Annotated in this window: 433 protein-coding genes, 6 tRNA genes, 4 pseudogenes and 1 riboswitch (1 of these 444 cut by a window edge); of the genes and pseudogenes, 248 read left to right on the forward strand and 195 right to left on the reverse strand. The window is 62.7% G+C overall.

The window, feature by feature from the left end; all coding sequences use genetic code 11:
• Positions 1-199: 199 nt before the first annotated feature.
• Positions 200-817 (forward strand): hypothetical protein, encoded by a 618-nt coding sequence (locus ACFFP0_RS13215; protein WP_377261319.1) that lies wholly within the window; start codon positions 200-202, stop codon positions 815-817.
• Positions 818-965: 148 nt separating this feature from the next.
• Here ACFFP0_RS13215 and ACFFP0_RS13220 read toward each other — a convergent pair whose 3' ends face one another.
• From ACFFP0_RS13220 to ACFFP0_RS13235, 4 genes are all read right to left on the reverse strand, one after another.
• Positions 966-1,262 (reverse strand): type II toxin-antitoxin system RelE family toxin, encoded by a 297-nt coding sequence (locus ACFFP0_RS13220; protein WP_377261322.1) that lies wholly within the window; start codon positions 1,260-1,262, stop codon positions 966-968.
• Positions 1,252-1,470 carry a type II toxin-antitoxin system RelB family antitoxin gene (gene relB, locus ACFFP0_RS13225; RefSeq protein ID WP_377261325.1) on the reverse strand — a complete coding sequence of 73 codons (219 nt, stop codon included), beginning with the start codon at positions 1,468-1,470 and terminating at the stop codon, positions 1,252-1,254. Before relB ends, ACFFP0_RS13220 begins: the two co-directional genes overlap by 11 nt.
• Positions 1,471-1,530: 60 nt before the next feature.
• A complete protein-coding gene (locus ACFFP0_RS13230; RefSeq protein WP_377261327.1) occupies positions 1,531-2,526 on the reverse strand; it encodes an aldo/keto reductase in 996 nt (331 codons plus the stop codon).
• A gap of 61 nt (positions 2,527-2,587) precedes the next feature.
• On the reverse strand, positions 2,588-3,538 hold the full coding sequence (locus tag ACFFP0_RS13235) for an aldo/keto reductase (RefSeq protein WP_377261329.1): 951 nt from the start codon (positions 3,536-3,538) through the stop codon (positions 2,588-2,590).
• A 206-nt stretch (positions 3,539-3,744) separates the two neighbouring features.
• On the opposite strand from ACFFP0_RS13235, the gene ACFFP0_RS13240 reads away from it, so the two are divergent.
• Positions 3,745-4,731 carry a Gfo/Idh/MocA family protein gene (locus ACFFP0_RS13240; protein WP_377261331.1) on the forward strand — a complete coding sequence of 329 codons (987 nt, stop codon included), beginning with the start codon at positions 3,745-3,747 and terminating at the stop codon, positions 4,729-4,731.
• Positions 4,732-4,749: 18 nt separating this feature from the next.
• On the opposite strand, the gene ACFFP0_RS13245 is transcribed toward ACFFP0_RS13240, so the two are convergent.
• Together ACFFP0_RS13245 and ACFFP0_RS13250 are read right to left on the reverse strand one after the other, a co-directional pair.
• Complete coding sequence (locus ACFFP0_RS13245; RefSeq protein WP_377261333.1) at positions 4,750-5,121, reverse strand: GtrA family protein; 372 nt, start codon at positions 5,119-5,121, stop codon at positions 4,750-4,752.
• On the reverse strand, positions 5,118-6,122 hold the full coding sequence (locus tag ACFFP0_RS13250) for a glycosyltransferase (protein WP_377261336.1): 1,005 nt from the start codon (positions 6,120-6,122) through the stop codon (positions 5,118-5,120). The genes ACFFP0_RS13245 and ACFFP0_RS13250 overlap by 4 nt, the downstream gene beginning before the upstream one ends.
• A gap of 123 nt (positions 6,123-6,245) precedes the next feature.
• Between ACFFP0_RS13250 and ACFFP0_RS13255 the strand changes: the two genes are divergently transcribed.
• A complete protein-coding gene (locus tag ACFFP0_RS13255; protein WP_377261339.1) occupies positions 6,246-8,081 on the forward strand; it encodes a hypothetical protein in 1,836 nt (611 codons plus the stop codon).
• Positions 8,082-8,117: 36 nt separating this feature from the next.
• Here ACFFP0_RS13255 and ACFFP0_RS13260 read toward each other — a convergent pair whose 3' ends face one another.
• The 3 genes from ACFFP0_RS13260 to ACFFP0_RS13270 all read right to left on the reverse strand — a co-directional run bounded on the left by ACFFP0_RS13260 (position 8,118) and on the right by ACFFP0_RS13270 (position 9,037).
• Complete coding sequence (locus tag ACFFP0_RS13260; protein WP_377261341.1) at positions 8,118-8,348, reverse strand: hypothetical protein; 231 nt, start codon at positions 8,346-8,348, stop codon at positions 8,118-8,120.
• 74 nt (positions 8,349-8,422) lie between these two features.
• Positions 8,423-8,755, reverse strand: a complete 333-nt coding sequence (locus ACFFP0_RS13265) for a hypothetical protein (protein ID WP_377261343.1) — start codon at positions 8,753-8,755, stop codon at positions 8,423-8,425.
• A gap of 18 nt (positions 8,756-8,773) precedes the next feature.
• On the reverse strand, positions 8,774-9,037 hold the full coding sequence (locus ACFFP0_RS13270) for a spike base protein, RCAP_Rcc01079 family (RefSeq protein WP_377261345.1): 264 nt from the start codon (positions 9,035-9,037) through the stop codon (positions 8,774-8,776).
• Between the two features lie 304 nt (positions 9,038-9,341).
• On the opposite strand from ACFFP0_RS13270, the gene xseA reads away from it, so the two are divergent.
• Positions 9,342-10,949, forward strand: a complete 1,608-nt coding sequence (gene xseA / locus ACFFP0_RS13275) for an exodeoxyribonuclease VII large subunit (protein WP_377261347.1) — start codon at positions 9,342-9,344, stop codon at positions 10,947-10,949.
• 209 nt (positions 10,950-11,158) lie between these two features.
• Here xseA and ACFFP0_RS13280 read toward each other — a convergent pair whose 3' ends face one another.
• From ACFFP0_RS13280 to ACFFP0_RS13295, 4 genes are all read right to left on the reverse strand, one after another.
• Positions 11,159-12,412, reverse strand: a complete 1,254-nt coding sequence (locus ACFFP0_RS13280) for an aminopeptidase (protein WP_377261349.1) — start codon at positions 12,410-12,412, stop codon at positions 11,159-11,161.
• 114 nt (positions 12,413-12,526) lie between these two features.
• Positions 12,527-13,000, reverse strand: a complete 474-nt coding sequence (gene ybaK / locus ACFFP0_RS13285) for a Cys-tRNA(Pro) deacylase (RefSeq protein ID WP_377261351.1) — start codon at positions 12,998-13,000, stop codon at positions 12,527-12,529.
• 6 nt (positions 13,001-13,006) lie between these two features.
• Positions 13,007-13,237 (reverse strand): ribbon-helix-helix protein, CopG family, encoded by a 231-nt coding sequence (locus tag ACFFP0_RS13290; RefSeq protein ID WP_377261353.1) that lies wholly within the window; start codon positions 13,235-13,237, stop codon positions 13,007-13,009.
• A gap of 179 nt (positions 13,238-13,416) precedes the next feature.
• Positions 13,417-13,764: an ArsC family reductase gene (locus ACFFP0_RS13295; protein WP_377261355.1), complete on the reverse strand. Its 348-nt coding sequence runs from the start codon at positions 13,762-13,764 to the stop codon at positions 13,417-13,419.
• Positions 13,765-13,938: 174 nt separating this feature from the next.
• Between ACFFP0_RS13295 and ACFFP0_RS13300 the strand changes: the two genes are divergently transcribed.
• Both ACFFP0_RS13300 and ACFFP0_RS13305 read left to right on the forward strand, forming a co-directional pair.
• Positions 13,939-14,103 (forward strand): hypothetical protein, encoded by a 165-nt coding sequence (locus ACFFP0_RS13300; RefSeq protein ID WP_377261357.1) that lies wholly within the window; start codon positions 13,939-13,941, stop codon positions 14,101-14,103.
• A gap of 116 nt (positions 14,104-14,219) precedes the next feature.
• On the forward strand, positions 14,220-15,662 hold the full coding sequence (locus ACFFP0_RS13305) for a methyl-accepting chemotaxis protein (protein ID WP_377262317.1): 1,443 nt from the start codon (positions 14,220-14,222) through the stop codon (positions 15,660-15,662).
• Between the two features lie 54 nt (positions 15,663-15,716).
• On the opposite strand, the gene ACFFP0_RS13310 is transcribed toward ACFFP0_RS13305, so the two are convergent.
• Positions 15,717-16,376 (reverse strand): 2'-5' RNA ligase family protein, encoded by a 660-nt coding sequence (locus ACFFP0_RS13310; RefSeq protein WP_377261359.1) that lies wholly within the window; start codon positions 16,374-16,376, stop codon positions 15,717-15,719.
• Positions 16,377-16,620: 244 nt separating this feature from the next.
• Here ACFFP0_RS13310 and ACFFP0_RS13315 point away from each other — a divergent pair, with 244 nt between their 5' ends.
• On the forward strand, positions 16,621-17,178 hold the full coding sequence (locus tag ACFFP0_RS13315) for a methylated-DNA--[protein]-cysteine S-methyltransferase (protein ID WP_377261362.1): 558 nt from the start codon (positions 16,621-16,623) through the stop codon (positions 17,176-17,178).
• Between the two features lie 18 nt (positions 17,179-17,196).
• Here the strand turns inward: ACFFP0_RS13315 and ACFFP0_RS13320 are convergent, their stop codons facing one another.
• Entirely contained in the window at positions 17,197-17,790 is a 594-nt protein-coding gene (locus ACFFP0_RS13320; RefSeq protein ID WP_377261365.1) for a YqaA family protein, read from the reverse strand.
• 232 nt (positions 17,791-18,022) lie between these two features.
• Between ACFFP0_RS13320 and ACFFP0_RS13325 the strand changes: the two genes are divergently transcribed.
• Positions 18,023-18,601: a TetR/AcrR family transcriptional regulator gene (locus ACFFP0_RS13325; RefSeq protein WP_377262319.1), complete on the forward strand. Its 579-nt coding sequence runs from the start codon at positions 18,023-18,025 to the stop codon at positions 18,599-18,601.
• 142 nt (positions 18,602-18,743) lie between these two features.
• The gene (locus ACFFP0_RS13330; protein WP_377261367.1) at positions 18,744-19,235 is read left to right on the forward strand and encodes a hypothetical protein; all 492 of its coding nucleotides are present in this window, start codon (positions 18,744-18,746) and stop codon (positions 19,233-19,235) included.
• Between the two features lie 168 nt (positions 19,236-19,403).
• On the opposite strand, the gene guaA is transcribed toward ACFFP0_RS13330, so the two are convergent.
• The 12 genes from guaA to ACFFP0_RS13390 all read right to left on the reverse strand — a co-directional run bounded on the left by guaA (position 19,404) and on the right by ACFFP0_RS13390 (position 32,418).
• Entirely contained in the window at positions 19,404-20,981 is a 1,578-nt protein-coding gene (gene guaA / locus ACFFP0_RS13335; protein WP_377261370.1) for a glutamine-hydrolyzing GMP synthase, read from the reverse strand.
• 61 nt (positions 20,982-21,042) lie between these two features.
• Entirely contained in the window at positions 21,043-21,708 is a 666-nt protein-coding gene (locus ACFFP0_RS13340; protein WP_377261373.1) for a 5'-methylthioadenosine/S-adenosylhomocysteine nucleosidase, read from the reverse strand.
• Positions 21,705-22,154, reverse strand: a complete 450-nt coding sequence (locus tag ACFFP0_RS13345) for a PaaI family thioesterase (protein ID WP_377261376.1) — start codon at positions 22,152-22,154, stop codon at positions 21,705-21,707. The genes ACFFP0_RS13340 and ACFFP0_RS13345 overlap by 4 nt, the downstream gene beginning before the upstream one ends.
• A gap of 79 nt (positions 22,155-22,233) precedes the next feature.
• Positions 22,234-23,319: a DUF1513 domain-containing protein gene (locus tag ACFFP0_RS13350; protein WP_377261378.1), complete on the reverse strand. Its 1,086-nt coding sequence runs from the start codon at positions 23,317-23,319 to the stop codon at positions 22,234-22,236.
• A 5-nt stretch (positions 23,320-23,324) separates the two neighbouring features.
• Positions 23,325-24,428: an imelysin family protein gene (locus ACFFP0_RS13355; protein WP_377261380.1), complete on the reverse strand. Its 1,104-nt coding sequence runs from the start codon at positions 24,426-24,428 to the stop codon at positions 23,325-23,327.
• Entirely contained in the window at positions 24,428-25,897 is a 1,470-nt protein-coding gene (locus ACFFP0_RS13360; RefSeq protein ID WP_377262321.1) for a di-heme oxidoreductase family protein, read from the reverse strand. The genes ACFFP0_RS13355 and ACFFP0_RS13360 overlap by 1 nt, the downstream gene beginning before the upstream one ends.
• Positions 25,898-26,016: 119 nt before the next feature.
• Positions 26,017-27,294 carry an imelysin family protein gene (locus tag ACFFP0_RS13365; protein WP_377261383.1) on the reverse strand — a complete coding sequence of 426 codons (1,278 nt, stop codon included), beginning with the start codon at positions 27,292-27,294 and terminating at the stop codon, positions 26,017-26,019.
• A gap of 136 nt (positions 27,295-27,430) precedes the next feature.
• Entirely contained in the window at positions 27,431-28,720 is a 1,290-nt protein-coding gene (locus tag ACFFP0_RS13370) for an RsmB/NOP family class I SAM-dependent RNA methyltransferase (RefSeq protein ID WP_377261386.1), read from the reverse strand.
• 76 nt (positions 28,721-28,796) lie between these two features.
• Positions 28,797-29,189 (reverse strand): septal ring lytic transglycosylase RlpA family protein, encoded by a 393-nt coding sequence (locus ACFFP0_RS13375; protein ID WP_377261389.1) that lies wholly within the window; start codon positions 29,187-29,189, stop codon positions 28,797-28,799.
• Between the two features lie 380 nt (positions 29,190-29,569).
• Complete coding sequence (locus tag ACFFP0_RS13380; RefSeq protein WP_377261392.1) at positions 29,570-30,571, reverse strand: SDR family oxidoreductase; 1,002 nt, start codon at positions 30,569-30,571, stop codon at positions 29,570-29,572.
• Position 30,572: 1 nt separating this feature from the next.
• Positions 30,573-31,745, reverse strand: a complete 1,173-nt coding sequence (queG, locus tag ACFFP0_RS13385) for a tRNA epoxyqueuosine(34) reductase QueG (RefSeq protein WP_377261394.1) — start codon at positions 31,743-31,745, stop codon at positions 30,573-30,575.
• Positions 31,726-32,418: a glutathione S-transferase family protein gene (locus tag ACFFP0_RS13390; protein WP_377261397.1), complete on the reverse strand. Its 693-nt coding sequence runs from the start codon at positions 32,416-32,418 to the stop codon at positions 31,726-31,728. The genes queG and ACFFP0_RS13390 overlap by 20 nt, the downstream gene beginning before the upstream one ends.
• 156 nt (positions 32,419-32,574) lie before the next feature.
• Between ACFFP0_RS13390 and ACFFP0_RS13395 the strand changes: the two genes are divergently transcribed.
• Both ACFFP0_RS13395 and ACFFP0_RS13400 read left to right on the forward strand, forming a co-directional pair.
• A complete protein-coding gene (locus ACFFP0_RS13395; RefSeq protein ID WP_377261399.1) occupies positions 32,575-33,381 on the forward strand; it encodes an undecaprenyl-diphosphate phosphatase in 807 nt (268 codons plus the stop codon).
• A 171-nt stretch (positions 33,382-33,552) separates the two neighbouring features.
• Complete coding sequence (locus tag ACFFP0_RS13400) at positions 33,553-33,705, forward strand: hypothetical protein (protein WP_377262352.1); 153 nt, start codon at positions 33,553-33,555, stop codon at positions 33,703-33,705.
• A 147-nt stretch (positions 33,706-33,852) separates the two neighbouring features.
• On the opposite strand, the gene ACFFP0_RS13405 is transcribed toward ACFFP0_RS13400, so the two are convergent.
• Both ACFFP0_RS13405 and ACFFP0_RS13410 read right to left on the reverse strand, forming a co-directional pair.
• Complete coding sequence (locus ACFFP0_RS13405) at positions 33,853-34,833, reverse strand: complex I NDUFA9 subunit family protein (RefSeq protein ID WP_377261401.1); 981 nt, start codon at positions 34,831-34,833, stop codon at positions 33,853-33,855.
• 104 nt (positions 34,834-34,937) lie between these two features.
• A complete protein-coding gene (locus tag ACFFP0_RS13410) occupies positions 34,938-35,225 on the reverse strand; it encodes a DUF1330 domain-containing protein (protein ID WP_377261404.1) in 288 nt (95 codons plus the stop codon).
• A gap of 62 nt (positions 35,226-35,287) precedes the next feature.
• On the opposite strand from ACFFP0_RS13410, the gene ACFFP0_RS13415 reads away from it, so the two are divergent.
• Complete coding sequence (locus ACFFP0_RS13415) at positions 35,288-36,340, forward strand: right-handed parallel beta-helix repeat-containing protein (protein ID WP_377261406.1); 1,053 nt, start codon at positions 35,288-35,290, stop codon at positions 36,338-36,340.
• A 68-nt stretch (positions 36,341-36,408) separates the two neighbouring features.
• Here ACFFP0_RS13415 and pyrF read toward each other — a convergent pair whose 3' ends face one another.
• From pyrF to dnaN, 4 genes are all read right to left on the reverse strand, one after another.
• Positions 36,409-37,101: an orotidine-5'-phosphate decarboxylase gene (gene pyrF, locus ACFFP0_RS13420; protein WP_377261408.1), complete on the reverse strand. Its 693-nt coding sequence runs from the start codon at positions 37,099-37,101 to the stop codon at positions 36,409-36,411.
• Complete coding sequence (locus ACFFP0_RS13425) at positions 37,098-37,691, reverse strand: histidine phosphatase family protein (RefSeq protein ID WP_377261410.1); 594 nt, start codon at positions 37,689-37,691, stop codon at positions 37,098-37,100. Before ACFFP0_RS13425 ends, pyrF begins: the two co-directional genes overlap by 4 nt.
• Before the next feature lie 2 nt (positions 37,692-37,693).
• On the reverse strand, positions 37,694-38,287 hold the full coding sequence (pmtA, locus tag ACFFP0_RS13430; protein ID WP_377261413.1) for a phospholipid N-methyltransferase PmtA: 594 nt from the start codon (positions 38,285-38,287) through the stop codon (positions 37,694-37,696).
• 120 nt (positions 38,288-38,407) lie between these two features.
• Positions 38,408-39,526 (reverse strand): DNA polymerase III subunit beta, encoded by a 1,119-nt coding sequence (gene dnaN / locus ACFFP0_RS13435; protein WP_377261415.1) that lies wholly within the window; start codon positions 39,524-39,526, stop codon positions 38,408-38,410.
• A 256-nt stretch (positions 39,527-39,782) separates the two neighbouring features.
• Between dnaN and rsmI the strand changes: the two genes are divergently transcribed.
• The 8 genes from rsmI to ACFFP0_RS13475 all read left to right on the forward strand — a co-directional run bounded on the left by rsmI (position 39,783) and on the right by ACFFP0_RS13475 (position 48,325).
• The gene (rsmI, locus tag ACFFP0_RS13440; protein ID WP_377261417.1) at positions 39,783-40,697 is read left to right on the forward strand and encodes a 16S rRNA (cytidine(1402)-2'-O)-methyltransferase; all 915 of its coding nucleotides are present in this window, start codon (positions 39,783-39,785) and stop codon (positions 40,695-40,697) included.
• Entirely contained in the window at positions 40,681-41,064 is a 384-nt protein-coding gene (locus ACFFP0_RS13445; RefSeq protein WP_377261419.1) for a YraN family protein, read from the forward strand. The genes rsmI and ACFFP0_RS13445 overlap by 17 nt, the downstream gene beginning before the upstream one ends.
• 124 nt (positions 41,065-41,188) lie before the next feature.
• Positions 41,189-42,517 carry a sn-glycerol-3-phosphate ABC transporter substrate-binding protein UgpB gene (ugpB, locus tag ACFFP0_RS13450; protein ID WP_377261422.1) on the forward strand — a complete coding sequence of 443 codons (1,329 nt, stop codon included), beginning with the start codon at positions 41,189-41,191 and terminating at the stop codon, positions 42,515-42,517.
• 67 nt (positions 42,518-42,584) lie between these two features.
• Positions 42,585-43,469, forward strand: coding sequence for a sn-glycerol-3-phosphate ABC transporter permease UgpA (gene ugpA, locus ACFFP0_RS13455; protein ID WP_377261425.1), 885 nt, complete (start codon positions 42,585-42,587; stop codon positions 43,467-43,469).
• 10 nt (positions 43,470-43,479) lie between these two features.
• A complete protein-coding gene (gene ugpE, locus ACFFP0_RS13460; RefSeq protein WP_377261428.1) occupies positions 43,480-44,328 on the forward strand; it encodes a sn-glycerol-3-phosphate ABC transporter permease UgpE in 849 nt (282 codons plus the stop codon).
• Between the two features lie 2 nt (positions 44,329-44,330).
• Entirely contained in the window at positions 44,331-45,431 is a 1,101-nt protein-coding gene (gene ugpC, locus ACFFP0_RS13465) for a sn-glycerol-3-phosphate ABC transporter ATP-binding protein UgpC (RefSeq protein ID WP_377261430.1), read from the forward strand.
• Between the two features lie 125 nt (positions 45,432-45,556).
• Positions 45,557-46,507, forward strand: coding sequence for a glutathione synthase (gshB, locus tag ACFFP0_RS13470; protein WP_377261433.1), 951 nt, complete (start codon positions 45,557-45,559; stop codon positions 46,505-46,507).
• Positions 46,508-46,789: 282 nt separating this feature from the next.
• Entirely contained in the window at positions 46,790-48,325 is a 1,536-nt protein-coding gene (locus tag ACFFP0_RS13475; RefSeq protein WP_377261436.1) for a YifB family Mg chelatase-like AAA ATPase, read from the forward strand.
• 180 nt (positions 48,326-48,505) lie between these two features.
• On the opposite strand, the gene cysK is transcribed toward ACFFP0_RS13475, so the two are convergent.
• On the reverse strand, positions 48,506-49,468 hold the full coding sequence (cysK, locus tag ACFFP0_RS13480) for a cysteine synthase A (RefSeq protein WP_377261439.1): 963 nt from the start codon (positions 49,466-49,468) through the stop codon (positions 48,506-48,508).
• Between the two features lie 255 nt (positions 49,469-49,723).
• Here cysK and ACFFP0_RS13485 point away from each other — a divergent pair, with 255 nt between their 5' ends.
• Positions 49,724-50,242 carry a Dps family protein gene (locus ACFFP0_RS13485; RefSeq protein WP_377261441.1) on the forward strand — a complete coding sequence of 173 codons (519 nt, stop codon included), beginning with the start codon at positions 49,724-49,726 and terminating at the stop codon, positions 50,240-50,242.
• A gap of 39 nt (positions 50,243-50,281) precedes the next feature.
• On the opposite strand, the gene dut is transcribed toward ACFFP0_RS13485, so the two are convergent.
• Positions 50,282-50,752 carry a dUTP diphosphatase gene (dut, locus tag ACFFP0_RS13490; RefSeq protein ID WP_377261444.1) on the reverse strand — a complete coding sequence of 157 codons (471 nt, stop codon included), beginning with the start codon at positions 50,750-50,752 and terminating at the stop codon, positions 50,282-50,284.
• Between the two features lie 89 nt (positions 50,753-50,841).
• Here dut and ACFFP0_RS13495 point away from each other — a divergent pair, with 89 nt between their 5' ends.
• The gene (locus tag ACFFP0_RS13495) at positions 50,842-52,425 is read left to right on the forward strand and encodes a peptide chain release factor 3 (protein ID WP_377261446.1); all 1,584 of its coding nucleotides are present in this window, start codon (positions 50,842-50,844) and stop codon (positions 52,423-52,425) included.
• Between the two features lie 15 nt (positions 52,426-52,440).
• Here the strand turns inward: ACFFP0_RS13495 and ACFFP0_RS13500 are convergent, their stop codons facing one another.
• Positions 52,441-53,382, reverse strand: a complete 942-nt coding sequence (locus ACFFP0_RS13500) for a threonine/serine dehydratase (RefSeq protein WP_377261448.1) — start codon at positions 53,380-53,382, stop codon at positions 52,441-52,443.
• A 50-nt stretch (positions 53,383-53,432) separates the two neighbouring features.
• On the opposite strand from ACFFP0_RS13500, the gene ACFFP0_RS13505 reads away from it, so the two are divergent.
• The 5 genes from ACFFP0_RS13505 (at position 53,433) to tsaA (ending at position 57,227) form a co-directional block, all read left to right on the forward strand.
• Entirely contained in the window at positions 53,433-53,735 is a 303-nt protein-coding gene (locus ACFFP0_RS13505; protein WP_377261451.1) for an ArsR/SmtB family transcription factor, read from the forward strand.
• Positions 53,736-53,835: 100 nt separating this feature from the next.
• On the forward strand, positions 53,836-54,870 hold the full coding sequence (locus tag ACFFP0_RS13510) for an iron ABC transporter substrate-binding protein (protein ID WP_377261455.1): 1,035 nt from the start codon (positions 53,836-53,838) through the stop codon (positions 54,868-54,870).
• Positions 54,870-55,901 carry a FecCD family ABC transporter permease gene (locus ACFFP0_RS13515; protein WP_377261458.1) on the forward strand — a complete coding sequence of 344 codons (1,032 nt, stop codon included), beginning with the start codon at positions 54,870-54,872 and terminating at the stop codon, positions 55,899-55,901. Before ACFFP0_RS13510 ends, ACFFP0_RS13515 begins: the two co-directional genes overlap by 1 nt.
• Positions 55,898-56,683 (forward strand): ABC transporter ATP-binding protein, encoded by a 786-nt coding sequence (locus ACFFP0_RS13520; RefSeq protein WP_377261460.1) that lies wholly within the window; start codon positions 55,898-55,900, stop codon positions 56,681-56,683. Before ACFFP0_RS13515 ends, ACFFP0_RS13520 begins: the two co-directional genes overlap by 4 nt.
• A gap of 16 nt (positions 56,684-56,699) precedes the next feature.
• Positions 56,700-57,227: a tRNA (N6-threonylcarbamoyladenosine(37)-N6)-methyltransferase TrmO gene (tsaA, locus tag ACFFP0_RS13525; protein WP_377261463.1), complete on the forward strand. Its 528-nt coding sequence runs from the start codon at positions 56,700-56,702 to the stop codon at positions 57,225-57,227.
• Positions 57,228-57,238: 11 nt separating this feature from the next.
• Here the strand turns inward: tsaA and ACFFP0_RS13530 are convergent, their stop codons facing one another.
• From ACFFP0_RS13530 to otsB, 3 genes are all read right to left on the reverse strand, one after another.
• Positions 57,239-57,448 (reverse strand): TOBE domain-containing protein, encoded by a 210-nt coding sequence (locus ACFFP0_RS13530; protein ID WP_377261465.1) that lies wholly within the window; start codon positions 57,446-57,448, stop codon positions 57,239-57,241.
• Positions 57,449-57,510: 62 nt separating this feature from the next.
• Positions 57,511-58,887 carry an alpha,alpha-trehalose-phosphate synthase (UDP-forming) gene (otsA, locus tag ACFFP0_RS13535; RefSeq protein WP_377261468.1) on the reverse strand — a complete coding sequence of 459 codons (1,377 nt, stop codon included), beginning with the start codon at positions 58,885-58,887 and terminating at the stop codon, positions 57,511-57,513.
• Between the two features lie 17 nt (positions 58,888-58,904).
• Positions 58,905-59,720: a trehalose-phosphatase gene (gene otsB / locus ACFFP0_RS13540; protein WP_377261471.1), complete on the reverse strand. Its 816-nt coding sequence runs from the start codon at positions 59,718-59,720 to the stop codon at positions 58,905-58,907.
• 192 nt (positions 59,721-59,912) lie between these two features.
• Between otsB and ACFFP0_RS13545 the strand changes: the two genes are divergently transcribed.
• A complete protein-coding gene (locus tag ACFFP0_RS13545; RefSeq protein WP_377261473.1) occupies positions 59,913-60,722 on the forward strand; it encodes a class II glutamine amidotransferase in 810 nt (269 codons plus the stop codon).
• Here the strand turns inward: ACFFP0_RS13545 and ACFFP0_RS13550 are convergent.
• Both ACFFP0_RS13550 and coaBC read right to left on the reverse strand, forming a co-directional pair.
• The gene (locus tag ACFFP0_RS13550) at positions 60,706-61,071 is read right to left on the reverse strand and encodes an MmcQ/YjbR family DNA-binding protein (RefSeq protein ID WP_377261476.1); all 366 of its coding nucleotides are present in this window, start codon (positions 61,069-61,071) and stop codon (positions 60,706-60,708) included. The two genes, ACFFP0_RS13545 and ACFFP0_RS13550, sit on opposite strands and share 17 nt — an antisense overlap.
• Before the next feature lies 1 nt (position 61,072).
• On the reverse strand, positions 61,073-62,284 hold the full coding sequence (gene coaBC, locus ACFFP0_RS13555; RefSeq protein WP_377261479.1) for a bifunctional phosphopantothenoylcysteine decarboxylase/phosphopantothenate--cysteine ligase CoaBC: 1,212 nt from the start codon (positions 62,282-62,284) through the stop codon (positions 61,073-61,075).
• A gap of 254 nt (positions 62,285-62,538) precedes the next feature.
• On the opposite strand from coaBC, the gene ACFFP0_RS13560 reads away from it, so the two are divergent.
• A complete protein-coding gene (locus tag ACFFP0_RS13560; RefSeq protein ID WP_377261482.1) occupies positions 62,539-63,096 on the forward strand; it encodes a glyoxalase superfamily protein in 558 nt (185 codons plus the stop codon).
• Here ACFFP0_RS13560 and ACFFP0_RS13565 read toward each other — a convergent pair whose 3' ends face one another.
• Positions 63,097-63,969, reverse strand: a complete 873-nt coding sequence (locus ACFFP0_RS13565; protein ID WP_377261484.1) for a LysR family transcriptional regulator — start codon at positions 63,967-63,969, stop codon at positions 63,097-63,099.
• Positions 63,970-64,063: 94 nt separating this feature from the next.
• Here ACFFP0_RS13565 and ACFFP0_RS13570 point away from each other — a divergent pair, with 94 nt between their 5' ends.
• Positions 64,064-65,335 carry an MFS transporter gene (locus ACFFP0_RS13570; protein WP_377261487.1) on the forward strand — a complete coding sequence of 424 codons (1,272 nt, stop codon included), beginning with the start codon at positions 64,064-64,066 and terminating at the stop codon, positions 65,333-65,335.
• Between the two features lie 3 nt (positions 65,336-65,338).
• Here ACFFP0_RS13570 and ACFFP0_RS13575 read toward each other — a convergent pair whose 3' ends face one another.
• The 3 genes from ACFFP0_RS13575 to ubiE all read right to left on the reverse strand — a co-directional run bounded on the left by ACFFP0_RS13575 (position 65,339) and on the right by ubiE (position 69,472).
• Positions 65,339-66,934: an aromatic amino acid ammonia-lyase gene (locus ACFFP0_RS13575; RefSeq protein ID WP_377261490.1), complete on the reverse strand. Its 1,596-nt coding sequence runs from the start codon at positions 66,932-66,934 to the stop codon at positions 65,339-65,341.
• A gap of 197 nt (positions 66,935-67,131) precedes the next feature.
• The gene (gene ubiB / locus ACFFP0_RS13580) at positions 67,132-68,691 is read right to left on the reverse strand and encodes a 2-polyprenylphenol 6-hydroxylase (RefSeq protein WP_377261492.1); all 1,560 of its coding nucleotides are present in this window, start codon (positions 68,689-68,691) and stop codon (positions 67,132-67,134) included.
• Between the two features lie 4 nt (positions 68,692-68,695).
• On the reverse strand, positions 68,696-69,472 hold the full coding sequence (gene ubiE / locus ACFFP0_RS13585) for a bifunctional demethylmenaquinone methyltransferase/2-methoxy-6-polyprenyl-1,4-benzoquinol methylase UbiE (RefSeq protein WP_377261494.1): 777 nt from the start codon (positions 69,470-69,472) through the stop codon (positions 68,696-68,698).
• A 145-nt stretch (positions 69,473-69,617) separates the two neighbouring features.
• Here ubiE and mutM point away from each other — a divergent pair, with 145 nt between their 5' ends.
• The 6 genes from mutM to ACFFP0_RS13615 all read left to right on the forward strand — a co-directional run bounded on the left by mutM (position 69,618) and on the right by ACFFP0_RS13615 (position 75,415).
• Positions 69,618-70,496, forward strand: a complete 879-nt coding sequence (gene mutM, locus ACFFP0_RS13590; RefSeq protein WP_377261496.1) for a bifunctional DNA-formamidopyrimidine glycosylase/DNA-(apurinic or apyrimidinic site) lyase — start codon at positions 69,618-69,620, stop codon at positions 70,494-70,496.
• 32 nt (positions 70,497-70,528) lie between these two features.
• Positions 70,529-71,302, forward strand: a complete 774-nt coding sequence (locus ACFFP0_RS13595) for an enoyl-CoA hydratase (RefSeq protein ID WP_377261498.1) — start codon at positions 70,529-70,531, stop codon at positions 71,300-71,302.
• A gap of 196 nt (positions 71,303-71,498) precedes the next feature.
• Positions 71,499-71,765 carry a 30S ribosomal protein S20 gene (rpsT, locus tag ACFFP0_RS13600; protein WP_377261500.1) on the forward strand — a complete coding sequence of 89 codons (267 nt, stop codon included), beginning with the start codon at positions 71,499-71,501 and terminating at the stop codon, positions 71,763-71,765.
• Between the two features lie 848 nt (positions 71,766-72,613).
• Positions 72,614-74,176 (forward strand): chromosomal replication initiator protein DnaA, encoded by a 1,563-nt coding sequence (gene dnaA, locus ACFFP0_RS13605; RefSeq protein WP_377261502.1) that lies wholly within the window; start codon positions 72,614-72,616, stop codon positions 74,174-74,176.
• Positions 74,177-74,218: 42 nt separating this feature from the next.
• A complete protein-coding gene (locus ACFFP0_RS13610) occupies positions 74,219-74,797 on the forward strand; it encodes a LysE family translocator (protein WP_377261505.1) in 579 nt (192 codons plus the stop codon).
• A 9-nt stretch (positions 74,798-74,806) separates the two neighbouring features.
• Entirely contained in the window at positions 74,807-75,415 is a 609-nt protein-coding gene (locus ACFFP0_RS13615) for a class I SAM-dependent methyltransferase (RefSeq protein ID WP_377261507.1), read from the forward strand.
• Between the two features lie 102 nt (positions 75,416-75,517).
• Here ACFFP0_RS13615 and hemW read toward each other — a convergent pair whose 3' ends face one another.
• The 4 genes from hemW to rph all read right to left on the reverse strand — a co-directional run bounded on the left by hemW (position 75,518) and on the right by rph (position 78,730).
• Positions 75,518-76,696: a radical SAM family heme chaperone HemW gene (gene hemW / locus ACFFP0_RS13620; RefSeq protein WP_377261509.1), complete on the reverse strand. Its 1,179-nt coding sequence runs from the start codon at positions 76,694-76,696 to the stop codon at positions 75,518-75,520.
• A 7-nt stretch (positions 76,697-76,703) separates the two neighbouring features.
• Entirely contained in the window at positions 76,704-77,348 is a 645-nt protein-coding gene (rdgB, locus tag ACFFP0_RS13625) for an RdgB/HAM1 family non-canonical purine NTP pyrophosphatase (RefSeq protein ID WP_377261511.1), read from the reverse strand.
• An 8-nt stretch (positions 77,349-77,356) separates the two neighbouring features.
• Positions 77,357-77,764: a VOC family protein gene (locus tag ACFFP0_RS13630; RefSeq protein WP_377261514.1), complete on the reverse strand. Its 408-nt coding sequence runs from the start codon at positions 77,762-77,764 to the stop codon at positions 77,357-77,359.
• A 249-nt stretch (positions 77,765-78,013) separates the two neighbouring features.
• Complete coding sequence (rph, locus tag ACFFP0_RS13635; protein ID WP_377261517.1) at positions 78,014-78,730, reverse strand: ribonuclease PH; 717 nt, start codon at positions 78,728-78,730, stop codon at positions 78,014-78,016.
• A gap of 233 nt (positions 78,731-78,963) precedes the next feature.
• Between rph and hrcA the strand changes: the two genes are divergently transcribed.
• Both hrcA and grpE read left to right on the forward strand, forming a co-directional pair.
• The gene (gene hrcA, locus ACFFP0_RS13640; protein ID WP_377261520.1) at positions 78,964-80,043 is read left to right on the forward strand and encodes a heat-inducible transcriptional repressor HrcA; all 1,080 of its coding nucleotides are present in this window, start codon (positions 78,964-78,966) and stop codon (positions 80,041-80,043) included.
• 118 nt (positions 80,044-80,161) lie between these two features.
• On the forward strand, positions 80,162-80,806 hold the full coding sequence (grpE, locus tag ACFFP0_RS13645) for a nucleotide exchange factor GrpE (RefSeq protein WP_377261523.1): 645 nt from the start codon (positions 80,162-80,164) through the stop codon (positions 80,804-80,806).
• A gap of 165 nt (positions 80,807-80,971) precedes the next feature.
• On the opposite strand, the gene ptsN is transcribed toward grpE, so the two are convergent.
• From ptsN to lptC, 7 genes are all read right to left on the reverse strand, one after another.
• A complete protein-coding gene (ptsN, locus tag ACFFP0_RS13650; RefSeq protein ID WP_377261526.1) occupies positions 80,972-81,436 on the reverse strand; it encodes a PTS IIA-like nitrogen regulatory protein PtsN in 465 nt (154 codons plus the stop codon).
• Between the two features lie 81 nt (positions 81,437-81,517).
• Positions 81,518-82,093 carry a ribosome hibernation-promoting factor, HPF/YfiA family gene (hpf, locus tag ACFFP0_RS13655; RefSeq protein ID WP_377261528.1) on the reverse strand — a complete coding sequence of 192 codons (576 nt, stop codon included), beginning with the start codon at positions 82,091-82,093 and terminating at the stop codon, positions 81,518-81,520.
• A gap of 314 nt (positions 82,094-82,407) precedes the next feature.
• A complete protein-coding gene (locus ACFFP0_RS13660; protein ID WP_377261531.1) occupies positions 82,408-82,779 on the reverse strand; it encodes a hypothetical protein in 372 nt (123 codons plus the stop codon).
• 17 nt (positions 82,780-82,796) lie between these two features.
• Positions 82,797-84,353 (reverse strand): RNA polymerase factor sigma-54, encoded by a 1,557-nt coding sequence (gene rpoN / locus ACFFP0_RS13665; protein ID WP_377261534.1) that lies wholly within the window; start codon positions 84,351-84,353, stop codon positions 82,797-82,799.
• A 179-nt stretch (positions 84,354-84,532) separates the two neighbouring features.
• Entirely contained in the window at positions 84,533-85,315 is a 783-nt protein-coding gene (gene lptB / locus ACFFP0_RS13670) for an LPS export ABC transporter ATP-binding protein (protein WP_377262323.1), read from the reverse strand.
• Between the two features lie 36 nt (positions 85,316-85,351).
• A complete protein-coding gene (locus ACFFP0_RS13675) occupies positions 85,352-85,918 on the reverse strand; it encodes an LptA/OstA family protein (protein WP_377261537.1) in 567 nt (188 codons plus the stop codon).
• An 11-nt stretch (positions 85,919-85,929) separates the two neighbouring features.
• Positions 85,930-86,598 (reverse strand): LPS export ABC transporter periplasmic protein LptC, encoded by a 669-nt coding sequence (gene lptC / locus ACFFP0_RS13680; protein ID WP_377261539.1) that lies wholly within the window; start codon positions 86,596-86,598, stop codon positions 85,930-85,932.
• Positions 86,599-86,843: 245 nt separating this feature from the next.
• On the opposite strand from lptC, the gene sppA reads away from it, so the two are divergent.
• From sppA to ACFFP0_RS13695, 3 genes are all read left to right on the forward strand, one after another.
• Positions 86,844-87,800 carry a signal peptide peptidase SppA gene (gene sppA / locus ACFFP0_RS13685; RefSeq protein ID WP_377261541.1) on the forward strand — a complete coding sequence of 319 codons (957 nt, stop codon included), beginning with the start codon at positions 86,844-86,846 and terminating at the stop codon, positions 87,798-87,800.
• A 26-nt stretch (positions 87,801-87,826) separates the two neighbouring features.
• On the forward strand, positions 87,827-88,126 hold the full coding sequence (locus tag ACFFP0_RS13690; protein WP_219743876.1) for an integration host factor subunit beta: 300 nt from the start codon (positions 87,827-87,829) through the stop codon (positions 88,124-88,126).
• 105 nt (positions 88,127-88,231) lie between these two features.
• A complete protein-coding gene (locus ACFFP0_RS13695; protein ID WP_377261543.1) occupies positions 88,232-88,567 on the forward strand; it encodes a DUF1049 domain-containing protein in 336 nt (111 codons plus the stop codon).
• 21 nt (positions 88,568-88,588) lie between these two features.
• On the opposite strand, the gene ACFFP0_RS13700 is transcribed toward ACFFP0_RS13695, so the two are convergent.
• Positions 88,589-89,047 carry an SRPBCC family protein gene (locus tag ACFFP0_RS13700; protein ID WP_377261545.1) on the reverse strand — a complete coding sequence of 153 codons (459 nt, stop codon included), beginning with the start codon at positions 89,045-89,047 and terminating at the stop codon, positions 88,589-88,591.
• 186 nt (positions 89,048-89,233) lie between these two features.
• On the opposite strand from ACFFP0_RS13700, the gene ACFFP0_RS13705 reads away from it, so the two are divergent.
• The 6 genes from ACFFP0_RS13705 (at position 89,234) to ACFFP0_RS13730 (ending at position 95,228) form a co-directional block, all read left to right on the forward strand.
• Entirely contained in the window at positions 89,234-90,331 is a 1,098-nt protein-coding gene (locus tag ACFFP0_RS13705; protein WP_377262325.1) for an RsmD family RNA methyltransferase, read from the forward strand.
• Positions 90,328-91,188, forward strand: a complete 861-nt coding sequence (locus tag ACFFP0_RS13710) for a TrmH family RNA methyltransferase (RefSeq protein WP_377261547.1) — start codon at positions 90,328-90,330, stop codon at positions 91,186-91,188. The genes ACFFP0_RS13705 and ACFFP0_RS13710 overlap by 4 nt, the downstream gene beginning before the upstream one ends.
• Complete coding sequence (gene lspA, locus ACFFP0_RS13715) at positions 91,185-91,676, forward strand: signal peptidase II (protein WP_377261550.1); 492 nt, start codon at positions 91,185-91,187, stop codon at positions 91,674-91,676. The genes ACFFP0_RS13710 and lspA overlap by 4 nt, the downstream gene beginning before the upstream one ends.
• Before the next feature lie 148 nt (positions 91,677-91,824).
• Positions 91,825-93,513, forward strand: a complete 1,689-nt coding sequence (locus tag ACFFP0_RS13720; RefSeq protein WP_377261552.1) for a hybrid sensor histidine kinase/response regulator — start codon at positions 91,825-91,827, stop codon at positions 93,511-93,513.
• Between the two features lie 99 nt (positions 93,514-93,612).
• Positions 93,613-94,482 carry a l-ornithine N(alpha)-acyltransferase gene (gene olsB / locus ACFFP0_RS13725; RefSeq protein WP_377261554.1) on the forward strand — a complete coding sequence of 290 codons (870 nt, stop codon included), beginning with the start codon at positions 93,613-93,615 and terminating at the stop codon, positions 94,480-94,482.
• A 188-nt stretch (positions 94,483-94,670) separates the two neighbouring features.
• A complete protein-coding gene (locus ACFFP0_RS13730; protein WP_377261557.1) occupies positions 94,671-95,228 on the forward strand; it encodes a ClbS/DfsB family four-helix bundle protein in 558 nt (185 codons plus the stop codon).
• A gap of 54 nt (positions 95,229-95,282) precedes the next feature.
• Here ACFFP0_RS13730 and ACFFP0_RS13735 read toward each other — a convergent pair whose 3' ends face one another.
• Positions 95,283-97,592, reverse strand: coding sequence for an NADP-dependent malic enzyme (locus ACFFP0_RS13735; protein WP_377261559.1), 2,310 nt, complete (start codon positions 97,590-97,592; stop codon positions 95,283-95,285).
• Positions 97,593-97,810: 218 nt separating this feature from the next.
• Between ACFFP0_RS13735 and mutS the strand changes: the two genes are divergently transcribed.
• From mutS to murJ, 4 genes are all read left to right on the forward strand, one after another.
• On the forward strand, positions 97,811-100,459 hold the full coding sequence (mutS, locus tag ACFFP0_RS13740; protein ID WP_377262328.1) for a DNA mismatch repair protein MutS: 2,649 nt from the start codon (positions 97,811-97,813) through the stop codon (positions 100,457-100,459).
• Positions 100,460-100,604: 145 nt separating this feature from the next.
• A complete protein-coding gene (locus ACFFP0_RS13745) occupies positions 100,605-101,627 on the forward strand; it encodes a helix-turn-helix domain-containing protein (protein ID WP_377261562.1) in 1,023 nt (340 codons plus the stop codon).
• A 112-nt stretch (positions 101,628-101,739) separates the two neighbouring features.
• Positions 101,740-104,580, forward strand: coding sequence for a [protein-PII] uridylyltransferase (locus ACFFP0_RS13750; protein WP_377261564.1), 2,841 nt, complete (start codon positions 101,740-101,742; stop codon positions 104,578-104,580).
• Between the two features lie 157 nt (positions 104,581-104,737).
• Positions 104,738-106,318: a murein biosynthesis integral membrane protein MurJ gene (gene murJ, locus ACFFP0_RS13755; protein WP_377261567.1), complete on the forward strand. Its 1,581-nt coding sequence runs from the start codon at positions 104,738-104,740 to the stop codon at positions 106,316-106,318.
• Positions 106,319-106,449: 131 nt separating this feature from the next.
• Here the strand turns inward: murJ and ACFFP0_RS13760 are convergent, their stop codons facing one another.
• Positions 106,450-106,917, reverse strand: a complete 468-nt coding sequence (locus ACFFP0_RS13760) for a peptidoglycan L,D-endopeptidase MepK (RefSeq protein WP_377261570.1) — start codon at positions 106,915-106,917, stop codon at positions 106,450-106,452.
• Positions 106,918-107,802: 885 nt separating this feature from the next.
• Between ACFFP0_RS13760 and ACFFP0_RS13765 the strand changes: the two genes are divergently transcribed.
• The 16 genes from ACFFP0_RS13765 to trmB all read left to right on the forward strand — a co-directional run bounded on the left by ACFFP0_RS13765 (position 107,803) and on the right by trmB (position 122,045).
• Complete coding sequence (locus ACFFP0_RS13765; RefSeq protein ID WP_377261572.1) at positions 107,803-108,198, forward strand: VOC family protein; 396 nt, start codon at positions 107,803-107,805, stop codon at positions 108,196-108,198.
• Positions 108,199-108,400: 202 nt separating this feature from the next.
• Complete coding sequence (gene trpS / locus ACFFP0_RS13770; protein ID WP_377261574.1) at positions 108,401-109,468, forward strand: tryptophan--tRNA ligase; 1,068 nt, start codon at positions 108,401-108,403, stop codon at positions 109,466-109,468.
• A gap of 113 nt (positions 109,469-109,581) precedes the next feature.
• Positions 109,582-110,073 (forward strand): universal stress protein, encoded by a 492-nt coding sequence (locus ACFFP0_RS13775; RefSeq protein WP_377261577.1) that lies wholly within the window; start codon positions 109,582-109,584, stop codon positions 110,071-110,073.
• Between the two features lie 112 nt (positions 110,074-110,185).
• The gene (locus tag ACFFP0_RS13780) at positions 110,186-110,752 is read left to right on the forward strand and encodes a NifU family protein (protein ID WP_377261580.1); all 567 of its coding nucleotides are present in this window, start codon (positions 110,186-110,188) and stop codon (positions 110,750-110,752) included.
• 21 nt (positions 110,753-110,773) lie between these two features.
• Positions 110,774-111,433, forward strand: a complete 660-nt coding sequence (tsaB, locus tag ACFFP0_RS13785) for a tRNA (adenosine(37)-N6)-threonylcarbamoyltransferase complex dimerization subunit type 1 TsaB (RefSeq protein ID WP_377261583.1) — start codon at positions 110,774-110,776, stop codon at positions 111,431-111,433.
• Between the two features lie 82 nt (positions 111,434-111,515).
• Positions 111,516-112,010 carry a GNAT family N-acetyltransferase gene (locus ACFFP0_RS13790; RefSeq protein WP_377261586.1) on the forward strand — a complete coding sequence of 165 codons (495 nt, stop codon included), beginning with the start codon at positions 111,516-111,518 and terminating at the stop codon, positions 112,008-112,010.
• 41 nt (positions 112,011-112,051) lie between these two features.
• Entirely contained in the window at positions 112,052-112,480 is a 429-nt protein-coding gene (locus ACFFP0_RS13795; protein ID WP_377261589.1) for a Fur family transcriptional regulator, read from the forward strand.
• Entirely contained in the window at positions 112,477-113,280 is an 804-nt protein-coding gene (gene olsA / locus ACFFP0_RS13800; RefSeq protein WP_377261591.1) for a lyso-ornithine lipid O-acyltransferase, read from the forward strand. The genes ACFFP0_RS13795 and olsA overlap by 4 nt, the downstream gene beginning before the upstream one ends.
• A 43-nt stretch (positions 113,281-113,323) precedes the next feature.
• Positions 113,324-114,736 (forward strand): tRNA (N6-isopentenyl adenosine(37)-C2)-methylthiotransferase MiaB, encoded by a 1,413-nt coding sequence (gene miaB / locus ACFFP0_RS13805; protein ID WP_377261593.1) that lies wholly within the window; start codon positions 113,324-113,326, stop codon positions 114,734-114,736.
• A gap of 19 nt (positions 114,737-114,755) precedes the next feature.
• Positions 114,756-115,811 carry a PhoH family protein gene (locus ACFFP0_RS13810; RefSeq protein WP_377261595.1) on the forward strand — a complete coding sequence of 352 codons (1,056 nt, stop codon included), beginning with the start codon at positions 114,756-114,758 and terminating at the stop codon, positions 115,809-115,811.
• 17 nt (positions 115,812-115,828) lie between these two features.
• Positions 115,829-116,338: an rRNA maturation RNase YbeY gene (gene ybeY, locus ACFFP0_RS13815; RefSeq protein WP_377261598.1), complete on the forward strand. Its 510-nt coding sequence runs from the start codon at positions 115,829-115,831 to the stop codon at positions 116,336-116,338.
• Between the two features lie 10 nt (positions 116,339-116,348).
• Positions 116,349-117,539, forward strand: coding sequence for a hemolysin family protein (locus tag ACFFP0_RS13820; protein WP_377261600.1), 1,191 nt, complete (start codon positions 116,349-116,351; stop codon positions 117,537-117,539).
• Between the two features lie 98 nt (positions 117,540-117,637).
• Positions 117,638-119,239, forward strand: a complete 1,602-nt coding sequence (lnt, locus tag ACFFP0_RS13825) for an apolipoprotein N-acyltransferase (protein ID WP_377261603.1) — start codon at positions 117,638-117,640, stop codon at positions 119,237-119,239.
• 151 nt (positions 119,240-119,390) lie between these two features.
• Positions 119,391-119,810 (forward strand): helix-turn-helix domain-containing protein, encoded by a 420-nt coding sequence (locus tag ACFFP0_RS13830; RefSeq protein WP_377261605.1) that lies wholly within the window; start codon positions 119,391-119,393, stop codon positions 119,808-119,810.
• A gap of 189 nt (positions 119,811-119,999) precedes the next feature.
• Positions 120,000-121,259, forward strand: coding sequence for a methionine adenosyltransferase (gene metK / locus ACFFP0_RS13835; protein WP_377261607.1), 1,260 nt, complete (start codon positions 120,000-120,002; stop codon positions 121,257-121,259).
• A gap of 84 nt (positions 121,260-121,343) precedes the next feature.
• Entirely contained in the window at positions 121,344-122,045 is a 702-nt protein-coding gene (gene trmB / locus ACFFP0_RS13840; protein ID WP_377261609.1) for a tRNA (guanosine(46)-N7)-methyltransferase TrmB, read from the forward strand.
• Between the two features lie 12 nt (positions 122,046-122,057).
• Here the strand turns inward: trmB and ACFFP0_RS13845 are convergent, their stop codons facing one another.
• Both ACFFP0_RS13845 and ACFFP0_RS13850 read right to left on the reverse strand, forming a co-directional pair.
• Entirely contained in the window at positions 122,058-122,315 is a 258-nt protein-coding gene (locus ACFFP0_RS13845; RefSeq protein ID WP_377261611.1) for a BQ00720 family protein, read from the reverse strand.
• Positions 122,316-122,360: 45 nt separating this feature from the next.
• On the reverse strand, positions 122,361-122,789 hold the full coding sequence (locus ACFFP0_RS13850; RefSeq protein WP_377261614.1) for an Hsp20 family protein: 429 nt from the start codon (positions 122,787-122,789) through the stop codon (positions 122,361-122,363).
• A 195-nt stretch (positions 122,790-122,984) separates the two neighbouring features.
• Between ACFFP0_RS13850 and ACFFP0_RS13855 the strand changes: the two genes are divergently transcribed.
• The gene (locus ACFFP0_RS13855) at positions 122,985-123,926 is read left to right on the forward strand and encodes a nucleoside hydrolase (protein WP_377261616.1); all 942 of its coding nucleotides are present in this window, start codon (positions 122,985-122,987) and stop codon (positions 123,924-123,926) included.
• A 73-nt stretch (positions 123,927-123,999) separates the two neighbouring features.
• On the opposite strand, the pseudogene ACFFP0_RS13860 reads toward ACFFP0_RS13855, so the two are convergent.
• The 3 genes and pseudogenes from ACFFP0_RS13860 to ACFFP0_RS13870 all read right to left on the reverse strand — a co-directional run bounded on the left by ACFFP0_RS13860 (position 124,000) and on the right by ACFFP0_RS13870 (position 128,672).
• A pseudogene (locus tag ACFFP0_RS13860) lies at positions 124,000-126,386 on the reverse strand (methyl-accepting chemotaxis protein).
• A gap of 185 nt (positions 126,387-126,571) precedes the next feature.
• Positions 126,572-127,471: a ribokinase gene (locus ACFFP0_RS13865; RefSeq protein ID WP_377261620.1), complete on the reverse strand. Its 900-nt coding sequence runs from the start codon at positions 127,469-127,471 to the stop codon at positions 126,572-126,574.
• A gap of 49 nt (positions 127,472-127,520) precedes the next feature.
• A complete protein-coding gene (locus ACFFP0_RS13870; RefSeq protein WP_377262330.1) occupies positions 127,521-128,672 on the reverse strand; it encodes a DNA recombination protein RmuC in 1,152 nt (383 codons plus the stop codon).
• 164 nt (positions 128,673-128,836) lie between these two features.
• On the opposite strand from ACFFP0_RS13870, the gene def reads away from it, so the two are divergent.
• The 3 genes from def to truA are packed head-to-tail and all read left to right on the forward strand — an operon-like array spanning position 128,837 to position 131,143.
• A complete protein-coding gene (def, locus tag ACFFP0_RS13875; protein ID WP_377261622.1) occupies positions 128,837-129,352 on the forward strand; it encodes a peptide deformylase in 516 nt (171 codons plus the stop codon).
• Positions 129,353-129,410: 58 nt separating this feature from the next.
• Positions 129,411-130,388, forward strand: coding sequence for a methionyl-tRNA formyltransferase (gene fmt / locus ACFFP0_RS13880; protein WP_377261624.1), 978 nt, complete (start codon positions 129,411-129,413; stop codon positions 130,386-130,388).
• Positions 130,388-131,143 carry a tRNA pseudouridine(38-40) synthase TruA gene (truA, locus tag ACFFP0_RS13885; protein WP_377261626.1) on the forward strand — a complete coding sequence of 252 codons (756 nt, stop codon included), beginning with the start codon at positions 130,388-130,390 and terminating at the stop codon, positions 131,141-131,143. Before fmt ends, truA begins: the two co-directional genes overlap by 1 nt.
• A 24-nt stretch (positions 131,144-131,167) precedes the next feature.
• On the opposite strand, the gene ACFFP0_RS13890 is transcribed toward truA, so the two are convergent.
• Genes ACFFP0_RS13890 through dapD form a run of 3 tightly spaced genes read right to left on the reverse strand, consistent with a single transcriptional unit; the run spans position 131,168 to position 133,806 of the window.
• Positions 131,168-131,764, reverse strand: a complete 597-nt coding sequence (locus ACFFP0_RS13890) for a hypothetical protein (RefSeq protein ID WP_377261629.1) — start codon at positions 131,762-131,764, stop codon at positions 131,168-131,170.
• On the reverse strand, positions 131,748-132,944 hold the full coding sequence (gene dapE / locus ACFFP0_RS13895) for a succinyl-diaminopimelate desuccinylase (RefSeq protein WP_377261631.1): 1,197 nt from the start codon (positions 132,942-132,944) through the stop codon (positions 131,748-131,750). Before dapE ends, ACFFP0_RS13890 begins: the two co-directional genes overlap by 17 nt.
• Before the next feature lie 7 nt (positions 132,945-132,951).
• Complete coding sequence (gene dapD / locus ACFFP0_RS13900; protein ID WP_377261633.1) at positions 132,952-133,806, reverse strand: 2,3,4,5-tetrahydropyridine-2,6-dicarboxylate N-succinyltransferase; 855 nt, start codon at positions 133,804-133,806, stop codon at positions 132,952-132,954.
• Positions 133,807-133,944: 138 nt separating this feature from the next.
• On the opposite strand from dapD, the gene ACFFP0_RS13905 reads away from it, so the two are divergent.
• Positions 133,945-134,805 (forward strand): LOG family protein, encoded by an 861-nt coding sequence (locus tag ACFFP0_RS13905; protein ID WP_377261635.1) that lies wholly within the window; start codon positions 133,945-133,947, stop codon positions 134,803-134,805.
• Between the two features lie 97 nt (positions 134,806-134,902).
• Here ACFFP0_RS13905 and ACFFP0_RS13910 read toward each other — a convergent pair whose 3' ends face one another.
• Together ACFFP0_RS13910 and ACFFP0_RS13915 are read right to left on the reverse strand one after the other, a co-directional pair.
• On the reverse strand, positions 134,903-135,382 hold the full coding sequence (locus ACFFP0_RS13910; protein WP_377261638.1) for an EF-hand domain-containing protein: 480 nt from the start codon (positions 135,380-135,382) through the stop codon (positions 134,903-134,905).
• Positions 135,383-135,625: 243 nt separating this feature from the next.
• The gene (locus ACFFP0_RS13915; protein WP_377261640.1) at positions 135,626-136,342 is read right to left on the reverse strand and encodes a pyrimidine 5'-nucleotidase; all 717 of its coding nucleotides are present in this window, start codon (positions 136,340-136,342) and stop codon (positions 135,626-135,628) included.
• A 105-nt stretch (positions 136,343-136,447) separates the two neighbouring features.
• Between ACFFP0_RS13915 and ACFFP0_RS13920 the strand changes: the two genes are divergently transcribed.
• Both ACFFP0_RS13920 and ACFFP0_RS13925 read left to right on the forward strand, forming a co-directional pair.
• A complete protein-coding gene (locus ACFFP0_RS13920) occupies positions 136,448-137,350 on the forward strand; it encodes an EamA family transporter (protein ID WP_377261642.1) in 903 nt (300 codons plus the stop codon).
• A 74-nt stretch (positions 137,351-137,424) separates the two neighbouring features.
• A complete protein-coding gene (locus ACFFP0_RS13925) occupies positions 137,425-138,198 on the forward strand; it encodes an isocitrate lyase/PEP mutase family protein (protein ID WP_377261644.1) in 774 nt (257 codons plus the stop codon).
• A gap of 24 nt (positions 138,199-138,222) precedes the next feature.
• Here ACFFP0_RS13925 and argB read toward each other — a convergent pair whose 3' ends face one another.
• Positions 138,223-139,110 (reverse strand): acetylglutamate kinase, encoded by an 888-nt coding sequence (gene argB / locus ACFFP0_RS13930; protein WP_377261647.1) that lies wholly within the window; start codon positions 139,108-139,110, stop codon positions 138,223-138,225.
• Between the two features lie 142 nt (positions 139,111-139,252).
• Between argB and ACFFP0_RS13935 the strand changes: the two genes are divergently transcribed.
• From ACFFP0_RS13935 to ACFFP0_RS13945, 3 genes are all read left to right on the forward strand, one after another.
• Positions 139,253-139,795 (forward strand): sigma-70 family RNA polymerase sigma factor, encoded by a 543-nt coding sequence (locus ACFFP0_RS13935; RefSeq protein ID WP_377261649.1) that lies wholly within the window; start codon positions 139,253-139,255, stop codon positions 139,793-139,795.
• A complete protein-coding gene (locus ACFFP0_RS13940) occupies positions 139,792-140,517 on the forward strand; it encodes an anti-sigma factor (protein WP_377261651.1) in 726 nt (241 codons plus the stop codon). The genes ACFFP0_RS13935 and ACFFP0_RS13940 overlap by 4 nt, the downstream gene beginning before the upstream one ends.
• A 182-nt stretch (positions 140,518-140,699) precedes the next feature.
• Positions 140,700-141,257 (forward strand): fasciclin domain-containing protein, encoded by a 558-nt coding sequence (locus ACFFP0_RS13945; protein WP_377261653.1) that lies wholly within the window; start codon positions 140,700-140,702, stop codon positions 141,255-141,257.
• A gap of 76 nt (positions 141,258-141,333) precedes the next feature.
• On the opposite strand, the gene yihA is transcribed toward ACFFP0_RS13945, so the two are convergent.
• From yihA to rpmH, 4 genes are all read right to left on the reverse strand, one after another.
• The gene (yihA, locus tag ACFFP0_RS13950; protein WP_377261655.1) at positions 141,334-141,987 is read right to left on the reverse strand and encodes a ribosome biogenesis GTP-binding protein YihA/YsxC; all 654 of its coding nucleotides are present in this window, start codon (positions 141,985-141,987) and stop codon (positions 141,334-141,336) included.
• A 119-nt stretch (positions 141,988-142,106) separates the two neighbouring features.
• The gene (yidC, locus tag ACFFP0_RS13955; protein ID WP_377261658.1) at positions 142,107-143,906 is read right to left on the reverse strand and encodes a membrane protein insertase YidC; all 1,800 of its coding nucleotides are present in this window, start codon (positions 143,904-143,906) and stop codon (positions 142,107-142,109) included.
• Positions 143,906-144,298 carry a ribonuclease P protein component gene (rnpA, locus tag ACFFP0_RS13960; RefSeq protein ID WP_377261661.1) on the reverse strand — a complete coding sequence of 131 codons (393 nt, stop codon included), beginning with the start codon at positions 144,296-144,298 and terminating at the stop codon, positions 143,906-143,908. Before rnpA ends, yidC begins: the two co-directional genes overlap by 1 nt.
• A gap of 27 nt (positions 144,299-144,325) precedes the next feature.
• Positions 144,326-144,460: a 50S ribosomal protein L34 gene (gene rpmH / locus ACFFP0_RS13965; RefSeq protein ID WP_081953029.1), complete on the reverse strand. Its 135-nt coding sequence runs from the start codon at positions 144,458-144,460 to the stop codon at positions 144,326-144,328.
• A 509-nt stretch (positions 144,461-144,969) separates the two neighbouring features.
• Between rpmH and ACFFP0_RS13970 the strand changes: the two genes are divergently transcribed.
• The 4 genes from ACFFP0_RS13970 to ACFFP0_RS13985 all read left to right on the forward strand — a co-directional run bounded on the left by ACFFP0_RS13970 (position 144,970) and on the right by ACFFP0_RS13985 (position 149,953).
• Entirely contained in the window at positions 144,970-147,003 is a 2,034-nt protein-coding gene (locus ACFFP0_RS13970; RefSeq protein WP_377261665.1) for a HAMP domain-containing methyl-accepting chemotaxis protein, read from the forward strand.
• Positions 147,004-147,238: 235 nt separating this feature from the next.
• Positions 147,239-148,669: an ATP-binding protein gene (locus tag ACFFP0_RS13975; protein ID WP_377262334.1), complete on the forward strand. Its 1,431-nt coding sequence runs from the start codon at positions 147,239-147,241 to the stop codon at positions 148,667-148,669.
• 138 nt (positions 148,670-148,807) lie between these two features.
• Positions 148,808-148,884: transfer RNA gene (locus ACFFP0_RS13980), tRNA-Arg, on the forward strand.
• Positions 148,885-149,062: 178 nt separating this feature from the next.
• Positions 149,063-149,953 (forward strand): DUF5677 domain-containing protein, encoded by an 891-nt coding sequence (locus ACFFP0_RS13985; protein WP_377261668.1) that lies wholly within the window; start codon positions 149,063-149,065, stop codon positions 149,951-149,953.
• Here ACFFP0_RS13985 and ACFFP0_RS13990 read toward each other — a convergent pair.
• Both ACFFP0_RS13990 and ACFFP0_RS13995 read right to left on the reverse strand, forming a co-directional pair.
• Positions 149,950-150,969 carry an O-methyltransferase gene (locus ACFFP0_RS13990; protein WP_377261671.1) on the reverse strand — a complete coding sequence of 340 codons (1,020 nt, stop codon included), beginning with the start codon at positions 150,967-150,969 and terminating at the stop codon, positions 149,950-149,952. The two genes, ACFFP0_RS13985 and ACFFP0_RS13990, sit on opposite strands and share 4 nt — an antisense overlap.
• Positions 150,966-152,405 carry an ATP-binding protein gene (locus ACFFP0_RS13995; RefSeq protein ID WP_377261673.1) on the reverse strand — a complete coding sequence of 480 codons (1,440 nt, stop codon included), beginning with the start codon at positions 152,403-152,405 and terminating at the stop codon, positions 150,966-150,968. Before ACFFP0_RS13995 ends, ACFFP0_RS13990 begins: the two co-directional genes overlap by 4 nt.
• Positions 152,406-152,493: 88 nt before the next feature.
• Between ACFFP0_RS13995 and ACFFP0_RS14000 the strand changes: the two genes are divergently transcribed.
• A complete protein-coding gene (locus tag ACFFP0_RS14000) occupies positions 152,494-153,585 on the forward strand; it encodes a DNA cytosine methyltransferase (RefSeq protein ID WP_377261675.1) in 1,092 nt (363 codons plus the stop codon).
• A 7-nt stretch (positions 153,586-153,592) separates the two neighbouring features.
• Positions 153,593-154,009 carry a very short patch repair endonuclease gene (locus tag ACFFP0_RS14005; RefSeq protein ID WP_377261677.1) on the forward strand — a complete coding sequence of 139 codons (417 nt, stop codon included), beginning with the start codon at positions 153,593-153,595 and terminating at the stop codon, positions 154,007-154,009.
• Position 154,010: 1 nt separating this feature from the next.
• Here ACFFP0_RS14005 and ACFFP0_RS14010 read toward each other — a convergent pair whose 3' ends face one another.
• Positions 154,011-154,292, reverse strand: a complete 282-nt coding sequence (locus ACFFP0_RS14010) for a hypothetical protein (RefSeq protein ID WP_377261679.1) — start codon at positions 154,290-154,292, stop codon at positions 154,011-154,013.
• 127 nt (positions 154,293-154,419) lie between these two features.
• Here ACFFP0_RS14010 and ACFFP0_RS14015 point away from each other — a divergent pair, with 127 nt between their 5' ends.
• Entirely contained in the window at positions 154,420-154,752 is a 333-nt protein-coding gene (locus ACFFP0_RS14015; RefSeq protein WP_377261681.1) for a helix-turn-helix domain-containing protein, read from the forward strand.
• Between the two features lie 78 nt (positions 154,753-154,830).
• Here ACFFP0_RS14015 and ACFFP0_RS14020 read toward each other — a convergent pair whose 3' ends face one another.
• From ACFFP0_RS14020 to ACFFP0_RS14055, 8 genes are all read right to left on the reverse strand, one after another.
• Positions 154,831-155,598, reverse strand: coding sequence for a hypothetical protein (locus ACFFP0_RS14020; protein ID WP_377261683.1), 768 nt, complete (start codon positions 155,596-155,598; stop codon positions 154,831-154,833).
• A gap of 156 nt (positions 155,599-155,754) precedes the next feature.
• On the reverse strand, positions 155,755-156,096 hold the full coding sequence (locus ACFFP0_RS14025; RefSeq protein ID WP_377261685.1) for a hypothetical protein: 342 nt from the start codon (positions 156,094-156,096) through the stop codon (positions 155,755-155,757).
• Between the two features lie 69 nt (positions 156,097-156,165).
• A complete protein-coding gene (locus tag ACFFP0_RS14030; RefSeq protein ID WP_377261687.1) occupies positions 156,166-156,441 on the reverse strand; it encodes a hypothetical protein in 276 nt (91 codons plus the stop codon).
• The gene (locus ACFFP0_RS14035; RefSeq protein ID WP_377261689.1) at positions 156,416-156,931 is read right to left on the reverse strand and encodes a hypothetical protein; all 516 of its coding nucleotides are present in this window, start codon (positions 156,929-156,931) and stop codon (positions 156,416-156,418) included. The genes ACFFP0_RS14030 and ACFFP0_RS14035 overlap by 26 nt, the downstream gene beginning before the upstream one ends.
• A gap of 853 nt (positions 156,932-157,784) precedes the next feature.
• Positions 157,785-159,932, reverse strand: coding sequence for a DUF5906 domain-containing protein (locus tag ACFFP0_RS14040; protein ID WP_377261691.1), 2,148 nt, complete (start codon positions 159,930-159,932; stop codon positions 157,785-157,787).
• 134 nt (positions 159,933-160,066) lie between these two features.
• Positions 160,067-160,309: a helix-turn-helix domain-containing protein gene (locus ACFFP0_RS14045; RefSeq protein WP_377261693.1), complete on the reverse strand. Its 243-nt coding sequence runs from the start codon at positions 160,307-160,309 to the stop codon at positions 160,067-160,069.
• A gap of 197 nt (positions 160,310-160,506) precedes the next feature.
• The gene (locus ACFFP0_RS14050; RefSeq protein ID WP_377261695.1) at positions 160,507-160,788 is read right to left on the reverse strand and encodes a hypothetical protein; all 282 of its coding nucleotides are present in this window, start codon (positions 160,786-160,788) and stop codon (positions 160,507-160,509) included.
• A gap of 166 nt (positions 160,789-160,954) precedes the next feature.
• Entirely contained in the window at positions 160,955-162,094 is a 1,140-nt protein-coding gene (locus tag ACFFP0_RS14055; protein WP_377261697.1) for a tyrosine-type recombinase/integrase, read from the reverse strand.
• Between the two features lie 517 nt (positions 162,095-162,611).
• Between ACFFP0_RS14055 and ACFFP0_RS14060 the strand changes: the two genes are divergently transcribed.
• The 5 genes from ACFFP0_RS14060 to ACFFP0_RS14080 all read left to right on the forward strand — a co-directional run bounded on the left by ACFFP0_RS14060 (position 162,612) and on the right by ACFFP0_RS14080 (position 168,511).
• Complete coding sequence (locus ACFFP0_RS14060; protein ID WP_377261699.1) at positions 162,612-163,904, forward strand: calcium-binding protein; 1,293 nt, start codon at positions 162,612-162,614, stop codon at positions 163,902-163,904.
• A 104-nt stretch (positions 163,905-164,008) separates the two neighbouring features.
• Positions 164,009-165,031: an LLM class flavin-dependent oxidoreductase gene (locus tag ACFFP0_RS14065; RefSeq protein ID WP_377261702.1), complete on the forward strand. Its 1,023-nt coding sequence runs from the start codon at positions 164,009-164,011 to the stop codon at positions 165,029-165,031.
• Between the two features lie 103 nt (positions 165,032-165,134).
• Positions 165,135-166,670 carry a glycosyltransferase family 39 protein gene (locus ACFFP0_RS14070; protein ID WP_377261704.1) on the forward strand — a complete coding sequence of 512 codons (1,536 nt, stop codon included), beginning with the start codon at positions 165,135-165,137 and terminating at the stop codon, positions 166,668-166,670.
• An 81-nt stretch (positions 166,671-166,751) separates the two neighbouring features.
• On the forward strand, positions 166,752-167,459 hold the full coding sequence (locus ACFFP0_RS14075; protein ID WP_377261707.1) for an SDR family oxidoreductase: 708 nt from the start codon (positions 166,752-166,754) through the stop codon (positions 167,457-167,459).
• Positions 167,460-167,473: 14 nt separating this feature from the next.
• On the forward strand, positions 167,474-168,511 hold the full coding sequence (locus ACFFP0_RS14080) for a proline racemase family protein (RefSeq protein ID WP_377261710.1): 1,038 nt from the start codon (positions 167,474-167,476) through the stop codon (positions 168,509-168,511).
• Positions 168,512-168,555: 44 nt separating this feature from the next.
• On the opposite strand, the gene ACFFP0_RS14085 is transcribed toward ACFFP0_RS14080, so the two are convergent.
• Complete coding sequence (locus ACFFP0_RS14085; protein ID WP_377261712.1) at positions 168,556-169,410, reverse strand: tetratricopeptide repeat protein; 855 nt, start codon at positions 169,408-169,410, stop codon at positions 168,556-168,558.
• A gap of 307 nt (positions 169,411-169,717) precedes the next feature.
• Here ACFFP0_RS14085 and pyrC point away from each other — a divergent pair, with 307 nt between their 5' ends.
• The 4 genes from pyrC (at position 169,718) to ACFFP0_RS14105 (ending at position 173,852) form a co-directional block, all read left to right on the forward strand.
• The gene (gene pyrC, locus ACFFP0_RS14090; protein WP_377261715.1) at positions 169,718-170,764 is read left to right on the forward strand and encodes a dihydroorotase; all 1,047 of its coding nucleotides are present in this window, start codon (positions 169,718-169,720) and stop codon (positions 170,762-170,764) included.
• Positions 170,765-170,878: 114 nt separating this feature from the next.
• Positions 170,879-172,057, forward strand: a complete 1,179-nt coding sequence (locus tag ACFFP0_RS14095; protein ID WP_377261718.1) for a diguanylate cyclase domain-containing protein — start codon at positions 170,879-170,881, stop codon at positions 172,055-172,057.
• Positions 172,058-172,154: 97 nt separating this feature from the next.
• Positions 172,155-172,850 (forward strand): orotate phosphoribosyltransferase, encoded by a 696-nt coding sequence (locus tag ACFFP0_RS14100; RefSeq protein ID WP_377261720.1) that lies wholly within the window; start codon positions 172,155-172,157, stop codon positions 172,848-172,850.
• A gap of 75 nt (positions 172,851-172,925) precedes the next feature.
• The gene (locus ACFFP0_RS14105) at positions 172,926-173,852 is read left to right on the forward strand and encodes a carbohydrate kinase family protein (protein WP_377261723.1); all 927 of its coding nucleotides are present in this window, start codon (positions 172,926-172,928) and stop codon (positions 173,850-173,852) included.
• A 4-nt stretch (positions 173,853-173,856) separates the two neighbouring features.
• On the opposite strand, the gene ACFFP0_RS14110 is transcribed toward ACFFP0_RS14105, so the two are convergent.
• The 5 genes and pseudogenes from ACFFP0_RS14110 to ACFFP0_RS14130 form a co-directional block, all read right to left on the reverse strand.
• Complete coding sequence (locus tag ACFFP0_RS14110; RefSeq protein WP_377261725.1) at positions 173,857-174,453, reverse strand: class I SAM-dependent methyltransferase; 597 nt, start codon at positions 174,451-174,453, stop codon at positions 173,857-173,859.
• A gap of 68 nt (positions 174,454-174,521) precedes the next feature.
• Positions 174,522-174,716 (reverse strand): annotated as a pseudogene (locus tag ACFFP0_RS14115) (SAM-dependent methyltransferase); the annotation flags it as partial.
• Between the two features lie 9 nt (positions 174,717-174,725).
• Entirely contained in the window at positions 174,726-176,351 is a 1,626-nt protein-coding gene (gene pgi, locus ACFFP0_RS14120; RefSeq protein ID WP_377261727.1) for a glucose-6-phosphate isomerase, read from the reverse strand.
• 100 nt (positions 176,352-176,451) lie between these two features.
• Entirely contained in the window at positions 176,452-177,696 is a 1,245-nt protein-coding gene (locus ACFFP0_RS14125; protein ID WP_377261729.1) for an alpha/beta hydrolase, read from the reverse strand.
• A gap of 141 nt (positions 177,697-177,837) precedes the next feature.
• Entirely contained in the window at positions 177,838-179,550 is a 1,713-nt protein-coding gene (locus ACFFP0_RS14130) for a long-chain fatty acid--CoA ligase (RefSeq protein WP_377261731.1), read from the reverse strand.
• 259 nt (positions 179,551-179,809) lie between these two features.
• Here ACFFP0_RS14130 and ACFFP0_RS14135 point away from each other — a divergent pair, with 259 nt between their 5' ends.
• Positions 179,810-180,202: a PRC-barrel domain-containing protein gene (locus ACFFP0_RS14135; RefSeq protein ID WP_377261733.1), complete on the forward strand. Its 393-nt coding sequence runs from the start codon at positions 179,810-179,812 to the stop codon at positions 180,200-180,202.
• Between the two features lie 147 nt (positions 180,203-180,349).
• Positions 180,350-181,456 (forward strand): hypothetical protein, encoded by a 1,107-nt coding sequence (locus ACFFP0_RS14140; RefSeq protein ID WP_377261736.1) that lies wholly within the window; start codon positions 180,350-180,352, stop codon positions 181,454-181,456.
• 19 nt (positions 181,457-181,475) lie between these two features.
• Here ACFFP0_RS14140 and nadE read toward each other — a convergent pair whose 3' ends face one another.
• From nadE to ACFFP0_RS14165, 5 genes are all read right to left on the reverse strand, one after another.
• Entirely contained in the window at positions 181,476-182,474 is a 999-nt protein-coding gene (nadE, locus tag ACFFP0_RS14145; RefSeq protein ID WP_377261738.1) for an NAD(+) synthase, read from the reverse strand.
• Positions 182,471-184,033, reverse strand: a complete 1,563-nt coding sequence (locus ACFFP0_RS14150; RefSeq protein WP_377261741.1) for a class I adenylate-forming enzyme family protein — start codon at positions 184,031-184,033, stop codon at positions 182,471-182,473. The genes nadE and ACFFP0_RS14150 overlap by 4 nt, the downstream gene beginning before the upstream one ends.
• A gap of 11 nt (positions 184,034-184,044) precedes the next feature.
• Complete coding sequence (locus tag ACFFP0_RS14155; protein WP_377261743.1) at positions 184,045-184,299, reverse strand: acyl carrier protein; 255 nt, start codon at positions 184,297-184,299, stop codon at positions 184,045-184,047.
• 130 nt (positions 184,300-184,429) lie between these two features.
• Complete coding sequence (locus tag ACFFP0_RS14160; protein WP_377261745.1) at positions 184,430-184,579, reverse strand: hypothetical protein; 150 nt, start codon at positions 184,577-184,579, stop codon at positions 184,430-184,432.
• Between the two features lie 5 nt (positions 184,580-184,584).
• Positions 184,585-185,538 (reverse strand): D-2-hydroxyacid dehydrogenase, encoded by a 954-nt coding sequence (locus tag ACFFP0_RS14165; RefSeq protein WP_377261747.1) that lies wholly within the window; start codon positions 185,536-185,538, stop codon positions 184,585-184,587.
• A 124-nt stretch (positions 185,539-185,662) separates the two neighbouring features.
• Here ACFFP0_RS14165 and ACFFP0_RS14170 point away from each other — a divergent pair, with 124 nt between their 5' ends.
• Positions 185,663-186,775, forward strand: a complete 1,113-nt coding sequence (locus ACFFP0_RS14170; RefSeq protein WP_377261749.1) for an NAD(P)/FAD-dependent oxidoreductase — start codon at positions 185,663-185,665, stop codon at positions 186,773-186,775.
• Between the two features lie 255 nt (positions 186,776-187,030).
• Here ACFFP0_RS14170 and ACFFP0_RS14175 read toward each other — a convergent pair whose 3' ends face one another.
• The 4 genes from ACFFP0_RS14175 to ACFFP0_RS14190 all read right to left on the reverse strand — a co-directional run bounded on the left by ACFFP0_RS14175 (position 187,031) and on the right by ACFFP0_RS14190 (position 190,297).
• Positions 187,031-187,957, reverse strand: a complete 927-nt coding sequence (locus ACFFP0_RS14175) for a dihydrodipicolinate synthase family protein (RefSeq protein WP_377261752.1) — start codon at positions 187,955-187,957, stop codon at positions 187,031-187,033.
• The gene (locus ACFFP0_RS14180; protein WP_377261754.1) at positions 187,954-188,661 is read right to left on the reverse strand and encodes a ribonuclease activity regulator RraA; all 708 of its coding nucleotides are present in this window, start codon (positions 188,659-188,661) and stop codon (positions 187,954-187,956) included. The genes ACFFP0_RS14175 and ACFFP0_RS14180 overlap by 4 nt, the downstream gene beginning before the upstream one ends.
• A gap of 475 nt (positions 188,662-189,136) precedes the next feature.
• Positions 189,137-189,212, reverse strand: a tRNA-Thr gene (locus tag ACFFP0_RS14185).
• Positions 189,213-189,340: 128 nt separating this feature from the next.
• Positions 189,341-190,297 (reverse strand): NAD(P)H-dependent flavin oxidoreductase, encoded by a 957-nt coding sequence (locus ACFFP0_RS14190; RefSeq protein WP_377261756.1) that lies wholly within the window; start codon positions 190,295-190,297, stop codon positions 189,341-189,343.
• Between the two features lie 246 nt (positions 190,298-190,543).
• On the opposite strand from ACFFP0_RS14190, the gene ACFFP0_RS14195 reads away from it, so the two are divergent.
• Positions 190,544-191,782: a hypothetical protein gene (locus tag ACFFP0_RS14195; protein WP_377261758.1), complete on the forward strand. Its 1,239-nt coding sequence runs from the start codon at positions 190,544-190,546 to the stop codon at positions 191,780-191,782.
• A gap of 4 nt (positions 191,783-191,786) precedes the next feature.
• Here the strand turns inward: ACFFP0_RS14195 and ppk2 are convergent, their stop codons facing one another.
• Positions 191,787-192,668: a polyphosphate kinase 2 gene (gene ppk2 / locus ACFFP0_RS14200; protein ID WP_377261760.1), complete on the reverse strand. Its 882-nt coding sequence runs from the start codon at positions 192,666-192,668 to the stop codon at positions 191,787-191,789.
• Positions 192,669-192,879: 211 nt separating this feature from the next.
• Between ppk2 and phoR the strand changes: the two genes are divergently transcribed.
• The 8 genes from phoR to ACFFP0_RS14240 all read left to right on the forward strand — a co-directional run bounded on the left by phoR (position 192,880) and on the right by ACFFP0_RS14240 (position 201,508).
• On the forward strand, positions 192,880-194,115 hold the full coding sequence (gene phoR, locus ACFFP0_RS14205; protein WP_377262336.1) for a phosphate regulon sensor histidine kinase PhoR: 1,236 nt from the start codon (positions 192,880-192,882) through the stop codon (positions 194,113-194,115).
• A gap of 194 nt (positions 194,116-194,309) precedes the next feature.
• Positions 194,310-195,344, forward strand: coding sequence for a substrate-binding domain-containing protein (locus ACFFP0_RS14210; protein WP_377261763.1), 1,035 nt, complete (start codon positions 194,310-194,312; stop codon positions 195,342-195,344).
• Between the two features lie 194 nt (positions 195,345-195,538).
• The gene (pstC, locus tag ACFFP0_RS14215) at positions 195,539-197,023 is read left to right on the forward strand and encodes a phosphate ABC transporter permease subunit PstC (protein ID WP_377261766.1); all 1,485 of its coding nucleotides are present in this window, start codon (positions 195,539-195,541) and stop codon (positions 197,021-197,023) included.
• Complete coding sequence (pstA, locus tag ACFFP0_RS14220) at positions 197,020-198,339, forward strand: phosphate ABC transporter permease PstA (protein WP_377261768.1); 1,320 nt, start codon at positions 197,020-197,022, stop codon at positions 198,337-198,339. Before pstC ends, pstA begins: the two co-directional genes overlap by 4 nt.
• A 12-nt stretch (positions 198,340-198,351) precedes the next feature.
• A complete protein-coding gene (pstB, locus tag ACFFP0_RS14225; protein ID WP_377261770.1) occupies positions 198,352-199,167 on the forward strand; it encodes a phosphate ABC transporter ATP-binding protein PstB in 816 nt (271 codons plus the stop codon).
• Between the two features lie 44 nt (positions 199,168-199,211).
• Positions 199,212-199,925 (forward strand): phosphate signaling complex protein PhoU, encoded by a 714-nt coding sequence (phoU, locus tag ACFFP0_RS14230; protein WP_377261772.1) that lies wholly within the window; start codon positions 199,212-199,214, stop codon positions 199,923-199,925.
• A 25-nt stretch (positions 199,926-199,950) separates the two neighbouring features.
• Positions 199,951-200,634: a phosphate regulon transcriptional regulator PhoB gene (gene phoB, locus ACFFP0_RS14235; protein WP_377261774.1), complete on the forward strand. Its 684-nt coding sequence runs from the start codon at positions 199,951-199,953 to the stop codon at positions 200,632-200,634.
• 220 nt (positions 200,635-200,854) lie between these two features.
• Entirely contained in the window at positions 200,855-201,508 is a 654-nt protein-coding gene (locus ACFFP0_RS14240; protein WP_377261776.1) for an NAD(P)H-dependent oxidoreductase, read from the forward strand.
• A 12-nt stretch (positions 201,509-201,520) separates the two neighbouring features.
• Here ACFFP0_RS14240 and ACFFP0_RS14245 read toward each other — a convergent pair whose 3' ends face one another.
• Together ACFFP0_RS14245 and ACFFP0_RS14250 are read right to left on the reverse strand one after the other, a co-directional pair.
• Complete coding sequence (locus ACFFP0_RS14245) at positions 201,521-201,958, reverse strand: PACE efflux transporter (RefSeq protein WP_377261779.1); 438 nt, start codon at positions 201,956-201,958, stop codon at positions 201,521-201,523.
• Between the two features lie 202 nt (positions 201,959-202,160).
• Positions 202,161-202,694, reverse strand: coding sequence for a GcrA family cell cycle regulator (locus tag ACFFP0_RS14250; protein WP_377261781.1), 534 nt, complete (start codon positions 202,692-202,694; stop codon positions 202,161-202,163).
• A 406-nt stretch (positions 202,695-203,100) separates the two neighbouring features.
• Here ACFFP0_RS14250 and ACFFP0_RS14255 point away from each other — a divergent pair, with 406 nt between their 5' ends.
• From ACFFP0_RS14255 to ACFFP0_RS14265, 3 genes are all read left to right on the forward strand, one after another.
• Entirely contained in the window at positions 203,101-204,297 is a 1,197-nt protein-coding gene (locus tag ACFFP0_RS14255; RefSeq protein WP_377261784.1) for an aspartate aminotransferase family protein, read from the forward strand.
• Between the two features lie 50 nt (positions 204,298-204,347).
• Positions 204,348-205,265, forward strand: a complete 918-nt coding sequence (gene argF, locus ACFFP0_RS14260; RefSeq protein ID WP_377261786.1) for an ornithine carbamoyltransferase — start codon at positions 204,348-204,350, stop codon at positions 205,263-205,265.
• A gap of 184 nt (positions 205,266-205,449) precedes the next feature.
• Entirely contained in the window at positions 205,450-206,439 is a 990-nt protein-coding gene (locus tag ACFFP0_RS14265; RefSeq protein ID WP_377261788.1) for an Hsp33 family molecular chaperone, read from the forward strand.
• A gap of 36 nt (positions 206,440-206,475) precedes the next feature.
• Here the strand turns inward: ACFFP0_RS14265 and ACFFP0_RS14270 are convergent, their stop codons facing one another.
• The 3 genes from ACFFP0_RS14270 to ACFFP0_RS14280 all read right to left on the reverse strand — a co-directional run bounded on the left by ACFFP0_RS14270 (position 206,476) and on the right by ACFFP0_RS14280 (position 209,899).
• A complete protein-coding gene (locus ACFFP0_RS14270) occupies positions 206,476-208,050 on the reverse strand; it encodes a tannase/feruloyl esterase family alpha/beta hydrolase (protein WP_377261791.1) in 1,575 nt (524 codons plus the stop codon).
• 111 nt (positions 208,051-208,161) lie between these two features.
• The gene (apaG, locus tag ACFFP0_RS14275; protein WP_377261793.1) at positions 208,162-208,554 is read right to left on the reverse strand and encodes a Co2+/Mg2+ efflux facilitator ApaG/CorD; all 393 of its coding nucleotides are present in this window, start codon (positions 208,552-208,554) and stop codon (positions 208,162-208,164) included.
• A gap of 160 nt (positions 208,555-208,714) precedes the next feature.
• Positions 208,715-209,899, reverse strand: coding sequence for an O-succinylhomoserine sulfhydrylase (locus tag ACFFP0_RS14280; protein WP_377261795.1), 1,185 nt, complete (start codon positions 209,897-209,899; stop codon positions 208,715-208,717).
• A 45-nt stretch (positions 209,900-209,944) separates the two neighbouring features.
• Positions 209,945-210,023: riboswitch (SAM riboswitch) on the reverse strand.
• A gap of 72 nt (positions 210,024-210,095) precedes the next feature.
• Here ACFFP0_RS14280 and ACFFP0_RS14285 point away from each other — a divergent pair.
• Positions 210,096-211,190, forward strand: coding sequence for a 2'-deoxycytidine 5'-triphosphate deaminase (locus tag ACFFP0_RS14285; RefSeq protein WP_377261797.1), 1,095 nt, complete (start codon positions 210,096-210,098; stop codon positions 211,188-211,190).
• A 110-nt stretch (positions 211,191-211,300) separates the two neighbouring features.
• Positions 211,301-211,374 (forward strand) — tRNA-Gly (locus tag ACFFP0_RS14290).
• A 100-nt stretch (positions 211,375-211,474) separates the two neighbouring features.
• Here ACFFP0_RS14290 and ACFFP0_RS14295 read toward each other — a convergent pair.
• From ACFFP0_RS14295 to ACFFP0_RS14325, 7 genes are all read right to left on the reverse strand, one after another.
• The gene (locus ACFFP0_RS14295; RefSeq protein WP_377261799.1) at positions 211,475-211,726 is read right to left on the reverse strand and encodes a hypothetical protein; all 252 of its coding nucleotides are present in this window, start codon (positions 211,724-211,726) and stop codon (positions 211,475-211,477) included.
• Between the two features lie 88 nt (positions 211,727-211,814).
• Complete coding sequence (locus ACFFP0_RS14300) at positions 211,815-212,138, reverse strand: hypothetical protein (RefSeq protein ID WP_377261801.1); 324 nt, start codon at positions 212,136-212,138, stop codon at positions 211,815-211,817.
• Entirely contained in the window at positions 212,135-212,734 is a 600-nt protein-coding gene (locus ACFFP0_RS14305) for a GNAT family N-acetyltransferase (protein ID WP_377261803.1), read from the reverse strand. The genes ACFFP0_RS14300 and ACFFP0_RS14305 overlap by 4 nt, the downstream gene beginning before the upstream one ends.
• Before the next feature lie 10 nt (positions 212,735-212,744).
• Positions 212,745-213,413, reverse strand: coding sequence for a hypothetical protein (locus ACFFP0_RS14310; RefSeq protein ID WP_377261805.1), 669 nt, complete (start codon positions 213,411-213,413; stop codon positions 212,745-212,747).
• Positions 213,413-213,997, reverse strand: coding sequence for a hypothetical protein (locus ACFFP0_RS14315; protein WP_377261807.1), 585 nt, complete (start codon positions 213,995-213,997; stop codon positions 213,413-213,415). The genes ACFFP0_RS14310 and ACFFP0_RS14315 overlap by 1 nt, the downstream gene beginning before the upstream one ends.
• On the reverse strand, positions 213,994-214,281 hold the full coding sequence (locus tag ACFFP0_RS14320) for a hypothetical protein (protein WP_377261809.1): 288 nt from the start codon (positions 214,279-214,281) through the stop codon (positions 213,994-213,996). Before ACFFP0_RS14320 ends, ACFFP0_RS14315 begins: the two co-directional genes overlap by 4 nt.
• A gap of 2 nt (positions 214,282-214,283) precedes the next feature.
• Positions 214,284-214,826, reverse strand: coding sequence for a hypothetical protein (locus ACFFP0_RS14325; protein ID WP_377261811.1), 543 nt, complete (start codon positions 214,824-214,826; stop codon positions 214,284-214,286).
• Between the two features lie 240 nt (positions 214,827-215,066).
• On the opposite strand from ACFFP0_RS14325, the gene ACFFP0_RS14330 reads away from it, so the two are divergent.
• Positions 215,067-215,294: a hypothetical protein gene (locus tag ACFFP0_RS14330; protein ID WP_377261813.1), complete on the forward strand. Its 228-nt coding sequence runs from the start codon at positions 215,067-215,069 to the stop codon at positions 215,292-215,294.
• On the opposite strand, the gene ACFFP0_RS14335 is transcribed toward ACFFP0_RS14330, so the two are convergent.
• The 5 genes from ACFFP0_RS14335 to ACFFP0_RS14355 form a co-directional block, all read right to left on the reverse strand.
• Positions 215,263-216,006: a hypothetical protein gene (locus ACFFP0_RS14335; protein WP_377261815.1), complete on the reverse strand. Its 744-nt coding sequence runs from the start codon at positions 216,004-216,006 to the stop codon at positions 215,263-215,265. The genes ACFFP0_RS14330 and ACFFP0_RS14335 overlap by 32 nt on opposite strands.
• Before the next feature lie 244 nt (positions 216,007-216,250).
• Complete coding sequence (locus ACFFP0_RS14340; protein ID WP_377261817.1) at positions 216,251-217,957, reverse strand: DNA primase family protein; 1,707 nt, start codon at positions 217,955-217,957, stop codon at positions 216,251-216,253.
• Positions 217,957-218,388, reverse strand: coding sequence for a hypothetical protein (locus ACFFP0_RS14345; protein ID WP_377261819.1), 432 nt, complete (start codon positions 218,386-218,388; stop codon positions 217,957-217,959). Before ACFFP0_RS14345 ends, ACFFP0_RS14340 begins: the two co-directional genes overlap by 1 nt.
• Before the next feature lie 130 nt (positions 218,389-218,518).
• A complete protein-coding gene (locus ACFFP0_RS14350; RefSeq protein WP_377261821.1) occupies positions 218,519-218,719 on the reverse strand; it encodes a helix-turn-helix transcriptional regulator in 201 nt (66 codons plus the stop codon).
• Between the two features lie 80 nt (positions 218,720-218,799).
• Positions 218,800-220,020 (reverse strand): tyrosine-type recombinase/integrase, encoded by a 1,221-nt coding sequence (locus ACFFP0_RS14355; protein ID WP_377261823.1) that lies wholly within the window; start codon positions 220,018-220,020, stop codon positions 218,800-218,802.
• Between the two features lie 322 nt (positions 220,021-220,342).
• Between ACFFP0_RS14355 and ACFFP0_RS14360 the strand changes: the two genes are divergently transcribed.
• On the forward strand, positions 220,343-220,633 hold the full coding sequence (locus ACFFP0_RS14360; protein WP_377261825.1) for a hypothetical protein: 291 nt from the start codon (positions 220,343-220,345) through the stop codon (positions 220,631-220,633).
• Between the two features lie 102 nt (positions 220,634-220,735).
• Here the strand turns inward: ACFFP0_RS14360 and ACFFP0_RS14365 are convergent, their stop codons facing one another.
• Positions 220,736-222,631 carry a glycosyltransferase family 2 protein gene (locus tag ACFFP0_RS14365; protein ID WP_377261827.1) on the reverse strand — a complete coding sequence of 632 codons (1,896 nt, stop codon included), beginning with the start codon at positions 222,629-222,631 and terminating at the stop codon, positions 220,736-220,738.
• Between the two features lie 95 nt (positions 222,632-222,726).
• Between ACFFP0_RS14365 and ACFFP0_RS14370 the strand changes: the two genes are divergently transcribed.
• A complete protein-coding gene (locus tag ACFFP0_RS14370) occupies positions 222,727-223,611 on the forward strand; it encodes a transporter substrate-binding domain-containing protein (RefSeq protein WP_377261830.1) in 885 nt (294 codons plus the stop codon).
• 45 nt (positions 223,612-223,656) lie between these two features.
• Here ACFFP0_RS14370 and ACFFP0_RS14375 read toward each other — a convergent pair whose 3' ends face one another.
• From ACFFP0_RS14375 to ACFFP0_RS14385, 3 genes are all read right to left on the reverse strand, one after another.
• The gene (locus ACFFP0_RS14375) at positions 223,657-224,322 is read right to left on the reverse strand and encodes a S24 family peptidase (protein ID WP_377261832.1); all 666 of its coding nucleotides are present in this window, start codon (positions 224,320-224,322) and stop codon (positions 223,657-223,659) included.
• Positions 224,323-224,513: 191 nt separating this feature from the next.
• Positions 224,514-225,161 carry a response regulator gene (locus ACFFP0_RS14380; protein ID WP_377261834.1) on the reverse strand — a complete coding sequence of 216 codons (648 nt, stop codon included), beginning with the start codon at positions 225,159-225,161 and terminating at the stop codon, positions 224,514-224,516.
• A gap of 88 nt (positions 225,162-225,249) precedes the next feature.
• Positions 225,250-225,666, reverse strand: a complete 417-nt coding sequence (locus tag ACFFP0_RS14385; RefSeq protein WP_377261836.1) for a hypothetical protein — start codon at positions 225,664-225,666, stop codon at positions 225,250-225,252.
• A gap of 162 nt (positions 225,667-225,828) precedes the next feature.
• Between ACFFP0_RS14385 and ACFFP0_RS14390 the strand changes: the two genes are divergently transcribed.
• Positions 225,829-226,179 (forward strand): DUF952 domain-containing protein, encoded by a 351-nt coding sequence (locus ACFFP0_RS14390; protein WP_377261839.1) that lies wholly within the window; start codon positions 225,829-225,831, stop codon positions 226,177-226,179.
• Positions 226,176-227,267 carry a quinone-dependent dihydroorotate dehydrogenase gene (locus ACFFP0_RS14395; protein ID WP_377261841.1) on the forward strand — a complete coding sequence of 364 codons (1,092 nt, stop codon included), beginning with the start codon at positions 226,176-226,178 and terminating at the stop codon, positions 227,265-227,267. Before ACFFP0_RS14390 ends, ACFFP0_RS14395 begins: the two co-directional genes overlap by 4 nt.
• On the opposite strand, the gene ACFFP0_RS14400 is transcribed toward ACFFP0_RS14395, so the two are convergent.
• Genes ACFFP0_RS14400 through ACFFP0_RS14410 form a run of 3 tightly spaced genes read right to left on the reverse strand, consistent with a single transcriptional unit; the run spans position 227,243 to position 229,363 of the window.
• The gene (locus ACFFP0_RS14400) at positions 227,243-228,604 is read right to left on the reverse strand and encodes an MATE family efflux transporter (protein ID WP_377261843.1); all 1,362 of its coding nucleotides are present in this window, start codon (positions 228,602-228,604) and stop codon (positions 227,243-227,245) included. The two genes, ACFFP0_RS14395 and ACFFP0_RS14400, sit on opposite strands and share 25 nt — an antisense overlap.
• Positions 228,605-228,606: 2 nt before the next feature.
• On the reverse strand, positions 228,607-229,095 hold the full coding sequence (locus ACFFP0_RS14405; RefSeq protein ID WP_377261846.1) for a CAP domain-containing protein: 489 nt from the start codon (positions 229,093-229,095) through the stop codon (positions 228,607-228,609).
• Position 229,096: 1 nt separating this feature from the next.
• Positions 229,097-229,363 carry a DUF6460 domain-containing protein gene (locus ACFFP0_RS14410; protein WP_377261848.1) on the reverse strand — a complete coding sequence of 89 codons (267 nt, stop codon included), beginning with the start codon at positions 229,361-229,363 and terminating at the stop codon, positions 229,097-229,099.
• A 139-nt stretch (positions 229,364-229,502) separates the two neighbouring features.
• On the opposite strand from ACFFP0_RS14410, the gene ACFFP0_RS14415 reads away from it, so the two are divergent.
• The 3 genes from ACFFP0_RS14415 (at position 229,503) to ACFFP0_RS14425 (ending at position 231,834) form a co-directional block, all read left to right on the forward strand.
• Complete coding sequence (locus ACFFP0_RS14415; RefSeq protein WP_377261850.1) at positions 229,503-230,432, forward strand: class I SAM-dependent DNA methyltransferase; 930 nt, start codon at positions 229,503-229,505, stop codon at positions 230,430-230,432.
• Between the two features lie 104 nt (positions 230,433-230,536).
• Positions 230,537-231,190 (forward strand): YitT family protein, encoded by a 654-nt coding sequence (locus tag ACFFP0_RS14420; RefSeq protein WP_377261852.1) that lies wholly within the window; start codon positions 230,537-230,539, stop codon positions 231,188-231,190.
• Positions 231,190-231,834, forward strand: a complete 645-nt coding sequence (locus ACFFP0_RS14425; RefSeq protein WP_377261855.1) for a YitT family protein — start codon at positions 231,190-231,192, stop codon at positions 231,832-231,834. The genes ACFFP0_RS14420 and ACFFP0_RS14425 overlap by 1 nt, the downstream gene beginning before the upstream one ends.
• Before the next feature lie 22 nt (positions 231,835-231,856).
• On the opposite strand, the gene ACFFP0_RS14430 is transcribed toward ACFFP0_RS14425, so the two are convergent.
• Both ACFFP0_RS14430 and ACFFP0_RS14435 read right to left on the reverse strand, forming a co-directional pair.
• Positions 231,857-232,318 (reverse strand): carboxymuconolactone decarboxylase family protein, encoded by a 462-nt coding sequence (locus ACFFP0_RS14430; protein WP_377261857.1) that lies wholly within the window; start codon positions 232,316-232,318, stop codon positions 231,857-231,859.
• A 22-nt stretch (positions 232,319-232,340) separates the two neighbouring features.
• Positions 232,341-232,841 (reverse strand): RrF2 family transcriptional regulator, encoded by a 501-nt coding sequence (locus ACFFP0_RS14435; RefSeq protein WP_377261859.1) that lies wholly within the window; start codon positions 232,839-232,841, stop codon positions 232,341-232,343.
• 95 nt (positions 232,842-232,936) lie between these two features.
• Here ACFFP0_RS14435 and ACFFP0_RS14440 point away from each other — a divergent pair, with 95 nt between their 5' ends.
• Positions 232,937-235,483 (forward strand): ligase-associated DNA damage response DEXH box helicase, encoded by a 2,547-nt coding sequence (locus tag ACFFP0_RS14440; RefSeq protein WP_377262338.1) that lies wholly within the window; start codon positions 232,937-232,939, stop codon positions 235,481-235,483.
• 57 nt (positions 235,484-235,540) lie between these two features.
• Positions 235,541-236,275 carry a ligase-associated DNA damage response endonuclease PdeM gene (gene pdeM / locus ACFFP0_RS14445; RefSeq protein ID WP_377261861.1) on the forward strand — a complete coding sequence of 245 codons (735 nt, stop codon included), beginning with the start codon at positions 235,541-235,543 and terminating at the stop codon, positions 236,273-236,275.
• Positions 236,276-236,356: 81 nt separating this feature from the next.
• Here pdeM and ACFFP0_RS14450 read toward each other — a convergent pair whose 3' ends face one another.
• Entirely contained in the window at positions 236,357-236,794 is a 438-nt protein-coding gene (locus tag ACFFP0_RS14450; protein WP_377261864.1) for a universal stress protein, read from the reverse strand.
• Positions 236,795-236,880: 86 nt separating this feature from the next.
• Positions 236,881-237,441, reverse strand: coding sequence for a dihydrofolate reductase family protein (locus tag ACFFP0_RS14455; RefSeq protein WP_377261866.1), 561 nt, complete (start codon positions 237,439-237,441; stop codon positions 236,881-236,883).
• A gap of 95 nt (positions 237,442-237,536) precedes the next feature.
• Here ACFFP0_RS14455 and ACFFP0_RS14460 point away from each other — a divergent pair, with 95 nt between their 5' ends.
• On the forward strand, positions 237,537-238,052 hold the full coding sequence (locus ACFFP0_RS14460; RefSeq protein WP_377261868.1) for a winged helix-turn-helix transcriptional regulator: 516 nt from the start codon (positions 237,537-237,539) through the stop codon (positions 238,050-238,052).
• Between the two features lie 12 nt (positions 238,053-238,064).
• On the opposite strand, the gene ACFFP0_RS14465 is transcribed toward ACFFP0_RS14460, so the two are convergent.
• From ACFFP0_RS14465 to ACFFP0_RS14475, 3 genes are all read right to left on the reverse strand, one after another.
• Positions 238,065-238,868: a TIGR02186 family protein gene (locus tag ACFFP0_RS14465; protein WP_377261870.1), complete on the reverse strand. Its 804-nt coding sequence runs from the start codon at positions 238,866-238,868 to the stop codon at positions 238,065-238,067.
• Positions 238,868-239,794, reverse strand: a complete 927-nt coding sequence (locus ACFFP0_RS14470; protein WP_377261873.1) for a sulfite exporter TauE/SafE family protein — start codon at positions 239,792-239,794, stop codon at positions 238,868-238,870. Before ACFFP0_RS14470 ends, ACFFP0_RS14465 begins: the two co-directional genes overlap by 1 nt.
• Positions 239,795-240,159: 365 nt before the next feature.
• Entirely contained in the window at positions 240,160-244,074 is a 3,915-nt protein-coding gene (locus tag ACFFP0_RS14475) for a peptidoglycan-binding protein (RefSeq protein ID WP_377261875.1), read from the reverse strand.
• Between ACFFP0_RS14475 and ACFFP0_RS14480 the strand changes: the two genes are divergently transcribed.
• The 6 genes from ACFFP0_RS14480 to ACFFP0_RS14505 all read left to right on the forward strand — a co-directional run bounded on the left by ACFFP0_RS14480 (position 244,062) and on the right by ACFFP0_RS14505 (position 250,778).
• Entirely contained in the window at positions 244,062-244,430 is a 369-nt protein-coding gene (locus ACFFP0_RS14480; RefSeq protein ID WP_377261878.1) for a hypothetical protein, read from the forward strand. The genes ACFFP0_RS14475 and ACFFP0_RS14480 overlap by 13 nt on opposite strands.
• A gap of 223 nt (positions 244,431-244,653) precedes the next feature.
• Positions 244,654-246,447 (forward strand): acyl-CoA dehydrogenase C-terminal domain-containing protein, encoded by a 1,794-nt coding sequence (locus ACFFP0_RS14485; RefSeq protein ID WP_377261880.1) that lies wholly within the window; start codon positions 244,654-244,656, stop codon positions 246,445-246,447.
• Positions 246,448-246,505: 58 nt separating this feature from the next.
• Positions 246,506-246,766 (forward strand): AbrB/MazE/SpoVT family DNA-binding domain-containing protein, encoded by a 261-nt coding sequence (locus ACFFP0_RS14490; RefSeq protein ID WP_377261882.1) that lies wholly within the window; start codon positions 246,506-246,508, stop codon positions 246,764-246,766.
• Complete coding sequence (locus ACFFP0_RS14495) at positions 246,766-247,095, forward strand: type II toxin-antitoxin system PemK/MazF family toxin (RefSeq protein ID WP_377261884.1); 330 nt, start codon at positions 246,766-246,768, stop codon at positions 247,093-247,095. The genes ACFFP0_RS14490 and ACFFP0_RS14495 overlap by 1 nt, the downstream gene beginning before the upstream one ends.
• Before the next feature lie 69 nt (positions 247,096-247,164).
• Positions 247,165-248,373, forward strand: coding sequence for an acetyl-CoA C-acetyltransferase (locus ACFFP0_RS14500; RefSeq protein WP_377261886.1), 1,209 nt, complete (start codon positions 247,165-247,167; stop codon positions 248,371-248,373).
• A 188-nt stretch (positions 248,374-248,561) separates the two neighbouring features.
• Positions 248,562-250,778 carry a 3-hydroxyacyl-CoA dehydrogenase NAD-binding domain-containing protein gene (locus ACFFP0_RS14505; RefSeq protein ID WP_377261888.1) on the forward strand — a complete coding sequence of 739 codons (2,217 nt, stop codon included), beginning with the start codon at positions 248,562-248,564 and terminating at the stop codon, positions 250,776-250,778.
• 22 nt (positions 250,779-250,800) lie between these two features.
• On the opposite strand, the gene ACFFP0_RS14510 is transcribed toward ACFFP0_RS14505, so the two are convergent.
• A complete protein-coding gene (locus ACFFP0_RS14510; RefSeq protein WP_377261890.1) occupies positions 250,801-251,313 on the reverse strand; it encodes a hypothetical protein in 513 nt (170 codons plus the stop codon).
• Positions 251,306-252,685 (reverse strand): HD domain-containing protein, encoded by a 1,380-nt coding sequence (locus ACFFP0_RS14515; protein ID WP_377261892.1) that lies wholly within the window; start codon positions 252,683-252,685, stop codon positions 251,306-251,308. Before ACFFP0_RS14515 ends, ACFFP0_RS14510 begins: the two co-directional genes overlap by 8 nt.
• Positions 252,686-253,268: 583 nt before the next feature.
• On the opposite strand from ACFFP0_RS14515, the gene ACFFP0_RS14520 reads away from it, so the two are divergent.
• A complete protein-coding gene (locus tag ACFFP0_RS14520; protein WP_377261894.1) occupies positions 253,269-253,667 on the forward strand; it encodes a hypothetical protein in 399 nt (132 codons plus the stop codon).
• A gap of 40 nt (positions 253,668-253,707) precedes the next feature.
• On the opposite strand, the gene ACFFP0_RS14525 is transcribed toward ACFFP0_RS14520, so the two are convergent.
• Entirely contained in the window at positions 253,708-254,991 is a 1,284-nt protein-coding gene (locus ACFFP0_RS14525) for a cystathionine gamma-synthase family protein (protein ID WP_377261896.1), read from the reverse strand.
• Positions 254,992-255,190: 199 nt separating this feature from the next.
• Here ACFFP0_RS14525 and ACFFP0_RS14530 point away from each other — a divergent pair, with 199 nt between their 5' ends.
• Positions 255,191-256,591 (forward strand): mannitol dehydrogenase family protein, encoded by a 1,401-nt coding sequence (locus tag ACFFP0_RS14530; RefSeq protein ID WP_377261898.1) that lies wholly within the window; start codon positions 255,191-255,193, stop codon positions 256,589-256,591.
• On the opposite strand, the gene ACFFP0_RS14535 is transcribed toward ACFFP0_RS14530, so the two are convergent.
• From ACFFP0_RS14535 to ACFFP0_RS14575, 9 genes are all read right to left on the reverse strand, one after another.
• The gene (locus tag ACFFP0_RS14535; protein ID WP_377261900.1) at positions 256,588-257,865 is read right to left on the reverse strand and encodes an L-fuconate dehydratase; all 1,278 of its coding nucleotides are present in this window, start codon (positions 257,863-257,865) and stop codon (positions 256,588-256,590) included. The two genes, ACFFP0_RS14530 and ACFFP0_RS14535, sit on opposite strands and share 4 nt — an antisense overlap.
• A gap of 18 nt (positions 257,866-257,883) precedes the next feature.
• Entirely contained in the window at positions 257,884-258,618 is a 735-nt protein-coding gene (locus ACFFP0_RS14540; RefSeq protein WP_377261902.1) for an SDR family oxidoreductase, read from the reverse strand.
• Between the two features lies 1 nt (position 258,619).
• A complete protein-coding gene (locus ACFFP0_RS14545) occupies positions 258,620-258,979 on the reverse strand; it encodes an L-rhamnose mutarotase (protein ID WP_377261904.1) in 360 nt (119 codons plus the stop codon).
• Between the two features lie 10 nt (positions 258,980-258,989).
• On the reverse strand, positions 258,990-259,997 hold the full coding sequence (locus ACFFP0_RS14550; RefSeq protein WP_377261906.1) for a zinc-binding alcohol dehydrogenase family protein: 1,008 nt from the start codon (positions 259,995-259,997) through the stop codon (positions 258,990-258,992).
• A gap of 4 nt (positions 259,998-260,001) precedes the next feature.
• Entirely contained in the window at positions 260,002-260,820 is an 819-nt protein-coding gene (locus ACFFP0_RS14555) for an amidohydrolase family protein (RefSeq protein ID WP_377261909.1), read from the reverse strand.
• Between the two features lie 3 nt (positions 260,821-260,823).
• Positions 260,824-261,849, reverse strand: coding sequence for an aldo/keto reductase (locus ACFFP0_RS14560; RefSeq protein ID WP_377261911.1), 1,026 nt, complete (start codon positions 261,847-261,849; stop codon positions 260,824-260,826).
• A 62-nt stretch (positions 261,850-261,911) separates the two neighbouring features.
• Positions 261,912-262,856 carry an ABC transporter substrate-binding protein gene (locus ACFFP0_RS14565; protein WP_377261913.1) on the reverse strand — a complete coding sequence of 315 codons (945 nt, stop codon included), beginning with the start codon at positions 262,854-262,856 and terminating at the stop codon, positions 261,912-261,914.
• A 76-nt stretch (positions 262,857-262,932) separates the two neighbouring features.
• Positions 262,933-263,961, reverse strand: coding sequence for an ABC transporter permease (locus tag ACFFP0_RS14570; RefSeq protein WP_377261916.1), 1,029 nt, complete (start codon positions 263,959-263,961; stop codon positions 262,933-262,935).
• 8 nt (positions 263,962-263,969) lie between these two features.
• Positions 263,970-265,520, reverse strand: a complete 1,551-nt coding sequence (locus tag ACFFP0_RS14575) for a sugar ABC transporter ATP-binding protein (RefSeq protein ID WP_377262340.1) — start codon at positions 265,518-265,520, stop codon at positions 263,970-263,972.
• Between the two features lie 286 nt (positions 265,521-265,806).
• Here ACFFP0_RS14575 and ACFFP0_RS14580 point away from each other — a divergent pair, with 286 nt between their 5' ends.
• Both ACFFP0_RS14580 and ACFFP0_RS14585 read left to right on the forward strand, forming a co-directional pair.
• Entirely contained in the window at positions 265,807-266,508 is a 702-nt protein-coding gene (locus tag ACFFP0_RS14580) for a FadR/GntR family transcriptional regulator (protein WP_377261919.1), read from the forward strand.
• A gap of 31 nt (positions 266,509-266,539) precedes the next feature.
• The gene (locus ACFFP0_RS14585; RefSeq protein WP_377261922.1) at positions 266,540-268,072 is read left to right on the forward strand and encodes a D-arabinonate dehydratase; all 1,533 of its coding nucleotides are present in this window, start codon (positions 266,540-266,542) and stop codon (positions 268,070-268,072) included.
• A gap of 166 nt (positions 268,073-268,238) precedes the next feature.
• Here ACFFP0_RS14585 and ACFFP0_RS14590 read toward each other — a convergent pair whose 3' ends face one another.
• The gene (locus ACFFP0_RS14590) at positions 268,239-269,471 is read right to left on the reverse strand and encodes an OpgC family protein (RefSeq protein WP_377261924.1); all 1,233 of its coding nucleotides are present in this window, start codon (positions 269,469-269,471) and stop codon (positions 268,239-268,241) included.
• A gap of 218 nt (positions 269,472-269,689) precedes the next feature.
• Positions 269,690-273,205: a PAS domain-containing hybrid sensor histidine kinase/response regulator gene (locus tag ACFFP0_RS14595; protein WP_377261927.1), complete on the reverse strand. Its 3,516-nt coding sequence runs from the start codon at positions 273,203-273,205 to the stop codon at positions 269,690-269,692.
• A gap of 188 nt (positions 273,206-273,393) precedes the next feature.
• Here ACFFP0_RS14595 and mscL point away from each other — a divergent pair, with 188 nt between their 5' ends.
• The 4 genes from mscL (at position 273,394) to ACFFP0_RS14615 (ending at position 277,186) form a co-directional block, all read left to right on the forward strand.
• Positions 273,394-273,825 (forward strand): large conductance mechanosensitive channel protein MscL, encoded by a 432-nt coding sequence (mscL, locus tag ACFFP0_RS14600; protein ID WP_377261929.1) that lies wholly within the window; start codon positions 273,394-273,396, stop codon positions 273,823-273,825.
• Between the two features lie 115 nt (positions 273,826-273,940).
• Positions 273,941-275,110 carry a pyridoxal phosphate-dependent aminotransferase gene (locus ACFFP0_RS14605; protein WP_377261931.1) on the forward strand — a complete coding sequence of 390 codons (1,170 nt, stop codon included), beginning with the start codon at positions 273,941-273,943 and terminating at the stop codon, positions 275,108-275,110.
• A gap of 160 nt (positions 275,111-275,270) precedes the next feature.
• A complete protein-coding gene (gene galE, locus ACFFP0_RS14610) occupies positions 275,271-276,305 on the forward strand; it encodes a UDP-glucose 4-epimerase GalE (RefSeq protein WP_377261933.1) in 1,035 nt (344 codons plus the stop codon).
• Positions 276,306-276,415: 110 nt separating this feature from the next.
• On the forward strand, positions 276,416-277,186 hold the full coding sequence (locus ACFFP0_RS14615) for a polysaccharide deacetylase family protein (protein WP_377261936.1): 771 nt from the start codon (positions 276,416-276,418) through the stop codon (positions 277,184-277,186).
• Between the two features lie 78 nt (positions 277,187-277,264).
• Here ACFFP0_RS14615 and ACFFP0_RS14620 read toward each other — a convergent pair whose 3' ends face one another.
• On the reverse strand, positions 277,265-277,663 hold the full coding sequence (locus tag ACFFP0_RS14620; protein ID WP_377261938.1) for a DUF1236 domain-containing protein: 399 nt from the start codon (positions 277,661-277,663) through the stop codon (positions 277,265-277,267).
• A 569-nt stretch (positions 277,664-278,232) separates the two neighbouring features.
• Between ACFFP0_RS14620 and ACFFP0_RS14625 the strand changes: the two genes are divergently transcribed.
• Positions 278,233-278,928, forward strand: a complete 696-nt coding sequence (locus tag ACFFP0_RS14625; protein ID WP_377261940.1) for a hypothetical protein — start codon at positions 278,233-278,235, stop codon at positions 278,926-278,928.
• Here the strand turns inward: ACFFP0_RS14625 and ACFFP0_RS14630 are convergent.
• From ACFFP0_RS14630 to ACFFP0_RS14640, 3 genes are all read right to left on the reverse strand, one after another.
• Positions 278,908-279,576, reverse strand: coding sequence for a LuxR C-terminal-related transcriptional regulator (locus tag ACFFP0_RS14630; protein ID WP_377261942.1), 669 nt, complete (start codon positions 279,574-279,576; stop codon positions 278,908-278,910). The two genes, ACFFP0_RS14625 and ACFFP0_RS14630, sit on opposite strands and share 21 nt — an antisense overlap.
• On the reverse strand, positions 279,573-280,973 hold the full coding sequence (locus ACFFP0_RS14635) for a sensor histidine kinase (protein WP_377261944.1): 1,401 nt from the start codon (positions 280,971-280,973) through the stop codon (positions 279,573-279,575). Before ACFFP0_RS14635 ends, ACFFP0_RS14630 begins: the two co-directional genes overlap by 4 nt.
• A 172-nt stretch (positions 280,974-281,145) precedes the next feature.
• A tRNA-Thr gene (locus tag ACFFP0_RS14640) sits at positions 281,146-281,220 on the reverse strand.
• 154 nt (positions 281,221-281,374) lie between these two features.
• Here ACFFP0_RS14640 and ACFFP0_RS14645 point away from each other — a divergent pair.
• From ACFFP0_RS14645 to ACFFP0_RS14700, 12 genes are all read left to right on the forward strand, one after another.
• A complete protein-coding gene (locus ACFFP0_RS14645; RefSeq protein ID WP_377261947.1) occupies positions 281,375-281,605 on the forward strand; it encodes a hypothetical protein in 231 nt (76 codons plus the stop codon).
• A gap of 100 nt (positions 281,606-281,705) precedes the next feature.
• Entirely contained in the window at positions 281,706-282,998 is a 1,293-nt protein-coding gene (gene murA / locus ACFFP0_RS14650; protein WP_377261949.1) for a UDP-N-acetylglucosamine 1-carboxyvinyltransferase, read from the forward strand.
• 138 nt (positions 282,999-283,136) lie between these two features.
• A complete protein-coding gene (locus tag ACFFP0_RS14655; RefSeq protein WP_377261951.1) occupies positions 283,137-283,979 on the forward strand; it encodes an oxidoreductase in 843 nt (280 codons plus the stop codon).
• A gap of 91 nt (positions 283,980-284,070) precedes the next feature.
• On the forward strand, positions 284,071-284,502 hold the full coding sequence (locus ACFFP0_RS14660) for a DUF2948 family protein (RefSeq protein WP_377262342.1): 432 nt from the start codon (positions 284,071-284,073) through the stop codon (positions 284,500-284,502).
• A 70-nt stretch (positions 284,503-284,572) separates the two neighbouring features.
• Entirely contained in the window at positions 284,573-285,886 is a 1,314-nt protein-coding gene (gene hisD / locus ACFFP0_RS14665; protein WP_377261954.1) for a histidinol dehydrogenase, read from the forward strand.
• Positions 285,887-285,889: 3 nt separating this feature from the next.
• Entirely contained in the window at positions 285,890-286,363 is a 474-nt protein-coding gene (locus ACFFP0_RS14670) for a UPF0262 family protein (RefSeq protein WP_377261956.1), read from the forward strand.
• 2 nt (positions 286,364-286,365) lie between these two features.
• Positions 286,366-286,845 carry an arsenate-mycothiol transferase ArsC gene (locus tag ACFFP0_RS14675; RefSeq protein ID WP_377261958.1) on the forward strand — a complete coding sequence of 160 codons (480 nt, stop codon included), beginning with the start codon at positions 286,366-286,368 and terminating at the stop codon, positions 286,843-286,845.
• 130 nt (positions 286,846-286,975) lie between these two features.
• Complete coding sequence (gene infA / locus ACFFP0_RS14680; protein ID WP_004435948.1) at positions 286,976-287,194, forward strand: translation initiation factor IF-1; 219 nt, start codon at positions 286,976-286,978, stop codon at positions 287,192-287,194.
• A gap of 27 nt (positions 287,195-287,221) precedes the next feature.
• Entirely contained in the window at positions 287,222-287,842 is a 621-nt protein-coding gene (locus tag ACFFP0_RS14685) for a Maf-like protein (protein WP_377261961.1), read from the forward strand.
• Between the two features lie 78 nt (positions 287,843-287,920).
• The gene (gene yacG / locus ACFFP0_RS14690) at positions 287,921-288,136 is read left to right on the forward strand and encodes a DNA gyrase inhibitor YacG (RefSeq protein ID WP_377261964.1); all 216 of its coding nucleotides are present in this window, start codon (positions 287,921-287,923) and stop codon (positions 288,134-288,136) included.
• A gap of 395 nt (positions 288,137-288,531) precedes the next feature.
• Positions 288,532-288,607: transfer RNA gene (locus tag ACFFP0_RS14695), tRNA-Phe, on the forward strand.
• Between the two features lie 234 nt (positions 288,608-288,841).
• On the forward strand, positions 288,842-289,027 hold the full coding sequence (locus ACFFP0_RS14700; RefSeq protein ID WP_377261966.1) for a hypothetical protein: 186 nt from the start codon (positions 288,842-288,844) through the stop codon (positions 289,025-289,027).
• Positions 289,028-289,112: 85 nt separating this feature from the next.
• Here ACFFP0_RS14700 and ACFFP0_RS14705 read toward each other — a convergent pair whose 3' ends face one another.
• The 5 genes from ACFFP0_RS14705 to ACFFP0_RS14725 are packed head-to-tail and all read right to left on the reverse strand — an operon-like array spanning position 289,113 to position 294,543.
• Positions 289,113-289,622, reverse strand: a complete 510-nt coding sequence (locus tag ACFFP0_RS14705) for a DUF995 domain-containing protein (RefSeq protein WP_377261968.1) — start codon at positions 289,620-289,622, stop codon at positions 289,113-289,115.
• Between the two features lie 17 nt (positions 289,623-289,639).
• Positions 289,640-290,581: a glycoside hydrolase family 26 protein gene (locus tag ACFFP0_RS14710; protein WP_377261970.1), complete on the reverse strand. Its 942-nt coding sequence runs from the start codon at positions 290,579-290,581 to the stop codon at positions 289,640-289,642.
• 19 nt (positions 290,582-290,600) lie between these two features.
• Entirely contained in the window at positions 290,601-292,511 is a 1,911-nt protein-coding gene (locus tag ACFFP0_RS14715; protein WP_377261972.1) for a glycosyltransferase family 2 protein, read from the reverse strand.
• On the reverse strand, positions 292,508-293,494 hold the full coding sequence (gene galE / locus ACFFP0_RS14720) for a UDP-glucose 4-epimerase GalE (RefSeq protein ID WP_377261974.1): 987 nt from the start codon (positions 293,492-293,494) through the stop codon (positions 292,508-292,510). The genes ACFFP0_RS14715 and galE (ACFFP0_RS14720) overlap by 4 nt, the downstream gene beginning before the upstream one ends.
• The gene (locus ACFFP0_RS14725; protein WP_377261976.1) at positions 293,494-294,543 is read right to left on the reverse strand and encodes a UDP-glucuronic acid decarboxylase family protein; all 1,050 of its coding nucleotides are present in this window, start codon (positions 294,541-294,543) and stop codon (positions 293,494-293,496) included. The genes galE (ACFFP0_RS14720) and ACFFP0_RS14725 overlap by 1 nt, the downstream gene beginning before the upstream one ends.
• Before the next feature lie 356 nt (positions 294,544-294,899).
• On the opposite strand from ACFFP0_RS14725, the gene ACFFP0_RS14730 reads away from it, so the two are divergent.
• The 7 genes from ACFFP0_RS14730 to ACFFP0_RS14760 all read left to right on the forward strand — a co-directional run bounded on the left by ACFFP0_RS14730 (position 294,900) and on the right by ACFFP0_RS14760 (position 303,120).
• Complete coding sequence (locus ACFFP0_RS14730) at positions 294,900-296,048, forward strand: helix-turn-helix transcriptional regulator (protein ID WP_377261978.1); 1,149 nt, start codon at positions 294,900-294,902, stop codon at positions 296,046-296,048.
• Between the two features lie 326 nt (positions 296,049-296,374).
• Positions 296,375-298,096 carry a putative bifunctional diguanylate cyclase/phosphodiesterase gene (locus ACFFP0_RS14735; RefSeq protein WP_377261980.1) on the forward strand — a complete coding sequence of 574 codons (1,722 nt, stop codon included), beginning with the start codon at positions 296,375-296,377 and terminating at the stop codon, positions 298,094-298,096.
• A gap of 59 nt (positions 298,097-298,155) precedes the next feature.
• Complete coding sequence (locus ACFFP0_RS14740) at positions 298,156-298,674, forward strand: ubiquinone biosynthesis methyltransferase UbiE (protein ID WP_377261982.1); 519 nt, start codon at positions 298,156-298,158, stop codon at positions 298,672-298,674.
• Positions 298,671-299,849: a methyltransferase domain-containing protein gene (locus ACFFP0_RS14745; RefSeq protein WP_377261984.1), complete on the forward strand. Its 1,179-nt coding sequence runs from the start codon at positions 298,671-298,673 to the stop codon at positions 299,847-299,849. The genes ACFFP0_RS14740 and ACFFP0_RS14745 overlap by 4 nt, the downstream gene beginning before the upstream one ends.
• On the forward strand, positions 299,846-302,206 hold the full coding sequence (locus tag ACFFP0_RS14750; RefSeq protein WP_377261986.1) for a SpoIIE family protein phosphatase: 2,361 nt from the start codon (positions 299,846-299,848) through the stop codon (positions 302,204-302,206). Before ACFFP0_RS14745 ends, ACFFP0_RS14750 begins: the two co-directional genes overlap by 4 nt.
• A 4-nt stretch (positions 302,207-302,210) precedes the next feature.
• Positions 302,211-302,771 carry a slr1658 superfamily regulator gene (locus tag ACFFP0_RS14755; RefSeq protein WP_377261988.1) on the forward strand — a complete coding sequence of 187 codons (561 nt, stop codon included), beginning with the start codon at positions 302,211-302,213 and terminating at the stop codon, positions 302,769-302,771.
• A 10-nt stretch (positions 302,772-302,781) separates the two neighbouring features.
• A complete protein-coding gene (locus tag ACFFP0_RS14760; protein ID WP_377261990.1) occupies positions 302,782-303,120 on the forward strand; it encodes a slr1659 superfamily regulator in 339 nt (112 codons plus the stop codon).
• Between the two features lie 28 nt (positions 303,121-303,148).
• On the opposite strand, the gene ACFFP0_RS14765 is transcribed toward ACFFP0_RS14760, so the two are convergent.
• The 5 genes from ACFFP0_RS14765 to ACFFP0_RS14785 form a co-directional block, all read right to left on the reverse strand.
• Positions 303,149-304,012, reverse strand: a complete 864-nt coding sequence (locus ACFFP0_RS14765; RefSeq protein ID WP_377261992.1) for a carbohydrate ABC transporter permease — start codon at positions 304,010-304,012, stop codon at positions 303,149-303,151.
• Positions 304,009-304,929: a carbohydrate ABC transporter permease gene (locus ACFFP0_RS14770; RefSeq protein ID WP_377261994.1), complete on the reverse strand. Its 921-nt coding sequence runs from the start codon at positions 304,927-304,929 to the stop codon at positions 304,009-304,011. The genes ACFFP0_RS14765 and ACFFP0_RS14770 overlap by 4 nt, the downstream gene beginning before the upstream one ends.
• A gap of 102 nt (positions 304,930-305,031) precedes the next feature.
• Positions 305,032-306,270 (reverse strand): extracellular solute-binding protein, encoded by a 1,239-nt coding sequence (locus ACFFP0_RS14775; RefSeq protein WP_377261996.1) that lies wholly within the window; start codon positions 306,268-306,270, stop codon positions 305,032-305,034.
• Positions 306,271-306,314: 44 nt separating this feature from the next.
• Positions 306,315-307,385: an ABC transporter ATP-binding protein gene (locus ACFFP0_RS14780; protein WP_377261999.1), complete on the reverse strand. Its 1,071-nt coding sequence runs from the start codon at positions 307,383-307,385 to the stop codon at positions 306,315-306,317.
• 18 nt (positions 307,386-307,403) lie between these two features.
• Positions 307,404-308,021: an HAD-IA family hydrolase gene (locus ACFFP0_RS14785; protein WP_377262001.1), complete on the reverse strand. Its 618-nt coding sequence runs from the start codon at positions 308,019-308,021 to the stop codon at positions 307,404-307,406.
• A gap of 476 nt (positions 308,022-308,497) precedes the next feature.
• Between ACFFP0_RS14785 and ACFFP0_RS14790 the strand changes: the two genes are divergently transcribed.
• Positions 308,498-309,064: a DNA-3-methyladenine glycosylase gene (locus tag ACFFP0_RS14790; protein ID WP_377262003.1), complete on the forward strand. Its 567-nt coding sequence runs from the start codon at positions 308,498-308,500 to the stop codon at positions 309,062-309,064.
• Positions 309,065-309,068: 4 nt separating this feature from the next.
• On the opposite strand, the gene ACFFP0_RS14795 is transcribed toward ACFFP0_RS14790, so the two are convergent.
• The 3 genes from ACFFP0_RS14795 to bcsN are packed head-to-tail and all read right to left on the reverse strand — an operon-like array spanning position 309,069 to position 314,640.
• Positions 309,069-311,528 carry a cellulose biosynthesis cyclic di-GMP-binding regulatory protein BcsB gene (locus ACFFP0_RS14795; RefSeq protein ID WP_377262005.1) on the reverse strand — a complete coding sequence of 820 codons (2,460 nt, stop codon included), beginning with the start codon at positions 311,526-311,528 and terminating at the stop codon, positions 309,069-309,071.
• Positions 311,529-311,534: 6 nt separating this feature from the next.
• A complete protein-coding gene (gene bcsA, locus ACFFP0_RS14800) occupies positions 311,535-313,709 on the reverse strand; it encodes a UDP-forming cellulose synthase catalytic subunit (RefSeq protein ID WP_377262008.1) in 2,175 nt (724 codons plus the stop codon).
• Positions 313,710-313,767: 58 nt separating this feature from the next.
• Complete coding sequence (gene bcsN, locus ACFFP0_RS14805; RefSeq protein ID WP_377262011.1) at positions 313,768-314,640, reverse strand: cellulose biosynthesis protein BcsN; 873 nt, start codon at positions 314,638-314,640, stop codon at positions 313,768-313,770.
• Between the two features lie 395 nt (positions 314,641-315,035).
• Between bcsN and ACFFP0_RS14810 the strand changes: the two genes are divergently transcribed.
• The 14 genes from ACFFP0_RS14810 to visR all read left to right on the forward strand — a co-directional run bounded on the left by ACFFP0_RS14810 (position 315,036) and on the right by visR (position 329,648).
• A complete protein-coding gene (locus ACFFP0_RS14810; RefSeq protein WP_377262013.1) occupies positions 315,036-317,234 on the forward strand; it encodes a tetratricopeptide repeat protein in 2,199 nt (732 codons plus the stop codon).
• Positions 317,235-317,580: 346 nt separating this feature from the next.
• Positions 317,581-319,200: a globin-coupled sensor protein gene (locus ACFFP0_RS14815; protein ID WP_377262016.1), complete on the forward strand. Its 1,620-nt coding sequence runs from the start codon at positions 317,581-317,583 to the stop codon at positions 319,198-319,200.
• Positions 319,200-319,487, forward strand: coding sequence for an STAS domain-containing protein (locus ACFFP0_RS14820; protein ID WP_377262019.1), 288 nt, complete (start codon positions 319,200-319,202; stop codon positions 319,485-319,487). The genes ACFFP0_RS14815 and ACFFP0_RS14820 overlap by 1 nt, the downstream gene beginning before the upstream one ends.
• A 2-nt stretch (positions 319,488-319,489) precedes the next feature.
• The gene (cheY1, locus tag ACFFP0_RS14825; protein WP_037158833.1) at positions 319,490-319,855 is read left to right on the forward strand and encodes a chemotaxis response regulator CheY1; all 366 of its coding nucleotides are present in this window, start codon (positions 319,490-319,492) and stop codon (positions 319,853-319,855) included.
• 16 nt (positions 319,856-319,871) lie between these two features.
• Positions 319,872-322,157 carry a chemotaxis protein CheA gene (locus ACFFP0_RS14830; protein WP_377262022.1) on the forward strand — a complete coding sequence of 762 codons (2,286 nt, stop codon included), beginning with the start codon at positions 319,872-319,874 and terminating at the stop codon, positions 322,155-322,157.
• Between the two features lie 5 nt (positions 322,158-322,162).
• Positions 322,163-322,630, forward strand: coding sequence for a chemotaxis protein CheW (locus ACFFP0_RS14835; RefSeq protein ID WP_377262024.1), 468 nt, complete (start codon positions 322,163-322,165; stop codon positions 322,628-322,630).
• Entirely contained in the window at positions 322,627-323,535 is a 909-nt protein-coding gene (gene cheR / locus ACFFP0_RS14840; RefSeq protein WP_377262026.1) for a protein-glutamate O-methyltransferase CheR, read from the forward strand. The genes ACFFP0_RS14835 and cheR overlap by 4 nt, the downstream gene beginning before the upstream one ends.
• Entirely contained in the window at positions 323,532-324,572 is a 1,041-nt protein-coding gene (gene cheB / locus ACFFP0_RS14845) for a protein-glutamate O-methylesterase CheB (RefSeq protein ID WP_377262028.1), read from the forward strand. The genes cheR and cheB overlap by 4 nt, the downstream gene beginning before the upstream one ends.
• Positions 324,572-324,961 carry a response regulator gene (locus tag ACFFP0_RS14850; protein ID WP_037158816.1) on the forward strand — a complete coding sequence of 130 codons (390 nt, stop codon included), beginning with the start codon at positions 324,572-324,574 and terminating at the stop codon, positions 324,959-324,961. Before cheB ends, ACFFP0_RS14850 begins: the two co-directional genes overlap by 1 nt.
• Positions 324,958-325,515 carry a chemoreceptor glutamine deamidase CheD gene (cheD, locus tag ACFFP0_RS14855; RefSeq protein WP_377262031.1) on the forward strand — a complete coding sequence of 186 codons (558 nt, stop codon included), beginning with the start codon at positions 324,958-324,960 and terminating at the stop codon, positions 325,513-325,515. Before ACFFP0_RS14850 ends, cheD begins: the two co-directional genes overlap by 4 nt.
• A gap of 14 nt (positions 325,516-325,529) precedes the next feature.
• Positions 325,530-325,919, forward strand: a complete 390-nt coding sequence (cheT, locus tag ACFFP0_RS14860; RefSeq protein WP_377262033.1) for a chemotaxis protein CheT — start codon at positions 325,530-325,532, stop codon at positions 325,917-325,919.
• Between the two features lie 161 nt (positions 325,920-326,080).
• Positions 326,081-327,751, forward strand: a complete 1,671-nt coding sequence (gene fliF, locus ACFFP0_RS14865; protein WP_377262036.1) for a flagellar basal-body MS-ring/collar protein FliF — start codon at positions 326,081-326,083, stop codon at positions 327,749-327,751.
• Positions 327,752-328,169: 418 nt separating this feature from the next.
• Complete coding sequence (visN, locus tag ACFFP0_RS14870) at positions 328,170-328,886, forward strand: transcriptional regulator VisN (RefSeq protein WP_377262039.1); 717 nt, start codon at positions 328,170-328,172, stop codon at positions 328,884-328,886.
• A 15-nt stretch (positions 328,887-328,901) separates the two neighbouring features.
• The gene (visR, locus tag ACFFP0_RS14875; protein ID WP_377262041.1) at positions 328,902-329,648 is read left to right on the forward strand and encodes a transcriptional regulator VisR; all 747 of its coding nucleotides are present in this window, start codon (positions 328,902-328,904) and stop codon (positions 329,646-329,648) included.
• Positions 329,649-329,679: 31 nt separating this feature from the next.
• On the opposite strand, the gene ACFFP0_RS14880 is transcribed toward visR, so the two are convergent.
• The 6 genes from ACFFP0_RS14880 to motA all read right to left on the reverse strand — a co-directional run bounded on the left by ACFFP0_RS14880 (position 329,680) and on the right by motA (position 334,946).
• The gene (locus tag ACFFP0_RS14880) at positions 329,680-330,114 is read right to left on the reverse strand and encodes a BspJ family T4SS effector nucleomodulin (protein WP_377262043.1); all 435 of its coding nucleotides are present in this window, start codon (positions 330,112-330,114) and stop codon (positions 329,680-329,682) included.
• Positions 330,115-330,119: 5 nt separating this feature from the next.
• The gene (gene flhB, locus ACFFP0_RS14885) at positions 330,120-331,199 is read right to left on the reverse strand and encodes a flagellar biosynthesis protein FlhB (protein WP_377262045.1); all 1,080 of its coding nucleotides are present in this window, start codon (positions 331,197-331,199) and stop codon (positions 330,120-330,122) included.
• Positions 331,200-331,411: 212 nt separating this feature from the next.
• Positions 331,412-332,464: a flagellar motor switch protein FliG gene (gene fliG / locus ACFFP0_RS14890; protein WP_377262047.1), complete on the reverse strand. Its 1,053-nt coding sequence runs from the start codon at positions 332,462-332,464 to the stop codon at positions 331,412-331,414.
• 28 nt (positions 332,465-332,492) lie between these two features.
• Complete coding sequence (fliN, locus tag ACFFP0_RS14895) at positions 332,493-333,056, reverse strand: flagellar motor switch protein FliN (RefSeq protein WP_377262050.1); 564 nt, start codon at positions 333,054-333,056, stop codon at positions 332,493-332,495.
• 67 nt (positions 333,057-333,123) lie between these two features.
• The gene (locus ACFFP0_RS14900; protein ID WP_377262052.1) at positions 333,124-334,077 is read right to left on the reverse strand and encodes a FliM/FliN family flagellar motor switch protein; all 954 of its coding nucleotides are present in this window, start codon (positions 334,075-334,077) and stop codon (positions 333,124-333,126) included.
• Positions 334,077-334,946, reverse strand: coding sequence for a flagellar motor stator protein MotA (gene motA, locus ACFFP0_RS14905; RefSeq protein WP_377262054.1), 870 nt, complete (start codon positions 334,944-334,946; stop codon positions 334,077-334,079). Before motA ends, ACFFP0_RS14900 begins: the two co-directional genes overlap by 1 nt.
• Positions 334,947-335,150: 204 nt before the next feature.
• Between motA and ACFFP0_RS14910 the strand changes: the two genes are divergently transcribed.
• From ACFFP0_RS14910 to ACFFP0_RS14970, 13 genes are read left to right on the forward strand one after another with little or no spacing between them, the layout of a single operon-like run.
• Positions 335,151-335,927, forward strand: a complete 777-nt coding sequence (locus tag ACFFP0_RS14910) for a DUF1217 domain-containing protein (protein ID WP_377262056.1) — start codon at positions 335,151-335,153, stop codon at positions 335,925-335,927.
• Between the two features lies 1 nt (position 335,928).
• Entirely contained in the window at positions 335,929-336,666 is a 738-nt protein-coding gene (gene flgF, locus ACFFP0_RS14915; RefSeq protein ID WP_377262058.1) for a flagellar basal-body rod protein FlgF, read from the forward strand.
• Positions 336,667-336,687: 21 nt separating this feature from the next.
• Positions 336,688-338,085 carry a flagellar protein export ATPase FliI gene (gene fliI / locus ACFFP0_RS14920; protein WP_377262060.1) on the forward strand — a complete coding sequence of 466 codons (1,398 nt, stop codon included), beginning with the start codon at positions 336,688-336,690 and terminating at the stop codon, positions 338,083-338,085.
• A gap of 7 nt (positions 338,086-338,092) precedes the next feature.
• Positions 338,093-338,665 carry a flagellar protein gene (locus ACFFP0_RS14925; protein WP_377262062.1) on the forward strand — a complete coding sequence of 191 codons (573 nt, stop codon included), beginning with the start codon at positions 338,093-338,095 and terminating at the stop codon, positions 338,663-338,665.
• 53 nt (positions 338,666-338,718) lie between these two features.
• Positions 338,719-339,105 carry a flagellar basal body rod protein FlgB gene (flgB, locus tag ACFFP0_RS14930; protein ID WP_377262064.1) on the forward strand — a complete coding sequence of 129 codons (387 nt, stop codon included), beginning with the start codon at positions 338,719-338,721 and terminating at the stop codon, positions 339,103-339,105.
• A 4-nt stretch (positions 339,106-339,109) separates the two neighbouring features.
• The gene (flgC, locus tag ACFFP0_RS14935; RefSeq protein WP_377262067.1) at positions 339,110-339,529 is read left to right on the forward strand and encodes a flagellar basal body rod protein FlgC; all 420 of its coding nucleotides are present in this window, start codon (positions 339,110-339,112) and stop codon (positions 339,527-339,529) included.
• Positions 339,526-339,861 carry a flagellar hook-basal body complex protein FliE gene (fliE, locus tag ACFFP0_RS14940; RefSeq protein WP_377262069.1) on the forward strand — a complete coding sequence of 112 codons (336 nt, stop codon included), beginning with the start codon at positions 339,526-339,528 and terminating at the stop codon, positions 339,859-339,861. Before flgC ends, fliE begins: the two co-directional genes overlap by 4 nt.
• A gap of 18 nt (positions 339,862-339,879) precedes the next feature.
• Positions 339,880-340,668: a flagellar basal-body rod protein FlgG gene (flgG, locus tag ACFFP0_RS14945; protein WP_377262071.1), complete on the forward strand. Its 789-nt coding sequence runs from the start codon at positions 339,880-339,882 to the stop codon at positions 340,666-340,668.
• 19 nt (positions 340,669-340,687) lie between these two features.
• The gene (flgA, locus tag ACFFP0_RS14950) at positions 340,688-341,185 is read left to right on the forward strand and encodes a flagellar basal body P-ring formation chaperone FlgA (protein WP_377262073.1); all 498 of its coding nucleotides are present in this window, start codon (positions 340,688-340,690) and stop codon (positions 341,183-341,185) included.
• Positions 341,182-342,309 carry a flagellar basal body P-ring protein FlgI gene (locus tag ACFFP0_RS14955; protein WP_377262075.1) on the forward strand — a complete coding sequence of 376 codons (1,128 nt, stop codon included), beginning with the start codon at positions 341,182-341,184 and terminating at the stop codon, positions 342,307-342,309. Before flgA ends, ACFFP0_RS14955 begins: the two co-directional genes overlap by 4 nt.
• Positions 342,306-342,866, forward strand: a complete 561-nt coding sequence (locus tag ACFFP0_RS14960; protein ID WP_377262077.1) for a MotE family protein — start codon at positions 342,306-342,308, stop codon at positions 342,864-342,866. Before ACFFP0_RS14955 ends, ACFFP0_RS14960 begins: the two co-directional genes overlap by 4 nt.
• A complete protein-coding gene (gene flgH, locus ACFFP0_RS14965) occupies positions 342,863-343,582 on the forward strand; it encodes a flagellar basal body L-ring protein FlgH (RefSeq protein ID WP_377262079.1) in 720 nt (239 codons plus the stop codon). The genes ACFFP0_RS14960 and flgH overlap by 4 nt, the downstream gene beginning before the upstream one ends.
• A 42-nt stretch (positions 343,583-343,624) precedes the next feature.
• A complete protein-coding gene (locus tag ACFFP0_RS14970) occupies positions 343,625-344,149 on the forward strand; it encodes a flagellar basal body-associated FliL family protein (protein ID WP_377262081.1) in 525 nt (174 codons plus the stop codon).
• 91 nt (positions 344,150-344,240) lie between these two features.
• On the opposite strand, the gene ACFFP0_RS14975 is transcribed toward ACFFP0_RS14970, so the two are convergent.
• The 9 genes from ACFFP0_RS14975 to ACFFP0_RS15015 form a co-directional block, all read right to left on the reverse strand.
• Positions 344,241-344,684, reverse strand: a complete 444-nt coding sequence (locus ACFFP0_RS14975) for a GNAT family N-acetyltransferase (protein WP_377262083.1) — start codon at positions 344,682-344,684, stop codon at positions 344,241-344,243.
• A 311-nt stretch (positions 344,685-344,995) separates the two neighbouring features.
• Positions 344,996-345,766, reverse strand: coding sequence for a cephalosporin hydroxylase family protein (locus ACFFP0_RS14980; RefSeq protein WP_377262085.1), 771 nt, complete (start codon positions 345,764-345,766; stop codon positions 344,996-344,998).
• Entirely contained in the window at positions 345,759-346,820 is a 1,062-nt protein-coding gene (locus ACFFP0_RS14985) for a class I SAM-dependent methyltransferase (RefSeq protein WP_377262087.1), read from the reverse strand. The genes ACFFP0_RS14980 and ACFFP0_RS14985 overlap by 8 nt, the downstream gene beginning before the upstream one ends.
• A 4-nt stretch (positions 346,821-346,824) precedes the next feature.
• On the reverse strand, positions 346,825-347,658 hold the full coding sequence (locus tag ACFFP0_RS14990; RefSeq protein WP_377262089.1) for an NAD-dependent epimerase/dehydratase family protein: 834 nt from the start codon (positions 347,656-347,658) through the stop codon (positions 346,825-346,827).
• Complete coding sequence (locus tag ACFFP0_RS14995; RefSeq protein WP_377262092.1) at positions 347,655-348,878, reverse strand: methyltransferase domain-containing protein; 1,224 nt, start codon at positions 348,876-348,878, stop codon at positions 347,655-347,657. The genes ACFFP0_RS14990 and ACFFP0_RS14995 overlap by 4 nt, the downstream gene beginning before the upstream one ends.
• Positions 348,875-349,435, reverse strand: a complete 561-nt coding sequence (locus ACFFP0_RS15000; RefSeq protein WP_377262095.1) for a dTDP-4-dehydrorhamnose 3,5-epimerase family protein — start codon at positions 349,433-349,435, stop codon at positions 348,875-348,877. Before ACFFP0_RS15000 ends, ACFFP0_RS14995 begins: the two co-directional genes overlap by 4 nt.
• Complete coding sequence (gene rfbG / locus ACFFP0_RS15005; RefSeq protein WP_377262097.1) at positions 349,432-350,511, reverse strand: CDP-glucose 4,6-dehydratase; 1,080 nt, start codon at positions 350,509-350,511, stop codon at positions 349,432-349,434. Before rfbG ends, ACFFP0_RS15000 begins: the two co-directional genes overlap by 4 nt.
• A complete protein-coding gene (gene rfbF, locus ACFFP0_RS15010) occupies positions 350,493-351,266 on the reverse strand; it encodes a glucose-1-phosphate cytidylyltransferase (protein WP_377262099.1) in 774 nt (257 codons plus the stop codon). Before rfbF ends, rfbG begins: the two co-directional genes overlap by 19 nt.
• 102 nt (positions 351,267-351,368) lie before the next feature.
• The gene (locus ACFFP0_RS15015) at positions 351,369-352,616 is read right to left on the reverse strand and encodes a glycosyltransferase family 2 protein (RefSeq protein WP_377262102.1); all 1,248 of its coding nucleotides are present in this window, start codon (positions 352,614-352,616) and stop codon (positions 351,369-351,371) included.
• Positions 352,617-352,977: 361 nt separating this feature from the next.
• Here ACFFP0_RS15015 and fliP point away from each other — a divergent pair, with 361 nt between their 5' ends.
• A complete protein-coding gene (fliP, locus tag ACFFP0_RS15020; RefSeq protein ID WP_377262104.1) occupies positions 352,978-353,715 on the forward strand; it encodes a flagellar type III secretion system pore protein FliP in 738 nt (245 codons plus the stop codon).
• A 58-nt stretch (positions 353,716-353,773) separates the two neighbouring features.
• Here fliP and ACFFP0_RS15025 read toward each other — a convergent pair whose 3' ends face one another.
• Complete coding sequence (locus ACFFP0_RS15025) at positions 353,774-355,711, reverse strand: O-linked N-acetylglucosamine transferase, SPINDLY family protein (protein ID WP_377262106.1); 1,938 nt, start codon at positions 355,709-355,711, stop codon at positions 353,774-353,776.
• A gap of 333 nt (positions 355,712-356,044) precedes the next feature.
• Here ACFFP0_RS15025 and ACFFP0_RS15030 point away from each other — a divergent pair, with 333 nt between their 5' ends.
• From ACFFP0_RS15030 to ACFFP0_RS15185, 32 genes are all read left to right on the forward strand, one after another.
• Positions 356,045-357,313 carry a flagellin N-terminal helical domain-containing protein gene (locus ACFFP0_RS15030; protein WP_377262108.1) on the forward strand — a complete coding sequence of 423 codons (1,269 nt, stop codon included), beginning with the start codon at positions 356,045-356,047 and terminating at the stop codon, positions 357,311-357,313.
• 256 nt (positions 357,314-357,569) lie between these two features.
• A complete protein-coding gene (locus tag ACFFP0_RS15035; RefSeq protein WP_377262110.1) occupies positions 357,570-358,838 on the forward strand; it encodes a flagellin N-terminal helical domain-containing protein in 1,269 nt (422 codons plus the stop codon).
• A gap of 257 nt (positions 358,839-359,095) precedes the next feature.
• A complete protein-coding gene (locus ACFFP0_RS15040; RefSeq protein WP_377262112.1) occupies positions 359,096-360,364 on the forward strand; it encodes a flagellin N-terminal helical domain-containing protein in 1,269 nt (422 codons plus the stop codon).
• A gap of 326 nt (positions 360,365-360,690) precedes the next feature.
• Positions 360,691-361,977: a flagellin N-terminal helical domain-containing protein gene (locus ACFFP0_RS15045; RefSeq protein ID WP_377262115.1), complete on the forward strand. Its 1,287-nt coding sequence runs from the start codon at positions 360,691-360,693 to the stop codon at positions 361,975-361,977.
• Positions 361,978-362,264: 287 nt separating this feature from the next.
• Positions 362,265-362,906 (forward strand): hypothetical protein, encoded by a 642-nt coding sequence (locus ACFFP0_RS15050; RefSeq protein WP_377262118.1) that lies wholly within the window; start codon positions 362,265-362,267, stop codon positions 362,904-362,906.
• On the forward strand, positions 362,903-364,219 hold the full coding sequence (locus ACFFP0_RS15055; protein WP_377262121.1) for a MotB family protein: 1,317 nt from the start codon (positions 362,903-362,905) through the stop codon (positions 364,217-364,219). The genes ACFFP0_RS15050 and ACFFP0_RS15055 overlap by 4 nt, the downstream gene beginning before the upstream one ends.
• A gap of 2 nt (positions 364,220-364,221) precedes the next feature.
• Complete coding sequence (gene motC, locus ACFFP0_RS15060; RefSeq protein ID WP_377262344.1) at positions 364,222-365,499, forward strand: chemotaxis protein MotC; 1,278 nt, start codon at positions 364,222-364,224, stop codon at positions 365,497-365,499.
• A complete protein-coding gene (gene fliK / locus ACFFP0_RS15065; RefSeq protein ID WP_377262124.1) occupies positions 365,496-366,962 on the forward strand; it encodes a flagellar hook-length control protein FliK in 1,467 nt (488 codons plus the stop codon). The genes motC and fliK overlap by 4 nt, the downstream gene beginning before the upstream one ends.
• Before the next feature lie 82 nt (positions 366,963-367,044).
• Positions 367,045-367,587 (forward strand): transglycosylase SLT domain-containing protein, encoded by a 543-nt coding sequence (locus tag ACFFP0_RS15070; RefSeq protein WP_377262127.1) that lies wholly within the window; start codon positions 367,045-367,047, stop codon positions 367,585-367,587.
• A 283-nt stretch (positions 367,588-367,870) separates the two neighbouring features.
• Positions 367,871-368,542 carry a transcriptional activator Rem gene (gene rem, locus ACFFP0_RS15075; protein ID WP_377262130.1) on the forward strand — a complete coding sequence of 224 codons (672 nt, stop codon included), beginning with the start codon at positions 367,871-367,873 and terminating at the stop codon, positions 368,540-368,542.
• A 105-nt stretch (positions 368,543-368,647) separates the two neighbouring features.
• Positions 368,648-369,943, forward strand: a complete 1,296-nt coding sequence (locus ACFFP0_RS15080) for a flagellar hook protein FlgE (RefSeq protein WP_377262132.1) — start codon at positions 368,648-368,650, stop codon at positions 369,941-369,943.
• A 46-nt stretch (positions 369,944-369,989) separates the two neighbouring features.
• Positions 369,990-371,462, forward strand: a complete 1,473-nt coding sequence (flgK, locus tag ACFFP0_RS15085; protein WP_377262135.1) for a flagellar hook-associated protein FlgK — start codon at positions 369,990-369,992, stop codon at positions 371,460-371,462.
• Between the two features lie 2 nt (positions 371,463-371,464).
• Entirely contained in the window at positions 371,465-372,574 is a 1,110-nt protein-coding gene (locus ACFFP0_RS15090; protein ID WP_377262138.1) for a flagellar hook-associated family protein, read from the forward strand.
• Positions 372,575-372,612: 38 nt separating this feature from the next.
• On the forward strand, positions 372,613-372,960 hold the full coding sequence (gene flaF / locus ACFFP0_RS15095) for a flagellar biosynthesis regulator FlaF (RefSeq protein WP_377262140.1): 348 nt from the start codon (positions 372,613-372,615) through the stop codon (positions 372,958-372,960).
• On the forward strand, positions 372,957-373,406 hold the full coding sequence (gene flbT, locus ACFFP0_RS15100) for a flagellar biosynthesis repressor FlbT (protein WP_377262143.1): 450 nt from the start codon (positions 372,957-372,959) through the stop codon (positions 373,404-373,406). The genes flaF and flbT overlap by 4 nt, the downstream gene beginning before the upstream one ends.
• A complete protein-coding gene (flgD, locus tag ACFFP0_RS15105; RefSeq protein ID WP_377262146.1) occupies positions 373,397-373,867 on the forward strand; it encodes a flagellar hook assembly protein FlgD in 471 nt (156 codons plus the stop codon). Before flbT ends, flgD begins: the two co-directional genes overlap by 10 nt.
• A 29-nt stretch (positions 373,868-373,896) precedes the next feature.
• Positions 373,897-374,163: a flagellar biosynthesis protein FliQ gene (gene fliQ / locus ACFFP0_RS15110; protein WP_377262149.1), complete on the forward strand. Its 267-nt coding sequence runs from the start codon at positions 373,897-373,899 to the stop codon at positions 374,161-374,163.
• Positions 374,164-374,280: 117 nt separating this feature from the next.
• Positions 374,281-376,368 (forward strand): flagellar biosynthesis protein FlhA, encoded by a 2,088-nt coding sequence (flhA, locus tag ACFFP0_RS15115; RefSeq protein ID WP_377262152.1) that lies wholly within the window; start codon positions 374,281-374,283, stop codon positions 376,366-376,368.
• A 74-nt stretch (positions 376,369-376,442) separates the two neighbouring features.
• Complete coding sequence (gene fliR, locus ACFFP0_RS15120; protein WP_377262155.1) at positions 376,443-377,195, forward strand: flagellar biosynthetic protein FliR; 753 nt, start codon at positions 376,443-376,445, stop codon at positions 377,193-377,195.
• Between the two features lie 9 nt (positions 377,196-377,204).
• Entirely contained in the window at positions 377,205-377,606 is a 402-nt protein-coding gene (locus ACFFP0_RS15125; RefSeq protein WP_377262158.1) for a hypothetical protein, read from the forward strand.
• A 161-nt stretch (positions 377,607-377,767) separates the two neighbouring features.
• Positions 377,768-378,319 (forward strand): rod-binding protein, encoded by a 552-nt coding sequence (locus ACFFP0_RS15130; RefSeq protein WP_377262161.1) that lies wholly within the window; start codon positions 377,768-377,770, stop codon positions 378,317-378,319.
• Between the two features lie 25 nt (positions 378,320-378,344).
• The gene (locus tag ACFFP0_RS15135) at positions 378,345-378,710 is read left to right on the forward strand and encodes a hypothetical protein (RefSeq protein WP_377262164.1); all 366 of its coding nucleotides are present in this window, start codon (positions 378,345-378,347) and stop codon (positions 378,708-378,710) included.
• Positions 378,710-379,252 carry a hypothetical protein gene (locus ACFFP0_RS15140; RefSeq protein WP_377262166.1) on the forward strand — a complete coding sequence of 181 codons (543 nt, stop codon included), beginning with the start codon at positions 378,710-378,712 and terminating at the stop codon, positions 379,250-379,252. Before ACFFP0_RS15135 ends, ACFFP0_RS15140 begins: the two co-directional genes overlap by 1 nt.
• A gap of 169 nt (positions 379,253-379,421) precedes the next feature.
• Positions 379,422-380,063, forward strand: a complete 642-nt coding sequence (locus tag ACFFP0_RS15145) for a hypothetical protein (protein WP_377262169.1) — start codon at positions 379,422-379,424, stop codon at positions 380,061-380,063.
• A gap of 178 nt (positions 380,064-380,241) precedes the next feature.
• Positions 380,242-381,903, forward strand: a complete 1,662-nt coding sequence (locus tag ACFFP0_RS15150) for a GumC domain-containing protein (RefSeq protein WP_377262172.1) — start codon at positions 380,242-380,244, stop codon at positions 381,901-381,903.
• Positions 381,904-382,021: 118 nt separating this feature from the next.
• Positions 382,022-382,921, forward strand: coding sequence for a bifunctional methylenetetrahydrofolate dehydrogenase/methenyltetrahydrofolate cyclohydrolase FolD (gene folD / locus ACFFP0_RS15155; protein ID WP_377262175.1), 900 nt, complete (start codon positions 382,022-382,024; stop codon positions 382,919-382,921).
• 140 nt (positions 382,922-383,061) lie between these two features.
• Positions 383,062-384,423, forward strand: coding sequence for an ABC transporter substrate-binding protein (locus tag ACFFP0_RS15160; protein ID WP_377262178.1), 1,362 nt, complete (start codon positions 383,062-383,064; stop codon positions 384,421-384,423).
• 119 nt (positions 384,424-384,542) lie between these two features.
• Complete coding sequence (locus ACFFP0_RS15165) at positions 384,543-385,556, forward strand: carbohydrate ABC transporter permease (RefSeq protein WP_377262181.1); 1,014 nt, start codon at positions 384,543-384,545, stop codon at positions 385,554-385,556.
• A gap of 1 nt (position 385,557) precedes the next feature.
• On the forward strand, positions 385,558-386,718 hold the full coding sequence (locus ACFFP0_RS15170; protein ID WP_377262184.1) for a carbohydrate ABC transporter permease: 1,161 nt from the start codon (positions 385,558-385,560) through the stop codon (positions 386,716-386,718).
• A gap of 33 nt (positions 386,719-386,751) precedes the next feature.
• On the forward strand, positions 386,752-388,407 hold the full coding sequence (gene bglA / locus ACFFP0_RS15175) for a beta-galactosidase BglA (RefSeq protein ID WP_377262187.1): 1,656 nt from the start codon (positions 386,752-386,754) through the stop codon (positions 388,405-388,407).
• 17 nt (positions 388,408-388,424) lie between these two features.
• Positions 388,425-389,516, forward strand: a complete 1,092-nt coding sequence (locus tag ACFFP0_RS15180) for an ABC transporter ATP-binding protein (protein ID WP_377262190.1) — start codon at positions 388,425-388,427, stop codon at positions 389,514-389,516.
• A 172-nt stretch (positions 389,517-389,688) separates the two neighbouring features.
• Entirely contained in the window at positions 389,689-390,045 is a 357-nt protein-coding gene (locus ACFFP0_RS15185) for a hypothetical protein (protein ID WP_377262193.1), read from the forward strand.
• Positions 390,046-390,131: 86 nt separating this feature from the next.
• Here ACFFP0_RS15185 and ACFFP0_RS15190 read toward each other — a convergent pair whose 3' ends face one another.
• The 6 genes from ACFFP0_RS15190 to ACFFP0_RS15215 all read right to left on the reverse strand — a co-directional run bounded on the left by ACFFP0_RS15190 (position 390,132) and on the right by ACFFP0_RS15215 (position 398,527).
• Positions 390,132-391,493, reverse strand: a complete 1,362-nt coding sequence (locus ACFFP0_RS15190) for a metallophosphoesterase (RefSeq protein ID WP_377262196.1) — start codon at positions 391,491-391,493, stop codon at positions 390,132-390,134.
• 83 nt (positions 391,494-391,576) lie between these two features.
• Positions 391,577-393,394 carry a phosphogluconate dehydratase gene (gene edd / locus ACFFP0_RS15195; protein WP_377262199.1) on the reverse strand — a complete coding sequence of 606 codons (1,818 nt, stop codon included), beginning with the start codon at positions 393,392-393,394 and terminating at the stop codon, positions 391,577-391,579.
• Between the two features lie 98 nt (positions 393,395-393,492).
• Entirely contained in the window at positions 393,493-394,191 is a 699-nt protein-coding gene (pgl, locus tag ACFFP0_RS15200) for a 6-phosphogluconolactonase (RefSeq protein ID WP_377262346.1), read from the reverse strand.
• 6 nt (positions 394,192-394,197) lie between these two features.
• The gene (gene zwf / locus ACFFP0_RS15205) at positions 394,198-395,670 is read right to left on the reverse strand and encodes a glucose-6-phosphate dehydrogenase (RefSeq protein WP_377262202.1); all 1,473 of its coding nucleotides are present in this window, start codon (positions 395,668-395,670) and stop codon (positions 394,198-394,200) included.
• Positions 395,671-395,774: 104 nt separating this feature from the next.
• Positions 395,775-397,076, reverse strand: coding sequence for an NAD(P)/FAD-dependent oxidoreductase (locus tag ACFFP0_RS15210; RefSeq protein ID WP_377262206.1), 1,302 nt, complete (start codon positions 397,074-397,076; stop codon positions 395,775-395,777).
• An 11-nt stretch (positions 397,077-397,087) separates the two neighbouring features.
• Positions 397,088-398,527 carry a glutamine synthetase family protein gene (locus ACFFP0_RS15215; RefSeq protein ID WP_377262209.1) on the reverse strand — a complete coding sequence of 480 codons (1,440 nt, stop codon included), beginning with the start codon at positions 398,525-398,527 and terminating at the stop codon, positions 397,088-397,090.
• A gap of 126 nt (positions 398,528-398,653) precedes the next feature.
• On the opposite strand from ACFFP0_RS15215, the gene ACFFP0_RS15220 reads away from it, so the two are divergent.
• The 3 genes and pseudogenes from ACFFP0_RS15220 to ACFFP0_RS15230 form a co-directional block, all read left to right on the forward strand.
• Complete coding sequence (locus ACFFP0_RS15220) at positions 398,654-399,835, forward strand: BaiN/RdsA family NAD(P)/FAD-dependent oxidoreductase (protein ID WP_377262212.1); 1,182 nt, start codon at positions 398,654-398,656, stop codon at positions 399,833-399,835.
• Between the two features lie 143 nt (positions 399,836-399,978).
• Positions 399,979-400,116 carry a hypothetical protein gene (locus tag ACFFP0_RS15225; protein WP_377262215.1) on the forward strand — a complete coding sequence of 46 codons (138 nt, stop codon included), beginning with the start codon at positions 399,979-399,981 and terminating at the stop codon, positions 400,114-400,116.
• A gap of 6 nt (positions 400,117-400,122) precedes the next feature.
• Positions 400,123-400,281, forward strand: a pseudogene (locus tag ACFFP0_RS15230) (LysR family transcriptional regulator); the annotation flags it as partial.
• A gap of 21 nt (positions 400,282-400,302) precedes the next feature.
• Here the strand turns inward: ACFFP0_RS15230 and ACFFP0_RS15235 are convergent.
• The gene (locus ACFFP0_RS15235) at positions 400,303-400,545 is read right to left on the reverse strand and encodes an SMc00767 family acetate metabolism repressor (RefSeq protein WP_377262217.1); all 243 of its coding nucleotides are present in this window, start codon (positions 400,543-400,545) and stop codon (positions 400,303-400,305) included.
• A gap of 100 nt (positions 400,546-400,645) precedes the next feature.
• Positions 400,646-401,935 carry an isocitrate lyase gene (aceA, locus tag ACFFP0_RS15240; RefSeq protein ID WP_377262220.1) on the reverse strand — a complete coding sequence of 430 codons (1,290 nt, stop codon included), beginning with the start codon at positions 401,933-401,935 and terminating at the stop codon, positions 400,646-400,648.
• Positions 401,936-402,140: 205 nt separating this feature from the next.
• Here aceA and ACFFP0_RS15245 point away from each other — a divergent pair, with 205 nt between their 5' ends.
• From ACFFP0_RS15245 to ACFFP0_RS15265, 5 genes are all read left to right on the forward strand, one after another.
• Positions 402,141-403,559, forward strand: coding sequence for a helix-turn-helix domain-containing protein (locus tag ACFFP0_RS15245; protein ID WP_377262223.1), 1,419 nt, complete (start codon positions 402,141-402,143; stop codon positions 403,557-403,559).
• A 121-nt stretch (positions 403,560-403,680) separates the two neighbouring features.
• On the forward strand, positions 403,681-404,778 hold the full coding sequence (locus tag ACFFP0_RS15250) for a polyamine ABC transporter substrate-binding protein (protein WP_377262225.1): 1,098 nt from the start codon (positions 403,681-403,683) through the stop codon (positions 404,776-404,778).
• Positions 404,779-404,845: 67 nt separating this feature from the next.
• The gene (locus ACFFP0_RS15255; RefSeq protein ID WP_377262228.1) at positions 404,846-406,003 is read left to right on the forward strand and encodes an ABC transporter ATP-binding protein; all 1,158 of its coding nucleotides are present in this window, start codon (positions 404,846-404,848) and stop codon (positions 406,001-406,003) included.
• 10 nt (positions 406,004-406,013) lie between these two features.
• Positions 406,014-406,937 (forward strand): ABC transporter permease subunit, encoded by a 924-nt coding sequence (locus ACFFP0_RS15260; RefSeq protein ID WP_377262230.1) that lies wholly within the window; start codon positions 406,014-406,016, stop codon positions 406,935-406,937.
• A 1-nt stretch (position 406,938) separates the two neighbouring features.
• Positions 406,939-407,751, forward strand: a complete 813-nt coding sequence (locus ACFFP0_RS15265; RefSeq protein WP_377262232.1) for an ABC transporter permease — start codon at positions 406,939-406,941, stop codon at positions 407,749-407,751.
• 14 nt (positions 407,752-407,765) lie between these two features.
• Here the strand turns inward: ACFFP0_RS15265 and ACFFP0_RS15270 are convergent, their stop codons facing one another.
• Positions 407,766-409,577 carry an AsmA family protein gene (locus tag ACFFP0_RS15270; protein WP_377262235.1) on the reverse strand — a complete coding sequence of 604 codons (1,812 nt, stop codon included), beginning with the start codon at positions 409,575-409,577 and terminating at the stop codon, positions 407,766-407,768.
• 224 nt (positions 409,578-409,801) lie between these two features.
• On the opposite strand from ACFFP0_RS15270, the gene ACFFP0_RS15275 reads away from it, so the two are divergent.
• The gene (locus ACFFP0_RS15275) at positions 409,802-411,754 is read left to right on the forward strand and encodes an acetoacetate--CoA ligase (RefSeq protein WP_377262237.1); all 1,953 of its coding nucleotides are present in this window, start codon (positions 409,802-409,804) and stop codon (positions 411,752-411,754) included.
• Positions 411,755-412,014: 260 nt separating this feature from the next.
• Here the strand turns inward: ACFFP0_RS15275 and ACFFP0_RS15280 are convergent, their stop codons facing one another.
• A complete protein-coding gene (locus ACFFP0_RS15280; RefSeq protein WP_377262348.1) occupies positions 412,015-413,589 on the reverse strand; it encodes an ABC transporter permease in 1,575 nt (524 codons plus the stop codon).
• Between the two features lie 138 nt (positions 413,590-413,727).
• A complete protein-coding gene (locus ACFFP0_RS15285) occupies positions 413,728-417,615 on the reverse strand; it encodes an ATP-binding protein (RefSeq protein WP_377262240.1) in 3,888 nt (1,295 codons plus the stop codon).
• A gap of 237 nt (positions 417,616-417,852) precedes the next feature.
• On the opposite strand from ACFFP0_RS15285, the gene ACFFP0_RS15290 reads away from it, so the two are divergent.
• The 3 genes from ACFFP0_RS15290 to ACFFP0_RS15300 all read left to right on the forward strand — a co-directional run bounded on the left by ACFFP0_RS15290 (position 417,853) and on the right by ACFFP0_RS15300 (position 418,979).
• Positions 417,853-418,299, forward strand: coding sequence for a phasin (locus tag ACFFP0_RS15290; RefSeq protein WP_377262242.1), 447 nt, complete (start codon positions 417,853-417,855; stop codon positions 418,297-418,299).
• 127 nt (positions 418,300-418,426) lie between these two features.
• Positions 418,427-418,503: transfer RNA gene (locus ACFFP0_RS15295), tRNA-His, on the forward strand.
• Between the two features lie 230 nt (positions 418,504-418,733).
• Complete coding sequence (locus tag ACFFP0_RS15300) at positions 418,734-418,979, forward strand: helix-turn-helix domain-containing protein (protein WP_377262245.1); 246 nt, start codon at positions 418,734-418,736, stop codon at positions 418,977-418,979.
• A 90-nt stretch (positions 418,980-419,069) separates the two neighbouring features.
• On the opposite strand, the pseudogene ACFFP0_RS15305 reads toward ACFFP0_RS15300, so the two are convergent.
• A pseudogene (locus tag ACFFP0_RS15305) lies at positions 419,070-419,948 on the reverse strand (LysR family transcriptional regulator); the annotation flags it as partial.
• A 125-nt stretch (positions 419,949-420,073) separates the two neighbouring features.
• On the opposite strand from ACFFP0_RS15305, the gene ACFFP0_RS15310 reads away from it, so the two are divergent.
• The 4 genes from ACFFP0_RS15310 to ACFFP0_RS15325 all read left to right on the forward strand — a co-directional run bounded on the left by ACFFP0_RS15310 (position 420,074) and on the right by ACFFP0_RS15325 (position 424,107).
• Positions 420,074-421,570: a CoA-acylating methylmalonate-semialdehyde dehydrogenase gene (locus ACFFP0_RS15310; RefSeq protein ID WP_377262247.1), complete on the forward strand. Its 1,497-nt coding sequence runs from the start codon at positions 420,074-420,076 to the stop codon at positions 421,568-421,570.
• Positions 421,571-421,751: 181 nt separating this feature from the next.
• Complete coding sequence (locus tag ACFFP0_RS15315; protein ID WP_377262249.1) at positions 421,752-422,843, forward strand: YjgN family protein; 1,092 nt, start codon at positions 421,752-421,754, stop codon at positions 422,841-422,843.
• Positions 422,833-423,897 (forward strand): M48 family metallopeptidase, encoded by a 1,065-nt coding sequence (locus ACFFP0_RS15320; RefSeq protein WP_377262251.1) that lies wholly within the window; start codon positions 422,833-422,835, stop codon positions 423,895-423,897. Before ACFFP0_RS15315 ends, ACFFP0_RS15320 begins: the two co-directional genes overlap by 11 nt.
• Before the next feature lie 81 nt (positions 423,898-423,978).
• Positions 423,979-424,107: a hypothetical protein gene (locus tag ACFFP0_RS15325; protein WP_377262253.1), complete on the forward strand. Its 129-nt coding sequence runs from the start codon at positions 423,979-423,981 to the stop codon at positions 424,105-424,107.
• Positions 424,108-424,244: 137 nt separating this feature from the next.
• Here ACFFP0_RS15325 and ACFFP0_RS15330 read toward each other — a convergent pair whose 3' ends face one another.
• Entirely contained in the window at positions 424,245-425,291 is a 1,047-nt protein-coding gene (locus ACFFP0_RS15330) for a Fe(3+) ABC transporter substrate-binding protein (protein ID WP_377262255.1), read from the reverse strand.
• Positions 425,292-425,465: 174 nt separating this feature from the next.
• Here ACFFP0_RS15330 and rirA point away from each other — a divergent pair, with 174 nt between their 5' ends.
• The 4 genes from rirA to ACFFP0_RS15350 all read left to right on the forward strand — a co-directional run bounded on the left by rirA (position 425,466) and on the right by ACFFP0_RS15350 (position 428,630).
• Positions 425,466-425,936, forward strand: coding sequence for an iron-responsive transcriptional regulator RirA (rirA, locus tag ACFFP0_RS15335; RefSeq protein WP_377262257.1), 471 nt, complete (start codon positions 425,466-425,468; stop codon positions 425,934-425,936).
• Positions 425,937-426,094: 158 nt separating this feature from the next.
• Positions 426,095-427,126, forward strand: coding sequence for an AbrB family protein (locus tag ACFFP0_RS15340; protein WP_377262259.1), 1,032 nt, complete (start codon positions 426,095-426,097; stop codon positions 427,124-427,126).
• Positions 427,127-427,219: 93 nt separating this feature from the next.
• Entirely contained in the window at positions 427,220-427,741 is a 522-nt protein-coding gene (locus tag ACFFP0_RS15345; RefSeq protein ID WP_377262261.1) for a gluconokinase, read from the forward strand.
• Positions 427,742-427,961: 220 nt separating this feature from the next.
• Positions 427,962-428,630 carry a TetR/AcrR family transcriptional regulator gene (locus ACFFP0_RS15350; protein WP_377262263.1) on the forward strand — a complete coding sequence of 223 codons (669 nt, stop codon included), beginning with the start codon at positions 427,962-427,964 and terminating at the stop codon, positions 428,628-428,630.
• 53 nt (positions 428,631-428,683) lie between these two features.
• Here the strand turns inward: ACFFP0_RS15350 and ACFFP0_RS15355 are convergent, their stop codons facing one another.
• The 3 genes from ACFFP0_RS15355 to ACFFP0_RS15365 form a co-directional block, all read right to left on the reverse strand.
• Positions 428,684-429,982, reverse strand: a complete 1,299-nt coding sequence (locus ACFFP0_RS15355; protein WP_377262265.1) for an NAD(P)/FAD-dependent oxidoreductase — start codon at positions 429,980-429,982, stop codon at positions 428,684-428,686.
• A gap of 4 nt (positions 429,983-429,986) precedes the next feature.
• Positions 429,987-431,345, reverse strand: coding sequence for a glutamine synthetase family protein (locus tag ACFFP0_RS15360; protein ID WP_377262267.1), 1,359 nt, complete (start codon positions 431,343-431,345; stop codon positions 429,987-429,989).
• A 194-nt stretch (positions 431,346-431,539) separates the two neighbouring features.
• Entirely contained in the window at positions 431,540-432,787 is a 1,248-nt protein-coding gene (locus ACFFP0_RS15365) for an NAD(P)/FAD-dependent oxidoreductase (protein WP_377262269.1), read from the reverse strand.
• 228 nt (positions 432,788-433,015) lie between these two features.
• Between ACFFP0_RS15365 and ACFFP0_RS15370 the strand changes: the two genes are divergently transcribed.
• From ACFFP0_RS15370 to ACFFP0_RS15425, 12 genes are all read left to right on the forward strand, one after another.
• Positions 433,016-433,201 (forward strand): hypothetical protein, encoded by a 186-nt coding sequence (locus tag ACFFP0_RS15370; protein WP_377262271.1) that lies wholly within the window; start codon positions 433,016-433,018, stop codon positions 433,199-433,201.
• Between the two features lie 12 nt (positions 433,202-433,213).
• The gene (locus ACFFP0_RS15375; RefSeq protein ID WP_377262273.1) at positions 433,214-433,489 is read left to right on the forward strand and encodes a hypothetical protein; all 276 of its coding nucleotides are present in this window, start codon (positions 433,214-433,216) and stop codon (positions 433,487-433,489) included.
• A gap of 11 nt (positions 433,490-433,500) precedes the next feature.
• Positions 433,501-433,674, forward strand: coding sequence for a hypothetical protein (locus tag ACFFP0_RS15380; RefSeq protein ID WP_377262275.1), 174 nt, complete (start codon positions 433,501-433,503; stop codon positions 433,672-433,674).
• A 321-nt stretch (positions 433,675-433,995) separates the two neighbouring features.
• Complete coding sequence (locus ACFFP0_RS15385; protein ID WP_111561755.1) at positions 433,996-434,085, forward strand: K(+)-transporting ATPase subunit F; 90 nt, start codon at positions 433,996-433,998, stop codon at positions 434,083-434,085.
• 52 nt (positions 434,086-434,137) lie between these two features.
• Positions 434,138-435,841: a potassium-transporting ATPase subunit KdpA gene (gene kdpA, locus ACFFP0_RS15390; protein WP_377262278.1), complete on the forward strand. Its 1,704-nt coding sequence runs from the start codon at positions 434,138-434,140 to the stop codon at positions 435,839-435,841.
• A gap of 11 nt (positions 435,842-435,852) precedes the next feature.
• Entirely contained in the window at positions 435,853-436,005 is a 153-nt protein-coding gene (locus ACFFP0_RS15395) for a hypothetical protein (protein WP_377262281.1), read from the forward strand.
• 45 nt (positions 436,006-436,050) lie between these two features.
• Complete coding sequence (kdpB, locus tag ACFFP0_RS15400; protein WP_377262283.1) at positions 436,051-438,135, forward strand: potassium-transporting ATPase subunit KdpB; 2,085 nt, start codon at positions 436,051-436,053, stop codon at positions 438,133-438,135.
• Between the two features lie 12 nt (positions 438,136-438,147).
• Positions 438,148-438,717: a potassium-transporting ATPase subunit KdpC gene (gene kdpC, locus ACFFP0_RS15405; RefSeq protein WP_377262285.1), complete on the forward strand. Its 570-nt coding sequence runs from the start codon at positions 438,148-438,150 to the stop codon at positions 438,715-438,717.
• Between the two features lie 184 nt (positions 438,718-438,901).
• A complete protein-coding gene (locus ACFFP0_RS15410; RefSeq protein ID WP_377262287.1) occupies positions 438,902-441,607 on the forward strand; it encodes a DUF4118 domain-containing protein in 2,706 nt (901 codons plus the stop codon).
• Entirely contained in the window at positions 441,604-442,296 is a 693-nt protein-coding gene (locus tag ACFFP0_RS15415) for a response regulator transcription factor (protein ID WP_377262290.1), read from the forward strand. Before ACFFP0_RS15410 ends, ACFFP0_RS15415 begins: the two co-directional genes overlap by 4 nt.
• A 30-nt stretch (positions 442,297-442,326) precedes the next feature.
• Positions 442,327-442,776, forward strand: a complete 450-nt coding sequence (locus tag ACFFP0_RS15420) for a PTS sugar transporter subunit IIA (RefSeq protein ID WP_377262292.1) — start codon at positions 442,327-442,329, stop codon at positions 442,774-442,776.
• Positions 442,777-442,901: 125 nt separating this feature from the next.
• Positions 442,902-444,649 carry the 5' portion of a sensor domain-containing diguanylate cyclase gene (locus ACFFP0_RS15425; RefSeq protein ID WP_377262294.1) on the forward strand. Its footprint extends 148 nt past the window's final position, so only the first 1,748 of its 1,896 coding nucleotides appear in the window; it begins with the start codon at positions 442,902-442,904; its stop codon lies beyond the right edge, outside the window.

A 444,649-nucleotide genomic window follows, 5' to 3' on the forward strand; every position in this document is an offset into this window, starting at 1 on the left:
CTTTGATCCGTTCCCACTGATCGTCTCGAAGTGCATCACAATCCATCGCTGATCTCCAAAATCAACGTTGAATCCGATTTGCTCAACTTTGGGAATCCCAATTCCCTAAATCGTCACCACGATCTAAGCCACCTCGGCAATATCAACGTGGACGGATGCCCGGCACAAGGCCGGGCATGACGGCGGGAGGACATGGCGAATGCGCGTACCGGGATCGATGAAGGGACTGGAAGAACTCGGCCGCGTGCGGCTGTCGAAAAACTTCTTCTTCCGCGATTTCCTGTTTTCCGAAATCGCCAATTTCCACGGCATCCCGAACATCCCTGAAGACCCGGACCTCGCCATCGAGGCCGGCCGGCATCTCTGCGAGGAACTTCTGGAACCGCTGCAGGCGACCTTCGGACGGCTGCACCTGCGTTCGGGCTACCGCTCGCCGAAGGTCAACGAATTCGGCAACAGGAACAATCTCAATTGCTCCTCGAATGCCAATACCGCCGCCGACCATATCTGGGACCGGCGCGACGCACGGGGCTTCATGGGCGCCACCGCCTGCATCGTCGTGCCCTGGCTGATCGACAATTACGACCGGGAGGGCGACTGGCGGAAGATGGCCTGGTGGATTCACGACCACCTGCCCTACGCCTCGATCATGGTCTTCCCGAAGCTCTGGGCGATGAACATCCAGTGGCACGAAAAGCCCGCCCGCCGCATCCGCAGTTTCGCGGAACCGCGCGGCGTGCTGACCAGGATCGGCATGGCCAACAACGAAGGCGACCATTCGGAATTCTATGCAGGTTTCCCGGCGCTGAAGCAGTAGGGTGGTCCGCGAACGTTCAGGAATGCAGGCAATAGCAGCGAGATGGCCGGAAAAGCGATGCCGGCGAGCTCGTCCACCATCTTCACGGTGATGGCATCCCCGTCGAGTCCAGCGTTTCGATCTGGATAGACGGCTGAGCTGGCCCGGTTTATTCCGAGCGCTTGCCGATCTTGGCAAGACTGCGAGGATCATAGGCGACGCTGCGATGAGCCACGCGAATGATCAGGATATATTCGTCGGCTTCCATCTTGATCTGGCAGACGAGTCGATAGTCGCCGATCCGCAGCTTCCAGAAGTCTTTGAGATTACCGGAATAGGCCACGAGTTTCTGTCTGGGATCATCGATCTCCGAAAGCTCGTCCAGAACCTTCTTGATGCGGCGCTGATCCTGGGTGGAAATCGACTTGAGGTCCTTTACGGCATCGACATGCCATTCAATCCTCAAGGCCGATCTCCTTCCAGACGTCATCGTTTGGGATGGTTCTGAAAGGTTTGTCGAGGCGTTCGCGGATTGCGTAGAAGTCCTCGAGTTCCTCCAGCTTCTCCTCGATTGCCTGCCGAAGCAACTGGCTCTGGTTCAGGCCGTAATCGGCCGACAATCTCGCCCATCGAGCCTTGATGTCATCATCGATACGAATGCTGAAGGTGGCCATAACATTGTCCTACGTGTCATTTCTGTACTCAATGTATGACGCGTAGGACGAGACTTCAACTTACCGATTGGTCCACGCCGCGGCTCTCTGACCGTAACGGGCGCCGGAGAATTTCTCCGGTGAAAGCAGGTCGCCGAGCGCCTTCAGCTCATCCGCCGAAAGCGAGATTTCCGTCGCGGCGACGTTCTGTTCCAGATGCGGGATCTTTCTGGCGCCGGGGATGGGCACGATGAAATCGGCCTGATGCAGCACCCAGGCAAGGGCGAGCTGCGCCGCGGTGACGCCCTTCTCGGCCGCCATGTCTTCCAGCAGCTTCACCAGGGAGGCGTTCGCGGCCATGTTCTCGGCGCTGAAGCGCGGCAGCGTGCGGCGGAAGTCGTCATCGCCTAGGTCCTCCGGTTTCTCGATCTTGCCGGTGAGGAAACCGCGGCCGAGCGGGCTGAACGGCACGAAACCGATACCGAGCTCGCGGCAGGTGTCGAGGACTTCGCCTTCCGGATCGCGGGTCCAGAGCGAATATTCGCTCTGCAACGCGGTGATCGGATGCACGGCATGGGCGCGGCGGATGACGGCGGCGCCGGCTTCCGACAGGCCCAGTGCCCTGACCTTGCCTTCCCTGACGAGTTCGGCCATGGCTCCGACCGTATCCTCGATCGGCACGTTCGGATCGACGCGATGCTGGTAGAGAAGGTCGATCACCTCGACGCCGAGGCGTTTCAGCGACGCCTCCGCCACTTCGCGCACATGTTCCGGACGGCTGTCGAGGCCCGACATGGCGCGCGAGTCCGAGGCATCGGGATCGATCCTGAAACCGAACTTGGTGGCGATCACCACCCTGTCGCGGAAGGGTTTCAAGCCCTTGCCGACCAGTTCCTCGTTCTTGAACGGCCCGTAGACTTCCGCCGTATCGAAGAAATTGACGCCGAGATCGACGGCATGATGCAGCGTCCGGATCGCGTCCTGTTCGTCCTGGCCGCCATAGGCGTGGCTCATGCCCATGCAGCCGAGACCGATGGCCGAGACGGTCAGTTCCTTTCCGAGTCTCCGCATTTTCATGGGACCCTCCTTGTTTTGGTCGTGGGGGAGGGCGGGCGCGTGATCGCACCCGCCGTGGAAGTCAGGCGCCGGCCTCGTTGAGCAGGGTCATCTGGTCGGCGGAAAGCTTGAGGTTGCCGGCGGCGATGATCGCCTCCAGCTGGTTCACGCTGGTGGCGCTGGCGATCGGCGCCGTGACGCCCGGCCGCTGAAGAAGCCAGGCGAGGGCGATCGAAGCGGGTTCCGCATTGGTTTCGACGGCCACCTCGTCGAGAGCGGCGAGGATGCGATAGCCCTTGTCGTTGAGGTAGGTGAGGGCCCTGCCGCCCCGCGCCTTGCCCTCGGTATCCGCCTTGTCGCGGTATTTGCCGGTGAGGAAGCCGGCGGCGAGGCCGTAATAGTTGATGACGCCGATATCCTCCTTGACGCAAAGGTCCGCAAGCGGGCCTTCGAAGGTGTCGCGGTCGTAGAGATTGTATTGCGGCTGGAGAACGTCATAGCGCGGCAGGCCGGCTTTCTTCGACACGTCGAAGGAATCCTGCAGCATCTTCGCATCGTAGTTGGAGCAGCCGATGGCCCGGACCTTGCCGGCTTCCCTGAGCTTTGCGAAGGCGTCGAGCGTTTCCTCGTGGGATACCGTCTCGTCCGGCCAGTGGGCGAGGTAGAGATCGACATAGTCCGTCTGCAGGCGCCGCAGCGAGTGGTCGATCTCCTCCAGAATCCATCTGGCGGAAAGGTCTTTCCGGCCCTGGCCCATGTCGGAGCCGACCTTGGTGACGATGACCGCCCTGTCGCGGGAGCGGCCGCTTTTCTTCAGCCACTTGCCGATGATGGCCTCGGACTCGCCGCCCTGATGGCCCGGCACCCAGCGGGAATAGGCGTCCGCGGTGTCGATCGTGTTGAAGCCCGCCTCGAAAAAGCGGTCGAGCATATCGAAGGACGTCTTTTCATCGGCGGTCCAGCCGAAGACGTTGCCACCGAAAACGACGGGCGAAATGGAAAGGCCGGTCCGGCCGAGTGCGCGCAGCTCCATGGTATTCCTCCAAATTTTCAGATGAACGGGCATGACGGGAAAGATGGCACGAGATTAATGGATGTTCCGCCGCCGACCAGTCCATATCTTGCGCGGACACTCACTTTTTCAAGCGGGCAATTTTTCACCCCGGGGCGTTCCGGCATCCGTTGCGTCGCCAGGGCCCGGCCAATAAGGTGCGACGCCAGTGACACATGGAGGCCCGCATGCTGCGTTTCGGAATTCTGTCGACTGCACGGATCGGCCGTGAACTGGTCGTGCCCGCCATTCAGGACGCGGAAAACTGCGTGGTGGCGGCCGTTGCGAGCCGTGACCTTGCCAAGGCCCGCGCCATGGCGGACCGTTTCGGCGCTCCGCACGCCTTCGGCTCCTACGAGGAGATGCTGGCCTCGGACGTGATCGATGCGGTCTATGTCCCGCTGCCGACGAGCCAGCATGTGGAATGGTCGGTCAAGGCCGCGGAAGCCGGCAAGCATGTGCTCTGCGAAAAGCCGATCGCCCTGAAGGCAAGTGAGATCGAGAGGCTGATCGCCACGCGGGACAAGTACAGGGTGCTCATCTCGGAAGCCTTCATGGTCACCTATGCGCCGGTCTGGCTGAAGGTCCGTGAACTTCTCAGGGAGAAGGCGATCGGCGAGCTGAAACATGTGCAGGGCGCGTTCACCTATTTCAACCGCGACCCCTCCAACATGCGCAATATCCCCGAACTCGGCGGTGGCGCGCTGCCGGATATCGGCGTCTATCCGACCATCACGACCCGTTTCGTGACGGGAAGCGAGCCGCAGCGGGTGCAGGCGGTGACGAAAAGGGATGCGGATTTCGGAACGGATATCTATTCGAGCGTCAAGGCGGACTTCGGCTCGTTCGAGATGACCTTCTACGTGGCGACGCAGATGGCCGGCCGCCAGGTCATGGTCTTCCACGGCACGGAAGGCTATATCGAGGTGAAGTCTCCCTTCAATGCCGATCGCTGGGGTGCGGAGGAGGTGGAGCTCACCAACCAGAAGCACAATATTTCCCGGATCTTCCGTTTCCAGGACAGCCGCCAGTACCGCAGGCAGGCCGAAACCTTCGCGCGCGCGGTCGGGGGCGAGCCGGCGGAGGTCGTCACGCTGGAGAACTCGCTTGCGAACCAGAAGTTCATCGACGCCATCTACCGGGCGAGCGGGCACGACGGCTGGGAAGCGGTCTGACGCGGCCCGGCGCACCCGTCAGCGCCGGAAGACGAAACGCGAATAACCGAAGAAACTGTAGGCCATGGCCGCGAGCGAGGCGAAGGTGACCGCCACGACCGGCTGCAGGAATGGCGCGCGGTACATGAGTGCCGAATAGATGGCGTAGTTGAGCAATGCCGAGGTGATGCCGACCGCCCAGTAGCGAAAGCCCTCGGCCGCGAACGAATGGCGGGACCGGCCGAAAGTGCGGCTGCGGTTGACGAACCAGGTGAAGCCCATGGCGGCGGCGATTGCCGGGACGCGGGCGGCAAACGGGCCGGGGCCGAGGACGATCAGGGCCTGCGTCAGGCCGGCATCGATCAGGAACCCGCCGCCGCCGGCGATCAGGAACCAGAAAAGCCGTTTCATGCGGCGCTCTTGCCGGTATTGCCGCGTCCGGCGGGCAGGTCCCGGGACCGTGGCTCCGATGCCGTGCTTCGCTGCGGCAGGTTCATGTAGTGGATGCGGAGCTGCTCGGCGCGGGCGCGGGAGACGGAGTCGAGAATGAGGCCCGCGGTGAAGATCAGGAACGAGATCAGCATCAGCACCAGCGAGAAGACCCAGGTCGGCATGCGTTCCACCAGCCCGGTCTGGAAATAGGCGAGGAGGACCGGCACCATGAAGACGAGGCTTGCGGCCATGAACGCGCTGCTGATCAGCCCGAAGAAGGCGAAGGGCCGGGTCTCCTTCATCAGCATGGCGAACATCCAGAGGATCTTCGCACCGTCCCTGAAGGTGGAAAGCTTCGAATGGGAACCTTCCGGGCGGCGTCCGTAATCGAGTTCGATCTCGCAGACGGGAAGCTTCAGCCGCGAGGCGTGCACAGACATTTCCGTCTCGATCTCGAAGCCGGCGGAAACGGCCGGGAAGCTTTTGACGAAGCGGCGGGAGAAGGCCCGGTAGCCGGAAAAGATGTCGGTGAAATCCGATCCGAAGATCGTTCTGTAGAGCACGTTGAACAGCCGGTTTCCGGCCGCGTGGCCCTGCCGTCCGGCATCCGCATGCACGCCGCGCCGCGTGCCGACCACCATGTCCGCGCATTCGGTCAGCAGCGTGCGGATCAGCTCTTCCGCATCGCGCGGGGCATAGGTGCCGTCGCCATCGGCCATCACATAGATGTCGGCCTCGATATCGGCGAACATGCGGCGCACGACATGGCCCTTGCCCTGCCGCCGCTCGCGCATCACCTGCGCGCCCGCCAGCATCGCCTGCAATGCGGTGCCGTCGGTCGAATTGTTGTCGTAGACATGGATGCGTGCGCCGGGCAGCGCCTCACGGAAACCGCGGACGACGGCGGCGATCGTCGGCGCTTCGTTGTAGCAGGGCAGCAGGATGGCGATGTCCAGTTGGCCGGTCGGCGCGTCGGGCATGATCTTCACTCGGTACACGGAAAATCGGAAACGGATCGGTTTTACTATTTCTTGGGAAGGTTAAGGCTAGGTTTCCCTCGATCTCGCAACCGTTGAAAATCCCGGACGAAAATGGCGGACAGCATGGCGGACAGTTCCTTTGGGGTGACGGCGGAACGAACGGCCACGCCGTTGCTGTCCAGGCTGCTGCCTGCGGCCTGTGTCTATTGGATAGCGACCGCCGCGCTGGGCCTGATGTTCTCGCTCCCGAATGCCGAGGACTATGTCGGCCGCGACAACGACGACGTCATGCGGCTCGTGGAGATACGCGATTTCCTCGCGGGTCAGGGCTGGTTCGATCTCACCCAGTATCGCCTCGGCCTTGCGGAAGGCACGCTGATGCACTGGTCGCGCCTGATCGACCTGCCGATCGCGATGCTGATCCGTCTCTTCTCGCTGTTCCTGGCTCCCATGCAGGCGGAGGCCGCCGCCGCGACGCTCTGGCCCATCCTCCTGATGCCGCTCTTTCTCTTTCCCCTCGGCCTTGCCTGCCGGCGCGTCGCGGGCGTCACGGCCATGCATATCGGGCTCGGGCTCGGGGCGCTGTTCCTTTTCACCTGCGTGCGCTTCATGCCGGGTTCGCTCGACCATCACAACGTGCAGCTCACGCTGGCCATGTGGATTGCGGCGATGCTGATCGACCCCGAGAAGCGGCGGACGAGCTATGCCGTCGCCGCATTCGCCTGCGCGCTCGCGCTGGCGGTCGGCGCCGAGACGACGCCGCTGGTCGCCGTCGCCTGCCTGTCGGTCGCCCTTCAATGGCTGTGGCATGGCGAGGCGTTCGCCGCTTCGGCCCGCGCTTTCGGCCTGTCCCTGACACTGTCCATCTCGGGACTGTTCCTCCTCACGGTCCCGCCGCATTCCTATGGGGTCGTCACCTGCGACAATCTCTCGCTCGGCTTCTACGCGCTGTCAGCGCTTGGGGGCACGGCGCTCTTCCTGCTGGCGAGCCTGCCCGGCAGGCCGCGGCGCTCCATCCGCCTCCTGTTCACGGGTGCGACCGGCGCCCTGCTGCTTCTGGCGGCTCGCATCGTTGCGCCGCAATGCCTCGGCGATCCACTGGGCACGCTTGATCCGATGCTCGTGGAATTGTGGCTGCGGGGCGTTACCGAGGCGCGGTCCTTTCTCGGGGAGGCGAAAGCCGAGCCGGAAATGACGGGCGGTTTTTATGCGGTCGGGTTCCTTGCCCTGACCGTCTGCCTGTTTCGTGTCCTGCGCGGCGAGAAGCGGGAACTGCACCTCATCCTCCTTGGCCTTGTCGGAGTGGCCTGGGGCGTTGCGCTGGTGCAGATACGCGGCGCATTCTTCGCCAATGCGCTGAGCATCCTGCCGCTTTCGCTGCTGATTGCCGATCTTCGCCGCGTTTCCGCCGCCGATCCGAAGAATGTCGGGGTGGCCTGCGGTTATATCGCCGCGGTGCTCGCTTCCGTGCCGATCGTCTGGGCCGTCGGTGGCCTCGTCTCGAAACAGGGCTGGGCCGGGGCGACCGATCTCAAGGCGCTGTCCGCCCCCGGAATTGCCGGTGGGCAGGCCGGCGAATGTGGCGATCCGGCGGATATGGCCCTGCTCAACACGCTGGACGCGGGGGTCGTGGCGGCGCCCTCCAACAGCGGCGCGGAAATCCTGCGCTGGACCCGCCACCGGGTCCTGTCGGCCCCCTACCATCGCAACCAGAAGGGCATGCTCACGGAACTGCATATAGGCCTCGCGCCGCCTGCCGAAGCGAAGGTTTTCCTGAGGGGCGCGGGTGTGACGGTGCTGGCGTTCTGCGAGGCCGATCCCCAGACCCGGAGCCTGATCGGGCTCAAGAAGGACGGGTTGTATGCGAGCCTCGCCCGCGGCGAGATACCGGCCTATCTGCAGCCTGTCGGTCAGGCGGGGAAGGGGGAGTTCCGGCTCTATCGGGTCCTGCCGGACTGATGCCGCCGGACCGGTGATCCCGGAAGACGAGCCGTATCAGGCGGTGCGCAGCCGGTGGATGACGAAAAGGCCGGCGAGGAAATTGATCAGGCCGAAATTGTAGCCCAGGATGGCCAGCAGGAGGTTGATGAAGGAAGCCGGGCCGGATGAGGTAAGGGTGGCGAGTGCGAACGTCAGGACGATCAGAAACGCGATGAACGCCATCGAGAAGGCAGACCGCATCATGCCGGCGCAGATGCCTATCGATGTGGCGGTCAAGAACAGCACTCGATATCTCCTTTCTGCCTTGAACGGGGGCGAGCATATTCCCCAGCTGCTAATAAATGCTTGCATGCACCCGTTCAAAAATCTTTGATTCTGCGCAAATACGCGGAAAAATCCGTTGCGGACGAGGCATCCGGAACCGGCGGCCGCAGTCTCATCCCGGCATGCCCGGTGACGAGATGCGGCGCCAGCAGGTGCGGAATCTCCCCGCACCAGGCAAGCCTCACATGGTAACCCGAAACGGGCTGGGTCAGCACGATCACCTCCCCTTCGAATTCCGCCGTTTCGCCGGTTGCCGCGCGCAATATGCCGTCGCCGGCGATCGCATCGGCGTCGATGCCGATCATGCCGAGGACGGCAATGGCCTGCGGCCTGTCGTCGAAACGGAGCAACAGCGGTTCAGGTTCCATGGAGCACCGCTTTTGCCCTCAGACGAGGCCCGCGATGGCGGTTGCGGTGGTGCCGGTCGCAAGAACGCGGTTCACCCTCAGCGGAAGGAAGCTGCCCGACGAGACGTTCGAAAGCGTCAGCGTCTCTCCCGAGAGCATTCGGACGGAAAGATCGCCGCCGGTTCCCACATAGAGCGCCCGCGTGGTCTCCGGCAGGTCGCCGCCGTCGCTGGGCGTGATGGAGAAACCGGACGAGGCGGGGCCGGAAAGGGAAGCCTGCATGCTGGCGAAACGGTCGGACATGGATGAAATCTCCCTGGGTGTCGTTCGCCGTCATTGTCGCTCTCCTTTCCGGCACCGGGGAAACCGCGCGGCAGAAAAAACCGGCGCCGCCGGAAATTCCGTTGCGCCCTAGAGGAGGAAATGTGGCCGGTGCGGAAAAAGAAAAGGTACGGCTTCAAGCGGTTGGACGACGGAAGGGCCTGAACGGCCGGGCTCGGGACATTCCGCCTGTCATGCCCGGTGCGGCTTTACGCGGGCCGGATCGTCCCCGTTTTGCCTCGTTCCGGGTGATGAATTCGCCGGACATATCCTTTAAAAGGAAGGCATGACCAGTCTCACCGCCAGCGATTCGTCCACGAACCTCTCCGAATATTCGGTGTCGGAACTTTCCGGCTCGATCAAGCGCACGGTCGAGAACGCCTTCGACCATGTGCGGGTGAGGGGCGAAATTTCCGGCTACCGGGGCCAGCATTCCTCCGGCCATGCCTATTTCTCGCTGAAGGACGACCGCGCCCGTATCGACGCGGTTATCTGGAAGGGCACCTTTCCGCGCATCAGGTTCCGCCCGGAAGAAGGCATGGAGGTGATCGCGACCGGCAAGATCACCACGTTCCCGGGCTCGTCCAAATACCAGATCGTCATCGAGAACCTGGAGCCGGCCGGCGCCGGCGCGCTGATGGCGCTCATCGAGGAGCGCCGCCGCCGGCTTGCGGCCGAAGGGCTTTTCGATCAGGACCGCAAGCGGCCCCTGCCCTTCCTGCCGCAGGTGATCGGTGTCGTGACCTCGCCGACCGGCGCCGTCATCCGCGATATCCTGCACCGCATCTCCGACCGATTTCCGGTGCATGTCATCGTCTGGCCGGTGAAGGTCCAGGGCGAGGGATCGGGCGACGAGGTGGCGGCGGCGATCCGCGGCTTCAACGCGATCGCGCCGGACGGCCCGGTGAAAAAGCCGGATGTGCTGATCGTCGCGCGCGGCGGCGGCAGCCTGGAGGACCTGTGGAGTTTCAACGACGAGGCCGTCGTGCGCGCGGCGGCGGAGAGCGAGATACCGTTGATCTCCGCTGTCGGTCATGAGACCGACTGGACGCTGATCGACCATGCGGCGGACATGCGTGCCCCGACGCCGACCGGCGCGGCGGAGATGGCCGTGCCGGTCAAGGCGGATCTGGATGCGCAGGTCGCGAACCTGACCGCCCGCCTGCGCGGTTGCGCAAGCCGTCAGATGGATCTGCGGCGTCAGTCCGTGCGGGCGCTCGTTCGCGCCCTTCCCTCGCTCGATCAGTTGCTGGCCCTGCCGCGACGCCGCTTCGACGAGGCGGCGGCCGGTCTCGGGCGGGGGCTGGAGCGCACGACGGTCGCCAAGCGGCGCGTCTTCGAGCGGGCCTCCTCCGGCCTCAGGCTTGAATTGCTGACGAACCGTCTGGCGCAGCAAAGGCAACTGCTGGCCGACAGGCTCGGCCGCGGCGAGCACTACCTGGAACGGCAATTGCTGCGGGAGCGCGGCCGCGTGGCGCGGTTCGAAGCATCGCTGAATGCCCTGCCGGCAAGGCTTGCCGGCCAGTTGCAGCGCGAGCGGCAGCATCTGGCCGCGCTTGCCCGCCAGGCGGACACGGCGATCTCGCACAGGCTCGTCCGCAGCCGTTCGGCAATCGTGGCGCAGGATCGCGTACTGCAATCGCTTTCCTATACGAATGTGCTGAAACGGGGTTTCGCCGTCATCCGCGATGAGGATGACAGGCCGCTCACCCGCGCCGCGGATGTCGGCACGGGGCGTATCGTCTCGATGCAGTTTGCCGACGGCCGCGTCGCAGCGGTCACGGGGCAGGAGGGAGAGGCCGGCGAAAGACCCGCTGCCCTGCCGCAGCCGAAGAGGCGGACGCAGAAGCCGGAGCCTTCGGGCGATGCGCCCAAGCAGGGCAGTCTTTTCTGAGCATATGCCGCGCGAAAGCGCGCGGCGGCCCTGCGATCACGGCATGTGCGGGAACAAGGGCCTGAAGCATGGCGGATAAAAGGATGCCCGGCGCTCCGATGCCGACCCTGCGGGATCGCGCCCGCATGTCAGGGCGCGCCGTTGATGGAACGTTGCTGAGCCCCGGACAGCGGCGGATCGTGTTTCCAACCGCGGTCCGTGGAAAACGATCAGGCCCATTCGCCCTTGCGCATGGCGGGCACTCTGGAGCCGTCGGCCCTAATGCCGTCGATGTCGACCTTGTCGGAACCGATCATCCAGTCGATATGGATGAGGCTGGAATTGCCGCCCTGGGCCTTGATCTGATCCGGCGTCAGTGACGCGCCTTCGAGGAAGCATTTCGAATAGCACTGGCCGAGCGCGATGTGGCAGGAGGCGTTTTCGTCGAAAAGGGTGTTGTAGAAGAGGATGCCGCTTGCCGAGATCGGCGAGGAATGCGGCACCAGTGCCACTTCGCCCAGCCGGCGCGCGCCTTCGTCCGTATCGAGAACCTTGCTCAGCACCTCCTCGCCCCGGGTGGCCTTCGCCTGCGTGATGCGGCCCCCTTCGAACGTCACCTGGATGTTGTCTATCAGCGTGCCTTGGTGCGACAGCGGCTTGGTGCTCGACACATGGCCTTCGACGCGCAGGGCATGCGGCGTGGTGAAGACCTCCTCCGTCGGAATGTTCGGGTTGCAGGTGATGCCGTTCTTGGCGGTCGAGGCGCCGCCATGCCATTCATGGCCGTCCGCGAGGCCGACCGTCAGGTCGGTGCCGGGGCCGGTGAAATGAAGCGCGGCAAAACGCTCGCCGTTCAGCCAGGAGGACCGCTTCCCGAGGTTGGCGTTATGCTCGGCCCAGGCGGCGATCGGATCGGCCACGTCGACGCGGGAAGCGGCGAAGATGGCCTCCGCGAGCTTGCCGACCGCCACGTCCTCCGGAACGTCGGGGAAGACCTGCCTGGCCCAGGACGGGTTTGGATAGGAGACGATGTTCCAGTTGATGTCGAAATTGGCGATCTTCTCCAGCGCCGGCTTGTAGGCCATGGAATTGGCCTTGTTGGCCCGCGCCACCTTGGCTGGGTCCTGGGAGGACAGCAGCATCGGATTGTCGCCGGCAATGGCAAGCCGCGCGGCGCCGTTGCCATAGGCCTTGGCCATGCCTTCGTAGAGCCAGTCCGACGCCCGGTCGAAACTCGCATCGGGCGCGTATTCATAACGCGCCAGCGTGGTTTCCTCGTCGGAATAGAAAGTGGTGACGATGCCGGCGCCCGCCTTGTAGGCGTGTTTGGTGATCAGCCGGACGAGCGGCAGGGCGGCAAGCGGCGCCGTGATCACCAGATCCTGACCCTTTTCAAGCCTGAGGCCCACCTTGACGGCCACTTCCGCCAGTTTCTCGAGTTTCTGAGGATCGACGACGGTTTGAAAATTCGGCACGATTGTCATGCTGGGCCTCTCTATTTTTCCTGTGCGGTCTGTCAGATTTAAAGAGGTTTGGGGCAAATTTGAAGATCGGCCGCCCGTGAAACCGCCAAGGTCCGTCGCCGCCCGCCTGCCCGCTCATGCCACGAGCGGAGCGGAGATCGCCTTCAGCGCCTCGCGCGCAGCCTTCGGGTCCAGCCGTATCTGGAGCCCCCGCTGGCCGCCGTTGACGAAGACATGGGGCTCGTCGAGCGCCGTTGCCTCGATTGCGGTCGGCACATGTTTCTTCTGGCCGAAGGGACTGATGCCGCCGACATGATAGCCCGTCGCGCGCTCCGCATCGGCAGGCTTCATCATGTTGGCGGACTTGCCGCCGAAGGCGGCGGCGAGCCTCTTCATGGAAACCTCCCGGTCGGAAGGCACCACGACGCAGACCGGCTTGCCGTCGACCTCCGCCATCAGCGTTTTCAAGACCCTGCGCGGCTCTTCGCCGATCGCTTCGGCCGCCTGCAGGCCGATCCGGTCCGCATTGGGGTCGTAATCGTAGGCGACAGCGGTGAAGGCGACGCCCGCCTTGTCGAGCGCCTGGGTGGCGCGGGTGGTCTTTGACATGGCTCTTCAGTGGTCCGGCTGGGAGTGGGCTTTGTCGAGCTTGTCCAGAATTTCGATCCCCCGTTTCTTGTCTCCTTTTGCCGCACGCAGACGGAAACGCGTTTCGACATCGAATTCGGCGAGCGCCCTTGCGGAAAACTCCTCGAAAAGCTTGCCGATGCTGGTGCCCCGTGCGGCAGCGAGCGCCTCGAGGCGCTCATGCTGGTCGGATGGAAGCCGTATCGTCAGGGTGCTCATTGTCCATTCCTCCATGCAAGAAATTCGCCCGGGGTAACAATCCTCAGTTCCGGAAATGCCAGCTCCGACCGGGCGAAGTCACGCTTGTTCGCCGTTATGACCGCTTCCGCGTTTCCGCCGACCGCCAGCTCCGGGACATGGTTATCTGCTTCGTCGCGGGATTGGTCGCGGTCGGAAGTTCAGCCGAACTCCGCCTCGTAGACGTCGGGCTTGAAGCCGACGATCAGCTTGCCGTCCGCTTCCAGCACCGGGCGCTTGATCATCGACGGCTGCGCAAGCATCAATGCGATGGCCTTCTCCCGGTCGAGATCGGCCTTGTCGGCCTCATCCAGCTTCCTGAAGGTCGTGCCGGCGCGGTTCAGCACCGTTTCCCATCCGGCGCGCTCCACCCACCGGTCGAGATGAGCCCAGTCGATGCCGGCGACCTTGTAGTCGTGGAAGTCGTGGGCGATGCCCTTCCGGTCCAGCCAGGTGCGCGCCTTCTTCATCGTGTCGCAGTTCTTGATGCCGTAGATCGTAATTGCCATCGAATCCCCCGCTGCTGCTGCCTGACCGATAACAAGAGCATGCCTTGCCATGCAAGTCGTTGAGCTCGCTCAATGAGCGTTATGTGACGGTTGCATGGCTCCAATGATTTGTTGTGCGTTGCACAAAAGCAGGCCGAACATCATATTTTAGTGGAATGCAAAGGAGAGATTGACATGTCCGTACAGAAGAAGACCCGCGGTAACGCCATCAGCCGCGCTTTCGCCGTTATGAGCGCCGCGATCTCGGTTTCGGCTGCGGTCGAAAACCATCGCCGCCCCAACAGCCGCGATCTCGATACGCTCGGCATCGACCCCAAGGCTTTCGACCGTATCGTATAACGGTTTCCCAGTCCGCCGGGTCGGGGGATTTCAGCCTTAAGTATAAGGCCGTAGGGGATACCCGCAGAAACTGTCCGTTAACCATGGCCATCGTATGATTTCCTAATATGAGGGAGATGACGGTGGCCGGTCAGGTAGTCAGGGAAAGTGAACCGTCGAAGGCCGAATCCTTCGATGGGGATGTGCTGAAGCGTTCCGTGGTGAAGCTGGCGGGCGAGGCTTCGGCCCTCGGCCTGCATCTCGTCGATATCGCCGGTGCGATCCAGGATACCGCCACGCAATCCTCGCAACATGCCGTCCTGCTGGGTCGCCTCACACAGTCCGCGCAGTCGATCGCGGATGCCAACGGGCAGATCGCCCGCTCGCTGCATCAATCCGACGAACTGACGACGAACGCCCGGCAGGTGCTGGGCGAACAGGCCGTGCAGCTTTCCGGTTCCGTCACCGCAATCGATCATATGGTCAACGCCTCCCGGGAGATCGGGGCGGAGATCAAGCTGTTCTCCACCTCCCTCGGGGATGTTGCGCGCCTGGCCGATGCGATCGGCACCATTGCCCGGCAGACCAACCTGCTGGCGCTGAATGCCGCGATCGAGGCGGCGCGCGCCGGCGAGGCCGGCAAGGGTTTTGCCGTCGTCGCCGCCGAAGTCCGGGCGCTGTCGCTGCAGACGTCGCAGACCACGAGTTCCATCCAGGCGACGCTCGACCAGCTGAACAGCCGCATCGACCGCCTGGTTGCCGCCGGCGATGGCGCAAGCCGATCCGCCGAAGGGGTCAAGACGACCGCGCTGAAGGTGCAGGGTTCCTTCAGGAGCGTCGAGGATGTCATGACCCGCATTCTGGACAATGCATCCGCCCTGGCCGGGACGACGGAAACGGTCGATCGCCAGTGCGGCGAATTCGCATCCTCCATCGCCTCCGCCGCGAGTGCGATCCTCAAATCCAACGAACAGCTCCAGCAGACGTCCTCGCGTGTCGGCGAGGTGGTGACGATTTCCGAGCGCATGATCCAAGCCACCGCGAATGCCGGTGTCGAAACCCCCGACGGCCCCTATATCCGCCAGGTGATGGCGCTTGCGGCAGAGGTTTCGGCTGCTTTCGAGGCGGGCGTGAAATCCGGCCGCATCGACCTCGCCTCGCTCTTCGACCGGCAATATGCGGCGATCCAGGGCAGTGACCCGGTGCAGTACATGACCCGTTTCACCGAGTTCACCGACGCGGTCCTGACCCCGATCCAGGAAAAGGCGATCGAAGGCGACGAGCGTATCGCCTTCTGCGCCGCCGTCGACGAAAACGGCTACCTGCCGACCCATAACCGAAAGTTTTCCCAGCGCCAGCGACCGGGGGATGTCGCCTGGAACACGGCGAACTGCCGCAACCGGCGGATATTCAACGATCGTGTCGGCCTTGCCGCCGGCCGTAACAAGGAACCGTTCCTGCTGCAGACCTACCGCCGCGACATGGGCGGTGGCCAGTTCGTGCTGATGAAGGACATTTCCGCGCCGGTCACGGTGAACGGCCGCCATTGGGGCGGCCTGCGCCTGGCGATCCGGGTTTGACGACGGTCCGGAAACGGGCGTCGGCGTCATTTCCGGCATGTGGCCGGGTGTCTCTCAGATCATCAGGCGCAATTGTTCCGGAGAGGCAGGATAGGGAGACGCATCCGGATCGAAACGCCAGCGGCCGAATTGCTCGTGCCGCGTTTCGCCGTAATGGCTGTAGATCAGCAGGAATTCGTCCGCGGTCCAGGCGTAGGGCTGTTCGAGGGGCAAAGGCTCGATCTTCCCGCAGCCATAGATGATGGTCACATGCGGCGTGAAAGATCCGGACGGGCGGCCCGGCAGATTGTGCCTGGAGAGGACATTCCTCAATATCCGGACAAAACCTTCGAGCGCGCTGTTCTTCGCCATGCTCGTCAGGGCGAGGTGCCTTTTGCCGCCAAGCAGCGCCGAACCGTCGAGCGCGAGCGAAACAGGCCTTGCGCTGATCCCGCCGACGGCATTTTCAATATCGGGAATGAGATGCCGCGGCGGCGCGTGGAAGGCGTCCATGCAAAGCAGCGTCATATGCAGGAGCCCGGCAGGATAGGCCGGCTGCCGGGTTCTGTTCAGCGCATGCCGGGCAGCGGCGCGGCAGATGTCGCGGGCCATCCGGTCCGGCGGCTTCAGGGCGAAGAACAACTTGCTCGGCTGCCGTTTTGCGCGGCCAAGACGAGGAAGCCCGCCTTCGTCGAAGGGAAGCCAGGGCGAGCCGGTTCGCCCGTGCGGGCGCATCCCGCCATCGTCCCGAAATCCTGCCAAATCTTGCCCGTCAATCCGCCGGAAGGCATGTCCGGCCTCTCCGCTTTACAATCGCGCTCGTGCCTGTCCGTGCGATCCCGCCCTTCGCGGAAGGTGACGCGCTGCGGCAGACTCAATGAAAAGTTGGGCGGGAACAGGAGATGCGAGGCAAGAAACGGGTTGAAACCGAGAGCCGCGAGGACGATCTTGGGGGCAAGTGAAACATGGAGATCATACCATGGCCATGCATCGGTATCTCATTTTCGAAACGGCCGGCGGCTTCTGCGGCATTGCGTGGAACGACATCGGCATCACGCGCTTCCAGCTACCGACGAAGGGCGAGGCATCCACGGAGCGCCTGCTTCTGCGCCGCCTGCCGGAGGCCGGACGGGGCACGCCGCCGGCCGAGGTTCTGGAAGCCGTCGAGGCGGTGAAACGCTATTTCGCCGGCGACAAGGTGGATTTCTCGCGCTTCAAGCTGGACCTCGAAGGTCAGGACGAGTTCTTCAGGCAGATCTATGCTGCCGCGCGGCGGATCGGCTGGGGGCATACGACGACCTATGGAACGATCGCCAGGGAACTCGGCGCTGGTCCCGAGGCCGCGCGGGATGTCGGCCAGGCCATGGCCAGGAACCCGGTGGCTCTGATCATCCCCTGCCATCGCGTGCTGGCGGCCGGCGGCCGGATCGGCGGTTTTTCCGCTCCGGGCGGCTCGATCTCGAAGGCGAGCATGCTGGAGCTGGAAGGCGTGCGGCTGACGCCGCCGGAGCCTGCGCAGCAATCGCTGGGGTTCTAAGCCCCGCGGCCGTGCCGCTCAATGGTGGATCAGTACCTGAAACGCGCCATAGGCGAGGATGAGGGCGCCGGCGGCGCCCGTGGCGATGTAGCTCAGCCGCTTCTCGATGAAGTGGCGGATGTCCTCGCCATAGCGGCGGAGCAGCCAGGCGAGCAGGAAGAAGCGCGCGCCGCGCGTGATCGCTGCCGATATCACGAAAAGTCCGAGGTTGATCTTCGCGACGCCGGAGAGGATCGTCACCACCTTGATCGGCGGCAGGTGCGCGAAGCCGGACGTCACCAGCATCAGCACGACCGTCTCGTAGGTGATGCCGGCTTTCAGTTCGTTGAACGTGTCGAGCTTGCCCCAGAAGCGCAGGATCGGTTCGGCGATCGCATCGAAGGCGAAATAACCGATGCCCCACCCGGCAATGCCGCCGAGTACGGAAAAGACCGTGGCGATCAGCGCATAGCGCCAGGCGCGTTCCGGCCGCGCAAGCGCCATGGGCAGGAAGAGCACGTCTGCCGGCACGAGGAAGACCGAGCTTTCCACAAAGGCGATCACCGCAAGCCAGAGGGCGGCGGATTTCCGGGCGCTGAGCGCCATCGTCCAATCATAGAGGCTGCGAAGCATGGGTTAGGCGTCCTGTACGGTATGCTGACCGGCGGCCTGAACCGCCTTCGTGAACTTGCGATCGAACGTGACGAACGTCTCGCAATGCCGCGCCTTGGGAGATTCAGCGCGTCGGCAAAATCCATGCCTTGGGCAAGGAGGTCAAGTGCCTTGGCGACGATGCCGTCGTCTTCCGGCGTGACCGCCGGCATGCCGGGTTGACATTCTCCCTACTAGTCGGTAGTTGTTTGGCATGAGCAATTTATCGACCAAGGCTGATGACATTCTTCGCTGCGCGCGCACCCTGATCGTCAGGGGCGGCTACAACAGTTTCAGCTATGCCGATATTTCAACTGTGGTCGGCATTCGCAAGGCCAGCATTCATCACCACTTTCCCGGCAAATCGGATCTCGTCCGCACGCTGGTTGCGCAGTACCGGGAGGAGGCTGAAGCCGGGATCGCCGACCTGGAGCGAAATGTCGCCGACCCGCTTGGGCAGCTTCGCGCTTATGTCGGCTATTGGGAGAGCTGTATCGCTGACGCATCCCACCCCTTCTGCGTCTGTGCCCTGCTCGCCAGCGAGATCCAGGTCCTTCCTGAAACCGTCGCTTTGGAGGTGCGCACGCATTTTCGAAGGCTTTCGGACTGGCTGACCTCCGTCCTGGAGCGTGGCGCCGCCGCGGGCCGCCTCTCCCTGGCGGGGACCGCCAGGGACAATGCCGAAATGTTCATGGCCACCGTGCACGGCGCGATGCTTTCAGCGCGCGCTTACGGCGATGCCACGACGTTTGGTGCAATAACCCATCCCTTGCTGGAGCGCATGGTCGCCTGAAATCGGGGCTTTGCCAGGAAGGTGGATGCATGACCGCATAACCTACCAGCCAGTAGGCAGGACTTGCGGTGCCTGCGGATTTGCCGGCGGCAATCTGTCTGCCCGGCCCTCCCAACCCTTCAGATGAGAAAGGCAACTTACCATGTTCGGAATTTCTCCGCTTGGCTGGATACATACAATCGGCAGCCTGCCGGCCATTCCCGTGGCTCTGTACATGTTCGCCCGCCATGGCCGGATCGTTCCCCGGTCCCCGCTGGGCGTCGTCTATTTCGTCTCCATGCTGATCGGCGCCGTAACGGTGTTCCTCGTTGCGCATCAGCTGGTCAGCTTCGTCATCGGCGCCGTGACCATTCTGCTCCTGCTGGCAGGTTATGGGATTGAACGCATTCTGGGTCCGGCGCGTGTCGCCGGATACATCGAAACCGTCTGTCTCAGCCTGAGTGCGTTTCTCCTGATGCTGCCGACCGTTACCGAAATCCTGCGCCGCGTCCCGGACGGCCACCCCTTGGTGACCGACCTGAAATCGCCGCTGCTTCTCGGTGCTCAGGGGAGCCTGCTGGTCATTCTCGTCGTCGGCTTGACCGCCCAGATCGTCTATCTGGCGAGACGGGGCAGGGTTGCCGCGAACTGGTAGTTTCGCCATGTCCCGGCGATCACTGTTCCTTCGACCAGCTATCGCCGGCAGACATCCGACCGAGCATCGCCGGGAGCGATGCATTCTTGTCGTCACCAGCAGAAATGACGGTGAGGGGACCATCGAGGACGGAAGTATCGGCGAGACGACGATGCCGCCATTGGCCTCTCACTCCCACTCGATCGTGCCGGGCGGCTTGCTCGTCACGTCGTAGACGACACGGTTGATGCCGCGCACCTCGTTGATGATGCGGGTTGCGGTGCGGCCGAGGAAGTTCATGTCGTAGGGATAAAAATCCGCCGTCATGCCGTCGACCGAGGTGACGGCGCGCAGTGCGCAGACGAAATCATAGGTGCGGTAATCGCCCATGACGCCGACCGTCTGCACCGGCAGCAGCACGGCGAAAGCCTGCCAGATCGTGTCGTAGAGGCCGGCCTTGCGGATTTCGTCGAGATAGATCGCATCCGCCTTGCGCAGGATGTCGAGCTTTTCGCGCGTCACGCCGCCGGGGCAGCGGATGGCAAGGCCCGGCCCCGGGAAGGGGTGGCGGCCGATGAACTGGTCGGGCAGGCCGAGTTCGCGGCCGAGCGCACGCACTTCGTCCTTGAAGAGCTCGCGCAGCGGCTCGACGAGCTTCATGTTCATCCGCTCGGGCAGACCGCCGACATTGTGGTGGCTCTTGATCGTCACCGAAGGACCGCCGGAGAAGGAGACGCTTTCGATCACGTCCGGATAGAGCGTGCCCTGGGCGAGGAAGGCGGGCGCACCCTTGCCGTCCTCGGCGATCTTCTTGGCTTCCGCCTCGAAGACCTCGATGAACAGCCGGCCGATCGTCTTGCGCTTCACTTCCGGATCGGAAACGCCGGCAAGCTCGTTCAGGAACAGGTCGGAGGCATCCACATGCACGAGCGGGATATTGTAGTTGTCGCGGAACATCTTCACGACTTCTTCCGCCTCGTTCATCCGCATCAGGCCGTGGTCGACGAAGATGCAGGTGAGCTGGTCGCCGATCGCCTCGTGGATCAGCACGGCCGCGACGGAGGAATCGACGCCGCCGGAAAGGCCGCAGATCACCCGTTCCTTGCCGACCTGCTCGCGGATCTTGCGGATCATCTCGGCGCGGTAGGCGGACATCGTCCAGTCCGACTTCAGCCCGACGATCTTGTGCACGAAGTTGGAAAGCAGCTTCGCGCCGTCCGGCGTGTGCACCACTTCCGGATGGAACATGGTCGAATAATAGTGACGGCCTTCGTCGGCCGCGATCGCGAAGGGCGCGTTCTCGGAGGTGGCGATGACCTCGAAACCTTCCGGCAGCTGCGTGACGCGGTCGCCGTGGCTCATCCAGACCGGATAGCGTCCGCCGACTTCCCAGAAACCGTCGAACAGCGGGCTCGCCTTCTTGATCTCGACATCGGCGCGGCCGAATTCCGCCGCATGCCCACCCTCGACCACGCCGCCGAGCTGGGTCGCCAGCGTCTGCTGGCCGTAGCAGATGCCGAGGATCGGTACGTTGTGCTCGAACACGACCTGCGGGGCGCGCGGGCTGCCTTCGGCGGTCACCGAAGCCGGGCCGCCGGAAAAGATCACGCCCTTGGGCTGAAGTCTCTTGAACGCGGCATCCGCGTTCTGGAAGGGATGGATTTCACAGTAGACGCCCGCCTCGCGGATGCGGCGCGCGATGAGCTGCGTCACCTGGCTGCCGAAATCGATGATGAGAATGCTGTCGGGATGAGCTATCTGGGTCATGGCGAGCCTTTAAAGAAAGTTCCCCATTCTGGCAACCGGGAATCCGGCGAAAATCGCGTGTTCAGAGCGCGATCCTGCCGTCTTCCAGCCCTTCGAAAAGCCTGTCCACCGCCGCCGCCAGCTTCTCGTCGATCACATGCAGGTATTCCCGCCAGTCGTTGACGTGCTTCAGCTCTTGCCTGCCGTCGGAAATGCCGCGCAGTCCGATCAGCGGCAGGCCGAAGAGCTGGCAGCAGCGCATCACGGCGAAGGTCTCCATGTCGACCATGTCGGCCTCGATGAGATCGTAGGCGGCACCCGAGACGACATTGCCGCCGGTGGAAAGCGAGGCTTCGGGGATTCCGGGAATTCGCAAGGGGAGCGGCATGACCGCCGGATGCTCGAGAAACGGCGTGCGGCCCTTTTCGAATCCGAGCGGCGAGGCGTCCATGTCGCGGTAGGCGACGGAGGAGGCCTGGTAGATTTCCGTCTGCTCGAGGCTGCGGGAACCGGCCGAACCGAGGGATACGACGAGATCGGGCAGCCCGCCGGCGGCTTCCAGCGTCGCCAGCGCATGGCTGAACACGACGGCGGCCTCGACGGGGCCGACGCCGGTCATCAGCGGCCTGATGCGGGATTTCAGCGCCGGGCCGTATTCCGCATCCACGGCCATGACGAAGAGAACGGACCTGCCGCCGGCACGCACCGGCTCGCCTGAGGGAAGCGTGTTGGAAAGCGAAGCGGTCATCCCGTCACGTCCTCCCGCCCGCGGATCACCATCATGGTGCCGGTCATCGAAGCGATCAGCTTGGCGGGACCGTCTCCGATCGCATAGGCGCGGCCGTCGGCAACGATGATGGTCGAGCCGGGCTTGGTGATCTCGCCGCGGAAGAGGAAGCGTTCGCCGCGGCCGGGCGACATCAGGTTCACCTTGAACTCGATGGTGAGGATCGAGACGTCCGGTGCGATGGTGGTGTAGGCGGCATAGGTGCATGCGGTGTCGAGCGCCGCGGAGATGACGCCCGCATGCAGGAAGCCGTGCTGCTGGGTGAGTTTGGGATCGAAGGGCAGCTCGATTTCCACCATGGCCTGTTCGACCCGCGTCAGTTCGGCGCCCAGCATCGTCATCGCGCCTTGCCGCCCGAAGCTCTGCCGCACCCGCTCGCGGAAATCGCCTGTATCTCTCCCGTTCATGTCCCTATCCTTTTCGCGGGTGCGAAATTGGCACGGCGAAATGTGTTCGGCAAGTCGTTCGGAGGATTTGGTTTGAGTATCAGGAACCTATGCGGACGATATGCTGGTCCCAGGCGACCCTGTTGCGGGTTTCGTTGAACGTCCCGTCATAGGAGGAGACGGCGATGCCGTGCGCGGCAGGCGCGACGCCTGCGGCCTCCCGGACATATTCCTCCTTCAGGAGAACACCGGTCCTGGCATCGAGCGTCACTGCCGCGCCGCCGACGGGCGAGGTCAGTCCCACGAGACCGTCGCGGCGGTTGACGGCGATCGCCCCCACATAGTTGCCGAGCCGGGCCGTGGTTTCATCCGGCAGCGAGAGAAGGGCGATATCCTCGCCTTTCTCGAACCAGCCGGCGAGCGGCGGCAGGGCGTTGCGCGCGCCTTCCCATTGGCAGGCGAACCAGATGCGGCCGTTTTCGGCGATATCCAGATGCCGGGTGGAGAGCTGGCGGAGCGAGGAGGGAAGCCCGTGCCGTTGTACGAGGGCGCCCGTCCCGGCGTCGAGCAGCACCAGCGACGGCTCCATATGGTCGAGATTGAGCTTGGTGCGGCCGAAATCCGGGTGGGTCTCGATGCCGCCATTGGCGATCACGAGCAGCGTTCCGTCGTCTGAAACGGTCATGTCATGGGTGCCGATGCCGTGGGCGTCGAATTCGCCGATGCGGCGGAACCGGTCGCCCGCATCGTAGATGCCGATCATGCCGCGATTGCCGTCGAAGTCGTTCTCGCTGGCATAGAGCAGCCGTCCGTCCGGCGAGAAGTGCCCGTGGCCGTAGAAATGCCGGCCTTCCGGCGAGGTGATGACGACCGGCTCTGCCCGTCCCGTCGGATCGAAGACCATCGCGAATGTGCCGGGACGCCGGGCGAATGCGACGCCGCGGCCCGTCGCGGCGCTATAGGCCATGCCATGGGCGCGCGCCGGCAGGGCCACGCGGTCGATGATCTCGCCCCGTTCGGATACGGTGGCGATGCCGAACGAACCGTCCGGCGCGCGAAAACCGGAGGCATAGACCGCGTCGGCGCGTTCGAGCGCTATCAGGGCGCGCGGGGAAAGGGCCGCGGTGAAGGTCATCCCCGCCGCCTTGAGGAAACCGCGCCGGTCGATGGTTTCGCCGCGCCACATGGCTTTCAGTCTCCGTCCGCGAAGGAAAAGCCGGAGGAGAGGCCGATCGCGCCGCCATAACCGTCGTTCAGCCGGGATATGACGTTCTTGCCGCCGGCAAGCAGCGTATCGAGCTTCCTGCGCTCGCTGGCATCCTCGACCGCCTTTTCCAGGTCGGGGGTGATGGTGCCTGCAAGTTCGATCATCGATTTCAACTGGGCCTGGGCGGCGGCGACGACCGGGCGGTCCTTCTCCTTGAGCAGTTCCGCCATGCCGGATTTGTCGAGGAGTTCCGACAGGCCTTCGAGATTGGCCCTCACGGTCGGCCAGGTGTTTTCCGAACGCCAGAACAGGGCCTGCTTGGGGAACCTGGCCTTGTCCGCGCCCTTGTAGAAGGTCTCGATACGCTGGTCGCGCACGGTTTCGGCGCCATGGACGAGAATGCCGAGCAGGGCGGTGATCGCCTCGCCGCCGGTGCGGAAGTCCGGATTGTCGGGACCGGGCTGCTCCCAGGCCTTCTGGATGCCGTCCGGCGCATCCCAGATGTCGGAAAGCTCCCCGGCGACATTGGCGATGTTGGCGGCGGCCGCGGCGGCGTAACGGCAGCGGAAACCGTTCTTCTCGCTCGAAAGCACTTCGGAACCGGTGCCGAAAAGCAGGTATTCCAGCGCTCCGAAGCCCTGTGTCGCGACGCTTTTCGTGGCGAGCGTGGCGGGGTTCGCCGCCGTCTCGTCCGATTTGGAAAGCACGCCCTGCACCTGCTTGAGGCCGGTGCTCTTGCGGTCGGGATAAAACAGGATGCGCTCGAAACGGTTCTGCTCGATGACCGGGCCGACACGCACCACCTCGATATGGGCCCAGCTCACGGCGGCGTCGCGGAAGGCGGCCCTGGCCGCGTCGTAATTCGCTTTCGAAGGTGTCTCGCAAAGTGTCGCCATGGCGGATGTCATCTTTTCCGCCGAGGCGTGAAAGGCGTCGTAGCCCGGCCGGATGAAGCCGTTCACCGCAGCGGTCATGACCCTGGTGACATCGGCTTCCGGCAAGTTGACGGAAGGCGCGTTTTCAACGTCCTGCGCGACCGTCGCGACAGGCAGGAGAAAGATGAGTCCGGCAGCGAGAATTGTACGCATCAGAGCGACTCCAGGAATTTGATCAATGCGGCGCGGTCCGGTTTGGCGAGCGAAGCGAAGGCATCGCGCGCCTTCCCGGCCTCCCCGCCGTGCCAGAGGATGGCTTCCGTCAGGTTACGCGCTCGTCCGTCATGCAGGAAGAAGGTATGGGCGTTGACGGTTTCGGTGAGCCCGATGCCCCATAGCGGCTGGGTGCGCCATTCGCGGCCGTCGGCGACGCCCACCTGCTGGCCGTCGGCCAGGCCCTCGCCCATGTCGTGCAGCAGGAAATCCGAATAGGGCCAGATGAGCTGGAAGGCATGCGCCTTGTTGCCGGCATCGCGCCGCGTCACGAATTTCGGCGTGTGGCAGGCGGTGCAGCCGGACCGGTAGAAGAGCTCCTTGCCGCTGAGCACCGTCGTGTCGCCGATCGCGCGGCGGGCCGGCACGGCGAGGTTTTCCGAATAGAAGGTGACGAGCGGCAGCACGGGGTCCGGCGCTTCGACGGGACCCAGCCGTTTCTGGACGCCCGTCGGTCTGGCGAGACATTCGGCCTGCGCCTTGGTGCAGTCGCCATGGTCGAAGGGATCGTCGGGCGTCGAGAGGCCGAGATCGCCGGCAAAGGCGGATGAACTCTGGTCGCGTATCGACGCGTTCTGCGCCTTGAAACCGAAGCGACCGAGCTTCAGTTCGCCGCTCCTGTGGTCGCGCACCAGCGCCGGCCTGCCGGAAATGCCGTCGCCGTCCCGGTCGTCCGGATCGGCTTTCGTCAGGATGTCGGCCTCGTGGATCGCCTGGACGAGGCCCATACCGATCATCGGCGGAGCGACCCGCGGGGACAGCGTCACGTCGCCTTCCAGCGGCCCGAACCCGAGGTCCGTCACGGAATAGATCGGCTTGCGCAGCTGCACCACTTCGCCGCCGGCCAGCGTCACGGGCGTTTCCTCGTAGGAAACCTGCATCCGGCCCTCCGACTTCAGGCCCGGAACGGCAAGGTCCTGCAACTGCGCGCCATAGACGGCATCCGGAAAATTGAGCTTCCGGTAGTCGGCGATGGCTTCCCGTTCCTCGTCGGTGCGCGCCGGGCGGGCCAGACGGAGGAACATCGAGGTCGCATCGGCGGAACCTTCCGGCGGGTGGCCGCGCCCGTCCTTCAGATGGCAGCTCTGGCAGGCGCGCGCGTTGAAGAGCGGCCCGAGCCCGTCGGACGCCTGGGTGGAGGACGGGGCCGAAACCCAGAGCTTGGTGAAGAGCGCATTGCCGAGCTTGAAGGTCTGCTCTTCCTCGAAGGTGATGTTGGCCGAGAAATGCGAGAAGGCATTGCCGTTCGGCGTGGCGCGGCTCGTGGCCGCCCCGCCCGCCATCAGCTCGAACTGTTCGGGTTTGGAGAAATCGGTCGCCGGCCTGGTGACGGCCTCGACGCGCTTCTGGTCCTTTGGATCGAGATCCGTGCGCGTGACCGGGAGGGCGGCATCGCCGCCGGCAGCCATCGGCAGGGTCGAAAAGAGGGCGCCCGCAAGGATCGGCAGGAGAAGGACGGGGAACCTGGGCGCTCTCATGGATCATCGGGCCGCAGGCCGAACCCGGCCGCGGCCCGCCTTTTCAGTTCTTATTTGAAGACGGCGTCGGGATTGTCGAGGCTGTCGGAACCTTCGAGCTCGACCTTGCCGAGATCGAGCGAGGCGACGACGCGTTCGATCGTCTTGGTCTGGTCGATGAGGCCGTCGATCGCCTTCTGGACGACCGCATTGCCCTCGGCATTGTTCTCGCCGATCATCTGGTCGTAGGCCTCGACCTTCTGGGCGCGGTCGGCCATGGCGTTCATGGCGGCAAGCGTCGCATCGAGCTTGCCTTTCATCTCTCCGTCGAGCGCCCTGTCCTTGGCGGCCACGAGGTCGGAGAGCGAGGGGCCTGTGAGCTTGGTGCCGTCGACTCGGACATATTCACCCGTATAGGCCGACTTGATGCCGATCGCGTCGTTCAGGTGCGACGCATAGGTATTGTCGGAGAAGCAGTCGTGCTCTTCTTCCGGATCGTGGAGAAGCAGGCCGAGCTTCATGCGCTCGCCGGCAAGCTCGCCATAGGAGAGCGAACCCATGCCGGTCAGGATCGCGGTCAGGCCCTTCTTGGAATTGGCCTCGACGTTCTTGGCGGCCTTGCCCTTCGGCGCCCAGGCGGCGACCATGTCCTTGAGGTCGGAGACGAGCAGGGAGGACGCGGCCTTCAGGTAGGCGGCGCGCCGGTCGCAATTTCCGTGGGTGCAACTGGCCTTGTCGTAATCCGTGTAGGGGCGCTCGCCGGCGCCCGGCCCGGTGCCGTGCAGGTCCTGGCCCCACAGCAGGAATTCGATGGCATGGTAGCCGGTCGCCACGTTCGCCTCGATCTCGCCGGCCTCGTGCAGGCCGCGCAGCGTCTTGGCGTTCAGCTTGGTGGCGTCCAGCGTCTTGCCGTTCACCTTGAGCTTGGGATCGGCGATGACATTCGCGGTGTAGAGTTCGTTTTCGTCGCTCTCGGTGCCGTAGGAGGCGTCCACATAGTCGATCAGGCCTTCATCGAGCGGCCAGGCGTTCACCTTGCCTTCCCAGTCGTCGACGATCGGATTGCCGAAACGGTAGACTTCCGTCTGCTGATAGGGAACGCGTGCTGCGATCCAGGCATCCTTGGCGGCCTTCAGGGTCTCTTCGCTCGGCTTGGCGATCAGCGCATCGATCGCCTTGTCGAGCGCTTGGGCGGTCTTCAGCGAGTCCTCGTATTTGGCATGCGCCAGGGCGGCATAATGCTTGAGCACGGCGGCGGACGTGGTGGCAGCCGCGGCCGGCGTCACCGTGAAGGCCGCAGAGGCGGCAAAAAGCGCCAGCGCGGCGCCGAGAACGGTCTTGCGGATCATAATCCCTCTCCTTCGGCGGCGCGGATCGTCGCCGGCCACCCCGAGGGTTCATCGCGCAAATGGAAACTGGTGTCAAACAATCTAGTTTAGAACGTTTTGAAAGTAGAGGCGGGTCTTGATCTTCATCAAGAACCGCTCAAACCTTGCGTTGCATGCGGCAGAAAAAGAATCCGTCCGTATCGGTACTTGCGGGGGTCAGCGTCACCGTGAGCGCATCCTTCGAGCGAGGCGACGGCGCATCCTTGCCGAAGATGCGGCTCCAGTGTTCGGCCGTGGGCGCGATCGAGAATTCCGGATTGTCCGCGCAGAAGCGGGAAACCTGCGCGTCGTTCTCCTCCGGCAGGATGGAGCAGGTGACGTAGAGCAGCGCACCGCCCGGCTTCACGAAGGCGGCGGCTTCGGTCAGCGCTTCCTGTTGCTGGGCGATGCGTTCGTCAAGGTTCTTCGGCGTCAGCCGCCATTTCGTGTCCGGGCGCCGGCGCCATGTGCCGGTGCCGGTGCATGGCGCATCGACCAGCACCGCATCGAGCCTGCCCTTCAGCGCCGTAAGCTGGCCGGCATCGTCATGGACCTGCACGTTGCGGGTGCCGGCGCGGCGCAGCCGCTCGATGATCGGAGCCAGCCGCTTGCGGTCGGCGTCGTAGGCATGGATCTGGCCCTTGTTGTGCATGGCGGCGGCCATGGCGAGCGTCTTGCCGCCGCCGCCGGCGCAGTAGTCGAGGACCTGATCGTACTCGCCCGGCTGCACCAGGTCGGCGACGATCTGCGATCCCTCGTCCTGCACTTCGAACCAGCCCTTCTGGAACGAAAGCTCGGCTGTGACGTTCGGCAGGCGGGATGCTCCTTCGCCGGCGGCGATCCGGATGCCGTTGCGGGCGATGCGCGAGGCTTTCGCGCCCGAGCGTTCCAGCGCCTTGACGACCTTCTCCCGCGACGCCTTCAACGTGTTGGCGCGCAGGTCGAGGGTCGGTCGGCCCGCCAGGGCCTTCGCTTCCGCCAGCCAGTCCTCGCCGAAATTGGCTTCGAAGGACGGCTGGACCCAGTCCGGGATGTCGCCCTGCACATGCGGCGGCGCATCGTCGAGATCGCGGGAGGCGAGCGCCGAGAGGTTCGCCTCGGTGAGAAGCGGCGGCGCGAAGCGGTCATCGGCGAACTCGGCCTGGAGGGTTTCCGGGGTGAACCCCCATTGCCGGATGAGGACCGCATGGGCTAGCGCGGTGGGGCTTTCGTCGTCCATGAGCCACGCATGCGAGAGACGCATGCGCAGTGCGTCATAGACGATGTTGCCGATCGCGGCCCGATCGCCGGAACCGGCGAAACGGTGTGCAAGGCCCCAGTCCTTGAGAGCGTCGGCCACAGGGCGCTTCCGCGTCTCTATGTCGGCCAGCACCTCGATGGCTCCGGCCACTCGCCCGCCCAGTCGCATATCGTTCTCCGTTCCGGTTGGACCCGCATGGTACGGCTCGTAACCGCGAATGGCTGGAAGGGCAAGAGGCGTGGCGTCAGCCGTCGATCGCGGCGACCTGCGTCGAAGCGTTGACGATCTGATAACAGACCTGGGCCGTGCCGGAGGCGATCATGCCGATGTTCTTGGCCGCGGCCTTGGAGACATCGAGCACCCGGCCGCGGATGAACGGACCGCGGTCGTTGATGCGCACGACGACGCTCTTGCCGTTGCGTTTGTTGGTGACCTTCACCTTGGTGCCGAAAGGCAGCGAGCGGTGGGCGGCGGTCAGTTGCGAAGGGTTCATCCGTTCACCGGATGCGGTTTTGGTGCCCATGGCGTACCAGGATGCGTGGCCGCATCCGGACCCGGCGTTGGCCTCTGCGGAGCCGAGAAGTGCAAAAGCAGCAATGGCGGCCGCGGCGTAAGTCGAGCGTCGAATTGTTGTCAAGTCGGTCGTCCCCGTCGTTTGTCCCTGCACGTTGCGTGCGAAAACGGCTAAGCGGGGCGAAAAATGGCGAAAAAGTGGGGTTTCCGATCACGGAACGTTACAGTCTGTAATATTCGTGATTAGATTGCCGTCGATCTTTTTAAGAAGCCAGCTAAGATATGACAGAAGAAAACGTTTAAAAACAGTCGGAAAGAGGAATAGCATTCCAACCGGAATCGGCGGGTGTGGGCGATCACGAAAATTGCAGAAAAAATTTTGTTGGAACCCGACTTTTCTTGCCTCATTTGGGCAAATTTTATGATCGGCAGCCCAAAATCTTAAAAAAGAATAACCGAATTTTCGGAGAGGATGGAAATTTCACCCGTCTCGAAATGGGAAAATTATCCTTCCCAGCGCTTCATGGACCACATTTCGGCAAGCGACATGCGGTAATTCGGGAAGCGGAACTGGAAGCCGGCGGCGCGGATCTTGGCGTTCGAAACACGCTTGTTGGCGCCATAGAAGGAGCGCGCCATCGGGGTCATTTCGGCGGTGTCGAAATCCTGTTCCGGCGGCGGTTCGACGCCCATCAGCCGGGCCGCCTCGACGATGACGTCCTGCGGCGGACCGGGCTCGTCATCGGTGACATTATATATGCCGCCGAGACGGCGTCCGCCGAGGAAGAGCGCCGCCCCGCCGATGTCTTCGACACGGATGCGGTTGAAGACCTGGTCCTTCTTGATGATACGCCGCGCCGTGCCTCGGGCGAGGTTGACGAAGGCATTGCGGCCGGGTCCGTAAATGCCGGAAAGGCGAAGCGCCGCGACCGGCACGCCGGCCGCCTTCCCCTCGGCAGCCCAAGCGTCCTCGGTGTCGACCCGCTCGATCGAGCGGCCCTGGATCGGGCTGCCCGGAGTATCCTCCGTCACCCAGCCGCCGTCGTGATCGCCGTAGACGCCGACGGTGGAAAGGTAGCCGATCCATTCCAGCCTGGGGCAGAGTTCCACGATCCGGCCCGCCATGAGCTTCAGCAGCGGATCGCCCTCCTGGCTGGGTGGTGCGGCTGGGGAGGGGGCGGCCCCCTCGTCCGCCCTTCGGGCATCTTCTCCCTGGGGGGAGGAAGGGAGTTGTTGCGGCGTCCCGGAGGCCGGGTGAGAGAGCGGCTGGCTCTTCACCCTCGTGGGCGGGACGGACTGCACGAGATGGGTTATGTCCTTGAGCTCGGCCAGCAGTTCATCGCTGAACGGATTGCCGTCGAAGACGAAGGCCTGGATGCCCCTTGCGGCAAGGTCGCGAACCTTTTCGGCGGTCCTGGCGGTGCCGGAAACCGGGGCGCCATCCGCCTTGAAAGCCCCGGCGATCGCCTGGCCGGAATAACCGCATCCGAATATCATCACCCGCATATCAACCTGCCCCCGCCAAACGCCATTCCTCCAATACCTCCGGATCGTCCTCGACGCCATGCGTCCGTGCGAACGCGGCGAAGTCATCTTGCCGCATCAGGCGTTTCAGTGCCCATATGGCCATGCCGCGCACCACCGGCGAGGGATCGCCGGCGAGTTCGCGACATCGCGGGGCAAGCTCCGGATCGCCGGAATTGCCGGCGGCGATCAGCACGTTGCGGATGAAACGGTCGCGGCCGATGCGTTTCACGGGCGAGCCGCTGAAGAAGGTGCGGAACGCCGCGTCGTCCAGTGTCAGCAGCAAGGCGATCGGCGGTTCCTTCAGGTCCTCGCGGGCCTTCAGCTTCATCTCCGAGGCGCTGGCCGCGAACTTGTTCCACGGACAGGCGGCCAGACAGTCGTCGCAGCCATAGATGCGATTGCCGATCAGCGGCCGGAATTCGGGGGCGATCGGCCCCTTGTGCTCGATCGTCAGATAGGAGATGCAGCGCCGTGCATCGAGCCGGTAGGGCGCGGGAAAGGCGGCCGTCGGGCAGGCGTCGAGGCAGGCGCGGCAGGAGCCGCAATGGTCGGTCTCCGGCGCATCCGCGATGAGGTCGGCCGTGGTGAACAGGCTGCCGAGAAAGAGCCAGGAGCCGTGGGTGCGGCTGACGAGATTGGTGTGCTTGCCCTGCCAGCCGAGGCCGGCCGCTTCCGCCAGCGGCTTTTCCATGACGGGCGCCGTGTCGACGAAGACCTTCACGTCTTCGCCCGTGCGGGCGGCGAAGCGTGTCGCGATCTCTTTCAGGCGGCCTTTGATGATGTCGTGATAATCGCGGTTGCGGGCATAGACGGAGACCGCCGCCCTGTCCGGCTTCTGCAGGATGCCGCGCGGGTCCTCGTCCGGGCCGTAGTTCAATCCGAACATGACGATGGAACGCACGTCGGACCACAATGCCTTCGGATCGGCCCGGCGAGCCTGCGTTTCGGCCATCCAGTCCATGGTGCCGTGATGGCCGTCGCCGAGAAAGGCCTGCAGCCGTTCCGGCGTGTGGGGAATGCTGTCCGGGCCGGTGATGCGGCAGAGATCGAAGCCCTGGGCGGCGGCTTCCCCGCGGATGAAGGCGGTCAGCTTCTCCCGTCGCCGGAGCGCCTTTTCATCCTCCCGCCTCTGGTCAGAAGTCGAGGTCCGCATAATGGGATACCGGGGTCAGGCCGCGGATGCGCTCGGCAAGCAGCGGCCGGAAGGAGGGACGGGATTTCAGCCGCTGATACCAGTCCTTGGCGATCGGCGTTTCCGGCCAGTCGATCTCGCCGAGATAGTCCAGCACCGAAATCGACGCGGCGGCGGCGAGGTCCGCATAGCTGAGGCGGTCGCCGGCAAGCCACGGGCGCGAGCCCGCGAGCCAGGAGAGGTATTTCATGTGCTGGCGGATATTGGCGCGGGACGTGCGCAGGACCTTCGAATCCGGCGCGCCGCCGCCCTGCGCGGTCGACATCTGCAGCTTGTAGATCCGCTCGCGCGTCAGTGGGCGTGTCACGTCCTGCTCCATCTTCTGCAGGAACCATTCGGTGAGCCGGCGAATTTCGGCGCGCTGCCACGGGTCCTCGGCCAGCAGCCGGCGATCGCGCTTCAGGACGCCATGCGTCTCGTCAAGGAATTCCATGAGCACGGAAGGGCCACAAAGCACTCGCATGCTGTCGTCCACATAGACGGGAAGCGTGCCCGCCGGATTGAGCGTCAGGAATTCCCGGCGCTTCTCCCAGGGCTGCTCTTCGACCAGATCCGCCTGGAAACCGTATTCGGCGAGGATGAGCCTGACGAACCGGGAGGCCGAAGACATGGAGTGATGATAGAGGGTGGGCATGGATACTTGAACTTCACGAATTGTGTATAGGAAGGATATGGTCGCTTCGCGCGCCTGCCTGACATATGACAGCTATATGGATTTGGTAGGGCCAACACAAGCAACGGCTCATAAACTGCTTAAAACTGCCCTTATCTGCTCAACAAAGGATTAAGAATGGCGGATCAGTCCATCATCAGCGCCCTCGTGCTTGGTCTTATCGAGGGGCTCACCGAATTCCTTCCCGTTTCTTCCACCGCCCACGTCCTGCTCGCCAGCCATTTCCTGGGCTTCCAGTCGCCCGGAAACACGTTTGCGGTGCTGATCCAGCTCGGTGCGATCCTGGCGATCCTGCTCGTCTATTCCCGCAAACTGCTGGAGATCGCCATGGACATCCCGACCAGCCCCAGGGCGCGGCGTTTCGTGCTGACGGTGCTGGTCGCCTTCCTGCCGGCCGCGGTGATCGGCGCGCTGGCGCACGATTTCATCAAGACCGTGCTGTTCGAAACGCCGATGCTGATCTGTATCGTGCTGATCCTCGGCGGTTTCGTGCTGCTTGCCGTCGACAAGATGCAGTTCAAGCCGAAATATCACGACGTGATGGACTATCCGCTGTCGCTCGCCCTCAAGATCGGCTTCTTCCAGTGCCTTGCGATGGTTCCCGGCACGTCACGCTCGGGCGCGACGATCGTCGGTGCGCTGCTGATGGGGGCGGACAAGCGCTCGGCCGCGGAGTTCTCGTTCTTCCTCGCCATGCCGACCATGCTCGGCGCGTTCACCCTGGACCTCTACAAGAACCGCAATATGCTGAGTTTCGACGACGGTGCGATGATTGCGATCGGTTTCGTCGCCGCCTTCATCACGGCTGTCTTCGTCGTCCGCTCGCTGCTGGATTTCGTATCGAGCCGCGGTTACGCGGCCTTCGCCTATTGGCGGATCGCCATCGGCGCCATCGGCCTGATCGCGCTGTATCTCGGGGCCTGAAACAAAAAGGGGTCTGAAACAAAAAAAGGCGGCTGGAAGGCCGCCTTTTTTCGATTCTCTTCAGCTCAGTGATGAATCGATGCCGTGCTGCACGGGTCGACGCCGTAAGCCGGTGTGCATTCGATCTTGCCGGCCGCGCCCGTCCTCGGCGCCATGAAGGAGCCCGCGAGAATGACCAGTGCTGCACACGCAAAAAAGAGGGCGATGGGCTTGCCCATGGAGGAACGCCTTTCGGAAGAGGATTTGATCGTCACGGTTGAGTATCTGTCTTGGCAGCGAGCTTTATTGCTCGCATTCGAACATTTCAATAAAGGATTTTGCTGAACCCGCCGTTAACGCGACTGCATCGTTCACTGCGACCTTTGTGCCACACGCTTGCCTGAAAGATGAGCGCAAACAAAGGCCTGCTCGCTTTTTGAGCGGCAGGCCCTCCGCCGGCGAGGCGGATAATTTTCAAAAACCCGTAAAAATTCAGGCGGCTCGACCGGAGCGCGTATACTGCCCCTGCGGGCGGTACTGCACCAGGTAGGAGGGCAGGATCGAGGTCGCGAGCGTCGGGCGGATGCCGATTCCGTCAAGCGTGCGCCCTTCCTGGATGGCCGCCTCGGAGACGACGTTGTCGACCTTCAGAAGCTTCACCTGGTCGGCCGTGATCGGCGGTTGCACGAAGGGAATGAGCGAGGCGACGCTGCCGAGAAGCGAGGCGATGCCGAAGGGCAGGGAGATCAGCGGGCGCTCGCGATTGGTGATGGAGAGCATCGTCTCGAGACACTGGCGGAACGTCATGACTTCCGGACCGCCGAGTTCGTAGATCCTGCCGGCCGCGATCGTGCCGTCGACCGAGCGGGCCACGGCCTCGGCGACATCCTCCACATAGACGGGCTGGAACTTCGTCTTGCCGCCGCCGACGAGGGGCAGGGCCGGGAAGATGCGCGCCATGGAGGCGAATTTGTTGAAGAAGCTGTCTTCGGGGCCGAATATGATCGACGGCCTGAGGATCACCGCGTCCGGGCCGGCCAGCTTGATCAGCAGTTCGGCCTGTCCCTTGCTGCGGGCGTAGTTCGAAGGCGAATTCGCATCCGCCCCGATCGCGGAAATATGGGTCAGCTTCGCGCCGGCGGCGCTGGTAGCTTCCGCGACCGAGCGCGCCCCGAAGTCCTGCACGGCGTCGAACGTGTTGCGGCCCGTCTCGAACAGGATGCCGACGCAGTTCACCACATGCGAGGCCCCTTCGACCGCCCGGAAGACCGACTCGCGGTAGCGCAGGTTGGCCTGGACGAGCGAGATCTGGCCCACATAGCCGGCCGGCAGCAGGAAGCCCGCGAGATCCGGGCGGCGCACCGCGACCCGCACCCGATACCCCCGCTTGACGAGCGCCCGCACCACATGCCGACCGACAAAACCCGATCCTCCGAATACGGTGACGAGTGGCGGAAGGTTGTTGATGGTCATGGCATGCTCCGGGAGCCGATAGGGAAGGGTGAATGCTGTTTAGCCGAATCTCGGCACGGGTGGAAGTGTTTCCGCTGCCGCACCGCACTCGGTTCTACATGCTTTTAGACGCCTTCGACGACGACGATTTCTCCGTCCGCCGCTTTCTGGCGGATTTTCGCGGCGATCTGGTATTCGGGGGAGTTGTAGCAGTCGATCGCCGTCTGTACGGAGGCGAATTCGAGGACCACGTTGCGGGCGCGCGCCGTGCCTTCGAGCGCAGTCGCCGCGCCGCCGCGGGCCACCGGCCTGGCACCGTATTTCTCGAAGGGGGCCTTTGTCGCGGCGACGTAGTCCTTATAGCGTTCGGGGTCACGGATATCCATCCGCGCGATCCAATAACCCTTGGCCATGATATTTCCTCCAGCATGTGCTCAGGTAGGATGACTTCGGGCAAATCATGGGGCGAGTCAATATGATGCGCATAGCTGTCGGTGCTTTGGCCATGGCCCTTCCCGTCGTGGCCCTTGTCATGGCGACGCCGGCGCGGGCCGGGGATTGTTCCGCAGGCGTCTATGCCGCGCTCCGGAAGACCGCGTCGGAAAAGGCGAAGCCGGTCGAGGTCGACTGCGACCTCAGTTTCGCGAAGACCGACGTCATCACCATGCCGATCGCCTTTTCCGGCAGCGCCTCGTCGGGAACGGTGCTGGACTGCAACGGCGGAACGCTCGACGGGACGCTGGCGAAGGCGCGAACGGTGCTGGTCCGCTCCGTGCGTCGCGCAGATGGAGGCTGGGATGCGCCGAAGGACATCCTGATCCGCAACTGCACGATCAGGGGCGACGTCCGCATCCAGGGGCTTGGCAGCAACGGGCAGGGAAACGAGGTAAGGCTCTCCTCCCTCGCGACGGGGCATACGGAACGCGCCCAGGCCGCCGCACCGGGCAATATCGCGCTGCGGCACGTCACCTTCGTGGCAAATGGCGGCATCCCGCTTTATGCCGCGCCGGGTGTTACGGGCATGACCGTCCAGGATTCCCGTTTTACCGGCAGCAGCACGTCCACGGCGATCTATCTCGATGCGGAATCGGCCCGTAACCGCATTGTCGGCAATCTCTTCGATATCCGTACGAGCTGGCGGGAAACGATCGCTGTCGACGCGTCCGCCGACAACCGGATCGAGAACAACACATTCGAAAATCCGGTCAACGGCGGCATCTTCCTCTACCGCAACTGCGGCGAAGGCGGGACGGTTCGCCATCAGGCGCCGCGGCGAAATGTCATCCGAGGAAATATCTTCCGCTACCCGGACGGGGTGAAGCCGCGGCCGGCGGTGTGGCTTGGAAGCCGCCAGGGCGTGAGCCTGTTCAATACCTACTGCCTGGCTCGGCCGAAGACGATCCTCGACAGTCTCGACCATCGCGACGGCGCCGACGACAACGTCGTCACCGGCAATCGCCTGCCGGGCGGCTCGCTGCGGCTGATCGTCGACAGCGGCGACCGCAACGAGATTTCGGACAATCGCTAGAACATGGCGTCATGGCGTGCGGGACCTGAAGCGTCGCAAGCGGATCTGGACGCTCGCGGCCAGCGCTTTTAGAGCACGGTCCGCATTTCGGCGAGAATGGCTTGCGCCGCAGCCTTCGGGTCCGGTGCCCTGACGATCGGCCGGGCGACGACCAGATGGCTCGAACCGGCGCTGAGGGCGTCGGCCGGCGTCATCACCCGCTTCTGGTCCCCCGCGTCGGAGCCCGCCGGGCGGATGCCGGGCGTGACGACCGCCATGTCCGGGCCGACGATCTTGCGCACGGCGGACGATTCTTCGGCCGAGCAGACGATACCGCCCATGCCTGCTGAGAGCGCCTGTTCCACGCGGCGCAGCACCAGCGTGTGGGGATCGTATTCATAACCGGCATTGATGAGATCCGTCTCGTCCATGGAGGTGAGAACGGTCACCGCCAGCAGGCAGAGACCGGAGCCCTTCGCGGCCTCGACGGCAGCCCGCATCGCCTTCGGATAGGCATGCAGGGTCAGCATCGTGACGCCCATCTTGACGATGTTCTCGACGCCTTTCGCCACCGTGTTGTCGATGTCGAGCAGCTTCATGTCGAGGAAGACCTGCTTGCCGTCCCTGACCAGTTCGCGGGCGAATTCGAGCCCGCCCGCAAAGGCGAGCTGGTAGCCGATCTTGTAGAACGAGACCGTGTCGCCGAGCGTGGCGACCATCTTTTCCGCCTCGGTCATGGTCGGGATGTCGAGGCCTACGATCAGGCGGTCGCGCGCATTCATGCCCTGGTTCCTTCCCAATTTTCGATGGGGGTCCAGTCGCATGAGACAGCGCGATCCGCAAGCCCGAAGCAGAAGAGATTTCCGCCGCCCGGCGGCTGGTCCCGGTCGCGGGCGACCGGCTTGCCGGCAAAATGGCATTTCAGCAGTGTCCCGACGCCGCCGTGGCCCACGAAGGCGACGGGCGTTTCCGGATCGTGACCGGCAAGGAGGCGGTGGACGGCGGAGATGATGCGCGCCTGGGCATCGACGGCGCGCTCCCAGCCCTTGAAGCTTTCCTGAGGGTGGGCGAAGAACCAGTCGGCCGCCTTTTCGAACTCCGGCGGCGGCAGGAAGCCGGTTGCCGACCGGTCGTTCTCATGCGTGTCGTGAGCGATCTCGATTGTGACGCCGGAGGCTGCCGCGAGGATTTCGGCGGTTTCGATCGCCTTCACCTCGCCGCTGGAAACGATCCTGCCGAGCTGCCTCGCCCAGCCGGACCGGGCCGACTGTTCGGCGCGCGCCCGGCCGATTTCGGACAGGCCCCATTGGGGCACCGGCACGTTCGGGTCGATGCGCACCTGCGGATGGGTGATGTAGAGCCCGAAAGCCATGATCAGCTGCGGGTATAGAGCCAGAGCTGTGCCGGCGGGATGTTGCGTACGACGAAGTCGTAGTGCTTGATCCTGTACCGGTCGGGATTGGCGATGACCGGCGAAATCGGGCCATAGGTGATCTGCATCACCGGCCGGCCGGCGGGAATGCGGTCGAGCAGGTCCTCGATGAGGGCGATGCGGCGCTCCATGGGGAAGCTCAGGAGGGGAATTGCCGAAACGACGCTGTCGAAGGTCTTGTCCTTCCAGGCGCCGAGCGTCCTGCCGAGATCGAAGGCATCGCCGTTGATGAAATTGACGCCCGGAAACGTGCGCAGCAGATGCTGGTAGAAGTCGGTCGAATATTCGACGGAAACGAGCCTGTCCGGAGCGACGCCATGCTTCAGGATAGCCTTGGTGATGATGCCCGTGCCCGGCCCGAGCTCGAGAACCGGAAGGCCGGACGCCGTGTCGACGACGCTTGCCATGCGCTTGGCGGTGACAGAGGAGGTGGGGCAGATTGCGCCGACCCGCTTGGGGCCGTCCATCCAGCCCTTGAAGAACCGGATTTCCTCATCGAACTTGCGGCCAAGCCGCTCCTTCAGGCGCAATTCCATGGGTGTATCCTCTCCTTTTTCCACCCTTATGTGGACGCTCATGCCGCAAAAGCAAGAGAAAATGTCGCAACGGGCAAAGATCGAAAGAAAGGCGGCTGGTTACCCCGCCGCCTCGAATGGTCAGACGCGCATCGGCATCAGCACGTAGAGCGCGTCGTCCCCCGCCGTGTCGCGCACCAGCGTCGGCGATCCGGCATCCGCCAGCATGAAGATCGCGTCGTCTCCGGAAAGCTGCGCGGTGATGTCGAGCAGGTATTTGGCGTTGAAGCCGATTTCCATCGGATCGTGGTCGTAGCCCACGGCGACCTCTTCGGTCGCGCTGCCGGAATCCGGATTGTTGACCGTCAGCATGAGCTGGCCGTCGGAGAGCGACAGCTTCACGGCGCGTCCGCGCTCGGAGGAGATGGTCGAGACGCGGTCGACGGCCTTGGTGAAGCTTTGGCAATCGACGCGCATTTCCTTGTCGTTGCCGGTGGGGATGACGCGCTGGTAATCCGGGAAGGTGCCGTCGATCAGCTTGGAGGTCATCACGATCGTGCCGATCGTCAGGCGGATCTTGGCATCGGAGACTTCGACGGTGACGACGGCTTCCGGATCGTCGACCAGTTTCTGCAATTCGCCGACGGTCTTGCGCGGAATGATGATGCCGGGCATGCCTTCGGAGCCGGAGGGCGCATCGACATCGGCCCGGGCGAGACGATGCCCGTCCGTCGCGACGGCGCGGAGCTTCAGGTCGCCCTCGGCCTTGATCGTGTGGAAGAAGATGCCGTTGAGATAATAGCGGGTCTCCTCCGTGGAGATCGCGAACTGGGTGCGGTCGATCAGCATCTTCAGATCGGTCGCCTTCAGCTTGAAGGTATGCGTGAAGCTGCCGGCGGTGAGATCGGGGAAATCCGATTCCGGCAGGCATTGCAGCGAGAATTTCGACCGGCCGGACTGGACGGTCATCGATCCGCCGTCGGGCGTGGTGGCGAGCAGCACTTCCGAACCGTCGGGCAGCTTGCGGACGATTTCGTAAAGCAGATGCGCGGGAACCGTCGTGGCGCCCGCGTTCTCGACCATGGCCGGCACGGATTCGGTGATTTCGAGATCGAGGTCGGTCGCCTTGAGATCCAGGCTGCTGCCCGAGGCGCGCATCAGCACGTTGGACAGGATCGGGATCGTGTTCCGCCGCTCGACCACGCGATGGACGTGGTTCAGCGATTTTAAGAGGTTGGACCGCTCAAGAGTAATACGCATGGACGCTATCGCTTTCGACCGTGGCGATCCGGCAGGGCCGGACCCCTGATATTCTGCCGGCTGCATGAGCCGGATGATGTGGACGGGCAAAATGGCAGACAACGGCGGCGAAAAGCAAGAGGTGAACAGGATGTTGCCGCGGCATTTAGGCTCCGCCACCCGCGCTGCACACAGAAAACTTCGGCCTGCTTTACTTGCCGAAGCGTGCCGGCTTCATCATAAGGGGTCATGAATATCCGATCCCGCGTGGCATCCCGTGACCGATGAACTGAAGAACCAGCGCGGCTATCGCGTCGCCAACACCTTCGTGCCGGCAAGACCGGTGGAGCCGGCGCTCTATCTGGTCGCCACGCCGATCGGCAATCTCGGCGACATCACGTTGCGCGCGCTGGAAACGCTGGCCGGCGTCGACGTGCTCGCCTGCGAGGACACCCGCGTCACCCGCGTGCTGCTCGACCGCTACGGCATCGTCAACCGGCCCTTCGCCTATCATGAGCACAATGCCGGCGAGGCGGGGCCGAAGCTCGTCGCGGCGCTCGACGAGGGCAGGTCCGTGGCGCTCGTCTCGGATGCGGGGACGCCGCTCGTTTCCGATCCGGGTTACCGGCTCGGGCAGGCGGCGATAGAAGCCGGCCACAGGGTGGTGCCGATCCCCGGCGCGTCCGCGCCGCTGGCGGCGCTCGTCGGCTCCGGCATGCCGTCCGATGCCTTCCTCTTCGCCGGTTTCTTGCCGGTGAGGGACAAGGGAAGGCGGGACCGGCTGGCGGAGCTTTCGAAAGTGCCCGCGACGCTGATCTTCTTCGAATCGCCGCATCGTATCGGCGCGACGCTGGCCGCCGCCGCCGCGGTGCTCGGTGGAAAGCGCCGTGCCTGCGTCTGCCGGGAGCTCACCAAGACCTTCGAGGAGTTTCGCCGCGATACGCTGGAGGAGCTTGCCGCCTATTATGGCGAGGATCGCGCGGTGAAAGGCGAGATCGTGCTGGTCGTGGCGCCTCCCGAAGCCAACGGGGCGCCGGGCGAAATGGAGGTGGACGTGCTGCTGCGCGAGCTTGCCGCCGCCATGCCGGCCGCCAGGGCGGCGGCCGAGGCTGCCCGGCTTACGGGCCTTGCCCGCAAGGATCTCTATCAGCGGCTTCTGGAGTTGAAGGACGAGGATGGCGGAGGGAAATGACGGGGGCCCCGGGCGCAGGGCGGCGCGTCGGAAGGCCGAGCGCCGCGGCCATGTCTCGGAATATCTCGCCGCGTTCTATCTGATGGCGAAGGGATACCGCATCCTCGCCATCCGCTACCGGACGAAACTCGGCGAGATCGACCTGATCGCCCGCAAGGGGGATCTCGTCGCGTTTGTCGAGGTCAAGGCGAGGATCGGCGAGCAGGAGGCGATCGACGCGGTCGGCTTCGCCACGCAGAAGCGCATCCGTGCGGCAAGCGATCTCTGGCTTTCGAAGCGCAAGGATGCGGCGAGGCTTTCCCGGCGCTACGACATCCTGGCCGTTCTGCCCGGTCGCCTGCCGCGGCATTTCCCGGATGCATTCTGACACTGATGTGAAATTATTGCATAGCTGTGCAGTGTAATAAATCTGACACGAAACTGTAAAGGGGCTGTCACAGCCGCGCCCTATTGCGATCCTCAATCCCAACAAAGGTGGAGAGGACGTCAATATGTTCAAGAAGCTTTCGATGGCTGCGATTGCTGTTGCCTTGTCCGCAACTTCGTCGCTCGCTGCAACCGAGGTTACCTGGTGGCATGCCATGGGTGGCGAACTCGGCAAGAAGCTCGAGGAAATTGCCCAGAAATTCAACGAGAGCCAGAGCGACTACAAGGTCGTTCCGGTCTTCAAGGGCACCTATCCCGAAACGCTGACCGCTGCCATCGCCGCCTTCCGCGCAGGCCAGCAGCCGGCGATCGTCCAGGTCTTCGAAGTCGGCACCGGCACGATGATGGCCGCCAAGGGCGCCGTCTATCCGGTCTACAAGCTGATGGCCGACAACAAGGAACCGTGGGACCCGAAGGGCTTCCTCGCCCCGGTCGTCGGTTATTATTCGGATACCGAAGGCAACATCCTGTCGATGCCCTTCAACTCCTCCACCCCGATCATGTACTACAACAAGGACGTCTTCCAGAAGGCTGGCCTTGATCCGGAAGTCGCCCCGAAGACCTGGGCGGAGGTCGCCGCCTTCGGCAAGAAGATCGTCGATTCCGGCGCCGCTGCCTGTGGCTTCACCATCAGCTATGCCGCAACCTGGGTTGGTCTGGAAAACTACTCCGCCATCCAGAACCTGCCCTACGGCACGCTGCAGAACGGTTTCGGCGGCCTGAAGACCGAATTCAAGTTCAATGGCCCGGCCCAGGCCAAGTTGTGGGATAACCTGAAGCAGTGGCAGGACCAGAAGGTCTTCAAGTACGGCGGCCCGGGTGGCGGTGCCGAGACGGCTCCGATGTTCTACGCCCAGCAATGCGCCATCTACATGGGTTCTTCCGCCTCGCGCGCCGGCGTTATCAACAACGCCAAGAACTTCAAGGTCGGTTTCGCTCCGCTTCCCTATGACGATACCGTCACCAAGGAGCCGAAGAATTCCATCATCGGCGGTGCGACCCTCTGGGTCCTGAACGGCCAGAAGAACGCCGAAGTCTACAAGGGCGCCGCCAAGTTCTTCACCTATCTTTCGAAGCCGGAAGTCCAGGCCGACTGGCACCAGTTCACCGGTTACCTGCCGATCACCAATGCCGCCTACGAGCTTGGCCAGAAGCAGGGTTACTATGAGAAGAACCCGGGTTCGGACATCGCCATCAAGCAGATCACGCGCGGCACGCCGAGCGAGAACTCCAAGGGTCTTCGTTTCGGCAACCTGACCCAGATCCGCGACATCATCGACCAGCAGTTCGAAGCCGTCCTTTCCGGCAAGAAGAGCGGCCAGCAGGCCCTCGACGATGCCGCCAAGCAGGGCAACGCCATGCTGCGCGAATTCGAAGCCGCGAATTCGAACTAAGGGTCACCTTGTCTCTCAAAGCCCTCTCCGATCTTCGGGGAGGGCATTTCCTTGGGCACGCCTCGCCATGCAAACCAAGCGCACCGTCTTCCATAGCCGCGTCCTGCCGTATTTCCTGCTGGCGCCGCAGCTCGTCATCACCGTCATCTTTTTCGTGTGGCCCGCCGCCCAGGCGATCTGGCAGTCCTTCCTCCGCCAGGACCCGTTCGGCCTTCGGGACACGTTCATCTGGTTCCAGAACTATGTGCGTCTCTTCGAGGACCCGGACTACCTGAACGCGCTGGGCGTCACCTTCGTCTTTTCCCTCGGCGTGACGGTTCTTTCCATGGGGCTGTCGCTGCTGTTTGCGGTTGCCGTCAGTCGCGTGCTGCGTTCGGCGCGGTTCTATACGACGCTGCTGGTCTGGCCCTACGCCGTGGCGCCCGCCGCATCCGGCCTTCTCTGGTGGTTCATGTTCAACCCCAGCGTCGGCATCATTCCCTATTTCCTCGACCAGTTCGGCTATGTCTGGAACCATCGTCTTCACACCGATGACGCCATGGTGCTGATCATCGTCGCCGCCGCCTGGAAACAGATCTCCTACAATTTCCTGTTCTTCGTCGCCGGCCTCCAGTCCGTGCCGCAGTCGCTCACCGAGGCAGCCGCCATAGACGGCGCCGGTCCGGTCAAGCGCTTCTGGACCGTGATCTTTCCGCTTCTGTCCCCGACGACGTTCTTCCTGGCGGTCATCAACATCACCTACGCGATGTTCGATACGTTCCCGATCGTCGACGCCACCACCTCAGGCGGTCCGTCCCAGTCGACCAACATCCTGGTCTACAAGGTCTATGCCGATGGCTTCATCGGGCTCAACCTCGGGCCTTCCGCCGCTCAGTCGGTGATCCTCATGCTCATCGTGGTCCTGCTGACGGTCGTCCAGTTCCGCTGGATCGAGCGCAAAGTGCAGTATTGAGGCGCGGCCGATGGTCGAAAACCGCCCCTTTCTGAATTTTCTCACCCATTTCGTGCTGATCGTCGGCGTGGCGATGGTGGTCTTTCCCGTCTATCTCGCCTTCATCGCCTCGACCCGCGGTCCTTCGGACTTCCTCACCGGCGTCGTGCCGCTCGTGCCCGGCGACCAGCTCTGGGCCAACTACAACTATCTGCTCGGCTCCGGTGAATCCACCGCCGGCGCCCCGCCTTTCCTGCTAATGCTGGCGAACAGCCTCTGGATGGCGATCATGATCGCGGTCGGGAAGATAGCGATCTCGATCCTTTCGGCCTTTGCGATCGTCTATTTCCGCTTTCCGCTCAGGGTCCCGGCTTTCTGGCTGATCTTCATGACCCTCATGCTGCCGGTGGAGGTCCGCATCCTGCCGACCTACAAGGTCGTTGCCGATCTCGGCATGCTGAATTCCTATTCCGGTCTGGTGATCCCGGTCATCGCCTCGGCGACCGCCACCTTCCTCTTCCGCCAGTTTTTCCTGACGGTGCCGGAGGAGATGATGGAAGCCGCCCGCGTCGATGGCGCAGGACCGCTGAAGTTCTTCCGCGATATCCTTCTGCCGCTGTCGCGCACCAACATCGCGGCGCTTTTCATCATCATGTTCATCTACGGCTGGAACCAGTATCTTTGGCCGATGCTGATCACCACCGAGCCGCACTATTACACCGTCGTCATGGGCATCAAGCGTCTCGCGTCAGTGCTCGATGGCGATACCCAGTGGAACCTCGTGATGGCCGGCGTCATCCTGGCGGGCCTGCCGCCCGTTCTGGTCATCATCTTCATGCAGCGCCTGTTCGTCAAAGGCCTGGTTGAAACGGAGAAATAACAATGGCTTCCATCGATGTCGAAAACGTCGGTAAGATCTATACGGGCGGCGTGCGCGCCGTCTCCGACATCAGGCTGAACATCGCCGATGGCGAGTTCATCGTGCTGGTCGGCCCGTCCGGCTGCGGCAAGTCCACGCTTCTGCGCATGATCGCCGGGCTGGAGACCATCTCCGAGGGGGAGGTGAAGATCGGCTCCAAGGTCGTCAACAATGTCGAGCCGGCCGACCGCGACATCGCCATGGTGTTCCAGAACTATGCGCTTTATCCGCATATGACGGTCTACAACAACCTCGCCTACGGCCTGAAGAACCGCGGCACGCCGAAGGCCGAGATCGACGCCCGCGTCGCCGAGGCCGCCCGCATGCTGGAAATCACCCAGTATCTGGAGCGCAAGCCGCGCGCGCTTTCCGGCGGCCAGCGTCAGCGTGTCGCCATGGGCCGCGCCATCGTCCGCAAGCCGGCCGCCTTCCTCTTTGACGAGCCGCTTTCGAACCTCGACGCCAAGCTGCGCGTCTCCATGCGCGGCGAGATCAAGCGCTTGCAGCGCCGCCTCGGCACCACGTCGATCTATGTCACCCACGACCAGCTCGAGGCGATGACGCTCGCCGACCGTCTCGTCGTGCTGAACGGCGGCAAGATCGAGCAGATCGGCGCTCCGCTGGAGGTCTATCACGCACCGGCCTCCACCTTCGTCGCGAGCTTCATCGGTTCGCCGGCCATGAACCTCGTCAAGGGCGAGCTGCACGGCGACAGGCTGGCCATCGGTCCCGCGGTGATCGGCCTCAGGGGCTTTGCGCCGGCCTCCGGCGCGATCACGGTCGGCGTCCGCGCCGAGGACCTGCGGGTCGTGGGCGCGGAGGAGGAAGGTCTGCCCTTCCGTCTCGAATATACCGAGGAACTGGGTTCCCAGCGCCTGATCCACGGCACGGTCGGCGACCAGCAGGTGACCGCCGCGGTGGCGCCCGAAACGACGCTGGCCACCGAGATGCGCATCGCCGTGGATGCCAGGCGCCTGCATTTCTTTGCGGCGGATACCGGCAGGCGCCTGCCCGGCAACGTGCCGGCTGCGGCGAAGCTCGCCCCGGTCGAACCGGTTGCATGAAGCCCCGGATTCCGGCGGGCCGTTGAAATCGCAGATCCGGCCGGCGGTCTATCGTCGTCCTGACCGGTTGCCTTTGGGTGTCTGCCGTCCTAAATCTGGCGGGCGTTTTTTGAGGGGCTGAAGTCATGGCGAGAATCCGCAGGGTCGCATTCCAGATGGATCATATCTCCGGCATTAACATTGCCGGCGATTCCACGTTCGCCATGGCGCTGGAGGCGCAGGCGCGCGGCTTCGAGCTGTTCCACTACACGCCCGACCGGCTGAGCATGCGCGACGGCAGGATCTTGGCCGGTGTCGAACCGCTCACGGTCCGCGACGTCAAGGGGGATCATTTTACCCTGGGCGAGAAGGAGCGGGTCGATCTTGCGACCATGGATGTCATCCACCTGCGCCAGGACCCGCCCTTCGACATGGGCTACATCACGTCGACGCATCTGCTCGAACGCCTTCACCCGAAGACGCTCGTCGTGAACGATCCGGCCTGGGTGCGCAATTCGCCGGAGAAGATCTTCGTGACCGAATTTGCCGATCTCATGCCTGCCACCCTGATCAGCCGCGATGCCGACGAGATCGCCCGGTTCCGCCAGGAAATGGGCGATATCATCCTGAAACCGCTTTACGGCAATGGCGGCGCCGGCGTTTTTCACTCCGCGCGCGACGACCGCAATTTCTCGTCCCTCATCGAGATGTTCAACCAGATGTATCGCGGCGAGCCCTTCATCGCCCAGGCCTACCTTCCGGCGGTGCGCAAGGGCGACAAGCGCATCCTGCTGATCGACGGCGAGCCGGTCGGCGCCATCAACCGCGTGCCCGCCGAACATGACAGCCGCTCCAACATGCATGTCGGCGGTCGCGCGGAACCCACCGAGATCACCCCGCGGGAGCGGGAGATCTGTGCCCGCATCGGGCCTGCATTGCGCGAACGCGGTTTCCTGTTCGTCGGCATCGACGTGATCGGCGACTACATGACCGAGATTAATGTCACGTCCCCCACCGGTATTCGTGAAGTCAGAAGGTTCGGCGGTGCTGATGTCGCAAGCCTTCTGTGGGATGCGATCGAAGTAAAACGCGCCTGATACGACAGGCGCGTTTCGGATACGGATCACCTTTGTTCCCTAGATACAACTGCATGCAACTTGCTTGCAGCGGAAGCGGGAATCTGTTCGATTAATGTTCTTGTTTTATTCCTTGTTCCGTGCCAGATTGCAATCGCCGGCGCGGAAAGCGTGTGTCGCTGACGTTCCGGACGTAATTTGGGGGCGTGTCGCATGAAAATCGCGGGCGGTTTGCGGTTGCGGCATGCGTGAAAACTGAAAGCGCGCGGCATGGCTGCCTGGCGTGCCGGAGGGCGGGGTCATATGGTTGCGCGTGTGAATACGGTGGCATTCCAGGGCATAGAAGGCGTTCCGGTCGACGTGCAGGTGATGGTCGGGCCTGGAAAAGTGAACATGCATATCGTCGGCCTGCCGGACAAGGCGGTGGCCGAGAGCAGGGAGCGGGTGCAGGCGGCGCTGCATGCGTCCGGGCTTGCCATGCCTCCCAAGAAGGTGACGGTCAATCTGGCGCCGGCGGACCTGCCCAAGGAAGGTTCCCATTTCGACCTGCCGATCGCGCTTGGGCTGATGGCCGCGCTCGGAGCGATCCCCGCCGATGCGCTGACTGACTATGTGGTGATCGGCGAACTCAATCTCGACGGCACGCTTGCACCGGTTGCCGGCGCGCTGCCGGCGGCGATCGGCGCCAATGCGGTGGGCAAGGGCCTGATCTGCCCTGCCGACAGCGGCACCGAGGCCGCATGGGCTGGCGCGGGTATCGATATCGTCGCGCCGCGCAGCCTGATCGCGCTCGCCAACCATTTTCGCGGCACCCAGGTGATCTCGCGGCCGCAGCCGGCGGTCCGCGCACTGCCGGCAAACCTCCCGGATCTGGCTGACATCAAGGGGCAGGAAAGCGCCAAGCGCGCGCTCGAAGTGGCCGCGGCCGGCGGCCACAACCTGCTAATGGTCGGTCCGCCCGGTTCCGGAAAATCCATGCTGGCGGCGCGGCTTCCCTCTATCCTGCCGCCGCTTTCGGCTGCCGAGCTTCTCGAAGTCTCGATGATCCATTCGATCGCAGGCCAGCTTTCGGGCGGCAAGCTCTCCGATCGCCGCCCCTACAGGACGCCGCATCACTCCGCCACGATGGCCGCGCTGGTCGGTGGCGGCCTGCGGGCGAAGCCCGGCGAGGCCTCGCTTGCCCATCACGGCGTGCTGTTCCTCGATGAGTTTCCGGAATTCGCGCCGCAGGCGCTCGATGCGCTGCGCCAGCCGCTCGAAGCCGGCGAATGCGTCATTGCGCGCGCCAACCACCGGGTTTCCTATCCCGCGAACATCCAGCTCGTCGCGGCCATGAACCCGTGCCGCTGCGGCATGGCCGGGGAACCGGGCCACACCTGCGCGCGGGGACCCCGCTGTGCCGCCGACTACCAGGCGCGCATTTCCGGGCCGCTGATGGACCGTATCGATATCCGCATCGATGTGCCGGCGGTTTCCGCCGCCGATCTCATCCGCCCCATGCCGGCGGAAAGCAGCGCGGATGTCGCAAAGCGTGTCGCCGCCGCCCGGGAAAGGCAGCGTGAGCGCTTCGAGCAGGCCGGTTGCGCCGGCATCCTCACCAATGCCCGCTGCTCGACGTCGCTGATCGAGAAATTCGCCGAACCGGACCCGAACGGGCTGCAATTGCTGCGGGACGCGGCGGAGAAGCTGAAGTTCTCGGCGCGCGGATATCACCGCGTGCTGAAGGTCGCGCGCACGCTGGCCGATCTCGACGGCAAGGACACGGTCGGCCGCATCCACCTTGCCGAGGCGATTTCCTACCGCATGGCCGGCGAACGGCTGGCCATGGCTGTGGCGTGAGCCGGGCGCGAATAGCGAGGCTGAAAGCGAATAGCGAATAGGAAGTAGCGAATAGGATTTTGTTTAAGCTTGCAAACCGAAGGTCTTCTGTTTCGCTACTCGCTACTCGCTACTCGCTACTCGCTACTCGCTACTCGCTACTCGCTACTCGCTACTCGCTACTCGCTACTCGCTACTCGCTTAATTCCCCAGCCCTTCGAACAAGGCCGTCGAAAGATAGCGTTCCGCGAAGGAGGGGATGATGACTACGAGGTTCTTTCCGGCATTTTCCGGGCGGCTGCCGACTTCGATTGCGGCGGTGAGTGCCGCGCCGGAAGAGATGCCGACCGGTATGCCTTCGAGCTTGGCGACAAGGCGGGCCAATTCCATCGCTTCCGCGCTGTTGATGGTGACGATCTCGTCATAGACGTGGGTATCGAGGATTTTCGGCGCGAAGCCGGCGCCGATGCCCTGGATCTTGTGCGGGCCGGGCTGGCCGCCGGAGAGCACCGGCGATTCCTCCGGCTCGACGGCAATGACCTTGAGGCCTGGGTTGCGGTCCTTCAGCACCTGGCCGACGCCGGTGATCGTGCCGCCCGTGCCGATGCCGGCGACGAAGATGTCGATCTTGCCGTCGGTATCGTTCCAGATTTCCTCGGCCGTCGTCTTGCGGTGGATTTCCGGGTTGGCCGGGTTTTCGAACTGCTGCGGGATGACGGCGTCGGGAAGCGAGGCGGCAAGCTCTTCCGCCTTGGCGATCGCACCCTTCATCCCCTTCGGGCCTTCGGTCAGCACCAGTTCGGCGCCGAGCAGTGCCAGCATCTTGCGCCGCTCGATCGACATGGTCTCCGGCATGGTGAGGATCAGCTTGTAGCCTTTGGCGGCGGCGGCGAAGGCGAGCGCGATGCCGGTATTGCCGGAAGTCGGCTCCACCAGCACCGTCTTGCCGGGCGTGATCTTGCCCTGCGCTTCCAGGCTTTCGATCATCGCGACGCCGATGCGGTCCTTGACCGACGCGATCGGATTGAAGAACTCGAGCTTGGCAAGGAGGTTTGCCTTGACGCCCTTTTCCTTCGCCAGCTTGTCGAGGCGCACGATGGGCGTATCCCCGATGGTTTCGGTGATGGAGGAATAGATTCGGCCGCGGCCCGGCTTCGTCGACATGCGGTTTCTCCCTGTCAGCAGTTCCTGGTTGCTGAAACATAGGTCCAAAGCAGCCGGGAGGCCAGCCGGCTTTCAGCCGCGAGGGGACGATCCGGAAGAAAAACATGCGCGGAGAGAAACCGCCGGAGAACGTTTTTCTCCGCGTTGGCGCGATGGGGGGATCGCGTCCGAAATGCGGATCGGCGGCTATTGAAAAAGCGCGGGCGGACGAGAGTTTAACCTGAGATCGCGCTCGACCTTGAAGGGAATGGATCGATGTCTGAGAGTACCGCCAGAAGCCGCAAGCTTGCCCCGCTCGCCACGCCGTCCGACCTCGGAAAGAATGCAGTGACCGATATCGCCGCCGCGCTGACGACGCTGCTCGCCGATGTCTTTTCGCTCTATCTGAAGACCAAGAACTTCCACTGGCACATGTCCGGTCCGCATTTCCGCGACTATCACCTGCTTCTCGACGAGCAGGCCGAGCAGATTTTCGCGATGACCGACGATCTGGCGGAACGGGCCCGCAAGATCGGGGGCACCACCTTGCGCTCGGTCGGCCATGCCGCCCGGCTGCAGCGCATCCCCGACAACGACGCGGAATTCGTGACGCCGGAAGACATGCTGTCGGAGCTCAGGGAAGACAACCGGCAGCTCATCTCGCTGATGCGGGAAACCCATGATCTCTGCGACGAACACAACGACGTCGCAACCGCCAGCCTGCTTGAAAACTGGATCGATGAAGCCGAACGCCGGACCTGGTTCCTCTTCGAGACCACCCGGCGCGAAAGGTGAAATTTTCGGCCTTCCGGCCATCGGCGGACCGGCCCGGCTTCAAACGCCGGTGGAGCCGAAACCGCCGGCGCCCCGGGTGGTCGCGGTCGTCTGCGTGATTTCCGCGATGCGGGCCTGCGTGGCCGGCGCGATCACCATCTGGGCGATCCGCATGCCGCGGGTGATGACGAAATCCTCTTCGCCGAGGTTGATCAGCAGCACCTTCACCTCGCCGCGATAATCGCTGTCGATCGTGCCGGGCGTGTTGACGCAGGTGATGCCGTGCTTGAAGGCGAGGCCGGAACGCGGTCGCACCTGCCCTTCGAACCCGTCGGGGATCTCGAAGATGAAGCCTGTCGGAACGAGCACGCGTTTTCCCGGCGCAATCGTCAGCGGCGAGCCCTCCTCGACGGCGGCGCGCAGGTCCATTCCAGCCGCGCCTGATGTCTCGTAGGACGGCAGGTCGAGACCGGCGCCGTGCGGCAGACGGGCAAGCGAAACGTTCGGTGAAGATGGCGCGTGGATGTTCATAGGGCATTACTTTATCCCCATGGCCGGCAGGTCAATTGCAATGGCGGGCTTTAATCGCTAGATACCCGGCAATTCACAGGATTTACGATATGCCCGAAACCATTGCCGAGGCGGTTGCCCGCCGTCGCACATTCGCGATCATTGCCCACCCGGACGCTGGCAAGACGACGCTCACCGAAAAACTGCTGCTTTTCGGCGGCGCGATCCAGCTTGCCGGCGAGGTGAAAGCCAAGAAGGACCGCATCCAGACGCGGTCCGACTGGATGAAGATCGAGCGCGAGCGCGGCATCTCGGTCGTCACCTCGGTCATGACCTTCGAATATGACGGCAACGTCTTCAACATCCTCGATACGCCCGGCCACGAGGATTTTGCCGACGATACCTATCGCACGCTGACCGCGGTCGATGCGGCTGTCATGGTCATCGACGCGGCGAAGGGTATCGAGCCGCGTACGCTGAAGCTGTTCGAAGTCTGCCGCATGCGTGACATCCCGATCATCACCTTCATCAACAAGATGGACCGCGAGAGCCGCGATCCCTTCGAGATCCTCGACGAGGTGGAAGAGAAGCTCGCGCTCGACACTGCGCCCGTCACCTGGCCCATCGGCCGGTCGAAGACCTTCTGCGGCTCCTATCACCTCGCCGACAATACCGTGCGCGGTTCCGATACCGAGGTGACGCCGACCAAGGTCAACGGCCCGCAGAGCGTGGCGGACCGCCTGCCGGAAAACGAGCGCGAGGCTTTCGTCGAGGAGGTCGAGCTGGCCATCGAGGCCTGCAAGCCGTTCGATCAGGAAGCCTTCCTCGAAGGACATATGACGCCGGTGTTCTTCGGCTCGGCATTGCGCAATTTCGGCGTCCGCGACCTGATAGACGCGCTCGGCGAGTTTGCGCCGCCGCCGCGCGACCAGGTGGCGGATATCCGCAAGGTGCATGCGGGCGAGGACAGGATGACGGCCTTCGTCTTCAAGATCCAGGCGAATATGGACCCGAACCACCGCGACCGCATCGCGTTCGCGCGCATCTGCTCCGGCAAGCTGGAGCGCGGCATGAAGGCGCGGCTGTCGCGCACCGGCAAGCAGCTCGGGCTGACCGCGCCGCAATTCTTCTTCGCCTCGCAGCGGCAGCTGGCGGATACGGCCTATGCGGGCGACGTCGTCGGCATTCCGAACCACGGCACGCTGAGGATCGGCGACACGCTGACCGAGGGCGAGCCGCTAGTCTTCCAGGGCGTTCCGAACTTCTCGCCGGAAATCCTTCGCCGCGTGCGGCTGGAGGATGCCATGAAGGCGAAGAAGCTCAAGGAAGCCCTGCAGCAGATGGCGGAAGAAGGGGTCGTGCAGCTCTTTTCGCCGGAAGACGGCTCGCCGGCCATCGTCGGCGTGGTCGGCGCGCTGCAGCTCGACGTCCTGAAGGAACGGCTTTCGGCGGAATACAGCCTGCCGGTTTCTTTCGAAATGTCGCGTTTCTCCGTCTGCCGCTGGATTTCCGCCGATCAGCCCGCCGATCTCGAAAAGTTCCTGGCGACCCATCGCGGCGATATCGCCCGCGATCTCGACGGCGACCCGGTCTATCTGGCGCAGGACGGCTTCTCGCTGCGTTACGAGAGCGAGCGTTATCCGGCGATCAGGATGGCCGCGATCAAGGAATATCACGTCGCCAAGGCGGCGTGATATCTACGGGACCTCTTAGTCGAACCTGACGGCGGTCGTGTTCGCGCCGCAGACGAGCACGCAGATACGCTCGTCCGGTCCCGGCGCGTACTTGCCGGAAAGAAGCGCCGCAAAGGCGGCGGCGCCGCCGGGTTCGGCAACGATGCGCGCTCCGCTCCAGAGCGCCTTCTGGGCGGCGAGGATTTCGTCGTCCGAAACCAGCACCGGCGGCTGGACGTATTTCTGCGCCACCGGGAACATCAGCTGGCCGACCTGTTTCGGCGCGAGCGAATCCGCCGCGATGCCGCCGGCCGGCGCATCCACCGGCCTGCCCGCCCTGAAGGCTTCGTGAAGCGTCGGAGCCCCGTCGGATTCCACGGCGACCACCTTCACCCGCCCGCGAAACCACGAGGCGATGCCGCCGATCAGGCCGCCGCCGCCGACCGCCACCAGCAGCGTCGTCATCTCCGGTAGGTCGCCTTCGATCTCCTTGCCGAGCGTGCCCTGGCCGGCAAGCGTTTCCACCTGGTCATAGGCGTGGATGGCGAGCGCCCCGCTCGTCGCCACATGGGTTTCGCTGGCCGCCAGCGCATCGGCATAGCGATCGCCTCCGATCACCAGGTCCGCGCCGTAGGAGCGGATGCGTTCCGCCTTGGCGGGCGAGGTGACGCCCGGTACGAATATCCTTGCCGGTATGCCGAGCCGCATCGCTGCATAGGCGACCGCCGCACCGTGGTTGCCGCCCGAGGCCGCGACGACGCCGGCCCCGGGGACCTTGCGCGTGAGCAGGTTCGCGAAGGCGCCGCGCGCCTTGAACGAGCCGGAATGCTGCATGAGTTCGAGCTTCAGGTCGACCGGCAGCGCCTGCGCTCCGAAGTCGCGCATGTCGACCCGCATCACCGGCGTATGGCGGATATGGGGACGGATGAGCGTCTCGGTTTCGGCGATGCGCCCGGGCGTGACGGGATCGGCAGACATGGCATCTCCTTCGGGATTGACTTGACTTCGTTACTTGGCAAAATAACGAAATGCAAGATGTCGATATCCTGAAGGCTTTCGCCAACGACCGGCGGCTCGTCATCCTGGAATGGCTGAAGCAGCCTCGCGCGTATTTTCCGCCGCAGATCGACGGGGACCTCGAGGACGACGGCGTCTGCGCCGTGCTGATCGCCGAGAAGCTGGGCATAACCCCCGCCACGCTGAGCGAGCATATGCGCATTCTGGTGCAGGCGGAACTGGTCCATGCCAGGCGCATCCGTCAATGGATCTTCTACCGCCGCAACGAGGAGCGGATCGCGGATTTGAAGCGCGGCCTGTTCGCAAGCCTGTAGCCGGGCACTTGGTCGCGGAGCCTCCTGAATGTGACGCGAGATATTCCGAAAAATATTTCGCTATGCCATAGTGGCTCCACAGTTCACCCGGGAGCTTGCCATGCTGAAACTGATCGGCGCCGTTTCGGTCGCTTTTCTGACGATATTTGCCGGAGCGGCCGCCGCGCGGCCCTTCACCGATGCCGGAGGCCGTACGGTCGAGGTGCCGGACAAGGTCTCGCGCGTGCTGACCGCTGGCCCGCCGGCTTCGGTGATGATCTATGTGCTGGCGCCGGAAAAGCTGACCGGCTGGGTGCGGGAACCCACCGCGCAGGAGAAGGAATTCCTGCTGCCCGCCGTCCGCGACCTGCCGACCTTCGGGCGGCTGACGGGCCAGGGCGGCACGGCGAACATGGAGGCCGTGCTGGCCGCCAGGCCGGACATCATCATTGATGTGGGCACCGTCAACGACACCTATGTATCGCTTGCCGACAAGGTGCAGGCGCAGACAGGCATTCCCTATGTCCTGATTGACGGCGCTTTTGCGAAGACGCCGGAAAGCCTGCGCAAGGTCGGTGAACTGCTCGGCGTTTCCGCCCGCGCCGGCGAGCTTGCGGCCTATGCGGAAACGACGCTGAAGACGCTGGACGACGGCATCGCCGGGGTGCCGGCGGGCGGGCGCCCGAAGGTCTATTACGGTCGGGGGCCGGAAGGGCTGGAGACCGGGCTTTCCGGTTCGATCAACCTCGAAATCCTCGAAGCGGCCGGTGCGACCAATGTGGCGGCGGCGGCCGGCAAGGGTGGGCTGACCAATGTGTCCCTCGAACAGGTGCTCGGCTGGAATCCGCAGGTGATCCTCGCCGCCAGCCCGAAATTCGCCCAGACGGTCAGGAGCGATCCGCTTTGGGCCAATGTCGCGGCGGTGAAGGCGGGGCAGGTCTATCCGGCGCCCGCGCTGCCCTTCGGCTGGTTCGACTCGCCGCCCGGCGTCAATCGCCTGATCGGCGTGCGCTGGCTGGAAGCCCTGCTTTATCCGAAGGTCTTCGACGTCGATCTCAAGGCGGATGTGCACCGGTTCTTCAAGCTCTATTACCAGGTCGATCCGACGGACGCGCAGCTCGATACGCTGCTGAAGGGCGCGACGCCCAGATCCTGATGAAACGCTCCGCGGAAAACGACGGCGGCGTCTGGAAGCTGGCCGCCTTCGGCATCGCCGGCCTGGTCGTGCTGGCGATGCTGTCGATGGCGACCGGCAAGTATGTCGTCGCGCCGGCGGATATCCTGCGCGTCGTCCTGGCGGGGATCACCGGCGGCGAGCCGGGTGTCGATCCGATCCAGACGACCGTGATCTGGAATGTCCGCATACCCCGGGTTTTCGCGGGGCTGCTGATCGGCGCGGCGCTGGCGGCGGCCGGCGCGACCTATCAGGGCCTGTTCCGCAACCCGCTCGTCTCGCCGGATATTCTCGGTGTGTCGGTGGGCGCCAGCCTCGGGGCCGTGCTGGCGATCTTCCTGGAAATGCCGGTGCCGGTGATCCAGATGTCGAGCTTCGCCGGCGGATTGCTGGCCGTGGGCGCGGTCTATGCCGTCGGCTCCGCCGTCCGCAACCGCGACCCGGTCCTGACGCTGGTCCTGGCCGGCGTCGCGATCGGCTCGGTCGTCGGCGCCGGCATTTCGCTCATCAAGATTCTCGCCGATCCCTATGACCAGCTGCCGGCGATCACCTATTGGCTGCTCGGCAGCCTGACGGCCGTCACGCGCATGGACGTGGCCTTCATCCTGCCGGCCATGGTACTCGGTTTCATGCCGCTCGCCCTGCTGCGCTGGCGCATGAACGTCATGACGCTGGGGGACGAGGAGGCGCAGACGCTGGGCGTCGATACGCGGCTCACCCGTATCGCGCTGATCGCCGGCGCGACCCTGATAACCGCGGCATCCGTCTCCATCGCCGGCATCGTCGGCTGGATCGGGCTTGTCATCCCGCATATCGCGCGGCTGCTCGTCGGCCCGGACTTCCGCAGGCTGCTGCCGGCCTCGATCATGCTGGGGAGCGCCTACATGCTGCTGGTCGATACGCTGGCGCGCAGCATCGCGCCGGTGGAGGTTCCGCTCGGCATCCTGACGGCGGTGATCGGCGCGCCCTTCTTTCTCTGGCTGCTGACGTCGGAGCGAAAGGGGTGGTCGTGATCCTGGAACTCCGCGATCTCGCCTTCGGTTTCGGCGCCCGCACGGTCGGCAGCGGCGTGACGCTGTCCGTCGGCAGCGGCGAGGTGCTGGCGCTGCTCGGCCCGAACGGGGCCGGCAAGACGACGCTGTTCAAGACCATGCTCGGCCTGCTGCCGCCAAGGGCCGGCGATGTCCTGTTCGGTGGCGTGCCGCTTGCCGGGCTCACCCGCGCCGAACGCGCCCGGAACATCGCCTATGTGCCGCAGGCGCATGCGGCCCTGTTTCCCTTCACCGTCCGCGACGTGGTGCTGATGGGGCGTGCGGCAAGGCTGGCGCCGTTTTCGGCGCCCGGCCTGCATGACCGGGAGATCGCGATGGAGGCACTGACGCGGCTCGGCATGGCGCATCTCGCAAGCCGGCCCTATACGGAAATCTCGGGCGGCGAGCGGCAGATGACGCTGGTCGCCCGCGCTCTCGCGCAGGAGACGGGAATCCTCGTCATGGACGAGCCGACGGCAAGCCTGGACTACGGCAACCAGATGCGCGTGCTCTCCCATGTCCGAAGGCTCGCGGGCGAGGGTATCTCCGTCATTCTCTCAACCCACAATCCGGACCATGCCTTCATGGTCGCCGACCGGGTGGCTCTGCTGCACGAGGGTGCGCTTGCCGCCTTGGGGCCCCCGGGCGACGTTCTGACGCCCGAATGGCTGAAACGGCTTTATGATATCGACGTGGTGATCGGCTCGCTGCCGGGCAGCGCCTCGCCCAGCTGCTCGCCGCGTCTCGACCATATCCAGTTCTGACAGGAGGTTTTGCCCGATGGTACGCGAAAACGAAATCCGCGAAAACGAAGTGTCCGTCACGCCGCCGGAGCCCAATGACGCGGGGCTGACCTTCATCGGCCGCATCTCGACGCCGTGGACCTCGCGCATGGAGACGCCGCGCCAGGGCCGGCATGACGGGCCCGTCTGCCGCATCGAGATCTACGAGCCATGGGTGGCGGCGCTCAAGGGTGTCGAGGCCTTCGAGCGGCTGGAAATCCTCTACTGGCTGCACCGGTCACGGCGCGATCTCGTGCTGCAGAGCCCGGCAAGCAATGGCAAGGTGCACGGCACCTTCTCGCTGCGCTCGCCCGTCAGGCCCAATCCGATCGGCACGTCGATCGTCAAGCTGGAAGGCGTGGAGGGCAATATGCTCCTGGTGCGCGGGCTCGATTGCCTCGACGGCACGCCGCTCATCGACCTCAAGCCGGACCGCACGCTCTTCAAGCCGATCGCTCCGCCGCAGCCGGGCGACTTCCAGACGGAGGAGAATGCGCCGACGGCGCATTATTGCCAGAAGGCGTGAAGACCCGGGGCTCAGTCCACCGCCACCATCACGTCGGAAGCCTTGACCACGGCATAGGCATCCGCGCCGATCTTGAGGCCGAGTTCATCGACCGCCTCGTTGGTGATCGAGGAGGTGACGATGACGCCGTTGCCGATATCGATGCGCACATGCGCCGTGGTGGCGCCCTTCACGATATCCACGACCTTGCCTTTCAGGCGATTGCGAGCACTGATCTTCATCCCGTATCCTCCGATCTTTCCGGGAACATACAGGAGGCGTTGTATTTTCCAAGATATTTCGCTCAGGACCTGGCGAGGTCCTGGAGAAAGTCGTCGCACCAGCGGTTGATGTCGTGCTTGAGGAGATGGTCCATCATCTTCTCCCAGCGCTGCTTGCGCTCTTCCAGCGACATGGTGAGCCCCCGGGCGATCGCATGCGCCGTTCCCTCGATGTCGTAGGGATTGACCAGCAACGCGCCGGTGAGCTCACGGGCCGCGCCTGCGAAGCGTGAAAGCACCAGCACGCCGGGGTCGTCGGGGTCCTGGGCGGCGACATATTCCTTGGCGACGAGATTCATGCCGTCGCGCAGCGGCGTGACGAGGCCGATGCGGGCAAGACGATAAAGCCCGGCAAGCACCGGCCGTGCGACGGATCGGTTGATGTAGCGGATGGGCACCCAGTCCACCGTGCCGATCGCGCCGTTCACGCGGCCGGCCTGTTCGGCCACGGTTCGCTGCATCTGCTCGTATTCCGGCACTTCCGAGCGTGATTTCGGGGTGATCTGCAGATAGGTGACCTTGTTCTGGTGCGCCGGGTTGGTGGTGATGAACCTTTCGAAGGCGTCGATGCGCTGGGTGATGCCCTTGGAATAATCGAGCCGGTCGACGCCGATGATGAGGTTGCGGCCCTCGACGCTCTGGCGGGCCTTGCGCACCATGACGTTGCTTGCCGCCTTGCGGGCGAATTCCGCAAATTCCTTCGTCTCGATGCTGATCGAATAGAAGCCGCCCTTGAACGTCCGGCCGTAGGTCGAGAACTTGTTGTCGTCCAGCCGCTCGCCGATGCCCTCGCGAACCAGGCCGCCGCCGAAATTGTCGAGATCGTGCACCGTCTGGAAGCCGACGAGATCGTATTGCGAAAGCCCTCGCATGATCTGCTCGTGAACCGGCATGGTAAAGAGCACGTCGGCCGGCGGCCAGGGAATGTGCAGGAAGAAGCCGATCTTGTTCTTGAGGCCCATCTGCCGCAGCTCGGAGGCAAGCGGTATCAGGTGGTAGTCGTGCACCCAGATGATGTCGTCTTTCTCGATGAGGGGGGCCAGGCGCTGGGCGAAGAAGCGGTTGACGCGGAAATAGCCGGCCATTTCCTTGCGGCCGTATTCGGCAAGGTCCAGCCGGTAGTGGCAGATAGGCCAGAGGACGCGATTGGCGAAGCCGTGGTAATATTCCTCGACATCCGTCTTGGTGAGATCGGTCAGCGCGTAGGTGATGTTGCCGTGGACCTTTATGTCGAGCGGCGCCGGTTCCCGCACGCCGCTGGATTTGCCCGACCAGCCCATCCAGACGCCGCCGCGTTCCTCGAGCGCCGCCCGAAGGGCCACCGCCAGTCCGCCTGCCGGCGCTGCCCCGCCTTTTTCCGGAACGGTGACACGGTTGGAAACGATCACAAGACGGCTCAAGGACCTTCCTTTCGAATTCAAGCTACGGTGGGGTTGCCGGCGCGGCCAAGCGCGGCGATGACCGCGCGCAGGGCGGCGGTCGAGGGGAGGGTGGATTTCGCTTCCGTTTCCGCCGGCGTTTCGGCGATGCGGATCGAATGTCCGCCGAGCCGGTTCGCCATGCGGAACATCGCCTCGTCGGTGACGTCGTCGCCGATCGCGACCGGCTTTCGGCCCCTGAACGGCGGCTGGTCGAGAAAGGCTTCCAGCGCATGGCCCTTGCTTGCCCTCGCCGGACGGATCTCGACCACCATCTTGCCGTGCTGAAGCGTGAAGTCGGGTCCCGCCATGGCGAGATAGCGGGGCATCGCCGCCTCGACCGCCTCGCGCCGCCCGGGCGCCTGCCGGTAATGGGCGGCCACGGCCGCGCCCTTGTCCTCCACCAGCACGCCCGGCCATTGCTCCGCCTCCCGGACGAGCGCGGCTTTCATATCCGCAAATGCCGCGTCCGGTTCGATCCGGCTGACCGCGCCAGACGGATCGCGCCGCTCGGCGCCGTGCAATCCTGCGATCGAGAACCTGTACGGCATGAAAAGATCGTCGGCATAGGGCAGCGCCCGGCCGGTGACCAGCGCCAGCGCGCCGCCGAGCCGCATCGAAAGCCGGTGCAGGTTGTCGGGCAGGCCGGCCGGCACCACGATCCCGTCCGGCGTATCGGCAAGGTCGATCAGCGTGCCGTCGATATCCAGAAACAATGCCCAAAGATCGGGTTGGGATGCCAGCCTAAGAAGGGCTTCCTCGCCGGACGAAACAGCATGCTGCGCGTCCTGCCTGGGGTTTTCCTGATAAGACATGCCGCCCAATTTAGGCCACATATCCACTTCGACAACCTCAAAAAACAACAACGCGTCGCAAAAAGTGATCCGGCGCCTGTCAAAAAACCGTCACGAAAGGCGTCAAGTCATGTTTCGTTAAGCATTTGTCGAGACGCTGAAATTCATGGAATTCGGGCCGCTTCGCGCGGCCGTGTCGGAGCATCAGGACCCATGTGCCGTTGGGCAGCTTATCGCGGTGAACCGCTTTATCTGGAAGAGCTCGTTTCTTCACCGGCCCATTCCCTCATCGAGCAATCGCATTGCGCCACCCGCGCGAAGACGGCCACCAACGGCGATGGATTCGGCATCGCCTGGTATGGCGACCGGCCCGATCCCGGCCGCTATCGCGATATTCTGCCGGCCTGGTCCGACTGCAATCTGAAAAGCCTGGCGCGGCAGATCCGCTCGCCGCTCTTCCTTGCGCATGTGCGCGCGGCGACCCATGGCGGCACGCGCCGCGACAACTGCCATCCCTTCGTGCACGGACACTGGTCCTTCATGCACAACGGCCAGATTTCCGGTTTCGACCACATCCGCCGCGCCATGGAGAGCATGCTTTCCGACGAACTCTTCCACGCCCGCACCGGCACCACGGATTCGGAACTGCTTTTCCTGCTCGCGCTGGAACTCGGCCTCGATACCGATCCGCTCGGCGCGATGGAGAAGGCGGTGGCCGCCGCCGAGAGCCTGTCGCTCGAAACGTCCGGCGAGGCGCTGGTCCGCTTCACCGCCGCCTTTTCCAACGGCAGGGAGCTCTATGCGGTGCGTTACGCGACCGACCACAGGCCGCCGACGCTCTATGCCGCGCCCATGGGTGGCAAGACGGGTTATTGCCTCGTCTCCGAGCCGCTGAACGACGATGTCGATACCTGGATCGAGATCGCCGACGGCAGCGCCGTGAAGGTCTGCGCCGAGGGGGCTCAGGTAGCCGTCTTCGCACCGCGCGGTGAACGGGTCGAGACCGTCAGGAAATCTGCGTGATCCCGAGTTCCTGCCGGAGCTTCTTCGTCAGCCCGGCGGCCACGAGTTCGTATGATCGCGTGAGATAGTGGACGAGTTCCTCGTCCGAGAGCGGTGAATTGCCGCCGATCTCGACCCATTTGCGCTTGGCGAAATAGGGCGCCTGCCTGATCCCGTCGAGGGCCGTCAGGATTTCGAAACTCTCTTCCGGGCACTTCGCCACGACCCTTGCCGCAGTCCCTTCGCCGGAAAGCAGGGTGAACACCTTGCTGCCCACCTTTGCCACATGGCTGTCCCACTGGTCGACGAAGGACGTGCCCGGCAGGCCAGTCACGAATGCGTCGAAGCCGTTGCGTTCGAAGAGGCTCATCTCACGTTCCCGCCAGCCGGTTGGCGACCAGCCCGGCCAGCCTGTCCGCGACCTCCTCCTTGCCGAGGTCGGGCCATTCCTCGACGCCCTTCGCGCTGATGATCTTCACCCGGTTGCGGGTGCCACCCATGATCCCGGTCTCCGGGGAAACGTCGTTGGCGACGATCATGTCGGCGCCTTTGCGTTCGAGCTTGGCGCGGCCGTTTTTCTCCACGTCCTGGGTTTCGGCGGCGAAGCCGACCACCAGCTTCGGCCGTTTCCGGTGATGGCCGACCGTCTTCAGGATATCCGGGTTCTCGGCAAGCACCAGGGGCGGCGGCGCTTCGCCGGGCTGTTTCTTGATCTTCTGGCCGGCGGAGGCGGCAACGCGCCAGTCCGCGACGGCGGCCACCATGACGGCGATATCGACCGGCAGGCGGGAAACGACGGCCTCCAGCATCTCTTCGGCACGTTCCACATGCACGGTTTCGACGCCTGCGGGATCGGGAATGGTCACCGGACCAGAAACCAGCGTCACGTCCGCGCCGAGCCTCGCAAGCGCCGCCGCGATCGCATGCCCCTGCCGCCCCGAGGAGCGGTTGGCGATGTAGCGCACCGGGTCGATCGGCTCGTGCGTCGGCCCGGAGGTGACGACGGCGGTCTTGCCGGCCAGCGGCTTCGGCCCGCCGTCGAGCAGTCCGGCCGCGGCCGCGACGATCTCCAGCGGCTCGGCCATGCGACCCGTGCCGGCCTCGTTGCTTTCCGCCATCTCGCCCGCCATCGGGCCGATGAAATGGATGCCGTCGCCCGCAAGCGTCGCGGCATTGCGCTTCGTTGCGGGGGCCGCCCACATCTTCGGGTTCATGGCCGGGGCGATCAGCACCGGCCGGTCGGTGGCAAGCAGCACCGCGCTTGCGAGATCGTCGGCCAGCCCGTGCGCCATCTTCGCCATCAGGTCGGCGCTTGCCGGCGCGACGATCACCAGGTCGGCGTCGCGGGCAAGCCGGATATGGCCGACATCCTGCTCGTCCTCGCGGGAGAAGAGATCGACATAGACATGGCCGGCGGAAAGCGCGCCGACGGCAAGCGGGGTGATGAACTCCTGCGCCGCAGCCGTCATGACGGGCCGCACGGAAGCGCCGCGCTCGCGAAGCCGGCGGATGAGGTCGAGGCTCTTGTAGGCCGCGATGCCGCCGGAGATGATCAATAGGATGCGCTTGCCCGAAAATTCCATGCCCGTATCCGATGCCAGAGTGGCCGGACGCTAAGCCTTTGGCCGCCGACTTGCAATCGCCTTGCTGCTTGCATGCCAATCCGGACTGGGATACTCCTGTTTGCGGCCGGATGCGGCCAGCCGCCCGCGGGCTTTTCGAGCCGTGGTGAACGCATCCAGACCGACCTTCATCTTTCTCCATCCGGCCGACGATGACGAACGGATCAGCAATGCGGGCCCTGATCTTGCCGTTCGTCGGTTGAAAGGATGATGAGATGCGCGATTTCCGCGATGCGAAACTGATGGCCAAAAGCCTGCGCGAGGCGCTTGCAGAGCGTAAGGTTGATCTTACGCATGGCCAGGCGCTCGAACTGGTCGCGGCCCAGTTCGGTTATGACGGCTGGAACGTGTTTGCTGCACGGATCGCTGCGGCAGAACCGCAGCAAGCGAAGCCGGACGAAGTCCCGATCCAGCCGGCCATTCCGATCTTCCGGATTTTCTCCGTCGACAAGGCCATGGAATTCTATCGCGGCTTCCTGGGCTTCAACGTCGATTGGGAGCATAGCTTCGGGGAGAACTTCCCGCTCTATTGCCAGATCTCCCGTAGCGGCATGCTGATGCATCTTTCCGAACACTCGGGCGATGCCTCGCCCGGCGCGCGCGTCTTCGTGCCGATGCGGGGCATCCGGGCCTTCCATGCCGAACTGACCGGAAAGAACTACGCCTACATGCGGCCCGGCCTGAAACAGGCGGACTGGGGCCTTGAAGTCACGGTCACCGACCCATTCAGCAACCGCATCACCTTTTGCGAACGCGAGATCAAGCAGGGCTGATCAGACGAGGTTCATCAGGTTGAGGGCGATCGGGGAGCGTTGCGCCTTCAGCACGGCGAGCCCCAGCCGCGCGATCAGCGGCGGCCCTTCGATCGGCCGGTAGGCGACACCCTCGATCGCGAGTTTCGCGATCGAGGCAGGCACGATGGAGACGCCGAGATCGGCGGCCACCAGGTTGATGACCGAGGGGATCTGCGGCGCCTCCTGCGTCACCACCAGTTCGAACCCGGCCTCGCGGCAGCCGCGCACGATATCGTCGTAAAGGCTGAGGCCCACGGTGCGGGGAAAGAGGATGAACGGCTCGCCCGCAAGCGCCGCAAGGGGAACCCGGGCCTGCCCGGCAAGCGGATGATGCGCGGGCAGCGCGACCAGCATCGGCTCGTCCGGCAGCCGCTTCAGCCGCACTTCCTTCGGGTCCTCCAGGCCGGGGCGGATGAAGGCGGCATCGATTTCGCCGCGCACCAGCTTTTCCATCAGCCAGTTGCTGTTCATCTCGGTAAGCGCCAGCGCCACGTCCGGCCACTGGCCGCGGAAACGGCGGATTGCGCCGGTGACGAGCGGGTTGAAGGCGGAGGAGGCGGTGAAGCCGAGCGCCAGCCGGCCGGTTTCTCCACGGGCAGCACGCTGGGCCGCGAGTACCGCATTGTCAGCCGCGGCTAACGAAGCCTTTGCCTCGGCAAGAAAGGCGATGCCCGCCGCGGTCAGTTCCGCGCCATGCGGCACGCGGTGGAACAGGGTCGCGCCGATCTCGATTTCCAGGATGCGGATCTGCTGGCTGAGCGGCGGCTGCCCGATGCCGAGCCGGGCCGCGGCGCGCGTGAAATTGCCTTCTTCCGCGACGGCCAGGAAATATCGGATGTGACGGAGTTCCATCGCTATCTGTAAAACCTATCAAGATCGCCTGATCCATATATTGGACAAATAGAGTGGGTCTGGCTACCCTTTTTGCTGCAACAGGTTTCCGATCATGCCAAGTGTCGCCGAATTTCGGTCAAAAGCGTCCGCTCGTCCCGATCTCCATCTCGTCAAGTCCGCGGCGGATAGCCAGGAAAAGCGGTTCCTGGCGCGCGGCACGCCGGCTTACCGGCGTGCCAGCTTCGCGCTCTTTCTGTCCGGCTTCTCGACATTCTCGCTGCTTTACTGCGTACAGCCGCTGATGCCGATCTTCTCGCACGATTTCGGAGTGAGCCCGGCTGCAAGCTCGCTGTCCCTTTCGCTCTCCACCGGCTTCCTGGCCTTTGCGATCTTCTGCGCCGCGGCCGTATCCGAGCGTTTCGGCCGCCGCAGCCTGATGTTCGCGTCGCTGCTCGGCGCCTCGCTCTGCACGATCGCCTGCGCGCTGACGCCGGACTGGAACGCGCTGCTCGTCATCCGCGCGCTCGAAGGCTTCCTGCTCGGCGGTGTTCCGGCCGTCGCCATGGCCTATCTGTCGGAGGAGGTCGATCCGCGGGGCCTTGGCGCGTCGATGGGCCTCTATATCGCCGGCAACGCCTTCGGCGGCATGGCGGGACGTGTCGTCACAGGCATGCTGGCGGAATATTTCTCCTGGCGCCTGGCGCTCGCCGGCATCGGCCTGCTCGGCATTGCCGCGGCGATCGGTTTCCTCGTCCTCCTGCCGCCCTCGCGCAATTTCGTCGCCCGCAGGTCCGATGCACGTTATCACGTCGATGCCTGGTTCGGGCACCTGAACAATCCGGCCCTGGCACTGCTGTTCGCCATCGGTTTCCTGATGATGGGCGCTTTCGTGACGATCTACAACTATGCCGGCTTCCGGCTGGTCGCGGCCCCCTACGATCTCAACCAGACCGAACTCGGGCTGATCTTCACGGTCTACCTTTTCGGTATTGCCGCTTCCTGGGCGGCGGGGCTGCTGGGTGATCGTTTTGGACATTTCCTGGTCATGCCCGCGGGCATCCTGATCGCCGTCGCCGGCGTTGCGGTGACGCTCGCCGCGCCGCTCTGGGCGATCATTCTCGGCATCGTGCTGCTGACGGTGGGCTTCTTCATGGCCCATTCGGTCGCGAGCGCCCTGGTGGGCAGGCTCGCACGCGGCACCAAGGGCCATGCGTCGTCGCTCTATCTGCTCGGCTATTATCTCGGCTCCAGCGTTGCCGGCTCGGTCGGCGGGCATTTCTGGAGCGCCGATGGCTGGTGGGCGGTCGTCGCTTTCACCGGCGCCCTGCTGCTCGTCTCGCTCGCCGCCGCCCTGCGGGCAAGGCGGCTTGCGGAAAAGGCCTGAAAATCAGTGATATACGAAGCCGCGCGCGGAGGAAGGATGCGACCGGAGCGCATCCATGCCGAAGCCGCCGAGCGCGAAGAAGCCGTCGATCGCATGGATCGGGGAAAGGGCGATGAGCCCGGTCAGGAATTCCTCCGAGGCCAGTTCATCCTCGATCGCCTCGACCTCCGCCGAAAGCGGCCGGTCGACGGTATAGAAGGCCGCGTGCCGCCGCACGACCTCGTAGACGAGCTTCACCGCGCCTTCGGGCTGGTCGCCATGAATGTCCATCGCCTGGGCGGAAAGCAGCGCCTCGATGGCCGCAAGCCGTTTCAGCGCCTGCATCTGCCGGTCGAAACGTTCGATGACGAGCGGCAGGAAGGCCGCTTCGTCCTCCATGCCGCCGGCCACGACGAGCGACTGGGCGGAGACGGGATTGGTCATCGAGAGAACGCGGGAGAAGATCTCGCCGGCTAGCTTGATGATCGGCCCGAAGCCGGTGGCGATCGCCCCTTCCGGAACGAGGTTGACGGGCAGTCCGCGCCGCTGGCCGTTGCCCAGCAGGACGCAGCGGTTGAAGGAGTTGCGGGCCGCATGCGCCATGCACAGCACCGCCGATTCCAGTAGAACCGTCACGTCGAGCGGCAGCGATCCGCCGGACGTCAGCACCCGGCCCTCGGCGATCACCGGGTTGTCGTCCGACCGGCCGGTAGCGGCGAGGATCTTGTGCCCGGCCGTCAGAACGCTCTCGAAGACGGTGCCGAAGACCTGCGCGATCATGCGAAGGCTCAAGGGGTCCTGCACATGCGTGCCGCTCGGCCAGTCCCAGCCCTCGGACGCGTTGCACAGCCATTTGCCGATCATCGCCTCGCGCGCCGTCCCCACATGCGTGACCGCGATCCAAGGGTCGCGCGAGGCGCCCATGGCGCCCGAGGCGGCGAGGCCCGTTGCGAGCAGCGTGCGCAGCGCCCCGGCGGCCGCGCGGGTGGCTTCGGCCGCGGCCGCGAAGCTCACGGAATTGACGCTGAGCGAGGCGAGGCCGTCACGCGGCGCCATGCGGGAGGGCCGCAGCCCGGCTCTTCTAAAGGCCTCCTCCGCCGGCAGCCGCTCGCCCCGGAAAACAGCCTCGCCGACGCCGGTCAGCACCGCGCCGATCTGCCCCATCAGCCCGATATCGGCGCAGCCGATCGAACCGGTGCGGCGCACGACCGGGATCACGTCCGCCGCCAGCAGCTCCAGATAGGCATGGACGAGATCGGTCGAACATCCGACATAACCGGTCAGCGCCGTATTGACCCTGAGCGCCATGGCGTTGCGGACGACGGAGATGGGAAAGGGTTCGCCGGTGCCGAAGTGATGGGCGCGCACGAGCCCGAGGTTGAAGGCGTCGAGCTCCTCGTTCGACCACGCGACGTCCTTCATCGCGCCGACGCCCGTCGTGGCGCCGTAGACCGGCATGCCCGCCGCCATCGCCTGTTCCACGACGGACCTTGCCGCCTGCACGCGGGCGAGGCCCTCCGGCGCCGCCGCCACCTGCGCGCCACCCCTGCCGATCAGCAGCAGTTCCGCAAAACCGATCGGTTGGCCGGTGAGTTCGATGGGTATCTTCGCGTCGGGCATGTCGTCCTCTTTGTTCATAAACTACAGCATCGGCCCGAAAATCGGAATCGATTTTCGGAAAGCACGATGCGTAGATTCAATAGGTTAGAACGCCGTGCATCCATTCGGACGTACGGCGTTCTACCGGAGGTGACGGGTTGGGGAATATCCCAAAATACGGACATCCGATGTCGCGGCCGGTGGCGTCAAGCACCTCGTCAAAGTGTGAAGGCTATGTAGAGGAGCGACAATGCGATGATCCAGAGCGCCACGCGGCCGGAACGGCTGTGCCGCGCTTCCGCCTGGCCGATCGCTTCGGCCGTTTCCGGGTCGAAGCGCAGGCCGTGCTCGCTCATGTGGAGAAGCTCTCCATGGAATTTCTCGGTCTTCGTCGCGATCTCCGGCACGGCCTCCGCGAGCTTCACCACGGCCCTCAGACTGTCCTTGATGTCCGAGACGACCCGCTTGGGGCCGAGATTGGCGCGAATCCACTCGCCGACGACGGGTTCGGAAGCCTTCCACATGTTGAAGCGAGGGTTCAGCATGCGCGACACGCCTTCGACGACGACCATGGTCTTCTGCAGAAGGATGAGTTCCGGCCGCGTCTGCATTTCGAAGAGGTCGGTCACTTCGAAGAGCAGCGCGAGCAGCCGGGCCATGGAGATCGTCTCGGCCGGCTGGCCGTGGATCGGCTCGCCGATCGCGCGGATCGCCTGGGCAAAGCTCGACACATCGTGATGGGCGGGCACGTAGCCCGCCTCGAAATGCACCTCGGCGACGCGCCTGTAGTCGCGGGTGATGAAGCCGTAGAGGATTTCGGCAAGGAAACGCCGTTCCTTCTTGCCGAGCCGTCCGACGATGCCCATGTCCACGGCGACGATCGTGCCGGTGGAATCGACGAACAGATTGCCGGGATGCATGTCGGCGTGGAAGAAGCCGTCGCGCAGCGTATGGCGCAGGAACGACTGGATCAGCACGTCGGCAAGTTTTTCGATGTCGTGGCCGGCGGCCCGCAGGGCGGCAATGTCCGACATCTTGATGCCGTCGATCCACTCCATGGTGATGACGTCGCGCCCTGTCCGCTCCCAGTCCACCTGCGGCACGCGGAAGCCGGGATCGTCCTTGGTGTTCTCGGCGATCTCGGAAAGGGCGGCCGCCTCCAGTCGCAGGTCCATCTCCACCTTGGTGGTCTGTTCGAGCGTCCGCGTCACTTCGACCGGCCTCAGGCGCCGGCTGGAGGGCACGAAACGTTCCTGCATGCGCGAGAGGAGATACATGCTCTCGATGTCATGGGCGAAACGCTGCCGCACGCCGGGACGCACGACCTTCACCGCCATCTGCTTGCCGTTCACCTGAGCCGGGTGCACCTGCGCGATCGAGGCGGCGGCGATCGGCTCGCCGAAGGAGGAATAAAGATCGTCGATCGGACGGCCGAGCGAGCCCTCGATGGCCGATTTCGCCGCTTCCGTCGGGAAGAAGGCCATCCGGTCCTGCAGCATTGCCAGATCGACGGCCCAGTCGACGCCCACGACATCGGGGCGGGTGGCGAGGAACTGGCCTATCTTCACATAGGACGGGCCGAGCCTGTCGACCGCCCGCGTCAGCCGCTCGCTGCGCGCCTGCTTGAGCGAGTGGTTGCGCGCAAGCGGCTCGATCAGCGATTTCATAAGGCCGACGGAAGGCGGCAGGCCCTGGGAGGGCAGCGACGAAACGACGCCTTCACGCACGAGGACCCACCCGACGCGGGCCAGCCGGAAATAGGCTCCGAGCGTGCTCATCAGATCAGAGTTTCCAGCCGGAATGCAGCGCCGCGATGCCGCCGGTGTAATTGGTATAGGTCACGCGCGAGAAGCCGGCATTGCGGATCATCGCCGCGAAATTCTCCTGGTTGGGGAACTTGCGGATCGATTCCACCAGATACTGGTAGGGTTCGGCATCGCCGGTGATCATCTTGCCGAAGCGCGGGATCGCCTTGAACGACCATTCGTCGTAGAAGCGCTCCAGCAGCGGCATCTCCACCTCGGAAAACTCCAGCACCAGCAGCCTCCCGCCGCGCTTCAGCACGCGATAGGCCTCCTTCAGCGCCACGTCGATACGCGGCACGTTGCGGATGCCGAAGGCGATCGTATAGGCGTCGAAGGAATTCGCCTCGAAGGGCAGGGTTTCGGCGTTCGCCTCGACGAAATCGAGGTTTTCGGAAAGCTTCCGCTTGGCCGCGCGCTCGGCGCCTACGGCCAGCATCGAGCCGTTGATGTCGAGCACCGTCGTATGGGCCTTGCGGCCCGAGGCCTCGACGATCCGGAAGGCGATGTCGCCGGTGCCGCCCGCCACATCCAGGGTTTTGTAGCCGGCACCCTTGTGCGGGTTGAGTGCCGCCACCATCGCATCCTTCCAGACGCGGTGCATCCCTGCCGACATGACGTCGTTCATCACGTCGTAGCGCTTGGCGACCTTGTGGAAGACGTCGTTGACGAGGCCCTGCTTCTCTCCGTCCGCCACCCGGCGGAAGCCATAGGATGTCTCCATGCCGCCGTCGGCGCTGGTACGGGCTTCGGTCATCGATGAACTCCTGAACTCTGCATGGCGACCATAGCGAAATCGGTCCGGCTTCGCTATCTGTGGCGCGCCCATTATAGATGGATGCGACATCCGGTCCGCTCTATAGAGCAGGATTCGCACGGTTGGAACAGGAAGTTAGGAAGAGATGCCCGAATTGCCAGAGGTGGAAACGGTCCGGCGCGGTCTCGCCCCGGCGATGGAGGGTGCGGTGATCGCGAGGCTGGAGCTGAACCGGCCCGACCTGCGGTTTCCGCTGCCGGAAAATTTCGCCGATGCCGTCCGCGAGCGGCGCATCGTCTCGCTCGGCCGCCGCGCCAAATACCTGCTGATCGATCTGGAAGACGATCTCACCGTGATCAGCCATCTCGGCATGTCCGGGTCCTTCCGCATCGAGGAGGAGACGCTCGGCGAATTCCATCACCCGCGCTCCAAGGACCGGAAGCACGATCATGTCGTCTTCCACCTGCGGCATGCGAAAGGGCCGCTGAAGGTCATCTACAACGACCCGCGCCGGTTCGGTTTCATGCAGCTCTGGAAGCGCAGCGCGCTCGATCTTTATCCCGCCTTCGCCGCGCTGGGACCCGAGCCGACCGGCAACGCGCTCGATGCCGATTATCTGGCGGAACGTTTCGCCGGCAAGAGCCAGCCGCTCAAGGGCGCGCTGCTCGACCAGACGGTGATCGCCGGCCTCGGCAATATATACGTGTGCGAGGCGCTGTGGCGTTCGCATCTTGCGCCCACGCGCGCGGCCGGCAGCGTCGTCACCGGGACCGGCAGGCCGAAGAAGGAACTCGCACTTTTGACGGAGGCGATCCGCAGCGTCATCGCCGATGCGATCGCGGCCGGCGGCTCTTCGCTCCGCGATCATATCCGGACGGACGGTTCGCTCGGCTATTTCCAGCATTCCTTCTCCGTTTACGATCGCGAAGGCGGGGCTTGCCGCACGCCGGGCTGCGGCGGTACGGTCGCCCGCATCACCCAGGCCGGCCGCTCCACCTTCCATTGCCCGGCCTGCCAGAAATAAGAGAACGGCCGGAAACGAAGAGGAGATACCGGATGAGCTACGAGACCCTGCTGACCGAAACCCGCGGGCCCGTGGCGCTCGTCACGCTCAACCGGCCGAAGGCGCTCAACGCGCTGAATTCCACGGTCATGGCGGAACTCGCCGATGCGCTCGCCGGTTTCGGCAGGCGGGAGGAGATCGGCGCGATCGTGCTGACCGGTTCCGAAAAGGCTTTCGCGGCCGGCGCCGATATCAAGGAAATGCAGGGCATCGACTTTGTCGAGGCCTATGTGAGCGACTTCATTTCCGGCTGGGAGGCGATCGCCTCGACCCGCAAGCCGGTGATCGCCGCCGTTTCCGGCTTCGCGCTCGGCGGCGGTTGCGAACTGGCGATGATGTGCGACTTCATCATCGCCTCGGATACCGCGAAGTTCGGCCAGCCGGAGATCACGCTGGGCGTCATCCCCGGCATGGGCGGTTCGCAGCGCCTCACCCGCGCCGTCGGCAAGGCCAAGGCCATGGATCTGGTATTGACCGGCCGGATGATGGATGCGGCGGAGGCCGAGCGGGCCGGGCTGGTGGCCCGCATCGTGGCGCCCGAGCGGCTGGTCGATGAGGCCGTCGAGGCGGCGGCGAAGATCGCCTCCTTCCCGCGGGCGGCGGTGCTGATGGCCAAGGAAGCCGTCGGCCGCTCCTATGAGACGACGCTTGCCGAAGGCCTGCGTTTCGAGCGGCGGCTCTTCCATTCGCTTTTCGCCACCGCCGACCAGAAGGAGGGCATGGCGGCCTTCGTGGAAAAGCGTAAACCTCAGTTCCGGAACCGCTGAAAGAGGATCGTTATCGATCAGGATACGCGTTGCCAGAATCTGCGTTGACGGGAGCGGGTATTCCGGTTATATGCCCGCCCACAGTTGGGAAAGCCTGATCACGGCTTCCTCTATTGCTCCCGAATTGCTGGATGAAGGGTCGCAGGACCGGCGCGGCAACGGTGGAGTTTGGTTCGAATTCGTAGAGAGGCATGAAATGGCCAATACAACTTCGGCGAAGAAGGCGACCCGCAAGATCGCTCGCCGTACTGCAGTCAACAAGGCTCGCCGTTCGCGCGTCCGTGGCTTCATCCGCAAGGTTGAGGAAGCCATCGCAACGGGTGACATCGCTATTGCCGCCGAGGCTCTGAAGGCTGCCCAGCCGGAGATCCAGCGCGCCGCGTCCAAGGGCGTGCTTCACAGCAACACGGCGTCCCGGAAGGTGTCCCGTCTGGCGGCCCGTGTGAAGGCTCTTTCGGCCTGATCAATCCAAAAATTTGCGATGCAAAAGAGCCTGGTCGATTGACCGGGCTTTTTGTGATTCTCTCAGCCTGCCTTATAATTATCCGGCTCATTAACAATTTCGTGTCAGGGGCGTGACATAAAAAACTGTTTTGAATCAATAGTTTGTGGGAGGTCTATGAGTCTGCGGGTGACTTTCCGGGCCCCTAAAAGCCCTGCAACCGAGTCAAGAAGTTTTTTATTTTTTCTGTGAACAATCGCCCGGAATGTATGCCATTTTTGAATCTCATTGATTCAACAGCGATTCTCCGTGAAGGCCTCTGTGACATTCAAATCACGCTCGTTGAGTCAACGCCCGCCTCTTAATTTTGCGTAAAATTCATCATTGATCTTGGGATTTGATCCTGCCTAAATGGCTCTCAGCAAGGGGCGCGGGGACTACTTCAGAGGGCTGTCGGCAACCGTCCTGTTTAGGATGGCGCGGAGACTTTCTGCCTCTTGCTACGGGATAAGCTTCCCGTTTCCCAGGTAACTGTCGGTTGTGTGCCGGAAAGGAACACTTTCCGGAGACGCTCGGTTTTTGTCCACTTTTTATCCGGCGCCTGCCGGTGAAGGAGAAATGAAGAGTTCGGGCGGCTCATGACGAGGATGAGACGTTCGTCGAAGCGGGGTGGCTCCCGTGTGTCGGGCCTGTATACGAGGCGGGCCGGGCAAGGTTTCGATCGCCGAAAGGCGGGGGAGGCCTTTGAAAAAGGGGAAGGCGGCGGCAGTTCTCAATGAGTGGGAACGTTTTGCTATGCCTTGAAACAAGGTTGGTCCTGGCGGCGTAAACGAGAACCGCCGGGCTGCAAGATTGGAAGGCGGCGAATAATGCAAATGAATACTGTATCGGCCCGTGCAGGTAATGGGGACCATGCGCGGCAGGCACTTGATTCAAGTTGCTCCCAGGCGGCAGGGGAAACGTCAGAAATGAAGCATAATGCTCTTTTTGAGCGGTTCAGCACGCGTTTGAAAGCACAGGTGGGTCAGGACGTATATGCAAGCTGGTTCGGGCGTTTGAAGCTGCATTCGGTCTCCAAGAGCATGGTGCGTCTCACCGTGCCGACCACCTTTCTGAAATCCTGGATCAACAATCGTTATCTCGATCTCATCACCTCCATCTTCCAGGCGGAAGACCCGGAAATCCTGAAAGTGGAGATCCTGGTGCGCAGTGCAAGCCGCAGCGCCCGCGCTCCGGCGGCATGCGAAGATCGCGCGCTTTTGCCGGAACCGGCGGCCCAGCCGGCCCAGCGTCCGCAGATGCCGCGCGAAATCGGCAAGATCGCCGCTTTCGCGGCGCCTGCCGCCGCACAGTCCCGTCCCGCGCAGGCGCCCGGTCCGTTGTTCGGTTCGCCGCTCGACAGCCGCTTCACCTTTGAAACCTTCGTGGAAGGCCCGTCGAACCGCGTGGCGCTCGCCGCCGCCAGGACGATCGCCGAAGCCGGCGCCGGCGCGGTGCGCTTCAACCCGCTTTTCGTCCATTCCGGCGTCGGTCTCGGCAAGACCCATCTTCTGCAGGCGATCGCCAACGCGGCGGTAAGCAGCGAACGCATGCCGCGGGTGGTCTATCTGACGGCCGAATATTTCATGTGGCGCTTTGCCACCGCGATCCGCGACAACGACGCGCTGACGCTCAAGGACTCGCTGCGCAATATCGACCTGCTGATCATCGACGACATGCAGTTCCTGCAGGGCAAGATGATCCAGAACGAGTTCTGCCATCTCCTCAATATGCTGCTCGACAGCGCAAAGCAGGTCGTCGTCGCCGCCGACCGCGCTCCGTGGGAGCTGGAATCGCTCGATCCGCGCGTCCGTTCGCGCCTGCAGGGCGGCGTGGCGATCGAGGTCGAGGCGCCGGACTACGAGATGCGCCTCGAAATGCTGAAGCGCCGCCTTGCCGTCGCCCGTCAGGATGACCCGTCGCTCGATATCCCGATGGAAATCCTCTCCCATGTCGCGCGCAATGTCGCCAATAGCGGCCGCGAGCTGGAAGGCGCATTCAACCAGTTGATTTTCCGCCGTTCTTTCGAGCCGTCGCTGTCGATCGAACGCGTCGACGAGCTGCTTGCGCATCTGGTCGGTTCGGGCGAGGCCAAGCGCGTCCGCATCGAGGATATCCAGCGTATCGTCGCCCGCCATTATAATGTGTCGCGCCAGGAACTGGTCTCCAACCGCCGCACGCGCGTCATCGTCAAGCCGCGTCAGGTCGCCATGTATCTCTCGAAGACCATGACGCCGCGCTCTTTCCCGGAAATCGGGCGTCGTTTCGGCGGCCGCGATCATACGACCGTGTTGCATGCGGTCCGCAAGATCGAGGAAATGATCACCGGCGATACCAAGCTCAGCCACGAGGTCGAGCTTCTGAAGCGGCTGATCAACGAGAACAACGCCTGAGGCCATGTTTCTTCTCTCCGTTGCAACGATTTGGGCCGTGGCGTGCATAACGCCGGGCCTAACACGTTGCTGGTGATGCGGTATGCGCTGACGGCGCCGCGCCGGGTGGCGATCGTGGCGGCGATGGGAACCATTACGGGAACTCTTTGCTGGGGCCTTGCCGGCTGGCTGGGCATCAACGTTCTCTTCCAGGCGGCGCCATTCGCCTATCTGGCCCTGAAGATCGTCGGCGGGCTCTATCTCGTCTGGCTCGGGGCAAAGATCTTCCTCGACATCCGAAGGGCGCGGCAGGCGGACGACTTTGCGGCGCAACGCGTCGATGTGCCGCTGAAGACCGCCTATCGCATGGGGCTTGCGACCAATCTGGCCAATCCGAAATCGGCCCTGTTCGTCGCCAGTCTGTTTGCCGCGACAATGCCCGCGGGCACGCCGTTCTTTTATGGGCTTGCGGCGACCGCCGTGATGGTCGTGGTCTCTACCGTGTATTATACCTGCCTGATCGGCCTGATCACCCATCGCAGGGCCGCGGCCGCCTATCTTGGCGCCAAAAAGCGGATCGATCTTGGCGTGGGCCTCATCTTCATGGGGTTTGGAACGAGGCTCCTGTTGTCCTCGAAGTGAGGAGTGGCGATGTCAACCGACAGTGACCCGACGGGGCGCTTTTATGCCGAGAATGCCGCAACCTATGCCGACTGGTTCACGACGCCGAGCTTGAAGCGGCTCGCGGTTTTCCTCGCAAGGCTTGAGCCGGGCGCGCAGGTCCTTGAACTCGGCTGCGGCAATGGGCGTGACAGCGCGGCCATGCTCGAGCGCGGCTTCCGCGTCGTGCCGACCGACGGCACGCCGGAAATGGCGAGCGAAGCCGGAAAACGCCTGGGCATGCCGGTGCGCGTGCTTCGTTTCGAGGATGTCGATGCCGTTGACGCCTTCGACGGCGTCTGGGCCAATGCCTGCCTGCTGCATGTGCCCCGGGCGGGGCTTGCCTCCGTCTTCGGCAAGATCCACGCGGCTCTTCGCCCCGGCGGCGTCTTTTATGCGAGCTTCAAGGCCGGTAAGGCGGAAGGCCACGACGGGCTCGGCCGCTACTACAACTATCCTTCACGGGATTGGCTGCGCGAGACCTACGAAACCCTGCCCTGGGGATCGATCGAGATCGATGCGGTGCATGGCGGCGGTTACGACAACCAGCCCACCGATTGGCTGCATGTGCTTGCGGTGAAGCAGCCATCCTCCTCCTGAGGAGGAGCGGACTGGATATCCGGCATGATCATCGTCCCCGGCGGGCCGTCGGCAGCCCATGCTGTCGACCTTTCCTCCGGAGGTTCGGGGCGAGCCGATCGTTCAGCAGGCCAGATCGGCCACCACGGCGTCCAGGATCAGCATGCCGGACGGCGTGCAGCGCAGGCGGGAATTGCCGAGCCGCTCGATAAACCCGTGCTCCAGCAGGCGCTCCTCGCGGATGGGATCGGGATCCCGGCCGGAAAGCTGCTGCCAGCGGGCGAGATCGACGCCTTCGCGCAGCCGCAGCCCCATCAGCAGCAGCTCGTCGGCCTGTTCCTCGAAGCCGAGCACGTCCTGGTCGATCATGCCGTGACCTTCGCGCTCGACCTGCTCAAGCCATGTCTCCGGGCGCCGTTCCGTCGACGTTGCGATCTTGTTGCGGCCGCGCGTCAGGCGGCCATGCGCTCCGGGGCCGATGCCGGCATAGTCGCCGTAGCGCCAGTAGGTGAGGTTGTGCCGGCTTTCCGCGCCCGGCCGGGCATGGTTGGAAACCTCGTAGGCCGGCATGCTGTGGCGCGCGGTGATCTCCTGCGTCGCTTCGTAAAGGGCCGCGGACTGGTCGCCGTCCGGCACGATCAGCTTGCCCGCCTTGTGCAGGCCGTAGAAGGGCGTGCCTTCCTCGATGGTGAGCTGATAGAGCGACAGGTGGTCCACCGCGTAGGAAATGGCTTCCGTCAGTTCCGCTTCCCAGGCCTCCACCGTCTGGTTCGGCCGCGCATAGATGAGGTCGAAGCTCATCCGCGGAAAAATGTCGCGGGCAAGCCGGATCGCCTGCAGCGCGTCGGCGACGTCGTGCAGCCGCCCGAGGAAGCGGAGATCCGCATCGTTCAGGGCCTGCACGCCGAGCGAAACGCGGTTGACGCCGGTGTCCCGGTAGCCGCGGAAGCGGGTTGCCTCCACGCTTGAGGGGTTGGCCTCCATGGTCACCTCGATACCGTCCGGCACATGCCAGTGCCGGGCGATGCCGTCGAGGATGGCCGAGACCGTCGCGGGGTCCATGAGGGAAGGCGTGCCGCCGCCCAGGAAGATGCTGGTGACGGTCTTCGGGCCGCTCATGCGCCGCATCGTCTCCATCTCCCGCAGGAAGGCGGCGGCAAAACGCGGCTGGTCGACCGGCTTATGGCGCACATGGCTGTTGAAGTCGCAATAGGGACATTTGGCCGCACAGAAGGGCCAATGCACATAAACGCCAAATCCGGGCTCACCGGTATCGGGCAGAAGCGTCGCGGCGGAGTTCAAGGCAGGCTCAGGCCTCCAGGCAGGTTTCGACGAAACGCTTGAAGGCGCGGGCGCGATGGGAAAGCGCTTGGGGCTCGCCGATCTTCCAGCCGTGCTTTTCTTCCGAGCTCATCTCGCCGAAAGTGATGTCATAACCTTCCGGTTGGAAGACCGGATCGTAACCGAAACCCTGCGTGCCGCGCGGCGGCCAGGCGACGGTCCCCTCCACCTCGCCGCGGAAGAATTCCGTATGCCCGTCCGGCCAGGCAAGGCAGAGCACGCTGACGAAACGGCAGGTGCGCTGTTCCGGGCGCGAGGCGCCCCGCTCTTCGAGCGCTTTTTCGACCTTTTCCATCGCCATCTGGAAGTCGCGCGTGCCATCCTCCCGTTCGGCCCAGTTGGCGGTATAGACGCCCGGCGCGCCGTCGAGCGCGTCGATGACCAGGCCGGAATCGTCCGACAGCGCCGGCAGGCCCGAGGCCCTGGCGGAAGCGAGCGCCTTGATCGCGGCATTTTCCTCGAAGGTCGTGCCGGTTTCCTCCGGCTCTTCGAACTTCAGCTCCGCAGCGGATTTCGCCGAAAAGCCGAGCGGGCCGATCAGCTCGGCGATTTCGCGGATTTTCCCTGCATTGTGGCTGGCGACGACGATCGTCTTGGTGTCGAGCTTGCGCATAAAAATTCCTATTCGAGATTCCAGAGCCTGGGCTCCGCGCATTCCAGGCTGTTGCCGGCGGGATCGCGAAAATAGATCGAGCGGGCGCCGTTCGGCCAGCGGAAATCGCTTTCGATGGCAATACCTGCCTTGTTGAGCTTTTCCGCGATCCTGTCAATCGCCTCGCCGCTTACCCTGAAACAGGCGTGTCCCGCCCCGGTTGCGCCGTGCGGCGGCACGAGCAGACTGCCGGCAGGCGGCGGCTTCACCGTTTCCTCCGGATTGAAGATCAGCAGGATGCCGGGGCCGCAACGGAAGAAGACATGCCGGTCGCCGGCGCGGAGGATTTTCTGAAGGCCCAGCACGCCGCCATAGAAGGCTTCCGCGGCGTCGAGATCGTCGGCATAAAGCGAGGTTTCGAGAATGCCTTCGATCATGAAGAGCCACCTGCCGTGTTGAATTGCGTCACCAGGCCGAGGCCCTGGCCATGCCGGCCCGGATATCTGCCCCCATGGGCCTTGTCGCCGGAGCGCTTCCGCTCGCTCCCGGTATTCGGTGGTCGTTCCGGCCTCGGCCGGCAGGCGCATCATGCCCGAGGCTTTTGATGGCGGAACCGAACCCGACGGCGGTACGGATGTCCGGGGATCAGGCAAATGATCCCCTCCGACATCGGGCTTCCAAAGATCTCAGCCGATCGCCTGCTTCTGAAGCGCCACCAGTTCCCGCGTGCCTGCCTGGGCGAGCGCGAGAAGCTGCAGGAATTCCTCCTGGCTGAAGGGCGCGCCTTCCGCCGTGCCCTGCACCTCGACAATGCCGCCTGCGCCGGTCATGACGAAATTGGCGTCCGTCTCGGCGGCGGAATCCTCCAGGTAGTCGAGGTCGATCACCGGCTGCCCGGCGAAAATGCCGCAGGAGATCGCCGCCACATGGTCCTTCAGAACCTTCTCGACCTTGATCATCGAGCGGGTCTCCATCCACTTCAGGCAGTCGTAAAGAGCCAGCCAGCCGCCGGTGATCGAGGCCGTGCGCGTGCCGCCATCCGCCTGGATGACGTCGCAGTCGACCGTGATCTGCCGCTCGCCGAGCGCTTCGAGATCGATGACGGCGCGCAGCGACCGGCCGATCAGGCGCTGGATTTCCTGGGTACGGCCGCCCTGCTTGCCGGCGGCGGCTTCGCGCTTCATGCGCTCGCCCGTGGCGCGCGGCAGCATGCCGTATTCGGCCGTCACCCAGCCCTTGCCGGAATTCCGCAGCCACGGCGGCGTCTTCTCCTCAAGGCTCGCGGTGCAGAGCACATGCGTATCGCCGAACTTGACGAGGCAGGAACCTTCCGCATGCTTGGAGAAATTGCGCTCGAACGAGACCTTGCGCATCTGGTTTGTCTGTCTGCCTGAAGGCCGCATTCTTGTCTCCCTGGAATTCTTGTCTCCGCCTTCTAGAGCAATTCCGGGAAAGGAGTGAAGCGGTTTTCCATCCGGACTTGCGAATCTTTGAGATCCCGGCCGCCACCCGTGAGGAAGAAGCACCTTTCGTTCCCCTTGCGGAGAGGGATCGGCGGGAGCGGATTTTCCCTTTTGCGATAATGGCGGGAATGACTATATTTTCGTGCAGGATCAATGAAACGGTGAAGGATTCAATGGGTTTTCCGGGACCGACGGCCAGGGACAGCGGCTCACTGCTCGACGATCGTTCGCGCGAGATTTTCCGCCGCATCGTCGAAAGCTATCTTGATACCGGCGAACCGCTTGGCTCCCGCAACCTGTCCCGCCTTCTGCCGATGTCCCTCTCGCCGGCCTCGGTGCGCAATGTGATGAGCGATCTCGAGGAGCTCGGCCTCATCTATTCCCCGCATGTCAGCGCCGGACGGCTGCCGACCCAGACAGGGCTGAGGTTCTTCGTCGACGCCTTCATGCAGGTCGGCAATCTTTCGGAGGAGGAGCGGGCCAGCATCGACCGCCAGATCCATCCGGCGGATCGGGACCAGCCGGTCGAAAGCCTGATGGCGGAGGCGAGCTTGATGCTCTCGGGCGCTTCGCGCGGGGCCGGCATCGTCATCACGACCAAGAGCGACCCGGTCCTCAAACATGTCGAATTCATACGGCTGGAGCCCACCAAGGCGCTCGCCGTGCTGGTCGGCGATCACAACCAGGTGGAAAACCGCATCATCGACCTGCCGGCCGGCGTCACATCCTCGCAGCTCACCGAGGCCGCGAATTTCCTCAACGCGCATCTGACCGGCCAGACGCTGCCGGAGCTGCGCAGCGAACTCAAGAAGCTGAAGGACCGGGTTGAGGGCGAGCTTTACGCGCTGTCGCAGGATCTCGTGGAACGGGGCCTCGCCGTCTGGTCCGGCGACAGCGAGGAGGGCAAGCCCAGCCAGCTCATCGTGCGCGGCCGCGCCAACCTTCTTCAGGGGCTTGACGATACCGCCGATCTCGATCGCCTGCGCCTTCTCTTCGACGATCTGGAGAAGAAGGACAGCCTGATCGAAATCCTCGAACTGGCCGAGCGGGGGCCGGGCGTGCGCATCTTCATCGGTTCGGAGAACAAGCTCTTCTCGCTTTCGGGGTCGTCGCTCATCGTCGCGCCCTATCGGGATGGCGAGGATCGCATCGTCGGCGCCGTCGGCGTCATCGGTCCGACCCGGCTCAATTATTCCCGCATCGTGCCGATGGTGGACTATACGGCCCAGCTCCTCGCAAGGCTGTCGCGTTGAGCGCGGCAGGGTGCCGGCATCCAACTTTCCGGCCAAGCCTTGATTTTTTCACCCCAAACCTCGATATCGGGCACAAATCGAAGCCCAGAAATCCAAGTAGGAATAACCGGAGACCGTCATGACCGACGAAACCAAGAAGAACGGACCTGACGCAGCTGCCGCCGAAAGCTCGGCGGAAGCCGTAGCGTCTGCTCTTGAGGACGCGGCCGATCAGAATGCTGCAGAAACGCCGGCCGTCGAGCTCGATCCCCTCGACGCGTTGAAGGCGGAAAATGCCGAGCTGCGCGACCGCTTCCTGCGGCTCGCCGCCGAGATGGACAACCTGCGCCGCCGCACCGAACGCGACGTGAAGGACACCAAGTCCTATGCCGTCGCAAGCTTCGCCCGCGACATGCTGGCCGTGTCGGACAATCTGCGTCGGGCGCTGGATGCCGTGCCGACCGAGATGCGCGCCGGCGCCGATGCGACCTTGACCACGCTTCTCGAAGGCGTCGAGATGACCGAGCGTTCGATGCTTTCGGCGCTGGAACGTCACGGCGTGCGGAGGATCGAGGCGGAAGGCGAGAAGTTCGATCCGAACTTCCACCAGGCGATGTTCGAGATCCCGAACTCCAATGTGCCGAACAACACGGTCGTCCAGGTGGTTCAGGCCGGTTTCACCATTGGCGAGCGCGTGCTGCGCCCCGCCATGGTCGGCGTCGCCAAGGGTGGCCCCAGGTCGGAAGCGCCTGCCGCCGAGACGGCCGGCGAAAAGAAGGCCTGAGGCAAGAAGGCCCGGGAAAATGCCGGGAGCGGGCAATGCGCCTCGCTCCCTGCCTTACCCGATGCATGTCGCGCAAGCGGCATCAGGTCCGAATGACAAAACCGCCCGGAGCCTTTTAGGCTGCCGGGCGGTTTCGCTTCCGTCCCCACGAAATCGTGTCTGCCGTCATGCGGCGTGGTTGGCCTGTTCCTCGTTGAGGAAGGCATAGATCGCCGATGCGGAATCGGTCTTGCGCAGCTTCGCCACCAGTTCCTGGTCGCGAAGCACGCGGGCGATGCGCGACAGCGCCTTCAGGTGGTCCGCGCCGGCGCCTTCCGGTGCGAGTAGCAGGAAGACGAGGTCGACCGGCTCGTCGTCGAGAGCCTCGAAATCCACAGGCGCTTCAAGGCGCGCAAAAATGCCCTTGATCGAGGAAATGCTGCCGAGCTTGCCGTGCGGAATGGCGATGCCATGGCCGACGCCCGTGGAGCCGAGCCTTTCCCGCTGCAGGATGACGTCGAAAATCTCCCGTTCGGCAACACCGGTGAGCTTGGAAGCCTTGGCCGCCAGTTCCTGCAAAAGCTGCTTTTTGGAGTTCACCTTGAGGGCAGGAATAATCGCATCTTGCTGCAGCAAATCTGCCAATGCCATTCTCGTCATCCTTTGTGCCGCAAGAGCGCTTTCGCTCCATGCGAAGAGGAGCGCCGTTTCCGACGCTCTCCTGGAGATTGTTCAGTTCTTGATATTGGTGGAATCGATCCAGCCAATATTGCCGTCGTTGCGGCGGTAAACGATGTTCAACTGCTCCTTGCCGGGGCTGCGGAACAGGAGAACGGGCTCGTCGGTCATGTCGAGCGCCATGACTGCGCTTGCCACAGTCATCGTTTTCAATTGCTTGGAGCTTTCCGCGACGATGGTCGGCGCGAAATCCTCGGGCAGTTCCTCGGCTTCATCCGGTACGCCGTCCATGACGGTATAGGCGACTTCAGCATAGCCGTTCATGTGGTTGCCGGCATGATGATCCTTGAGCCGCCTTTTGTAGCGGCGCAGGCGCTTTTCGATCCGCTCTGCGGCGGCATCGAAACTTCCCTGCGGATCATTCGCTTCTCCAGCCGCATGCAGCACGATCCCGGTATCGAGATGCACCTTGCAGTCGGCAGAAAAGCGTGAACCGGATTTTTCCACGATGACCTGGCCTGCGTACCCCCCGTCGAAGTACTTTGTAACCGCCTCACCGATCTGCTCCTCGATCCTCTGACGGAACGATTCGCCAATTTCCATATGCTTACCGGATACGCGCACACTCATGGAATTTTTCCTTCTTGTCGTGACTTGCGTGTTTCAGTCTACGCCAAGCCGACCCCTCATCCAAGCCGTTCGCATGCGACAAAACCAAATTGCTGCAATCAATGCCTGCTGGATGGCGGGACATGCTTTTGCCGCGTCCCGTGCAGTTGCGGCGGGCTTCTAACCTTCGGTGCCGGGAATGTCAACGGCTGCTGGACCCGGGATTTCTACGTAGTTTGTCGGATGCTCAGGCCGCCCGGCTACAGCATCGGCCAGAGGATCGGAATCGGTTTTCGGAAAGCACGATGCGCCGGTTCAGGAGGTTGGAGCGTCCTTCATGTGTCCATTCGGGCGCATGGCGCTCTCAGTACGATCGCCTTCATGGCCGCATGTTCGTTGTGGAAGCGGCGGACGGTCTCGATCTCCCCGGCCGTGCAGCCGAGCAGGAGCTTGATCTCGCTGTCCTTCTTGGCGAGATCGACGGTCAGGGCGATCGCAACCAGAGCCGCCGGCCTGAGCGAACCGCGCCATACGTCGATGCCTCCGCCGTCCATCGACGTCGTCCCGTCCAGGAAACCGTAGTCCAGGGGATAGACGAGATCGGGATAGCGGGGATGGCGGCTTCCGGCCGGCCGGTCGATCGTAAGCTCCGTCGTCGCGATCAGCGCCTCGAGCGTTTCCCAGAAGGCTGCGTCTTCGTTCTGCATGTCTGCCGGTGCCTGCCTCAGAAAGCCGCGACCTTGGCAATCGCCCGCTTTTCCCTGCGGCGCTGGACCGAGGAGGGGATGTTCATCGCCTCGCGGTATTTCGCCACGGTGCGGCGGGCAAGTTCCACGCCGCCCCGCTTCAGGCTGATGACGATGTCATCGTCGGAAAGCACTGCATCCGGCGTTTCCTGGGCGATGAGCTGGCGGATGCGATGGCGCACGGCCTCCGCCGAATGGCTGTCGCCGCCTTCCTCCGCCGAGCCGATCGACACGGTGAAGAAATATTTCAGCTCGAACAGGCCCCGCGGCGTTAGCATGTATTTGTTGGACGTGACGCGGCTCACCGTCGATTCATGCATCTTGATCGCTTCGGCGACGGTCTTCAGGTTGAGCGGCCGCAGGTGGTCGACGCCGTGCATCAGGAACGCGTCCTGCTGGCGGACGATCTCGGCCGCCACCTTCATGATCGTCTTGGCCCGCTGGTCGAGGCTGCGCGTCAGCCAGTTGGCGTTCTGCAGGCATTCGGAAAGGAAATTGTGGTCCTCGCCGTTCTTCGGGCAATTCTTCGAAACCGTCTGGAAATAGGCCTGGTTCACCAGGACCCGCGGCAGCGTGTCGGGATTGAGCTCGACCATCCAGCTTCCGTCGAGTGCCGCGCGCACGACGATATCCGGCGAGATCGTCTCCGAGACGCCGCTTTCGAAGCCGGCGCCCGGCTTCGGGTTGAGCCCGCGGATTTCCGCCAGCATGTCGATCAGGTCCTCGTCGTCGACACCGCAGATCTTCCGGAGCGAGGCGAAATCGCGCTTGGCGAGCAGTTCGAGATGCCTGACGAGCGCCTCCATGGCCGGGTCCAGCCGGTCCTTGAGGCGAAGCTGGATCATGAGACATTCGCTGAGCGAGCGGGCGAAGACACCGGGAGGATCGAGCGTCTGCAGCTTGCGAAGGATCGCCTCCACCTCCTCGGAATGCTTGCCGAGCCGGTCGGCGATCTCCTGCGTGCCGCCCTGCAGGTAGCCGGCCTCGTCGAGCTGGTCGACGAGATGCTGGGCGACCAGCCGGTCTCCCGGACTGGTGATCAGGAAGGGAATCTGCTGGTTCAGGTGGTCGCGCAGGGTCACCTGGCCCGCGACGAAGTCGTCGAGATCGTAATCCTCTCCCGCTTCCCCGCCCGGCATTGATTTCCACTGGCTGAGCAGTTCCGGCGCATCGGCCCGCCGGGCCGGGCCGTCATCGGGAAAGACGTTCTCGAAGCCCGTATCCAGGCCTTCGCCGAGCCGTTCGGCGGTGACCGGCGAGGAGCTTTCGTACCAGTCGCCGTCGTTCGCCGTGGAGACCGCCGCATCGTTGCCGTCGCCGGCCGCGAAGGAGATGTCGCTCTCGAAGCCTGTTTCGGCGCCGTTTTCGGCATCGCCTGATGCAAATTCGAGCAGCGGGTTCTTTTCCACTTCCTGCGCGATGAACTGGTTGAGCTCGAAATGCGTCATCTGCAGCAGCTGAATCGACTGCATCAGCTGCGGCGTCATCACCAGCGACTGGGTCTGCTTCAGGAAAAGGCTGGCGGATAAACCCATGGCGGACGCGAAACTCCTTGCAATCCCCTTGTGGCACCCCTTCGCGAGGAAACGGACACGCCTTCAGTCACGCCGCTCAGATGGCTGAATTTGCATCTGGCACGAGAATTGCTTTTTTAATGGGTTTGGTCAAGCGCCGCGGTGCGGGGAAGTAAACTTCTTTGCCGCACCGGGGTTGTCTAGAGGCTGAACTTGTCGCCGAGATAGAGGCGGCGGACATCCGGATTGTTGACGATATCGTCGGCCCGGCCATGCGTCAGCACCTCGCCCGCATGGATGATATAGGCCCGGTCGATGAGGCCCAGTGTCTCGCGGACGTTGTGGTCCGTTATCAGAACTCCGATCCCGCGTGCCGTCAAGTGGCGAACGAGGTTCTGGATGTCGGAGACGGAAATCGGGTCGACGCCGGCAAACGGTTCGTCCAGCAGCATGAAGGCCGGGTCGGTGGCGAGCGCGCGGGCGATTTCCAGACGCCGGCGTTCGCCGCCGGAAAGCGCCACGGCGGCGGACTTGCGAAGCTGGCCGATGTGGAATTCCTCGAGAAGCTCGTCGAGCTTCTTCTCCCGCTTGTCCTTGTCGGGTTGGTGTACTTCCAGCACGGCGCGGATGTTCTCCTCCACCGTCAGGCCGCGGAAGATCGAGGCCTCCTGCGGCAGGTAGCCGACGCCGAGGCGCGCCCGCCGGTACATCGGCATGTGGGTGACCTCGTTGCCGTTGATGGCGATCATGCCCTCGTCGACCGGGACGAGGCCGGTGATCATGTAGAAGCAGGTGGTCTTGCCGGCGCCGTTCGGCCCCAGCAGCCCGACGGCCTCGCCGCGGCGCACGACGAGCGACACTCCGTTGACGACACGGCGCGTGTCATAGGTCTTGGAAAGGCCGTGCGCGACCAGCGTTCCCTCGTATCGCGCTTTGTCGCGTGCAACGAAGGGTTCTGGCGCGGACGGCTTCCTTGCCGACAGACTGGAAAGCAGCGGTATTTTCACGTTTGACGTCTATTATTGCTTCGGTTGCTGCTGCTGCCGCGATTTCGGGTCGAGCATGATCTCGACGCGTCCGCCGCAGGCGTCGAGCTTGGCCTGTCCGGTTTCCATCAGCACCGTCAGCTTGCAGCCCTTGAAGACGTTCGGTCCTTCGGACAGCACGACCTGCTTGCCCGACAACACGAAAGTCTGGCTCGCCATGTCGAACTCGCCCTTTTCGGCGGTGGCCTGCTGCGTGCCGGAGCTCAGGAAAACGGTATCGTCGAGGAAGATCTTGTCGATATTGGCATTGCCCGAGGTCACGGATGCGCCTTCGCCGGTGTAGAGCACCGTCATCTTGCCGGCCTTCATCGTGGTCGTGCCCTGCACGACCTGCACGTTGCCGGTGAAGAAGGCCTTCTTTTCCTGTTCCTTGATCTCGAACTGGTCGCTCTGGATCTGGATCGGCTTGTCGTTGGAAAGCTTGAGGCCCTCCATCTGGCTGGTGGTCGACTGGGCGTGGGCGGTGGCGGCAAGACAGGAGAACAATCCTGCCGCGAACAGAACTGCGGTATTCCGGATAGGAAGGCGGCGATGCGTCATGGCGGCGGGGCCTATTTGCCTTGGTTGCGGATGGTGGCAGGGTCGAGATGGAGGCGAACCTGGCCTGTGAACGTGATGGTGCGTCCCTTATCTGTTATCTTTAAAGAGTCTGCAACAATCGAACCTTCATTCATCGAAATGTCGACCGGGTCGCGCGTGTCCATCAGGCCGGCATTGACGTCGAGATGCGCGGACTTGAAGCGGGCGGTGATGCCGTTGCTGAGGTTGACGTCGAAGGGCGCGGTGAGATCGAGCATGTCGGCGCCGCGGTCGAAATCGGCTCCGGTTGCGGTCACCCGCGCGATCACGTCGTCGTTGATCGGCACGGCGGCCTTCACGTCCTCGAGCGTGATCTTGTTCGGGTTCTCGATATCCTGCAGCGCCCGGGTCGCGGTCATCGAATAGTTGATGCCGTCCTTGTTGCGGCCGGAGATGGCCGGGCGCTCCATGACGATCTTGCCGTTCTCGATGCGGGCGTTCTCGATCGAGAGGTTCTCCGGCAGGTAGGCGCGGATGATCGAGACGCCGATGAAGAGCGCCGAGATGACGAGCGCGGCGATGGGCAGCAGGATTTTCAGCTTCCGCACCAGAGCGGAATGGGCAAGCGCCGCCTGATAGGCGTCGAGATTTGGCTCGAACGCCGCCACAAGGCCTGCCGTCTTTCGAATGTGCTGCAGCATGGATGCCGGACTTTTCCTTAGATCTTGGCCCTTCCGCACGCCGTTCCCGGGCCGTCTCCGGAAAGGAGACCGGCGCGCGCAGGCCGTGCTTTGCCCGCCAATATGGTTTTTATTCATCAACAAACAATAACGGACAACATAAAAACGTGATGTGCCCTCCTACAAAACGCGCTAGAGAGCCTATCGAGGGTGCTCGACCCAGCAAATCGCCCGCGCATCGGGCCCGCGTATCGGGAAGGTGTTTCATGGATCAAATGGCAATTGCCGACCGGCGCTCGCTGCGCCGCAAGCTCAGCTTCTGGCGTGTCGTCGCCCTCCTCCTGCTGATCGGCATCGGGTTTGCGTTCTACCGGGTCGCTCTCGGAGACGGCGCCGGCGCGGCCGTGCCGCATGTCGCCCGCATCGAGATCTCCGGCATGATCACCGATGACAAGGAACTCCTGGAACGGCTGGAGCGGATTGCCGACAGCAGCCAGGCCAGGGCGCTCGTCGTCTCGATCTCCTCGCCCGGCGGCACCACCTACGGCGGAGAGCGCATCTTCAAGGCGATCCGCAACGTGGCTGCGAAAAAGCCGGTCGTCTCCGATATCCGCACGCTTGCGGCGTCCGCCGGCTATATGATCGCGACCGCCGGCGACCAGATCGTCGCGGGCGAAAGTTCGATCACCGGTTCGATCGGCGTGATCTTCCAGTATCCGCAGATCGACGAGATGATGAAGAAGATCGGCGTCTCGCTGGAGGAGATCAAGTCGGCGCCGCTGAAGGCCGAGCCCTCGCCCTTCCATCCGGCGAGCGAGGACGCCAGGACGATGATCCGCAACATGGTGATGGACAGCTACGGCTGGTTCGTCGATCTCGTCGCCGACCGCCGCAAGCTGCCGCGCGAGGACGTGCTGAAGCTTGCCGACGGCACGATCTTCACCGGGCGCCAGGCCCTCGGCGTCAAGCTCGTCGACAAGCTCGGCGGCGACGACGATATCCGCGCCTATCTGGAGTCGCGCGGCGTTTCGAAGGATCTGCCCGTCGTGGAGTGGAAGCAGCGTTCTTCCTCCTCGTCCTTCTGGCTCGCAGGCGCCCTTGCCGAATTCGTGAGGCAGACCGGTCTCGGCCAGGCGATCGCGCCCGAGACATTTCGCGCATTCGGCGCGGACAAGTTGTTTCTTGACGGTCTGGTCTCGGTTTGGCAGGTTGGGCGCGGTTGAAAATCTAAACTTTTCAGGGGGCAACCGTGATCAAGTCTGAATTGGTACAGATCGTTGCAGCTCGCAATCCGCATCTCTACCACCGCGATGTCGAGAACATCGTCAATGCTGTGCTTGATGAGATCACAGATGCCCTGGCGGGCGGAAATCGCGTCGAATTGCGCGGTTTCGGCGCCTTTTCGGTCAAGAACCGCCCCTCGCGCTCCGGTCGCAATCCCCGCACCGGAGAAAGCGTTTTCGTCGAGGAGAAATGGGTTCCCTTCTTCAAGACCGGCAAGGAATTGCGCGAGCGCCTGAATCCCGGCCTTGCGGATGAGGACGATTGATCCTCCCGGCCGCGGCCTTCCGCCGCCCTTGAAAGCCCGTAAACCGTACCTATTCTGCAACAGACGCCGTTCGAACGGCGGAATGGCTGCTGCCGGGAGATGCCGATGGATAAGCTCAAAAGGATCGTCAGCCTTGTGATCTTCGTGCCGCTCGGCATCGTGCTGATCGTACTTGCGGTGGCCAACCGCCAGACCGTCACGCTGGCGCTCAATCCTTTCCGCCCGGAAGACGGGGTCCTTGCGGTCAGCGGTCCGTTCTTCCTGTTCCTCTTCCTCGCCGTCCTGCTCGGCATGCTGGTCGGCGCAGCGGCCACATGGCTCAGCCAGGGCAAATACCGCAAGCAGGCGCGTGTCGAGGCGAAAGAGGCCGTCAGATGGCAGAGCGAGCACAAGGCGGCCCTGGCCGGCCGGGCCGCCCCGTCGCAATTGCCCGCGAAATAACGGCCTGCGAAACCGGAAAGCTCAGGCCTGGCCGTCGGCCCTGGCGACGACGGCCTTGCTGAAATCCGCGAAGAATTGCGTCGCGAGCTTCTGCGAGGTCGAATCGATCAGCCGTGAGCCGAGCTGGGCGATCTTTCCGCCGACCTGCGCCTTGGTCGCATAACGCAGCAGCGTGTCGGCGCCGTCTTCCACCAGCGTCACGCTTGCCGAACCCTTGGCGAAACCGGCGATGCCGCCCTTTCCCTCGCCGGAGATCGTGTAGCTTTCCGGCGGGTTGATGTCGGAAAGGGTCACCTCGCCGGTGAAGCTCGCCGAGACCGGGCCGATCTTCAGCTTCACGGTGGCGGCGAGTTCGGTCGGGGATTTCTGCTCCAGGCTCTGGCAGCCCGGAATACACTGGCGGAGGATTTCCGGGTCGTTCAGTGCCTGCCAGACCACTTCGCGGGGCGCCGCGATACGTTCTTCACCGCCCATATCCATGTGCTGATCCTCCCTGGAACACGTCGGCAATCATATTGCAGCGGCGGATGTTTTTGCCAAGGGGGACGTGAGGCGGACAGGCCGTCCGCCAAGAAAACCCCGGGCGTCACCGGCGCATGGCTTTGAAGAATGCGCGGCAGATGCTATCTGCTGCCTCACGAAGAAGAACCCAGGCGGATGAACGCATTGAAGAACAAGGAACGGCGGCCGGGTGAGAAGACCCGGCCGGAGGCCGGCAACCGGCAGGGGCGGGGGCATGCCGCCCCGTCGAGGCCGGCGGTCCGGCCGCAGGAGAAGGCCGCAAAACCCGCCGCGACGACGCCGGCCGAAAACCGGCCGCTGATCGCGCGCACCGGCGAGCTGCCGGCCGAGCGCGTGCCGGTTATCCTGGAATCCTCGGGCGCGGGCGATTTTCATCTGATCGACAGCGGAAAGGGCCTCAAGCTCGAGCAATACGGGCCATACCGCATCGTCCGTCCCGAGGCGCAGGCGCTCTGGCAGCCGTCCCTGCCTGCCCATGTCTGGGAAAAGGCGGATGCCGTCTTCACCGGCGACACCGACGAGGACGGCATGGGACGCTGGCGTTTTCCAAGGGAGGCGCTTGGCGAGAGCTGGCCGCTTTCGCTGCTCGGCGTCGATTTCCTCGGCCGCTTCACGGCCTTCCGCCATGTCGGCGTCTTCCCGGAACAGATCGTCCACTGGGACTGGATGAAGGCGCGCATCGAGGAGGCCCGGGGCGGGGCGGGGCGGCCGGTCAAGGTGCTCAACCTTTTCGGCTATACCGGCGTTGCTTCGCTTGTCGCTGCGGCGGCCGGCGCCGAGGTCACCCATGTCGACGCCTCGAAGAAGGCGATCGGCTGGGCGCGCGAGAACCAGGCGCTCGCCCGGCTCGACAGGGCGCCGATCCGCTGGATCTGCGAGGATGCCATGAAATTCATCCTGCGCGAGGAACGCCGCGGCAACCGCTACGACATCATCCTGACCGACCCGCCGAAATTCGGCCGTGGCCCGAACGGCGAGGTCTGGCAGCTCTTCGATCACCTGCCGCTGATGCTGGATATCTGCCGGGAGCTGCTGTCTGCGAAGGCGATCGGCCTTGTCCTCACCGCCTATTCCATCCGGGCGAGCTTCTATTCCATCCACGAACTGATGCGCGAGACGATGCGCGGGGCAGGCGGCGCGGTGGAATCGGGCGAACTCGTCATCCGCGAGGCGGGGCTTGACGGCAAGGGCCGCGGCCGTGCGCTTTCCACCTCTCTCTTCAGCCGTTGGGTGCCTGCATGATCGACGATTTCCAGAAATCGGGGCCAAGGCGGGTGGGGCAGGTGAAGGAAGTCACCTCGCTCGCCAACCCGATCATCAAGGATATCAAGGCGCTTGGCAACAAGAAGGACCGCGAGGAAAGCGGAACCTTCATGGCCGAGGGCCTGAAGCTCGTCATCGATGCGCTGGAGCTCGGCTGGTCGATCCGTACCCTTGTCTACGCCAAGGCCGCCAAGGGCAAGCCGCTGGTCGAGCAGGTCGCGGCAAGGACCGTGGCGCAGGGCGGGCTGGTGCTGGAGGTCAGCGAGAAGGTGCTGTCATCGATCACCCGCCGCGACAATCCGCAGATGGTGGTCGGGATTTTCGAACAGCGCTGGAAACGGCTCGATGACCTGAAGCCGGCAAGCGGCGAGACCCTCGTGGCGCTCGACCGGGTGCGCGATCCCGGCAATCTCGGCACGATCATCCGCACGGCGGATGCCGCCGGCGCGTCGGCCGTCCTGCTGGTCGGCGAATGCACCGATCCCTTTTCGCTGGAAACCGTGCGCGCCACCATGGGCTCGATCTTCGCCATGTCGGTCGTCAAATGCTCGGCCGGGGAGTTTCTCGCCTGGCAGAAGAGGTCCGACGCGCAGGTCGTGGCGACCCATCTCGCAGGCGCCGTCGATTACCGCACCGTCGACTACGCGAGGAAGCCGGTCGTCCTGCTGATGGGCAACGAACAGTCCGGCCTGCCGGACAATCTCGCCGGCGCGGCCGACCGCACCGTGCGCATCCCGCAGCAGGGCAGGGCCGATTCGCTCAATCTCGCGGTCGCCACCGCTGTCATGCTTTTCGAGGCGCGCCGCCATCTGCTGACCCTGGACGAGAAGAAATGACCGAACGCGCAGCCTTTCTCTCAAGACCGCTGGTGGCCCTGATCGTCATCGTCGTTGCGGTGGTCCTCGACCAGGCGGTGAAGATCGCCGTCGAAGCCTATCTTCCCATGGAAGAGGCCGTGCCGCTGCTTCCGGTCCTGGCTCTCTACCGCACCTACAATCTCGGCGTCGCCTTTTCGCTGCTCTCCGGCATGGAGCGCGAATTCATCGTCGGCATGCGGGTCCTCATCGTCGCATTCGTGCTCTGGCTCTGGCGCAGGACCCCGAAGGACCGGCCCTTTGCCCATGCCGGCTTCGCGCTGATCATCGCAGGCGCGATCGGCAACCTCATCGATGGGTTCGTCTACGGCCATGTGATCGATTATATCCTGTTTCACACGGCGACCTGGTCGTTCGCGGTCTTCAATCTGGCGGACAGCTTCATCACCATCGGGGCCGGGCTGGTCATCCTTGACGAACTTCTGGGGCCAAAAAAGATTGATCAGTAAATTTTTACCGGATTGATCTAAGGAATGGGAAAGAAACGCCGGTAGTCTTTCCCGCATGCGCGACATTGCCGAAATACATGACCGTATTACCAAAGCGTTCGCGTCTCCTGCCTCGGCCGATACAGCCGAATCGGCGGCCGAACAGGTCGTGCCCGCGTTGGGGCTGCGCCTGACGGACGACCGAAACCGGTCCTCAGGCGCGATAACCGCTCTCTTTTCCCGCGCGTCTGGATGGTTCCGCCGGCGCACCGTCGCCCGGCTCCATCACGCCTGGCAGGAGGCGGAGGCCGCCAGCGCGGCCAAATCCCGCCAGATCGCCACCGTCGTCCATGAAATCCGCACGCCACTGAACGGCATCCTCGGCATGACCCATCTGCTCGGCCAGACGAAGCTGACGGCGGAACAGCAGAATTACCTGAGCGGCATCCGCCAGTCGGGCCACGCGCTCGCCCAGCTCGTGGAAGACCTTCTCGACTATTCGACGCTGGAGGCCGGCCGCTTCCGGCTGAATAACCGCGCGGAAAACCTGCGCCACCTGATCGAGAGCGTCGTCGAGATGCTGGCGCCCCGCGCGCATGAAAAGCGCATCGAGATCGCCGCCACCGTCGCGGCCGACCTGCCCGATCTTCTCGATTTCGACCCGGCGCGCATGCGGCAGGTGCTTTTCAACGTCATCGGCAACGCGGTGAAGTTCACCATTGAGGGCGGCGTGCTGGTGCGGGCCTTCATCGAGAGCGGCGTGGTCGCCATCGCCGTCGCCGATACCGGTCCCGGCATGACCGCCGAGGAACAGGCCCGGATCTTCGGGGAATTCGAGCAGGCCGGCACCGCGGAAGCGCGCAGCGGCGGCACCGGCCTCGGGCTCGCCATCGCATCGCGCATCCTCACCGAATTCGGCGGCTCGCTTTCCGTCGCCAGCCGCAAGGGAACCGGCACGACCTTCACCATCCGCTTTCCGCTGCACCTGGCGGAAGCGGCCCAGTCGGGGGCGATCGAAAGGAACCAGTTGCTGGCCCGCTCGCGCGTCCTGCTTCTGGCGCCGGAAGGACCCGCCGCCACCGCGACCGTCTCGACGATCCAGACGCTCGGCGGCCGTTGCCGCCATGTGTCCAGCACCGCCGACGCGCAGGCGCTGATCGACCGGGAGGCGGGCGGTTCCATGCCGTATACCGATCTGATCGTCGACCACCGGCTCGCATCGGACTACGCCAACGAGAAGGCGCATGCGCCGCTCCATCGCATCCTGCTCGTCAACCCGGAGGAAAGAGCCTCCCAGCCGCAGGATTTCTTCGACGCCTGGCTGATCCGGCCGCTTCGGGAGAAATCGCTGATCGACGTGCTGAGCGGCCGGCTGAGGGGGTTCCGCACGCGCGACGTGCTCAGCGACGTCCAGCCGCCCCCGCCGTCCGCCGAGGCGCGAAATGCCGCGGGGCTCGACGTGCTCCTCGGCGAGGATGATCCCGTCAGCGCGATGCTGATTCGCGCCATCCTCGGAAAGGCGGGGCATCGCGTCCGCCTTTCCGAGGATTTTCCGGCGATGATCGACGCCGCATCGAAGCAGGATATCCGGCCGGATCTCATCATTTCCGACATGCACATGCCCGGCGGCAGCATTTTCGATCTCCTTTCGGCGATACGTGACGAGAGCAGCCCGGATACGGGCCTGGCCGTTCCGGTGATCGTGCTGACCGGCGAGAGCAGCGAAGCGGTCCATCGCGAGGCGCTTCTCGGCGGCGCCTGCCGCGTGCTCGGCAAGCCGGTCGATCCGCTAAAACTTCTTGAGGAAATCCGCGCCCTGGGTCTTCTTCCCGACACGGAACGTCAACAGGTCCGTTGACGGGATCATCCGCGGAACATATTGTGACAACAGCTGTCACGTTCTTGTCGCAGAGACGTGATTTATGGCGGTGATCCAACCGGTACGGGAAGAATCACCGTGACAATTGAACTCCTGAACCGTGAATTGACCCCTGAAACAAACCAGGCAGCGGCACCCACACTGAGCGGCGATGTGCTGGGCCGTATAGGCACGCTCGAAACCCGTCTGGCGCGCAACGATCGGGAGATCGATGCCGCACAGGCGGTTCGTTATCGCGTATTCGTCGACGAGATGAATGCGACCCTGAACCCGGACGCGATGCGCAGCCATCGCGACATCGACGCCTACGACGCGATCTGCGACCACCTTCTGGTCGTCGACAACGCCATCGAAGGCGATATCGAAGACCAGATCGTCGGCACCTACCGCCTGCTGAGGCAGGAAGTGGCGCTCGCCAACGGCGGCTTCTATTCGGCATCCGAGTTCGATATCGAACCGCTGCTCGCCCGCCATCCGGACAAGCAGTTCATGGAGCTCGGCCGCTCCTGCGTGCTGCCGGATTATCGCACCAAGCGGACGGTGGAACTGCTCTGGCAGGGCAACTGGGCCTATTCGCTGAAGCACGGCATGCACGCCATGTTCGGCTGCGCATCCTTCGCGGGCACCCAACCGGAAGAGCATGCGCTGGCGCTTTCCTTCCTGCACCATACCGTTCTGGCAAAGGGTGACTGGGCCGTGTCCGCCCGTCCGGAACTCCATTGCCAGATGGATCTGATGCCGCCCGAGGCCGTCAACGCCCGCAAGGCGCTGACCACGCTGCCGCCGCTGATCAAGGGCTACCTGCGTCTCGGCGCGATGATCGGCGACGGTGCGGTGGTGGACCACGCTTTCAATACGACCGACGTTCTGGTCGTGCTGCCGATCGCCTCGATCTCCAGCCGCTACGTCAACTACTACGGCGCCGACGCGGGCCGTTTCGCGAGCTGAGGGTTATCCGGGGCCTGTCGACGGAAGCAGGCCGCTCGCCTCCTGAACCGCGCATGCCAGCCTTTTGAATCCACGCATCGTGCTTTCCGAAAATCGGTTCCGGTTTTCGGGCCGATGCTGTAGGCCATTCATTCCGGGGCCAGCCGCGTCCGGGCGACGCGGGCAAAGGCGACCGCAGAAAAAAGACCATGGCCGTCCCTCAGAACAAAGACGAACTGCTCAAGGCTATCGATTCGAGTTTCGCCAGACTCCTGAAAGAGCTGGAGGCGGTTCCGCCGGATTTGGTCGAAGAGCCCGGCATGGAAGGCCATGCGCAGGGAACGCGGATGAGCGTTTCCGATCTGGTCGCCTACCTGATCGGATGGAACGAACTCGTCCTGAAATGGCTGGAAAGGGATGCCGCCGGACAGCCGGTCGATTTCCCCGAAACGGGTTTCAAGTGGAACGAACTCGGCAGGCTCGCGCAGAAATTCTACCGCGATTACCGGGGCATCGCCTTCGACGGCCTGCTTGAACGTCTCGGCGCGGCAAGGGCGCGGATCGTCTCCGTCATCGAGAGCTGCGACAACGACGGCCTTTACGGACGCCCATGGTATGGGAAATGGACGATGGGGCGGATGATCCAGTTCAATACCGCGTCGCCCTACGACAATGCGCGCGGCCGCCTGCGGACGTGGCTGAAGGCGAAGGGCGTCCCGCGAAAGCGGCAGGTTCCGCAGGCAGGATCGCGAAAGCCGGAAGGATGAGATCCGGCGGCCCGGACGGAAGGCGGGAGCGCCGAACGCGCTCCCGTTCCGGGTTCAGGAGCCGGCGTTGTAGGCCGCGATCGCCGCCATGTTGACGATGTCGGTGTCCTTCGCGCCCATCGAGGTGATCTGGACGGACTTGTCGAGGCCGACGAGCAGCGGGCCGATGACCGTCGAGGCGCCGAGTTCCTGCAGCATCCGCGTCGAGATCGAGGCGGAATGGATCGCCGGCATGACGAGCACGTTGGCGGTGCCGGAAAGGCGGCAGAACGGATACTGTTCCATGCGGTGCGGATTGAGCGCCACGTCGGCCGCCATCTCGCCGTCGAATTCGAAATCGACGCGCCGCTGGTCGAGGATCTTCACTGCCTCGCGTACCCGTTCCGAGCGCTCGCCGATCGGCTGCCCGAAGGTGGAATAGGCGAGCATCGCCACGCGCGGCTCGTAACCCATGCGGCGCGCGAGCCGGGCGGCTTCGACGGCGATGTCGGCGAGGTCCTCGGCGCCCGGCATGTCGTGGACGGCGGTGTCGGCCACGAAGATCGTCCGGCCCCGGGCGACCACGAGCGAGACGCCGATGACCCTGTGCCCGGGCTTGGCGTCGACGCAGCGGCGCACATCCTGCAGCGCGGTCGCATAGTTGCGGGTCGCCCCCGTCACCATCGCGTCCGCGTCGCCGACCGCCACCATGGTCGCCGCGAAATGGTTGCGGTCGTTATGGATCAGGCGCTGGACGTCGCGATGGAGGAAGCCCTGGCGCTGCAGGCGGGCGTAGAGATGGTCGATATAGGCATCGACACGGGTCGAGAGGCGCGCATTGACGATCTCGATTCCCGGCCGCTCGAGGTCGATGCCGGCTTTTTCCGCGGTGGCGCGGATCACGTCGTCGCGGCCGAGCAGGATTGCGGTGCCGAGCCCCTGCTGGCAGAAGGAGATCGCCGCGCGCATGACCTGTTCCTCTTCCGCCTCGGCGAACACGACGCGTTTGGGAAAGCGGCGGACGCGCTCGTAGATGCTCTGCGTCGTCGCGGCGATCGGGTCGCGGCGGGCGGAGAGTTCGCGGCCATAGGCGGCAAGGTCGGTGATGTTCCTGCGGGCGACGCCGCTTTCCATGGCCGCTTCCGCGACCGCGACGGGGATCGCCGAGATCAGCCGCGGGTCGAAGGGCACGGGGATGATGTATTGCGCGCCGAAACGCGGCCGGTTGCCCTGGTAGGCGGCGGCGACGTCATCCGGCACGTCCTCGCGGGCGAGGTTTGCCAGCGCCCTGACGGCGGCGATCTTCATCGCGTCGTTGATCTGGCTGGCGCGCACGTCGAGCGCGCCGCGGAAGATGTAGGGGAAGCCGAGAACGTTGTTGACCTGGTTCGGATAGTCGGACCGGCCGGTCGCCATGATCGCGTCGTCACGGATGCGGGCGACCTCTTCCGGCGTGATTTCCGGGTCCGGGTTGGCCATGGCGAAGATGATCGGCTTGTCCGCCATGGAGCGGATCATGTCTTCCGTGAAGGCGCCCTTCTGGGAGAGGCCGAGCACCACGTCGGCTCCCTTCATGGCTTCCGCCAGCGTCCGCCGGTCGGTCTTGACCGCATGCGCCGATTTCCACTGGTTCATGCCCTCGGTGCGGCCCTGGTAGATGACGCCCTTGGTGTCGCAGAGGATGATGTTGTCGGGGTTGAAGCCCATCGCCTTGATCAGCTCCACGCAGGCGATCGCGGCAGCGCCGGCGCCGTTGCAGACGAGTTTGGCGCTCTTCAGGTCGCGGCCGGTCAGCTCCAGCGCGTTGATCAGGCCCGCGGCGGCGATGATCGCCGTGCCGTGCTGGTCGTCGTGGAAGACCGGGATGTCCATCAGCTCGCGCAGGCGGCTTTCGATGATGAAGCATTCCGGCGCCTTGATGTCCTCGAGATTGATGCCGCCGAATGAGGGGCCGAGAAAGCGCACGCAGTTGATGAATTCGTCGACATTTTCGGTGTCGACTTCGAGATCGATGGAATCGACGTCGGCGAAGCGCTTGAACAGCACCGACTTGCCTTCCATCACCGGTTTCGAGGCGAGCGCCCCGAGATTGCCGAGGCCGAGGATCGCGGTTCCGTTGGAGATCACGGCCACCATGTTGCCACGGGTCGTATAGTCGTAGGCGGTGGCGGGATCGGCCGCGATCGCCTTGACCGGCACGGCCACGCCCGGCGAATAGGCGAGCGAAAGGTCGCGCTGCGTCGCCATCGGCTTGGTCGGATTGATTTCCAGCTTGCCGGGTCGGCCCTCGGCGTGGAAATCCAGCGCTTCCTGCTCGGTCACGGAAGCGCGCGTGCGGGTAGTCCCGTGTCCAGCCCCGTGTCCACCATTGTCGTTGACGGGCATGTCTCCTCCAGCTTCAGCTTTTTGTGGGCAGCCGTTCTTGAGGCCGCGGCAGATGTTGTCTTTCAGGGGCCAACATCGATAGTGTCGTCAGTTCCCTTGCGCAACAAAAATTCGGTTCCGTGACCCAGTTTGAAAGATTCCCCATCGACGTCCAAAGGGGCGAACCCCTGAATGCCGCCGAGCTCGCCTCGGAGGAAAGCCGCGCATCCGCGACGCCGATGATGGAGCAATATATCGAGATCAAGGCGAACAATCCGGGTTCGCTGCTCTTCTATCGCATGGGCGATTTCTACGAGCTCTTCTTCGAGGATGCGGTTGATGCGTCGCGTGCGCTCGGCATCACGCTCACGAAGCGCGGCCAGCACATGGGGCTGGATATTCCGATGTGCGGCGTTCCGGTGCATGCCGCCGACGACTATCTCCAGAAGCTCATCGCGCTCGGTTTCCGCGTCGCCGTCTGCGAACAGGTGGAAGACCCGGCGGAGGCCAAGAAGCGCGGCTCGAAATCGGTGGTGAAGCGCGACGTCGTGCGCCTCGTCACGCCCGGCACGATCACCGAGGAAAAGCTGCTCGTCGCCTCCGAATCGAATTACCTGATGACGCTCGCCCGCATCCGGGGAACGGCCGAGGCGCAGATGGCGCTTGCCTGGATCGATATCTCCACCGGCGTTTTCCGGCTTGCCGAGACGGATCAGTCGCGCCTGCTCGCCGATATCCTGCGCATCGATCCGCGCGAGCTGATCCTGCCCGATACGATCTTCCATGACGCGGAGCTGAAGCCGGTCTTCGACGTGCTGGGCAAGGTCGCGACGCCGCAGCCTTCCGTGCTGTTCGACAGCGCCACGGCGGAAGGCCGCATCGCGCGTTATTTCGGGGTCGGCACGCTCGATGGTTTCGGCACGTTTTCCCGCTCCGAACTCGCAGCCGCTGCGGCCGCGATCGCCTATGTCGAGAAGACGCAGATTTCCGAACGGCCGCCGCTCGGCCGGCCGGAACGGGAAAGCGGCGTCTCCACGCTCTTCATCGACCCTGCGACCCGGGGCAATCTGGAGCTTGTGAAGACGCTTTCGGGGGAGCGCGACGGCACGCTTTTGAAAGCGATCGACCGCACGGTCACCGGCGGCGGCGCACGGCTGCTCGCCGAGCGGCTGATGTCGCCGCTGACCGATCCGGACCGCATCAACCGCCGCCTCGACTCGGTTTCCTTCCTGCTGGAGGAGCCGGGCCTCTGCGGCGATCTGCGTTCGGCGTTGAAACATGTGCCGGACATGCCGCGCGCCCTGTCGCGGCTGGCGCTCGACCGCGGCGGTCCGCGCGATCTCGGCTCCATCCTGCAGGGCCTGGAAGCGGCGCGCGGCGTCGCGGCCTTCATGGACGCGGCCATGCTGCCGGAGGAACTGGGCGAGGCGCTCGCGGGCCTGAAGGCCCTGCCGCTGCATCTCGAATCCATGCTCGGCAACATGCTGGCCGGGGAATTGCCGCTCCTGAAACGCGATGGCGGCTTCCTGGCCGAAGGCGCCCATTCCGAACTGGACGAGGTGCGGGCGCTGCGCGACCAGTCGCGCAAGGTGATCGCCGGCCTTCAGCTTCAATATGCCGAGGAGACCGGCATCAGGTCGCTGAAGATCAAGCACAACAATGTGCTGGGCTATTTCATCGAGGTGACGGCCGGCAATGCCGGCACGATGACCGACACGCCGGAAGGCAAGGCGCGCTTCATTCACCGCCAGACCATGGCGAATGCCATGCGCTTCACCACGACCGAGCTTGCCGATCTGGAAAGCCGCATTGCCAACGCCGCCGACCGGGCGCTGACGATCGAGCTGGAAGCCTTCGACAGGATGGTGGAGGCCGTCACCTCCGAGGCCGAGACGATCAAGGCCGGCGCGCGGGCGCTCGCCGTCATCGATGTCGCGGCCGGCCTCGCGATGCTGGCCGAGGAATGGGATTACCGCCGTCCGGTGGTGGACGATTCCCGCATGTTCTCGATCGAGGGCGGCCGCCATCCGGTGGTCGAGCAGGCGCTGCGCCGCCAGTCCTCCGGCCCGTTCATCGCCAACGATTGCGATCTTTCGCCGAGCGGTGGCGGCGAATTCGGGGCGCTCTGGCTGCTGACCGGCCCGAACATGGGCGGTAAGTCGACCTTCCTGCGCCAGAACGCGCTGATCGCCATCCTTGCCCAGATGGGCTCCTTCGTGCCGGCGGCCTCGGCGCATATCGGTATCGTCGACCGGCTCTTCTCCCGCGTCGGCGCGTCGGACGACCTTGCGCGCGGCCGCTCCACCTTCATGGTCGAGATGGTCGAGACGGCGGCGATCCTCAACCAGGCGAGCGACCGTTCGCTGGTCATCCTCGACGAGATCGGCCGCGGCACGGCGACGTTCGACGGCCTGTCGATCGCCTGGGCGGCGGTGGAGCACCTGCATGAGGCGAACCGCTGCCGCGGCCTTTTCGCCACCCATTTCCATGAACTCACCGTGCTCTCGGAAAAGCTGAACCGGCTTTCCAACGCCACGATGCGGGTCAAGGAATGGGACGGCGAGGTGATCTTCCTGCACGAGGTCGGGCCGGGTGCGGCCGACCGCTCCTACGGCATTCAGGTCGCCCGGCTCGCCGGTCTTCCCGATTCCGTGGTTGCCCGCGCCCGTGACGTGCTGACCAAGCTTGAGGATTCCGACCGCAAGAACCCGGCGAGCCAGCTCATCGACGACCTGCCGCTCTTCCAGGTGGCCGTGCGCCGCGAGGAAACAAGGCGCGCCGGCCCGTCGAAGGTGGAGGAGGCGCTGAAGGCGATCAATCCGGATGACATGACCCCGCGCGATGCGCTCGATGCGCTCTACGCGCTGAAGAAGCAGCTCGGAAGTTAAGTCTGCGCTTTTTGGGATGAGAGGGAGAATTCTCAAACGTTTCATGTAGTGCGCCGTGTTCTCAATCGCCCCATGTCTTTCCGCGCCGGACATGGTAAAGGCCTTCGGAAATCATGATCGAGACCGCTTTCACCGGATATCCGCGTTGCTCTCCGTTCCCTTGCCCTTCATCGCAGGCCTCGTCTTCGCGCTGGCGCTCTATCGCAGCCTGAAGGGCGTCGAAGTCTCCGGCACCCGTCGCTATTTCCATGCTTTCCTCGTTCTCTACGCGCTGCAGGGCGTCGGCATCGGACTGCGCTTCGGTTACGGGGTGGAAAGACTGGCGCCGTTCCTGCCCGTCTCCGCCTCCGCGATGGCGCCGCTTGCCTTCCTGGCCTTTCGCGGGTTGACGGCGAAGCCGCTTCCAAGGCCCTGGCTGCATGTCCTGCCGCCTCTGGCGGTCGCCGTCTCCGTGGCGTTCTTCCGCGACGCCGTCGATCTGCTGCTGCTTGCCGTTTTCCTCGCCTATGGCTTCGCCCTGTGGCGACTGACGGTCGCGGACGGAGACGAGGTGATGGCGGAGGCCTCGCTGCAGCGCATGCGCCCGGCGCTTCGCGCGGCCCGGTTGACGGCCGGGCTGATGCTGTTCTTCGCGGTGAGCGATGCGGCGCTCGCCGTCTATTCGGACCTCTACGGACCGGGGGATGTGCCCCGGGCGGTCGCGGTCATGAATCTCGCCGCGCTCGCCGCCGTGCTCGTCTATTATTTCGCGCCGGATTTTTCGGCCGCGCGGGAGCCGGTAGCGCCCGCGACGCAGGCGACGGAAGAGGACCGCGCCATGCTTGCCCGCGTGGAAGCCGCCCTTGACGAGCGGGACCTTTACAAGAGCGAGGACCTCAGCCTCGCGAAGCTTGCCCGCAGGGCGGGGTTTCCCGCCCGCGACGTGTCCGCCGCGGTCAACCGCGCAACCGGCCTCAACGTCTCGCAATTCGTCAACAACCGCCGCATCGCGGAAGCCTGCCGCCTGCTGCGGGAAAGCGAGGCGACGGTCACCCGGATCATGTTCGACGCCGGCTTTTCGACGAAATCGAACTTCAACCGCGAATTCCGCCGCGTCACCGGCATGAGCCCGGCGCAATACCGGGCGGAGGCGAGGGCGGGGCAGGGCGGAGGCAAGGCGCGGGCTTGAACTTCGCGGCCGGAAGAAACAACTTTGAAACGGCTGACGACGATAATCGTTGGTCAAGGCGTCCCAAAATCGTTATAGCCTCCCCTCGGCAGGCCGGCGCCGGCAGGATAACATGGCCAGACACGACATAGATTTCTCCGAACTTCTCGACGTGGCCCGCCTCCGGGCCGATTGCCGCACGATCATCACGGAAAAGGACCGGCCGCAGCTCGAAGTGCGTGCGGCGCTCTTGCCGATCCTGCGGCGCGCCAGCGTCGAGGGCCGCCAGAAGGTGCGGGAACTGCTGGCAAGGGACGGCAGCGGGCTGAACTGCGCGCGCCGCATTTCCTGGCTTCAGGACGAGCTCATCCGCGCCCTGCACGCGATGATCGGAGAAAGCCTTTATCCGGAAGGCGGCCATATCGCCGTGGTCGCGGTCGGGGGCTACGGGCGCGGCACGCTGGCGCCGGGGTCGGATATCGACCTTCTTTTCCTGCTGCCGGAAAAGAATTCCGACAACATGCGCAAGGCCGTCGAATTCCTGCTCTACGTGCTCTGGGACATGGGCTTCAAGGTGGGCCATGCGACGCGCACCGTCGAGGAATGCATCCGCCTTGCCAGAACGGACATGACGATCCGCACCGCCATTCTCGAAACCCGCTACATCTGCGGCAGCGAGACGCTGGTGGAGACCCTGCAGACCCGTTTCGACAGGGAAATCGTTGCCGATACCGGCCCCGAATTCATCGCCGCCAAGCTTGCCGAGCGCGACCAGCGGCACGAGAAGGCGGGCGATACCCGTTATCTCGTCGAGCCGAACGTCAAGGAGGGCAAGGGCGGCCTTCGCGATCTCCACACGCTCTTCTGGATCGCCAAATATTATTACCGGGTCCGCGATACCGAGGAACTGGTCAAGCTCGGCGTGCTGTCACGCAAGGAATGGCTGCTGTTCGAAAAGGCGGACGACTTCCTGTGGGCGGTGCGCTGCCACATGCATTTCCTCACCGGCAAGGCGGAGGAACGGCTTTCCTTCGATATCCAGCGCGAGATCGCCGAAAGCCTGGGTTATCATTCGCGCCCCGGCCTTTCCGCCGTCGAGCGCTTCATGAAGCATTACTTCCTGGTCGCCAAGGATGTCGGCGACCTGACCCGCATCTTCTGCGCCGCGCTGGAGGAACAGCAGGCGAAAGCCGCTCCGGGCCTGACCAAGCGCGTCATTTCCCGCTTCACCAAACGGCTCCACAAGATCCCCGGCACGCTCGATTTCGTCGAGGATCGCGGCCGCATCACGCTCGCCGACCCGGATGTCTTCAAGCGCGACCCGGTCAATATCATCCGCTTCTTCCATGTGGCGGACATCAACGGGCTGGAACTGCATCCCGATGCGCTGAAGCGCATGACGCGCTCGCTCTCGCTGATCGACAACGACGTGCGCGAGAACGAGGAGGCGAACCGGCTCTTCGTTTCCATGCTGACCTCGCGCCGCGATCCGGCGCTGATGCTGCGCCGGATGAACGAGGCGGGCGTGCTCGGCCGCTTCATTCCCGAATTCGGCAAGGTCGTCGCGATGATGCAGTTCAACATGTATCATCACTATACGGTGGACGAGCACCTGATCCGCTCCGTCGAGGCGCTCTCCGAGGTGGACCAGGGCAAGGCCGCGGACATCCACCCGCTCTCCAACAAGCTGATGCCGGGCATCGAGGACCGCACGGTGCTCTATGTCGCCGTGCTGCTGCATGACATAGCCAAGGGCCGCCAGGAGGATCACTCGGTCGCCGGCGCGCGGATCGCGCGCAAGCTCTGCCCGCGCCTCGGCCTCAGCGCCAAGCAGACGGAACTGGTCGTCTGGCTGATCGAGCAGCATCTCCTGATGTCGATGACGGCCCAGACCCGCGACCTGCACGACCGCAAGACGATCACCGACTTCGCCGAGAAGGTCCAGTCGATGGACCGGCTGAAGCTGCTTCTGGTCCTGACGATCTGCGATATCCGCGCGGTCGGCCCCGGGGTCTGGAACGGCTGGAAGGGCCAGTTGCTGCGCACGCTCTATTACGAGACCGAGCTCCTGCTCTCCGGCGGCTTCTCGGAAGTCTCCCGCAAGGAGCGCGCCAAGGTGGCGGAGGAGGAGCTGTTCAAGGCCCTTTCCGACTGGAGCCAGAAGGATCGCCGCACCTATTCCAAGCTGCATTACCAGCCCTACCTGCTCTCGGTCTCGCTGGAAGACCAGGTCCGGCATGCGAAATTCATCCGCGATGCGGACAAGGCCGGCCAGGCGCTTGCCACCATGGTGCGCACCGACAGTTTCCACGCCATCACCGAGATCACGGTGCTCGCGCCCGACCATCCGCGCCTCCTGTCGATCATTGCCGGCGCCTGCGCGGCGGCCGGCGCCAACATCGCCGACGCGCAGATCTTCACGACATCGGACGGCCGCGCGCTCGATACGATCATGGTCAGCCGCGAATTCCAGGTGGACGAGGACGAGCTGCGCCGCGCCGGCACGATCAGCCGCATGATCGAGGACGTGCTCTCGGGCAAGAAACGGCTGCCGGAAGTCATCGCGACGCGCGCCAGGTCCCGCAAGCGCAACAAGACCTTCACCATCCCGCCCTCGGTCATCATCTCGAACGGCCTGTCGAACAAGTTCACGGTCATCGAGGTGGAATGCCTCGACCGCACCGGCCTGCTTGCCGATATCACCGCCGTGCTTGCCGACCTCTCGCTCGACATCCATTCGGCGCGCATCACCACATTCGGCGAAAAGGTCATCGACACGTTCTACGTCACCGACCTCGTCGGCCAGAAGGTCGTCAACGAAAACCGGCAGGGCAATATTTCCGCGCGGCTGAAGGCCGTCATGGCCGAGCAGGAGGACGAGCTGCGCAGCGGCATGCCGGCCGGCATCATCGCGCCGGCCCCGAGTCCGGAACCCGCTCCTGCCCCGCCGCGCAGGACCAAGGCCAGCGCGTGAGCTTGGTCATGAGACGTTACAGATCAGGAGCGAGCTTCCTTACCCCCCTCTGGCCTGCCGGGCATCTCCCCCACAAGGAGGGAGATGCCCGGCAGGCCAGAGGGGGTATGATCGCAAACGCCGACATGACTTCATGCAATCCAGTGAGCACCCTCCCATGAGCCTCGTCAAGAAATTCGCGACCGTCGGCGGCGCGACGCTCGGCAGCCGCGTCTTCGGCTTCGCGCGCGAGACGCTGATGGCGGCCGCGCTCGGCACCGGCCCGATGGCCGACGTCTTCTACGCCGCCTTCCGTTTCCCCAACCTCTTCCGCCGGCTCTTTGCCGAAGGCGCGTTCAATGCCGCCTTCGTGCCGCTGTTCTCCAAGGAGATCGAGGCGAACGGCGTCGAGGGCGCCAGGCGTTTTTCCGAGGAGGTTTTCGGCGTCCTGTTCTCCGCGCTGATGCTGATCACCATCGTCATGGAACTGATGATGCCCTGGCTGGTGGAATGGATCATCGCGCCGGGTTTCGCGGGCGACGCGGAAAAGACCTCCATCACCATCCGCATGGCGGCGGTGATGTTCCCCTATCTCATGTGCATGTCGCTGACGGCGATGCTGAGCGGCATGCTCAATTCGCTGCACCATTTCTTCGCCGCGGCCGTCGCGCCGGTCTTCCTCAACCTGGTGATGATCGGCGCGCTGTTTTACGGCCTCTGGGTCGGTGCCGATCCGCTGACGATCGCCTGGTATCTTTCCTGGAGCGTGCTGGCGGCCGGCGTCCTGCAGCTTGCCGTCGTTTATGCGGGCGTGCGTCATGCCGGCATCAATATCGGCTTCCGCCGCCCGCGCATGACGCCGAACGTCAAGCGCCTGCTGGTTCTGGCGATCCCGGCCGCCGTCACCGGCGGCATCACCCAGATCAACCAGATCATCGGCCAGGCGATCGCGTCGGGCAAGGAAGGAGCGATCGCGGCCCTGCAATATGCGGACCGCATCTACCAGCTTCCGCTCGGCGTCGTCGGCGTCGCGGTGGGCGTCGTGCTCCTGCCGGAGCTTTCAAGGGCGCTCAAGGGCGGCCACATGCGCGAGGCCGCCAATATCCAGAACCGCTCGATCGAATTCGTGCTGTTCCTGACGCTGCCGGCCGCCGCCGGCCTCTGGATTTTGTCCGATGCGATCATCCGCGTGCTTTACGAGCGCGGCGCCTTCTCGGCGGAAAACACCGCGGTAGTGGCCTCGATCCTGGCGATCTACGGCATCGGCCTTCCGGGCTTCGTGCTGATCAAGGCGCTGCAGCCGGGCTTTTACGCCCGCGAGGACACCAGGACGCCGATGCGCTTCACCATGATCTCGGTCGTCATCAATTCGGGACTGGCGATCTCGCTCTTTCCGCTGATCGCCGAACGCGGCATCGCGACGGCGGAAGCCACCGCCGGCTGGACCAATACGGTCCTGCTCTTTTCGACGCTGCTCTGGCGCGGCGATCTCGTCTGGGAATGGGCGCTTGCAAAACGCGTCGGCTTGCTTCTCGTTTCGGCCGGCATGATGTCGGCGGCGCTCGTTTATGCGCTGCCCTATGCCGGCCCGTGGCTGCAGCCCGAGATCTCGCTTCTCCGGCAGGTCGCGGCGCTCGGCTGTCTGCTGGCGCTCGCAATGGTCGTCTATTTCGCTTCAGCCTTCCTGATCGGCGGCGCCGACATGGGCATGATCCGGCGAAACCTGAAACGGAAGGCCACATCGAAGGCGCAGCAGTGATATGCGGGAAAATGCAAGCCTCCCCGGCGATCCTTCGAGTTTCGCGGTAGTTCGGCGGCTGACGGCTTCAGCTTTTTGTTTTTGTGCATGTCGTTGCCGCAAAACCGTCACACGCTTTCGCGCGACCGGCATCAGGAACGGCTGCTTCGCTTGAGGCTGGCCAGGCCTTTTCCCTTGCCGCAATACGCCCAGCGGCGTTTCGGGCCGATGTCCACATGGACGATGCCGTTGCAATAGCGGCCGATGCCGCCGATCCCGGGCGCGGTGGCGGCCGCGGCGAGGATCGCTTTTTCCGAAACGCCAGGAACGCGGATATCGGCCGCATAACAGCGGGTGTGCTGCGATCTGCCGGAATGCGGCCGGTGGCCGGATGTCACCATGGGCTTGCGGCCCGTTTCCCTGGCGATATGGGCGAGGATCGCGCCGAGCTTTTCCGGAAAGCAGCTCGTCCGGACACTGATCCGCTGAACGGTGTAGAAGGCGGTGTAGTCGTGCTTGAAGACGTTGCCCCGGCGTTTTTGGCCTTGGCCAGCCTCGGCATCGATGCTGAGGCCGAGCGTCAGAAGGCAGGCCAGCGCGACGCGGAAAATCATGCGCATGGGTTTTATCCCCCGAAAAGAGACCGGTCTTCATGACCGGTTAACCGTGGTGTTCGGCGGGTGTTTCTTTTCTAAAAAAGGCGTGAATAAGGAGGATTATGCTCAAAAATGGGAAATCGTCTGCCTAAAAGGCTAATATCCATTAACACTTTCGAAGTAGGGCGGAGAAGAATTTTGCCTTTCGAGGTATAAAAGGCGGCTGTTTTTCCGGCCCCGGGAGGGGTGTTGGACATCCGATGGACGGGTCGGCTCCGGGCGGGGACGATTTGCGTCCCTCCCGAAAGTTCCGGCGCCTGGATTACGGTCTAAATTATTGATTTTTATGTTTCCTCTGCAGGGGAAAGACCGGCTGTGCGCCTTGTCTCATCCCCGCCTCCTCACCCCATGCCTACAATCTGCCCGTCCCGCTCTCGGATACACCAGGAGGCGTTCTGGCGAGGCGGGGCCGGCGCGGGCGGTGAGGGTAGGACGCAGAACCTCATCGTCCGGGTCCGCGGAAAATGGTCTCCCTCCGGCGACACGGGGAGAGGTGAAGGCAAACGGACCGGCCCTCATCTCTTGATGCCCGAAGAGCGCGCCGGGCGTGCCTGTGCGGCACACATGGTGGCCCGACGGATGGTTTCGCCGGATTTTTGTCCGTCGATCCAATCGAAAGCCTGGCGGAAGAAAAACCGTCCGGAAGGGCCAAGGCAGAGGGGCCGCAGTCGCGGGCACAAACCGCCGAACGGGGCGCTGGGAGGTGTCACCCAAACTAAAACTTACGAGGCAGCTTTCAGCGCCCCGTCCGATCCTCGCCCCTGATCCGGGGAGCGAAAAAGAAAAAGCGCCATGCACCAAGGGGTCGTGTATCTATCGCTACCCTCACCCTTTTCACAGGAAGCCGCCATGCCCGATCAGTCGCTCTTTCTCGTAACCCTCGTCATCGATGACTATGATCGCGCCAGGGATTTCTATTGCGGTTCGCTCGGTTTCGAATGCCGCGAGGATACCCTTCTGCCGGATGGCAAGCGCTGGGTCGTGGTGCGGCCAAAGGGCGGTGACGGCGCGGCATTGCTGCTGGCGAAGGCCGCGACGGAGGAGCAACGGGCGGCGATCGGAAACCAGACGGGCGGCCGCGTCGGCTTCTTCCTGAAGACCGACGATTTTTCCCGCGACCACGCGGCGATGCTGGCGAGAGGCGTGCGGTTTCTGGAAGCGCCGCGGCATGAAGCCTATGGCACGGTCGCGGTGTTCCGCGATCCCTACGGCAACACCTGGGATCTGATCGAGCATGCGGCCTGAGCAATTCCAGGAAAAGCGGGAGCGGTTTTCCGTCCGGAGTTGCGTCGAAACAAACTGAGGCCTTGATTGCGCCTCGCCGCCCGTGCATAAGCCCGCCCGTTAGCTACATGGCCCGCGGGGCGCGATAACCGGAGACGTTCACACCTTCCGGGATCGCGGAATCCAGGGCCTGGGGCCTTCCAACAGCCTGTTCGAGGACGATATGACGAATACTTTCCAGCCGCTTGTCTTTTCCGGCGTGCAGCCGACCGGCAATCTCCATCTCGGCAACTATCTCGGTGCGATCCGCAAGTTCGTGGCGCTGCAGGAGAACAACGACTGCATCTATTGCGTCGTGGACCTGCATGCGATCACCGCCCAGCTCGTGCATGACGACCTGCGCGGCCAGATCCGCTCGATTGCCGCCGCCTTCATCGCTTCGGGCATCGACCCGAAGAAGCATATCGTCTTCAACCAGTCGGCCGTGCCGCAGCATGCGGAACTTGCCTGGATCTTCAATTGCGTCGCCCGCATCGGCTGGATGAACCGCATGACCCAGTTCAAGGACAAGGCCGGCAAGGACCGCGAGAATGCCTCGCTCGGCCTGCTCGCCTATCCGAGCCTGATGGCTGCCGACATCCTCGTCTACCGGGCGACCCATGTTCCGGTCGGCGACGACCAGAAGCAGCACCTGGAGCTTGCCCGCGACATCGCCCAGAAGTTCAACATCGACTTCCAGGAAAAGATCCGCGCCACCGGAAAGGGTGTCGACATGGTCGTCGGCGAGGAGCCGATCCATGGCTACTTCCCGCTGGTGGAGCCGCTGATCGACGGCCCCGCGCCGCGCGTCATGTCGCTCAGGGACGGCACGAAGAAGATGTCGAAATCCGATCCGTCGGACCTTTCGCGCATCAACCTGATGGATGACGCGGACGAGATCGCCCGGAAGATCCGCAAGGCCAAGACCGATCCGGAGGGCCTGCCGAGCGAGGCCGAAGGGCTCAAGGGCCGGCCGGAGGCCGACAACCTCGTCGGCATCTATGCCGCGCTCGCCGACAGGTCGAAGGCCGATGTGCTCGCCGAATTCGGCGGGCAGCAGTTCTCGGTCTTCAAGCCGGCGCTGGCCGATCTCGCGGTCAACGTGCTTTCGCCGATCTCGGCGGAGATGCGCCGTCTGCTGGGCGACACGTCCCATATCGACGCGATCCTCCGCGACGGCGGCGAAAGGGCGCGCGCCCGGGCCGAAAAGGTCATGGGCGACGTCTTCGATATCGTCGGATTCCTGCGCTAGGGCGGAATGCCGCATACCCGCCACGGCTTCGTGGCGGGTTTTCATTTTTCGCTATTGGTATAAGTTCGCCATCACGACTGCGTCGGTCGAGTAGATGCGAAGTGAGGGCGGCCATGGTTTCGAAAAGGCTTTCGCGGCTTGAAGGACACAGGCGCAAGTTCATGGCGGTCATCGACGCCACGCCGGAATGTGAAAAGGCGGTCCATTACGCCGGCCGCCGCGCCAAGAACTCCAACGGCGGTCTCGTCCTTCTTTTCGTGATCCCCGAAGGCGATTTCCAGCAATGGCTGGGGGTCGAGCAGATCATGCGCGCCGAGGCCCGCGAGGAGGCCGAGGCGATCATGGCCAAGGCGGCCCAGAAAGTGCGCGAGACGATCGGCATCGACCCGGAGATCGTCATCCGCGAGGGCAGCGCCACCGAGCAGATCAACCAGCTTGTCGAGGAGGACCGGGATATCGCGATCCTGGTTCTGGCCGCCGGTTCCGCCAAGGAAGGGCCGGGACCGCTGGTTTCCTCGGTCGCCGGCCGGGGCGCGGCCTTCCCCATCCCCGTCACCGTCCTGCCGGATACGCTGACGGACGAGGAAATCGACGCGCTGGCCTGATGCCGCCCTTGACCTTCAAAGGGCAAAGGCGCACTTGAATGAAAAGCTGATCCGGCTTATCTTCTTTTGAAGAATTCTAAATTGAAGGGCATGTCGGCCCGGGAGAAACGAGATGTTCATTCAGACGGAAGCCACGCCCAATCCGGCGACGCTCAAGTTTTTGCCCGGCAAGGTGGTCATGGAGCGCGGAACCGCTGATTTCCGCAATGCGGGCGAGGCGGAAGCCTCTCCGCTCGCTTCGCGTCTCTTTGCGATCACCGGCGTCACCGGCGTCTATTTCGGCTATGATTTCATCACGGTCTCCAAGGAAGACGCCGAGTGGCAGCACCTGAAGCCGGCGATCCTCGGCTCGATCATGGAGCATTTCATGTCCGGCCAGCCGGTCATGGGCGGTGCTTCGACGCTTGCCGAGGCCGTGGACGAGGAAGGCGAATTCTTCGACGAGGACGACGAAACCGTGGTCGTGACCATCAAGGAACTGCTGGAGACCCGCGTCCGCCCGGCGGTCGCCCAGGACGGCGGCGACATCACCTTCAAGGGTTTCCGCGACGGCACGGTCTATCTCAACATGAAGGGCGCCTGCTCCGGCTGCCCGTCGTCCACGGCGACGCTGAAGCACGGCGTGCAGAACCTGCTGCGTCATTTCGTGCCCGAGGTTCAGGCTGTCGAAGCTCTCTGAGCGCTTCGCCGGCATTCCGTCATGATCGTCTTGGCCATCGATACCGCCGGGGTGGATTGTTCCGCCGCGCTTTATGACAGCGCGACAGGCGAGGTCCTGTCGGCCGTCACCGAGACGATCGGCAAGGGCCATGCCGAGCGGCTGATGGCGGTGATCGACGGGGCGCTCGCCGAAGCCGGCCTTGCTCTCGATGCCGTGGAGCGTGTTGCGGTGGTGATCGGCCCCGGCTCGTTCACCGGCATCCGTGTCGGCGTGGCCGCCGCCCGCGGTCTGGCTCTGGCCCTCGGCATCGGTTCGGTCGGCGTCACGACGCTGGAAACCCTTGCCGGCAGCTATCTTGCCGAACATCCCGGCCGGCCGGTCGTGGCCGCCATGGATGCCAGGCGCAACGAGGTCTACGCCCAGGCGTTTTCCGCCGACGGCAATCCCTTGAGCGAGGCCATGGCGCTTTCGCCGGACGGTGTCGCGGACCTCGTGAAATCCCATTCGGCGGTCGTGACGGGCTCCGGAGCGGCGGCGTCCGCCGCCGGCGGCGCGGGATCGGACCGTTTCGCCATCGGCATGGTCGCGCGGATCGGTGCGGGAAAACCCGCAGATGCGCTGCGCCCGAAACCGTTGTATCTTCGTGGACCGGATGCGAAACCGCAGGCCGGATTCGCGTTGCAGCGACGGGCGCCGTGAATGGCGCGCCGGGGATGCAGCCGGATTCTTGAAGCAGCGCATAACCCTCCGGGTCATGCATATACCCGTTCGTGAATGCCCGATGTTCGACGATTACCTAAGCTGGAAGCCGTTTTTCGAAGTCGTTCCGATGGAGGTTTCAGACTGCCCCGAAATCTCCGAACTCCATGGCACGCGTTTTTCGCGCCGGTGGAGCGATGGCGAATTCCAGAACCTTCTCCTGCAGCACAGCGTTTTCGGCTTCGTCGCGCGTCAGACCAATGCCTTCTTCTCCAGGCCGCTCGGGGGCTTTGTCCTTTGCCGGGAGGCGGGCGGCGAGGCTGAAATCCTGACGGTCGCCGTCAGCGAGAAATCCGGCCGGCAGGGGCTCGGCTGGCGGCTGATGCAGGCTGCCTTGCGGGAGGCGGCGGCGCGGGGGGCGGAAAGCATGTTCCTGGAGGTGGAGGCGGCGAATCGCGCCGCGGTCGAACTGTACCGCAAGCTTGGCTTCCAGAAGGTGGGCGAGCGGCCGGCCTATTATGCCGGGCCGGACGGCAAGCGTTCCACGGCGCTTGTCATGAGCCGCGTTCTTCGCTAGTCCCTAACCTTGTACTGGAACGTTTCGAAGGCCAAAACGACATGACAGACCTTTCCAAAACCCTGGAGGAGCTGTGTGCCGAAAAGGGCATGCGAATGACGGACCAGCGCCGCGTCATCGCCCGCATCCTGCAGGAATCCGACGACCATCCGGATGTCGAGGAACTCTATCGCCGGTCCTCGAAAGTCGATCCGCGCATCTCGATCTCCACCGTCTACCGCACGGTGAAACTGTTCGAGGACGAGGGAATCATCGAGCGGCACGATTTCCGCGACGGCCGCTCTCGTTACGAGACCGTGCCGGAAGAACATCACGACCACATGATCGATCTCAACACCGGCAATGTCATCGAGTTCCGCTCGGCGGAAATCGAGGCGCTGCAGGAACGCATCGCCCGCGAGCATGGCTTCCGTCTCGTCGGCCACCGGCTGGAGCTTTACGGCATCCCGCTGGATAAGGACGATAAGTGATCACTTGGGTCCGGATCGGCGTCGTTTTTGTCGTGCTTTTCGCAGTCACGCTGATCCTTTTGCCGTTTCAGCTTGCCGGCCTTGCCTTTGACCTGAAGATCCGCCGGTACATTCCGCGCTACTGGCACCGCACCGCCTGCTTTCTTCTGGGCATCCGCATTCGCGTGCATGGAACGATCGAGCGTCGCCGGCCGCTGATGCTCGCCTCCAACCACGTCTCGTGGAAGGACATCCTGGTCCTCGGGGCGATCGCCGACGTGGTTTTCATCGCCAAGATGGAGGTGTCGGAATGGCCCATCTTCGGCACGCTCGCCAAGTTGCAGAAGAGCATCTTCATCGTCCGCGAGCAGAAGCGCCGCACCGGCGACCAGGTGAACGAGATCGCCGAGCGCATGGGGGCGGGCGAAATCGTCGTGCTCTTCCCGGAAGGCACCACGTCCGACGGCAACCGGCTTCTGGAGGTGAAATCCTCACTGTTCGGCGCGGCCGCCGCGGCCGCTCCCCATACCAGCGGGGGCCTCGTCCACGTCCAGCCGGTGGCGATCGCCTATACGCGGGTGCACGGCATGGCGATGGGCCGCTACCACAGGCCGATCGCCGCCTGGCCCGGCGATATCGAACTCGGCCCGCATCTTCTGGGCGTCCTGAAGGAAGGGGCGATCGATGTGGACGTGGCGTTCGGCGAGACGATCGACTTCCGCACCGGCGACAACCGCAAGCACCTGAGCCAGGCGGTCACCAGCCGCATCCGGCGGATGCTGATCCGGCACCTGCGCGACCGCGAATACGAAGAGGCCTAGGAAACGCTTCAATTGCGGGCATTCTTGCGGTATGGAGCAGCCCATGAACGAACACGTCTCCCTTTCCGTCCCGGCCGAAGAGCCGGTTCAGCGCGCCAACAGCCGCAAGGTCTTCATCAAGACCTACGGCTGCCAGATGAACGTCTACGACTCGACCCGGATGGGCGATGCTCTGGCGAGCGACGGCTATGTCACGACGGAGGACATGGGCGAGGCGGACCTTATCCTGCTCAACACCTGCCATATCCGCGAGAAGGCGGCGGACAAGGTCTATTCGGCGCTCGGCCGCCTGCGCGAGATGAAGAAGAACCGCGCGGCCGAAGGGAAAGAGCTGATGATCGGCGTCGCGGGCTGCGTCGCCCAGGCGGAAGGCGAGGAGATCCTGCGCCGGTCGCCGGCGGTCGACGTGGTCATCGGTCCGCAGACCTACCATCGCCTGCCGGAGGCCCTGCAGCGTGCCCGGGCCGGAACCCGCGTGGTCGATACCGAATATGCTGTCGAGGACAAGTTCGAGCATCTGCCGGCGCTTGAGAAGGCCAAGGTCCGCGCCCGCGGCGTGACCGCGTTCCTGACGGTGCAGGAAGGCTGCGACAAGTTCTGCACGTTCTGCGTGGTGCCCTATACGCGTGGCTCGGAAGTGTCGCGCCCCGTCGAACAGATCCTCGATGAAGCCCGGCGCCTGGTTGATGGCGGCGCCCGGGAAATCACGCTGCTCGGCCAGAACGTCAATGCCTGGCGGGCGGCCGGTCCGAGTGGCGGCGAGTGGGGGCTTGGCGACCTGCTTTACCGGCTGGCGGAAATCCCCGGCCTTGCCCGGCTGCGCTATACGACCAGCCATCCGCGCGACATGGACGACCGGCTGATCGAGGCGCATCGCGATCTGCGCGCCCTGATGCCCTACCTGCATCTGCCGGTACAGGCGGGCTCCGACCGTATCCTGAAGGCGATGAACCGCCGCCATACGGCCGCCGAATATCTGCGCCTCGTCGAGCGTATCCGCGGTGTCCGGCCGGATATCGCCATGTCCGGCGATTTCATCGTGGGTTTCCCCGGCGAGACGGACAGGGATTTCGAGGATACGATGCGTATCGTCGAGGAGGTGAACTACGCACAGGCCTTCTCGTTCAAATATTCGTCCCGTCCGGGAACGCCCGGCGCCGACCTTTCCGATCAGGTACCCGAGGACGTGAAGGCGGAGCGGCTCGAAAGATTACAGGCGCTGCTCTTGAAACAGCAGGCGGACTTCGCCAAATCCTGCATCGGAAAGGTCATCGACATCCTGCTCGAAAAGCCCGGCCGCAATCCGGGACAGCTCATCGGGCGTTCTCCTTGGCTGCAGTCTGTGAATGTTGATGCAAAAACATCGCAAATCGGTGACATTATCCAAGTGCGAATCATCGGGAACGGCCCGAACAGCTTGTTCTCCGAGCCGGTACAGAGTTTAATGGATTGCTAATTACTGGGAGCGAGCCTGCTTGAACGGACGTGAATTGGTTTCTTCATCTGCGCGACAACCCCGATCCGCCGCGACCGACGCCAATCACTTCGTCCTGACGTTCGAGAACAATCGGTTCGCCAGCGAGCTTTTCGGCCAGTTCGATCAGAATCTGAAGCTGCTCGAGGAGCGGCTCCATATCGACGCGCGCCCGCGCGGCAATTCGGTTGCGATCTCCGGCGACGTGACGGCGACCAACCAGGCGCGCAGGGCGCTGGATTTCCTCTACGAGCGGCTGCAGAAGGGTGGCTCCATCGAAGTTTCCGACGTGGAGGGCGCGATCCGCATGGCCCAGGCGGCCGACGATCAGCTGACCCTGCCGACGCTTGAGAGAAAGTCGAAATTGTCGATGGCCCAGATTTCCACCCGCAAGAAGACGGTCCAGGCCCGCACGCCAACGCAGGACGCCTACATGCGGGCGCTGGAGCGGTCGGAGCTTGTGTTCGGCGTCGGGCCGGCCGGTACCGGCAAGACCTATCTCGCCGTTGCCCACGCCGCCCAGCTTCTGGAGCGCGGCGCGGTCGACCGCATCATCCTGTCGCGGCCGGCCGTCGAGGCGGGCGAACGTCTTGGCTTCCTGCCGGGCGACATGAAGGAAAAGGTCGATCCCTACCTGCGTCCGCTTTACGACGCGCTCTACGACATGATCCCGGGCGACAAGGTGGAGCGGGCGATCACCGCCGGCGTCATCGAGATCGCGCCGCTCGCCTTCATGCGTGGCCGTACGCTCGCGAACGCCGCCGTCATCCTCGATGAGGCGCAGAACACGACGTCGATGCAGATGAAGATGTTCCTCACCCGCCTCGGCGAGAATGCCCGCATGATCATCACCGGCGATCCGAGCCAGGTCGACCTGCCGCGCGGCGTGAAGTCCGGGCTGGTCGAGGCCCTGCAGATATTGAAGGGCGTGGAGGGCATCTCGGTCATCCGCTTCAAGGATACGGATGTCGTCCGCCATCCGCTGGTCGGCCGCATCGTGCGGGCCTATGACGCGCAATACGCGGTCCATGAGGAAAGCGAGGATCTCGATCGTTGAGATCGGGACCGGAGCACATGCCGAAACTGGACATACAGATCAGCGTGGAAGACGAGGGCTGGCCGGACGGGCCGGCCCTTCTCGCCCTGGGTGAACGGGTGCTCGGCGCGGCGGCCGGTTTCCTCGCGAAGGAGGAGGGGCAGCCTTTTCCGGACATGGCCCCGGAACTGTCGCTGGTTTTCACGAACGACGCGTCGATCCGGGAAATCAATGCGGAATGGCGCGGCAAGGACAAGCCGACGAATGTCCTCTCCTTCCCGGCCTTCCCGCTGGAACCCGGCGGAATGCCGGGTCCCATGCTCGGTGATATCGTCATCGCCCGCGAGACGGTGGAGCGCGAGGCGGTTGATCTTGAAAAGACTTTCGAGGATCATCTGACCCATCTGCTGGTCCATGGTTTCCTGCATCTGTTCGGTTACGACCACATGGAAACGGACGAAGCGGAAGAAATGGAAGGGCTGGAGACTCGCATTTTGGCGATGCTCGGCCTATCTGACCCCTATGCGGGGCAGGACCCGATAGTGTAGTGTGGATTTCATGAACGATTTATCGAACAATGTTGCCCGCGAGGGCAAGGACAGTTCGGACTCCTCCTCGTCGGACGAGGGCAGTAGTCCGTTACGATCCGAACAGCAATCCAAATCCCATAATTCTTTCTGGTCGCGCGCCCTGAGGCTGCTCCGGCCCTCGCAGGGCGAAAAGCTGCGCGAGGACCTCGCCGACGCGCTGATGACCGACGCCAATGTCAGCGGCGCGTTCTCGCCCGAAGAGCGGGCGATGCTGCACAACATCCTGCGGTTTCGCGAAGTCCGCGTCGAGGATATCATGGTGCCGCGCGCCGATATCGAGGCGGTCGACATGAACATGACGATCGGCGAGCTGCTGATCCATTTCGAGGAAACCGGCCGTTCCCGCATGCCCGTCTATAGCGATACGCTCGACGATCCGCGTGGCATGGTGCATATCCGCGATCTCCTTTCCTATCTCGCCAAGCAGGCCCGCAACAAGCGCAGGACGAATTCGCGCGCCGCGCCCACCCAGCCGATGCCGCTTGCCGCCGACAAGCCGGAGAAGGTGGAAAAGCCGGAAAAGCCGGTCCGCACGCCGAGGCCGGCCTTCGATCTCGGCCGCGTCGATCTGGAGCAGACGGTTGCCGAAGCGGGCCTCATCCGCAAGATCCTGTTCGTGCCGCCGTCGATGCTGGCGTCCGACCTGTTGCAGAGCATGCAGGCGGCACGCACCCAGCTTGCGCTTGTCATCGATGAATACGGCGGGACCGATGGTCTCGTCACCCATGAGGATATCGTCGAAATGGTGATCGGCGACGTCGAGGACGAGCATGACGACGAGGAAGTCATGTTCTCCCGCACCGGCGACGACGTCTTCGTCGCGGATGCGCGCATCGAACTCGAGGAGATCGCGGAGGCGATCGGCCCGGATTTCGACGTCAGGGATCGCCTCGAGGACGTCGATACGCTGGGTGGCCTGATCTTCTCGGCCCTAGGTCGCATTCCCGTGCGCGGCGAAGTGGTGCAGGCGGTTCCGGGCTTCGAATTCCAGATCCTGGAGGCCGATCCCCGCCGCATCAAGCGGGTGCGCATCATGCGCAAGCGGGCGCTTGCCCGCCGCCGCCAGAAGGGCGACGGCGAGATGCTGCTTGCCGATCAGGCTTCACCGCCGTTGCTGCCACCCCCTTCGGTCCCGGATGCGGACCGGCCCAATCCGTAGCCCGGATAATTCCGGGACGCATGGCCCTTTGACCTCACGACAAGGCCTCCGTTTTTTGAAAGACTGCGGCGGCTGATTCGGGGAAGAAGGGGAAATCCATGGAGCGGCTGGCGGGCAGGATCATGCTTCTCTGGGGCCTTCCGCGCGTGGTCGTGGCCTTCCTGGCGGGAGCGATCGGTGCGCTGGCCCTACCGCCCTTCGGCTTTTTCGCGACGCTGTTCGTCTCCTTCACCCTGCTCGTCTGGCTGATGGACGGTTCGACCGGCAGCCCGGGCGGCGGTCTGTTCGCGCGTTTCCGCTCGGCCTTCTGGCTCGGCTGGTTTTTCGGCTTCGGTTACTTCGTGGCGGGCCTCTGGTGGCTCGGCAACGCGCTTCTGGTCGAGGCGGACGAGTTCGCCTGGGCGCTGCCGCTCGCGGTTCTCGGTCTGCCCGCCTATCTCGCCATCTTCTACGGTCTTGCGACGGCGCTGGCCCGGCTCTTCTGGTCGGATGGCGTCGGGCGGCTTGCCGCGCTTGCCTTCGGTTTCGGTCTTGCCGAATGGCTGCGCAGCTTCGTCGCCACCGGTTTCCCCTGGAACGCCATCGGGTACGGCGCGATGCCCATGCCCCTGATGATGCAATCGGCCGCCGTGCTCGGCATATCCGGTGTCACGGTGCTCGCCGTCTTCGTGTTCTCGGCGCCGGCGCTGGTCGGAACGAAAAAAGGCATGCGGACCGGTCTGGCGCTTGCGACGGCGCTGTTTTGCACCCATGTCGGTTTCGGTGCCTGGCGGCTCCATCTGGCCGATTCGGCACTGGCCGCGACGGCGGAGAACAGGATGGCGGTCCGTATCGTCCAGCCGGTGATCGACCAGGCGCGGAAGCTCGAAAATTCCGACCGGGTCGAGATTTTCGAGGAGCATCTGGCGCTTTCCGCCCTGCCGCCGGACGGTGACGGCAAGCGGCCGGACATCATCGTCTGGCCGGAGACCTCGATCCCGTTCATCCTGACCCAGAACCCGGATGCCCTGGCCCGCATCGCCGAGGTGCTGCAGGACGGACAGGTGCTCGTCACCGGCGCAGTGCGCTCGGAAGATGCCGGTGCGGGTCTTGCGCCGCGTTTCTACAATTCGATCTACGTGATCGACAGCGAGGGCCAGATCGTTTCGGCCTCGGACAAGGTACACCTCGTCCCGTTCGGGGAATATGTGCCCTACGAGGATCTGCTGCGCCGGCTCGGCATCACGGATGCGATCGCCATGCCGGGCGGCTTCACCGCGGCGCCGGGCAGAGCCCTGCTGACGCTGCCGGGCGGCAGGGCATTCTATCCGCTGGTCTGCTACGAGGCGATCTTCCCGGATGAGATCGGCGATGACGTGGAACGGACGGGCGCGCTTCTGAACGTCACCAATGACGGCTGGTTCGGCGCGACACCCGGCCCCTACCAGCATTTCCAGCAGGCCCGCATCCGGGCCATCGAAAATGGACTTCCACTGATTCGCGCGGCGAACACCGGCATCTCGGCCGTTGTCGACCCCTACGGAAGGCTAATAAAGGGTATAGGCTACAATCAAAAAGGTGTGATGGACTCAACTGTCGGCGGCGTTTCTGTGCCACATTGGGACAGGGATGCACGTAAAAATTACTTCTGGTTGGTGCTGGCATCTATGTTTTTGATTGCAGCGATCTCGCGTGTTGGTTTTAATTTTCGGACGAATTGACCAAAAACCCCTAAAATTGCATAGTGGCTTTAGCCTTTCGTCTCGCCACATGCTTCACACGTTGTGCTGTTGTGATCAAACGCACGAAGTGTATCTGACACGCAGACCGGGTTGTGAAGATCAAACCACCAAACTTCGTCAGGACGTCGTTATGATTGAAAACAAGAAGAAGCCGAACCCGATAGACATTCATGTCGGGAGCCGGATTCGCCTTCGCAGGACCATGTTGGGAATGAGCCAGGAAAAATTGGGCGAAAGCCTTGGCATCACCTTCCAGCAGATCCAGAAATACGAGAAGGGCACGAACCGCGTCGGCGCGAGCCGTTTGCAGAACATTTCCAGCATTCTCAACGTGCCGGTTTCCTTCTTCTTCGAGGACGCTCCCGGCGAGCAGTCCGGTGGCCCGGGCGGCATGGCGGAGGCCTCGAGCTCGAACTATGTGGTCGACTTCCTCTCGTCTTCCGAAGGCCTGCAGCTCAACCGGGCTTTCGTGAAGATTTCCGATCCGAAGGTGCGTCGCCGCGTGGTCGATCTCGTCAAGGCCCTGGCGGCAGACGCCGAAGTGGAATAGCGAGAAAAATCAGCGCAATTTCCAAAGCGGCCCTCGGGGCCGCTTTTTTATTGCATTTTTCTGATGATCGGACGGCGCGGGAATGTTGAGATTGTACACATAAAGATATATTTATGTCGTTGTGTGCTTGTTTTTGTCTATGGAAGACACTAACACAGGCTCGTTCGTTTCTTTGAGGGGAATCCCGTAATGCGCGCAAGTTATCTGTTCACCAGCGAGTCCGTCGCCGAAGGCCATCCGGACAAGGTTTGTGACCGTATTTCCGATGAAATCGTGGATCTTGTGTACCGCGAAGCGGCCAAGACCGGGATCGATCCGTGGACGGTGCGCATTGCCTGCGAGACGCTCGCCACCACCAACCGCGTCGTCATCGCCGGCGAGGTGCGCTTGCCGCCGAGCCTGATGAAGAAGGACAAGGACGGCAAGGACGTCATCAATCCTTCGAAGTTCAAGTCGGCCGCCCGCAAGGCGATCCGCGACATCGGATACGAGCAGGACGGTTTCCACTGGAAGACGGCGAAGATCGACGTGCTGCTGCACTCGCAGTCGGCCGACATCGCCCAGGGCGTCGACAGCGCCGCCGACCAGCAGGGTGACGAAGGCGCCGGCGACCAGGGCATCATGTTCGGTTACGCCTGCAAGGAAACGCCGGATCTCATGCCGGCTCCGATCTACTATTCCCACAAGATCCTCCGGCTTCTGGCCGAAGCCCGCAAGAAGGGCGAGGGCGAAGTCGCCAAGCTCGGCCCCGATGCCAAGAGCCAGGTCACGGTCCGTTACGAAAACGGCAAGCCGTCCGCCGTCGACTCGATCGTGCTTTCCACCCAGCATCTTGACGAAAGCTGGGACTCCAAGAAGGTCCGCGCCGTCGTCGAACCCTACATCGTCGAAGCACTCGGCGACCTGCCGGTCGCCAAGGATTGCAAGTGGTACATCAACCCGACCGGCAAGTTCGTCATCGGCGGCCCGGATGGTGACGCGGGCCTCACCGGCCGCAAGATCATCGTCGACACCTATGGCGGTGCGGCTCCCCACGGCGGCGGCGCCTTCTCCGGCAAGGACACGACCAAGGTGGACCGCTCGGCCGCTTATGCCGCCCGTTATCTGGCGAAGAACGTCGTGGCTGCCGGTCTCGCCGACCGCTGCACGATCCAGATTTCCTATGCGATCGGCATCGCGCAGCCCCTGTCGATCTATGTCGACCTGCACGGCACCGGCAAGGGCGTGACGGAAGACCAGGTCGAGGCCGCGATCCGCAAGGTCATGGACCTCTCGCCGTCGGGCATCCGTCGTCATCTCGACCTGAACAAGCCGATCTATGCGAAGACTTCCGCCTACGGCCATTTCGGCCGCAAGGCTGGCCGCGACGGTTCCTTCTCCTGGGAGAAGACCGATCTCGTGAAGCCGCTGAAGGACGCGCTGAAGGAAGAGACGCTGAAGGCCGCCTGATCGGCCTTTACGGATCACGCAGGAAGACTGTAAAGCGGGTGCCTCCTGAAGGAGACGCCCGCTTTTATCATGGAAGAGCCGCCGATGACCGAACAGCAGCATCCGAACCGCGCCACCGAAGCCTTTTTCGGACGCCGCAAGGGCAAGCCGCTGCGCGAACGGCAGGCGGAGGGCATGGCGACGCTGCTGCCGGCGCTGAAGCTCGATCTTCAGCCCCCGGCGCCCGCAGAGCTGTCCGGGCTATTCCCCGTTCCGCTGGAGGAAGTGCGGCTGGAAATCGGTTTCGGCGGCGGCGAGCACCTGATTCACCGCGCCCAGGAAAGCCCGGAGACGGGGTTCATCGGCGTCGAGCCCTTCGTCAATTCCATGGCGAAGCTCCTGTCGCGCGTCGACGAGCTGAAACTGACGAATATCCGCGTCTATGACGACGACGCGACCCAGGTGCTGGACTGGCTGCCGGACGCATCGCTCGATCGCATCGACCTTCTTTATCCGGACCCGTGGCCGAAGCGGAAACACTGGAAAAGGCGGTTCGTCTCGCAGGTCAATCTCGACCGCTTTCACCGCGTGCTGAAGCCGGGCGGCCTCTTCCTCTTCGCGTCCGACATCGACACCTATGTCAACTGGACGCTGATCCATTGCCGGGACCATGGCGGTTTCAGCTGGCTGGCGGAGCAATCGTCCCACTGGCTGACCCCCTTCGCCGGCTGGCCGGGTACGCGATACGAAAACAAGGCCCGCCGCGAAGGCCGCTCCTCGGCCTACCTGACGTTCAGGAAGATATAGGACCTCGAAGCCTCAGTGCAGGCTGACGGTCTTCAGGTCGTCTTCAGCAGCCTTGAAAAAGGTGCTGGAGCGGTTGTCGGTCAGAAGGATCGGCGTACCATCGGCGCCGAACAGGGCCCACAGGTCGAGATTTGGATCGATATCGGGAGCTTCGGGGAAGCAGCGGGACACTTCGTCCGACCGCATCTTGCGAATATATCCGACCTCTCCAGTACCCAGATGAGCAAGTTCGGACTGCGTCAAACGCGTATTCGCTTCTTTCAGGAGCATTCCAGCCTCCAGTATTGAGGACGCAACGGCATTAACGCCGTTGATCTACTCTGAGACGGAAATGTTAATTTTTCGCACCATGCGCTCCGGCTCCGGGCGGACGAGGTCGATCGAGAGGAGGCCGTTCCTGAGCAGGGCGCCGGAAACCTGCATTCCGTCGGCAAGCACGAAGACGCGCTGGAACTGACGGGCGGCGATGCCGCGGTAGAGATAATCCCGCTCGCTCTGTTCCGCCTGCCGCCCGCGGATGACGAGCTGGTTTTCCTCGGTCATCACGTCGAGTTCCGCTTCGGAAAAGCCTGCCACGGCAAGCGTGATCCGCAGGCGCTCCGGCGCGCCGGATTCGTCTGCGCGAATGCGTTCGATATTGTAGGGAGGGTAGCCGTCGTTCGCCTTGGCGAGGCGTTCGAGGGTCTTTTCCATTGCGTCGAAGCCCAGCAGCAGCGGGCTCGCAAACGGCGTTATTCGGCTCATCATGCAGTCCTTGCAACAAGCGACCCTGCCGGCGCCCGCAATCGGCCCGCCAACTCGAAAACCTATATGGGGAGTTGCGGCAACGACCGCAAGGACGATCGCGGCAGGGAGGTTCGCGATCGATCGATATGGACCCGGCTTGACAAGAGCCGCGGTGGAAGGCCAACAAACCTCGCAGAAATTGGAGCCTATGTCATGGAACGCAGGAAGATCATCATCGATACCGACCCGGGCCAGGATGATGCCGCTGCGATCATGCTGGCGTTCGCGAGCCCCGCCGAGCTGGAAGTGCTCGGCCTTTGCGCGGTCGCCGGCAACGTGCCGCTGTCCTTCACCAGCCGCAACCTGCGGATTGTCTGCGAGCTCTGCGGCAGGCCGGATGCGGCGGTCTACGAAGGGGCCGAAAAGCCCATCGTGCGGCCGCAGGTGACCGCCGAGCACGTTCATGGCCGCACCGGCCTCGATGGCGCCGAATTGCCCGAACCGGCAATGCCGGCGCAAGGCATGCATGCGGTGGATTTCATCATCGAGACGCTTCGTTCGCAGCCGGCGGGAACGGTGACGCTCTGCACCCTCGGCCCGCTGACCAACGTGGCGCTGGCGCTTCGCAAGGCGCCGGACATAACGCCGCGCGTGAAGGAACTGGTGATGATGGGCGGCGGTTTCTTCGAGGGCGGCAACATCACGCCGGCCGCTGAATTCAACATCTATGTCGACCCCGAGGCGGCCCAAACCGTCTTGGCCTCCGGCATGCCGATCGTCATGATGCCGCTCGACGTCACGCACAAGCTGCTGACCACCAGGGCGCGTGTCGGAAAGATCGCGGCGCTCGGCACGCGCCCGGCCCACGTCCTGGTCGATTGGCTCGCTTTCTTCGAGCGTTTCGACGTCGAGAAATACGGTTCCGATGGCGGACCGCTGCACGATCCGACGGTGATCGCCTATCTCCTGAAACCCGAACTCTTCTCGGGGCGGGACTGCAATGTCGAGATCGAGACGCAATCGGAACTGACGGCGGGCATGACCGTCGTCGACTGGTGGCGGGTTTCCGGCCGCAAGGCGAATGCCAAGGTCATGCGCGACGTGGATGCGGACGGTTTCTTCGAGCTGCTGACCGAGCGTGTCGCCCGCCTTTGATCGGTAAGCGCGCACAAGCGAAAAAGCCGCCGGGGTTCCGGCGGCTTTCCATATTCATCGCGTGAGCGGCCGATCAGAATTCCTGCCAGTCGTCCGCGGCGACGGCGGCCGAGCCATTGGAGGCCGGCACCCTGGGAAGCGGCCTTGCGGCGCGCGGCGCCGGCTCTGCGGGACGCGATGTCCGCATGGCCCGGGCGGTCTGGCGCAGTGCCTGCGGGGCGTTCTGCGCATGACCGGAGGCATGGGCTGAACCAGAAATATGGGCTGAACCGGAGGCATGGGCTGAAACGCGGAAGCGGGCGACGAGCGATTTCAGCGTTTCCGCCTCCGTGCTCAGGACGGAGCTGGCGGCCGTGGTTTCCTCCACCATCGCGGCGTTCTGCTGGGTGACCTGATCCATCTGGTTGACGGCGGAGTTGATCTCCTTCAGGCCCACGGCCTGTTCGCCGGCCGAGGCCGAGATCTGGCGGATAAGGCCGTTGATCTGCATGACCTGCACGGCGATCTTCCGCAGCGTATCGCCCGCCTTGCCGACCAGTTCCACGCCTTCGTCGACCTGCGTGGACGAGGTGTTGATGAGGGTCTTGATCTCCTTGGCGGCATTGGCGGAGCGCTGGGCGAGTTCGCGGACCTCCTGGGCGACGACCGCAAACCCCTTGCCGGCCTCGCCGGCGCGGGCCGCCTCGACGCCGGCATTCAGCGCCAGGAGATTGGTCTGGAAGGCAATCTCGTCGATCACGCCGATGATGCGGGAAATCTCCTGCGAGGACCGGGCGATGCCCTGCATGGAGGCGACGGCCTTCTGAACCACCTCGCCGGATTTTTCCGCATCGTCGCAGGCGAGGTTGACTGTGGAGGCCGCCGAGCCTGCGTTCTCGGCGCTCGAATTCACCTGGGCGGTAAGCTCGTTGAGCGCCGCCGCGGTCTCTTCCAGGCTTGACGCCTGCTGTTCGGTGCGGCGGGACAGATCCTGCGCGCTTGTGGTGATTTCACGGGTGCCGTTGCCGATGTTGTGGACGGTCGAATTGACTATCGCGATCGTATCTTCCAGGCTTTCCAGCGCCCTGTTGAAGTCGACTTTCAGCTTGGCGTATTCGCCGGGGAACTCTTCCTGCAGTCGGTAGTCGAGATTGCCGTTGGAAAGCTCCGCTAGGCCCCTGGCGAGAGAAACGACGATCCGCTGCTGCTGCCGGGCATTGGCTTCACGCTCGCTTTCGGAGCGGCCGCGCTCGGTCTCGGCGGCGCTGCGATGAGCCGCGGCCTCCGACTCCAGGCGGCGGCTATCCGCAAGCGTATGGCGGAAACCCTCCAGCGACTTGGCGAGCGATCCGATCTCGTCCGAACGGTCCTGGCCCTGGACCGGCTGCTCGAAGCGGCCCTGGCCCAGCAGGTCGACATTGCCGAGCAGCGCGCCGAGGGGACGGCGCACGAAGGCGCTGCTGCCGAAATAGAGGGTCGCGATGCAGGCGCCGAGCACGATGATGCCGCCGAGCACCATCAGCAGGGTCTGGTCCTGGACCGGCGCGGCGATCACGCTCTGCGGCACGTCGAGGACGATTGCCCAGGTGGCGTTGAGGTCCGGCACCGTGAATGGATAGACGACGCGTTCATAGGGCTCCGGGGCATCGGCCGTGAGATTCTCGATCCGCTTGGGCTTGTTGGCGGTCAAGGCGGCAAGCAGTTCGCCGGCCTTCTCGCCTTCCACCGGCTTCATCAGCTTGTCGGGATGGACCGGCACGATCCAGTTGCCGCCCTGCGAGACGAGAAGGACGCGGCCGGAGCCGAAGGGGCGCATGGCCTGCAGTTTCTTCGAAAGCGTGGCGAGCGAGACATCGAGGCCGGCGACGCCGATGAATTTCGATCCGGAGAAGACCGGATAGGCGACCGAGCTCATCGCCGTCGCGTCACCCGTCGTGCTTTCCACGTAGGGCGGGGTCAGCGAACCCTTCCTGGAGTTGGCGGCGAGCGAATACCATGCAGCCTGGGTATCGATGTCGAAGACGCTGTAGGCGATGTCGCCGGCTCGGCTCTTGGTCCAGTAGGGTGCCAGTTCGCCCTTCTTGTTGGCGCCCATGTCCTTGTTGCCGACGAGTTCGGCATTTTTCCCGTCGAACGTGCCCGGAGCTTCCGCGAACCAGCTTCCGTAGGCGAATGCGTTCTGTTCCAGATTGGCTTTCAGCGCGTCGCCACGCCCTTGCGGTCAAGGTAGCCTCCGGCATGGCCGCGGCCGATCACCCCGGCGATCGAGCGGGCCGCTCCCGCGAGCTGGCCCATGTCGACGGCGACCTCGTTGGCGATCGAACGTGCCTCGGCCTCGGCCTGCGCCAGGGTCAGCGCCGAAACGCGGCCGCGGGTCTGGGAGATCAGGAAGAGGTTCGAGATGACGAGGACGACGGCGATCGCCATGCTCGTCACCAGTATGAGTTTCGTCGAAAGCGACTTGATCTTCAGCGGAAACATGGATTGCCTCGCATGGGGGTGGGGAAATGCCCCCTCATGGGGCCGTTGCGAGACACAGGGATCACGGACGAATCCTGCCCCGCAGGGATATCGACCACGACCCTAAGAGGCATATCTTAACTTTGACTAAAGTCGGATCGATTGCTCCTGTATCGTAGCAGGAACTTCTTTTGCGAGCCGGATGATCAGATCCGTGTGTCTACCGCCTGGGCGAGCGGAATGGAGGGCTGGGCGCCGCGAGTGAGGCAGGCGAGCGAGCCCGCCACTGCCGCCCGGCGAAGTGCCGCTGCGAATTCGAGCCCCTGCTCCAGGCTCGCGGCCAGGTAACCGCAGAACGTGTCTCCGGCGCCGACCGTATCGACCGGCTCGATCCTGAGGCCCTGGGCTGAGAAGAAATCGCCGCCGCGAATGGCCACCACGCCCTCGCCGCCAAGCGTCACGACGAAGGTCTGGCCGGTCTCCGAATGCAGCGTCTTCAGCGCGGCCTTGCGTGTCTCGGCGTCGGGAATCGGGCTTGCAGCCAGCAGTTCGAATTCCGTCTCGTTGGCGACGACGATATCGGCGAGCTTCGCAAGCCGTGCAGCGTTATCCGTCAGCGGCGCGGTGTTGATCACCGTCCGGATGCCTTTCTCGCGCGCCGCGACGAGCGCCGCCTCGACCGCTGCGGCGGGAACTTCGAGCTGCAGCATCAGGATATCGCCGGTCTGCATGGATTGGACCGCCGCGCGCGCCTGTGCTTCGCTGACGGTGCCGTTGGCGCCGGGCACGACCGCGATCATGTTCTCGCCCGTGTCGCCGACAAGGATGAGGGCGGTGCCGGTCGGCTCGCCCACGCGCGCGACCGCCGAAAGATCGACCTTGGCTTCATCGAGAAGGGCGAGTGCCGGGCCGGCGAAACCGTCCTCGCCGACGGTGCCGGCCATCCTCACCGCGCTTCCGGCGCGCCGCGCCGCAAGCGCCTGGTTCGCGCCCTTGCCGCCGGCTGCCGTCGCGAAGCTGGTTCCGGCAACCGTTTCGCCCGGCTGCGGAAGCCGTTCGGTCATTGCGATGAGATCCATGTTGATGGAACCGAAGACGGTGATCATGGTCGGGCCTGTCTGCTGGTTTTAAATTGCGCGACACTGCCCGAGAGCGTCACTCTTCGTCAACCACCCGCAGCTTGAGAAGTCCGGTCCGGCTTTCGACGACCTTGGCTTGTGCCGCGCCGCGGGCGGATTCCGCTTCGGCCGGTGCTTCCAGCTCCAGGGCACCGATCCTGAGCCCGCGGCGATTGAGCTTGTCGGCGGACGTGACGATCTGTTCGACGTCCTTCTGGGCGGCGAGGAAATGCGCCTGCAGCTTGCGGGTCCTGTCGTCGAGCCTGACCAGGTCTTCCATCAGAAGGGCCACTTCCCCCTGGATGAGATGCGCCTGCTCGCGCATCCGCTGGTCCTTCAGGACGGCCTGGATGACCTGGATCGACAGCATGAGCAGGGAGGGCGAGACGATGACGACGCGGGAGCGTTGCGCCTTCTGCACCACCGCCTCGAAATGCTCGTGGATCTCGGCGAAGATCGATTCCGACGGCACGAAGAGAAAGGCCATTTCCTGTGTCTCGCCGGGAAGCAGGTATTTTTCGGAAATGTCCTGGATATGCACGTCGAGGTCGCGGCGGAATTGCTGCGCCGCCACCCGCCGGGCTTCCGGAGCGGCGGCCTCCCGGAAGGCGTTCCAGGCCTCCAGGGGGAATTTGGCGTCCACCACCAGCGGCGGCGCGCCGTTCGGCATCCTGATCGTGCAGTCGGGCCGCGTGCCGTTGGAAAGCGGGGTCTGGAACGAATAGGCGCCAATCGGCAGGCCATCCGCGACGATCGCTTCCATCCGCCCCTGGCCGAAAGCGCCGCGGGTCTGCTTGTTGGACAGGATCGCCTGTAGGCCGACGACATCCTTGGCGAGCGTCTGTATGTTGTTCTGGGCCGCGTCGATGACGGCGAGCCTCTCCTGAAGCCGCCGGAGATTCTCATGCGTCGATCTGGTCTGTTCCGTGATCGTCGCGCCGATCCGGTGCGTCATGCCGTCGAGCCGCTGGCTGACGGCCTGGTTGAGTTCCGATTGCCGGGCCGACAGCGTTTCCGCCATCGAGGCCATGCGCCCTTGCATCTCGCTTTGAGCGCGGATGAGCTCGGAAAGCCGGGCTTCCGCCTCGGAGGCGCGCCGGGCGTTTTCCTGCTGACGACGCGCGGCCCCCCTCAGGAAAAGGATGGCCGCCAGCGCCAGCAGAACGGCTGCTGCGGCTGCGATGGCCATGGCGTGCCGGGCGGCCGGAAGCGCGGAGAGGCGGGCGAGAAGATCATCCATGCGGGGAAAGCTAGCAGAATTCTGTCACTTGAAAAGATCAAAACGTGAACATCATATAAAAAGAACGAGCGATTCCTGTTTCTTCCGAAAAAAAGTTGCGTTATGGGGAAACCATGACGATCAAGCCGCTGATTATTCTGCCGAACCCGATCCTGCGCCAGGTTTCCATGCCCATCGAACAGGTGGATGCCGAAATCCTGAGGCTTGCGGACGACATGTTGGAGACGATGTACGACGCGCCGGGCATAGGCCTTGCGGCGATTCAGATCGGCGTGCCGCGCCGGCTTCTCGTCGTGGACGTGGCGCGGGAAGGCGAGGAGAAGAACCCGCAGGTCTTCATCAACCCCGAAATCGTCAGGTCCTCCGACGAGCGGTCGGTCTACGAGGAGGGTTGCCTTTCGATCCCCGAATATTATGCCGAGGTGGAGCGCCCTGCGGCCGTCACCGTCAGGCATGTCGGCCGGGACGGCAAGGAGCATGTGGTCGAGGCCGATGGCCTGCTTGCCACCTGCCTGCAGCACGAGATCGACCACCTGAACGGCGTGCTCTTCATCGATCACATTTCCCGCCTGAAACGGGATATGGTCATCAAGAAATTCACCAAGGCCGCCAAGGGCAAGGCGGACTGACGCCGGCGGCCAGCCGAATCGTAGCTGAGGGCGCGTTGCAGTTGGACGCGGAACGTTCATGTCTCTTCGCATCATCTTCATGGGCACGCCGGAATTTTCGGTGCCGACGCTGGAGAACCTGAAAAAGGCCGGTCACGAGATCGTCGCGGTCTATACGCAGCCGCCGCGCCCCGGCGGGCGGCGAGGCCTCGATCTGGTGAAATCGCCGGTGCACCAGGCGGCCGAAGGCCTGGGCATCCGCGTCTTCACGCCGCTCAACTTCAAGGACCCCGAGGAGCGGCAGAGATTTCGCGCCCTCAAGGCCGATGTCGGCGTGGTGGTCGCTTATGGCCTTCTGCTCCCGGAAGCGGTTCTGACCGGCACGCGGCTCGGCTGCTATAACGGCCACGCGTCGCTGCTGCCTCGCTGGCGCGGTGCGGCACCCATCCAGCGCGCGATCATGGCGGGCGACGACAAGACCGGCATGATGGTCATGAAGATGGAGAAGGGGCTCGATACCGGCCCGGTCGCGCTCGTCCGCGAAGTGAGGATCGGTGAGGACATGACGGCCGGCGAGCTGCACGACGAACTCAAGGATGCGGGCGCCGGCGCGATCGTCGAGGCGATGGCGAAGCTGGAGGCCGGCGAACTCCCCCTGACGCCGCAGCCGGAAGACGGCGTGCTTTACGCCGCCAAGATCGACAAGGGCGAGACGCGCATCGATTTCTCGAAGCCCGCGCAGGATGTGCACAACCATGTCCGCGGCCTTTCGCCTTTCCCGGGCGCCTGGTTCGAGGCGGAAATCAACGGCAGGCCGGAGCGGATCAAGGTGCTGGAGTCGAGGGTTGCGGAAGGGCAGGGCGCGCCGGGAGAGGTGTTGCATCCGCCCGTGGTTGCCGCTCTGGCGGACCAGTTGACGGTCGCATGCGGCAGCGGCGCCATCGGCTTGGTCACGATGCAGAGGGCCGGCGGAAAGCCCCTCAACGCGCGCGAATTCCTGCGCGGCAGTCCGATTGCCGAAGGAACCGTCCTGGCATCGCCGGCGAGGCCGTCCTGATGCCGCGATACCGCATGACCGTCGAATATGACGGCACGCCCTATGTCGGATGGCAAAGGCAGGAAAACGGCCATTCGGTGCAGGCGGCGCTGGAAGGCGGGGTGCTTTCCCTCACCAGCGAAACCGTGTCCATACGCGGCGCCGGCCGCACGGATTCCGGCGTGCATGCCATGGGGCAGGTCATCCATGTGGATCTGTCGCGCGAGTGGAAACCCCACAAGCTGCGCAATGCGCTCAACGCGCATCTGATGATGGCGAGCGAGAAGGTTTCCGTGCTCGATGTCCAGGCGGTCGATGCGGAATTCGACGCCCGTTTCTCCGCGCTTCGCCGGCATTATCTCTACCGCATCCTCAACCGGCCCTCGCCGCTGGCGCTGGAGGCGAAGCGCGCCTGGTGGGTGCCGCGAGATCTCGATCACGAAGCCATGCACGCGGCGGCGCAGACCCTGGTCGGGCATCACGATTTCACGACGTTCCGCTCCGCCCATTGCCAGGCGGCGAGCCCGATGCGCACGCTCGACCGGCTGGATGTCACGCGGGTCGGCGATCTGATCGAGATCCGGGCCGGCGCCCAGAGCTTCCTGCACAACCAGATACGCTCCTTTGCGGGCACGCTGAAGCTGGCGGGTGAAGGCAAGATGACGCCGGCCGATGTGCGTGCGGCGCTGGATGCGCGCGATCGCGCGGCCTGCGGGCCGGTGGCGCCGCCTGCGGGCCTCTATTTCATGAAGGTGGATTACCCGGGCGATCCGTGACGCCCGGCTGCGTTTTCCGGCGTCTCAGAACGGATAGATGCCGAGAAAGCGCTGCAACGCCTCCGTCGCCAGCATGCCCGGCACGATCAGCACCAGGACGAGGCCGGTCACCGTCAGCGGCTGCGGCCCGCAAATCATCCGCATCACCCGCGATACCGAAACGACCATGACGATCAGCAATACGAAGTGGATGAGGGCAAGCAAGGCATCCAGGCCGGAGGGCATGAGGAAGCGCAGGCTCAGCAGGCCGTAGAGATAGGCGAAGGGAACCGAAAGCCAGTTGACGGTCACGACAATCGGCACGAACTTCCGGCCGATGCCCAGTATGGCGCAAAGCAGGCCTGCGAGAACGAGCGGCATCAGCCAGTTGAAAACCTCCAGCATGCCCATGCGCACGAAGAAGAGCCCGCCGATCCGCGCGCCCGAGGGCATGCCTTCCAGCAGGTAGGACCGCCACCAGAACCACGAGACCACGGCAGCCGGCAGGCACCAGATGAAGGCCCAGAACGAGCGTAGCATCCCGCGATCGGAAATGTCGAGCAGCCGGAATCCTTGGGCATCGCCCTTGATCAGCAGCCAGAGACCGCTGAGATAGAGCCTGACTTCATGGTAGGAGGGCATTATCGAACCAGCGGGAGATAAAGGTCCCATAGATTTGGGTGAGCGTCTCCAGATCGGCAAGGGCGACCCGTTCATCCACCATGTGCATGGTCTGGCCGACGAGGCCGAATTCCACCACCGGGCAATAATCCTTGATGAACCGGGCGTCGGACGTGCCGCCGGTCGTTGAAAGCTGCGGCACCCTGGCCGTGACGCTTTCCACCGCTTCGGAAAGCGAGGCGATCAGCGCGTTGTTGCGCGTCAGGAAGACGTGGCTCGGACGCTCCGCCCAGGCGATGTCGTAGCGGACCGGCTTGCGGTCGGGACGAAGCAGCCCATCGGCGGTGGCCGCGTCGAGCCGCCGCAGGATTTCGGCCTTCACCGCGTCGGCGGTCCAGACGTCGTTGAAACGGATGTTGAAGGCGAAGCTCGCTCTTGCCGGAATGACGTTGGTGGCGGGATTGCCCACATCCACCGACGTCACTTCCAGATTGGAGGGCGGAAAATCGTTCGTTCCGGTATCGAAAGGCGGGGCCATCAGGGCGGATGCGAGCGGCAGCAGGCCGCGTACCGGATTGTCGGCGAGATGCGGATAGGCTGCATGCCCCTGGATGCCGAGCACCGTCACCCTGCCGGAAACCGAGCCGCGCCGGCCGATCTTGATCATGTCGCCGAGCGCATCGGGATTGGTCGGCTCCCCGACGAGGCAGGCGTCCCAGCGCTCGCCCTTCTCCGCTGCCCATTTGAGCAGTTTTTCGGTGCCGTTGACGGCCGGCCCCTCTTCGTCGCCGGTGATCAGGAAGGAGATCGAGCCTTTCGGAGCGCCATGCTTCTCGATATGGCGGGCGATGGCCGCCACGAAACAGGCGATGCCGCCCTTCATGTCCACGGCGCCGCGGCCGAAAAGCTCGCCGTCGGCGATTTCGGCCGCGAAAGGCGGATGCCGCCAGGAGGCTTCATCGCCGGGCGGCACGACATCCGTATGGCCGGCGAACATCAGATGCGGCCCTTCGGTTCCGAGCCGCGCATAGAGGTTCTCGATATCCGGCATGCCGGGTTCCGTCGCCACCATGCGCTCCACCTTGAAGCCGAGCGGCAGAAGCATGGCTTCAAGGGCGGAAAGCGCACCGCCTTCGGCGGGCGTCACCGAAGGGCAGCGGACAAGGGTCTGGAGATTGGCGACGGGGTTGGTGGCGGACATTGTCGGATCAGTCGCGGAGCAGTTCATTGATGCCGGTCTTCGAGCGGGTCTTCTCGTCGACGCGCTTGACGATCACGGCGCAATAGAGGTTCGGGCCCGGCTCGCCGTTCGGCAACGGCTTGCCCGGCATCGTGCCGGCCACCACGACGGAATAGGGCGGCACTTCGCCATACATGACTTCACCGGTGGTGCGGTCGACGATCTTGGTCGACTTGCCGATGAAGACGCCCATGCCGAGCACGGAGCCCTCGCGGATGATGCAGCCTTCGACGACTTCCGAACGGGCGCCGATGAAGCAGTTGTCTTCGATGATGGTCGGGCCGGCCTGCATGGGCTCCAGCACGCCGCCGATGCCGACGCCGCCGGAAAGATGTACGTGCTTGCCGATCTGCGCGCAGGAGCCGACGGTTGCCCAGGTATCGACCATCGTGCCTTCATCCACATAGGCGCCGAGGTTCACGAACGAAGGCATGAGGACGACGTTCCGGGCGATGTGGGCCGAGCGGCGGACGACGGCGTTCGGCACGGCGCGGAAGCCGGCGTCGCGGAATTCGGCTTCTCCCCAGTTCTCGAACTTGGAAGGCACCTTGTCCCACCAGGTGGAATTGCCGGGGCCGTTCTTGACCACTTCCATGTCGTTGAGGCGGAAGGAGAGCAGTACGGCCTTCTTGAGCCACTGATTCACCGTCCAGGTGCCGTCCGCGCCCCGGCTCGCGACGCGGGCCTTGCCGCCGTCGAGCAGGGAGAGCGCTTCCTCGACGGCGTCGCGCACTTCTCCTTTGGTCGAAACGGTGACGCTGTCGCGGTTGTCGAAAGCGGTCTCGATAGTCTTTTCGAGGGAAGAGAAGTCGGGGCTGCTCATGGGTAATCCTTAAACGTCACTCTATATCGTGATGATGGGAGAGGTGGCCAACTGGTATCATTTGCTCTAAGCGACCGCCACTCAAGCGTCAATGTGAATTGGCGTCAACCGATGCTGACGCCGGAAGGATCATGGAAAATGGCAAGGGCGAGGAAAGATGGACCGAGGCGCAAGGACGGGGTCTGGGACCCGCTGAAGGACAATGTCGCGGACAAGCGGGCGGCCGCGGGCCTGCCGAAGACGCCGCAGACCGAATCGCCCTCCTATCGGCTGGCCTATGTGGATGACGACTTCCTGTGCCGCGAGGAACTGCGTCCGGTTCGCCTGCAGCTGGAGCTGCTGAAGGCCGAGATGGCGCTTGCCGAACGCGGCATCAGGTCGACCGTGGTGCTTTTCGGCGGCGCGCGCATCCCGGCTCCCGGCCAGAGCGCCTGGGCGGCCCGCAACGAGAGCCAGCGCAGGAGCCTGGAAGCCGCTTCCGTCTATTACGAGGAGGCGCGGAAATTCGCGGCCCTCTGCGGCAAGCATTCGGCGGGCTACAATCATCAGGAATACGTGGTGGTGACGGGCGGCGGTCCGGGCGTGATGGAGGCTGGGAACCGTGGAGCCGCCGAAGCCGGCGCCCCCAGCATCGGCCTCAACATCATGCTGCCGCACGAGCAGGCGCCGAACCGCTTCGTGACGCCGGAGCTCAGCTTCAACTTTCACTATTTCGCCATCCGCAAGATGCACTTCATGATGCGCGCCAAGGCCGTGGCGGTCTTCCCCGGCGGTTTCGGCACGCTGGACGAGATGTTCGAGGCGCTGACCCTCATCCAGACCAAGCGCATGGAGCGCATTCCACTGATCCTGTTCAGCGAAGCCTTCTGGCGGGGCATCATCAATTTCGAGGCGCTTGCGGAATTCGGCACCATTGCGCCCGATGACGTGAACCTGATCAACTTCGTGGAAACCGCCGATCAGGCCTGGAAGATCATTTCAGACTTCTACGAGCACTGACGCGGAACAGGACGATGAAAGAAAGAACCCGCCCCCCTGGTAAAGGGGCGGGTCCTTTGAGACGACAGCCGGTACTAGTTCCAAAGGGGGCGGGGAACTAGAGGGGGCGGTCCGGCAGGTCGTCGATGGAAATCGTTCCGTCTTTGTTGGCGTCCATGCGGGCGAACAGCTTGTCGGTGGCCGTGGTGGCCTCCGCCTTGGTGATCTTGCCGTCGCGGTCCTCGTCGACCATGCGGAAGAAGCCGCCGCGCATCATGCCGCCATGCCGCGGCCCGTCCCAGCGAGCCTCCTGGCGATCCCGGCCCTGATGATGGCCCCATCCGTGGCGGTCCCGGTCGCGGCGATCGTTGTCGCGGTTTTCGGCCTGTTCCGGGGGCGGGTTGTTCTTGCGGAACTCGTCGAGCCTGGCCTGGCGGAAATCGACCAGCTCGCCGCGGGTAATCGTTCCGTCCTTGTTGGCGTCGATCTCGGTAAACAGCCTGTCCTGATAGGCGGTCAGCTCGTCCTTGGAGATCTTGCCGTCCTTGTCGGTGTCGGCGTTCTTCAACAGGCGGACGAACATGACGTCCTGCATCATCGCCCGGCCCGGGCCGTCAGGCCTGCCTGGTCCGTCACGTCCTGGCGCGGCCAATGCCGGGAGAGCTGCTCCTGCGACCAAAACGGCACTGAGGGTCGCCAAAACGATCTTCTTCGCGGTCATCGAAGGTCCTTTCCGGTTGTTTCGATAGCCTGAAGCTAAGCGCCGGGAAGGATCAAAACCACTTAAACATCCGTAATGTGGATGAACTTTTGGTAAGGCTGATTTAACGTCGGGCGGGCGCTAGAAGCTGCCGCGCAGGCGGCCGAGGAAGCTGGCGAGATCGTCCGTCACATAGTCGATGTGATCGTCCTCGTCGGTCAGCTTCTCCCAGCGCTCCATCAGCACCGTGTCGAGATTGCGCGGCACCAGAAGGACGGTGCGCATGCCGAGCGTCTTCGGCACCTGCAGATTGCGCGGCAGGTCCTCGAACATCGCTGCATTGCTCGTATCGACCCGATGCAGGCTGGCGAACTTGTCGTAGGTGGCCCCGGCCGGCTTCGGAACGTAACCGGCTGCGACGATATCGAAGATGTCGTCGAAATGGTCGAGAATGCCAAGCGCCCGGGCGGCGGCCTCCGCATGCGGCACGCTGCCGTTGGTGAAGATGAACTTGCGGCCGGGAAGAGCCTTGATCGCCTCGCCGAGTTCCGGGTTGGGCAGGAGCGCGGAATAGTCGATGGCATGCGCCCGTTCCAGGAAGGCGTCCGGATCGATGCCGTAGTTGAGCATCAACCCCTGCAGGGTCGTGCCATGTTCGTGGTAATAGCGCTTCTGCAGCACCCGCGCCTCTTCCGGCTCCAGCTGCAGCAGCTCCTGCACATAGGCGGTCATGTTCCTGTCGATCTGCGCGAACAGGTTGACGTGATGCGGGTAGAGCGTGTTGTCGAGATCGAACACCCAGTCGCGGACATGGGCGAAATCGGAGGGCTCGGCAGAGGTGCTGGGTTTCTTGTCCATATCGGTCTTATGCACGCCTTGCGCCCGAAAGAAAATCGAAAAGACGACCGGTTCGGGGCGAATCCGGCCTTGGCGGCCGATCGGGACGCATGATACCGCCACCACATGGAACTCTGGATTCCCATCACCATCGCCGCCGCCTTCCTGCAGAACCTGCGTTCCGCATTGCAGAAACATCTGCAGGGTGCGCTCGGCACGCGGGGAGCAAGCTTCGTGCGCTTCGGCTACGGGTTTCCCGTGGCGATCCTCTATGTCCTGGCCCTGCACCATGTCGTCGGTTATCCGTTTCCCGCGCTGAACTGGACCTTCGCGGCCTGGGCGGCCGTGGGAGGGCTGGCGCAGATCTTCGCGACGATCATGCTCGTACATCTCTTCTCGCTGCGGAACTTTGCCGTCGGCACGGCCTATTCCAAGACGGAACCGGTGCAGGCGGCGCTGTTCGGCTTCATCCTGCTCGGCGAAAGGCTGACGCCCGGCGCGGGCGTGGCGATCGTCGTCGGGGTTATCGGCGTGATGATGATCTCCATGGCGCGCATGCCGCTCTCGTGGCGCAATCTGCTCGTTGCCCTGACCAGCCGCACGGCGCTGATCGGCATCGCGTCCGGAGCGGTCTTCGGCATTTCGGCGGTGGCGTACCGCAGCGCGTCGCTTTCGCTCGGCGGGCCGGGGCCGGTCATGGAGGCGGCGGTGACGCTTGCCTGCGTCACGACGTTCCAGACGGCTTTCATGCTCGTCTGGATGCTCTGGAAGGACAAGCGCGAGATCGTCCAGGCGCTTCTCACCTGGCGTTCGTCGGCTCTCGTGGGCCTGGCCGGCGTTCTGGGTTCGGCCGGCTGGTTCACGGCGATGACGCTGCAGCAGGTGGCCTATGTCCGCGCGCTGGGCCAGATCGAACTCGTCTTCACCTTCATGGCTTCCTACTTCCTGTTCCATGAACGGGTGAACCGCATGGAGATCGCCGGCTGCCTGTTGATCGTCTGCGGCATCCTGGGGCTGATATTCTCCTGATCGGCGCCCGATTTGCGGCGGCGCCGGACGCGGAAACCGGATAGGATGGCGCTCGCGAAAAGGGAGGATCACGCATGTCTCAGAAGGACAAGGCAATCGCGTTCGGCGCGCTTCACCGGAAGGGCAATCCGGTCGTCATCTACAATATCTGGGATGCCGGCACGGCGAAGGCCGTGGCGGACGCCGGTGCGAAGGCGCTCGGCACGGGAAGCTGGTCGGTTGCCGCATCGCAAGGTTATGCCGACGGCGAGAACCTGCCGATAGAGGCATTGCTCGCCACGGTGAAGTCCATCACGGCCTCCGTCGAATTGCCGCTGTCGGTCGATTTCGAGGGCGGTTATGCGGAGGACCCGGCGGCACTTGCGGACAATGTCGCCAAGGTCGTCGACGCGGGTGCCGTCGGCATCAATTTCGAGGATCAGGTCGTCGGCGGCAGCGGCATCTACGCCGTCACCGTGCAGGCGGAGCGCATTCGCGCCATTCGCAGGATGGCCGACGATCGCGGCCTGCCCTTCTTCATCAATGCCCGCACTGATCTCTTCCTGAAGGAAAGCGACCGTGCGGCTCATGCCGGGCTGCTCGATCAGGCGATCGAACGCGCCCGAGCCTATGCCGGGGCAGGGGGCAGCGGCTTCTTCGCGCCCGGTCTTGCCGATGACGACCTGATCGCCAGGCTTTGCGAGGCTTCGCCGGTGCCGGTCAATATCATGATGATGCAGGGCGTTTCCGCGCCGAAGCGTCTCGGCGAACTCGGCGTCGGCCGCGTGAGCTATGGTCCCGGTCCCTACCGGGCCATGATGGCGAAGCTGAAGGAGGATGCCGCGGCGGTCTTTGCCGCCGCCGGCTGAGCCGGACCCTGCGGTATTCCGGGATCAGGGCACGATCAGCGTGCCGGCGCCGCGCTCGGTGAAGATTTCGAGCAGCACCGAATGGGCCGTCTTGCCGTTCAGGATGACGACGCCCTGGACCCCGGCCCGGATCGCATCGATGCAGGTCTCGACCTTCGGGATCATGCCGCCGGAGATCGTGCCGTCCTTGATGAGCGCCTGGGCCTGAGCGACCGTCAGCTCCTTGATGAGGTTCTTGTCCTTGTCCAGCACGCCCGGAACGTCGGTGAGGAAGAGCAGGCGCGTGGCGTTCAATGCGCCGGCGATGGCGCCTGCGAACGTATCGGCATTGATGTTGTAGGTGGCGCCGTCGCGGCCGGGCGCGACCGGTGCGATGACGGGGATCATCTCCGATTTGGCGAGCAGGTCGAGCAGCGTGCGGTCCACTTCCACCACTTCGCCGACGAAGCCGAGGTCGAGTACCCGCTCGATATTGCTGTCCGGATCGATGACGGTCTTCTTGGCCTTCTCGGCGAAGACCATGTTGCCGTCCTTGCCGCAAAGGCCGATCGCCCATTCGCCGGTCTGGTTGATCAGCGCGACGATCTCCTTGTTGATCGAGCCTGCGAGCACCATTTCGACGATCTCGACGGTCTTCTGGTCGGTGACGCGCAGGCCGCCTTCGAACTTGGATTCGATGCCCATCTTGGTCAGCATCGCGCCGATCTGCGGGCCGCCGCCGTGGACGACGATCGGGTTGACGCCCGATTGCTTCAGAAGCGCGATATCCGCGGCGAATGCCTTGCCGAGTTCCGCGTCGCCCATGGCGTGACCGCCGTATTTCACGACGATCGTCTTGTTCTCGTACCGCTGCATGTAGGGCAGTGCCTGGGCCAGAAGCTTGGCCTGAAGTTCGCTGTCGGAAGCGCTCATCGAAGTCCTCGTGATTTGAGTTGGGCCTTTTAGCGCATGTTTTTGACAGAGGAAATAATCCGCGGGGAAGATTCATGCGTATTGAAAGGGTAAGGTGAATGAACGATGCCGGGCGCCGCGCCCGCAGCCGGAGGTGCCAGGCTTGGCAAGCGACCAGGATCTCGCCGCATTGATCGGCCGCGTGGTGCTGCGGGACCGCGCGGCCTTCGCGACGCTTTACGCCGGGACATCCGCGAAACTCTTTTCCGTCTGCCTCCGTATCCTGAAGGACAGGACCGATGCGGAAGATGCGTTGCAGGAGATATATGTCAAGGTCTGGCAGCGGGCGGAGCGGTTCGCCGCCACAGGAGCAAGCCCTCTGGGATGGCTGGTGGTGATCGCCCGCAATCATGCCATCGATCTCCTGAGGGCGCGCAAGCCGGTAGCCGACGTTCTCGATGAAAGCTGGGATATCGCGGATACCGGCCGCGACCCGGAAGCGGAAAGTGTTCTCAAAGGTGAGGTCAGGCGCATTGACAGGTGTATGGAAGAGTTGGATTCTGAACGGGCCGGCGCGGTGCGAAGCGCATACGTGGAAGGTTTGAGTTACCAGGAACTGGCGGAGCGTTACGGCGTTCCTCTGAACACAATGCGTACCTGGCTCCGGCGCAGCCTTTTGAAGCTGAGAGAGTGCCTCGACCGATGACGACGCCCGAGCAAAGCGAAGGAGACCGTTCCCGCGACGAACTGCTCGCCGGCGAATACGTGCTGGGCGTTCTGTCGCTGGAGGACCGCAAGCGCATCGAAGCGCGAATCGGGCGCGACAAGGCTTTCGCCGCGATAGTCGCCCGCTGGCAGGAAAACCTTTCGGGCTTCAACGACGAATATGAAGGGCAGATGCCTTCCGCCCGCGTTTATGCGGGCATCGAGGCGCGGCTCTTTCCGCAGCGATCGTTCGCGCAGGAACTGGCCGGCGGCGGCTGGTGGAATTCCCTGCTTCTCTGGCGAAGCCTCGCCTTCGCCTCGCTGGCCGTCCTCATCACCTATGTCTCGCTCGAGACGGGCTGGCTGGGGGGACAGGGTTCCGCCAGGCCGCTCGTGGCGGAGATGGCCGGCGAAGGCAATGCCATCAGCCTTCTGGCGCGTTACGACGCCGGCAGCGGCCGCCTGCAGATCACCCCGGTCGCGGCCGATGCCGCCGACCGGCATTCGCTGCAGCTCTGGCTGGTGCCGGGCAGCAACGATCCGGCGATCTCCCTCGGGGTCCTGCCGGATGCCGGCGATGGCGCCATCGAGATACCGGCGGACCTGAGGCCGCGGCTCGGAGAGGGCGTGACGCTTGCCGTCAGCCTGGAACCCTATGGGGGTTCGCCCACCGGCCAGCCGACCGGGCAGGTTCTCGCGGCGGGCCACATTCGCCGTCCATGAGGAAATAGAGCTTTCCAATCAGTTGCTTGTGATTTTTTCCGCCGGCTTCCGGGGCCGGCTGAAACTCTTTTCGCCCGCTTTCCGTCCCTTGTGATGTTCCCGCAGACGGTGGGACGCCCATGCCTCTGGCGGCGCATCCGCGTCCGGGGCCTTCGAACATCCGAGAGAAAGAGGAAAGTACCATGTCGAAATCCGCAATTCGTGTCATCGCCCTCGCAGCCGCTCTGCCGGCCATTGCCGTAACCGCCTACGCCGCCAATCCCAAGGTCGGCGGCGCGCCCATGTACGAAACCAGGAATATCGTCGAAAACGCCGTGAACTCCAAGGATCACACGACCCTCGTCGCCGCCGTCAAGGCCGCCGGCCTGGTCGGGACGCTTGAGGGCAAAGGCCCGTTCACGGTGTTCGCTCCCACCAACGAAGCGTTCTCGGCCCTGCCGAAGGGCGCCGTCGACGATCTTCTGAAGCCGGAAAACAAGGCGCAGCTCACCAAGGTGCTGACCTGCCATGTGGTGGCCGCGAACGCGCTCTCCACCGCCATCGGGAAGATGATCAAGGACGACAAGGGCGCCCATGACGTCAAGACGGTCGGCGGCTGCGTTCTCAAGGCCAGGGAAAGCATGGGCAAGATCACGCTGACCGACGAGAACGGCAATGTCGCGCATGTGACGATTGCCGATGTCCGGCAGTCGAACGGCGTCATCCATGTCGTGGACAAGGTCTTGCTGCCGAAGATGTGAAGCGGTCGCAGGCCGCTTCGGCACATGGAAAAGCCGGTCGCCTTTTCGGAAGGCGGCCGGCTTTGCATTCACGGTCTCAAGGCTGGCCGACGGTTTCGGCGATCGCCTGGCGCAGTTCCTCAAGACCCCGACCCTTCTCGGACGAGGTGGAAAGGACGAGGGGATAGGCGGCGGGCCGCTTGCGGATCTTCTCCGTCGTTTCCGCCATCAGCTTGGGGACGGCCGGTTCCTTGATCTTGTCGGTCTTGGTCAGCACGATCTGATAGGAGACGGCCGCCTTGTCGAGCAGGCCCAGGACCTCCTCGTCGTTCTTCTTGATGCCGTGTCGGCTGTCGATCAGCACATAGACGCGCTTCAAGGTCGCCCGTCCGCGCAGATAATCGAAGACGAGTTTCGTCCAGGCGTCGACCTGCTCCTTCGGGGCCTGCGCATAGCCGTAACCCGGCATGTCGACCAGCGCCATGGGGGGCAGGTCGGCGCCTTCGCCCGAATAGCCGTCCGGCACGAAGTAATTGAGCTCCTGCGTGCGGCCCGGCGTGTTGGACGTGCGGGCAAGTCCCTTCTGGCCGACCAGCGCGTTGATCAGCGACGACTTGCCGACATTCGAACGGCCGGCAAATGCCACTTCCAGCGGGCCTTCCGGCGGCAGGAATTTCATCGAAGGCACGCCGCGGATGAAAATCCAGGGGCGGCCGAAAAGCGGTTTTTCGTCCGTCATGTCTGCCGGCATCGATATCCTCTTCGTCTGGAAGGGCACGGCTTCACGGTTTTGGTCGCCAATGTCAAGCTTTGCGGCCTTTCCAGGGGTTCCGGAAAAGAAAAGCCCCGCCGAAGCGGGGCCGGTATCTGCTATTTCGATGCCGCCGGTTTTCGTCGGAAGAGGCCCTTCAGATTGTCGAAGAGCTCGATCTTGGCGCCGTGGCGTTTCATGATGACCGCCTGCTGGGTGATCGACAGCGTGTTGTTCCAGGCCCAGTAGATCACCAAGCCGGCCGGGAAGGATGCCAGCATGAAGGTGAAGATGAGCGGCATCCAGGTGAAGATCATCGCCTGGGTCGGGTCCGGCGGGGTCGGGTTCATGCGCATCTGCAGGAACATCGTAACGCCCATGACGAGCGGCCAGACGCCGATCAGCAGGAAATGCGGCACGTCGTAGGGAAGCAGGCCGAACAGGTTGAAGAGCGAGGTCGGGTCCGGGGCGGAGAGGTCCTGAATCCAGCCGAAGAAGGGGGCATGCCGCATCTCGATGGTCACGTAGATGACCTTGTAGAGCGCGAAGAAGACCGGAATCTGCAGGAGCACCGGCCAGCAACCGGCGATCGGATTGATCTTCTCCTCCTTGTAGAGCTGCATCATCGCCTGCTGCATGCCCATGCGGTCGTCGCCGAACTTCTGCTTCAGCTCCTCCATTTTGGGCTGCACGCGCTTCATGTTGGCCATCGAAGCATATTGCTTGCTGGCGAGCGGGAAGAAGATGGCCTTGACCACCACGGTCGTCAGCAGGATCGCGACGCCGAAATTGCCGACATGACGGAAGAAGAAGTCCATCAGCTGGAACATCGGCTTGGTGATGAAGTAGAACCAGCCCCAGTCGATCAGGCGGTTGAACTGCGGGACCGAATAATCGGTCTCGTAGCGCGAGATCAGCGGCACTTCCTTCGCGCCCGCGAAGACCAGGTTCTTGAGCTCGGTCGACTGTCCGGGCTGGACCGTCAGGTCGTCGCCCTTGTAGTCGGCCTGGTAGCTCGTCTGGCCGCCGCTGAAATGCGAGAAGCGCGCGACATAGGGAAGCGTCTGGGGCGGAACGATCGTCGCGGCCCAGTATTTGTCGGTGATGCCGAGCCAGCCCGTCGTGGCCTTCTCGTTGGTATACTGCTCTTTCTCGATATTGGCGTAGGTGTGCTCGTTGAGGCTGCCGCTTTCGCCCATCACGCCGATGAAGCCCTCGTGGATGACCCAGATGGCGGGCGTCGCCGGCTTGTTGTTGCGGATGACGCGGCCGTAAGGCGTCAGCGTCACCGGGGAAGCCGTCTTGTTGTCGATCTTGTCGGCGACCGTCAGCATGTAGTGGTCGTCGATCGTGATCGTGCGGGTGAAGGTCACGCCCTTGTCGTTGGTGAAGGTGAGCGTCACCGGCGTCTGCTGGGTCAGCTTGTCGCCGCCTGCAACCGTCCACTGCGTGCCGGTGCCGGGCACCGCGCCGATGGAATCGTTGGGGATGTAACCGATCTCGGTGAAATAGCCGTCCTTCGCGTCGGACGGCGAGAAGAGCGTGATGATCGGGCTGCTGTCGTCCACGGTCTCGTGATATTCACGCAGCTTCAGGTCATCGAAACGGGCGCCGGTCAGGTTGATGGAGCCGATGACGGCCGGCGTTTCGATCTGGATGCGCTGCGATCTGGCAAGCGCCTGCTCGCGGGTGACGGTCGTCTGGGCCGGGTTTGCGCCCGGCAGGTTTCCCGTGGGCGTGCTCTGGGCGCCGGGGTTTTCGGGAGAAGTGGTCTGAGCGGTCTGACCCTGGAGGGCGCGGCGGGCCTCTTCGGCACGCTGCTGCGCTTCCATCCTCGGGTTCATGTAGAGGAACTGCCAGGCAAGGACGATCACGACAGAGAGCGCGATCGCGATGAAGTAGTTACGGTTTTTTTCCATCATGCTTTCCTGGAACGGGTCTCCTCGGACCGCTTCGGTTTCGGCCTGCTTTCAATGCGCTCGATGAGCTGAGCCGTCATATCAGCGAAGGGAGCCGTCAGCACCTCCCGCCGCGCGACAATCACATAGTCGTGTCCGTTCTTCATTGCAAATCCGGCAGATTGCCTCACGGCTTCCTTCAGCCGCCGGCGCATGCGGTTGCGTTCCACCGCGTTGCCATGCTTCTTGGTGACGGTAAAGCCGACACGCGGCGCCTCGTCCGTTGCATTTCGGTCCAGCACTTCCAGAAGGAAAGTGCGACCCCGGCGGCTTTCGCCCTGCCGGACAGCGAGAAACTGCGGCCGGCTCTTCAGCCGCCCGACAGTCTTCTTGTTCTTCGTTTCAATCGTCATCGCCCGGTTGTCTCGGGCATCCCGGCCTTAGGCCGAGAGACGCTTGCGGCCACGGGCGCGGCGTGCGGAAAGAACCTTGCGACCACCCTTGGTGGCCATGCGGGCGCGGAATCCGTGGCGGCGCTTGCGAACAAGCTTGGACGGTTGGTAGGTACGCTTCATTTATTTAATACCGCGGTGTGCGGCCCTTCTTGGATTTTGCCCCCTTGTGAAAAGAGGAGCAAGAGCGTTTCGGAAAAAACGATCCGCGCAGGCGGCTGCATGCGTGCAAGTCCGCCGGAGCTGAACGTGGGCGGCTTATAAGAGGACTTTCAAGGAAAAGTCAATTGCTCGGCGGCCGTTGTTCGGTGGGGCACGCCGTGTCCGGGCGGAGCGAACGATAAAACCCGAACGGATTGGTTAAAGATCCTGACGATCATGCGCGGAACGGTGGCGCATGTAAAAAGAGGGATAAAAATCCGGAAGCCGGTTGAGATGGCCGGGTTTCTTCCAAAAATTTTTGTCTTGTGTGCTTCGGTTGACAAAATCTACTTCGGAATGCCTCGCGCCCCGGTTGGTTTCGCTCAAACATTATTAATTTCTGACTGCTAATTTCGGCTTGTCGGCACGGAAACCCGCGCATTTACCTCGCCATCCGGCCGTGCTGCCGTGTATTCGTAGAGGGACTTGCAGTGAAGATCAGAGCAAAAATCAATCTCCTCGTCGGCTTGATGAGCCTTGTGGCCTGTATCATTGGCGGTCTTTCGCTTTTTGCTGTCGAAAAATATCACGATCAGGCGCAGGAATATGCCGAAGTCGCCGACCGGGCGTACAAGGGCGAGCATCTGAACAGGCTTGTCACCGCCGTCGTCATGGATGCCCGCGGCATCTATGCTGCCAAGGATTCCGCCGCCGCCAAGCAGTTCGGGGACGGGATAGCCAAGTCGCTCGACGACATGGACAGGCTGCTTGCCGAATGGCAGCCGAAAGTGCCCGCCGGGCAGAGGGAGATATTCGACAAGCTGGTCGCGCGCTCCAGGGAATTCAAGGCGTTCCGGACCGAAACCGCGCGTCTCAGCCAGGCGGAGGGGCCGCAGGCCGCCAACGCCCAGGGCAACAACGAGGCAAACCGCGCGAACCGCAAGGCTTACCAGGCGGAAATCGATGCCGTGGTGAAGATGGACCAGGCAGAGCTCGACAACCTGAGCGCCGGCATGGAAGCCTTCGGAAGCATGGTGTTCTACAGCGTGCTGGCCGCGACCCTTGTCGGTGTCGCCGGAGGCATGGCGTTCGGGCTTTATCTCGGCCGCAAGCAACTCAGCCAGCCGATCCTCAATCTGACCTCGTCGATGAAACTGCTGGCGGATGGCGATTACAATGCGGCGGTGCCTTCCGCCGGCCGCAAGGACGAGATCGGCGACATGGCGGCCGCCGTCGAGGTCTTCAAACGGAATGGCATGGAAGTCGCCCGCATGAATGCGTCGGAATCAGCCCTGCGCGCCAAGAGCGACGACCTGCAGGCGCGCATGTCGGCAGTCGTGGCTGCTGCGGTCGAAGGCGACTTCAGCCGCCGGATCGACAGGCAATGGGGCGAGGAGAGCCTCGATCACTTCGCCCGGAATGTCGATCAGCTGCTTGGAAGCGTCGATGCTGGCATTTCGGAGACGTGCCGGGTCGTGAAGAGCCTTGCGGACGGCGATCTCGCCGACAGCATGAACGGCAATTTCAAGGGCGCCTTCGCGGACCTGCAGCGGGACGTGAACAGCACCATGGAAAAGCTGCGCGCGACGATGCGCAATGTCCGTGTTGCCACGGGCTCCATCAACGGCAGCGCGGCGGAGCTCAGCAACGCCACCAACGATCTTTCCAAGCGCACCGAGCAGCAGGCCGCGGCGCTCGAGCAGACCTCGGCCGCGCTCAACGAGATCACCGACGTGGTGCGCACCTCCACCCAGCGGGCTCAGGAAGCGACGGCCATGGTCGGCGAAGCCAAGCAGAGCGCCGTGCAGTCGGGCGAAGTCGTCCGCAATGCCGTCGAGGCCATGGGCCGCATCGAGCAGGCGTCCCGCGAGATCGCCCAGATCACCAACGTCATCGACGAAATCGCCTTCCAGACCAATCTCCTCGCGCTCAATGCCGGTGTCGAGGCCGCGCGCGCGGGCGAGGCTGGCAAGGGGTTTGCCGTCGTGGCGCAGGAGGTTCGCGAGCTTGCGCAACGGTCGGCAAGCGCAGCGAAGGATATCAAGGCCCTGATCAGCAAGTCGGGCGAGGAGGTCGCCGGCGGGGTGGAACTCGTCCAGAAGACCGGCGAGGCCCTTTCCGAAATCGAGGCGCGGGTCCTGCGGATCAACGACCATATCCATTCGATCGCAGTTGCCTCGGGCGAGCAGGCCACCGGCCTTGCGGAAGTCAATACGGCCGTCAACCAGATGGACCAGGTGACGCAGCAGAATGCCGCCATGGTGGAGGAGACGTCCGCCGCGACGCAGAAGCTTTCCTCGGAGGCCGACAGCCTCTTTGTCCTCGTATCCCAGTTCAATATCGGCGATGAGGCGCAAACGACGACCGCGGGCGCCAGGACGTCCCGGCCGATGGTGGCGGCACCGGGCCATCGCCCCCGTTTCTCTCCCGTCAAGGCGATGACCGGCGCCATCTCGCGCGCCTTCGGAGGCGGTGCGGCCGCCGCCGCGGCGCCGGCATCGGCGGCGGATTGGGAAGAATTCTGATCCGCCCGTTCGGTCGGACAGGGAAGCGGGGACGGGAGACCGTCCCCGTTCTCTTTTTGCACCGCGGCAAAGGGGCTGGTAAATTGGGGCCGAAGCTATAAAATAACCCGATGTCCCCGGCTGGCCGATATCCGTGCCGCCGGGGCCGAATTCGGGAATGGAGACCTGCATGGACGACGAGGTTCACACCTCGGGACGCTCGGGGGCCTCGCCGGGTGGCGCAGGTCCGGAGCCGATGCCGCGCCTTTTCCGCGGCCTTTCCGGCAGGCTTCTCTGGCTCACCGTCATCTTCGTCATGCTGGCCGAAGTCCTGATTTTCGTGCCTTCCATCGCCAGCATGCGCATGAACTGGCTGCGCGACCGGCTGGATACGGCGGCGGCGGCGGGCATCGTCATCGACGGCCTGCAGCCGGCCGAGCTTCCCCGCGCGGTGCAGGACGACACGCTGCTTGCGACCGGTACCAAGGTCATCGCGCTGCGGAAGGACGGCACGTCGCGGCTGCTTGCCGCGACCGATATGCCGCCGCAGGTGGACCAGGTCTTCGATCTCGCCAACGTGCCGATGCTTTCATCCATGTGCGATGCGCTCGACACGCTGGTATTCGGCGGTGGCCGCGTGATGCGCGTCTATGGGCCGATCGGCGAAAGCGACATGATCATCGAACTTGTGATGACCGACAACGCTCTTCGCAAGGACATGCTCAAATATTCCAAGATGATGTTCCTGCTGTCGCTGCTGATCTCGCTCATCACGGCGGTGCTGATCTTCCTCGCCATCAACCGCATGATGATCATGCCGATCCGCCGGCTGACGCACAGCATGCAGGTTTTCTCCGAGCAGCCGGAAGATCCCTCCCGCGTCTTCTCGCCCGATCGCTCGCGCGGCGAGCTTGCGGTTGCCGGACGTCACCTGACGGCGATGCAGGCGCAGCTGCAGCGCACCCTCAAGCAGCAGAAGAACCTCGCCGATCTCGGCCTTGCCGTTTCGAAGATCAACCACGACATGCGCAACATCCTGGCGTCGGCGCAGCTGATGTCCGACCGCCTGACGGATGTCGACGATCCCATGGTGCGGAGTTTCGCGCCGAAACTGCTGCGGACGATCGACCGCGCCGTGGGCTACACGAGCGAAGTGCTGGCCTATGGCCAGGCGTCCGAAGCCGCGCCGCGCCGCAGGCGCATCCGTCTCGCGGATCTTTGCCAGGAAGTGCGCGATATCCTTGCCATCGATCCGGATGCCGGTGTCGAGTTCCTGGAGCAGGTCGCCGACGATCTGGAGGTGGACGGCGACAGCGAGCAGCTTTTCCGGATCATCCATAATCTGTGCCGCAACGCCTTGCAGGCGCTCACCACCTTCGACCCCGACGATGCCTCCATGGTCCGCCGGATCACGGTTTCGGCGCATCGGGTCGGAAGCGTCGTGGGCATCACGATCGACGATACCGGCCCCGGCATGCCGCGCAAGGCACGCGAGAATCTGTTCTCGGCCTTCCGCGGCTCGGCGCGTTCCGGGGGCACCGGCCTTGGCCTGGTGATCGCCCGCGAACTGGTCCTGGCGCATGGCGGCACGATCGCGCTTGTGGAAAAACCCGGTCCCGGAACGCAGTTCAGGATCGAGATTCCCGACCGCCCGGTCTCCCTGGAGGATTACCGGGCCCGGGCCTGATGCAAAAAATGTTGCTTCTCAACGGCTTGAGCGAGAAGTGACAGTAAAATGACGTGTCCTTCGGTAAAATCGCTTGCAATCCTTCGCAGCACCCAGTAGAGGATCGCCACGCAAGCGGTGAACGCACTGCTTGCCCACGCACCCGTAGCTCAGCTGGATAGAGCACCAGACTACGAATCTGGGGGTCAGGAGTTCGAATCTCTTCGGGTGCGCCATTTTTCTTAACGAAATCATATCCTTATAAGGCCATTTTTTCTGGGCGTCCGTCTTCGTTCCGGTGAGTACCGAATAAACACCGGATCATCGGCTTATAGCTTCCTGCAATCGAACGATTTAATGTCGGCAATCGCCTCTAAGGCGAACCGGTTATCGCTGCTTTCAGGGACTTCAGAGATGTCTGACGAATCGCCGTTGAGGATTCTGCAGGAGGCCAGCTTACAGGCCCATGCCGTTATCAGGGACGAGATTGCAGGTCTCTTCGAACGCTACGGAGAAACGACCCCCGACGTTACCCCGACATTAAAACAGCTCTTTTGGTACCTATCGGCCAGAAACCAGGCCGTCACCTTTCTCGTAAGCTGGGGCTACTCTTGGGATGCCGAGATCATATTGAGATCCTTCTACGAGACCGCCGCAAAGATATTGTTCATATGTTTTGCCGAGGACGAAGATAAGCCGGGGCTGATGGACGAATTCTGGAACAAGCTTGGCTCGATAAACGACAGACGAAGAGCGAGAAAGGCTGAGTTTTCGGTTCAAATGAAAGAGGAAGACGATGTCTCCAGCTCCATATTCGAAGCCTTGAGCGATGAGCGCCTTTTCGATCTCGACGCCAAGGGAAACAAAGCCGAGCGAAAGCGATTGGAGCAGAAATGGTCCTTCTCCGAGATTATCGAAGCGCTCGACGGCCGGGTGGTCGGCGGCAAGCCGCTCGTTGGTATGAAGAGCGTTCTTCACATCTATGGCGTCTGCAGCCATCTCGCTCACGCAGATAGCGCGGCTATGGATCTGATGGCTGATCGAGCATTGCGCCCTAAAGACGAATTGCTGCTACTTGAAGCTGGCCACATCTCGAGGATATTAAGCGACCAGGTCAGCTTGACATGGTTCTGTGCAGAAGCATTGCGCCGGCACTTCAAAGGTGAGTTTTCCGACACGGAGAAATTCTATGCTGCTTTTCAAAAGACGGCGGAGCTGAGTGAGCCGTTGCAAGCTGCGTTCAACGAAAGTCAGCGTGAGTTTTATGAGAGGATACTGCGTAAGCAGCAGGAGGTCGGCGCTTAGATCTCCGCTGCCATAAGCGTCGGATAGAACCGATAATACTTTTTATAGCTATCTAAAAACTCTTCGACTGCGACGCCGGCAGCGGATTTGAAACCCACCTCAGAAATCATTTCTTGATGGGTTTTGCTCACGATACCTCGTTCAAAAAACAATCTTTCTCGTAATGTAAGAGCAGGTACTACCAAGCGGTGGATATCCTCCCACCCGTTTGATGAGAAAGGCCAAGAGGCTAAGTCTATGTTCTCAAGAAGCTGTTGACGTTTTTCTCGGGCGATGATGATTCCCGTGATCGAGAGCATTTGTTCGCCGTCCGCGTATCTGATTATCGACAAGGGGCAAAATTCGTTCTTACCCGATACCGGCAGTGCTTTCAGTGCTGCGCCGGCGAATGATAAAGAGATAGTCCTCGCAAGGCCCTCGGGCGTCATGTCGTTTGGAGAGGCCGATGATGGAAGGAATTCGCCGATGCGGCTTTTCAAATTGTTGAATTGCGTTTGCATCTTCTCTGAAGCAAGTGGCGGTTTGGCTCCAGGAGCTTGCGGGTCGGAAAAGTCATTGGCATGGGCATTCACGGTAACACGCACAATATCGCCGGGCGCCAGCTTATTCAAAAGAGATTCGAATTCTCTGATCTGATGGCCAAGCTGGCGAGGGTTCGTATAGTCAAGCCAAATGATTGCACCGTTAGCATCGGCAAATCCGCATTCGGAGAGAATATTGTCGAAATCGCTAATAAGGTCGGTGGACTTTTTGGTCATGCACCGGCATGTTTCAACTGGCCGATTAAAGTTCTGTCTTAGGACGACCTCATCGTCCATGTCGAAAGCTATCAACCGAGTGACGCCAAGAAGTCGGTGTACAAGCTTGTGGTCTTCGAGCGGATATGCGCCCATGCTTGCGTAAACGAAATCCTTGAGAGGGCTCCACCTTTCAATTCGGTTTAGCAAGTCAAGAAACAATCTCCGGTCAACGGCTTTGTGCGGGCGGAGGTGGTACGGGATGGAAGCGCCACTCATTTTTTCGAACCGTTGAGGTTTTTTAGAGTGTCGTTAAAAGCTGCCTCACCAACTTGGCCTGGCTTAACCTTTTCGTCGGCAAAAAAGTGAGCGGACAAAGTTGCTACGTCGTCCTTTAGGGCAACAAAACTAACTCTTACACTAGTCTTCTCTTGCTTCGGCTCAGGATATTTTGGTTCGTACTTCTTTATTCCCTCGCTCTTTCTGCTGCTCGCCATGCTTAAATTTGCTGGTAGAGCTCGAAGGGATGGCAAATCAACATAAGTGCTTGATCTGTATATTGTTTCTAGTTCTTGCGGGAACTTCTTCCATTTATTCGTAAACGCAGTAAGGCTTTTGGTTGCATCTCGCATCAGATCCTTAGCTTCCGAGTAAACGTTAGAAGCCGCATCGATGCCGCGTTTTGTGGTGGTAAGCGGAAGTTTTTTCGGATCTTTTGACTTGAGCAGGACTATGCCCGTTATAGCAATAAATTGGCCGTGGTAGTTTGGAACAGATGCCTCGCCCCAGCCGGTTAGACGCGATTTATCTTTCCATATTACTACCCGATCATTGCACGCAACTGTCCAGCCCGCGTCATCACTGCTTCCCCTTGTTTCTTCCTCGCTATCTGCCTCGTCTTCAGTAAGAAGATTTCTATAAAGACCCGCATATATCTCAACTTCGACGTCATCGATCGTTCCAACGTATACGTATGGTTCGATCTTTTTTCCGTCCCCTTCAGCGGGAGCGGTATTTAGGAGTTGGAATTTTTCTCCGGCTATCGGCGCGATGCCCGCGTCCATTTCCGCCTTTGATCCGATGCGTACCGAAAAACCTTTGGCAATTATTAATGAATAATGCTGAGCGACGACTTTCCGAAAGTCGTCAATCCACATTCTATTAGCAAAGGCGGAACTTACGTCCGCATTCAATTTGAAAATTTCTATACATGTACCTTTGTTCGGAATCTTTTCGTCGGACAGCTCGTACATGGGAAGTGGGTCCCATTTGTCGTCTTGCATCCATTCAGGGGAGAACTCGACAATGAAACCGGTGTCGTTGCGCGACTCCACCAAGGCCTCCGTGCCTAGTTTGAAGATCGCGCGCTTCATTCCAATGCCATACATGCCGACAGTCGCAGTTTGGTCTCCGCCGGTCGCCTCGGGAGGGCGTCCCATTGCGAATGCATACTTCTTGGCGACTTCGATTGGAATGCCACCGCAATTGTCCGCAATCGTAAAATGATCTGGTTCTAAAATGATTTTGGCCTCAAAGCCGGCATAAGGTTGGCTTGATGCAGCGTTCTGAGAGTCCGATCGGATTATTCCGTCGACACAATTGTCCAAAAGGTCCAAGATGGCATCTTGAAGTTCGATGTCGCGAGTGAGCATCGTGACGAAGAAGGCTTTTGTTGGTGAGGCAACCGCCTTGCCGATCTCGATGTTTGCTGCCATTTTTTCCCCTTCCGGCGAACTTCCGTTCGACGGGACTTGACAAATAAGATATGGTCCCCCTCGCTATCTTTAGGGGAGATATCTATTCGTGCAAGTGCGACCAAGGGTTTTAGATCTTTTTTGTGGCTGCGGGGGGTTTTCCCTCGGTGCCGAAAATGCCGGCTTGGTACCGCAGCTTGCAATCGACGTAGATCCCATTCTTACATCCTCCTTTTCAGTTAATCACAAAAATACGAAACTTCATCTTTCAGATATTTCAAGCATCGAAGCCAGCGATATTGAAAGAGAGATAGGCGGCAATGTTGACGGGATATTTGGCGGCCCGCCATGTCAGGGTTTTAGCTCAATCGGTCTTCGTAAAGCCGATGACCCGCGACGACTACTTTTAGGCCATTTCTTTCGTTTGGTCTCGGAACTAAAGCCGGCGTTCTTCGTGATGGAGAATGTCAGAGGCATAGGCTATGCAGATGCGCGACATGTATTGGATGAAGCGCTTGAGTTGGTCAGAGGGAAATACGAACTGATCGAGCCAGTTGTTCTGGACGCTTCGGATTTTGGGGCGGCTACAAAACGTCCTCGCCTTTTCGTAATTGGTTTTGATCGTGATCGTGTCGATCCGCTTACACGCGAGGATATCCTGGCTGCGAAAAAGCCGGCTGTAAATGTCGCGGACGCGATATCAGACCTAATCGGATCGTTGTCGGTAGGTGAGGAAGATGGGTACGATACGTGGCAGTACAGTGCCTCGGAGCCGATGAGCGAATACGCCAAAAAGCTTCGATCTCCTAAAGGCCGGTTTACCGGCCATAAGTTGACCGTCCACACTGACGCGGTAGTTGAAAGATTTCGATCTCTTTCTCAGGGCGGTGTCGATCCCGTTGGGCGTCACCATCGTCTCAATTGGGCCGGTCAATGCCCGACGCTCCGAGCGGGGACCGGCAGTGACAAAGGCTCTTTTCAATCGGTGCGGCCCATTCATCCCGAGGAGGCGAGGGTCATCACGGTCCGAGAAGCTGCGCGCCTTCAAGGCTTCCCAGATTGGTTTCGTTTCCATCCGACTGTCTGGCACAGCTTTAGGATGATAGGAAATAGCGTTTCGCCGATAATCTCCGAAGCCATATTTTCGCTAATTGCTCAACGTATGGATAGCGGCTGGTCCTCAAGGATAGCTGCGGAGTAGACGGGAAGTGGTTGATCGATTGACGCCTGAACGGCGTTCATGGCTTATGTCGCGGGTCGGGGGAAAGAATACGACTCCTGAAATCCGTGTTCGCAAAGTGGCTCATTCGATGGGCCTGCGGTTTCGGCTTCACAGGTCAGATCTTCCCGGAAAGCCTGACATTGTCCTTCCAAAGAGAAGGACGGTGGTATTTGTGCATGGCTGCTTTTGGCACCGCCATCCAGGATGCAAGAAGGCTTCAACTCCGAGTACTCGAAGCGAATACTGGCAGGCAAAATTCCGTGCCAATCAAGAGCGCGATACTCGCGTAGCAAATGAGTTGGAAGATCTTGGTTGGCGGGTCGCCACCATCTGGGAATGCGAAACCAAAAATGATGACGCCTTACGCAGAGCTGTAGAAAAAGCGGTGTTTGGACCAGCGTAGGCTATCGCTTTGACAGCGAAATCAGTTTTCTTACCCGACGCCACTTACCCTGTTCGAAATTGTTTGAACGATACCAAGCTGCGTGCTCCTCGATGGCTGCCGCTTCTTCCGGATCGTTGTGGCGGCTGATCAAGTCGGCGGCCATCCTTTCGATTTCCGCCTTCGGAACAAGCATCGGCCGAATGGTGCCGTCGATGAATACACACCCAAAGGCCAGAATGATCGGGGATAACCCGATCACAATGAACGACCATTTCAGAATAAGCAGCACGATATCCCACATGCAAAATCCGTAATGAGGCAGAGGATTTTCAATAATAGGAATCTTTATATCGCATTCTTCCAAATAGGAACTATTAGTTCCTCAAAAATGGATTTGCGACCTCCGAAGACAGTTCCGGAGGTGCAATTTGGAACTCAAGCGGGAATTCGGAATCAACGTTCGCCATCACAGGCGTGCAGCGGGCATGACCCAGGAGCGGCTTGCCGAATTGGTCGAAGTGTCGATCAAGACGATAGGCAAGATCGAACGGGGTGTAGCCGCACCTTCATTCGATACGGTCGAAAAGATCGCAGCGGCTCTCGACCTGCCGCCTCCAGCGCTGTTTGGTTCCGGGGAGCGCGTGCAGCCGAAAGGTGAGCGAGGTAAAATGCTCGCTCACATTCAGGGAGCTTTGGCAGACATGAATGATGAGCAGATAGCAAGGGTAGCGAAGATGATCGACGCGTTTATCGGTCGATAGACCGTCTGGCCCACTTACCGCCGCCACGCCGGCCGCCGAGCGCTTCGGCTGCCCTTTCTGGACGCTGTCTCGACCGGATCACCGAAAAGCTTCAGGCTGTCCTTTCGTTGCCTGCTCGATCTGTCCTTCAAGATTGTCGAGGTCTGCCCCAATCGCCGTTTCCGAGCGCTTGCGGAGCGCAAGCCGGACGCTTCGCCCAGGATTGGACTGGCCTCTCTCGAAAGCTGTATCGGCATGGACAGCCTCAATGGCGAGGCGTTCGATTTCGAGGAAAGCCTGGTTGACCTTTCGATAATCTTCGCCGGTGAGATGGTCCGCGAGTTCCTGCGGCGAGAACCGGCGCTGGTCGGCTGCCATAGCGAATGCGCGGACGCAGACTGCCGCGCCGAGTTCGCGATCCTTAGTTGATGCAGAGAGCGCAGCCAACGAGGCCAGCTCTGCCGGTCCCGAACTCTCCGTCTGATAGGTGAGGCGGCTGCGGCGTTCGCTGCCGATATTGTCGCGCATCAGGAGCTGCATGGCGCTCTGGTAATGCGGCTTCACCGGCTCGACTTCGGCGCTAATTTGATTGATTGATTGGATGTATGCGCGCCGCGTGTCGGCGGTCTGCCGCTTGAGGTCGGCGCGCAGGCCGTTCGTGACGCGTGTCACGAGTTGTAAGCGCGCGGCGGCGGGAAGATCGGCGAGGGACTGCGTGAACTCCGTACGCCGCAGGTCCACTCGCTTTTCAAGCGAATCGAGAAGCTTGATCTGCTGCTCGCGAAATTCTCTGGCGCGGCGTAGGCAGTCGAGAATATCCGTCACGGACTTCCACTGGCTGGCAAGCGCTATCTTGGTTACGGCCATGTTCGTCATCCTTTGCTTGATTGCATCACGCATCGGCAAAGAATGAGAATGGCCCGGCACAACCGGCTATCGTCATCGCCCATGCGATAAGGCTCGCCCATTGGCAAACCTGACGTGACAATCATGCGACGACGAAAACCGATTGCCGACCAGCGCTTATTCGAGCGGGTCGGGGCCGTCGATCATGTTGAGGACGGCCGAGGCATAGCTCCGAACGACATCGGGTGGAAGGCGCTCCAGCTGCAAAAGCTGTATCTGTTCGAGCGACAATCCCTGTCTGACGTAACCGTTTTCAGTATTGGTCAAAGTGTTGGACAACTTCACGGCCAAAAAATTACCTTCGTAACTGGCAAAAATGTCATTTGGCCTGTAGCCGTAAGGCAAAGACTTGGGCCGCTTGGAGGCGACCTCTTCGTGAATGTTTTCAATTCTCTTCCGATAGGCCCGCTTGTCTACGGTTTCCGGAAGCAGTTCTGCAGAAATTCTTATCCCCTTCATATGCGCAGCTCCTTTGCGGTTTATGCGGAAGGAATTTCGCACGGGGCATCGGCGGAAACGATCAACACTTCACTCTTCGACTTCGGTCAGCATGAAGCCGGTACGATGTTCTCGTGCCATTTCCTCCCACAGAGAGACAGCCGCTTCCCCAAGATTGACCAAGTCGAGCGACCAGAAACCGGCTCCTGTGCGATAGCCGTATTTTGAGATAAGCCGATCTACGCCGCCGTGCGCTATGCAGGTTGATGGCGCCGTGGCCGCGAGCGAGTCGCTGAGGGCTTGGCAAGCCGCCAAATCGGCCAACAGCTTTCGCACCGGATCAGGCTTCGATGACTGGACCGCCATGTTTGAGCCTTTCGTTGAGGTCGAGATACTTTTCGAGAAGATCGATCAGAGTTGCGCGATCCTGAGCTTGCATCTGCGAAATGACGCGAGGATCGAGACCCATGGGACCGCCTGTCGATACCTGCTGTTCGCCGACGAGGTTCAGAAAAGCGTTGAGACGTTCCGGCCACCGGAATTTCAGAAGGACCTCGATTAGACGATCCGAAGGTTCTTCCTCGTCCAGCGATCGCTCGAAGGCGCGACCCAAGACCTGATGGAACGCGCATTCCATCGCTTTGGCGTAGCGCTGGCCGAACTCGATGTCCCTGATGCGATGGTCATGAATCGTTGCGGTCGAAATACCTGCCGCTTCGGCTGCCTTCTTCGGCGATCCGGTCTTGCCGACGATATCGAGCACAAGGTTTTCGACCGATGTCGACCACCGGCGGTCCATGTCGGGACGCCGGTTCGCACGCTTTTCCAACGAACGGCCGGTGGCGCTGTCGTCCATCGCACTTCTCCTTGCTTGCATGATTGCCGATCTTGCAGCATGCGGAGTTCGCGGGACGCCATTATGCGAGGCTCATTTTTTCTCGAAACTGGGAGGCGGCCGGCCATTTTCAGTGGGGAGGTACATGCACACCCCAGAGGCCGGCGCTCATTCCCACGGGAAGTAGGTTGTTTGTGAGCAAGGCTTCACATAAGCCTCCTCAAGGACCGCCTGGAGACGATCCGGTGTCTGGTCCGGTGCTTCTATGGTCCCTTCGCCATCATGCCCTTGTTCTCTTTTGTCTATTCGTTCCGATCGCTGGAATTATCAATCTGAGGGTCTGGAGCTCCTGCCTTTCTTGTCTCTGGCGGCTCCCTCATCTCGCCTTCGGTGACAAGGCCCTGACGTTGCCACACTCTGCCGCCGCCGAAGGCGCCGTCAACTACGCTTGTGGCCCCCAAAGCCTCCGTTTCCTGCTGCCTCGCCATACCTTTAGGCGCTTTGCCTGCTGCCGTGTCACCGTCGTGCCAGTCGAGCCGGTCCTCGCACGCGCGAGGCCTGCATGGTTTGCGAGGCAAGAGGCATGCTCAGCCACCTGCAACGACCTTCTGCCACACTGGCTTGGTAGACAGGTAGACGCTGAGACGGGCTGCCTTCCGAAGACCATACCGTGATGCTGCGGCGGAAACGCGGTGCCAAGCATGGAGGCATCGTTTGCAATGTGATCCATGCTGTACTTTGTTTATATAGCTGTCTACCTGTCTACTCCGAGCATAAGGCTCTGCAAAATATGCTTATTTCAGTGGACGACGACGGCTGTCTGCCAGCCGTCTACGCCACCGAGCGCCTGTCTACCAAGCATGCAATCAATCAATCATTCGAGCCTGTTTTGGTGTGCCACGAAGGCATCGATGCGGGCCGCAGCGCCTGCCTTGTCCCACTGGTCGTGATTGCGCACGGACCACAGCGTCCATGCAGGCCGGTACTTGCCATCGGACTTCGTGTAGCGCGCATGGTTGACGGCGCCGAATTCGCCACGCAGGAACTTGACGATCTTCGGCGTCAAACTGTTCTGGCCTCTCAATGCAGACGGAATGGACGCCACGATGTCATCGATGCGAACCAGATCGAAATCGAAGGGTGCCTCGCCTGCCTCGAAGCGCTCCTTCACGAACGCCTCGACGTCGCCCAGGGACAGGTCACGCATCGTCGTCTTGCCAGACGTCACCGGAGCGACGCCCTTGGGGTTGAGGGCAATGTCACGCTGCAACAGCCAATGCTTGACGAAGGCAGCGCCATCGCCAGCCAAATAGGCGAACAACCTCTCGTAATAGGAAGCAGGCTGTTTGACCGCAGGCGAAAAGACGACCAGCCAGCGCCTGTCACCAGTTTCGAGATAGACCGCATCCTCGTGGTTCGAAAAGCACAAAAGGTTTAGGCGATTGGGGATCGTGTAGAGCTGGCATCCCTTGTCCTCAATGCGAAGTGTGTCCTCCGTGATGATCGTCTTCAGGCGATTGGCCACATCCTTGCGGCCGACCGTCATCAGTTCTTCGAGGATTGCAAGCTGTGCGCCTTCCATCCACGCCGTCCAGCGTGAGTTCACCTCGTCATTGTTCGGCCTGACGACATTGCGCCTTCCGATGATCTTTTCCATCAAGGCACCGATCCAGCTCTTGCCGGTTCCCTGTGCGCCACGGATCAGCAGCGCAAAATGGATCTTGGTGTCGGGCTTCTGAACGAGCAATGCCAGATAATCGAGAACATGATTTCGCTCTGCCTCGTCAGGAAACAGAAAGGCCATGTGATCCAGGAAGACCGTCACATCGCCAGGCAAGGCCTCGACGCCTGACGGCTTCCAGAGATTGTAGGCCTTTCCATCTTCGCCATCGGGGAATTCAGGCTTGCAGGGCTCATACACAAGGTCTTCGAACTTCCGCAGCGCCAGCTTTCCACGAAAAACGGCCGTCACGATATCGCTGTCAGGCAAACGAGCGGCATAGAGCGACTTCCACTGCTCCGGCTTGAACTTGACGCCATCCGAACGCCTGACGAAAACATAGGGACGAACCACCCAAACCCATTCGTCATAAAGGCCGAGCGTCTTCGAAACGACCGCCTTTGCAGGCGTTTCGCCATCTTCTGGAAAATCGTCCTCGGGTGCCTCGCGAGATACCGCCTCGATCACGCCACTGCGCTTGTCGCTCGGCACCGCCTTGAACAGCGTCCTGATCGTAATGCTCGTATCCTTCTCCTTCAACGAGTTCCAGCGCTTGGTGATTTCGCTGCCATGATTGCCATAGGAAGGGTCCGACGTGCTCCAGTCCAGAAAGGCATCCAGTCCTTCGCCGCCAGTCGCATGATGAGACGCCATCATGAGATCACGCCAGCGGGTCTGGTCGGCAAAATCCAGCACGTCGATATGAGACAATACGAATGCCAATTGCTCAGGCGTCAGTTCGGCAGACGAAGACGTCTGAGATCGCCCCCCCGGACCAACGGTAAGGCACTTCAGGAGACCGTCGGGCGCTTCGACGATATCGGACAAGCTATCCGAAAGCGGATCGAATTCGTAGAGCCTTAGAGTCTCTGGATGGATCGAACCGACAGCGACGATCTGGGTACCAGCCGTCTTGAATTCGATACCGGCATAGCCCTCCAACGAAGTCCTGATCTTCAATTCTTCCGGCTTTCGGAAATACCAGTGCTGACCTCCACCGCCTGTCATCACGACAGGCGCCCAGGACAGGCCAAAGTCTGCCTGCAATCGTGCAAACGCATCGTCGCCAGCCGCAAAATTGCGAGGATCGACGTCGATGATCAGATCGCCATCCTTCAGACGAACGCCGATATTGTGGCCGGCGGCCATGAAGGCCTCGGCCTCCGAGAGCGACAAGGCAGGACGCCTGCGCCAGTCCGTCTTTAAAGGCGCCTTCCCGATCGCCTTGCCGGTGCGATCGCGATCGCCATGCTTGCGCAAGGGAATGAGATCGAAGCCATGATCGACATAGGTCTTTAGCAATACAGGGTTTGTCGATGGCTCTGGACCACTCAGCTTTGCTGTATTCTGACGATCGTCTGACGGGATCGTAGCCAAAGACATCTGAGGAGACATGCTGTTGGTCGCAGCATGTCCCTTTTCGGTTCCCAATAAATTCATCGATTGTCCTCCCCGCGCACGAAACGGTCGAGGTCATCCTTGTGGTAGCGAACCGACTTGCCGTGGATCAGGTGATACTTCGGGCCTTCGCCGTTCGTGCGCCACGTCTTCAAGGTTCCCGGCATCGCGCCGAGATAGGCGGCAGCGCCTTCCGTGTCGAACCAAGGGCTGCGGGTGTGATTGTCGAGAACGCGCTTCATTGCCTCCTCGACATCACGGCTGGTCAAAATCTGTGTCATTGCGATATGCCTCCAAGGCCGGAGGACAAGCCTTCGGCGTTTCGAACAGGGTTTTCTGTCTAAGGAGGATCGGGCCACGGCCTGATCGCGCGCTTGCCAAAACCGGCTCCTTGAGGCGCGCGTCGTCTAATAATCACACGTCGATCACCTTGGGCATCAACGTTTATCTGTCGGGAGACAGAATTTTCATAAATAAATCAACGGGTGCTTTTAGCGAGCGGCACAGCCAGGGCGGAAAAAGCACCGTTTGATCTGTCTAGCGAGGTCAGTTTCATTTGATAGGAATTGACCGGATCGCTGCTTTCCACCTCTCGCGGGATCGACCCAGGGTCTTTCGCTGTGACCAGGACGACCTTGAAAAGGCCGTCACAATGATCCTCGCACCAAACCAGATTGTCTCGCAATTCCTTCTGGCCGGGACTTTCGAACCAGCCGTCGTCGGGTGAATGCGAATAGGTCAGCTTCTTGTCTCGCGACACAAGCCTATCCTGCCAAAGCGTTATGACGACCGTTTTGCCGTCTGGCGTCCTAGCTGACCTGCTCCATTGCACATTCTTGGGAACTGCACCGAAGTGCTTGAACGCGTCCGATCTTGATCGTTTTGCCAATATTGTGTCCCTCCAACAATCGAGGCTGGCGTTAAGATCAATCGGCGGCTGCGTCAATTGCGGGCTGCCACACCGAATTTTCCAAAGCCTGCATGAACGGCCGTAAGTGCTCGACAAGATGCTCGCGGTGAACGTATCCGCCCGATGCGCCGGGAAGCGTCTGACCAAGCAGGAGCGCGCTTTCGGCATAGGGAGCGCCACTCGCAATCAACAGCGTTCGTGCGAGGTGACGATACTCATGCGGGCTCGGAAGTTCGTGCTTGTTTTCCTTCGGCTCTTCGATATGCCCGCTTTCGCTCGTCGCTGACGGCCACAGCCATTCGCTGTTCAAGGGCAGGTCTTCTTCCAGCCGCGCTTTCAACATGGCGGCAAGCCTGTCCCCCATCGGAATTGTCATCGGGCCACCGATCTTCATGTGAGTGAAGGTGATCAGCTTCTTCTCCAAATCCACATCGTCGCGCCGAACCTGAAGAAGCGAGCGCCGCCTCGCGCCCGTCAGCAGCATCGAGCGATGCAGGTCCCTGCGAATGGGCGTGAGCTTTTCCGTTTCCACCCACCACGATTTCAAATCCAGCATGTCCACCTGTCTCTTCGGCGGCGCGGGTATTCGAAGACTGTCGCAGGGATTGGCGCCTATGGTTTCATCGACACGCCTTGCCGTATTGAACAAAGCCCGCAGGACACGCATAGCCCCGCAGGCGCTCGTCTGACCACGCTTGGCTTTCATGTCGTCGAAGAGATCGCGGACATCCGTGCGGCTTATGTCGGCCACGGCCCGATTTCGATATTTGGAAAGATGATGATCGAGGTGATAGCGATAGCTTTCCTCGGTCGAAGGCCGGAATGTCTTTTCCGAAAGATGGATTTCCAGCACCTGCTTCAAGGTAATGCCGGTCTCCGCCGTCTTCGCTGTCGGATCGATGCCGGACTGGATTTGCGACATGATCGCCTTGGCGCGATTGCGGGCCTCGCGAAGACCGATGCGGTCCACGCGATCGATCTTCACACGGACGGTTCTGATATGCCTGCCGTTGCGACGAACGTCTCCCTGCACCGCGTAGCTCTTGGCGGTCTTGTGGCAAATGACCATCAGGCCCTTAACCTGCTCGTCGCGCCATATTCCCGAATTGGGTTCCAGCTCGCGGATGCGAGCCTCCGTGAGATTGATAACTGCCATCTGGACGATCCTTAAGTACCGAATTGAGCACCGAACGGTGACCGCCGTGGATCACCGAATATCGACCATGATGTCGTGTAAGGTGTTGTTCGCGAACCAATAATCGCCGTAAACCGGCTCATTATCGCCTTAAGAATCCGCAGCTACGAATCTGGGGGTCAGGAGTTCGAATCTCTTCGGGTGCGCCATTTTCCCAGACATTTCTGAATAGAACCGGCTGGCGGTAAACGGTCCTACGCCGTTTGGCGTATCCGGTACCACCCTTGGTTACAGTTGGCGGCATCGCCAACTTCGCCTATGATGGCCGTGAAATCTGGTTTCTCGCCGAGAGAGCCGCGACAGCAGCTTCGAAGTCATGCTGCGCGCCCGATCTCTATCCTCGATGAGGTGTGCAGGGAGCGGCGATCGCATACTGGAATCAAGCAGCCATGACACCGACGAGCGGGATCGACTTGCCGCTGGGTCTCGGTGCTCTTCCATTCCGCATAAGCAATCGTTTCGCCAGCAGGAGGCAGAGATGGTCAGGCGAGTTCCCATAACCTGGTTCGATTTGACCGGTCATCAGTTCGGCACGGACGACACGTTGATCGCGCCGGAATCCGTCGGCATCCTCTTCGGCGACGCCGGGGGAAGCCTGCTGGACCGGTCCACGGGCGGCAAGGACACCCTGACCATACACGGCTCCGGCAACTTCTATGGCGATGCCGTCGGAAACATCGCCGACCGCGCACGGGGTGGCGACGACACGCTGACGGCGCAGGTAACGGGGGCCGGCCCCGCCACGATCGGTTTGTACGGTGACGCGGGAGCGAACATTTCCGACAGGGGGAGGGGCGGCAATGACACTCTGGTCGCGGGGCCAAGCCCCGTCCCGGTCACGATCAGCATGTATGGTGACGCCGGGCAGAACTTGTCCGGCCGTGCGGCAGGCGGCGACGACGCCTTTCATCTCTCGGCATTCCAGAACACGTTCACCATCTACGGCGATGCCGGCCGCAACATGAGCGGCCATGCCGTCGGCGGCAACGATACGGCCGTGGACGGCAGCGGGGAAGGTTTTGTCACATTCTACGGAGATGCGGGCGGAAGCATCTCGGGACATGGACGGGGCGGCGATGACAGCCTCAATACCGGCCTCGAGGACAGCGTGACCTTCTTCGGCGATGCCGGCGGCAATCTCGGCAATCATGCCAGCGGCGGCGACGATATCATGAATGTTGCGTCCTCCGGACCCGTGATCGCCTACGGCGATGCGACGAGCATGTCGGATCGCGCCAGCGGCGGTGACGACACCCTGATCGTCAGGGCGCAACTGTTCGCAAACAGCATGATCGTGGGCGATGCCCAAACCATGTCCCAGCATGCTCATGGCGGCGACGACGTGCTTGATGTCGACGCCATACGTCATCTGCAAGGAACCATCACGCTCATCGGCGACGCCCAAACCATGTCCGGCAGGGCTCAGGGCGGGAATGACAGGCTGATCGGCGGCAACGGCAACGACGACATGTGGGGCGATGCCCAGATCATGCTCGACCGTGCCAGGGGAGGAGACGACACCTTCGTATTCGATCTCGGCAACGGCCGGGACAGGATCGGGGATTTCGGTCAGGGCGTCTGCGGGGCGGGACCGGATTGGGGAACCGACCACATCGACGTCTCGGCCCTGGGGATCACGGACTTCGGCCAGCTTGTCATCTCGGCCTTTGACCCGACCACGCATGAAAGCACGATTTCATTCGGCTCCGGCAACGAGGTGGTCGTGCACAGCCAGCAGGCGCTCGGCGCCCAGGACTTCTTGTTCGCTTGACAGTCCGTTCAGTGTCCGCGCTCGCGTGAAAGGCGATTTCGGGGTGCTTTCCCGTTCGTTGTGGTGCATAACCTCAACATGACCCACCTGCACGCGGCGCTTTCATGAAAAAGATCGGTTTCCTATCGTTCGGGCACTGGACGCCCTCTTCCCAATCGCAGACCCGCTCGGCATCCGATATGCTTCTCCAGTCCATCGATCTTGCGGTGGCTGCCGAGGATCTCGGCGCCGACGGGGCGTATTTCCGGGTGCACCACTTTGCCCGCCAGCTCGCCTCGCCGTTTCCGCTGCTGGCGGCGGTGGGAGCGAAGACGAGCCGCATCGAGATCGGCACCGCGGTCATCGACATGCGTTATGAAAACCCGCTCTACATGGCCGAGGACGCCGGCGCGGCCGATCTCATCGCCGGCGGGCGTCTGCATCTGGGCATCAGTCGGGGCTCTCCCGAGCAGGTGATCGATGGATGGCGCTATTTCGGTTATCAGCCCGAGGAAGGGCAGAGCGACGCCGATATGGGCCGCCGCCACGCGGAGGTCTTCCTGGAAGTCCTGCAGGGCAAGGGCTTTGCCCAGCCGAATCCGCGGCCGATGTTTCCCAACCCGCCGGGTCTCCTGCGGCTTGAGCCGCATTCGGAGGGACTGCGTGACCGCATCTGGTGGGGCGCGGGGTCGAACGCCACCGCCGTCTGGGCGGCCAAACTCGGCATGAACCTGCAAAGCTCCACGCTCAAGGACGACGAGACCGGAGAGGCGTTCCACATCCAGCAGGCCAAGCAGATCAGGGCTTATCGCGAGGCCTGGAAGGAAGCCGGTCATGCGCATGAGGCGCGGGTATCGGTCAGCCGCAGCATCTTCGCGCTGGTGGACGATCGTGACCGCGCCTATTTCGGATACGGCAGCGAGAACGAGGACAAGGTCGGTTTCATCGACGAGAACACCCGGGCGATCTTCGGGCGCAGTTACGCCGCCGAGCCGGACGTGCTCATCGAGCAGCTCAGGAAGGACGAGGCCGTCGCGGAAGCCGACACGCTGCTCCTGACCGTCCCGAACCAGCTCGGTGTCGAATACAACGCGCATGTGATCGAGGCGATCCTGACCCATGTCGCGCCCGCGCTCGGCTGGCGCTGACCGGAGATAGCGAAGGGCTTGCGCTTCGATCGGCATTTCCCTGTTGATCGCCAAGGTTTTGCATGTCACCTGCTGCGGGACGCTTCTTTCTCAGGGATTGAAAATGGATCGCGAAAGCAGCGCGGCCTTTGCGCGCGACGAATTCGAAAAAACCGGCAGGCTGGCGCAGGTCCTCTCGAAGGGCCTGTGGCCGACCACGCTTTTTCTTGGCGCCTATTTCGCCCTGAGCATCGCCGTACGGCTGATACTGCCGAATTCGCTGACGCTCGATGAGGCGGAGCAATCGCTCTTTTCGCAATATTGGCTTGCCGGCTACGGTCCGCAGCCGCCCTTCTACAACTGGGTTCAGAACGCCTTTGTCCGCGTCATGGGCATTTCTCTGTTATCGCTGACGCTGCCGAAATTCCTGATGCTGCTCCTGTGCTATGCCTTCTTCGGCATGGCGGCGCGGGAACTGGACCGGCGCCCCGCCTTCGTGGCGATGGCGGTGCTGAGCCTGCTCACCCTGCCGCAGGTGTCGTACATGCCCCAGCAGGACCTGACCCACACGATCGCGGTGTTGATGGCGACCGCGCTGTTCCTCTACGGCCTGTTCCGAACGCTGTCGCGACCGGACTGGCAAGGTTACGCGATCCTCGGGGTCGCGATCGGCATAGGCACGATCTCGAAATACAATTTCGTGCTGCTGCCGGCCGCGACGATCATCGCCGTGTTCTGCGATCGCGAATGGCGCGCCCGTCTCCTCGACCCCCGCGTCCTGCTGACGGCGGCCATCAGCCTGGCGATCGTCCTTCCGCATGCCGGATGGCTTCTCGGCAACATCGATCTTGCGACCAACGGCACGATCGGGAAGATGGTCGAGGCGAACGCGCCGCACGGGATTATCCGTGTCGTCCGCGCTTCCGGCTCGCTCATCCTGGCCTGCATCGCCTTCGGGGCACTGGCGGTCGTGGTTTTCGCGGTCGCCTTCAGGAAGGATTTCCGCCGTGCCCTCAGGGCCGGGGATCGCTGGACCCTGCTGCTCGGGCGCATCATGCTGGTCTCGCTTCTGGGCGTCGTCTGCGTGATCCTCGTGACCGGAACGACCAAGATCACCGAGCGCTGGCTCGATCCCTATCTTCTGCCCTTGCCCCTCTACCTGCTGCGGAAGCTGGAACGGGTGGGGGTGGATACCGGCGGCAGCCTCGGGCGGTTCATGCCGGTCTTTGCCGTCATCATGCTCGTGACCCTGGTTCCGCTGGCGGGCAAGACCCTCACGGGTGGCCTCACCGGCTCCTATTCACGCATCAACTATCCCTTCGCATCCGTTGCGGAGACGCTGAAGGCCGGACAGCGGCCCGCGCTGATCGTTGCGGAGGGCATGCATCTGGCCGGCAACATGCGGCTCCAGTTTCCCGACGTGCCCGTCATCAGTTCCGGGCAGCCAATTGCAGGTTTTCCACCTGCCGCCGCGATGAAGGGGCCTGTTCTGGCCATATGGGTCGGCAATGGAAGCGCGCCCGGCGCGCCGCCATCGATCGACCTGTCATCGGTAGGCGCCCTCGGCCTGACTGCGTCCGATCCACGATCGCTTTCGCTTCCCTATGAATACGGCGACGGCCGCACGAGGCTCGACCTCGGTTATCTCTGGCTTCGCTGAAGACGGTAGGCAAAACCGTCCCACTGATATATCTGTTCGCCAAGCCGGCTTCGGATCGGCGGAAAACCAGGGAGAATTCCGATGGCTGAGACGCGGAAAGTTGCGCTGATCACCGGTGGAGGACGCGGCATGGGCGAGGCCATCGCCCGCGAACTTCATGCCGAAGGGTACGGACTGGCCCTGATGTCGCCATCGGAAAGCTGTGAAAAGCTGGCGGCCGAACTCGGGGGCGTCGCATCCCGCGGCGTGGCGGAAAAGGCGGAAGACATCCAGGCGATCTTCGACCTTGCCATGAAGATCTATGGCCGCATCGACGCCGTCGTGAACCATACGGGGCATCCGCCGAAGGGCGACCTGCTCGATATCCCGGACGAGGACTGGACGCTCGGCTCCGATATGATGATCCTCTCGCTGGTGCGCATGGCGCGGCTTGTTACGCCGGTCATGCTCAGGCAGGGCAAGGGCGCTTTCGTCAACATCACGACTTTTGCAGCCTATGAACCCTCCCTGGTGTTCCCGGTTTCGTGCACCTATCGCGCCGCCGCAGGCGCTTTCACCAAGCTCTACGCGGACCGTTACGCCGCGGACAACATCCGTATGAACTGCATCCTGCCGGGTTATATAGACAGCCTGAATCACAAGCCGGAAACAGCCGACAAGGTGCCGATGAAACGCATCGGCCAGGTGGAGGAGATCGCCAAGACGGCGGCCTTCCTGCTGTCGGACGGCGCCGGTTACATCACCGGCCAGAATATTCGCGTTGATGGCGGCATCACCCGCCACGTCTGATTGGAGTACCTGAAATGAGATGGAAGCGCACGATCCAGCTTCTGGATGTTCACTGCGAAGGCGAGATCGGCAAGGTCGCGATCGGCGGCGTGCCGAAGATCCCCGGCGAGACGGTTGCTGCCCAGCTTCACTGGCTGAACACCGATCCGAAGGGGCAGGAACTCCGCCGCTTCCTCTGCCTGGAACCGCGCGGCGCGCCGATCGGCTCCGTCAACCTGCTGCTGCCGGCAAGGCATCCCGAGGCGGATGCCGCCTTCATCATCCTGCAGCCTGACCAGGCCCATGCGAGCTCCGGTTCCAATTCCATCTGCGTCACGACCGCGCTTCTGGAATCCGGCATCGTGGAGATGAAGGAACCCGAGACGGTCGTGACCCTCGAAACCGCCGCTGGTCTCATCAGGGCGACGGCCACATGCAGGGATGGACGCTGCGAAAAGGTGAAGCTCACTATGGTGCCGTCCTTCGTGCACCAGCTCGACGTGACGCTCCAGACGCCCCGATGGGGCGATGTCAGGCTCGATCTTTGCTACGGGGGCATCTTCTACGGGCTGGTGGATGTCGGCCAGATCGGTCTCAGGATCGAGAAGGGCAATGCTGCCGCACTGGTCCAGGCCGGCATGGTGCTGAAGGACCTGATCAACAGGCAGATCCCGGTCGTCCATCCGGAGATTCCGGCCATTTCCGGCGTCGCCTATGTGATGTTCCGCGATATGGAAGCCGATGGCGCGGTGCGCACCTGCACCACCATGTGGCCGGGCCGGGCGGACCGTTCGCCCTGCGGCACCGGCAATTCCGCCAATCTGGCCGCGCTTCATGCCCGGGGCAAGGTGAAGGTCGGCGACGTCTTCAGGTCGCGTTCGATCATCGGCTCCGAGTTCGAGGTGGGGCTGGCGGGTGAAACGGCCGTCGCCGGAAAGGCGGCGATCATTCCGACCATCGCCGGCCGCGGTTTCACCTTTGGCCTGCACCAGATGGCGCTGGACCCGTTCGACCCGCTTTCGGAAGGCTTTGCCATGACGGATGTCTGGGGACCGTCCGCCGGAGAAATCTAGAGCCCCTCAAGTCAATCCCGAAAGGCTCCAGGGTCCGGATCGCCTCAGATATCCTTGCCCACGTTCGTGGGGGTCTCCATGTCGCCGGGTTTCAGCACAAGCGAGTTGACGCCGTTCGGCATGGAGGGGTCCCTGGGCGCCGGCACGACGCCAAGTTCCTGCATCTGCAGGAACTTGTAGGCGCCGAAGATGTCGCCGTTTTCGGCGGCCTTGCGATACATTTCGGCGGCCTTGCGGACATTGGCCTGGATGCCTTCGCCGCTTTCGTACATCAGCCCGAGATTGATCATGGCATCGGTGTTGCCGCGCTGGGCGGCAAGGTCGTACCAGGCGATTGCGGTCTGGTCGTCCTGCGGGACGAGATGGCCTTCGTCATAGATCGTGCCGATGTTGAAGGCGGCCGTATCGTCGCCCTCGGCTGCGGCCCTGTCGAACCATTCCAGGGCCTTGGAGACATCCGCCGCCGTGCCGAGGCCGTCGCGATAGGCGACGCCGAGATTGTAGGCGGCAAGCACGTTGCCGCTCTGGGCCGCCTCCTTGTAGAACTGGAATTCCGCCTGTTCGTCACCCAGCCGGCCCATCAGCATGCCGAAGTTCACCTGGGCGGCGGGATAGCCGGCCTGGACGGCGACATTGTAGGCGCTCATCGCCTGGTCCGCCTGCTCGGTCTTGTTGAGCGCGCGGCCGAGCTGGTAGGCGAAGCGCGGGTTTCCGGTCGTCTGATAGGCTATGCGACAGGCATCGACGGCGGAACCGTCGATATCGTCCATGCCGACCGGGGCAAACTGGTTGTTGCGCTGCTGATCGTAGGGGCTGCCGGCAAGCCGGTCGCATTCCACCTGCATCGTCGAGGCGACCTGCAGGCCGGCGCGTTCTTCCGCGCCGAGGGAGACTGTCAATGCACACAGCGCCAAAGCAGTACCTGTGGCAAACGCAAATCCCCTGTTGACTTTGAGAGTCCGGGATTTCATGCTACGCGCTCCGACTAAGAGATTCATTATAGTGCCTAACGAACGCCAAAGGCGAGCGGCGGTTCCTTATGGCCTGGCGTTTCGGTGCCTTGAATCGCTCCTCCGCTCCGCACATTTGCGTGAAGCTTGATATTTGTCAGCTTCGCGGTATTGGACATTCCCCGTATCATTGGATTGTTTTGCCTGCGCCGTTGATGATATGGCGGACGGATCGATCATGTCCGGAAGCATCTTCATGAAAACGCTCACCCTCCGCCGCCCCGACGACTGGCATCTCCACCTGCGCGACGGCGCGGTGCTGGAAGGGGTGATCGGCGATACGAGCCGGCATTTCGCCCGCGCCATCATCATGCCCAATCTCGTTCCGCCGGTCGTGACGACCACCGATGCCCGGGCCTATCGCGAGCGCATCCTGGCGGCCCTTCCGAAGGGCGACCGCTTCGAGCCGCTGATGACACTTTATCTTACCGAGCACACCGATCCGGACGATGTGGAAGAGGGCCGCAAGAGCGGGCTCATAACCGCCGTGAAGCTTTATCCCGCCGGTGCGACCACCAATTCCCACGGCGGGGTGCGCAATATCGACAAGGCGATGCCGGTTCTGGAGCGCATGGCGAAGATCGGCCTGCCCCTTTGCGTGCATGGAGAGGTGACGACGCCGGAGGTCGACGTCTTCGACCGGGAGGCGGTCTTCATCGAAACGGTCCTCGATCCGCTGCGCAAGCGCCTGCCGGACCTGAAGATCACCATGGAGCACGTGACGACGGCCGACGGCATCGACTACATCAGGTCGTCGGGCGGCAATCTTGCCGGTTCGATCACCACCCATCACCTGATCATCAACCGCAATGCCATCCTGGTCGGCGGCATTCGCCCGCATTATTATTGCCTGCCGGTCGCCAAGCGCGAGAACCACCGGCTGGCGCTCCGGGCTGCGGCGACATCCGGCGATGCACGCTTCTTCCTCGGCACGGATTCCGCGCCGCATGTCGATCCGCTGAAGGAATGCGCCTGCGGCTGCGCGGGCATCTATACTTCGCCAAACACCATGAGCTGCCTGGCGCATGTGTTCGAGGAGGAAAATGCTCTCGACAGGCTGGAGGCTTTCGCCTCCCTCAATGGACCGGTCTGGTACGGACTGGCGCCGAACGACGAGACGATCACGCTGGAAAAACGGGTCGAGCCGGTGAAGTTTCCGGACAAGCGCGAGACGGGCGCTGGACCGGTCACGGTCTTCGACCCGATGTTCCCGCTCCACTGGGACGTGGTTGAAAAGCGTTAGCTAATACACGCGGATCGGTAGCATTTGCTTTGACCCGGTAACCTTTTGGAGAGAGTCCGGGGTTAGCTTCATCGCAGGATTTTGACGCGGGCCCACCCGAAGAGAAAGCTTGGCATGATGCTCGACTATCATTCTCTTCTGCTCGCACTCGGTGTCTCCGCGGCATGCCTGATGGTGACGTTGTTCGGCACCTGGTTCTCCCGCCGCACGGATTCCTTTCTTCTCACGCTGGTCGTGGCGCTTTGCCTGACGGTATCGGGCATTTTTGCCTATAGTTCCTACACGCTGGAAACCGGCCTTCTGCGGGTATCGGCCGCCTATACGTTCCTGATGGCGGGTTTCAGCACCATTTATGCCGCATCCGTGCAGTTCCGCACCGGCCGGAAGCCCTGGAAGCTCTCGGTCGTCCTGACGGCGATCAGCCTTCTGTCCGGTTTGCCGCTCTTTGCAGCCGGGTTCGATGGGCTGGGCCTGATCGTGATGAACATCGGCACGGCGACGATGCTGATCGGCACGGCCTGGCAATACTGGCTCGCCCGGCGGGAAGCTCCGGGGCCGCTCGGCGGCATGGTCATCCTCTATGCCTTGAGCGGCCTGTCCTTTGTCCTGTGCGCTGCCGTGCTGGTCCGGGGGCGTCAATGGGTACTCGGTCACGCTCCGGACAACTGGGCGGAAAATCTCAATATCGGTGTCTGCATCGCCGGCATGACCGGAATCGGCTCGTTGTCTCTCGCCCTTCATCAGTGGCGCATGGCGGCCCGTCACCGGCGCGAAGCCATGACCGACGAACTGACGGGGCTTCTCAATCGCCGGGCGCTTTTCGAGCAGCATGGCAGCCGCCTCCTGAATCCGTCCACCGCCGTCGTGGTCTTCGACATAGATCGCTTCAAGTCGATCAACGATCAGCATGGCCATGCCATGGGCGACATGGTGTTGCGGATATTCGCCCAGGATCTGGCCTACGGCACCTTGCCGCCCAACACCGCCGCACGGCTTGGCGGTGAGGAATTCGCGATGATCCTCGACAATGTCCTGCCCGGAAGGGCCGAGCGGATTGCCAACGAGATCATCCGCCGTTTTGCCGCTCGTGAAATTCCGGTGGGCGAAACGCTGCTTCGCTGCACCGTCAGTGCCGGCATTGCCGTGGGGGCAGCGGGCGGGCAGCCTTTCGAAGCCGTGCTCGGCCTTGCCGACAACGCGCTCTACGAAGCCAAGCGCGCAGGCCGCAACCGTGTCGAAGTTGCCGGCTATCTGCGGTCCGTGAACGTGGCCGATACGCGCACCAGCGCCTGATCACCGTTATTTACGGCATCATCCGTCGCACTCTCTGGCGCCCGCCGCCACATGCTGCTATTGCGGCGCGTGGTTTTGAGGCAAAAGGAGCGGGCGCATGATTCAGACCACATTTCCGGACCGCGGCGTAATGGCCGAGCTTATGGCGAAGATGCTCTGGGAGATCGGAGCGGTTCATTTCAGCGCCGACAAACCCTACAAGCTCTCCTCCGGGATGATGAGCCCCGTCTACATCGATTGCCGCAAGCTGATCTCCTATCCGCGCATCCGCTCGGCCATCATGGATTTCGCTGCCGCCACCGTCATGCGCGACGCCGGCTTCGAGAAGTTCGATTGCGTCGCCGGCGGCGAAACGGCCGGCATTCCCTTCGCGGCCTTCCTTGCCGAACGCCTCGGACTGCCGATGATCTACGTCCGCAAGGCGCCGAAAGGCCACGGCCGCAACGCGCAGATAGAGGGTCACATGCCGGAAGGTGCGCGGGTGCTGGTGATCGAGGACCTGACGACCGCCGGCGGCAGCATGTTCACGTTCATCGACGCCATCCGCGCTGCGGGCGGTGTGGTGGACCACGGCATCGCGCTCTTCTTCTACGGCATTTTCCCCGAAGCCGAACAACGTTTTGCAGGCGGCAAGGTTCAGCTTCACCATATCGCCACCTGGCGCAACGTTCTGGCGGTCGCGCGCGAAGGCAGGCTCTTCGATGACAAGACGCTGTCCGAAGTCGAAGCTTTTCTGGATGCGCCGCTCGCCTGGTCGGGACGCAATGGCGGCGTCAGCGAGCTGGCGCTCTGATTTTTTGCTCTGGCCTTTTGACAAAAGCTCGCTTAATCGATTGAAAACTGGCTGTGAGCGTGCGGGAGGACCCCTATGATTTTGTGCTGCGGCGAAGCCCTGATCGATATGTTGCCGCGTGAGACCACACTCGGCGAAAAGGGGTTTGCGCCCTATGCCGGCGGTGCGGTCTTCAATACGGCGATCGCGCTTGGCCGCCTCGGCCAGCCGACCGCTTTCTTCACCGGCATTTCCGACGACATGATGGGCGACATCCTGCGTGAGACGCTGGCAAAAAGCGGCGTCGACTACAGCCTCGCCGCCGTCTCTTCGCGCCCGACGACGATCGCCTTCGTCAAGCTCGTCAACGGCCAGGCGAGCTACGCCTTCTATGACGAGGGCACGGCCGGCCGGATGATCACCGAGGCCGACCTGCCGGCGCTGGGCGAGGATTGCGAAGCGATGCATTTCGGCGCGATCAGCCTGATTCCCGAGCCCTGCGGCGGCACTTACGAGGCGTTGATGGCGCGGGAATACCGCAAGCGCGTCATCTCCTTCGATCCGAACATCCGGCCGGGTTTCATCAAGGACAAGCAGAAACATATGGATCGGGTGCGCCGCATGGCGGCCATGTCGGACATCGTCAAGTTTTCGGACGAGGACCTCGACTGGTTCGGCATGGAAGGCGATCACGACACGCTTGCCGCCCATTGGCTGGCTGCGGGGGCCAAGCTTGTCGTGCTGACCCGCGGCGCGGAGGGTGCCACGGGTTACACGAAGGGCTTCAGGCTATCCGTGCCGAGCGAACGGGTGACGGTGGTCGACACGGTCGGCGCAGGAGACACGTTCGACGCCGGCATCCTGGCCTCGCTCAAGATGCAGGACCTGCTGACGAAGGAAAAAGTTGCCGCGCTGACGGAAGAGCAGGTTCGCAAGGCGCTGGCGCTGGGCGCCAGGGCCGCCGCCGTCACCGTCTCGCGCGCCGGCGCCAATCCGCCTTTCGCCCACGAGATCGGACTTTGAGCGATCAGGCGCGGGCTTTTGTGCTCGCAAAAAGGATATGCGGACCGGCGCCGCTGTCCGGTGCATTGGCCGGCGCGCCGAAATAACGCCTTGCCATGGCGGAGGGGCCGAGGTCCTCGATGTGGCGGAAGCCCATCGCGGTCAACTCGCCCGCAAGCCCGGCCGGGTCGAGCAGGGTGATCCACGGCTCACCCGCGGCCGCCACCCTGGCGGCCATGGTCACGGCCCGTTCCCGCCGTTCCGGCGCATAGTTTTCCGGCGGCTCCGAATAATCGAAGACGATCCCGGCTTCGGCCGAAGCGGCGACGGAACGGAGCAGTGAAAACACCGTCTGCCGTTCGAGATAGGGCACCACGCCGAGCCAGACGTAAAGGGCCGGGTCGTCCTTCCGGAAGCTCTTCGCCGCGAGCTGCCCGGCAAGATCGTTCCGTTCGAAATCGACCGGAACGAAAGCCAGTTCGGCCGGCGGCGTGATGCCCGAGGCTGCAAGCCTCTCCTGTTTCCAGGCCTGCGTCGCCGGATGATCGACCTCGAAGACCCTGAGGCCGATGCTGCGATAGGGATTGCGCAGGCCGAACGTATCGAGGCCGGCGCCGAGCACGACGACCTGACGACCTGCCGCAGGCCGCTTTCGACCTCACGGGCGATGCAGTCGTCCGCAAATCGGCTGCGCGCTGCGAGAAACAGGCGGAATGCCCTTGTGCCGGGATCGCGGGCCTGTTCGTCCGCCGCCGCCACCGTCTCCGCATCCAGGATCACCCGGGCAAAGGGGTCCTTGAAGACGAAGGCATTGTCGGCGATCTGGTGGGCGGCGCGAGATCCGGCCACCAGGCGAGCGGTCCGGCTCGGCTCCCGGCTTTCCATGGCGCGGTCTTATGCTCTCTCGGCGAGCAGCGCGGCCACCAGCCCCTGCGTCGATGAATCGTGCCCTTCGGCGCTTTTCTTCCCCTGCACCACGGGCAGCAGGCCGGTCGCCAGCTCCTTGCCGAGCTCGACGCCCCACTGGTCGAAGGAATTGATGCGGAAGAGCACGCCTTCCACGAAGACGCGGTGCTCGTAGAGCGCGATCAGCCGGCCGAGCGCGAAGGGTGTCAGCCTGTCGTAGACGAAGGTGATGGATGGCCGGTTCCCGGTGAAGACGCGATGCGGCGCGATGAAGTCGGCCTGCTTCTCGTCCATTCCCTTGGAGGTGAGCTGATCTTTGGCTTCCGCAAAGGTGCGGCCCTTCATCAGCGCTTCCGACTGGGCGAGGCAATTGGCGATCAGCAGTTCGTGCTGGTGGCGCAGGTGCGGCTCGAAGCCGTTGGCGGCGATCATGAACTCGGCGGGTATGATGCTCGTGCCCTGGTGGATGAGCTGGTAGAAGGCATGCTGGCCGTTGGTTCCGGGCTCGCCCCAGACAACCGGGCCGGAATTGCCCTCGACCGGTTTGCCGTCGACCGTCACGCCCTTTCCGTTCGATTCCATGTCGAGCTGCTGCAGATAGGCGGGGAAGCGCAGGAGACGCTGGTCGTAGGGCAGGATGGCCCGCGAGGGATAGCCGAGCACGTTGCGGTGATAGAAGCCGATCAGGCCGAGCAGCATCGGCAGGTTCTGGCGCGCGGGCGCGGTGCGGAAATGCCTGTCCATCGCGTGGGCGCCATCGAGGAATTTTCCGAAGTTCTCCGGGCCGATCGCGATCATCAGCGGAAGGCCGATCGCCGACCAGATCGAGTACCGGCCGCCCACCCAGTCCCAGAAGCCGAAGATGCGGTCGCTTTCGATGCCGAAGGCCGCGACCTTGTCGAGCGCCGTGGAAACCGCGGCGAAGTGATGCCTTACCGCGGTTTCGCCAAGCTTTTCGGCGATGAAGGCGCGGGCGGAGGCCGCATTGGTCATCGTCTCGATCGTGGTGAAGGTCTTCGATGCGATGATGAACAGCGTCGTTTCCGCATCGAGCAGCCTCAGCGTGTCCGCGACATGGGCGCCGTCGACATTGGAGACGAAATGCGCCCGCGGGCCGTCGTGATAGGGCGCCAGCGCGAGCGTCGCCATGACCGGGCCGAGGTCGGAACCGCCGATGCCGATATTGACGACGTCGGTGATCTGCTTGCCCGTTGCGCCCCGCAGCGCGCCGGAGCGGATGCCGTCGGCGAAGACGCCCATGGCGGAGATCACGGCGTTGACATCCGGCATGACGTCCGTGCCGTCGACGAGGACCGGCGTGTTGGAGCGGTTGCGGAGCGCCGTATGCAGCACCGCGCGGCCCTCGGTGAAGTTGATCGGCGAGCCCGAGAACATTTCCTCGCGCTTCTTCACGACACCGCCGACCTCGGCAAGCCTTTCGAGGAGCAGCAGGATCTCGTCGTTCACCGCCGTCTTGGAATAGTCCATCAGCAGGTCGTCGAAGCTGGCGCTGAACCTTTCGAAGCGGTCGGGATCGGCCGCGAATGCGGCGCGAATATTGGTGGCATTGCTTTTCGCAACGGCGGACTTCAGGTCTTGGATGATGGCCTGCATGGGTGTTTCCTCACGCTCGGAAGGGAATGCAGGGGAACCTATTCGCTTTCCCCGTCAAATCAAGCCGTGTCGAACCAGGCGTTGCCGAGGCGGGACGGGTTTATTGCCCCACAGCCGTGGTGACCGTGTTCCCGACGGCGTTGCCGAGGCGGTCGACCTGTTCGTTATAGGTGCGCCGCGTCGTCGGGTCGAAGATTGCGATCGGCGCGCTCACGGCAACGCCTGCCACGCTTCCCACCGTCTGGGCCGTGCCGACCGCCACCGCGCCAAGCCGTTCGCCGAGTCCCACATGGGAATCGTTCACCGCCTGGCCGGCGATCAGGCGGTTGCCGATCAGCCGCACCACTTCGGGGCTTTCCGCGAACTTGCCGTGGTTCAGCCGGTCGCCTGTTTTCAGCGCGGTAAGGTCGAGCACGACGATGCCGGCTTTCTCGAACTCGCTGCGATAGGGCTCGACGCTCGGGTCCACCTGCCCGAGCCGGTCGATATTGCCGGAAATCCGTCGCGACAGGCTGAGCGCCCGGTCGTCGCGCGAAACGAACAGGGTGAAATGCGGCCGCTTTTCGCCGATCTCGGCAAGCTGCCGGCTGAAGACGTCCACGTCGAGATCGGGCGAGGCCAGAATCACGTTCTGGATCTTCGGCGCCACGCGGCCGTCGCGGATCGCCATCTGCCGGAGCGCTTCGACCGTCAGCCACGAGCCCATGGAATGGGCCATGACGGTGACCTCGCTGACGTTCGGCTCCCGCGCCAGCCGGCGCAGCATATCCTCCAGCGCCTCGCGGGAATAGTTGGTGCTTTCCTTGTCGTAGTTATAGGCGAAGACGCTGCCGCGTGATGGCCATGTGAACAGGACCGGAGCCACGTCCGTCTTGGAATCGTGGACGATCTGGGCAAAGCGATAGACGGCATCCTCGTAACGGTTGTTGAAGCCGTGCACGAAGACCAGCACGCGGCGGCTCTTCCGCAGATGCTGCTTGAGCCAGCCCTCGGCGCGCTGGACCGTCATGGGTGTCACGGAAACGGTTGTGAATTCCTTCGCCGGATTGGCGGGCAGCCTCGATGGCCATTGCACCTGGCCGATCTCGCGGGCGCTGTCCGGCGGAATGGAGACGCCGATTTCGGTAATCTGGAGTTCCTTGCCGCGCTCGCCGGAAAACAGGGTCCCCGGCGTTTCGGAAGGACGCCGCGTCGTTGCGACGAGCACGTCGATCTTGGATGTGTGAGCGGCCTGGGTCTGGGTGGGAACGAGCACGCCTTCGGGTCGTCCGGCGCAGCCTGCAAGAACAGCCAGCGCCGTGACGGCGGCAATCAGGCGAAACGAAAATCCGGCACGGCTTTCCAAGCGAACTCCAACAGTCTTTGTCCAGCTTCTCGTTAAAAGAGCGCTAATCAAGGAATGTCCGGTAGTCTACCGCCAACCCGCGGGATTCTGTGTATATGACAGATTGTTAGGAGCAACCTGTCGCTGCAATGCAACGGTCTCTCAGCCCCGCAGTTCGCGCCTGAGGATCTTGCCGACGTTGGATTTCGGCAGTTCCGTGCGGAATTCGATGAAGCGCGGCCGCTTGTAGTTGGTCAGGTTGGCGGCGCAATGGGCCTTGAGTTCCGCTTCCGTCAGGTTCGGGTCCTTTTTCACCACGAAAAGCTTCACCGCCTCGCCGGAATGTTCGTCCGGAACGCCGATCGCCGCGCATTCCAGCACGCCGGGATGCATGGTGACCACTTCCTCGACCTCGTTGGGATAGACGTTGAAACCGGAAACCAGGATCATGTCCTTCTTGCGGTCGACGATCTTGGTATAGCCCTGCCGGTCCATGTAGCCCATGTCGCCGGTGCGGAAGAAGCCGTCCGGCGTCATCACCCGGGCGGTCTCGTCGGGGCGGTTCCAGTACCCGGCCATGACCTGCGGTCCACGGATGCAGATCTCGCCCACATCACCGAGTTCGACCTCGCCGCCGCCGTCGTCCCGGATGGAGATCTCCGTCGAGGAGAGCGGCAGGCCGATCATGCCGGTGAAGTCGGTGGTGTCTAGCCGGTTGGCGGTGGCGACCGGCGAGGTTTCGGAAAGCCCGTAACCCTCGGTGATCGGGCAGCCGGTCATTTTCAGCCAGCGTTCCGCGACCGGCCGCTGCACGGCCATGCCGCCGCCGAAGACGAGAAGCAGCGAGGAGAAATCCAGCTTCCGGAAATCCGGATTGTTCATCAGCGCGTTGAACAGCGTGTTGAGGCCCGGAAAGACATGCACCTTGTATTTCTGCAGTTCCTTCACGAAGGCCGGGATATCGCGCGGATTGGCGATCAGGATGTTATGGCTGCCGGTCGCGATGCCCATCAGCGAATTCACCGTCAGCGCGAAGATATGGTAGAGCGGCAGGGCGCAGAGGAACTGGAGACTTTCGGGCCGCGGCTTGGTGAGGAAGGCCGTTTCGAGCCAGATGCCCATCTGCTCCTTGTTGGCGAGCAGGTTGGCGTGGGTGAGGATCGCACCCTTGGAAATGCCCGTCGTGCCGCCCGTATATTGCAGGAATGCGATGTCCCGGCCATGCACCTCGACCGGGTTCATGGTGTGGCGCGCGCCTTCGGCGATGACCTGCTTGAAACTCCTGGCGGAGGGCAGCGACCATTCCGGCACGAGCTTCTTCACCCGGCGCACGACGAGATTGACGATATGGCCCTTGAGGCCGAGCATGTCACCCATCGTGGCGACCACCACATGCCGGACCTCCGTGTGGGGCAGCGCCTGCTCGACGGTGTGGGCGAAATTTTCCAGAACGAAGATGGCCTTGGCGCCGGCATCCTTGAGCTGGTGCTCCAGTTCGCGGGGCGTATAGAGCGGATTGACGTTGACGACGACGAGGCCGACGCGAAGAATGCCATAGACGATGACCGGGTTTTGCAGGATGTTAGGCAGCATGACGGCGACGCGGTCGCCCTTCGTCAGTCCCTGTGCCTGCAGCCAGGCGGCGATCCTGCGGCTTGCCGCTTCCAGTTGCCGGAAGGTCAATGATTTGCCCATGCTGGAGAAGGCGGGCCGGTCCGCATGGCGGGCGCAGCTCTCTTCGAAAAGTTCTCCGAGCGAATGATGGGCGAGGGGAGGGATTTCTTCCGGCACGGTCGGCGGGTACGAGGCAAGCCAGATCTTGTCCGGGTTTGCGCCCGTTCGTGCGGACAGTTCGTTCATGGGAGCCTCCTCCATTTTCTTTTGCTGCCCTGCGTCTTCTATAGACACGTCGCGGCAAAGTCCTCCACTTCGCCACTTCAAACAGTTTATGCCATGCCGCCATGGCTTCAAGCCATAGGCCTGGATCAAGAGAGCTATATAACTTTAACGTAAACGTCAATCGGCGCGCTTCCAGCCTGAATGCCTGCGGGGCGAGAGGAGGAATGGGGAACCATGCTGCCGGGCGGACGTTTTCCCGACGTGACTTTGCACGAGGAAAACAAGGAGGTGCGTTATGTTGCATCACGAACCGCGAGCCGGGCAGGACCCCTATGCCAAGGATACTCCGTCGCTGATCGCCAGCGACAAGGTCGAAGGTACGCGGGTTTACGGGGCCGACGGCAAGCATATCGGCTCGATCGAGCGCGTGCTGCTTGAAAAGCGCGGCGGCCGTGTTGCCTATGCGGTGCTGAGCTTCGGCGGTTTCCTGGGGATCGGCGACGATTATTATCCGTTGCCCTGGGAGAAGCTTCGTTATGACGAAGAGCTGGATGGCTACCGTATCGACCTGACCAGGGAACAGATCACCGGCGCTCCCCGCTACAAGGATCTGGACGATGAAACCTGGTACGACGACAAGGGCCGGACGATCTACGACTATTACGGCGTACCGCCCTACTGGATGTAGGTTCCGTGGACCGGAATGCTAAAAAGGCGTAGCGGGCTGCGGACCGATGCGAAGCGGCAATTCGGCGAAGGCTCCGCGGTTCGCGGGGCCTTTTCGTTTATCTTAATTCTCCTCAGGCAAGGTTCTCCTTCGAACAAGGGGATGGGCATGAGTGGCAAGACGGATGCGGGCACGATCCGCGATTTCGAGCGCGGCGACGTCGAGGCCGTGGCGCGGCTTTTCCTGAAAACGTTCCGCGGTTCGAAAGCGCAGTCGGCTTCGCTCGGTACCTATCTGAAAGAGGCTTTCTTCGACCATCCATGGTCCGAGCCGGACATCCGCTCCAAGGTATTCGTCGAGGGCACTGGCGGCATATCGGGTTTCGTCGGGGTTTTCCCGGCACGGCTGGAATTCCAGGGCAGGCCTTTGCGTGCGGCTTTCGCAAGCTCGCTGATGGTTGAAAATCCCAGGGAGAATCCGCTTGCCGGCGCGCGCCTCGTCCGGGCCTTCCTAGCAGGGCCGCAGGATATCTCCCTGACGGAAACGGCCAATCGTACCGCGCTCGGCATGTGGCAGAAGGCCGGATACCCGCTCGATCCGGGCTACAGCATGAACTGGCTGCGTATCCTGCGGCCGGTTTCCATGGGCGTGCAGGTGCTGGAGCGGCGTTTCGCGCCGGCACGGCTGCTGCGTCCGTTCGGCCGGATTGCCGACCGTGTGCCCCCGCTTCTGGCGAGGATGCCGTCCGTTCCCCCATATGGCGGCAAGCTCACCTTCCGCGACGTGACGCCGGAAGCCTTCGGCGAGGCCCTGCTGGCGCTGAAGGATTTCTATCCGCTGAGGCCGCGCTGGGACACGGAGAATATCGGCTGGTTCCTCGGCCAGGCCGGGCAAAAGCTGAATTTCGGCTATCCGGAATGGCGAGTGGGTTATGCTGCCGACAACCGTCCGCTTGCGGCCTATGTCTATTTCACCAGGCCGGGAGGGATCGGTTGGGTGCTGCAGGCCCTTGCGGCGCCGCCCGTGGCGGGCGATCTCGTCGATGATCTTTTCGCTCACGCCTACGAACTCGGATGTGCCGGTCTTCGCGGCGCGGCGCATCCCTGGCTGACCTCGGCGCTGATGACCCGGCGCACGCTTTTCCACGCCCGGTCCTTCTATATCGCGCATGCCAGGGACAAGGCGCTGCTGGAGCCGGTCAAGGCCGGCCAGGCGCTGGTCAGCGGGCTGGCCGGAGAAGGCTGGACGCGCCTGATCGGCGACCGGTTCGATTGACGCCCGTCACCGGGTATTGTCAGCCGAGCATCGTCAGCGGCTCGGCATGCAGGTATTCCGCCACCTTGCGCTTGGAGGCGATGTTGCGCCAGACGGCATCGACCTGATCCGGCGTCAGGCCGGCGGCCTCGCCCACTTCTTCCCGTGCGATGCCGTTGTCGAGCCCGTAAAGGCACAGATCCATCCGGTCATAGGGCAGCGAGAAGTAATATTCGTCCTGTCCCTGCGGCAGGGACCAGGTGTCCGTGGTCGGAGGACGGCGGCGGATGTCGGCGGGCACGCCGAGCGCTTCGGCAAGCTGGTAGACCTGGCTCTTGTAAAGATGCGCGATCGGCTTGAAGTCGGCAGCACCATCGCCGTTCTTCACGAAGAAACCCTGATCGTATTCCAGCCGGTTCGGCGTGCCGGCGACGGCGAAGTTCAACCGGTCGGCATGGTAGTATTCGATCTGCTTGCGTGTGCGCTGCTTCATGTTGGCGGCGGCGATCATGCCCAGATAGACTTCGAGCGGCATGCGGTGCCGGCTCTGCTCGCCGGCCGGGTTGGCGACGACGAGCCATGAAATGTTGTAGCCCCGGTTGGAGAGCGCGTTCTCCAGCACCACCTTGCAGCCCCAGCCTTCGCCGAATTCCGGCACGATCTGGCGGATGAAACCGTCGCGCCGCGTATAGCAGCCGGCCGCCGCAAGCGCCGGGCCGATATCTTCCAGCACCGTCTCGATTCCGACGGCCTCGGCGAGCGCCTTGCCGAGACGCAGGCTTTCCGGGTCGGAGTCATGTTCCGGCATGAAAATACCGGTCACCTTGGCCGGCCCCAGCGCACGGGCGCAAAGCGCCGCCGTCACGCTGGAATCGATGCCGCCCGAAAGCCCCAGCACGGCGCCGCGCTTGCGCAGGTCCTTGAGCACCCCTTCGCGCAGCCATGCGCAAATCCGTTCGATTTCCGCTTCCGCATCGAGTCTCAGCGTCTCGGCCGAGAATTTTTCCGCGACTGGCGCGCGCTTCAGGCTCTGGGTCATGCGGCATTCTCCCGTATCGTATCGTTGGTCCCGTCGGCCCCGAGCCGAATCTTGCCGGTTGCCGTGCGCGGCAACGCATCGCGAAATTCGACGCTCTTGGGCACCATGTAGTCTTCCAGCCGGCTCGCACAGTGGCGGATGATGTCCCGTTCGGTCAGCGTCACGCCGTCCTCCACGACCACATAGGCGCGGATCACCTGGCCGAAGACCGGATCGTCGACACCGCCCACGGCGGCCTCCTTGATGCCCGGCAGGGCATAGAGCGCGCACTCCACCTCCTGCGGGCTGACCTTTTCGCCGCGCGTCTTGATGATGTCGTCGCGCCGGCTGACGAAATAGAGGAAGCCGTCCGCATCGGCGTGGAAGAGATCGCCGGTATGCAGCCGGTTGCCCTCGGCAAGGGGAGAAAGCGCCCGCACCGAAGCCAGGCCGTCCCCCCAGTATCCGGACATGACGTGCGGACCCTCGACGACCAGTTCGCCGATCGTTCCAGGTTCGACCGGCAAGCCGTCCTCATCGACCACGAACGCCCTGGTGCCGGGAATGGCCCGCCCGACCGAGAGAGGCCGGCGGGCGACTTCTTCAGGCGGCAGGTAGGTGGCGCGCAGGCATTCCGTCTGGCCGTACATCAGGAAGAGCTGTGCTGCCGGGAAAAGATGCTGGAGCCGTTCGATGAAGGCCGGCGGCATGGCGGCGGCGGCACTGGTGATATAGCGCAGGTGCGGCAGGAACGGCTCGTCGCCGGTTGCAAGATCCTTCATGCCGGCGATGAGCGCGGCCATGGGCGGCACGAGCGGAAAGCCGGTCGCCCGGACCTCCGCCAGCCGCTCCATGATTTTCCGCGGGAAGGCAAAGCTCTTTTCCAGGACCAGCGTGCCGCCCACCATGACCATGGTGACGACCTGGGTGATGCCGTAGCCGAAGGAAAGCGGCAGAACGTTCAGGACGATATCGTCCGGCGTATTGCCGAGATAGAAGGAGATCGCCTCGCAGGCTGCCTCGACATTGGCATGCGTCAGCATCACGCCCTTCGGCCGCCCGGTCGAACCGGATGTATGGATGATCAGCGCCAGCGCCTTGCCGCTGGTGAACCTGCGGGCAGGGCCCTTCGCCTTGCGCTCCGCCAGCTCCTCGAACCGCAGGGCGTCGCCGAGATCCCCGTTTTTGTCCATCTGCGCGAGTACGAGGAGAGGCCGGACTTTCGTCCTGCCGATCGCGGCCTCGGCGGTTGCCCGCTGCCGGGCATGCGAGATCACGACGGATGCTTCGGTGCTTTCCAGGATGACGGCGAGCTTGTCCGCCTTGATCGAGGGATGGAGCGGGCAGGGCACGGCCCCGGCCTTCCAGATGCCGAAGAAGCTGACGACGGCCTCATATCCGTTGTCGAGCGCCGTCAGAACCCGGTCCCCGGGCTTGACGCCGCCCCGGATGAGGCTGGCCGAGAGGCGGTTGGATTGCGCGTCGAGCTCCGCATAGGTCAGCCGGACATCGCCCGCGACGAGCGCGATCTTGTTGCCGAACCGTCGGGCGCTGTCGCGGAGCCTTGCCTCAAGGCGCATGGGGTAGGTCCTCAGGCCGCGGCCAGCTTGGTGGAAAGATAGTGGGTCATGTTGTCGATGCTGTCGAGGTTTTCCGGAACGATCTCCTCGTCGGCGACGGTGATGCCGTAGGTCTGCTCCAGGAAGGCGATCAGCTCGAGCACGCCGGTCGAGTCGATCACGCCGGTTTCAAGCAGCGACTGATTGTTCGCAACGTCGGCATCCGCGCGGAACAGGAAATTCTCCGCAATGAATGCGCGCACTGTATTCTGGAATGCATCCGCCATCGGCTGGTCCTCTCCGCATTTAAGTTCCAGCGCACTAGGCCCGGAAGTCAAGCGGCCATCTTCCGCATTACCCCTAAATGTTTCGCTAAAACCGCAAATACTTTTCTAGCGATGTATCGTTATGGTGAAATTACTTGAGACCGGGCGACATTTCCGGCCGCGCGAGCGTGCTCCTGCGCCGGTCGATACCTCGCATGAACCGGTCGAGCACGCCTTCGGGCACGGTTTCGATGATGCAGAGCCTGCGTCCGGGGTAACGGCCGCGAGCCCCTTGAACCATCTCCGTCAAAGCACGTTGGACGGCGTGCCTTTCTCGAAATTCTCCAGATGGGTGATGACTTGCGCCCAAAGCGTCTGCATCGCCTCGTCGCTTGCCCAGGCCACATGCGGCGTCACGATGACGTTCGGCCGGTCGAGGATGGCGAGCAGCGGGTTGTCCGGCGACGGCGGCTCCCGGGTCAGCACGTCGAAACCCGCACCCGCGATCAGGTCTTCGTCCAGCGCGGTAACGAGATCGGCTTCGTTCACCAGTCCGCCGCGCGCCGTGTTGATGATCAGCGGGCGCCGCTTCATCCTGCGGAATTCCGGCATGCCGATGAGATCGCGCGTGGCCGGCGTCAGCGGCATGTGGAAGGTGATGATGTCGGCCGTCTCCAGCACCTCGTCGAACGCCGTGTAGCCGGGTTCGATCTTCTCGGCATCCTTGCGGGCGGAGAAGACCACGTTCATGCCGAAGGCCTCGGCGATCCCCGCTACCGACTTGCCGAGCGTGCCGCGGCCGAAAATGCCGAGCGTCGAGCCGGCAAGGTCGCGGATCGGGTGAGTGAAGAAGCAGAACTGGTTGGCGCGCTGCCACTCTCCGGCGATCACATCCTGCCGGAAGCCGACGATCGAGCGGCGCAGCGCGAAGATGAGCGCGAACGTATGTTCCGGCACCGTGTTGACCGCGTAGCCGCGGACATTCGAAACGACGATGCCGCGTTCCCTGGCGAAGGCGAGGTCGATCACGTCATGGCCGGTGGCGGCGACCGCGATCATCTTCAGCCTGGAGGCATTGGCAATCGATTCGGCCCGGACCGGCGCCTTGTTGGTGATGACGATGTCCGCATCGGCGATGCGTGCGCCTACATCCTCCGGCGCCGTCTTGCCGTATTCCACCCACTCGTGCGCAAAGGCGGGGCGTGCGATCGTCACCGACGGGCCGATCGTGTCGCGATCCAGAAACACCACCTTCAGCATCGAGAAAAGTCCTGCATGATTAATCCCTCCCAGGCGGCCGACGTGCTGGCCGTTCTTCATTTCCCGTATATCATCCCGTCTACCAATCGGAAGAGTGCGGAGAGCGGAATGAGTGAAGTGCCGAATGCGTGAAGTGCCGAAGCTTGACTGCGTCGTTATCGGCGGCGGCGTGGTGGGGCTGGCGGTGGCGCGGGAACTGGCGATGGCCGGCCGCGAGGTGGTGCTCCTGGAGGCGGAAGCCATGACGGGCAGCATCACCTCCGCGCGAAACAGCGAGGTCATCCACGCCGGGCTCTACTATCCGACCGGCAGTCTGAAAGCCGAACTCTGTGTGGCCGGCAGACGCCGCCTCTATGACTACTGCGGGGAGCGGCATGTTCCGCACAGGCGGTGCGGCAAGCTCGTTGTCGCTTCCGATGAAAAAGAGGTCGCCTATCTCGAAAAGCTGCTGAAACAGGCGCGGGCGAATGGCGTCGGCGATTGCCGGCTGATCGACGGTTCGGAGCTGGCGCGCATGGAGCCGCGGATCGAGGGGTTCGCCGCTTTGGTTTCGCCTTCCACCGGCATCGTCGACGGCCACAGGCTGATGGAAGCCTATGTTGCCGATATCGAAGCGCATGGCGGCGCCATCGTGCTGAATTCTCCCGTCCTCCGGGGCGAGCTGCTGCCCGGTGCGATCCGGCTTGCGATCGGCGGCCGCGATCCGGTGGAGATCGAGGCGACGCTGGTGGTGAATGCCGGAGGGCTGGACGCCTGGTCGATTTCCGAAAGCATCGCGGGTCTCGACCGGACGACTGTGCCGGAACGCCACTATGCCAAGGGCTGCTATTTCTCGCTGGCGGGCCGCGCCCCGACGCAGCGGCTCATCTATCCCGTGCCGGAGCCGGGCGGCCTTGGCGTCCACCTGACGGTCGATCTCACCGGCGAGGCGCGTTTCGGGCCGGATGTCGAATGGGTGGAGACGATCGACTATGACGTCGATCCGCACCGGTCGGACGGGTTCTATGCCGTCATCCGCCGTTATTGGCCGGGCCTGCCCGATGGCGCGCTGCAGCCCGCCTATTCCGGCATGCGGCCCAAGGTCGTCGGCCCGAATGGAGGAAGTGGCGACTTCGTCATTCAGGGGCCCGAGGTGACGGGGCATGCCGGATATGTGGCGCTGTATGGGATCGAGAGCCCCGGGCTCACGGCTTCGATGGCGATCGGGGCAAGGGTACGGGGTTTGGTCGGGGAGTGAAGGTGGCACCGCTGACCCTCATCCGTCCCTTCAGGCCACCGTCTCCCCGATGGGAGAAGGGAGGCAAATTGGCCAAGGCGGTTCTGCACAAGGGGACGCAAGCGCACCGGGCGGTCAAAAGACAGGTGATCGAAATCAAGCGTGGAGATCGTGCAGCGGCGGCGCTGCGTCTTCCCTTCTCCCCACCGGGGAGAAGGTGGCCCGGAGGGTCGGATGAGGGGGGAGACCGTCATCCTCACCGCAAGCGGCATGCCCTCAAAACGCCGCGCGCTTGTCCTTCTTCGCCATGCGCGCCAGCAGGTAGTCCACTTCTGCCTTTGCTGCGGGGGTGAGCATCTGGGCCGGTTTGCGCTGGGCATCGGTGGCAATCACGCCGCGGCGCTTCAGCACATGCTTGCGGACCGCAAGGCCGATGCCCACCTGCTGTTCGTAGCGGATCAGCGGCAGGTGTGCGTCGAAGAGATCATGCGCCTCGTCCCGCTTGCCGGCGGCAAAAAGGCCGATCAGTTCGGTCAGCATGTCGGGGAAACCATAGCCGGTCATCGCGCCGTCGGCGCCGCGCTCCGGCTCGAAATCGAGGAACAGGCCGCCGTTCCCGCACAGGATCGAGAAGGGGCGCAGTTCGCCCGTCTTCTGCATGGCCCGCAGCCTGGAGATCTTTTCAAGCCCCGGCCAGTCCTCGTGCTTCAGCATCAGGCACGAGGGGTGGTTGGTCATGATCTTCGCGATCACGCCCGGCGTCATGACGACGGCCAGCGTCAGCGGATAGTCCTGCAGCACCCAGGGCACGTCCTCGCCGACCGCCTCGACCGCACCGGCGAAATAATTGACGATCTGGTCGTCCGTGCGCAGCGCCGGCGGCGGTGCGATCATCACGCCGGCCGCGCCCATCTCCATCGCGCTGTGCGCCAGCGATCGCATACCGGCAAAGCCCGGCGCCGAAACGCCGACGATGACCGGCACCCTGGCGCGCGAGACGACCCGTTTGACGATCGCCCGGCTTTCCTCAGGCTCCAGCTTCGGCGCCTCGCCCATGATGCCGAGAATGGTGATGCCGGTGCAGCCGCTCTGCTCATAGAAACCCGTCAGCCGGTCGATCGAGGCAAAATCGATCGAGCCGTCTTCAAGAAAGGGCGTGGTGGCGATGGCATAGACGCCTTTGGAATCGGCTCCGAATGTCATTTCTGGTTGTCCTTCCAGGCCTGGTAGCGGGCCTTCGTCTCGGCGTTCATCGGATAGAGGCCGGGCAGCGGCACGCCGCGGTCGACCTCGGTCATGATCCAGGCTTCCACGCGTTCCTGCTCGGGAGCTTCCGCAAGCACCGCATCCAGGAGTTTCGCGGGGATCAGCACGGCACCGTCTTCATCCACCACGACGATGTCATCGGGGAAGACCGCAACGCCGCCACAGGCGATTGGCTCCTGCCAGGCTACGAATGTCAGGCCGGCGACCGAGGGTGGAGCGGCGACGCCGTTGCACCAGACCTTCATGCCGCTGCCGAGCACGCCTTCCGCATCGCGCATCACGCCGTCGGTGACGAGGCCGGCCACGTTCCGCTTCGCCATGCGGGCGCAGAGGATGTCGCCGAAAATGCCTGCATCGGTGACGCCCATCGCATCGGCCACGGCGACGCAGCCTTCCGGCATGGCTTCGATCGCGGCACGGGTGGAGATCGGCGAAGCCCAGCTTTCCGGCGTCGCGAGGTCTTCCCGGGCCGGCACGAAGCGCAGCGTGAAAGCCTTGCCGGCCACCCGGCCCTGGCCGGGCTTCAGCGGCCTGGTGCCGCGCATCCAGACGTTTCTGAGCCCCTTCTTCAGAAGCACCGTGGTCAGCGTGGCGGTCGAAACGCCTTTCAGCGTCTCGATGATCTCCGGGTCCAGCGACATGAATTCTCCTCGGGAAATTTTCTTGACCCCGCCATGGGCTGGCGGCGGGCGGGATATTCCTTCGGCAGGCCCTGTTCGTCAAGGAAACTCGCGGTTCTTGCCGCCTGCCGCGATCGTTGGCGGCGATGTCCGGGACAGAGGCCCGGCACACGCCTCGTGTGTGATCCGCCGCACCGGGCCTCCGGCCGCAGCCGACGGCGGGAGGACACCGCCTGGCACGACATATGCGACGTTTTTCGAGTCGGGCTCTTGGTTCCACTCCCGTTAAGAATCACGGTTAGCAGATCATTATTTTCCACAGCTTCCGTCTCAGGACGGCACAGTTTTCCGGCCACCACATGATGGGCGCGCTCGGATCGGAGACAGACAGGGAAGGGATGTCAGGCAAAACGGGCCATCGCCGCATGCTTCGAAACGCCATCATCGATACAAGCGTTCCGGGCGTGGATGGTCTATTCAAGCTTCTGGAGAGAAATGGTGCCGCTTACGTGACTCGAACACGTGACCCCATCATTACGAATGATGTGCTCTACCGACTGAGCTAAAGCGGCACGGGCAGCGAACGGCTTGGCCGGGCTGCGAGTGATGCGGCTGATACAGGCAATGACTTGCGATTTCAAGCCGGGATTTGATCCCTGCTGTGATTTTCCTCACATACCGGCTTCGGGAGGGACAAGGATCAGAGCGCAAGCCGCTGGCGTGCGGCGCGATATTCGCCCTCCAGCCGATCGACCAGCCGGGCGACGGAAACCACAGCCTTTACCGCGCCGACGCCCTGTCCGGCGCCCCAGATTTCCTTCCAGGCCTTCGGTCCGCTCACCGCCGCGTCGAAATCCATCTTCGTCGGGTCCGCAACCGGCAGCACATCCGGGTCCATGCCCATCGCCCGGATCGAGCCCTTCAGGTAGTTGCCGTGCACGCCTGTGAAATAGTTCGAATAGACGATGTCGGCGGCGTTGGAATCGACGATCATCTGCTTGTAGCCTTCCGAGGCGCGCGCTTCGTGGGTGGCGATGAAGGGCGATCCGACATAGGCCATGTCCGCGCCCATGGCTTCGGCGGCGAGAATCCCGCTCCCCGTGGCGATCGCGCCGGCGAGCAGCAGCGGCCCGTCGAACCACTCGCGGATTTCCTGCACCAGGGCGAAGGGCGAGAGCGTACCGGCATGCCCCCCGGCGCCGGCGGCGACCGCGATCAGCCCGTCCGCCCCCTTGCGGATCGCCGAACTGGCATGCCGGTTGTTGATCACGTCGTGAAGCACGATGCCGCCGTAGGAATGCACCGCCGCGTTGACCTCCGGCACCGCCCCCAGCGAGGAGATGACGATCGGCACCTTGTATTTCACGCACATCATCAGGTCATGTTCCAGCCGCTTGTTGGAGGTGTGCACGATCTGGTTGACGGCGAAGGGGGCCGCCGGTTTTTCCGGGTTTGCGGCATTGTAGGCGGCCAGTTCCCCGGTGATCATCGCGAGCCATTCGTCGAGCTGGCTTTCCGGCCGCGCATTGAGCGCCGGGAACGCGCCGACGACGCCGGCCTTGCACTGCGCCAGCGTCAGCTCCGGATGGGAAATGATGAAGAGCGGCGACGCGACCACGGGCAGGCGCAGCCCGTCCCTGAGGATTGCTGGAAGCATATGGAAAACCCTCCCGATTTACGTTTACGCAAACGTAAATCATCTAGCAGATGCCGCGCGAGACGAAAAGCCGGTGGAAAAACTTTCGAACGCCGCGCCGGGAACGCTCCGGTCCGGCCTGAACATAAGCTCACCTTATTCTTGCCCAAGGTGCGACGAACAGGCAGTGCTTGCAGTTCCGGAGCGGAGAGGTTACCGAAACGTAAATTCCCGTGTGTTGGGAACGAGTAGGAAGAAGGACCGGCAGTGAGCGGTTTGGAAACGGCCATCAGGAACGCACTGGATCGCTCGGATCGGGCGAACCAGGAGATCAGGGCCCGCATTTATCAGTCGGCGCGGCAGGCGTTGGATGCCGGCCTTCGCAAGCAGGGCGTCTCCGATCGGTTGATCGTCATGCAGCAGCAGGAATTGCTGGAGCGGACGATCCACGAGATCGAAATGGAGGAAGTCGGCCGCCAGTCCCATCCGGTGCCGGTGCCGGTGCCCGATGTCGAACTCGATACCGGGTCTTCCCACGCTCCCGAACCGGGGATCGTCGAGCCCCCCGCCGTGGCGGCGCCTTCACAGGCTGCCGTGCGGGAGCCGGAGGTCATGCTTGGCGGCGAAACGCGATCCGACGCATCCGGTTTCGCGGCTTCGGTCGCTCCCTCCGTCGCGCCGGCCGCAGCTACGGCGGAGCCTTCCGGCGATCTCGGGGGGCTAGTTGCCGCCCGTCCGGAACGCCTCGAGGCGGAGCCGAGAGGAGGAGCATCCAAACCTGCGAAGGCGGAGAAAACGGCGGCATCGTCCGCCGGGCCGGCTCTGGACGTTCCGCCGGAAAGGGCCGCCAAGCCGCGCCGGCGCCGCGGCTTTCTCTCGCATCTGATGACATGGCTGGTCACGCTCGCCATCGTCGGCGGCGCCTGCTGGTGGTTCTATCAGTCGGGCATGGTGCAGTCGTTCATCGAGGAGGCGATGAAGGCGGCCGACCAGGCCACGACAGGCGGGCAGGGGGCGGGCCAGGGGCCGATCGCCTTCGATCCGCGCAGCGGGTTCTCGGACGAATGGGTGGAGATCTTCGCGCCCTCGCGGGTGGCGGAACTGAAGCCCGGCGGGCAGGCGAAGGTGGATGCCGTGGCAGGCTCCGAAGGGCAGGCGGTCCGCATCGTATCGGCCACCCCGACCGAAGGTGGCGATGTGGCGATCGACGTGCCGCCGGAAGTGCTTCGGGAAATGGCCGGCAAGAGTTCGACGGTGGCGCTGACGCTGCAATCGGCTGAGGACCGTTCCGTGCAGCTTTCGGTGCGTTGCGATTTCGGCAGTCTCGGCAATTGCAGCCGCCATCGCTTCACGGCCACGCAGGAGAAGCTGGAAGCGCTCTTCCGCGTGAGCTTCGAACGGTCGCTGGCGCCCAACAGGCCCGGGCGCCTGATCGTCAATAGCGGCCTGGACGGTGCCGATCGGCCCGTCCTGCTCTATTCGGTCCGCGTCCTGCCGGGCCAGTAAAGCCCTATTTCAGGAATTTGGGGCCGAGGCCCAGGATCTTGTCGTCGATCTCGCCGATCGCCTGCTTGTCCTTGCCCTCGTAGTCGAGTCCCAGCAGGATCTGGCGGATGACGTTGATGCGGGCCCGGCGCTTGTCGTTTGCCCGCACGATCGTCCAGGGCGTTTCCTTCTCGTGCGTCTTGTCGAGCATCACGTCGCGCTTCCCGGTGTAATCGTCCCACTTGTTGAGCGCGGCGATATCCATCGGCGAGAGTTTCCAGATCTTCAGCGGGTCGTGCCGGCGTTCGTGGAAGCGCTTGAGTTGCATTTCCCGGCCGATATCCAGCCAGAATTTATGGAAGATGATGCCCTCGTCGAAGATCGTGTCCTCGAAACGCGGCACGGCCTTGAGAAAATCCTTGTATTGTTCCGGCGTGCAGAAACCCATGACCGGCTCGACGCCGGCGCGGTTGTACCAGGAGCGGTCGAACAGCACGATCTCCCCAGAAGTCGGGAAATGCGCGATGTAGCGCTGGAAATACCACTGGCCGGCCTCCGTCTCGGTCGGCTTGCTGAGCGCCACGACGCGGGCCGAGCGCGGGTTGAGATAGGCGTGGACGGAGAAGATCGTGCCGCCCTTGCCGGCGGCGTCGCGCCCTTCGAAAAGCGCCATCAGCCGCTTGCCCGTCGCCTTCAGCCAGAACTGCACCTTCACGAGTTCGATCTGCAGCTTTTCGAGCTGTTTCTCGTATTTTTCCTTGTCCATCCTGTCGTCATAGGGATAGCCGCCGGACTTCAGGGCGCTCTCTTCGATCCAGCTCGGCAGGAGCGGATCGTCGATATCGAACCGCATGAGCTTGCCGTTGATGTCGAGATTGACTGCCCGGCTTCCGATTGCATCCACCATGATTTCTTCCTCTGATATGCAGACAAGACAAATTCCGAATGTAACGCAGGCTCGAAATTCCGCTACGTTTTCAATCATGTTTTTTACGCCGATCCGGCGGGCGATGTATATCTGTCACGCAAGGGATATATGAGCGCGTGTTCAACCTGTGAGAACGGCGAGTCGGATTGTGGAATCTGTGCTGGAGAAATGGCGGCGGGGCGTGGGTGCAATGTGGGTGCGGGCGCGCCAGGAGCGGCCCTTGTTGCTGCTTTTGACGTTGCTTGCCTGCCTCGCGCTCCTCTCCGGCATGGAATGGCCGGGGGTGCTGGCCGGTTGGCTGCTCCTGGTGCTCGTCGTGGTCGCTCGCAGGCCGGCTGCCCCTCCGGTGGCCGAGCCGGAAGTCGTTGAGGAAGACGAGCCGGCGTTCGATCCCCTGCCGCAGGTCGCCGCAACGCTCGGTGCGCTCGACACGCCCGCCTTCGTGCTCGGAAGCGATGCGACCGTGCTCTTCCAGAACAAGGCGTCGGAAAAGGCCTTCGGCGTTGTGCCTGCCGGCTCGCACCTTTCGGCGAGGTTGCGCTCGCCCGGCATTCTGGACATGGTCCGCGAGACCATCGCCACCGACGAGCCGAACCAGATCGAGCATTCGGAGCGGCTGCCGTCGGAGCGCGTCTACACATTGCGCGTCGCGCCGATCGACATCGCGCCGGCGTCCCCTCTGCCGGAGGGAGGCGTGCAGAAATTCTACCTTCTGTCCTTCCGGGACATTTCGGAACTGCGCCGCATCGACCGCATGCGTTCGGATTTTGTCGCCAATGCCAGCCATGAGCTGCGCACGCCGCTCGCTTCGCTGAGGGGCTTCATCGAGACGCTGCAGGGGCCGGCGAAGTCCGATCCGGCCGCCCACGAGCGCTTCCTGGCGATCATGTTCGATCAGGCGACCCGGATGAGCCGCCTCGTGGACGACCTGATGTCACTTTCTCGCCTGGAGCTGAAATCCCATATCGCGCCGGATCAGGCCGTCGATCTGAAGCCCGTGATCGGCCATGTGCGCGATGCGCTGCTGCCGCTTGCCGATGATCTCGGGGTGGAGATCCGCACCCATCTGCCGGAGGGCAAGGCGGAAGTGCTGGGGGATCGCGACGAGCTTGTCCAGGTGTTCGAGAACCTGATCGAGAATGCCTGCAAATACGGTCAGGAAGGCAAGGTCGTCGATGTCTACCTGCGAAACGGCGCCTCGCAACCGGTGGAGGTCAGCATCGTGGATCAGGGGCCGGGTATTCCCGCGGAGCACGTTCCGCGGCTGACGGAACGCTTCTACCGGGTCAGCGTGGCCGACAGCCGTTCCAAGAAGGGCACCGGCCTGGGGCTTGCCATCGTCAAGCATATCCTGACCCGCCACAGGGCTCGCCTGATTGTGAAGTCGGAGGTTGGCAAGGGCAGCGAATTCACCGTAAGGTTCTGACACAAAGCCGGGGCCTTGCAAGCCTGTGCATATATTTTTGATAATAAAATCAAATATTTAATTTGTCACAAATGTTTCATTGAATTGACATAAAAGAAGCGGGCAACAGCAGCTACTACAAGCGGGCCGAGCGCCGGCGAGAGCGAGAGCTGGTGCCGTCCGCATTCACACAAGCCCATGACGGGAGATTCCTCATGAACATCTTGAAACTCTCTGCAGCAGCCCTGGTGGCCTCCGTTGCGTTTGCCGGCGCTGCCGCCGCGCGTGACCAGGTCCAGGTTGCTGGCTCCTCCACGGTTCTTCCCTATGCGAAGATCGTCGCTGAAACCTTCGGTGAGACCTTCCCGAACTTCAAGACGCCGGTCGTTGAATCCGGTGGTTCGGGCGCTGGCCTCAAGGAGTTCTGCAAGGGCGTCGGCGAAGCCACGATCGATGTCGCCAATGCTTCCCGTCCGATCAACAAGAGCGAAATCGAAGCCTGCAAGGCTGCCGGCGTGACCGACATCCAGGAAATCCGGATCGGTTATGACGGCATCGTCTTCGCCACCGATTCCAGCAACGGCGACATGAAGATCGAGCCGAAGGACCTCTACAAGGCTCTCGCCGCTGAAGTCGTCGTCGATGGCAAGCTCGTCGCCAACCCCTACAAGAACTGGTCCGAGATCAACGCAACCCTGCCGAAGGGCCCGATCGCTGCCTACATCCCGGGTTCCAAGCACGGCACCCGTGAGGTCTTCGAAGAGAAGATCATGACCGAAGGCTGCAAGGAAGCCGGCGCTCAGGACGTCATCAAGGCTGCCATCACCGATGCCAAGCAGGCTGCCGCCAAGTGCGTCGCAATCCGTAAGGACGGTGCGGCTGTCGACATCGACGGCGACTACACCGAAACGCTCGCCCGTATCGCTGCGAACAAGACTGGCCTCGGCGTTTTCGGCCTCGCTTTCTATGAAAACAACATGGACAAGCTGAAGGTCGCCACCGTTCATGACGTCGTTCCGTCCACGGAAACGATCTCCACCGGGAAGTACCCGGTTTCCCGCCCGCTCTTCTTCTACGTGAAGAAGGCTCACCTGGGCGTTATCCCGGGCCTCAAGGAATACGTCGAGTTCTTCATCTCTGACGATATGGTCGGCCCGGACGGCCCGCTGGCCGAGTACGGCCTCGTTGCCGCTCCGGATGCTCAGCGCGATGCGGTCCGCAAGGACTTCTCTGCTGGCAAGACCATGTAATCTGACTTGGGCTGGCGCCGTGTGAACGGCGCCAGCCCGGCTTTTCGGCCAAGGGTGGCAGCGCCGGCCTGTTTATGGCCGGCTCCGGTGCGGTGATTGTTGCGCGGATGGCGCAACGGCGATGCGATCGGTTCCGATGACCGGGACTGGGCGGTGAAGGGATGCCGCCGAAGGCGGTACGCCGGGGGATTATGATGAGTACATCATGGATTTTGTTGATTGTGGCGATAATCGGCTTTGTCGGTTACGTCGCTGGCGCGCGGCGCGCGATGACGCTGGCCGGAGGGCTTTCCTCCAAGCTTCATTCGCGGCCCGGCTACTATGGTTCTTTTGTTGCGGTCTGGGCGATCGTCCCGGCAGCCATTATTCTTTTCGTCTGGCTGGTTGCCAGCCCTGCCTACATCAGCTCTTCCGTCCGCGGTTCCTTTCCGGATGAGGTGAAGGCACAATCCGAGGCGGAACAGGGTCTCGCCCTCGGCATGGTCGGCTCGATCGCCCGTGGCCTGAATGCGCTGACGCCCGACGAGGTCGGCCGTGTCAGCGGCAATCCCGTCGAGCTTCGCGCGGCGCTGGGCGCAAAGGGCGTTCCGCTTGCCGGTGATCCGCAGCCCTACATGGTCGAGGCCGCCGGAAAGCTGAATGCGATGACGTTCGGCAGCCGCCTCGCCATGACGATCGTCGTGCTCGCCGTTTCCGCTTTCGGCGCGGTCTTTGCCTATCGCCAGATCGCACCGCGCTTCCGCGCCCGCAATCGGGTGGAAAAGGTCATCCTCGTCAGCCTCGTGGTCGCTTCTTCGATCGCGATCCTGACGACCATCGGCATCGTTCTCTCCATGCTGACCGAGGCAACGCGCTTCTTCACGCATGTGCCGGCCTGGGAATTCTTCTTCGGCACGGTCTGGGACCCGCGTTTCGCCGCTGCCGGTTCGGGCGGTTCGGAAGGTCAGTTCGGTCTGATCCCGCTGCTGCTCGGCACACTCTATATCGGCTTCGTGGCGATGCTCTTCGCGGTGCCGATCGGCCTTTTCGCGGCCATCTACATGTCCGAATACGCATCTTCGCGGGTTCGTTCGACGGCAAAGCCCCTGCTTGAGGTGCTGGCGGGCATTCCGACGATCGTCTACGGCTTCTTCGCCCTGACGACGGTCGGTCCCTTCCTCCGCGATATCTCCTCCCAGCTGAATGGGCTCGTGACGGGCGACTACGCCAACTTCATCCAGGCGCAGAGCGTTCTGACGGCCGGTTTCGTCATGGGGATCATGCTGATCCCCTACGTCTCCTCGCTGTCGGACGACATCATCACGGCGGTGCCGCGGTCGCTGCGCGACGGTTCGCTCGGCCTTGGCGCCACCCGTTCGGAGACCATCAAGCGCGTCATCCTGCCGGCGGCACTGCCGGGTATCGTGGGCGCGCTTCTGATGACCGCATCCCGTGCGGTTGGCGAAACCATGATCGTCGTGCTCGCTGCCGGCGTTGCGGCCCGCATGCAGCTCAACCCCTTCGAACCGATGACCACCGTGACCGTCAAGATCGTCAACCAGCTCACCGGCGACCTTGAATTCACGTCGCCGCAGACCCTGGTGGCCTTCGCGCTCGGCATCACGCTCTTCGCCATCACGCTTTGCCTCAACATCTACGCGCTCTACATCGTGCGCAAATATCGGGAGCAGTACGAATGACCGATGTAGTTTCTCCCGTCGCAGGCATATCCAAGGCCAGGCCCGGACGTCGGGATATCGGCATCAAGCGCCGTTACGCCGCCGAGCGCCGCTTCCGGGCCTATGGCGTTGCCGCGCTCGCCTTCGGCATCATCTTCCTGCTGATCCTTCTGTGGTCGGTCGTCTCCAAGGGATATACCGCGTTCCAGCAGACGATGATCACCGTGCCGGTGGAGTTCTCCGAACAGATCATCGATCCGCAGAACGAACGCGCCAGTGATCCGCAGAAGCTGGTCACCGCCAACTACCCGGTTATCGCCCGCAACGCGCTTGCGAAGGTGCTGGGTGTCGACGTCAACGACCGCGCCAGGATTCGGGCGGTCAACGGCATGCTGTCGGACGGCGTGCGCGCCCAGCTCCGCGACATGATCGTCGCCAATCCGGCGCTGGTCGGCACGACGCAGAACGTGGCGCTGCTCGCAGCCGGCGACCTCGATTCCGCCTTCAAGGGGCAGATCGATCTTTCGGTTCCGGAGCAGAACCGCAAGGTGAGCGATCAGCAGGTCGGCTGGATGAACCAGCTCGCGACAAGCGGCGCGCTCGGAAAGCACTTCAACACCGGCATCTTCGTCAACGGCGCATCCAGCCGTCCCGAAGCCGCCGGCGTCGGCGTTGCGCTCATCGGCTCCTTCTACATGATGCTGATCGTGCTGCTCCTGTCGCTGCCGATCGGCGTCGCGGCCTCCATCTACCTCGAGGAGTTCGCGCCGAAGAACAAGTTCACCGACCTGATCGAGGTGAACATCAACAACCTCGCGGCCGTTCCCTCGATCGTCTACGGTCTTCTGGGTCTCGCGGTCTTCGTCAACTTCATGGGCCTGCCGCGTTCGGCCTCCTTCGTTGGCGGCATGGTGCTGACCCTCATGACGCTGCCGACGATCATCATCGCGACCCGCGCGGCGCTCAAGGCCGTGCCGCCGTCGATCCGTTCGGCGGCGCTGGGCCTCGGCGCCTCGAAGATGCAGACGATCTTCCATCACGTCCTGCCGCTTGCCATGCCGGGCATCCTGACCGGCACCATCATCGGCCTCGCCCATGCGCTCGGCGAAACCGCACCGCTGCTGCTGATCGGCATGGTGGCCTTCGTGGCGAATTACCCGACCACGCCGCTCGATCCGTCGACGGCGCTGCCGGTACAGATCTACATGTGGGCGAACGAGGCCGAGCGCGCGTTCGTCGAGCGTACCTCGGGAGCGATCATCATCCTGCTCCTGTTCCTCATCATAATGAACGTTGGCGCAATTCTCTTGCGGCGCCGCTTCGAACGGCGCTGGTAAAGGAGTAAGACGATGAACATGATGTCAGAAGCAGCAGTTGAAAAGGCGCTGGACCAGAAGATGAATGACGTTTCCTACAAGATGATCGGTAAGGACGTTTCGGTTTACTACGGCGAAAAGCGCGCGCTTTTCGACGTGAACCTCAACGTTCGCGAAAACACCGTGACGGCGCTCATCGGCCCCTCGGGATGCGGCAAGTCGACCTTCCTGCGCACGCTCAACCGCATGAACGACACGATCGACAACTGCCGCGTCACCGGCCGGATCACGCTCGACACCGACGATATCTACGATCCGCAGATCGACGTCGTGGAACTGCGCGCCCGCGTCGGCATGGTTTTCCAGAAGCCGAACCCGTTCCCGAAGTCGATCTACGAGAATATAGCCTACGGTCCGCGCATCCACGGCCTCGCCAGGAACAAGTCGGACATGGACCAGATCGTGGAGGCCAGCCTTCAGCGCGCCGGCCTCTGGACGGAAGTCAAGGATCGCCTGAATGAATCCGGCACCGGGCTTTCCGGCGGCCAGCAGCAGCGTCTCTGCATCGCCCGCGCCGTTGCCGTTTCGCCGGAGGTCATCCTCATGGACGAACCCTGCTCGGCGCTCGACCCGATCGCGACCGCCAAGGTCGAGGAGCTCATTCACGAGCTGCGCGCCAACTACACGATCGTCATCGTGACGCACTCGATGCAGCAGGCCGCGCGCGTTTCGCAGCGTACCGCCATGTTCCATCTCGGCCAGCTGGTCGAGGAGAACGACACGGACAAGATGTTCACCAATCCGGATGACCAGCGCACCCAGGATTACATCATGGGCCGCTTCGGCTGATCGGCCGTCCGCGCTGCCTGGTTTCACTTTTCGAGGATTAGAAAATGGCATCGACTCATATTCTGTCGGCCTATGACGAAGAACTGAAATACCTGATCCGCCGCATTTCCGAAATGGGCGGCCTTGCGGAGCAGATGTGCTCGGACGCCGTGCGGGCGCTGGTCAATTCCGACTCCGCTCTCGCCCAGAAGGTCATCTCCGACGACGTGATCCTGGATCATGCGGAGCGCGAGATCCAGGACAAGGCGATCGTCACGATCGCCCGCCGCCAGCCGGTGGCGTCCGACCTTCGCGAGATCGTCGGCACGCTGCGCATCGCATCCGACCTGGAGCGCGTCGGCGATCTTGGCAAGAACACCGCCAAGCGCGTCATCGCGGTTCAGGGCACCGGCGTTCCGCGCAAGCTCGCCCGCGGTATCGAGCACCTCTCCGACCTGGCGCTCGTGCAGCTCAAGGAAGTGCTGGACGTCTATGCCAGCCGTTCGGCCGAGAAGGCCGAGGCGATCCGCATCCGCGACGAGGAAATCGACGCGATGTATACGTCGCTGTTCCGCGAACTCCTCACCTACATGATGGAAGACCCGCGCAACATCACCACCTGCACGCACCTCCTGTTCTGCGCCAAGAACATCGAGCGTATCGGCGACCATGCCACCAACATCGCCGAGACGATCTACTACATGACGACGGGCGCCCAGCCGGAAGGCGAGCGTCCGAAGGACGATACGTCGAATACGCTCGGCGCGATCACCGAATGACGGAATGCTGACGGAGCAGGCCAGAATGCTGCCAAAAATCGCGGTCGTGGAGGATGAGGAAGCACTGAGCGTGCTTCTTCGCTACAATCTCGAAGCCGAAGGTTACGATGTGGAGACAATCCTGCGGGGGGATGAGGCCGAGATCCGGCTTCAGGAGCGCACGCCGGACCTGTTGATCCTCGACTGGATGCTGCCCGGCGTTTCCGGCATCGAGCTCTGCCGGCGGTTGCGCATGCGCCCGGAAACGGAACGCCTGCCGATCATCATGCTGACGGCCCGGGGCGAGGAGAGCGAACGTGTTCGCGGCCTTGCCACGGGTGCCGACGACTATGTCGTGAAGCCTTTCTCGACGCCGGAACTGATGGCCCGCGTCAAGGCGATGCTGCGTCGAGCCCGGCCGGAAGTATTGTCCAGCGTCCTGCGTTGCGGCGATATCGAGCTCGATCGTGAGACGCATCGCGTCCATCGCAAGAGCCGCGAGGTCCGCCTCGGCCCGACGGAATTCCGTCTCCTGGAGTTCCTGATGGCCTCGCCCGGCCGTGTCTTCTCGCGTTCGCAGCTTCTCGACGGCGTCTGGGGACACGATATCTATGTCGACGAACGCACTGTCGACGTGCATGTCGGGCGCCTGCGCAAGGCGCTCAACTTCTCCAACATGCAGGATGTCATCCGCACCGTTCGCGGCGCGGGATATTCGATGGAAGCCTGACTGACTTCGTCGGCGGCCGGCCGCGCCCAGGTGGCGCGTCTGGCGCGGAGTATTTCTTCTGGCGTTTGAATGGCTCCCGGCCCTAGAGCGCCATGCGTCCGAAAGGACGCACCAAGGACGCTCTACCCTATTGAATCGACGCATCGTGCTTTCCGAAAATCGATTCCGATTTTCGGGCCGATGCCGTAGGCTGCTTTCAGGGCAACCTCGGAGCGTAGCCATGAACGTACTGATCATCGACGGCCATCCCGATGAGGGGCGGCTTCTCGGGGCTCTTCTGGACCACTACGAAAAAACGCTGGCAGGCGCTGTCTCGGTGACGCGTCTTGCCGTGCGCGATCTGTCGTTCGACCCGGTCCTCCACCGCGGTTATGCCGGCGATCAGCCCTGGGAGCCCGATCTCGAAAGGGTGGCGGAAGCGCTCGACGCCTGCGATCATCTGGTGTTCGGTTTCCCGCTCTGGTGGGGAGCCGAACCGGCGGCCGTGAAGGGGCTGCTGGACAGGCTTCTGTTGCCGGGCTTCACGTTCAGATATCATCGCGAGGATCTTCTGTGGGATCGCCTGCTCACCGGGCGCTCCGCCGATGTCATCATCACCATGGACACCCCGCCCTGGTATCTGCGCTGGGTCTATGGCGATCCCGTCACGCGGCGCCTGAAATACCAGGTCCTGGGCTTTTGCGGCATTCGTCCGCTTCGCTTCTTCAAGCTCGGCGCCACACGCCGCGGCGGCGCGGCGCGCAAGCTCGACCACTGGATGCGGGAGATCGGGCGGGCTGCAGCCTCGGCCGGCGGCCTGAAGCGGGACTCCAGGCGGAACATCCTTCCAGGCCGCGAGCGCTTTGCGGAAGCGATCCGGGAACGCCAGTCCTGATCTATTCGGTAGTCAGTGCGCCTGCGCTTCCTGTTGCCATTCCGGCAGCGGGAAAAGCCGGTCGTAGGCCCAGTTGAAGACGAAGGCGTAGACCACATAGAAAAGCGCGAAGGACAGGTCCATCGCAAGGGCGTGCAGGATGCCGATGCCGAGATACCAGGCGATCAGCGGCAGGAGAATGATCAGCAGGCCCAGTTCGAACAGAACCGCGTGCGCCACGCGGACGGCAGGGCTTTTCCGGGTGTTGCCTGTCATCCGCTGCATGACGTGGTCGAAGCCGAGATTGTAGACATAGTTCCAGCCGGTCGCGAGCGTGGCTGACCCCAGGCCGACCACGCCGATATCGGCGGCAGGCATGCCGAAGGCGAAAGAGCCGAGCGGTGTGACGATGGCAAGGCCGATCAGTTCGAAGCTGATGGCGTGGCGGATACGGTCGCGTGTCGTACGCATGATGACTCCCCAAGAGCCGGCGAGCTCTTCGTCTGTTCCGGGTCGTCCCGGAGTTTCTGCCCGGATTGGGGGAGGTCGTCCTCGCGGATATGGAGATAGCTATTCGGGCGCGGACAGGCAAGGTCAAACCGGCATGGCAGCCATGTCCAACAAAAAAGCGGGCCGGAGCCCGCTTTCGATCCTGTTCTGTCGGCAGCCCGGATCAGACCCGTACGGTCGTCCTGCGGCGGTCGTGCACCGGCTGGTAGGCAAGCCGGGCATGGTAGCTGCAATAGGGGGAGGAATCCGGAGATTCGCAGCCGCAGAAATGGAAATCGTCCTTGAGCGGATCGCCCACGGGCCACTTGCAGGTGCGTTCGGTGAGTTCGGTCAGCGCCAGGCGACGGGAAATCGGCACCACCACGTTGGCGGCGGGTACGTATTCCATCTCCTCGAAATGCTCGATTTCGACCTCTTCCTTCATCACGGTCGCGCCAACGGCGCGAGCGACGGTCCGGGTGGCAACCCGGGACGCGTAGTTCGGAGCCCGGGGCGCGGATGTGGTGCGCTTGGCCGCCGACCGGTTGGTGGCCACCGTGCCGCCGGCCTTCGCCCTGCCGGGCAGGCTGAGGCGATGCACCTTGCCGATAACCGCATTGCGGCTCACACCGCCCAGTTGTGCGGCGATCTGGCTGGCGCTCAGGCCTTCCGACCACAGCCTCTTGAGTTTTTCGACACGCTCGTCTGTCCAGTTCATGCCCGTTCTCCGCCTTTGAACGTTGCAGGCATGCAGAATCCTTCCACCTTTGCCGAGGACATCATTCCTCAGCACCCACTACATCTATGTTTGAGGTGACTAGTTCCGCCGCATGCAGTCTAGTAATTGACGGTTAACCTAGTGTGAGGCTGACTCCGTGGCAAGAGTCGGCGGAATCCGTGAGAATCGATTTCGTGGTTTTCCCCAACTTGCTGTCCGGAAGAGTCATTTTTGTCACAGATGCAGGCGTCTGCCTGTTTCTCGGCTTGTTCATGCAAAATGCCGAGGTTTGTTGACATTCAAGGGCTAAACACCGATAGTGCCCGCGCCGCCCAGTGGGCGGCATTTTTGATTTTTTCGGCCGGTTCGGCCGGCCTTTTTGTCTGCCTAGAGGAGTGATGTCGCCATGGCTGAAGCCGCGCTTTTCGACACCTTTGCCCGGGCCCCGCTGCGCTTCGAACGTGGCGAGGGCGTATGGCTCGTGACGGAAGGCGGCGAGCGATATCTCGACTTCGGCGCCGGCATCGCCGTCAATTCGCTCGGTCACGCCCATCCGCACCTCGTCGAAGCGCTGAAGACGCAGGCCGGGAAGGTCTGGCACACGTCCAATCTTTACGATGTGCCCGGGCAGGAGAGCCTGTCGCGCCGCCTCGCCGACAATTCTTTCGCGGATAAGGTGTTCTTCGCCAATTCCGGCGCCGAGGCGCTGGAATGCGCCATCAAGACCGCGCGCCGTTATCAATACGTGAAGGGTCATCCCGAGCGCTACCATATCGTCACCTTCGAGGGTGCCTTCCATGGCCGTACGCTTGCGACCATCGCCGCCGGCGGCCAGGCGAAATATCTCGAGGGTTTCGGCCCGAAGGTCGAGGGCTTCGACCAGGTGCCCTTCGGCGATCTCGATGCGTTGAAGGCTGCAGTCACCGAGAAGACGGCGGCGATCCTCATCGAGCCGATTCAGGGCGAGGGCGGCATCCGTCCGGTTCCGAAGGAGTTCCTTCAGGCGTTGCGCAAGCTCTGCGACGACAACGGCCTGCTCCTGATCTTCGATGAGGTCCAGACGGGCGTCGGCCGCACCGGCAAGCTGTTTGCCTACGAATGGACGGGTGTGGCGCCGGATATCATGGCGCTGGCAAAGGGCATCGGCGGCGGTTTCCCGATGGCTGCCTGCCTGGCGACGGCGGAAGCGGCTTCCGGCATGACCGCCGGCACGCATGGCACGACCTATGGCGGCAATCCGCTCGCCATGGCGGTCGGCAATGCCGTGCTCGATGTCATCCTGGCCGACGGGTTTCTGGAAAACGTCCGGAATGTCTCGCTGATCTTCCGCCAGGGCCTTGCCGGCCTCAAGGACCGTTTCCCCGATGTCATCGAGGACGTCCGTGGCGAAGGCCTGCTGCTCGGCATCAAGGCCAAGGTGCCGGCCGGCGATCTCGTCGCGGCGATGCGCGGCGAACATATGCTGGCTGTTCCGGCGGGCGACAATGTCGTGCGCCTTCTGCCGCCGCTCACGGTCACGGTGGAAGAAGCCCGCGAGGGACTTTCGCGCATTGAAAAGGCGGCGGAAAAGCTTTCCGCTTCGCTGATGAAGAAATCGGCCTGAGGGCTTTAAAGGAGGGTGCCGTTGGTTCCCTCCTGATAGGGAACCATAGCATGGCAGCACCGAAGCATTTTCTCGATCTTTCCGCCGTTTCCGAGGTGGACCTGCGCGCGATCCTTGACGACGCCAAGACCCGCAAGCAGGCGACCAAGGCCGGCACGGCGGAAAAGCCGCTCGCGGGCAAGATGCTGGCGATGATCTTCGAAAAGCCTTCCACGCGAACCCGCGTTTCGTTCGATGTCGGCATGCGGCAGCTCGGCGGCGAGACCCTGTTCCTCTCCGGCACCGAAATGCAGCTCGGCCGCGCCGAGACGATCGGCGACACGGCCAAGGTCCTGTCCCGCTACGTGGATGCGATCATGATCCGCACCACGGATCATTCGCGGCTGCTGGAACTTGCCGAACACGCGACCGTGCCGGTCATCAACGGGCTCACCGACGATACCCATCCCTGCCAGATCATGGCTGACCTGATGACCTTCGAGGAACATCGCGGCCCGGTGAAGGGCAAGACCTTCGCCTGGACCGGCGACGGCAACAACGTCCTGCATTCCTTCGTCGAAGGTGCGGCCCGTTTCGGCTACCGCATGAACATGGCGGTGCCGATGGGCTCCGAGCCGCATGACAAGTTCCTGAACTGGGCGCGCAACAACGGCGGCGAGGTCATGCTCTGCCACGATGCGGAACGCGCGGTGGCGGATGCGGATCTTGTCGTCACCGATACCTGGGTGTCGATGAACCAGGAGCACAAGGCGCGGGGCCACAACATCTTCCAGCCTTACCAGGTCAACGGAGCCTTGATGAAGCGGGCCGACAAGGATGCGCTCTTCATGCATTGCCTGCCGGCGCATCGCGGCGAGGAAGTCACCGACGAGGTCATCGACGGACCGCAGTCGGTCGTCTTCGATGAGGCGGAAAACCGCCTGCATGCCCAGAAATCCATCCTTGCATGGTGTTTCGGAGCAGTCTGAGCCGCACCTGCCCAAGCCTTGATTTTCAGGAAAGCCGGTCCCATCTACCGGCTGTCAATTGCGCCGCGTTTTGAAAAGGCGGCGCCTCAACACATATCGTCGACGTCTTTTCCTCCGGCCAACGGTTCCGCTTGGGCCGGTGCTTGTGTAAAAGTTTGAAGGCTCGGCGCGAAGGAGTGAAGTCATGGCGGAAGCGACTGTGGAACTGAACGATCTCGATTTTGCCGGAGACGACCGTGTGGTTCCCTTCCAGGTGGAGGGACTGGACGTGCGCGGCCGGGCGGTGCAGCTCGGACCGCTGCTCAATGCCATTCTCGGCCGTCATGAGTATCCGGCGCCGGTTGCCCGGCTGCTCGCCGAAGCGATCGTTCTGACCGCGCTTCTCGGCACGTCGCTGAAGTTCGACGGCAAGTTCACGGTCCAGACCAAGGGTGACGGACCGGTCGACCTGCTGGTCGCGGATTTTTCGACGCCCGACGCCCTGCGCGCCTATGCCCGCTACGACGAGGATGCGCTTGCCGCCGCCGTCAGCGAGGGCCGGACCTCTCCGCCCGATCTTCTCGGCCGTGGAGTGCTCGCCTTCACCATCGATCAGGGGCGGGGCATGCAGCCCTACCAGGGCATCGTGCCGCTTGACGGTTCGTCGCTGGAAGAGATCGCCGGTGTCTATTTCCGCCAGTCGGAACAGATTCCGACCAAGGTGCGCCTTGGCGTGGCCGAGCTTTTCGACCGCGATGCGGAAGGCAAGCCGCGCCACAACTGGCGGGCCGGCGGGCTGGTCGCGCAGTTCCTGCCGCAGGCGCCGGAGCGCATGCGCCAGCCTGACCTGCACGGCGGCGACGGCGACGACCGGGAAACCGATCATGCGGATGACGATGCCTGGACGGAAGCCCGCACGCTGGTCGAGACGATCGATACGGACGAGCTGACCGATCCGCAGGTAGCGATCGAGCGGTTGCTGTTCCGCCTTTTCCACGAGCGCGGCGTGCGCGTCTACGAACCGCAGACGGTGTATGACCGCTGCAGTTGCTCGCGCGAAAAGATCAAGAGCGTCCTCAACGGGTTCACTGCGGAAGAGATCGAGGCGAGCCAGGAGGATGGCCACATCGCCGTCACCTGCGAGTTCTGCTCGACCACGTATCGTTACGAGGCTGCCGAATTCGCCGCGGCCTGAAATCGAAGGCGGGAGTTTCCTCCCGCCTTTCTCATCCTACGGCATCCTGCACTGGAAGTTGCCGCCATCCTTGAGGTCGCCGCTGCCCGTATATTTCGCCACCTGCGGATAGGGGCAGAGCGGACGCGTCATCGCGGGCTTGCCGTCCTTCACCTGAGCGGCCTGGATCACCTCGGGCGTCTTGCCGTTTTCCACCCAGTCCATCAGCGGCGTGAAGGCGTCGAAGACATCCGTGCCGTAGCCCATGCTGCAATGGAACATTCCCGGCACCATGAAGAGACGGTAGAATTCCGCGGTCTTCTCGGCGCCCATCTGCTTGCGCACGGATTCGTAGTAGTTGACACCCATCATCGGATTGAGCGCCGGGTCCGACCAGCCGAAATAGGTAATCATCCGGCCGCCGCGCTTCTCAAATTCGCCGAGATCCGGATTGGTCGCATCGACGATCTCGCGGATCGCACCGATCTTCGGATACTCCGCATCGAAGTCGAACGTTCTCCAGTCGATCGCCTTTCCGGACGCGGGCAGCATCGCCATGTTCTTCACGAACGTCTCGCCATAGGCGAGCTGGCGGCTCGGCTCCTGCTCGGAAACCATCCACATGTCCCAGCCGCTGGTGCCGGAGGCGTCTACCCCTTCGGTGCCGAACTGTACGCCCGGAAACACCGTTTCGCCCTTGATCTTCACGCCACCGGCCAGCGTCTTCAACGTTTCCGCCTGCGCCGGGGTGAAGCAGTCGGCGCCGCCCGCCTCGCAGATCTTCAGGTCCCTGGACGGGTCGAAATCGCACTGCCGCGGATCGGCGATCAAACCGTCCTTTGCCCCGTCGATCGCGTCGCATTTGTCCATCACGGCCTTCGCCAGCACCGGCAGTTGCGCTCTGCTGATCGGCGCTTTCAGAAGCGCCCGGGCGTTCCACACGCCCCAGATCTGCGTATTGGTGAGGTCGAGCACGGGCGCGCCGGCGAGGATGCCGTCGAAATCGCCGGGATAACGTTGCGCCGAGATCAGTCCCTGGCGTCCGCCGGTGGAGCAGCCGTCCCAGTAGGCGAAGGAGGTATGCCGGTCGTAATAGCGTGCTGCGATCGTCTTGGCGGTCCCGACCGTCACATGCACGGCGCGGGAGCCGTAGTCGATCAGAAGGCCGAGATCCTCCGCGAAATCGCCGAGCTTGTAGGTGACGGCGTCATGGCCGGTATTCTGCTGGACCGTCAGGAAACCTTTCGACAGTGCCGCATTGCGCGTCGCGATGCGCGACGGAGCCGCAAGGTCTTCGCCGGCATAACCGCCATTGCCGAACATGTAGAGCCGCCGGTTCCAGTTGTCGGGCAGCGTGATCTCGAAACGGATCTGGGGGCGGATATAGCCGGTCACCTGGCAATGGCCCGGCACGTTGCCGACGGCTGCCACATGCGTGGCCCGCAGGGTCGTGACGTCGGCGAAACTCTGGCTGTTCAGCATGCCGCAGGCGATCTGCGGCGAAACGGTCGCCGCCGCGAAATCCGGCCTGTCCTTCTGGTCGATGAAGCTGCTCTTGTTCTGTGCGGATGCCGGGGCGAAGGGCGCCAGCGCAAGAAAGGCGCAGGACGCCAGCAGAAAGGGTCGTGTCATGAGGCTCCTCCCAAAGACCGTTTGACGGCCAGACCATGCCGGAGAAGCAGGGGGGCAACAAATAGAAAAACCGACAAGGCCCATAACCTATCGGTTCTTCGGCCGGATGGGTCAGTTGAGAACGCGAAGCAGTCCGGGTGAATCGAGCGAGAAGGCGGGGATCGTCACCTTGAAGGTCTCGCCCTCGTCGGTCTGCATGTCGTAATGGCCGAACATCATGCCGGACGGGGTGTCGAGCGGGCAGCCGGAGGAATATTCATAGGAGTCGCCGGGCTTCAGCCGTGGTTGTTCGCCAACGACGCCGGGGCCGTCGACCTCGTCCACCACGCCGTTCTGGTCGGTAATGTGCCAGTAGCGATGGACGAGCCGGACGGTGACGGGCGAATGGTTCTCGATGACGATGTGATAACCCCAGACATAGCGGCCCTCTTCCGGATTGGATTGCTCCTCCAGATAATAGGGCTCGACGGCGACTTCGATGTCTCTTGTCCGGGCGCGATACATGCGGCACCTCAGGAGTGGTCTCGATCCGATATTGTACAGGGTCGCTGAAACGTCAAGAATTCTCGCGGTTTGAACAAGCGAGTGTGAGCGTTTCTTGAAGTTAGGGATAATCGATATGGTGAATCCGGTTACACCGGATTCACCATATCGGCTGGTCAGGTCAGGCGGAGATGCCGGAAAGCGCCCTGGCGAAATCCTCAAGCAGGTCCTCGGTGTCCTCGATGCCTGCGGAAAGGCGCAGGGTGCCGGGCGATATGCCGAGCTCGGCGCGTGCTTCGTCCGTCAGGTTCTTGTGCGTCGTGGTGGCCGGATGCGTGATCAGGCTCTTGGAATCTCCGAGATTGTTGGAGATCCTGACGATCTCCAGCGCATTCTGCAGCTTGAAGGCGGCTTCCTTGCCCCCCTTCAGCTCGAAGGCGACGAGCGTCGAGCCGCCCTTCATCTGCCCGGCGACGATGTCGGCCTGGGGATGGTCCTTGCGGCCCGGATAGATGACGCGCGCGACCTGTTTCTGCTCGGCCAGGAAATCGGCGATCTTCGAGGCGCTCTCCGTCTGCTGCTTGACGCGCAGCGGCAGCGTTTCGACGCCCTTCAGCAGCGTCCAGGCGTTGAATGGCGACATGGCTGGGCCGGTATGGCGGAAATAGTCGTGCAGGTTCTCGTCGATCCAGGCCTTGTCGGACAGCACGACGCCGCCGAGGCAGCGCCCCTGGCCGTCGATATGCTTGGTCGCCGAGTAGACGACGATATGGGCGCCGAGTTCCAGCGGCTTCTGGAAGAGGGGCGTCGCAAACACGTTGTCGACCACCACCTTGGCGCCGATCTGGTTGGCGAGCTTGGCGACGCCGGCGATATCGACCACTTCGAGCGTCGGGTTGGTCGGGCTTTCCAGGAAGAAGACCTTGGTTTTCGGCGTGATCGCATTTTCCCAGTTTTCCAGGTAGCGGCCGTCGACCAGCGTGCAGTCGATGCCGTATTTGGGAGCAAGCGTCTCGACCACCCAGCGGCAGGAGCCGAAAAGGGCGCGGGCCGCGACGATATGGTCGCCGGCCTGGAGCTGGCAGAGGATGGCCGAGGTGACGGCGGCCATGCCGGAAGCCGTGGCGCGGGCGTCTTCGGCGCCTTCCAGGGCGCACATGCGCTTTTCGAACATGTCGTTGGTGGGGCTGCCGTAGCGCGCGTAGATGAAACCGTCCGTCTCGCCTTTGAAGCGTGCTTCGGCCGCTTCCGACGTGTCGTAGACGAAGCCCTGGGTCAGGAAGATCGCTTCCGAGGTTTCGCCATATTGCGAGCGCAGCGTGCCGCCGTGAACGAGCTGGGTTGCCGGGCGCCATTTGTTTGTCATGCTAGTCCCCATTCCAAAACAAAAAAACCGGTCGCAAAAAGCAGACCGGTTTCGCACCCGGTCCTTTTAGCCACTTGTTTAACGTGGCTGCAAGCCGACCGGCCAAATCACCACGGGATAAAGCTGCCATACGCCTGCTCTCGGCTTGCGTCAATGGCTCTGATTTGGTTTTGTCGCGTTGAAATACGGAAGAGACATGATGGCTCGCGAAACAGGCATTCTGGCGGACCGCGCGATTGCGGCGCTTTTCGAAAATGGACGGCTGATCTCGGAGCGCGAGCTGGATCACGATCAGATCCAGCCGGCGAGCCTCGACCTGCGTCTGGGCGCGAAAGCCTTCCGCGTCCGCGCAAGCTTCATGCCGGGTCCCACGAGCCTCGTCTCCGACAAGCTCGACAGGCTGAAACTGCATGTGATCGATCTTTCGGAAGGCGCGGTGCTCGAAACCGGCTGCGTCTATATCGTTCCGCTGATGGAGAAGCTCGATCTGCCGGCCAACATGTCGGCGTCGGCCAATCCGAAAAGCTCCACCGGCCGGCTCGATATCTTCACCCGCGTCATTACCGATTACGCGCAGGAATTCGACAAGATCCCGGCCGGCTATTCCGGTCCGCTCTATCTCGAAATCTCTCCGCGCACCTTCCCGATCGTCGTGCGGCGCGGCTCGCGCCTGTCGCAGATCCGGTTCCGGGTCGGCAACGCGCTGCTCGGCGAGCCGGAGCTGCTGCGGCTTCATCGCGACGAAACCCTCGTCGCCGCCAAGCAGCCGAATGTCACCGGCGGCGGCATCGCGCTGTCGATCGATCTTGCCGGCGACAAGGACGGCCTCATCGGTTATCGCGGCAAGCACCACACGGCCGTCGTCGATGTGGACAAGAAGGCCCAGCACGACATTTTCGATTTCTGGGAGCCGCTCTACAGCCGCGGCCGCAACGAACTGATCCTCGATCCGGACGAATTCTACATCCTTGTCTCGCGCGAGGCGGTGCATGTGCCGCCGCTCTACGCCGCGGAGATGACCCCCTTCGATCCGCTGGTCGGCGAATTCCGCGTCCATTACGCCGGCTTTTTCGATCCGGGGTTCGGCCATGAAGAGGCCGGAGGGCGGGGTAGCCGCGCGGTCCTCGAAGTGCGGAGCCACGAGGTGCCTTTCATCCTGGAGGACAGCCAGATCGTCGGCCGTCTGGTCTACGAGCATATGCTGAAAAGACCGGAAGGACTTTATGGCGCGGGCATGGGATCGAACTATCAGGCGCAGGGCCTGAAGCTCTCCAAGCATTTTCGCGTCTGAGCGCGCCAGGGCCGCTTGACAGGCCGCCTCTTCTGTTGGAAGTCTCAGGCCATCGTTTTGCGCATGCCTTGCCCCGAAGCGGGTTTCCTCTTTCGGGCAGTTTGCGTTCTGCGGGTGTAGCTCAATGGTAGAGCAGCAGCTTCCCAAGCTGAATACGAGGGTTCGATTCCCTTCACCCGCTCCATTTTATCTCAAAAAACGCAGCAATTTCAGTTACTTAGGAGTTTCGTCATCGTCCTATTACACACTTGATTGCACAGTTCGAACGCTGGTGGGAAAGCCAATCAAGCACGCTGACCGGCAAGGAACGAATGAGCGCGCGCCTTGACCGCATGAGCTTCATCGGCCGTCGCGGTCATCGTGGCAATCTGATTTGCGAGAGCAGCGACAGGGACCGCAGCCGCTTCTATCGCGGCGTTCTCAGTGTCCGGTGAGACATCATCTGGGATCGCTTGCACCATTGCGTCATAGACGCGGCGGGCTGCATCCAGCTTCCGGCCCAAGGCGATCAGGTCGGCGTCGTCATTCTGTGTCATCGCTAGGCGTCCTCACAAGATAGCCAAGCCGGCCGGCACGGCGAAATACGAGTATCGTGGGTCATCAACAGGGTTACGGAGAGAGATATCAGCTGTCAAAGCCGGTAAGATTGAGCCGATAGCCCTTCCGGTGACCGACGCTCACCACAGCCACGCCCGAGCCAGCCAGCAGCCGGTCAAGCTCTTCAATCGCCAGCCGCATTGAGATGTAGCACCGGTTGGGCGAAGGCCCCCCATCCGGGTCATCCGCAAACATAGCGTCGAATAAGACATCTGACATAACTCGCGCGCCCTTAGCGTCCCAAAGCGCCTCTAAAATCAGCAGAGCGTGGCCGGTTATGCCCCGCTCATCAACAAGATCGTAAAGATCGGGCACGTTTACTGGAGCGCGGCAGCATGGGCAGGCAGTCATTGCGTTACCTCCAAGAGGTCACCGACCATGCGGGTCATACCATGGCGCAATAACGTTTGCTCAACGTCATCAACCACAGGCACGCCATATCGCAACGGCTGCGGAAAGGGCTGTGTTGAGCCGATCCAGTAATCATCTCTGCCGCCGACACGCATCCAACATGTCACCCCGGCTTTGCGGTACAGCCGCTTGAAGGCTGGCTTTTCCACCGCGCCCATCACAACCGGCGCGGACGCGAATACATGGCTCGCAAGTTCAAGCGCCAAGCCCCTGCCGGAAAAGTGAGGATGGACAGCGAGCATCGAAAGCCGCAGCGGAAAATGTTCGGTTCGCACTGAGCAGACAGCAACCGCAATGAAATTATCGTCAATGCTGATCGCATAGATCGGTGCGGTTGCCTCACTGTCCGTCGCAAGGCCAGATTGCTCATCTGGACAATCAGCGTTTTCGACAGAGAAGATCGGGCATGCGAAATTGCCATAAGCCGCCGCTGCCTTGATCCGCTGCTCTCTTGGCATGTTGTGTGAGATGTGACCAAGAGCGAAATCTACCGCCTGGGCACGGTCGTTGAAGTGTGTGAGTGATCTAATTCTCATATGTCTCAACTCAGTAGCCACGGCGACGGGCCTCAGCCACAGCCTTCTTGATGATGCGAATGTCATTTCCCGCCCCACGCCGTTCCAGGCTGGCGATTGTGCCGGGGGCGATCTCTTCCATGTCGCGGATGAAAGCCCGAGCGGCGTTGAGATCATCGTCGGAAATGCTCGCCGCCTGCACAGCAGCCATGCCCGCCGAGTACGACGCCGCAAGCTGTTCCTCGCTCAGATCGCCGAAGCTGGCTTTATTCACCTCTTGCAGAGCCGCAAACGCTTCATTCACGGTTTGCTTGTCAGTGCCGTGATCGATCGCATCATCAATGATCGCGTCCCTTGCGAGCTTGAGGGCTTCTCCGCGTGGCCTGTCGCCTTCACTGAACGCCTCGATAACGGCTTGGTCCATGCATGCCACCACCTCCGCGAATTTGCCGCTGCTATCCGTCAAGAAGTCTTGGCCGGCCTTTTCCGATGGTTTGCGAGCTTCTTCCCCAAACAACATCTCAGCCGGATCGGCAGGTGTCTGACCGGCAGAGCGGTGAGGAGGCGCGGCCGGCGCAGGAGCCTTGACAGTCCACGTTGGCGTAAGGGTCGGCGGTCGGAGCCCGTTATCAGCTGGCGCGGCCGGTTTCGCCGGTGCGTCCGTAGGGAATAAGAGGTGAGCAGGATCGAGATCAGCCATCACGCGGCCTCCGTTTCGCTGTCGTTTTTGAGCAGGAAGCGCCAGCCAATGCGTGCAATGTCGGCAATGGTGCGCTGGTCGCTGACGCGAATGAGTGTACCTCTTGCCAAAGCATTGACGCGATCGAGGGCGAACGCGGATATCCCCTTCCTGCCGACAACGCCTTCATCGGGTAGCTGGCGGGCGGCGGCGAGCGACGAACGAACTTGTCCTTCAAGCCGGGCGAGATCGGTGATGGCGACCGCCAGCCGATCGGTGAGGCTATCAACAAGCTCAGCCTGAGAGATCAGCAACACCGCCGCCTCTCCTGCATCGCTTACGTGCTGGGCGCGAACCTGGGCTTCGTCGGCGGCTTTGGCTTCTGCCTCACGCTTTAATGCTTTGGTCTGGGCGCGCTGGAGAATTTTCTGTTCGATCTTGAGGCGCTCGATCCGCGCATTTGCGGCAGCGGCTTCACTGCCTGCGCCCTCGACGCCTGCGACGGCCTCGGCGGCGTTGCGATCAAAATCGGCTTCCGCGTCGGACAGCGCGTTATCGAGCGCAGCGAGCTTTTCCGCGATATCAATGGAGTTGACCATTTTCATTCTCCAGCCTCCTGTGCTGCATATTCTCCCCAGGCGTTTTCGACGGCGGCAAGGAAGTCGAAGGGCTGGCCGGTAATGAGAGCGTTGATGGCAAAATTCGTAGCTGGTTCGCCGGTGCCGGCGCGCACCAAAGGAACGCCGGGCGCGGCGTCCAAGACAGCTTTGCGCATGGCATCGTGCGCGGCATTGTACGCCGGGATGGATGCGAGGAATGCGTCATATGCCGTCTGGCAGGTTGCGGCAGTGGCGTTCAATTCAGAGTAAAGGGCAGGGTCAATTGCCATTCTCATTTCCTTTCGAGATCGTAAGAGCCATGCGTTGGATCGTAATCAACGCTGACGGACGGTGCGGGCTCTGGCCATGCTAGAAGCGGCCGATACGGCTCAGCGGCGGCGGGCTTCTCCACCCAATCAGCAGAGGCAGAGGTTGCGGGAGCCTGAGTGCGTTCATCCGGCTTCTCAGGCTCCGGCTCCCTACGCGACGCCGACAAGGGGGAAACGGCGTCGTGTTTGTTATTCTGTTTGCTTTCTACGGATGAAGGCTGGACGTTAAGGACGACCGGCCGCGCTGCCGCCATCAGCGCGACATCCTCAGCGGTTCTTGTCATCGCGCGGGCAAGACGGTCGGAGAGCGAAGGATTGGCGTCCAGCACTTCCGCCTGTGCTTCAAGGCGAGCGCGAGCTACGCGGCCTTCCAGTTCAACCAGAGCATCCGGCTCCATCTCGACCGGCTTGGGACGGGCATGGAGATACTGAGCCGCAGCCTTCGCCGCGTCTAGGCGCACATCCGCTGGCAAGCTCTCATCGTTCGCGACTGTTGCGAAGTGCATGACAGGGCTCCACGACGGAAACGCCGTAGCTACTTCCGCGATCGCATCCGCAGCCCGGCGCAACGAGGGCCGGCCCTTCTTCCGCCCAGCGCCTTCACGCGCTCCACCGTGTTCGTGTAATGGTTCCGTGTCCAACTTGAAAAACCCCGGCTAATTTTCAAGTTGAAGGTACGCGCCGAATGGTTGGCGTCACCACTGACCAGATGTATTTTCCAGATTTAAGAGGGAACGCAGGCGATTATGAGCTTTGCGGATGACGCAAAACAGTTCTGGAGCGCGACCTATTTCCTGCGCCGCGCCCAGGGTCGGGACACAAGAATGGCCGTGAAGGTGCTGCGCCGTCTCACAGGCTCATCAAATGCGACGATCGCCGCCAAGGCCGAACAGTCATTGGTGGAACACGAGGCCGCGACGCGGCGAATGATCGGAGCGCAGATCAAGCGCCGGCCGGCTTTCCGACGCGAATGACCTCGCCAAGCAACACGTCCAGATCAGCGGCGAAATGTACCTGCACCGCCGTTGGAACGTCCTCACGTTGCCGGATGGGCGAATGCAAGTGCATGTCAGCGATATTGCGGAGTGATGTTTCCAGCCGCTGCATATTGCCCTTGAACGACTTGTTCGTCTTTGGCCCGCCGTAGTTGCTCGCGACTTCTGCAAACGTGGCGAAGCCTAGGACAGGAGGAACGTGGTTGAGGATCGTCCGCAGCAGCATCGCCGTGGACATATGGCATCGGTTCGCGGCAGCGACGTTGATTTCCCGGCAGAGTTCGACAAGCCGAGAAAAATCCCAGCTACTCGCTCCCATGCTTTGGAGTGCGGCGATCCGGGCGTGATCGACATATGGCTTAACGCCGGGCGGCGACGGCAAAGGCTTGGCTCGTTTGCGCTGAATTCCGCGAACGGCAGCGCGGACGATGCTGGAGGCCTCTTGAACCGAAGCATAAGAAGGCCCGCCGAAGAAGCCACCAGCGCCCGAATTTACGGCGTGAACAAGGTTCAACGAAAATTCGTTCGCATGGCCCAACTCGCCGTCAATGATGGATTTCGCCTCGATAGCCAGAGCCTTGAAGTTTGCGGAATGCTCTGTCGGCAGGATCAGCCCTTCCATTCTGCTGTCCTTAAACAACGGGAGCAGAGCGTCCATGCCGTCAGCTATTGCGGTCAGTTCTTCGATCATGGGAGAAGATTGCCGTTTTGTGTTTTGGACAACGAAAACAAGGTGACACGCGATGACACGCGTATCAGTGCATTGTACTCCCCATAGATATTCTAGCCTTATACCCCTGTATATAATCCACATTTATTCTCGCATGCGTATGGTAGGAAACACGCGTGTCATCGCGTGTCAGCGTGTCAGTCCGGGCACAAAAAAGGCCGGTGACGATCACCAGCCTCAATTTCGATCAGCCTTCTCGCGGCACTCACCAATCAGGATCGGACCTACGGGGCGAGCGGTCCTGTAGCGCTATTCCCTCATAGTATCGCAGTTGCACGCCGCCAACGCGAGGCTGTGTGACGCGCAGACCGGACACGGCGGCGCGCAGATCGCGACCGAAGCTCTGAGCGGTGCCCGCTTCTCTACGTCCGTTCGCCTCGCACCAATCACGCCAAGCGTCGAATATGTCGCCCGCAGATATCCGTTGTCCTGGGGCAACAGTGCAACATGCTTTGACGAAGGCAGCGATAGGCGATCCGAGAGCTTCCAGTTCTTCCACCGCTTCTTGCGCGCTGTCGGGCGGTACGAAACATCCCCGCTTCCTAAGCCGCAAATATCCCTCCCTTGCCCAATTCAGAATACCGGGAAGCTCATCGATCAGGCGATTGCCCAACCCGCGATCCTCCTTGCCGTAAAAGGAATTGGTCATGGTCAGGACTAGGAAGCGCGAGGCCAGCGCGCCGGACGCAGCTGAAAGGCGAGGAAGCTCGTTCGACATGATAACGAAGCGCACTCCAAGCCTGCCGGTCCATGCCGCCTGAAACTTCCGATCAACCGTGATGCTGTCCTCGCCTGAGATCGAGAGAAGCCGTTCAGCAATCGCGGACTGGTCGGCTTTTCCGCTCAGACGCGCATCACCAATAATGGCGACCGATTTCCCGATCAAAGGGGCAAGACCGAAATTCATTGCGAGGCTGGCAAGGGTGGGGGCTGTCACGCTCGCATGACCGAGAAGCGCGGTGAGGATGCGAGCGATTGTGCCTTTACCGGAACGCTTTGGCCCAACGATCAGCGGTATCTTCTGGTGCGACGTGTCCGGTGAAAGCAGATATCCGAAAATATCCTGTAGGGCATCGATCGACTGCCGATCGTTCGGCCAGATCATTTCAAGAAACCGTAACCACTCCTTGGGCTCCGGCGCATCTGGATCGAACGAAACGCTGGATGCATTGAGGCAGAAGAATGCCGGGGATGGAGAGAACAAGCGCCCGCTTGGCAGGTGCAGAAGGCCATTCAACACCGGAAGCAGTTCGCCCGGCGTCGGCTTCCCGTTGCCGTCCGTAAGCCAAGCCGGAGCCTCTGTGCTGGCCGGCAAATTGCAGACAGCCTTGAATGCAGCAACGACATTCTCGACCTCGCCCTTGTTCGGTTGAAATGGAATTACTTCCCCTTCCTTCCCATAGCGGCGCGCATTGTCGAGATAGTTCCAAATCTGCGCTTGCGTACTGTCTGTGTCTGCATCGCGGTAGCACGCGCTATCCCATCGCCAGAAGGTGCCACGATAATGATGCACCGTACGCAACCCTTGATCCGTGAAGCGATCCACGACGAGGGCACGGGCGGAGGGCATAGGGTCGCGAGGATCGAGGACGGGCCTTCCCGCTGCATCACGCGCCATTTTGAGCCCATCTCGAATAATTGCCTCCTCCGCCCGAGGCCGTTTAAACGCGAGCGGCGTCGCGTCGTCGGCAGGCGTTGGCGTGGCTGTGCGGTCGGTATTCCCGGCAGAAGAGTGAGGCGCACCAGCGGGTTTTGCAGCGGCCTTGTCGGCTGGCGGGGTCCATGGGCGGACGGTCGCTTTCATGAAGGCTTCCAAAGATGCTTTATCCCAGCCATCCTCTATAGCGTTTGCGCAATCCCAGCCCTTGGGAGGCGTTTCTCCAGCCTCCCAATCAGAGAAGAGATACCCCATCAGAAATCCTCCCCAGGGTGAGGAATTGCATCATCAGTTTCGTTGTCGCGGCTTTGAACTTGGCCGAAGATGCGCCAAGCAGTGACGCCGTAAAGATCCTCAAGGCGGACAAGCCACTCCTGAAACCGGAAGGCAAAGCCGATGGCCGAGGCGATCTTTTCGCCCTGCGAGCCATCTCCTGAAACTGGTTTGGTTGGTCTTGCGCCTGGATCGTTTAATCGGCTCTCACCGATTATCGCGCTAACGGTCTTCTCCGCCTCGACCAACCGCCCATAGCTCAGGAGCATACGGGCACGATGTTCTTCGCTCAGGCTGAAATTGCGATACAGATGATCGGCCCGCTTCCCTATCGCCTCAAGCTCAGGGTGATCGAGCGGTGAACGCCAATCTGCGCCAGAAACAGTGCGCGGGAAATTCGGTGTATATTGCATTGTTGCCCTCTTAGGATTGCGGAGGGCAGTGTTTGTTGCTAGAATTACAACGCTCGTATCGTTGATGTAGCTTCACTGCCGCATTGAAGTTTTTGAGAAACCCATGGTGCCAGCCGTGGGTTTTCTCGTTTCAGGCCACATCGCGCGCGGCCTTGGCCTTGTTGATGATTTCAAGGATTTCGGATTGTGGCCAACGGCTCAGGCCTCCCAGCTTCACGGGAGCAGGGATTTGGCCGAGCCTTTTCCAGCGCCAGAACGTCGGCTTGGAAATGCCAAGAATTGCAGCGGCTTCATTGTCGGTAAGCAGTGGGTCGGTGTGTGCGAACGTCATCCTTACGTTTCCTTTCGTATCAGATGACGTTAAGTTTCCTCGCCAATGGTTGTTGTGAGTTCATACCCTCGCGAATTTTTTTACCGTGCGCCCGCTTGCATCTGTATAAGCTGACCTGTGGTCGGCACGTCGGCTTGAGCGTCATCCTTGCCCGTGGTCACGAACCGCGCCCAACGGTCCATCCAGCCGCGCCGGATGTCCAGAAGATCTGATCTCATATAGCTCGCCTCGACCTTGCCCATGACGGAATGCGCCAAGATCATTTCGCCAATGTCGCGAGGGCATCCCTTCTCCGCGAGAAACACTCGCAGGCTTGAGCGAAACCCGTGCGGGCGGGCTTCCATCTCACGGCGCTGCATAAGCCGGCTGAGCGTCATGTCTGACAGGGCAAGGCCGCGCGGGCTTGCGAATAGCAGGCCGTTGCGGGATTGGCGTTTCGCCTCTTCGATAACCTCAAGTGTCTCGGCCGAGAGCGGGACGCGGAAATCGGACGCCTTGCCCTTTTGCCCCTTCATCAGGTCTGCCGGGACCGTCAGCACATCGCCCTCTATGTGATCGAGGCGAGCCAACCGAACCGGAGCCGATCGCAGGCCAGTCAGTATCAGGAAGCGGATCGCCAGATGCGTTGCCGATCCGTCATTGAGCGACGCATAGAACGCCGGCACCTCTGCCCACGGTAGAGACGGAATGTTCTGAACTTCATGGCCCTGCGCGCCTAGCAACGCCTGCGCCTTTGCACATGCCTGGAGATCAACGGCATATCCGAGAGCCGCCGCGTGCTTCATGACGATCGCAAGCCGCTGGATAGCCTTCTCTGCCGTTGAAGCCTTGGCTTTCCAGATTGGCCGCAAGGTGTCGCGGATCAAGATCTGATCGATATCTGCTACGGGCGTCTTGCCCAACTTCGGCAACACATGGTTCTCAAGCGGCCCGTACCACCGACCCGCCTTGCCATCGCCTCTCAATCCGGCCTTGCGAGCCTCGAACGCATCACGCGCCACGTCTTCCAAAAGGTGAAGGTTCCGAGCGGCGTCCCGACGCTGGCGCTCCCGTTCTTGAACAGGATCGCGGCCGTCACGCGCTACCGCCCGCCACTTGGCCGCAGACACGCGCGCCTCAGCGAGCGATACGTCAGCAATTGAGCCGAGCCCCATGTGTCGCAGCCGGCCGTGAACGGCGACACGGAGCATCCAGCTTCCCGTGTCCTTGCCCGACTTCAATAGCCAGAGACCGCCGCCGTCACCGTATTTGCCAGCAGGCGATTGCCTGACATGAACCGCGCTCAACTTTTCCCGTGCCATGCCCCAGATCCATTACACACTTCTATCTACACAGCTAAGGTAGAAGGGATGATGATCCGTGACAACGTAATATTACAAAAACCCCTATTTTTTCAGGATTTCTGAATTTCTGGATGACCAAATAGAACGGCTGATAACGAGTGAGAATTTCTGATTGTTCTAGTCTGTGCGCTTCACCCGCTCCATGTCCTTCATCGTTCCTTGGCGTCGATGCTCCCGCCCGTTCCGGGGTCTTGAACGGCACTTTTCCCGTTCCTAACTGTTAGATGCCGGGGCTTGATGAGACCGGTCTTGTCACAACGACCTTTGGTGGGTGGCTATTATGGAACAGATGAAGAAGACATTCCGTGATCTCAGCGTCGATGAACGCGAAGAGATTTTCGTCGACATTGCGCAGGTTCTCGAAGGGACCGCGCAGGAAGCGTTTGTCGAGGGCAACCGCGATTTCGCGGCCTTGTCGAGCAATATGGCCGAGGCGATCCGGATCAATGCCAATGAACTGGCGCGCGAGGATCTGGACATGGCCGAGCAGATGCTGCAACAGGCAAGCGCCATGATCTCGCAATTCAACGCCGCCCATCCCTATCGGATGGTGAGCCGCGCCATTCATTGATTGAGGCCGGACCCGAACCGTCAGGGCAGGCGCGGCCTGCCTTGCGGCCCATGATCGGGAACCGGGGCAAGCGCCCGGTCCGGCGGCAGGCATCGCAACCGGTCAGGTTTCGTTGTTTCTTCCGACAGGCTTGTGGGGCGTCTTGTTCCAGAAGAAGGGGCGGGAGTGCAGCTCCAGCACCGCCCTCCATGCCGCGGCCGAGGTCATCAGCCAGTAGAGCGGCACGCCGATCCAGCGCCAGCCGATCAGCCTCTTTTCGTAGTGGATCATCGATCCCATGCCCAGCCCCAGGAAGATCAGGTAGCTGCCGAGGATATTGACGCTGTCGATGACGAAGAGGGAAAACGTTCCGGCGGGAATGTGACCCGCAGGCGCCTGCAGCATGGAATGGAGGCCGATTCCCATGAAGACGATGATCAGCGGGTGCAGGAGCGAAGAGATCAGCATCCCACCGATCATCAGCTGGAAGATGCCGAAGGCCGGAAGTCCCATTTCGCGGGCCAGCCGGTGCGGGTTGCGCATCAGCACCAGCCAGGTCTGCAGCCAGCCCTTGAACCAGCGGCTGCGCTGGCCCATCCAGACGCTCATCCTCGTCGGCGCGTCCTCCAGCGTCTGGCGGGTGATGATGTCCGAACGATAGCCCAGGCGGTAGAGGCGCAGCCCGATATCCGCGTCCTCGGTGACGTTGAACGGGTCCCAGCCGCCGGCTGCGCGCAGGGCTTCCGTGCGGAAATGATTGGACGTGCCGCCGAGCGGCAGCGGCATCCGCGTCCTGGCGAGCATCGGCAGCAGGCCGCGGAAGAGGCCCGAATATTCCAGCGAGAACAGTGCGCTGATCCAGGATTCCCTGGCGTTGGTGATGATCAGCGGTGCCTGCAGGCAGGCAAGCTCCGCCGGCGACGTCCGGAAGCGCGCATACGCCTCCCGCAGCTGTTGCGGATGCGGCCTGTCCTCCGCGTCATAGATCGCCAGGAATTCGCCGCGCGCGGCCCCAAGCGCATAGGTGAGCGCCTTGGGCTTGGTGCGCGGGTTCGAAGGCGGCACTTCCACGATCTCGAAATGGGGGCCGGGACAGAGGGCCTTCAGCGCCGCAAGGGTCTCCTCGTCGTCCGCTTCGCAGACAAGCTTGATGTCGAGCAGCGGGTGCGGCCAGTCGAGCCGTGCGAGGCTGGCGATCAGCTGCTCGGCCACGGCCGCCTCGCGATAAAGCGCCACCATCACGGTGTAGCGGGGCAGGGGGCCGTCCCGGGGCAGTACGAGGCGCGGGGCAGGAGGCCCGAATTGCTGCCGGGTGAAGGCCGTGAACCGCAGGATCAGCGACGCGAGATAGACGAGCGACAGCAGCACATGCGCGAACAGAAGCGTCGTGAGCGGCATGACGATGAAGGCCGAGATGAGGGCGGCAAGCCCCAGCCCGGCATAAAAGCCCTGGTTTCCCGCAAGGACGATGCGCGCGGAAAAGGCGGGAAAGCAATCGAAGAGTTCCGTGACGGTCTCGCGCACCCGCCGTCCGGCGCCCGCTTTCCAGACGGCCCGGCGGATCGCCGAGGGCGTGGTGATCGCAAGCTCCCGGCCAAGCGCCGGCATGGCGGAAAGAGCGGCCCCGAGATGGGCAAGCCTGCCCGCTTCCGGCACCACCGCCACCTGTGGAGCCCGGTGTCGATGGACGATCCGGATCTGGCAGGGACGCTGCAATTGCGTATCGAGCATCGGCGTGTCGGCCACCAGGGCTGCGTCGATCGTCTCGACGAAGGGCAGGCGCAGGAAGCGGGCCATGGCGCCGTAATAGGCGGTCTCGTCGATCAGGCCGCTATGCAGCAGCTCGCTTTCGATACGGGTTCCATTCTGCCGCGCCCTGTCGGCGAGTGCCGAAAGCAGCGGCTTGGAAAAGCCGAGTGCGGCAAGTGCTGTGAGCTCCGGATCTGCCGGATGGCCATGGATATGATCTGCGATCGCGGTTGCCGGTGAAGCAGGCGCCTGCCGCGCATCATCTTGCACCGGCGATGCCGCCGGCGGATATTCCCCTAGACGCATGACTCTGCTACACCGCCCGCAAGCGGACGCCCCAACCTGTCCCGATCTGGATCATAGCGATGCGTCTTGTGATTGCATCCCCGAAAATCAAGGGGTTCTTCAACCTTCTGCAGCTTTGCCTTGCGGCGGGCATGCTGTTTTCCACTGCGGTTCCGGCAAGGGCTGCGGACGGGGAGGGCACGCTGCCGTTGACGTTCGACACGCGCGAGCGGCTCTCCCGGCCCGATCTTTCGGCCGTCATGCGGGTGCGGATTCTCACGACGGTTGATTTTCCCCCGTTCAATTTTGCCGACCAGACGGGCCGGCTCGCTGGCTTCAACGTCGATCTCGCCCGCGAAATCTGCGCCGAACTGCAGATCGAGGCCAAATGCCAGATCCAGGTGCTGCCCTTCGACGAGCTGGAAAAGGCGCTGGAAAGCGGCGCCGGCGAAGCGGTGATGGCAGGTATCGCTGTGACGCCGGAGAGGCGCAAGCGCTTCGCCTTCTCGCGGCCCTATCTTGGCGTACCGGCCCGTTTCGCCCGCAATCTCGGCGCGAAGATCGACGGCGACACGGCCGCGGCTCTTGCGGGAAAACCGGTCGGTGTCGTCGGGGGAACGGCTCATGAACTGATGCTGAAGGCCTTCTTCCCGAAGGTGACCGCCATCCCTTTCGACAGCTACGATGCAATGCTGGAAGCGTTGAAGACGGGCAAGGTGGACGCGGTCTTTTCCGATGGATTGAGGCTGCCCTTCTGGGTGGCGGGCGAGGCCGCGGCAAAATGCTGCGCGCTTTTCGACGGACCCTATGTTTCGGAGAAATTCCTGGGTGAGGGATTGTCCGTCCTGCTCCGCAAGGGCGATCCGACCCTTGTGGCCGCTTTCGACCAGGCGCTCGGCATGCTCTCTCGCAACGGCCGCCTGCAGGATATCTACCTGCGCTATTTCCCGAACGGCCTTTACTGACCGCGTGACCGCGCGGAGCTGAGAATTCTTTCCTACCTGTTCTTTTTACTGGCTTGCCCAGATGATGCGCGCCATCCAGTCCACCTCGGAAAGGTCGAAGACACGGTTCGCATGTTCGGGGTTGAGGGAGAGGAGTTCCACCGTGCGCGCGCTCTGCCGGGCGAGCACCTTGGCCATGACCTCGCCCTCCTTGGTCTTGAGCACCACGCGGTCGCCGCGCCGCACCTGCGCGCCCGGTTCGACGATCAGCACGTCGCCGTCGCGATAGAGCGGCAGCATCGAATCGCCCTGCACTTCCAGTGCGTAGACGCCGGCCTTGCGGGACGGGTCGACGGGAAATTCCACCACGTCCCAGCCCTGGCCGGCCGGAAAGCCGCCGTCGTCGAAAAAACCGCCCGCACCGGCCTGGGCAAAGCCGAGCAGGGGGATCGTGCCGCCCTGCGGCGGGAAATTGCCGTCCGGAAGCGCCGAGCGGCCGGCCGAGGCGGGAAGGTAGCTCATGAACTGGTCGACGGTGGCCCCCGTCGCCTCCAGCACCTTGGCGATCGATTCCGTCGAAGGCCAGCGCAACCGTCCGTCCGGCCCGAGCCGTTTGGATTTGTTGAAGGACGTCGGGTCGAGGCCGGCTCGCCGGGCGAGCCCCGACGGGGTCAGTTGATGACGTTCGGCGAGCGTGTCGATCGCGCTCCAGATGGTTTCATGTGACAGCATCTTGCCCGTACCCTGTCGGCGCACAAGACAAGCCGGATGAAACCGGCGCTCGGCGGCACCCTTCGATCAAAAACCTCTTCGCGCGGCCTTCAAGCGGTCGGCAGGCCTGCGCGGACATCCCTGATTTTAACGGAGCCACGGTCTCACGTAAAGAGCGGAGAGGAATAAAATCCTGTCTCCGCGCATCCGTGTCAAGCCACCAGCGCCATGTTGATCTTGCTGAGCTTGATGACCGCCTGGGTGCGGCTGTCGACATTGAGCTTCAGGAGGATTGCCGAGACATGCGCCTTGATGGTCGCCTCGGAGACGCCGAGTTCATAGGCGATCTGCTTGTTGAGCAGGCCTTCGCCGAGCATTGCCAGCACGCGGCTCTGTTGCGGGGTGAGCGTCTTCAGCCGGTCGATGAGTTCGGCAAGCCCCGGGTCTTCCTCCGGCGCCGAAAGATCGCCCTTGGGAGCCCAGATGTCGCCCTCCAGCACGGCCTGGACGCCGGCGCGGATATCGTCGAGCCCGGAGGATTTCGAGATGAAGCCGGAGGCTCCGAGTTCCAGGGCCCGGCGGATCGTGGCGCCGTCGTCGCTTGCCGAAACGATCACGATGGGCAGGCCGGAAAATTCGGCTCTGAGCGACATCAGGCCGGAAAAACCGCTCACGCCGGGCATGGCGAGATCGAGCAGCATCAGGTCGGCTTCGGGATTCTGTTCGGCGGCATGCCGCGCGGCCTCGAAATCACCGGCCTCGATGATGACGAGTTCCCCGGCAATCCCCCGGACTGCCTGGCTCAATGCGCCGCGAAACAGCGGATGGTCGTCTGCGATGATGATTGTGAGTGTCTGCATTCCCACGCCCCCTCCCAGAGCATAGTCGTGCCTTTATTGCCTTCGGGAAGTTGTAAACCTCTCGGGAGGCTGAGACAAGTGCGTGGTTTCACGTACGGTTCGGCTGTGGCTTGACGGCTTCCCGCTGGTCGACGAATTCGCCCACGATCGCCATGAAACGCCGCATGAACCGCTCCATGATCGAGAGCGACCGGTCCACTTCCTCGTCGGTGGGAAGCGCCTTCGGCGGCGGCGTCTGGCCCGCCGCCCGCTCCTCAAGCGCGGTGACGCGTTTTTCGAGCCGGTCGAGTTCCTGTTCGTAGGCTGCCCTTTCATCCGGCTGCATGCGGCAGGCGAGCGTGCCGTTCTCGTCGCGGCAAAGCGTCATCGCGCCGGTCTGCGTGTCGAGCCTGACGATGCCGTGTTCCGTCCGTTCGAGCTGGAAACGGTTCGGCTGCTGCGGCTGCTGGGCAAGGGCGGTGCCCGGAATGGCCAACGCCACGGTCAATAGTGCCAAGACCTTCATCTTCTGGTCCTCCTGGAGCACGCCGCCCGCGGGTGCGGAGCCGGAGGGAACGGCGGCGTGCGAAAAACAACAACCCAAAGCGCGCCGCACAAGGCCCTTTGAGGTGGACAAGTGCCGGGCTTTGCGGCTAACGCTCCGATCATAACAGATCCCCGAGAGTTCATGATGACGGATATAGTGTACAAGATCGTGCCGGAAACACTCTGGCGCCAGGCGAAGGAAAAGAGAGTCTTCGAAGGTGCGGGGATCGACCTCAAGGATGGCTATATTCATTTCTCCACGGGAGTTCAGGCGAAGGAGACGGCCAGATTGCATTTTGCCGGCGTCGCCGGTCTCGTGCTGGTGGCCGTCAACGCGCCGCTGCTCGGCGACGCGCTGAAATACGAAGCCTCGCGCGGCGGCGATCTCTTTCCGCATCTCTATGGAACGCTGCCGTTCTCGGCGGTGCTCTGGGAAATGCCGCTCCTGATCGGCGCCGATGGCCTCCATGCCTTCCCGGAGAAAATGCCATGATCGGTCCGTTCGCGGGCCTTGCCTCCCGCAGCCTCTTCCTGCTCGACCCGGAGACCGCCCACGGCCTTTCGGTCGCCGCGCTGAAAACCGGTCTCGTGCCCGCCTGCCGGGTGCAGGCCGATCGGCGTCTGGTGCAGACCGTCGCCGGCATCGATTTTCCGAACCCGGTCGGCCTTGCCGCGGGTTATGACAAGAATGCCGAGGTGCCGGATGCCATCCTGAGGCTCGGCTTCGGTTTTGCGGAAATCGGCACGGTGACGCCGAAGCCGCAGACCGGCAATGACAAGCCCCGCATCTTCCGCCTGGTGGAAGACCGGGGCGTCATCAACCGGCTCGGCTTCAACAACGAAGGCCACGAGGCCGCCTTCGCGCGCCTTTCCGCCCGCCGCAGCGCACCCGGCATTGTCGGGGTCAATATCGGTGCCAACAAGGATTCGGCCGATCGCGTCGCCGATTACGTGGCGGGCATCCGGAAGTTCTATGGCCTCGCCACCTATTTCACCGTCAACATCTCGTCGCCCAATACGCCGGGCCTGCGCGACCTGCAGGCGCGCGACAGCCTGAAGGCGCTGCTGGATGCGGTGCTGGCCGCGCGCGCCGAAGAGGCGTTGCGCCATGGAAGGTCCGTGCCTGTTTTCCTGAAGATCGCGCCCGACCTGACCGAGGAGGGGCTGGACGACATTGCGGCGGAAGCGATCTCCCATCCGCTCGATGGCCTGATCGTCTCCAACACCACGCTCGCCCGCGATGGATTGAAGGACCAGGCCCAGGCAAGGGAGGCGGGTGGCCTTTCCGGCGCCCCGCTTTTAAGGCGTGCGACGGCGGTTCTTGCGAAGGTGCGCAGGCGCGTCGGCCCGGAGCTGCCGATCATCGGCGTCGGCGGGGTCGGCAGCGCCGGCGATGCGCTGGAGAAGATCCGCGCCGGGGCCGATCTCGTGCAGCTCTATTCCTGCATGGTCTATGAAGGGCCGGGCCTTGCCGCGACGATCGTCCGGGGCTTGTCCGCGCTTCTCGACCGGGAAAAGGTCTCGTCGATCCGCGAACTGCGCGACGGCCGCCTCGACTATTGGGCGGACACGAAGCTCTGACGCGCCTTGCGCGGCACCATGGCCGCCAGGAAAAAGCCGCGTATCAGCAGGAAGAGGTTGAGCGACAGCCAGAGCCCGTGATTGCCGATCAGCGGCACGAAAAGGGCAAGGCTGGCGCAATAGCCCGCAAACGACACCAGCATCATGTTGCGCATCTCGCGTGACCAGGTGGCGCCGATGAAAACGCCGTCCATCTGGAAGGCGAGCACGCCGGTCAGCCCCGTCAGCGCCGCCCAGGCCAGGTAGGTATGGGCCTCCCGCCGCACCTCTTCGGATGTCGTCAGCAGATCGATGATCGGTTCGCCGAAGGCCATGAAGAACAGCCCCGCGATGGCGGCCATCGCGAAGGACCAGAGGCCGGTGAGCTTCAGTGCCCGGTCGAAGGAGGGCCGGTATCGCGCCCCGACGGCACGGCCGGCAAGCTGTTCCGCGGCGCCCGCCAGCCCGTCGAGGAAGAAGGCCGACAGCATGAAGATGTTCATCAGCACGGCATTGGCTGCCAGCGTGACGGCGCCGAAACCCGATCCCACCCGCGTCAGCAGCGCGAAGGCGCTGTTGAGGATGAGCGAGCGGATCAGGATGTCGGCATTGAGCTGGAAGAGCTGCCTCAGCTTCGCGGGGTCGAAGAGTTCTGCACGTTTCGGCCTGTCGGCCGCGGAAAATTGCCGGCTGACGATGACGAGGCCGATCGCCACCGCGACGGTTTCCGCCATGGCGGTCGCCCAGGCGACACCCACCACGCCCCAGCCGAGAACGATGCCGAAGAGGATGGCGAGCGCGATGTTCGTGCCGTTGAGGATGATCTGCAGGATGAGGCCGGTGACGCCCTGGCCCCTTCCCAGCACGAAGCCGAGGATAGCGAAATTGGCGAAGGTCGCCGGGCTCGTGAGCACGCGGATGCCGAAATACTGGCGCGTCACGGCGGCGACGGCAGGCTCGCTGGTCATCAGGTCCGGCGCGAAGGCGAGGATCAGCGGCGAAAGCGCCAGCATGAGGATGCCGAGCCCGAATGCGCCGAGCAGCGCCCGCCAGAACACGGCCTGCTGCTCGCGCCGGTCGCCGCGTCCGAAGGCTTGCGCCACGAGCCCGGTGGTGGAGGTGCGCAGGAAGCTGAGGCTGCCGTAGATCAGGTCGAAGAGGATGGCGCCGATCGCCAGTCCCGCCAGCGCTTCCGGCCTGCCGAGATGGCCGACGACGGCGGTGTCCGTGAGGCCGAGGAGCGGCGTGGTGAGGAAGCCGAGCGTCATCGGGATCGCGATCCCGAGCACCAGCCGGTGTGTAACCTCGAATGGCCTGACCCGTTCTTCCCCTCTCTGGATGTCCCCCCGGCCGTCCATGGTCAGCCCGACAGGACCATGGCCCAGTAGGGCCGGGCGCCGGCCGATGTCCGGGCCATGGCGACCCCGAGGCCCTTGTAGGTGCCGAGCATGTTTTCGAGGTGCTTGGGCGAATCGATCCAGGCCTTCACGGCGGCCTCGACCGTGTTCTGGCCGCTCGCGATGTTCTCGGCCGCGGGCAACACCACGTCGTTTTTCTTCATCCTGGCGCCGAAATCGTCGCCGAAGCCGATCAGGTGCTTCATCTCGTCGGCCTTGGCCATGCGCGCCGCCTGGTAGGCGGCGGCCTTTCGCGCCGGCGTATCGAGCGCCAGCGAGGAAAGGCCGCGGTTCCGGCGCAGCGTGTTGACCATGGGCAGTGCCGTTTCGGTTTCGTCCTCCGCGTCCGCGGTCGGCGTCAGAACCGACGTGGTGGAACAGCCGGCCATGATGAGGCCCATGCCGGACAACACGAGGAACCCCCGGCGGGAGGAAATCTGGAAAGCGGCCATCTCAGCGCCGGTAGCTCAGGATGCGCAGGACGATGAAGATCGGGATGACGATGATCGCGCCGAGCAGGATATAGTCGCCGACCCTTCCGAGCGCCCGGAAGCCGTTGTACCAGAGGTCGAGGACATAATAGCGGATATTGTCCACGATATTGTCGGGCGTGAAGCCGAAGAACGCCAGCACGAAGCCCACGATCAGGCACACGACGATGAGCTTCACGATCGTGCGACCCGGCGTATCGCCCAGAAACCTGTTGACCCCGTCCGCCATTCCTGTCCTTCTCCGAATTGCGTTTGAGAGATAGTCGGCAGCCGCCTCGGCCGCAAGCATTTCTCCGAATTCCACTTGGATAGAACTTGAGTTTTTTTGTGGCTTCGGCGAAGAACCCGCACCTTCAGGAACCGTTCCGATGCTGCCAAGCCAGTTTTCCTCCGGCGACGTGATCGCCGACCGCCGCGCCGATTATGCCCGCATGCTGGCGGAAGGCCGCGATTTCGCGGCGGCCTCCGAACTGATGGAACAGGCGCTGGAGATCGCGCCCGGCTGGGCCGCCGGCTGGTTCCGGCTCGGCGAGTATCGCGAGAAGGGAGGGATCGAGGCTGCCGGGGATGCGTACCGGCAGGCGCTGGCGCTACAGCCCGACGACGTCTTCGGCGCGCGTTTGAAGCTTGCGCTCCTCGGCGTGGAAGAGACGCCCGACCGGCCGCCGAGCCGTTACGTCGAAGGCCTGTTCGACGACTATGCGGACCGTTTCGACACCGCGCTGGTCGAGAAGCTGGGTTATTCGGTTCCCGGCAAGCTCGCGGCCCTGGTCGCGCCGCATGCGCCGTTCGGCTGCACCGTCGATCTCGGCTGCGGCACGGGTCTCTTCGGCGCCGAAATCCGCGGAAAGACGACGCGTCTCGAAGGTTTCGACCTTTCCCTCAACATGCTCGCCAGGGCAGAGGCCAAGGGCATCTACGATCATCTCGGCCAGTCGGATCTCAGCCTCGCGGCGGAGGAATCGGGTCTCTTTGCGGACCGCCTTCCCGGCCATCGCGCCGATCTCGTCTCCGCAGCCGACGTGCTGATGTATCTCGGCTCGCTGGAGACCGTCTTTCCCCTGGTCGCCGGACTTTTGTCTCCCAGAGGCTTCTTCGCCTTCTCGGTCGAGGATGCCGGCGAGGAAGGGACGTTCGTGCTGCGGGATTCCCTTCGTTATGCCCATTCGGAGGCCTTTATCCGCTCGCTTCTCGCCCGTTTCGGCCTCGACCTCCTCGGGCTGGAAAGGACGGTCATTCGCATGGATGCCGGAAAACCCGTGCGGGGCATTCTGTTTCTGTCGCGCAAATCCGCCTGACGGATCGTTTCTTGCTTTTTTCCGCGCCGGCCCGACGCCGCTTGAATGCCCTTGATGACGGTTTTATTGCAGTGCAATATCACCTGAAACAAAAGGGGCAGACGTTGGCTGGACAGCCGAAGCAGGTTCAGAAGAGAAGCCTTGGCTTCTACAGCATCGATCCATCGAAGCATACGACCCTGGAGGACGCGCAGGGGCTGTTCACGGGCGCCATGGTCGCCGCGCTCGGCTTCTATTTCCTCAACAAGGTCGGTTTGCTGACCGGCGGCACCGCGGGCGTCGCATTCCTTCTGCACTATGCGTTCGGGATTTCGTTCGGCCTGCTGTTCTTCATCGTCAACCTGCCGTTCTATTATCTCTCGTTCCGGCGGCTCGGCCTCGGCTTCTCGCTGAAGACCTTCGTCGCCATCGGCCTCGTCTCGGTGATCTCCGAAATCGAGAGCCGTTTCTTCCTGATCGACTATCTCCACCCCTTCTGGGCGGCGCTGCTCGGAGGCCTGCTGCTCGGTTACGGCCTGCTGGCGCTCTACCGCCACCGGGCGAGCCTCGGCGGCGTCGGCATCCTGGCGATCTACATCCAGGACCGGTTCGGAATCCAGGCGGGCCTCATCCAGCTTGCCTTCGATCTCTGCGTGATGCTTTGTGCTTTCGCGGTGGTCAGTCCCATGACCGTGGTCTGGTCGGTGGTCGGCGCCGTCGTCCTCAACCTCTTCCTGGCGATCAACCATCGCTCGGATCGATACATCGTGGTGCGCTGATGGCGGATGCTTCCGTGAAGAAAAGTCCGCTCGGTTTCTGGTCCTCCAGTTCGCACAGGCATTCGCCGGTCGAGGACGTGCAGGGCATCGCCGCCGGCAGCATGCTTGCCGCGCTGGGCGTGACGATGCTCGCCAAGGCGGGGCTTTTGATCGGCGGCACCGCCGGTCTCGGCTTCCTGATCCGCTATTCGACGGGCCTGAGCTTCGGCCTCGTCTTCTTCGTGCTCAACCTGCCGTTCTATTGGGTCGCCTACAGGCGGCTCGGTCCCGCCTTCACGCTCAAGACCTTCGCGGCGGTGGCACTCACCTCCGGCCTGACGGAAATCCTGCCCGGAGCAGTGGTTTTCGATCATATCCATCCGGTCGCCGCGGCGCTGTTCGGCGGGTTGCTGCTCGGCACCGGCATGCTCGCGCTCTTCCGCCACCGCGCCTCGCTCGGCGGTTTCGGTATACTGGCGCTCTATCTGCAGGACAGGTTCGGCTGGCGGGCCGGCTTCGTGCAGCTCGGCCTCGACGGGCTGGTGCTGGCGCTCTCCTTCTTCGTCGCCAGCCCCTATGTCATCCTCTGCTCGATCCTTGCGGCGGTGACGCTGAACCTGACGCTCGCCATCAACCACCGCACGGACCGTTACATCGTCCGCTGACTGCCCTGAGGGAGCCCTCCGGTCAGGCGGCCTTTGCCGGCTTGTCGACCGGATGCTGCGAGCGGAAGCCGACGGCGAGCCTGTTCCAGACGTTGATCACGCCGATCGCCACGGTGATCCTGGCCATTTCCGCTTCGGTGAAATGCGCTTGTAGCGTCTCGTAGGCGCTGTCCGGAATGCCCGTGTCGGCAATGCGGGTGACCGCATCTACCCAGGCCAGCAGGGCGCGTTCCTTTTCGTCGTAGACGGGCGATTCCCACCACACGCTCATCAGGTTGATCCACTGCTCCGGAAGACCGTCATGGCGGCTTTCCTTGACATGCATGTCGACGCAGTAGGCACAGCCGTTGATGATCGAGGCCCTGAGCTTGATCAGGTGGATGAAGCGGCGTTCGAGGCCACAGTTCTGGACGTAGTTTTCGAGGTCCAGGACGGCCTTGTAGGCGTCGGGCGCGGCCTTGTGGGCGTTGAAACGGGTCTTCATGGTATTCTCCTTGGGTTGGGCCTCAGCGGGCCGTTTTGCGTTCGTGGATTTCGAGGAAGGCGCAGCCGCGGGCGGCGATCCCGCCGTCGTCCGTCGCCTTCAGGTCCGCCAGAAGATCCGCAATCGTCACTTTGGCGAGTTCGGCGCGATAGGCCCGTTCGGCCTTCAGCATCGCGGCATTGATGCCGCAGGGCCGGGTGAAATAACGGCCCGGCAGCGGGTTCGGCCCGCGCTGGCGGATTTCGGCGCAGCGGAAGGCGGGTTGCGGGCCCTCCACCGCCAGCACGATGTCAAGCAGGGTGATCTCCTCCGGCCTTTTCGCCAGCCGGTAGCCGCCCTTCGGTCCGGGCACGGTCTCCACCAGCCTGGCCCCGGAAAGTGCTTGCAGGTGTTTCAGGAGATAACTCGTCGAAACGCCATGGAACTCCGCCAATGCGGCCGCCGCAAGCACGCCCCCTTCGGAGATGCCCGAAAGCATGGTCATGCAGTGGATCGCCTGTTCGACGCCGTCGCCGAGTTTCATCGTTTGTCTCCTAATCATGGATAATATTTATCCATGATTATCTTTCGGCGTCAAGTGCCCTTCTTTTTCGCCGGCTTCCGCTTATCTTGAGCGGCGTGGATACCGTCGAAACCCTCGTCCCCGGCCGTGATGCCGCGCTCCTGCCCCGGCCGTTCCAGACATGGTTCGCCGAAAAGGGCTGGCGGCCGCGTGCCCATCAGTTCGAACTGCTCGCCCGCGCCACCGCCGGCGAGAACATGCTGCTGATCGCGCCGACCGGCGCCGGCAAGACGCTTGCCGGTTTTCTGCCCTCGCTCACCGATCTCACGCGTCGCGGCAAGATCCCGCCCGGCTCCGCCTTCGTCGGCATCCACACGCTCTACGTCTCGCCATTGAAGGCGCTGACGGTCGATATCGAGCGCAACCTGATGAAGCCGGTGACGGAAATGGGGCTTTCCGTCACGGTCGAGAACCGCACCGGCGATACGCCGCAGGCCAAGCGCCAGCGCCAGAAGCTGAACCCGCCGGATATTCTCCTCACCACGCCGGAACAGGTGGCGCTGCTGCTCGCCAACAGGGAGGCGGAACGTTTCTTCAAGGACCTGAAATACGTGGTCCTCGACGAGCTGCATTCGCTGGTCACCTCGAAGCGCGGCCACCTTCTGTCGCTCGATCTTGCCCGCATCCGCAGGCACGCCCCGGATGTCCGGGCGATCGGGCTCTCGGCCACCGTCGCCGACCCGATGGACCTGCAGCGCTGGCTCGTCCCCCAGGGGGAGCATCCTGCGTCGCCCGCCGGCCTCGTGCATGTCACGGGCGGCGCGGCGCCCGATATCACCATCATGAAGACCGAGGACCGCATTCCCTGGTCCGGCCATGTCTCCACCTATGCGATGCCGGAGGTCTATGACGAGATCAAGCGCCACGGGACGACGCTGATCTTCGTCAATACCCGCTTCCAGGCGGAGCTCCTGTTCCAGACGCTCTGGACGATCAACGAGGACAACCTTCCGATCGCCCTGCATCACGGTTCGCTGGATGCCGGTCAGCGCCGCAAGGTCGAGGCCGCCATGGCGGCGAACAGGCTGCGCGCCGTCGTCGCCACCTCGACGCTCGACATGGGCATCGACTGGGGCGATGTCGATCTGGTCGTGCATGTCGGCGCGCCGAAGGGCGCGTCGCGGCTTGCCCAGCGCATCGGCCGCTCGAACCACCGGATGGACGAGCCTTCGAAGGCGATCCTCGTGCCCGCCAACCGCTTCGAGGTGATGGAGTGCCAGGCGGCGCTCGATGCGAATTATCTCGGCGCGCAGGATACGCCGCCGGTCGGCGAGGGCGCGCTGGATGTGCTCGCCCAGCATGTGCTCGGCATGGCCTGCGCCGAACCTTTCGATCCGGTCGAGCTTTACGGGGAGATCACCTCCGCTTCGCCCTATGCGAACCTCTCCTGGGAAATGTTCGAGCGCGTCGTCGATTTCGTCGCGACCGGCGGTTATGCGCTGCGCACCTACGAGCGTTATGCGAAGATCAGGAAAACCGGGGACGGCCGCTGGCGCGTTTCCAATCCCCAGATCGCGCGGCAATACCGCTTGAATCTCGGCACCATCGTGGAGGCGACCGAGCTCAACGTCCGGCTCGTCCGCCGCAACAACGGTTCGCTCGGGCGGGGAGGGCTCTCCCTCGGCAAGGTCGAGGAATATTTTCTCGAACAGCTTGTGCAGGGGGACACCTTCCTCTTCGCGGGCAAGGTGCTGCGCTTCGAAGGCATCCGCGAGAACGAATGCCTTGTCTCCAGCGCCTTCTCGCTCGATCCGAAAATTCCCGCCTATGCCGGCGGCAAGTTTCCGCTCACCACCTATCTGGCGGCGCAGGTCCGCTCTATGCTCGCCGATCCCGATCGCTGGCGCGCCCTGCCGGATCAGGTGCGTGACTGGCTTTCCATCCAGCGCGCCCGCTCGATCGTGCCGAAGCAGGACGAACTGCTGATCGAAACCTTTCCGAGAGGAAAGCGCTTCTTCCTGATCGCCTATTGCTTCGAGGGCCGGCTGGCGCACCAGACGCTCGGCATGCTGCTCACCCGCAGGCTGGATCGCCTCGGCGCCCATCCGCTCGGGTTCGTGGCGACGGATTATTCGCTGGCGGTTTGGGGGCTCTCGGACATGGGGGCGATGATCGGGGCCGGGCGCCTCAGCCTCTCCGATCTCTTCGACGAGGACATGCTGGGCGATGACCTGGAGGCCTGGCTGAACGAAAGCTACATGCTGAAACGCACCTTCCGCAATTGCGCCGTGATTTCCGGTTTGATCGAGCGCCGCCATCCGGGCAAGGAAAAGACCGGCCGGCAGGTGACGGTCTCGACCGACCTGATCTACGACGTGCTGCGCACCCACGAGCCGGATCATATCCTTCTCGAGGCGACGCGGCGGGATGCGGCATCGGGGCTTTTGGATATCGGCCGGTTAGGCGATATGCTGAAGCGAATCAGGGGGCACATCACCCACCGCGATCTCGACCGCGTTTCGCCGCTCGCCATTCCGATCATGCTGGAGATCGGCAAGGAGCCGGTGCCGGGCGAGGCGCAGGATGCGGTGCTGCAGGAAGCCGCCGAGGACTTGATCGCGGAGGCCGGATTATCGGATGCGGGGCCTGTCCCGAGGATCTGACCACATACAACGGACATCATGCCGGGCTTTTGCCTGGAACGGAAAGACGAAACGAAAGTGATGCATCGCCTGGGGCTTGCCGCCCGCGCACAGATGATGAGGGGAGCCGCGAGCGGCACCGGGGAGATCGTGGTGCACGGCGTCGCGGGCGTCTGCGATCCCATGGGCAGCCTCTACCTGCCGGAGATCGGCATGCTCGTCGTTTCCGACCTGCATCTCGAAAAAGGCGCGGCCTTCGCCCGCCGCGGCATGATGCTGCCGCCCTACGATACGGTCGCCACCCTCAACATTCTTTCCGCCGTCATCACCCGCTACGATCCGAGGATCGTCGTTTCGCTCGGCGACAATTTCCATGACCGCAGGGGATCGGAGCACCTGCCGGGCGAACTCCGGTCGCTGATCTCGGCCATGGCGCGAGGCCGCGACTGGATCTGGATCAACGGCAATCACGACCCGGACGGTACGGTCGACCTGCCCGGCACCTCGACCGACGAGCTCTTTTATGGCGGCCTCGTCTTCCGCCACGAGCCGAGCCTGATTTCCGGCAAGGGCGAGATCGCCGGCCATCTTCATCCGGCCGCGACCGTCCGCCGCCGGGAAAAGTCCGTCCGCCGCCCGTGTTTCGCGAGCGACGGGTCGCGCCTCCTCATGCCCGCCTTCGGCGTTCTGGCAGGCGGGCTCGATCTCCGCCACCCGGCCATGCGCGGCCTCTTCGATCATGAAAAGCTGGTCGCGCACCTACTCGGCCGCGACCGCATCTATTCGGTCCGCTACGGAAACCTGATCGGCTGAGCGGAACGGCGCCGGAAGCGCGCATTTCGGCGACATTCCGCGCAAGTCCTCAGCGATCCAGGTCCCCAACGATCCAGGTCCTCAGCGATAGACCAGCACCGGTGTCTTGGAACTCGCCAGCACCTTCATCGTCACGCTGCCCAGCATGAAGGCCTTGAAGCCCGACCGGCCATGCGACGCCATGGCGATGAGGTCGCAATCGTACTTCTCGGCGGTTTCGACGATTGTTTTCGCCGGGTCGGCGCTGACGAGCTTGATTGTCTCGCAGGCGACCAGCCGCTGCTTTGCTGCACCCGTCGCATCGCCGAGAATGCCGTCGGCCGCCTCGTTGTTCTTGCGGTCGTATTCCGCATAGGCGATTTCCAGCCCGGCGGGATTGACGGTGAAGACCTGCAGGGGCTCCATGACCACGAGCACGGTCGCTTCGGCACCGATCTCGTGGGCGAAATCCAGTGCCTTTTCCAACGCTTCGGTGGAAAGCGGCGAGCCGTCCGTGGGGATCAGGACATGTTTGTACATCGAAAGCCTCCTTTGGTCTGGCGACACAATCCCCGACCGGCCTTCTTGCTACCTTGATTTGCGTCAAGATTGAAGGTCGCGATGTCTCACGCGGCCTTCACCACTTCGTAATTCAGGATGACGGCGCCGTTCGACGCAACGCTGGAACCGAGCAGCCTGAGTTCCGTCTGGTGTGCGGCCTTCTTGAAGAGCGGATTGCCGGAGCCGAGCAGGATGGGCACGATGCAGATGCGGTATTCGTCGACGAGGCCTTCCTCCATCAGCGAGGCGACGAGTTCCGCGCTGCCGAAGACGAAGATCGTCTTGCCATCCTGCGCCTTCAACCCGGCGAGTTCGGCGACCGGGTCGCGGACGATGCGGGTGTTGTTCCAGGCGGCGTCCTTCAACGTCCTTGAGACGGCGAGCTTGGCGATATTGTTCATGTAGTCCCTGACCTTGCCGCTCTCCTCGGCGGTCGGCCAATAGGCTGCCATGCCCTCGTAGGTCCTGCGGCCGAAGACAAGAAGATCGCCCTCCTCGCCGAACTGCTCCGAGAGCTTTTCCAGCTCCGGTCCCCAGGCGTGGTTGTGAAAGGCGAGATCCCACGGTTTCTCGCCCTCGAAATAACCGTCCAGGGTCATCAGGTTCCAGACTGCCAGCTTTCTCATGCCATCCTCCGTTGGATCAAAAACCAGTTGCATTTAGCAATCGGTTGAAAGCTAGCTGAACTGATTTTATTATGCAAGCGGTTCTGGAGAGGAAAATGGAAGAAGCGCATCGGTCGGGCTGCCCGATCAATCTCACGCTGGAGGTTCTCGGCGACCGCTGGAGCCTGATCGTCATCCGCGACATCATGTTCGGCAACCGCCGTCACTTTCGCGAACTCCTGCACAATTCGGAGGAGGGGATAGCCTCGAACATCCTGGCCGACCGGCTGAAGCGGCTGGTGGAGCGCGGCCTGCTTTCCCGCAAGGACGATCCGAGCCACAAGCAGAAGGCGATCTACAGCCTGACCGAGATGTCGATCCGGCTCGTGCCGATCTTTGCGGAAATGGGGGCCTGGGGACGCCGTTTCCTTCCCGTTTCGGAAGAGCTGTCGATCCGCGCCGAGCTGCTTGAGGAAGGCGGCCGGCCGCTTTGGGAGGAATTCATGCAGGAATTGCGTGTCCTGCACCTGGACGCCCCGCGCGATCCGGACAGGCCCTCGGTCTTCGACCGGCTTCGCGCGGCCTATCTCGAAGTGGTCGCGCGGAACGCCGCGGCCCATGCCGCCGAATGACCTGCCCCGGCCTCAGTCCTTGCGGAAGAGCAGGCTGGCGCCCCAGCCGGTGATGACCGCGATCAGCACGCAGAGGAAACCGTAGGCGATCGGCCTCTCGTGCGCCGCGTCGGTGATCGCCTGCTCGATGCCGGTCTTGACCACGCGAAGCGGCATTTCCCGCTGGACGATGAGCTGGCCGCTCTTGAAGAGGTAGGCGCGCACCATGTGCAGCCCGTCGGGAATGTTGGCGGGCAGTTTCAGCGATGCGCGGAAAAGGCTGGAGGAGACGAAGCGCACGCCGCTCGTGTCGCGCTGGTAGAGTCCGCTCGTGAGCTTGAGCCTGCGGTAGGCGTCGCGGAACTCGCCGATAAGGCCGGAATCCGGGATGTAGCCGACCGGGTTCAGCGCCAGATGGTCGATGCCGACGCCGATATTGTTGAGGCTTGGCGCCTGGTCGATGCTGTCGATCTGGCGGGTGCTCGCCAGCGAATAGCTTTCCGGCACCTGTTCGAAGGTCATGGATTGCGTATTCATCCAGATGCCGAGGACGCGCTCCTTCTTGCGCACCGTCGCATAGTCGTTCGGCCCTTCCAGCGTCACCACCACATCGTATTGCCCGATCGCCAGGAACAGCTCGTCCGCGTTGGTGAGCGCCCCGAAGATCGTCAGATCCGCGCCGCGGAAATCCGAGGTAATGGCGATTTCGCTGGTCGAGGCGCCGATTTCCAGCCCTTCCCTCACCGTCGAGGCCTGTCCGAGCGGCACCTGCGCCAGCGCCGGCTGGCCAAGGCCGAGAAGGGAAAGGAGGAAAGCGGTGCGAAGGAGATGGCGCATCAGTAGGACAGGCCTCCGACCGCGACCGAATAGAGGTCGTCCGGCGTCACGATGAGCCCGATCGCCAGGCGGATGCCGACCGAAAGCACGAGCAGCGCCAGAAGCGCGCGAAGCTGCTCGCCGCGCAGCTTCTGCCCGACGCGCACGCCGTATTGCGCGCCGATGACGCCGGCCACCATCAGGATCGTGGCGAGCACGATATCGACGGAATAGTTCGTCGCCGCCTGCACCATGGTCGTATAGGCGGTCACGAAAATGATCTGGAAGAGCGAGGTCCCGACGACCACGTTGGTCGGGATGCGCAGGAGATAGATCATCGCCGGCACCATGATGAAGCCGCCGCCGACACCCATGATCGAGGTCAGCACCCCGATGCCGAAGCCGAGCCCGACCACGGGGATGGCGCTCAGGTAGATCTTCGACTTCTTGAAACGCATCTTCAGCGGCAGCCGGTGCACCCAGTTGTGCTGGCCCGGGCGCCTGAGCGGCAGCTGTTCGTTCATCCTCGCCCGCCGCATGGCGCGCAGGCTTTCCTGCAGCATCAACGCGCCAATGGTCCCGAGCAGCACCACGTAGAGGATCGAGATGAAGAGGTCGAGCTGGCCCAGCCGCCGCAGCCATGAGAAGACCCAGACGCCCGCCGTGGCGCCGGCAAGGCCTCCCACCAGAAGCACCGAGCCGAGCTTCATGTCCAGCGTGCCGCGCCGGAAATGGGTGATCGCGCCGGAGATCGACGAGGCGACGACCTGATTGGCGCCGGTCGCGACGGCCACTACCGGCGGGATGTTGTAGAAGATCAGGAGCGGCGTGATGAGGAAGCCGCCGCCCACCCCGAACATGCCGGACAGGAAGCCCACGGCCGCGCCCATGCCGAGAATGATGAAGATGTTCACCGAAAGCTCTGCGATCGGCAGGTAGACAGTCACGGCCGAACCCCGAAAAGGCAAGAATCATCACCGTCGCGGGCTGCGTGCGGATGGCATGCCGGCCCGTTGCGGCGATCGGAACATGTGCGCTCCGACCCGTCGAAAACGCCGGCCGGACGCATCTTTCGTCATGCGCCGGGGGGCCTCCGCGAGTCAATTCGCAAGTGTCAGACAATGCGGCAATTTTACCGTTTTTGTGACCGTGTGATTAATATCGCGCAACTCTTCCAAACCGGTCGGGTAAGTCGACTTGGGGCGCCGTGCCTCCTTTCGGACGCACAAAGGGCGCTTGAACCTGTTGATTCCACGCATCGGCCCGGAAATCGATTTCGATTTCCGGGCCGATGCGTGGAGTTATACTTGGCTTACTTGTTGCGGGCCAGAAGTTCCTTCACCAGCACGTTGTCGACCTTGCCGGTCGGCTCCTGTCCGACGGATGTCTGGAAGGCCTTGATCGCGGCCACCGTCTTGGCGCCCAGCTTGCCGTCCGGCTGGCCGGCGTCGAAGCCGTTCTTGTTGAGGATCGCCTGGATGTTCCGGATCGCCTTTTCCATGTCGATGGAAGCCGTGGTGAGCGGCTTGCCGGAAGCCCACTCGTCGGGAAGGCTCACGGTGTTGGCCTTCGGGTCGAGCGGTTTCGCCTTCCAGAGGTCCACCTTGGCGCGTGCGCTTTCGAGCTGCTCCTTGCGCATGGCCTTGGTGACCTCGTCGCGCTTCTGGGCGGCATCGTTGTCGCCGCCCTTGGCCGCGATCGAGAACCATTTGTAGGACTCTTCGAGGTCCTGCTTCGCGCCGTTGCCGCGGGCATAAAGGATGGCGAGGTTGAACTGGCTGTCGGCGATGCCGAGATCGGCCGCCTTGCCGAACCATTCGACGGCAGCCGCGTAATCCGGCTGGCCGGCCGCACCGGACGCATAGAGCACGGCGAGATTGTGCATGGCGCTCGCATTGCCGGCGTCGGCGGCCTGTTTGTAATAGGTCAGCGCCTTGTCGAGGTCGCGGGTGACGCCGGTGCCCTTCTCGAAGAGATTGGCAAGCCGGTATTGCGCCGGCGCGAGCCCGCGGTCGGCGGCGAGCTTGTACCAGTTGGCGGCTTCGGAAAGGTCGGTCTTCGGGCCGCGGCCTTCGGTGAAGCGCGCGCCGATCTCAAAAAGCGCGTTCGGGTCGCCGGCCGCTGCCGCGTCGGCAAGCGATTTCGGCTCGATGCCGGCGGGCACCACGATCGGAGCCGGCGGTTCCGGCTGCTGCGCGGGAACGAAGCTCGCCTGGGCCTTCTCCGGGCTGCCGGCGGGTTCCATCGCGGAAATATGGCCAGCGCCCGGGGGCGGATCGGTCAGGTGGCTGCCGCTGCCCGCCTGCCTCGGCGGCTCCGCCGGGGAGCTTTCCGGTGCGGCGGCGATATCGTCCGCGACGCTGTCTGCACCATCGGTCGCAGCCTGTTCCTGGATTGCGGGCACCTTGTTGCTGCCCGTTTGCCCGGTCGGAGCGGCAGGCTGGGCCGGCGCTTCGATCGTGGCGGGCGGCGACGGCGGCGCCTTGCTGCCGCTGGTGAGCGTCTTGGCAAGCGGCATGGCCATCAGCACCAGGAGCACGGCGCCGACAGCCATCAGGATGGGCCGGCGATGCTGGGAAAGCGTGGCGCCGAGACCCTTGCCGGCGGCAGGCTTTGCGGCCTTGCGCGCATCCTTTGCGGGCGAGGGGGACTGCGACGGGTCGATTTCCTGGGCCGCCGCCTTGGCGGCGCGGCGTGCCGCGGCGATGAAATCCGCCTTTGCCGCACCGGCCGAACGGTCGCCGTCGAATTCGCCGGCGGCCTGGCTTGCGCGCACCCGCTCCAGGATCTTCTTGACGTCCGGCGCGCCGGAACCCGGCTCCAGGAGGTCGTTCTCCAGGTCGGCCGGCAGCACGTCGGAAGGGTCTATCGACGGTGTGGGCTCGACGACGGCACGGCCGCTTCTGGCGGTTTCCGCCTTGCCGCCCGGCAGGAGGCGGCGGGACAGTTCGGTCAGAAGGCTGGGCTTGGGTGCCCTGGACTTCGGCGGGGCCTGGGTCCCGGCAGGCTCGGCGGCGAGCACCTCTCCGTCGGCGGATATGTCATGGACGGGCTTTTCGCGCATGCCGAAAGTCGCGACCGGGGCTTCCGGCGCGCCGGCTTCTTCACTCGCCGGCTCCATGACAGCGGCGACCGAAAGCGGAGCGGCGGCCGGCATGGCGGGAGCCGGGCGACGCATCTCCTGCCGCTCCGGCTCACTGTAGTGGCGTTCGATGCGGGAGGAGGCGCTGAACCGCTCCTCCATTCCGTCCAGGCGGTCGGCAATCTTCACCAGCGTGCCGTGCAGGGCCTCGAATGTCTGGTGCGTCCGCTCCTCGGAGGTGCGCGTCAGGTCTTCGAGATGCCGCAGGTCGTCCGCGAGCGCCGAAAGCGTGGCCATGTCGGCCGCGGCGACCGGGCTGCCGGCGGCGGTATTGCGGGAATAGGCTTCGACCACCGCCTCCGCTGCCTGGCGGGCGGCTTCGATGATGTATTCGTCGTTGGTCGACATGTAGTCTTCGATCGCCGTCATGCGGCTTTCGAATTCGGGGGAAAACGAGACCGCGCCGGATTGCGGCTGGCTGATCAGCGCCGAAAGATGGGCGATCTGGCCTTCGAGATTGCGCAAGGCGCCCTCGTCGCCTCGCGGCGCCACGGCCGCTTCGTCCAGACGGGCCGCGATGTCGCTCAGCCGGTCCTCGAGGCGCCCGAAGGCGCTCTGGTCCAGGGCCGGCTGGAGGCGCGGCTGGAAATCCATCTCGTCGATCCGCCGGGCAAGATAGTCGAGCCGCTCGGCGAGCACGTCGTTGACCGTGCCGCGCTCAAGCCCTTCGATCTTGCGGGAAATATCGGCGAGATAGTCGGAAAGTTCGGGCTGCAGGGCGGGTTTCTGGGCCTGTTCGAGGATCAGCGAAAGCTGCTCCAGACGCTCCTCCAGGCGCACGGCCGCCTGCTCGTCGGCAAGCTCCTCGATACGGCCGGTCAGCGCTTCGATGCGGGAAGACAGGGCGGCGGTCGGGTCCACCTGGCTGTGGGCTGCGCGGCTCATTACGTCGATCTGGTCGGCAAGCACGCCGATCCGGCCTTCGAGACGCTGCAGGAACGATTGGTCGAGCGTGGCGGCTGCCGATGCGCGGCTGCCGGCGGCAATCGCGCGGCTGATCTCGTCCAGCCGGTGGTCGAGGGTTGCAAACTGCTCGGCGAAGACCGCGTCGTTCGGCTGCATGCGCGTGCCGAGCTGTTCCATGGCAGTGGCCACCGCGATCAGCTTCTGCTCCAGCGCACGGATGACGGGGCTGTCGCTCATCTCGCCGAGCTGACCCTTGATGTCGTCGATACGGTAGGCGAGGGAGACGAGTTCCTCGCGCAGGGCGGCGGAATCGAAGTCGTCCATCCGCTCCTCGAGGCCCTGCCATCGGGTTTCCATGCGGCGTACGGAATCTTCCCGCGCAAGGCCGTCCATGACGGTGCGCAGTTCCTCGAACTCGGCGCGCAGGCCGTCGGCTTCCGGCGTCGACCGGTAGCCGAGCTGGTTGATGCCTTCCGCAAGGCGAGCGAGATCGTTGCGCAGGTCATCGGTGAAGCGCTGGTCCTCGGCAACGGACTTGATCGAGCGGATTTCCGCCCGAAGCGCGTTCATTTCCTTCGCCACGCCCTCGGAAATATCCTGTTTCAGCTCATGGCGGAGGCTGACCAGCGCCTGGGCGATATCCCGCATTCCGCTCTCGGCCTGCTGGGGCTGCGGCGCCGGAATGCGCGGCTGGACGGCCGGATGGCGAAGGTCTTCGCGCCGCGGCAGGGCTGCACGCTGAACTTCCGCATAACGGGGTGTTTCGGGCCGGGCCGGGACCGGGCGCTCCTGCGGCCTGTAGGCTTCCGGCGGGCGTACTTCGCTGCGCCGGGGTTCGGCATAGCGCGGTTCCTCGCGCGGCAGATCGGGGCGCGGCAGATCGGGCATGCGCGGACGTTCGGGCCGGTCGCGGCCCGCATCGAGCATGCGCTGGCGTTCCCGGATTTCGGCAAGCGGGTCACGAGGCTGTTCTGGACCGCGATGGGCGGCGGCGGCAGGCGCGGCGCGGCGCTCCTGGCGCTGGTCGCGGTACTCGTCGTTCCGCGCCGGACGGGCATCGCGGCCGCTGCCCGACATCAATCCTTCGATGCGGGCTTCGAGGCCTTCGATGGTACGGTTCAACGCGTCCAGGGAGGAGCGGTCGCCATGACGGGGAGAAGTCGATCGTGATCCGTTCATTTGCTTCGCTCGTTTCGACGTTGGTCCTGCAGGCTCTCGTCAATGGCCGCATCGGGAAGAGAGCCCGCTCCTCCCGCGAAATCGGCCGCTTATTGGGGTATCCTACGCAAGACTTGCCATTTCTGGCGGGCGCGGCATTCCTTGAGGTAAATGCACTGCGTCGCTCCAGAGCCCACTATTTCCCGAAACGTGGTAAACAACTCGTTAATCTCGGCGAAAATTTTAACCTTTCCGGGTGGTTCGCGCGCCAGGAACGAGGTTGCTGCGCTGATGGAGCGGTTCTTCCGGCCAGCTCCGGGTCTGCCTTGCCTGTTAACGGGATGTCGCGCAAAAAGGGTGGAACTGTTCTGCAATGACGGCGGGAATGAAAAACGGGACCCTGACGCGCGCCGGGCGGAGCTGAACGGTCGCGATGCGCCTGGGGCCTTTCGGGGGAAGGGGCGGCGTCGGTTCGAGGCGGTAAAAATTCCCATGGACCGCATTTGACGTTTACGCAAACGTCAATTATTCATGGTAGCAAGAATGCGGGCCTTGCCGTCAGCCGAAGGTCCGGGACGAGGATATGGAGGAAGCTCGACCATGCCAGTGTACAAGGCGCCGGTAAACGATACGCTTTTCATCTTGAACGATGTGCTGGGTCTTGAGCGCTACGGCAATCTGCCGGGTTTTGCCGACGCCAGCCCGGACATGCTGGAGGCGATCGTCGGAGAAGCCGCCAAGGTGGCGGAAGACGTGCTTTTCCCGCTCAATCTCCCGGGTGACCGGGAAGGCTGCGCCCGCCGCGACAATGGCACGGTCTCGGTGCCCAAAGGCTTCAAGGAAGCCTATGACCAATATTGCCAGGCGGGCTGGATCGGTCTGGCCGTGCCGCCGGAATTCGGCGGCCAGGGGCTTCCCTACACGCTGCATGCCGCCGTCGGCGAATACATGTCGTCCGCCAACATGTCGCTGATGATGTATCCGGGCCTGACCCAGGGCGCCATCGCCGCGATCCTCGTGCACGGTTCCGACGAGCAGAAGCGGACCTATCTGCCGAAAATGGTGGAAGGCACATGGTCCGGCACGATGAACCTGACCGAGCCGCATTGCGGCACCGACCTCGGCTTGTTGCGCACCAAGGCCGTTCCCCAAGGGGATGGCACCTACAGGATTTCCGGCCAGAAGATCTTCATCTCCGCCGGCGAGCATTCGATGACCGACAACATCGTGCATCTGGTGCTTGCCCGCATCGAGGGCGCGCCGGAAGGCACCAAGGGCATCTCGCTCTTCATCGTGCCGAAATTCCTCGTCAAGGCGGATGGGTCGCCCGGCAAGCGCAACGGTGTCACCTGCGGCGCGATCGAGGAGAAGATGGGCATCCATGGCAACGCCACCTGCGTCATGAACTATGATGAGGCGACCGGATACCTGATCGGCGCCGAGAACAAGGGGCTCGCCGCCATGTTCGTGATGATGAACGAGGCGCGCCTCGGCGTCGGCCTGCAGGGACTGGCGATCGCCGAGACCGCCTACCAGAACGCCGTCGACTATGCCCGCGAACGCATCCAGGGCCGTTCGCTCTCCGGCCCCAAGGCGCCGGACAAGAAGGCGGACCCGATCATCGTGCATGCCGACATCCGCCGCACGCTGATGACCATCAGGGCCTTCAACGAGGGCGGGCGCGCCTTCCTGCTCTGGACGGCGCTGAAGTCGGATATCGCTCACCGTTCGCAGGACGCGGCGGAACGCCAGAACGCTGACGACCTGCTCGGTCTCGCCACCCCCATCCTCAAGGGCGTGATGACCGACAAGGGGTTCGAACATGCCGTCATGGCGCAGCAGGTCTTCGGCGGCCATGGCTATATCGAAGAGCATGGCATGAGCCAGTATGTGCGCGATGCGCGCATCACCATGATCTATGAAGGCGCCAACGGCATCCAGGCGCTCGATCTCGTCGGCCGCAAGCTGGCGCTCAACGGCGGCCGCGCCGTGATGGCCTTCTTCAAGGAGATCGGCGATTTCTGCGAGGAGAACCGCGCCGACGACACGATGGCCTTCTTCACCAAGGCCTTGAAGAAGGGCTTGAACGACCTGCAGGCCTCCACCATGTGGTTCATGCAGAACGCCATGGCCAAGCCCGACAATGCCGGCGCCGGCTCGACCGACTACATGCACCTCTTCGGCATCGTCACGCTCGGCTACATGTGGGCGAAGATCGCCAGGGTGGCCGAGGACAGGCTCGCCGCCGGCGATGCCCGCACCGACTACCTGAAGAACAAGCTCGTCACGGCGAAGTTCTTCATGGAGAAGGTCATGCCGGAAACGGCCATGCGCAAGGCCCGCATCGAGGCCGGCGCCGACAGCCTGATGGAACTGGCGGCGGAGGCGTTTTGATTTGTCATGCCCGGTAAAAAGTTATACTCTAGTATAATTTTTGAATGGAGGCGAACATATGGCAACCTCAACTTTGCGCAATGTCGGGGGGTCCGTAATGATGACGATACCCAAGCCTGTCCTCGAAGAGCTTGGCCTTTCGGCCAATGCCAAGCTTGAGGTCTCGGCGGAGGGTGGCAGGTTGGTTGCCACGCCTCGCCCTCGTCCGAAATATTCCGCAGAACAACTCGTCGCGGAATGGACGCCGTGGCCCGAAAGGACGCCCGAGGAGCAGGAGTGGATGGACATGCCTTCTGTTGGCAATGAAGTCATAGACTGATGGAGCGTGGCGACATCTGGTTTGTCGATCTCGAGCCGACGAGAGGGCGAGAGCAGGCGAAGGCCCGCTACGCGCTTGTGCTGTCGCCGCGTATTGTCAATCAGCACGGAACTCAAATTGTCGCTCCGATCACGTCGGGCGGCCAGTTTGCGCGAACTGCCGGCTACGCCGTTTCGCTCTCGGGCGCGGGGACACAAGCGACCGGAGTCGTTCTTTGTCACCAGATACGGGCGGTGGACATCAAAGCCCGCGGCGGTCGCTTTGTCGAAAAGGCACCGGACTTTATCGTCGATGACGTGTTGGCGCGCGTTTCGTCGCTGTTTGAGTGAACAGGAATTCGAAGGCGCCTACGCGCCGCCCCCAAGGATAATCAAGGGGGTAATACGGGAGATGACACCATGACCGAAGTCTTCATTTACGACCATGTGCGCACGCCGCGCGGCCGCGGCAAGAAGGATGGTTCGCTGCACGAGGTGCCGTCCGTCCGCCTCGCGGCGAAGACGCTGGAGGCGATCCGCGACCGCAACGGCCTCGACACGGCCACCGTCGACGACATCATCTTCGGCTGCGTCGACCCGGTCATGGATGCCGGCGCCGTCATCCCCAAGGCGGCCGCCTTCGAGGCCGGTTATTCATTCAGTGCGCCGGGCATGCAGATTTCCCGCTTCTGCGCCTCCGGCCTCGACGCGGTGAACTTCGGCGCCGGCAAGATCGCCGCCGGTTCGGACGACATCGTGATCGCCGGCGGCGTGGAGAGCATGTCGCGCGTCGGCATGGGCATGTCCGGCGGCGCCTGGTACATGGACCCCTCCGTCAACTTCCCGTCCTATTTCATGCCGCAGGGCGTTTCGGCCGACCTGATCGCCACCAAATACGGCTTTACCCGCGACGATGTCGACGCCTATGCCGTCGAGAGCCAGAAGCGCGCAGCCAGGGCCTGGGCGGCGGGTTATTTCGACAGATCCGTCATCCCCGTGAAGGACCAGAACGGCCTGACGATCCTCGACCGCGACGAGCACATGCGCCCGGAAACCGACATGCAGGCGCTGGCGAGCCTCAACCCCTCCTTCCAGATGCCGGGCGAGATGGGCGGTTTCGAAGCCGTCGGCATCCAGGCCCATCCGGAAGTCGAGCGCATCAATTACGTCCACCACGCCGGCAATTCGTCGGGCATCGTCGATGGCGCCGCCGCCGTCCTGATCGGCTCGAAGGCCGGCGGCGAGAGCATGGACCTCAAGCCCCGCGCCCGCATCCGCCACTTCGCCAATATCGGCTCCGACCCGGCGCTGATGCTGACCGGCCCGGTCGACGTCACCAACAAGCTCCTGAAGCGCTCCGGCATGTCGATCTCCGATATCGACCTCTTCGAGCTCAACGAGGCCTTCGCCGCCGTGGTGCTTCGCTATTGCCAAGCCTTCGACATCGGCCACGACCGGATCAACGTCAACGGCGGCGCCATCGCCATGGGCCACCCGCTCGGCGCCACCGGCGCGATGATCCTCGGCACCGTGCTCGACGAGCTGGAACGCCGCGACCTCAACACCGCGCTCGTCACACTCTGCATCGGCGCGGGCATGGGCACGGCGACGGTGATCGAACGGGTTTGAGGGGACACCGTGAAAGCCCCCCACCCCGCCTCCGCTACGCTCGGCGCGCCCTCTCCCCGTAAACGGGGCGAGGGGGAGCGGAGACGGCGCGGCATATCCCTTCTCCCCGCTGGCGGGGAGAAGGTGCCGGCAGGCGGATGAGGGGCAATTCAGCGCCAAAGAATTTCAAGGGAAGAGGAAATCCCACCATGAGCACCTACAGGAACTTCACCGTCGAAACCGACGCGGATGGCATTGCCCTCGTCACCTGGGACATGCCGGAAAAATCGATGAACGTCTTCACCATGGAGGTGATGGACGAGATCGAGAAGATCGTCGGCGCCACGGCCGCCGATGCCGCCGTGAAGGGCGTCGTCTTCACCTCCGGCAAATCGTCCTTCTCGGGCGGCGCCGATCTCACCATGATCAAGTCGATGTTCTCCATGCTCGCCGAAGAACAGGCGAAGGACCCGGCCACCGCCGCGCAGAAACTCTTCGATGCCGCCGGCCGCATGTCCTGGCTGTGGCGCAAGGTCGAGACCAACGGCAAGCCCTGGGTCTCGGCGATCAACGGTACCTGCATGGGTGGCGCGTTCGAACTGTCGCTCGCCTGCCACGGCCGCGTCGCCGCCAATTCCAAATCGGTCAAGATCGCCCTGCCGGAAGTCAAGGTCGGCATCTTCCCGGGCGCCGGCGGCACCCAGCGCGTGCCGCGTCTGGCGAACGCGCAGGATGCCCTGCAGATGATGACGACCGGTTCCTCGCTGACGGCCCAGCGCGCCAAGGCCATGGGCCTCGTGCACCAGGTCGTCGAGCCGGCCGAGCTGATCAATGCTGCCAAGCAGATGATCAGGGACGGCCTGAAACCCGTCGCCCCCTGGGACGAAAAGGGCTTCAAGGCCCCCGGCGGCGGCGTGTGGACGCCTGCCGCGGCCCAGCTCTTCCCGGCCGCGCCCGCCATCCTCCGCCGCGAGACCGCCGGCAATTATCCCGGCGCGCTCGCCATCCTCAAATGCGTCTATGAAGGCCTGCAGCTTCCCTTCGACACGGCTTTGAAGGTCGAACAGCGCTATTTCACGCAGATCCTGCGCACCACCGAAGCCTTCTCGATGATCCGCTCGCTCTTCGTCTCCATGCAGGAGCTCGGCAAGGGCGCCCGCCGCCCGGCCGGCCAGCCGAAGACGGAGTTCAAAAAGGTCGGCGTCGTCGGCGCCGGCTTCATGGGCGCCTCGATTGCCTATGTCACCGCCGCCGCCGGCATCCCGGTCACCCTCATCGATCAGACCCAGGAAGCCGCCGACAAGGGCAAGGCGGTCTCCGAAAAGCTGGTGGCCGACAGCGTCGGCAAGGGCCGGCTGACCAGGGAGGAGGGCGAAAAGCTCCTTTCGCTGATCACCCCCACGCCGGATTATGCCGCCCTGTCGGATGCCACGCTGGTCGTCGAGGCGGTCTTCGAGGACCGCGCGGTGAAGAAAGCGGTGATCGAAAAGGTGGAAGCGGTCATCCCGGAGACCACGATCTTCGCCTCCAACACCTCGACCCTGCCGATCACCGGCCTGGCCGAAAATTCGAAGCGCGCCGACCAGTTCATCGGCGTGCATTTCTTCTCGCCGGTCGAGAAGATGATGCTGACCGAGGTCATCCTCGGGAACAAGTCGGGCGACAGGGCGCTCGCCACGGCGCTGGATTACGTCGCGGCGATCAGGAAGACCCCGATCGTCGTCAACGATACCCGCGGCTTTTATGTCAACCGCTGCGTCTTCCGCTATATCAACGAGGCCTATGACATGCTGATCGAAGGCGTGCCGGCGGCGATGATCGAGAACGCCGCGAAAATGGCCGGCATGCCGGTCGGCCCGCTGTCGCTGAACGACGAGGTCGCCGTCGATCTGTCCCAGAAGATCATGAAGGCCTCGATCGCGGACCTCGGCCCGGCCTCTGTGAAGCCCGAACACATGGCGCTCATCGACAAGCTGGTGAACGAACTCGACCGCCGCGGCCGCAAGAACGGCAAGGGTTTCTACGAATATCCGCAAAAACCTGCGAAGAAATATCTCTGGCCGGAGCTGAAGACGCTCTACCCGCAGAAAAAGGCCGAAGAGATCGACATCGCCACGCTCAAGCAGCGCCTGCTGGTGACCATCGCGCTCGAAGCCGCCCGCACCCTGGAAGAAGGCATCGTCACCGACCCCCGCGAGGCCGATGTCGGCTCCATCCTAGGCTTCGGCTTCGCCCCCCATACCGGCGGGACGCTCAGCTACATCGACGGCATGGGTGTGAAGGCGTTTGTGGACCTCTGCGAAAAGCTGGCGACGGCTTACGGCGAGCATTTCAGGCCGACGCCGCTGTTGAAGGACATGGCGGCGAAGGGCGAGACGTTTTATAGAAGGTTCGATCCGTATGGGAAGGTGGAGAGGGCGGCGTGAGCCGCCTTCCCCACCTTCGAAATCAAGCTGGCGCTAATTCTAATTCTCGGAGCAGCTCAATAGCTTTCTCAAGGCGTCCCGCCTCAGTCTTGGGGCCTTTACGGCGTACAATTTCGGCACGCCAATCTTGCACATCTTCTTGGGTCACAAGCCAGTTCGCGGTAGCTGCCAATTCAAGCACCGTAACATTGGTATTGGCAAACTTATGAATAAGTTGACGAGCGCGTTCTGCTTCGATCCGTCCGAATGACGGATCTTCGTCGTGTTTATGCTTTAGCGTAAATACGCTATACCGCGCACCATCTGCCTGCCGCCGTTCATAAGTTTCCTCAATCATGTCGAAAGCTTCAGCATCAAGAACGGCATTATCCAAGTCTTTTGAATAAGGGCCGTAATGATAGTATTGGTAGTCAAATCCGCTATCTAAGCCCATTTGATCAAGCAGGTATGCGATCTTTTGCAAACGAATACGGCTTACAAGTTTTCCTCCAGCCGCGCCTACAATTGCCGCGACATATTCTTCGCGTTCAATCATGGTTTTGCCCTTTCTTTCGTTGCGCCTTCTCGCGATCTTCCTCTTTTTCAAAGTAGAAGCGCGTAAATTGTTCCTTCTTCTCCAGCGCCTTGATGATGTCAGACAGGCGGCTGATTTCGACGGGTTTCCCTCCGTCTAGAATATGGAGCTTTTTGTGCGTGCGGTCATCGTCGCCGCCGATTTCAGAGTAAATGCTGATCGATGCTTTTTCATCGATCATGACTGAACCCGCTTTGATCTCAGCTTCAAAATCGCGGGTAATCGTCCTCTGCCTTTGGCGTTTTTTCCCATCGTCGTGGCCAACGTCTGCAACGTCCAGCGTCTTATATAAACGCCGATTGCAAAGGCGATCTGCAACTTCGGAGATTGTTTTATCGCTTGCAGCGGTCAACGCATTTAGGGAGCCCATTATAACGGTATCGTCTAAAGCAAGGTAATTCTCAACGCATTCACCATTCTTCCCGAAGAAGCGAATAAGAGGGTGCTCCTTCCGCAAGCCGGTCATCTTCTCAACATTCTTGCCGTTATTTGCAACAGTGGAAATGGATCGAAGAAGCTTCCCAATCATGTGCTCTGCACATCTTGTAGCTTTATGAAAATAGACTTGCTGGTGAAGCGTGTACCGGGCCAGCAAAAATTGTTCTGCTGCTGGAAGCGCTTTAGATGCTAGGCAAAATGTCGAAACCTTATTTACGGGTTCGTCATCTTCGGGAGCGCCGATATCAATTTCAGCAACGCGAACGTTATCAATAAGCCAATCGAAATCAATTGCCCCGGCACCAGTGCCGGTCATCAATTTATCCCGGCGTAGATAGTCAAGACGATCGGCGTCAAATGAACTAGACACGACCGCGTGATAAATGTCCTGAGGGTCTTCGGCTTCTAAAAGTTTGGCAACTTCCTCGCAAAACCCTACTCTATACCTTTCGAGAAGGCCTCTTATGGAGCCATTTGGATTGCGTATAATATCCGCTGTCCAAGTCTCGTGGCGTTTCTTTACTCCACGCGATTCCTGAACGCCTTCAAACGTATGGCTGAATGGACCGTGCCCCAAATCATGAAGAAGAGCAGCTATGATCGCAACCTCAGAGCGAGGGGCATCAAATATTTGTTCATTCCGTTTCATTTCTCGGGATATAACCTTGGTCAACGTCCGAGCATTGTCGAAGACACCCACGGAATGGGCGAACCGCGTATGGGTTGCGCCAGGAAATGTAAATTTAGATACGCCCAGTTGCCGAATTCTTCTGAGGCGTTGAAACTCCGGTGTGTCTATCAACTCCCATGCCAATAAATCCAAGGGTTCCGTCTCTGCGAAGACGATAAGCCCATGAACCGGATCGCGCAGCCTTTTACTTTTCGAATCAGACATATCATTACCCTATCACTCCTCAATTTACGGAGCATAGGAAAATATTCCGTTAACCGTGTTGTAAACGAGATTATTAGATGTGCCTTGCACGAAGCGGGCGTTTCAGATCAAAAATTTTCGCCTCTAGTTTTCCCCGCCCCTCCCGCTCATGCCTACAATTGTCCCGCTTCCGTCGCCGGAGTGTTTCGCGAGACGTTCGCGGGCAGGCGGAGGCCGGCGCTTCCATCGGAACCGTAACGTGCGGGGACGGTGGAAGAGGTGAAAGCCATGGGAGCGGAACGGGAAACCGGACTTCTCCCTATCAAGCCTCCCCCTGGCAGCCGGGCCGGGTTCGGTTGAGCCGTCCAAGTGGCAAGGTTTCCCGAAAGGAGACCGCGAACGAAGCCATGCAGCGAGGCGAGATGATCACCTGTAGGGGCCGGAAGCCCCGAGAGAACGCCGAAGGCCACGCGAATGCGGAGCCATTTTATACAAATCAATCGAGGTTCCGCATTCGTGTGGGCTCTCCGATGAAATCAACCGTAACACGGGCCTAAGCCGGCCGCGTGAACGAGGAAGCGTGCCCAAAAAAGGAGGGCGAGCGATGCCGCGAAGCGAAGAGGAGAAACGCCGTCTGATGGAAGAAGAGGACAGGCGACTTTACCTGCCTTGGATGACCTGGGGTGAATTCAGCGCGTTGCCCGAACGTCAGAAATCCCGCGAACTGCAGAAGTTCACCCAAAGGGTCACGACCTATCTCGGCTTCTGGAAGACCTGCGATCTTTCTCCCTGCCGCCGTGCCAAGGCCTGCAAGGGCTTCCTCACGGAAGCCCAACATAGCGGCAATCCGCGCTGGCATGACGCCTTTCCGCCCTGTGTCGGCCCCAATGGAGCGCGCCATGCCGAGGCGCTGGCGGGCATGAGGCGGCTCGCTGGGGTGAAAGAGGACGACGAGCCGAAATACGATGGCAGGCCGCGGACGGAGGGGGAGGAGGGGTGGTAAGCCGGTGGCGGCTTTCCCTTCTCCCCGGCGTCGCTCGTCCTCACGCCTTGTCGAGCGCCATCGTCAGGTCCGCGATCAGGTCGTCCGGGTGCTCGATGCCGATCGACAGCCGGATGGTACTGTCGAGCACGCCGATCCGTTCGCGCACATCCGCCGGCACGCCGGAATGGGTCATGGTCGCCGGGTGGCTGGCGAGCGATTCCGTGCCGCCGAGGCTGACGGCCAGCTTGAGGATCTGCAGCGCGTTGAGGAACCGGAAGGAGGCCGGCTGCCCGCCCCGGATATCGAACGAGAAGGTCGAGCCGCCGCCGGTGCATTGCCGGGCGAAGACCTTTCCGGTCGGCGATTGCGGATCGGCGAACGGCAGGTAATGCAGCTTTTCCACCCGCGGGTGGCCGCGCAGGAATTCCGCGACCGCGAGCGCATTGGCATTCGCCTTTTCCATGCGGATCGACAGCGTCTCGAGCGAGCGGCCGAGCATCCAGCAGGAATGCGGGTCGAGCTGCGTGCCGATCGCCCCGCGCAACGCCTTCACCTGCCGGATCACCGCCTTCGAGCCGAGCGCGGCGCCGGCGATCAGGTCCGAGTGGCCGCCCACATATTTGGTCAGCGAATAGAGCGAGATGTCGGCGCCGTGCTCGATCGGCCGCTGGAAGACCGGCCCGAGCAGGGTATTGTCGCAGGCGATCACCGGCATGTGCCCCTGCCGCCTGCCGATCGCCTCCGCCATGCGCCGCATCAGGGAGATGTCGACAAGGCTATTGGTGGGGTTCGCCGGGGTTTCGATGAGGATCACCGGGACGCGCCCCCTGGCCATCGCCTCCTCCGCCGCGGCCGCCACGGTTTCCTCGTTGACGCCGTCGGCAAAGCCCACCGCCGCGACGCCGAGGTTGAGGAAGGTTTTGGCCAGCAGCGTCTCGGTGCCGCCATAGAGCGGCTGCGAGTGGAGCACGGCGTCGCCCGGCCTGACGAAGGCCATCAGCGTGGTGGCGATCGCCGACATGCCGGAGGAGAAGAGGGCGCAGCTCTCCGTCTGTTCGAAGACGGCCATGCGGTCCTCGACGATCTCGCTGTTCGGGTGGTTGAAGCGGGAATAGACGAGGCCCGCGCCGGTGCCGGGCGGCGGCTCGCGGCGGCCGGAGACGAAGTCGAAGAAATCGCGTCCCTCCTCGGCGGATTTGAAGACGAAGGTGGAGGTGAGGAAGACCGGCGGCTTCACGGCCCCTTCGGAAAGTTCCGGGTCGTAGCCGTAGTTCAGCATCTGCGTTTCGGGGTGGAGCTTGTGGTTGCCGATATGCGTCTTCGAAGGATGCGGCGCCGTCATGGTCGGTCTCCTGCTGGTGGGAAGCTGCACCGAGGGAAGATAAGGCCGCGGCCGGCATTCTCAAGCGCCGCGCAGAGCACGATATCGGGAACGGAATCCATGAAGCCATGCCGTTGACCGCGCCATTGCCGCGGCGCTATCACTCTTCCGTCTTGAAACGGGAGGATGCCTCGCCAAGCGCCGGGCATCGCTGATCGAAATGCCGCGCCTTACCGCATCCACGCCCCTTCCGGCCCGTGTCATGAAACCCGCCTACGACCGCGCTTCGCTGAAGCCCGGCATCGTTCACATAGGGCTCGGCGCGTTCCACAGGGCGCACCAGGCGGTCTATACGGATGCGGCGTTGGCGGAGGAGGCGGGCGGCTGGGGTATCGTCGGCGTCAGCTTGCGCTCCGTCGATATCGTCGACGACCTGAAGGCGCAGGACGGGCTTTATACGGTCGTCGCCCGAAGTGCAGCGGGAGACAGCGCCCGCGTCATCGGCTCGGTGATGAAGGGGCTTTCCGGCGCGGGCGACCGGGAGGAGATCCTGGCGCTGCTGGCCGATCCGGCGATCAGGGTCGTCACCATCACGGTGACGGAAAAGGCCTATGGCTACGATCCGGTCTCGGGCGGTCTCGACCGCAGCCATCCGTCGGTCGCGGTCGACCTTGCCCGGCCGTCGGCGCCCGTCGGTGTCATCGGCTATGTGGTGGAAGGCCTGGCGCGCCGCCATGCCGCCGGCCTGGCGCCGTTCACCGTCCTCTGCTGCGACAACCTGCCGACCAACGGCCGCATCGTCCGGCGGCTGGTGGTCGAGATGGCCGGCGCCCGCGATGCGGCGCTCGCCGGCTGGATCACGGAACAGGGCGCCTTTCCCTGCAGCATGGTCGACCGCATCGTCCCCGCCGCGACCGACGAGACGCGCGCCCGCGCGGAAGCGCTGCTCGGCGCCGAGGACCGGCTGGCGCTCGAGACCGAGCCTTTCATGCAGTGGGTGATCGAGGACCGTTTCGTCTCCGGCCGTCCGAAATGGGAGGCCGGCGGCGCGCTTTTCGTCGGCGACGTCGAACCCTACGAGAAGATGAAGCTCCGCCTGCTGAACGGTTCGCATTCGCTGATGGCCTATCTCGGCCAGCTTCACGGCCTGACCTATATCCGGGATGTCATCGCCGTGCCGGAATACCGGGAGAAGGTCCGCCGGCATATGGCGGCGGTGCTGCCGACGCTGGACCCGGTGCCGGGCATCGACCTGGCCGCCTATCAGGCCGAGCTCGTCGAACGCTTCTCCAATCCGGGCATTGCCCATTTCACCCGCCAGGTCGCGATGGACGGATCGCAGAAGCTTCCGCAGCGGATCATGATCCCGGCCGTGGAGGAGCTTGCAAAGGGCGGGGATGCGTCGGCATTCGCTTACGTCGCTGCGGTCTGGCTGGCCTATCTGGTCAAGGCTGCCGATATCAACGATCCGCGGGCCGCCGAGCTCGGGGCCGCGGCCGCGAGATCGACGCCAGACGATCCGTCGGCGCCGTTCTTCGCCCTTCCCGGCCTGTTTCCGCAGGCCCTGGTCGACAACGGCGCGTGGCGTGCGCTGGTGAACGCGGAGCTTGGAAAACTCTAGCCCCGGAACGTGTATTCGGCGATCGACTGCGGTTTCATCTCGATCGAAAAACCCGGCCGCGACGGTGGCATGTAGGCGGCGTTCCGGATCACGCAGGGGTCGACGAAATGTTCGTGCAGGTGGTCGACATATTCGATCACCCGGCCGTCCTTCGTGCCGGAAACCGCAAGATAGTCGATCATCGACAGGTGCTGCACATATTCGCAAAGCCCGACGCCGCCGGCATGCGGCCAGACGGGCAGGTCGTACTTCGCCGCGACCAGCAGCACCGCGAGAACCTCGTTCAGCCCGCCCATGCGGCAACTGTCGATCTGCACGATATCGATGGCTCCCTCGGCGATGAACTGCTTGAACATGATGCGGTTCTGGCACATCTCGCCGGTCGCGACCTTGACCGGGCGGATGCCGGCGCGGATCTTGCGGTGGCCGGCGATGTCGTCGGGGCTGGTCGGCTCCTCGATGAAGAACGGCCTGGCGAAGGCGAGCTTCCCCACCCAGTCGATCGCCTGATCGACGTCCCAGACCTGGTTGGCGTCGATCATCAGGTAGCGGTCGGGGCCGATCACCTCGCGGGCGATGGCGAGCCGCCGGATGTCGTCTTCGAGATCGCGGCCGACCTTCATCTTGACGTGGTTGAAACCGGCATCGATGGCCTCCTGGCACAGGCGGCGGAGCTTTTCCTCCGGGTAGCCGAGCCATCCTGCCGAGGTCGTATAGCAGGCATAACCTTCGCGTTTCAGCGTCTCGATCCGTTCCGTCCTGCCGGCTTCGGCCTTCTTGAGGATCGCCAGCGCCTCCTCGCGCGTCAGGACGTCCGTCAGGTAGCGGAAATCGATGATATCGGCGATCTTTTCGGCCGGAAGCTCCGAAACGAGCTGCCACACCGGCTTTCCGGCATCCTTGGCGTGGAGATCCCAGAATGCGTTGACGACCGCGCCGGTGGCGAGATGCATGGCGCCCTTGTCCGGGCCGATCCAGCGGAGCTGGCTGTCGCCGGTCAGGTGCCGCCAGAATTTTCCGGGATTCCGGCGGAATGTCTCCAGTTCCTGGCCGACAACCAGATGCCGCATCGCCCGGATCGCCGTGCAGCAGATGTCGTTGCCGCGGCCGATCGTGAAGGTCAGGCCATGGCCGGAAAGCCCGTCGCGATCGGTATCGAGGATGACATAGGCCGCCGAATAGTCCGGATCGGGGTTCATCGCGTCGGAGCCGTCAAGGCTCCGGGAGGTCGGGAAGCGAAGATCGAAGACGCGGAGATCGGTAATGCGGGTCATGATGTCTCTCGGGAATGGTCAGAGGGCCCAGCCGCCGTCGATGGCATAGGCCTGGCCGGTGGTATAGGTCGCGCCGGCGAGATAGATGGCGAGGTCGGCGATCTCTTCCGGCGTGCCGAGCCGCCCCATCGGCTGGCGGGCGATGAAGGTCGCCTTGGCGGTCTCGTAGTCGCCCTGGGCTTTCATGCGGTCCTGCAGGGAAGGGCTTTCGACCGTGCCGGGGCAGATCGCATTGCAGCGGATGCCCTGTGTCACGTAGTCGGCGGCGACGGACTTCGTGAGCCCGATGACCGCCGCCTTGGTAAGGCTGTAGGCGAAACGGTTCGGCACGCCCTTGATGCTGGAGGCGACGGAGGACATGTTGATGATGGCGCCATCTTTCCTGGCCAGCATGCCGGGAAGCACGGCGCGGATGGTGCGCACCATCGATTTGACGTTGAGTTCGAGTGCGAATTCGAGATCGCTGTCCTTCATGTCGAGGATCGAGCCGGCATGCACGAAGCCTGCGCAGTTGAAGAGGATGTCGATCGCGCCGGCCTTCTCGACAAAGGAGCCGATGGCCGCATCGCCCAGCACGTCGAGCCGGGCCGTCGTGAGGTTGCCGATATTGGGCAGCGCCGCGAGCAGGGCCTCGTTGATGTCGGTCGCATGAACCGTGGCCCCGGCTTCTGCGAACGCGAGCGCGGTTGCGCGGCCGATGCCCTGGCCGGCAGCGGTCACGAATACGGTCTTTCCATCCAGTCTGGTCGTCATGTCATGTCCTCGTTGTTTTCAGCGAAGCGGATCGGTCATGATGGAAAACCTCCTCCATCATCGCCCACCACTCGCCTTCCTTGCGGCTTTCGAGCGGTCTCTGGCAAGGGATGGTGAAGGACCACCATTCCTGGTTCTTCGGATCGGCGGCCATTTTCGCCATGTCCGCCTCGAAATTCGTGCCGTGATATTCCCAGGTGCCGAACAGAAGGTTCTCCGGCTCCCGGAGGAAGATCGTGTAGTTCCTGATGTTGCATCGGCCGATGAGGTCGATGATGTCCGGCCAGACCGCGGCGTGCAGGCGCTTGTATTCCGCGATCATCCGTGGTTCGACCCCGATCACCATGCCCATTCGCTTCATGCCCGTCTCCTCAAACCTCGATCAGCGCCTTGACGACACCGGCCGCCGGATCGAGCAGGCCCGCAAAACGTTCCGGCACATCGGCCAACGCCATTCTATGCGTGACCAGCGCCTCGGGGACCTTGCCGGCGTGCATGGCCTGCATGACGCGCTGGAAATCGGCGCGCGTGGCGTTCCGGCTGCCGAGCAGGGAGGTCTCGCGCTTGTGGAATTCCGGATCGGAAAAGGTGATGTCGCTCGATACGATGGAGACGAGCACGTAGGTGCCGCCATGTGCGACGAAGCCGAAACCGCGCTCGATCGCCTTGGGATTGCCGGTCGCATCGAAGACCACGTCGAAGAAATCGCCGTTGGTGATGGCGGAAAGTTGCACATCGTCGTCGGGGCCTGGTTGCACGGTGGACGCAATGCCGAGATGTCGACGCCCGAATTCGAGACGGTCGGTTCGTCCGTCGAGCAGGGTCACGTCGCCGCCGTCGAGCTGTGCGAAGATGGCCACCGCAAGGCCGATCGGTCCGGCGCCGGTGACCAGCACTTTCTGCCCCGGTTCGACGCCGGCCCGGGCCACGGCATGGGCGCCGATCGAGAGAAATTCCATCATCGCCGCCTGGTCGAGCGACAGGCCATCCGCCTTCACCAGAAATTCCTCCGGCAGGCTCAGGTATTCGGCCATGCCGCCATCGCGATGGACGCCGAGCACGCCGAGGTCGCGGCAGCAGTTCGTCCTGCCTTTCAGGCAGGCATCGCATCGACCGCACGAAATATAGGGAATGACGGAAACCGTGTCGCCGGGCGAGAACCGGCTGCCTTCCGGCGCGTCCTCGACGGTTGCCGCGAGTTCGTGGCCCATGACGCGGGGATAGGAAAGATAGGGCTGGTTACCGGTGAAGATATGCAGGTCCGTGCCGCAGACACCGACGCGGCGAAGTTTCAGCAGCACCTCACCGTCGCCCCGGCTGGGTTTCTGCCGGTCGGCGACGTGGAGCCTGCCGGGGGCCTCGCAGATGATCGTGAGCATCGGCTTACGCTCCCAACCGGTAAAAACGCCGGGCATTGCCGCCGAAGACCGCGACATGATGTTCGTTCGGCACCATGTCGAGGCATTGGCCGAGCCAGGCGCGATAGTCGCCCGCGAGCCGGAGAACCGGCCAGTCGCTGCCCCAGATCACTCTTTCCGGCCCGAAGAGGTCGACAATGGTTTCCGCATAAGGGCGAACCGCCTGCGGCTTCTGGTCACCGGCCTCGGTCAGCAGGCCGGAGAGCTTGCAATGGACACGCGGCAGTCCGGCAAGCGTCTTCATCGGGGCATGCCAGCCGATGAAGCGCCCTTCGGCAATCGGCGGTTTCGCGCCATGGTCGATGACGATCGGCAGGCCCGGATGGCGACAGGCGAAGTTGAGCAGCGGCCCCAGATGATGCGGCAGCACGAGCGCATCGAAGACGAGGCCGTGTTCGATCATCGCGGCGACCGCGGCATCCAGCCGGGGATCGTCTATCCAGTAGTCGTCCGCGATGTCCTGCAACATGGGCCGGAAGCCTCTCAGCTTCGGATGCTGCGCCAGGCGGGCGATATTGGCCGGAGCGTCCGCAGCCTTCATGTCCACCCAGCCCACGACGCCGAGGATGAACGGCGTGCGGTCGGCAAGATCAAGCATGAAAGCGGTGTCGGCTTCGTTCTCCATGGTCTGCACCAGGACCGTGCCGTCCACGCTCGCCTGGTCGAGAAGCGGTTTCAGGTCCACCGGCATGAAATCCCGGTGGATGGCGGCAAGCGCGGGCGGCGGCCATTGGCCTGCCCGGTCGGCGATCCGCCAGAAATGCTGGTGCGCGTCGATCCGCATGCATCATGCTCCTTCGCCCAAAATGCCGGAAGGGACCGGGGCGCTTTCGGCGATCAGGCCGCGCTGCCTCAGCCGCGACCAGAACGAGGCCGGAATGCTCTCGGAGAACCAGTCGACATTGGATTTGATCTGCCCGGCGGTGCGGGCGCCAGAGACGACCGTGACGACGGCCGGGTGGGCGAGCGGGAATTGCAGCGCCGCGGCCTGCAGCGAGACGCCTTCTTCCGCGCAGGCGGCATGAAGCACGTCGACGCGGGCGAGGATATCCGCCGGCGCGTCGGTGTAGTTGAACTTCCTGTTGCCGGCCAGCAGGCCGGAATTGAATGGCCCGGCGACCACGATGCCGACGCCGTGCCTGGCGCAATCGTCCATGAAGGCGAGGCTCTTCTGTTCGAGCAGCGTGTAGCGGCCCGCGAGCATGGCGCAGTCGATGTCGAAAACCTTCATCGCGTCGGCGATGACCTCCCATTCGTTGACGCCGAGGCCGATCGCCTTGGTCAACCCCTGCTGACGCAATCCGGCGAGCGCCCGAAAGCCGCCGCCATCGGTCAGTTGCCGCCAATAGTGCCGGTGCCTGCCCCCATGCGCCATGTGGCCGATGTCGTGGATGTAGAGGATATCCGGCTTCAGGATGCCGAGCCGCTGCTGGCTCGCCTCGAAGGAGCGCATGATCCCGTCATGGGAATAGTCGTAGATAGGGCGGAAGGGCAGCGGATCGACATAGCTGTCCTCTTCCGCGCCCACCGTGTCGTCCGGCTTCATGACACGGCCGACCTTGGTGCTCAGCACATAATCCTTGCGCGGCAGATCGGTGAGCATGGTGCCGAGCCGCCGCTCCGAGCGCGTGTAGCCGTAGAACGGCGCCGTGTCGTAGTAGCGGATGCCCGCGTCCCAGGCCGCCTTGAACGCGCCGGCCGACTCCTCATAGGACGTGCGGCGGTAGAGATTGCCCATCTGTGCGCAGCCGAGGCCCACGAGGGTCAGTTCGACATCGGCACGGGGCAGCTTGCGGCGGTCGGCGACGTTCATCGGAAATTTCCCTGATCTTGGCGCCGCGTATCAGGAGCGATGCGCGGCGCCGGAGGATGGTTTCAGTAGAGGACGTTCCTGGCTTCCGGCTTGGCGATATTGTCCTTGGTCACCACCACCACGCCGGTGTCCACGAACTTCTCGACCTTCTCCTTGTTCATGACCTTGAGCACGGTCTGGACGCCGAGTTCGCCCATCTGGAACGAGCCCTGCACGGCGATTGCCGCAAGCGTGCCGTCTTTCACGAATTCCTGGAGGTCCTGGTTTCCGTCAAACCCGATCGCCACCACCTTGCCGGCCTTGCCCGACTGCTTGAGCGCGCGGCCCATGCCGATCGCGGTCGGTTCGTTGGCGCCGAAAATGCCCTTGAGGTCGGAATTGGCGGTCAGCACGTCGGTGGTCTGGTTCAGCGCCGTCGCCATCTGGGATTGCGAGTAGAAGGGGCCGACGATGGTGAGCTTCGAATGCGCCTTGATATAGTCGGTGAAGCCGCCGACACGGCCGATTTCCGAGCCGGCGCCCGCCACGTAGGACATCACGGCGATCTTGCCTTCCGTGCCGACCTTGTCGATCAGCGCCTTGGCGGCAAGTTCGCCGGCCTTCTTGTTGTCGGTCGCGAGGAACGACTGGTAATATTGTTCCGAGCCCTTGGAGAGCATGGAATCGATGATCACGACGGGAATGCGGGCTTCCCAGGCCTTCTTGACGGCCGGGACGAGCGCATCCGGATCGGAAGGTGCCAGCACGATGCCGGAAACCTTGCGGTTGACGGCGTTCTCCACCATGTTGACCTGGTCGGCGATCGCCGATTCCGCGGCTGGTCCCTGGAAGGTCATCGTGTTGCCGCCGCCCCCTGCCTTCATGGCGGCATCGGCGCCCTTCTGGACGTTCTGCCAGAAGGTGGAGTTGACGGTTTTGACGATGACGGCGATTTCCCCGGCCTGGGCCATCGAGGCTGCCGTAAGGGCGATTGCGGATGTCAGCAGCGCGGCTGCAAGCTTCTTCATGTCTTCCTCCTCCTGAATGGCCTGACCGGCCGGTTTTGCAGGACGCTCCTCCGCGCCCCGATGGATGCATGGCGCTCTAACGGCGGTTGCGCAGCTGGTCGATCCAGACGGTGACCAGGATGACGAGGCCGATGATGATCTGTTGCGTGAAGGCGGAGACGCCGTTCATGTTCAATCCGTTGCGCAGGATGCCGATGACGAAGGCGCCGATCGCGGTGCCCGAGATGGTGCCGACGCCACCCATCAGCGACGTGCCGCCGATGACCGCGCTGGCGATCGCGTCGAGCTCGTACATCACGCCCTCGTTCGGCTGCGCGGTGACGAGGCGCGACATCAGCACGCAGCCGGTCAGTCCCGCCAGCGTGCCGGAAAGCACATAGGTGAAGCTGACGATGCGGGTGACGTTGACGCCCGAAAGCCGCGCCGCGTCCGGATTGGAGCCGACCGCGTAGATATGGCGGCCGAGAACCGAACGGTTCAGCATGAACGACACGGCGATCGCGATCGCCACCATCAGGATGACGGGGTAGGGGATGCCCGGGAAAACGATCGTCGGAAAGCCGTCGTCGCCGACGGTGACGATCCTGAGGAATGAGCCGTTGCCGAGTTCGCCGAAGGATTCGCCGAGGCTCGAGACCGCCCGTGCGCCGGTGATCTGCAACGCGACGCCGCGGGCGATCATCATCATGCCGAGCGTGGCGATGAAGGGCGGCAGCCTCATCCTGGTGACGAGCATGCCGTTGATGAAGCCGCAGGCCGTGCCGGTCAGGATGCCGATGATCATGCCGAGCCAGACGGGTGTGCCGAAATCCCGGACCGCAAGGGCCGCGACGACGCCGGCCAGCGCCAGTACCGAACCGACCGAAAGGTCGATGCCGCCCGTGATGATGACGCAGGTGGCGCCGATGCCGAGCAGCGCGATCGAGGTCACCTGCAGCGCGACCGTCATGCCGTTGTCGATGGTGAAGAACGCGCTGCTCGTCACGGAGAAGACGAGGATCAGGGCGAACAGGCTGCCGAGCGCGGCGAACTTCTGGATGATGTCCTTCTGCCGGTCGTTGAGCGAGACGCTCTTCCGCTTCGAAACTTCAGTGATTTCGGCCATGTCTTTCCTCATTCCGCCGGCCGCGCATAACCGGAGGCGTATCGCATGATCTCTTCCTGGCCGGTCTTCCGCGTTTCCAGCACGCCGGTGATGCGGCCCTGGTGGAAGACCGCGACGCGGTCGGTCATTCCGAGGATTTCCGGAAGCTCCGAGCTGATCAGCACCACGCCGACGCCGTTGGCGGCAAGTTCGTCCATGATGCGGTAGATGGCGAGTTTCGCGCCCACGTCGATGCCGCGCGTCGGCTCGTCGAAGAACAGCACCTTCGATTTTCTGAAGAGCCACTTGCCGATGATGATCTTCTGCTGGTTGCCGCCGGAAAGCAGCCTGACCGGCTGCCTGATCGACGGCGTGCGGATGTTGAGAAGATCGACATAGTCCTTGGCCGCCCTGGCATGCCTGGAGAAATCGATCAGCCCGAAGCGGTTCGACACCGCTTCCATGTTGGCGAGCGTCATGTTGGCGTCGACCGGCATCTTGATCGCCAGCCCCTGCGCCTTCCGGTCCTCGGAAAGATAGGCGATGCCGGCGGCGATCGCGTCGCGCGGCGAGGTGATCGACAGGGTTTTTCCGTGCAGCGTGACCACGCCGGCATCGAGCGGCTCGGCGCCGAAGATGGCGCGGGCGACTTCCGTCCGCCCGGCGCCCATCAGCCCCGCAAAACCCAGGATCTCGCCGCGCCGGAGCGTGAACGAGACGTCGCGGAAGACGCCGGCGCGGGTGAGCCCCTCGGCGCTGAGGATGATCTCGTCGCCGGGAACGGAGGTGCGGTCCGGGAATTTCTCCTCCAGCGACCGCCCGACCATCCGGGAAACGATCGCGTCGATGCTGGTCGCCGGGAAATCGTCGGTGGAAATGTAGCGCCCGTCGCGCAGCACCGTGACGCGGTCGACGATCTCGGCCATCTCGTCCAGCCGGTGCGAGATATACACGATGCCGACGCCCGACGCCTTCAGGTCGCGGATGACCTTGAAGAGCAGCCGCGTTTCCTGCTCGGTGAGCGAGGAGGTCGGCTCGTCCATGATCAGCACCTGCGCATCGAGCGACAGCGCCTTGGCGATTTCCACCATCTGGCATTGGGCGACGGAAAGGCCGCGCACCGGCGCGTCGGGATCGATCTCGACGCCGAGCCGGTCGAGGCAGCGTCTCGCGTCGGCGCGCAGCTTCTTCCGGTCGACCAGGAAGCCGCCCCCGATGAAACCGCGGCGCGGTTCGCGGGCGAGATAGATGTTCTCGGCGACCGAGAGATGCGGCACGAGGTTGAGTTCCTGGTGGATGATCGCGATGCCGGCGGCTTCGGATTCCCGTGTCGAGGCGAACTGCCGCTTTTCACCCTTGTAGAGGATCGTGCCGGCGCTCGGCTGGTAGACGCCGCTGATGATCCTCATCAGTGTCGACTTGCCGGCGCCGTTTTCGCCGCAGACGGCGTGCACTTCGCCGCGGCGGAGATCGAAATGGACGTTGGAAAGCGCCCGGACGCCCGGAAATTCCTTGCTGATGCTGTCGAGGCGGAGAAGCGCTTCGCTTCCGGAAGCCGGCACGGCATGCCCGCCCGCCATCGCGGCGTCATGGGCATTCTGGCTCGGCTCGGCCCGCCTGCTTTCCATGATCTCCTCCTGGGCCTCGATAGGCCCGATCCGCCTCCGGCTCCTCCCGCTGGCGTTGCTATGGGTAGACCCGGGTTGAAAAATGGTCAAGCCAATTTTCGTACAGCCAGGGGCGAAGATGGACGAATTCAACCCGGGATTTGAGGAATATTATTGAAATTCAAGGATATGTTTTGTGCCTTGCCCAGTCGCGTTTCCAAGCTTATGGTAAGGCCAGATCGTCGGGGCAATGAAATTCATGAGCGAATCCATCAAGGCTGCGGAGCCGCGAAGGCTTTACCAGCAGATCGCCGACCAGATCCGGGCGCTGATCCAGAACGGGCAGTTCCCGGTTGGCGCGCGCCTGCCGGCGGAACGGGAACTCGCCCAGCATCTCGGGGTCTCGCGGCCGTCGCTGCGCGAGGCGCTGATCGCCCTGGAAATCGACGGCAGCGTCGAGATCCGCATGGGGTCCGGCATCTACGTGACGTCCGAGCCGGACCGGCGGCAATGGCAGACGGGTTCCATGGGCGAAAGCCCGCTGGAACTGATGCAGGCGCGCGCGGCTGTCGAAGGCGCGGTCATCCTGCTCGCGGCGGCGAGGATCACGCCCGAAGCGCTGAAATCGCTGCGCCAGATCCTCGACCAGATGCGGGCGGAGATCGCGGAAGGGCGCAAGCCGCTCGATCTCGACCGGCTGTTCCATCTGACCATCGCCAGTCAGTCGGGCAATTCGGTGCTGGCCCATATCGTCGGCGACCTGTTCGACGAGCGGCACAGCCCGCTCTCGGCGCAGATCCGGGTGCGCTTCGAGACGCCGGAGACCTGGAGCTTCGCGCTGGCGGAGCACGAGGCGATCCATGCCGCGCTGGAGGCGCGCAATCCGTTGCTTGCCCAGGCGATGATGCATGCGCATCTGGAGGAATCGAAACAGCGCTGGATGAACAACGAGGCGCGGTGAGCGCCGATGCTGGCTCAGGGAGGAGGCAGCCATGAACGAAGCGGTTTCGCCGGTCATCATTCTGAACCCGGTCGACGACGTGGGCGTTGCGCGGCGGCCTCTGCCGGCCGGCGGCCTGGTCGGTTACGGCGACCTGTCCGCGCGCGAGCTTATCGGCCGTGGCCACAAGGTGGCGATCAGGCCGATTCCCGCCGGCCGCGAGGTGAGGAAATACGGGCAGGTGATCGGCGTGGCGTCCCGGGATATCGCCCCCGGCAGCCACGTTCATCTGCACAATCTGGCCATGCTGCCGTCGGAGCACGAACACCAGTTCAGCATCGACATCGAGGAAATGGGCATGCTGCCGGAAGCGGAGCGCCGCACCTTCCTGGGTTACGATCGCGGTCTCGGCGGCGCCGGCACCCGCAACTATATCGGCGTCATTTCCTCGGTGAACTGTTCCGCCACGGTGTCGCGCTACATTGCCGACCATTTCAACCGCATGGGCGGGTTGGATGGATTTCCGGACGTCGATGGCGTGGTGGCCCTGACCCATGGCGGCGGTTGCGCGCTCAATACCGGGTCGGAGGGCTACCGGCTCCTGATCCGCACCATCCAGGGTTATGCGAAGCATCCGAATTTCGGTGGCATCCTGATGATCGGCCTCGGCTGCGAAACGAACCAGATCGCGCCCATCCTCGAACATTACCGCATGGAAGAGGGCGATCGCCTTCGAACGATGACGATCCAGCAGCATGGCGGCACCAGGAAGACCATCGATGCCGCGATCACCATCATCAGGGAGATGCTGCCGGGCGTGAATGCGGCGGTCCGCACGCCTCAGCCGCTTTCCAGGCTGAAGCTTGCGCTCGAATGCGGCGGTTCGGACGGATATTCCGGCATTTCCGCCAACCCGGCGCTGGGCCATGCCTCGGACCTGATCGTCCGCAACGGCGGCACGACGGTGCTTTCCGAAACGCCGGAAATCTACGGCGCCGAACACCTCCTGACCCGCCGCGCGGTGACGCCGGAAGTGGCGCGGAAGCTCCTGCAACGGATCGACTGGTGGCGGGACTACACCGCGAGAAACGGGGACGAACTCAACAACAACCCGTCTCACGGAAACAAGCTGGGCGGTCTGACCACCATTCTGGAAAAGTCGCTGGGCGCGGTTGCCAAGGGCGGCTCGATGCCGCTGAAGGCGGTCTACGAATTTGCCGAAACCGTCACGCAACAGGGTTTCGTCTTCATGGATACGCCGGGTTACGACCCCGTCGCGGTGACCGGCCAGGTGGCGGGCGGGTGCAACGTCATCTGTTTCACCACCGGCCGGGGCTCGGTCTCGGGCTTCAAGCCGGCCCCCTGCATCAAGATCGCCACCAACTCCGAAATGTACGAACACATGAAGGAGGACATGGATTTGAATTGCGGCGGCATCGTCACCGGGGAGGAGACGATCGAGGAGGCGGGAGCGCGAATTTTCGAGGATGTGATCGCGGTGGCCTCGGGCAAGAAAACACTGAGCGAGATCTACGACTACGGCGACAACGAATTCGTGCCGTGGCAGGTCGGAGCGGTGACGTGATCGTTTTCCCTTCTCCCCTCGGGGAGAAGTGACAAGCGGCTCGAACTGCATCCCGTGGGCGGCTGCCTTGCCGGAAAGAAAAGGCAGATTGCCTGTCAATCCGACATACCCGGATACGGAACGAGGCGGCAATCTGCCGCCTCGTGTGTTTTTCCCGTCTATCGCCTTAACGGATGATCATCTGCTGCTGGTTGGCCGGTTTCGGCTGCTGGGCCTTGACCGGCTGCGGGGCCGGCGTTCCGAAGAGCCTGTCGCGTTCTCGCCACAGGGCCGGGATCGACAGAAGCGCGATCGAGACCAGCGCGATCACGGTCTTGGTGAACTGGCTGAGCTCGGGCGTCCGTCCGTCGAAATAATAGACCAGATAGACGATCGCGACGTGCCACACATAGACGTAGAGCGAGTGGCGGCCGAGAAGCTGCAGGTATTTCAGCGAGAAGACCCAGGTCAGCGCGCCTGCGATGCGGCGCACCCACAGGGCCTTGTGCTTCGGCCCGGCGACGATCAGCCAGGTGGCGAGCAGGGCCACCGAGGCAAAGTTCAGCAGGTAGACCGGGCCGAAGTCGGCGCGGATTTCCATCGAGGCAAACTTGCCGATCATGTGCGGCGGCATCAGCTCATGCGCGGTGATCAGGCGCAGCGGCAGGAAGAACAGCACCAGCACCAGCGCTGCCTTCGGGATGAAGGTGTTGTCGGGCGAAAGGATCGTCTTCCAGTCGATCTTGCCGGCCGAGGTCAGCGCGCCGAGCACCAGCGCCGAATAGAAGACGATCTGCCAGCCGAGCAGGTTGAACGACACGCGGACACCCTGGTCGTCCGCACCCATGACAAGGTCGTTGAGGGGTGTGGTGACGATCTGCTGCAGGCCGAGCTGCGCAGCCATCCAGAGAATGACCGAGCCGGCGATGACATAGTGCCATTTGTCTTCAAGAACGAGCTTCACCAGCATCGGCGCGAAGAGCATGTAGACGATGTATTGCGGCAGGATGTCCATGAAGGTCGGCTGGTACAGGAAGGATGCGATCGCCGCCAGACGCAGCGGATCGTCGAAGGTCGTGTAGCCGAGCCAGTTGAACCAGATCGTGTAGGCGCCGGGCAGAATCATCTGCGCCGCCATTACAACCAGCACGATGCCCATCGCATAGCGATAAAGCTCGAAAGCCCTGGTATAAATGGCTGCGCGGCCGGCCGCGTAGCCGTTCTTCAGCATCTTCTTGGCATAGACCATGCCGATCAGGAGGCCGGACAGGAAAACGAAGCCCTGGGCGTCCTCCACGAAGGCGAGCTGGTTGTGGTTTATTTTGACAAGCCAGTAGCCGCCGGCGAAGATCAAGTGGTTGATCAGCATGAAAACGAGGAAGTATCCCCGCATTCCATCAATGATATCAAAGCGTTTCATCGGTCGCGGTCTCCGTCTTTGCCGGTTCCGATGGCTCGCGCCGGTCGGTCCGTAAGGCCTCTCCGGGCCGGGAAGTTACGCGCTTAAACGTCGCGAAAAGCCGGACGGTTCCGTCTGCGAACCAATAAGCACGGTTCTTCTTAGACAGTTTAAGCGGACTGAAGCGTAAACTGTGCGTGATGACTCCAGGATGAACGGAAAGTTGGCCGATATTCAGGCTATTCGGCTGCGACGCGTTTCAGGCCTGCAACCTGCGTGAGGTAGGCGCGCAGGGCGGCAGGCTTGACCGGCTTGTGCTGCACGCCGATCTCGTGCTTCTCCGCCTCGGCCCGCACCTCCGGCGTGCGATCGGCGGTGATGAGCAGCGCCGGAATATCCGCGTGATATGCGGCGCGCAGTTTCAGGATTGCCTCGATGCCGGTTCCGTCGCCGAGGTGATAGTCTGCGATGATGATCTCCGGCGGCGGCTCGCGACGGGCGATGATGGCGTCGAGCGCGGCGACCGAATCCGCCTGGTTCACGGCGCAGCCCCAGCCGGTGATGAGAAGCGCCATGCCTTCGAGAATCCGCGGCTCGTTGTCGATGCAGAGCACCCGGAGCCCGTTGAGCGGCTGCGAGCGCTTGCGGCGTTCCGGTTCGCCGGCCGCGCGGGCCGTCTGCGGCGCCGAAAGGTCCACGGGCACCCGCACCCTGAAGGTCGTGCCGCGGCCGGGCGTCGATGCAAGCTGGACGGGATGGTTCAGAACGCGGGAGATGCGGTCGACGATCGACAGGCCCAGGCCGAGCCCCCCCGCTGTCCTGGCGCCCTCGTCCAGGCGTGCGAATTCCTTGAAGACCGTGCGGAACTTCGAGGGAGGAATGCCGATGCCGGAATCGAGCACCTCGATCACCACCTGGTCGCCCCGCCGGCGCGCGCCGACCAGCACCTTGCCGTCGATCGTGTATTTGATCGCGTTGGAGACGAGGTTCTGCACCAGACGACGCAGCAGGTTGGCGTCCGAGCGTACCCGCAGCGATGTCGGCATGACGACGAATTCGAGGTTCTTCTCGCGCGCCATCGGCGCGTAGTCGGTTTCGATGCGCTTGAAGAGGTCCTCGAGCGGCATGGAGGTGAAGCGCGGCTTCATCGCGCCCGTATCGAGCCGGGAGATGTCGAGCACGGCGCCGAGGATGGCTTCCACCGATTCCAGGGCTGAATCGATGTTGCGCACCAGCGTACCGTTATTGTCGGAAGTCCCCAGCCGCTCGACCAGCGCCGAAGAATAGAGCCTTGCGGCATTGAGGGGCTGGAGGATGTCGTGGCCGGCGGCCGCGAAGAAACGGGTCTTGCCGATATTGGCCTCGTCGGCGGAAGCCCGCGCCTCGACGAGCTCGTGGTTGACGCGCGTCAGTTCGGCGGTGCGTTCGCCGACGCGCTGCTCGAGCGTCTCGTTGGCCTGTTTCAGCGCCTTGTCGGAGGCGACACGCTCGGAAATATCGGTGAAGGTGGCGACGATTCCGCTGTCCGGCATGGCGTTGGAGCGCACTTCGATGATCCGCTCTCCCCCGTTGAGCACGAGCGAGAAAGGTGCGTCGAGCGTCTGGAACTGGCGGATAACCTCCTGCTGGTCGGAGGCGGGGATATCCCCGCGCTCGGAAAGGGTGGCGACGATGTCGGCGAGGGGAAAACCCACCTGGCCCACCTGTTCCGGCAGGTCGAGAAGGTTGCGGAAGCGCCGGTTCCAGATGGTGAGCCGTTCGGAATTGTCGAAGACGGCGATGCCCTGGTCCATCTGCGCCAGCGCCGTCTGCAGCATGTCCTGGTTATATTGCAGCGCCTCGCTCGCCTGGTCGAGCAGCCAGGCGGTGTCCGCGTTGGTATCCTCCGCCTTCTGCAGGATCAGCGACAGCACGAGCCTTGCGGAGGACGAGCCGATCGCGCTGCCGAGCAGCTGTTCGGAAAAATGGATCATCGCCATGTCGGCGGGTTGTTCATCGCTGAATCTCCGTCCCGCGGTCTTCTCGTAATTGGAGAAGGAACGCCGCATGCGTTCCTCGCCGAGGTATCGGGCAATCGTTGCTTTCAGGTCCCCGACGCTGACGCGGGTCTTCCAGCCGCGCGTGGCGAACTGCGAGCGCAGGTGCCGCTTCACGAAAATGCCGGCCTGGATGCGTTCGACCGGTCGCGGATTGCGCGACACCGAGCCCAGCACGAAGGCGAGTGTGTTGAGCGTCAGGCTGAAGATGGTGGCGTTGACCAGCGGATCGGTCTCGGGTCCGGAAAAGATGCCGGTGCCGGGGAAGAGGAAATTCAGGATGGCGGCCGCCACATGGGAATTGTCCGGGCCGCCGAGGCTCGGCACGAAGAGCAGGTACGCCCAGGCGAGGAAGCCGAAGGACATGCCGAGGATCGCGCCCCGCGCATTGGCGCGCCGCCAGACCAGCCCGCCGAAAAGGGCCGGCGCCATCTGCGCGATCGCCGCAAAGGCCAGCAGTCCGATGGAGGCGAGGCCCGACTGGCTGTCCGCCATCCGGTAATAGGCGTAGCCGAGGATCAGCACGGCGAAGATCGCGACGCGCCGGATGTGCAGGAGCGCCCGCGTGAAGTCGGCGCGCTGGCCGGATCGCGCCGCCATCAGCCTCTGCCGGAGGAAGATCGGGATGACGATGTCGTTCGAGATCATGATCGACAGGGCGACGGACTCGACGATCACCATCGCGGTCGCGGCGGAAAAGCCGCCGATGAAGGTGATCAGCGAGACGACCTTGAGCTCGCCGGCGAGCGGCAGCGTCAGCACGTAGAGGTCGGCGTCGCCGATCCCGCCGAAGGTGATGAGCCCCGCCATGGCGGCCGGCAGGACGAAGATGTTGATCGCGATGAGATAGAGCGGCAGAAGCGCGCCCGCCACCTTTCGTTCCTGCGACGTGCGGCTTTCGACCACCGTGACGTGGAACTGCCGGGGCAGCATGATGATCGCGAAGGCGGAAAGCGCGATCAGCACGATCCAGCGGCTGAGCGGCGTCTGGTAGGAGAGCGCCGATTCGACCAGCAGGTTCTGCGATGCCTTGGAGAAGAGATCAGCCGGACCGTCGAACAGGACGAAGAAGACGGTGAAGCCGACCGTTGCGAAGGCCAGCAGCTTGACGACCGATTCCATCGCGACCGCAAGGATCAGTCCGTCCTGATGTTCGGTCGCATCCGTGTGCCGGGTGCCGAACATGACCGCGAAACACGCCATCAGGAACGTGACGATGAGCGCAAGGTCGATGAAATAGAGATTGCCGCTGCCGATGCCGTAATCCGATGGATTGACCATGGCGGCGACCGAGCTCGACACGGCCTTGAGCTGCAGCGCGATATAGGGAATGGCGCCGACCAGCGCGATCACCGCGACGATCATCGCCACGGTGGAGTTCTTGCCGTAGCGGGCGGCGATGAAGTCGGCGACCGAGGTCAGCTTCTCGGCCTTGGCAAGTTCGACGATGCGTTTGAGGACCGGCATGCCGAGGGTGAAGGCGAGGATCGGGCCGATATAGATGCCGGTGAATTCCAGGCCTTTCTGAGAGGCAAGCCCCACGCCCCCGAAATAGGTCCAGGAGGTGCAGTAGATCGCCAGGCTGAGCGCGTAGACGATCGGCCGGCCGTTTTTCGGAACGCCGAAGAGACGGCTTCGCCGGTCGCCGTAGCTCGCCACCGCAAACAGCAGCAGGATATAGGCGAAAGCCGAAACGAAAATCACCCAGCCTGGAAGCATGGCTCCTCTCCGCAAATGGTGCGGTCCCTGAACATTAAGGGAAAAGCAGGCGCTTGGAAATCAGTCCCGGCATCGGCAAAAAGTCCAATAGACACTCATGTTTAAGTCACTGGACGTTTGCATCTTTTCAGGGTTGGCGAACGCGCTATGCTGGGCATCGATCCAACCTGAGAACCGGGGGTATAACCATGTCAGTCATCAGCGAATTCCGCTCCTTCATCGCCAAGGGCAATGTCATCGATCTTGCCGTCGGTATCATCATCGGTGGCGCCTTCACCGGCATCGTCAACTCGCTGGTGAACGATATCGTCATGCCGATCGTGGGCGCCGTCACGGGCGGCGGTTTCGATTTTTCCAATTATTTCCTGCCGCTGTCGAGCGCCGTGACCGCTCCGACGCTCGCCCAGGCCCGCGAACAGGGCGCCGTCTTCGCCTACGGCAGCTTCATTACGGTGATGATCAACTTCGTGATCCTCGCCTGGATCATCTTCCTGATGGTGAAGGCCGTGAACAGGCTGCGCACGATGGAAGAGAACAAGCCGGCCGAGGCCGCGCCCGCTCCGCCCCCGGCCGACGTGCAGCTCCTGACGGAGATTCGCGACATCCTGAAGACAAAGTGATCTTTTGATCACATCTTCGGAATTCATCATCCAAATCGATTGCCGGCTCACGGATTATCATGGGATTTTCTGGCCTCCCTGAGTTAGACAAGGGGAAACAGGTCAAGGAAGTCCCATGTCGATCGTTACCAGCCTCAGCCCTCGCGCCGTCTCCGCGCCGGAAAGCGGCATTGTCGAGATCATCAATCATGCCCGCGGCCGGGAGGGGCTGATCCCGCTCTGGGCCGGCGAGGGGGATCTGCCAAGCCCGGACTTCATCAACAGGGCCGCCACCGACGCGCTGATGGCCGGCGAGACCTTCTACACCTGGCAGCGGGGCATTCCCGAGCTTCGCCAGGCGCTGTCGGATTATTACGCCCGGCACTTTTCGGTGACGCTGCCGCTCGAGCATTTCTATGTGACGGGCTCCGGCATGCATGCGATCATGCTCGCGGTGCAGGCCGTCGCCTCGCCGGGCGACGAGTTGATCTATCTTTCTCCGACATGGCCGAATATCATCTCGGCGATCGATATTTCCGGTGCGCGCTCCGTCGGCCTGCCGCTGGATTTCGTCGGCGGCCGCTGGTCGCTCGACCTTGCCAGGCTGGAAGCGAAGATCACGCCGAAGACGAAGGGGCTGTTCATCAACACGCCCGCCAATCCGACCGGCTGGACTGCGACGCCCGATGACCTGAAGGCCATCCTGGCGCTCGCCCGCAGGCACGGCATCTGGATCATCGCCGACGAGATCTACGCCCGCTACTATTATGGCGATGCGGCGAGGGCGCCGTCCTTCCTGGATATCATGGAAGAGGGCGACCGGATCGTCTTCGCCAATTCCTTCTCCAAGAACTGGTCGATGACCGGCTGGCGCGTCGGCTGGCTGGTGGCTCCGCCGGAAATGGGCCAGGTCATCGAGAACCTGGTGCAATATTCCAATTCCGGGGTGGCGCAGTTCCTGCAGCGGGGCGCGGTCGTGGCGCTGAACGAGGGCGACGGCTTCGTCCAGGCGAATATCGACCGCGCGACCAGGGCGCGCGATATCCTCTGCGACGCCCTGATCGCGACCAACCGGGTCGAGACCCTGAAGCCGGATGGCGCGCTCTATGCCTTCGTGAAGGTGGACGGCATTGCCGACAGCCGGCTTGCGGCGCTCGATATCGTCGACAAGATCGGCGTGGCGCTGGCGCCGGGCTCCGCTTTCGGGGCCGGCGGGGAATTGTTCCTGCGGGCCTGCTTCCTGCGCGATTCCCGGCAGATCGAGGAGGCGGCTGCCCGCCTCTCCGATTACATCAAGCGTCTTTGAACCGGTTCGGGACAGGATCGATAAAATTCGAACCAATCGGTCAAGGGTCGGTTTTCCCTGATCCGAGATAAACCCGGCGAAGGGGTCGCCGGGTAAGCATTGCTGAAGATCGGCCGTGATTTCCTCCTGCCAACGACAAAGGGCAGGGAAGAAGATCGACATGGCGGTTCTGGTCACGGGCGGTGCAGGCTACATCGGCAGCCATATGGCCTGGGCATTGCTCGACGCGGGCGAGGAAGTGGTCGTCCTCGATCGGCTTTCGACCGGCTTTCGCTGGGCGGTGCCGTCCGAGGCGCGGTTCTATCTCGGCGATGTCGGCGATCGTGCCATCCTGAGGCAGATCTTCGCCGAAAACGATATCGACGCCATCCTGCATTTCGCGGGATCGATCGTCGTGCCGCAGTCGGTCGCTCATCCGCTGGATTATTACGAGAACAATACCGGCAACACGCGCCTGCTTGCGGCGGCGGCCGTCGAGGCCGGCATCCGGCATTTCGTCTTCTCGTCCACCGCGGCCGTCTATGGCGACCAGAAGGACGACACGCCGGTGCTGGAGAGCGCTCCCCTGCATCCGAAGAATCCCTACGGCCAGTCCAAGCTGATGTCGGAGATGATGCTCCGCGACGCGGCCGCCGCACACGATTTCCGTTTTGTGGCGCTTCGCTATTTCAACGTCGCCGGCGCAGATCCTTCAGGCCGGACCGGTCTGTCGACCGAAGGTGCGACACATCTCATCAAGATCGCCTGCGAAGCCGAACTCGGCAAGCGTCGTGGCGTCGATATCTACGGAACCGACTATCCGACCCCGGACGGAACCGGCATCCGGGACTATATCCACGTCTCCGATCTCGTGGATGCCCATCTGAACGCGCTGAGCTACCTTCGCCGCGGCGGCGAACCGCTGATCGCCAATTGCGGCTACGGCCGGGGTTATTCGGTTCTGGAAGTGCTGGAAGCCGTGATGCGCGTCGGTGGGCGTAAGTTCGAGATCAGCTATGGGCCCCGCCGGCCGGGTGACGCGGCGAGTGTGGTTGCCAATTCGACCCTGGCCCGCCGGCTGCTCGACTGGAAGCCCCGCCACGACAATCTCGATCTCATTGTTGAAACCGCCATGGCCTGGGAAAGGAACCTCGCGGCCCGCAAGGCGCAGGATCTCAGATCGCTGCAGCACAGGCTCGCCGCAGTCAGGTTCTAATGATCGGAAAAGGCCGGCGTCGTCCGGTCTTTTTTGCGAATCTGCCGTTCGGTCGCATGGCGTTCTTCAGGATTTGGCGATAAATGGGAGCATCCTGCTGCCGGTATCCCATGCGACGCTTTCTTTTTTCCGCTCTTCTTGCGCTTCTGCCCCTCGCTGCCGGCGCAGAAGGCCCATTGCCTGTCCAATCGACGGTCGCGCAGTCTCCCGGACTGGTCGAGCCGCATCTGCATGTCGCGCGCTCGGGCAACATGAATCGCCCGAGGGTGGCTTTGACCTTCGATGCCTGCATGGGGCAGGCGGATGAGCGCATCCTGTCCACCCTGGTCCGGGAAAGGATTCCGGCGACCATCTTCGTGACGGCCCGCTGGCTCCGGAAGAATCCGCAGGCGACCGCCGTTTTTCTGCAAAACCTGGATATCTTCGACATCGAGAACCACGGCCAGAACCATGTGCCGGCGGTTGACGCTCCAACCCTGATCTACGGCATTGCCACGGCCGGGTCACCGGAAGCGGTGCGCCGGGAGGTGGCGGGCGGGGCGGATGCCATGCTGGCTGCTGGGTTTGCCGCTCCACGGTGGTTCCGCGGCTCGACCGCCAAATACGATCCCTCCGCGATACGCCAGATTCGCGATATGGGATACCGGATCGCCGGTTATTCCGTGAATGGCGATGACGGGTCCCTGCTCGGCGCCGCCGCTGCGGAAAGGCGCATCGCTGCCGCGAAGGACGGCGATGTCGTGATCGCGCACATCAACCAGCCGACGCATGCGGCGGGCGAGGGCGTGGCCCGCGCCCTGGTCGCGCTCAAGCGCAAGGGTGTGGAATTCGTCCGGCTTTCGGATGTGGACGGGATAGGGGACGACGGCACGACGCAGTGACCGGCCGGCTGCGGATCGACGTGGCGCCGGAACGCGGCGTTGAAAAGGAAGAGCCCTTCGCGGGCTCTCCCTGCTGGATCAGCGGACGATCTGGACGACCGTGCGGGTCTGCGGATCGACGATGACCCGCTGCTGGTTCACGATGGCATAGGTATATTGCGGAGCCTCCGGAACCGGCGTCAGCATGACCGACGGAGGGATGGGCTGGCCGATGGCGATCCGCTCGTGGATGACGACCGGATCTGCCGGGATCGGTGCCTGTTCGACATAGCTGACAACCCTCTGCGGCGGCGGATCGATGGCGGTGCCGGCAATGGCGCCGACCACGCCGCCGACGGCGGCTCCGACCGGACCGCCGACGATCGCGCCGGTGACGGCGCCGCCGGCCGCACCGTTGACGGTGCCCTGCTGAGCGGATGCGACGGGGGCCAGAACGCCCAGCATCGCGGCGGAAAGAATGAGGATCTTGCTGTTCATGTTCTTTCTCCTTCGGGAGTGACGGGAGGCCGGCAACGGTTTGCCGGTTTCTCACGGGTCGAGAGGATCTGTTGCGTGATGGATTTCGGCCGCCTCGACCTTCGGCACTCTCACAACGCCCAGGCTCAACGACGCCTTGGGGCGGCGCGTTCCCGTATTCGGGCTTCAGTCGGGCAGGAGGCCCGACTTCAGGCCCACCGCCGTTTGGGCCTTTGGTCCGAGCGTGGCGAGCAAAGGTCCAGGGGGGCTGAAATCATGGAACTCCGGACGTAGGATGCAATTGATCCTGAAGCATTTTTGACGGGCTTCCGTCATGGGTGGCGGCATTTGATCCCGCGCGGTCAGGACCTGTCTTTCCGTCGCCGCCAATGGAAATGCCGTGGCCGGACCGAGCTGCGGAAGCCGGATTCCTGCGCGATCATCGGCCCCTTTCAGCGCAGAACCTGCCCGCCGGTTGCCATGGCGGCCGGCGGGCCTTTTGGCCGGGGAACGGAACCATCCGGGAGATGTCCAGTTTCCCTGTAGACGGAGGATGCGGCGGCCACGGGAGCCGGCGCCGGGAGCCAGACATGTCTACATCTGGAATGTTCGTTCTGAGAGCTGCGCTCGCCCTGGTTCTCGCAACCGCGATGCCTTTCAAGCTGGCTGTCGATGCGGACGGCAGGCTCCATCTGTCCTCGTCGTCGGCTGTCGCCCAGAGCAGCAAGGGCGGCGGCGGCCGCAGCGGAAGTAACAGCGGAAGTGGTCGCGATAGCGGAAATAGCGGCGCCGGCAATAGCGGAAATGGAACCGGCGCCGGTCCCGGCAGCAGCGGAAGCGGCGGCAACAGCGGTAACGGTGCCGGCAGCAGCGAGAAATCCGCAGCGGATGATGCCGGCGGAACCGGTGCGGGTGCGGGGAGCAAGGGCACCGCGGCTGCGAGTTCAAGCCCGGCCGGGCCGGAGAGCGGTGACAAGGCGCAAGGCAGCTCCGCTCCCACCACGACGGTCGGCGCGGATGCCGGCAAGCCGTCTCCTGGCGAAGCCGTCTCCCCTGCACAGACCGGTCCGGGCAACCCGTCTTCCCCTGATCAGCCCGCCGCCGCAACCGATCCGGATGTCGAGGTCGACGTCCGCGGAAGTTCGATCACCGTGCGCCACGGCAACGGTGCGACGGAGAAAATCTCCCAGGGGCGATACGAGATGCGCGACTCGCGCTCGCGCACCATCGTCAATCGGAAGGCCACGCCTTCCGACAATTCGAGATTACGTTCGTTCGACCGTTGACCTCTGGTCGGCAGCGTCGCGAAGCGCGAGCGCGGCTTCCGTCCGGTTGGAGACTTTCAGCTTGGAGAAGATGCGGGTCATGTGGTGCTTGACCGTTTTTTCGTGAAGGTCGAGTTCCCGTGCCACGCGTTTGTTGCTGAGGCCCGATGCGACGAGGCTCAGGACCTCCTGTTCGCGGTCGGTGAGTTCGGCCATCGGATCGGGCTTTTCCGCAGTCTCGGAAGGTGCCGAAAGGCCCGCGATCAGCCGGGCCGAGAGAGCCGGCGATACGTAGCTCTCCCCGGCCGCGACGGTCCGCACCACGTCGGCAAGTCCCCGCGATCCTATGCCCTTGAGGACATAACCCTTGGCGCCGAGCCTGAGCGCGTTGGCGATGTCGTCGCTCGCTTCCGAAACGGTCAGCATGACGATCTTGAGATCCGGGCAATATTCCAGCGTTTCGCCTATCGCTTCGAGGCCGTTTCCGGGCATGGAGATGTCCATCAGCATCACATCGGGGCACAGGTCCCGGACGATGCGTATCGCATCGTCCCGCGACCCGCCTTCGCCGACCATTTCGAAATCCTCGATCTCGCCGAAGCTGCGCGTGACGCCCTCCCGGAACAAGGGGTGATCATCCACGACGGCGATCTTGATTGTTGTCATCATGCCTGCTCCATTTCCTGCACGTTCAGGGACATCCTGACCGTGGTTCCGTTTGGGGATGTGAAGATGCCGAAGGTGCCGCCAAGGCTTTCGATCCGCTCCCTGAGCCCCGCAAGCCCAAGCCCTTCCGGACGCACGGAATCCGGATCGAAGCCCGGCCCGCGGTCGGCGACCTCGATGACGACATTGCCGTTTTCGAACGTCTGCCTGACGCCCTGGGCGATGCCGCCGCCATGCCGGAAACCGTTGTTGAGGGCCTCCTGGACGAACCGGTAGATGCAGATCTTCGCGGAGGGCGAGAGCGGCTGGACGCTGTTGGACATCGACAGGACGACATCGAGCCCCGCGCGCTGGCGATGGGCGTCGACCGCACGCCTCAGGACGTCCGGAAGTTCGGCAGTCTCGATCTGCGGCAGGACGAGACCGCTGCAAATGCTGCGGATCTCATTCATGGCCTCGTCGAGCCTGGCCTTGATCGTGGAGACCTCCTTTTCCCGCGCGGTGGGCGGCGTGGCGGGGTCGGTCAGCAGCCTGCTGTCCACGCGCAGCGCGGCATAGGCCACAAGTTGCGCCGGGCCGTCGTGCAGGTCGGCCCCCAGCCGGCGCAGATAGCTTTCGTTGAGCGCGGTGGCGCGCCGCGAGGCGCGCTGGGCCCGCGCGTGGAGCGCCCTGTTCTGCGACAGCAGGTCGGAGAGTTCGGTGACGCGCTGGGTCAGCGTTTGCCGCTGGCTGTCGATGATCCGGCTGCCGCGGAAGACGATCGCCGACAGGAGCAGGAAGAAGGCAAGCGTGACGCCGGCAACCGCAAGCCAGCTTCTGAACTGCGCCTGATGGAGGCTCTGCTGGAAATCGTCCGCGATCTCGTAGAATTCCGAAACCGCGACCACCTCTCCGGACCAGGGCTGAAGAATGGGATTATAGATTTCGAGGAGCGGCTTGTCCGCCGCCTTCTCGATCTCGCTTTCGGGATCGTCGGGAGGCCCGAACCGCGCCACCATCTGGCCCGAAAATGCCGTCCTGAGATCCTCGTCCGGCGCCAGGCGCTTGCCGACCATGCCCTTGTCGGTGGCGTAGAGAACGGTCCCGTCCAGCCGCCAGAGCCGGAAGGAGATGACCTTGCCGCCGAGCGCGCCCTGGCCGAAGGTTTCGTCGAGCGCCCGGGTCGTGACGTCGTCCAGCGTCCTGCTGGTCTTCATGTCGGGAAGCAGCGGCGCAATGATGCTGTCGACGTAGAGCGCCGTCGACGCGGCGGAATTGCGGGTGACGGTGGCTTCGATGAGCCTTGTCACATAGGCGCCCACCAGCAGCGCGGCCGCAAGCGACACCAGCCCGCCGGCGATCAGGAACTGCCGGGCAAGCGATTGATTGTTCCAGCGATCGAAGATTCCGCCAAGCCGCATGAAATGGTCGTTCCGGAAGGCCCGCAGAATACGAGCCGAATGCCCGGGAACGCATGAAGGGGCAACTCGTTGCATCGCAACAGGAGAATATTTCCCCTCGTGGCATCAATGAGGCAACAGGCGAAGAGGAGCCGGACTGGCGACCTCTAAAGGCGCATCATCGAGGAAAAGATGGTGCTGCTAGAGAGATTTGAACTCTCGGCCTCTCCCTTACCAAGGGAGTGCTCTACCCCTGAGCTATAGCAGCGTTCGGTCGGCGCGGGGTTGCCGCGTCGTCGGCGAGGGGCCTATTGCCATAGCTTCACCGGGAGCGCAAGCTGCAAATTCCAAGTTCTTTCGCCGGTATCGGGGAAAACAGCGCTTTCCCTTTCGCCGGAACGGTTTTTTGGTTATGGAAAACCATGGAAGGTGATGAGGAATTGCACGATTCGCGCCCTGGAGACACGGGCGAAACCCGTGGCGACCGTGCGCGAAAGGCAGCGGCGGCACGCGAAGCGGAGCGCAAGGCGCGCGCCGCGGCGAAGCTTCGCGAAAATCTGATGCGTCGCAAATCGCAGGCGCGTGCCCGCCGGGCCGGCGAGGCTGATTCGACGGATGGATTGCCTGCCGCAAAAACGGACGAATCATCCTGATCTATTTTTCGCGGACAGGCTATCTGGATAACCCAAGGAAGCGGCGGCGGATTTCGTCGAAGGACTGAACATTCGCGCCAGCAAGGAAAAGTGAGAACTTATGGATCGCATTAGAATTTCAGGCGGCAATGAGCTGAGGGGCAGCATTCCGATTTCCGGGGCGAAGAACGCGGCTCTCCCGCTGATGATCGCGTCCCTCCTGACGAGCGATACGCTGACGCTCGAAAACGTGCCGCACCTCGCCGACGTCGAGCTCCTGATGCGTATCCTCGGCAATCACGGCGTCGATATCGCCGTCAACGGCCGCCGGGAGCGCCAGGAGGACGGTTATTCCCGGACCATCCATTTCACCTGCCGCACCATCGTCGACACGACGGCCCCCTACGAACTGGTCTCCAAGATGCGCGCCAGCTTCTGGGTCATCGGTCCGCTCGTCGCCCGCGAAGGCAAGGCCCGCGTCTCGCTGCCGGGCGGCTGCGCCATCGGCACGCGGCCTGTCGACCTCTTCCTCGAAGCGCTGCAGGCGCTCGGGGCCGAGATCGAGATCGACGGCGGCTACGTCAATGTCACGGCGCCCAAGGGCGGCCTTGTCGGCGCCCGTTATGTCTTCCCGAAGGTTTCGGTGGGCGCGACCCATGTGATGATGATGGCGGCGACGCTCGCCAAGGGCACGACGGTGATCGAGAACGCCGCCCGCGAGCCCGAGATCGTCGATCTGGCGAAATGCCTCAACGCCATGGGCGCCAGGATTTCCGGCGCCGGCACCAGGACCATAACCGTCGAGGGCGTGACGTCGCTTTCGGGCGCGCGTCATCGCGTCCTGCCGGACCGTATCGAGACCGGCACCTACGCCATGGCCGTCGCCATGACCGGCGGCGACGTGATTCTCGAAGGCACCAATGCCGAACTCCTCGAAAACGCGCTGGATACGCTGCGTATGGCCGGCGCCAACATCACCGAGACCGAAACAGGCCTGCGCGTCGTCCGCAACGGCAACGGCATTCAGCCCGTCGACGTCATGACGGAACCCTTTCCGGGCTTCCCGACCGATCTGCAGGCGCAGTTCATGGCGCTGATGACCCGTTCCTCGGGCATTTCCAACATCACCGAGACGATCTTTGAAAACCGTTTCATGCATGTGCAGGAACTTGCCCGCCTCGGCGCGAAGATTTCGCTGTCCGGCCAGACGGCCCGTGTCGAAGGCGTTCCGCGCTTGAAGGGTGCGCCGGTCATGGCGACCGACCTGCGCGCTTCGGTGTCGCTCGTCATCGCCGGCCTCGCGGCCGAAGGCGAGACCACCGTCAACCGCATCTATCATCTCGACCGCGGTTTCGAGCGGCTTGAGGAGAAGCTCACCCGCTGCGGCGCCGTGGTCGAACGCGTCAGCGGCTGACCGACAGACGGATCAGAATTTTTGATGAAGGACGGCCAGGGCGCTCCCTTGCCGTCCTTTTTTGCATTCCTATGTGAGAAGCATCCCGCTTTCTTCCCCGCCTCATTTTCCTGGTCCGGCTTCTTGTGGAGATTTCCCATGGCTGAAGTTTCGTTTTCCGTATGGTTCATAACAGGCTGCTCGACCGGCTTTGGCCGGGAACTCGCCAAACTTACCCTCGATCGTGGCTGGCCGACCGTGGTGACGGCCCGCGACAAGAGCCGCGTCGCCGATCTCACCGATGGCAGGGACAATGCGCTGGCGCTCGACCTGGACGTGACCGACATGGACCAGACCGGCAAGGCCGTCAGGGCGGCCGAGGAAAAGTTCGGCCGCATCGACGTGCTGGTGAACAATGCCGGCTACGGTTATCAGGCGGCGATCGAGGAAGGCGAGGAGGATGAGATCCGCGCCATGTTCGACGCCAATGTCTTCGGTCTTTTCGCCATGACCCGCGCCGTGCTGCCGGGCATGCGTTCGCGCCGCAAGGGCCATATCATCAACATCACGTCGCTGGCCGGGTTCATGGGGCTTCCGGGCTCCGGATATTACGCGGCCACCAAACACGCCGTCGAAGGTTTTTCCGATGCGCTGAGCCTTGAAGCGGGGCCGCTCGGCATCAAGGTCACCTGCGTCGAGCCAGGCCCCTTCCGCACCGACTGGGCCGGCCGCTCCCTGAAGCAGACCCCGGGCAGGATCGCCGACTATGCCGAAACAGCCGGCGCACGCATGGCCGCCACGTCCGGATACAGCGGCAGGCAGCCGGGCGATCCGGTGCGGGCAGGCGAGGCGATGATTGCCGCGACGGAAGCGGAAGAGGCGCCCCGCCATCTCGTCCTGGGAGCCTTCGCCTATCAGAACGTCACGAAGAAGCTGAAGGAACGGCTGGCGCAGATAGAACTTTGGGAGGAAATCAGCCTCTCCGCCGATTTTCCGAGCTGAGCCGAGAGTTGCTTCTTCAGCTTTTGCATCCTATCTCCAGACGACGAATATCTGCGTCAAGAACGCACCTCCGGATGGATAGTTGAAAGTGATGACCGAGCTGAAGCTGCTTGCCCTCGACAAGGATGATCTAGGCGTCATTTCTGCCCATATGCAGGATGCCGTGTTCAAGGTGGGCGATGTCCGCTGGTCGCCGTCGGAAAGGAACTTTTCCCTCTCCGCCAACCGTTTCGTGTGGGAAAAGGCCGGCGGGAAACGCAAGGGCTTCGAGCGGCACCGGTCCGCCCTGGTCCTGAAACGGGTCGAGGCCGTGCGCTCGACCGGAATCGACCGCGCCAGGAAGGACGACGTGCTCTCGCTACTTGCGATCACCTTCCTGCAAAAGGGCGATGGCCCGGAGGGGACCGTGGAACTGGTACTTTCCGGCGCCGCCACGATTGCGCTGGATGTCGAATGCATTGAAGTTGCTCTTGCGGATATCGGCGGCGCGTGGGAAACGGCATCGAGGCCCCGCCATCCCTGACCGGGACCGATATCGTCATCTGAGGTCCCGACCCCGGGAGGCAGGACCCTGAGCTGGAAGGAATATCCGCTTGGCAATCTGGCTGGAGCAGGCATCGCAGGATTTCGAGGCGAAGTTTTCCGCTTTTCTCTCGACCAAGCGTGAGGTTTCGGAAGATGTGAACGCCGTGGTGCGCGCCATCATCGATGACGTGCGCGCCCGGGGCGATGCCGCGCTGATCGACTATTCCTCCCGTTTCGACGGCGTAGATCTCACCAGGACCGGCATTCGCGTGAGCGAGGCGGATATCGAGGCGGCTGTCGCGGAGACCGATCCCAAGGTCCTCGACGCATTGAAGCTTGCCGCCCAGCGCATCGAGAAGCATCACGCCCGGCAGATGCCAAAGGACGATATCTACGAGGACGCGATCGGCGTCGGCCTCGGTTCCCGCTGGACGGCGATCGAGGCGGTCGGCCTCTACGTGCCGGGTGGCACGGCGAGCTATCCGAGCTCCGTCCTGATGAACGCCGTGCCGGCCAGGGTCGCCGGCGTGCCGCGTCTCGTCATGGTCGTGCCGGCAAGCGGCGGCCGGATCAATCCGGCGGTACTGGCCGCGGCGCATATTGCGGGCGTGACCGAAATCTACCGGGTGGGCGGCGCCCAGGCGGTGGCCGCGCTCGCCTACGGCACCGAGACGATCGCGCCCGTCGCCAAGATCGTCGGCCCCGGCAATGCGTATGTGGCGGCGGCAAAACGGCAGGTCTTCGGCACGGTCGGCATCGATATGATCGCCGGTCCCTCGGAGGTTCTCGTGATCGCCGACAAGGAGAACGATCCCAACTGGCTGGCGGCCGACCTGCTCGCCCAGGCCGAGCACGATGCAGGCGCCCAGTCCATTCTCGTCACGGACGATGCCGGACTTGGCAAGGCGGTGGAAGCCGCCGTCGAACGCCAGTTGAAAACGCTCTCGCGGTCGGAAACCGCCGCGGCGAGCTGGCGGGATTTCGGCGCGGTCGTTCTGGTGAAGGACCTCAGGGCGGCGTTGCCGCTCGCAAACCGCATCGCCGCCGAGCACCTGGAACTCGCCGTCGCCGACCCCGATGCGCTGATGCCGGGCATCCGCAATGCCGGCGCCATCTTCATCGGCCGCCACACGCCGGAAGTGATCGGTGATTATGTCGGCGGCTCGAACCACGTGTTGCCGACGGCGCGTTCCGCACGCTTTTCATCGGGCCTTTCGGTGCTCGATTTCGTCAAGCGGACCTCGATCCTGCGCCTCGGCCCGGATCAGCTCCGTCAGCTTGCGCCGGCCGCGATCACGCTTGCGCATTCCGAAGGGCTCGATGCCCATGCCCGTTCCGTCGCGATCCGTTTGAACGCCAGCCCGCTCAACGATGAGGACTGACGGATGGGACGAGGGGACTTCCGGCTCTCGGATGTCGTTCTGGACGACTCGATCGGACGCTCGACGCCCGACGTGGAGCATGAGCGGGCGGTCGCCATTTTCGATCTCGTGGAGGAGAATTCCTTCGAGCCGGTCGGTCACGCCGGAGGCCCGTACAGGCTCAGGCTCTCGCTGGTCGATTCCAAGCTGGTGCTCGGCATCACCACGGACAGGGGAGAGGACGTCGCCACCCATATCCTTTCGCTGACGCCCTTCCGCCGGATCATCAAGGATTACTTCATGATCTGCGAAAGCTATTACGAGGCTATCCGTTCATCCACGCCGAGCCGCATCGAAGCGATCGACATGGGCCGCCGCGGTATCCACAACGAAGGCTCGCAGACATTGATGGACCGGCTGAAGGGCAAGATACAGGTCGATTTCGATACGGCGCGGCGCCTTTTTACCCTTGTCTGCGTACTCTATTGGCGCGGCTGAACATGGAGAGCGCCTCCCCGCCCGAGACACGAAGGAAACGGCCGGGCGCCATCCTTTTCCTGTGCGGCTGGAATGCCATTCGCTCGCCGATGGCCGAAGCCATTGCAAAACGGCTTCTCCCGCCCGATATCTATATCCAGTCGGCGGGTGTGCGCTCCGGCGAACGTGATCCTTTCGTGGATGTGGTCCTGGAAGAGGTCGGCCTGTCGATCGGCCGGCACCAGCCGCGAACGCTGGAGGAGCTCGAGGACGATTTCTTCGACCTGATCGTCACGCTGACGCCCGAGGCTCATCATACCGCGCTGGAACTCACCCGTGCCAACGCGATCGATGTTGTCTACTGGCCGACGCTGGACCCGACCGCGGCGACCGGTACGCGAGATCAGATGCTGGATGCCTATCGCGACGTGCGCGACCATTTGTGGCGCCTGATCGAGGAGCGGCTTTCACGCATCAGCAGGCATCCGGCGGAGACGGCCTGAAAGACATTGAGAATCGCTTTCGAGCGAGGTTCACAAAGCAGACATGATTGTGTAGTTTCCGCGCACATTTCCGGGCGGGCGAAAACGGCTTCTCCCGCCTTTGATCAAAACACAGGAAGAAAACCCATAGATGGCTAAAGAAGAAGTCCTTGAATTTCCGGGCGTCGTGACCGAGCTCCTGCCCAACGCGACGTTCCGCGTGAAGCTTGAAAACGAACACGAGATCATTGCCCATACTGCCGGCCGCATGCGCAAGAATCGCATCCGTGTCCTTGCCGGCGACAAGGTGCTCGTCGAAATGACGCCCTACGACCTGACCAAGGGCCGCATCACCTACCGCTTCAAGTAATTGTTCTCCTTTCGCGGCAGGGTCCCCATGGCGCTGGAACAAAAGCTGATATTGGCCTCCGGTTCTCCGCGCCGTCTCGACCTTCTCAATCAGGCCGGCATCAAGCCTTCGCGGCTGATGCCCATGGATATCGACGAGACGCCGAAGAAATCCGAGCATCCGCGTTCGCTTGCGCGCAGATTGTCTACGGAGAAGGCCGAGGCGGCCCATGCGGCCGTGAACGGTGACCCGGGCTGGCGGCACAGCTACATCCTCTCCGCCGATACCGTGGTGGCGGTCGGTCGCCGTATTCTTGAAAAAACCGAATATACGGAAGAGGCCGCCTCCGCCCTGCACCTGCTCTCGGGCCGGGGGCACTGGGTCTATACCGGCATCTGCCTGGTGACCCCGGGAGGCCAGTTCCGCCAGAAGGTCGTGCAGACCAAGGTTCGCTTCAAGCGGCTTTCCACGCGCGAGATCGAGAACTATATCGCGTCGGGCGAGTGGCGCGGCAAGGCGGGCGCCTACGCGATCCAGGGCATTGCCGGCTCCTTCGTGCAGAAACTCGTCGGTTCCTACACGAATGTCGTCGGCCTGCCGCTTTACGAAGTGGCGGCGCTGCTGACGGGCGAGGGATACGACGTGGCGGCGGCATGGCCGGAAGCCTGAAAGCCTACGGACATGTGCTTTTGACCACGGGTCTCCGCCGGTAGCCGCACCACCGCGAAACAGGAGTGCTTCGATACCATGGCATCCGAACCGATCAAGACCGGCGGCAAGGTCGAGCCGCTCAGGAAAACGAGGCCTTGCCCGGAATGCGGCAAGCCGTCCTCGCGCGAACACTATCCCTTCTGTTCCGACCGTTGCCGCACGCGCGACCTGTCGCGGTGGCTGAATGGTTCCTACGCCATTCCCGTCGCGGAGGACGAGACCAAGGCAGACCGCCACGAGGAGCGCGACTGACCGGCCGACGCCGTCGCTGCCTCGCGGAACTGCTCAGCGAACAAGGTGCTCGGCTTGCCCTTGCGGTGCCGCAAGCGCACCGCGTGCGTACGTCCGGTCGCTTCCTTGTGGCGTGAGCACGGCTTCCTTGCGCGGGCCGCCCCGGCGCGACGTTTTCCCTATCTCCTTGCCGCCTGGACGTGAACCACCTGCGATCGGGCGGCGGCATCGGTACGACAGGACGATCGAAGCCGGCCGCGCGCTCCTGTTTTTGTTACGGAAATCGCGATTTTCGCAAACCTGTCAAAAAAGTGGGTTCTGGTGCTGGACATGGCCGAACAAGATGTTATAACCCCGCTCGCTTCCGGGGGAGATACCCCCGCCGGCTTCAGCCGGAAGGCTGTTGAAGCCTCGATGCCCGGATAGCTCAGTTGGTAGAGCAGCGGATTGAAAATCCGCGTGTCGGTGGTTCAAATCCGCCTCCGGGCACCATCCCCCGCCCAGTCGGACCGCACAAAATCTCCGTGGATTGTTGTTTTTTAGGATACGGTAATTTAAGGGCTCTCGGGTAACATATATCCTTCTGTCAACGAAATCGGGGAGCCATCCGTGACGTCGCAATCGCGATACATGCCCGCAATGCTGCGGAATAGAACCGCGCGTTATACTTTTCCAATGCTGCTGGTAGCCGTTATTTCGGGATGCTCGTTTGTGCCGGAGCAAAGCGTGGTAGCGTCATTGCCGGTCAAACAGGCGGCATATTCCGTACCGACGAGCGCGCCTGTCGAACGTGGGCAGGAAGTCGTTGCCCAGAGCGAGGGGAAGATCATCCAGACGAACTATCTCGGCCGTGCTCCCTATATCTGCACGCCGAGCGGTTTCGGAAGCACGTCGCGCTGCTTCCTGCGATAGGAAGCGCGCGTCGGCGTCAGGACCGTCCGATGGGGGATTGGTGCTGGCGCCGACTGGCATTGCGCAACGCCTCGTGTCGGTTCCCTCACTTGGCCTTGCCGACGGTGGCCTGGATTTTCGTCAGCCGGGGGCCGACATAGTCGCCATGCCGAAGCTTGGCGAACTCGTCGGTTGCCGCCATCGGCTGGTTCCGGAAGACGTACCACTCGCCATCGGGTTCACGCTTCTGGTAGATGACGTTTCCATCCCTGCGGTGGCTGAAGCACGTGATTGCGTTGGATGAACCGGTCTTGGCGTGCCAGTCGGCGTTGAAGCAGAGTTTGCCCGGTTCGGTGATGAACCACCGGCCGATCCCGTAGGAGGCGGCGCCGTTTTCCCTCGACCATGCGGTGAAGCGTTGCTCCCGCGGGGAAAAATAGCCCGCGCCGCTTTTCCAGATCCAGGAATTCTGGCTGTAGAGCTTTTGGATTTCCGCATTGGTCAGAGGTTTGGCCGCGTCCACGTTGACGGGGGCGGTCGGTCCGGCGGCGGATGCCGCGGTGGCGAGGCCGCCAGCCAAGGCAACAGCCAGAAGCATTCCTTGAATTTTCGACATATTACAGCTCCTTCCAGTCAATTGGTGGTTTCGCGGACAACCCGCCAGTCAGGCCGGCCGTAGCCGTTCGGCCAGGGGTAGACCTCGCGGTCGTTGAAGTAGATGACGGCGGTCAGGGCCGGGAATTCCGGATAGGGCCTGGTGACGTTTTCCGCCCAGTTCCGCACGTATGAATCGTCGCCCTCGTAACCGAGTTCGGCGACCATGATCGGCTTGCCGTAGCGCGCGACGCGCGCATATCCGGGAGCCAGGCGCTCGGAGAACGTCTGGTCGCGGCCGGTCATGTCCCGGTCGTATTTCTGCAGGCCGAAGACCGAGAGGCCGACGATGTCGACCACATCGTCACCCGGATAGAAAGCTTCGAGCCCGTTGTTGCCCTTGGGCGACCACATGAACCTGGCGTTCTTCAGATGGGTTCGGCAGACCTGCACCATGCGCCGATAGGCTTCGACGTAATCCTTGCCCTGCCAGTGCGACCAGGAGAACTGGTTGTCCGTTTCGTCCATTTCCTGCGCCCAGCGGATGATGACGGGGCTTTTCAGCGTGGCGGCGGCCGAGCAGACGGAGGCCATGTTCGCGTCGCGCGAACCGTCCAGGATGTTGTGCAGCAATTCCTGCGAGGTCAGGCGCCAGGCGGGCGACCAGGACCAGGGCTCGACCGAAATCAGCAGCGTCCGGCCGCGCGCCCGGGCATAGGTGTCGGCAAGCGTCAGCGTGGAGAGATCGACGTCTTCCCACGGCAGGAAGAGGTGCTCGATCTTGGAACTCGACGGTTCGCCGAAATCGCCATGCGGGTCGTAGGCGCCGAAGGTGGTCGACCCGGCGGTCACGATCGGTCTCTTTATCGATGTCGGGGCGGCCGTCGGTGCGTTCATTGCGAGCGACTGCGCGCCGGGAAAACCGCGCTGGCTGGTTGCCGCGAGCATGGCTCCCGACAGCAGCAGGCTGGTCAAGGACAAGGCTATTATTCTTGATGCGCTATACATTGTGCACCTCCTCCAGGCTTGGTTGCCGCCGATCCGGGTGAGCGGCATCCGTTCTCAGTTCTGGTTCCGCCGGAACGGCAATCCATCGTGGCTTGAAGACGATCACGCGCAGTGCGGCTCCGCCCTTGCCCGCCCCGGCGACCGCATAACGCTCTTCGAACAGTTGCAGGCGTCCGCTTCCCCAGGCGATTGCCTGAAGCCCGTCCTTTCCGTGCAGGCTCGTCGCAATGCCGGGAAGCGTGACGAGCGCCAGGAGCGCGGTTGCCATGACCGGGCGGTAGAAACGGGGTGCTGCGGCCATCGTGTTTTCCAGGGAATGCCGGATGACGATGACCAGCAGCAGCAGGCAATAGATCGCCGCGTTCAGGATCGTGAAAAGGTAGAACCCCTTCGGCGCCCCGACATGATCGAGGGACAGGGCGGGCAGTACGGCTGCGATCGCAAGCAGCGCATAGGGCGCCAGAACGCGCAGCGGCAGGGGATCGACTTCGGACCGGCCTTTGGGCGTGACCCTGAAATCGACGAACGAGCCCGTGCTCCAGTCGTAGACCGCCGCCAGGGTGCCGGCGACCGCCCAGGGCCAGCGGGCGAAGAGAAACAGCATGCACTCCCAGCTCAGGACCTTCGCATCGCAGGGGCGGAACGAACCGCTCGCCCGCCAGCGATAGGCCATCAGGATGAGAATGGTCGAAAGCGGCGCGAAATGCGCCAGGAAATCGAGATATGTGACAGTCGCGAAATTCCGGTCGCGGACCAGTGCGATGATCGGCATGGCGAACATCAGCAGCATGAAGAATGCGAAAAGCGGATACCAGAGCTGCGAAAAGAGGAACTGGAACTTGAGCCTGAGCGGCAGCCGGCCGACAAGGCGGGGCGAGTACCGCAGCAGCAGCATAACGAGGCTCCGCGACCACTGGAATTCCTGCGTCACCAGATCGCTGAAGGTGCTGGGCCCGTCGCCATGGGCGATCGCGTCGAGGGCGTGCACGCCGCGCCAGCCGGCGGCATTCATCATCAATGTCGTGGAATGATCTTCCGCCAGTTCCGGGCCGAGACCGCCGATTTTCCGAAGCGCCGCCGTGCGAACGGCATAATGCGATCCTATGCACAGCGGCGCCAGCCCGCCGTTGTAGCCGGCTTGCAGTGAGCCGTGCATGCTGGCCTCGGCATGGAGCCTTCCCCGCGCCGACCAGCTTTCCGAAGCGTTCTTGTCGCAAATGCTGGGCGCTGAAACATAACCCACTTGCGGATCGGCGAACGGACGCAGCATCTGGAAAAGATAGCCGGCTTCGGGAACGTGATCCGCGTCGAGCTGCGCCACGAAATCGTAGCGGACGTAGCCATAATGATCGTAGAAGAAGGCGAGGTTGCCTTCCTTGCAGCGGGTCCGGCGGGGCCACGAGGTCCTGTGGTAGTCGAGGCGTCCCTTTCGGGTGGAGACGAAAACGCCATGTCTCTTGCACCAGCCGAGGGTTTCGGCGGACGGGTCCTCGTCGGCAAGCCAGGTGTCGTGCGGGACGTCCTGCGCAAGCATCGCCTCCAGCGTCTCCCTGACGACGGGGAAGGGCTCCGACGGCGCCTTGGTCACGACCATCGCCACGCGGCTGCCTTCCGGCAGGCGAAGGGGTCCGTCCGGCCTGGCGGCCCGGTAGAAGACGATGATGAAATAAGCAGGCAGGAGGGTGATCCAGGCGAGGATCAGGCTCACGGTGATGGAGCCGAACGCGTCGATGTGATGGCGCGGCTCCAGCCACCAGATCCAGAAATAGACGAGCGCAATGGCCCACACGCCGGCCGAGGCAAGATATTCGGCCCGGCGGTATCCGGTCAGGACCGGCACGAGAAGCGGCCCGTGGGAGTTGCCCGGGTTATCCGTCGGTTTCGTGGTCGCAAGGTCGGTCACGAGCGCACCTCCAGTCCGAAGAAGGGGGCGGCGGTCCGGACGATGGTCTTCAGGTCGGAATGTCGAGGCTGGAAGCAGAGGACCTGATGCGCCTTGCCGGCATCCGCATAGAGGCTGGGCGGGTCGCCCGGCCGGCGCGGGCGCATCAGGACGGGAACTGCGCAACCGGTGACCTCCTCGACCGTTCGCAGGACCTCCCTGATGGAAAAACCGTGGCCGGTGCCGAGGTTGAAGGCGAGGTTCTCCCCGCCCTCGGCGAGGTGCCGGAAGGCCAGCACATGGGCGCGGGCGAGGTCGGAGACGTGGATATAGTCCCTTATGCAGGTTCCGTCCGGCGTGTCGTAGTCCTCGCCGAATATCTCCAGGTATGGAATTCTGCCTGCGGCGGCCAGGAGCGCCCGGGGGATCAGGTGGGTTTCCGGAACATGCCACTCGCCGAGTTCGCCCTCGGGGTCGGCGCCGCAGGCGTTGAAGTAACGCAGTGCGACGTACCGCATGCCGAAGGCGGCGGCATAGTCGGCGAGGATGTGTTCGCCGATCAGTTTCGTCTTACCGTAGGGATTGATCGGCATCTTCGGCGTGGCTTCGTCGATCGGCAGCGTGGAAGGCACGCCGTAGACGGCGCAACTCGACGAGAAGATGAAGTTGCGGAGCCCCGTCTGCCGGCAGGCGTCGACGAGCGACAGCGCGCCGCAGACATTGTTGTTGTAGTATCTGGCCGGATTCTGGACCGATTCCCCGACATAGGCCGATGCGGCGAAATGAATGACGGCATCCGGCACGTATTTCTCGATGGTTTCGATCAGGCATTGCGTGTCGAGGATGTCGCCTTCGACGAAAGGCCCCCAACGCACCGACGACAGGTTCCCCGTCGTGAGGTTGTCGTAGACGATCGGCTCGATCCCCTCCGCGCGGAGAAGTTTGGCGGTGTGGCTACCGATGTAGCCGGCACCGCCGGTGACCAGGATTCGCGGCGCGACCATCAGGTGAGCTCCTCAAGTTCGCGTGTCGACTGGGCAAGGAGATGATCGAAATACCCGATCGTTTGCAGCAGGCCGCTGGCCAGATTCACTTTCGGGCGCCAGCCGAGTTCCTGCATGGCGAGAGAGATGTCCGGGCGGCGCTGGCGGGGATCGTCTACGGGCAGCGGGCGATGGATGATCTTCGACCGCGAACCGGTGAGCCCGATCACTTTTTCCGCCAGTTCCCCGATCGTGAACTCTCCGGGATTGCCGAGATTGACCGGCCCCGTCAGCGACGACGGCGAGGCCATCATGCGGATGAAGCCGTCGATGAGGTCATCGACGAAGCAGAACGACCGGGTCTGAGAGCCGTCGCCGTATATCGTGATGTCCTCTCCCTTCAGGGCCTGGACGATGAAATTCGACACCACGCGGCCGTCGTCGGGGCGCATTCGAGGGCCGTATGTATTGAAGATACGGACGACTTTCGTCTCGACATTGTGCTTCTTGTGAAAGTCGAAGAACAAGGTTTCCGCGCAGCGCTTGCCTTCGTCGTAGCAGGAGCGCGGACCAAACGGATTGACGTTGCCCCAGTAGCTTTCGACCTGGGGGTGGACATTCGGGTCGCCATAGACTTCCGACGTGGATGCCTGGAGAATGCGGGCGCCGGTGCGGGTGGCCAGTTCCAGCAGGTTGAGCGAACCCAGCACGCAGGTCTTCGTGGTGTGGACCGGATCGGACTGATAGTGCGGAGGCGATGCCGGGCAGGCGAGGTTGTAGATTTCGTCGATTTGCAGATCGAACGGCTGCACGATGTCGTGGGCGATGGTGGTGAAGGTTTCCAGCCGCCTCAGATGGGCGATATTGCGCTGCAAGCCCGTTGAGAAATTATCGAGACAGATGACCTGGTGGCCTGCATTGAGAAGAGCTTCGCAGAGATGAGATCCCAGAAAGCCTGCACCCCCCGCAACAAGAATTCGCCTCTTCGGCTGGTTGTTGTATAGTGAATAACTTCCTTTATATGTGGTTTTCCTTGAAGAATTCGCACGAATATTGCCCAGATAGTTCACGACTACCTCCCATTTTTTGTTCGATTTTTCCTCGGGAATGAATCTGGTCACTCTTGAAAGCACCGTTTTGGGCGTTTCGTACTGAGTGAGTATTGGGTTTTCTCCGGTCTTTCGCTGGAGTTAACCAATTTCTATTTAGATACAAACATAAGTCGCAATTGTCGTTATCATCGCATCCTGAAAGTTATCGCTCCGTACATTTCTGCTTGGAAAGGAGTGGAGATAATAACTTACGGATGTGAGTTCTCGATTTCGATCTATCTGAGGATGAAATTCCGCAGGGACGATTGCCTATATGACCGGCGTTTGCACATAATTTCGCCGGATCGGATAGGTCGACGTGCTGGAGGAGCGGGATGACCAAGGAGACCGGATCGGGGAATGGCCCGACTGAAGAACCTCCGTGGCCCGCACACCTGGAGCGGCGGCGCTGGCCCCGTGAGCCGGCCACGCCGAAAGAAGCCCGTCCGAATACAGGCCCTGCGCTGGCGCCCTTGCATTTTTCGACGCACGAATTGCCGCCGGTGGAACAGTTCCAGGCCTGGCGCAGGCACATGGCCCCCCTTGTCGATGTCCACCTGCCGGATGGCAAATCCCCGGATGACGGCTTCCTGGCCGAGCAGATCGGCTGGCATCTCGGCCATATGCTCGTCGTTCAACAGCGCGTGCAGGGGCATGGCTACATCTGCGACCAGGCGATGCTGCGGTCCAGCTCGATCGACCATTGGAACGTCGGACTGTTTCGCAGCGGCCGGGCCTGGACCGAGGCCGACCGCCATGTGACGGAAATCGGCCCGGGAGAACTGTTCTTCAGGTCGCTCGGCTATCCCTATCGCGGCCGGATGACCGATTCCGCTGCCGTTCTGCTCTTTCTGCCGTATGAGCTGCTTGCCGACAATGCGGGCCTTCTCGAAGCCGCCAACAATACGATCCTTTCCGGCAGCCTGGCGGATCTGCTCGTCAGCTACATCGACGGCATGGAAGCGAATCTGGGCAACCTGACGGCCGAGGAAGTGCCGAGGATCGTGCGCACGATCGGCGACATGGCCGTTGCGTGCGTGGCGTCTTCGGCAAGGCCGGATGCGGGACAGACCCAGACCAACATGGGAATGATGGAGCGTGCCCACCGCTACATTCACCTCAACCTCCACTCGGACAATTTGACGCCGGACGCCATGTGCCGCGCGCTGGGCATTTCGCGCACGCGGCTCTATCAGCTCTTTGAATCGAGCGGCGGCGTTCTCAATTACATTCGCAAACGCCGGTTGCTGCATGCGTATGCGGACCTGAGCGATCCGGCCAACAACAGGCCGATCTCGGAGATTGCGGAGGCTGCGGGTTTCGATGTCGCCGCCAATTTCACGCGCGCCTTCAGCCATGAGTTCGGAGCCAGCCCTCGTGAGATCCGAAGGGCGGTGGGAGCGGAACGCGTGGCGAGCCCGCCCGCTCCCCCGACACAGCATCAGGGGACGACCATCGGCGATTGGCTGGTGCATTTCCAATGAGAGCGAGGATCGTCGGGCTCTTCCCGATAGCTGCGGGTTGCTTCCACCGCCGGCGCTCCCTCGGGTGACGGCATAGAAGCTCGCCGGGCCGGCCGCGGCGCGCAACGCCGCAAGTCTGTGCGCTTTTGATCTCCTGTATGGTCCGAACATCTTTATTTTAGGAGGCGCTATTATTGCTGCGCACGCGGCATTGACCGCGGCACATCTTGCGATACTTCTTGGTTAAGGACGGATTGGCGGCCAAAATTGAAGTATATCAAAGTCAAGCAGTCGCAGATGGATTAATGGGTGTCTTTTAAACGGACGCAACGGAAGGGGATTGAAGGATGCCGGACGCCGATGCGACAGTACCTATCTCTATAGAAAACCATCTGTTCGCCGATACTGACGAGCTTGTCTCTCTTTATGACGAAAGTTTCCATCTCACCGAATGCTCGGCGCGCCACCGGCAGACCTATGCGGTCGACTCGCTGGTCGATGCGACCCTCTGGCACGTCTATCCCGAACTGCTGGCTCCCGCGACGAAGTCCGCGGTCGAATTCGTGCTCGCAAGCGGAGTGCCCCGAACCGTCGGGATCGTAAACTCGAAGACGGAAGATCGACGCACCCTCGTTATTTTCCGCAGCCCTCGCGGCATCGGCATTGCCGAGGCGGAGAGCAGCTCCAGTTTCCAGGGGACCTATAGTCAGACCGAAAACGACCGCGCGCTCCTTCTTCATCAGGCGACCCACGACGTCTTGACCGGATTGCCGAACCGGCGGCAATTCAGCGACCAGCTGCGCAGTGCCCTGGCATCCAACGGGGGCAAGCTCGCCCTCATGCAAATCGATCTCGACGACTTCAAGCCGGTCAACGACACCTTGGGCCACGGCGCCGGCGACACCGTTCTCAAGATGGCTGCGGAACGAATAAGAAGCGTGCTCGGAGAGCACGAATTCGCTTACCGGCTGGCCGGTGACGAGTTCGCGGTCATTCAACGCGGGGCCGACCAGCCCAAGGAGGCGGAACGGCTCGCCGAAGCGCTCGTCGGCCTTTTCAAGGAACCGTTCACCGTCGACGGCATCAATGTCTTTGTCGGGGCAAGCGTCGGAATTGCGGTCGCCCCGGCGGACGGGAACGAGTTCGAGCAGCTGATGAAGGCCGCGGACATCGCCCTGTATGCGGCAAAGAAAGATGGACGCCGCAGGGCAAGGACGTTTACCCGCTCCATGCTCATGGATCTGGAGCAGCGGGAGACGCTGCGCCGCAGCTTGCGGACCGCCCTTCGGGAAGGCCAGTTCTTCCTCGAATACCAACCGCTTCTGAGGCCCCCTTTTTCCATCGCCGGCTTCGAGGCGCTTCTGCGATGGCGTCATCCGCTGGTGGGCATCATCCCGCCCGGCGTATTCATTCCCATGGCCGAGGCGGATGGCCTGATGAGCGAAATCGGCCAATGGACCCTCGAACAGGCCTGCCGAGCCGCGATGTCCTGGCCGTCCCATTTTACCGTTGCGGTCAACCTCTCCCCCGCGGAGTTCCTGCACGCAGGTCTGACGGATCGCATCGCCCAGACCCTGGACCTCGTCGGCATTCGCGCCGACCGGCTGGAGCTGGAAATCACCGAATCCGTGCTCCTGGAGCGGACGATCAACAATCTCGATACGCTTAACACGCTGAAGATGCTGGGTGTCCAGATATCGCTGGATGATTTCGGGACGTACTATTCGTCTCTCAGCTACCTGAAGAATTTTCCTTTCGATACGATCAAGATCGACCAGTATTTCATCAAGGATCTGGAAGGCGACAAGAAAAGCCAGACGATCGTCAAGTCGATCATCGCTCTGGCGCACGGACTGGGAATGAACGTCACCGCCGAGGGCGTGGAGACCGCCGGGCAGGCCGCCTGGCTCAACAAGGCGGCATGTGACCGGCTGCAGGGGTATTTCCTGAGCGACTCGATGCCCGCGGAGAAAATCGGCGCGTTCCTGGCCGAATTCTCGACGACCGTTCCGCCGAAAGGGTTCCCGGCGCCGAGGCGAACGCGGCCTTTGCATCCCTACCGCATGTGAGCGTCAAATCGTCCGGACAGTTTTCGAATGTCCTGGAGCTACGGGAAGGAGGAAGCGGCATGGGAGCGGTCAGCGAGGAGCCGGTGAAGGCAGCCTTCGAGCCTCTGCTTCAGTTCGAGATGGACATGAGGACATTTCTGTCCGATTGGCAGCACTGCGATCAACTGTCCACCTTCGTGGCGCGGATGATCAGCCACAACCGCACGGACCCGATCAGGCACTCGAATTTCTTCTCGTTTGCCCTCAATGAGCTTCTGGAAGTGTCGTTCCGGGGAGGCGCGCCCGAGGGCCGGATATATTGCACCGCCTACCGGCTCGACTCGACGGAGCGATTGAAGCTCAGCTTCACCTGTCTGCCCGGGCAGGAGGAGTTCTATCGCGAGGCGGTGTCGAAGACCCACGGGGAAGATGCTGTCGCCCGCTATCTCGGCGCCATTTCGACCGAACTCGCGCCGGACAGGGAAGTCGTTCTCCTCGATCTGGCCATCAACTTCGACGCCGACGTTCGCCTCGAAAGCTGCACGCCGGACTCGATAACCTTCGTCGTCGATCTTCCGCTTGAAGGAACGATAAGTTGAACACAACCGTCTTTTCAGCACCGTTCAATGCGGAGTTCGACGTCAACAGCCAGGAATTCTCCCTGGCCGGCGTGATCCGGCCGCGCTCGGTGGACGAGATCGCGGCAAGCATTTCCATGCTCAGGACGGCGATCGACGATGTGCGAGGGGTTCTCTACATCAATGTGAAACGTCTCGTTCAGATGAACAACATCGCCTTTCAGGCCTTCGCGCGCGTTATCCTCGACGCTTGCCGGGCGAGGTCCGATCTTCGTTTCGTGGTGGTGACGTCAAGCGTCGTCGGCTGGACCGAACGGATGTTCGCGCATCTGAACACGATCGAACCGCAGGTGACCGTGGAAGTCTACGATTCCAAGTTCTATCCCGGCCAGAGCTTCGTCGAGGATACGAGCTTCATTCCGATCCTGCGCACGCAGACCAAGATGACCTGGCGTCACGAACGCAAGATCCTTCCCCGTCATGGCATGCGTCCGGGGATCGTGATGGCCGATATCTGCTGCGGCATCGGCGATTTCGCCATGTTCGTCAAAAGGGAGTTTCAGCCGACGCGGATCGTGGCGCTCGATCATTCGAAGGCAAGTCTCGCCTATGCGCGCGAAACGGCGACCCGCTTCGGCATTGCCGATATCGAATATACCTATGGCGACGCATCTGAAATGCTGCTTGAGGACAACCAGTTCGACTTCGTGACCTGCCGCCATTCGCTGCAGATATTCAATCGCCCGAACGTGCTTCTGAAGGAGCTTTATCGAATCTGCAAACCGGGCGGACGGGTGTATATAACCAACGAGAAGAACTCGCACTGCCTGGGAGAACCCCGGTCGCAAAGCATTCAGTGGACCTATAACGAAGTCGCCAAACTGTTCAGCCACTTCGAGATGGACGTGGAACTTGGCCCGAAGAGCCGCCGGTATCTTGCCGATGCCGGCTTTGACGATATCCTCCTCGAGTCGTTCATGGTCACCAACCTCGACGGGGACCCGCAGGACTTCGCCGACATCATCGCCGCCTGGGAAAACGTCTATGCCGGAGAAATGGCCGTGAAACGTGGTGATCCTCCTGAATTCATCGAGCGTTTCCGCCAGGGCTTCCAGGATCACGTCTTTGCGGCCCTTCATCCCAGGGGCTATGCCGGCTGGCCGATCTGGGCGGCGTCCGGACGCAAGCCGCCATGAGCACCCCCGGTCAACAGATCGCCCGTTTTGGCCTGAACTCGTTCCGCGCGAAATTCGTTCTCGTCGTCGGAAGCGCGGTGCTTTTCGACCTGCTGGTCACCGGAGGTCTGGCGCTCTGGAATGTGCAGCGGCTTTCCCGCGATGCGACCGCCGAAGTCGGCCAGGGCCTGGAACAGGCCAATCAGGGTTACATTCGCTCCTACGCGGAAACCACGGCCGAGCACGTCAATCTGCTGCTGAACCAGGTCCATTCCGATGTGGGCACACTGGCCGGCGTCCTTCAGGCGCAGATCGACCGCCCCTTGAGGGAAACGCAGATCGGCGAGGCGATGGCCCGCGGTTCCCCGAGCGCCGTCGATGTCGTCTACGACGCGAAGGGAGGATGGGCCCAGAACCTGCCCGGGCCGCCCTCGGTCGTCAGCGTCTGGGGATATCTTCTGGGGCCCGATCACCTGCCATTGTCCGACGTGCAGAAGGATATCGAGAACAGTACGGTCCTCGACCTCGTTGCGCCCAGTCTCCTGTCGGACGGCCTGTCGAAGCTGCAGATGTACTATATCGGCCCGAAGGAGCGCCCGATCTTCAGGACGGCTCCCTATACGGATCAGGCGCAGACCTTCGACAAGCTCTATCCCGGGCACAACAGTGCGGAGTTCTGGACCTTCTTTTTTCCCGGCCTTTACGAGTCGTGGGAGGAATGGGGCCGGTATCCGGAGCGTCGCCCGGTCAACAACGACGTCACGCAAACAGCGCCCTATACCGATGCAATCACCGGCAAGCTCATCGTGAGTTTCTTCCAGCCGCTCTGGTCCCGCGACCGTACGAAGGTCGCAGGCGCCGCCGGAACGGATATCACCCTCGACCAGTTGGCCGAAATCGTCGAGAACGTCAAAGTCGCCGATAACGGTTTCGGGTTCCTGGCCATGTCGGACGGCAACGTCGTCGCCATCAATCCGACCGGCGAAAAGATCATCGGCCTCCAGGCGTCGAGCAATCAGGGCGGCGAGGGCGTGACCGGCCTCAACCGTTCGCTGAGAAGAAGCCTGCAACCGGAGATCGCGCAACTACCGCTGGGGGAAGACGGGTTGTTGCGGCATATCCTCCTCGATGAAAATGGAGAGAAGGTTCCTTATCTCGTCGTCCTGAAACAGTTGCAGCCGACGAACCTGTGGATTTCGGGACCTGTGCGGCGGGAGGCCATGCTGCTCGGCATCGTTGTGCCGGAACGGGAGATCTATGCTTCCCTGTTTGCCGCCCAGGCCGGAATTTCACAGGCGACGAACCGGATTCTGATCTACCAGATTCTGGCGCTTCTCGTATCCCTGTGCTTCGTCATCGGCGCGGTCTTTGCCATTTCCAAGCGCATAACCAGGGGCATCAGCTCGCTTGCCGATGCCGCCCAGCGCATTCAGGCCAAGGATTATTCCGTCAGGGTCGACATCCCGACGCACGACGAGGTCGGGGAGGCGGGAATAGCCTTCAATCGCATGGCGGAGCAGATCAGTTTCCATACGGAAAATCTCGAACAGCTTGTCGAGGACAGGACGAAGGAGATCGAGGATGCGAACCTGCAAATCTCTGCCCTGAACCAGAAGCTGCGCAGCGAAAACCTGCGCCTTGGCGCGGAGCTTGCCGTCGCGCGCCGCATTCAGATGATGGTCCTTCCCAAGGCCGGCGAGCTGGAAGAGATTTCGGACCTGGAGATCGCGGCCTACATGCGGCCCGCCGACGAGGTCGGGGGCGATTATTACGATGTCCTGAGGGACGGGACGAGGCTGAAGATCGGCATCGGCGACGTCACCGGACACGGTCTGGAAAGCGGCGTCCTGATGCTGATGGTCCAGTCGATCGCGCGGGCCTTGCAGGAAGCCGGCGAAATGGAGCCCTCGCAGTTCCTGAACAGGGTGAACCGCGCCATCTACAAGAACCTCGTCAGGACCAGCACCAACAAGCACCTTTCCCTCGCCTTCCTGGATTATGACGGCAGGCGCCTCACGCTTTCGGGCCAGCACGAGGAACTGATCGTCGTCCGCAAATTCGGAGAGGTGGAGCGGATCGACACGCTCGATCTTGGCCTGCCGATCGGGCTGGAGCCGGATATTTCTTCGTTCGTGGCAACGCGCGAAGTCTCATTCGATCGCGACGACATGATCATTCTCCACACTGACGGCGTGACCGAGGCCGAGAACCGCAACGGCGAGCTCTTCGGCATCGAGCGGCTGTGCGAAAGTGCCGGCCAACGGTACGGCCTGAGCGCCGAGGATGTCAAAACCGGGATTATCGAGGACCTGATGGCCCATATCGGCACGCAGAAGATCCATGACGACATCACGCTCGTGGTCATGAGGCACAGGTGAGCGAATGACGACTTTGTACGGTTTGGAAGATCTGGCGATCGGAGCAGGCGGAAATACCACGAGGCTCTGCCTCTTCGAAGGCCCCCTGGACCTCAGCTGGAAACACTGCGCGATCACGTCGGATTTCGTCGCCGAATTCGTTGCCCTGCGCTACCGCGCGTCCCGCAGCCTCTACAGGGAGGTGCGGCACAATGTCGGTTACCTGACGAATGAGCTTATCGAGAACGCGGTGAAGTTCCGCGCCGCCGGCGAAGTCGTCGTGGAGGCTTCGGTCGAGGACAATGTCTTCCGGGCGAAGGTCTCCAATCTCATCGACGGGGAGCCCGCCATGCGGTTCCAGCATCTGCTGTCGGAAATCACCACGGGGGACCCGGGCGAACTGCTCATAAGGCGGATCGAGGCAAATGCGACCGGCACGAACGCAAACGGTTCGGGCCTTGGACTTCTGACCCTCATGAGTGATTATGGCGCTCGCTTCGCATGGGTTTTCGGGTCCGGGGAACCGGACGGCAAGGTTCCGCTGGAAACCTATGCGTCTATCGCGGTTCCAGATATTTCGAATTGAGGGGGGCAACATGGAAATCAAGGAAGATGAATATCGCGTTTGGTCGGAAGGGACGGAAGTCTACTTCGATGGTTCCATGCGCCTGCCGAACACAGAGGCCTATGCGCCGATCTTTTCCCTTGTCATGGGCATTCTCGAAACCGATCCGGATCGCGTGACCGTGGACCTTACCGGATTGCAGTTCCTCAATTCGTCGGGAATCAACCTCCTCGCCAAGCTTACGATCGAAGTGCGTAACAGACCGGACGTCCAGTTCACGGTGCGTGGAAGCTCGGAATATCCCTGGCAGTCGAAATCCCTTCCGAACCTCAAGAAGCTGCATCCGGGGGTCGATCTCCAGCTTAGCTGATGGGGCCTCCCGATCGCCTGCGGGAGGACTACTTCACCGCGCCCGCCGTCATGCCGTTGATGAACTGCCGCGACAGGATGATGTAGACGATGATGACCGGTGCGGAGGAAAGCATCAGGCCGGCGAACAGGACGCCCCAGTCCGTGGTATATTCGCCCATGAAGGTCGTGAGCCCCTGCGGCAGCGTCTTGAGATTGTCCTTCTGGATGAAGATCAGGGGAAAGAAGAAGTCGTTCCAGATGGGCACGACATTCTGGATGCCGGAAATCACCAGGGCCGGACGAACCAGGGGCAGCATGATCGACCACATGATGCGTGGTTCGCTGGCCCCGTCCATGCGCGCCGCATCCTCCAGTTCGTTCGGCAGCGTGCGGATGAACCCCGTCATGATGAACACGGTCGTCGGCAGGCCCATGGCGACATAGATAAGGATCAGCGAGAGCTGCGTGTTGAGGATGCCGAGGTCGCGCATCAGGATGAAGAGCGGGATGATCGCGAGCTTCAGCGGCAGCGTGAGCCCCGCCAGGAAGAACATCAGCACGAAGCTCGCACCCCAGAACCGGTATCTCGCGATCCCGTAGGCCGCCATCGTCCCGAGCGTCAGGATGATGGCGATCGCCGAGCCAGTCACGATGACCGAATTGAGGAGATAGCGCAGGAAGTTGGTCTCGCTCCAGATCTTGACGATGTTGCCGACGTTCGAGAAATCCGGGATCGAAAAGGGCGACTGGAAGATCTGCGCGTTCGTCTTGAATGCCGCGAAGAACATGATGACGATGGGCGCCAGCATCACCACCGTATTCGCGATCAGGATGATCTGGATAAGGCCGTCGCGGCCGAGCGCGGATAAAATCCCCCGGCGGTCATAATAGCTTTCGGCGGCAGCGCTCATATCTGGATCTCTCTGGCCCGCAGCTTGAAGGTGATGAAGCCGGCCACGATGGCGATGAAGAGGAAGATGAGGACGGCGAGCGCACTGCCGGCGCCGAAATCCTGCGACGCGCCTGCCTGGTTGCCGAACGCCGTCCGGTAGAAATAAAGCCCCAGGACATCGGTCGCGCCATGCGGGGAGCCGTCGAGGCCGGCCATCACGTAGGGAAGTTCGAACCAGTTGAAGCTGCCGACGAAGAGCAGCGTGAAGACGACGGTCGCGCTCGGCGCCACCAGCGGCCAGACGATCTTGCTGATCTTGACCCACTCGCTTTCCGTCTCCATCCGGACCGCATCGAGGATTTCGCCCGGAATGCGCTGCATGCCGGCGAGAAAGACCAGCGTCGGGAAACCCACCATGTGCCAGGCATTGGCGATGACCAGCGCCCACAGCGCCGTGGAATCCTGCCCGAGCCAGGGCTGGGCAAGGCCGCCAAGCCCGATGCCGCGCAACGAGATGTTGACGACGCCGAACAGCGGATGAAGGAAGAGCTTCCAGAGAAAACCGACGATGATCGTCGAAAGCACGACCGGGAGGAAGACCGAGACCCGATGGAATGCGGCGCCGGGCAGTTCCCGCCAGAGGCAGTAGGCGAGCAGGAAGCCGACGCCGTTCTGGAGCACCATGAGGGCGAAGAAGACCAGGACGTTGTGGAGGAACGCGTTGACGGTCCATTCGGTATAGGGCTGCGTGAACAACACCTTGTAGAAATTTGCGAAGCCGACGAATTCGCCCCGCGCCAGCCCGTGCCATTGGAAAAAGGCATAGGCGAAGGCCGAAGCGATAGGATAGACGACGAACAGTGCGACGAAGGCGAGCGGCGGCACGACAAGCGCCGTAATCCACAGTCGTCGCGCCAGCAGGGGCGATCCGGGCATCACAGGTCTCTTCAGGTTAGGGGAGGGGCAGCCTCATGCTTTTCGCAGGCCCGTCCGGAAAATCATCCGTCCGTCAAGCCGCGGGCCGCCCCTTCGTTTGGATCACTTCTTGAACGGCGCGTACCAGTTGGCAAGTCCCGTCGTCAGGTTCTTGCCGACCTCTTCCGGTGTGGCCTTGTTGCCGAGCAGTTTCTGGATTTCTCCCTGCAGCAGCACGGAGCCCGACGGCTCGCCGAAACGGAAGTGCACGAGCATGATGTAGGGGATCGAATGCTTGTTGAGTTCCGCCACCTCGCCCAGGAGCTCGTTCTTGAACGTGACGCCCGGCACTGCCGAGATGTTGTTCAGGTTGTCCGCGAACATCTGGCCGAATTCCTGGCTGGCGAGGAAGTTCACGAACTTGAGCGCCGCCTCCTTGTGAGCCGTCTTGGCGTTGACCGCATAGCCGCCGTCGAAATACTGCGCGACGAGCTTCTCATCCCCCGCCTTCGGCCCCGGCGTTGCAAAAATGCCGAGCTTGATATCCGGGTTCTGCTTCCTGAAATTCGAAAGCTCATAGGAACCGCCGACGAACATGCCCGCCATGCCGGATGAGAAGAGCTGCTGGGCGGAAGCATAGTCGAGGCCGATGAAACCGTCGGGGAAGTATTTGGTGATTTCCTTGAGCTTGGTGAGCGCCTCGACATAACGCTTGTCGGTAAAATCGGCCTTGCCGGCCATCAGGTCGTCATAGAAGGCGCGGCCCATGATCGAGGAGGCGATACCGCCGACGATGACTTCGTTCTGCCATGCGGTGGCGGTGCCGTTCGCGAACGGCATGACCCCGGCGGCCTTCAGCTTTTCGGATGCCTGGACCAGCTCATCCCAGGTCTGTGGCTCGCCGATGCCGTTCTTGTCGAAGACGTCCTTGTTGTAGATCACCAGCATCGTCTGGCTGGCGAAGGGCACGGCATAGGTCGTCTTGTTGGAGCGCATGCTCTCGGCCGCCAGCGCCGGCGGCGCGAACGAGGCGAGGGCCGGCACGTTGGACTTGTCGAGCGGCAGCAGATAACCCCCACTCGCGACCGTCTCGAGGCCGCCATACGCCCGGGCGAACATGACGTCCGGGCCGGAACCGCCGGCCAGCGCCGTCGACAGGATGGTGTTGTAGTTCGTGGCCTCGAACGCCTCGAACTTGACCGTGATGCCCGGGTTCTTCGCTTCGAACGCGTCGATGAATTTCTCGTACTGCGCCTTGTCTTCTTGGCGCCAGCTCCAGAAGGTCAATTCCTGCGCCATCGCCGGCAATGCCGTGGCAAGCGCTCCCAGAGCGGCGATCGTGCTCAAAACTAGCTTTTTCATCTGGTTCCTTCCTCTTTGGTATTTTTAGGAGACGACATCGGTTTTCAGGCCGCCAACCTCTCCCGCGTTGTCCGGCTGAAATAATGGACCGCTTCCGGGGCGACGTTGACGGTGACGGGCGTATCCGGTCTGAGATCGATCCCGTCGGGCGATCGGACGCTGACGAGGGTGCCGTCGCCGAGCCTCACGTAGACATAGGTATTGTCGCCCAGATACTCGGTATAGACGACGTTGCCGCGGAAACCGTCGGCCGTTTCGTCGGCGAGGACGGTGAGCGCGTCCGGCCGGACGCCGATGACCAGTTCGCGCTCATCCGAAGCGGGAGGACGACCGATCGCGACGGAGCCCGATCCGGCAAGCCCGAGGCGGCTGCCGTCTCGTTCGACGTCGAGAAGCGCCATGCGCGGCGAGCCGATGAAGGTGGCCACGAAAGTGTTGGCGGGCTTCTCGTAGAGCTCCCGCGGACTTCCGAACTGTTCCACCCTGCCGTTGTTCATCACGACGATGCGGTCGGCCAGCGTCATGGCTTCCACCTGGTCATGGGTGACGTAGATCGTCGTGCCGCCGATCTCCCGATGCAGGCGGGCGATCTCCAGGCGCACGTCGGAACGCAATGCCGCGTCGAGATTGGAAAGGGGCTCGTCCAGAAGCAGCACCTTCGGCTTTCTCACGAGGGCACGGCCGATCGCGACGCGCTGCCGCTGGCCGCCGGACAGTTCCCTCGGCTTGCGCTTGAGCAGGGGCTCGAGCCGCAGCATCCTGGCGGCCTCGTCGATGCGCCGGTCGATCTCGGCCTTGTCCAGCCCCATCAGGCGTGCGCCGAAGGCCATGTTCTCGTAGACATCCATGTGCGGATAAAGAGCATAGGACTGGAAGACCATGGCGATCCCGCGCCGCGAGGGAACCACGTCGTTCATCCGGCGGTCGTCGACGCGGAATTCACCTGCGCTGATCGTGTCGAGGCCCGCGATCAGCCGGAGCAGGGTGGATTTGCCGCATCCCGAAGGCCCGACGAAGACGATGAATTCCTTGTCGGAAATTTCCAGGTCTATGCCATGCAGCACATCGACGGCGTTGAAGCTCTTCTTGATGCCGCTCAGGGTCATTCTCGCCATGCCGGAACTCTGTCCTCTTCAATTCAAAGGCTGATCGGCGGCAAGCGCCTCAAGCATCGCAGCCGTCGCGACGGGATCGTGATGAAGGATGCAATGCTGCCATCCGACCTGCCGCGCGGCGATGATATTGTCTTCGATGTCGTCGACATAGAAGACATCCTTCTCCGGGCATCCCTCGGCCCTGGAGACTTCCTGGAAAATCCTGTGATCGGGTTTCTCCAGGCCCATTTCCTGGGAAAGATACTCCTGGTCGAAATAGCCGTGTCCCAGAAGGCGCTCGTTGATATGGCGCCAGTGAATGGCCTGGTTGTTGCTCAGGCATACGACGCGATGACGTTGCCTCAGTCGGCGGACGAAGTCTATGAACTCTCCGTACCCTTCGCCGACATAGGCGTATTCGGCTTCATAGACACTCTCGGAGGGGACGCCGAAGATATCGGCAAGGGTTCGCACATATTCCGGTTCCGTGGAGCGGCCGAGCCGGAAGTCACGGAAGACCGCTTCGGGAACGTCGCCATATCCGGGGAAAAGGCCATTATCCCGCGCTTGCGAGATCGCCCGGTCGCGCGACGCCGGGTCAAGCTTCACGAAAACGCCGCCGATATCAAAGATGAAGAGTTTTTCTCGTTTCTTCATATCCGGTTTCCAGCGTTCTCCCTTGTTCCTCGCTGTTCACAACCTATTAGATAATTCCGATCTGTCAATTAATATTGGAATTTTTTATTCGTATGCAATATTTTCAACACCCTAGCAAGGTGACTTTGTATCTTGGTGCGGAACGTCCTGTTCGTGAGGCACGAAGCAGGACGATTCCTGATCTGCCGACTCCACCGGTCCCTATGGGACGTCACCTGCATGTGGAATAAGGTCGTAGGGGTGATTATCGAAAGGGCGGTCGAACAGGCTCTCACATAAAGCAGGCACTGCATCACGCGATAGGAATATAAAATTCTTATATCTTGAGGGATTGGGAATTTTTTATCATTTCCATTCCGCCGCGATCCATCGACGGGACGCAGAGGGGGAAGCCTGCAATGCCTGAATAGGACAAGACAAGTCGCCATCCGCCGTTTATGGATAGGCCGCGATGGGTGGTGAGACCGGCTTCTGGAATGGATCGACAGTTTTTCGATAGAAGTTCGGTGGAAGTCGCGCGCGATCTGGTTGGCGCCGGGCTTGATATCACAGGGGCTGGCGGGGTGATCGTCGAGACCGAGGCTTATGAGCCGGACGATCCGGCTTCTCACAGTTTCCGGGGACCGACCCCCAGGAATGCGGTGATGTTCGGGCCTCCTGCCCATGCCTATGTGTATCGTTCCTACGGCATTCACTGGTGCCTGAACTTCGTCTGCCGGCCGGGCAGCGCGGTGCTGATCAGGGCGCTGCAGCCCGTCAGGGGCATAGCCGAAATGGAAAGCCGCCGGGGCCGTGCCGATCCTCTGCTTCTATGCTCCGGCCCCGGGCGTGTCTGTCAGGCCCTTGGCGTGACCGTCGAGCATAACGGCCTGTCCCTGCTGGAGCCGCCATTCGAACTGTCCCTGCCGCAAACGCCGCCGCTGATCGTCATCGGCCGGCGCATCGGTATTTCCCAGGCCGTGGACCTGCCCTGGCGTTTCGGGCTTTCCGGTTCGTTGCACGTCAGCCGGAAATTCACCGGAAAGGGTGGTCTCGCACCGTAGGGAGCTATTCGTTGCGGCCGAGCAGTGAGAGCAGCCCGCCCGTGGCAAGACCGAGCAGGATGCCGCCGGCGGCGAGCAGCAATGCATAGGACATGATGTTGTCCGACAGCCAGTTGGCGGCGATCAGGCGCGCATTCTCCAGCGAGAAAGGCTGTGTCGGCACGAAGCGGAACCGGTTGACCGGCACGTCGCTCGGCTCCTTGCCGTCGCCTTCATAGACCATGATGCGCCCCTTGAGCCTGTCCCATTCGGCGTGGGCTGCGAACGTCCGCATGCCCTTGGCGAGCGAGGCGGCGTCGGGAGAGATGACGGCGGTCCAGGTGCCGACCTCGGTCGGGTCGCTTTGCTGCGCGATGATCAGCTCCGCCGTCCGCGGCGGCCTGTAGAGCTCTTCTGTCGCTGGAGCGAAGCGCAGCATTCCCAGGGAAAGGTCGAAATTGTCTTTCGCCCAGTCGCTGAGCGTCGAGAATTGTCGGCGGATGAAGGTGTTGCCGGATCGTTGCTGCCAGTCCTGCAGCGTCAGGGTGGAACCGCCCGAATTCTTGGGGGTGCTGCCCGAAGGCGTCCAGCTGTTGCGGCTTTCCGGATCGACCTTGAGCTGCGCCAGGACGTTGGCCGGGAATTCCGAGATGGAGCCGACGAAAAGCGCGTTCACGCCGGAGACCCGCGTTGCCGATATGCTGACGTCGACGGGAAGGACGTAGTGGGAAGCCATCGCCATCTTGCCGAGGAATGTCGCTGCGGCGGAAAGCGTCGGTTCATCGATCCGCCCGAGGAATAAGGAGATCGGGTCCGTACTGGTCCGGTAGGGAAAGCCGGTGCCGGCCGTGGCGGCGAGATTGGGTATCTGGGCGATACGGGCGAAATTCGGCATCTGAAACTGCGAAGTGCCGAATATGGCGAACCGCGCCTTGGTGTCGGCCGTGGAGCCGGGTGGGCAGACGGCGTCCTGCTTGGACAGAAGGCTGGCTTCGATATCGATCGTGTTCACACCCGGCTTGAAATGCCGCAGGGTGAGCTTGATCGGCAGATGCCGCAGCACGGCTCCTCCATAGGAGGAGATCGGCACGGTGGAGGCTATGTTGCCGTTGACGAAAATGTCGATATGGCTGCCCGGCTGGACGTCGGACGTATAGGCTGCGTCAAGGAAGATACGGGCCTCGCCATAGGCGTTGGCGTAGAAGTCCGACGGCACGCCGATGGTGAAACCGGTGCGGAACAGCCGGCCGGAGAATTCCTTGCTTTCGATGCCGAGCTGCGTGAAGTCGAGCAATGCGTTGGAATAGAGGAAAGGCGTGTCGATACCGCGCGACGACTGCGTCGAAAGCGTCTCGCGCCTTTGTGTCGCCGTACCGCTCGTGGAGGCGACGAAGCTGTTGACCAGACCTTCCAGCGCCGGCCAGGTTGGCCCGGAAAGAACGAAGGCCGAGGCGCCGGCGCTGCCCGGATAATCGGTGAAGCTCGCCACCGCTGCGTTGGCGGCCGCGGGCGTCAGGGCGGGCAGCAACGGCCGCAATTCATCCTGGGTCCCGATGAAGACCGTGAGCTCGCCGGGTTCCGGCAACGCGCTCGGCGCCTTTTCGAATGTGAAGGATTGGTTGGGCATGCCGCCCATCAACGCAAGACCTTGGGCAAGCCGCATCAGGACATCGGTCGCGCCAAGCTGGTCGAGGGCCGGCACGATCAGCCGGAAACGGGTGTTGCCCTCGTTGTCGGCGCCCACGGCGCGGATGTCGTCCAGGCGCGAAAACCGGTTCATGCCGGCCGTCGCGAATGAAAGGAACGTCCGCCGGGGATCGATATCCGTCCACAGTTCGAACGTCGATTCAATCGTGCAGTCGGTGCGGTGGCGCTGGTCCGCGCGGAAGCGGATGAGGTTGACGCCCGCCTTCAGCGCACCGGCCGGGATATCCACGACACGGTCGCTGGCCCGATCCGGCGAATTGATCGGATTGCTGTAGACCGATACGTCGTTGACGGTGACGGCGAGATGCGAGGCCTCCGGGGCGACCATGATCGAGTTCTGATAGCCGATATGGAGCCTGACCGGGGCGGCGGCCTGTTCCGGGGTCAGATAGACCGACCAGGAGCGTTGCTCGGTCTCGCCGTTCAGCCGCAGGCTTTTCTCGGGCACGAGGTAGCGCCGCGAGGCGAGTTCGGCGGGAGAGGCGGCCTGTTGCTGCTGGGCACGGGACGCCGGCTGTGCCTCCGGCGAAGGCGCGGCCGGTTGCGGAGCGGCGGGAACCGGCCCCGGATTGAAGGGGGAGCCGGGTGTTGTCGTTTGTGCCGGAGCGGGAGGAGCAGGTGGTTGCGCGCGCGGAGCGGGCGCCCCGGCCGGAGGCGCAAAGGGCGGCAGGTTTTCGCGCGTCCGCTCCTGATTCATGTCGAAGGGAGCGGTCGTCTGGGCAACCGCCGTGCCGACGGGTAGAAGAAGAAGCGCGAGTGCGAGTGCTCTTTTCATCATGCCGGCCTATCTCCCAGCGCCTGCTGCCTTGTCGCGCCCGGTATTGCGGACGAGATAGGAAAGCCCGCGCGCGGTCTGGTACATGGCAAGCCCGAGAAACCACAGCGTGCCGCCGATGATGCCCGGATTGCGCCGCCGCGATGTCTGGAACTGGGTCCATTGCGCCGAGTTGGCGAAGATCAGGTCGGCGATCAGCCGGTGATCGGTGGATTCCTGCGGCATGTAGCGGCAGCCGATCGAGGTGACGTCGCCGACCGCGTTGAAATTGCGGATCTCGATCGGCAGGTCGCTGACCGGAAGATCGCTATGGGGCTGGAAGCGGAGAGCCCCCATCTTGCCGATCTCGATATCCCTGAAGCCTTCGGTATGGACCTGCACCGAGGCGCCGTGCACCGAGACGTTTTCGATCGTGGCCGTGAACCAGCGGCCGTCGATGCCGAACTGGCAGCGCCGGCTCACCTTGACGCGCCGGGAGGCCTGCCGTTCGCCGCGTTCCGACACCACCCCGAGCGCGCAGCCTGCAAGGATGATATTGAGCAGGTTCCATCCGCCGACCACCAGCGTCACGTCGGCTTTGTAGGGTTCGGCATAGATGCGGTAGACGCTGATGCCGAATGCCACGAGCAGCACGAAGAAGATGACGAAGAAGGGCCGGCTGATTTCCGACAGGCGGCTGACCGAGACGGATTCGTCCTTGGCGGTCACCTTGAAGGTCGGTTTGCGCGGGTTGAGGATGACCGAGATGACGGCCGGCAGAAGGTGCACGGTCTGCACATACTCGTAGAGTTCGGAAATCCACGGCCAGCGGAACGATCCATAGAGATAGTTCTGCATCATCAGGTTCACGACCATGTAGGCGAGCGAATAGACCAGGAACTCGCCGCCGGACGAGGTGAAGATCTCGAGATCGAAGAACAGATAGAAGAGCGGCGCGAAGAGGAAGATCGTGCGCGGGAAGGGAAACAGCCAGAAGAGCGTCGACGACATGTAGCAGAGGCGCTGGGCGAGGGAGAGCCCTCGCTTGAGCGGCGGAAAGCGGAACCGCAGGATCTGCATCATGCCTTGCGCCCAGCGGCTGCGCTGGCCGATGAAGCTCGCGAAAGTGGCAGGCTGCAGGCCGGCGATCAGCGGGCGGTCGACATAGATGCTGTGCCAGCCCAACCCATGCAGGTCGAGTGCGGTTTCGCAGTCCTCGGTGATGCTGACGCCGCTGAAGCCGTTCGACACTTCCAGCGCCTTGCGGTTCAGCACGGCGGCGGAGCCGCAGAAGAATGCGGCATTCCATTTGTCCAGCCCCCGCTGAATGATGCCGTAGAACATCTCGTTCTCGCTCGGCATCCTTTCGAAGGTCCGCAGGTTGCGCTCGACCGGGTCGGGGTTCAGGAAGAAATGCGGCGTCTGGACGAGGAAAAGTTTCGGGTTCTCATCGAAATAGCCGACCGTTTCGAGCAGGAAGTCGCGGCCGGGGGCATGGTCGGCGTCGAAGACGGCGATCAGCGATCCCGTCGAATGCTGGAGGCCGTTGTTGAGGTTGCCGGCCTTGGCGTGCTCGTTTCGCTCGCGCGTGAGATAACGTACGCCGAGCTCCTCGCAGAGTTCCTGGAGCACCTTGTGGCGCAATTCGGCCATGTGGGCTTCCATGATGTTGGCGGACTTGCGCTTCTGCACGGTGCCGCCGTCGTCGAGGAGCCAGACGGTGAGCTTTTCGGGCGGATAGTCCATGTTGCGCGCCGCCGCCAGGGTATTGGCGAGCAGGTCGACATCCTCGTTGTAGCTCGGCACGAAAACATCGACGGTCGGCAGCTCGCCGCCGCGCCGCTTGTAGGGAGGGCGCGGAGGCAGCGGCATCGAGACGACGAAGAGGCTGAGCGCCAGCATCAGCACGCTGTACATTTCCGCGAGATAGACGAGCAGGCCGGGAATGAAGTTCTCGAGCTGGCTCATCGGCGGCAGCGTGCTCGTGGTGCGCCAGTAGACATAGCGCAGCACCATGGCCGTGCCGAATGCCAGCGCCACGAGCCGCCATTTGCCTTCGGCCTTGAGAAGCTTGATCACCACCATGACGGCCACGACGAGCAGGCTAGCGATGAGCTGGGTCCGCGTGTTGATCGGCAGCGTGACCAGGAGGATGATCAGCACGCTCGCCAGCGCCCAGGTGATTGCAGAAAGGACTGTCCGCATCGCGGGCTACCTCCAGCGGCCGGAGAAACCGGCCCTCGGTCGGCCGGTCGGGAACGGATTATCGGCAGGCATCGGCAGCCCCGTTGTTCACGGTCGTGCATGAAGGGGACGGAACGTTGATCCGGCGGGCATCCGCGATGCCGGACGGCGAAGGCACCAGCGGCATGCGGGAGACCTGAGGCGCCTGGGCGACGGGCGGCGCTGCCGATACCGCCGGCGTCGCCGTAACCCCCGGCACGACCGGGCTTGCCGGCGCATTCGCCGGGGCCTGCACGGGCTGGCTGGCGCGCGCCGGGGCCGGGCGTGTGGAAATCGCGGCGGATCTGGCGGGCAGGACCGGGACGATCGGCTCGGCTCCGGCCGGCCGCGGATAGATCGGCGCCCCGACGCCGCCGAGGTTCGGCGAAACGGGCTGCGGCTCGCCATAGGGGTTCCAGCCGCCCGCATCCACGGAGCCGGTGATCGTGTAGTTGTACATGACGGCGAGGAGCTGCTGTTCCGTGGCGCTCGCCTGGCAAAGCCTCAGGCGGACCTGGATCGAACCGTAGTTCGCCAGCGGCGAGATCGTGCCGGACGGCGATCGGATCTGCTGCCATGCGTACATGCAGAGATCGTCGCCCGCACCGTGCCCGAAAGCATAGCCAAAAGGGCCATAGTTGTTCTGTACATAGATGGAGGACCGCGCCATGCGGATGCCGGGCAGGGCCTGGCGCATCTGCGAGGTGATGCCGGCTTCCGTGACCGGTCTTGAGGTCAGGTTGTTGTCGCTGAGCCTGAACGGGCTGGCGGTGCCGAAGAACTGAACCTTGAATGCGTTCTGTCCCGGCGTCCGCGCGGAGGTATAGAGAGAGATGTCCTGTTCGACCGCGTTGTTGTAGCGCCGCTCGATGACGCTCACGATGCCGGGGCCTGCCGGCGGCGGCAGCAGCATGGCCTGTTCTGACGGCACATTCCGGGCAAACGTACCCATCTGCGTGGGCTGGCCGGCGCAGCCGGCAGCGACAAGCGGCAGGATCGAAGACAGGACTGCTGTTCTCAGGGGGCCAGGGCCTCTCTTTTGCTGCGTTCGGATCAGATGCTTTTCCGCCATAATGAGCGCTACCGACAAGTCGCGGACATTCATTGTCCGCCGGAGGACCCGGAATTCCCGGGTGCAAAGCACATAGCTTCACAAACCCGATTCTCGGGGTCGACTCAAGCATTTGATGACGTAAATCTAAATTGTTCGTTAACCATATCGGTTCATTCTTTGGGAATGGTTGCGCAAGGAACCGAAGCCGTCCGCATGAGGCGCAGACGGACATCGTGGACGACAGCGGAGTGAGCATGCGGTTTTCGCTCATCGCATTGACGGTTTTGGGCGTTGCCGCGGTGGGACTGTATGGTCTCGGCCGGCAGTCCACTGTTGACGTCGGCATGATGACGAGTTCCGTAACGCCGACGCCGCCTGCTGTTAAGGTGGACCGTTTGCAGGTCTCGCCCGCCGAAAGGACGGAGCGCGTCGTCGCCCAGCTTCTTTATCCGAACCGGGAAGCGGATACCCGGCCAGGCCCGTCTGCGCTGGTCATTGCCCAGGCTCCGCCCGGATCGGCCTCTTCGACGACCTCGCCCCCGTCCGCAAATCAGCCGCCGGCCACGTCGGTTGCGGTTCCGTCGCAGGATCAGCCGCCGGTGGTTGACGAAAGTGCGCTGCGTTACTTCGCGGCCCGGGGGGATACCGCGCGCTTGCAGGCGGAGATCTCCCGCCTGAGGACGCTTTACCCCAACTGGACGCCGCCTGCCGATCCCCTGGCGGTTCAGGTCGGGACCGATCGCCAGCTTGAAAACATGTGGCAGCTTTACGCCTTGTCACGGTATGCGGATGTGCGCAGGGCGATCGCCGATCGCCAGGCTGCGGAACCCGGCTGGCAGCCGCCGGCAGATCTTCTGGAACGCCTGAAGCTGGCGGAAGGGCGCGCTGCCCTGGTCGCGGCGTCCGATGCCAGGAACTACGATGGCGTGGTCCAGGCGGCGGCGGAGAACCCGGGCCTGCTCACATGCAGCGAGGTGGATGTTCTGTGGCGGGTAGCGGAAGCCTTCGCCAGGACCGACAGGCCGGGGCGCGCGCGCGACGCCTATGTCTATATCCTCAACAATTGCGACAATGCATCCGAGCGCTACGCCACCCTGCAGAAGGCGATCGACGTGCTGTCCGTCGACATGCTGGAGGAACTGCTTGCAAAGGAGCGGACGCCGGCTGGCGGTCAGCCCGAGTTCGAACCCCTGCGCGACGATATCGCGCGCCGCCTCGTGGCCGACGGCAATACCGACCCGAAGCTGGCGGTGCCGGAAAAATACCTGACCCGGCTGGAGCGGCTTGCCGAAGCGGACGGCATGGCTTCCGATGCGCTGCTGCTTGGCTGGTATTATTATCGCCGGGATAACCTCGGTGGCGCTGAGCGCTGGTTCCGCCGCGCCTTCGGCAAGGAGGAGACGGCTTCCTCGGCCGAAGGTCTGGCACTGACGTTGGTCGCCCAGAAATCGCCGGTGGAGGCGGAAACCGTGCTTTACCGCTGGCGCGATTCCTCCGATGGCTCGAAACAGGCCTATCTTGCCGCGGTTGCCAATCTGCTGGCCCTTGATCCCCCGCCGATATTGCAGCAGGACGTCCTGCAGCGCATGGCGCCGGTCGTCATCGCCGCCCGTAACACGGATGCGGCGCAGCAGTTCGGCTGGTATGCCCGTGCCATGCGGCAGCTCCAGACGGCGACCGAATGGTTCGGCGCCGCGCTGTCCTGGAAACCTGACGACGAGCCTTCGGCCTATGGTCTCGCATTGACCCGCAACGACCTTGGCGACAGGGCTGGTGTTGCCGGGATTCAGAGGGCCTGGGCAGGCCGTTCCGAGCGGATCGCGCGGCTGAACGAGGTCGCCGCCGAGCCGCGTACGTCCCGTCAACCGCCCGCACCCGTTCAGGCCGCGCCCCAGCCGGTGCAAAAGGCGGCGAGAATGCCCGTTCAAAAGGCTGCGGGCACTCGCCACGGCCAATGCTGGACCACCGAGGACCCTCTTCGGATGCCGCCCGATGCGGCCTTGGCGAGAGGCTGGTGCCTGATGGATATCAACCGCCCTCTGGAGGCCGCCCGTTCCTTCGAGGCGGCTTACGCCAGCACTTCGGCCGATATCCGGTCGGACGCGGCCTACGGCAAGAGCCTTGCCTACCTGCGCGCCGGCCTGACGGACAAGGCCTCCGTCGCCGCCGCCGACGCGGGGCAGACGAACAAGCGCGCGGTGGAGCTTCAAACCGCGATCCTGGCCGACCGGGCGGTGAATGCCTTCAGGCTCGGACGTTATCGGGAAGCCTTGCTGGCGCTTGATCAACGGGCGCAGATAGCCCCCGAGCAGACCGATCTCATGGCTCTGCGAGGTTATGCCCATCTCAGTCTCGGCAGGACCGGCGATGCGCGCCGCATCTTCCAGGCGCTGGCGGATATGGGCGACAAGGCGGGGTTGCGCGGTCTGGCCGATATCGAGGACATGGACTGATCGACCGGTCCCGACCTTGGACGCTCAAGACGCGTCTTCTTGAAGTAAAACAGGCGTTCTCCACCCTCTATTAACCTTCAGGCAAGGAATTAACCATACAAATTGGAATGCACGGCGAAATGGGACGACTCTGGTCTCTCACCAGGCATGAAGCCGCAAAGCCGTACCGGGCAGTCCGGTATCCGCTCATGAAAATCCAGGAAAGCCTGCGGTGACCGTGTTGCCCATGCCTGACGGCTGTTGATCCGTTCCGGCGAGCATCCCCCATTCATCTCCGGTGCCTGGCTGACAGGGCCGCATTCCGCCAATCCGCTCGGATTGGCATGGTTGATTTTTGGGGAAGGTTTTGGTGCAGGAAACGCCATCGGATCAGGCGCGACGGAGCCAGGCGGGCAGCCTGGGCGAGAGACTGGCATTTGCCGGCCTCGACGGTGAACTGCGCGATCTCCTGCGCCGTTGCCGCCCACAGATCGAGCGGCATCTGAAGACCGGCCTGCGTGATCTTTTCCATCGCCTCCAGTCGTTTCCCGAAGCGGCCCGCAATTTCGAGAGCGAGCAGCAGATCGAGCGGCTGCACGATCTGCAGGCCTCGCACTGGGGCGTGCTGACGGATGCCCGTTTCGATGCGCTTTATGCCGAACGGGTGAAAGTGCTCTCCGATACCGAGAGCCGCATGGGCCTCGATCCTCGCTGGCACGTTGCCGGCCACGCGGTCATGCTCGAACACCTGATCGCCGGCGTGATCGTCGACCTCGCTCCCAAGTCCCTGCTGCCGGGCGGCCGCAAGCGTGAACAGGAACTGCTCGACCTCGTCGGCGCGATCACCCGCCTTGTGATGGTCGATGTCGAGATCGCTGTTTCGCTCCGGTTCAACGAACTGCGCCAGAAGCACCAGCGCGCACTCGCCGAACAGCGCGAGGCCGATCATGCGCAGGCTGTCGAAACCTTTTCCGAAGTCGTCGCGGCGCTTGCCCGCCGCGATCTGACGGCCTGTCTTCCAGCCGACGTACCGGATGTCTATCGCGAACTCGCGGACCTGCTGAACCAGGCGGTCGCCGGCATGCGGGGAACGGTCGAGACGACGGATGTGCATGGCCAGAGAGCGGGCGCACTGACGCATTCGCTGGCCGACAGCGCCCGATCCTTCGCCGCCGTTTCCGAAGAGCAGTCCGGGCGCTTGCAGGACGCGGCGCGCGTGCTCCTCGACATCACCGCGAAAGTCAAGGGAAGCGCCGCCGAGACGGCGACCGCTGAAAAGGCCGCCGCAGAGACGCGGCGTTCGGTCGAGGCGAGCGGTGAGGTGGTCGGCCGCGCGATCAGCGCCATGGCCGACATCGAAACCTCCGCCGAGAAGATCGGCCAGATCATCGGCGTCATCGACGACATCGCCTTCCAGACCAATCTCCTGGCTCTGAACGCCGGCATCGAGGCCGCCCGCGCCGGTGAGACGGGCCGTGGTTTTGCGGTTGTCGCCCAGGAAGTGCGCGCATTGGCGCAGCGTTCCGCCGAAGCCGCCCGGGAGATCAAGACGCTGGTGAACACCACCAAGGGGCAGGTGGATGCCGGCGTCGACATGGTTCATCGCACCCAGGATGCGATCGGCGGCATCGTCCGCCAGGTTACCGAGATCAACGATGCGATCGCCGGCATTGCCCGCGATGCCGGCGACCAGGCCAGGAGCCTCGATCATCTCACCGCCGAGATCGGCTCGGTCAGCGAACGCGTGGCTGCAAACGCGGATCTTGCGAGCCGGGCCGGCGAGGGCGCGGACGAACTGCATACCGTGATCCTGGAACTTGGCCGCACGATCCGCGAATTCCGGATCGAGCGTCAGGGCCGGTATGCGGAAATGCAGCTTCCGGCCGAGACAAGGCCGCAGCCGGTACGCGTCGCGCTCGCGCCGGCGGCAGGCGACCGCGTGCGTGAAGGCGAACACCTCTTTCAGAAACGACAAGGAATGAGCTGATGGCTGCAAAGAAAGCTGCTCCGGGAAGTTTGAAGCTGTCGGCAGTGCTGGACCTCAACGAGGCTTCGGTTCTGCACGGGAAGCTGATGTCCATGCGCGGAAGCGATGTCGTGATCGACGCCTCCGGTGTCGACCGGGTCGGCGTGCAGTGCGCGCAGGTCCTGGTCGCCGGCGCCAGGGCCTGGGAGGAGGACAGGAAATCCTTCCTGGTCGAGAAAGCCTCAGACGCATTTCAGAAGACGATGCAGCTTATCGGCGTCGAAAATTTGGTTGCTAAGGAGATCTAGCAATGAAGAAAAAAGTACTGACCGTGGACGACTCCCGGACGATCCGGAACATGCTTCTGGTGACCCTCAACAATGCCGGTTTCGAAACCATCCAGGCAGAAGACGGTGTTGAAGGCCTCGAAGTCCTCGAGGACGCCAATCCCGACGTCATCGTCACCGATATCAACATGCCGCGCCTCGACGGTTTCGGCTTCATCGAAGGCGTCCGCCGCAACGAGAAGTACCGTGCGGTTCCGATCCTCGTCCTGACGACGGAAAGCGACCAGGAAAAGAAGAACCGGGCCCGGCAGGCCGGCGCGACGGGCTGGATCGTCAAGCCCTTCGATCCTGCCAAACTGATTGATGCGATCGAGCGTGTAACCGCCTGAGCCAGGAATTCCTCCGATGGATATGAACGAAATCAAAGAGATCTTCTTTCAGGAATGCGAAGAGCAGCTCGCTGAACTGGAGTCGGGTCTTCTCAAGCTGAACGACGGGGATCGCGACCCCGAAACGGTGAACGCCGTTTTCCGTGCCGTTCATTCCATCAAGGGCGGCGCCGGCGCTTTCGGCCTGGACGATCTGGTTTCCTTCGCTCACGTCTTCGAGACGACGCTCGACTGCGTTCGCTCCGGCAAGCTGGAACCGGGTCAGGATGTCCTCAAGGTCATGCTGAAATCGGCCGACGTGCTTGCCGACCTCGTCAGCGCCTCGCGCGACGGCGGCAGCGTCGATGAATCCCGTTCGCGCGGTCTCGTGAAGGAACTCGAGGCGCTCGCCCATGGCGAACTGCCGTCTTCTTCCGGCGCGGAGGCTCCGAAGCCGGTTGCCAAGGCTGCTCCCGCCGCAGCCGCGCCCGCCCCGAAGGCCGAACCGCCGAAGCCGACCGACGAGAGCGGTTTCCAGCCCATTCCTTTCACCTTCGACGGTTTCGGCGACGATGAGGAGCCGGCGCTCGAAGGCTCGACCTACGACATCGTCTTCAGGCCGCGCCGCGAACTCTATTCCAAGGGCAACGAAGCGGCGCTGCTGCTGCGCGATCTCTCCCGCCTTGGCGACATGAGCATCAATTGCGACATGGACAGCCTGCCGGCCCTCGACAAGATGGACCCGGAAGCCTCCTATTTCGGCTGGAAGATTTCGATCAAGACGACCAGGGCCGAGGATGATATCCGCGCCGTCTTCGAATTCGCCGAATGGGATTGTGACCTCGAAGTGAAGCTCGCCGAAGAGGCCTCCTCGGACGAGGAGCTGCCGATGGTCCCGGTTCCTTTCGACCTTTCGATCCTCGATGAAGCCCCTGTGGCCGAGGAAGAGGAAAAGGTGGTCGAGAATGCCGCCGAAGAGACGGTTGCGGCGGCCGTGTCCGCCGCCGAGACCGCGACAGGCATAGCGAAGGCGGCCGGTGCGGCCGCCCGCGCCGCCGAGAAGAAGGAATCCGCCGCCGCTGCCCAGAACAATGCCGCCGCCGCCGCTGCCGCCGCAGGCCAGACGATCCGCGTCGATCTCGACCGCGTCGATCGCCTGATCAACCTCGTGGGTGAACTCGTCATCAATCAGGCGATGTTGTCCCAGAGCGTCATCGAAAACGACACGACCGGCACGTCTTCGATCAACATGGGTCTCGAAGAGCTGCAGCAGCTCACCCGCGAGATCCAGGACTCGGTCATGGCGATCCGCGCGCAGCCGGTGAAGCCGGTCTTCCAGCGCATGTCGCGCATTGTCCGCGAAGTGGCCGACATGGTCGGCAAGCAGATCCGCCTGATCACCGAAGGCGAAAACACCGAAGTGGACAAGACGGTCATCGACAAGCTTGCGGAACCGCTGACCCACATGATCCGCAATGCCGTCGACCACGGCATCGAAACGCCCGAGAAGCGCGAGGCCGCCGGCAAGAACCCGGAAGGCACCGTCAAGCTCACGGCGAAGCACCGCTCCGGCCGCATCCTGATCGAGCTGCAGGACGACGGCGCCGGCATCAACCGCGAGCGCGTCCGCCAGAAGGCGATCGACAACGATCTCATCGCCGCCGATGCGAACCTTTCGGACGACGAGATCGACAACCTGATCTTCATGCCGGGCTTCTCGACCGCCGACAAGATCTCGGACATTTCCGGCCGCGGCGTCGGCATGGACGTGGTCAAGCGTTCGATCCAGGCGCTTGGCGGCCGCATCTCGATCTCCTCGAAACCGGGGCACGGTTCGACCTTCACCATGAGCCTGCCGCTGACGCTCGCCGTTCTCGACGGCATGGTGGTGACGGTTGCCGGCCAGACCCTTGTCGTGCCGTTGACCGCGATCGTCGAAACGCTGCAGCCGGAGGCATCCGCCATCCACTCCTTCGGCGCGAACCAGCGGCTGATTTCGATCCGCAACTCCTTCTGCCCGCTGGTCGATGTCGGCCGCATCCTGAATTTCCGCGCCATCCAGGCGAACCCGGTCGACGGTGTCGCTCTCCTGGTGGAGTCGGAAGGAGGCGGCCAGCGCGCGCTGATGGTGGACGCGATCCAGGGCCAGCGCCAGGTGGTCATCAAGTCGCTCGAAGCAAACTACACCCATGTTCCGGGCATTGCCGCAGCCACCATCCTGGGTGATGGCCGGGTCGCGCTCATTCTCGATGTCGACGCGGTCGTCGCAGCTTCGCGCGGCCAGTCGCTCCGGCCTGAAATGTCACTCGCAGCCACGGGTTAATGGGTATGTCGTACGCCGTGAAGAATCTTGTCCAGGGAAGCCGGGAACTGATCGCCTTCCGTATCGGTGATCAGGAATTCTGCGTGAACATCATGTCCGTCCGCGAAATCCGCGGTTGGACCCCCGCGACGCCGATGCCGCATGCGCCGGCCTATGTGATGGGCGTGATCAACCTGCGTGGTGCGGTCCTTCCCATCATCGACCTGTCGTCCCGGCTTGGGATGAAGGAAGCCGAACCGAGCGCCCGCCATGTGATCATCGTGGCGCAGGTCAAGAACCGCATGGTCGGCCTTCTTGTCGAGGCCGTTTCCGATATCCTTACGATTACCGACGAGAATATCCAGCCGGTGCCGGAAGTCTCTTCCGACCTGGAAAAACAGTATGCCCGGGGGATACTCGCCATCGAAAAACGGATGATCTGCATGATCGAGCTGGACGCTCTCTTCCCGGAAAAGGAAAGCGAGGCTGCATGAAGCCCCTGGGCGCCCTTGAAAGCCGGCAGTCACCGGATGATGTGCTTGCGAGCGGAGAATACCCGCTGACGCGTCGCGACCTGACGGATATCGCGGCGATGATCTATGCGGATGCCGGAATCTATCTGAACGATTCCAAGGCCTCTCTCGTCTATTCCCGCCTGTCGAAGCATATCCGCGCATTGGGCTTGCGGGGCTTCAAGGATTATTGCGCGCTGGTGGCGTCGCCGGATGGCGCAGCCGCCCGCCGCGAGATGCTTTCGCACCTGACCACCAACTTCACCCGTTTCTTCCGCGAAAACCACCATTTCGAGCATCTGCGCGACGAAGTGCTGCCGAAGCTCATCGACCGTGCCAAGGGCGGCGGTCGCGTGCGCATCTGGTCGGCCGCCTGTTCGGACGGACAGGAGCCTTATTCGATCGCGCTCACCGTGCTGTCGCTGCTGCCCAACGCGGCAGACTACGATTTCCGCATCCTGGCGACCGACATCGACCCGAAGATCCTGGCTGCGGCGAGAGCCGGCGTCTATGACGAGAACGCGCTCGAGACGATGACGCCGGCGATGCGCAAGCAATGGTTCCGTGATGTCGACGTGAACGGCCGCCGGAAATTCCAGATCGACGACCGCGTCAAGAAGCTCATCACCTTCAACGAGCTGAACCTGATGGCGCAATGGCCGTTCAAGGGCAATTTCGACGTCATCTTCTGCCGCAACGTCGTCATCTATTTCGACGAGCCGACGCAGATGAAGATCTGGTCGCGGTTCGCCTCGCTGCTGCCGGAAGGCGGCCATCTCTACATCGGTCACTCCGAACGCGTCTCCGGCGATGCGAAGAACCTGTTCGATAACATCGGCATCACCACCTATCGATATGCCGGCAAGAACGCGGGGAGAAAAGCATGAGCGCTCCGGCACGGGTCCTTGTCGTCGACGACTCGCCCACCATGCGTGGGCTGATCACGGCCGTGCTGAATTCCGATCCGGAAGTCAGCGTCGTCGGGCAGGCCGGCGACGCGCTGGAAGCGCGCGCGGCGATCAAGCAGCTCAATCCCGACGTCGTCACGCTCGACATCGAAATGCCCAACATGAACGGGCTGGAATTCCTCGAAAAGATCATGCGCCTCAGGCCCATGCCGGTCATCATGGTCTCCGCCATGACCCATCAAGGCGCCAATGCGACGCTGGCGGCCCTTGAGATCGGCGCTTTCGACTGCGTCGGCAAGCCCACGCCCGGCGATGTCCGCCCGTTCGTGGACCTGGCCGAAAAGGTGAAGGCCGCGGCCCGCTCGGGGCCACGCAGAAGCGGGCCGGCTCCGGCTCAGGTGACCGCCCCGGCCGCCGAATATCGTGTCGGACGCAAGATCGTGGCCATCGGCTCGTCCACGGGCGGGGTGGAAGCCCTCATCGCGGTGTTGCAGAAGTTTCCGCAAAATTGTCCGCCGACGGTGATTACTCAACATATGCCGTCCACGTTTACCAAAAGTTTTGCTGAACGCCTTAATCGTATCTGCGCACCCGTGGTGCAGGAGGCAACCGATGGCGCGCGGCTGGAGATCGGCAAGATCTATCTCGCGCCCGGCGGCGAACGGCACCTGCAGGTGGTCAATCCGTCGGCGCCATCTTGTCGGCTGGTCGAAAAGGAGCCCGTGAACGGCCATAGGCCTTCCGTGGATGTTCTCTTCGACTCGGTCGCCGATCTGGCGGGCCGCAATGCGGTCGGGGTCATCCTGACGGGTATGGGCCGCGATGGAGCGGCCGGTCTGCTGAGGATGCGCAGCGCGGGCGCGCGCACCATCGGGCAGAATGAAAAGACCTGTGTCGTCTACGGCATGCCGAGGGTCGCCCATGAGATAGGGGCCATCGAGCAACAACTGCCGCTGGGCTCCATTGGAGAAGAAGTGTTGAAGTTAACTGCCGCCCGAAAAGAAGGTACCGAATAATGTCTCTCGCTGAAAAAATCAAAGTTCTGATCGTTGACGATCAGGTGACCAGCCGCCTGCTGCTCAGCGATGCTCTGACACAGCTCGGCTTCAAGCAGATCACTGCGGCCGGTGACGGCGAGCAGGGTATGAAGATCATGGCCGAACAGCCGCACCATCTGGTGATCTCGGATTTCAACATGCCGAAGATGGACGGCATCGGCTTCCTGCAGGCTGTCCGCAGCAATCCGAACACGAAGAAGGCCGCGTTCATCATCCTGACGGCTCAGGGCGACCGCGCCCTGGTGCAGAAAGCGGCCCAGCTTGGCGCCAACAACGTTCTCGCCAAGCCATTCACCATCGAAAAGATGAAGGCCGCTATCGAAGCGGTGTTTGGAGCATTGAAATGAATGACGCCGCGACAGCCAGGCGTGTCCATATCATTCAGGGAGAGTACAAGGTCGTAAACGATCCGAACGTCGTCCTCTCGACGATTTTGGGCTCATGCGTGGCTGCGTGTCTTCGTGATCCTGTCGCCGGCATCGGCGGCATGAATCACTTCCTGCTTCCGGGTTCCGGCGGCTCCATGTCCTCGGGTGGCGATGCGACGCGTTATGGCGTGCATTTGATGGAGCTTCTGATCAACGGTCTCCTGAAGCAGGGAGCGCGGCGCGACCGGCTGGAAGCGAAAGTGTTCGGCGGTGCCAAGACGATCGCGAGCTTCTCGAATGTCGGCGAACAGAATGCGGCGTTCGCCATGCAGTTTCTCAAAGACGAAGGCATCCCGGTCGTCGGCTCCTCGACGGGCGGGGATCACGGGCGCAAGCTCGAGTACTGGCCGGTGAGCGGCCGGGCTCGCCAGTACCCGCTGACCGGTGCCGAAACCCAGCGGACCGTGGCCATGGAGGAGCGCCCCATACGCATCCCGCCCAAGCCCGCCGAAAGCTCCATCGAATTCTTTTGATCCTGAGGGAAGCCATGAACGACATTGCCGCGCTGCCAAATGCTTCCCTGGAGGAATCCCTTCCCGAAATCCTGATGCGGCTGGTGTCGGAACTTCACGACGTCGCCTATCTTATCGAGCGGATCGAACCGCAGCTTATCGAGATCGGCGGCATGTCCATACTGCAGTCGCCCGACAGCATGAAGGTTCTGCAGGGGATCGATCTCGCGGTTCAGAAAACCCGCGGCATCGCCGAGTTCATCGACACGATCACGGCCACGATACCGGGCAACTGGATGGTCGACGTTTCCGCCGCGCTCAGCCTCGTCAAGCTTGCCGACATGCAGAAGGCGCTTGCGAACGGCCTGCGTCACGGTCATTCCCAGCCCCTGAGCAAGGCCGCCGGCGACTTCGACTTCTTCTGATGTCGTCTCTTCCGGGCATGTGAGCCTGGAAAGCCCCTCTCCGATTTTCATCCGCAATCGTCAGCAGATTGCTTCGCCCGCGAAACGCTCGCACAAGCTTCGCTTTCTAGGGTGCAGCCGGGCATAAGCTCTATATCCGTGTTTGGCGATGTGGGAACAGAATGAATCTGTTGGCTCAATTTTCACAAGTCTTTAAGAATCTGGCCAATCTCGGCCAGACCCGACTTATTGCTTTGGGCGCCGTCGGCGTCGTTTCGGTTGCGATCGTTCTTGCTGCGGCCATTTTTGTAAACAAGCCCGCTTATGAGACGCTCTACGTCAATCTGGATACTGCCGACCTGAACCAGGTCAGCATGGCGCTGGCCGAGGCGAACCTCGCGTTCGAGGTCGGCGGTGACGGCAAGAGCATCCAGGTCCCCGTGGGCACCACCAGCAGGGCCAGGCTGATGCTCGCCGAACGCGGCCTGCCGAACAGCTCCAACGCCGGTTATGAACTCTTCGACAATGTCGGCTCGCTCGGCCTCACCTCCTTCATGCAGGAGGTTACCCGGGTTCGCGCTCTTGAAGGTGAAATCGCCCGTTCGATCCAGCAGATCAATGGCGTCTCCGCGGCACGCGTCCACATCGTGATGCCGGACGTCGGCAATTTCCGCCGAGGCGAGCAGAAACCGACGGCATCGGTGATGATCCGGGCGAACACGACGACCGGCCGCAAGGCCGCTTCATCGATTCGCCACCTTGTCGCGTCGGCGGTTCCGGGTCTCGACGTGGACGACGTCACCATTCTGGATTCCACCGGTCAGCTCCTTGCTTCCGGCGACGAGACAGGCGGCGAGCTGAACAAGTCGCTGGGCATCGTCCAGAACGTCCAGCAGGAGATCGAGAACAACATCGACAAGGCGCTCGCGCCCTTCCTCGGCATGGACAATTTCCGTTCGAGCGTCACGGCTTCGCTCAATACGGACAGCCAGCAGATCCACGAAACGGTCTACGACCCGAATTCGCGGGTCGAGCGTTCGGTGCGCACGACCAAGGAGAATTCGAAGTCGCAGCAGACGCAGAACGACAATGCCGCGACCGTGGAACAGAACGTGCCGCAGGCTGCGCCGCAGCAAGGCGGAGCGAACAGTCCGCAATCGTCTGACCAGTCCGACAAGAAGGAAGAGCAGACCAACTACGAGATCAACCAGAAGACCACCGCCACCACGCGCAACAGCTATCAGATCGAGAAGGTCTCCGTGGCGGTCGTGGTCAACAAGGGCCGTATCGCGAAGATGGTCGGCGAACCGGTCGATCAGGCCAAGGTCGACGCCTACCTCGCCGAGATGCAGAAGATCGTTTCTTCCGCTGCCGGCATCAATCAGGATCGCGGCGACGTCGTGACGCTGACGGCCATGGACTTCCTGGAGAACCAGCTCCTCGACGAATCCGCGGGCGGTCCGGGCATCATGGAAGTGCTGACCCGCAATCTGGGCGGTATCATCAACTCGCTCGCCTTCGTCGGCGTGGCCTTCCTGGTCGTCTGGCTCGGCCTGCGCCCGCTCATCCGCACCGTCAGCGGCTCGGGCGCCGCCACGGAGGCGGAAGCCGAGGGCGCGGGGCTCGAATTGCCCGATTTCTCCCCGGCAGGCGGCAGCCCGGCTCTCATGGACGGGTTCGGTTCGGATTTCGGCTTCGACAGCACCGGCGACATGCTGGGCGGCGACGATGGCGAAGGCTTCAATCGCCGGGTCAAGGAAGGGCCGGAGAAACGGCTGGCGCGGATGGTCGAGATTTCCGAGGAGCGCGCCGCGAAGATTCTCCGCAAGTGGGCGATCGAAAAAGCCGCCTGAAAAAGCATCACGAAAATATGATCGGAAAGGGCTGGGCTTCGACCCGGCCCTTTTCTTTTCAGCTCTGCCACACACTTGGCGAATTTGTCTGACCGGCGAATCGATAAATGAATACTATCGCTGGGGAAATCCTGCTTTCGGGCAATGGTAATTCGTAACGTCTCTCCTACAATGTTCATGATTCGCAAGGTGAGTCCAAAGGGTCCGAGGGGTGGTGCCCGCCGCGACAATCCCAATTGCAGGTGACGAATGAAGCGATCATGAATGATGGCTTTTTGGTGACTGCTCGGAAAATTGGGATCGGTTCGACGTTGGATGAGTTGTGCGGTTGTAAAGATGTGTCGTGAATGCGTGTGTTCGTGAGGAACGCATGGACGCGGCGAGGAGCGGATAACGAATGGAGTTATCGGGGGCAGAGATGGCGACGGAGGGGCGCTCCTACAAGGAGTCCGCCGGCTCCAGGGTTCTGTCGCGCGAGCAGTTGGTCCGCCGTCTGTCGGTGGCGACCGGCTCGAACAATGTCCAGGCGGTCATGCGCCTGCTTGCCGATTATGTCGGCGCCTCGCATTTCCTTCTTGCCCGTTATGACCTCATCCAGGAACAAGGCCTCGATTTCATCGTCACGTCCAACTGGCCTTTCGATCTTGTCCGTCGCCTGGGCTCCGAGCTCGCCAGCGGTTATGCGCGCTCCACCGAGTTGGAGAAGTGCCTTTCCCTGCTGACACCGAGCTTTGCGCTCCTGCCCGACGACGTGACGCCGCCCGACGATATCAGCCGCCAGTATTGCTCGCTGACGTTCTGTGTCGGCAAGACGCGTTTCTCCCTGATGCTGCTTTTCCTGGAAGGCATCATCCTGTCGCAGGAGCGACTGAGGGAGGTCGGCCTGTTTGCCGCTTACGGGGCGAGTTTCGCGGAGAGCGCGGAAGCCCGGACCGAGCGGGATTTCGAACTGACCGAGCGCGAGCTGGAATGTCTTTTCTGGATTGCGGAAGGCAAGACCAGCGACGAGATCGCGGTGATCCTCGGAATCTCCCGCAACACCATCAACAACTACATCACCAGTGTGATGCGCAAGACGGCAACGAAGACCCGCTCCGAGGCCATTGCCTACGCGGTGCGCAACAATCTGGTATAGGGAGACAGGAATTCGATGGGCTATTCGCGCGGCGGTACGGCAGATGGACCTGGAAGCATCCAGTATCTGCGTCTCCAGCGCGCCTCGAGCCGGTCGGATATCTTCCCCAAGCTCGTTGCCATGCAGAAGAACCTCAAGGCGCGCAACTTTGCGGTCTTCCGCATCGCCGGCGCCGGCCTGCCCAACAAGCGCAAGCTCGTCTGCGAGCTGGACAACTGGGCCGCGGGCGCGGTCGAAAGCGGCAGCCAGCTCATCCATGGCTATGGCGAGACCCTGCTCGACCATATAGAAGGCTCCCTGCTGCCGCTGGTCTGGAACGGATCGGAGAATACCAGCTTTGCCGATGCCGGGGAGTTCGCTTCGCTGACCCGCCGGCTTCCTCCGGCGATCGTTCCGTTCTCGGGGATCGCGTTCCCGGTTCGGCTTGGTGCGCTCGGCAACGGCTATGTGACGTTCGTCGCCACGTCGATGGAACTGTCGAGCGACGTGATCATCGACCAGCATGTCAGGAGCTGCCAGGTGATGATGGACCTGCTGGCGCTCGACGAGCGCCGCAGCGTGCCGGCCGAATCCCTGAGCGAAAGGGAAATCGCCTGCCTTCAGCTCGCCGGCGACGGGCGCATCAGCGAAGAGATTGCCGAGAAACTCGGCCTTTCCGTCCACACCGTCAATGCATATCTGGGCTCTGCCACCATCAAGCTCGATTCGGTCAACCGGATACAGGCGATCGCCAAGGCGATCAGGCTCGGTTACATCCATTGAGGCGGAAGTGAAGCCGCATGTATTGGCGACCTCACATCTGGGAGGTGCTGACCTTCACGAACTTGGCTTCCTGCAGGCTCTGCGCCAGGAATGCGGTATTGTCGGCCGGGTCGTCGAAAGGTTCCTGGAAGGAAATGTGGTCGATCTCCAGACCTGCCTGCCGGTCGGCAAGCGTCAGGCGGGCATAGACGGAAACGCCACGAGGCTTGATTTCCAGATCGAGGACGACTTCCGGCAGGCCACCCCATTCGAGTTTGTAGTCGCCGCCCGCGCCGAAGCTCACCGTGCCCGGATGGAAGTACAGTTCGGCCGCGGAGGAGACGAGGTCGGCCAGGCTGCTGTAGCACTCCAGCCGCAGAAGCGAGATAAGGTCGCCGGCATCCAGCAGGCGGAGCTCCGAGGCCACCGGGCTGATTGCTTGCGCGACGATTTTTTCCCGATCGGTGGAATAGGTGCATTTCTTCATGACGCTCAGCGTGTCCGTTTTTTAAGCGACCGGGAAGCGTAGACCCGGTGCACGAGTTCTGCCACGGCCTTGTAGAAGGCCGGTGGAATGACACTATCCACCGAGACTTGCGCAAACATGGAGCGTGCCAGGGGCGGGTCTTCAAAAACGGGGATGTCGTTGGCCTCCGCGATTTCGCGAATCTTGAGAGCGATCAGGTCCTGGCCCTTGGCGACGACCACGGGCGCATCGTTTTCCTCGCGCACGTAGCGCAATGCCACGGCATAGTGCGTGGGGTTGGCGATGACCAGCGTGGCGCGCGGCACATTGTTGATCATGCGGCGGCGGGCGCGGTCGCGGGCCACCGATTTCTGACGCGACTTGACGATCGGGTCGCCCTGGGCCTGCTTGTATTCGTCCTTGACCTCCTGCTTGGTCATCTTGAGTTCCTGATACCAGTGATAACGCGTCCAGAGAACGTCGATGACCGCGAGAAGCCCCGCGGAGATGACGACCACGATCACCATTTTCTTGGCGATCGCGTTCAGTTTGACGAGAATGACCTGGGGGTCCGAGAACATCGCATCCAGCGAAGCGAAGAATTCGCCTCGCAGCACGAAATACATGACGAGCGAGACGATCAGGATCTTGAAGAGCGACTTGCCGAACTCGACCAGCCCCGGGACGCTGTAGATGCGGCTGAAGCCTTTCGCCGGAGAGACACGGGAAATCTGCGGCCGCACCCGTTCGAGCACCATGGATGGTATGTTCTGCGCAAACGACGAACCCAGGCCGAAGACGATGAAGAGCAGCATGGCGGGAACCAGGAACCCCGCGATGGCCCATCCCAGATGGACGCCAAGCGAGACGACGTCCGGCGTGTTTTCCAGCCGCCATTGATCCGGCTGTTCGAACAGGTCCTTCAGCGTCTCGCCGATCCGCGCGGCGCCGGACGGCAGGAAAAAGACGAGGAAGACGTAAAAGGCAAGCATCGAGGCGAAGAGCGGCACTTCGCGCGAGAAGGGCACATTGCCCTTCTCCGCCGCTTCGGTCATTCGTTTGGCGGTGGGGTTTTCTGTTTTGCTGTCTTTATCTTCGTCTGACACCGCTTTGTACCCATCGACCTTCAGGCTGCGAGGGCGTGGCGCAAACGAATCGGCCGCCGCCTCCGGCGATGTTACCGCAGTGCCTGCTACCTGCGAATCGAGTCGGCAAAAAGGCTGTGGGTGGCTCGGATATTTTAGAGAAACGCCGTTCCAAAACGAAAACGGAGCGGGGATCGCCCCGCTCCGTTCGTTCCTCGTGCATTACCCGGATGTCAGGCGGCTTCCGCCGGCTTGTCTTCGTCCTTCTTCTCTTCCTTGAGAATGATCTGGCCGGAACTGGCAAGACGGATCGCCTCCTGCGCGACCGCGCGGCGGGCCATGGCCACTTCGCGCGGGTTGAGGCTTGCGGGCTGGACCTGAAGGTCGCTCTCGATCATGCGGCGCTGGCGGGGGCTGATCGCCGAAAGCACGCATTCCCTGATCTCGTTGTTGGCGCCGCGCAGCGCCATCGTGAGGATGTCCGCCGCGACGTCGTTGAGCAGCATGACGCGGCTGCGCTGCGGCATGTAGAGGAGGTCCTCGAAGAGGAAGATCTTCGGCCGGACCTTGTTGACCGATTCCTTGCTGATCGTTTCCAGCGAGTTGAGCAGCGTGTCGACCTGGTTCTTCTCCAGCTCGTTCATGAGCTCGGCGACCTTGTTCGAGCCGTTGGAGTTGCGTTCCGCATCGATCGCCGCGATCAGCTCGATCACCCGGTTCTCGATGATCTGCGCAGCCTTGGGGCTGACTTCCTTCATGTTGACGGCGCGGTTCATGATGTCGGCGCGACGGCTTTCGGGAAGCTGGAGCAGCACTTTCGCACCGAAGCTCGACGGCATCTGCGAGAGAATGTAGGCAACGGTCTGCGGGTGTTCGCGCGAGAGGAACTTGCCCACGAAAGCCGGGTCGGCATCCTGCAGCCTGTCCCAGATGCTGCCCTGGTAGGTTTCGAAGGCGGCACGGCGGCCGAGCAATCCATCCACTTCCTCCGGCGTCAGCCCCGCTTCGAGAATGCCTTCGATCGCCGCGGCGTTGTCCATCAGGCCGGTGCCTTCGGTGAACAGGTCCTCGAACTCGTTGACGAGCAGCATCAGTTCGTCCGGCGGGATCGAACGGAGCGTCTGCGCCGAAGCGATGATGTTCTGCAGCTCGCTCTGCGTGAAATACTTGAGAAGCTTTCCGGCGACACCCTTGCCCATGGCGAGGAGAACTGCCGCTGCCTTTTCGGCCTGGGACAACGGTTTCGTAGAGAGCGCACTACCGCCGAAATCGTCAAAGTCCATCATGGTCTTCCCTCTCTGTCCCGAACAGGGATCAGCTTCTTCTCGTGCTCAGTACTTCCGTCAGCCGAACGCCGAAGCGCGTGTCGTCATTCTCCAGAACGGTGATCTCGCCCTTGCCGATGCGGCGGCCGTTGACCATGATCTCGACCGGTTCGCCGATCCTCTTGTCGAGCGCGATCGTCGCGCCTTCCTCCAGGCTCATCAGCCCGGAGACCTGCATGCGGCTCGTCCCGAGCACGATCTCGACGTCGATCGGGATATCCATGATCAGGTCGAGATTGGCGTTGAGGGCGCTGCCGGGCTCCTGATAGGCGGTCCCCGCAGGCGAGCTGCCGAAATCGCCATCGCCGAAGCTTGCCGCGCTGCCGCCGAGACTTTCGGTCTGCGCTTCGAAGCCGCCGCCGAACGACGGAGCGTCGGCCGAAAAATCGGCCGCGCCGGTTGCGCCGAAATCCGCATCGAAGCCCGGCACGCCGCCGTCGGCGTCCGTCTTCAAGACGCCGCGCAGATCGTCGATGGCCTGATCCAGTTCGGCTTCATTGCCGACAGGCATCAGCGCGTCGTCTTCGGTGAGAGGTGTCTTCTTCGTAGCCATGCGGTCATTATTCCTGTTGAAACTTGCGTCAGCCTGCCTTTCCGAAGGCGCGCAGGCGGAGCGGGTCCTAACCTATCAGGTGTCTCAGTATTTCGTCGTCGGTACTGATATTATCCTTTACGCGGACTGTATAACGCTCGCCGGCCCGTCCGAATTCGCACGAATACATGTCCTTGCCGTTGGCGCTGACCTGAACTCGGACATCGCGCTTGTCCTGGAAGGCGATCACATCGCCGGCGGCGAGCCGGGAAATCGTCCCGAGCGTCAGCTTCTGCAGGCGGATACGTGCCTCGAGTGTCACTTGCGAGCGGCGAACCTGATCGTTCATGCGGTCTGTCCATTCCTGCTTGGCCTTCGAGACCTGGTTCCTGGCCTTCGGTGCGGTGACTTTGGTCTTGAGGAATGCGCGCTGCGGGATGATGAGCGCGAATTCCGAAGCGATCGAGCCGAGCTCGATCGCCATGCGGATCGCCACGCCGAATTCCGGCCGCGCAAGCTCGTCCGGCTTCGGCCTGTCCTCGGCATTGTAGGGACGTTCCAGTATCGCCTCGAAGCCGCCCGGCGCATTGACGCCCGAGCGAAGCACGCCGGCGATCCGCTCGAAGACCATAACCGCGAGGTCGATCTCGATATCGGAGAGCGGGCGGTCGATGGGCTGCGTGATCGTGTCGGCTTCCGCACCCAGCATCAGCTCCATCAGCGCGATGACGAAGCTGTTTCCGCACGCGAGCGAGAAATTGGGGGACCAGTTGCGGAGGCTGCCGTCGGCTAGGGCGAAACTGTCGCCGAGATCGGCGATCAGGTCGTTCATCAGGCCGGATGTGCAGCTCACATAGGAGACGCCGATCCGGATGCCGGTTTCGCTGTGGAAGACGTCCGGCAGGAACTCGGTGTAGAGCTGGGCGAATTCGCCGCTGATCCTCTCGACCGTCTTCTTGTCGCCGAGGCCGCCGGTTAGTTTTGCGAGAAGCGCCAGGTCCATCCCCGGCGCAGTCGATTGGGTCGCTTGGTTGGTCGTCATCATGCCGCCTTTTCACCACCAGGATTCATCATTTCCTGCTCGACCGAGTCGATCGAGGGGCGTTCTTTGTTGGAAATCGTCTTGCGTCCGTATTCCAGCGCCACCTGCGGAACCGAGCCGTTCATGTAGGCAAGCAGCGTCTGCTTGACGATGATGTAGAGGCGGTGCTGCTTGGAGCGGACGATCTTGATCTGCGACGTCAGCGGGTTGCAGATACAGTAGGACAGGAAGATGCCGAGCATGGTGCCGACGAGGGCCGCACCGATGAGGCCGCCGAGAACTTCGGGCGATTCGTTGATCTTGCCCATCGCCTTGATGACGCCGAGAACGGCCGCGATGATACCGATGGCCGGGAAGGAATCGCCGACGGCGATGATCGCGTGATAGGGCTTCATCTTGTCCTGGAACATCGTGTCGAGTTCCTCGTCCATCAGCGCCTCGATCTCGTGGGAGCGGGCGTTGCCGATGATGATCAGCCGCACGTAGTCGCAGATGAACGCCGTCAGTTCCTTGTTCTTCAGAACCGTCGGGGCGGTCTGGAAGATCGAGGATTCCTCCGGATTGTCGATATGCGCCTCGATTTCGTTGCGCGACTTGGTCCTGAGGTCGCGCATCAGCGAATAGAGCACGCCGAGAACGTCGAGATAGTTGCGCTCCTTCGGGACGGCATTCTTGAAGGCCTCGCCGATCGCCTTGCCGCTGTCCTTCACGACCTTCATCGGGTTGCCCATGATGAAGGCGCCGACGCCCGCGCCGCCGATGATCATGAGCTCGAAAGGCTGAATGAGCACGTTGATATGGCCACCCATGGCCATGAAGCCGCCGAGAATACAGCCAACGGAGATGATCAATCCGATAATAATATTCATCGCGAACCTGTGCCCGATCGTTTTCTTCGTTCGGTCCCGGGATACGGCCTCTGGCTTGCGTGAGGCTGGTTGTGAAAGCTCTAAAACACGCAGAACCGGTACAGCCTCGCGCAAGTCTTCGCGCATAGTTCTCGCCATGATCGGATCGGATTGCCCGTTCCGCCGCGCGTCCGCCGCTCCGTGGACTTTGGGTAGGGAACTATCGTGATCACGACCTATACCAGCTACGCCATGATCAGCCGCGATCTGCCGAAATCGCTGGCGCGCATTGCAGAAAAGCCGGATGTTGCGCGCGAGACGGACTATTACCTCTCCAAGATCGGCAGCATCAAGACCGTCGATGATTTCATGGCCGACACGCGCATCTACAATTATGCGCTGAAAGCCCACGGCCTCGAAGACATGGCCTATGCCAAGGCCTTCGTCCGCAAGGTGCTGACCGAAGGCATCGATGACAAGGACGCCTTCGCCAACAAGCTTTCCGACAGCCGTTATGCGTCCCTGGTGGAATCTCTGAATTTCTCGGCCTACGGCACGTCGGCGACCTCCTTCGACAAGGCGCAGAAAGGCGTGGTCGACAAATTCCAGCGCCAGACGCTGGAAGAGGAGGCCGGCGAGGAAAACATGGGCGTCAGGCTTGCGCTCTACTTCGAACGCATGGCGCCCACGGTCAAGTCCGGCATGGAAATCCTCGCCGACGACGCGCTTTCGGAAGTGGTCCGCACGACCTTGCAGATGCCGGACGAGATCATCGGCGCCGATCTCGACCGTCAGGCCCGCTACATCGAGGACACGGTCAACATCGAGGATCTTCAGGACCCGGCCAAGGTCGGCAAGTTCCTGGAGCGGTTCACCGCGATGTGGGAGCTGGAAAACCCTTCGGAAACCTACAATCCGGCCAGCCTCTTTTCGCCCTCGTCGAGCGGGATCTCGACCGATCTTCTGATCTCAATCAACAATCTGAAACTCGGAGGCAAATGATATGCAGTCCGGACTTTATGTCGGCATTTCTTCGCAGATCGCGCTCGAGCGCCGCTTGAACACGATCGCCGACAACATGGCCAACATGAACACCGTCGGTTTCCGGTCGACGGAGGTCAAGTTCGACGAGGTCTTGAGCAAGACGCAGAACGATATCAATGCCAAGATTGCCTTCGTCACCCAGGGTAACGACTACCTGTCGACCCGCACGGGCGAGCTCCAGAGAACCGGCAATCCGCTCGATTTCGCCATCAAGGGCAATGCCTGGTTCGCGATAGACACCCCGGCTGGCCAGGTGCTGACCCGCGACGGGCGTTTCACCATGGACGAGACCGGCCAGCTCCGCTCCAGCCGCGGTTATCCGGTGCTTGATGCCGGCGGCGCGCCGATCCAGCTCAACCGCGAAGCCGGCCCGCCGACCGTCGGCGCCGACGGCATCATCATGCAGAACGATCAGCCGGTCGCCACGCTCGGCCTGTTCACGGCGGACATTTCCAAGGGTTTCAACCGTTACGAGAACGAGGGCGTCATCTTCGTCGACAATCCCCAGCCGGTTCTCGAGGGCATGGAGAACTCGGTCGTCCAGGGATATGTCGAGCAGTCCAACGTCAACGGCATCCGCGAGATGACGCAGCTGATCCAGGTCAACCGTGCATTCGAAGGCATTTCCGCCCTGATGCGCGACAGCGAGACCTCGATGAACGACGCGATCAAGACGCTCGGCGGCTCCAACGGCTAAAGATAGGGAGCACGGCCCACCATGATGGAAGCGGCTATCCTCGATGCAGTCAATGGCGGAAAGCTGGCGCAGATCGCGGGACTGGCCGCGCGTTACGCCGATCCCGCCTTCTCCGTCACCCATGGCGGTCATGTCAGGACCATCGCGGCGGGACACTACACGGTCGCCGGCCTTTCGAAACATGTGCGGCTCGGCGAATTCGTCGCGCATCGCAGCGCCACCGGCATCCATCTCGGCGAGGTGGTGCGCGTCGAGCCCGACGTGGTCTTCGTCAGCCCCATCGAGCCGGGAGAACCGATCGGGATCGGCGACATGGTCATCCGGAAGGGCGCCTTCCGTGTCGCGCCGGACGAGAGCTGGTGCGGCCGCACGATCAATTCGCTCGGCGAGCCCATCGATGGCAAAGGTCCCATCGTCCGGGGTCTCCGGCCGCGTTCGATCGCCAACAACGCGCCGCCGTCCATGTCGCGCAGCCGCGTCGAAACGGGTTTCAAGACCGGGGTGAGGGCGATCGACATCTTCTCGCCCCTCTGCCTTGGACAGCGTCTCGGCATCTTCGCCGGTTCTGGTGTCGGCAAGTCCACCCTTCTGTCGATGCTCGCCCGGGCCGACGCTTTCGACAAGGTGGTGATCGCGCTGGTCGGCGAACGCGGCCGCGAAGTGCGGGAATTCATCGAGGATACGCTCGGCGACAACATGGCGAAGTCGATCGCGGTCGTGGCGACCAGCGATGAAAGCCCGATGCTGCGCAAGATGGCCCCCCTGGTCGCGATCACCATCGCGGAGCATTTCCGCGATCAGGGTGACAACGTCCTGTTCATCGCCGACAGCATCACCCGTTTCGCCCACGCGATCCGCGAGGTGGCGGTCGCATCCGGCGAGCCGCCGATCGCCCGCGGCTACCCGGCCTCGGTCTTCACCGAACTGCCGCGTCTTCTCGAGCGCGCCGGACCCGGCATCGAGGGCACGGGCACGATCACCGCGATCATCTCGATCCTTGTCGACGGCGACAACCACAACGATCCGATCGCCGATTCGACGCGCGGTATTCTGGATGGCCATATCGTGCTCGATCGCTCGCTTGCCGAAGAAGGACGCTATCCCCCGATCAACCCGCTGGCCTCGATCTCGCGTCTCGCCCGCAAGGCCTGGACGGAGGATCAGGAAAAGCTGGTCTCGCGCCTGAAGTCGCTGGTGCATCGCTACGAGGAGACGCGCGACCTGCGTCTGATCGGTGGCTATCGCGCCGGCAGCGATCCCGATCTGGACATGGCGATCAAGCAGGTTCCTGTCATTTACGAAGTCCTGAAGCAGACGCCGGGAGAAAAGCCCGCTCTCGATGCCTATGCGGATCTCGCGAATGCGCTCAGGGCCGCGGCGGGGCAACCCAATCCGTCGTCCGCGATAGCAAGAAGGTGATCATCCGATGAGCGGTAACAAGAAAGCGGAAGCGGCGGTATCGCACAGGCCGGAAACGTCGCCATCGCGGCTGGGCGACAAGATACTGGTGGCGACGGGCGTCGCGCTTGCCGCCGCCTCGGCCTTCTTTCCCTGGTATGTCTTCCTGAACGCGGACAAGTTCGGCGTCCGGACCGAATCGCTCGGCCGCACGCGTGATCTGCCGCCAGGTATCGGACGACCGGTGGTGAGCGTGTCGCCGCTCGCCATGACCGACAGTTCCAAGGAGGACTGGCCGGCTCCCAGGGAGCCGATGGACGCCCTGACCACCGCAACCACCACGTCCTCGCTTGGCGAGACACGCGACAAGGGGACGTTCCGTGAAGAGCAGCCGTTTCCCGGAAAGAGCGGCTTCCGCCTGCTGCATGTCGCCAACGGCCGCGCGCTGATCGAGGATGGTTCCGGCATGTATATGGTCCGCGTCGGCTCGATCCTGCCCGACAACAGCAAGCTTGCCACGCTGGAGCAACGCGACGGCAAGTGGGTGATCATTACTTCCAAGGGAGAAGTCTATCAGGACGCGAACGAGCGCCGTCCGTAAGTCCGACGCAAGGTTACCAGCCTAGGCTCCAGTCAGAAGATGGAGAAAAGCCTATGCAGCCGATTCAACTGTTCGAAATGGCAGGACGTCAAGCCGAGTGGCTCTCGGTGCGCCAGGAAGTCGTTGCGGGCAACATTGCGAATGCCAATACGCCCAAGTTCAAGGCGAAGGATGTAACGCCGTTCGAGGCAGTCCTCGACCAGTCGTATGTTCCCATGGCCCGCACCCATCCGGCCCACCTCGCTTCGAACAATCTCAGCGAGCAGATCGAGGTCAAGGAATCGGAACTGAACGAAGAAATCGGCGTGCAGGAATCCGGCAATACCGTCTCGCTTTCGGAAGAACTGTCGAAGACGGGCGAAATCAAGCGTCAATACGAACTGAGCACAGGTCTGGTGAAGTCGTTTCACAGCATGATGCTGCTGACAGTAAAGAGGTAAGCAAATGGACCCGCTTTCAGCCTCCTTGAAGATCGCAGGATCGGGAATGGAGGCCCAGGCAACGCGCCTGCGCATCGTTTCCGAAAACATCGCCAATGCCCGCTCCACCGGCGATACGCCGGGCGCGGACCCCTATCGCCGCAAGCTCATCACCTTCGGCGCCGAGCTGGACAAGGCGAGCGGCGTGGACGTGGTCGAAGTCAAGAAGCTCGGCGTCGACAAGTCCAAGTTCGTCGAGGAATACGATCCCGATCATCCGGCCGCCGACGAGAAGGGCATGGTCAAGCTGCCCAACGTCAACATGCTCATCGAGATGGCCGACATGCGGGAAGCCAATCGCTCCTACGACGCCAATCTCCAGACCATCAAGCAGACGCGCGAGTTGATTGCCTCGACAATCGATCTTCTGAAGGCCGGACAATGATCGACAAGATTCAGAATGTAAGTTCCCTTTCGCTCTCCAACGGTCTCGACGAGATCGGTTCGGAAAGCACCTCCGTCTTCGGGGCGCGCGCCGCGACGCCCGGACAGAATACCGGCATGGATTTCGCAAGCGTCATGGGCGACATGGCGACCGATACCATGAACAGCCTGAAGGGCGCCGAGGCGATGTCCTTCAAAGCCATCCAGGGCAAGGCGAACACCCGCGAAGTCGTGGACGCGGTTCTGGAGGCGCAGCAGTCGCTCCAGACGGCCATGGCGCTGCGCGACAAGATCGTCTCCGCCTATCTCGAAATCACGAAAATGCAGATCTAGAGCTTTGAGGACGAAGACATGAGAGCGCTTTCCGTCGCGGCAACGGGCATGGATGCCCAGCAGACCAATCTCGAAGTCATTGCCAACAACATCGCCAATATCAACACGACGGGCTATAAACGCGCCCGTGCCGAGTTCTCGGACCTGCTCTATCAAAGCGAGCGGGCCCAGGGCGTGCCGAACCGAGCCAACCAGGCTATCGTGCCGGAAGGCGCCAATATCGGCCTCGGCGTGCAGACCTCCGCCGTCCGCAACATTCACACGCAGGGCGAACTGTCGCAGACCGAGAACGACCTCGACGTCGCGATCGTCGGCCGCGGCTGGTATCAGATCCAGTCGCCGGACGGCACCACGCTCTATAGCCGCGCCGGCGCCTTCAACAAGAACGCCCAGGGCCAGCTCGTCACCATCGACGGTTACGCGGTCGTCCCGAACGTCACGTTCCCGGCCGATGTCAGCGAAACCAAGATCACCCGCACGGGTCAGGTGATGGTCCGCATCGGCAACTCCGCGGACTTCACGGAGATCGGCCAGCTCACCATCGCGAACTTCGTCAACGAAGCAGGCCTGCAGCCGCTCGGCGACAATCTCTTCGCGCAGACCGCCGCGTCCGGCGAGCCGACCATCGCCGCTCCGGAGGACCCGGGCTTCGGCTACCTGAAGCAGGGTTATCTGGAAAGTTCCAACGTCGATGCGGTGAAGGAGATCACCAACCTGATCTCCGCCCAGCGCGCCTACGAAATGAACTCCAAGGTCATCACCACCGCAGATGAGATGGCTTCGATCGTCAGCAAGAACCTGAAGTAACAACAGGAGACGGGCAGACATGATGTTTCGCCGGAAGAATGCGATTGGCGCCAGGGTGGCGAGAACGGCCCTGGCCATGTCTTGCCTGGCCGCGCTCCTTGCCGGAGCGGGAACGCCGGTTCTGGCCCAGATGGGCACGGCTGTCGTGCCGACCCGGACCATCTACCCCGGCGAGGAGATCGGCGGGGGCAGCGTCGAAGAGGTCGAGATCACCAATCCGAACCTCTCCGGCGAATATGCCCGGAAGTCCAGGGAAGTCGTCGGCATGGTGGCGAAGCGGACGCTTCTGCCCGGCCGCACCATTCCGCCCTCGGCGCTCCGGGAAGCCTTTGCCGTCACCCGCGGCTCGTCGGTCCGCCTGGTCTTCACCATCGGCAGCCTGACGATCTCCGCCTCCGGTTCTCCGCTTGAGAATGCGGCGATCGGCGATGTCATCCGCGTGCGCAACATCGATTCCGGCGTCACGGTGAGCGGCACGGTCATGGCCGACGGAACGGTACAGGTGATGGCAAAATGAGAAAGAGCCGCCTGATCACCGCATTGGCTTTCGTGGCCGCCCTTCTCGGCGCCGCGCCGGCACTCGGCCAGAACGCCCCCGTCGTCGCCCGCATCAAGGACATCGCCTCGCTGCAGTCCGGTCGCGACAACCAGCTCATCGGATATGGCCTCGTGGTCGGCCTTCAGGGCACCGGCGACAGCCTGCGCTCGTCTCCCTTTACCGACCAGTCCATGCGGGCCATGCTGCAGAACCTCGGCATCTCGATGCAAGGCAGCCAGTCCAACGCCAAGAACGTCGCGGCCGTCATGGTGACGGCCAACCTGCCGCCTTTCGCAAGTCCCGGCAGCCGTATCGACGTGACCGTCAGCTCGCTCGGCGACGCGACGTCGCTGCGCGGCGGAACGCTGGTCATGACATCCCTTTCGGGCGCCGACGGACAGATTTATGCCGTGGCCCAGGGCGCGCTGGTCGTATCCGGCTTTTCGGCCCAGGGGCAGGCCGCGACGCTGACGGAAGGGGTCACGACATCGGCCCGCGTTCCGAACGGCGCCATCATCGAGCGCGAGCTGCCGTCCAAGTTCAAGGATTCCGTCAATCTGGTCCTGCAACTGCGCAATCCGGATTTTTCCACCGCGGTACGCATAGCCGATACGGTCAACGCCTTTGCCTCCCGCCGTTATGGCGGGCCGGTCGCAGAGCCGCGCGACAGCCAGGAAGTGGTCGTCCAGAAGCCGAAATCCGCCGATCTCACGCGGCTGATGGCCGAGATCGAAAATCTTGCGGTGGAGACCGACACGCCGGCCAAGGTGGTGGTCAACGAGCGCACCGGCACGATCGTCATCGGCGCCGACGTGAAGGTGTCGCGCGTCGCGGTCAGCTACGGAACGCTGACCGTGCAGGTCACGGAAACGCCGCAGGTGATCCAGCCGGAACCGTTCTCGCGCGGGGAGACCGCGGTGCAGCCCCAGACGGATATCATGGCGATGAAGGACGGCGGCCAGGTCGCCATCCTGAACGGGCCGGACCTGCGCACCCTCGTCGCCGGCCTCAACAGCATCGGCGTCAAGCCGGACGGCATCATCGCCATCCTGCAGGGCATCAAATCCGCCGGCGCCCTTCAAGCGGAGCTCGTCCTGCAATGACCGAGGCCCTGTTCACCATTACCGTATCGAGGAAGCTGGCGCGTCGGGTTCTTGCCGCGGCGGCTGTCCTGACGCTCGTTTCCCAGGTGGGCGCGCAGCAGCCGGCCGCGGTCTCGGAAACGTCAACGAGCGACGAGATCCAGAAGTTCTGCACGAATATCGCGGATGCCGCGCGCGACCAGCGTTACCTCCTGCAGAAGCAGGAGCTTGAGAAGCTGCAGTCGGATGTCGACACGCGCATCAAGACGCTCGAGGACCGCACGGCCGAGTACCAGGACTGGCTGAAGCGACGCAACGACTTCCTGACCCGCGCCCAGGCCGGGCTGGTTGACATTTTCAAGACGATGAAGCCGGACGCGGCCGCTCCTCAGCTCGCGGAGATGAAGCTGGAGATCGCCGCGGCGATCATCATGCAGCTTCCGGCGCGCCAGTCCGCTCTCTTCCTGAGCGAGATGGACCCGGAAAAGGCCGGCATGATCTCGACGATCATCTCCAGCGCGTCCGATCCGAACACTTCGAAAGCACGTATCCCCAATACACCGAAAGCACCCTCATGACGAAATGCGCTCCCGCCATCGTGGCTGTTCTCTTTCTGGCCGGATGCCAGAGCCAGACCATCAAGGAGATCGGCAATGCACCGTCGATGAGCCCGATCGGCAGCGGCCTGCAATATGCGCAGACGCCACAGATGTCCTCCTATCCGAAGCAGCCGCGGCACCTCGCCAGCGGCTATTCGCTCTGGAGCGACAGCCAGTCCGCCCTTTTCAAGGACGCGCGCGCCTTGAACGTGGGCGATATCCTGACGGTCGACATCAAGATCAACGACAAGGCGACGTTCGACAACGAGACGGAACGCAACCGCAAGAATTCCACCGGACTGAAATGGGAGCTCGGCCTCAGCAATCTCTTCGGCTGGACGCCGGAGGCGAAATCGACCGGCGACCTCGGCTCCGATTCGGACACGGATTCGCACGGCAAGGGTTCCACGAAGAGGTCGGAAACCCTGAAGCTGCTCGTAGCGGCGGTGGTGACCGGTATTCTGGAAAACGGCAACCTGCTGATCAGCGGTTCCCAGGAAGTGCGCGTGAATCACGAGATCCGCATCCTGAACGTGGCCGGTATCGTGCGTCCCCAGGACGTCGACTCGCAGAACATGATTTCCTACGACAAGATCGCCGAGGCGCGGATCTCCTATGGCGGTCGCGGCCGCCTGATGGAAGTGCAGCAGCCTCCGGTGGGTCAGCAGGTCGTCGACCTGTTCTCGCCCTTCTGACGAGCCGCGACGAAGGCATCCTGATTTGAAGGTTTGAAGACCATGGCGGAAGAAGCAAAGCCGGCCGAGGCCGGCGGCAAGAAGAAAGGCGGCTCGGTCATGGTGATCGCCGCCGTTGCCATTGTCACGCTGGTCGGCGCCGGCGGTGGCTGGGTTGTCGGCGGAATGATCGCACCCAAGACCCCCGACGCGCCGAAGCCGAAGGAAGAAGCCGCTGCCGCGGCAGGCGGCGGGCACGGGGAGGGCAAGAAGGAAGAAGGCCTTCCCCATATCTCCACCGAGGCCAACGGGGTCGTGCTGCTGGAGCCCGTCACCACCAACCTGGCTTATCCGTCCGAAAACTGGATTCGCCTCGAAGTGGCCCTCGCCTTCAAGGGGCCGCCGGAACTGCCGCTGGCGGAGGATATACACCAGGACATCCTCGCCTATATGCGCACCGTTTCATTGCAGCAGATCGAGGGGCCGCGAGGTTTCCAATACCTGAAGGACGACATCGAGGAGCGGGTCGACCTGCGTTCGCAGGGCAAGGTCGCCAAGGTGATGTTCCGCTCATTTGTCATAGAATAGCGACCGCCGCCTGATCGCTGCCGATAAAAGAAAAAAACGGCAAGCTCGGTCAGCCGCTAACGCAGATGCAGGCGGCGTTTTGCTGCGAAAGTCAGGGGTCCTGCGGCTCTCCGAAGGTTTTCTTTAGCCAGATACAGGCATGGCCGGGAGGAAGCCCATCGATCCGTCCGAACTCCTCGTAGCCGTTCCGGCGGTAAAAGTCCGGCGCTTGAAAGCTGAACGTATCGACATAAGCACCGATGCACCGACGCTCCCGCGCAGCATCTTCCGCCTTTGCCACGAGCCGCACCCCGACGTCTTGGCCGCGTGCTGCGGGAGATACCCATAGCCAGTCGATGAACAGCCAGGCGTAAAATGTGCGCCCCTTCAGGCCGCCGAGAAGGCCCCCGTCATCGTCGCGGGCCATGATCCATAAATCCTGAGCGTTGTCGGGGCCGGCTTTCGCAAAGTTGAATATATCCAGGCCCTCGTCGATAAGACGCCGGTCGTGCTCATCGGGCTGGCTTTCGATCTCAATGCGTATTTGCAATGTCAATTGATCTCGATTTCCATTCTCTGTTCGAAATTCCCGATGAAAGCGGGAGTTTTGCAGCTGGATCTTGTGCCGCCGCGAAACCGCGCATCCTGCGGCAAGCCGAACTCGCAGAATGCTTCACGAAGATATTTCCGGCAAGAAGGTAGACCCGCCTGAAGCAGCGGCATAGCAGATGGATTGGGCATCGATATCTGCTCGAATTCCACATTTCCGTCAGGGGGCTGGGCCTGCTCAGGCCGTTTTTTCCTTGAACGGAAGCGAAACGATACATGCTCCTTCCGGTCCGGGTTCCCGGAAGGAGCAGAGCTAGCTCACCGAACGCGCTTCAGGAAGCCGTCCGGTGCAACGGTGATGAGGAGCTTGTTTTCGGTCGACTTGTCGATCTCGAATTCCGGGTGGGTCTTGAGATATTCGAAGACCGCGGTCTTCGGATTGTCGCCGGGGCCCCAGGGGCGGTTGCCGGCGAGTTCCTTCGGAAGGTCCTCGACGACTGTGTCGAACACGACGCAATAACTTCCCACACTCGTCAGCGGCGCGTAGAGCTCGAGCTCGGACAACACATGATCATGCGTGTGGTTGCTGTCGAGGCAGGCCAGGATTCGCGAATAGCCGGAGGCAACCTTGCGCACCTGGTCCATGATCTCGGGAGCGATGCTTGACCCCTGGATCATCTCGATGCGGGGCGCCATGGGATGGGCTTCGATCGCAGCGCGGTTATGCGCCCGGATATCGATGTCGATGCCGAGAACCTTGCGCTTCGGCCTGTTCGGATCGACGACTTCTCCCTTTTCCGCCGCTTCGCACATTTCCAGCAGGGCGAGCATGGAGGCGCTGAGGATCAGCGAGCCGCCATGTGCGATGCCGGTTTCGATGATGAGGTCCGGCTTTACCGCCCAGACCAGTTCCTGCATCGCGACCATGTCCTGCGGGTACTGGATGATCGGCCGGCCGAGCCAGAAGAAATTGTAGGAATATTGCGAGGCGATCGATTCGCGCATGAACTGCGCGGCGCTGTCGTTCAGCCCCTTGTTGCCGGCAACGGCGGCGATGCGGCCTTCGACTTCCTTGACGAAATCACTCATTGTCGATCCCCACATAGGTATAGGCGTTGTTGGACAGCATTCGAATTTCCTCGAGATAATTGGAGTTCATGACGTAGATGGTCGAGCCGTGGGGAAGCCTGGACAGGGCCTGCTCGGGGGACTGGACCAGCAGTCCGCTCGCCGGCAGGTATTTGCCCTGCTTTGCCGGGTTGATGTCGATGACCACATCGACCGGCTGGCCCTTGCGGGATTTCAACAGCGAGAACGTGACGCCCTTGGATGCCCCGCCCCAGATCGCCGAACGGCTGCCGGGCTCGATTTCGTCCCCGAGCGTGCGGGCGAAGTCCGCGGGGAAGGAGACGAGATCGGTTTCTTCGCGGACCGGCGGGCGCAGGGAGTCCAGTTCGCCCACGACATAGAGATACTGCCCGCCGAAGATGTGGCCGCTTTCGATCACCTTGCCGAACATCCGGTGGAAGTCCGACAGGCGGAAGTAGTTCACATGCTCGTAGAACACGTCGAACCAGGCCCGATGTTCGATGATCCAGTCGAGGCAGGGGACTTCGATATAGATGCGCCCCTTGTTTCCGTTCGCCTTCGCGAGCTCGACGAGGAAGTCGTAGGGGTTCTGTACGTGCTCCAGCACATGCCGCAGGATGAGGCCGTCGCCCTGCACGTCCACGCCGGCCTCGAAATAATGTCGCTTCACGCGGGGGTTCGAGCCTTCGTAGGTCGGGTCGAAGCCGGTGACGTCGAAACCCTTTTCGAGGAGCATTTCGAGGAACAGACCCTTGCCGCAACCCACCTCGACGAGGTTGTCCTTGCCCATCGTGCGTTCGACGATGCCGGAAACCATTTCGAGATGCTGGTGAAAATGGCGGCTGATGCCCTGCTCGTTGTTGTAGTTTCCGTCGTAGTCCATCAGCTTCGGATCGAAGGCCGCATTGTAGACCAGTCCGGTCTTCAGGTCCTGTACCAGGCGGATGTCGCCCTTGGCGCAGGCCCGCGCCTCTTCCGCGCTGGGGTAGACCCGGTTCTGGAACGTCGGGAGTTGCGGTTGCTCATACAGCAACACGGTGTCTGTGGTCGTCATTTCGTCACCTCGTTACCCCGACAACGCAGGGTGGGTCCACCAGATTGTCCGGCCGCACGCCGAAGCGCAGGAGATCGCGCCGGCCATATTCGTCGGCTATCCTCTCCGCCAGCTGCCGTACCGTGACCGGTATGCCCGAACAGATATTTGCCGCGCCGGTCCCGTCGCCGAGAGCGATGCCGGCAATCTGTCTTCCGGCCTCCCGCACATCCATGAAGTCGCGGATCTGGTTGCCGCTCGTCAAATCCACGGGCCTGCCTGCCGCCAGTTGAGCATGCAGATAGGGGACCAGCCGCCGCTCGTCCTCGCCTTCTCCAAACAGATAGAACAGGCGGCACCATGCGAATTCGATCCCGTGCAGCGGCAACCATTGCGACAGGGCGAGGAATGTGGCGGCCTTGGCGCCGGCATAGGGGCTGACCGGCCGAAGCGGCGTATCGGTCGCCAGCATGCCGGCGGAAACATCGTATTCGAAGCAGGTGCCGATGCCGGCGAAGCGCCTGACGCCGGCGAGGGCGGCAGCCTGGGCCATACGCAGCGTGCCCTCGAGGCAGACGATATTTTCCGGCGACTGGAGATATTTGCCCGGCTCGGCATACCAGGCGGCATGCACGACCGTGTCGGCCCCATCCAGTGCTCGGGCCCACCAGTCCATCGGCTCGCGGAACAGGTCGGGCGTGCGAACGACGCTCTCGACGGCGGGGAGATCGCCAAGGCGGGCATCAGGAGTTCCCTCGCGAACGATGATCCGCACGCGCACACCCGTCTCCGCCAGGGCCTTGAGGACCTGCCGGCCGACAAAGCCGGTGCCGCCTGTCAGGAGAACGAGCCTTGTCATCTAATCTTCAACCCCGGTACGGCCGTGACGAACCTGGTGCCCTGATCGGCCAGCGATGCAAGCTGCTGGCGCACTTCCGCCGCGATGTTCCATGGCAGGATCATCACATAATCCGGCCGGCGCTGGAGAATGGTGTCCGGATGCAGGATCGGGATATGGCTGCCGGGCATGAACTTGTTCTGCTTGGCGGCTGCGGCATCGCAGACGAAGGGCAGGAGGTCGGGTTTGACGCCGGCGAAGTTCAGGAGCGTGTTGCCTTTCGCGGCCGCGCCATAGGCGGCCACCGTCTTCCCGTCACGTTTCGCCTGGAGCAGGAAGGCGAGCGCATCGTTCTTGACCTGCTCGGCCTTGGCCTGGAACCCGGCGTAGGGCGCGGATGTGCGCAGTCCCCGGCGCTCCTCTTCGGCAAGCAGGGATGCGACGGCGGTCGTCGTCTGTCGCGAATCGTCGCCATGGCAGCCGTAGATGCGCAGGCTTCCGCCATGGGTCGGCAATTCCTCGACGTCGAAGACGCGCAAGCCCGCGCTTTCGAAGATCTTGCCGACGGTGAAAAGGGAAAGGTAGGAGAAGTGCTCGTGATAGACGGTGTCGAACTGGTTCTCCTCGATCAGCCGCATGACATGCGGGAATTCGAGCGTGATGGTGCCGCCGGGCTTGAGCGCCGCCTTGAGGCCGCGCGTGAAGTCGTTGATGTCCGGCACATGGGCATAGACGTTGTTGCCGAGGATGAGATCGGCGCTCTTCCCCTGCGCGGCCAGCGTCTTGCCCAGCGTTTCGCCGAAGAATTCCCTCAGTACGGGAATGCCGAGCGCCTCGGCGGTCTCCGCCGTGCTGTCGGTCGGTTCCACCCCAAGGCACGGAATGCCGGCAGCGACGAAATTCTTCAGGAGATAACCGTCGTTCGAGGCGACTTCGACGACCATGCTCTTTCGGTCGAGCCCGAGCCGGGCCGTGATCATCTCGACATAGCGGGCCGCATGGGCAAGCCAGCCTTTTGAGGCGCTGGAAAAATACGCATATTCGGGACTGAAGAGGGCTTCGGCGGAGGCATAGTCCTCCGTCTGCACCAGCCAGCACTCCTCGCAGACCTTCAGTCGCAGTGGAAAATAGGTTTCCGGCCTGGAGAGGTCTTCGGCAGTCAGGTAGGCGTTGGACGGCGGTGCGAAACCGAGGTCCAGGAAGTCGCAGCGAAGCGTGCTACCGCAGTGGCGGCATTTCATGAGATCAGTCCCGTAAATTCTTCTGTCAGATGTGGATGGCGGCGGTCGCGCTCGGACATTTCAGTGATCTCGAACGGCCACGTTATGCCGAGCGCCGGGTCCTGCGCGTTCAAGGCCCCTTCGGCGCTCGATGCATAGGGCGCCGAATGCAGGTAAAGGAGTTCGCAATCGTCGGTCAGCGTCTGGAAGCCGTGCGCGAAGCCTTCCGGTATCAGCAGCGACCGGCGGTTTTCCGCCGAAAGCTCTTCCGCATGCCATGTCAGGAATGTCGGCGAGCCGGCCCGAAGATCGACGGCGACATCCCGGATTGCGCCGCGCAGGCAGTTCACGAGCTTCATTTCCGCATGGGGAGGATGCTGGAAATGCATGCCCCGCACCGTCCCTTTTCGCGCCGTCACGGTCAGGTTGATCTGCGCGACCGGCTTGACCCATCCCGCCGGCCCGAGTTCCTCGGCGCAGAACATGCGCGACAGGAAGCCACGCGAATCGCCGAGATTCTGGCGTTCGATGAGCTTCAGCCCGGCAAGCGGCAGGTCGGTGACGGTAAAGCGGCTCAAGGGCGTGCCTCGTATTCGGCGATTTCGGCTTCGCAAAGCGAGCGGGCGTCGGCGCCGTCATGCTGCGCCCGATACCATTTCATGGTCCGGTCGACCGCCTCCGCCAGCGACCATCGCGGTTCGATGTCCAGCATATGCCGCGCCTTCGCGGTTTCCAATGCCAGCCAGCCGGCCTCGTGGGGGCCTTCGGTGCCGTCGCCATATTGGACGTCGCCGCCTCCCCAGGAAGAGCGGGCGATTTCGATCACCTGCCGCACGGGAGCGGCCTCATGGCTCACCGGTCCGAAATTGAACGCATCGGCCAGGGCCGGATCGCTCCACAGCCGTTCGGCGAGCACCAGATAGGCGCAGAGCGGTTCCAGGACATGCTGCCACGGACGCTTCGCCTCCGGCCGCCGCACCTGCAGGACCTTGCCGGACTGCCAGGCGCGCACCGCGTCCGGCAGCAGCCGGTCCGCCGACCAGTCGCCGCCGCCGATCACGTTGCCGGCGCGGGCGCTTGCCACCGCCACGCCTTTTTCGCGCAGGAAGGAATCGCGATAGCTGGAAATGACGATTTCGGAAGCCGCCTTGCTGGCGCTGTAGGGATCGTGCCCGCCGAGGTGGTCCGTTTCCCGGTAAGGAAAGGCGTGTTCGAGGTTGCGATAGACCTTGTCGGTGGTGATCGCCACGACCACACGCGCCGACGGCACGGAGCGGACGGCCTCGAGCACGTTTGCCGTGCCGAGGACATTCGTCGCGAACGTGCCGAGCGGGTCCTGATAGCCGGGGCGTACCAGGGCTTGCGCCCCGAGATGCAGGACGATTTCAGGCGATGCGGCGCGAACGATCTCGGCAAGCTTCGTCGCGTCGCGGATATCCTGGAAATGGCTGGCCGCGAAGTGCGGGCCTGCGAGCGTAAAGAGATTGGGTTCGGTTTCCGGCGGCAGGGAGATGCCGGTGACCGCGGCTCCGAGGCGCTTCAGCCAGATGGAAAGCCAGGCTCCCTTGAAGCCCGTATGCCCTGTCAGGAGAACGCGCTTGCCCGCCCAGAAACCGTTATTCGGTTGAGCGTCGGTCACGGCCAGATCTTCCATGGCGCCCGTCCCGAGGCCCAGAGCTCTTCGAGCAGGTTTTTCTCGCGCAACGTGTCCATGGGCTGCCAGAAGCCTTCGTGCTCATAGGCCATCATCTCGCCCGTCGAGGCAAGCGTCGTCATCGGCGCCGCTTCCCAGGGCGTGCCGTCGGCTTCGATATAGTCGATGCATTTCGGCGAGAGGACGAAAAAGCCGCCATTGATCATCCCGCCGTCGCCGCGCGGTTTTTCCACAAAGCCGGTGACCTGGTCGCCGTCGCGCTCCAGCGCTCCGTAGCGCCCGGGCGGATGGACCGCCGTCACCGTCGCAAGCTTGCCATGGGAGCGATGGAACTTGACGACCTCGGTGATGTTCACGTCGCTCAGGCCGTCGCCGTAGGTGAAGCAGAAGCTCTCTTCGGCGCGCAGGTAGTCGGCGACCCTCTTCAGGCGACCGCCGGTCATCGTCGTCTCACCGGTGTCGATCAGCGTGACCTTCCAGGGTTCGGCATTGCGGCGGTGGACCTGCATCTCGTTATAGGCCATGTCGAAGGTCACGTCCGACATATGCAGGAAGTAGTTGGCGAAGTACTCCTTGATGACGTAGCCCTTGTATCCGCAGCAGATGATGAACTCGTTCACGCCATGGGCGGAATAGAGCTTCATGATATGCCAGAGGATAGGCCGCCCGCCGATCTCGATCATCGGCTTGGGCCTCAGATGAGTCTCCTCCGAGATCCGGGTTCCCAACCCGCCCGCGAGAATCACAGCTTTCAATTTCGTTTCTCCCTAGCGGCTTGGTTCCAGGTCCGTAGCTGCCGGCGGCTCGGAATGTCGCCCACTGATGTGATGTCGCCCGCCGATGTGTTGGGCGGACCTTTATACCAGAATGGTCTGCACCAGGTCCTCCTGGCTGAACACCATGTTCGGCAGATAGCCCAGTTCGAGGAAATGGTCACGCTGCTCCTGCGCCGAAACGAGGACGGCCGCACTTTCCATGAATTCCTTCGTATGCTCGGCCGGTTCGCCCACGATTTCGATTTTCTCGGGAAAGCCGACTTTCATAAGGCGTTCCTTGAGAATGCTCGTGTCCAGGAAGCCGGATATGATCAGCGACCGGATGCCGGCGGTGGACTTGATCTGCCAGGCCAGGGTTTCCAGCGCCGCCGCCAGTGGAAGGCCGTTGCGGATTTCCTTGAGCTGCTGGTGTTCGCCATGTCCGCTGAATTCCATGCGGGTCAGCAGCTCGTAGGACTTGAGATATTCCCCGCGCTGGATCAGCAGGCGGATTGCAACGGCCATGCGCTCCATGGTGAAGACCTTGCAGAGATGTTCCTGCGTCGTCCTGTCGTCGAGCGAGGTGCCGATCCGGCCGCGTTTGATGCCGAAATAGAGGAAATATTCCAGGCCGCCGCGATACTGGTCCCAGCCGGTCATGGCGATGTCGTGGCCGCCCTGCTGGCGGTCGCGGTTGATCGCCGAACGGATGACCTGACGATAGAACGGCTTCTTGCGGAAGGCAACATCCCCCTGGTCGAGGAGATGGGCGAGCAAGGGAAACGCAAAGAAGCAGATGGAGCGCGGAGCCCAGGCCGATCTGATCGCCGACCGTCTGTACACCGCAATTTCCGGGAAGACGTGGCCGCGGAACAGGAAGTTGAAGACCTCCGCATAGCTGCGCCGCGGGAAGACGACATCCTCCGCCAGATGGTAGAAAGGCCGGCCGTCGGTATTGGTGACGCCGTCCGTGATGAACCACGGCGCGTGGCAGACGGTGGTGTTCGGATTCTGATCGAGATAGGCGACGATTTCCGCAATTTCCTCGCCGATCAGCCGGTCGTCGTCCGCGAGGTAAAGCAGATATTCGCCGCGGCCGAGGCGGAAGGCGCTGTTCACGTTGGGGATCATCCCGACGTTTTCGTCACCCTTGTGATAGCGGATCGGCGCGCCTCTCTCGATGAATTCCTGGACGACCGAAGTCGTGTGGTCGGTCGAGGCATTGTCGGAAATGACGATTTCGAACGGGAAGCCGAAGTCGAGCTCCCGCACGCAACGATCCAGGCAATCCCGCAGAGATTCCGCGCGGTTGTAGGTGGGAATGCAGATGCTGAGCTTGATGGAGTTCACTGAAGTTTCCTCGACCGGAGTGTTTCAAGCGGCGCGAGCGGCAGAGCGGCTTGAAGATGTGGTTGTCGTGACGCGGGCTTCCGGTGCCGTTGCGGTGTCGGATCTTGCCTGCCCAAATATTCCCGCCGTCTGATTCGTGTTGAGGCTTGCGCGCCTATAAGAGATTGCTGATTCGACGCTACCGGTTGAGACTTGTGCAAAACTGAAGCGCCCCGCCGATCGGCGAAGGCTCCCCTTCACAAGAAGAACGGGCGGACTTCCGTATCTTTCTGTTCACGACCTGCCGCAGCGGCCGGTACGGTGTTGACCTCGCTTGTCGAGGATGACTATCGAAGGTCATCCAAAGGACCTTCGTGATCGCATGATTCGGCTGATTTACTTGTTCATGGCTTTGATTGCGACACCCGGGCTCGCGCTCGCGCAGCAATCGCCTGCCGATCTCCTCAACCTGCCGGTCGATGGTTCGGCGGCTGCGTGGATCATCCGCACGTTCGGGCTTCTGACGGTCCTGTCCGTCGCGCCCGGCATCCTGATCATGGTCACGAGTTTCCCGCGCTTCGTGATCGCCTTTTCCATCCTCCGTTCCGGCATGGGGCTGGCGACGGCGCCGTCGAACATGGTGCTGATCTCCATGGCCCTGTTCATGACCTTCTATGTCATGTCCCCGACGTTCGACCGCGCCTGGAACGAAGGGGTGCAGCCTCTTCTCCAGAACCAGGTGACGGAGGCGGAGGCGGTGCAGCGGATCGCCGAGCCGTTCCGCGTCTTCATGTCGGCCAATACGCGCGACAAGGATCTGGAACTCTTCGTCGAGATCGCTCGCGAGCGCGGCCAGTCGGTGGGAACACCGGACGCCGTCGATTACCGCGTGCTGATTCCGGCTTTCATGCTGTCGGAAGTCCGGCGCGGCTTCGAAATCGGCTTCCTGATCATCCTGCCGTTTCTGGTGATCGACATGATCGTTGCGGCGATCACCATGGCGATGGGCATGATGATGCTGCCGCCGACATCGATCTCCCTGCCCTTCAAGATCCTGTTCTTCGTGCTGATCGATGGATGGAACCTGCTGGTCGGCAGTCTCATCCGCTCGTTCGGGTGAGACAGGAAAATGGCCGGGAGACCCGGCCATTGCGATCTTTGCGGATCGTCTCCGACGACTATTCCGTGCGCGTGCTGAACGGTTCGTCGCGGGAGGGCAGGGCGGGAACTTCGAAATGGTCCGGCTTGAGCTTGGCCTTCGCCCGGTCGACCATCGTCTCATAGGCCTTTTCCAGATGCCGGCAGAAGCGCTCGGCATCGAAGAGAGGCATGATGAACCTGTTCTTCGCCAGACGCTCGCGGATTTCCGCCAGCTCTTCCCGATTGTTGAAATAATGGATGGCGCGGCGGACATATTCGTCCTTCGTGTCGCAGACCATTTCCGGCAGCCCGATGGCATTGAGCAGGCTCTCGCTGACGCGCGAGGCGAAATTGTCGCCCTTGTGGGCGAGCATCGGCAATCCGCACCACAGCTTTTCCGAAGTCGTCGTGTGCCCGTTATAGGGATAGGTATCCAGTCCCAGGTCGGTAAGCGCGATACGGTCGAGATAGGCCGAGTAGTCCATCACGCGGTCGCCGAAGAGAATGCGCTCGCTGGCGATGCCGGCGTCGGTGAAGCCCTTCAGCAGGTTCTTGCGCGAACCGAAGGTTTCCTTGCAGATCAGGAAGAGATAGCTGCCGGGGGTTTCCTTGAGGATGCGTATCCACAGGTCAAGCGTCGTGCGGCTGATCTTCCAATGGGTGTGGAAGCACGAGAAGATGAACGCATCCTTCGGCATTCTGCAGATGCTGCGGTCGATCTTCCGCGGCAGCGACCGGTGGATCGCGTCGTTGGGAAAGAACGTCTCGGGCATCCAGACGATCTTTTCGTAATAATGCTGGAAGGAGCTTTCCGGAACGACGGTGCGGTCGGCGATGAGATAGTCGATATCCACGTTCACCACCGTGCCGGGATATCCGAGCCAGGTGACATGCACCGGCGCGGTCATCTGGTTCATGATGGTAATGCGGTTGTCCGCGGTATGTCCCTGAAGGTCGACGAGGATGTCGATATTGGCGTCCTTGACGGCTTCCACGGCTTCGTCGTCGGTCATGTTGCGGATCGAGATGATCCGGCCCCAGTTTTCGCGGACGGCGTCGTTGCTTTCCTTGAGCGTCTTCTCGCTCGCATTGCAGAACAGGGTGATGTCGAACCTGTTTCTGTCATGTGCCTCGAGCACCCCGCGGAATGCCTTCATCACGGCGTGATCGGTCCACAGGTCTGCCGAAAGGTAGCCGATGCGAAGCTTGTTTCCCCAGGTGTGCGGCATGGCCCGCCGTTTCGCCGTGATGCCTGGGGGCTTGCGGACCCGCGCGGCGCCGGCAATGGCGTTGACCCGCTCGTCGCTGCACCAGCGGATGTTGTACAGCGAAATCTCGTCGTAGAACGGCTCCAGCTCGCCTGCTTCGATTTCCGCTTTCAGGATCGGATCGTATTTATCGATGACGTCATACGCGTTCACGTCGCGCATCACCGTAAGGTAATAGTTACGCAGGATCTTGTCGTCCGGCTCTCTTTCGAACGTATCGACGATAAGCTTGTGCTCCGCCTCCGAGCGTGTCGCGAGCCGGATGGAGCGGATGGAGAAGCGTCGATGCTCGCGATTGTCGCTTTCCGCAAGCGTCTTCTGGAAGGCTTGCGCGCCTTCCATCTCCTGTCGCATCAAGGCTCCCGACATCAGCATCGCCATGTCCGGATCGGCAAGGACGTCGTTGAGGCTCTTGGCGCCGAGGCGCAGCAGGCTGATATCGTCGCTGTTGGCGAAGTGAAGCCGCATGGCTTCGCGCATGTATGAGAGCCGGTGGCGAGATTCCTGGGAGGCTGCCACCTGGAATGCTTGCGCGGCTTCCGTCTTCATGCGCAGCTTGACCAGCGTCGCTCCCAGCAGGGCATAGTGCTTCGGGTCCTTGTCCACGTCGAGCAGGCGGTTCAGCGTTCCGAGAACCTGATAGTAGTCGGCCTTGTCGAAGCTCTTTTGGGCGGCCACATAGTCCCGTTGCGTTTTCAGGCTTTTCAAGTCTTCGCACTCCAATAATAGCGGCGCCACCGCATGCGACGGAGCGGCCTCCATGCCATCATGGCGGGCGAAGCTTGCTTGAAGCCGTTGTCTCTTAATGAGGGAAAATACCTATAAACCGTAGGTTAACCATAGGATCAGAGCTTGCCGGGTTCCGATGCAAATTAAAGGAGTTGGCAAGAATTGGCTGCCAGATTTCTCCTCACACGACGGGTTTGGTGTCTCTTCCGAGCTGAAGGAACCGAGTTGGCATGATGCCGGACCGACGTGACCGGTAACGTATTCAGTCCGGTATGTCCCCCCACAGTATTTCGTTCAAAGGGACAATCAATTATGACGAGCATTCTTACCAACAACAGCGCGATGGCCGCTCTCCAGACGCTGCGGAGCATCAGCTCCGACATGGAGACGACCCAGGGCCGTATTTCTTCCGGTCTGCGCGTAGGTTCGGCTTCCGACAACGCCGCCTACTGGTCGATCGCAACCACGATGCGTTCCGACAACTCCGCTCTCTCCTCCGTTCAGGATGCGATGGGCCTCGGCGCCGCCAAGGTCGACACCGCTTATTCCGGCATGGAAGCAGCGATCGACGTTGTTCAGGAAATCAAGAACAAGCTGATCACCGCTGGTGAAAGCAGCGCCGACAAGACGAAGATCCAGGAAGAAATCACCCAGCTTCAGGATCAGCTGAAGAGCATCACGTCTTCCGCTTCGTTCTCCGGTGAAAACTGGCTGCAGGCCGATGTCGCTGGCCGCACCAATGCCACGACCGGCGAAGTTTACGCCAGCGACGAAATCAACAAGCAGATCGTCGGTTCCTTCACCCGCGACGCCAACGGTAATGTTGCGGTCAAGACCGTCAACATCGTTCTCGACGAATCGAACGTCCTGTTCGACCTTTCGGGCGGTGACGCCGGCATCCTCGACGCCAACTTCCTGAAGGGCATGCGCGCCGTCAAGGACACTAACGGTGCCGATCGTTACGCCACGGTCAACACCTCGGCGATGAACGACACGACTGCCGGCTGGAAGGAAATCGGCGGCGACGTCTGGGCCAAGACCGACACCAAGGGCGACCTGCTGACCGGCACCAATGCCGACTACCTGATGAAGGTTGGTGGCGCTTACGTCGACGCAGTCTCCAACGGCACCAACGGTTACAACGTTGACACCAGCGCCCTGATCGCGACCAACGCCTCGATCACGCTGACGACCGGCCTGTCGGTTTCCGAACTCGACATCACCAAGCTCGACGACTACCGCACGTCGTCCAAGAGCACCTACCTTGGCATGGGCGCCGGCACGAACGTCAGCGACGACGACCTGATCGCCGCCCTGACCTCCTTCGTCGACGGCCAGCTCGAGAAGATGACCAGCGCAGCTGCGAAGCTCGGTGCCGTGTCCAAGCGCATCGAGATGCAGAACGACTTCGTCTCCAAGCTGTCCGACTCGCTCGATCGCGGTGTTGGCCGCCTCGTCGATGCCGACATGAACGAAGAGTCCACCAAGTTGAAGGCCCTGCAGACCCAGCAGCAGCTCGCGATCCAGTCGCTCTCGATCGCCAACTCCGACTCGCAGAACATCCTGTCGCTCTTCCGTTAATCGAAACAGGCGAAATGGCGCGGAGGCTGACCGTGCCATGGACCCGAAAAAAGCCGCGCCCGGAACCTCCGGACGCGGCTTTTTCATTTTTCGGATTCGCTTCAATCTTCATTAACTATATTGGGGTTACCTAGTGCCATCGAAACGGCGAGTTAACCAGAAAAATTAACTGGTTAGCAAGCATGATGCTGACCGCTGTTCCCGGTGGAATCCGGAATGTCCCTTTTCGTAATCAGCCACTCAAGGGGCAATCAATATGACTAGCATTCTCACCAATATCGCAGCTATGTCTGCTCTCCAGACGCTGCGCTCGATCGGCTCCGACATGGAGAAGACCCAGGCTCACGTTTCGTCCGGTCTGCGCGTAGGCTCGGCTTCCGACAACGCTGCCTACTGGTCGATCGCAACCACGATGCGTTCCGACAACGGTGCTCTCTCCTCCGTTCAGGACGCTCTCGGTCTCGGCGCCGCCAAGGTAGACACCGCCTACGCAGCCATGGAATCGGCAATCGACGTCGTCCAGGAAATCAAGAACAAGCTCGTTGCTGCTTCTGAACCGGGCGTTGACAAGGCCAAGGTCCAGGAAGAAATCACCCAGCTTCAGGACCAGCTGAAGAGCGTTGCTTCTTCCGCTTCGTTCTCCGGCGAAAACTGGCTGCAGGTCGACATCGCCGGCCGCACCAACGGCACCACCGGCGAGATCTATGCGAGCGACGAAGTCGCCAAGCAGATCGTCGGTTCCTTCACCCGTGACGCCAACGGCAACGTTGCTGTCCGCACCGTCAACATCGTCCTCGACGAATCGAACGTCCTGTTCGACCTTTCGGGCGGTGACGCCGGCATCCTCGACGCCAACTTCCTGAAGGGCATGCGCGCCGTCAAGGACTCCAACGGCGCCGATCGTTACGCCACGGTCAACACTGCGGCGATGAACGACACGACTGCCGGCTGGAAGGAAATCGGCGGCGACGTCTGGGCCAAGACCGACACCAAGGGCGACCTGCTGACCGGCACCAATGCCGACTACCTCCTGAAGGTTGGTGGCGCTTTCGTCGACGCAGTCTCCAACGGCACCAACGGTTACGCCGTTGACACCAGCGCCCTGATCGCGACCAACGCCTCGATCACGCTGACGAGCGGCCTGTCGGTTTCCGAACTCGACATCACCAAGCTCGACGACTACCGGACGTCGACCAAGAGCACCTACCTCGGCATGGGCGCCGGCACGAACGTCTCCGACGAGCAGCTCATGGATGCCCTGATCTCCTTCGTCGACGGCCAGCTCGAGAAGATGACCAGCGCAGCTGCGAAGCTCGGCTCCATCTCCATGCGTATCGGCATGCAGGAAGACTTCGTCTCCAAGCTGTCCGACTCGATCGACAGCGGTGTTGGCCGCCTTGTCGACGCAGAGATGAACGAAGAGTCCACCAAGCTGAAGGCCCTGCAGACCCAGCAGCAGCTCGCGATCCAGTCGCTCTCGATCGCCAACTCCGACTCGCAGAACATCCTGTCGCTCTTCCGTTAATCGGAAAAGCCATAGAGATATCCGCTCTCAAAATGGCCGCGCCCTCCGGGGCGCGGTTTTTTTATGCCCGGTCGATTTTTATTAACTTCGGTAAAGATCGGTTTAACCTTTATTAACCATTTCTGCCTTAACTGAGCTCATCGAAACGATGGGTTAACCAAGACGAAGAAGAGGTTAACAGGCATCAGGCCGAGCCATCGTTCACCGGTGAGATCCCGGAATGTCCCTTTCATCTAGCCAATCAAGGGGCACCCAAAATGACCAGCATTCTGACCAATATCGCAGCCATGGCTGCTCTCCAGACCCTCCGCACGATCGGCTCCGATCTCGAAGATGCCCAGAAGCGCGTCTCGACCGGCCTGCGTGTCGGCACCGCTTCCGACAACGCCGCCTACTGGTCGATCGCGACCACGATGCGTTCCGACAACGGCGCCCTCTCGGCCGTCCAGGACGCTCTCGGTCTCGGCGCCGCCAAGGTCGATACTGCCTACGCAGCCATGGAATCGGTCGTGGACGTCGTGACCGAAATCAAGAACAAGCTTGTCGCGGCTTCCGAAGCCGGCGTCGACAAGGCCAAGATCCAGGAAGAAATCTCCCAGCTTCAGGATCAGCTGAGAAGCATCGCATCCTCCGCTTCGTTCTCCGGCGAAAACTGGCTGCAGGCCGATATCGGCGGCAGGACGAACGCCACCACCGGCGAAATCTATGCGAGCGATCCTGTGATGAAACAGGTCATCGGCTCCTTCACCCGTGACGCCAACGGCAATGTCGCCGTTCAGCCGATCCCGATCACGCTCGATGAATCGACGGTTCTCTTCGATCTTTCCGGTGGCGACGCAGGCCTTCTGGACGCCAACATTCTGAAGGGCTACCGCTCCGTGGAGGACACGCTCGGCAACGATCGCTACGCCCGGATCAATACGACCGCCATGAGCGACACCACCGCGAAGTGGGTCGAGATCGGCGGCAGCGTATGGGCGAAGGCCGACACCACCGGCGTCGTTCTGACCGGCACCAACGCCGACTACCTGATCCGGGTCGGAGGCGCCTTCATCGATGCGGTCTACAGCGGCACCAACGGCGGGTACGACATCGATACCAGCGCGCTTGTCGCCACCAATGCCACGATCGGATACGCCAAGAGCGTCTCGGTTTCGGAACTCGATATCACCAAGCTCGATGACTACCGCAACAGTTCGGCGTCAGTCTATCTCGGAATGGGGACGGACGTCGACGATACCGACCTCATGGACGCGCTGATTTCCTTCGTCGATACCCAGCTCGAAGGACTGATCAGCTCGACTTCCAAGCTCGGCTCGATCTCGAAGCGTATCAACATGCAGGAGGACTTCGTTTCCAAGCTGACCGACTCCATCGACAGCGGCATCGGCCGCCTGGTGGATGCGGACATGAACGAGGAATCGACAAGGCTGAAGGCCCTGCAGACCCAGCAGCAGCTTGCGATCCAGTCGCTCTCGATCGCCAACACGAATTCCGAGAATATTCTGTCGCTCTTCCGTCAGTAAGCGGCGCTCTAGGCTAGGAGCGGTTTCGTCCCGCTCTGACATGGCAGCAGCAATATTCAGGAAAGAAAACCGCGTCTCGAAAGAGGCGCGGTTTTTCGTTTTGGCCGCGGGGCTTGCGCGAAGCCTGCACGATTGTTCCATCGGGCCGCAAAGCCGCCATTAACGTCTTGCCAATCCGCGGAGGGCTTTGATAACTGTCGTTAACGATTTGTTAAGAACGACAGGCCGCCTGCGTCATCGACGCAAAGGGCGGTAAGCATGATGCCTCTGGTCGTTTCCGGTGACGCACTCCGGATTTCTCAGAATATTTGACCGAGGCACGGCCAATGACCAGTATCCTTACCAATACCGCCGCCATGGCGGCTCTGCAGACTCTGCGCTCGATCGACCGCAATATGGAAACGACCCAGGCTCGGGTTTCCTCTGGCATGCGCGTTCAGACGGCAGCGGACAATGCGGCCTATTGGTCGATCGCCACGACGATGCGCTCCGACAATCATGCGTTGTCGACGATCCAGGATGCACTTGGTCTCGGCGCCGCGAAGGTGGATACCGCCTACACCGCCATGGAAAGCGCCATCGACACGGTGATGGAGATCAAGTCCAAGATCGTCGCGGCATATGGCGTCGGCGCCAACCGCAACAAGATCCAGGAGGAGATCACCCAGCTCCAGGAACAGCTCAAGAGCATTTCCGATTCGGCGACCTTCTCCGGCGAGAACTGGTTGCAGGACTACATCAGCGATGGCGGCACGAATGCCCAGGAAAAGCCGGTCACCAAGCAGGTGGTGGCGTCGTTCACCCGAACGGCATCCGGCGAGGTCGCGGTCAAGACCGTCGACTATACGCTGGATTCCAAGACCGTTCTCTTCGATCTGAACGGCGGAAAGCTGGGCATTCTGGATTCGTCGGTCGAGTTCGTCGCGGAGACGGAAACGCCGGTGACCGTGACGACGACCAACGGCACCATGGGTTCGACGGACGCGGACTATGCGGTCTCGTTCCTGACCGAAAGCCAGCTGGCCGCTCTGGGCGCCGATACCAATACAGCCGACAGTCGTATTTATACCGTCGGCGGCAATTCCTATATGAAGGTCGCCGAGGGCCAGTGGGCCCGGGTGACGACCACCGATCCGGCCACGGCGCCTGCCGTCACCACTCCCGTCCATCAAAACGGCGCCACGAAATATTACTTCGTCGTCGCGGCCGCCAACAATCTGGACAACCGGAAACTCGGCATTTCGGTCACCTCGCTCGATATCGACAAACTGGATGATGTCGCGGCCCAGATGAACGCCATGGTTGCCGGTTCCGCGCCGGATAACGAGGCGGTTCTGGACATGATGGAACGCTTTCTCGACAAGCAGTTGCAGGCGATGACCAGCGCGGCCTCCAGTCTCGGCTCGATCCAGAAGCGTATCGACCTGCAGGAGAACTTCGTCGCCTCACTGACGGACGTGATCGACAAGGGTGTCGGCCGTCTGGTCGACGCGGACATGAACGAAGAGTCCACGCGCCTCAAGGCGCTCCAGACGCAGCAGCAGCTTGGCATCCAGTCGCTGCAGATCGCCAATACCAACGCCGAAAACATCCTTCAGCTTTTCCGTCAGTAACGCGCATAGGTTGACTTTCCTTCTCGTGTGGCAGTCGGCGACCCGGTTGCCGCACGGTTTTTCTCCAACCCGGCCGTATCGCCCGACGCGGTGCGGCATCTTCATCTTCGCGCAAGTTTGACTTCTTACCGTTCCGCTACGGTCCGGCGAATTCTCTGATCTCGCCAAACGAAGAAACGGCAACCTTATCGGGATGATACGATGATTGCAGCGGCGGAATTTCGCTTTTTCGGCGAGCTCATGACGGGCGTCGCGCGGAAAGGCATGGCAGTGCGGGGGATTGCCCGGTGAGTGCGTCCCTTGCCCGCTATCTGAAGGATTTCAGTGAGCCGGAAACCGTATCGTTGCCGATGATGGTGGAGGGTTTTGCCGACAGCGCCGATGACGATATGGCGTTCCCTTCCGTGATCGAAAGCCCCGTCGACGTCGAGGCGGAACGTGCCGAAGCCTATTCCAAAGGCTACGAAACGGCTTCCGAGGAACTGCAACGCCGTTTCGAGGATGAGCGTCAGGCCCTCCTGGCTGCGCATGCGGAAGAGTTGGCGGCGCTTCGCGAAAGATATGAGACCGAGACTGCCGCCGTCATCTCGGTCCGGTTTCAGGAGATAGCCGGCCTGACGGCGCACGCGATCAGCGATCAGACGGCCAGGCTTCTGGCGCCTCTGCTCGACGAGGCGCTTGCCGCAAAGGCGGTCTCCGACATGGCGGATATCATCCGAGGCGCCATGCTCGATGGCGATCTCGGCACGTTGACCGTGCGGGGCCCGCTGCATCTGTTCGAAAAGTTGAAGGCAGCGCTTGGAGAGCCCACGCCGCTCCTGCGCCATATTGAAGCGCCCGACCTCGATATTGCGGTCGATATCGGCGAAACCGCGCTTGTGACCCGCATGTCCGCGTGGTCCGCTAGTCTGAAGAAGGTATTGGGATGAGCGAGGGCGAGAATCATCACCACGGCAAGAATGAGGTCGTCATCGTCAAACGACATGGCGGTGGCCATGACGATGGGCATCATGGCGGCGCCTGGAAGATCGCCTATGCCGACTTCATGACCGCGATGATGGCGTTCTTCCTCGTCATGTGGCTGGTCAATGCGGCCAACGAGGAGACGAAAGCCTCGATGGCGAGCTATTTCAACCCGATCAAGCTGTCCGACGAAACGCCGGCTGAAAAGGGGCTGGAGAAACCCGTCGACGCGGCCGAGGGCCAGGAAAGCGGAGAGCGGTCCAGGGTCAAGGCGGAAGGGGATGTCCAGGGATCGGCTGCCGCGACCGGTGAGGACATGACCTCTACCTCGGGTGACCAGCCCAATTATTCCGAAGCGGACTTTTTCGAAAATCCCTATTCGGTCCTTGCCGAGATCGCCCAGGAAGTGGGCCAGCAGGCCAATGTGAGCGCCAAGGGCGAGGGCGGGGCGAGTGACTCCGGTCCCGCGACGGGCGCGGATGGCGGACAGGCATATCGGGACCCGTTCGATCCGGATTTCTGGACCAGGCAGATCCAGGTGACGCGGGCCGATGGATCTGACAAGGCGGTGAAGGCCGTGCCGAGCGACGATCCGCTGGCGCAGGCGGGCCAGTCGCCGCAGGTGGCGCATTCCGACCAGGCCCAGTTGGAGCAGCCGGTAACCCCGATGCAGATGGCGGTCGCCGTTCCCATGCCCCGGCCCGATCCGACGCAGCTGGACAAGGCCCAGGCCCAGCCGAACGCGCAGGCTGCAAAATCGGCCAATCTCGACGGACAGAAGCCGGAAGACGGTGCGAAGGCGGAGCAGGCTGCCCGGAAGGCGGCGGATGATCTGCGCAAGGAAATCCAGCAGCAGATTTCGGGTGTCGCGGGCAAGCTTGCCGAAGGTCTCGTCGTCACGCCGGCCGAAGGCGGCCTGCTGGTGACGATCTCCGACCAGACGGACGATCCGATGTTCAATATCGGCTCCGCCGTGCCGCGCCGTGAGATGGTGCTGGCGATGGAGAAGCTCGGCCAGATCCTCAAGGAACGCAAGGGCAGCATCGTCTTGCGCGGCCATACGGATGGTCGGCAGTTCAAGGGCACGGAGAACGATAACTGGCGGCTTTCCATGGCCCGCGCCCATAGCGCCTATTACATGCTGGTGCATGGCGGGCTGGCGGAAGATCGCATCAAGCAGGTTTCCGGCTTTGCCGACAGGCGGCTCCAGGTGCCGGATGATCCCTATGCGGCGGCAAACCGCCGTATCGAGATCTTGCTGCAGGCGGATGAGGGATAATGATGAGGCCTGCGCGCAGCATTACGTCTCTGTTGACGGCCGGGCTCGCTGTCGGGGCCGCATTCGCGCATCCGGCCTCTGCCCAGAACCGTGAGGACCTTGCGCCCTACGTGATGCTCCGCTCGCTGCAGTTCGTGCAGGATTCCGTCGTGCTCGGCGATCATTCGGCAGCCGAAATGCAACGCTTCATGCTGGAGAAGATCGATCAGCGGCTGAGAAGCGCGGACCCGTCCATCTTCGAGGACCCGCGCAATGTCGATGCGGCGCTGGTCTATGCCATGAGCGGCGGCAACCCCGCCACGCTTGAATATCTCGCCTCGCGCGACATGGCCGGCAATTTCGACAATCGCGTGGCCGATGCCCTCAGGAAATATCTGAACGGCAAGGGGACCCTGGCCGCAAAGGGCCTTGGCGAAATGGCCAAGGAATATCGCGACGAAAAGATCGGCCCCTATCTTGCCCTGGTCAGCGGTAATGTCATGGTCTCGACCGATCCGAAGGAGGCCCTGTTCTTCTACGACTGGGCGCGTCTGACGGCGCCGGGCACGATCATCGAGGAAGCGGCGCTGCGCCGCTCGGTCGCGATCGCCGTCGATGCCAATATGGTGGAGCAGGCGCTTTCCTATGCGCGTAAATATGCACGCCGCTTCGTCCATTCGCCCTATGCCAGCCAGTTCGCCGATTTCTTCGTGCAGCTCGTCGTCGGGCATTTCGGCGCCGTCACGGAAGAGGACGTGGACGGAGCGATCGAGTTCATGGATGCCGACCGGCGCCGTGAGATATTCCTGCGCATTGCGCGCGCCGCAGCGATCGCCGGCAAGAACGACCTCGCTCGTCTCGCCTCCGCAAAGGCCGAAGCGCTTGCCGGGAATCCGACACCCGAAGCGCTGGCGCGCCTCTATGGCGGCCTTGCGGGCATTCCCACGCATGACGTGAACGCGGCGATGCAGGCGATAGCCGACGTTCCGGACGATATGCTCTCGCCTCGCGACCGGGCATTGCGGGAAGCGGCAAAAGCTGTGGCGGAGCAAGTCGTTAGCAGGCCCACCGCCGAAAGCTTCGCGCAAGAAAAGCCAATCAATATGCCTAATACAGAAGACGCGAAATCCCCAGTCGTGTCGCCCAGGAATGAGATCGCTGGGCCTGCTGCCGCCACGGAAGGTCCGATGGCCGGCACAGCTGCCAAATTCGATCCGGCCTTCCAGACATACGTCGATAGTGGTCGTTCGAAGTTGAATGCTATCGATGAAATGCTGAAGGAGGAGCGTCCGTCCAAATGATTACAGACATTCTGGGTGGCAAGTCCGGTGCTGCTGAGGCAGCCTCGTCTGCAAAACAGGCCGTTGCCGGCCGCAGGGATTCCGACACGTCCCCGAGCGGCTTCTCCGATGCGCTCTCCGGTTTCGATCGCGATACGCCCTCGCAGCAATCGGATGACGACGTGTTGCAGGATGACGGCAAGCCGTCCTCCGGTGAGGCCGGCATGGCTGCTGATACGAAGCCCGCGAAGACGAAGCCGATTATCGACATAAGGCCGGAATCCCTTCGCCGTACCGCGGACGAATTGAGGACGCCCATCGAATTCCTGAAGGACGTCGCGGGCAAATCCGAAGAACGGCAGATGACGCCGGCGGAAAAGAAGCTCCGCGATGCTCTCGCAGCCGCCAAGGCTATCGCGCGGAAGTCCGACGAGCTTCACGAAAAGGGCGTTTCGCAAGGTCATGCGGCCGACAAGACGGCGCAGCAGGATGAGGACAGTCAGCTGGACCTGTCCATGCTGGATGAAGACGACGCCAAGATCGCCGACATGCTCTCGCTTCTGACTGGCGACGAAGCGAAGGTCGGCGAACTGAATGCGATGATGCCGAAGAACACGACAGGTGCGCAGACGAAGCGCACCAAGGATGCGGATGGCCGGTCCGCGAACGTGGACGCCCTTGCGGTCAATGATCCGAAACGCTTCATGCTGGGCGGCGCCGCGGAAGGTCAGCCGCTTTCCATGCCGACGGATGCGGATGCGAGCATTCCGGGCACGCGCCTGTTCCGCTTCAGCAATGCGCGGGGCGACGGGCAGAATCTGGACATGGCGATCGAAAAAGGCAGTGACGAGCGCGTCGGCGTGGAGTTCAAGTCGTCGTCGAACGGCGCGGCCGAGAATGTCACGGTGCTCGATTCTCGCCGCTTCCTCGGGCTCGCGCCGAACTCCAATGGCGCAAATCTCACTGCGGCGCTGTCCGGCGATTCCGAATGGGCCGCGGCCATGCATCCCAGCTCGTCTCTTTCGAACGCCGCGGCGCAGAGCAGCACCGGCTCTGTTGTGAACATGCTCAAGCTGCAGATGAACCCTCACGAACTTGGTTCCGTGACGGCGACGTTGCGCCTTCACGGCGATGAGCTGAACGTTCATCTGACCGTCGAGACGCGTGCGGCCTACAGGCAGCTCAGCGAGGACAGCGGCGGGATTCTGGACGCGCTGCGGGCCCAGGGGTTCTCCGTCGACCAGGTGACGATCAGCATCGCTCCAACGTCGGATACCGACGCTGCCGGCGGCCAGCAGGGCCAGGCCGGCCAGCAGGGCGCGGCGGAAGGCGGGCGACAGGGCCATGCGGCCGGCCGTGGTCAGGATCAGGCTGGCGACCGCCAGACGTCCGATCAAGGCTCAAGGGATGGAAATGATGCGGTATCGGACACGGCAGCGGGTACGGCTCCTGACGGTGCTCGTCCTGGCCAGCTTTACCTCTGAGGCTTTCGCAGGTTCGCTGTTCAGCTCGGGCGGGTGGGGATCACCGGCTGGCAATCCCCCGCAGGAGGCGCCTCCGCCCAAGGTGGTCCGGCGCACCTCCGCAAGTGCGGCGGCGCTCGCCGTGCCGACCAATCCCGGCGCCTGTGAACGCGAAATCCAGGCGGCCGCGGCAAAATACGGAATACCGGAAGGCATTCTCTATTCGGTGGGACTGACGGAGACGGGCCGCAAGGGCAGTCTCAGTCCCTATGCCATGAACGTAGAAGGAAAGGCATATTTCCCGCCGTCGCAGCAGGACGCCATGACCGCCTTCTACGCTGCAAAACAGCAGGGCATGAAGCTCATCGACATAGGCTGCATGCAGATCAACCACCACTTCCACGGCGAGAATTTCTCCTCGCCGCAGGAGATGTTTGACCCGAAACGCAATGTGGAATACGCGGCGAAGTTTCTTCGCAATCTCCACGACAAACATGAGACGTGGACGATGGCGGTAGCAAGATACCATGCAGGACCGAACAACGACCCCGCTCAGAAGAGATATGTCTGCAGGGTGATCAGCAATCTTGTTGCGACGGGCTATGGAAGCTGGACTCCGAATGCCTCTCGCTTTTGTGACGGATGACGCAACCTTTACTTGAAAGCACTTCGGCGAAGAATCACAAAATTGCGCGGAGGCGCGTTGATGACGTGAATCGGCGGCGCAAGTTTTCTTTTACGATGCGTTAATGTTTCCACTGAAAAATTGTGCCATCCCTCGGGTGAGCCACTATATCTAGTGCAAATCGCACGCAGGTTCTTAATCAATTATTAATTTGTTTGGTTAATTTCACACAGCTTGCCTCCGATTCCTTCGATTCGTACCCATAGGTCAATCGAAACACCACAACTGATTCGGAGGCGGACGAATGATCGTAGTGGTTGATGAGCGTGAGCTCGTGAAAGATGGATACACCTCTCTTTTCGGACGGGAAGGCATTCCCTCCACGGGGTTCGATCCAAGAGAATTCGGCGAATGGGTGAATACGGCGGCGGATTCGGACATCGCCGCGGTCGAGGCCTTCCTGATCGGTCAGGGGGAGCGCGCACTCGAACTTCCCCGGGCCATCCGGGATCGGTCCATGGCACCGGTGATCGCGGTCAGCGACCAGCCTTCCCTGGAAGCGACGCTTGCCTTTTTCGACAGCGGCGTCGACGACGTGGTGCGCAAGCCCGTCCATCCCCGTGAGATCCTGGCGCGCGCTGCCGCGATCCGTCGCCGGTTGAAGGCGATTTCCAACTACACCGACATCGGTCCGATCCGCGTCTTCTCCGACGGCCGTGATCCGGAAATCGAAAGCGAAGTCTTCCCCCTTCCGCGTCGCGAGCGGCGCATTCTCGAATATTTGGTCGCCAATCGCGGCCGTCGTGTTTCGAAGACCCAGATCTTCAACGCCATCTACGGCATCTTCGACGAGGAAGTCGAAGAAAATGTCGTCGAAAGCCACATCAGCAAGCTGCGCAAGAAGCTGCGCAAGAAGCTCGGCTTCGATCCCGTCGATTCCAAGCGTTTCCTTGGCTATTGCATCGACTGGAACTGATTTTCAGCAGGGCCTTGCCGCATATTTTCGGCGGGAACGGTAAGCAGACAGCTTCACGCAAGGCCCGCAACTTACTCTCTCCATCAGACAAAACGGAGATTTCCTATGAGTATTTTCGGCACGATGAAAACGGCCGTCTCGGGTATGAACGCCCAGGCCAATCGCCTCGGAACCGTGGGTGACAACATCGCCAACTCAAGCACCGCCGGCTACAAGCGGGCATCGACGGCATTCTCCTCTCTCGTCCTTCCGTCCACCCAGGGCTCCTATTCGTCCGGTGGCGTCGAGACCAACGTTCGCTACAGCATCTCCGAGCAGGGCGGCATCCAGTATACGACGTCGAACACCGACCTCGCCATCCAGGGCGAGGGTTTTTTCATCGTCAGCGATCAAAACGGCTCTCCTTACCTGACCCGCGCCGGCGCCTTTCAGAAGGATGCCAACGGCTATCTCGTCAACACGGCCGGTTACCAGCTCATGGGTTATCCCTACGGCTCGAACCCGCCGGCTGCCGTCGTCAACGGTTTCAACGGTCTCGAAGCGATCAACATCAACGACTTCGGGCTTGTCTCGTCGCCGTCTTCGCAGGGCAGCTTCCCGGCGAACCTGGACAAGGAGGCGACGGTGGTCGCCACCGGCACCCGTCCGAGCGACAACCTTGCCACCAGCACTTACACCAACAAGAGCTCGCTGACCGGTTACGACCATGCCGGCGCCAAGGTTCTCTACGATTTCTACTACACCAAGACTGGCACGAATACCTGGGAAGTGACGGTTTACCGTCAGGATCAGTCCACGAATGGCGGTTTTCCGTACACGGCAACAGCGCCGGCGACCTTGGTCAAGTCCACAGTGAACCTTACCTTCGATCCCAACACCAATAAACTGAAGACCACCGCTCCGGCCTCGCCAGACTCGATCACGATCACCGATCCGAATGACGGAGCGACGCCGGCCCAGACCATCAATATCGATCTTTCGGCCATGACGCAGTTCGCCAGCGACTTCACGCCGGGCAAGGGCATCATCGACGGCAATGCGCCGAGCCCGATCACCGATGTCGAGATCGGCGGCGACGGTCTCGTCACAGCGGTCTACCAGGACGGCGGCCGCCGCCCGATCTACCAGCTCGCGCTGGCGACCGTTCCGGCCATCGACAAGCTGCTGCCGCAGAACGGAAACGTCTACCTGCCGACCAACGACTCGGGCGTGGTCACGATCGGCTTCCCGCAGAGCGGCGCCTTCGGCCAGATCTACTCGGGCGCGCTGGAAAGCTCCAACGTCGATATCGCCAGCGAGCTGACCGAGATGATCGAATCCCAGCGCGTCTACACGGCGAACTCCAAGGTCTTCCAGACCGGTTCCGACCTGATGGACGTCCTCATTAACCTGAAGAGATAATCTGACGGCACGATCGAGAGAATAAATCTCAAGAGGTTGGTAAAAAATGTCGCTCGCATCCGCATTGTCCACGGCGCAATCCATCTTCAATAACTCCGGCACTCAGTCCGGTGTCGTTTCGAAGAACATCGCCAATGCGCAAAACCCGGACTATGTCCGCCGTTCCGCAATGGTGGTGACCGGCGGAAACGGAGCGGTGATCGGCGACATTGCCCGAGCTCAAAACGCTCCGCTCCTGCGTCAGACGATCGAAAGCTCGTCTATCGCGAGCGGCCAGCGGACGCTCCTGAACGGCCTCGAAGAAATCAAGAACCTGATGGGGGGGAACGACAACGAGCTCTCCCCCGCCAAGCTGATCACGGCCTTCCGCAACGATCTGGATGCATTCTCTTCGAAGGCGAACGATACCGGACTTGGCATCGCCGTGATTTCCAGCGCCCAGGATCTCGTGTCGGGCCTCAATACGGCGGCCAACAAGCTGCAGCAGATCCGCAAGGACGCGGACGACCAGATCAAGCAGAATGTCAGCGATCTGAACGGCTTGCTCGCCAAGCTCGAAACCGTCAACAACCAGGTCAAGAACGCCACGGCAAGCGGCGCCGATGCCAACGACGCGCTTGATGAACGCGATGGGATCGTCAAGAAGATCTCCGAAATCGTCGGCGTCACCTCCTACACTCGCGACAACAATGATCTGGTGCTCTACACGTCGGACGGTGTCACGCTGTTCGAAGCTGTCGCGCGGAAGGTCACGTTCCAGCCGACGGCGGCTTTCGACGCTTCAACGACCGGAAGCGGCGTTTATATCGACGGCGTGGCGCTCAATGCCGGCGAGTCCGCCAATACCACCGCGAAGGGGTCGATCCAGGCGTTCCTGCAGATCCGCGACACGGTCGCCCCGACCTTCCAGAGCCAGCTGGACGAGGTCGCCCGCGGATTGATCACCGCTTTTGCGGAAACGGGGCCGGCCGGCACCCTGACGCCGATGACGGGCATGTTCACCTACAAGGATTCCTCCGGCGTTCAGCAGAGCGCGGTGCCCGCGGCGGGGACGATCGTTCCCGGTCTCGCGTCGCGAATCCTGGTCAATCCCGTCGTGGTTCCCCCCAGCGGCTCGCCCGACAAGGTACGCGACGGCGGCATCAACGGCGCCGCCTACATCGTCAACACGGATGGCGGCAGCAGCTATGGCGACCTGCTCGACAAGTATAACGAAAATCTCGAAGGGCCGATGGCGTTCGACTCCGACACGGAAATCGCCGACGCTCCCAATCTCCTGTCCTTCGCTTCCGACTCCATGGGATGGCTTGAAGAGCTCCGCAGCACGGCGACCTCGTCGGAGGAGACGAAGACCGCGCTGCTGACCCGCACGCTGGAAGCTTTTTCGAGCACTACGGGCGTCAGCCTCGATGAAGAACTGTCGCTGCTTCTTGATATTGAACAATCCTATAAGGCCGGCACCAAACTCATGGCGACGGTCGATGAAATGATGCAGGCCCTGTTGGATATTGCGAGCTGATCATGAAGACCTCTTTCGTTTCTACATTATCAATCCAGACCACGATGCGAAATTCGATCGCGGGCGTGCAGCGCGAGATGGTGAAGGCAAACCAGGAGGCCGTTACCGAGAAACATGCGGACCTCGGCGTCGCTCTCGGGGCCAACACGTCGCGAGCTCTCGACCTCTCCCGCGATATCACGCGTATCGAATCCCTTTACAACACCGCGGCGTTGGCGACGCAGCGGCTTGAAAGCGCCGAACTTTCGCTTTCGAAGATGAACGACCTCGGCCTGGATATCCAGAGCGCCATCCTGACCCTCGGCAATTCGACCGACGCGACGAGCCTCGCGACCGCGCGCACGACCATGTCGAACGCGCTCGATGCCTTCACGAATTTTGCCAATACCTCCGTGCAGGGCGAATACATCTTTGCCGGCATCAATACCGACGTGAAGCCGATGGAGGATTATTTCGCTCCGGGCTCGCCGGCGAAGGCCGCCTTCGATACCGAACTCAACTATTATATGTCTTCCCAGGTTCCTCCCATCCCCAGCACGTCCGTGATGACGGAAGATCAGATGAATGGCTTCCTCGACGATCTTCAGGCGAAGTTCGACGGTACGTCCACGCTGACGAGCCCTCCGCATCCGGCGGCGCTGGCCGGCCAGGACTTCTGGACGACCTTCTTCTCCGATGCCAGCGACGAGAACATGAAGAGCCGCATCAGCCAGACCGAGGTTGTCGAGAGCTCGACCAATGCCAACAGCGCGGGCATGCGCAAGTTCGCTTTCGCCTCGATCGTATCGCTGGAGCTCCTGCAGCCGAACATGGACGACAAGGCTCGTCAGGCGGTGAGCTCGCGGACGAGGTCCGTCATCAGCGAAGCGATGAACGGTGTAGATAGTATTAACCAGCAACGTACTACAATCGGTGTTTATACCGAACGCGTATCCAAGGCTGAGGAAAGGTTGCAGGCGCAGAAAGACATTCTGACCAAGGGCCTCGGGAGCCTGGAGAATGTCGATCCGGAGGAAGCCGCGACCCGTCTCAACACGATGAAGACGCTTCTCGAAACCGCATACACCGTAACGGCAAAGATACAGCAGCTAAGCCTAGCCAACTTCCTTTGATGATTAAAGGAAGGCTCGTGAAGATGAAGGATACATGAATGTACCAGTTTTCATATGCCGAGATCATGGAGGATGGCGTTGCAAACGCCAAGGATCGTGAACGGCAGGCCCTTGATCGCTCGATTGAGCTGCTGACCGCCGCTCGCGACGAGGGAAGTTACACGCGTACCACGGTCGAGGCGCTGTTCTATACCCGGCGCGTGTGGATCAGGTTTATCGAAGACCTGAAACAGCCGGACAACGAGCTGACCAATGAGTTGCGGGCGGATTTGATCTCCATCGCCATCTGGATCTTGAAAGAGTGCGAGAAGATCAGAAAACGCGAGTCGACCAATTTCCAGGGCATAATAGACGTGACCATCATCATCAGGGATGGACTTAAATGAAAAGTACGCTTCGCATCTCTTTGAAATCCGGCGAGCGGATCTTCATCAACGGCGCAGTCCTGCGCGTTGATCGCAAGGTCGCGCTGGAGTTCCTCAACGACGTCACGTTCCTCCTGGAAAACCACGTCCTTCAGCCGGAAGATGCGACCACGCCGCTTCGCCAGCTTTATTTCATTGCCCAGATGATGCTGATCAATCCGGAGGGCAGGGAGCAGTCGATGACGCTGTTCCGCAAGTCGGTCGCCATGCTGCTCACCTGCTTCCATGACGACGAGGTGCTGGCGGAACTGAAACGGATCGATGGAATGGTCGCCTCGGGCAGGGCATTCGATGCGCTCAAGGCGATCCGCGCCCTCTACCCGGTGGAGGACCGCATTCTCAACAACCAGGAAATCGCGCCGGCGACGGTCGAGCGCATCCGCAAGGAGATCGCTCCATGGCGGTAGAACCGGTCACGTCGGCGGCGGCCAACCCCTGGGCCAATGCCGGCGCCTCGACTGACGCCTCCAACAAGGCCAGTCTCAACTACAACAACTTCCTGCAGCTTCTCATCGCGCAGATGAAATACCAGGACCCGACCGATCCGATGGATGCAAGCGAGCAGATCTCGCAGCTTGCGACCTTCTCCCAGGTCGAGCAGTCTATTCAGACCAATACCCATCTGAAGAGCATGCTGCAGGCGGAAGCGCTGACCCGCGCCACCGATCTTATCGGCAAATACGTCAAGAGCGCCGACGATACGCTCACCGGCAAGGTCAAGGAAGTCGAGGTCTATGCGGACGGCGTCGTCGCCATTACCGAAAACAACGACAAGATCCTGTTGCAGGCCGGCGTCGTATTCTCCGATACGCCGCTGAAGACCGGTGATGACACGACCGACACTGGTGACGGCAGCAAAGATACCTAATAAAATGCCCGCGAATCGGAGCGAGCGCGATGAATGAGGCCGATGCCCTTGATATCATGCAGGCGGCGATCTGGACGGTCCTGGTCGCCTCCGGCCCCGCCGTCCTCGTCGCGATGGTGGTCGGCGTTCTCATCGCCTTTCTTCAGGCCCTGACGCAGATTCAGGAAATGACGCTGACGTTCGTGCCGAAGATCGTGGCTATCATGATTACGATCGGCATTACCGCGCCGTTCATCGGCGGCCAGATCAATCTTTTCGCCAATCTGGTCTTTTCGCGGGTGCAATCGGGTTTCTGACCGGTTGCCGTCCGCTCCGTTTTTCTTTCCCCACCTTCGCGCAAGCTTCGCCGGTTAGTCAGGGTTGAACGGGTAGGAGAATATCCTGCCGCCTTCTCATGAAGAGACGGGAAATCCATGGCGCAACCACCTGCATTATCCATTCCGAAGGTGACCCCGAGCGGCCGCGACATCGGTTTCGCGCTCGGCATCGTCGCCATCCTCTGTATTCTTTTCCTGCCGATACCGCCTTTCCTGATCGACATCGGCCTTGCCTTCTCGATCGCGTTTTCGGTGCTGATCCTGATGGTGGCGCTGTGGATTCAGCGCCCGCTGGATTTCTCGTCTTTCCCGACCGTCCTGCTGATCGCGACCATGGTGCGCCTGTCGCTCAACATCGCGACGACGCGTGTGATCCTGTCGCATGGCCATGAGGGCCATGGCGCGGCGGGCAACGTGATCCAGGGTTTCTCCGGCCTGGTCATGTCGGGCGATTTCGTCATCGGCGTGATCGTTTTCATGATCCTCGTCACGGTGAACTTCATTGTCATCACCAAGGGTGCGACCCGTATCGCGGAAGTCGGCGCGCGCTTCACCCTCGATGCGATCCCTGGCAAGCAGATGTCGATCGACGCCGACCTGTCGGCGGGCATCATCGACGAAAAGGAAGCGCAGCGCCGCCGTTCGGAACTCGAAGAGGAAAGCTCCTTCTTCGGGGCCATGGACGGCGCGTCGAAATTCGTGCGCGGCGATGCGATCGCCGGCCTCATCATCACCGCCATCAACATCTTCGGCGGCATCATCATCGGTTACTTCCGTCACGGAATGGAAATCGGCGAGGCAGCCGACGTCTTCGTCAAGCTTTCGGTCGGCGACGGTATCGTCTCGCAGATTCCGGCGCTTATCGTTTCTCTCGCCGCCGGCCTTCTGGTCACGCGCGGCGGCACGTCCGGCTCCACCGACAAGGCCGTCGTCGATCAGCTCGGCGGTTATCCGCGCGCTCTTTCGGTGGCCGCCGGTCTCATGGGCCTGCTGGCCATCGTTCCCGGCCTGCCGTTCCTGCCTTTCGTGGCGCTCGGCGGCCTGATGGGCTTTGGCGCCTGGCTGGTGCCCCGCCGCATCGAGGCGGAGAACAAGGCCCGCCGCGAGGACGAGGAAAAGAAGGTCGTCCAGAGCAAGGAGGCGGAAAAGGATTCCGTCAAGTCCGTCCTCAAGACGGCCGAGATCGAGCTCGCGCTCGGCAAGCAGGTCTCGACCCGGCTCCTCGGCCAGCATCAGGAACTCGCCTTCCGGGTCGGCAAGATGCGCAAGAAATTCGCCACCCAGTACGGTTTCGTGGTCCCGGAAATCAAGGTTTCCGACGATATCGCCATCCCGGAGAAATCCTACCAGATCCGTATCCACGGCACGACGATCGCGTCCAACGTGCTGCGCGTCGGCGACGTGCTGGTCGTCACCGGATCGGGCCGCAAGCCGAGCATCCCCGGCGACGAGATCCGCGAACCGGCTTTCGGCATGCCGGCCGTTTCGATCCTGGAGACCTTCGCGGAAGACCTGAAGCGCGAAGGGTTCCACCCGATCGACAACGTCTCGGTGGTGCTGACCCATCTGTCGGAGGTCATCCGCAACAACCTGCCGCAGCTTCTCTCCTACAAGGACGTCAAGATCCTGATCGATCGTCTCGATCCGGAATACAAGAAGCTCGCCGACGAGATCTGCTCGTCGCACATGTCCTATTCCGGCCTGCAGGCGGTGCTGAAGCTCCTGCTGGCGGAACGCGTATCGATCCGCAACCTGCATCTGATCCTCGAAGCGGTGGCGGAGCTTGCGCCGCATGTCCGCAAGACGGAGCAGATCGTGGAACATGTGCGGGTGCGCATGTCGCAGCAGCTTTGCGGGGATCTCGCGGATAACGGCGTGTTGCGCGTCCTGCGTCTCGGCAACAAGTGGGATATGCTCTTCCACCAGGCGCTCAAGCGTGACGCCAAGGGCGAGGTGATCGAATTCGATATCGATCCGCGCACACTGGAGGAATTCAGCGAACAGGCGACCAAGGTCATCCGCGAATTCATGGATCGCGGCCTGCCTTTCGTGCTGGTCACCTCGCCGGAAACGCGTTCCTACGTGCGCATGATCATCGAACGGCTGTTCGCCACGCTGCCGGTCCTTTCGCATGTGGAACTCGCCAAGGGCCTTGAAATCAAGATACTCGGCGCGATTTCGTGACTGTGCATATCGGGGCCGGGCGATTCCATTCGGCCCCGTGGCATTCTAGACTGTCCGCAAAGGACGATTCTCACATGATAACCGACCCGCAGGGGACCATTCTCGCACTCTTCCTTGCGTTCTGCCGCATGGGCGGGTGCGTCATGGTGCTTCCGGGGTTCGGCAGCAGCCGCGTGCCGCCGCAGGTCAGGCTGTTTCTCGCCGTGGCTCTTTCGATGGCGATGTTGCCCGTTCTCTGGGATGCGATCTACCCCAAGGCATCGACCCCGAACGCCACCTATATCGGCCTTATCTTCACGGAGGCCCTGATCGGCGTCGTCTATGGCCTGATTGCCCGGCTTTATACGCTCGGCATGCAGTTCGCCGGTTCGATCCTCACCATGTCGATCGGCTTCACCGCGCCCGGCGGCCACGACATCCTGGAGGATTCCTCCGAAAACCAGCTGACCAACCTTCTGACGCTGAGCGGTCTCCTGCTTCTGTTCATGATGGACTTTCATCACGTCGTTTTCCGGGCTCTGGTCGATTCCTATGTGGCAACCCCGGTGGGTGCGGTGATCGATCCGCAGAAGATGCTGATCACGCTGACGGATACGCTGCGCGCGTCGACGATGATCATGCTTCGGCTGGCCAGCCCGTTCCTGATCTTCGGGTTGATGTTCAACGTCGCGATCGGCCTCATCAACAAGCTGGCGCCGCAGATTCCCGTTTTCTTCATTTCGACGCCCTTCCTGCTGATGGGCGGGCTTTTCCTTCTTTATCTTTCGATCGCCGCTCTCATCCGACAGTATGCGGGTGGTTTTGCGCCGATCTTCTCGTCTTTCTAGGGGGGACGGATGGCAGCCCCGGTCAAGAGGTCGGACAAGCTCAAGCGCCTGGTCGCCGTCCAGCGCCATATCGAGAAGATGGCCGAACACGAACTTGCGGCGACAACCCGCCACCGGGCCGAGGTCAGCCAGTCGATGGAGGACGTCATCGAGGCGATCGGCTCCATGGAGCCGGTCCATCGGCAGTTTTCCCAGCATTACGCCGAGCGCTTCGGCCGCCTGACGACGAAGGAGCGTCAGCTCGCGGGCGTCCAGCAGCTCCAGGAAATGAAGGTCCTCAAGGAGCGCACCAAAGGGGATCGTCTCGAGGAAAACATGAAGGAAGCCCGCGATCTCGAAGACCGCGAGGCGGCCGACAACGCCATCTACGAGCTCATCGAGATCACGCTGGGCATCGAGGCCATCAAGTAGACGCGCCAGCCTCCAGCAAGCTTCGGACGCCATAGTCCCGTCATTGCGCAGATCACCCGGCTCGAATCGGATTCGGACGGGATCATGTGCCGTTTCAAACTGTTGCCGTGTGTCCTGCCCTTTTTCCGGGTTTGGCTGCGGTATTCATGAAAGGAGCTGACGTGGCGATTTCACCTCCGAGCGATCTGGTTCTGGACGTCGTCCGTGCCGCCGACCCTGCTGCCGTCCAGGAGGCCCAGGCCAAGCTGAAGGCCAGCAAGGCCGCCTTTGCCGCGACCAGTCTTGCCGAAACGGGCAAGGGTTTCGGCGCAGCCATGGGCGTTCTCGATACCTCTGCCACCAAGGCAGGCCTGGGCAATCCGGAAGCATCGAAGAAGCTTGCCGAAATGCCGGACGAATACCGCAAGTTCGAAGCTTCGGTGCTCTCGACCTTCGTGAATTCGATGCTCCCCAAGGAAACCGAGGATGTTTACGGCAAGGGCTCGGCCGGTGAGTTCTGGAAGAGCATGATGGCCGAGAAGATCGCGGATGAGATGTCCGAAAAGGGCGGCATCGGCATTGCGGAGCAGATGTATTCGCAAGCGCTTGCACGCGCTGAACGGCAAGGCTCGGTCAACACCACGACGGATGAGAACGATCGCAGCCGCGCAATGAGCATGATTGACGATTTCGAACGCCAGGTCCTCGGCGTCAACAAGCAGAGCGAGGCCTGACATGATTCAGACTGGGGCAGAAAATATGGAAGTCGTTTCGAATGATTATCGCATCAAGACCGTGCTCGGCCGGCTGGAGATGATAATCGACAACGAGAATCAGCGGATCGGCCGGGACCCGGAATTCGACCTCAAGGTGTCGAACGCCCACAAGAGCCGTTGCCTCTATGAGCTGACCATGCTCTTCCGCGGCACGGACCCGAAGGAGCTTGCCATCGGCTATATCGACCAGATGCATGGCCTGAAGGCCAAGCTGGCGCTCAATGCACGCCGCGTCGAGGCGCATCTTCACGCCGTGCGCTCCGTCGCCGATCTCCTGAAGAGCGCCGCCCGCGATGCCGATGGCGACGGCACCTACACCCAGGAACAGTTCACCTACGGCGAAGTCTGATGGTCAAGCTCCTTCTCACCGGTCTTTGGGTTTGCATCGTCACGCTCGGGGCGGTGTATTTCTCCGTGCAGATGTCTGCCGCGCCTGCGCCGGTCGATGAGGAAGCCAAGAAGAAGGAGCTTCTGGAACTGGTGCGCGGCGAGTCGATCACCATCCCCGTCATCTCGGACGGAGCGATCACCGGCTATTTCCTCAGCCGTGTCTCGTTCATGATGGACAAGGCGAAGATCAAGGACGTCAAGCTGCCCATGGCCGAGCTGACGACCGACGAGCTTTTCACCCTGCTGATCGGCAACAGGATGGTCGATCTCGCCAAGCCGGGCGCTTTCGATCTCGAGAAATTCCGCTCGAGCATCCGGGATGGTCTCAACCGGAAGCTCGGCGACGGCCTTGTCGCCGAGGTGCTGGTCGAACAGCTCGATTATCTGTCGAAGGAAGATATCCGCAACAATGCCTCGCGCGGCAACAAGAACCCGAACCCCGGCAAGAAGATCGTCGAAGGGGTGAAGGTGGAGGAACCCGCGAAGTCTTCCGGTCATTGAGGACAGGTTTTCGGCACCTTCATGAGCCGGCCTCGCAGCCGGCTTTTTGCCGCCGAAATCCCGAAAATGCACGGATCGCTTGCATTTTAGCGATCATCTTAAGCGCGGTTTGAGTGCGCTCTGCTAAGGGTCGATCAAGTTGGTTCGTCCCTCATGTGGAGCCCTTCAGATGAACGCGTCGGGAGAATTCCTGATAACTGCATCGCCCCGGACCTCGTTCGGCCTTCCCATCTGCGATCTCGGATGGAATGCCGCCCTTGGTCTCGCGGAGGGGCTGATTTCACTCCACGGCAATCGGACCACACTTGCATTCCTGGACGCGCGGACGACCTTTCGGCAGGCCGTCGATCCCGCCTATCGGGCTCAATTGAGCGGCCGTCTGCTGTTGCCCGGCGGCAGCCGCGCCTTCGGCCTTCTGATGAACGGAATGCAGCCGAAAACCGGGCCGGCGCGATTTTCCGCAAGGGGTTTCGTGCCCGCTCTGCTCACCTTTCTGGAAAAGCCGTGTCGGATCGGCATTGCCGGGGAGGACTGTCTGCGCGTTGGATCGCTTCGCGATCATTTCGCGCGCCATAGCCCCTGGCATGACGTGGTGGCGATCGCTCCCGGTCAGGAGGCCCCGGAGGTTTTCGATCTCGTCATCGTCGATGCCCCGACGCTTGCGGAGGAACGGCGAATCGAGCGGCGGCTGGCTTCCATCCGTACGGCGCTTGTCGTGATGGCGAGAGCAGACCTGTCCGATTTTGTCGAAAAGCGTCCCCACGCCGTGTCAAAGACTGGCGCGCAGGCTGCGGGCCTGTCTTTCGCGTGATGAATTAACCCTTTGTTTGCTACAAAAATTTAGACTGCCTTAATCAGATGGCCGCCTGCGGGATGCCGGCGGCACGGGGTTATGCGGTCATCCAATGTATCAGTCGGCGAAAATCAGAGAAGACGGAGACCTCGACCTGCCAGCGGCAGGTGCCGATGCCGGGTCCGTTTTTTCAGGAATGCGCTCTGTTTTCTTCAAGGCTGGCGTCTGCACCCTGGCCGGCGGCATGCTGGCATTTCCGCTGGCCGCCGTACTTCCCCAGAAGTTTAGCGTCGAAACCCGGCTGAAGATCGAGGCGGCAAGCGAGCGCGCGATTGGCGACGCCCTGGCGGCCTTGCATTCGAAGCGGAGCCTCGACAATCTTGTCCATGCGCTCAATCTTGGCCGCGGCAGCGAGTTCGCCATCGATCGCTCGAGCATGACAAGCGTTGTCTCCGACATCGTTTCCGGTGACGCGATGACCGTGTCGCAGGCTGAAGGCCGGCTGCGCGATCGTCTGTCCCGGGCGATTGCCACCGGCTACGACGGCCGGAAGGGCGAGTTGGTCATCTCCGTCACTGCGGCGGAGGCCGATGATGCCGCAAGCATCGCCAACATGCTCGGCGATGCTTTCCGCAACGAACTCGCCGTATCGGGCGCCGGAATACCGAATCCGCTGGCGGAGAAGCTGCGCCAGACGCTCGAGCGGGCCGAGGCGGCGCTGGCCGGCTTTATCTCGGAAACCGATCCGCAGAAGCTCGCGGAATTGCGTCGGGCGGAGAGCGAAAGACGTGAACTGGCCACGGAAATCACGAATGCGGAAGGCCAGCTTGTGGATTTCAAGCGGAAGGCCGCCGAGGCTTCCGCAATGAAGCCCGATGACGTTCTGAACAAGCCGCTGCCGGATAGTCTCGACTATACCGGCATCGATTACCAGCGACAGAGATATGTCGAGGCCAAGCTCGCCGTCGATCAGCTTTCGGGCGATCTTGGTCCCCGCCACCCGCGCTTGCTCGCGGCGCAGTCGGCGCTTGACGGCGCCCGTTCGGGCATCCAGATGGCGCTGAAGCAGCTTGCCACGTCGCTTCGCCAAGAGGAAGCAGCCGCGACCGGACGGCTTTCCGAACTCAAATCCCGCCAGTCGAAAAAACTGCAGGACAAGGAGATCGTCGATTCCGCCGCAAGGCTTGCGGTGCTTGAAGCTGCCGTGGACGAAGCGCGCCGAAGCTATCTCGATGCTTCCCATCGTACGACGGAGGTCAGGACGCCGGCGGCGAAGGTCACGCTTCTGGCCCCGGCGACGGTCGAGCGCGCGCGGGCGCATGGCTTTTCGCTGCCCGGGATGTTCGGTGCCGGCGCATTGATCGGTCTCTGCCTCGGACTGGTGCTTGCTTTCGTCACGCGACGCAAGCAGGCGGATGCCCCGGTGGACGACGTCCCGATGGAAGCCGTGGAAGAGCCGGTGTCGGCTGCCGAGCAGGATTGGCCCGAGAACGTGTCGGAACAGGAGGAGGTCTTCGAAGAAGATTCCGGATTGCCCGACTATGAGCCGGCCTACGAGCAGGAACAGTATTTGTATACACCGCGCTACCCTGCGCCGGCTAACGATCGTCCGCTCGCCGACCATATCCGCGAGGTGCTGATGGCCAATCGGCGTCCGGCGCGCGAGGCGGATATCCCGCCGCTGGTCGCGGCTGCAATGTCCGGCGGCCTTGCCGCGGAGACGCGTCACCGGACGCCTTATCTCTCTGAAGAGAATATCCGCAGGGCCGAGGAGGTTCGCGAACTCCAGCGCCACATCGTGGAGTTGCGCGAAAAGGTGCAGGTCTATTCCGTGCGCCGGAATGCAGCCCGAAGATAAGTGCCTGCGACATCGAATCTGCTTGCATTTGCCGTCTGCGACCATCATAGGGCGTTGACGGGCAAATCTGATGTTTGCCCGGTGTATACATTGGCGGCGGTTCAAGCGGGAGGCGCGCATGGCTGTGGTGATCGATGGGAAAGAGGCGGCGGCATCCGTGATCGCAGCCGTAACCGAGGCGGCTGGTGCCCTGGAGAAGGACGCTGGTGTCAAGCCGGGCCTTGCCGTCGTCATCGTCGGCGATGATCCGGCGAGCCACGCCTACGTGAACTCCAAGAGCAAGATGGCCAAGCAGTGCGGCTTCAACTCGATCCAGCACAGCCTGCCTGAAGACACGACCCAGGAAGACCTGGAAAAGCTGGTTGCGGAACTGAATGCCGATCCGGCGATTCACGGGGTTCTGGTCCAGCTTCCCCTGCCGAAGCATCTCGACGCCGAGCCGGTGATCCTGTCGATCTCGCCCGGGAAGGATGTGGACGGCCTGCATGTCGTCAATGCCGGCAAGATCGCGGCAGGCGATCTTTCGACCGGCCTCATCTCCTGCACGCCGGCTGGAGCCATGCTGCTCGTCAACCGTATCCATGGCCGGGACCTCTCGGGCCTCAGCGCCGTCGTCATCGGCCGTTCCAACCTGTTCGGCAAGCCGATGGCGCTGCTCCTGCTCGCAGCCAACGCCACCGTCACCATGGCGCATTCCAGGACGAAGGATCTGGCATCCGTCTGCCGCAATGCCGATATCCTGGTTGCCGCCGTCGGCCGGCCGCAGATGGTCAAGGCCGACTGGGTGAAACCCGGCGCGACGGTCATCGATGTCGGGATCAACCGCGTGCCGGCCCCGGACAAGGGCGAGGGCAAGACCCGGCTTGTCGGCGACGTGGCATACGCGGAGGCCGCGGAGGTTGCCGGCGCGATCACTCCCGTCCCCGGCGGCGTCGGCCCGATGACCATCGCCATGCTGATGGCCAACACGGTGATTGCCGCCTACCGGGCCGCCGGAAAAGCCGCGCCGCGATTTTAATCGGTTAAGGACGGCGTTTCTCCATATTCTCTATGTCATGGCGGAGGGGGTTGACTCCTTCGTCAGAGCGTTAAATCTCTTCCCATGTTTTGGAACTCCCGGCAGGGTAGCAAAAGCCGGGACAAAGGGAGGACGATTTCATGAGGGCATCATTTTGGATCGGGACGGCGCTTGCGGCTCTGCTTGCCGGCAACGCCGCCGCCCAGGAATTGAAGTTTCCGCCAGGGCAGGATTCGCGTTTCAACTGGAAGAGCTACGACGATTTCAAGGCCTCCCATTCCAGCCTCAAGGGACAGCCTCTGACGGTCTTCGGACCCTGGCGCGGTGAGGACGAGGCTCTCTTCACCAGCGTTCTGAACTATTTCATTGCCGCCACCGGCATCGATGCGCGCTACTCCTCCTCGGAAAATTACGAACAGCAGATCGTCATCGACACGCAGGCGGGCTCGCCGCCGAACATCGCCATCCTGCCGCAGCCGGGCCTTCTCGCCGACCTCGCCGGCAAGGGTTTCCTCGTACCGCTCGGTGATGACTATGCCAAATGGATCAAGGAAAATTACGGCGCCGGTGACAGCTGGATCGGTTACGGCACCTACAAGGGCAAGGATGGCAAGGAAGCCTTCTACGCCTTCCCCTACAAGGCGGACGTGAAGTCGCTGGTCTGGTACGTGCCCGAGAATTTCGAGGAGGCCGGCTATGAAGTTCCCAAGACGATGGAGGAACTCTTCAAGCTCAGCGACCAGATTGTCGAGGACGGTGGCGTGCCGTGGTGCATCGGCCTCGGGTCCGGCGGCGCGACCGGCTGGCCGGCGACCGACTGGGTCGAGGATATGATGCTGCGCACCCAGTCGCCGGAGACCTATGACAAATGGGTCAGCAATGGCATCAGGTTCGACGATCCGGCCGTCGTCGGCGCGATCGACGAATTCGGCAAGTTTGCCAAGAATGCGAAATACGTGAGCGGCGGCATCGCGGCCGTTGCCTCGACGGATTTCCGGGACAGCCCGAAAGGCCTCTTCGATATTCCGCCGAAATGCTATCTGCACCATCAGGCATCGTTCATTCCGTCCTTCTTCCCGGAAGGCAAGGAACTCGGCAAGGATGCCGACTTCTTCTACATGCCGACCTATGCCTCCAAGCCTGATCTCGGCAAGCCGGTGCTCGGTGCCGGCACGCTGGTCGCCATCACCAAGGATTCGCCTGCCGCCAAGGCTTTCATCGAATTCCTGAAGACGCCGATCGCCCATGAGGTCTGGATGGCGCAGTCCGGTTTCCTGACGCCTTACAAATCGGTCAAGCCGGAAGCCTATGGCAACGATACGCTGCGCAAGGAAGGCGAACTCCTGACCACGGCAACCACTTTCCGGTTCGATGGCTCCGACCTCATGCCCGGCAAGATCGGCGCCGGCGCCTTCTGGACCGGCATGATCGACTATGTCGGCGGAAAGGATGCCAAGACGGTGGCGTCCGATATCCAGAAGGCATGGGACGGACTTAAATAAACCCGCATCCGCCGCGCCGGTGGACAGGCGGCGCGGCCTTTCGCCCAGACAAGGCCTCATCATAATCCTGAGCGGGAACAGCCTGAAAAAGCCGGGAAATGCCGGCAGAGGGAGGGGAAATGGTATCGCAGATCGTCTCGGCCGTCGGTGTCGTCATCGCCGGCGTTTTTGCCTGCGCTCTATACTACTGGCTTTCCGACAAGGTGCTCCAGATCATATTTCCCGTGCCGAAGGACAATGTCCGGACAGCCTCGGTGAACCTGAACCGCCGGGCGGTCGTCCGTCCCTGGCTGTTCCTGGGGCCGGCCCTGATCCTGCTGGTGGTCTATCTGGTCTATCCGGTGGTCGCGACCCTCCTCCTCTCCTTCTACGACCGTTCAGGCGGCAGTTTCGTGGGTTTTGCGAACTATCGCTGGGCATTCTTCGACGCTCAGTTCCGCCAGTCGATCTTCAACAATATCCTGTGGCTTGCGGTCGTGCCCGCCGCCTGCACATTTTTCGGCCTTGTCATCGCGGTCCTGACCGACCGCATCTGGTGGGGGAATCTCGCGAAAAGCCTGGTTTTCATGCCGATGGCGATCTCCTTCGTCGGCGCCTCGGTCATCTGGAAATTCGTCTATGAATATCGCGGCGGCAACGAGACCCAGATCGGACTTTTGAACGCCATCGTGCAGACTTTCGGCGGCACGCCGCAGGTCTGGATCTCGATGCCTTTCTGGAACAATTTCTTCCTGATGGTCATCCTGATCTGGATACAGACCGGGTTTGCCATGGTTATCCTCTCGGCGGCGTTGCGCGGCATCCCGGAGGAGACGATCGAAGCGGCGGTCATCGACGGCGCCAACGGCTGGCAGATCTTCTGGAAGATCATGGTGCCGCAGATATGGGGCACGATCGCGGTCGTCTGGACGACCATCACCATTCTCGTGTTGAAGGTCTTCGACATCGTGCTGACCATGACGAACGGCCAGTGGAACACCATGGTTCTGGCGAACCTCATGTTCGACTGGATGTTCCGCGGTGGGGGCGACAGCGGTCGAAGTGCGGTCATCGCCCTCGTCATCATGGCGGCGGTGACGCCGATCATGATCTGGAACATCCGCCAGGCCCATCGGGAAACGGGAGGTCACTGAGATGAACGCCGCTTCCACCCTTCGCCGTATCGGCCTGCCGCGCCTCATCGTCCATGTTTCGGTGCTTCTGATCTGCATCGTCTGGCTGATCCCGACACTCGGCATCTTCGTCACTTCCTTCCGCGACCCGGCCCAGATCACCTCCGCCGGGTGGTGGACCGCGTTCACAAGCAGCGCGCAGACCACGGCGGTGCGATTGGCCGATCCTTCGGCGGCCCGGCAGGACGGCGCCAACCATGTCATCTCCGGCTCGGTTTTCGAGCCGGGGCAGGGCGGAACCGTGCGGGCCTTCGGTACGCGCATCGCCGCTCCGTCGGAATTCACGGCTGGACAGGCCGCGGATCTTGGGGAAGGAGAGACGCTGACGGTCAATGCGGACGGCAGCTACACCTATACGAAGAGCGCTCCTTTCCAGGGCGAGCGCGGCCGGCGCGTCTACCTGACCGTGGCGACGCCGCCGACCTTCACCACGCAGAACTACAACACCGTCCTGACGTCCCAGGGGATCGGGCAGTCCTTCGTCAACTCGCTGACGGTGGCCATTCCCTCGACCATCATCCCCATCCTGATTGCCGCCTTCGCGGCCTACGCGCTGTCCTGGATGGAGTTTCCCGGCCGGGCGCTGATCATCGCCATGGTGGTGGGGCTCATCGTCGTGCCGTTGCAGATGTCGCTCATTCCGCTGCTGCGGATGTACAACGAGATCGGCGCCTTCTTCGGGGTGCCGTCGAGAAGTTATGCGGGCATATGGCTGGCGCATTCCGCTTTCGGCATGCCGCTCGCCATCTATCTCCTGCGCAACTACATCGCCGGGCTGCCGAAGGAAGTGATCGAGTCCGCCCGGGTCGACGGGGCGAGCGATTTCGAAATTTTCCTCAAGATCGTGCTGCCGCTGTCGTTTCCCGCTCTTGCATCCTTTGCGATCTTCCAGTTCCTATGGACCTGGAACGACCTGCTGGTGGCCATGGTTTTCCTCGGAACCGGCAAGGATCAGCTCGTTCTCACGGGAGCGCTGAACGCATTGCTGGGGTCGCAAGGGGGCCGATGGGAAATCCTGACCGCTTCGGCATTCATCTCCATTCTCGTGCCGCTGATCGTCTTCTTCGCGTTGCAGCGCTATCTGGTGCGTGGCCTGCTCGCCGGTTCGGTCAAGGGCGGCTAATCGACACTTCATCCGACAACAACAGGATATTGCATGACCATGTCCGCAGAGACTTCCGCAGCGTCCGACAAGGATTGGTGGCGCGGAGCCGTTATCTATCAGATCTATCCACGCTCCTTTCAGGATTCCAACGGTGACGGCATCGGCGATCTGAAGGGCATCACGGCGCGTCTGCCGCATGTGGCGGCCCTTGGGGCGGATGCGGTCTGGATTTCGCCTTTCTTTCCGTCGCCGATGAAGGATTTCGGCTACGACGTCTCGAACTATACGGATGTCGATCCGATGTTCGGCGTGCTTTCGGATTTCGATGGCCTGATTGCCGAGGCGCACCGGCTCGGCATCAAGGTGATGATCGATCTCGTGATGTCGCACAGTTCCGACCAGCATCCCTGGTTCATCGAAAGCCGTTCCAGCCGCTTCAATCCCAGGGCGGACTGGTATGTCTGGGCCGATGCGAAGCCGGATGGCACGCCGCCCAACAACTGGCTGTCGATCTTCGGCGGGTCGGCCTGGGCCTGGGACCCCACCCGCATGCAGTACTACATGCACAACTTCCTGACCTCGCAGCCGGATTTGAACCTGCATAATCCCGAGGTGCAGGACGCGCTTCTGGATATGACCCGCTTCTGGTTGAAGCGAGGCGTCGACGGTTTCCGTCTCGATACCATCAACTTCTATTTCCACGACAAGGAACTGCGCGACAACCCGGCGCTGGAGCCTTCGCGACGGAATGCTTCCACCGCCCCTGCGGTCAATCCCTATAACTTCCAGGAACATGTCTACGACAAGAACCGCCCGGAAAACCTGGAATTCCTGAGGCGCTTCCGCGCCGTTCTCGATGAATTCCCGGCGATTGCCGCAGTCGGGGAAGTCGGCGACAGCCAGCGCGGCCTTGAGATCGTCGGCGAATATACCTCCGGCGATGACAAGATGCAGATGTGTTACGCCTTCGAGTTCCTGGCACCCGATCCGCTGACCCCGGCGCGTGTTGCGGCTGTCCAGGATGCCTTCTCCGTCGCGGCGCCGGACGGCTGGGCCTGCTGGGCTTTCTCCAACCACGATGTCGTGCGTCACGTCAGCCGGTGGGGGCAGGACGTCCTCGATCGCGAATCCTTCGCGAAGATGCTGTCCGCGATCCTCCTGACGCAGCGCGGGTCCGCCTGCATCTATCAGGGCGAGGAGCTTGGCCTTACCGAGGCCGATATCGCCTATGCCGATCTGCAGGACCCCTATGGCATCCAGTTCTGGCCGGAATTCAAGGGGCGTGACGGCTGCCGCACGCCGATGGTCTGGGATGCCCAGGCGTTGCAGGCCGGCTTCTCGACGGCGGAAAGAACCTGGCTGCCCATCCCGGTAGAGCATCAGCTTCGGGCCGTCAGCGCCCAGTACGGCGATCCGGTTTCGGTCCTGGAGCAATATCGGCGGTTCCTTGCCTTCCGCAAGCAGCATACGGCCTTTGCCAAGGGCGATATCCTTTTCCTGCCGCAAGACGGCACGATGCTGGGTTACAAGCGGCAATACGGCAACGAGACGCTGCTTTGCCTCTTCAACATGGGTGCCTCCGCTGCCGCGACGGAACTGCCGATCGGCGAGTGGGAGGTACTCACCGGCCACGGGTTCGAAAGTGGCCTGGAAGGCAGGCGCGTGGAACTACCGGCCTGGGGGGCGTTCTTCGCCCGCCACGCATAACAAGGAGGGGAGGAAACATGGCAGGCGTCGTTCTGAAGGATATCCGCAAGGCCTATGGCCAGGTGAAGGTGCTGCACGGCATCGACCTGGACATCGGGCAGGGGGAGTTCGTGGTCTTCGTCGGGCCTTCGGGCTGCGGCAAGTCCACCCTGCTGCGCATGATCTCCGGCCTTGAAAGCATCACGGGCGGCGAGATGCATATCGATGGGCAGCTCGTGAACGACGTGCCGCCTTCGCGGCGCGGGATCGCCATGGTTTTCCAGTCCTACGCGCTCTATCCGCATATGACGGTCTATGATAACATGGCCTTCGGCATGCGGATCGCGCGGGAAAGCCGGCAGGAGATCGATCGCCGCGTCCGGTCCGCCGCCGAGATCCTCCAGCTTACGCCCTATCTCGACCGGTTGCCGAAGGCGCTTTCCGGCGGCCAGCGCCAGCGCGTTGCGATCGGAAGGGCTATCTGCCGCGACCCGAAGGTGTTCCTGTTCGATGAACCGCTGTCGAACCTCGACGCAGCGCTTCGCGTCGCAACGCGCATCGAGATCGCCAAGCTCAAGGAACAGATGCCGGATACCACGATGATCTACGTCACCCACGACCAGGTGGAAGCGATGACGCTCGCCGACCGCATCGTCGTGCTTTCCGCCGGCCGCATCGAACAGGTCGGCGCTCCGCTGGAGCTTTACGAGCACCCGCAGAACCTGTTCGTTGCGCGTTTCATCGGCTCACCGGCCATGAACATCATTCCCGCGACCGTGACGGAGACGGGTGAGACAACGACCGTTTCGCTGAAAGGGGGCAAGGCGGTGCGCGTGCCGGTCGCGACGGCCGCCTCGCAGGCCGGCAAGGCGGCGAGCTTTGGCGTGCGCCCGGAGGATCTCTTCATCGCAACGGATGGCGATTATCTTTTCGAGGGGAAGGTTTCGATCGTGGAGGCGCTCGGCGAAGTGACATTGCTCTATATCGAGGGCCTTGCGGACCACGAGCCGATCATTGCCAAGATTCCCGGCATCCTGGGCGTGAAGAAGGGCGATACGATGCGTTTTTCGGCCGATCCGAAGAAACTGCATCTTTTCGATGCAGAAGGTAAGACTTACCGCTCGGCCTGAGTGATTGTCCGTTTACCATATTTCGGCGATATTTGCTTGGAATTGTACCAAAGTTGGACTTCCAAACCTTCTGTTAAATTTCGCCGGCTAGCCTTTTCCCATAAAGAAAAGGAGGTTTGTCGTGAGTGCCGCTCCGACCAAAAATCATTTTTTGAACAAGGAAGAGTCTTTCATGTACGACCGGGAAAGCCGGTTCAAGATGGAAGACACCATGAATGCCGCGCGTATCGAATATACGGAAAAGGGCGTGATGAACATGGCGCAGCGCCGCTGCGACATCCTGCGCATTTCCCGCAGCGGTGCGGTCCTCGGAATTCTGACGCAGTACAATCTTCCCCAGCAATTCTATCTCGATATTCCGGACGCGCGCATCACGAAGGTCGGCTGCCTGCTGATGCGGGCCAATGCCAACAACACGATCGAGGTTCGTTTCCTGCGCCTCCTGTCCGAAAAGGAGATGAATCGCATCTTCGTCTTTTCGACCCATCCGAACCACCGCGACCGCACGATGGACGTTCGCGCCTGGTAACCGGCGCGTCAGGCAGCATTCCGGCCTGACGCCTTGCGGTGGTTGCATGTCGCCCGGACGCCGTTTCCGCCCTCGGGCGATACAAATCAGCCCTTCGCCAGGGCATCGATGACAAGCTGTTTCAGCTTGACGTCGGGCATTTCGGCAAACGCGATGTCCCCCCGGCCGAAATAGCTCTTCTGATTGACGGCCGACCAGTCGTTGCAGACGATCCTGTAGCGCTGTTTTCCTTCCGGAGCCTTTGGCGCGGCATAAAGGAAGTCGCCGGTGCGGGCGGCAAGCGGCATGTCGCCATCCTGATTGCAGCGCGCCAATATGGCGTCCAGCGCGGCCGCATCCACGTCCGCCGTCATGAGCTTGCCTTCGAAGCGCAGCGCCGCGTTGAAGTCGAAGCGGTTGACGTCACCGGCCGGCAGGCCGGTCCCGAAGGACGTATGGCCGATGAAGCCGATATCGGCGCCTGCCTTGGCCGTCATGGCTTCCGCCGCGAACCGGGCGGTTTCGCCGAGCGTCATCGTTTTTGCCGTATGCGCCACGACCGCGCGCTCTTCCTCCTTCAGGTGCTTGGCGAGCACCGCCGAAACGAGATCCTTGAGCGTGGCGGAGGAGGCGGCGTCGCGGTCGATGTCGATCCGCCGGAGTGAAGCTGCCTTGCCCACGGAAGCAAGGGTGGCAATCGTGATCGCGGAAGACCAGGAACCGGTGTGGACGTAACGGGTCCCGCCCTGTTCATGCATTAGCGTCAGATGGTCGTGGCCGCCGATCATCAGCGTGCCGTCCGGCAGTATAGGCAGGATCTCACGGTCCGGCACCACGCCCGCATGGCTCAGCACGATGTTGATCCCGTCACCGCCGAGCAGTGCCGGCAGGTTTGCCTTGGCCCATTCCGCAGGCTTCGGAATGTCCAGCATCTCTCGGGTGGCCTTCGGGTAGGTATTGATGGCATCGGTGCCCAGCGCGGCTATCCTTACCTTGAGTCCGCCGGCCTCGATCGTCGTGCCGGCCGGCGCATAGGGCTTGCCGCTGCGTTTGTCGATGATGTTGCTCAGCACGGTTACGCCGAGCCTGCGGGCGCGCTCGACGAAATGTGCGAGGTCATTGTCGAAATCCGGCTCGTGATTGCCGATGTTGAAGAGGGTCGGGGCAAGCTTGGCCAGGGCGCCGAGGAAAGCCCAGTCAACCTCTCCGCCTGACCGGGAAGCGGCGACATTGCCGAGTTCGAAGAGATCGCCGTTGATCAGGATGACCTGGGGCACGGTCGCTTCGGCCACCTGCTTTTCGATCGCGGCGAGAAGCTGGCCCATGCGTTCGTAGGATGAATGCAGATCCGAGAGGATGATCGCCTGAAAACCTTCGCCGGCGGCCAGCGCGGTCGCCGGAACAAACGGCAGGACGGACGTCGAGGCCAACAAAGCCAGCAGGCTGCGGCGGGTAATTTCTGCGCTCATCGGGTTGTCTCCTCGTTTCCTGGACGCCTCGTGAGCGTCATAGGAACCGCTGAAGACAACCATATGACGTCACTGGGGATATGTCAGGCGAAGACGCTTGCCCCCTGATCCGCCTGGCCGACATTGCGCCGGAATGGGGCGAAGAGTTCGCGTCCCATGCCGAATTCGTTGTCGGAGAGATCCGCCACGACCGGTGAGCGCGACGCGAATTCCGCAGCACTGACCAGCACTTCCAGCGTGCCGGCGACTGCATCGAGGCGGATCAGGTCGCCGTTCTTGATCCTGGCGATCGGTCCGCCGTCGGAAGCTTCCGGCGTGATATGGATCGCTGCCGGCACCTTGCCCGATGCACCGGACATGCGGCCGTCCGTGACAAGCGCCACCTTGAAACCCCGGTCCTGCAGCACGCCGAGCGGCGGGGTGAGGCGGTGCAGTTCCGGCATGCCGTTCGCCTTCGGCCCCTGGAAGCGGACGACGGCGATGAAATCCCGGTTGAGTTCGCCGCGCTTGAAGGCATCCTGCAATTCCTGCTGGTCGTGGAAGACGATCGCCGGAGCCTCGATGACATGACGCTCCGGCTTGACGGCGGAGATCTTGATGACCGCCTTGCCGAGATTGCCGGTCAGCATCTTCAGCCCGCCGGTCGGCTGGAAAGGCGTTTCGATTGCGGCCAGCACCTTCTTGTCGCCGCTCTCGTCCGGGGCCGGCTCGCGCACCACCTGGCCGTGGGCGTCGAGCTTCGCCTCGACGGTATAGGCTTCGAGGCCCTGACCGAAGACGGTCCGGACGTCGTCATGCAGCAGCCCCTGTTTCAGAAGCTGCCTGATCAGGAAACCCATGCCCCCGGCCGCGTGGAAGTGGTTCACGTCCGCGAGCCCGTTCGGATAGACGCGGGCGAGCAGCGGCACGATGTCGGAAAGGTCGGAAATGTCCTGCCAGGTGAGATGGATGCCCGCGGCCCGCGCCATGGCGACGAGATGAAGCGTGTGGTTGGTCGAGCCCCCCGTCGCATGCAGGCCCACGATGCCGTTGACGATCGACCGCTCGTCGATCATCTCGCCGGCCGGTGTGAATTCGTTGCCGAGCGCGGTGATCGCAAGCGCCCGCTTGGCGGCCTCACGGGTCAGGGCTTCGCGCAGCGGCGTGCCGGGATTGACGAAGGAGGCCCCCGGCATGTGGAAACCCATGATCTCCATCAGCATCTGGTTGGAATTCGCGGTGCCGTAGAAGGTGCAGGTGCCCGGCCCGTGATAGGATTTGGACTCGGCCTCGAGCAGTTCGGCCCGGCCGACCTTGCCTTCCGCGTAAAGCTGCCGGATACGCGACTTCTCGTCGTTGGGGAGACCGGAGGTCATCGGGCCTGCCGGAATGAAGACGGAAGGCAGGTGGCCGAAGGAAAGCGCTGCGATCACCAGACCCGGCACGATCTTGTCGCAGACGCCGAGGAAGACCGCCGCATCGAACATGTTGTGCGACAGGCCGATACCGGCCGCCATGGCGATGGCATCGCGCGAAAAGAGCGAAAGCTCCATGCCCGGCTGGCCCTGTGTGACGCCATCGCACATGGCCGGCACGCCGCCTGCGACCTGCGCGATACCCCCGGCTTCCCTTGCCGCTTCCCGGATGATCGGCGGAAAGGTCTCGTAAGGCTGGTGGGCGGACAGCATGTCGTTATAGGCGGTGATGATGCCGAGGTTCGGGACGACGTCTCCTGCGAGCGCCGCCTTCTCGGCGGGGGAACAGACCGCGAAGCCATGGGCAAGGTTGCCGCAGGAAAGAACGGAGCGGTGCGGCCCCCGCGAGGCCGCCCGGCGGACACGGTCGAGATAGGCTTCGCGATGCGGCTTTGATCGTTCGACGATGCGGGCGGTGATCGCCTCGATGCTGGAATGGGCGGCCATTGTTCTATCCTCTTTCGTCAATCCCGGCTTGGGAGGGGCGAAAGCCGACCGGGATTGTTCCTTGTTGAATCCGGCCTCATGGCCGGGCGTGCGGGGCCTTACGGCGCCCAGTAGATTTCGAGCGGCGACCGGGCGCGGTTCAGCGCGGCGCGGATCGGCATCTCGGTTTCGTCCGTGCCGGCCTTCGCCTTGTCGAGCACGTCCTTCTTGCCCTGACCTTCGATATGCAGCGCCAGGAAACGAGCGTCCGAAAGACTGGAGAAGGAGAAGGTCAGCCGCTCTTCGCCGGCTCCTTCCGCTTCCATCGTCAGAACGCCGCGCGGACCGGAAAGATCGAGCGCGCGTGCCAGGTTGTTGCCGTGCGGAAAGAACGAGGCGGTATGGCCATCCGTTCCCATGCCGAGGATGACGACATCGAAGGGGTGGCCGATCCCGGCGGTCTTCCGCGTTGCGACGTCCGCGGCTTCCGCTATCGACGGCGCATCGTAATAAAGCGGGATGAAGGCCGCGGCGGCAGCCTTGTCCTTCAGGAGATGCGTCGCGACCAGCAGGTGGTTCGAGCGGGAATTGTCGGCAGGCACGAACCGTTCGTCGACCAGCGTCACCGTCACCTTGCACCAGTCGATATCGCTGGCCGAAAGCACTTCGAAAAATCTCTTGGGCGTCGAGCCCCCGGAAACCGCGATCGAGGCCGCGCCTCGCTCCTCGATCGCCGTGGCAAGTTGTGTCGCGACCTTGTCCGCCAGGGCATCGGCGAGGGCTGCGGCATCGGAAAACTCATGCAGCTTTGCGGTCATCGTCACTCAACCTTCATGCCAGGTACGGCCATCGCGCTCGATGAGGGCGATGGCCTGGCTCGGACCCCAAGTGCCGGCGGTATAACCCTGCACCTGCTGGCCGGTGGCTTCCCAGCCCTTCAGGATCGGATCGACCCACCGCCATGCGGCCTCGACTTCGTCGCGGCGCATGAACAGCGTCTGGTTGGAGCGGATCGTATCGGTCAGAAGCCGCTCATAGGCATCCGGATTGCGCACGTTGAAGGCCTGCGCGAAGCTCATGTCGAGCGAGACTTCGCGCAACCGCATGCCGCCCGGACCGGGGTCCTTGATCATCAGCGACTGCTTGACGCCTTCATCCGGCTGCAGCCGGATGATGAGCTGGTTGGCGGAGATACGGCCGGCGGCATTGTCGAAGATATTGTGCGGGATCGGCTTGAACGTGATGACGATTTCGGAGACGCGGGTCGCAAGCCGCTTTCCGGTGCGGATGTAGAAGGGCACGCCGGCCCAGCGCCAGTTGCCGATTTCGGCCTTGATGGCGACGAAGGTTTCCGTGTTGGAGACGCCGCCTTCCAGCTCTTCGAGGTAGCCCTTGACCGGACCGCCGGCGGAAGCGCCGGCGCGATACTGGCCGCGCACCGTCATCTGTTCCACATTGCCTTCGGTGATCGGCTTCAGTGCCCGGAGCACCTTGAGCTTCTCGTCGCGCACGGACTCCGATTCCATGGAGGACGGGACTTCCATGGCGACAAGGCAGAGGAGCTGCAGGATGTGGTTCTGCACCATGTCGCGCAGGGCGCCGGCGGTGTCGTAATAACCGGCGCGGCCTTCAAGGCCCACCGCTTCGGCGACCGTGATCTGGACGTGGTCGATATGCTCGGCGTTCCACAACGGTTCGTAGAGTGCATTGGCGAAGCGCAGCGCCATCAGGTTCTGCACCGTCTCCTTGCCGAGATAGTGGTCGATACGGAAGATCTGCTCTTCGCGGAAGACCTTGCCGATCGTGTCGTTGAGTTCCAGCGCCGAGGCAAGGTCGCGGCCGATCGGCTTTTCGACGACGATGCGGGTCGCCTTGGTGATCAGCTTGTGGTCGCGGATCTTTTCCGAGATCGCGCCGAAAATGCCGGGCGCCACGGCGAGATAGAAGACGCGCACGCGCTCCTTGCCGTCGTCGATCAGTTTCTTGAGCGCATCCCAGCCCTGATCCGACTTCGCATCGACGGAGACATAATAGAGGCGCTGGCAGAACTTCTTGACCTCGGCCTCGTCATATTCTCCCTCCTTCAGATGCTCCTTCAGGGCGTCCTCGGCGAACTTGCGGTAGTCCTCATGCGAAAGGGAGCTACGGGAAGCGCCGATGATGCGGGTGGGCTCGGTGAACTGCCCTTCGACCTGCCTGTGGTAAAGCGCGGGCAGAAGCTTGCGCTCGGCAAGGTCGCCGGTTCCACCGAACACGATACAATCAAAAGGTTCAACTGGGATGATCTGGCTGCTCATCGCTGTTCTTTCATCTCGCATGGTTGGAGGCATGTTTATTCTAATCGATTTAAAAACGCTAGCCCGAAATGGACTCGGGGAGGGGTACTATGGCAGGAGCCTTGTCAGAGCCTGTCCCGCAGCGCGAACCACGTCAAGGCAAGGAAAAGCAGCGGCGCCCGGAAGCGTTGACCGCCCGGAAAGGCCGGAACGTCGAGCGCCGTCAGGTGATCGAGTTCCGTCGCCTGGCCGGCGACCATATGAGCATAGAGTCTGCCACAATAGTTTGACAGCATCACCCCGTGGCCGGAATAGCCGCCGATGGAGGTCACGCCCGGCATGACTTCCCGCACGAAGGGTTGGCGGGGCAGGGTGATTCCCACATTGCCGCCCCAGGCATGGGTAATCGCGGCATCCTTCAGGGCCGGATAGGTCGTGACGATCTGCTGGCGGATGGCATTGGCGGTGTCTTTGGGATCGCGCGAGGAATAGACCTCCCGGCCGCCGAAGAGCAGCCGGTTGTCTTTGCTTTTGCGGAAGTAGCGCACGACGAAACGCGAATCGGCAACCGCTTCGCCGCCGGGGATGACGTGCGGAAAATCGTCGAGCGGTTCAGTGGCTGCGATGAACGAGCCGATCGGCATGATATGCGCCGCCGTTTTCGGTTCGAGATTGCCGATATAGGCATTGGTCGCGACAAGAACCCGATCCGCAGTCAGCGTTCCGGAAGGCGTCTCGACGATGATCCTGCCGCCCGGCCCATCCTTGCTCCGCCGGATGGCGGTCGCCTTCGTCATCTCATGGATTTGCGCGCCGGCCGCCTGTGCGACGCGAGCGAGGCCGACCAGCAGTTTCAGCGGGTGGATATGGCCGGTGCCCGTGTCGCGGACGCCGCAATAATAGCCCGTGGTGCCAAGCCTTCCGGCCGTCTCCTGCCGGTCCATGAAGGAGACATGCGGATAGCCGTAGCGCTCGGCGGCGATCTCCGCATTGGCGTGATACTCCTTCTCATGGCCCGGCTTGTGGGAAACGTTCATCTGCCCCGGCATGTATTCCATGTCGATGCCGTGGGTTTCGGCAAAGTCGAGAAGATGGCGCTTGGCATTCTCCGCCATGTCGAAAAGCGCCCTGGAACGCTCGTAGCCGAGTTCCTTCTCCATCTCCTCCGGCCACCAGCGCTGACCGGTGCCCATCTGGCCGCCATTGCGCCCGGAAGCGCCGTCGCCGAAACGGCTGGCCTCGATCAGGGTGACGGCAACGCCGGATTTCGCGAGGTTGCAGGCCGCCTGAAGGCCGGTATAGCCGCCTCCGATGATCGCGACATCGACGCTCCTCGATCCATCGAGGGCGGGATAGGCGGGCCGTTCGCCGACGGTTGCCTGATACCAGGAAATTCCCGGCGCGATCGGGCTCTGCCATGCATCCACGACCCGGGCCCTCACACGTTGAGAAGCAGGAATTCCCGCTCCCAGGGGCTGATCACCTGCATGAAGGTTTCGAATTCGCCACGTTTGACCCCGCCATAGAGGCCGATGAATTCGGGGCTGAACACGTCCGCCAGGGCGGGTTCCGATTCGAGCAGGGAGACGGCTTCGAGCAGGCCGCGCGGCAGGTCGATCGAACCCTCGTTGGCGGTGTCTTCCGTCGGCGGTTCCGGCTGGAGCTTGTTGATGATGCCGAGCAATCCGCAGCCGAGCGAGGCCGCGAGCGCGAGATAGGGGTTGGCATCCGAACTCGGCAACCGGTTCTCGACCCGGCGGGCCGCCGCGTCGGAAACGGGAACGCGAAAGGCCGTCGTGCGGTTGTCGTATCCCCAGGCGTTGTTCACCGGCGCGGACATGTCCGGTGTCAGGCGGCGATAGGAGTTCACATAGGGCGCCATCATCACCAGCGTCTTGGGCACATAGGTCTGCATGCCGCCGATGAAATGGAAGAAATTTTCCGAGGCCGAGCCGTCGGGATTGGAGAAGATGTTCTTTCCGGTCTCTATGTCGACGACGGACTGATGAATATGCATGGCCGATCCCGGCTGGCCCTGCATCGGCTTTGCCATGAAGGTTGCATAGATGCCGTGCTTCATCGCCGCTTCGCGGATGGTGCGCTTGAACATGAAGACCTGGTCGGCAAGTTCGACCGGATCGCCATGCCGCAGGTTGATCTCAAGCTGCGCCGGGCCTTCCTCATGGATCAGCGTATCGATCTCCAGCCCCTGTTTTTCGGAGAAATGGTAGATGTCGTCGATCAGTTCGTCGAATTCGTTGATGCCGGCGATCGAATAGCCCTGGCCACCGAGGATGGAGCGGCCCGAGCGGCCCTTCGGCGGATGCAGCGGATAATCCGGGTCGTCGTTCTTGGCGACGAGATAGAACTCGATTTCCGGCGCCACGACCGGCTTCCAGCCGCGGTCGCGATACAGTTTGACGATGTTTTTCAGGACGTTGCGGGGTGTATAGGCGACCGCCTTTCCGTCCGTATCGATGATGTCGCAGATCACCTGCGCCGTCGGATCGGTTTCCCAGGGAACGACGGAAAGCGTGGAAAGGTCGGGCGTCAGCTTGAGGTCGCTGTCGCGCGGCTCGTAGCGGAAGGTGCCGGTCTCATCCGGGTATTCCCCGGAAATCGTGTGCCGGTAGAGGGCGGATGGCAGCGCCAGCGACGTATTCGACGTGAACTTCGAAGACGGCATCATCTTCCCGCGCGGGACGCCTGCGAGATCGGGCGTGATGCATTCCACATCCTCTATCCCGCGCGCCCTGAGCCATGCGGTCGCCTCGCGCCAGCCTGCTACACCTCGAAGAGAAGTGAGCGTTGGCTGGGCCGTTGCGGCCTTCAGCACCTTGCCTGTTTCGGGAGCGGGATTGGGTTTCTTGCGCGGCATGACACACCGGAGTGAGGTTGATCGGTGTTCCCATCATAACCACGGATTGGCGATTGGCGAGGGGGCCGCATTGACTTTGGACGAAGGATCGCGAAGAGCGGAACGGAAGAGGTCAAGGAGCGGCGGGTGGCGCGGAAATTCGATGTGGTGATCCTGGGCGCCGGCGCAGCGGGAATGATGTGCGCCATTCGCGCCGGCGGGCGAGGGCGTTCCGTGCTCGTGCTCGATCACGCCAAGGCGCCCGGCGAGAAGATCCGCATTTCCGGGGGCGGCCGCTGCAATTTCACCAATATCCATGCAGGCCCGAAGAACTACCTGTCCGCCAATCCGCATTTCGCAAAGTCGGCGCTGGCCCGCTACGCCCCCCGGGATTTTCTCGACCTCGTGGAGCGTCACGGCATTGCCTGGCACGAAAAGACGCTCGGCCAGCTCTTCTGCGACGAAAGCGCAAGGGACATCATCCGCATGCTGCTCTCCGAGATGAAGGCTGCGAACGCCGTCCTTGAACTGCAGAAGCAGATCACGTCCGTCGAGAAGGCGCCGGATGGGTTTCGCATCGCCACGACCGATGGCCCGGTGGAAGCCGGCGCCCTGGTGGTTGCGACCGGCGGCAAATCCATCCCCAAAATGGGGGCCACCGGTTTCGCCTATGAGATCGCACAGCAGTTCGGTTTGGAGATCGTCGAGCCCCGGCCGGCATTGGTGCCGCTGACGCTTGATCCGAACCTCCTCGAAAAGCTCTCGCCGCTTTCCGGCATCGCCGTGCCCGCCGAGGTTCGCCACGGCAGGATGTCCTTCCGGGAAGCGCTGCTCTTCACGCACCGGGGTCTCAGCGGCCCTTCCATCCTGCAGGTTTCTTCCTACTGGCGGGAGGGCGACGACATCACGCTGGCGATCGAGCCGGATCTCGACATGGCCGCTCTGCTCAAGGCTGCACGCAGGACGAACGGCCGGCAGGCCGCGCAGACCGTGCTTTCCGAGAGGTTGCCCAAGCGGCTGGCCCAGTTCTTCGTGGAAAGCCGCGGGGTGACGGGGCATCTTGCCGATCTTTCCGACAAGGCGATCGATGCTCTCGCTGCCTCGATCCAGAACTGGACGATCCGCCCCGCCGGGTCGGAAGGTTATCGGACGGCGGAAGTCACGCTCGGCGGCATCGACACTGCCGGGCTGGATTCGAGGACGATGCAGGCAAAGGCCGTCCCCGGGCTCCATTTCATCGGCGAATGCGTCGACGTCACGGGCTGGCTCGGGGGCTACAATTTCCAGTGGGCCTGGTCGTCGGGCCATGTTTGCGGGGAGGCATTGTAATATCTCCCGATTCAGCACTTCTTAATGTGCCTCCGCCATCCTGCCTTAATGCCAGCCAAATCCTCTGGTTTAAAGCTGGGATGCGTTGCCTGCCGGCTCGCGGCAGGACGCCAGTCGCAACTTGTGTTTGGGGTTGAATACCTATGCAGAAGACCCGCCGTGCCCGCGCAATCGCCATCGCTTTGGTCCAGGACGACGCAAAGTTGAAGCGGCTCAAGCTGCTGGCAATTGCGGTCTGCGCCACGGCCGCGCTTCTTTCGATCCCGTCGCTTTTCCACTAGGTGAGGCTGGAACACGTCGGCGAAGAGATCGCCAGCCTTCGCCACAGCCAGTGGATCGTGATGAACAACGACGATCGCCACCGCCGGGAAATCCGCACGGTGGTCGATCGCATGGTGAGGTTCGTCAAGGACAATTCCGCACTTTTCGCCGGCCGGCGTCCTTGAAGAGACGGCTGCCGGGCGTGGTTACTGCTGCGCGCGATTGGTGACGATGACGGGGATCATCAGGTCACCCCAGTGGCCATCGCCGCCGTGATGCCGCGCCGAGCGGACGAGCTCGACCGAAACGCCGGCTTCGACCGCTTTCATGACGGCATGGTTGAGCCGGTGCAGGTCGTTGGCGAGCGTGCGGATCGCCGCCTGCTGTTCCGCGGTCATGCTGGTGGCTTGTTCTTCAGCGCGTTCCTTGACGCGCGTCTGGACGTTCATGGCATTTCTCCTCTTTTGTCGGGGTTCTTGAACAGGATTTCGGTCCTCTCCGAACCCCCGCTTCCGAAGGAAAGCGGGGGCGGGCCGGGAGGGAACGCTATTACTCCGCGGCCGGGCGGAACTGGTCGTGCTCGGTCGATTCCTTCATGGCGGTGGTGGACGAAAGCCCGCCGGTGATCGCCATGGAGACGGCGTCGAAATAGCCTGTGCCGACCTCGCGCTGGTGCTTGGTTGCCGTGTAACCATTGGTCTCGGCGGCAAATTCGGCTTCCTGCAGCTCGGAATAGGCGGCCATCTGCCGATCCTTGTAGCCACGGGCGAGCTCGAACATGCCGTAGTTCAGCTGATGGAAGCCGGCGAGCGTGATGAACTGGAACTTGTAGCCCATCGCACCCAGTTCCCGCTGGAACTTGGCGATCGTCGTATCGTCCAGGTTCTTCTTCCAGTTGAACGAGGGCGAGCAGTTGTAGGCGAGCATCTTGCCCGGATGCGCCTTGTGGACGCCTTCCGCGAACTTGCGCGCCTGTTCGAGGTCCGGCTTCGACGTCTCGCACCAGATGAGGTCGCAATGGGGTGCGTAGGCGACCGCACGCGCGATGCAGGGTTCGAGCCCGTTGCGGACCTGGTAGAAGCCTTCCACCGTGCGGCCTGCCTCGTAGTCGACGAAGGGTTTGTCGCGCTCGTCGATGTCGGACGTGAGCAGTTTTGCCGCCTCCGCATCGGTGCGGGCGATGACCAGCGTCGGGACGCCCATGACGTCGGCGGCAAGGCGGGCCGCGGTCAGGTTGCGGATATGCGCTGCCGTGGGGATCAGAACCTTTCCGCCCAGATGGCCGCACTTCTTCTCCGAGGCAAGCTGGTCCTCGTAGTGAACTCCCGCTGCGCCCGCTTCGATGAATGCCTTCATGATCTCGAAGGCGTTGAGCGGTCCGCCGAAGCCGGCTTCCGCATCCGCGACGATCGGCGCGAACCAGGATTCGACCGAAAGTCCCTTGCCTTCCGCGGTCTCGATCTGGTCGGCGCGCTGGAGCGTACGGTTGATGCGGCGGGCGAGCTCCGGTGCGGCATTGGCCGGATAGAGCGACTGGTCCGGATACATGGCGGAAGCGGTGTTGGCGTCGGCCGCAACCTGCCAGCCGGAAAGATAGATCGCCTTCAGGCCGGCGCGGACCTGCTGCATGGCCTGGTTGCCCGTCATGGCGCCGAGCGCGTTGACGAAGTCCTCCTTGTGGAGCAGCGACCACAGCCGGTTCGCGCCAAGCTCCGCCAGAGAGTAGCGGATGTCGGCCGAACCACGGAGCCGCTTCACGTCCTGCGCCGAATAGGGACGTTCGATCCCGTCATAACGGCCTTTCGGAGCGCCTGGAACCAGTGTGTAAAAATCTGTCATTTCTTTCTCCCGTGTAAAACTGCCGGCGGAGCCAACTCCATCCTTGTGTGACTGAATTTACAGAAGAGAATGCTGCACTGCCAGAAAAGAAACTAAATCAGCGCCGGAAAACGGGTTAGGATGTCTTGCCTTTCACAAGGACTTCTGTGAAAATGTCAAAATTGTAAAATTCGGCATCGGGCCGGGTTTGTAAAAACGGTGACAAATGGCCGAGCGGAAAATTTTTGCCGGCCCGCGCGTCAGGCGGGTGCGATTGGGTCTCGAACTGACCCAGACGGCCATGGCCGAGGCGCTTGGCATTTCGCCGTCCTATCTGAATCTGATCGAGCGGAACCAGAGGCCGCTGACGGTCCAGCTCCTCCTCAAGCTGGCTTCCGTCTACAAGGTCGATCTCGACACGCTGCAGGGCGAGGGCGGCGGTCTGGCAAGCCAGCTTCGCGAAGTGTTTGCCGATCCGCTGCTGGCAGGCGAGATTCCCGGGGACCAGGAGATCATCGAGGTCGCCGAGGCGGCGCCGAATGCTGCGCTCGGATTGATGAAGCTCTACCGTGCCTATCGCGAGCAGGCCGCACGGCTTTCGGATCTTGCCGATCTTCTGGCGCGCGAAGGACATGAGACCTCGATCGCCGAAACACGCCTGCCGATCGACGAGGTCAGGAAAAAACTGGAACGGCGTCCGAATTTCCATGCTCGCATCGAGGATGCGGCCGAGGCTTTCGCCACGAAGCTGGGCGCGGGCGACGAGCTGCCGGTGGCCCTGAAAGCGTGGCTGAAGAGCGAGCACGGCATTGTGGCGCGGACGCTTCCCGTCCATGCCATGCCGAACCTGCGTCGCCGCTACGATCGCCATTCGATGCGGCTCTTTCTCTCCGAACGGCTGTCGCCCTTCGATCGCACGCGGGAGCTGGCCATGGAAGTGGTGCTCCTCGCGTTGGGGCAGGAAATTGCCGCCGAGCTCGAAGACCTCGGTTTCTCGACCGGCGAGGCAAGGCGCATCGGCCGTTTCGAGCTTGCCCGTTATGCCGCCCATGCCCTGATGATGCCCTATGGCGCCTTCTTTTCCGCCGCCCAGCGCGCCCGCTACGATCTCGACGTGCTGCGCTCCCGCTTCGACGTCTCCTTCGAACAGGCGGCCAACCGGCTGACGATGCTTGCGCGTCCCGATGCCGGCGGAATTCCGTTTTTCCTGCTGGAGCTGGATCATGCGGGCAATGCGATCCGCAGGGCCGGTGCGCACGGGTTTCCGCAGGCCCGCTTCGGCGGGCTCTGTCCGAGGCTCGGCATCCACGCCGCCTTCGCCCAGCCGGGCCAGATCCTCGTCGAGCGGGTGGAAATGCCGGATGGCGCGGCATTTCTCGCCTTGTCGCGCACGCTGGAAGGGCCGCAGGCCGGGTTTGGCGAGCGGGTCCGCCGCACGGCGATCCTGCTCGGCTGCGATCTCTCGCATGCGAGCGAGACTGTTTATGGCGAGGCGCTGCCCGGTCCGGCCGGCACTGTGCTTGCCGGCACGGCCTGCCGGCTTTGCGAGCGGCAGGGATGCCTTTCACGCGCCGAGCCGCCGGTCACGCGCCCGCTTGGTCTCGACGAGATGGTGACGGGCTTGAGCGCCTTTGATTTCCAGTGACCTTTGCGGCGGCGCACATTCCCCCTTGTGGGGAGAAAAATTCCTTTCTACTCTCCCGAAAACGACGAGGGAATTTGTGCGTGGAATACCGCCCGCGCGAAAAACCGGAACTGGAGAGATCATGAAAAACCATTTGCTTGGCCTCGCTGCTGCCTTGGCTGCGTCGGCATTTTCCGTGACTGCCGTCATGGCGCAGGAACGTGTGGTCCATGTCTACAACTGGTCTGACTATATCGATGAAACGATCCTTGCGGATTTCACCAGGGAGACGGGCATCAAGGTCGTCTATGACGTCTTTGACAGCAACGAGATGGTCGAGACCAAGCTTCTCGCCGGCGGTTCGGGTTACGACGTCGTCGTTCCGACCGGTCCCTTCCTCGCCCGCCAGATTCAGGCCGGCGTTTTCCAGAAGCTCGACAAGTCCAAGCTGCCCAACCTCTCCAATCTGTGGCCGGCGGTTTCCGAGCGTCTCGCCAAATACGATCCCGGCAACCAGTACGCCGTCAACTACATGTGGGGCACCACCGGCATCGGCTACAATGCCGACAAGGTGAAGGCCGCCCTCGGCGACGTGCCGGTCGACAGCTGGGATGTGCTCTTCAAGCCCGAGAACGCCGAAAAGCTGAAGGCCTGCGGCATCAACATCCTGGACGCGTCGGACGAAACCTTCGCGATCGCGATGAACTATATCGGCAAGGACCCCGACAGCAAGGAAACGGCCGACCTGGAAGCGGGCGGCAATGTCTACATGAAGGTCCGCCCCTTCGTGAAGAGCTTCAACTCGTCTGCCTATATCGACGAACTTGCCAATGGCGATACCTGCATCACCATCGGCTGGTCGGGCGACGTTCTGCAGGCGAAAACCCGTGCCGAGGAAGCCAATAACGGCGTGAAGGTCGAGTTCGTGATTCCGAAGGAAGGCACGTACATGTGGTTCGACAACCTCGCGATCCCGGCGGATGCCAAACATGTCGAGGAAGCCCATGCCTTCATCAACTACCTGATGAAGCCGGAAGTCATCGCCAAGGCTTCCAACTACGTCCAGTATGCAAACGGCAACCTCGCCTCGCAGAAGTTCCTGGACAAGGAAGTGTTTGAAAATCCAGCGGTCTACCCGCCGGAGGATGTGGTCAAGAAGCTCTTCACCATATCCCCCTACGGCCCGAAAGAGCAGCGCGTGCTCAACCGGGTCTGGACTCAGGTCAAGACCGGCAGCTGACGAGAGCGGGGCAGGCGGAAACGCCTGCCCCGAACACTTTCAGGCTTTGGGGCAAATGGGGCAAGGCATGGCGAAATCTCTTGGACCGGTAAAGCGTAAATTCTCTCCCTGGACCGATCCTTCGGCCGTTCCCTTCATTCGTTTTGAAAACATCACAAAGCGGTTCGGCGATTTCACCGCCGTCGACAACCTGACGCTCGATATATACGAGCGGGAATTCTTCTCGCTGCTGGGCCCCTCCGGCTGCGGCAAGACCACCCTCATGCGCATGCTGGCAGGCTTCGAGGAGCCCACCGAAGGGCGCATCCTGCTGCAGGGCAAGGATATTTCCGGCGTGCCGCCCTATCGCCGGCCGACCAATATGATGTTCCAGAGCTATGCGCTCTTTCCGCACATGACGGTGGAGAAGAACATCGCCTTCGGCCTCGAGCAGGACAATCTGCCGAAGGGAGAGATCGCCAAGCGCGTCGAGGAGATGCTGAAGCTCGTCAAGCTGGAGTCGTTTGCCAAGCGGAAGCCGAACCAGCTCTCCGGCGGTCAGCGCCAGCGTGTCGCGCTTGCCCGCTCGCTCGCCAAGCGCCCCAAGGTCCTGCTGCTGGACGAGCCGCTCGGCGCGCTCGACAAGAAGCTGCGCGAGGAGACGCAGTTCGAGCTGATGGATATCCAGACCGAACTCGGCCTCACCTTCCTGATCGTGACGCATGACCAGGAAGAGGCGATGACGGTTTCGGACCGTATCGCGGTCATGGACAAGGGCATCATCATGCAGGTGGCGACGCCGGCGGAAATCTACGAGGCGCCGAACAGCCGCTACGTCGCGGACTTTATCGGCGACATCAACATTCTCGAAGGCACGGTGGCGACGACCGGAAGCGCGCTCGGTGCGCCGGGCGAAGTCCACATCGACTGCGACGGCATTTCGGTTGCGGTCGAACAGGAGTGCCAGGCCGCGAAGGGCGACAAGGTCGCCTTCGCGATCCGGCCGGAAAAGGTGCGTATTTCGCAGGATCGGCCCGCCGAGACCTCTGCCAACGTCGTTTATGGCGAAGTCTGGGATATCGGTTATCTCGGCGATTTCTCGGTCTTCCTCGTCAAGCTTGCGGACGACCGTATCGTGCGGGCGGCGCAGGCCAATGTCTCCCGCCTCGTCGACCGGCCGATCACCTTCGGCGACATGGTCTGGCTCACCTGGTCGCGTGATGCCGGCCTCGTGCTGACACGCTGAGGGGATGCGTATGGCGAGCGTTTCCGAACCTCAGACCCCTGCCGCAAACACGCCGAGCTCGGCCCGCTGGCTTGTGGTCGTGGTGCCGTATCTGTGGCTGCTGCTTTTCTTCGCGGCGCCATTCCTGATCATCTTCAAGATCTCGCTGTCGGACACGGCGATCGCCATGCCGCCCTATACGCCCCTCTTCCAGGGGCTCGGCGCGATCGGCGATTTCGTTTCGAAACTCGATTTCGAAAATTACCTCTTCCTCACCGAAGACCCTCTTTACGTGAAGGCCTATCTGTCTTCGCTCAGGATCGCGGTGATCTCCACGTTCCTGCTCCTGCTGATCGGATATCCCATGGCGCTCGCCATGGCGCGGGCGCCTTCGACGCTCAGGCCGACGCTCGTCATGCTGGTCATCCTGCCCTTCTGGACCTCGTTCCTGATCCGCGTCTATGCCTGGATCGGCATCCTCAAGCCGGATGGCCTCCTGACGCTGCTCTTCCAGGCGATCGGCTTTCTCGGTCCCGAGCAGCAGGTGCAGATTTTCAGAACCGATATCGCCGTCTTCATCGGCATCGTCTACTCCTACCTGCCTTTCATGGTCCTGCCGCTGTATTCGGCGCTGGAGAAGATGGACAATACGCTGCTGGAGGCTGCCAGCGATCTTGGTTGCCCGCCGTTGAAGGCCTTCTGGAAGATCACTTTTCCGTTGTCGCTGCCGGGTGTCGTTGCCGGCTCGATGATCTGCTTCATCCCGATCACCGGCGAATTCGTCATTCCCGATCTGCTTGGCGGCGCGGACACGCTGATGATCGGCAAGACGCTTTGGACGGAATTCTTCGGCAATCGCGACTGGCCGCTCGCCTCTGCGGTGGCGGTGGTTCTGCTGATCATGCTGGTCGTGCCGATCATGATTTTCCAGAACCAGCAGAAAAAGGTGGCTTGAGATGAAGTCGTCCCGCTTCGACGCCACCGTCCTGACGCTCGGTTTCGCTTTCCTCTACATTCCGATCATCATCCTGGTAGTCTATTCCTTCAATGCCTCCAAGCTCGTGACGGTGTGGGGCGGGTTCTCGCTCAACTGGTATCGCACCATGTGGTCCAACGAGGGACTGATGGACGCGGCCTGGGTGACGGCGCGCGTCGGCGTCCTCAGCGCCACGATCGGCACGGTACTCGGCACGCTCGCCGCCCTTTCGCTCGTCCGCTTCGAGAAGTTTCCAGGCAGAATGCTGTTTTCGGGGATGATCTATGCGCCGCTCGTCATGCCCGAGGTCATCACCGGCCTTTCGATGCTGCTGCTGTTCGTGGCGCTGAACGTCGACCGCGGCTTCTGGACGGTCACCATCGCGCATACGACCTTCACCATGTGCTATGTGGCCATCGTCGTTCAGTCGCGGCTGATGACCTTCGACCGCAGCCTGGAGGAGGCGGCGCTCGATCTCGGCTGCCCGCCGGTGAAAACCTTCTTCAAGATCACCCTGCCGCTGATCATGCCGGCGGTCATCGCCGGCTGGATGCTCGCCTTCACCCTCTCGCTGGATGACCTGGTGATCGCAAGCTTCAACACCGGTCCGGGCGCCACCACGCTGCCGATCAAGATCTATTCGCAGGTAAGGCTTGGCGTCACGCCGGAGATCAACGCCATCTGCACCATTCTCATCGGGCTCGTAACCATCGGCGTCATCGCGACGTCGATCAGCACCAAGCGGGCGGAACTGCGGCGCATCCGCGACGAACATGTCGCGCAGCGGGGGTGACGGCCGGTCGAGACTCAGGGCTTCGGGGGAGCCTGCGAAATCGGCCAGATGACCGGGTTCGGCCATGATCCGCCGATAAACACCATGAACGGTGTTGTGTTCTCGGCTGGCGTTGCGGGCTGGATGCTGGCCGAAAGCGCCAGGCTGTTGCTGGCAAACGGAATGACGCCCGAAAGCGTCAGTGTCTCGCCGCCGCCGATGATCCTGCCTTCCCGGATCTCGGCCGATCCGCCTTGCAGGTTGGCCGAGATGTCGATGCTGTCGAATTCGAGGTTGCCGCCGCCGGCTTCCGTCAAGGGGAAATACGGTTTCCTTGCCGCAAGTTGCCGGATACCGCCGATATTCACCCCCGGCAGGAAACCGCGTTCCGTGCGCAAACGGATATTGCCCTTCCCGTTCCGCCATGCCGCGGCCGTCAGCGGTCTGTCGATATCGAGCGCCAGATCCAGCGAACCGCGCGCGGCGGGCAGCGGTCCGCTCAGCCCGAGTTCTTTGACGATATTGCCGAGATCGGCATCCCGGACCGAGAGATGCAGCGCCACTCCATCCGTCGCCTCGCCTTTCGTCGTCGCGAGGCGGCCGGTCAGGCGGCCGGTCTCGAAATCGCTGTCGGCGATGTCGACCCGCGACTGGGAGGGCGTGTCCAGCACGCTGACGGCAGCCTCGGAAAGGCGAAGGGGACCGAGGGTCGCTTCCTCTGCCGAGAGGCGCAGGTCGAATTCGATGCCGGCCTGAAAATCGTCGGTGGCGCTTGTCTTCCCCGGAGCGGGCGGCGTGATCGCATCGAGAATTCCGGAAAGGTCCAGCCGATTGAAGGCGAGGGTGCCGGTCAGTCGTGGAAGCCTGCCCGCCGGCAACATGAGGTCGAGGATTCCGGTTGCCTTGTTGCCGTCGAGCTCAAGGGAAAGATTCTCGAAACGGACGGCGTCGTCATTCGTGGCGAGGTGCGCGTTGAGGGCAAGGCTCTTCATGCGCTGCGCGCCGGCGAAACTGACCCCGGCCCAGTTCATGATGGCCGCAAGATCGGGGATCGTCAGTTCGGCGTCCCCCGAAAGGAAGCCTTGGGTCGCAAGGTTGGCGATGCCGTTGAAACGCCCCCGGATGATGTCCGACTGGATGGCTCCGGATGCATTGCCATTCTTGCCGGAAAGCAGCAGCAGGGGTTGCGTCGAACTCAGGTCCAGGCTCAGGCGCCGGCCGTTGAATTCGGCCGCAGCCTTCATCTCCAGGCTTCGGGAAAGCCACGGCCAGTCGAGACTGCCGTTGATGGCGGTGAACCGCATCACGTTGCCGCTCGGAAGATCGGAGATTTCGAGGGTTCCGTCGGTGATGCGGACGTCGCCCACCGGGGCGTCGGCATCCCGCGACAGCGCCTGGCCGTCGCCATCCGCCTTCGCCTCCCGCACCGCGCGGCTGAGCAGCCCGTCGTTTGCCCAGTCGAGCCGTCCGTTCGCATCGCGCAACACATAGAATTCCGGGTTCGTAAGGCGAAAATCCTGGAACTCCGGCCGGCCGATCAGGGCTTCGAAAAGATCGAAGGAAGCGGAAAGCCGCGAGATCCGGCCGAGGACGCGTTCGCCGCCGGTAGCTGGCTTGCGGATCGTGATGTCCCTCAGCGTGATGCGCGGCTCCGGCCAGAAGCGGATATCCGGCACTCCCTCGATCGTTACGTCATGGCCGGTCCATTGAGCGACTGCGCGCTCCATGCTCTCGCGCACCACCGAGGAGGAGATGAGGAACGGCGCGACGATCTGGAAGATCGCGAAAAAGCCCAGGATGGCAAGGGCGATAACCAGCAGACGGCGCCGCCGCCGAAGCGGCTGCACCAGTCTTTTCTGCAAATTGCCGGATCTGTGGGCGACCATGATCCACGCGAATATAGGAAATGGCAGGCCCGCGCAAATCCATGCGCGCTTCCCGACGGTCCTCTTTATAATGCGCTGCAACATGCTATACAGGCCGGACGTCCAGGCTTCGTGCAAGGCGTGAACGGAAATGGGGGTGGGACCCTGTTCCGTTGGGAGGTCATTCAGGGGTGGAGGAAATGCCAATGGGCAACGAACAGCCGTTGTGGAGTCCCTCGAAGGAAAAGCAGCAGAAGACGCCGCTTTTTCATTTCATGGGCTGGTGTGCCGAGCGTCATGGAAAAAGCTTTCCTGACTACGACGCCTTCTATGCGTGGTCGATTGCGGAGCGCGGCGAGTTCTGGTCGGCGGTATGGGATTTCTGCGGCGTGAAGGGCGAGCGCGGGCCGCGCGTGCTCATTGATGGCGACGACATGCTCGCAGCCCGCTTCTTCCCGGATGCGGTGCTGAACTTTGCCGAGAACCTCCTGGCCGGCAGCGGTGCGGGAGATGCGCTGATCTTCCGCGGCGAGGACAAGGTGAGCTACCGCTGGTCGTGGGACGGGCTGCACGCCGAAGTCTCCAGGCTGCAACAGGCTTTCAGGGCGCTTGGCATCGGAAAGGGTGATCGTGTCGCCGCCATGATGCCGAACATGCCGGAAACGATCGCCTGCATGCTGGCGGCCGCCTCGATCGGGGCCATATGGTCTTCCTGTTCCCCCGATTTCGGCGAGCAGGGCGTGCTCGATCGCTTCGGACAGATCGGCCCGAAGCTCTTCATCGCCTGCGACGCCTATTGGTACAATGGCAAGCTTCAGGATGTCTCCGCCAAGGTGAAGGTGGTCTCGGAAGCCCTGAAAGCGCCGGTTCTCGTCATACCCTATGCTGGCGACGCGCCGAAGCTGGCCGCCTCGCTCGCCGACGGACGCACGCTTGCCGATTTCACGGCGCCTTTCGAGGCGGAAGCGGTGACGTACGAGCCACTGCCCTTTTCGCATCCGCTTTACATTCTGTTTTCCTCGGGCACGACCGGCGTGCCGAAATGTATCGTTCATTCGGCCGGCGGCACGCTGCTGCAGCATCTGAAGGAACATCGTTTCCATTGCAGCCTCGAACCCGGCGAGAAGCTTTTCTATTTCACCACTTGCGGCTGGATGATGTGGAACTGGCTTGTTTCCGGCCTTGCCGTCGGCGCCACGCTCTGCCTGTTCGACGGTTCTCCGTTCGCGCCGGATGGCAACGTGCTGTTCGACTACGCGCGGGATGAGAGATTTGCGGTCTTCGGCACGTCGGCGAAATATATCGATGCTGTACGCAAGGGCGGCATAGTGCCGAAGGAAAGCCATGACCTTTCCAGCCTGCGGCTGATCACCTCGACCGGCTCTCCGCTCTCGCCGGAAGGGTTTTCGTTCGTCTATGAAGGCATCAAGGACGACGTGCATCTCGCCTCGATCTCCGGCGGCACGGATATCGTTTCCTGCTTCGTGCTCGGCAATCCGCTGAAAGCCGTCTGGCGCGGCGAGATCCAGGGGCCGGGGCTTGGCCTCGCCGTCGATGTCTGGGACGATGCCGGCAGGCCCGTGCGTGGCGAAAAGGGCGAACTCGTCTGCACCAGGGCCTTCCCCTCGATGCCGGTCATGTTCTGGAACGATTCGGAAGGTGCGAAGTATCGCGCGGCCTATTTCGAGCGTTTCGACAATATCTGGTGCCACGGCGATTTCGCGGAATGGACCGAGCATGGCGGCATCGTCATCCACGGCCGTTCGGATGCGACGCTCAATCCCGGGGGCGTGCGCATCGGCACCGCCGAAATCTACAATCAGGTGGAACAGATGAAGGAGGTCGCGGAGGCGATCTGTATCGGCCAGGATTGGGATAATGACGTGCGCGTCATTCTCTTCGTGCGCCTTGCCCATGGTCTCGTGCTTGATGACGACCTTGCCAAGGCGATCAAGACGCGCATCCGCACAGGTGCCTCGCCCCGCCATGTCCCGGCCAAAGTGATCCAGGTCGCCGATATTCCCCGCACGAAATCCGGCAAGATTGTCGAGCTGGCGGTTCGGGACGTCGTGCATGGCCGGGCGGTCAAGAACAAGGAGGCGCTGGCCAATCCCGAGGCGCTCGATCTTTTCGCCGATCTTGCGGAGCTGAAGAACTGAGCGATTTCCGGTGTGGCGGGTGTCCCGAATCGATACATTTTCCGGCCGGAATTCCGGAAAATGGAGACTGTTAACCCGCTATTAAGCCGCATTGGTCAAAAGTGGAGCAACATGGATCAATCCGGTGTATGAAGGGCGTGTACGCGAGCTTTCATAGACATGATGTCTCCACCCGACCCTCGTTGGACAGCATTAAACTTCAGGCAGCTTCGGCTGCCTTTCTTTTAAAAGAGAAAACAATCTGAAGTGGTATTTGCGTTTTACCGCAATCTGTCCATCGAGCGGGAAACCAGAATGACGGGGATGAGGCCGGCCAGGATGATGATGATCGAGGCAACCGACGCATCCTCGATCTTCGCCCGGGACGCATCCTCGTAGACGAGCGTCGCCAGCGTGTTGAAGTTGAACGGGCGAAGCAGGATCGTCGCGGAAAGTTCCTTCATCGTTTCGATGAAGACGAAAAGCGCCGCCGTCAGCAGGGCGGGTCTCATATTGGGCAGCAGCACCGACCGGAGCGTTTGCCGGCGATTTCTGCCGAGCGCGCGCGCCGCCATGTCGAGATGGAGGGAAAGCTTCTGGAAGCCGGCGTCGAGATTGCCCTCCGCTATGGTCATGAACCGTACCGTGCAGGCATAGACGATCGCAAACCCGCTGCCGGAAAGCAGAAGTCCGGTCGATATCCCGAAATTCGTCCTCAGGAAGCCGTCGAGGGCATTGTCGAAACCGGCGAGCGGGATAAGGACGCCGATGGCCAGAACCGTGCCCGGCACGCCATAGCCCAGAGAAGCGATCCGCCCTGCGAAGGCCGTCCGGACCGAAGGCTCGCTGCGGGCCGCGTAGGAAAGGATGAAACCGAGGCAAACGGCCGAGGCGGCTGCAGCCGCGGAAACCGACATGCTGTTCCACAGCGCATCGAGGAGCCGCGGATCGGCGAAGTTCTCGATGCGCGCCGATGCGAAACGGCCCATGACCAGGACCGGAATGAAAAAACCGGTCGCGACGGGCAATGCGCAGAACATCGCCGCAAGCCAGCCTTTCGTCCGGGAAAGCCGGGGCCGCAATGCATTGCCGGCATGTGCCGTCGTCCTGCTGCCGGCAAAACGCTGCCTCCGGCGCGCGGCGCGCTCGATAAGGATGAGTGCTGCGACGACTGCCAGCATGACAGCGGCGATCTGCGCGGCGCCGGAAAGGCTGCCGCGGTTCAGCCAGGTGTCGTAGACGGAGAATGTCAGGGTGTTGACACCGAGGAATTCCACCGCGCCGATGTCGTTCAGGGTTTCCATCATCACCAGGGTGAGCCCGATGACGATTGCCGGCCGGGCCATCGGTATCTGTATCCTCAGCAGGACCCGCAGCGGCCCGGCGCCGAGCGTGCGGGCGACATCGGCTGCCGCGCGACCCTGCATCATGAACATCGAACGGCAGGCGAGGTAGACATAGGGGTAAAGCACGGACGAAAGCACGAGCACCGCCCCGCCAAGCGAGCGGATATCCGGAAACCAGTAGTCGCGCGTCGTCCGATAGCCGAAGGCCTCGCGATACCAGGTCTGGATCGGTCCGGTGAAGTCCAGGAACTCCCCGAAGGCATAGGCCGCCAGATAGGAAGGAATGGCGAGCGGCAGCACCAGCGCGGCCGAGAGCAGCCGGCGCCCCGGAAACTCGAAGCTCGCCACCAGCCAGGCGGTGAAGATGCCGAAAACGGCGGCGGCGGCGCCGGTGAAGAGGAGCAGCCAGATGGTCCTGCCGGCGGCTCGCGGCAGGACATTGGCGATCACATGCCTCCAGGTGTCGTCACCGCCGGAAAAGGCGAGCCAGAATATCGCCAGGATCGGCATCGCGACGATAACCGTTATGCCCGCCGCCACCCAGGAGAGCGGCTGGCGCGGCTGACGCGCTCTCGGCACGGGCTGGGAAGATGTGGAAACCTGCAAATTTCACTCCTCTTTCTTGGAGGAGTGCTACCTACGGTGCGGTCAGTTCGCAAGCACCCGCGGCGAAGGGAAGGTGATTTCCACCAAAGTACCCTCGTTGGGTGCGGACGTGATCGAGAAGGCGGCGCGGTTCGCATCCACCATCGCTTTGGTCAGCGGCAGGCCGAGCCCCGTGCCGTCGCCGCGTTTGCGGGCGTTGCCCGCCACCTGCCGGAACGGCTGCATGGCGAGTTCGAGTTCCGAGCGGGTCATGCCGATGCCCGTATCCCGAACGCGCAAAACCACGTTGCCATTCGTCTCATAGGCTGTCGAAACGACGATCTGCCCGCCCGATGGCGTGAAGCGGATCGCGTTCGACAGGATATTCAGCACGATCTGCTTGATCGAGCGAAGATCGGCGACGACCTGCGGCACGGAATGTGAAAGCGCGGTGCGGATGATCACCCGCTGGCTGTTCGCCTGCGGCTGCACCAGCGAGACGGCTTCCGAGACGGTCTCGTTGAGGCTGACGGCGGCGAAGTCGAGTTCCATTTCGCCCGCCTCGATCTTGGATATGTCGAGCAGGTCGTTGACGATATCGAGCACATGCCGGCCGGAACGGCCGATATCGTTGGCATATTCGACATAGCGCGGATGGCCGATCGGCCCGAAGCGCTCGGTGGCCATCATGTCGGCAAAGCCGATGATCGCGTTGAGGGGCGTGCGGATCTCGTGGCTCACATGGGCGAGGAACTCACTCTTGTGAGCATTCGCGGTCTCGGCGGCGCGTTTGGCGGTGCGCAGTTCCTCTTCCGTCCGCTTCCACTGGGTGATGTCGCGGATAACGGCGCAATAACCGTTGGAGGACGTGAGCTTGCCGATCGTCATGAAAAGCGGGAGGAACCCGCCTGACGCTTCGCGACCGATCACTTCGCGGCCGTCGTTCAGCACGCTCGCGACACCATGGCCCGAAAGCCCGTTGAGATAATCGAGAATGGCGCGTTGGCTTTCATGCGCGAAGAGCGTCACGAAAGGCTTGCCGTTGATTTCCTCGTTGTCGTAGTTGAAGAGCGCGCTCGCGGCACGGTTCAGGGAGCGGATATCGCCTTCCGAGCCGATGATCACGACGCCGTCGGTGGCCGTTTCCAGGATGGCGCGCAGTTCCTCCACTTCGACCTGCAGCCGGGCAAGCTGATCGGCGGGGCGAAGAGGACGCAGCGGAATGACCTCCGACGTCTGCCCGCTTTCGGCAGCGGCCGGGTTTTCCGTCGCGACCGGCATCAGCGCCAGCATCAAGGCGGTCGAATCGTCCCAGCGGACGGATTGCAGGCGAGCCGTTACCGGCACCACGGCGTCGTCGGCGCGCACGACGACCATGCCGCCGGCTTCCGTTGTCTTGCCCTCCAGGTCCTGACGCTGCAGCAGGGCGTCGAGCCCGCCGACTTTCGTCAGGTCATCGATGGAAGCATAACCGGTAAGCCGCAGGAATTCTGGATTGCCGTGGATCAGCAGGTCGCCGTTATGGACGAGAAGCGCGACCGGCATCTGGTCGACGATCTCCGCCGAAAGGCCGATGCGTTCCCGAACTGGCATCATCTGGTGCAGGAGTTCGCGGTCGGACGGTTCCGGCTGCGATGCGGCGGGCTCTTCGGCAGGTTCATCGCTCGCGGCCGGCGCGGGCGGCATGTCGTCAAAGGCTTCGTTTGCCGCTTCCGCGAAAGCTTCGGCCTCGGTTTCGGAGATTTCCTCTTCCTCTGCTTCGAGGGCGGGCTGCGCCTCGAATGCGTTCTCAGCCTGCGGGGCGAGATCCGCCGGGGACGCGGCCACGTCTTCGGAAGCGGTCAGGTCTTCGGACGCGATCAGGTCGTGTTCTTCCGCCTGCACGGTTTCTCCGGCATCGGCTGTGGCCGGAGCAGTCTGGTCGGCGTCGGATTTCTTGGGCCCGTCCGCCTCTTCGTCGCGGCGGCCTACGAAATTGTCGAGCTGGCGGGCGATCTCGCGAAACGCCGCCTGTTCCACGGGCGTCAGGCCATCGCGGCGATTGGAGCGGCGCTCCTCGAGCTGGATGACCTTGTCGGAATGGCGACGGCCCGGATTGCTGACGATCTGGAGCGCCGGGCGTTCGCCCTCCGGCCAGTCGAGCAGGGAAGGGGCCTTGCCATCCGGCGCTGGAGCTTCCGACCCCTCCGGGGAAGGCTCTGCGAAAGACCGCTCTTCCGCGATGGCCTCGCTGATGAGGGCATCCTCGTCAGCGGCCGATGCTTCGGTGGTCTCGATGGGCTGCACCTCTTCAGTGTCCGCCTTTTCGGTGTCCGTCTCTTCCGATACGGCTTCTTCGGGAAGCGAGAGCGCTGCCTCCTCCGCCTGCGGGCCAGGCGAAGCCTGCAGGTCTCCACCCGATTCAGGAGCGGAAACCGCCTCCGGCCCGGCGATATCTTCCGGCCCGGCAGGGGTCAGCGTGAGGCCGACCGCGTTGGGGTCCTCGATCGCGTCGCCGATGCGCACGATGCCGAAGCCGCGGAAGCCGTCGAATTCGCGGGTGCGCGTATAGGTCGGCAAGGCTGCAAGATCGACCGGCACGACGAGGCGCGTGCCCTCGACCGGCCACCAGATGGTCTTGCCGGACCACGTATCGCGTTTTTTGAGCAGTTCGGCGATCTTGCCTTCCGGATCGAGATGGAAGAGCGACGCGAGATCGGTAAAGGCCATGCCGTTGATATCGGCCGCATGTGGGCCTACCGCATCGGCGAATTCGCTGGATACCTCGCTGAAACGGCCTTCCGCATCGATCTTCCAGACAAACCGCGTCGCGCGGCCGTCGCGGCGGAAGACAAAGGCCGAAGATTCCGGTCCCGGGGCTTCCCCGGCCGGGATTTCGGATGCGGCCGTGGCCGCCGTGGCGGTGCCCTCGTCCTCGCCTGCGGCCACCGGCTCCTCACCGAGGGAGGCCTCCTCCTGTTCCGCGTTCATGACGGTTTCTTCGGAGGGCTCTGGGGTTTCTGCGATGTCTTCGACAGCCGGCAGGGCCTGCGCCTCGGAAACAGCCTCGGCTGCCGTCTCCGTCACGGGTTCCTCCGGTCGGGCCAAAGGCTGGAAGGTTTCCGGCATTTCGCCGGTTTCGAGCGTGATTTCCTCTTCCGGCTCGTCCGTCTCCTCGATTTCGGAGACCGCGGCGATGGCGTCCGCATAGGCATCGATCGGCACGGCTTCCACCGTGAAGTCCTCGTCGCCATCCTGGCCTGCGGCGGGGCCGGCCGGCTCCTCCGCCAGGGGAGTCTCAACCTGGCCATGCGCCGTTTCGACGGTGAACAAGAGATGCAGCGCCGGTTCGCTGGAAAGCTTGCCGATGGCGGCCGGCAGATAACCCTTGGCAGTCGGGATCGGCCGCTTGACAAGCCGGCTCGGGTCGCTGCCGGCCATCGTCGCCAGCATCTTTGCCGTCTGGGCAGTGACGCCGAGACCCGGGAACTCGGCGGAAGCCGCAAGGACGTCGCCGTTTTCGTCGATCACAGCCATGTGCGTGTCGGGGTCATCGAACCCTTCGATCATCCGGGCGGCACAGGCAGCCGGCGAGAGCCGTCCCTTTTCGACCGGTGCGCTGAACAGCACCGCGTTCTCGCCCTGGACCTGGATGAGCTCGCAGGCCGCCTGCACCGGAACGCGCTGAAAACCGGACGCGATGCGGATGGTGAAATGGCGTATGTCGCCGACTGCGGCGAGCTGGCGTGCAGTTGCTTCCGTTTGCCGGAAGACGATGTCGACGCGGTTCGGCCCCTGGTCCAGGAAATCGTAGATGGACGCAAAGCCGAAAAGGTCCGCACCGCGGCCATTCGCCCAGAGCGGGCTCTTCATATCCGGTGAAAACAGCACGATCGCCTCGCCCGCGGCAAAACGGGCGCGGACACGCTCGTGTACGGCAATATCGATAAACGGATATTGGACTGCGGACATAGGCGAAACCTACAGGGCTTTTGTGACCGTATTTCTGCGGGGTTTAACGGATTGTTAATAACCCTCCCCCGGCTTCGGGTCGAGAGCGGCGGTGGCCAAACCTTCAACAGGGTTAATTCCGGCGATTTATTTATTGTGCAGCGCACAATGATATTGCAATGCACAATGGGATCGGCTATATAAAAGGCATGAGATCTTCGGTTCTGCCGAAGAAAACGCCAATGAGGACCTGAAGCGATGGCATACAAGACAGATGATATCTTTTCCTTCTCTGCTTTCGACCCGGCCAAGCTGACCGAAAGCTTCCGTGATTTCGCCGAAAAGGGCGCTACCCAGTCTCGCGAGGCCTATGCCAAGATGAAGACCGCCGCCGAGGAAGCCACCAAGACGGTGGAAACCACGCTGCAGTCCGCCCAGGCCGGCTCCGTCGAACTCGGCCTCAAGGCAATCGATGCGATCCGCACGAATGCCGACCTCTCGCTCTCCCACATGGAAGCGCTGCTCGGTGTGAAGTCGGTTTCCGAACTGCTCGAACTGCAGACCGCGTTCATCCGCAAACAGGCCGAAGTCACCGTCGAGCAGGCCAAGTCCCTTCAGGACACCGCCCGCAAGATCGCCGAAGACGTCGCCAAGCCGGGCAAGGATGCCGCCGAGAAGGTGATGGCCACGTTCAAGGCCGCTTGATCCCCGGGCTCGATTTTCGAGAGGAGGGCCGGGGCATGCTCCGGCCTCTTCTATTTGCGGGAAGGGGCTTGCAAAAAGAGTCCGATCGCCGTATGTGACCCGAAATACCGCTCCGGCGGTTTTTCATGCGGTTGTAGCTCAGTTGGTTAGAGCGCAGGTTTGTGGCACCTGAGGTCAGTGGTTCGACCCCACTCAACCGTACCATTTCCATTCAAATACCTTGAAATAGACGCTTTTTCCCGCGTCGCCATCTTTCTACCCGAAATCGAACACATTTTTGTGCACTGCAGTATGTGATCTTGTCACGATCGTCAGTATGCCTATCTTTGGGGCAGCAGGTGCCTAAATTTTTGGACACCTGCGTCTTGGGCAGTCGCCCCCCCTTCACCTGACCGGTTCGTCCGGCAGGCCTTTCCAGAAGGAGAGTCATGAGCATGACAATTTCTATCAATAATTTCGCATCCGCGAATGGAACTCAGTTTTCTCCGCAGCACATCGCTTCCGCCGTTGCCGAAGCGCGCCGTGCCGTGGGTTATAGTATCGAGGAACTTGCCGTCACGACCGGCCTCGTCAGCGACGAGATCGTTCGCATCGAAAATGGCACGGATGCTGATCCTGCCAAGCTGAAGCGCATCGCGGCAGCCCTGCAGGTTCCGGTTTCCACATTTCTTCCCGCCTGATTTTCAGGTTTCCGGCCGCTTTGGGCGGCCGGCCTTTCCTCCCTCTGGCCTTTCGCGCTCGTCCCGAGCCCTCCGGTCCGTCTCGTTCCAAACGAAGATATCCCCTTCCTCGTCGACCAGTTCCCTGAGAAATTCCACGACCGTGCGAAGCCGCATCAGGTCGCGGGTCGTCTCGTGATAGGTGGTCCAGTAGGAGCGCCGGATAACGATCTGCGGCAGCACGCGGACAAGCTCCGAATGTTGCCGGGCCACGTAGTCGTGCAGGATGCCGATGCCGGCGCCGGAGCGCACTGCCTCCGTCTGGCCGATGGCGCTGGAGATCTCGAAGCTTGCGTCCCAGTCCCGCATCACCTCGCCGGTGAAATTGAGGGAAGGCGAGAAGATCAGGTCCTCCACGTAGCCGACGCGCGGATGGTTTTTCAGCTCTTCGACGGTTCGCGGCGTGCCCGCCTGGGCCAGATAGGCTTTCGAGGCATAGAGGCCCAGCGTGTAGTCGGTCAGCTTCGAGGAGACGAGCCGCCCCTGTTCCGGCCGTTCTATGGTGATGGCGATATCGGCCTCGCGTTGCGAGAGGGAAAACGATCGCGGCACCGGCACCAGCTGCAGCTTGAGTTCCGGATGCAGCCGCGTCAGCCGCCCCAGCCGCGAGGCGAGAAAGGAGACGCCGAACCCGTCCGGAGCGCCGATCCTCACCGTGCCTGCGATCGCCGCGTCGATCCGGCCCGTGCTGGCCTGCGCCGCCAGCATCTCCGTTTCCATGCGTTCGGCGGCACGGAAGAATGTCTCCCCTTCGGCCGTCAGCTCGCAGCCGTTGGTCCGGCGGATGAGGAGCCGGGTGCGGAGATCCTCCTCCAGCGCCGTCACCCGGCGCCCGAGCGTCGCATGGTTGATGCCGAGCCGCCGGGAGGCCGAAAGGATTTGTCCCGTGCGGGCCACGGCGAGGAACAGGCGCACGTCATCCCAGTTCATCTGCGGCTCCAATGTCGAAATTTGCACAACGGATGCGTAAACTACGGCGTTGCCTTGTGCAATTCTGAGAGTATCCTCGGCCTATCCAGAAAAATCCGGCAAGCAAGGCAAGGAGGAGCATACCCATGCGTGAGATCGGACATTTCATCGGCGGCAAGCACGTCGCCGGCACCAGCGGCCGCACGTCGGACGTCTTCAACCCCGCAACCGGCGAGGTTCAGGCGAAGGTTTCGCTTGCCAGCGTTTCGGAAATCCGGGCCGCGGTGGAGAACGCGAAGCAGGCGCAGCCGAAATGGGCCGCCACCAACCCGCAGCGTCGCGCCCGCGTCTTCATGAAGTTCGTCGATCTGCTCAACCAGAACATGGACGAGCTTGCCCTCCTGCTTTCCAGCGAACACGGCAAGACGATCGAGGATTCCAAGGGGGACATCGTCCGCGGCCTTGAAGTCTGCGAATTCGTGATCGGCATTCCGCACCTTTCCAAGGGCGAGTTCACCGAGGGCGCCGGTCCGGCCATCGACATGTATTCGATCCGCCAGCCCGTCGGTATCGGTGCCGGCATCACGCCGTTCAACTTTCCCGGCATGATCCCGATGTGGATGTTCGCGCCAGCGATCGCCTGCGGCAATGCCTTCATCCTGAAGCCGTCCGAACGCGATCCCTCCGTGCCGCTGCGGCTTGCCGAACTGATGATCGAGGCGGGCCTGCCCGCAGGCATCCTCAATGTCGTCAACGGCGACAAGGCGGCTGTCGATGCGATCCTGGCCGATCCGGATATCGGCGCCGTGTCCTTCGTCGGCTCGACGCCGATCGCACGTTACGTCTATGGCACGGCGGCGACGAACGGCAAGCGCGCCCAGTGCTTCGGCGGCGCCAAGAATCATATGATCATCATGCCGGACGCCGACATGGACCAGGCCGTCAACGCGCTGATGGGCGCCGGTTACGGGTCGGCCGGCGAGCGCTGCATGGCGGTTTCCGTTGCCGTTCCGGTCGGCGAAGAGACGGCCAACCGGCTTGTGGAGAAGCTCACGCCGAAGATCGAATCGCTTCGCATCGGTCCCTATACCGATGAGAAGGCCGATATGGGCCCGGTCGTCACCAGGGAAGCCCAGGCCCGCATCAACGGCCTGATCGACAGCGGGGTCGCGCAGGGAGCCAAACTCGTTGTCGACGGCCGCGGCTTCAAGCTGCAGGGTTATGAAAACGGCTATTTCGTCGGTGGCACGCTGTTCGACCATGTGACGCCGGAAATGGATATCTACAAGACCGAGATCTTCGGTCCGGTCCTGTCCGTCGTCCGCGCCCATAACTATGAGGAAGCCCTGTCGCTGCCGATGAAGCATGAATACGGCAACGGGGTTGCCATCTATACCCGCGATGGCGACGCGGCCCGCGATTTCGCCAGCCGCATCAATATCGGCATGATCGGCATCAACGTGCCGATCCCGGTGCCGCTCGCCTACCATTCCTTCGGTGGCTGGAAAGCCTCGAGCTTCGGCGACCTCAACCAGCACGGCACGGATTCGATCAAGTTCTGGACCAAGACCAAGACGATCACCGCTCGCTGGCCGTCGGGCATCAAGGACGGCGCGGAATTCGTCATGCCGGTCATGAAGTGAAACCGGTCAACACGATCTGACGAAGGGCCTCCTTTTGGGAGGCCTTTCTGCTTTCAGCGGTTGAGAACTGGCTAAATACCTGTCGTAACGATTGAAATGACATCTCCGCGCCTTAAGATCATCCCGGGATTCGGGATCGACATGCCGTCCCGCAGGCATTTGGATAGGGGATATCGTCACCATGGCAGTGGCAGAAAGAACGCCGCCTGCGGTGGGAGCGGCTCAGTTCGAGCGTGCATCCTTCACCGGCAGCGCCAGCGAATATTTCGGCATCTGGATCGTCAACATTCTTCTGACGATCGTTACCGTCGGCATCTATTCCGCCTGGGCGAAGGTGCGGCGCAAGCGCTATTTCTACGGTAACACGGTCATCCTCGGCCGGGCCTTCGAATATCACGCAACGGGCAAGCAGATCTTCATCGGACGGCTCATCGTCATCGCCTTCCTGATCGCCGTCAACCTTCTGGCCGCGATCAATCCGCTTTTCTCGATCGTGACGACGGTCCTGATCCTCATCGCGTTGCCGTGGCTCATCAAGCGCAGCCTGCGTTTCAATGCCCGTGTCACCAGCTATCGCAACGTCCGTTTCGATTTCGTCGGCACGGCCGGCGGCGCTTTCGTTTCGGTCCTGCTCGGCAGCCTGGTCGCGTTCATATCGTTCGGCATTCTGGCACCGCTCGCGAGCCGCTGGCTCTGGCGCTATGTCTTCAACAATTTCCGCTATGGCGACCGGCCGTTTTCCGCCGAACCGCGATTGGGTGCGCTCTATCGGGTGTGGTTGGTGCCTGCTCTCATGGTGCTTCTGGGTGGCCTCGTCTTTGGCTTCATCGCAATTGTCGGCGCCGTCGGCATCGGCGCGGCGACCCAGGATGCCGAGCTGACGGAACAGGAATTCACCGCGATCGGCGTCGCGACGATCTATCTGGTCGTGTTTGCCGCCTTCATCCTCTATGGCTTGGCCGGGCTCTTTTACCGGGCTGGTGTGCGAAACGTCGTCTGGTCGTCCGCAAGACTCGATGGGCGTCATGAACTGATGAGCGATCTGTCGCGGACGCGTTACGCCTGGATCGCTATCACCAATGTCATCGTGACATTCCTCACGCTCGGCCTCATGCGCCCCTGGGCGGCGGTGCGCATGGCCCGCTACACAAACGAGCACGCGGGTATTCGCGTCAACGGCGATCCGGGTGAGGTTCTTTCCTCGATCGAGGCGAGCGGTGCGGCCATCAGTGCGGAATACATGGACATGGAAGGGTTCGATTTTGGCTTCTGAGGCCGGCTTCATTGCGGAAGGCGAATGGCATCCGGCCAATTCGAGCCGCGCGATACCGGCAACGCTGAAGGAGGAGAACGGCCGGCTGGTCGCGGAGAGCGAGGGTGCCGTTCTGGCCGCGGCGGTGTTGGAGAGGATCGATATCAGCCCCCGGGTCGGCTCCATCCCCCGCCGGCTGACCTTTCCGGACGGCTCCGTTCTGGAAACCCGCGAGAACGACCGGATCGACGCCTATCTGCGCGGACGGCGCGGGTCGCGCGGCGGCCTCGTCCACCGGCTGGAAGAATTCCATCCGCGTCTCATAGCGATGACGATCGCTGTCATCCTGCTTGCGGCAACCATCTACCGCTTTGCCGTGCCGGCTCTGGTCGAGGTTGCCGTGTTGGTCACGCCGCCCTTCGTGCCGCAGATGATCGGCGCGGGAACGCTCGCTTCGCTGGACAGGACCGTTTTCGAGCCGTCGGATTTGCCGGAGGAGGAGCAGAAGGCGATTTCCGAGGGATTTGCCAAGCTGGCTGCCCGCTCGAAAGGCGGCGAGGGGGGCTATAAGCTGAATTTCCGCGATGGCGGCATGATCGGTCCCAATGCCTTTGCGCTGCCGGATGGAAGCCTCGTTCTGACCGACGACCTGGTGAAGCTCGCCGATGGCGACCGGGAGATGATCCTCGGCGTGCTCGGTCACGAGATCGCCCATGTCGAGGGCGAGCACAGCCTGCGCCAGCTCTATCGGGCGGCCGGCGTCGCGGCGCTGGTCATGCTGATCGCCGGCGATGTCGGCTCGGGCGTCGAGGATATTCTCACCCAGGGTGGCGCATTGCTGGCCTTGTCCTATTCCCGCTCGGCGGAAGCGGAGGCCGACCGGCGTTCCGTGGAGTTGATGCAGGCGGCAGGTTACGATCCCGCAGCGCTTGCCCGCTTTTTTTCCGTGCTGGAGGAAAAGCTCGGTGACCATGGCGATGCGAGCATTTTTGCAAGCCATCCCGGTACGCCGCAGAGGCAGCAGGATATCCGCGAATATGCGAATGAGCTAAAAAGTCGGTCTGGCGCAAGGTAGATATGTCTAATGTATGGGATATTGACGTCTCCCAAGGCTGAACTAATTTAGCCGGCGGAGTAGGAGTGGGGAGTTCAGTTCATGGTATATGAGTGGGATGCGAAGCGCGCCCGCCGCGCGCAACTGACCAAGCTCGGCCTTGGCCTGTTCGTTGCGCTGGTGATCGTCATGGTTCCGACCTGGGTCGCGTTTACATTGGACGTTATCTGAGGCGATACATTCTGCCCCAGGCGTGCCGCGCAAGAACGTGCGGCGGTTTTGCGATAACGACATGCGTAAGAACAGATGCCTGATGCATCAAGGCCGGCTTTCGCCGGCCCTGATCCTTCTCGATATGTCGCTTCGGCTCAGCTTTCCGGGCCTTCGTTGAATGCGACCTTGTCGACCAGTTCGGAGGCCTTTTTCCGGTTGGCGGCGATGTCTGCAAGCGCCAGCGAGTCCGGCTTGATCGTGCCGAAGGATTTTACCACCGCCGAAGGCTCGGCGCCCGGCATCACCGGATATTCGTAAACCTGCTCGGCATAGATCTTCTGCGCCTCGCCGGATGCCAGGAATTCCATCAGCTTCAACGCATTCGCCCTGTTGGGCGAATTCTTGGCGAGCGCCATGCCGGAAATGTTGACATGCGTGCCGCGATCGGCGGAGTTCGGGAAAATCACCTTGATGGCTTCGGCCCACTTCTTCTGTTCCGGCTCCTTCTCGTTGGTCTGCATCAGGCCGACGTAATAGGTGTTGCCGATGGCGATATCGCATTCGCCGGCAAGAATGGCCTTGGCCTGGTCGCGGTCGCCGCCGCTCGGCTTGTGGGCGAGGTTGTTCTTGACCCCCGTCAGCCACTTCTCCGTATAGTCCTCGCCATGTACGGCGATCATGGAGGCGATCAGGCCGATATTGTAGGAATGCTGGCCGTCGCGAATGCAGATCTTGCCCTTCCACTTCGGGTCGGCGAGTCCCTCGTAGGTGATGGCCGTGTCCGTGACGCGGTCCTTGGAGGCATAGACGACGCGGCCGCGTGTCGTGAGCCCGAACCATTCGCCGGCCGGGTCACGCAGGTTGGCGGGAATGTCCTTGTTGATCGCGCCATTGTCGGCGACGGGCTGCGTCACTCCGCCTTCCTTCGCTTCCATCAGCCTGGCGATGTCGACTGTCATGATCACGTCGGCCGGGGAATTGGCGCCTTCCGCGCGGATGCGCTCGACAAGGCCCTTGTCCAGGAAAAGGACATTGGCCTTGATGTCGGTCTCCTTCGTGAAGGTGTCGAGTAGCGGCTTGATCAAATCCGGTTGACGATAGGAATAGATATTGACCTCGCCTTCAGCCGCTGCCGACGTCGCGCCGGCCAGCGTGGATACAGCCAGAAGTATGGAAAACCGGGTCGTTGAGCGGGCTTTCATCGAAAATCCTCCTTATGGTTGTTTAATGTTGATGGACAAAGTCATGAATTTTGTCTTGCGTCAATGGGCGGTGTCCGGCAGGCTGGAAATCCTGATCACGATTTTCTTATTTTGGAATTGTTCAAAACTAGCGAAGCTTCTATATAAGGATAGTACGAGTCTTGGGAGACCAGCATGCGCTTGACCAAACAGACCAATTACGCAGTCCGGATGCTGATGTACTGTGCTGCCAATGAAGGCCATCTGAGCCGCATCCCCGAGATCGCCAGGGCCTATGGGGTTTCGGAACTCTTTCTTTTCAAGATCCTCCAGCCGCTCAACAAGGCCGGCCTGGTGGAGACCGTGCGAGGCCGCAATGGCGGCGTGAGGCTTGGCCGGAGCGCCGATCGCATCACGCTTTTCGACGTCGTAAGGGTCACCGAAGACAGCTTCGCCATGGCGGAGTGCTTCGAGGACGGCGTCGTGGAGTGCCCGCTGGTCGATAGCTGCGGTTTGAATTCGGCGCTCCGCAAGGCGCTCAACGCCTTCTTCGACGTGCTCGCGGAATATACGATCGACGACCTCGTGAAGGCGCGCCCGCAGATCAACTTCCTGCTCGGCCTCGATACGCTGGACATGCCGAAGGTAACGGCGCCGGCGGCCTGATCCGCCAGCCGGTTTCTTGAAGGGCGCTGCCTCGGAGGCGGCGCCTTTTGTTTTTCCCGAATGCGTCGAAAAGGTTGACCTCCCCCGCATTTGCAATAGAAGGGGCGAGTGTTTGGGCTTCCCCGGCCTTTCTGTCCTGCGCCTTCAGGATATCGAGAATGTCGTCTTCCGAATTGCGCGCTTTTGCGCTGACTGCGTTGATCGGAACCGCAGGCGCATTGGCTGCCATCGCTGTCGCCTTTCCGGCCCCCTATCTGATCGGACCCGCCGTCGCCATCACCATCGCCGGACTTGCCGGCCTGCAACTGGCGGTGCCGTCCGACGTGCGGAACATCTGCTTCGTCATCATCGGCGTGTCGATGGGGACCAGCGTCACGCCGGAGGTGATCGTCGCGGCCCGCACCTGGCCGCTGAGCTTCGTCATGGTGCCGGTCGCCGTCGTCGTCCTGCTCTATGTCAGTTGCTGGGTGCTGCAACGCTTCTTCCGTTATGACCGTGTCACCGCGCTTCTGGCCTCATCGCCCGGCCATCTGAGTTATGTGCTGAGCCTTGCCGCCGAAACGCATTGCAACCTGCGCACCGTCAGCGTCGCCCAGAGCGTGCGGGTGTTGGCGCTGACCATCACCACGCCGCTCATCGTCAGCGTCTTCGGTCTTGCCAGTACCGGACCTGCCCTGCAGGCCCGGTCCATGAGCGTGCCGGTCCTCGTCGCGACGCTTGCGGTGTCGGCCCTGTCCGGCATCCTCTTCTTGCGGTGGCGGTTGCCGGCGGCGCTGCTCCTGGGCGGTGTGGTGATATCGATCGGCACGCATGTGACAGGCTTCGTCAGTGGCGGCGTACCGAACTGGCTGTTGCTCCCGACCTATGTCATTCTGGGCTCGGTCATCGGCACGCGTTTCTGCGGCGTATCGGTCGGCGAATTGCGTTTGGCCTTCGTCGCGGGCGGCGTGGTGACGGTGGTGGTGACCGTGCTTGCCGCGGCAATCGCCGGGGGCGTTTCTCACCTGACCGGCGTGCCGCTGGATGCGGCATTGATCGCATTCGCCCCGGGCGGGCTGGAAACCATGTCGGCCATGGCCGTGATGCTGCAGGCCGACCCTACCTATGTCGGTGCGCACCATGTCCTGAGGCTGATGTTCCTGTCGGCCCTGATGCCGCTGGTGCTTGGCAAGGAAGCCCGACAGCGCTGAGGATTGTGGACAACCGCTTACCGAAGGGCTTGTATGCCCTCGGCAAAGGCGGATAACGGTTGCTGATCGAGGAATGCGGGAAGAGTGCTGGCCATGAGCTTGAATGAACCGGTTGCCATCGTGGTCATGGGCGTCAGCGGATCGGGGAAAACCTCGGTCGGCGAGCTGCTCGCCGGGCGTCTCGGCTGCGCATTCGTCGAGGGGGATCAGCTGCATCCGGCGGCGAATGTCGCGAAGATGGAGAAGGGCATTCCATTGACCGATGACGATCGATGGCCCTGGCTCGATTTGATCGGTGCAGAACTTGCCGGGGCGCGCGAACGCAATGAAGGCATCGTGCTTTCCTGCTCGGCGCTCAAGAAGGCCTATCGGGATCGCCTGCGGCAGGCGAGCGCGGGCACGCTGTATTTCGTCTTCCTCACCGGCGATCGCAAGGTTCTCGAAGAGCGGATGGGCGCACGCACCGGCCATTTCATGCCCGCATCGCTGCTCCAGAGCCAGCTCGCCACGCTGGAGAGCCCGGAAGGCGAGGCGGGCGTGGTGACCGTCGACATCGACGCAGACCTGAACGGCATCGTCGACAAGGCTTTCGATGCGCTTGCCAAGTTATGGTAGGCGGAAATAATGTGATTCATAATCATATTTTCCGAGCGCCATGTCTTGAATGGCGGTTAGGAAGTATTCTTAAAAAATTTTCGTGGCTTATGATCCGAAACTCTTCGGCCGCCGTATAAACAAACACTTTTTGTGTTTATGCAATTTCGCGAGGATTTCGGAAGCTCCGAGGCCCCGTGGAACGCATCGATTGGCAGGTGGTTTAGGAGACGGTTTGCGGATGCCAGATTCGACGCAAGGGCCGAGGCGGGGCTCCCTTCGCCGGATACCGAAACAGGAAAGAAGCCGTGAGCGCATCGATGAAATCTTGAAGGTATCCATGGAACTGATCGGCCGCAAAGGTATCGATGCAGTGACCATGAAAGAAATCGCGGCCCTTTCCGGCGGGCCGATCGCCTCGGTCTATCAATATTTCCCGAACAAATCCGCCATCATTGCAATGCTCTACGAGCGTTATGTCGAGGAGGTGCGTTCGTTCATAACGGAACAGACCGAAAGGATCGCGACGGCCGACGATGCCCTGGATGCCACGGCGGCGCTCTTCGACCTCTACTACTACAAGATGCGTCAGGAACCGTCGACGCAGGACCTTCTGAATGCAATCCAGGCCGACAAGACCCTGGCCCATCTGGACATCGTGGAAACGCGCTTCCAGGCGGAGGTGTTTTACGGGGCGACGGAGCAGTTCGTTCGTGAATCGCTGCGGGAGAACTATCTCCGAACGCTGCTGGTGATGTTCCATATGTCCGGGGCGACGCTCCGCTTGGCGCTTCTCGTGCCTGATGATGAGGCAATGCAGATCGTGCTGCAGTTCAAATCCATCGTCCGCGCGCAGGCGACCTACTACCTGACCGGCAATTTTCCCGGCCAGTATGACGTGTCCGTTTAAGGCACCAAGCCGGAATCGTTCTTCGGGTCGATGTTCGGATTCAATAGGATGCTCTAGAAACCGAGCCGGTCGCGCAGGCCGTACCACCATGCGCCGAGAACGGTCAGCGGCACCCGCAGCGTCCGGCCGCCCGGGAAGGGCAGGTTGGGCAGCGACGCCCAGATGTCGAAGCGCTCCGCATGGCCGGCGACCGCCTCGCCGAGGATCTTGCCGAGCAGATGCGTCGTCGTCACGCCGTGACCGCTGTCGCCGTGCGAGAAATAGACCTTGTCGGAAAGCCGGCCCAGATGCGGAATGCGGGTCAGCGTCAGCGCGAAGTTGCCGCTCCAGGCATAGTCGATCTTCGTATCCTTCAATTGGGGAAATGTCTTCAGCATGTTCGGCCGGATGACGCCGGTAAGGTCTTTCGGGTCCTGTCCGCCATAACCGATGCCGCCGCCGTAGAGCAGTCGATTGTCGGAGGTCCGGCGATAGTAGTCGAGGATGTAATTGGCGTCCTCGACGCAGTAGTTGGCCGGCAGCAGGCTTTCGATCAGGCCCGCGTCGAGCGGTTCGGTCGCCATGACCTGGCTGGAGACCGGCATCATCCGGCCATGAATCTCGGGCAGCAGCGGTGCAAGATAGGCATTGCCGCAGACGAGCACGTAGTTCGCCTTGACCGAGCCCTTTTCAGTTCGCACGACCGGCCTTTCCCCCATGTCCACGGCGATGACGCGCGAACCTTCGAAAATCCGGCCGCCAAGGCGCTCCACCGCGGCGGCCTCGCCGAGCACGAGGTTGAGCGGATGGATATGGCCGCCGAGCTTGTCGATCATGCCGCCGGCATAGCGGTCGGTCCTGACATACCTGCCCACTCCTTGCTTCGAAACCATTTCGAGGCCGGTATGCCCGTGCTTTTCCCAATGCGCCTTGTGGGCTTCCATCTCGCGGATCTGCTTGTCGGTGAAGGCGGCGAAGAAACCGCCATGCACGAGGTCGCAGTCGATACCGTATTTGGCGACGCGGCTGCGTATGATCTCGCCGCCTTCGAGCGACATCTCGCCAAGCCTGACCGCCTTGTCGCGGCCGTAACGTCCGGCGATGGTTTCGAGATCGCGGCTGTAACCGTTGACGATCTGGCCGCCATTGCGGCCCGAGGCGCCGAAGCCGATCCTCTCCGCCTCCAGGACGACGACGGAATAACCGCGCTCGGAAAGCTCCAGCGCGGCGGAAATGCCGGTGAAGCCGGCGCCGATCACGCAGATATCCGCCTGCGTCTCGCCGTCGGGGGCGGGGCGGACGCGCTTGTCCTTCGCGGAGGCGGCGTACCAGGAATTCGTATGACGCGGGTTGTCGCTTGTCTGGAATGCCATTGTCTTACACCGTCCGGATATAGGCGTCGTATTCCACGTCGGTCACGCGGCTCGAGAATTCGGAAAGTTCCTGTTGCTTGCAGGCCGTGTAGAGCGCCCGGTATTTCGGTCCGAGCGTCGCATAGGCGAAAGTCGAGCGGGAGAACTGCTGCAGAGCATAATCCCAGTTCGTCGGCAGCGGTTCATGGCTGATCGCATGGTCGTCGCCGCTGATCGCCCCGCCCGGATGGCGTTTCTCCTTGATGCCGGAGAGCGCCGCGTTCAGGATCATCGCCAACACCAGATAGGGATTGGTATCCGAGCCTGCGACACGATGCTCGATGCGGGTCGCGGGTTTCGAGACGGTGATGACGCGCACGGCCGCCGAGCGGTTGTCGAACCCCCAGGACGCATAGGTCGGCGCGTGTTCGCTCGGCCTCAGCCGCCTGTAGGAGTTGGCATGCGGAGCAAACACCGCCATGCTCTCGCCCATGTTCTCCAGAAGCCCGCCGACCGAGTGGAAGAGCATTTCGGAAGGGTCTTCCTCGCCGACATAGATATTGCGGCCGGCGTCGTCGATCAGCGAGAAATGCACATGCATGCCGCTGCCGGCCTGCGTGCCGTAGGGCTTGGCCATGAAGGTGGCGTCGAGATCGTTTGCGCGCGCCACGCCCTTGACGATGCGCTTCAGAAGCACCGCGTAATCGGCGGCTTTCAATGCGTCCGGCACATGGTTGAGATTGATCTCGTATTGCCCGGGGCCATTTTCACGCAGCGTCGTATCGGCCGGGATGCCCTGCGCCCGTGCGGCGCTGGCAATGCCGTGGAAGACCTCTTCGAAGTCCTGCAACTCCGAGATCGAGAGTACCTGCGTCTGGCCCGTGTGCCAGCGCCCTTCGCGCGAGTTGGGCGGACGCACCGGATCGAGTGCCGAGCGCACTGGGTCGATCAGGTAGAATTCGAGTTCGGTCGCGACGACCGGCGTCAATCCGAGCTTGCCGAAACCTTCGAGTACATTGGCGAGCACCTGGCGCGGATCGCCGTAGAAGCCGGCACCGTCCGGATCGCGCATGCCGAGGAGAACCTGCGCCGTCGGGCGGTTGAGCCAGGTCACGCGGGAGAGCGTGCCTGGGACCGGGAAGCAGATGCCGTCCGGATCGCCCGTGCCTTCCGCCAGGCCGGCGGCGTTCACATCGCGGCCCCAGACATCGAGCGCATAGACCGAGCGCGGCATCGCCATGCCCTTTGAAAGCACGTCGAGCGCCCGTTCCCGCGGAATCCACTTTCCCCGCGGCACACCGTTCACATCGATGACAAAGGCTTCGAGGACCTCGATATCGGGATTGTTGTCGAAGAATATCTGCGCGTAGCTTACATCATCCATAAAGCACCAAATGATCACCCAAATGTTCGGGCGCGAAGGCGCCTGCGCCTCTTGGCGGCGTCGCTAACGATGGAAGGTCCTGGCGTTATAGATCAGATAGCGCAGCATGTTCGTGCTTGCCGGCTTTTCGGCCGGCATGTTTGTGTTCGGTTTTTAAAGCCTAGCCGGAATCCGGTGTGATTGCCAGCCGGCCGTCAGATGCCGAAGCGTTCCGGACGATAGGCGGAGATGTCGATCAATGTCTTCTGTCCGGTAATGGCTTCGGCGATCACCTGCCCCGTCACCGGCCCGAGGGTGAGGCCGTGATGCGCATGGCCGAAGGCGAACCAGAGGCCCTCATGCCGCGGCGCCTTGCCGATGACCGGCATCATGTCCGGCGTGCAGGGACGCGCGCCCATCCAGGGCTCCTTGTCGAGCCGGTCGCCGAGCGGAAAGACGGTGCGTGCGACCGCTTCCGCCCGGTCCACCTGGACCGGCGTCTTCGGCGCGTCGCGGCGGGCGAATTCCGCCCCCGTCGTCAGCCGGATACCCTGGTTCATCGGCGCGAGGAAATAACCGCGTTCGGCATCCATGGTCCAGCCGTTGAGCCTGGCGGCGCCCCTGGACGAATAATGCATGTGGTAGCCGCGTTTGACGCCGACCAGGAAATTGTAGCCGAACTGTCTGGTGACGGTATCGGACCACGGGCCGAGGGCCACGACGACATCCTTGGCTTCCACGGAGCCGTCTCCGGCAACCACCCGCCAGCCGGTCCTCGTCTGCGACAGGCTTTTCGCGTCGCCTTTCAGCACGCGGCCGCCGAGTTTTTCGAAGAGCGCCGCATAGGCGCGCGTGAGGCCCAGCGGGTCCTTCACCGACCACGGGTCCTCCCATTTCAGGCCGCCGACGAAATCGTGGGAAAGATCGGGTTCCTGCCTGGCGATGTCGGCAGGCGACAACTCCTTGAATGCGACGCCGTATTCCTTCCTGAGCCGCTCGGCCTCGCCGATTTCGCCCTCATATTTCGCAGAGGTGCGGAAAACCTCCGTCCAGCCGTTCTTGACGATCAGGTCCTGGGCGCCGGCTTCCTCGAGCAGCTCGTTGTGGGTCGAGATCGAATGTTCGATCAGCGGCGCATATGCCCGCGCGATGAGCTGGTGGCGGGTAAGGTTGGAGTGCCACCAGTATTTCGCCAGGAAGGACGACACGGACGGCAGCGCGCTCCAGTGATAATGCGCGTCGATGCGGTTGTTCAGCGCATACCGCAGGATCAGTCCGAACTGCTGCGGAAAGCCATAGGGAACGACGCCCTCCCGCTGGATGAGGCCGGCATTGCCGTAGGAGGTTTCAAGACCCGGTTCCTTCCGGTCGACGAGAACCACCGATTTGCCGCGCCGCGCCAGTTGCAGGGCTGTTGAAACGCCGACGATGCCGGCCCCCAGCACGATCGCATCTGCTGTCATGATCCGATTTCCATTCCCGTTCTTTCATGTTCGAACATGCCGCCCTGCATGCTGCGGTGCAAATGAAAAATTCGGCGAATGCTCCTATGGATTCCCTATTTCTTCGCTGCCCGCCTGCAATCGAAAGCCTATGGGGGGCGTTGCTACCTTTTCGGATGTGCATCGGTTTCGATGCCGGCTCCACGACATTCTCGTCGCGCGGGCCAATCCCAAGAAGGAGTGAATGAGATGTTTGGCCGTTTGGGAAGTTTCTATCTTGCACAACAGCTTGCCGAACAGGACGCGCGCCGCCGCGAGGAACGCATATCGTATCCCGGTTCCGACGATCGGAACCTCGGCATCTTCCTGAGGCTTCTCGGCGTCATGGGGATCGGTTTCTGCGCCGCCGGCGCGATTGCCCTGATGACCGCCTGAGGAGGGATCGACGTGAACAGAGCTCTGTTGAAAAGCGAGCCTCCCGCGCGTGGCGTCCGTTTCATGGTCGGCCGGGATGCCGGCGGCCGCTGGATCGTTTCCGATTGCGAGGGGCGCGTCGGCGGCCTTTTCGCCGACCGCGCCGCGGCGGTGCACTTCGCCATGTTCGAGAGCGATCATCTGCCGGGTGCGGTCTGCTGCGTGCCGGATACCGTGACGCTCAGCCTCGGTCCCGACTTCGAGAACCGGATGATGAGCCCGGTGATGAAGATTGCCGGCCGGGCCTAGGGAGGATGCGCATGCTTCGGACCATCGGGCACATGCGCGGACATGTCTACCCGCGCTCGCATATCTTCGATCGCCGCAATTCGGGCCGCCTGCACGGTTCCGGCATCGTCATGGGCATGCTCGTCGTCATGCTGGCGATGCTGGCGGCCGCCTACGCCATAACGCTGATATCCACGGCGTTCTAGGCGCCGGAAGCGCCACGGCGGCAGCCGGGGAAGAAGGCAAATTCCTATAGGATTTTTATTTCTTTCCCCCGGCGCCGCTCTCGAACCTATATGCGGCCGCGCCGCATATTAACATCCGAGAGATCGCAAGGGTTTCTCCAGGCCAGAAAGCATGAAGGTGTCATCCTCCCGGATGGCGCCCTTTGTGTTGTCTGACTCCATGAACAATCCAGGAGTCCAGATCGATGATGGATATCATTTTACTCGGCACGGCGGTCGTCTTCTTCGTCCTCTGCTTTGCCTATGCCCGAGCCTGCGACAGGCTTTGAAAGGAGGGCGCCGATGATCTTCGATTATGTCTTGAGCGGTGCCGTGACCGTTTTTCTCACCGTCTACCTCACCTACGCTCTCATTCGTCCAGAACGTTTCTGAAAAGAACCGGCGCTTCCGAAGAGAAGCTGCTGGATATTGAAAGTTTCCTCCCATGACCTTCAATGGATGGCTACAGATCCTCGTTTACTGCGGGATCATCCTTGTGCTCGTCAAACCGCTTGGCGGTTACATGACGCGTGTCTTCTCGGGCGAGCGCACATTCCTGTCACCTGTCCTCGTTCCGATCGAGCGGGGACTTTACGCCATTGCCGGCACCAGCGAGCGCGAAGAACAGCATTGGACTTCCTATGCCTTTTCCCTGCTGGCGTTCAACCTGCTCGGCTTCCTCGCGCTTTATGCGCTGATGCGCCTGCAAGGGGCTTTGCCTTACAATCCGGCCGGCATGGCCGCCGTGCCGGAACAGCTTTCCTTCAACACCGCCGTCAGCTTCGTCACCAACACCAACTGGCAGAACTATGGCGGCGAAAGCACCATGTCCTATCTCACCCAGATGGCCGGCCTGACCGTGCAGAACTTCGTGTCCGCCGCGACCGGCATGGCGATCGCCGCCGGCCTGATCCGTGCCTTCTCGCGCGCGTCCGGCAAGGCGATCGGCAATTTCTGGGTCGATATGACCCGCTCGACGCTTTACGTCCTGCTGCCGATCTGCATCGTGCTGACGCTCGTCTATGTCTGGCTCGGCGTGCCGCAGACCCTCGGCTCATATGTGGACGCGACGACGCTTGAGGGCGCCAGACAGACGATTGCGCTCGGGCCGGTCGCCTCGCAGCTTGCCATCAAGATGCTGGGCACCAATGGCGGCGGTTTCTTCAACGCCAACTCCGCCCATCCGTTCGAGAACCCGGGCAACATCTCCAACATGATCGAGATGGTGTCGATCTTCGCGATCGGCGCGGCCTTCACCAACGTCTTCGGCCGCATGGTCGGCAACCAGCGCCAGGGCTGGGCGATCCTCGCCTCGATGGGGGTCCTGTTCATCGCCGGCGTCGCCGTCACCTACTGGGCTGAAGCAGCCGGCAACCCGCTGATGCACCAGCTCGGCCTTGCGGGCGGCAACATGGAAGGCAAGGAAGTCCGCTTCGGCGTCGTCATGTCGTCGCTCTTCGCGGTCATCACCACGGCCGCCTCCTGCGGTGCGGTCAATGCGATGCATGGAAGCTTCACCGCGCTCGGCGGCCTCGTGCCACTCATCAACATGCAGCTCGGCGAAGTCATCGTCGGCGGTGTCGGTGCGGGCTTCTACGGCATCGTCCTGTTCATCATCATCGCCATCTTCGTGGCAGGCCTGATGGTCGGCCGCACGCCGGAATATCTCGGCAAGAAGATCGAGGCGAAGGAGATGAAGATGGCTGTGCTCGCCATCCTCTGCCTGCCGCTCGCCATGCTCGTCTTCACCGCGAGTGCGACGGTTCTGCCCTCGGCGGTGGCCTCGGTCGGCACGGGCGGCCCGCACGGCTTCTCCGAAATCCTCTACGCTTACACCTCGGCTGCCGCCAACAACGGCTCGGCTTTCGGCGGGCTGACCGGTAACACGCCCTGGTACAACGTCACGCTTGGGATCGGCATGCTGATGGGCCGCTTCCTGGTCATCGTCCCGGCGCTTGCGATCGCAGGCTCGCTGGTCGCCAAGAAGACGGTTCCGGCCTCGGCGGGCACGTTCCCGACCGACGGCGGGCTCTTCGTCGGCCTGCTGGTCGGCACGATCCTGATCGTCGGCGGTCTTACCTTCTTCCCGGCGCTGGCCCTCGGTCCGGTCGTCGAGCACCTGGTGATGATCGCCGGCCAGATGTTCTGAGGGGTCCCGCGATGATCACGCGTCACAGGCTCGCGAAACCCTCTCTCCACGCTCCGGATGACCGGAGCGTGGAGGTCCGGCGGCGGTGCGGCTCCTACGCCATCCTGGCGATGATGACGGTCGTGCTCGCCATCGCTTTCGCAGTCGAAGTTCTTAAGGGCTGACCGGCGCTCCGGTTCGCCATTCTCGTTTCAAAGCTGGAGTCTCTTATGAGCCAGGCAAAATCCGCGAGTATCATGGATAGTCGCATTCTCATTCCGGCCGTGGGCGCCGCTTTCAGGAAGCTCAACCCGCGCACCCTTGCCCGCAACCCGGTCATGTTCGTCGTGGCCACGGTCTCGGCGCTCACCACCGTCCTTTTTCTCCGCGACCTCGCAACCGGCGGCGGCGATCTCGGTTTTTCCTTCCAGATCAACCTCTGGCTCTGGTTCACCGTGCTCTTCGCCAATTTTGCCGAAGCGGTCGCCGAAGGCCGCGGCAAGGCCCAGGCGGACTCGCTACGCAAGGCCCGTACCGAAACCCAGGCGAAGCTGCTGACCGGCAACAATGGCGGCAACTACCGCATGGTGCCCGGTACCAGCCTCAAGGTCGGCGATGTCGTTCTTGTCGAGGCGGGCGACATCATTCCCTCCGACGGCGAGGTGATCGAAGGCGTGGCCTCTGTCAACGAAGCGGCGATCACCGGTGAATCCGCACCGGTCATCCGCGAGTCCGGCGGTGACCGCTCGGCCGTCACTGGCGGCACCCAGGTCCTTTCCGACTGGATTCGCGTGCGCATCACGGCGGCGGCGGGTTCGACCTTCCTTGACCGGATGATCTCGCTGGTCGAGGGCGCCGAGCGCCAGAAGACGCCGAACGAGATCGCGCTCAACATCCTGCTCGCCGGCATGACGCTGATCTTCGTGCTCGCCACCGCGACGATCCCGAGCTTTACCGCCTATGCCGGGGGATCGATCCCGATCATCGTGCTCGTCGCTCTCTTCGTGACGCTCATCCCCACGACGATCGGCGCATTGCTGTCGGCGATCGGCATCGCCGGCATGGACCGCCTCGTCCGCTTCAACGTGCTCGCCATGTCCGGCCGCGCGGTCGAAGCCGCCGGCGACGTCGATACGCTGCTGCTCGACAAGACGGGCACGATCACGCTTGGCAATCGCCAGGCCACGGCCTTCCGTCCGGTCCGGGGCGTCAGCGAACAGGAGCTTGCCGATGCCGCCCAGCTCGCCTCGCTTGCCGACGAAACGCCGGAAGGCCGCTCCATCGTGGTGCTCGCCAAGGAGAAATACGCCATTCGCGGCCGCGACATGGCAAGCCTCAAGGCGCATTTCGTGCCGTTCACGGCCCAGACCCGCATGAGCGGGGTCGATCTGGACGGCTCTTCCATCCGCAAGGGTGCGGTCGATGCGGTCCTGGCCTATGTCAATGCGGGCTCCACGCCGGTCTCGGGCAATGTGGTGGCCGTCCGTGCCGAAACCGACGCGATGCGCGAGCTTCAGGCGATCGCCGAGGAGATCGCCAAGACCGGCGGGACGCCGCTTGCGGTTGCCCGTGACGGAAAACTGCTCGGCGTCGTCCAGCTCAAGGATATCGTCAAGGGCGGCATCCGCGAACGTTTCGCCGAACTTCGCCGCATGGGCATCCGCACCGTCATGATCACCGGCGACAACCCGATGACGGCCGCCGCCATCGCCGCCGAGGCAGGCGTGGACGACTTCCTCGCCCAGGCGACGCCGGAAAACAAGCTGCAGCTCATCCGCGAAGAGCAGGCCAAGGGCAAGCTGGTCGCCATGTGCGGCGACGGTACCAACGACGCCCCGGCACTTGCGCAGGCCGATGTCGGCGTGGCCATGAACACCGGCACGGTCGCCGCCCGCGAGGCTGGCAACATGGTCGACCTCGATTCGGACCCGACGAAGCTCATCGAGATCGTCGAGATCGGCAAGCAGCTCCTGATGACCCGCGGCGCGCTGACGACGTTTTCGATCGCCAACGACATCGCCAAGTATTTCGCCATCATCCCGGCGATGTTCCTGGCATTCTACCCGCAGCTCGGCGTGCTCAACATCATGGGCCTCGCAACCCCGCAGAGCGCCATCCTTTCGGCGATCATCTTCAACGCGCTGATCATCATCGCGCTGATTCCCCTTTCGCTGAAGGGTGTCAAATACCGCGCCATCGGCGCTGGCGCGCTGCTGTCCCGCAACCTGCTCGTCTACGGTGTCGGCGGCATCATCGTCCCCTTCATCGGCATCAAGGCGATCGACGTCGTCATCACCGCGATCGGTCTCGCCTAAGGAGTGTTCGAAATGTTGAAACAACTTCGTCCGGCAATCGTGATGATTATTGCCACAACCGCCATTACCGGCCTTGCCTATCCCCTTGCCATGACCGGTATCGCCCAGGCCATCTTCCCGGCCCAGGCGAATGGCAGCCTGATCGAGAAGGATGGCCAGGTGATCGGTTCGACGCTGATCGGCCAGGCCTTCACGGGCGACCAGTATTTCCACGGCCGTCCTTCGGCCGCGGGTGACGGCTATAACGCGGCCTCATCCTCCGGCTCGAACCTCGGGCCGACCAGCCAGAAGCTGATCGATCGCGTGAAGACGGATTACGAGGCCGCCAAGGCCACCAATCCGAATGCGGAAGTCCCGATCGACCTCGTCACGGCTTCGGGTAGCGGTCTCGATCCGCATATCTCGCCGGAAGCCGCCTATTTCCAGGTGCCGCGCGTCGCCAAGGCCAGGCAAATGGATGAGGCCGCCGTCCGCACATTGGTCGATCAGCATGTGGAAGGCCGTGAGCTCGGCTTCCTCGGCGAACCTGTGGTCAACGTGCTTGCGTTGAATATTGCACTTGATACGCCTATGACACGGTGATGCCCGGAACGTGCGGTTCCCTCATTCGCCGGCCGGCCCCTTCTCCCAAAGGGGAGAAGGGGATTTGTCGACGCGCTTCGATCTTCCGCTCCCCTCGGGAAGGGGGCTGAAGGACGGGGCTCGCCCCCGGTCGGAGGCCGGGTGAGGGGCGGCTTGCACCGACGATTACGAAAGACCGATCTTCATGCCCGACGACAGTCGCGAGATTGAGAACAGGCCTTCGCCGGATGCGCTTCTGGAGCATGCCGAGCGTGAGGGAAGGGGGCGCCTGAAGATCTTCCTCGGGGCGGCGCCCGGTGTCGGCAAGACCTACGAAATGCTGATGTCCGGTCGCGCCCGCAAGGCCGATGGCGCCGACGTGGTGATCGGCGTCGTCGAGACGCATGGGCGGCGGGAGACGGAGGCGCTTGTCGAAGGTTTCGAAGTCATCCCCCGCAGGAAGATTGACTATCGTGGCCAGCTGCTGGACGAAATGGACCTCGACGGCATCATCGCCCGGCGCCCCGCATTGGTCCTGGTTGACGAACTGGCCCACACGAATGCCCCCGGCAGCCGTCATCCCAAGCGCTACATGGACGTGCAGGAGCTCCTGTCCCAGGGGATCGACGTCTATTCGACGCTGAACATCCAGCATGTCGAAAGCCTGAACGACGTCGTGGCGCAGATCACCCGGGTCCGGGTCCGCGAGACGGTGCCGGACTCGATCATCGATCGGGCCGACGACGTGGAGATCATCGACATCACGCCGGACGACCTGATCAAGCGGCTGCAGGATGGAAAGGTCTATGTGCCGCAGACGGCGCGGCGCGCGATCGAGAACTATTTCTCTCCCGGCAATCTTACGGCGCTGCGTGAGCTTGCGCTTCGCCGCACGGCCCAGCGGGTGGACGAGCAGCTTCTCAATCACATGCAGGCGCATGCGATTTCCGGTCCATGGGCCGCGGGAGACCGCGTGCTGGTCTGCCTCGATCACAGCCGCGGCGGGGCAAGCCTCGTCCGTTATGCCCGGCGGCAGGCCGACCGCCTGCGGGCGCCCTGGACGACGCTGCATCTCGAAACGCCGCAATCGGTCAATCTGTCGGACGAGGACAAGGACCGGCTGGCGAGCAACATGCGGCTTGCGCAGCAGCTTGGCGCGGAGACGGTGACGCTGCCGGCGCTCCAGCCGTCGCGGGAGATCATCGCCTATGCCAATGCCAACAATTTCACCCACATCATCGTCGGCCGGCCGGGCAAGCCCCGCTGGCGCCAGCTCTGGCAGGGCTCCGTCACCCATGACCTGATCCGCTATGCCGGCGATATCAGCGTCCATGTGATTTCCGGCGATGCCGCGGACAGCGAGCCGCAACGGGGCGTGAAGACCGCCCAGCCGCCGCAGCGGTTTCGCATCAAGCCCTACGTCAAGAGCACCATTTTCGTGGGACTGGCGATCGTCGCCGGCATTGCGCTCGACCAGACGCTCGACGTCCGCAACCTGGCGCTGGTTTTCCTCATGGCGGTGCTGGCGGCGGCGGTGCGCGGAGGCCTGGGGCCGGGGCTCTATGCCTCGCTTCTCGGAGCGCTCTCCTTCAACTTCTTCTTCCTGGAACCGCGCTACACCTTGACCGTGCGGGACCCCGAGAGCCTCGTGGCCCTGTTCTTCTATCTCGGCGTGGCGCTGGTCGCATCCAATCTCACCGCGGCTGTGCAGCGGCAGGCGGCGGCGGCCCGCCAGAGGGCCCGCACCACCGAGGACCTGTACCTGTTCTCCAAGAAGCTCGCCGGCACCGGCACGCTGGACGACGTGCTCTGGGCGACCGCCTTCCAGATCGCATCCATGCTGAAGGTCCGCGTCGTCATCCTCCTGCCGGAGAACGGTTCGATTGCGGTCAAGGCCGGTTATCCGCCGGACGACACGCTGGTCGATGCGGATATTGCCGCCGCCAAATGGGCCTGGGAACACAATCGTCCCGCGGGCCGCGGGGCCGATACGCTGCCCGGCGCCCGGCGCCTCTATCTGCCGATGCGGACCGGCCGCGAGGCGGTCGGCGTCATCGGCCTCGACAACGACAGGCAGGGACCGCTTCTGACACCGGAGCAGCAGCGGCTCTTCGATGCGCTGGCGGACCAGGCGGCGCTTGCCATCGAGCGCATCCAGCTCGTTTCCGATGTGGACAAGGCCCGGCTGGCGGCCGAGACCGACCGTCTGCGCACCGCGCTTCTGACGTCGATCTCCCATGACCTGAAGACGCCGCTTGCGGCGATCATGGGCTCGGCGGGCACGCTCAAGGATTTCGGCGACGACATCCCGGACGACGCACGCGGGGAATTGCTGGCGAGCATCGTGGACGAGTCGGAACGGCTCAACCGCTTCATCTCCAATCTGCTCGACATGACGCGCATCGGGTCCGGAGCCATGGAGCCGAACTACGCCTTTCATTTCGCGGGCGACATCGTCGGCACGGCGTTGAGCCGGGCGGCCAAGATAACCGCCCGGCACAGGGTCAATGTCGGCATTCCCGCCGATCTGCCGATGCTCAAGATAGACCCCGTCCTGTTCGAACAGGTCCTGTTCAATCTTGTCGACAATGCCGCCAAATATGCCTCCGACGGGACCGTGATCGACATTCGCGGCTGGCAGGATGACGGCTCCGTCCTTCTGTCCGTCATGGACGAAGGACCGGGCATTCCCCCGGACGATGTCGAGCGCATCTTCGACAGCTTCTACCGCGTCCGGAAGGGAGATCACGTGCGGGCCGGCACGGGGCTGGGGCTTGCCATCTGCCGCGGCTTCGTCGAGGCCATGGGCGGGACCATCAGGGCGGCCAACCGTTCCGACCGTTCCGGTGCGATCTTCACGATCCGCATGCCGGTGCCGGCCGAAACGCCCATATTGGGAGAACAGGAATGACAAATACCGCCGTGCGCATCCTGATCGTCGACGACGAACCGCCGATCCGCAAGCTGCTCCGCGTCGGCCTTTCCACGCAGGGCTACGCGGTCAGCGAGGCGATGAACGCCAAGGTCGCGATGGAGCTTGCCAGGACCGAGAAACCCGACCTGATCATCCTCGATCTCGGTCTGCCCGACCTGCCCGGCCACGACCTGCTCGCCAGATGGCGGGGGGAGGGGCTGGATCTGCCGATCGTCATCCTGTCAAGCCGCACCGACGAGGCCGGCATCGTCAAGGCACTGGAACTCGGCGCCGACGACTACGTCACGAAGCCCTTCGGGATGAACGAACTGGTCGCCCGCATCCGGGTGGCGCTTCGCCATCGCCTCCAGAGCCAGGGTGAGAAGCCCGTGTTCCAGACGGGAGAGCTTTCGGTCGACCTCGTCAAGCGCATCGTCAAGGTGGCCGGAAAGGAGATCAAGCTCTCGCCGAAGGAATACGACATCCTGCGCATTCTGGTGCAGCATGCAGGCAAGGTGCTGACCCACCGCTTCCTACTCGAACATGTCTGGGACGGACTGACCGACGTGCAATACCTGCGCGTCTATGTGCGCCAGCTTCGCCAGAAGATCGAGAAGACGCCCGATCAGCCGCAATACATCCTGACCGAGACCGGCGTCGGCTACCGGCTGCAGGAAGGCCAGTAGGCATCCGCCTCCCAATCGATGGATATCGCCATGAAACTCCGTGACTGTCTCCCGCCGGAGAACATCGTGCTCGATCTTGCACCGCCGTCGAAGGCCATGCTGATCAGGCAGCTTTCCACCCTTGCGGCCGAAAGGCTCTCGCTTGATGCCAATGGGATCGCCAGGGCCCTGACCAATCGTGAAAACCTCGGTTCCACCGGCATCGGTGCGGGCATCGCCATTCCGCACGCGGGCGTGAAGGAGATCGACCGCCATTTCTGCCTTTTCGCCCGGCTTGCCGATCCGGTGGATTTCGAGGCGGTGGACGACGAGCCGGTCGACCTCGTCTTCCTGCTTCTCAATTCGCAAGGCCAGCCGGACCACCTCAACATTCTGTCCTGCATTGCAAGACGCGTGCGCGAGGAAAGCATCGCCAGGGCGCTCCGCCAGGCAGGCACCGCCGAGGAAGTGCATATGATACTTTGCCCCAGGGAACTGTGAGGGATTTGCGGTGCCTGCATATTAGGCGAACTTAAACCAGTCCCGGCTATCCTGATGATCGGCGGATAGTGGCTCCTGCGCCCGCCTTTGTGAACCGGGTTTGGGAAATAGGCATGGGAGACGGGATGAAATCATCGTCGATCCGGACGTATGCGGGCATCACGTTCGGCGTTTGCGGTTTCATCGGTCTCATCGTCTGGGGCGAATATTCAAGCTGGCAATCCCAGGTAACGCGCATCGAAGCGAGCCTCACCCAGACGGCAAGGGCGCTTGTACAGCATGCGGACGACACCATCGAGATGGCGAAGCTGCCGCTCGCGGGCACCATTACCGAGATTCACGACGAGGAGATGCATCCCGACATGCCTTCCAAACTTCGGAAGGCCATGAAACAGCAGATCGAGACAACCCCCTGGCTGGACAGGCTCAGCTATGTCGACGCCAGGGGCGACGTCGTGGCGACCTCGGGAGACATCGATACCGGAGACCTGAACCTCGCCGACCGCGACTATTTCAAGTTCCATCAGTCCTCCGTCACCCTCGAGCCGGTTCTGGGAGGGCCTATCAAGAGCCGTTTTTCGCGGGAATGGATATTCACGGTTTCCCAGCGCGTGAACCGGCAGGATGGCAGCTTTGCGGGTTTGGTGATCGTTTCCATCGCGACCGGTCAATTCACGCATTTCTTCGAAAATTTCGACGTCGGCAAGGATGGATCGTTCCTGATGGTGCAGGGAGAGGGTATCATCCTCGCGCGATCGCCCTTCAGGGAAGACCTGCTGGGCACGGACATTTCTTCTCACGACCTGTTTGCAAACCGTCTGAAGCAGGCCCGGTCCGGAGCCTATCATTATATATCGCCGGTCGATGGCGCCCGAAGGATCGGTGGCTTCTACCAGAGCCCGCGTACGGGCATCGTGGTGCTGGCTGCAGCCTCCGAGTCGGAGGCGCTGGCGAACTGGACGAAGGTGGCGAGAATCCGGTGGACGTCCGGCGTGGTCGTCGTGACGATCACGGGCATCTTGTTCTGGCGCTGGCGCCGCCAGGTGATGCTGCGCGCGGCAAGCGAGGCGCTCCTCGTCACGCGCGAGGCGGAGTTCCGGCTTCTCGCGGAGGGATCGAGCGATCTCATCCAGCGTTTCAACGGCAACGGCATTCGGGAGTATATTTCGCCGTCCGCCCGCGAGATTTATGGCCTCGACGCCGAGGCGCTGATGGGGACCAGCATCCTGGACGGTCTGCACGAGGACGACCGGGAAACCGTCGTCCAGGTGATGGAGCGGCTGCGGACAGGTGCGGCCCGGGAAAGAATGGTCGTTCGCCGCACCCGGGCGGACGGGAAGCAGATCTGGCTCGATACGACGCTGAACCGGCTGCCCGGCGGCGTGAATGGCGCGGATGTCAGGATCGTCGCGGTGTCGCGCGACGTCACCCACCAGAAGAAGATCCAGGACGAACTCGACACGCTCGCGAACACCGACGAGCTGACGCAATTGGCGAACCGCCGGTCCCTGAACAGCCACGGCGAGGAGATGATGCTGGCTGCAAGGAAACTGAACGGCCGGCTCTCCGCGCTGATGCTGGATGCCGACCATTTCAAGCTGTTCAACGATACTTATGGTCACGCGGCGGGCGATGAATGCCTGCGCGCCATCGCTCGCGTGATTGCCGGCTCCATTCGCCGCGGCAAGGACCTTGCCGCCCGCTATGGTGGCGAGGAATTCGCGGTTCTGCTGCCGGATACGGATGCGGCCGGCGCATTCCGGGCGGCGGAGAACATCCGCCGGCGTATTGCAGGCCTTCGGCTGCGGCACGAGAGGAACCTTCCCTGGGGCCATGTGACGATCAGCGTCGGCGTTGCCACGTTCGATCCGGC

Origin of the sequence: Neorhizobium puerariae (assembly GCF_042429745.1) — a bacterium.
GTDB classification, from domain to species: domain Bacteria; phylum Pseudomonadota; class Alphaproteobacteria; order Rhizobiales; family Rhizobiaceae; genus Neorhizobium; species Neorhizobium puerariae.

Excerpts from the sequence above, each read along its gene's own strand:
- ACFFP0_RS14560 (WP_377261911.1), bottom strand. The coding sequence starts at position 261,849 with ATGAACGTCGCCGACCGCCGCAAGCTGCCCCGTGCCGATGTCGAACTG.
- ACFFP0_RS14730 (WP_377261978.1), top strand. The coding sequence starts at position 294,900 with ATGACCAAGGAGACCGGATCGGGGAATGGCCCGACTGAAGAACCTCCG.
- ACFFP0_RS14625 (WP_377261940.1), top strand. The coding sequence starts at position 278,233 with ATGTCTACATCTGGAATGTTCGTTCTGAGAGCTGCGCTCGCCCTGGTT.
- ACFFP0_RS15370 (WP_377262271.1), top strand. The coding sequence starts at position 433,016 with ATGTTTGGCCGTTTGGGAAGTTTCTATCTTGCACAACAGCTTGCCGAA.
- ACFFP0_RS14660 (WP_377262342.1), top strand. The coding sequence starts at position 284,071 with ATGACCGAGCTGAAGCTGCTTGCCCTCGACAAGGATGATCTAGGCGTC.
- ACFFP0_RS13475 (WP_377261436.1), top strand. The coding sequence starts at position 46,790 with ATGGTTGCGCGTGTGAATACGGTGGCATTCCAGGGCATAGAAGGCGTT.
- ACFFP0_RS13390 (WP_377261397.1), bottom strand. The coding sequence starts at position 32,418 with ATGCCCACCCTCTATCATCACTCCATGTCTTCGGCCTCCCGGTTCGTC.
- ACFFP0_RS14520 (WP_377261894.1), top strand. The coding sequence starts at position 253,269 with ATGCCGCGAAGCGAAGAGGAGAAACGCCGTCTGATGGAAGAAGAGGAC.
- ACFFP0_RS14770 (WP_377261994.1), bottom strand. The coding sequence starts at position 304,929 with ATGCCCGGATCGCCCCTGCTGGCGCGACGACTGTGGATTACGGCGCTT.
- ACFFP0_RS14270 (WP_377261791.1), bottom strand. The coding sequence starts at position 208,050 with ATGACACGACCCTTTCTGCTGGCGTCCTGCGCCTTTCTTGCGCTGGCG.
- ACFFP0_RS15245 (WP_377262223.1), top strand. The coding sequence starts at position 402,141 with ATGGCCGAGCGGAAAATTTTTGCCGGCCCGCGCGTCAGGCGGGTGCGA.
- ACFFP0_RS14505 (WP_377261888.1), top strand. The coding sequence starts at position 248,562 with ATGAGCACCTACAGGAACTTCACCGTCGAAACCGACGCGGATGGCATT.
- ACFFP0_RS15420 (WP_377262292.1), top strand. The coding sequence starts at position 442,327 with ATGAAACTCCGTGACTGTCTCCCGCCGGAGAACATCGTGCTCGATCTT.
- ACFFP0_RS14345 (WP_377261819.1), bottom strand. The coding sequence starts at position 218,388 with ATGCAATATACACCGAATTTCCCGCGCACTGTTTCTGGCGCAGATTGG.
- ACFFP0_RS14565 (WP_377261913.1), bottom strand. The coding sequence starts at position 262,856 with ATGAAGAAGCTTGCAGCCGCGCTGCTGACATCCGCAATCGCCCTTACG.
- ACFFP0_RS14645 (WP_377261947.1), top strand. The coding sequence starts at position 281,375 with ATGGAAGGTGATGAGGAATTGCACGATTCGCGCCCTGGAGACACGGGC.
- ACFFP0_RS13550 (WP_377261476.1), bottom strand. The coding sequence starts at position 61,071 with ATGAGCCTCTTCGAACGCAACGGCTTCGACGCATTCGTGACTGGCCTG.
- fliG (WP_377262047.1), bottom strand. The coding sequence starts at position 332,464 with ATGATGGACTTTGACGATTTCGGCGGTAGTGCGCTCTCTACGAAACCG.
- dnaA (WP_377261502.1), top strand. The coding sequence starts at position 72,614 with ATGCAAATGAATACTGTATCGGCCCGTGCAGGTAATGGGGACCATGCG.
- fliF (WP_377262036.1), top strand. The coding sequence starts at position 326,081 with ATGAATCTGTTGGCTCAATTTTCACAAGTCTTTAAGAATCTGGCCAAT.
- ACFFP0_RS14580 (WP_377261919.1), top strand. The coding sequence starts at position 265,807 with ATGAGCGAATCCATCAAGGCTGCGGAGCCGCGAAGGCTTTACCAGCAG.
- ACFFP0_RS13870 (WP_377262330.1), bottom strand. The coding sequence starts at position 128,672 with ATGGCCATCGCAGCCGCAGCAGCCGTTCTGCTGGCGCTGGCGGCCATC.
- ACFFP0_RS15180 (WP_377262190.1), top strand. The coding sequence starts at position 388,425 with ATGGCAGGCGTCGTTCTGAAGGATATCCGCAAGGCCTATGGCCAGGTG.
- ACFFP0_RS14395 (WP_377261841.1), top strand. The coding sequence starts at position 226,176 with ATGATCGGTCCGTTCGCGGGCCTTGCCTCCCGCAGCCTCTTCCTGCTC.
- ACFFP0_RS13235 (WP_377261329.1), bottom strand. The coding sequence starts at position 3,538 with ATGGAGCTGCGCGCACTCGGCCGGACCGGCCTTTCCATTTCGCCCGTC.
- yacG (WP_377261964.1), top strand. The coding sequence starts at position 287,921 with ATGGCATCCGAACCGATCAAGACCGGCGGCAAGGTCGAGCCGCTCAGG.
- ACFFP0_RS14335 (WP_377261815.1), bottom strand. The coding sequence starts at position 216,006 with ATGATCGAAGAACTGACCGCAATAGCTGACGGCATGGACGCTCTGCTC.
- ACFFP0_RS14165 (WP_377261747.1), bottom strand. The coding sequence starts at position 185,538 with ATGCTGAAGGTGGTGTTTCTGGATCGCGACACGATCGGCCCGTCGGTG.
- ACFFP0_RS13370 (WP_377261386.1), bottom strand. The coding sequence starts at position 28,720 with ATGCGACTGGGCGGGCGAGTGGCCGGAGCCATCGAGGTGCTGGCCGAC.
- rpmH (WP_081953029.1), bottom strand. The coding sequence starts at position 144,460 with ATGAAGCGTACCTACCAACCGTCCAAGCTTGTTCGCAAGCGCCGCCAC.
- galE (WP_377261974.1), bottom strand. The coding sequence starts at position 293,494 with ATGGTCGCGCCGCGAATCCTGGTCACCGGCGGTGCCGGCTACATCGGT.
- flaF (WP_377262140.1), top strand. The coding sequence starts at position 372,613 with ATGTACCAGTTTTCATATGCCGAGATCATGGAGGATGGCGTTGCAAAC.
- ACFFP0_RS14655 (WP_377261951.1), top strand. The coding sequence starts at position 283,137 with ATGGCTGAAGTTTCGTTTTCCGTATGGTTCATAACAGGCTGCTCGACC.
- ACFFP0_RS14775 (WP_377261996.1), bottom strand. The coding sequence starts at position 306,270 with ATGAAAAAGCTAGTTTTGAGCACGATCGCCGCTCTGGGAGCGCTTGCC.
- ACFFP0_RS13675 (WP_377261537.1), bottom strand. The coding sequence starts at position 85,918 with ATGACGCATCGCCGCCTTCCTATCCGGAATACCGCAGTTCTGTTCGCG.
- ACFFP0_RS15140 (WP_377262166.1), top strand. The coding sequence starts at position 378,710 with ATGGTCAAGCTCCTTCTCACCGGTCTTTGGGTTTGCATCGTCACGCTC.
- ACFFP0_RS14030 (WP_377261687.1), bottom strand. The coding sequence starts at position 156,441 with ATGGCGGTCCAGTCATCGAAGCCTGATCCGGTGCGAAAGCTGTTGGCC.
- ACFFP0_RS14575 (WP_377262340.1), bottom strand. The coding sequence starts at position 265,520 with ATGGCGGGCGGGCATGCCGTGCCGGCTTCCGGAAGCGAAGCGCTTCTC.
- ACFFP0_RS13795 (WP_377261589.1), top strand. The coding sequence starts at position 112,052 with ATGACAGACCTTTCCAAAACCCTGGAGGAGCTGTGTGCCGAAAAGGGC.
- apaG (WP_377261793.1), bottom strand. The coding sequence starts at position 208,554 with ATGTATCGCGCCCGGACAAGAGACATCGAAGTCGCCGTCGAGCCCTAT.
- ACFFP0_RS15300 (WP_377262245.1), top strand. The coding sequence starts at position 418,734 with ATGACAATTTCTATCAATAATTTCGCATCCGCGAATGGAACTCAGTTT.
- ACFFP0_RS14315 (WP_377261807.1), bottom strand. The coding sequence starts at position 213,997 with ATGAAAATGGTCAACTCCATTGATATCGCGGAAAAGCTCGCTGCGCTC.
- ACFFP0_RS14095 (WP_377261718.1), top strand. The coding sequence starts at position 170,879 with ATGATGCTCGACTATCATTCTCTTCTGCTCGCACTCGGTGTCTCCGCG.
- edd (WP_377262199.1), bottom strand. The coding sequence starts at position 393,394 with ATGGCCGCCCATTCCAGCATCGAGGCGATCACCGCCCGCATCGTCGAA.
- ybeY (WP_377261598.1), top strand. The coding sequence starts at position 115,829 with ATGCCGAAACTGGACATACAGATCAGCGTGGAAGACGAGGGCTGGCCG.
- queG (WP_377261394.1), bottom strand. The coding sequence starts at position 31,745 with ATGCGGACCTCGACTTCTGACCAGAGGCGGGAGGATGAAAAGGCGCTC.
- ACFFP0_RS13445 (WP_377261419.1), top strand. The coding sequence starts at position 40,681 with ATGGCGGAGGGAAATGACGGGGGCCCCGGGCGCAGGGCGGCGCGTCGG.
- xseA (WP_377261347.1), top strand. The coding sequence starts at position 9,342 with ATGACCAGTCTCACCGCCAGCGATTCGTCCACGAACCTCTCCGAATAT.
- ACFFP0_RS15380 (WP_377262275.1), top strand. The coding sequence starts at position 433,501 with ATGCTTCGGACCATCGGGCACATGCGCGGACATGTCTACCCGCGCTCG.
- ACFFP0_RS14250 (WP_377261781.1), bottom strand. The coding sequence starts at position 202,694 with ATGAACTGGACAGACGAGCGTGTCGAAAAACTCAAGAGGCTGTGGTCG.
- ACFFP0_RS15225 (WP_377262215.1), top strand. The coding sequence starts at position 399,979 with ATGCAGAAGACCCGCCGTGCCCGCGCAATCGCCATCGCTTTGGTCCAG.
- ACFFP0_RS13495 (WP_377261446.1), top strand. The coding sequence starts at position 50,842 with ATGCCCGAAACCATTGCCGAGGCGGTTGCCCGCCGTCGCACATTCGCG.
- bglA (WP_377262187.1), top strand. The coding sequence starts at position 386,752 with ATGACCATGTCCGCAGAGACTTCCGCAGCGTCCGACAAGGATTGGTGG.
- ACFFP0_RS13985 (WP_377261668.1), top strand. The coding sequence starts at position 149,063 with ATGTCTGACGAATCGCCGTTGAGGATTCTGCAGGAGGCCAGCTTACAG.
- flbT (WP_377262143.1), top strand. The coding sequence starts at position 372,957 with ATGAAAAGTACGCTTCGCATCTCTTTGAAATCCGGCGAGCGGATCTTC.
- ACFFP0_RS13940 (WP_377261651.1), top strand. The coding sequence starts at position 139,792 with ATGACGACGCCCGAGCAAAGCGAAGGAGACCGTTCCCGCGACGAACTG.
- ACFFP0_RS13830 (WP_377261605.1), top strand. The coding sequence starts at position 119,391 with ATGATTGAAAACAAGAAGAAGCCGAACCCGATAGACATTCATGTCGGG.
- ACFFP0_RS14410 (WP_377261848.1), bottom strand. The coding sequence starts at position 229,363 with ATGGCGGACGGGGTCAACAGGTTTCTGGGCGATACGCCGGGTCGCACG.
- ACFFP0_RS14630 (WP_377261942.1), bottom strand. The coding sequence starts at position 279,576 with ATGATGACAACAATCAAGATCGCCGTCGTGGATGATCACCCCTTGTTC.
- tsaB (WP_377261583.1), top strand. The coding sequence starts at position 110,774 with ATGATCGTCTTGGCCATCGATACCGCCGGGGTGGATTGTTCCGCCGCG.
- ACFFP0_RS14390 (WP_377261839.1), top strand. The coding sequence starts at position 225,829 with ATGATGACGGATATAGTGTACAAGATCGTGCCGGAAACACTCTGGCGC.
- ACFFP0_RS15045 (WP_377262115.1), top strand. The coding sequence starts at position 360,691 with ATGACCAGTATCCTTACCAATACCGCCGCCATGGCGGCTCTGCAGACT.
- pyrC (WP_377261715.1), top strand. The coding sequence starts at position 169,718 with ATGAAAACGCTCACCCTCCGCCGCCCCGACGACTGGCATCTCCACCTG.
- ACFFP0_RS14555 (WP_377261909.1), bottom strand. The coding sequence starts at position 260,820 with ATGCGGATCGACGCGCACCAGCATTTCTGGCGGATCGCCGACCGGGCA.
- galE (WP_377261933.1), top strand. The coding sequence starts at position 275,271 with ATGGCGGTTCTGGTCACGGGCGGTGCAGGCTACATCGGCAGCCATATG.
- ugpB (WP_377261422.1), top strand. The coding sequence starts at position 41,189 with ATGTTCAAGAAGCTTTCGATGGCTGCGATTGCTGTTGCCTTGTCCGCA.
- ACFFP0_RS14515 (WP_377261892.1), bottom strand. The coding sequence starts at position 252,685 with ATGTCTGATTCGAAAAGTAAAAGGCTGCGCGATCCGGTTCATGGGCTT.
- ACFFP0_RS13790 (WP_377261586.1), top strand. The coding sequence starts at position 111,516 with ATGTTCGACGATTACCTAAGCTGGAAGCCGTTTTTCGAAGTCGTTCCG.
- cysK (WP_377261439.1), bottom strand. The coding sequence starts at position 49,468 with ATGTCGACGAAGCCGGGCCGCGGCCGAATCTATTCCTCCATCACCGAA.
- ACFFP0_RS14585 (WP_377261922.1), top strand. The coding sequence starts at position 266,540 with ATGAACGAAGCGGTTTCGCCGGTCATCATTCTGAACCCGGTCGACGAC.
- ACFFP0_RS13630 (WP_377261514.1), bottom strand. The coding sequence starts at position 77,764 with ATGATCGAAGGCATTCTCGAAACCTCGCTTTATGCCGACGATCTCGAC.
- ACFFP0_RS14955 (WP_377262075.1), top strand. The coding sequence starts at position 341,182 with ATGAGAAAGAGCCGCCTGATCACCGCATTGGCTTTCGTGGCCGCCCTT.
- ACFFP0_RS14530 (WP_377261898.1), top strand. The coding sequence starts at position 255,191 with ATGCCGCGCCTTACCGCATCCACGCCCCTTCCGGCCCGTGTCATGAAA.
- ACFFP0_RS14150 (WP_377261741.1), bottom strand. The coding sequence starts at position 184,033 with ATGCGCCTTGAGGCAAGGCTCCGCGACAGCGCCCGACGGTTCGGCAAC.
- ACFFP0_RS13485 (WP_377261441.1), top strand. The coding sequence starts at position 49,724 with ATGTCTGAGAGTACCGCCAGAAGCCGCAAGCTTGCCCCGCTCGCCACG.
- pstB (WP_377261770.1), top strand. The coding sequence starts at position 198,352 with ATGAACATGATGTCAGAAGCAGCAGTTGAAAAGGCGCTGGACCAGAAG.
- ACFFP0_RS14025 (WP_377261685.1), bottom strand. The coding sequence starts at position 156,096 with ATGAAGGGGATAAGAATTTCTGCAGAACTGCTTCCGGAAACCGTAGAC.
- truA (WP_377261626.1), top strand. The coding sequence starts at position 130,388 with ATGCCGCGATACCGCATGACCGTCGAATATGACGGCACGCCCTATGTC.
- ACFFP0_RS14980 (WP_377262085.1), bottom strand. The coding sequence starts at position 345,766 with ATGAGTGATTTCGTCAAGGAAGTCGAAGGCCGCATCGCCGCCGTTGCC.
- ACFFP0_RS14285 (WP_377261797.1), top strand. The coding sequence starts at position 210,096 with ATGATGGCTCGCGAAACAGGCATTCTGGCGGACCGCGCGATTGCGGCG.
- ACFFP0_RS15030 (WP_377262108.1), top strand. The coding sequence starts at position 356,045 with ATGACGAGCATTCTTACCAACAACAGCGCGATGGCCGCTCTCCAGACG.
- hrcA (WP_377261520.1), top strand. The coding sequence starts at position 78,964 with ATGGGTTTTCCGGGACCGACGGCCAGGGACAGCGGCTCACTGCTCGAC.
- ACFFP0_RS14415 (WP_377261850.1), top strand. The coding sequence starts at position 229,503 with ATGCTGCCAAGCCAGTTTTCCTCCGGCGACGTGATCGCCGACCGCCGC.
- visN (WP_377262039.1), top strand. The coding sequence starts at position 328,170 with ATGGCGACGGAGGGGCGCTCCTACAAGGAGTCCGCCGGCTCCAGGGTT.
- ACFFP0_RS13695 (WP_377261543.1), top strand. The coding sequence starts at position 88,232 with ATGGATAAGCTCAAAAGGATCGTCAGCCTTGTGATCTTCGTGCCGCTC.
- ACFFP0_RS14500 (WP_377261886.1), top strand. The coding sequence starts at position 247,165 with ATGACCGAAGTCTTCATTTACGACCATGTGCGCACGCCGCGCGGCCGC.
- rpoN (WP_377261534.1), bottom strand. The coding sequence starts at position 84,353 with ATGGGTTTATCCGCCAGCCTTTTCCTGAAGCAGACCCAGTCGCTGGTG.
- ACFFP0_RS13215 (WP_377261319.1), top strand. The coding sequence starts at position 200 with ATGCGCGTACCGGGATCGATGAAGGGACTGGAAGAACTCGGCCGCGTG.
- dapD (WP_377261633.1), bottom strand. The coding sequence starts at position 133,806 with ATGAGCAGCCCCGACTTCTCTTCCCTCGAAAAGACTATCGAGACCGCT.
- ACFFP0_RS13340 (WP_377261373.1), bottom strand. The coding sequence starts at position 21,708 with ATGACCGCTTCGCTTTCCAACACGCTTCCCTCAGGCGAGCCGGTGCGT.
- ACFFP0_RS14360 (WP_377261825.1), top strand. The coding sequence starts at position 220,343 with ATGGAACAGATGAAGAAGACATTCCGTGATCTCAGCGTCGATGAACGC.
- def (WP_377261622.1), top strand. The coding sequence starts at position 128,837 with ATGACGATCAAGCCGCTGATTATTCTGCCGAACCCGATCCTGCGCCAG.
- ACFFP0_RS14135 (WP_377261733.1), top strand. The coding sequence starts at position 179,810 with ATGTTGCATCACGAACCGCGAGCCGGGCAGGACCCCTATGCCAAGGAT.
- ACFFP0_RS15090 (WP_377262138.1), top strand. The coding sequence starts at position 371,465 with ATGAAGACCTCTTTCGTTTCTACATTATCAATCCAGACCACGATGCGA.
- ACFFP0_RS14175 (WP_377261752.1), bottom strand. The coding sequence starts at position 187,957 with ATGACATTCGGAGCCGATTCCAAAGGCGTCTATGCCATCGCCACCACG.
- ACFFP0_RS14925 (WP_377262062.1), top strand. The coding sequence starts at position 338,093 with ATGAGCGGTAACAAGAAAGCGGAAGCGGCGGTATCGCACAGGCCGGAA.
- ACFFP0_RS14960 (WP_377262077.1), top strand. The coding sequence starts at position 342,306 with ATGACCGAGGCCCTGTTCACCATTACCGTATCGAGGAAGCTGGCGCGT.
- ACFFP0_RS13570 (WP_377261487.1), top strand. The coding sequence starts at position 64,064 with ATGCCAAGTGTCGCCGAATTTCGGTCAAAAGCGTCCGCTCGTCCCGAT.
- ACFFP0_RS14760 (WP_377261990.1), top strand. The coding sequence starts at position 302,782 with ATGGAAATCAAGGAAGATGAATATCGCGTTTGGTCGGAAGGGACGGAA.
- ACFFP0_RS14740 (WP_377261982.1), top strand. The coding sequence starts at position 298,156 with ATGGGAGCGGTCAGCGAGGAGCCGGTGAAGGCAGCCTTCGAGCCTCTG.
- ACFFP0_RS13710 (WP_377261547.1), top strand. The coding sequence starts at position 90,328 with ATGATCGACGATTTCCAGAAATCGGGGCCAAGGCGGGTGGGGCAGGTG.
- rpsT (WP_377261500.1), top strand. The coding sequence starts at position 71,499 with ATGGCCAATACAACTTCGGCGAAGAAGGCGACCCGCAAGATCGCTCGC.
- ACFFP0_RS14320 (WP_377261809.1), bottom strand. The coding sequence starts at position 214,281 with ATGGCAATTGACCCTGCCCTTTACTCTGAATTGAACGCCACTGCCGCA.
- ACFFP0_RS14900 (WP_377262052.1), bottom strand. The coding sequence starts at position 334,077 with ATGACGACCAACCAAGCGACCCAATCGACTGCGCCGGGGATGGACCTG.
- phoU (WP_377261772.1), top strand. The coding sequence starts at position 199,212 with ATGGCATCGACTCATATTCTGTCGGCCTATGACGAAGAACTGAAATAC.
- ugpC (WP_377261430.1), top strand. The coding sequence starts at position 44,331 with ATGGCTTCCATCGATGTCGAAAACGTCGGTAAGATCTATACGGGCGGC.
- flgA (WP_377262073.1), top strand. The coding sequence starts at position 340,688 with ATGATGTTTCGCCGGAAGAATGCGATTGGCGCCAGGGTGGCGAGAACG.
- ACFFP0_RS13240 (WP_377261331.1), top strand. The coding sequence starts at position 3,745 with ATGCTGCGTTTCGGAATTCTGTCGACTGCACGGATCGGCCGTGAACTG.
- zwf (WP_377262202.1), bottom strand. The coding sequence starts at position 395,670 with ATGAGCAGCCAGATCATCCCAGTTGAACCTTTTGATTGTATCGTGTTC.
- ACFFP0_RS13305 (WP_377262317.1), top strand. The coding sequence starts at position 14,220 with ATGACGGTGGCCGGTCAGGTAGTCAGGGAAAGTGAACCGTCGAAGGCC.
- ACFFP0_RS15330 (WP_377262255.1), bottom strand. The coding sequence starts at position 425,291 with ATGAAAGCCCGCTCAACGACCCGGTTTTCCATACTTCTGGCTGTATCC.
- mscL (WP_377261929.1), top strand. The coding sequence starts at position 273,394 with ATGTCAGTCATCAGCGAATTCCGCTCCTTCATCGCCAAGGGCAATGTC.
- ACFFP0_RS14810 (WP_377262013.1), top strand. The coding sequence starts at position 315,036 with ATGCGGTTTTCGCTCATCGCATTGACGGTTTTGGGCGTTGCCGCGGTG.
- pstC (WP_377261766.1), top strand. The coding sequence starts at position 195,539 with ATGAGTACATCATGGATTTTGTTGATTGTGGCGATAATCGGCTTTGTC.
- ACFFP0_RS13780 (WP_377261580.1), top strand. The coding sequence starts at position 110,186 with ATGTTCATTCAGACGGAAGCCACGCCCAATCCGGCGACGCTCAAGTTT.
- murA (WP_377261949.1), top strand. The coding sequence starts at position 281,706 with ATGGATCGCATTAGAATTTCAGGCGGCAATGAGCTGAGGGGCAGCATT.
- ACFFP0_RS15275 (WP_377262237.1), top strand. The coding sequence starts at position 409,802 with ATGGGCAACGAACAGCCGTTGTGGAGTCCCTCGAAGGAAAAGCAGCAG.
- ACFFP0_RS14065 (WP_377261702.1), top strand. The coding sequence starts at position 164,009 with ATGAAAAAGATCGGTTTCCTATCGTTCGGGCACTGGACGCCCTCTTCC.
- ACFFP0_RS14255 (WP_377261784.1), top strand. The coding sequence starts at position 203,101 with ATGGCTGAAGCCGCGCTTTTCGACACCTTTGCCCGGGCCCCGCTGCGC.
- ACFFP0_RS15395 (WP_377262281.1), top strand. The coding sequence starts at position 435,853 with ATGATCACGCGTCACAGGCTCGCGAAACCCTCTCTCCACGCTCCGGAT.
- ACFFP0_RS13595 (WP_377261498.1), top strand. The coding sequence starts at position 70,529 with ATGAGCTACGAGACCCTGCTGACCGAAACCCGCGGGCCCGTGGCGCTC.
- ACFFP0_RS14400 (WP_377261843.1), bottom strand. The coding sequence starts at position 228,604 with ATGGACGGCCGGGGGGACATCCAGAGAGGGGAAGAACGGGTCAGGCCA.
- ACFFP0_RS13295 (WP_377261355.1), bottom strand. The coding sequence starts at position 13,764 with ATGGCAATTACGATCTACGGCATCAAGAACTGCGACACGATGAAGAAG.
- ACFFP0_RS13250 (WP_377261336.1), bottom strand. The coding sequence starts at position 6,122 with ATGCCCGACGCGCCGACCGGCCAACTGGACATCGCCATCCTGCTGCCC.
- cheR (WP_377262026.1), top strand. The coding sequence starts at position 322,627 with ATGAAGCCCCTGGGCGCCCTTGAAAGCCGGCAGTCACCGGATGATGTG.
- ACFFP0_RS14765 (WP_377261992.1), bottom strand. The coding sequence starts at position 304,012 with ATGAGCGCTGCCGCCGAAAGCTATTATGACCGCCGGGGGATTTTATCC.
- ACFFP0_RS14070 (WP_377261704.1), top strand. The coding sequence starts at position 165,135 with ATGGATCGCGAAAGCAGCGCGGCCTTTGCGCGCGACGAATTCGAAAAA.
- bcsN (WP_377262011.1), bottom strand. The coding sequence starts at position 314,640 with ATGCTGCTGCCGCCGCCGGCAGGCCCCGGCATCGTGAGCGTCATCGAG.
- ACFFP0_RS15315 (WP_377262249.1), top strand. The coding sequence starts at position 421,752 with ATGGCAGTGGCAGAAAGAACGCCGCCTGCGGTGGGAGCGGCTCAGTTC.
- coaBC (WP_377261479.1), bottom strand. The coding sequence starts at position 62,284 with ATGGAATTTTCGGGCAAGCGCATCCTATTGATCATCTCCGGCGGCATC.
- ACFFP0_RS14615 (WP_377261936.1), top strand. The coding sequence starts at position 276,416 with ATGCGACGCTTTCTTTTTTCCGCTCTTCTTGCGCTTCTGCCCCTCGCT.
- ACFFP0_RS15235 (WP_377262217.1), bottom strand. The coding sequence starts at position 400,545 with ATGAACGTCCAGACGCGCGTCAAGGAACGCGCTGAAGAACAAGCCACC.
- ACFFP0_RS14350 (WP_377261821.1), bottom strand. The coding sequence starts at position 218,719 with ATGACGTTCGCACACACCGACCCACTGCTTACCGACAATGAAGCCGCT.
- fliN (WP_377262050.1), bottom strand. The coding sequence starts at position 333,056 with ATGGCTACGAAGAAGACACCTCTCACCGAAGACGACGCGCTGATGCCT.
- sppA (WP_377261541.1), top strand. The coding sequence starts at position 86,844 with ATGGATCAAATGGCAATTGCCGACCGGCGCTCGCTGCGCCGCAAGCTC.
- trpS (WP_377261574.1), top strand. The coding sequence starts at position 108,401 with ATGACGAATACTTTCCAGCCGCTTGTCTTTTCCGGCGTGCAGCCGACC.
- ACFFP0_RS14570 (WP_377261916.1), bottom strand. The coding sequence starts at position 263,961 with ATGGCCGAAATCACTGAAGTTTCGAAGCGGAAGAGCGTCTCGCTCAAC.
- ppk2 (WP_377261760.1), bottom strand. The coding sequence starts at position 192,668 with ATGGTGGATGCAATCGGAAGCCGGGCAGTCAATCTCGACATCAACGGC.
- ACFFP0_RS14295 (WP_377261799.1), bottom strand. The coding sequence starts at position 211,726 with ATGACACAGAATGACGACGCCGACCTGATCGCCTTGGGCCGGAAGCTG.
- kdpA (WP_377262278.1), top strand. The coding sequence starts at position 434,138 with ATGACCTTCAATGGATGGCTACAGATCCTCGTTTACTGCGGGATCATC.
- ACFFP0_RS13915 (WP_377261640.1), bottom strand. The coding sequence starts at position 136,342 with ATGGACAAGAAACCCAGCACCTCTGCCGAGCCCTCCGATTTCGCCCAT.
- rfbG (WP_377262097.1), bottom strand. The coding sequence starts at position 350,511 with ATGGAAGATCTGGCCGTGACCGACGCTCAACCGAATAACGGTTTCTGG.
- gshB (WP_377261433.1), top strand. The coding sequence starts at position 45,557 with ATGGCGAGAATCCGCAGGGTCGCATTCCAGATGGATCATATCTCCGGC.
- ACFFP0_RS14020 (WP_377261683.1), bottom strand. The coding sequence starts at position 155,598 with ATGGCCGTAACCAAGATAGCGCTTGCCAGCCAGTGGAAGTCCGTGACG.
- ACFFP0_RS13990 (WP_377261671.1), bottom strand. The coding sequence starts at position 150,969 with ATGAGTGGCGCTTCCATCCCGTACCACCTCCGCCCGCACAAAGCCGTT.
- miaB (WP_377261593.1), top strand. The coding sequence starts at position 113,324 with ATGAACGAACACGTCTCCCTTTCCGTCCCGGCCGAAGAGCCGGTTCAG.
- ACFFP0_RS13945 (WP_377261653.1), top strand. The coding sequence starts at position 140,700 with ATGTCGAAATCCGCAATTCGTGTCATCGCCCTCGCAGCCGCTCTGCCG.
- ACFFP0_RS14155 (WP_377261743.1), bottom strand. The coding sequence starts at position 184,299 with ATGGCGGATGCATTCCAGAATACAGTGCGCGCATTCATTGCGGAGAAT.
- ACFFP0_RS13820 (WP_377261600.1), top strand. The coding sequence starts at position 116,349 with ATGAACGATTTATCGAACAATGTTGCCCGCGAGGGCAAGGACAGTTCG.
- ACFFP0_RS14060 (WP_377261699.1), top strand. The coding sequence starts at position 162,612 with ATGGTCAGGCGAGTTCCCATAACCTGGTTCGATTTGACCGGTCATCAG.
- ACFFP0_RS15250 (WP_377262225.1), top strand. The coding sequence starts at position 403,681 with ATGAAAAACCATTTGCTTGGCCTCGCTGCTGCCTTGGCTGCGTCGGCA.
- ACFFP0_RS14140 (WP_377261736.1), top strand. The coding sequence starts at position 180,350 with ATGAGTGGCAAGACGGATGCGGGCACGATCCGCGATTTCGAGCGCGGC.
- ACFFP0_RS14210 (WP_377261763.1), top strand. The coding sequence starts at position 194,310 with ATGAACATCTTGAAACTCTCTGCAGCAGCCCTGGTGGCCTCCGTTGCG.
- ACFFP0_RS14460 (WP_377261868.1), top strand. The coding sequence starts at position 237,537 with ATGGAAGAAGCGCATCGGTCGGGCTGCCCGATCAATCTCACGCTGGAG.
- ACFFP0_RS14850 (WP_037158816.1), top strand. The coding sequence starts at position 324,572 with ATGTCTCTCGCTGAAAAAATCAAAGTTCTGATCGTTGACGATCAGGTG.
- ACFFP0_RS14475 (WP_377261875.1), bottom strand. The coding sequence starts at position 244,074 with ATGAACGGATCACGATCGACTTCTCCCCGTCATGGCGACCGCTCCTCC.
- ACFFP0_RS13330 (WP_377261367.1), top strand. The coding sequence starts at position 18,744 with ATGTTCGGAATTTCTCCGCTTGGCTGGATACATACAATCGGCAGCCTG.
- ACFFP0_RS13300 (WP_377261357.1), top strand. The coding sequence starts at position 13,939 with ATGTCCGTACAGAAGAAGACCCGCGGTAACGCCATCAGCCGCGCTTTC.
- ACFFP0_RS13395 (WP_377261399.1), top strand. The coding sequence starts at position 32,575 with ATGGCGGATCAGTCCATCATCAGCGCCCTCGTGCTTGGTCTTATCGAG.
- ACFFP0_RS15040 (WP_377262112.1), top strand. The coding sequence starts at position 359,096 with ATGACCAGCATTCTGACCAATATCGCAGCCATGGCTGCTCTCCAGACC.
- ACFFP0_RS14380 (WP_377261834.1), bottom strand. The coding sequence starts at position 225,161 with ATGCAGACACTCACAATCATCATCGCAGACGACCATCCGCTGTTTCGC.
- pyrF (WP_377261408.1), bottom strand. The coding sequence starts at position 37,101 with ATGAATGCGCGCGACCGCCTGATCGTAGGCCTCGACATCCCGACCATG.
- ACFFP0_RS13415 (WP_377261406.1), top strand. The coding sequence starts at position 35,288 with ATGATGCGCATAGCTGTCGGTGCTTTGGCCATGGCCCTTCCCGTCGTG.
- ACFFP0_RS15260 (WP_377262230.1), top strand. The coding sequence starts at position 406,014 with ATGGCGAGCGTTTCCGAACCTCAGACCCCTGCCGCAAACACGCCGAGC.
- ACFFP0_RS15145 (WP_377262169.1), top strand. The coding sequence starts at position 379,422 with ATGAACGCGTCGGGAGAATTCCTGATAACTGCATCGCCCCGGACCTCG.
- ACFFP0_RS14525 (WP_377261896.1), bottom strand. The coding sequence starts at position 254,991 with ATGACGGCGCCGCATCCTTCGAAGACGCATATCGGCAACCACAAGCTC.
- visR (WP_377262041.1), top strand. The coding sequence starts at position 328,902 with ATGGGCTATTCGCGCGGCGGTACGGCAGATGGACCTGGAAGCATCCAG.
- ugpA (WP_377261425.1), top strand. The coding sequence starts at position 42,585 with ATGCAAACCAAGCGCACCGTCTTCCATAGCCGCGTCCTGCCGTATTTC.
- ptsN (WP_377261526.1), bottom strand. The coding sequence starts at position 81,436 with ATGGCATTGGCAGATTTGCTGCAGCAAGATGCGATTATTCCTGCCCTC.
- ACFFP0_RS14435 (WP_377261859.1), bottom strand. The coding sequence starts at position 232,841 with ATGAAACTCGGCGACGGCGTCGAACAGGCGATCCACTGCATGACCATG.
- cheT (WP_377262033.1), top strand. The coding sequence starts at position 325,530 with ATGAACGACATTGCCGCGCTGCCAAATGCTTCCCTGGAGGAATCCCTT.
- fliI (WP_377262060.1), top strand. The coding sequence starts at position 336,688 with ATGATGGAAGCGGCTATCCTCGATGCAGTCAATGGCGGAAAGCTGGCG.
- rdgB (WP_377261511.1), bottom strand. The coding sequence starts at position 77,348 with ATGCGCAAGCTCGACACCAAGACGATCGTCGTCGCCAGCCACAATGCA.
- flgB (WP_377262064.1), top strand. The coding sequence starts at position 338,719 with ATGCAGCCGATTCAACTGTTCGAAATGGCAGGACGTCAAGCCGAGTGG.
- ACFFP0_RS14425 (WP_377261855.1), top strand. The coding sequence starts at position 231,190 with ATGGCGGATGCTTCCGTGAAGAAAAGTCCGCTCGGTTTCTGGTCCTCC.
- ACFFP0_RS14755 (WP_377261988.1), top strand. The coding sequence starts at position 302,211 with ATGACGACTTTGTACGGTTTGGAAGATCTGGCGATCGGAGCAGGCGGA.
- rph (WP_377261517.1), bottom strand. The coding sequence starts at position 78,730 with ATGCGGCCTTCAGGCAGACAGACAAACCAGATGCGCAAGGTCTCGTTC.
- ACFFP0_RS15415 (WP_377262290.1), top strand. The coding sequence starts at position 441,604 with ATGACAAATACCGCCGTGCGCATCCTGATCGTCGACGACGAACCGCCG.
- hpf (WP_377261528.1), bottom strand. The coding sequence starts at position 82,093 with ATGAGTGTGCGCGTATCCGGTAAGCATATGGAAATTGGCGAATCGTTC.
- flgF (WP_377262058.1), top strand. The coding sequence starts at position 335,929 with ATGCAGTCCGGACTTTATGTCGGCATTTCTTCGCAGATCGCGCTCGAG.
- fliQ (WP_377262149.1), top strand. The coding sequence starts at position 373,897 with ATGAATGAGGCCGATGCCCTTGATATCATGCAGGCGGCGATCTGGACG.
- ACFFP0_RS15255 (WP_377262228.1), top strand. The coding sequence starts at position 404,846 with ATGGCGAAATCTCTTGGACCGGTAAAGCGTAAATTCTCTCCCTGGACC.
- pgl (WP_377262346.1), bottom strand. The coding sequence starts at position 394,191 with ATGACCGCAAAGCTGCATGAGTTTTCCGATGCCGCAGCCCTCGCCGAT.
- ACFFP0_RS14455 (WP_377261866.1), bottom strand. The coding sequence starts at position 237,441 with ATGAGAAAGCTGGCAGTCTGGAACCTGATGACCCTGGACGGTTATTTC.
- ACFFP0_RS13500 (WP_377261448.1), bottom strand. The coding sequence starts at position 53,382 with ATGTCTGCCGATCCCGTCACGCCCGGGCGCATCGCCGAAACCGAGACG.
- ACFFP0_RS14160 (WP_377261745.1), bottom strand. The coding sequence starts at position 184,579 with ATGGTTCAAGGGGCTCGCGGCCGTTACCCCGGACGCAGGCTCTGCATC.
- motC (WP_377262344.1), top strand. The coding sequence starts at position 364,222 with ATGAGGCCTGCGCGCAGCATTACGTCTCTGTTGACGGCCGGGCTCGCT.
- ACFFP0_RS14330 (WP_377261813.1), top strand. The coding sequence starts at position 215,067 with ATGAGCTTTGCGGATGACGCAAAACAGTTCTGGAGCGCGACCTATTTC.
- ACFFP0_RS13315 (WP_377261362.1), top strand. The coding sequence starts at position 16,621 with ATGGCCATGCATCGGTATCTCATTTTCGAAACGGCCGGCGGCTTCTGC.
- guaA (WP_377261370.1), bottom strand. The coding sequence starts at position 20,981 with ATGACCCAGATAGCTCATCCCGACAGCATTCTCATCATCGATTTCGGC.
- trmB (WP_377261609.1), top strand. The coding sequence starts at position 121,344 with ATGACCGAACAGCAGCATCCGAACCGCGCCACCGAAGCCTTTTTCGGA.
- rnpA (WP_377261661.1), bottom strand. The coding sequence starts at position 144,298 with ATGACGATTGAAACGAAGAACAAGAAGACTGTCGGGCGGCTGAAGAGC.
- ACFFP0_RS14340 (WP_377261817.1), bottom strand. The coding sequence starts at position 217,957 with ATGGGGTATCTCTTCTCTGATTGGGAGGCTGGAGAAACGCCTCCCAAG.
- ACFFP0_RS14785 (WP_377262001.1), bottom strand. The coding sequence starts at position 308,021 with ATGAAGAAACGAGAAAAACTCTTCATCTTTGATATCGGCGGCGTTTTC.
- ACFFP0_RS15185 (WP_377262193.1), top strand. The coding sequence starts at position 389,689 with ATGTACGACCGGGAAAGCCGGTTCAAGATGGAAGACACCATGAATGCC.
- ACFFP0_RS14130 (WP_377261731.1), bottom strand. The coding sequence starts at position 179,550 with ATGGAGGAGGCTCCCATGAACGAACTGTCCGCACGAACGGGCGCAAAC.
- ACFFP0_RS14105 (WP_377261723.1), top strand. The coding sequence starts at position 172,926 with ATGATTTTGTGCTGCGGCGAAGCCCTGATCGATATGTTGCCGCGTGAG.
- ACFFP0_RS14450 (WP_377261864.1), bottom strand. The coding sequence starts at position 236,794 with ATGTACAAACATGTCCTGATCCCCACGGACGGCTCGCCGCTTTCCACC.
- ACFFP0_RS13255 (WP_377261339.1), top strand. The coding sequence starts at position 6,246 with ATGGCGGACAGTTCCTTTGGGGTGACGGCGGAACGAACGGCCACGCCG.
- ACFFP0_RS13350 (WP_377261378.1), bottom strand. The coding sequence starts at position 23,319 with ATGTGGCGCGGCGAAACCATCGACCGGCGCGGTTTCCTCAAGGCGGCG.
- pgi (WP_377261727.1), bottom strand. The coding sequence starts at position 176,351 with ATGCAGGCCATCATCCAAGACCTGAAGTCCGCCGTTGCGAAAAGCAAT.
- ACFFP0_RS13310 (WP_377261359.1), bottom strand. The coding sequence starts at position 16,376 with ATGCGCCCGCACGGGCGAACCGGCTCGCCCTGGCTTCCCTTCGACGAA.
- ACFFP0_RS15340 (WP_377262259.1), top strand. The coding sequence starts at position 426,095 with ATGTCGTCTTCCGAATTGCGCGCTTTTGCGCTGACTGCGTTGATCGGA.
- ACFFP0_RS14080 (WP_377261710.1), top strand. The coding sequence starts at position 167,474 with ATGAGATGGAAGCGCACGATCCAGCTTCTGGATGTTCACTGCGAAGGC.
- fliP (WP_377262104.1), top strand. The coding sequence starts at position 352,978 with ATGATTCGGCTGATTTACTTGTTCATGGCTTTGATTGCGACACCCGGG.
- ACFFP0_RS15355 (WP_377262265.1), bottom strand. The coding sequence starts at position 429,982 with ATGGCATTCCAGACAAGCGACAACCCGCGTCATACGAATTCCTGGTAC.
- ACFFP0_RS13865 (WP_377261620.1), bottom strand. The coding sequence starts at position 127,471 with ATGATCACCGTCTTCGGTTCCATCAACATGGATCTCATCGCAATGACC.
- dut (WP_377261444.1), bottom strand. The coding sequence starts at position 50,752 with ATGAACATCCACGCGCCATCTTCACCGAACGTTTCGCTTGCCCGTCTG.
- ACFFP0_RS15290 (WP_377262242.1), top strand. The coding sequence starts at position 417,853 with ATGGCATACAAGACAGATGATATCTTTTCCTTCTCTGCTTTCGACCCG.
- ACFFP0_RS14245 (WP_377261779.1), bottom strand. The coding sequence starts at position 201,958 with ATGCGTACGACACGCGACCGTATCCGCCACGCCATCAGCTTCGAACTG.
- ACFFP0_RS15035 (WP_377262110.1), top strand. The coding sequence starts at position 357,570 with ATGACTAGCATTCTCACCAATATCGCAGCTATGTCTGCTCTCCAGACG.
- ACFFP0_RS13730 (WP_377261557.1), top strand. The coding sequence starts at position 94,671 with ATGGCCGTCCCTCAGAACAAAGACGAACTGCTCAAGGCTATCGATTCG.
- ACFFP0_RS14045 (WP_377261693.1), bottom strand. The coding sequence starts at position 160,309 with ATGACACAGATTTTGACCAGCCGTGATGTCGAGGAGGCAATGAAGCGC.
- ACFFP0_RS15345 (WP_377262261.1), top strand. The coding sequence starts at position 427,220 with ATGAGCTTGAATGAACCGGTTGCCATCGTGGTCATGGGCGTCAGCGGA.
- ACFFP0_RS14620 (WP_377261938.1), bottom strand. The coding sequence starts at position 277,663 with ATGAACAGCAAGATCCTCATTCTTTCCGCCGCGATGCTGGGCGTTCTG.
- ugpE (WP_377261428.1), top strand. The coding sequence starts at position 43,480 with ATGGTCGAAAACCGCCCCTTTCTGAATTTTCTCACCCATTTCGTGCTG.
- ACFFP0_RS14705 (WP_377261968.1), bottom strand. The coding sequence starts at position 289,622 with ATGTCGAAAATTCAAGGAATGCTTCTGGCTGTTGCCTTGGCTGGCGGC.
- ACFFP0_RS13995 (WP_377261673.1), bottom strand. The coding sequence starts at position 152,405 with ATGGCAGCAAACATCGAGATCGGCAAGGCGGTTGCCTCACCAACAAAA.
- lspA (WP_377261550.1), top strand. The coding sequence starts at position 91,185 with ATGACCGAACGCGCAGCCTTTCTCTCAAGACCGCTGGTGGCCCTGATC.
- ACFFP0_RS14830 (WP_377262022.1), top strand. The coding sequence starts at position 319,872 with ATGGATATGAACGAAATCAAAGAGATCTTCTTTCAGGAATGCGAAGAG.
- ACFFP0_RS13565 (WP_377261484.1), bottom strand. The coding sequence starts at position 63,969 with ATGGAACTCCGTCACATCCGATATTTCCTGGCCGTCGCGGAAGAAGGC.
- kdpB (WP_377262283.1), top strand. The coding sequence starts at position 436,051 with ATGAGCCAGGCAAAATCCGCGAGTATCATGGATAGTCGCATTCTCATT.
- ACFFP0_RS15125 (WP_377262158.1), top strand. The coding sequence starts at position 377,205 with ATGGCAGCCCCGGTCAAGAGGTCGGACAAGCTCAAGCGCCTGGTCGCC.
- ACFFP0_RS14310 (WP_377261805.1), bottom strand. The coding sequence starts at position 213,413 with ATGGCTGATCTCGATCCTGCTCACCTCTTATTCCCTACGGACGCACCG.
- ACFFP0_RS14355 (WP_377261823.1), bottom strand. The coding sequence starts at position 220,020 with ATGGCACGGGAAAAGTTGAGCGCGGTTCATGTCAGGCAATCGCCTGCT.
- ACFFP0_RS13575 (WP_377261490.1), bottom strand. The coding sequence starts at position 66,934 with ATGCCCGACGCGAAGATACCCATCGAACTCACCGGCCAACCGATCGGT.
- ACFFP0_RS13735 (WP_377261559.1), bottom strand. The coding sequence starts at position 97,592 with ATGCCCGTCAACGACAATGGTGGACACGGGGCTGGACACGGGACTACC.
- ACFFP0_RS14495 (WP_377261884.1), top strand. The coding sequence starts at position 246,766 with ATGGAGCGTGGCGACATCTGGTTTGTCGATCTCGAGCCGACGAGAGGG.
- fliE (WP_377262069.1), top strand. The coding sequence starts at position 339,526 with ATGATCGACAAGATTCAGAATGTAAGTTCCCTTTCGCTCTCCAACGGT.
- phoB (WP_377261774.1), top strand. The coding sequence starts at position 199,951 with ATGCTGCCAAAAATCGCGGTCGTGGAGGATGAGGAAGCACTGAGCGTG.
- metK (WP_377261607.1), top strand. The coding sequence starts at position 120,000 with ATGCGCGCAAGTTATCTGTTCACCAGCGAGTCCGTCGCCGAAGGCCAT.
- murJ (WP_377261567.1), top strand. The coding sequence starts at position 104,738 with ATGAGCCTCGTCAAGAAATTCGCGACCGTCGGCGGCGCGACGCTCGGC.
- ACFFP0_RS15215 (WP_377262209.1), bottom strand. The coding sequence starts at position 398,527 with ATGCCGCGCAAGAAACCCAATCCCGCTCCCGAAACAGGCAAGGTGCTG.
- ACFFP0_RS14010 (WP_377261679.1), bottom strand. The coding sequence starts at position 154,292 with ATGTGGGATATCGTGCTGCTTATTCTGAAATGGTCGTTCATTGTGATC.
- mutM (WP_377261496.1), top strand. The coding sequence starts at position 69,618 with ATGCCCGAATTGCCAGAGGTGGAAACGGTCCGGCGCGGTCTCGCCCCG.
- ACFFP0_RS13530 (WP_377261465.1), bottom strand. The coding sequence starts at position 57,448 with ATGAAGATCAGTGCTCGCAATCGCCTGAAAGGCAAGGTCGTGGATATC.
- ACFFP0_RS15285 (WP_377262240.1), bottom strand. The coding sequence starts at position 417,615 with ATGTCCGCAGTCCAATATCCGTTTATCGATATTGCCGTACACGAGCGT.
- ACFFP0_RS15325 (WP_377262253.1), top strand. The coding sequence starts at position 423,979 with ATGGTATATGAGTGGGATGCGAAGCGCGCCCGCCGCGCGCAACTGACC.
- cheD (WP_377262031.1), top strand. The coding sequence starts at position 324,958 with ATGAATGACGCCGCGACAGCCAGGCGTGTCCATATCATTCAGGGAGAG.
- ACFFP0_RS13325 (WP_377262319.1), top strand. The coding sequence starts at position 18,023 with ATGAGCAATTTATCGACCAAGGCTGATGACATTCTTCGCTGCGCGCGC.
- ACFFP0_RS14305 (WP_377261803.1), bottom strand. The coding sequence starts at position 212,734 with ATGAGAATTAGATCACTCACACACTTCAACGACCGTGCCCAGGCGGTA.
- ACFFP0_RS13405 (WP_377261401.1), bottom strand. The coding sequence starts at position 34,833 with ATGACCATCAACAACCTTCCGCCACTCGTCACCGTATTCGGAGGATCG.
- yihA (WP_377261655.1), bottom strand. The coding sequence starts at position 141,987 with ATGCCGGCAGACATGACGGACGAAAAACCGCTTTTCGGCCGCCCCTGG.
- ACFFP0_RS13355 (WP_377261380.1), bottom strand. The coding sequence starts at position 24,428 with ATGCGTACAATTCTCGCTGCCGGACTCATCTTTCTCCTGCCTGTCGCG.
- flgK (WP_377262135.1), top strand. The coding sequence starts at position 369,990 with ATGTCGCTCGCATCCGCATTGTCCACGGCGCAATCCATCTTCAATAAC.
- argB (WP_377261647.1), bottom strand. The coding sequence starts at position 139,110 with ATGAGCGCTTCCGACAGCGAACTTCAGGCCAAGCTTCTGGCCCAGGCA.
- ACFFP0_RS14605 (WP_377261931.1), top strand. The coding sequence starts at position 273,941 with ATGTCGATCGTTACCAGCCTCAGCCCTCGCGCCGTCTCCGCGCCGGAA.
- kdpC (WP_377262285.1), top strand. The coding sequence starts at position 438,148 with ATGTTGAAACAACTTCGTCCGGCAATCGTGATGATTATTGCCACAACC.
- ACFFP0_RS14465 (WP_377261870.1), bottom strand. The coding sequence starts at position 238,868 with ATGCGCCATCTCCTTCGCACCGCTTTCCTCCTTTCCCTTCTCGGCCTT.
- ACFFP0_RS14790 (WP_377262003.1), top strand. The coding sequence starts at position 308,498 with ATGGATCGACAGTTTTTCGATAGAAGTTCGGTGGAAGTCGCGCGCGAT.
- ACFFP0_RS13380 (WP_377261392.1), bottom strand. The coding sequence starts at position 30,571 with ATGCGGGTGATGATATTCGGATGCGGTTATTCCGGCCAGGCGATCGCC.
- ACFFP0_RS14375 (WP_377261832.1), bottom strand. The coding sequence starts at position 224,322 with ATGCTGTCACATGAAACCATCTGGAGCGCGATCGACACGCTCGCCGAA.
- motA (WP_377262054.1), bottom strand. The coding sequence starts at position 334,946 with ATGAATATTATTATCGGATTGATCATCTCCGTTGGCTGTATTCTCGGC.
- ACFFP0_RS15165 (WP_377262181.1), top strand. The coding sequence starts at position 384,543 with ATGGTATCGCAGATCGTCTCGGCCGTCGGTGTCGTCATCGCCGGCGTT.
- ACFFP0_RS15265 (WP_377262232.1), top strand. The coding sequence starts at position 406,939 with ATGAAGTCGTCCCGCTTCGACGCCACCGTCCTGACGCTCGGTTTCGCT.
- ACFFP0_RS14485 (WP_377261880.1), top strand. The coding sequence starts at position 244,654 with ATGCCAGTGTACAAGGCGCCGGTAAACGATACGCTTTTCATCTTGAAC.
- ACFFP0_RS13890 (WP_377261629.1), bottom strand. The coding sequence starts at position 131,764 with ATGCCCTCCTACCATGAAGTCAGGCTCTATCTCAGCGGTCTCTGGCTG.
- ACFFP0_RS13920 (WP_377261642.1), top strand. The coding sequence starts at position 136,448 with ATGGAACTCTGGATTCCCATCACCATCGCCGCCGCCTTCCTGCAGAAC.
- ACFFP0_RS14545 (WP_377261904.1), bottom strand. The coding sequence starts at position 258,979 with ATGAAGCGAATGGGCATGGTGATCGGGGTCGAACCACGGATGATCGCG.
- ACFFP0_RS15135 (WP_377262164.1), top strand. The coding sequence starts at position 378,345 with ATGGAAGTCGTTTCGAATGATTATCGCATCAAGACCGTGCTCGGCCGG.
- ACFFP0_RS13290 (WP_377261353.1), bottom strand. The coding sequence starts at position 13,237 with ATGAGCACCCTGACGATACGGCTTCCATCCGACCAGCATGAGCGCCTC.
- ACFFP0_RS14430 (WP_377261857.1), bottom strand. The coding sequence starts at position 232,318 with ATGAAGACCCGTTTCAACGCCCACAAGGCCGCGCCCGACGCCTACAAG.
- ACFFP0_RS13230 (WP_377261327.1), bottom strand. The coding sequence starts at position 2,526 with ATGAAAATGCGGAGACTCGGAAAGGAACTGACCGTCTCGGCCATCGGT.
- ACFFP0_RS13510 (WP_377261455.1), top strand. The coding sequence starts at position 53,836 with ATGCTGAAACTGATCGGCGCCGTTTCGGTCGCTTTTCTGACGATATTT.
- ACFFP0_RS13515 (WP_377261458.1), top strand. The coding sequence starts at position 54,870 with ATGAAACGCTCCGCGGAAAACGACGGCGGCGTCTGGAAGCTGGCCGCC.
- ACFFP0_RS15280 (WP_377262348.1), bottom strand. The coding sequence starts at position 413,589 with ATGCCGATCCTGGCGATATTCTGGCTCGCCTTTTCCGGCGGTGACGAC.
- ACFFP0_RS13700 (WP_377261545.1), bottom strand. The coding sequence starts at position 89,047 with ATGGATATGGGCGGTGAAGAACGTATCGCGGCGCCCCGCGAAGTGGTC.
- ACFFP0_RS13400 (WP_377262352.1), top strand. The coding sequence starts at position 33,553 with ATGACCAGTGCTGCACACGCAAAAAAGAGGGCGATGGGCTTGCCCATG.
- ACFFP0_RS14170 (WP_377261749.1), top strand. The coding sequence starts at position 185,663 with ATGCGTGAAGTGCCGAAGCTTGACTGCGTCGTTATCGGCGGCGGCGTG.
- ACFFP0_RS14685 (WP_377261961.1), top strand. The coding sequence starts at position 287,222 with ATGGCGCTGGAACAAAAGCTGATATTGGCCTCCGGTTCTCCGCGCCGT.
- ACFFP0_RS15360 (WP_377262267.1), bottom strand. The coding sequence starts at position 431,345 with ATGGATGATGTAAGCTACGCGCAGATATTCTTCGACAACAATCCCGAT.
- ACFFP0_RS13765 (WP_377261572.1), top strand. The coding sequence starts at position 107,803 with ATGCCCGATCAGTCGCTCTTTCTCGTAACCCTCGTCATCGATGACTAT.
- grpE (WP_377261523.1), top strand. The coding sequence starts at position 80,162 with ATGACCGACGAAACCAAGAAGAACGGACCTGACGCAGCTGCCGCCGAA.
- flgD (WP_377262146.1), top strand. The coding sequence starts at position 373,397 with ATGGCGGTAGAACCGGTCACGTCGGCGGCGGCCAACCCCTGGGCCAAT.
- relB (WP_377261325.1), bottom strand. The coding sequence starts at position 1,470 with ATGGCCACCTTCAGCATTCGTATCGATGATGACATCAAGGCTCGATGG.
- ACFFP0_RS13365 (WP_377261383.1), bottom strand. The coding sequence starts at position 27,294 with ATGATCCGCAAGACCGTTCTCGGCGCCGCGCTGGCGCTTTTTGCCGCC.
- ACFFP0_RS13280 (WP_377261349.1), bottom strand. The coding sequence starts at position 12,412 with ATGACAATCGTGCCGAATTTTCAAACCGTCGTCGATCCTCAGAAACTC.
- ubiE (WP_377261494.1), bottom strand. The coding sequence starts at position 69,472 with ATGACCGAAGCCCGTACCAGCGCCGACGGCGGCATGGAGACATCCTAT.
- flhA (WP_377262152.1), top strand. The coding sequence starts at position 374,281 with ATGGCGCAACCACCTGCATTATCCATTCCGAAGGTGACCCCGAGCGGC.
- ACFFP0_RS14780 (WP_377261999.1), bottom strand. The coding sequence starts at position 307,385 with ATGGCGAGAATGACCCTGAGCGGCATCAAGAAGAGCTTCAACGCCGTC.
- dapE (WP_377261631.1), bottom strand. The coding sequence starts at position 132,944 with ATGTCCGCCACCAACCCCGTCGCCAATCTCCAGACCCTTGTCCGCTGC.
- ACFFP0_RS14035 (WP_377261689.1), bottom strand. The coding sequence starts at position 156,931 with ATGGACGACAGCGCCACCGGCCGTTCGTTGGAAAAGCGTGCGAACCGG.
- folD (WP_377262175.1), top strand. The coding sequence starts at position 382,022 with ATGGCTGTGGTGATCGATGGGAAAGAGGCGGCGGCATCCGTGATCGCA.
- ACFFP0_RS13345 (WP_377261376.1), bottom strand. The coding sequence starts at position 22,154 with ATGAACGGGAGAGATACAGGCGATTTCCGCGAGCGGGTGCGGCAGAGC.
- ACFFP0_RS15310 (WP_377262247.1), top strand. The coding sequence starts at position 420,074 with ATGCGTGAGATCGGACATTTCATCGGCGGCAAGCACGTCGCCGGCACC.
- ACFFP0_RS14970 (WP_377262081.1), top strand. The coding sequence starts at position 343,625 with ATGGCGGAAGAAGCAAAGCCGGCCGAGGCCGGCGGCAAGAAGAAAGGC.
- ACFFP0_RS13775 (WP_377261577.1), top strand. The coding sequence starts at position 109,582 with ATGGTTTCGAAAAGGCTTTCGCGGCTTGAAGGACACAGGCGCAAGTTC.
- pstA (WP_377261768.1), top strand. The coding sequence starts at position 197,020 with ATGACCGATGTAGTTTCTCCCGTCGCAGGCATATCCAAGGCCAGGCCC.
- ACFFP0_RS14100 (WP_377261720.1), top strand. The coding sequence starts at position 172,155 with ATGATTCAGACCACATTTCCGGACCGCGGCGTAATGGCCGAGCTTATG.
- ACFFP0_RS15055 (WP_377262121.1), top strand. The coding sequence starts at position 362,903 with ATGAGCGAGGGCGAGAATCATCACCACGGCAAGAATGAGGTCGTCATC.
- cheY1 (WP_037158833.1), top strand. The coding sequence starts at position 319,490 with ATGAAGAAAAAAGTACTGACCGTGGACGACTCCCGGACGATCCGGAAC.
- ACFFP0_RS15385 (WP_111561755.1), top strand. The coding sequence starts at position 433,996 with ATGATCTTCGATTATGTCTTGAGCGGTGCCGTGACCGTTTTTCTCACC.
- ACFFP0_RS14300 (WP_377261801.1), bottom strand. The coding sequence starts at position 212,138 with ATGACTGCCTGCCCATGCTGCCGCGCTCCAGTAAACGTGCCCGATCTT.
- ACFFP0_RS14325 (WP_377261811.1), bottom strand. The coding sequence starts at position 214,826 with ATGCACTTCGCAACAGTCGCGAACGATGAGAGCTTGCCAGCGGATGTG.
- ACFFP0_RS14385 (WP_377261836.1), bottom strand. The coding sequence starts at position 225,666 with ATGAAGGTCTTGGCACTATTGACCGTGGCGTTGGCCATTCCGGGCACC.
- ACFFP0_RS14190 (WP_377261756.1), bottom strand. The coding sequence starts at position 190,297 with ATGCTTCCAGCAATCCTCAGGGACGGGCTGCGCCTGCCCGTGGTCGCG.
- ACFFP0_RS13615 (WP_377261507.1), top strand. The coding sequence starts at position 74,807 with ATGTCAACCGACAGTGACCCGACGGGGCGCTTTTATGCCGAGAATGCC.
- ACFFP0_RS13925 (WP_377261644.1), top strand. The coding sequence starts at position 137,425 with ATGTCTCAGAAGGACAAGGCAATCGCGTTCGGCGCGCTTCACCGGAAG.
- ACFFP0_RS14820 (WP_377262019.1), top strand. The coding sequence starts at position 319,200 with ATGGCTGCAAAGAAAGCTGCTCCGGGAAGTTTGAAGCTGTCGGCAGTG.
- ACFFP0_RS15365 (WP_377262269.1), bottom strand. The coding sequence starts at position 432,787 with ATGACAGCAGATGCGATCGTGCTGGGGGCCGGCATCGTCGGCGTTTCA.
- ACFFP0_RS14835 (WP_377262024.1), top strand. The coding sequence starts at position 322,163 with ATGTCGTACGCCGTGAAGAATCTTGTCCAGGGAAGCCGGGAACTGATC.
- ACFFP0_RS13975 (WP_377262334.1), top strand. The coding sequence starts at position 147,239 with ATGCCGCGCCTTTTCCGCGGCCTTTCCGGCAGGCTTCTCTGGCTCACC.
- ACFFP0_RS14055 (WP_377261697.1), bottom strand. The coding sequence starts at position 162,094 with ATGGCAGTTATCAATCTCACGGAGGCTCGCATCCGCGAGCTGGAACCC.
- ACFFP0_RS14540 (WP_377261902.1), bottom strand. The coding sequence starts at position 258,618 with ATGACGACCAGACTGGATGGAAAGACCGTATTCGTGACCGCTGCCGGC.
- ACFFP0_RS13760 (WP_377261570.1), bottom strand. The coding sequence starts at position 106,917 with ATGCGCATGATTTTCCGCGTCGCGCTGGCCTGCCTTCTGACGCTCGGC.
- ACFFP0_RS13505 (WP_377261451.1), top strand. The coding sequence starts at position 53,433 with ATGCAAGATGTCGATATCCTGAAGGCTTTCGCCAACGACCGGCGGCTC.
- ACFFP0_RS13425 (WP_377261410.1), bottom strand. The coding sequence starts at position 37,691 with ATGGCTTTCGGGCTCTACATCACCCATCCGCAGGTGCGCATCGACCCG.
- ACFFP0_RS15410 (WP_377262287.1), top strand. The coding sequence starts at position 438,902 with ATGCCCGACGACAGTCGCGAGATTGAGAACAGGCCTTCGCCGGATGCG.
- ACFFP0_RS14370 (WP_377261830.1), top strand. The coding sequence starts at position 222,727 with ATGCGTCTTGTGATTGCATCCCCGAAAATCAAGGGGTTCTTCAACCTT.
- ACFFP0_RS13320 (WP_377261365.1), bottom strand. The coding sequence starts at position 17,790 with ATGCTTCGCAGCCTCTATGATTGGACGATGGCGCTCAGCGCCCGGAAA.
- bcsA (WP_377262008.1), bottom strand. The coding sequence starts at position 313,709 with ATGCGGACAGTCCTTTCTGCAATCACCTGGGCGCTGGCGAGCGTGCTG.
- pmtA (WP_377261413.1), bottom strand. The coding sequence starts at position 38,287 with ATGGAATTGCGCCTGAAGGAGCGGCTTGGCCGCAAGTTCGATGAGGAA.
- lnt (WP_377261603.1), top strand. The coding sequence starts at position 117,638 with ATGGAGCGGCTGGCGGGCAGGATCATGCTTCTCTGGGGCCTTCCGCGC.
- ACFFP0_RS14535 (WP_377261900.1), bottom strand. The coding sequence starts at position 257,865 with ATGACCCGCATTACCGATCTCCGCGTCTTCGATCTTCGCTTCCCGACC.
- yidC (WP_377261658.1), bottom strand. The coding sequence starts at position 143,906 with ATGGAAAAAAACCGTAACTACTTCATCGCGATCGCGCTCTCTGTCGTG.
- aceA (WP_377262220.1), bottom strand. The coding sequence starts at position 401,935 with ATGACAGATTTTTACACACTGGTTCCAGGCGCTCCGAAAGGCCGTTAT.
- ACFFP0_RS15350 (WP_377262263.1), top strand. The coding sequence starts at position 427,962 with ATGCCAGATTCGACGCAAGGGCCGAGGCGGGGCTCCCTTCGCCGGATA.
- ACFFP0_RS13245 (WP_377261333.1), bottom strand. The coding sequence starts at position 5,121 with ATGAAACGGCTTTTCTGGTTCCTGATCGCCGGCGGCGGCGGGTTCCTG.
- ACFFP0_RS13545 (WP_377261473.1), top strand. The coding sequence starts at position 59,913 with ATGTGCCGTTGGGCAGCTTATCGCGGTGAACCGCTTTATCTGGAAGAG.
- ACFFP0_RS13410 (WP_377261404.1), bottom strand. The coding sequence starts at position 35,225 with ATGGCCAAGGGTTATTGGATCGCGCGGATGGATATCCGTGACCCCGAA.
- lptC (WP_377261539.1), bottom strand. The coding sequence starts at position 86,598 with ATGCTGCAGCACATTCGAAAGACGGCAGGCCTTGTGGCGGCGTTCGAG.
- ACFFP0_RS13850 (WP_377261614.1), bottom strand. The coding sequence starts at position 122,789 with ATGAGCCGAATAACGCCGTTTGCGAGCCCGCTGCTGCTGGGCTTCGAC.
- cheB (WP_377262028.1), top strand. The coding sequence starts at position 323,532 with ATGAGCGCTCCGGCACGGGTCCTTGTCGTCGACGACTCGCCCACCATG.
- ACFFP0_RS15170 (WP_377262184.1), top strand. The coding sequence starts at position 385,558 with ATGAACGCCGCTTCCACCCTTCGCCGTATCGGCCTGCCGCGCCTCATC.
- ACFFP0_RS13660 (WP_377261531.1), bottom strand. The coding sequence starts at position 82,779 with ATGCAGAACGAAGACGCAGCCTTCTGGGAAACGCTCGAGGCGCTGATC.
- ACFFP0_RS13855 (WP_377261616.1), top strand. The coding sequence starts at position 122,985 with ATGGAACGCAGGAAGATCATCATCGATACCGACCCGGGCCAGGATGAT.
- ACFFP0_RS14075 (WP_377261707.1), top strand. The coding sequence starts at position 166,752 with ATGGCTGAGACGCGGAAAGTTGCGCTGATCACCGGTGGAGGACGCGGC.
- ubiB (WP_377261492.1), bottom strand. The coding sequence starts at position 68,691 with ATGAGCACGCTCGGAGCCTATTTCCGGCTGGCCCGCGTCGGGTGGGTC.
- ACFFP0_RS15160 (WP_377262178.1), top strand. The coding sequence starts at position 383,062 with ATGAGGGCATCATTTTGGATCGGGACGGCGCTTGCGGCTCTGCTTGCC.
- ACFFP0_RS13360 (WP_377262321.1), bottom strand. The coding sequence starts at position 25,897 with ATGGCTGCCGGCGGCGATGCCGCCCTCCCGGTCACGCGCACGGATCTC.
- mutS (WP_377262328.1), top strand. The coding sequence starts at position 97,811 with ATGATGGAGCAATATATCGAGATCAAGGCGAACAATCCGGGTTCGCTG.
- flgH (WP_377262079.1), top strand. The coding sequence starts at position 342,863 with ATGACGAAATGCGCTCCCGCCATCGTGGCTGTTCTCTTTCTGGCCGGA.
- rirA (WP_377262257.1), top strand. The coding sequence starts at position 425,466 with ATGCGCTTGACCAAACAGACCAATTACGCAGTCCGGATGCTGATGTAC.
- ACFFP0_RS13750 (WP_377261564.1), top strand. The coding sequence starts at position 101,740 with ATGGCCAGACACGACATAGATTTCTCCGAACTTCTCGACGTGGCCCGC.
- ybaK (WP_377261351.1), bottom strand. The coding sequence starts at position 13,000 with ATGTCAAAGACCACCCGCGCCACCCAGGCGCTCGACAAGGCGGGCGTC.
- phoR (WP_377262336.1), top strand. The coding sequence starts at position 192,880 with ATGTGGGTGCGGGCGCGCCAGGAGCGGCCCTTGTTGCTGCTTTTGACG.
- tsaA (WP_377261463.1), top strand. The coding sequence starts at position 56,700 with ATGGTACGCGAAAACGAAATCCGCGAAAACGAAGTGTCCGTCACGCCG.
- argF (WP_377261786.1), top strand. The coding sequence starts at position 204,348 with ATGGCAGCACCGAAGCATTTTCTCGATCTTTCCGCCGTTTCCGAGGTG.
- ACFFP0_RS14985 (WP_377262087.1), bottom strand. The coding sequence starts at position 346,820 with ATGACGACCACAGACACCGTGTTGCTGTATGAGCAACCGCAACTCCCG.
- ACFFP0_RS14240 (WP_377261776.1), top strand. The coding sequence starts at position 200,855 with ATGAACGTACTGATCATCGACGGCCATCCCGATGAGGGGCGGCTTCTC.
- ACFFP0_RS14670 (WP_377261956.1), top strand. The coding sequence starts at position 285,890 with ATGGGACGAGGGGACTTCCGGCTCTCGGATGTCGTTCTGGACGACTCG.
- ACFFP0_RS14995 (WP_377262092.1), bottom strand. The coding sequence starts at position 348,878 with ATGAAATGCCGCCACTGCGGTAGCACGCTTCGCTGCGACTTCCTGGAC.
- rem (WP_377262130.1), top strand. The coding sequence starts at position 367,871 with ATGATCGTAGTGGTTGATGAGCGTGAGCTCGTGAAAGATGGATACACC.
- ACFFP0_RS14510 (WP_377261890.1), bottom strand. The coding sequence starts at position 251,313 with ATGATTGAACGCGAAGAATATGTCGCGGCAATTGTAGGCGCGGCTGGA.
- dnaN (WP_377261415.1), bottom strand. The coding sequence starts at position 39,526 with ATGCGTATTACTCTTGAGCGGTCCAACCTCTTAAAATCGCTGAACCAC.
- ACFFP0_RS14280 (WP_377261795.1), bottom strand. The coding sequence starts at position 209,899 with ATGACAAACAAATGGCGCCCGGCAACCCAGCTCGTTCACGGCGGCACG.
- fliK (WP_377262124.1), top strand. The coding sequence starts at position 365,496 with ATGATTACAGACATTCTGGGTGGCAAGTCCGGTGCTGCTGAGGCAGCC.
- ACFFP0_RS14405 (WP_377261846.1), bottom strand. The coding sequence starts at position 229,095 with ATGGCCGCTTTCCAGATTTCCTCCCGCCGGGGGTTCCTCGTGTTGTCC.
- fliR (WP_377262155.1), top strand. The coding sequence starts at position 376,443 with ATGATAACCGACCCGCAGGGGACCATTCTCGCACTCTTCCTTGCGTTC.
- ACFFP0_RS13270 (WP_377261345.1), bottom strand. The coding sequence starts at position 9,037 with ATGTCCGACCGTTTCGCCAGCATGCAGGCTTCCCTTTCCGGCCCCGCC.
- ACFFP0_RS14735 (WP_377261980.1), top strand. The coding sequence starts at position 296,375 with ATGCCGGACGCCGATGCGACAGTACCTATCTCTATAGAAAACCATCTG.
- ACFFP0_RS14490 (WP_377261882.1), top strand. The coding sequence starts at position 246,506 with ATGGCAACCTCAACTTTGCGCAATGTCGGGGGGTCCGTAATGATGACG.
- flgC (WP_377262067.1), top strand. The coding sequence starts at position 339,110 with ATGGACCCGCTTTCAGCCTCCTTGAAGATCGCAGGATCGGGAATGGAG.
- ACFFP0_RS15080 (WP_377262132.1), top strand. The coding sequence starts at position 368,648 with ATGAGTATTTTCGGCACGATGAAAACGGCCGTCTCGGGTATGAACGCC.
- infA (WP_004435948.1), top strand. The coding sequence starts at position 286,976 with ATGGCTAAAGAAGAAGTCCTTGAATTTCCGGGCGTCGTGACCGAGCTC.
- ACFFP0_RS15150 (WP_377262172.1), top strand. The coding sequence starts at position 380,242 with ATGCGCTCTGTTTTCTTCAAGGCTGGCGTCTGCACCCTGGCCGGCGGC.
- ACFFP0_RS14880 (WP_377262043.1), bottom strand. The coding sequence starts at position 330,114 with ATGAAGAAATGCACCTATTCCACCGATCGGGAAAAAATCGTCGCGCAA.
- ACFFP0_RS13905 (WP_377261635.1), top strand. The coding sequence starts at position 133,945 with ATGGCAAGGGCGAGGAAAGATGGACCGAGGCGCAAGGACGGGGTCTGG.
- ACFFP0_RS13910 (WP_377261638.1), bottom strand. The coding sequence starts at position 135,382 with ATGATGCAGGACGTCATGTTCGTCCGCCTGTTGAAGAACGCCGACACC.
- ACFFP0_RS14635 (WP_377261944.1), bottom strand. The coding sequence starts at position 280,973 with ATGCGGCTTGGCGGAATCTTCGATCGCTGGAACAATCAATCGCTTGCC.
- nadE (WP_377261738.1), bottom strand. The coding sequence starts at position 182,474 with ATGACCCAGAGCCTGAAGCGCGCGCCAGTCGCGGAAAAATTCTCGGCC.
- ACFFP0_RS13845 (WP_377261611.1), bottom strand. The coding sequence starts at position 122,315 with ATGCTCCTGAAAGAAGCGAATACGCGTTTGACGCAGTCCGAACTTGCT.
- fmt (WP_377261624.1), top strand. The coding sequence starts at position 129,411 with ATGTCTCTTCGCATCATCTTCATGGGCACGCCGGAATTTTCGGTGCCG.
- ACFFP0_RS14675 (WP_377261958.1), top strand. The coding sequence starts at position 286,366 with ATGGAGAGCGCCTCCCCGCCCGAGACACGAAGGAAACGGCCGGGCGCC.
- ACFFP0_RS14265 (WP_377261788.1), top strand. The coding sequence starts at position 205,450 with ATGGCGGAAGCGACTGTGGAACTGAACGATCTCGATTTTGCCGGAGAC.
- ACFFP0_RS14590 (WP_377261924.1), bottom strand. The coding sequence starts at position 269,471 with ATGAAACGCTTTGATATCATTGATGGAATGCGGGGATACTTCCTCGTT.
- ACFFP0_RS14990 (WP_377262089.1), bottom strand. The coding sequence starts at position 347,658 with ATGACAAGGCTCGTTCTCCTGACAGGCGGCACCGGCTTTGTCGGCCGG.
- ACFFP0_RS13560 (WP_377261482.1), top strand. The coding sequence starts at position 62,539 with ATGCGCGATTTCCGCGATGCGAAACTGATGGCCAAAAGCCTGCGCGAG.
- ACFFP0_RS14595 (WP_377261927.1), bottom strand. The coding sequence starts at position 273,205 with ATGCTTCCAGGCTGGGTGATTTTCGTTTCGGCTTTCGCCTATATCCTG.
- ACFFP0_RS14180 (WP_377261754.1), bottom strand. The coding sequence starts at position 188,661 with ATGTCGCTGGACCCGGAGATCATCGAGACGCTGAAAGGCGTTTCGACC.
- ACFFP0_RS13265 (WP_377261343.1), bottom strand. The coding sequence starts at position 8,755 with ATGGAACCTGAACCGCTGTTGCTCCGTTTCGACGACAGGCCGCAGGCC.
- flgG (WP_377262071.1), top strand. The coding sequence starts at position 339,880 with ATGAGAGCGCTTTCCGTCGCGGCAACGGGCATGGATGCCCAGCAGACC.
- ACFFP0_RS15190 (WP_377262196.1), bottom strand. The coding sequence starts at position 391,493 with ATGAGCGCAGAAATTACCCGCCGCAGCCTGCTGGCTTTGTTGGCCTCG.
- ACFFP0_RS14750 (WP_377261986.1), top strand. The coding sequence starts at position 299,846 with ATGAGCACCCCCGGTCAACAGATCGCCCGTTTTGGCCTGAACTCGTTC.
- ACFFP0_RS14550 (WP_377261906.1), bottom strand. The coding sequence starts at position 259,997 with ATGCTCACGATCATCTGCGAGGCCCCCGGCAGGCTCCACGTCGCCGAC.
- ACFFP0_RS14795 (WP_377262005.1), bottom strand. The coding sequence starts at position 311,528 with ATGATGAAAAGAGCACTCGCACTCGCGCTTCTTCTTCTACCCGTCGGC.
- otsB (WP_377261471.1), bottom strand. The coding sequence starts at position 59,720 with ATGTCTTATCAGGAAAACCCCAGGCAGGACGCGCAGCATGCTGTTTCG.